Origin of the sequence: Aeromonas sp. S13(2024) (assembly GCF_041402405.1) — a bacterium.
GTDB lineage: Bacteria > Pseudomonadota > Gammaproteobacteria > Enterobacterales > Aeromonadaceae > Aeromonas > Aeromonas veronii.
In genome coordinates this window covers 230157-691529 of sequence record NZ_JBGLRA010000001.1, presented here as the reverse complement: position 1 = coordinate 691529, position 461373 = coordinate 230157, and the positions used below count along the sequence as shown (strand labels likewise).

Genomic DNA, 461373 nt, shown 5'->3' with positions numbered 1-461373 from the left:
CCTTGACGGCGTTGACACCGGCAGCAGCCAGCGCCTTGGCGCCCGCAGCGGTCGCCACGTTGCCACCGATGATCTGCAGATCCGGATAGGCGTCGCGAGTAGCCTTGATGCGATCCAGCACGCCCTGGGAGTGGCCGTGGGAGGAGTCGATCAGCAGCACGTCAACACCGGCTTCTACCAGCGCGGCGACGCGCTCTTCGTTGCCAGCACCGGCACCGACCGCAGCACCGACCCGCAGACGACCCTTGTCATCTTTACAGGCGTGGGGCTTGCGCTCGGCTTTCTGGAAATCTTTAACGGTGATCATGCCCTTGAGTTTGAAGTCGGCGTTCACCACCAGCACTTTTTCGATACGGTGCTTTTGCATCAGGGCAACCACCTCTTCGCGAGGGGCCCCTTCACGCACGGTGACCAGACGATCTTTCTGGGTCATGATCTGTTCAACGGTCTGGGAGAGGTCAATCACGAAGCGCACGTCACGGCCGGTGATGATACCGACCAGCTGATTGCCGTCAGTCACCACGGGGTAACCGGCGAAGCCATTCTTGTGGCTCAGCTCCTTGATTTGGGCGATGGTCATGTCAGGGCGCACGGTGACGGGGTCAGTGACCACGCCGCTCTCGTACTTCTTGACCTTGCGCACTTCGGCAGCCTGCTGCTCGATGGACATGTTCTTGTGGATAAAGCCGATACCGCCTTCCTGGGCCAGTGCGATAGCCAGACGGGCTTCGGTCACTGTGTCCATGGCAGCAGAGATCATCGGGATGTTCAAGCTGATAGCGGAGGTCAGCTTGGTACGCAGATCGGCAGTATTGGGAAGAACTTCGGAGTGGGCGGGAACCAACAGTACATCGTCGAAGGTTAACGCTTCTTTGGCAATCCTGAGCATGGCAATATCTCACCGTTGAGGAAGTGGGGGTGTAAAATATTGCCGACGAAGTTTACTCACGCATTGGTCACTGGTAAAGAAGTTTTTTGAATTTTTTATGGCATAGCCCTCTTTTAGGCGGCCAACGGCGCAAAAAACTAATAAATTCAGCTGTAATCATGCCTTTTTTCAGGACAAGATGATCTTTTTTGTCGTTGAGCCCCTTTCTCCCTCCAACCTCCCGGAACAGCATTTTCAATGATCCAATTATGTGCAGCCGGGTGTTCAGTTTCCCTGATAGCGACCTGGCTTGTGCCAATTCATCAGCATGGCGTTCATCGCCAGCGCACTCAGGGTGGACCAGAGCAGCAAGGGCAGTGGCAAGGTGAGCAGGGAGAGTGCAAACACCAGCACATCAAGCACCATCTGGCTCTTTCCCGCGTTGATGCCAACGCGCCGTTGCAGCCAGAGCGTTACCACCCCGGTGCCACCCACGGAAGCATTGTGGCGCGCCAGAGACAACACCCCCATGCCGAGAAAGGTCCCCCCTACCAAGGCGGCAAACAGTGGGTGGACATAGCTCACCGTCAGCAGCAGCGGTACCGCCTGGGTGGCCGCCGAGAGGGTAACGTTGACGATCAACGTCTTGATGGTGAAGGCGCGCCCCATGGTGAAGTAACAAAACACCATGAAGGGCATGTTGACCATGAAGAACAGAACCCCGATGGGCAAACTGCTAACATGGGCGAGCAGCAGGGCGATGCCCGCGATGCCACCGGTGATCATGCCGGAACACTTGAGCAGGTTGAGACCGACCGCGATAAACATGACCCCGAGCACCATGCCGTAAACATCGTCCTTGAGGGTGTGGGCCAGGGCTTTGGTCGCCGGCTCGGGCGACATGGTCATCTCACTTTCCATATGACTCCTTTCCATGTTTGCTGTGACATCAGGGCACCTGTCACTGGGCCGAAGGTGTGGGCATACTCGGGCGCCCTTGCCATTTCCCCTGCCGGTCCCCCTGCCGACATCACAAGACTCAGCAAAAAAAACGCCAATCAACACAAGCATCCAGGATAGGCTGAAAAATCAAATTTAAATTCCGACATTCTGCCTATGACAGGAGCAACACACCCATTCATGGGACAAACATCAGGCTGCATCAGCATGTTTGACCAGCCACACTGAAGGCAGCTCGCCATCTCCCCTTTTAAAGCCCGTTATTAAGTTGATCATGTTGATATGGTGCCACATGGCAGCATGAATCATACTCGTCACAGGAGGGGCATAGGGTGGATACGGCATATTTCTCCAAAGTGGGTTCCTGCTGCCAATGTCGATGATGCGCACCACTTTGGGGCGCAAGCACCATAACAGAGCAAGCTACCCTCGGATGCCGCTTGCTCCCAAGCGATGTCGACGCTACTGCTTATTGCCTTCCCCGTCTGGTCCATCTCCCTCGTTCCCTTGATATGCGGCATAAAAAAGTCGGCCCCAAGGCCGACTCGCTGCACACTGTGACAGGCTTTCCTTATTTGAGATATTTACCGTCAACGCCCACCTTGCCCGGGCCGTTCAGTACCCAGACCCGTGCCGAATAGGCGGACACCGCAAAGCTCAGACTGCCGTTGCTGACGTTCTGACTCGCGCCGGTCACCGCATCCGTATAGGTGCCGTTCTTCAGGCCGCTCAGGTTTATTTGCTGGGCCGAATTGGCCGCGAGGCCCACGGCAGCGTAGCTGCCTTGAGCGCTCAGGTCACGCACGAAGCTGATGCCGCTGCCCCACTCGTTCACCTGGCTCATGGGCGCCTTCTGCAGGGCGGGCACCGCCTTGCGGATCTGGTTCAGGCGCTTTATGTGCTGGTAGAGCGGGTGGCTCGGAGTGGCCGGGTTGTCCAGCACCTCCCCGTAGTAGGCACGACCAGTCTGATCCACCGTCATGGTGGCCCCGTCGATATCCTGAGGCTTGCCCGCCTGGAACATCACCTCTTCCCCATAGTAGAGGGTCGGGATGCCCCGCGCCGTCCAGAGCAGGTTGTAGATCATGGCCGCATTGCCCTCTTGCCCGCCGTAGCGGTACTTGAAGTCGTTGTCCGGCCCCACGTCATGGTTCTGGAAGAAGGTGATGAGCTTGGTGGCATCCCCATAGACCCAGTCCATGGCAAAGATCCCGCCCACCCCGCCAAAGCTCCCCCGGGTGACGTTGTCACGGAAGGTGGAGAAGAGGGAGAAGTCCAGCACAGAGAGGCCGGAATCTCCCCCTGCCCGGGGATCCGCCGGGTTCGGCGTGGTGCGGGTATACCACCAGGGACGGATCACCGCCGAGGCATTGTCGTTGGCCAGCTCAGAGCCCCAGCCGGTGCCCTTGACCAGGTTTTCGCCAAAGACGAACAACCCCGGCTTGTGGGCCTGCCAGTCGTGGACATAGGTCAGCAGCTCGTCCCGCTCGATGTGCTTCAAGGTATCGATGCGAATGGCGTCAACCCCCATGTCGAGGTACTGGCGGATGGCGCCGTTGAGGTAATCCTTGACGTTCTGGTTGCCGGTGGCGAGATCGATGCAATCCCCCGCCATGTGTTTGCGCTGCAGGGCGAGCGGGCTCTCCCAGTCACCGCCTGACATGAAACCGTCCAGGTGATACCAGGCGGGATCCAGGGTCTGGGCGTCGATGCCGAAGAAGCGGTTGGGATTGTAGCCAGCACTCGGCACGGTGGCGCCCGTCTTGGGGTCCACCAGGGGCTGGGTGCCCGCCGGATCGGACTGGCAGCGGGCCTTGTACCAGTCGGGTGCCACCGGGTTGTCGTCGTCACAGCGGTTGGCGCTGGCGTAGTCCCCGAGGTTGCCCTGATAGGGGCCGTTGTTGATGAGCCCTTGGCTCGACCCCGCCGGTACGTAGTATTTGACGGGCAGGCGATCGATCCAGGTCTTGCCGCGCAGGCCGTACTGGCTCGAGTGGTTGAGCACCACATCCTGGATCACCTTGAGCCCCTTGGCATGGGCCGCCTGGATGAACTCCCGGTAACCCGCCCCCGGCGACTCCAGACGGGGATCGACCCGGTAGAAGTCGTAGGCGTGGTAGCCGTGGTAGTCGAGGCCGGAGCGGTTCTCCACCGGTGGCGTCACCCAGATGGCGGTGAAGCCGAGATCCTTGATGTAGTCGAGCTTGGCGATCAAGCCCTTGAAGTCGCCGCGCCAATGGGGCTCCCCCGCCTTGTAGCGATCCCGGTTATGGTAGTTGTTGCTGGCATCGCCATCATAGAAGCGGGCGGTCAGCAGGAAGTAGATGCTCTCGGCACGAAAATCGCCGCTCGCCACCCCCTGCTCGCCGATACGGTACTCGAAGCGCTGCTCGCGCTGATTGCCGCTGGCGTCAATGGCAAGGGTGCGGATCACCAGATCGGTGCCGCTCCCCTTGTCGCTCGCCACCAGGGGCTGGCCTGCATAGCGGGCCGACGCCGTGGTGGGCTGGCTGCCGTCCGTGGTGAAATGCACGGCGGGGGCGCTGTCCTGATCGTCGCTCACCCCCAGGGTTATGGACTGGCTGTCCAGATAACTCCCCGGCGCCGGGGTGGCCGTCACCGTGGGTGCCTGCAGATCGGCCCCGGCCAGCATCTCCACCTCGATGGCCTTGCGCAGGCTGTCAAAGCAGATGCGATAGCGGGTGTTGGCGCTAACCAGGTAATCCTGGGCCGGATACGCCTCGGTCCAGTCCCCCTTGTGGTCAATCTTGAAGCGGGGGTTGTTACTGCCAAAGGCCTGCTCGGTACAGAAGGTGGTACCATCCTCGCTGGTCATGGGGGTGAGCCCCCAGTTGTTGGTCGTGCCCCGGAAGTGCCAGCTGTCGCTGCTCTGTCCTGCCCCGACCACCACGCTCACGCTGCTGCTGCCCTTGGCGCCCTGATCGTCGGTGACCGTGAGGCCATAGGTGAAGGTGCCGGTCTGGGTGGTACTGACGACAATGCTCTCCGTGGTCTCGCCGCTGCTCCACAGATAGCTCGTGATCTGGCCGTCGGGATCCGTAGAGTCGCTGCCGCTCAAGGTCAGTGACGCCCCCTGGGTCACATTCACCGTGCCCCCCGGGGTGATGACCGCGAGCGGCGGCTGGTTGTCATCCCCAAGGGGGGTGATGCTGTAGACCAGGGTCTGGTCGTTGACCTGGATGCGCACCGTACCCACGGTGCTCCAGAAGATGTCGCCGCCACTTTTCTCCAGCACGCCGTCGCCGTTGCTGTCGCCAAAGTTGACGGCCCAGTCGCCAGCCTGATCAAACTTGAGGCGCTGGCTCGCCTTGCCATCCATGTAGGCTTCCACCTGCCACAGGTGATCCCCTACCAGAGTCATGGGGAGGCTGGCCCAGCCGTTGAAGGTGCCGCGTACGTTGAGCTGCGGCAAGGTGCTGGCAAACCCCGAGGCCTCGCAACTGGCCACCGCCGTCGCGCTCACCGCCTGAGTGCTGGCGTTGATGCGGATCTGGTACGCCGTGTTGGCATTGACCCCGTAGTCGGCCGCCGGGTAGCTCTGCTGCCAGTTGCCGTACCTGTCTATCTTGAAGCGCGGGCCGCCGCTGGCATCCCCGCTCACGAAGCGCTGGCAGGTATCAAAATTGACGCCGTCCGTCGACGTCATGGCGGTCGCCGCCCATCCATTCGCGGTGCCCCGGAAGAACCACTCCGCCGCCGACGTCGGCGCCGTGATCAGGGTTCCCAACAATCCGGCCGCGAGTATCCATCTAGCCATTGATAGTCCTTTATTTTCATTGTTTTGTGTGTGATGCCGGTGTGCCCCGGCATGCCCCCATCCGCTACAGTCCCGCCTTCGGATGAGCCCGATCAGTCTAGAGTCCCCCATAACCAATTCATGGCGAATGCGCGCAAAATGTGACCACCATCGACTTCGCTATTGGCTGTATGTGATTGATAGCGCTTTCATTTCCATGCAACACCGATTTACGGGGAGGAGTAACCAACCTGATCCATTGACTCGGCGGACGGGGTGAAGTGGGGTAAGATGGCGACATTGTTTCTCTCCTCCGCCTTCGCTGGCGAGGAACCGTGCGCAGGAACCGCCTTGAACTACCGCAACGAACCGAGTCAAAGCAGACAACATCAGGTCTTTACCGTCACCCGCCTCAACAGCGCCGTGCGCATGATCCTGGAGCAGGATCTCGGGCTGGTGTGGCTGACCGGCGAGCTCTCCAATCTGGCGATGCCAAGCTCCGGCCACTGGTACTTCTCCCTCAAGGACATGTCGGCGCAGGTGCGCTGCGCCATGTTCAAGGGCAACAACCGGCGGGTGGCCTTCCGCCCGCAGGATGGCATGCAGGTGCTGGTGCAGGCGCGGGTCTCCCTCTATGAGCCGCGCGGCGACTACCAGCTGATCATCGAGTCGATGCAGCCGGCGGGCGACGGCGTATTGGCCCTGCGTTTTGAAGAGCTCAAGCGCCGCCTCGGCGCCGAGGGGCTGTTTGACGAAAGCCGCAAGCGGCCGCTGCCCCGTGAGCCGCGGGCGGTGGGCCTTATCACCTCAGCCACCGGCGCCGCCTTGCACGATATGCTGACGGTGCTCAAACGGCGTGCGCCGGATCTGCCGGTCTTTATCTACCCGACTCAGGTACAGGGGAGCGCCGCCATCAGCCAGATCGTCGCGACGATCGCCAAAGCGAACCAGCGCGCCGAGGTGGATGTGCTGATCGTCGGGCGGGGTGGCGGGTCACTTGAAGATCTCTGGTGCTTCAACGAAGAGGCGGTGGCGCGCGCCATTGCCCACTCCGCCATACCTGTGGTGAGCGCGGTGGGCCACGAGGTGGATGTCACCATCAGCGACTTTGCCGCCGACTTGCGCGCCCCTACCCCGTCGGCCGCCGCCGAGCTGGTGGCGCCGGACAATCAGGCCCGCATCCAGCGCCTCGCCCACCTCAAGCAGCGACTGCTGCAGGCGATGAGTCGCCAACAGACCGCCGCCCGCCACGATTTCATCCTGCTGCAAAAGCGGCTCGACCATCAGGATCCGAAGCGGCGGCTGGAACAGCAATCCCAGCGCCTCGACGAACTCTCCACCCGTTTGCAGCAACTGCTGCGCCAGCGGCTGCATCAGGGTGAGCGGCGCCTCACCAACCTTGAACTGCGCCTGCAGGGCAAGAGCCCGGAGCGCTTGCTGGCAGCTGGCAAGCGCCGCCACCAGCTGGCCGAGGAGCGGCTTCATGCCCTGATTGCCAAGCGGCAAGACCTTGCTAGTCACCGCCTCGCCATGCTCACCGCCCGCCTCGACGGGGTAAGCCCGCTCGCCACTCTGGGGCGCGGCTACTCCATCACCCGCACTGCGCGCGGAGAAGTCATCAGCCGCGCCGATCAGGCCAACTGTGGCGACCAGCTCATCACCACCCTGGCGCAAGGGAGCCTGCAGGTGCGGGTCGAGGGGATCGTCAAGGACTCTGCGCAGTAGATCGGCTGCATTGTAGTGGTCTAATCATCCCGGACACCATTTTAGGTGGTACAGTCACCACCATGACCTGAGGTGTTCAACGACAAGATTACGTCGCTCATTTACTGCCGAATTCAAACTCGAAGCCGCATCCTTGGTGCTCGACCAAGGATATTCTGTCCCTGAAGCCAGCCGTTCACTGGATGTCGGTGAAACCGTACTGCGCCGCTGGGTTCAGCAACTGCAATCCGAACGCTGTGGTACAACCCCCATCGGAAAAGCACTGACTCCGGAGCAGCAGAAAATTCAGGAGCTGGAAGCCCGCATCAACCGGCTCGAACGTGAGAAGGGCATTCTAAAAAAGGCTACTGCTCTCTTGATGGCGGACGAGTTCACACGTACGCGCTGATAGACCGATTAAGGGAGCAAGCCCCCATCACTCTGGTCTGCTGCGCTTTCGATGTTCCCACCTCCTGTTTTTACGATTATCTGGCTCGCAGGCGGACGATTAACCGTGAACGTATGCAACAGCGCTGTGAGTTGCGCCGTTTGTTCAAAGCGAGCCGGAACTCAGCGGGCAGCCGCGCCTTGATGTCGATGATGCGGGAGTTGGGGTATCAGATTGGTCGATTCAAAGTACGTAACCTGATGAAGGAAGCCGGTCTGGTATCCAAGCAACCGGGCGCTCATCGCTATCAGGTGGCACAGTCTGAACGACCGGACATACCCAATCTGCTGGCCCGCGAATTTGATGTCCAGCAACCCAATCAGGTGTGGTGTGGCGATATCACCTACGTCTGGGCCGGTGGTCGCTGGCATTACCTGGCAGCGGTGCTTGACCTGCACACTCGGCGGGTCGTGGGCTGGGCGATGTCTGATAAACCTGATGCAGCACTGGCCATCAAAGCATTGGAGATGGCCTATCAGCAGCGGGGTTGCCCATCCGGTGTGCTATTTCACTCTGACCAGGGCAGCCAATATGGCAGTAGGGCATTTCGGCAACGAGTGTGGCGCTATCGCATGACCCAGAGCATGAGTCGGCGTGGCAACTGCTGGGATAACGCCCCGATGGAACGGTTGTTCAGAAGCCTGAAGTCAGAGTGGCTCCCGGCTATGGGATATATGAGCTTGCGAGAGGCGAAGCGGGATATCAGTTACTACCTGATGGATTACTACAACTGGCGGCGTCCACATCAACACAATGACGGGATACCGCCAGCAAAAGCCGAAGATCGGCCTAACCAAGTGTCCGGATTTAGTTGACCACTACACCCCCGTGCAACACATAATTGGGACATAGCCCTAAATAAGCTAGGAAATCCTTATTTATACAGCCCAAGCACATAAAAAAACGAGTAGCATGCGGCCACTCGTTTTGACAAGTTTCTCCGTGATTCAGGCGCCGTAGACGGCCAGAATATCGGTCACCCTGTTGTTGACGCTGTACCCGCGGGCTATGGTGTTGCGCGCCGCCTGACTCATTTTGCTGCGCACCGCCCCATCGCTGCGCAGCCAGTAGTTGACCAGCTCCGCCATATCCCGCACATGGCCGGGCTCCACCAACCAGCCATTGGATTTATGGTCGATCAGATTGACCAGGCCCCCCACCGCAAAGGTACAGACAGGTATGCCGTGAGCCATCGCCTCCAGGGCCACCAGCGGCAACCCTTCAAAGCGGGAGGTGATGCAGAGCAGGTCGATGTTGTGCCACTCATTGGCCATGTTCTGGAAACCATGAAGCTGGACGCGATCACCATACTGCTGCAACAAGCCGCTTTTCATGGGGCCATCCCCGTAGAGATGAAACGCCCCATCCGGGCAGAAGGCAGCCAGCTGGCAGAACGCCTCCGGCCCCTTTTCCGGCGAGAGGCGGCCGACAAAGGCAATCCGGTTGCCAGTTACCGTAGCCGGCGTCGCAGGCATGGGGACAAAGTTGCTGATCACCGTGCTTGGCACAGGCAATTTGCGAGCGATGGGCTCGCTCACTGCAATACACTTCGCAAAACGCGCTGTGGTGCGATCCAGCCAGCTGTAAAACTTCAGCAAACCCTCCCCGTCATCCCCACTGTGAAAAGTCGAGACCACCGATTTACCGGTGAACCAGGCCGTCAGCCGCCCCAGCACCCCGGCCTTGTAGCCGTGGGTATGGATCAGCACAGAGGCAGGTTGGCGGGCCAGACGGCGCATAAAATCGCGGCTGTTTTGGCACACCTCGTAGGGCAAGCCCTGTTGTTTGAGCAGGGTCGTAAAGGGGGTCATACCATGGTTGCTCACCAGCACTATGGTGGGGCGAAATCCCCTGGCCAGCAGATCGTTGGCCAAGTGGATAATGTGAACTTCTATTCCACCGACCTGACGCGCATCGATGGCCAGCCAGATCTGTTGCATGGGTAACATAAGGCCCTCCTCCCGTGGCTCCATGCCACCTGAAATGAGGCGCTGCATAGAGCGGGCCAGTCAGGCAAAGAGGGGCAGGATCAGGCGCCGGGACAGGCGACCAGCAAGAGGGTCATGTCATCGAGGGCGGCATCATTGATGCGTTCATCAAACCAGCTGGCAATGCGATGAGCCAGTTGCTCAAGACCGGGCCCCGAAGTCAGGCAGATCTCTTTTAGCTGCGACTCCCAGCGCTGGCGCTCTGCGGCATCACGGCTATCGAGCAGACCGTCGGTCCAGAACAGCAGGATCTCGCCGGGCTTGAGCTGACGCTCATTGGTAACGAAGTGGGGATCCGGGCGCAAACCGGGCAAGGGGCCGGTCACGCCGACCTGACGGATGGTACCGGGCCCAACCAGCCAGGGCGCCGGGTGGCCCGCGCTGGCCCACTGCACCCGCCCCTCGTTGCCGAGCTCAATACAGAGGGTGGTGAGCAGGGTAGCCCCCAATAACGGATCACTGTGAACCGCATTGGACAAGATGGTCAGCAAGCGGGCGGGGGCACGCTCCAGATCGTGCGCCGTCAGCAAGCCACGCAGATAACCGGCATAGGCATGGGCAAAAAACTTGGCTTCCGCATCGTGGCCCATCACATCTCCGAGCCACAGCACCCGATCCTTGACCAGCAGAAAGTCCCCGCCCCCCACGGTGGCCGCGCGGGTTTGCAACGCCAGCTGGTATCCCCCTATGGAGGTGGCGGACAATAACGGGCGCAGCGCCGAGGTCATGCGCTGATCCAGCTGCTCGCCCCATTGCGACTTGAGCTGCTGCGAGCGTTGCAGCACCCGCGAAACCGCCAGCAACAGGTCCTGCTTGGTGATGGGTTTGACCAGAAAGTCATCGATCCCCAGTGCCCCCGCCCGACTCTGGGTCCACTGATCCTGATGACCGGTCAGGAAGATAAAGGGCACCCCCTTCATATTGGGATCCTTCATCAACTGCTGGCGCAGGCCAAAGCCATCGATCCCCTCCATCTCGATATCGGAGAGCACCAGCGCGGGGGGTTGCTTTCCGAGCGCCAGCAGGGCGGCATGGGAGTCGGCATAACTTTCAACCCGATAGTGCTCATGGAGATAGGCGGTGAGCAGGGCACGCATCACCTTGTCATCGTCGATCACCGCGATCACCGGCAGCTGGTTGACCGGGCCCTGCTGGCGAAGGGTCACGCGATTGCGATCACCGTCGCGAAAGAAGTGCACCTCGGCAAACAGCTGGTGCACCAGCGCCAGCCCGTATCCCCCCTCCTGCAGCTCATCGGGTAACGGCGCACTGGCAAGACCGGGTTGCGGGCCGCCATCATCCTCCAGTATCAGACGCAAACCCGTTTCATCCTCTTTCAGCGTGAGCCAGAGCCGGGTCGCGGGAGGGACTGTGTGTTTGACGCTATTGGTGGCCAGCTCACTGAAACAGAGCAGCCAGTTGGCTTGATCCTTTGGGGAGACCTGAAACAGGGAGAGCCCCTGTGCCAGCCGGTTGCGCAGTTCGCGCACCGACTGCAGGGTTGCCGGAGCAGATCGCAACCAGTCATCCATATCGGGCCTCCATCAGCGGGCGATCAGATCCGGAAATTGAGCAAGGCGCTGCGCCGGCACCAGCGCTTGAGCCATTCGGTCACCCTGTTACTGGGCAGCCGGTTGAGCTCGCGCAGGATCTCGCTGGCCAGCCCCGGGTTGAGCTTGTCGTTATAGACAGCGCCAATCAGATTGGCCTCGGCACGGGTCAGTTTATCCACCGCACTTTGTACCACGGTCGTCGGTGTCACTCCCGCCAGCACCACCAGCAGTGCCCCTTCACAGGCCCCGCACACCTGATCGGCCGGAATATTGCCCCGATTGAGGGCGGTGAGCGGTGAGGTATCGAAGATCACCACATCGTAATGTTCGAGCCAACGAACCAGCAGCTGACGCAAGGTATCCTTGTTGCGAAAAGCCATCAGATCCTTGCCCGGCGCCGGGAGCAGCGACAAGGAGCGGCCAGTGGCCACAGGCTCGGGCACATCATTGGGCCCCCAGGCAACAGCTGGGGCGCGGCCGGGGTGATAGAGATTGAGATCCACCAGCAGGGTGCGCAGCCCATCCGCTTCCGAGCGCCTTGCCAGCGCATCGCAGATGGAGCTCACCCCCTCTCCCCCTTCCGACGAGGTGACCGCCAGCGAGCGGATCCCCCGGGCGACCGTCGCCGCGTAGAGGGATTCGAGCTCCAGATATTGAATGGGGATGCTCATATCAAAGCGTCCCGACCAGGGCCACCACCGAGATCGTGGTCAGAATGTCGCGCATGCCATCCATGAAAATGGCCCAGTTGCTGCTCTTGCTGTCAGGGATAAAGACGGTGTCCCCTGCGCGCAGCACCGGTAACTGGCTAAAGTCGGGCTCTTTGGCAAAGCCGTCGAGATCGAAGCTGCGGGCCTGATCCCCCTGACCACTGGTGGCCATGTTGATCACCACAATCTTCTTGATATAGGCGCTGCTGGTCGGGCCCCCCGCCTCGGCCAGCAGATCCAGCAGGGTCATGGAGGAGTCAAAACGGTAGCGACCGGGGCGGGCGATCGCCCCCAGCACCCGAATGGTGTTCTCCTTCGGCTCATCGAGCCAGGGGCGATTCTTCTCCGGCAGGTAGATGGAGTCGCCGGGCAGCACCTTGGGCAGCAAGGTTTCATCGCCGGTTTCAAAGTAGAGGGCAAGGTCGAGCTTGCTGACCCGCGCAGTGCTGCCACTACGATGGGCGATGCGCACATTGCGCAGATCCGCCGCCGCAGTCGGGCCATCAGCGGCCGACAGGATGTCGATAAAGCCCATCTGCTCATTGAAGGCATAGCGACCGGGGGCCCCGACCTGACCGAAGATATAGATTGAACTGTCCGGTGACTGGCGCACCCACTGGGACTTGTTGTCACTGGGATCGGTGGGCAGCTCGGGGATCATGATGGTGAATCCGGCCCGGATCTTCGGCAGGCTGGCGAGCGCCCCGCCCTGATGGAGGAACTTGTCGAGATCAAACAGGGTTGGCGTGGCCTGCCCCCCTTCGGCGGTCAGGATCTGCACCTTGGCGATATCGGCCCGCTCGTTGGGGCCACCGGCGTGGGCGATCAGATCCAGCAGCGACATCTCGTCAGACCATTCATAGCGGCCCGGGATCCGCACCGCCCCCATCACCATCACAGCCCGCCCGGGGGCCACTTTCAACCAGGACTTCTCGTTGATATCGGTCTTTTCCGGCACAAAGATGGCGTCACCGGGTTTGACTTGGGGCAGCGCCTTTTGCATCCCTTCGGTATAGGCCTGCAAGTCGATGGGTTCGATCGTACCATCGGTGCGCAGCAAACGGATCTGGCGACTCTCGGCATAGCGGGTCGGGCCACCGGCATTGGCCAGAATATCGAGGAAGGAGTCCCCTTCCCGCCCCTCATAGGCGCCGGGTTTGAACACCTCGCCCATGATGTAGATGGTGCGTGCCCCCCGTTTTATCTGCTCTTCATCCTTGGGCACGAAGATGGTGGCGCCCGGCGCCAGATTGGGCAGCAGCTTGTTGTTGCCGGAGTCGAGATAGGCTTTGAGATCGAACAGTTCGGGGGCATCACCATTGATCACCCGGATCCGCTCCACCCCGGCAAAACGGGTCACCCCACCGGCTCGCATCAGCAGATCCACGATGGAGTTGCCACTCTTGAAACTGAAGGCGCCGGGACTGTTGACCTCGCCAAACACCTTGATCGCCTTGCCGGTATCGCCATCCCCGCCTGCCGCCAGGGTTGCCGCATCAAAATCTATTTGCACGTTGCCGATCAGCGGAGAGGCGGGTACGAACACCACATCAAGGGATTGCAATGGCGGCAACACGCTGGCATCGCCGGTATCGAGATAACGTTTGTAGTCGAAGCTAGAGACCGTGCTGCCACGCCGCACCTGCATATTGTTGAGCTGGGCACCGGGCACCAGACCGCCAGCGGCATCGAGGGCCATCTGCACGTTGCCATCGGGCGCCAGATCATAACTGCCGGGTTTTTTGACATAGCCCATCACGCTGATCAGCAGCCGCTTCTCCAGCAAGGTGACGGTCAATTGAGAGAGGTTGTTGTAAACAGGTTTGAGGGCGGTGCGGATCAGCTCATCCGCCTGTTGCAGGGTCTTCCCCCCCACCACGACGTTTCCAACTTCAGGCAGTGCAATCTCCCCCTGCTTGTTGATCTGGAAAGGCTGATCAAAAGCAGGCTCACCGGGTTGCACTATGGCCAACCGATCACCGGGAGCCAACAAGGTGGAGGCCAGTAACGGGCAGGTGAACAACAGCAAGAGAACACAGATCAATCCTTCGAGAGCGCCCCGTTTCATAGACATCCTTTTCGTCTGTTACGTCTGCCCCCATTGGCGTAAGGGGAGCCCTGACCAATCAGCACGACAGCCATCCGCTGTTGTCTGTTGCAGCCGCAAACGTACTTGTTGTAGTGATTGTGCCAACACGGTCTGACGCCAGGCTACATCCGACCAGAGCCGTCCGTGCATATCCCGTTCGATATCAATACGTTGAGATTGTAGTCGTTTCAACTCGGCAGGCATACACCCCTGCAGACTCGCTTGCTTTAATTCCGTCAGCTGCAAGTCGAGTTCCTTCTGACGCTCATCATAACGAGACCAGACCCGCCGTTCATCCTCATTGACCGGAATACGGGTGGGTCTTGCCTCTGCCATGCCGCCATACCCCTCCGGCGGCCACTGCGCACAACCCGACAGCAGAATAGACGAGAGCAGGATACCAAAGCGTTTCATGATGCAGCGGCCATCATGCCACGGGAACGCATATAGGCCTTGATGCTCTCATGGCAGGGGATCACCCGGTCGATATGCAGCATCTCCAGCAGGTCATGAGGTTGACCGGGTCCACAGACAAGGGCCATCTGATGCCCGTTCATAATCAATCTTTTATAGAGAAATACCAAGGCTCCGATCCCCGACGAGTCGATAAAATGAACATCGCTGATATCGGCCAGGATATCTCCCGGGTGGGTCGAGAGGGTTTCAAACAACGGGCGGAGCTCACTGACGGCCATCGCGTCAAACTCGTTTTCCAGTACCACTACCTGGATATCATTAAGGGTGTAAGTCATGCTTTCCATCGCTAGCTCCTTGTCGATTCTCAGACTATTTGCTGTCACGGCATTCAGCACGCTGCAAATGTTATGCCGGGCACTGCCACGGCTCTTGTTCTCCAAATGATACTCTTTGCGCCTTATTCGCCAACACCCACTCCTCGTTTTGATTGCCAAATTGCAATTAACCTCCCCCGCACGTTGCAAACTGCAATTCACCTTGGCCGAGATCGCCCGATAACAGGCTAAATGACTGATAATTCAAGCCCATTAGACCGGGCCCGATTATTGCTTACCTTTGGACACACTTCACAAGCCACCGTTGGCTCGGCCCCCATGCCGCCATTTTCCAGGAAGGAGAGATCATGAAAGCAGGCCTTTACATCGCACCACTGTTGGCAGCCCTTTGCGGCACCGCATACGCAGCCCCCTCCCCTGACAGCGCCGTGTTGAAGGTTGAAGGCGCCATCAGCAGCCCCACTCATCAGGCTCTGGCCCTGTGGGACAGCGCCATGCTGGATCAACTGCCGGTACACGAAATCAAAACCCATACCCCCTGGTATGACGAAGCCAAGACCTTTCGCGGCCCGCTGCTGCAAGATGTATTGGCCAAGGTCGGGGCAACCGGCAAACAGCTCACCATTACCGCGCTCAATGACTACTCGGTACAGGTGCCGACCAGCGATGCCGAGCAGTATCGGGTCATCCTCGCCCGCACGATCAATGGCAAGCCACTGTCGGTGCGTGACAAAGGGCCGCTGTTCCTTGTCTATCCGTTCGATCAATATCCCGAACTGCAAAACAAGCTCTATTACGGTCGGGCTATCTGGCAGATCAGCGCGATAAAAGTGGAGTAGATCCCATCATGCGTTCCATGGCGGCCAGTCAACGTTTCTTGTTTGTGGTGCTTTGTGTGCTGCTCCTTGCCTTTGCCGGTATTGGTACCATCCAGTACCGGCAATTTCAGGATCTGCAGCGCAGTACCAGCCAGGGCGAAGACAACGTGATGTGGAACTATTTCCAGCTCTATAACGAAGCGCTGCGTTTTCAAAGCTCGCTGCTCCATGAGTCGCAACCGACCTTCCAGCTCAGATACGATATTCTGGTCAGCCGCATGGATCTGGTGTTGGAGAGCAAGGATCGCAGCCTGCTTCAGCAAACAGAGATCTACCAGCAGGCAAGCAAAGCCATTCGATCCTACATCTCTCTGGCGGATATCTGGCTCGGCCCGGAAGCCACCAAGCCGCTGGACAATCTTGCCCATCAGGAGCTGCGCCAACAGCTTGCCTCCCTGCTCCCCCTGCTCCATCAGCTGACTCTGGAGGTGAACCAGCAGGCGACCCTGTTTGATGTGGCGCGTCGCGACAGCGTGAGGGAGCAGATCATCACGACGACACTCATCGCAACCCTGCAATTTGCGCTGCTCTTTGTGCTCGCCCTGCTGATCTGGCGGCAAATGAATATCTCGTTTCTGCAGCACAAACTGATGCAGCAGCTCAATGACAAACTGCTGCGGGCAAATCAGGCGGCAGAGGCCGGCACAAGAGCTAAAAGCAGCTTTTTGGCCAACATGAGCCATGAAATTCGCACCCCCATGAATGGCATTCTCGGCATGCTCTCACTGCTGGCCGACCGGGATATGGATCCGAGGGAGCGAGACTATCTGGAGACGGCGCGCGAATCGGCAAACCATCTACTCGGTCTGCTTAACGACATTCTGGATGTATCCAAGCTGGAAGAGGGCAAGATCGAGCTGCAACTGGCCCCCCATCACTTGCCCCAGCTGCTGGAGGATATCCGGGCCCTGATGCAGAGCAACTGCGATGCAAAAGGGATCAAACTGACCCTGACTGTTGCCCCCGATACGCCGGAGTGGTTGATGATCGACCCGCTGAGGGTGCGCCAGATCCTCTTCAACCTGGTGAGCAATGCCATCAAGTTCACCCATCAGGGGGAAGTAAAGATCCACGTTGATAGCACCCTGTTGGAGCAGGACCGCCACTCGATACGCATCTCGATCCAGGACACCGGGATCGGCATGAGCAAAAGTCAGTTAAAGAACCTGTTTCAACGTTTCGCTCAGGCGGATGTCTCGATCACCCGCCAATATGGCGGATCGGGCCTGGGACTTGAAATATCCCGTAACCTCGCACGCCTGATGGGCGGCGATATCTCGGTAGAGAGCAGCGAGGGACATGGCAGTACTTTTACCTACATCTGGCCCGCCAGAGCCACGACCCCCTCGATTGTTTGCCTGCCGTCCAAGCCGCTGGATCAGGAGAGCTATCGCATCTTGCTGGTTGATGACAATGCCACCAACCGCAAGGTGATCGGCGCCATGCTCGACTCCGTGGGCCATCAGGTCACACTGGCCGTTCAGGGAGAAGAGGCGCTGGAGAAACTGGGTCACACCGAATTTGATCTGGTGTTGATGGATGTCCAGATGCCAGTGATGGATGGCCTGGTGGCCACCACTCGGATCCGCACCTCCCAGATGCCTTGGGCAGATATCCCCATCATCGCCCTGACGGCTGATGCGATGCCGGAATCCAAGCAATACTATCTCTCCCATGGCATGAATGGATATATCACCAAGCCCATCAATAAAGAGACGCTACTGAGCGAGATAAACAGACATATTTCCCATGGGCGGCTCAAATACAACGCAGCCATGCGTGTCACCAAACAGTAAAACCGCGGATTCCGGGCTACTGATTGCTCATGTGGGGCAACATGGACCTCTGCAGGCAACTGAATGGGCTTGGGTCTGGAACCCACGCAGGCAAGCCGCTTCGCAACAGCTGCACGGGCAGTCAGCTTGTCTCGGGTATGCAGGAATTTTTTGATCTCTTTATGACGACCACAGGGGAGCGTGGTGACTTTCCGGTAATACCAGATGCCGTGGGGACTGAGCCAGAGATTCATCGATGAGCTCCTCGTTGTCCACACAAAGTGGATGACCAAGGGCTTTAGGAAGCTAACTTATTGAATTGCAGAAACAAGTGGTGGCCCTACCAGCCACATCCCGGCACTCGAGTCCCCCGCCTTGGCTGCTACCTTCCGGTCCTGACCAGGTCGACGGGTTATCAATGCGAGAGGACCAATAGGACCACCGGCGAGGAGAATAGGCAAACTGGGCGTTCAATGCAACGGCTTTCTACCCTCCAACAGATCGTTTGCCTTATTTTTCAACAATCTGCCGAATGAATCAGCTAAACAGCATAAATTTCGCCCCTACCAGCAGCATCAGCAGGGCAAAGGCCTGCTTGAGGCGTGTGGGTGACAGGCGGTGTGCCAGCTTGGCGCCAATGCGGGCGAACTGGGTACTGGTCAGCACAATGCCCAGCAGGGCGGGCAGATAGATGTAGCCCACACTCCACTCGGGCAGATCGGCATGATCCCAACCCGCATAGAGGTAGCTGAGGCTCCCCGCCAGCGCGATGGGCATGCTGCAGGCTGCAGAGGCAGCTACCGCATTGCGCATTGGCACCGAGTTCCAGCTCAAATAAGGGACCGTGAGCGAGCCACCGCCAATACCAAACAGCGCAGACATCCAGCCAATGATGGTACCGGCAATGCCTGTGCCGAGCGGCCCCGGCATATGGCGTTCCGCTTTGGGTTTAAGGTTGAGTCCCATCTGTAGCGCCATGCTCCAGGCGAAACAGCCGATGATGATATTGAGGGTGCTGGTGCTAAGCAGATTGGCGGTCATGCCGCCAAGCCAGCCCCCGATCAGCATGCCGGCGCCGAGTCGGCGGATCATCACCCAGTCGACGGCGCCCGCTTCCTGATGTGCTCTAAGCGAGCAGAATCCGGTAAAGATCATGGTGGGCAACGAGGTGCCGAGGGCCAGATGGGTAATGATTTCAGGGTCGATGCCCTGGGCGCGAAAGGTCATGACCAGCACGGGGACAATGATAAGACCGCCGCCGATCCCGAACAGTCCCGCCAGCATACCGGCAAAGGCGCCCAGCAGGAGGTAACCCATAAACAGCATAAAAAATCCTGTGTTAAACAAAAACTGGCCAACACGGCCGGGCAACAGTGGATATCTGCATGAAAAAAAAGAGATGGCGCGAGGGCCATCTCTTCATTGTGCCGGTTAGTGCAGTGGAATGGTACCGTCCATCACCTTGTAGAAGGCCAGCACGGCACAGCCAAGCAGGGCCGCCGTCATCCCCTGCTCCAGCCGGTTAAGACCGCGCAGACCGTGATGCTGACGCGCCTTCCAGTAGATGAAGATGCCCGGACTATAGAGCAGCGCCACCAGCAGCAGGTACTCCACACCGGCAGCGTAGACCAACCAGCAGCCGTAAACCGTCGCCACCAGGGCCAGCAGCAGGTCACGCTTGCGCTGATGAGGTTGACCCTGATAGGTCTCCCCTTTCAATGCCAGCTTCAGGCCATAAGCGCCCGAAAAGACGTAAGGCACCAGCGCCGCCGAGGTTGCGATGTTGACCAGCGCCAAATAGGTGCTGCTCTGAAAGTAGATGATGATCAAGAAGATCTGCACCAGACAGGTAGAGCACCAGAGGGACACCTGCGGCGAGCCGTTCTTGTTCTCCTTGGCAAACCAGCCCGGGAAGACGCCGGTCTTGCCCGCGATGTAGGGCACTTCAGCGGCCAGCACGGTCCAGCTGAGCAGCGCCCCCATCACCGACACCACCAGACCGATGTTGATAAGCCAAGCGCCCCAGGGGCCGACTACGGCTTCAAGGATCATGGCGGTCGAAGGGTTCTTGAGCGCCGCCAGTTGCGGCTGGCTCATGACACCCAGCGAGAACAGGGTCACCATCACATAGAGTGTCAGGGCGCCGAGCAGCGCCAGCACGGTGGCACGGCCCACATCCTTACGATGACGGGCACGGGCAGAGACCACCACGGCCCCTTCAATCCCGATAAAGACCCAGAGGGTCACCTTCATGGTGGACTTGACTTGATCCATCACGGAGCCCAGCTCCATGTTGTTCTGGCCCCAGATATCCAGAGTGAAGGTATCCATGTTGAAGGCCAGCAGGATCGCGACACAGAAGACGATGAGCGGCACCATCTTGGCGATGGTAGTGACGATATTCACCAGCGCAGCGACCTGCACCCCGCGCAGCACCAGCGCATGCACCGACCAGATCAGGATGGAGGCCAGCGTGATGGCGACCGGCGTATTGCCGTCACCGAAGATGACGTTGTCAGGCGTATCGAAGAAGTAGCTCAGGGCGCTAAACACTACGATGGCGTAGGAGACGTTGGCCAGCAGTTGGCAGAGCCAGTAACCCCAGGCGGCGTTGAAGCCGATAAAATCGCCGAAACCGGCTTTGGCATAGCTGAAGATACCGCCATCGAGATCGGGGCGGCGCATGGAGAGGTTCTGATAGACCAGCGCGAGACAGATCATGCCCAGACCGGTGATGGCCCAACCCAGGGCGACCGCCCCGGCACTGGCATGCGCAGCAATGTTTTGTGGCAGACTGAAGACCCCGGCGCCGACCATGGAGCCGATCACCAGCGAAATGAGGGCGCCCAGCCCTAGTTTCTTGTCCATTTCAATCCTGTTTATTTAGGCGGCGGCAGAGCGTCCGTATTCATACTGCGCGCAATATGGGAGGGGCTGGGAATCCTGACCCCGTGAAAAAGGCGGCAACTATATTGCATGACTATTCCGACCGCAATCCCTCGTCCCGTCAATCATGCACCGCCTTGACCGCGCGCAATTTTACAGCACTGACCCATATGGCCTGTGAGCTGGCTCAAATTAACCAAGACCCATTGATATTTCTCATTTTTCTGCCAACACAACCTGACTCGCATGGTTCCTATGCATCGCCATTCAGGCGCTCTCTGTATAAATAATCTGCATAAAAAAGCCCCGGTGGAAACACCGGGGCCCATTATGTAAATCCCTATAAACGCAAACCGCCATCCAGTTCAATCATCCGCCCCGACAGATAGTCGTTGGCAAAAATAAAGCTCACCGTCTCGGCCAGCTGTTGCGCCTCGCCCAGGGTGCCGACCGGAATGGCCTGCTGCATCCGCGCCATCGCCTCCGGCTTCATCGCCGCCGTCATGTCGGTGGCAAACACCCCGGGGGCAATCCCCATCACCCGAATGCCATGGCGCGCCAACTCCCGCGCCCAGGTCACCACCAGCGAGGCTACCCCCGCCTTGCTGGCGGCATAGTTGCTCTGGCCAATATTGCCGGCGCGGGCGATAGAGGAGATGTTGATGATAACGCCCCCCTGCCCCCCTTGCGCCATCAGCGCCGCCCCCTCGCGAGCGCAGAGGAAGGTACCGGTGAGGTTGACGTCAATCACGCTCTGCCACTGGGCCAGCGTCATCTTCTCCACCAGCTCACCCTCTTTCACCTTGATCAGCATGCCATCGCGCAAAATGCCGGCGCAGTTGATAAGACCGTGCAGCACGCCAAAACGCCCTTTGATGGCGGCAAACGCGGCTTCAACCTCGGCTTCGCTCGCCACATTGCAGACAAACAGCTCGCACTGACTATCTTGATCGCACTGACCATTCTGACTGCGCACCAGGGCTGCGGTCGCCTCCAGATCTGCGCGATTGATGTCGAGCAGCGCCAGCTTCGCCCCCTGTGCGCCCAGGGCCAGCGCAATGGCCCGTCCCAAGCCACGTCCAGCGCCGGTAATAACGATGACCTTATCTTTGATATCCATCAATGCTCCTTGTAGCTGGTCGAGGGGAGATGCCTTGAAGAAAGGTGCCCGTCAGGCGGGATCCTGTTTATCCAGATAGAGTTCGACGATGCTGGAGAAATCGCGGCTCCCCTGCCCCTGGGCGGCATGCAGGTTGAACAGGTTACGTGCGAGCGCCCCCATGGGCACCGCGCTGTGGCCATACTCGGCCAGCGCCATGGCCAGCCCCAAATCTTTCACCATCAAACGGGTCATAAAGCCCCCCTGATAGTTGCGGGCGGCAGGGACATTCTCCATCACCCCGGGCCAGGGGTTGTAGCGCTCCAGACTCCAGTTGTTGCCGGAGCTCTTGCCCATGATGGTGGAGAGCACGGCGGGATCCAGCCCCTCCTTCACCCCGAGGGCCAGCGCCTCGGCAGTGCCCGCCATATGGATCGCAAGCAGCATGTTGTTGCACATCTTGGCAATCTGCCCTGCCCCCAGCGTCCCGGCGTGAAACAGGTTCTGCCCCATGCAGGCGAGCAAGGGTTTTGCCGCCTCGAAATCTGCCGCGGCGCCGCCAACGATAAAGGTGAGCGTCCCGGCGGCCGCACCGGCGACACCGCCCGAGACAGGGGCATCAATAAAGCGCAAACCGCGTGCGCGGGCCGCCTCCCCGACCTGACGGGCAGAGTCGACATCGATAGTGGAGCAGTCGATCACCAGTGCACCAACCGGCAGGGCTGCCAGCAGATCCTGCCCCTCAGACAACCAAAGGTCGCGCACATGTTCCCCCGCAGGCAACATGCTGATCACCACCTCGCAGCCAGTCACCGCCTCACGGGCATCCCCCGTGGCGATGCAGCCAGCGGCGATGGCGCGCTCAATGTTTTGGGCAACCAGATCAAACACCTGCACCCTGTGCCCGGCCCTGGCCAGATTGGCCGCCATGGGGCCACCCATGTTGCCGAGCCCGATAAACCCTATCCTTGTCATCCCGCTTGCTCCTTGCGTTGCTGATGGCGGCGTCCGCCGGTTGCCAACCTGTTATCCCTTGCAGGCCAACGGATTGCGCCCCTGCGGCCAGCGATAGAACTCGTCCAGCCACTCCCCCTCCGGTGGCAACTGTTGCCAGCGGGGATCTTTATCCTTGTCGATCAGCAGTGCCCGTACCCCTTCCACAAAATCCCCCTTGAGCACGCAGTTGACCGAGAGGGTCAGCTCCTCGGCAAATACCTCTGCCAGTGAGTTGCGGCGAGCCTGCCAATATTGGCGCCACAAAATGGCACGGCTGATGGGGCTGCCGGTGCGGCAGAGCTGCTGCGCCTGCTGGAGTACCGTCTCCTGTTCATCGAACTGAGCTTCGAACAACCGCGCCAATACCCCTTGCAGCGTGCGTCCCGCCAGCAGGGCATCGATCCTCTGTTGATGGGGCAGCAATACTGGCGCTGGCAAGCGGGCCGCTACCTCACGGTGCAATCCCCTGAGCAGCAGATCGATCTGCTCACGGGACTCACCACTGCCAGCCCAGTCGAGTACGGCGAGGCGTGACAACAGCGCACTGCGCTCGCCACTGGCGATGGCGTGATCCGCCAGCCCAAGACCGATGGCATCACTCCCGTTGAAGCGGGCACCTGTCAGACCGAGCCAGAGCCCCAGCCGCCCCGGCATCCGGCTTAAAAACCAGCTCGCTCCCACGTCGGGGTAGAGTCCTATGGTTACCTCCGGCATGGCGAACAGGCTCTTTTCGGTCACCACCCGAAAATCGGCACCGGCAAACAGGCCAATACCACCCCCCATGCAGATACCGTCCGCCACGCAGATAAGGGGCTTGCGGTAAGAGTGGATGTGGTGGTCGAGCCGGTACTCCTGCTCGAAAAAGTCGCGGGCATATTCGAACAGTTCCGCCTCGCTCGCCTCCTGCTTGCGGTAATAGAAGGAGCGGATATCGCCACCGGCACAAAATGCCTTCTCACCCGCCCCCTGCAACAGCACACAGACGATGGCGGGATCCTGCTCCCAACGGGTCAGCGTCTGTTGCAGGATCTGGATCATCGGCAGGCTCAATGCGTTGAGAGACGCAGGGCTGTCGAGGGTCAACACCCCGACCTGATGGCCATCTTCGGTGGGATAACAGCTAACCTTGACCGGCTCACTCATAAACGGCTCCGTATGGATTTATTCTGTTGGGCCATATTGCCAGCGCGGTAAGCGTTTCTCCAGGAAGGCGGCCACCCCTTCACGCTGATTGGCATCGCTAAAGAGATCGAGAAACAGCGACCGCTCAAGGGGCAAGGCGGCATCCCGCGGGCCACTGCGGCCCTGATTGATCAGGGTTTTACAGGCGCGCAGGGCGCTCGGGCTCTGGCGCTCCACCAGATGGGCCATCTGGTGCGCGGCCTCCCACGCCTGACCGGTTTTCACCACCTCCTCCACCAGCCCCATCTCGTAGGCCAGCGAGGCACTCACCTTCTCACCGCAGAGGATCATCCGCTTGGCCCAGCCCGGCCCCACCAGCTCGGTCAGGCGCTGGGTGCCACCGGCACAGGGAAGCAAGCCCACCGAGGCCTCCGGCAGTCCCAGCAACGCCTGCTGCTCGGCGATGCGGATATCACAGGCCAGCGCCACTTCCAGGCCACCGCCCATGGCATAACCATTGATGGCGGCGATACTGACGCCGTGAAAACGGGCCAGCGCCTCGAAAGCCTTGCCAAAGGCCTCGGCTACTTCGCTGGCCTGCTCGACATTCCCCTCGACAAACATATTGAGGTCGGCACCGGCGCAGAAAAATTTGTCGCCCGCACCACGGATCACCAGCGCCACCACATCGGGACGACTGTCGAGCTCCACCATCATCTGCAAAAAGGCCTGCAGGCTGGCGAGGGTCCAGGTGTTGGCAGGGGGATGATCGAGGGTGATATAGGCCACGTGGCCATGATATTCGAGTCTGATCCTTGTCATAACATTGTCCTTGTCGATGAAGCTGCATCCATGATGACAGGCTTGAATGACACCAACTTGTGGCTGGCTCACAAAGCCGAAACCGGCATGGCATGGCGCAAATCGGGTGGCAGGCAACACACCTTTGATGCGACCACCGGTTAGCCCAGCGACAAACCGGGATCGGCCAGCAGGCGGCGCGCGATGATGAGTCGCATCACCTCGTTGGTGCCCTCCAGAATGCGGTGTACCCGGGTATCGCGCAGATAGCGCTCGAGCGGATACTCGCGGATATAACCATAGCCGCCAAAGAGTTGCAGAGCCTCATCACAGATTCGGTAACCCACATCGGTGGCAAACCGTTTGGCCATGGCACACCAGGCACTCTTGTCCGGTGCCCCGCGATCCAGCTTGTCGGCGGCCTGACGCACCAGCAAACGGGCGGCAGCCAGCTCGGTCGCCATATCGGCCAGGCGAAACTGCACGCTCTGGAATTCGCTGATCGGGTGACCAAATTGCTGGCGCTGCTGCACATAAGCCAGCGCATCGTCCAGCGCCTGCTGGGCGGTGCCCACCGAACAGGTGGCAATATTGATGCGCCCCCCATCGAGGGCCTGCATGGCGAACTTGAACCCTTCCCCCTCTTCGCCCAACCGATAACAGGCAGGAATGCGAACCCCGTTGAAAACAACCTCCCGGGTCGGCTGGCTGTTCCAGCCCATCTTCTCTTCCGGCTTGCCATAGACGATACCCGCGCTATCTGCCGGCACCATAAAGGCAGAGACCCCCTTCGCACCTTCACCACCGGTACGGGCCATCACCACCAGCACATCGCTGCTGCCTGCTCCCGAGATAAAGACCTTGGTCCCCTCGATGAGGTAGCTGTCACCCTCGCGCACCGCCCGGGTCTTGAGTGCCGCCGCATCGGAACCCGCCCCCGGCTCGGTGAGGCAATAGGAGCCCAGCAGCTCGCCGCTGGCCAGTTTGGGCACCCACTCCTTGGCAACCTCGGTGGGCAACCAGCTACCCAGCATCCAGCTCACCATGTTGTGGATAGTCAGATACGCCGTGGTCGAGGTACAGCCCATGGCGAGGCGTTCGAAGATGAGGCTCGCATCGAGGCGCGGCAGCCCCAATCCGCCAAACTGCTCCGGGGTATAGAGACCACAAAAACCTAGCCCGGCCGCCTGCTTGATGGTCGGGATCGGAAACTCATGCTCCTTGTCCCAGCGCGCGGCATGGGGTTTGAGCGCCTCATCGGCAAAGGCGGCGGCCGCCTCCACATACGCCTGCTGATCATCGGTCAGGGTAAAATCCATCTTGTCGTTCGCTCCCTTGTTACCCAACGCTTATTTTCCCGCGCTTACTTTCCTGAGTTAGTGCTTTATAACGCGGCGCCCACACGCTGCGTCAGTCGGATCTGCCACTATGGCGCTGTTGTCGTGGTAGCTGATGACGCTCTCACTACCACCGCTTTATCGACACACAACAGATTAACAATTGATTTACGTTTACGCTAACGTAAACTTGTGACAGAAGTGAAGTACAAAAATGGACCGACCACTGCCAGCCGTAACGCCGAGTCAGCCGGTCGAACCCACCTTCCTACCCGACTGTCATATCCGCAAGGAGAGCATGGATGCAGATGGATGAGACCCTGAATGCCCTGACCGAACAGGTTGCGGCCTTCTGCCAGAAAGTGATCGCCCCGCGCGCCAGCGAGATCGATCAGAGCAACGCCTTTCCCCGTGATCTCTGGCCCCGGATGGGTGAACTGGGGCTGCACGGCATCACGGTGGTGGAGGAGTATGACGGGGTGAATCTCGGCTATCTGGCCCACGTGCTGGTGATGGAACAGATAAGCCGCGCCAGCGCCTCGGTCGGCCTCTCCTACGGCGCCCACTCCAATCTCTGTATCAATCAGATCCACCGCCACGGCACGGCGGAGCAAAAAGCACGCTATCTCCCCCCGCTGGTGAGCGGCGAGCATGTGGGGGCGCTGGCCATGAGCGAACCGGGAGCCGGGTCCGATGTGGTCAGCATGCGCCTCACCGCGGAGCGCGAGGGCGATCACTTCGTGCTGAACGGCAACAAGATGTGGATAACCAACGGACCCGATGCCGACACCTTCGTCATCTATGCCAAGACAGATACCAGTGCGGGCCCCAAAGGGATTTCTGCCTTTATCGTTGAAGCAGGCACTCCCGGTTTTTCTACCGCCCAGAAGCTCGACAAGCTGGGGATGCGCGGCTCCAGCACCTGCGAGCTGGTGTTCGACAACTGCCGAGTGCCGCAGGAAAACCTGCTGGGCCCCCTGCACGGCGGGGTCAAGGTGCTGATGAGCGGGCTCGATTACGAGCGGGTGGTGCTGGCTGCGGGCCCCCTTGGCATCATGCAGGCCTGCATGGATGTAGTGCTGCCCTATGTGCGTGAGCGCAAGCAGTTTGGTCAAGCCATCGGCGAGTTCCAGCTGGTGCAGGGCAAGCTCGCCGACATGTATACCCGCCTCGCCAGCAGCCGGGCGCTGGTCTACTCGGTGGCGAGCGCCTGCGATCAGGGTCGCACCAGCCGTAAAGATTGCGCCGCAGCCATCCTGTTTGCCGCCGAAAACGCCACCCAGATGGCCCTCGACGCTATCCAGCTGCTCGGCGGCAACGGTTACATCAACGAATACCCCACTGGCCGCCTACTGCGGGACGCCAAACTCTACGAGATCGGCGCCGGCACCTCGGAGATCCGCCGCTGGCTCATCGGCCGCGAGCTGATGGGAGAAAATGCATGAGTCGTATCCACTCCCACCTTGACACGGCGAGCCCGGAATATACGGCCAATCGGGCCGCCATGCAGGGGCTGGTCGACGATCTCCATGCCCGCATTGCCGAGATCGCCCAAGGAGGCGGCGCGGCCAACAACGCCCGCCATCAGGCCCGTGGCAAGCTGCTGCCCCGCGAGCGCATCAATCAGCTGCTGGACCCGGGCTCCCCGTTTCTCGAACTCTCGGCGCTGGCTGGCTGGCAGGTCTATGACGAGCCGGTACCCGCCGCCGGCATCATCACCGGCATCGGCCGGGTCTCGGGCAGGCTCTGCATGCTGGTGGTGAACGACGCCACCGTGAAGGGCGGCACCTACTACCCGCTCACGGTGAAAAAACACCTGCGCGCCCAGGCCATCGCCGAGCGGCTGCGCCTCCCCTGCCTCTATCTGGTGGATTCCGGCGGCGCCTTCTTGCCGATGCAGGATGAGGTGTTCCCCGACCGGGATCACTTTGGCCGCATCTTCTACAACCAGGCCCGCATGTCGGCCCAAAACATCCCTCAACTGGCAGTGGTGATGGGGCTCTGCACCGCTGGCGGCGCCTACGTGCCCGCCATGGCTGATGAATCCATCATGGTCAGGGAGCAAGCCACCATCTTTCTGGCGGGTCCGCCGCTGGTCAAGGCCGCCACCGGCGAGGAGATCAGCGCCGAGGCCCTGGGCGGCGCTGAAGTGCACTGTGCCCACTCCGGCGTTGCTGATCATATGGCCCGTGACGATGCCCATGCGCTGGCCATCGCCCGCACGCTGGTTACTCATCTGGGTAACGAGCCGATAGAGAGCAGCCCCGGCTACGAGCCCCCCTGCTACCCGATCGAGGAGCTCTACGGTCTGGTGGGCACCAGTCTCAAACGCCCTTACGACGCCCGCGAACTGATTGCCCGACTGGTGGATGGCTCTGACTTTGACGAGTTCAAGGCGCTGTTCGGCACCACACTGGTGACCGGCTTTGCCCGTATTTGCGGCATGGAAGTGGGTATCCTCGCCAACAACGGCGTGCTGCACAGCGACAGTGCCCAGAAGGGGGCCCACTTTATCCAACTCTGTAACCGGCGTGCCATCCCGCTGCTCTTTTTGCAGAACATCACCGGCTTTATGGTGGGGAGTAGCGCAGAAAAAGAGGGGATCGCCAAGCACGGCGCCAAGCTGGTCACCGCAGTGGCCTGCAGCCGGGTGCCCAAGATCACCCTGATCGTCGGCGGCAGCTTTGGCGCTGGCAACTACGGCATGTGCGGCCGCGCTTATGAGCCCGATTTTCTCTTTAGCTGGCCCAACAGCCGTATCTCTGTCATGGGTGGCGAACAAGCTGCCGGAGTGCTGGTGCAGGTGCGTCGCGACAAGCTGACTGCCGAGGGCAAAGATTTGAGCGAGCAGGAAGCGGCCGCCATCCGTGCCCCGGTGATCGAACAGTATGAGCGCCAGGGTCACCCCTACTACGCCAGCGCCCGCCTGTGGGATGATGGCGTCATTGACCCGGCCCAGAGCCGCACCGTGCTGGCGCTGGCGCTCGCCGCCTGTCAGGGGGCCCACATTGAACCCGAGCAGTACGGCATCTTTCGGATGTAAGGAGCAAAACGATGTCAGATCCACTTACTTCCTCAGCACTTGGCTCTTCAACACAGGGCCCGTTTCGGCTGGAGCGGCACGGCCCGCTGGCCGAGCTGGTGCTGTCGCGCCCGGCCCGCCACAACGCCTTTGATGCCGACCTGATGCTGGGGCTGCTCGACTGCCTCGATGATCTGGCCCATCTCCATGGTCATGATCTCGCCGAACGCCCTCACGCCCTGCTGCTACGTGCCGAAGGCAAACACTTTTGCGCGGGCGCCGACCTCAACTGGATGCGTAATCTGGCCCACGCCGATTTCGAGCACAATCGCGAAGACGCCCGGGTACTGGCGCGGCTGATGCAGACCCTCGATGAGCTTCCCTTCCCTACGGTGGCGCTGGTGCAAGGGGCCGCCTACGGCGGGGCGCTGGGCCTCATCTGCGCCTGCGATCTGGTGCTGGCCAGCGACGATGCCCGCTTCTGCCTCTCAGAGGTGAGCCTGGGTCTGGTGCCTGCGGTGATCAGCCCCTACGTGGTGCGCACTATGGGGATGCGTCAGGCGCGCCGCTACATGCTCAGTGCCGAGCCGTTCGATGCCATCACCGCCTGTCGGCTCAATGTGGCACACCAACTCTGCCAACCGGATCAACTGCTGGCGGAGGGACGGGCGCAGGCCCTTCGTCTGTGCCGCAACGGGCCGGAGGCGATGAAAGAGACCAAACGACTGCTGGCGGCGATAGAGGCCCATCCTTCCCGCCTGCACGAAGAGAAAACCGTCGAGACCATCGCCCGGGTTCGGGTGGGGCTCGAAGCACAGGAGGGAATGCAGGCCTTCTTTGACAAACGCCCTCCCGCCTGGCGTCCCCGTTTCAAGGATGAGACATGACCCATCACACTCAGATTAAGCGCCTGCTGATTGCCAATCGCGGCGAAATCGCCGTGCGCATCATCAAGACGGCGAAACGCCTCGGCATCCACACCATCGCCCTCTACTCCGATGCCGACGCCCATGCCATGCACACCCGTCTGGCCGATGAGGCATGGCATCTGGGGCCTGCACCGGCCAGAGAGAGTTATCTCGACACCGGCAAGGTGCTGAAGATTGCCAAAGAGGCGCACGCCGATGCCATCCATCCCGGTTACGGTTTTCTGTCGGAAAACAGCGATTTTGCCACCGCCTGCGAACAGCGCGGCCTGCGCTTTGTCGGCCCAAGCGGCGCCGCCATTCTCGCCATGGGCGACAAATCGGGCGCCAAGGCGCTGATGCAGGCGGCCGGTGTACCTGTACTGCCCGGCTATCACGGCACGGATCAGCGGCCGGACTTTTTGCGCGATCAGGTGAGCCAGATTGGCTTCCCGCTACTTATCAAGGCCGCCAGTGGCGGCGGTGGCAAGGGGATGCGCCGGGTCGATCAGCTGGCCGACTTTGACGAGTCGCTGGCGGCAGTCAAACGGGAAGCCAAGGCTGCCTTTGGTGACGATCTGGTACTGCTCGAGCGCTATCTGCCCCTGGCGCGCCACGTGGAAGTACAGGTCTTTGCCGATAGCCTCGGCAACGCCATCTATCTGGGGGACAGGGACTGCTCCTTGCAACGACGCCATCAGAAGGTGATCGAAGAGGCGCCCGCCCCCGACATCCCTCCGGCTCTGCGCCGCGCCATGGGGGAGGCAGCCGTGGCCGCAGCCAAGGCCATCCACTATCAGGGGGCTGGCACCATCGAGTTCCTGCTCTGCAAGGATGAGTTCTTCTTTATGGAGATGAACACCCGGCTGCAGGTAGAGCATCCGGTCACCGAAGCGGTGACCGGGCAGGATCTGGTGGCCTGGCAGTTGGCCGTAGCCGAAGGCAAGCCACTGCCACTCACTCAGGAGGAAGTGGTGCTGCGCGGCCATGCGGTGGAGGCGCGCCTCTACGCCGAGGATGTGGCGGCCGGTTTTCTGCCTGCCAGCGGGCCTATCCACTGGCTCCACTGGCCCGTTGGCGTGCGCATCGACACTGGCGTCACCGCTGGCGATGAGGTGAGCCCCTATTACGATCCCATGATCGCCAAGCTGATCGCCCACGGCCAGAGCCGCACCGAGGCGTTCGCCAAACTTGCCGATGCGCTGGCTGCGCTGGATCTCGGCCCGCTGGTGCACAACGGCGCGCTCTTGCTGCGCCTTTGTGAAGAGCCTGACGTCCTGGCCATGGGCCACCATACCCAGTGGCCCATCCCCACCACAGCGCAGCCCATTCCTGAACTCGCCTGGCCGCTGGCCGCCCTCTGGCTGGCGAGCCGCCCTGCGGGCACCTCCCCCTGGCAGCAAGCCTGCGGATTTCGGCTGGGGCCAGTTCGCAGCTGGACGGCGGCGGTGCGCATCGGTGATGAGCGCCGGGTATTGACTCTTAACGATCATGGCGGCCAGTTTGAGTGGCAAGGGGAGACCCGTTGCTACCAGAGAGGTGACGATAATATCCGGCTGCAGCAGGGTGGCTGCTGGCAACAGATCCCCATTCAGACGGTCGCAGGCCCGGAGGCAGCCTTCATCATGACCCTGGGGGGCCAGCGCATCCGCTTCGCGGCCGATGATCGGCAGCACAGCCACCACCATGAGCAGGCAAACGAGAAGGCGCAGGGCGCCATCGCCCCCATGCACGGCATAGTGGTAGCCGTGATGATCGAACCTGGCCAAACGGTCAGCAAGGGGCAACCCCTGCTGGTGCTGGAGGCGATGAAGATGGAGCACCAACTGCGTGCAGAGCGGGACGGGGTAATTGAAGCCCTGCTGTGCAAACAGGGCGAGCAGGTAAGCCAGGGAACCGTGCTGGTGCGCTTTGCCGAAGAGACTGCTTCACAGGAGGAACACCCATGAACCGATCACAGGACGTCCGTGACGACAGGGTCAGTCTGGTGGAGATGGGACCGCGAGATGGCCTGCAAAATGAAGCTGCGCCCCTCTCCCTGGTGCAACGGCTGGAGCTGATCCAGCGCCTTACCGACAGCGGTCTGCAGCGCATCGAGGTGGGTGCCTTTGTCTCTGCCAAAAAGGTGCCACAGATGGCGGACTCCGCAGCGCTGTTCGAGGCACTGCCGCGCAAGGGCTCAACCCGTTACGGTGCCCTGGTGCCCAATCTGCAAGGCTTGCAAGCAGCCATTGCCGCCCGCGCCGACGAGATTGGCCTCTTCACCGCCTGCTCCGACGGTTTTACCCGCGCCAATATCGGCATCAGCGTGGAGGAGTCGCTGGTACGTTTCGCTCCGTTGGTGCAGGAGGCACGCCGCCTCGGCATCAAGGTGCGTGGCTACCTCTCCACCGTCATCGCCTGCCCGTTCGATGGCCCGACCCGCCCGAAACGGGTCGCCGCCATGGCCGAGCAACTGCTGGATCTCGGTTGCCACGAAATTTCGCTGGGGGACACCATCGGCGTCGGCACCCCGGGCACGGTGGCGCCCATGCTGGATGCGGTGCTGCACGAGATCCCGGCGGGTCGACTCGCGGTCCATTTTCACGACACCTACGGCCAGGGGTTGGCCAACCTGCTACCCGCGCTGGAGCGCGGCATTCGCACCATCGACTGCTCGGTGGCGGGGCTTGGCGGCTGTCCCTATGCGCCGGGCGCCTCCGGCAATGTAGCGTCAGAAGAGGTGGTCTACCTGCTGCACGGCCTTGGCATGACGACCGGGGTGGATCTCGACAAACTGGCGGCCACCGGCCAGTGGGTGAGCGAGCAGCTCGGCCGTCCCAACGGCTCGCGGGTCGGTCAGGCCCTGCACGCCAATGCCGAGCGGCTGCGCGCCCGCCTCTGCCAGCCACACGCCCAGCAACAGGAGTCATGACCATGTCCCGTTCCCTGCCCGGCAAGGAGATCACCTACAGCATTTCGGAGCTGGCCCACGAATTCGATGTCACGCCGCGCACCATCCGCTACTACGAGGATGAGGGGCTGCTCACCCCGCTGCGGGAGGGGCAAACCCGCATCTACAGCCATCGGGACAAGATCCGGCTCAAGTTGACCCTGCGCGGCAAACGGCTGGGGTTTAGCCTGGCCGAGATCCGCGAGCTGTTCGATATGTACGACACCGACAAATCGAGCAAAACCCAGCTCCACTCCATGATCCAGCTGATCGAGGCAAAACGCGGCGCCCTGCGCCAGCAACTGGAGGATATCCAGATGGTGATGGCCGAGCTGGAGGCCGCCGAACAGCGCTGTGTTAATTCCCTTAACAGCTTGAAAACTGGCGCAGATTAACCGAATCTGGGAGCAAGCTATTGCCCTGGGGATCCCATGAGATATTGGTGCTGGTTTTTGCTCTTGTTCAGCCTCTCTGGCTGGAGCCATCCCCTCATCAAGGTTGGCGGATACCCCTATGCCCCCTTTGTGGTCAAACTCTCCGATTCTCGCTATGAAGGGCTGACTCTGGAGCTTATCGACCAGCTCAATGCCGTACAGAAAGAGGTGACCTTCGTCTTTGTCCCCACCTCGGCCGCCAACCGTTACAAGGCGCTCGATCTGGGCCGGTTCTCGCTGATGTTGTTTGAAGACACCAAGTGGGGCTGGGACACCGATAAATTCAAGATGACAGCCCCCTTCCTCGGTGGTGGCGAGGTCTATGTGGCCCTGAACAAAGCGGGGCGGGATCAGCGCTTTTTTGACGATCCTGCCAGCCATCACCTCATCGGGGTGACCGGCTATCACTACGGCGTCGGCCAGTTCAATGCCGATCCCCTCTACCTGCAGCGCAAGCTCAATATCACCCTGGTCAAAGACAACGTCAGCGCCCTGCAAGCGCTACTCAAAGGGCGCGGCGAGGTAGCCATTCTCAACGTTTCATACATTAACCAGTATCTGCAGGCCAATCCCGACACAGCCGACCAGTTGCTGATCTCGCAAAAATGGGATCAACAGTATCAACACCGCGCCATCCTTCACCCTGAGGCCCCCATTACCCCTGCCCAGCTGGAACAGTGGCTGGCAGCGCTGCAACAAAAGGGTGAACTGGATCGCCTTTGGACAAAGTACGGCGTACAACAGCACGCAACCCCATGATTACTATCCAGCTTTTCTGTACCATGGCGGGAACCAAATGGGAGTGCACCAAATGAACACCACCGAGCCCGCGTCCCCCAAGCTCCGCTTGCTGCGCTACCTTGCCTACGCTTTCCTGCTGCTTCTTATCCTGATGACCCTGCTGCTGTGGCAAACCCCCCGTCTGGTCCAGCGCTATCTGCCCGGCTGGCTGGCCGAGCACTATGGCCTGCAACTGACGCTGGGAGAGATTGACGTAGGGCTGCGCAACCCTTCTCTCACCCTCGGCGCGACTGCCCTGCTCGATACCAAACAGCAGCCCATCATCGGTTTTGAGCAGCTTTTTATCACCCCCGACCTGCAAGCCAGCTGGCAGCAGAAAGGGGTCGTGCTTTCCGCCGTCACCCTGACCAAACCCGTGGTGCTGCTGCAACGGCTGGCAGACAAAAAGGGGGAGGTTCGACTCAATCTGACCGATGCGCTGGCGACCCTGCTCGCCCCTGCCCCCTCCCCCGAGCCCGAAACAGCCAGCGCCCCGCTGCTGGTCGATATTGCCAGCGTCAATGTCACTGACGGGCATGTGCGCTATCAGGATCAGCGCAAGGAGAGCGAACCCGGCTGGTTGCCGCCTCTCAATCTGGAGAAAATGACCCTCAAGCTCGATAACCTGCGCACCGAGGCAAATCACCCGACCGCCTATCAGCTGAACGCCACCATCAACGGCAAAAGCAGCCTCGCTGCCCACGGCAAACTCGATGTGATGAGCGGCATGGGTCAGGGCAAAGCGAGCCTCAAACAGGTCGAGCTGAAACCCTTCGCCCCGCTCTGGGCACCCTATCTCAAGCTGGATCTGGCCAAGGGCCACGCCAATGCAGAGGTGGAATACCAGCTTAAAGAGGGCAAGCAAGGAGTGCAGTGGCAATTGTCCAAAGGCAAGCTGACGCTGGACAACTGGCAGCTTAAAAAACACAAGGGCGACGAATTTGCCCGCTTCGGCCAGCTGGCCCTGAGCGAGCTGGCGGTCGATGGCCAGAAACAGTCGCTCCAGATCGGCAAGGTGACCCTGCAACAGCCCCTGCTCAAGGCCACCCTCAACCCACAGCAGGAGCTGGATCTGGCTGACTTGCTGATTGAACAGGCTCCCGCCAAGCCCGTCAAAGAAGCCAACACCGCAAACGAGGTGGCAAGCAATGCGGCGCCCAAATCGGCACAACAAGCAAAGACAGCCGGTAACGGCAAGAAACAGGTGCCAGACAAACCCTGGCAGTGGCAGATCAAGCAGATCCTTATCGACAAGGGCGATCTCACCCTCACCGAATCGAGCAGCGGCAAACCGCAGGCACGCCAGCTCTCCGGTCTCAAGCTGGCGTTGGGGCCACTGGGCAGCAAGGGGGAGCAACCGAGCAAACTGACTCTGGCCACCCAGTTCAACCAGAGCAGCCCCCTCACCTTTGATGGCCAACTGACCCTGACTCCTTTCACCTTAAGCGGCGACATCAACCAGCAGGGGCTGCCCCTGACGCTGGCACAGCCCTATCTGGCCGATCTGGTACGCATTAAGGTGCAAAACGGGCTGCTGAGCAGCAAGACCCGCCTTGATCTCGCCACCACCGCCCAGGGAGATCTCAGCAGGCTGACCCTGCAAGGGGGGCTCGATATCAACGGGCTCAAAGTAGTCGATCGGGCAGACAATCAGCGGCTGCTGGAGTTCAACACCCTGGCTCTCACCGGTCTGACGTACGACGGCATCAGCCAGCAGATGCGGATCAAGGACATTGCTCTGAACAAGCCCTTCGCCCGCATCGAGATCAACGAAGATGGCACCACCAACCTGCAACAACTGCTGTTACCGCAGCCGGCGGCAACCAACAGCACTCAAGCGGCGGCAGGCAGCAAGGCTCCCGATTTTCGTTTCACCATCGACCAGCTGCGCACCGAGCAGGGCAACCTGCGCTTTGCCGACCGCAGTCTGAGTCAGGATTTTGTGGCCGATATCGCCTCGCTGGGCGGCCAGAGTCGCCATATCAGCAATATTCCGGGGCAACGCTCCGATCTCGCCTTCAACGGCAAGGTGGATCGCTATGCGCCAGTGACCATTCGCGGCGGTACCAACCTGCTGGTCGCCAACCCGATCCTCGACATCGCGGTCGCTTTCCACAATCTGGAGCTCACCACCTTCACCCCCTATTCGGGCACCTATGCCGGTTATGCCATCGACAAGGGGCAGCTCTCCATGAAGCTGCACTACAAGCTGGAGGGCAATCGGCTGGAGGGGGATAACGACATCACCATCAAGAAGCTGCAACTGGGCGAGAAGATCAAGAGCGATCAGGCCAAGGATCTGCCGCTGGGGCTGGCCATCGCCCTGCTGAGCGATGCCAACGGGGTGATACAGATGAACCTCAAGGTGAAGGGGGATCTCGATCAACCGGACTTCAGCATCGGCAATATCTTCTGGGATGTGCTGGGCAACACACTGAGCAAGGCGATCACCTCCCCCTTCTCCCTGCTCGCCTCGCTGGCCGATGGCACCGAAGATCTCGACGAACTTCCCTTCCTGCCGGGGGAGCCCGATCTCACCCCCACCCAGCAGGAGAAACTGGTCAAGCTGGCGCAGGCCCTCAAGGATAGACCCAAGCTCAGCATGAACATTCGCGGCAAGGTCAACTTCAACGAGGAGCGCCCCATCCTGCAACGGCAAAAGCTGGAGCGGGTACTGGCCAAGCTCACCGGCAATCAGGCGGATCTCGACCTGCTGGAACAGGACTCAGCCCTGCAAGAGGCGCTGGCCCAGGCCTATGAAGAGCGCTTTGGCGAAGATCTGGATGATCTGGCCGATCGCCTCCATCTGGATGAAGAGAGCGCAGCACTGCGGGCCCAGGCGGTGATCCTGCTGCGGGATCAGCAGCTCATCACCGCCAAATCCCTGCGCAATCTCGCCATGCGCCGGGCGCAAAATACCAAGGAGTTTCTGGTCGACAGCCAGGGGATCGCCCCAGAGCGGCTGTTCGTGCTCGACAGCCAGGTCAAGGAAGAGGACAAGGAAGCCAAAGTGATCCTGACACTGGATCAGTAAGGCCGCCGTACTGCGCAAATGCGTAATAAAAATACAACCTCTCAACTATTTTGACACCTTTTGCTCACCAAACAGCCTGCCTTGGTGAGCATTTGGCCTCTGATGCAAATAATCACGTAGTTTTTTTACGATTTATCCCCCTTGCCCCCTTGCGGGCGCGCCGCAGCCTGCCTAAAATCGCGCGTCTTTTGTTAACCCCACCTCTATTTTTGGAGAACGCCACGTGAGCGAAAAATTGGCCAACCCTGCCCCTCTGGGTCTGATGGGTTTCGGTATGACCACCATCCTGCTGAACATCCATAACGCAGGTTTCTTCCCCATCAGCGCCATGATCCTGGCCATGGGCCTGTGCTACGGCGGCATCGCCCAGATCATTGCTGGCATCATGGAGTACAAGCGTGGCAACACCTTCGGTGTGACCGCGTTCACCTCCTACGGCCTGTTCTGGCTGAGCCTGGTGTTCCTGCTGATCATGCCAACCATGGGTCTGGCCGAAGCCACTCCGCACGCCTACATGGGTTGGTATCTGCTGATGTGGGGTATGTTCACCCTGTTCATGCTGGTTGGCACCATCAACTACCCGCGCGCCAAGCAGTTCGTGTTCGCCTCCCTGACCGTGCTGTTCTTCCTGCTGGCCGCCCGTGACTTCACCGGCAGCACCCTGATCGGTACCATCGCCGGTTTCGAAGGCATCATCTGTGGCGCCAGCGCCATCTACCTGGCCATGGCCACCGTGATCAACGAGCAGTTCGGCCGCACCGTAATGCCGATCGGCGATCACAAGAAAGCCGCCGCCGTACAGCTGAAAGCCGCTGCCTGATAGGCAAGTCACTCAGATTGTGAAAAAGGCACCCGAGGGTACCTAATGCCAGTCAGTTAAGCCTGACTGGCATTGTTTTTATTGGCTTTTTTTACACTGCATTTCTGTGGTCTGGGCTTCACTCAGCGGAGGTAACTTCGTTTCCGTCGTGCAGGCGGCAGGACAAACGGCCCCACCTGCTTCTCCAGCTCTGCCACCCGCTTCGGGATACTCCCCGGTAACAGGTACGGTATGCAGCTCAGTTCATGGATGAGGTACGCCGATGACATGTAACAACTCAGCTGGCTCGCCTTGTACCCCTTCAGACTCACCACCATCTTCACCATCTGACTGCGCAATAGGTTGTACGCCAACAGCACGCCCCATAACTCCTGCCGTATCTACGAAGAGCCAGTCTGTGCTTGATCTCCCGATATACCAATTAGATTCACGCAACGCCGTCTGAATGAAGCGCTCTGCTTTGCCATTCGTTTGGGGGGTAAGGTTTGGTGCGCAGGTGCTTGAGTCCCAAGCGACGACACAGCTTCTGAAAGCGTTTCGACCAATAACAGGCGCCATTGTCAGTGAGTAGCCGACTGAAACGAATGCCACACGGGAGTGGTCATCAACCGCCACATGCACATACTCCCATCCTGCCCCCGGAGAGTCCTGGCAGCGGTCACCAGTCGCCCGATGGAAACGCCCCAACCTTCTGATGTCCAGATGCAGCAAGTCTTCCCGTTTCTCATGTTCATAGCGTTGTACTGAAGGGGCAGGTTCCAGATTAGCCAGTCGAATCAGTCCCATTCTTTGCAGGATACGAGCGACTGAACTGTGCCCTATGCCCAGAGATTGGCTGATGTGCCGATAGATCTGTCGTGTTTGTGCAGTTCGATAATCCTCTGTTAGCCCAGGTAATCAATGACATGGGGGCGGAATGCGGGTCGAGAAGAGCGATTGTACAAGCCATAGGGCCCCTCCTGGCGATATCGAGTGAGCCACTTGTAAGCGGTGCCGGTTCTGACGCCGGCAGCATGAGCGGCTTCTTCAAAGCGCAGACCCTGTTGAAGGATACTCTGGACAAGAAGTTGTCGACCAAAGACGCTTAATCGGGCATTTTTATGATTGCTCACTGGGACTCATCGGATGATTGGTTTGGTTGGAGCCTCCAATTCTCCAGGAATGCCCCGAGTGAACAACCTACAGAGAGAGCACACCTAGCGGGGGCCATACTGAATCGCCCCAAGTTTTCTAGACACACGATTGTTGAACATTGAACTGCTTTCAAACTCAGCCGGCGACAGTCCATCATCGGAACCATGAAACCTGATTAGGTTGTAATACATCTTGATATAATCAAATACGTTGCAGCAAGCTTCCCCCCTTGTCGCATAAATATTCTTTTTGATCAGCTCCCACTGGAGCCATTGAAAAAGCACCCCTTGAAATACCGGGTAACAAGGGGTATAACCACGCGTTTTATCAGGTGTAATAAGTGAGCGGTATGATGCAAGCCCCCTTTTGGCAGACCAAGAGTCTGCAGCAGATGACTGAATCCGAATGGGAATCCCTCTGCGATGGTTGCGGAAAATGCTGCCTCAACAAGCTGATCGATGAAGATACCGACGAACTGGTTTTCACCAATGTCGCCTGCAATTTGCTTAACACCAAGACCTGTCAGTGCTCTGATTACACCAATCGTTTCAAAAAAGAGCCTGACTGTCTGCAGATCACCCATGACAAGATCACCGAATATGACTGGCTCCCCTCAACCTGCGCATATCGCCTGCTGTCTGAAGGTGACGCTCTTCCGGAGTGGCATCCTCTGCTGACCGGCAGTCGTTCCGCGATGCATCAGGCTGGTCAATCCGTCCGTGGCAAAGTCATTCACGAGGATCAGGCGGGTGAATGGATCGATCACATCATCACCTGGGCCAGCTGACACGCTCAACCCACTATTCTCCAGAGGCAAGGGCTGCATAATGTGCAGCCCTTGTTGTTTCTGCAAGCAGGGTTTGTAGCTTCACACATATCTGGCTGGCTAAACCTGAGACCTCCCAGCTGCATATGGAAAGGCAGAGACAGAGGCAGAGGCAGAGGCAGAGGCAGAGGCAGAGGCAGAGGCAGAGGCAGAGGCAGAGGCAGAGGCAGAGGCAGAGGCAGAGGCAGAGGCAGAGGCAGAGGCAGAGGCAGAGAATGATTCCATAGTCACAGGCTTATGGGTATTGCTTGATACCCGCGATGGCGCCTCTGTTCACCCCTTAAACCTGATCAGCTGTTCCACGAGCCATAGCAACACTGATGCAATGGCAGGCAAAGCAACCGCCTATCCCCTTAGAGCGCGAATAAAGCATAATCGCATTACAGACGGGGCCTAGGTCAATCTTGGTGAGCTCCTCCCCTTAATCCTCTTCAAATACCCAGTAACAACTGTTGTGGTTGCGATGGAACTGGGGGCGATTCACAGGGGATGATTACTCCCCCTGAATCGCACGCATAAAAAAACCGGCGCCTTGGCGCCGGTTTTTGCTCACTATCTCTCTATTACAGAGAAGCAGTGAAGGTACGGGTGATGACGTCTTGCTGTTGCTCTTTGGTCAAAGAGTTGAAGCGAACGGCATAACCGGATACGCGGATGGTCAACTGCGGATATTTCTCCGGGTTTTCCATGGCGTCCAGCAGCATTTCACGGTTCATCACGTTCACGTTCAGGTGCTGACCACCCTCTACGTTGGCTTCGTGGTGGAAGTAACCGTCCATCAGGCCAGCCAGGTTGGCTTTCTGGGCTTCCATATCTTTACCCAGTGCATTCGGTACGATGGAGAAGGTATAGGAGATACCATCTTTAGCGTAAGCGAACGGCAGCTTGGCTACGGAAGTCAGGGAAGCAACAGCACCCTTCTGGTCACGACCGTGCATCGGGTTTGCACCCGGGCCGAACGGAGCACCAGCACGACGGCCATCCGGGGTGTTACCGGTCTTCTTGCCATATACCACGTTGGAGGTGATGGTTAGAACAGACTGGGTAGCAACAGCACCACGGTAGGTGTTCAGCTTCTGAATCTTCTTCATGAAGCGCTCAACCAGGTCACAGGCGATATCATCGACGCGAGCGTCGTTGTTACCGAACTGCGGGTATTCGCCTTCGATTTCGAAGTCGATGGCAACGCCATCTTCGTCACGAATCGGCTTGACCTTGGCGTACTTGATGGCAGACAGGGAGTCAGCGGCTACAGACAGACCAGCGATACCACACGCCATGGTGCGATATACGTCACGGTCGTGCAGCGCCATCAGAGAGGCTTCGTAGCTGTACTTGTCGTGCATGTAGTGGATGATGTTCAGCGCAGCAACGTATTGCTTGGCCAGCCAATCCATGAAGTGGTCCAGACGATCCATTACGTCGTTGTAGTCGAGGTACTCGGACTTGACCATCTCGGTTTTCGGACCGACCTGGATCTTGAGCTTCTCGTCCATACCACCGTTGATTGCATACAGCATGGTCTTGGCCAGGTTGGCACGAGCACCGAAGAACTGCATCTGCTTACCAACGATCATCGGGGATACACAGCAAGCGATGGCGTAGTCATCGTTGTTGAAATCCGGACGCATCAGATCGTCGTTCTCGTACTGAACGGAAGAGGTCTCGATGGATACCTTGGCACAGTACTTCTTGAAACCGACCGGCAGCTTCTCGGACCACAGGATGGTCAGGTTCGGCTCAGGGGACGGGCCCATGGTGTACAGGGTGTTCAGCATACGGAAGCTGTTCTTGGTGACCAGAGTACGGCCGTCAACGCCCATACCAGCCAGGGTCTCGGTCGCCCACATCGGGTCGCCGGAGAACAGTGAATCGTATTCCGGAGTACGCAGGAAGCGAACCATACGCAGCTTCATGACCATGTGGTCCATCAGCTCCTGGGCTTCTTGCTCGGTGATCAGGCCTTTTTGCAGGTCACGCTCGATGTAGATATCCAGGAAGCTGGAGGTACGACCGAAGGACATGGCTGCACCGTTCTGGGACTTGACTGCCGCCAGGTAGGCGAAGTAGGTCCACTGTACGGCTTCTTTAGCGTTCTTGGCCGGTACGGAGATATCGCAACCGTACTTGGCAGCCATCACCTTCATCTGTGCCAGGGCACGGTGCTGCTCGGAGATCTCTTCGCGCAGACGGATGGTGGCTTCCAGGTTGACGCCGTTTTCCAGGTCAGCTTGCAGGGACTTGAACTGGGCCAGTTTGTCGGCCATCAGGAAGTCAACACCGTACAGAGCAACACGACGGTAGTCACCGATGATACGGCCACGGCCGTAGGCATCCGGCAGACCGGTGATAACACCAGACTTGCGGCAGTTCAGGATGTCTTTGGTGTAAACGTCAAACACGCCCTGGTTGTGAGTCTTGCGGTATTCGGTGAAGATCTTCTCGACCATCGGGTCCAGTTGACGACCGTACACTTCGCAAGAAGTTTTAACCATCTTGATACCGCCGTTGGCGATGATGGCGCGCTTCAGCGGCTTGTCAGTCTGCAGACCAACGATCTGCTCCAGGCTCTGATCGATATAACCGGCATCGTGTGCGGTAATGGTGGAGGGCAGGTCAGTATCAAAATCAACCGGCGCATGAGTGCGGTTCTCGATTTTGATCCCTTCCATGACCTTGTCCCACAGCTTGGTGGTCGCTTCGGTCGCGCCAGCCAGGAAGGACTCGTCACCTTCATACGGGGTGTAGTTCTTCTGGATGAAGTCACGGGTGTTGACAGAGGTCTGCCATTCACCGGCCGCGAAGCCTTCCCATGCTTTTTGGAACTGTTCGTTAAGTTCTGCCATTTTTCATTACCTCACACGGTATTGATGTAGTATCCCGCAATCATCCTTAATGATGACGACGGAAGATAAACCAGTAAGTCAGACCAACCATCACGCCACCACCGATGATATTGCCGATGGTCACGGGGATGAGGTTGTGTAGGACGAAGTTGGATACGGTCAGGTCAGCAAAGGTTGCCGGATCCTGGCCGATGGCCTGCCAAAATTCCGGACTAGCCACGCTGTGGATAGCGATACCAACCGGAATCATAAACATGTTTGCGATGCTGTGCTCGAAGCCTGATGCAACGAACATGGCAACCGGCAGCAGCATAACCACTACCTTGTCAGTCGCGCTGCGGGCACCAAAAGCCATCCAGGCAGCAAGACATACCATCAGGTTACAGAGGATACCCAGCGCCACCGCTTCGAAGAAGGTGTGGTGAATTTTGTGTTGGGCCACTTTGAGGGCATTGAGGCCCCACTGACCATCTGCGGCCGTGTACTCTGCAGAAACGATGATCAGCGCCACCATCAGCAGACCGCCAATCAGGTTACCGAAGTAGACCAGACCCCAATTCTTGAGCAGCTGAGCCCAGCTGATGCGATTGGCAGCCTTGGCCACCAGTGTCAGGGTGGTGGAGGTGAACAGCTCGGCACCGAGCAGCACACAGAGGATAAGGCCGAGAGAGAAGCAGAGACCGCCAACCAGCTTGGCCATACCCCAAGGCATGGAACCGGTTCCGGTCGTCACTGTGATGTAGAAGATAAATGCGATGGCGATGAAAGCGCCTGCAGTAATGGCCAGTGGAATGACCTTGTATGCCGGCTTGGTAGCCTTGGCATAGGTGATGTCTTCAGCCAGTGCAGCGATGGCTTCGGGCTTGAGACAATCGAATGGAGATTCAGCTTTCAATTATTTTCTACCTGAATGTTTTGCCTGTTGAAATCATAACAAAGGGCCAAATAGCCAAAATTGACATTGATCAAGTTTATCAGAGTGCGATTGTAATTTTACTACAAATATTTTAGTGCGATGGCTACGCCACTTTACACTAGGTATCAGCTGAAACAGAAATATCACATTTTTAATGCAATGATTTTAAAGAATTTATTCTAGAGCATGGAAATGTAGCATTGGCAAGATATCTTTGCAGATCGACAGCACATCCCCTGCCCTGCCATCAACCCCCTTAGGGGTATTTTTTGTTTTTTATTTCATCTTTGAATAACAATCCCGTGCTTTGCCGCACGATAAACAGAAGGGGCCACACGGCCCCTTCCTTTACAGCAACAATCACGCCCAGTGATGGGCTCGCTTGGCCTTCTGCAGCTTCTCGTAGGCCGCCAGCAGCTTCTGGTGCAGCGGGAACTGGGAGAGCGACAGGTCGGCCGCCTCCAGACCGTGGAAGCGAGCTTCGCCAGTGGCGTTGGCCCATGCCTGTGCCAGCGTCTCTTCACCATACATGCGAGTGAAGACGGCGCGATACTGCTCCGGATCCCGCTCCTCGTCGAGGAACAACTCGACGCAGGCACGCAGGGCGCGGTAGTAGCTGGCACGCTCGGCAGTAAACACCGACTGGTTGAACTCCATGGTCCAGTCGATGAGATCCAGTGCGGTCTCCAGCTCACCGGCGGCCAGCGCCAGCATGGCTTTCAGCTCGCCAACGCGCAGGGTGTGCAGCGCGGTCCCCTTGGCAGCGGCGATGCCCAGCAGCTCGCGTACACGGGTACGCTCGTCGTGCCCCTCTTCATCCAGTTGATCAAACAACGCCATGTACTGCTCGGCATCCCAACCAAGTGATGGCAGTGCCAGGATCACTTCGCGCAGGTTGGCGCCCATGTTGTTGTTAGCCAGCAGCAGATCTTCGGCCGGATAGATGTCGGACATGCCCGGCACCAGAATGCGGCAGGCGTAGACACCCAGATGCTCGTAGTCGGCGATATAGACCGGCTGCTCCAGCTCATGGAAGATGCCGATCAGGTGATCGAACTCCTCCTGCGAGGTACCACGGAAGTCCCAGTCGGCAAACTCGAAGTCCGCATCCTGCTTGAACAGATCCCAGCTGATGAGGCCCGAGGAGTCGATGAAGTGGGTCTCGAGGTTGTGGTGATCCGCTACCTGCTCGTTGTCGAATGACGGCGGCACAAAGACGTCGAGATCCTTGAGACCGCGGCCCTGCAGCAGCTCAGTGACGGTACGCTCGAAGGCCACTTCGAAGCGCGGGTGGGCACCGAAGGAGGCAAAGCAGGTGCCGTTGCTCGGGTTGAGCAGCACCACACAGATGACCGGATAACGGCCACCCAGGGAGGCATCAAAGCTGTAAATGGGGAAGCCTTCCGCTTCCAGCGCCGCGATAGAGGCGGCAATCCCCGGATAACGGGCAATCACCTCGTCCGGGATCAACGGCAGGCTGATGGCCTCGGCGATGATCTTGTTCTTCACGTGGCGCTCGAACACCTCGGAGAGCGCTTGAGTGCGCGCTTCGGTCTTGGTGTTGCCAGCGCTCATGCCGTTGGAGACATAGAGGTTGCCGATGATGTTCATCGGGATGTAGACGGTCTCGTGATCGGACTGACGCTCGAACGGCAGGGCGACGATACCGCGCTCTTCGTTGTTTGACTGCAGATCCACCAACATGTCGGCGGTCACTTCACCGTCCGGGTTGTAGAACTTGCGGGTGAAGCTGTCGAGCAGACCGGCCGGGAACTGGTCACCCTCGATGGGGAACCACTTTTCGTTCGGGTAGTGAACGAAATCGCCGTTGGCGACCTGCTCGCCCAGATAGAAGTCGGCGAAGAAGTAGTTGGTGGAGAGACGCTCGAAATATTCGCCAAGGGCAGACGCGAGGGCCGCCTTCTTGCTGGCCCCCTTGCCGTTGGTAAAGCAGAGGGCGCACTCTTTGTCGCGAATATGCACCGACCAGACGTTCGGCACGGGGTTGAGCCAGGAGGCCTCTTCAATATCAAAGCCCAAGGCTTGCAGCTTGGTCTGGAAGCGTTCGATGGAGTCTTCCAGCGCCGCGTCCTTGCCGGGAATAAAAGTGTGGTCAGTCATCACGATATCCTGATTTTTATTGGCTCATGTTCGGCCGCAGATAATAGCAGGGGTCGGCGGCTTTGGCAGGACAAAAATCAGTAAACAGGGATGAGTCGCACGGTGAGAAACCGGCTTGCCCCCTCTCCCCCGCCACAAACAGCGCGGGCCCGGGGATTGCCCGGGCCCGCTGGTTACGCGACGCGATAAACCGTCAGAGCTGCTTGCCCTGGCTCGCAATCACCTGGCTGTACCAGTGGAAGCTCGCCTTCTTGATCCGGCGAAGGGAGCCCCCCTGCTCGTCACGCTCCACATAGACGAAGCCGTAGCGCTTCTGGTAGCCGTTGAGCCAGCTCAGGATGTCGGTGAACGACCAGGCGCAGTAGCCGAGCAATTCCACCCCATCCTGCATCGCCTCCTGGCAGGCCTTGACGTGGCTGCGCAGGTAATCGATGCGGTACTCATCGTTCACCTTGTCACCCGCCTCCAGCTTGTCGAACTCGCCAAGGCCGTTCTCGGTGATCATCAGCGGCAAACCATAGCGGGAAGAGAGGCGACGCAGGGCGATACGCATCCCGGTCGGATCGATGGCCCAGTCCCAGTTACTGGTCTCAAGGTGCGGATTGGGCGCTGTCTTGTAGAGGCCGGGGATGCCGCTGGACGGCGTAGTACCCTTCTTGCCGGTGGTGTTGATCCGCTGCAGGGTCTGACCGCCCAAGGGGTTATCTGTGTAGGTCAGGGTGTAGTAGTAGTTGACGCCGATGTAGTCGGGCGTCCCCTCGCGCAGCAACTCCATATCGCCCGGCAGGATCTCCGGCGCCTCGCCGTTTTCTCGCAAGTAAGCGAGCGCCGCCTGGGGATAGCGGCCAAAGCAGTAGGCATCCAGCCACCAGAGGTTGTTGAACTCCTCGGCGTTCTCATAGGCCAGCATATCTTTCGGGTCGCACGACGCCGGATAGGCAGGGGAGTAGGCAAAACTCGGGCCGATGAGGCCATTTGGCACATGCTGGCGAAACGCCTTGATCACTCGGGCATTGGCCAGAAACGCGATGTGGTTGGCGGCAAAGAAGCGCTTGCGATCCTGCACGGCAGGTGGATGGGTGCCGAGCTGATAGGCGTTAGTCAGGTTGTAGTTCTGCTCGTTAAGCGACACCCAGTACTTCACCTTGCCGGCAAAACGCTGATAGAGGGTCACGCAGTAGCGCTCGAAGTCGTCGATGATCCGTCGGTCTTCCCAGCCGCCGTACTCATCTTGCAGCGCCTGCGGCAGATCCCAGTGATAAAGGGTCAGCACCGGTTCGATCTGGTGGGCCAAGAGGGTGTCGATCAGCTTCTCGTAGAAGGCCAGCCCCGCCTCGTTCACCTCACCGCGACCGGTGGGATAGATGCGCGGCCAGCTCACCGAGAAGCGATAGGCCTTGAGCCCCATCTCTGCCATCAGCGCCACGTCCTCTTCCATGCGGTGGTAGTGATCCACCGCCACATCGCCGTTGCTCCCCTCAAAGGTCTTGCCCGGCAGCTTGGTGAAGAGATCCCACACCGAGGGCCCCTTGCCATCGGCATTCCAGCCTCCCTCCACCTGATAGGCGGCGGAGGCGGCGCCCCACAGAAAATCGCTCGGGAAGTCGTTGAACTTGTGGTGATGCATCTGGTGTTGCTCCTTCTGCGCTGATGGTGTCAGCCATCTCTGATAACTCGGCGCCCCCTGTCTGGGCGCCCGAAATGAATTGGCATAAGCATCCATCACTTCTAAAATTCCGTCCAATGACAAATTTGACCACTCAACATTCCCAACAGGAATGAAAGGAGCCCTGATGGAGCTACGGGATCTGAAAGCCTTCGTCACCCTGGGGGAGGTACTGCACTTCGGCCAGGCGGCGGTGCGCCAGCATGTTACCCAGTCGGCCCTGAGCAAAAAGATCAGGCGGCTGGAGGAGGAACTGGGCGGTGAGCTGTTCGAGCGCAACGCCAGCACCACTCGCCTCACCGGACTGGGCAGGGCGCTGTATGAGGATGCCCGCGCTGTGGTCATCCAGAGCGAGCAGCTCTCGCGCACCGCCCGCGACGTGCTGGCGGGCAATGTCGGCACCCTGCGCATCGGCTTTGGCGTGGCCACCAAAATCCTGGTGCCCGCCGCCATTGCCCGTTTTCGCGCCGAGCGGCCGCAGGTGACTATCGAGCTCAACGATCTCTCCACCCACCACCAGTTGCTTGCGCTGAGTGAAGGCAAGCTGGATCTCGGTTTTTGCCGCCTGCCCGCCCCCAAGGGGTGGCACGCCCTGCCGGTGGTCGAAGCCCACTTTGTCGCCGTGCTGCCCGCCAGCTATCGCGATGTGAGGGCATTGGCGGATCTGGTGGACAAGCCGCTGGCGATCCTGCGTCGTGACAAGGCACCGTCGTTTTACGATCACCTGATGAACTATCTGGCCCAGAGCGGGCTGCGTTTTCGCGATATCCAGTACGTCAACGACTTCGCCGCCGGTGTTGCCACCGCGGCGGCAGAGATCGCCTGGACCCTGGTTCCCTCCTCCACCACCATAGAGCACCCGGATGTGATCACCCTGCCCCTTAGAGATGGGGAAGCCTGCTGGCCCATTGGCCTGATCCGTCCTCCCCACAGCAAGGGGCCCTTGATCGATGCCTTCTGGGCAACCATCGCCGATATGGCGCCAAGATAGACACGCTGTTGGCAAACAGCAGATGGCGGCCGCGCATCAACGATAGCGTTCGACGATACGCGCCAACTCGCCGCTTTGTCGCAGCTGTTGCAGGGCACGGTTGAACTCGGTTATCCGGGTATTGAAGCGGGAGTGCTTGCCGATGCAGAGATTGAACGGGGTAGAGGCAAGCAGCAGCGGCACCTCGACCACCAACCCGGACAATCCCAGCTGGTTGAGTTTGAAGCGTGCCACCAGTGGGTCTGTCACCATCAGGTCCCCCCGACCCGCCGCCAGCATTTTGAAGACATTATCAACATTGATGGTGTGATGAACGGTGAAACCCGCCAGGTTCTCCTTGCCCCAACCGTTACCGAAATAGTCGAGAAAGGTAAGCGATTTGAAGTCGCTCAAGCGGCTGGCACGCTGAAATTCCGCCATGCGGGGATGGGCACGCTGGGTAAAAATGGTTAGCACAGTGGTAGTGACCGGCTCTTCCACAATTAGGGTATAGCTGCGCCGTTCCCGAGTGGCGATGGTGACAAAGCCATCGGCCTGCGCCATACGCACCAGTTTTTGTGCCCGTTGCCACGGATAACCTTCATGGCGAACCCGCAGCCCCATCTGCGCAGCCACCCGATCCATCACATCGATCATCAGCCCGCGCATCTTGCCCTGTTCGTCACGCCACGAATATGGGGCAAAGTCGTCAAAGTAGACCAGCTTCAACTCGGCCGCTGGCGCCGCCCATGCACTCTGCCACATCAGCAATCCCCACAGGATTGCACTCCCCAGACTGACTCTCATGGCCGCGACTCCATCCACTTCTGCCAACTCTGAGCCTAGTGCAAAGCGGCTGCGGCAAGGATCAGAAACCAGTGAAACAAGTGGCCAGCAAAAAGAGAGGGGAAGCAGTGGCTTCCCCTCTCTCGTTCGTTTTTCATCACGCCACCTTACCGATGGCGGTCACGGCTTGCCGGTTACGCCAGCTCGGCCCGCAGCACCTTGGTGGCATCAACCATCACCTTGAGGGCGGCCTCAGTCTCTTCCCAGCCGCGGGTCTTGAGGCCGCAATCCGGGTTGACCCAGAGCCGCTCGGCCGGGATCTGTTTGGCCGCCTTGCGAAGCAACCCCTCAATCCAGCTCTGGCTCGGCACGTTCGGCGAGTGGATGTCGTAGACGCCCGGGCCAATCTCGTTGGGGTAGTTGAAGCGTTCGAACGCTTCGAGCAGCTGCATCTGGCTGCGGCTGGTCTCGATGGTGATCACATCCGCATCCAGCGCCGCTACCGCCTCGATGATGAGGTTGAAATCGCTATAGCACATGTGGGTGTGGATCTGGGTGCTGTCCGCCACCGGGCTTGCACTCAGACGGAAGGCGCGCACCGCCCAGTCGAGATAGGCCTGATGATCCTGCTTGCGCAGGGGCAAGCCTTCACGGATCGCCGGTTCGTCGATCTGGATGATCTTGATGCCAGCGGCCTCCAGGTCAGCCACCTCGTCGCGAATGGCAAGGCCAATTTGCAGGGCGGATTGCTCGCGGCTCACATCTTCCCGCGGGAAAGACCAGCAGAGGATGGTCACAGGGCCAGTCAGCATTCCCTTGACCGGCTTGTCGGTCAGGCTCTGGGCAAATCGGGTCCATTCGAGCGTCATGGGAGTCGGGCGGTCGATGTCACGGGTGATCACCGGCGGCTTGACGCAGCGGGAGCCATAGCTCTGTACCCAGCCGAAGCGGGTGATGGCAAAGCCATCCAGCAGTTCACCGAAATACTCCACCATGTCGTTGCGCTCGGCCTCACCATGAACCAGCACGTCCAACCCGATGGCCTCCTGACGCGCGATGGCATCGCGGATCTCGGCCTGAATGCCAGCCTCGTAGGCGCTGTCATCGATGCGACCGGCGCGCCAATCCTGCCGCAAAACCCGGATCTGCGAGGTCTGCGGGAAGGAGCCGATGGTGGTAGTGGGCAGCAGCGGCAGCTTGAGATCCGAGCGCTGCAGCTCGGCCCTGACCGGATAGGGGCTGTGGCGATCAAAATCGCTGTTGGTGAGGCTGGCGAGCCGTGACTGCACCGCTTTTTTGTGCACCCGGCTGTCGGACTCCCGATCGACGATGGGCTGGCTGTAGGCGGTGATTTTGTCGAGCTCGCCCCCATCCAGATACTCTCTGAGCAGTCCCAGCTCGAAACATTTTTGCAAGGCGAAGGCGAACCAGCTGCGGGTCTGGGGATCCAGCTCCTGCTCCAGGGTCAAATCCACCGGGCTGTGCAGCAATGAGCAGGATGAGGCCACCCAGAGCCGCTCGCCGAGTTTGGCTTTCAGTGCCTTCAGAGTCGGCGCCAGCTTGGCCAGATTGGCACGCCAGACGTTGCGGCCGTTGATCACCCCGGCGGAGATGACCCACTGGGCGGGCAGATGCGGTACCAGGGTCTCCAGCTGCTCGGGGGCGGCCACCAGATCCAGGTGCAGGCCATCTACCTTGAGGCTGGTGATGATGTCGCGCTGATGGGCCACCGAGCCGAAATAGGTGGTGAGCAGCAGCTTGCAGGGGCCGCTCAGGCGCTCGTAGGCGTTTAGGTAGGCCAGCCGCCACTCGTCCGGCAAGTCCAGCGTCAGCGCCGGTTCGTCGATCTGCACCCACTCCACCCCTTGGGCGGCCAGTTTGGCCAGGATCTCCTGATAGACAATCAGCAGGCGATCGAGCAGTTCAAGGCGGGAGAAGCCGCTCTCTTTTTCCTTGCCGAGCCACAGATAAGAGACCGGTCCCAGCAGCACCGCCTTGACCGGCAGCCCCAGCGCTTTGGCCTCTTCCACCTCGTCAAACAGCTGGCTCCAGCCCAGCTTGAAGCGCTGATCACGGCTAAATTCCGGCACCAGATAGTGATAGTTGGTGTTGAACCATTTGGTCATCTCGGCGGCGGCCGCCGCCGGGCCGGTCGGCGCACGGCCGCGGGCCACCCGGAACAGGGTGTCGAGATCGGTCTCGCCATGACGGTGGCGGGCAGGCACTGCATCCACCAGCAGACTGGTGCCGAGCACCTGATCGTACCAGGCGAAGTCACCCACCGGCAGCAGATTGACCCCAGCGCCGTGCTGGGCCTGCCAGTGGCGTTCACGCAGCGTCTTGCCCACGGCAACGAGTTCGGCCTGAGTGGTCTCGCCACGCCAGTAGGATTCGAGGGCAAATTTCAGCTCGCGCTTGGCGCCGATACGGGGAAAGCCCAGGGTGTGTGCTCGTGTCATAGGTTCATTTCCTTATGCTCATTCATCTGATGGGAAACTGGATGATTTAGCCATCCAGATGTTTACACATCCAAAATGACAAGATAAGGTGACGCTGGCTATTGAATCCTCTTCAAGTGGCTCTCAAATAATCCTCAACTGACCGCCGAACAGGTTCACCGCGAGGATACAGAGGCCGATTTTTAGCGGTGCAAGAGGTGCCGGAGTCAAGAAGCGCAGCAGGGTAACCGCCGACCGCAACCTCAGCGCCATACGCAATCTCACAAGGAGCCATCTTATGGCAGTGCCAAGCAATGCAGGGATAGAGATCAAACACTTGAAAACATTGACCGCGCTGGCCGAGCAGGGCTCGCTGGCCGGTGCGGCGCTGACCCTCAACCTCACCCAGTCCGCCCTCTCCCACCAGCTCAAAGAGCTGGAGACCCGCCTCAATCTGGAGCTCTACCTGCGCAAAAGCCGCCCGCTCGTGCTGACCGCGGCAGGCAGCCAGCTGCTCGCCCTCGCCCGTCAGGTGTTGCCTGCGCTATCCCAGACCGAGAAACAGCTGCAGGCCCTGCAGAGCGGCGATGCGGGCAGGCTGCATCTGGCGCTTGATTGCCACAGTTGCATCCAGTGGCTGTTGCCGCTGTTGCCCGATTTTCGCCGCCAGTGGCCTGGGGTGGATCTGGAGGTGGAGTCGGTGCCGGGCTTTGATGCCATCAATGCCCTGCTCGGCGGCCAGCTCGATCTGCTGCTCACCTCGGACGTGCAGGCCCGCGGCGATCTCCACTTCGAGCCGCTCTTTGCCTTCGATCTGACTCTGGTGATGGCGCCGGATCATCCCCTCTGCCACCGGAGCCACATCGAGCCGGGCGATCTGGGGCCGGAGGTGCTGCTGGTCTACCCGGTGGAGCGCAGCCGCATGGATATCTTCAGCCGCTTTTTGCAACCCGCCGGGGTGGAGCCCGCTCGCTGCAAGCCGGTGGACAACACCTCGGTGATGCTGCAAATGGCCGCCGCAGGACTCGGCGTCGCCGCCTTGCCGCGCTGGGCCAGCGACGAGTTTGTCAGACAGGGGATGCTCTGCGCCCGTCCCCTCGGGAGCGGTATTCGTCGCCATATGTATGGCGCGGTGCGGGCCGCCGATCGGGATCAAGCCTGCCTGCAGAGCCTGTTCGAGCGCATTCGCCGCAAGATGGAGGGATAGCCCTCCTCAGCGTGGCTGACCGACCTCTGCCAGCAGTGGAGGCAACTGCACCTTGATAAAGTCGATGAGGGCCCTGACCGCCGGTGACAGACCGCGCCGCGCGGGATAGAGCATCACCAGCTTGCCATCTTTGGGACGCCACTCGGGTAGCAGTTGTTGCAGCCGCCCATCCGCCAGCTCATTCACGCAGGCGTAAAGTGGCAAGCCCACCATCCCGAGCCCCGCCAGCGCCGCCTGTTTGAGGGTTTGCACATTGTCGCTGCGCAGCAGCACATTGACCGCCACCTCCTCACTCTCCCCGCTATCGTGCCGCAGCCGCAACAGATCGGCCTGACGCTCCAGCGAGCTGAAAAGCAAGGCATCCTCTCCTTCCAGCTGCCGTGGATGCGCCAGCGCATTGTGGCGCGAGAGCCACGCCGGGGTCGCCAGCACGCCCCACTGCACCGTGCAGAGCGGCACCTGCACCAGGCTGGAGGGGGCCTGCTCGAAGGCCACCCCGCGGATCACCACATCCAGACCCTCCTCCAGCAGATCCACCTGCCGATTGCTGGCTTGCACGGCGAGCCTCACCTTGGGGTATTGGGCCATAAAAGCGGGCAGCAAACGGGCAAGCAGCGCATCGGCAATGGTAATGGGCACGCTGATGCGCACCAGACCGCTCGGCTCCTGCTGCCGTTGCCGCACAGCCGCCTCTCCGGCCTGCGCCTCAGCCAACATCGCCTGACAGTGGCGATAGAGCACCTCACCGGCATCGGTCAGGCTGAGCTGGCGCGAGGTACGTTGCAGCAGCCGGGTATCCAGCCGCTCCTCCAGCAGCCGGATCCGGCGCGAGATCCGCGACTTGGGCACGCCAAGCGCCCGCGCGGCGGCAGTGAATCCCTGTCGCTGCACCACATGGGTGAAGAGATAGAGATCATTCAAATCAAGTTCCAGTGGTGTCATCGGGCTGCCTTGGTCAGGGTGAGGTGCATTCACATCGTTCCACCAATAGAACGATAAGAACCTATTTCACCAGATTGTCGCCATTTTTGCAGCCATCATAATGGCCCTGTCCCCATCAGATGGTTGCTGCACGGGCAATCCGCCCCACCAGCAAGGTCCGTTTGACTGTTCCGATATCACAAGGAGTTCACCATGAAACTGCGACAAATCTGCTCTGCCACCCTGCTCGGTCTGGCGACCCTGACCGCCACGCTGGCCACCACAGCGACACCGGCCATGGCCGCCGATGCTGCCAGCCATCCGACCGTATCACCCAACCGCTATCTGGAGATGCTCTCCCGAGACAATGCGGTACTGCTGCTGGTCGACCATCAGGTCGGCTTGCTGAGCGGCGTGCGCGACACCACGGTGGGCGAGCTCAAGCACAACGTGGTGGCGCTGGCCAACGCCGCCCGCGCCCTCGGCGTGCCGGTGATCGTGACCGCGACCATGCCCGATGGCATGTGGGGCCCCACCATGCCTGAACTGACCAGTGCCCTGCCGGATGTGAAGGTGATCAACCGCACCGTCATCAACGCCTGGGACGATCCTGCCGTGCGCGCCGCCATTGAGAAGACCGGCCGCAAACAGCTGATCATCGCCGGGGTATCCCTCGAGATCTGCGCCAGCTTCCCGGCCCTCTCTGCCAAGGCTGCCGGCTATGATGCCCGGGTGGTGCTCGATGCCTCCGGCACCTTCAACGAAGCCAAGCGCACCACTGGGCTGCAACGCTTGCTGGGGGCCGGTATCCCGGTCACCGACTACGCCTCCGCCGCGGTCGAGATGCTGCGCAGCAACGTCGACCCCAAGGCGCACGATGTCTACAGCGCCCTCGACATGCCTTTCGCCACCCTGGTGTGGCAGATGCAAGAGGGTGCCAAGAAGTCGTAACTCGCCCCGCCTTCGGTCAGATGACCGAAGGCTTCTTTTGTCTTCAAGAGGTTATATCGATGCCCAGACGCCTGACTCTCTCCGCCCCCGTCAAGGGCCAACCACTGCGTATTGGCAGCGGCTTTGCAGCCAGCCATTTTGGCGAACACTTTTTCAACGGTCTGATAGACCCCGTGGTGATGGTGGATCACTTCCAGATGACCGCCCCCACCTTCGAGCCCCATCCCCACGCCGGGATCTCTGCCGTCACCTATCTGTTCGAGGATTCGACGAGCCCCCACGTCAACTACGACTCTCTCGGCAATCAGGGCCCCATCGAACCGGGCGCGCTCCACTGGCTGGCGGCCGGGCGCGGGGCCGTACATACCGAGCAGCCGGAAGGGGCATCCCCCTATGTCCACGCCCTGCAGATCTTCGTCAACCTGCCTGCCCGTCAAAAGATGATGTCGCCTTTTGCCGTCCACGCAGCCGCTGCCACCATCCCCGAATTTCATGGCGAAGGGGTGAGAGTACGGGTGGTCGCAGGCCACAGCAACGGGATAACGGCACCACACTCGGCAGCGCTGCCCCAACCCTTTACCCTGCTCGATGGCCATTGCGCGCCCGGCAGCCGCTTCACTCATCTGCTGGCGGCAGGCTGGAATGCCATGATCTATCCCCTGACCGGATCGCTAACCCTGCAGGCGGAGGGAGAGCGGCACCTCATCCCGGCAGGTCACGGGATGGGTGTCAGCCTCTCTGCCGATGGCGGCGAGGCGATGGCTCTGCAGCTTGAGGCCACCGAGCCCTGCCACTTCGTGCTGCTCTCAGGCCAGGCGCTCAATGAACCCCTGGTCAAACATGGCCCCTTCGTCATGAACAGCCACGACGCCATTGCAGATCGGCTGCATGCCTATCAGCACGGCGAATTTGGTCAGCTCAACGATGAGTGGCTGCGCAACGGCCAATATCGGCCATGAGCACGCTCGCTGGCCACCAGCCACAAAGCACGCGCTGGCCTCTGGTCTTCCTCGCCATTTTTGCCGGTGCCAGCGGCGCCCTCTGCCTTGGCAAAGTGCCCGCCGTACTCGGCATACTGCGCAACGAGCTGGGGCTGACACTGGTCGAAGCCAGCTATCTCGCCTCAGCTTTCAATACGCTGGCGATCCTATTCAGCCTCTTTCTCGGCCTGTTGCTAACCCGCTGGAGTGGGCGGCAAACCGGGGTTGTCGGGCTTTTGGTTATCGTCACAGGCGGTGCGTTGGCGCTGCCCGCCACCGGGCTGGCCATGATGCTGCTGTCGCGCATTGTCGAGGGGATTGGCTTTTTGCTGGTCTCGGTGGCCATGCCCGCCTTTATCGTGGCGGTGACCCGGGAGGAGGATAAACGGCTGGCCATAAGCCTGTGGGCAGTCAACCTGCCTCTCGGGGCGGCAGCGGGTATGCTGCTTACTCCCTGGCTCACGGCACAAGGTGGCTGGCGACTGGCCTGGCTGATCCTGATGATCCCGCAACTCTCTGCCCTGCTGCTTCTGCTCGCCAGTCGCTCGGCAGATGGGCTGCGGGTCGGGGGGCCCCAAAGCGCGGCTAACGCAGGCCGCCCACTGCGCCAGCTCACGGTGCTCCGACAACTGACACTCTGGCGCTACGGGTTGGCGTTCACGCTCTACAGCCTGATGCTCTGGGCGCTCTTTGTCTGGCTGCCAACCATGTTGCAAGGCAGCCCCGGGATTGGCCAAAGCCAGATCGCCCTGCTCTCGGCGCTGGCGGTGGTCGCCAATATTCCCGGCAACCTGATGGGGGCATGGCTGCTGCGCCGGGGCGTAGCACGAGATCGGCTCATCAGCTGGGCACTGGGTCTGATGGCGCTGTGCGGCATGCTCGCCTTCTGGCCCGGCCTGTCGCCGTGGTGGGCCTATGGATTGTGCCTCGTCCTCTCCCTTTCGGGTGGCATGGCGCCGCCGGCGATCCTCTCGTCTGCGCAGGGAGTGAGTCAGGGGCCGGTGCAACTGGCCATCGTGCAGGGCTTTTTTGTCCAGCTCGCCAACTTCGGTCAGCTGCTTGGCCCCCTGTTGCTGGCGGCCCTGATGACGGACAGCGGCCATTGGGGAAGCGCTCGCTGGCTCTTTCTGGGCGGCTTGCTGCTGCTCGCGCTGCTCTATGCCGCGGGCCACCTGCCGGGCTCAAGCATGGCTGCAAAACAGGCTCGATCGCATTCGCAGCAAGATGGAAGATGACGAATAGAGAGGGAAGCATCACAGTTATCGCAGGGAATGCTGGCCGGACAAGAGGCTGTTCAGTATGTTAACTGTTTAATCATGCTTAACGGTAGCCACCATGTCTCAAGTCGATCTCAATCTCTTTCGCGTCCTCGATGCGGTGATCCGCTATGGTGGTGTCACCACGGCCGCCGAGATGATGGAGATGACCCCCTCGGCCATCAGCCAGGCCATCAGCCGCCTGACCACCCTGGTGGGCGAGCCGCTGTTTGTCCGCCAGGGACGCGGCATCACCCCCACGGCGCGAGCGCTCAGTCTGCACCACGAGATCATGGTGCCGCTGCACGACATGGAGCGCAGCCTGCAGCGCACCGATCTCTTTGATCCCCAGACCAGTCGGCGCACCTTTCGCATCGCGGGGGTGCCCGATATCGATATCTTCTTCCTGCCGGAGCTCAACAACCTGTTGCAGACCCAAGCCCCCAACTGTCAGCTGGAGTGGAACACCCAGGTACAGGACGAAGCCCTGCGCCAGAACAGCCTCTATCTGCACAGCGTGGATCTGGTGCTGGCCACCAAGCCGATGGCGGAGCAGGGGATCGAAAACGAGCAGATTATGTCCCAGGCCCTGCGCATCGCCTGCCGCAAGGATCACCCCAGGATCCGCCAGGCCCCCGACATGGCCACCTTCTTCAACGAAAAGCACGTGGTATTGCAAACCAGGCGGCTCGACAGCTTGCTGCTCAACACCCTGACCAAGGCGCCGCTGCCGCCGCGCCAGATTGCCTACGAGAGCGACTCCCTGCTCACCGCTCTTCATCTGGTGAGTCGTACCGACTGGCTCTGCGTCGCCAGCCAGTGGCATATGGAGAAGCTGGGGCAGGCGCTGGATCTGGCCAGCTATCCCCTGCCCTGGCTCTCGGAGGATTGCCCCGTCTACATGAGTTGGCACAAAAGCTCCGGTCAGGATACCGGGCTTAATTGGCTCAAAGATCAGGTGCGGGCCGTCAGTTCGTTTTAAGTATGCTTAACAGTCAAGCATGCCCATCTCCTCATCCGGGCTATCGCTCTTCTCGACAAACCGCCTTATGGATAATTCCCCTTCAGGATAATCGGGGGCCTTTTCTCAACAATTAAGGCGCAGCTCATGACGACATCGTCGTGCCGAAGTAGCTGCGCAGCGCCTCCACCACCCGTCGCACCTTCTCCGGGATCTCCCGCTGCGGCGTGATGGCGTGGATCTCCATCGGTGCCACCCGAAAACCGGGCAGCAGTTCGAGCAGACGCCCCTGCGCCAGATCCTCGCCAATTTCTCCCTCCGGTTGCAGCGAGATCCCCTGCCCCGCCAGCGCAAACTGGCGCAAGGGCAACACGTTATTGCAGAGCACCTTGGCCTTGAACCTCACCCTGTGTTCGCCACCCTTTTCATCCTGCAGCAGCAAACCGTTGCCCAGCATGTCGCCGCAGAGCCAGTCGTGGGTGGCCAGATCGGCGGGCATGCGCGGCGTCCCCTTGCGCGCCAGATAGGTGGGAGCGGCGCAGAGCAGCATCCGGGTCTGCCCCAGTTTGCGGGCCACCAGGGTCGAGTCAGGCAAGGTGCCGACCCGCAGCGCCACGTCGATCCGCTCGGCAATCAGATCCCGCTTCTCGTCGTCGGCGATGATCTGAATGGTGAGGCCGGGGTGGGCCTGCAACAGCGGCGAGAGGGCCAGCGCCAGCGGCTGGCCCGCCATCCCCACCGGGGCGGTGATCCGCACTTCCCCGAGCAGGGCGTCGCGCACCTCCGAGAGGCGCAGCTCGGTCTCGCTCAGAGTCTGCTGCAACGCCCGACACCCTTGCCACACCACCTCTCCCGCCTCGGTCAGACTGAGACGACGGGTGGAGCGATGGAGCAGGGGCAGTCCGAGCAGGCTCTCCAGCTGACTGATATGCTGACTGACGGCGGAGGGGGTCATGCCAAGGGATTTGGCCGCCCCTGTCATGCTGCCCGCTTCCACCACGGCGGCGAAGATGGCGTAACGTCTGAGCTGTTCCATTATTAAATCCAGCTTATAAGTGAATGCATTTTTGAGGTGATTATTAAATCATAAATGGCGGCGTAGGATAGCCCCATTCCAACAGTGAAGGAGAGTTCCCCATGAAGATTGCCCTGATCGGTGCCAGTGGTTTTGTCGGTTCAGCCATCCTGAACGAGGCCATCAGCCGCGGCCATCACGTCACCGCCATCGTCCGCGATGTCAGCAAGGTGGCCGCCCATCCGCAGGTCACCGCCGTGGCGGTGGATGCCCAAAACCCGCAGGCATTGGCCGAGGTGCTCAAGGGGCACGATCGGGTGATCAGCGCCTACAACCCGGGCTGGACCACACCAGATATCTACGACCAGTACCTCAAGGGCGCCAACGCGATCGTCGCAGCAGCCAAAGCGGCCAACAGCTGGCTGCTGGTAGTAGGTGGCGCCGGCAGTCTGGAGGTTGCCCCCGGCGTGCAACTGGTGGATACCCCTGAGTTTCCGGCCGAATGGAAACAGGGGGCGCTGGCCGCCCGCGACGGTCTCACCGCCCTGCGTCGTGAAACCACCCTCGACTGGCGCTTTGTCTCTCCCCCGGTGTTCCTCGAACCGGGCGAGAAGCGCGGCGGCTATCGGATTGGTGGCGATCAGGTGCTCTTTAGCGGCGAACAGCCTGCCGGGATCACCGCCGGTGATCTGGCTGACGGTGTGCTGAACGAGGTGGAAAAACCAGCTCACCAGCGCCAGCGCTTTACCCTGGGTTACTGAGAGCCAGCAGGCGGTTAAGGCCAGAATACGCGGTCACTCACCTACGCACCCGGTCAGGTGAACACCCGCTCAACCAGAAGGGAGGCATCCGCCTCCCTTCTGTTTTGGCCATTTTCTGTTTTGGTCATTTTTGCCACTGGCAGCTTGCCTCTGGTTATCACTCTCCCCCTCATCATTGCCCTTTTACCTCGCAATGGCTGCGCAAAAAACCTTCAGCCCATCAGTTGCCGAATTCCATTTCGAATTTTGTGTATAACTAAGAATAATTTGTTGTTTCCGTCTTATAACACCGAACAGTAGCATCCCCTTTATCCCAGATGGCGCCACACTGTCGCGCCATCCCGTTTGCCGCTTATCAGGTCTGCCAACAGCGGAGGCAGTGCAAGAGATGGCGCCAGAGATAACGAAAGAGTGAGGAGGTGCACATGGAACATTCACCACTGCCGATCATCGATCTGGCTGCCCTCAACGGGGCGCCCGAGGTGCGTCGCCCTATGCTGGCCAGGCTGGCCGCGGCCGCCCGCGATGTGGGCTTTTTCTATCTGATCGGCCACGGCTTGAGCAAGGTTGAGATGCTAGAGACCCTGGCGCTGGCAGAGCGCTTCTTTGCTCTGCCGGAGCAGGAGAAGCTGGCGGTGCAGATGGTCAACAGCCCCCACTTTCGCGGCTACAACCGGGTCGGTGCCGAGCTGACACGCCAGCGGCCGGATCTGCGTGAGCAGTTCGATATCATGAACGAGGCGCAAGCCCTGCCTGCGGCCCTGATCCGTGAACCCTGGCAGCGGCTGGTCGGCCCCAACCAGTGGCCAACCGCCCTGCCAGAGATGAAAGCCCATCTGCTGGCGTGGCAAGATCGGCTGAGCGATATCACCCTCACCCTGCTGGCCGCTTTTGCCGAGGTGCTGGAGCAACCGGCCCAAGTGTTTGACGACAGTATTCGCGGCGCCCCCTACCACCACATGAAGCTGATTCACTACCCTGGGCAAGAGGCGGGCAGCAGCAGTCAAGGGGTCGGCGCCCACAAGGATCCCGGCTACCTGACGCTGGTGATGCAGGACAATCACTCGGGGCTTGAGGTCGAGACGGCCGACGGCTGGATCTCCGCGCCCCCCCCTGCCGGGAGCGCTGGTGGTCAATATCGGCGAGCTGCTGGAGCTGGCCTCCAACGGCTATCTCAAGGCGACCCTGCATCGGGTGGTAAGCCCGCCGCCCGGCGTCTCGCGCCTCTCCTGCGCCTTCTTTATGGCGGCGCGGCTCGATGCCACCGTGCCCCTGCTCAGCCTCTCCCCAGAGCTGGCAGCGCAGGCGCAAGGGCCGGAGAGTGACCCGACCAACCCGCTCTTTAATCAGGTGGGGGAGAACGTGCTCAAGGGGCGGCTGCGCTCCCACCCGGATGTGACGGCGCGGCACTATGGGCCGGTGGAACCAACTCGCCTCCCGCGCACTGAAAGCGAAGCGATACCGGCCTAAGCAGCGTAAAGATCCGCAGGCGGGTATATGCATAAGCCACAAGCCGCATGCACATACCCGCGCTGACAAAAACAACAAGCAACGAACAACAAAACAAGTCATGGCCAGAGCCTGGCCATCACGGAGCAACACGATGAAATTCAAGACCATGAGCGTACACAGCGGCCAGCGGATCGACCCACAGACCGGTGCCCTCACCACCCCGCTCTACCAGAGCAGCACCTTCAGCTACTTCAACGCCCAGGCGGGCAAGGAGCGCTTTGCAGGTCAGGCCCCCGGCTTTATCTACAGCCGCTTTGGCAACCCCACCACCGCCGAGCTGGAGCAGAAACTGGCGGCGCTTGAAGGTGCCGATGAAGCGCTGGTGGTGGCGAGCGGCATGGCGGCAGTGAGCGCCATCATGTATGCCCTGGCCAACAGCGGCGATGAGGTAGCCTATATCGGCCCGCTCTACGGCGGCACCGATGCGTTCCTCAAGCAGACCTTCAGCCGCGCCGGCATCAAGGTCACCGCCTACGAGAGCGATCGCGATCTGCTGGCCAATATCCGCCCCGCCACCAAGGTGGTACTGTTCGAAACCCTGACCAACCCCACCCTCAAGGTGGTGGATCCGCGGCTGGTGGTGGAAGCGGCCCGCAAGGTGGGCGCCATTACGGTATGTGACAACACCTTCCTCACCCCCTACCTGCTGCGTCCGCTGGAGCTCGGGGTCGATGTGGTGATGCACAGCGGCACCAAATATCTGGGCGGCCACGGCGACATCATCGCCGGGGTGGTGGCAGGCTCTCACGCCCTGATGAAATCGATCCGCACCGTGGCCCTCAAGCATATCGGTTCTCCCATTGGCCCGCAGGAGGCCTACCTGCTGCAGCGCGGGGTCAAGACCCTGCCGCTGCGGATGGATGCCCACCTGCACAATGCGCAGAAAGTGGCCGAGTTTCTGGCGGCACATCCGGCGGTGAAGAAGGTTATCTACCCGGGGCTTGCCAACCATCCGGGCCACGATGCTCTCAGCGCCTTCGCCAGCGGCTTTGGCGGCATGGTGAGTATTGAACTTGAAGGCGGGTTTGAGCGCTGCGCCACCCTGCTCGATAACCTGCAACTGTTCGTGCAGGCGGTGAGTCTGGGGGATCTCGAGAGTCTCGCTTGCCATCCGGCCAGTACCACCCACGCCGCCATGGACGAGGCGAGCCGCCTCGCTGCCGGAGTCAACGACGACCTCATCCGCTTCAGCATCGGGGTGGAAGATGCGGACGATCTGATCGCCGATCTGGCCGCCGCGCTGGCGCAGATCTAACCGGGCGCGCTTTTACTCGCCGACAAAACAGCGGCGAGTGATATGCCTCAAACACAACAACGGCCCATCAAGGGCCGTTGTTGTTTGTTGCGCTATGGAAAGACGGGATTTACTCCTCCCACACCACCACCTGGGATGAGGGCCAGCGATCCCCGACCTGGGCGTACTTTTGCTCCAGCAGGTGACGCTTGATCTTCATGGTGGGGGTCAGCACGCCGTTCTCGATATTCCAGGGGGTTTTCACTACCAGAATACCGCGGATCTTGGCGTGGGATTCCAGCTGATCGTTGACCCGAACCCGCGCCGCTTCCAGTCTGGCGTTGACCTCCTCCCGATTGCCCTTCATGGCACTCTCGGCCAGCTGCACCAGCGCAATGGGCTGGGGCATGCCATAACCAATCACGCAGAGCTGTTCGATAATGGGCTCCTGCCCCAGCAGTCCCTCGATAGGCACCGGCGCCACATACTTGCCCTTGGCGGTCTTGAACACATCCTTCATCCGGCCGGTGATGGTGAGATAACCCTCCTTGTCCAGCTTGCCCATGTCGCCGGTATGGAGCCACCCCTCGGCATCGATGGCCTCGGCGCTGTGCTCGGGATCCTTGTAGTAACCCAGCATCATCCCTTCGCAGCGACAGAGGATCTCACCCTCGTCGGAGATCTTGATGGTCACCCCAATCCCCGCCTTGCCGACGGTGCCGATCTTGTCAGCGCGGAACGGGTAGTTGATGGTGGAGTAGGCGTGGTTCTCGGTCATGCCCCAGGCTTCCGTCACCTTGAGGCCGATGCTCAGATACCACTCAAGCAGCGCAGGGGAGACAGGCGCGGAGCCGCAGCCGAGTACCCGGGCCTGATCCAGTCCCAACCCCTTTTGCAGCTTGCGTTTGATCAGGCCGGAGATAAGCGGGATCTTGAGCAGCAGTTCGAGTTTCTTCTGGGGCAGCTTCTCGTGGATCTTGATGCGGAACATGGCCCACAGTCGTGGCACCGAGATAAAGACGGTGGGACGGCAGCGTTTGACATCTTCAATAAAGGTGTCGAGGGATTCGGGAAAGGCGATGGTAGCGCCGCCATAGAGGCTACCGCCGTAGATGTAGACCCGCTCGGTAATATGGGCCAGCGGCAGGTAGGAGAAGCCCCGATCGGCCTGGCTCAGGCTCACCGTCTCCACCAGCTTCTCGCACGACCAGGCGTAGCGCTCGACGCTCAGCATGGCCCCTTTCGGTTTGCCGGTACTGCCGGAGGTGTAGACCAGACTCAGCAGGGAGTCAGGGGCCTGCACCGGGCTGTCAGGGATCGGCTCGTGCACTTCCAGCAGATCGTCCCACTGGTGGCTGGCTGGCATGGTGTCATATGGGAAGGCGATGCGCAGCAGATCGGCAGGCACCCCCGCCTCCTGACTCTTCCAGTCATCCAGCTTGCCGACGAAGATCGCTTTGGCCTCGCTGTGGCGCAGCACATATTCGATGGTGTCGACGTTGGCAGTCGGGTAGATGGGCACGCTCACATACTGCCCCATCTGCATCGCCAGATCGGCGATAAACCACTGGGCGCAGTTCTTGGAGAGCAGCGCCACCTTGTCACCGGCCACCAGACCGAGGTGACGCAAGGCCGTCACCATCCGCCGCGCTTCATCGGCCACTTCACCCCAGGTGAAATCGACATATTCGCGGTTGATGGTTTGACGCAGGTAGGTTCGATCAGGACACTGCCGCTCCCAGTGATAGAGCATCTCGAGCGGCAGTTTATTGGCAATGCGTGAGGAGGAGGCCATAGTTTAATCCCTGAAACAAAAGGCGAAACTTATTATTAACCTTTCACTAACTTCAGGGGAAGAATAAACTCAAACTTCAGTTTGAATTGTGTATCCGATCAAGCTTCTGCGTCTTGTTGCAAACGACTCCACATCGCCTGCACCAGTTTTTCATCCTCTTCAGAAAGCTCACCTTGCAAGATCGCCTCGTTGAGGCTGCGCAGCACATAGCTCTTGACGTCCCGCACCAGGGTCTTGCCTTCCAGCTCGGCCCGGGCAACGGCCAATGAGATATGACCTCGCAGGTAACCCCCCGCAAACAGCTCATCGTCGGTCGCGGTGGCAACCATGCTGTCGATCAGTCCCAACAACTTGTGCTCAAAATCGTGAATCGTCATGTAACGCAGCCTCATTTGCGGCAAAAAATTCGGGGGTATGGAACCGCAATCCGGTTGATTGCAGCTCTCTGGCGCCAGGCCAGCAGCGTCCTTGGCGTCCTATTCCGGGTTGGCCACCGGGTAGATGACCTGATCCTTGTATCCTGTGGTTATTCGCAGATAACCACGCAACGCCCGGTTTAATTCGGGATCATCGGTGTCCACCAGCAGCGGCCTGCCCGCAAGGGCGGCAAGCTTGGCTTTGGTTGCCAGCACCTGGATATTGTCCAGCCCGACACACCGAATCACCTCAGGACTCAATTGCTGATTTCCGCGCCCGAACAGATGTCCCTGTCCGCCTATCAGGGTAATGATCAGTCGGCAGCGACGACCGCGGATCCGGGTCAGGATCTCGGCGGCGCTGAGATCCTGCCCGATAAGTCGGCCATTTTCCACCAGATCCACACCGAGCAAAGTATTTTCCAGACCGAGCTCAGCCATACAGGCTGCCACCGTGCTGCCGGAGCCCATCAGATAGAGGGTATCGGGCTCCATCTGCTCCACCACACCGGCGGCGAGATCCGCCAACACCAGCTCTTCGGACTCCTTGCCCCCCTGTTTTACCGCCTGTACGTAACGCAGATCGCTGGGCACCTTCAGCTGGCCGTAGTGGCGGGCCCGCACCTTGCCCGCGCGAAACGCCTCCTCGTCGATGTCGCGCACCTCGGCATCGATCAGGCTGAGCAGTTCCCCTGCGATCATCCGCGCCACCACCCGCCCGCTGGCAGCGGGCGTCACCCCGTAGACGCCAGAGTGGATCTTGCACCCCGCGGGAATGCCGAGCACATGGCAGGACTCCCCCACCGCGGCGCAGATATCCCGCGCCGTGCCATCGCCACCGGCAAACAGCAGCAGATCGACCCCGGCTTCGCGCATCAACTCGGCGGCGTGGCGGGTATCATCGGCCGAGGTGCTCTCCCCGGCTGGTTGATAGATGACCCGACAGGGTAGTCCCAGAGATCGGGCTACCGTCTCCCCCATATCTCCCGCCACCGTCAGCAGTTCGAACGGGACATTCAGCTCGCACAGTAGCAACAGAGCTTGCCGCGCCCGCTCCTGCGCTTTGGGCACAGCGCCTCGGGCCAGCGCCTCGGCCACCACACCGTCACTGCCCTTGAGCCCCACTGCACCGCCAATCCCGGCGACCGGATTAATAATGAACCCTAATCGAAACATGCCTGCCTCCCTTGCGATGGCCACCATTTTTATCTTTTCCCCCCTCTGGGACAAGCAGTGGCGCCCCTGCTAGAATGCGCTGCTTCAATTTTCCAACCAATTTTCAACCAAGGTTCAATCATGCTGGAATGGGTTCTTGATCCCTCTGCCTGGGTCGCACTCGCCACCCTTACCCTGCTCGAGATCGTGCTGGGCATCGACAACATCATCTTTATCTCCATCCTGGTAGGTCGCCTGCCGGAGGCGCAGCGTCAAAAAGCGCGCATTCTGGGTCTGGGGCTCGCCATGGGTACCCGGATCCTGCTGCTGCTCTCGCTGGCCTGGGTGATGCGCCTCACCGATCCGCTCTTCACCGTGCTGGGTGAAGCCATCTCCGGCCGCGATCTGATCCTGCTGCTGGGGGGCCTGTTCCTCATCGGCAAGAGTGCCCACGAGATCCACGTCACCCTGGAAGGGGCGGCCGAGCCGGAGAGCGTCAGCAAAGCGGCCTCGGGCTTTATCAGCACCCTGATCCAGATCGCCATCCTCGATATCGTGTTCAGCCTCGACTCGGTGATCACCGCGGTCGGCATGGCCGATCACGTGCCGGTGATGGTGCTGGCCATCATGATTGCCGTCTTCATCATGATGTTTGCCGCCAAATCCATCGGTGATTTCGTCGATAACCACCCCACCATCAAGATGCTGGCCCTCTCCTTCCTCACCCTAGTGGGCTTCGCCCTGATGGCCGAGGGGATGGACCTGCATATTCCGAAGGGCTACATCTACTTCGCCATGGCCTTCTCGCTGGTGGTGGAGATGATCAACATCCGCCTGCGCAGCCATCACGACAATAACGGGCAAAATAGCGCGCAGTAACCCTGCCCCACATGCCCTCGCGACCCCAGCTGTCGCGATCAAAAAGAGCGCCGATCGGGCGCTCTTTTTTATGGGTAATGAAATGATGAGAAGGGTTATTGATCGCTGATGACGATGGCAACCCGGCGGTTGGCGGCCCGGCCCTCTCTGGTCTTGTTATCCGCCAGCGGCATGGTCTCGCCACGGCCATGGATCTCCAGATTGGCCGGTTTCATGCCGACCGAGACCAGCACATCGGCCACCGACTGGGCCCGCTTCAGGGAGAGTTGCTGGTTGTAGCTGCTCTCGCCGGTATTGTCAGTGTGCCCATCCACCCGCGCCTTGTCCAACCCTACGCCAAGCAGTGTTTTACCCAGTTTTTCAACGGATTGGCGAGTCTGGGGATTGAGCGCCCCCACGTTGTTGGCAAACAGCACCCGGTTGGCCAGATCCAGCGTCCACCCCTCATCGGTCAGATAAAAGCCCTGCTCCTTGAGCACGGCGATCTGCTCCGGGGTCAACCCCTTGGGGGCACTCTGGCAACCGGCCAGCAGTGACAACATCAACCCCAGCAGGGTCACTTTCAACAGGTGGGTGATCTTCATGGTTTGCTCCTTGTTTATGTTGTTATTCTTGCCAGTCAGGCGATGGTTTGCTGTTCGCTGCGGCGCGCCCGTTTCGCCAGATACATGGCTGCATCGGCCTGATCACACAGCACGCTGGCACTCATACCCGCCTGATAGACGGCGAAGCCGACACTCACCTCGGCCACCAGCTGACGACCGTCACGCAGCGCCACCGGTTCGCTCATCGCCTGCTGGATGCGGCCAATCACCTCTTCCACCTCATGCTGTCGCTGGAGTGGGCCAACCAGCACCGCAAACTCGTCACCACCGAGGCGAAACACCAGATCATCCGGACGCAACTGATGTTGCACCCGTCTTGAGAGCGCGATCAGCACATCGTCACCGGCGTTGTGCCCCAGCGTGTCATTAATTTGCTTGAAGCGATCGCAGTCGAGATAGAGCAGCGCAAACCCCTCTTGCTCGCCGAGGGAGATGGCCTGCGCGAGCCGCGCTTCAAACAGGGCGCGATTGGGCAGTCCGGTAAGGGCATCGTGGGTAGCCTGATGGAGCAGGCTGGCATTTTCGCGGGCCTGCTGGGCCTGCCAGGCTTGCAGCTCGTCCAGCAGGGAGTTGAAGTCATCCCCCAGCTCGTTAATCTCGACGATATCGGCCGGTGGCGCCCGCATCCCCAGGGTGCGTTGTCGACGTACCGAGTGGGCGACAAGTGCCAGTTTGCGCAGCGGTGCGGTGATGGAGACCTGCATCCGGTCGGCCACATAGAGTGCCACCATGGCGCTCAGCATCAGGCAAACTACCATCACCAGCAGCGCCGAGAGCAAAAACAGCAACAGATATTCACCGTGGCCGCGCAGCTCGATGGTGGCGATCTGCTCACCACCCCGCAGCATGGGGAGTTTGACAGGCCCCGGCATCAGCAGTTGGGCCAGATAGTCTTCGAGCGTCACCAGCGGGTTGCTTCTGGGGCGCTCCCAACTGGCGAGCAGCTGGCCATTTGTCAGCACGATAGTGGCTTGGGCCACCTCTTCCTTGGCAACGATGCCACTGAGCGCCTCGCTCGCCGCCTCCTCATCGTGGAACACCACCGCCGCCTCGGCGCTGTAGCTGATGGCGCGGGCTACCAGCTCCAGATTGTGGTCGGCGTAAAAACGCACTACCAGCAGGGCCACCAGAGTAAAAAAGAGTCCCGCCACACTGACGGCTGTGATGGCGGCCACCAGATGGGTTCGCCCCAGGCTCTGACGCAGGGTCAGACGGCGGGGAGCCGCGCTCACCTGTCGTCTCATGGGACCCCCTTGTCGGCATGGGCCAGCTTGAGCACGGCGGGATGCACCCGCACGCCGCTCAGGGCCAGGGCATCGAGGTTCACTTTAAACCGCACCCGCACGCTGTCCGGCGAGGTCTGCAGGCAGAACACCGAGCTGGTGGAACAGTCGTGGTTGTATTCGCTGATGCTAAGCACTGGGTGTCCCTGCAGGCGGGCAAACAGCGCAATCCGGGTCGGCTCGTCGAGTACCCCCAGATAGAGCACATCGCAGTGATCGCTGATGGCCGGATCGCTCGCCTCGTAACGATGGACCTGCACGGTACGGCCATTGGCTTGACGATCGATGGTAAAGAGGGCGCCGGCATATTCGGTCGGCGCCGCCACGCACATACGCAGCACCGCAGGCTCGGTGGGCCAGCGGGTGTAACTCATGATATCGAGCACCAGCTCCCTGACCGCCGTCGCCCGGCTCTCTGCGGCCGTTTCCGCCTGCGCGCGGGGCAACAGCAGGCCAAACGCAACCAACAGGAGCGCCAGACGGGCAGTTAAACGGGGGGGAAAGAGTAACAGCATGATCGGGAGGTAGTCGCCTTGACAATACCGCTGCTATGGCATTGCGGTTCGGGTACATGAACCCAGATAGTAAGTTGGCTGACACTGGCCTGACAAGTCTCACCCCGCCATCAACTACAGAGTTCGTGTAAAGAAAACGGAGAGCCCGTCTGGTAACGGGCTCTCTGGTGGCAGGCAACAAGACGGAAATCACTTCTTGCTGATGCCGTATTCTCGCAGCTTGTTGGCGATGGCGGTATGCGACACGCCCAGGCGTTTGGCCAGCTGGCGCGTCGATGGGAAGGCGGGATAGAGCCGGGCCAGCAGCTGGCTCTCGAAGCGCTTCACCGCATCGTCGAGATTCCCCTCAAACCACTCGTCGATCAGCGGCATGGTATCGGCCGCCACCGGCAGGTCGATCTGCTCGGGCCCCAGTTCATCCCCTTCCAGCAGGGTCATGGCACGGTAGAGACAGTTGCGCAGCTGACGCACGTTGCCCGGCCAGCGGTAGGCGGTCAGGTAGTCGGCCATGTTGCGGGTAAAGCGCGGGCGCGGACGCTGCAATTCGCTGGCAAAGCGAGAGACAAACTGCTGGGCCAGCACCATGATGTCTGCCTTGCGCTCGCGCAGGGGCGGCAGCGCCAGACTGAGCACGTTGAGACGGTAGTAGAGATCCTCGCGGAAGGTTCCTTCGTGCACCAGATCCAGCAACTGCTTCTGGGTGGTGCAGATGAAACGCACGTTGACCTTCACCTCTTGCTCGTCACCGACCCGGCGGAACACCCCATCCTGCAATACCCGCAGGAACTTGGTCTGCAGATGGGGAGACATGTCGCCGATCTCGTCCAGCATCAGGGTGCCGCCGCTCGCCAGCTCCAGCACGCCGCGCTTGCCCTCGGTGTTGTTGCCAAAGGCGCCGGGGGCATAACCAAACAGCTCGCTCTCGGCCACGTTATCGGGCATGGCGGCGCAGTTGAGGGCCATAAAGGGGTGGCTGGAGCGCAGGCTGGCCCCGTGACAGGCACGGGCCAGCAGCTCCTTGCCGGTACCGGTCTCACCGACAATCAGCAGCGGCGCGTCCTGCATCGCCAGTTTGCGCGCTTGCGACAGCACCTCTTTCATCTTGGGGCTCTCGGCCTGCAGATGCTCGAAGCCCCCCACTTCCACCGCATGAAGCGCGCTGAAGTGCAGGCCGACCCGACGGGCAGATTTGAGCACCACCACGGCCCCGGCCAGCGCCTGCTTGCCGCGGGCTTCTGCCACGAACAGCGGCATCAGATCTGCCAGATACTCTTCGCCATTGAAACTGAGCTTGCAGGTCTGCGGCTTGATCTCGCTCGCCTCCAGCCAGCGGGTGAAGGAGAAACCCTTGACCAGCGAACCGAGCGCCACGCCGCGTACCTCCTCCACCGGCAAGCCGAGGGTGGTGAGGGCAGACTGGTTGGCCTGGGTCACCTTGCCCTTGCTGTCGAGGGAGAAGACCAGATCCGGCAGCGCCTTGAGCAACGCCTCGATCTCGTGATGCTCTCGCTCGGAAGGCATGTAGGGGATGGTCTTGACGTCGTAGACGCCGGGAATGCGGCGGATCTCCGGCATCAGGTGCTGAAAATCACTGAACTCCAGCTCGGGAAAGTTGAGATAGATGATGCCTGAGGTATCGATTTCGATGCCGCGCAGATCGATATTGTGCTCCACCAGGCGGTCGAGCAGTTCCCGGGTCAGGCCCAGGCGGTCTTCACAGCTGACTTCAAGACGCATTCGGGACACACTTCCTAGCTAACTCTATGAATGAGCGGATAATACAGTCTCGATCCCCCCAGTGCGAGCGCCAGCCCATAAAAATGCGGGCCTGCCCCACTTTCGCAGGCAGGCCCGGGTCAACCGATGACGCTGGTGTGGGGTGCGATTACCGGAGCAACTGATCGGTGCGCGCCGCCATGATGAAGTCGTTGCGGTGTAATCCGCCGATCTTGTGCGTCCACCAGCTGACGGTCACCTTGCCCCACTCGGTCAGGATGGCCGGATGATGGAACTCCGCTTCTGCCAGCTCGCCCAGGCGGTTGGTAAACGCCAGCGCCTCCTTGAAGTTGCGAAATGTAAATTCTCGCCGCAGTTGCAGCGCCCCCTCCTCCACCAGCGGCTGCCAGTCGGGAATAAGCTGCATCAGCTCGCGCAGCTCCTCATCGCTCACCTTGGGGGCATCGGCGCGGCACGCTTCACACTGCTGGCTGGCCAGTTCGGACATGGGTTACTCCTGCTTGAATTAATGAAAATGAAATAGGGTTGTTTGCTTTTGGTCAGCTCGCCTGTTTGCCAACGGGAACCTCAAAGCGCGGCGGATAGAGGCCAAGCCGACTGGCCTCGGCCAGAGCAGCCATGATCTCCTCCCCGGTCAGCTGGTAGAGATGATCGAGACTCGGCAGCACAAAATAGGTGGGCTGCATGATGTCGATGCGATACGGGGTGCGCAGCACGGTCAGTAGATCGAAGGGTTGCAACAGCGGCTTGCCGGAAAGGGCATAGGCGGTCTCACCGATGGAGGAGAGAATGCCGCCACCGTAGATACGCAGCCCGTCGGGCGTTGCCAAGAGACCAAACTCCACGGTGAACCAGTAGAGCCGCGCCAGAAAGACCCGCTGCTCCTTGCTCGCCTGCTGCCCCAACTGACCGTAGAGGTGGGTAAAGTGAGCAAAGGCCGGATTGGTCAGCATGGCGCAGTGGCCGAAGATCTCGTGAAAGATATCCGGCTCTTGCAGGTAGTCGAGCTCGTCCCGGCGCCGGATAAAGGTCGCTACCGGAAACTGGCGGTTGGCTAGCAGGGCGAAGAAGCGATCGAACGAAATAAGCGCAGGCACCGCCGCCACCGACCAGCCGGTCGCAGGCTGCAAGACGGCATTGATCTCGGCCAGCTGGGGGATGCGATCACGGGGCAGCCCCAGTCTGTCGAGACCGGCCAGATACTCGTTACACCCCTTGCCATCGAGAGCGGCGAACTGACGTTCGATCAGGATCTGCCAGGTACCATGCTCCTCGTTGCTGTAGTGGATCACCCCGTCAGCATCCGGCTGGTGGGCGGTGTAAAAGGTTGCCATAGCGGTTCCATCCTCTGGCGCCATATCAAGGCGCCTTGCCGTTTCATCACGACTTCACTGTAACGAAATGGCAACAAAAAAAGCAGCCGACCCATGAGTCGGCTGCCTGAATCAGTTGTAAATAAATTGTGACAACCCGCTAACCAATCCCCACTACAGCTTGACCATGATATGGCGCGGCACCGTGCAATCCTCCAGCGCATAGAGGGAGAGATCCTTGCCGTAGCCCGACATCTTCATGCCGCCGTGGGGCATCTCGGAGGTGAGCATGAAGTGGGTATTGATCCAGGTGCAGCCATATTGCAGGTGGCTGGCCACCTTGCTGGCGAGGCTCAGATCTTTGGTCCAGACCGACGAGGCGAGGCCATAGTCCGAGTCGTTGGCCCACTGCACCACCTGCTCGGCATCGTTGAAACGGGTCACCGACACCACGGGGCCAAACACCTCGCGGCGCACGATCTCATCCTCCTGACGGGCCCCGACAATCAGGGTCGGCTCGAAGAAGAAGCCGTTGCCGGGACGGATCTTGCCCCCCGCCGTCACCTCCACATGACCGCTGCTCTGGGCTCGCTCGACAAAGCTGGCGACCCGGTTGCGCTGTCTGTCCGAGATAAGCGGCCCCATCTCCACCCCCTCCTCGTATTGGCTGCCCACCTTGATGGAGGCCACCGCATCGGTCATGGCGGCGACAAACTTGTCGTAGATCTTGCCCTGGGCATAGATACGGCAGGCGGCGGTGCAGTCCTGGCCGGCGTTATAGAAACCGAAGGTGCGAATGCCCGCCACCACCGCCTCCAGATCCGCATCGTCGAAGATGATCACCGGTGCCTTACCCCCCAGCTCAAGGTGGGTGCGCTTCATGGTGCGGGCGGCGCTCTGCAGGATCTTCTGGCCGGTGGCGATATCGCCGGTGAGCGACACCATCCGCACCAGCGGGTGCTCCACCAGCGGCGCCCCCACGCTTTCCCCCCGCCCGCAGATGACGTTGATGACGCCGCGAGGGAAGATCTCGCTGGCCAGTTCGGCAAGCCGCAAGGCGGTGAGCGGGGTCTGCTCGGAGGGTTTGAGCACCACCGTATTGCCCGCCGCCAGCACCGGCGCCATCTTCCAGGCCGCCATCATCAGCGGGTAGTTCCAGGGGGCGATACTGCCCACAACACCTATGGGATCGCGCCGGATCATACTGGTGTGCCCCTCGAGATACTCCCCCGCCAACGGCCCTTGCAGGCAGCGGGCCGCCCCGGCAAAGAAGCGGAAGCAGTCCACCACCGCGGGCAACTCGTCGTTGAGCACGGCCAGATAGGGTTTGCCGCAGTTGAGGGATTCGAGCGCCGCAAACTCCTCGGCGTGGCGCTCGACGAGCTCCGCCAGACGCAGCAGCAGGTTGCTGCGCTGGGCAGGGGTAGTGCGGCTCCACTGGGCGAAGGCGCGCTGGGCACCGTTCACCGCCCGGTTCACCTGTTCGAACGAGGCTTCGGGCACGGCGGCGATCTGTTCGCCGTTGGCCGGGTTGAGAATGGGTTCGGCCTGCCCCTCGCCGGTCACAAACTGGCCATCAATCAAGAGTTGGGTAGAGAGTTTCATGGTTGCATCCTTGCGCACGCGTTGAGTCATCATTTGCCACTGCCAGCAACATCATGGGTGTCGCGAGTGAGGTAGTAGGCAAGCAAAATGGGGATAGTGGTGAAGGCCACTATGATGAGGGCCACCACGTTGGTGACCGGCCTGTCTCGGGGACGGATCAGCTCCTGATACATCCAGATGGGCAGGGTGGTCTGCTGGCCCGCCGTAAAGGTGGTGACGATCACTTCGTCAAAACTCAGGGCAAAGGCCAGCATGCCCCCCGCCAGCAGCGCCGTGGCCAGATTGGGCAGGATCACGTAGCGCAGGGTCTGGAAGCCGTCGGCCCCGAGGTCCATCGACGCCTCGATGAGGCTCTGGTTGGTGCGGCGAAAACGGGCCAGCGCATTGTTGTAGACCACCACCACACAGAAGGTGGCGTGGCCGATAACGATGGTCCAGAAGCTGAACGGGATCTCCATCAGGCCGTAGGCCGAGCGCAGCGCGATACCGGTGACGATACCGGGCAGCGCGATGGGCAGCACCAGCAACAGCGACACCACCTCCTGACCGAAGAAGCGGCTGCGGGCAATGGCCCCTGCCGCCAAGGTGCCGAGGATCATGGCTGCCAGCGTCGCCAGCCCCGCTACCTCCAGCGACAACTGGATAGCACGCCACACATCGGGGCGATTGAGGGTCACCTCGAACCATTTGAGGGTGAGCCCGGGGGGCGGAAACTGGTAACTCTTGCTCTCGCTGGTGAAGGCGTAGAGGAAGATAAACAGAATGGGAAAGTGCAGGAACAGAAGCCCGCCGATGGCGGCGTACTTGAGCAGGCCCGAAGGGCGCTCTCCCTGACGGCTCATTGAGCTAGCTGACATGACGGCCTCCTTGCTGCCGGTTCAAAGCGATAGGGTCAAAGCGCATCAAAAGCCCCCAGTCGTTTCGCAATCGCCAGATAGATGGCGATGATAAGGATCGGCACCAGCGAGAAGGCGGCGGCAAAGGGCAGATTGCCCGCCGTTCCCTGCTGCATGTAGACCACCTGACCGATATACATGGTCGAGTTGCCGATAATGCCGGGGATGATGTAATCACCGAGGGTCAGCGAGAAGGTGAAGATGGAGCCCGCCACCACACCGGGCAACGCCAGCGGCAGGATCAGGTTGCGAAAGGTCTGGGCGGGTGTCGCCCCCAGATCGCTGCTCGCCTCCAGCAGGGATCGCGGTATACGCTCCACCGCCGCCTGAATGGGCAGGATCATGAAGGGCAGCCAGACATAGACGAACACGATAAAGGTGCCGAGCCGCGAGAAGGAGAGCGACGGGCCACCTATCACCGGCAAGGAGAGGATGGCATCGAGCAGCCACTCCAGCCCCATGCTGTCCGCCAGCCAGCTCACAACCCCCTCCTTGGCCAAAATCAACTTCCAGGCATAGACCCGTACCAAATAGCTGGACCAGAGCGGCAGCATGATCCCCACATAGAACAGCGCCCGGGTCTTGCCACTGGTGTAGCGTGCCATGTAGTAGGCAACCGGAAAACCGAGCAGGGCGCAGGCCAGGGTCACCAGCAGCGACATGCCGACGGTGCGGCCGATCACATCCAGATTCTCCGGTCGCAGCAGGGCGACGAAGTTTTGCAGCCCCAGCTCGTGGCGCACCTGACCGCTAAACTCGTCCAGCCCGAACAGGGAGTTGGAAAGCAGCATCAGCAAGGAGCCGACATAGATGATGCCGAGCCACAGCAGCGGCGGCCCCAGCAGGATCGCCAGCAGCAGGCCGGGCCGACCATAGAGCAGGGTCGAGAGGCGCCGCAGCGGCCTGAAACGGGCAGGTTCGGGCTGATGGTTCATGGCAAGACTCGCACTGTGAGGGGCACTCATGGCTGCGCCCCCTGATGGGCGCCGCTCAGGCGATGGATGGCCTGCTCCGGCCAGCTGAGGCTGACCCTGCTGCCACGGGCCAGACGGGCCTGCCCCTCATTGGGGTGGTTGACGATGATCTCGAGCTGCTCCCCGAGATCAACCCGATAACGGACGAAGGGACCCAGATACTCCACCTCGCGGATCTCTCCCGACCAGCCCGGCGCACCCGCCTCAGCGAGCCGGATCCGCTCCGGGCGCACCATCATCTGGCTGCCGTCGCCGCACAGCCGTCTGGCCTGCTCCCCTTCGAACAGATTGACGGTGCCAACGAAGCGGGCCACAAACGGCGTCGCCGGAGCGTCGTAGATGGTATCGGGGGCGGCAATCTGCTCGATCTTGCCCTGACTGAAGATGCAGATCCGGTCGCTCATTGAGAGCGCCTCCTGCTGATCGTGGGTGACGAAGATAAAGGTGATGCCCAACTGGCGTTGCAACGCCTTGAGCTCAAGCTGCATCTGCTCGCGCAACTTGAGATCGAGGGCCCCCAGCGGCTCGTCCAGCAGCAGGATGCGTGGCTGGTTGATAAGCGCCCGGGCGATGGCGATGCGCTGGCGCTGGCCGCCGGAGAGCTGGCTTGGGCGGCGCTTGCCGACCCCAGGCAGTCGCACCAGCTCCAGCATCTCGTCCACCTTGCGGTAACGCTGTGCCTTGGCGACCCCCTTGAGCATCAGGCCATAGCCGATGTTGTCGCGCACATCCATGTTGGGAAACAGGGCGTAGTCCTGAAACACGGTATTGAGGTTGCGATCGTAGGGGGGCACGGTGGAGCAGGGTTCGCCAAACAGGCGGATCTCCCCGTCGCTCGGGTACTCAAAGCCCGCGATCATCCGCAGGCAGGTGGTCTTGCCGGAACCGCTCGGCCCCAGCAGGGTAAAGAATTCCCCGGAGGGGATCTGGAAAGAGATGTCGTCGACCGCCTTCACCTCGCCATAGTGGCGACTGACCCGGTCAAATTGTACGGCGTTCATGGGGCGTCCTTGTCTGTACTGGGATGGGCCGACTCCTGTCCGGCCCGCTTGATTATCCGCTCTCGGCAGTCGTGCAGAGGAGGCGCAGCTCCCCTGCCGTTGGCAAGGTGGCAGCGGTTCCGACCACCTTGCTCACCCCACCTTAGCGGCCGCCCAGAATGGCGATATAGTCGGAAACCCAGCGGTAATAGGGCACGCAAGTTCCCTGGCTCTTGCACTGGGAGACCGGAGTGCGCCAGAAGCGAACCCGATCGAAGTTGTCGATACCGTTGGTTTTGCACCCGGTCGGGCCCAGCAGGGCATTGCCCTCACAGGCGGCAGGCACCACAGGCACCGAGCCAAACCAGGCGGCGAGATCCCCCTGCAGCTTGTTGCTCAGGGAGTGCTCCAGCCACTTGTAAGCGCAGGTGAGGTTCTTGGCATCGCTGTGCACCATGCTGGTATCGGCCCAACCGGTCACTCCCTCTCTCGGCACAGTGGTGGCGATGGGCTGCTTGTCGGCGATCAGGGCATTGGCCTGGAACGGCCAGGAGCCTGACGCAACCACCCCTTCGTTCTTGAAGTCATCGATCTGGACGAAAGCATCATGCCAGTAGCGTCCCACCAGCTGGCGCTGCTTGCGCAGCAGATCGAGGGAGGCCTTGTACTGATCCTCGTTCAACTCGTAAGGATCCTTGATGCCCAGGGCGGGCTGATGGGTCATCAGATAGAGGGCGGCATCGGCGATGTGGATCGGGCCGTCAAAGGCCTGCACCCGCCCCTTGTTGGACTTGCCATCCGCCAGGGTCTGTTCCTCGAACACCACGTTCCAGGAGTCCGGTGCCTTGGGGAACACCTTGGTGTTGTACATCAGGATATTGCCGCCCCACTGGTAGGGCACGCCGTAGTGCTTGCCATCCACAGTGTGCCAAGGGGCATTTTGCAGCCGGGGATCAATCTTGCTGTAGCTCGGGATGAGCGCCAGATTGAGCGCCTGCACCTTGCCACCGGCAATCAGACGCAGACTGGCATCACCGGAGGCGGTCACCAGATCGAAGCCCCCCTCGTTCATCAAGGCCACCATCTCGTCCGAGGTGGCCGCCGTCTTGACGCTCACCTTGCAGCCGGTCTCTTTCTCGAATCCGGTCACCCAGTCGTAGTTCTTGTCGGTCTCGCCACGCTCAACGTAGCCAGCCCAAGCCACGATATTGAGCTGGCCTTCACCCTTGCCGAGCTCGGTCGGGGCAGCCTGGGTCTGGCCTGCCAGCAGCGCCGGAACAAGAGCCAGCATCAGAGGGGTCAATTTCATCATGCACTCCTTGCATTGTGTTGACTTGCATCAGGTGAAGGAACGCCACCATGGGCGTTAACATCCTGTTAACCAGCAATGAGCTTAGGGGAGTAGCAATACGATGAATATTTCAATTTTTGGTGGCTCAGGTATCAGCTAAATCGATATCGAGTGCAGATGAATCTGATTTTTGGTGGCTACCCCGCAAGAGATGGCTAGCGAGGGAGCGCCTGACGAGCTCTCAATCGGCTCTGATCCCGTGCGATATCGATAAATTCCCGCGCCGTCCAATCCAGCCGAGAACCACGGCGCCACACCAGACCGATATCGATGGCGGGAATGGGCTCCTTGATGGGGCGCGCCTCGACCCGCTCCTGCTCCAGCGACCAGGGGCGATAGGCAAAATCGGGCAACAGGGCGACCCCGAGCTGGCTCGCCACCAGACTGCGCACAGCCTCCACCGACGCGGTGCGCAGTACGACACGGGGGGAGATGCCGTAGCGGCGCAGGCCGCCACCGATGATCTGATCGAGCTGATCGGCGGTCAGCGAGATCATCGACTCCTCCCCCAGCGCGGTGAGCGAGAGGGTCGACTCGGCACAGAGCGGGTGGTTGGCGGCCAGCCAGAGCCGCAGCGGCGAGCGGGTCAGCAACTCGGTATCAAACGCCTCTTGCCGGATGGTGCGGTTGGTCATCAGGATCCCCACATCCACCTCGCCGTTGACGATCTGGTGCTCCAGAAAAGGCTGTTCATCCTCCTTCACCTCAATCTGTACCGCCGGAAAGGCGCGGCGAAAACGGCCGAGCGCCTCTGAGAGGTAGTAACCCGCCACCAAGGTGGTCACGCCGATGGTGAGTCGTCCCTGATCCTGCTGGGCCACCGCTTTGAGGGAGTGGCTCGCCTCGGTCATAGCGCCGAGAATGCGGCGGGCGTGGAGCAAAAACTGGTGCCCCTGAGTGGTGAGGGTGACGCCGCGCGGATTGCGCTCGAATAGCGGGGCGCCGAGCTCGGTCTCCAGCTCGCGAATGGCGCTGGTCACCGCCGACTGGGAGATATGCAGCTCGGCAGCGGCACGACTCACTGAAAAGCTGTCGGCCACGGCCACAAAATAACGGATCTGGCGAAAGGTAAAGTTCATCGGGCATCCTTGCCGATTGGTACGATGAGTGTGATTGGTAAGATTGGCTGCCAGCTTAACCATAAACGGGCGCCTCGCCAAAACCGGACACTGCTGCCAACTCAATGATCTGCCGATTAAAACCATGCCCCTGCGGCTTGGCGAGCACAACAGGGGCATGGGTCATCGCTGCAAGGTGCAGACAGGGCTATCAGGATTTGTTGAGATACCCCGCCAGCTGGCCGATCAGCCGCTTGCGCAGCTCGCCGAGTTTCGGTTTCTCGTCCGCACACCAGGGCAGCGGACGGCACGCCTCTATGGTGCGCAGGCCAAGGCGAGCGGTGAGCAGCCCAGCCCCCACCCCTTGCGCCGCGCGGGCAGAGAGCTTGGCGGCAAACTCGGCGCCCAGCAAGTCCATCCCCACCTCGGTCACCAGCTCGGTGGCACCGGCGTAGAGCATGTTGCGAAACACCTGACGGATGAGGCGTATGCGGCTCCAGTAGCCGAGCTCGATGGCATAGACATCGGCGATATCCTCGATCATCCGCAGGTTGCGCCACAACATCAGCATCATGTCGACGGTGGCGAGCGGGCTGAGCGCCACCAGAACAGCGGCCTCCCCCGACCATTTGGCCACCCGCGCCTGCGCCAGCTTGTCGCGTTCGCCGAGTACCAGCTGGCTGTAGAGGGTCAGCACTTCCCGATCGCTGTGGCTCTCATCGAGCTGGGCCAGCCAGGTTTGATACCCCTCGCGCCCCTTGTCGCCACTTTTGACCGCCAACCCTTCGCAAAAGGCCTGCCCCTGCCCGACTCCCTGATGAGCAAGCAGATCTTCTGCTCGCGAGCGCACATCCTGACGCCGCTTGAGGGTGCGCAGTCGCAGCCACTCGCGCCCCACCACACTGGCGGTCCCCGCCGCCACCAGCGCCGAGGCCGCCAGCCAGGCGCTGCCCCAGAGCGGGGTGGTGAGGAATTGATCGTAAAGAAAGGCGCCATACTGGCCCAACGAGAGCAGACCGACTGCCCCCAGTCCCCAGGCCAGCAGCCGATGGCGGCGGCGCGGTTTGCTGACGAGGGCGCTCTCCACCTCGGTGAACTCGTCCAGCTCGTCGAAGCGCTCGAAACTCGCCTCCTCCAGCCGCTGGGCCGGTGTGGGCGGTCGCTCGTCACTGGCCACCGTCAAGGCAGGCTCAAGGATCACCTTGCCCTGCAGCGGTGGCCGCTCTTCTATCTGATCGTTCATCGCATTGTTCTCCTGTGCGCAGCCTTCGGCTCAGGTGCCAAGACCGCACACCGTTATTCGAGGTGATCCCCGAGCAGAAACTCCAGCGCTGCATCGAGCCGGATATGGGGCAGCGCCTGATGGGGGCTCATGGGCATGGGGCGAAAAGCCTGAAAATCAAAGCCCTGACTGTTCCACCATTGTGCGGGGGGAATATGGGGCGGCACCTCCCCCGGGAACAGCAGCAGCGGCTCACCGCTCAGGCTGGTGCCACGGATGGCCGGGAACTCGCGGCCATTGGCCACCCCCTTGCCAACTTCCGTCGCCTTGATGGCGGCGAGCGCCAAGCACTCAGTGGTGATCCCCTCAAAACGAGCCTGACCGCGACCGCTGCGTACCAGATGCTGGAGCAGGGAGACCATGGGCGCATGCTGTTCGGGGGTGACGTGATCGGCCTTGCTCGCCACAAACAGCAGCTTGTCGATACGGGGCGAGAAGAGTCGCCGCCACCAGTTGCTCTTGCCGTAGGCAAAGCTCTCCATGATGCGGGCAATGGCCTGCTGCATGTCGCCAAAGCTGGCCGCCCCGGCGTTGAGAGGCTGCAGGCAATCCACCAGCACGATCTGGCGATCAAAGCCGGCAAAGTGCTGCTCATAAAAACCCTGCACCAGATGCTGCTTGTACTGCTCGAAGCGCTGCTTGAGAGTGGCGTAAAGAGTGCCATCAGCGGGCTCGCTATCAGGCATCTCCCACACCCAGGGGACAAATTGCAGCATGGGGGCACCGGCATACTCCCCCGGCAACACGAAACGGCCGGGCTGGATCAGGTGCAGACCCAGCTCCTGTTTGCAGGCATGCAGATAGGCGGTGTAGCGCTCGGCAAGCTCAGCCACCGGCCGCTCTGCAAAAGGTTGCGTTGCCTGCCACCCGGGGGTTAGCCAGCTGGCGGCAAGCGCCTGCAACTCGGGGCGGCGCAGCTGCTCGCGCACCTGTTCGCTCCACTGCTCGTAGCTCATCTCAAGGAGCGGCAAGTCGAGCAGCCACTCCCCGGGGTAGTCCACCAGATCCACGTAGAGGGTGGAGATCTCCCCCAGATGCTTGCGCAGGGGGTGGCGGGTGCGATAGCGAATTTCGAGGCGTACCTCGGCCACGCCGCGGGTGGGTTCTGGCCAGGCAGGTGGGTCGCCAAACAGGGAGTCGAGGCCACGCTCGTAGGCAAAGGTGGGGATGTGGGCATTGAGCTGCGGCACCCGGCGGGCGCCGAGGATGCGCCCTTGACGCAGGGCATCCCACAACGGCAAACGGCCATCGATGGCCGCGTGTTCCAGCTGGTTGACCAGCGCCGTGATAAAGGCGGTTTTGCCGCTGCGAGAGAGGCCGGTCACCGCCAGCCGGATATGGCGATCCCGCACCCGGTTCACCACGTCGTTCGCCTTGTGTTGCAGGCGAGTCAACTTCTGTTCCAGTTTATTGAGTATCAAGGCTTGACCCGTTCTCCCTTGGTGGTTGCATCCGGCGTGCTCAGCCGTGCGAGAGGTCGACCGCTTATCCACGTCTGGATAGTTGTCGTCGATGGTGGATCATCACAGAAGATTCCACCATCGATATTGAGTGCTTGAGCAAGCACTACAGCTTGCGAAACTCCCGCTGCAGGGTGAACTCCCTGGAGGTCACCAGCTTCTCGATCCGCTGAACTCTGGGCTCCAGCGCGTCAAGTTCCTGCGCGATACGGCCCAGCGCCTGATGAGGGGTGATCCCCGCCTGCCAGCTGCGCGCTTTCATCCGCACCTCGGCAAAGTCGGCATCCTCTTGCGAGTAGAGGGTGACCGGCTTTTTGTCGAGCAAGAACCAGGCAGCGATATAGGCGGTGAAGGTAATGAAACCGGCGAAGATAAGGCCACTGATGGCGAGCAGCCGCACGATCCAGGTCTCCACCCCGAAATACTCAGCCAAACCGGCACAGATCCCGGCTATCTTGCCACGCTGGGGATCGCGATAGAGGTTACGCCCTTCACGACTGACACTGCTCATACCTTGTTCCTCCAACCGGGTACTTCCGCATCCAGAATCGACTCCAGCGCGCCCACTCGCTCCTGCATCTTCTCGGTGCGAGCCAGCAGCCCTTGCAGCTGTTCCCGCTCGCTATCGGCAAGACCGGCGCCAATGCGCCCCTTGGCACGATAGTGCAGCACCAGCCAGATGGGGGCCACCACCACCATGAAGACCACCATGGGAACCATCAATACGCCCAGCAGATCTTCCATCTGTTACTCCCCCTGTTTGCCTTCGCTTTTGCTGTCGCCCTGACCCAGCTTCTGGCGCATCGCCTCCAGCTCTTTGCTTATCTGATCGTCCACTTCCAGCTCGGCAAACTGCTGCGCCAGCGCCTTGTCGGACTGACCCAGATCGGCGCGCGCTTCCATTTCGTCGATGCGACGCTCCATCCGCTCAAACTTGCTCACCACCGCCTGGCTCTCGCCACGGGCGACCTGACTCTGCACATTGAGACGGCTGCTGGCCGCTTCGGTGCGAATGGCCATCGCCTTTTGACGGGCGCGGGCATCTTCCAGCTTGGCTTCGAGCTGACGGATCTCTTCACCCAGCTTCTCGATGCCGCTGTCGACCGCTTGCTGCTCGCGGTAGAGGGTCTCTGACAACTCGGTCTGTTTCTTCTTCTCGATCAGGGCGGCGCGGGCCAGATCTTCACGTCCCTTGGTCAGGGCCAGCTCGGCCTTGGCTTGCCACTCGTCGACCCGCTCCTGATGACGGGCGACCTGACGGCCAATCTCTTTCTGGCTGGCGAGGAAGCGGGCCAGATTGGAACGCTCCTTGACCAGCTCGTCCTCCATCTCCTGGATGATCAGGCGCACCATCTTCTGGGGATCTTCTGCCTTGTCGAGCAGGGCCGTCAGGTTGGAATTGATGATGTCGGCCAGACGGGAAAAAATACTCATGATTGCACTCCTGTTATTGGCATGGCGTTGTTTCTCCATTGACAATGGCAACTTGTGTGCCAATCTGGAACAAAATTTAACTTGTTGATTTATATGGGGCAGAATAGCCGGATTGCAAGATGCCTCACGCAAGTGATGATTAAAATCACCAACTTTTGGTAAGATTGACCAGCTTTTACAACTGACAGGGATCACTATGACCACGGCCACGGAAAGCCTGCTGGGGGAATCCAACGCATTTCTCGAGATCATTGAGCAGGCCTCACGGCTCGCCCCGCTGCGCAAACCCGTGTTGATCATCGGTGAGCGGGGGACGGGCAAGGAGCTGATCGCCCACCGCCTACATTATCTCTCGGCGCGCTGGGATCAAAGCTTTGTCACCATCAACTGCGCCACCCTGAGCGAGAGCCTGCTGGAGACCGAGCTGTTCGGTCACGAAGCGGGATCGTTTACCGGTGCGGCCAAGCGCCATCAGGGCCGCTTCGAGCGGGCCGATGGCGGCACCCTCTTCCTCGACGAGCTGGCCACCACCAGCGCCCGGGTGCAGGAGAAGTTGCTGCGAGTCATCGAGTATGGCGAGTTCGAGCGGGTGGGTGGGGCCAAGCCCCTCAAGGTGGATGTGCGGCTGGTCTGCGCCACCAACGAGGATCTCCCTGCGCTGGCCGACAAGGGGCAGTTTCGCCACGATCTGCTCGACCGGCTCGCGTTTGATGTGATCACCCTCCCCCCCTTGCGGGAGCGGCGGGAAGATATCCTGATGCTGGCGGAGCACTTCGCCCACAGCATGACCCGGGAGCTGGGCTATCCGCTGTTTGCCGGTTTCTCGCGCAAGGCAACCCAGCTACTGCTGGATTACCACTGGCCGGGCAATGTGAGAGAGCTGAAGAACGTGGTGGAGCGCAGTATCTATCGTCAAGGCAATCCCCAGCTGCCGCTCTCGACCCTGGTGCTCAACCCGTTTGATTCCCCCTGGCGACCACAGGTCACGCAACCTGCGCAAGAGGCCCGAAGCGAGGTACAATCTGCATCCCCCCTCGCCTTGCCGCTCGATCTCAAGCAGGCGGTGGCGGAGTACGAGATTAATTTACTCAAGCAAGCGATGCAGCTATCCCAGTATAATCAGCGCAAAGCCGCTCAACTGCTGGCCTTAAGCTATCACCAGTTCCGTGGCATGCTACGCAAATATCAGCTGCTGGATGGCGATAACGATGCAGAACAAGAGTGAAGGAGTGCGGGTGATGCCGACTCCAGCAACACGCCAGCCTTCGCGCTGGCACATTTGTATCAAAACGTGCGTACAAAACCCCTATAAGAACATGGTTCAACAATGAGAATGCTCACACCCTTGCTGCTGGGTCTGCTGGTGCTGGTCACCGGCTGCCAGAAGCAACCCGAGGCCTCCAAAACCGGACTCATCTATTGTGCTGAGGGAGCCCCCCTCTCCTTCAATCCCCATGTTTCCAACTCCGGGGTGACACTAGATGCCAGTGCCCGTCCGCTCTACGACCGCCTGCTGGAGGTGAACCCCAACACCCTGGCGCTGGAGCCAGCGCTCGCCACCAACTGGCATGTCAGCGAGGATGGCCTCACCTATACCTTGACCCTGCGCAAGGGGGTGACGTTTCACCATACCCCCTGGTTCAAGCCCACCCGCACTTTCAATGCCGATGATGTGGTCTTCACCTATGCCCGCCAGCTTGACGAGCAGCACCCCTATCACAATGTGTCCGGCGGCGATTACCCCTACTTCTACAGCCTGGGGCAAGATCTGCTGATCAAGCGGGTGAGCAAGAAGGGGCCGCAGACGGTGGTATTCGAGCTGAATCAGCCGAACGCCTCCTTCCTCGCCACCCTGGCCAGTGACTATGCGGTGATCCTCTCCGCCGAATACGCCGAGCAGATGTTGCAGGCGGGCACGCCGGCCCTGCTGGATAGCCGCCCCATCGGCACCGGACCGTTCAGCTTCAAGGAGTATCGCCACAACGAGTTCATCCGCTATCTGCGCCACCCCGGCTATTGGGGCGGCGATGCCAAGATTGAACAGCTGGTCTACGACATCACCCCCAAATCCGCCAAACGGCTGGCCAAGCTGCTGACCGGCGAGTGCGACGTGATGAGCACCCCTTCCGCCAGCCAGCTCTCGGTGATCAAGCAAAATCCGGCGCTGAGCCTCTCGGTCCAGTCGGGGATGAACGTCGCCTTTTTGGCCCTCAATACCCGCAAGCCGCCGTTCAACAACGTCAAGGTGCGTCAGGCCATTGCCAGCGCCATCAATATCGACAACCTGCTTCAGGCGGTCTATTTCGATACAGGTCTGCCCGCCAACAGCCTGCTGCCGACCCTCTCATGGGGGTACAACCCCAGCCTGCCCGAGCGCAAGCCCGATCTGAAACGGGCGCGCCAGCTGCTCAAGGAGGCGGGACTGGAGAAAGGGTTCGAGATGCAGGTGCTGGTACAACCGGACGCCCGCCCCTACAACCCGGATGCGGTCAAGACTGCCCAGCTGATCCGCAGCGATCTGGCCAAGGTCGGGATCAAGCTCAAGATCGTGCAACGGGAGTGGCCGGTGATCGAAGGGCGCCTCACCAAGGGGCAGTACGACAGCTTGCTCTCCGGCTGGATTGCCGACAACGCCGACCCGGACAACTTCTTCCGCCAGCTGCTGAGCTGCTCGGCAGTGGAGCGCGGCAACAACTACAGCCGCTGGTGCAGCCCGGCCTTCGACCAGCTGCTGGATGATGCGGTCACCACGCCCCAGCTCTCGTTCCGGCTGCGTAACTACTACTATGCCCAGACCCTGCTTAACGAACAGCTGCCGCTGATCCCGCTGGCGCACGCCTTGCGTACCCAGGTCAGCCGCAGCGACATCGAGGGGCTGACGCTGATGCCCTTTGGCGGCACCTCCTTCAACCAGGCTCACAGGGAGTAAGCATGCTTCTATACACCTTGCGCCGCATCAACCTGCTGCTTATCACTCTGCTGGCGCTGACCTTTGTCGCCTATCTGCTGGACTATCGGCTGATCGGCCATCAGCTCAGCTTCTGGAGCGGCTATCCCGACTTCCTGCGCCGCATTTTCGCTGGTGACCTGGGGCTCTCCAGCGTCTCCGGGCTACCGGTGCTGGACGAGATCCGCCACTACTTCCCGACGACCCTGATCCTCTGTCTGGCGGCGTTCGCCATCTCATTGCTAGTGGGCATTCCCCTCGGCACCCTGGCGGCCCTGTCACAGGGCAAGACGCTGGATCTCTCCATCATGACTGCCGGTCTTATCGGCTATGCGGTGCCGGTGTTCTGGCTGGCGCTGCTGGTGGTGATGCTCTTTTCGCTGGATCTCGGCTGGTTGCCAGCCTCCGGGCAGATCAGCCTGCTCTACGACGTCCCCCCCATTACCGGCATCGCGGTGATCGATGTGCTGCTCAGCAACGAACCCTGGCGGCAAGCGGCGCTGCACGATGCCCTGCGCCACCTGATTCTTCCGTCACTGGTGCTGGCGGTGGTGCCCACTACCGAGGTGATCCGCCATGTGCGCAGCTCCCTCATCGACGTGATGAAGCAGAACTACATCAAGGCGGCAGCGAGCCGGGGCCTTTCCAAGGCGCAGATCGTCTGGCGCCATGGTCTGAAGAACGCCCTGCCGCCGGTACTGCCGCTGCTGGGTCTGCAGCTAGGCAGCGTACTCACCTCCGCCATGATCACCGAGGTGGTGTTCGAGTGGCACGGGATCGGCCGCTGGCTCATCAGCAGCATCGCCCTGCAGGATTACGCCGCTATTCGCGGCGCGACCCTGGTGGTCGCCAGTTTCGTGATCCTGACCAGCGTCAGCACCGAGTTGCTGACCACCCTTATCTATCCGGCACGGCGCAAAGAGTTGTATGCCAAACAAGATTGAACGCGCTCATGGCGTGACCAGGAGCCAGGTATCCTATGCAAGATAAATCGAACATCTATCCCGAGCTCAAGATCCTCTCGCCCCTTGAGCAGACGTGGACCTCCTACAGCCGCAATCCGCTGGCGATGGCAGGGCTTTGGTGCTTTTTGCTGTTGCTGCTCATCACGCTGGTGGGGCCGCTGGTCGTCCCCTACGGCATCGATGAACAGCACACCGACAAGCTGCTGCTCGCCCCCTCCTGGGCGGCAACCGGCAACATCGACTACTTCCTCGGCACCGACGATCTGGGGCGCGACATGCTCTCCCGGCTGGTGGTGGGGGCGCGCCTCACCTTCGGCTATGCGCTGGTCGTGGTGGTGATCGCCATGGTGGTGGGCTCCGCCATCGGTATCCTCGGCGGGATGAGCAAGGGGCTTAAATCGAGCGTGCTGCACCACCTGCTCGATACCCTGCTCTCCATCCCCTCCCTGCTGATGGCCATCATCATGGTCGCCATCATGGGGCCGGGTTTTGGCAATACCCTGATTGCCATTACGCTCGCTTTGATCCCGCCCTTTATCCGGGCCACCTATAACGCAGTGCATGCCGAGATGCAGAAGGAGTACATCACCGCCAGCCGCCTCGATGGCTCGCCTCCCTTCCGGATCATGCGGCTGGCTATTTTGCCCAACATTGTCGAAACCCTGGTGGCCCAGACCACCCGCACCTTGTCGGCGGCCATTCTCGATATCTCGGCGGTCGGTTTTCTTGGCCTCGGCGCCCAATCTCCCCAACCGGAGTGGGGCACCATGCTGGCCGATTCGAGCGACCTTATCTATCTCGCCCCCTGGACCGTCACCCTGCCCGGCATCGCCATCCTGTTCAGCGTGCTGGTGACCAATTTAGTTGGTGAAGGCATTCGCGAAGCACTCAAAGAGGGGAATGACTGATGCCGCTGCTCGATATTCGCAATCTCACCATCGAGATCGACACCCCGCAAGGCAAGGTCAAGGCGGTGGACAAGGTGAGCCTGACCCTGACCGAGGGGGAGATCCGCGGTCTGGTGGGTGAATCCGGCTCCGGAAAAAGTCTGATCGCCAAAGTGATCGTCGGCATCGAGAAGGACAACTGGACGGTTCGTGCCGACCGGATGCGTTTCAACGACATGGATCTGCTGACCATGGCTCCCAAGGAGCGCCGTCGCATCATGGGTCGCGAGATCGCCATGATCTTCCAGGACCCCATCAGCTGTCTCGATCCCTCCGAGGAGATCGGCACCCAGCTGGAAGAGGCGATCCCGACCGATTCGTTCGAGGGACAATTCTGGCAGCGCTTCCAGTGGCGCAAGAAGAAAGCCATCGCCCTGCTGCACCGGGTAGGCGTCAAGGATCACCGCAAGGTGATGCGCGCCTATCCCCACGAGCTGTCGGATGGCATGTGCCAGAAGGTGATGATCGCCATGGCCATTGCCAACCAGCCGCGTCTGCTGGTAGCCGACGAGCCCACCAGCGCCATGGAGTCCACCACCCACTCCCAGATCCTGCGACTGCTGGACAAGATGAACAAGCTGGGCAATACCACCATCCTGATCATCAGTAACGATATCGCCGCCATCGCCAACCTGACCGATACCATCAACGTGATGTACTGCGGCCAGATGGTGGAGGTAGGCACCCGGGAGCAGATCCTCGAGACCCCGCATCACCCCTATACCGATGCCCTGCTCAAATCGATCCCCGACTTTGACAAGCTGGTGCGCCACAAGTCGCGCCTAGAGACCCTGCCCGGCGTCATCCCGCCGCTGCAACACCTGCCCATCGGCTGCCGTCTGGGGCCGCGCTGCCCCTATGCCCAGAAGCAGTGCGTGCAGACTCCGTTGATGAACAAGATCAAGGGCCATCAGTTCAGCTGCCACTTCCCGCTGAACATGGAGGAGCCAAAAAAATGATGACCGTTAATGCCCCCATGAAGGAGCCCCGCTTGTGATCGAGCCATCCCTGTTGCAGGTCAGAGGCCTTAGCAAAACCTACCAGAACCGCACCGGTCTGTTCCGTCGTCAGGCGGTGGAGGCGATCAAGCCCCTCTCGTTCGATCTCGAAGTGGGTCAGACCCTCGCCATCGTCGGCGAGGCAGGCTCCGGCAAGAGCACCCTCGCCCGCATTCTGGCTGGCATGATCGAACCCACCAGCGGTGACATCGCCATCGACGGCCAGCTGATGGTGCATGGCGATTACCAGACTCGCTGCAAACTGCTGCGGATGATTTTTCAGGATCCCAACACCTCGCTGAACCGCAAGATCCGGGTCGGCCAGATCCTGGAAACCCCACTGCGCCTCAACACCGAGATGACTGAAGAGGAGCGCCGCGAGAAGGTGGTGCAGACCCTACGTATGGTGGGGATGCTGCCGGATCACGCCCTGTTCTATCCGCAGATGCTCTCCTCCGGTCAGCAGCAGCGGGTGGCGCTGGCGCGGGCACTGATCCTCAACCCCAAGATAGTGGTGGCCGATGAGGCACTCTCCACCCTGGATATCTCGGTGCGCTCCCAGATCATCAACCTGCTGCTGGAGATGCAGGAGACCATGGGACTGAGTTATGTGCTGGTCGCCAACGATCTGGGCATCGTCAGCCATATCAGTGACGAGGTGCTGGTAATGCACGAAGGGCGGGTGGTGGAGCGCGGCAAGACCCTCAAAGTGTTTGCCGATCCCCAGCATGAGGTGACCCGCCGTCTCATCCAGAACTACAACAACGAATACCGCAAATAGAGAGGCGCTGGCCACCTCCCTCACCGCTGTGTTTCGCCGAGCTCACACGGCGAGATCAAAAAAGCCCACTGCATGCAGTGGGCTTTCTGTTACCGGCGTTGCTGCTTAGGCTTGCAGCAACAGACGGTTGATACGGGAGACGAAGCTCGCCGGATCGTTCAGCCCGCCCTGCTCGGCCAGCTGGGCCTGTTCATGCAGCAGGGTGACCCACTCACCGAACAGAGCTTCGTCGTCAATGGTGTCGAGTTTCTTCACCAGCGCGTGATCAGGGTTGAGCTCCAGAATGTACTTCTGCTCCGGTACCGGCTGGCCGGCCGCGCGCATCAGCTTGATCATCTGAGTGCTCATACCGTAGGCGTCGGTGACGATGCAGGAGGGGGAGTCGGTCAGACGGTGAGTGACACGCACCTCTTTCACTGCATCGCCCAAGCTCTTCTTGACCCGCTCAACCAGACCGGCGTTGGCCTTCTCGGCCTCTTCCTGGGCCTGCTTAGAGGCTTCGTCTTCCAGATCGCCGAGATCCAGTTCACCACGGGTGACGGAGATAAGCTGCTTGCCGTCGAACTCGGTCAGGTGGCTCATCAGCCACTCGTCCACGCGCTCCCACATCAGCAGCACTTCGACACCCTTCTTGCGGAAGATCTCGAGGTGCGGGCTGTTCTTGGCAGCGGCATAGGAGTCGGCGGTGATGTAGTAAATCTTCTGCTGACCTTCCTTCATGCGACCAACGTAATCCTCGAGAGAGACGGTCTGGGCTTCGCCCTCGCCAGCGGTGCTGGCAAAGCGCAAGAGCTTGGCGATCTCTTCACGGTTGGCGTAATCCTCGGCCGGGCCCTCTTTGAGCACGTTACCGAACTCTTTCCAGAACTTGGCGTACTTCTCGGCATCGTCTTTCGCCAGCTTGGAGAGCATGGTCAACACGCGCTTTGAGCAAGCCTTGCGCAGGGAGGCGGTCACCTTGTTGTCCTGCAGGATTTCACGGCTGACGTTGAGCGGCAGATCGTTGGAGTCCAGCACCCCTTTGACGAAGCGCAGGTAGGTCGGCATAAACTGCTCGGCATCGTCCATGATGAAGACGCGCTGCACATAGAGCTTCAGACCGTGCTTCTGCTCGCGGTTGTAGAGGTCGAACGGTGCGCGGGCCGGTACGTAGAGCAGGCTGGTGTACTCTTGCGCCCCTTCCACCCGGTTGTGACCCCACAGCAGCGGATCTTCAAAGTCGTGGGCGACGTGCTTGTAGAACTCCTGATACTCCTCGTCCTTGATATCTTTCGGGTTGCGGGTCCACAGTGCCGTGGCGCGGTTGACCTGCTCCCACTCGCCCGGGGTGCCGACGATGGTCTCGCCATCCTCTTCCCGATCAGGGGTGCCCTCTTTGAACATCTCGACCGGTACGCTGATGTGATCGGAATATTTGCCCACCACGGAGCGCAGACGCCAGTCGTCGAGGAACTCGTCCTCTTCGGCACGCAGGTGCAGGATGACATCGGTACCGCGACCTTCTTTGGTCACATCAGCGACGGTGAAGGAGCCTTCCCCTTCCGATTCCCACTGTACGCCCTGCTCCGGAGCAGTACCGGCGGCACGGGAGACCACGGTCACCTTGTCGGCCACGATAAAGGCGGAGTAGAAACCGACCCCGAACTGGCCGATCAGCTGGGAATCCTTACCCTGATCGCCGGAGAGGTTTTTGAAGAATTCTGCGGTGCCGGACTTGGCGATGGTACCCAGGTGCTCAATCACCTGATCACGGGTCATACCGATCCCGTTATCGGAGATGGTCAGGGTACGCTTCTCTTTGTCCACCACCAGACGCACACGCAACTGGCCGTCGTTTTCGAACAAAGAGGCATCGGAAAGCGCCTTGAAGCGCAGCTTGTCCGCCGCATCGGATGCGTTGGAGATCAGCTCGCGCAGGAATACTTCTTTGTTGGAGTAGAGGCTGTGAGCCATCAGGCTCAGCAGTTGTTTGACTTCAGTCTGAAAGCCGTGGGTTTCGGCATGAACACTTTGGGTCATGGACCAATCCTCAGAAACATCGGGTTGAACATATGCCCAACCTAGATGGGGACAGGGATCCAAATATCAAGGGGGCGAATGTGCAATCCTGCTCATTCGCCCCCTGTTGGCGTGTAACCGCCGATTTTATGTTCAGTTTTTCGCGACTTGCCGCCACCCGCCCCTTACTTGAGGCGCTGGCGTCCCATCAGGGAGTGGGAGAGCGTGGTGCCATCCACCAGCTCCAGCTCGCCGCCCACCGGCACCCCGTGGGCTATGCGGCTCACCTCTACCCCGGCCGCACGGGCCATGTCGGCGATATACCAGGCGGTGGCATCTCCCTCGATGGTGGGGTTGGTGGCGAGGATCAGTTCGCTGATGTGCTCTTCCTTCAACCGGCGCTCGAGAATATCGAGCCCCAGCTCCTCCGGGCCGATGCCGTCCAGCGGCGACAGATGACCCATCAGCACAAAGTAGCGACCGGAGAACTGGCCGGTCTGCTCGATGGCGGCCACGTCCGCCGGGCTCTCCACCACACAGAGCAGGCCATTCTCTTCCCGCTTGGGATTGGCGCAGATATCGCAGCGGTCGTTCTCGGTAAAGGTGCGGCAGTGGCTGCAGTGACCGATCTCGGTCAGGGCGCGAGAGAGCAGCTGGGCCAGCCGCAAACCGCCGCTGCGCTCACGCTCGAGCAGGGTAAAGGCCATCCGCTGGGCAGACTTGGGCCCCACCCCCGGCAATACCTGCAGGGCTTTCATCATCTCATCGAGCAGGGGACTGAACTTCATAACACTCCTTACACAGGCCTGCCCTCGCCACCACCAGGGCCACGACGGGTCAGCAAAACAGGATAACGCCATTGGCGCAGGACTATACCCGAGCCGGCCCCCCATAGCCATCGGCTTGCCCACAGCGCTCGCAAAAACGCGGATAGCAAAAAGCCCTGATGGAAACATCAGGGCTTTGCAATTTGGCGGTGAGGGAGGGATTCGAACCCTCGATACGTTGCCGTATACACACTTTCCAGGCGTGCTCCTTCAGCCACTCGGACACCTCACCAAATTTTTGCTCACTGCTTTATGTGCTTGAGCTGCACATTCACTGGCGGACCATGCCGCGGCGACGGGGCGTAATGTAAGGGATACGATGGCTTTTGGTCAATGCAATTTTTTACTTTTTGCGTTCGTTTGCTCAATATCCGAACCAAGTGACCAAAAATATGCCGTTTCGTATCCCTTTCAATCAATTTACTGCCGCTTCGTGCAAAGGTTCACCTTTGAGCGCCTCTTCCAGCGAGCCGTAAAATTCCAGCTTGCCGGGCTGCGGCCGCACCTTGGCACGGGCCAGGGTCTTGAGCGGTTGGAACTGCAACTCGGCCACCCGCAACTCGACACCGGCTTTAGCCATCTGCTTGCCAAAGTGGAGGAAGGCAGACAGACCGCCCGCATCGAGGATGGAAACCGCCTCCATCTGCAACACCAGCACCTGGTGCCCTTTCACTTGTGATTCCAGCTCGGCAAAGACCCGTTCGGCCGCTGCGAAGAAGAGCGGACCGTTGATCTTGTAGAGCAGGCCGTTGTCCGGCACCTCGTGGGCATAGCGTTTGTGCTCGGCCAAGTCGTGCAGTTTGGTCATCTTGGCGATTTCGCGCATAAAGAGCAGGGATGCCAGGATCACCCCGAAGGTGATGGCGATGACCATGTCGAAAATGACGGTGAGTGACAGGCAGACCAGCAGTACCAGCACATCGGATTTGGGCGCGCGACGGATCAGCTCCACCACCTTGTGCGCTTCACTCATGTTCCAGGCCACGATGAGCAGCAAGGCAGCCATGGCCGAGAGCGGCAACCAGGAGAGCCAGGGGGCCAGCACCAGAATGGCAGCCAGCACCACCAGCGCATGAACAATCCCCGAGATAGGGGACGTAGCGCCGGCACGCACGTTGGCGGCAGAGCGGGCGATGGCGGCGGTAGCGGTAATGCCGCCAAAGAAGGGAGCGAAGATGTTGCCAAGCCCCTGCCCTACCAGCTCGGCGTTGGAGCTGTGTTTGCGACCGGTCATCCCATCGAGCACGACAGCGCAGAGCAGCGACTCGATCGCCCCCAGCATTGCCATGGAGAAGGCGGCAGGCAGCAGCCGCTCAACAGCCGCCAGGTTCCATTCAACTGGCAAGCCATCCGGTCCGGGCAAGGCCCAGGGCATCACCAGGGTCGGTGCGATGGGCGGGATCCCCATCCCCTGGGTGCCATCGGCCAGGGTATAGCTGAACTTGCTGCCGATGGTGGCCACATCCACCCCAAAGTAATGGAGGCCAAAACCCAGACCCACCCCGACCAGCACCGCGGGCAAGTGGCCGGGCACCGGCAGACGCAGGCGCGGCCAGAGCAGCAGCACAGCCAGCGTTGCGACCCCCACCAGGGTATCGCCCCACTGCCAGCTTGGCAGGGCGGCGGCCAGCGCCTCGACCTTGCCCAGATAGGTTTCCGGCATCTCGGGCACGCTCAGGCCAAAGAAGTCCTTGATCTGCAAGGTGGCGATCACGATGGCGATACCACCGGTAAAGCCCAGTGTCACTGACGGGGGAATGTACTCGATAAGGCGGCCAAGACGGGCCATCCCCATCGCCACCAGAAAGAGGCCGGAGATGAGCGTCGCCATCAACAGACCACCAACCCCGAACTGCTGGGCGACCGGGTAGAGGATCACCACAAAGGCAGCGGTCGGGCCGGAGATGGAGTAACGGGAGCCACCGGTCACGGCGATCACGATACCGGCGATGATGGCGGTATAGAGACCGTGTTGCGGCGGTACACCGCTGGCGATGGCCAGCGCCATGGCGAGCGGGATGGCGATGATGCCCACCGTCACACCGGCGATAAGATCACGGCCGAAGCGGGCCATGCTGTAGGGTTCATCAATACAGGACTGGCGTAAGGCTATGGCGAGCTTCACGCTATTTAAAGAGGCTTGCTTGTGCATGTATATCGTAATACCAGAAGAGGGAGATAAAGGCCGGAGAGATCCGGCGCCCGATCATCATCAAGGGCCGGCAGGGCTGTCGACGCGGCGATGGTATCCTGCGTAACCTTACTCCAGACGGGCCATTTTTTCGATGGGCAGGATCAATGAAACGCGCGCTCACCCATTATTTGGCCTATTTGCCGCCAAATCGCCGATCTTGGCTCCTGCTCTCCCCCTTTTTGCCACAAAGATTACCATTTGAGCCTCGCCTGGTTACCAGCACGTTCGCGACATCATGCTGGCATCATCAGGTTGATGCGAACCGAACCAATATTCCCGGCATCAGTTGGCCAATGCGATGGCAAGGGACTGATTGTGCTGAAAATAAACCGCAAAGCGCAACTTTTGGGCAAACAGTCCGAAAATCCGGTTTTCGGGAAATTCGCGGGTTGACACCCGCCGCCCTGGTCATTAATATTCGCCCCGTCTTAACGAGACAGGCAATTCCTCCTTAGTTCAGTCGGTAGAACGGCGGACTGTTAATCCGTATGTCACTGGTTCAAGTCCAGTAGGAGGAGCCACTTTTCCCTCGTAGTTCAGTCGGTAGAACGGCGGACTGTTAATCCGTATGTCACAGGTTCAAGTCCTGTCGAGGGAGCCAAATTCTAAAGCCCAGCATTTTGGCTGGGCTTTTTCGTATCTGTTTCTCCATTGTTTCAAGCTGAGCCAGCTATCCCTCAATGCTTGCTCTGTCACATTCCCCTCGCAGTGAACGATCCACTCTCCCTATTTTCTCTCAACTCAAATTCGACTAACTTCCAAAACGTCCTACTACAGCCAAGTAGCGGCCTCATTGTGCCTTGGTTACCTCGCCACTGGCAGGTCCTCCCAGCGGGTGGTGTAGCAGGGGCTCAGGTGCTCTTGTCGCATCATCCACTCAGGCGACCCCGTGCCTTGGCTGGCAAAGCCTACGCGCCCCAATCCCTTGGCTTTGATCTGGTCCATCACGGCCATCAGCGCATCTGATTGAGCGGAGGACGGGGCAAAGAGATCTGCCTGTTGTTGCCCCTTGGGGGTGAACTCACTCAGCATGACGCCCCCCTTCTGATAACGGTAACCGTCGCGCCAAATCTGCGGTAGCAGCACGTTCACTTGCTGCAGCAGCAACCGGGTATCATCGTTAGGGCAGACCAGCCGGACGCCAGCCTGCTCACTGTAGTAAGGCGCTCGTTCATCAAAGGGGCTGGTTCGCACGAACAGGTGCACCCGCTGGCAACACATCCCCTCGGCCCGCAGCTTCTCGGCTGCGCGAGCCATAAAGCCCGACAACGCTTGGGCCATTTCTCCACGGTCAGTCACGCGCTCACCAAAGGAACGGCTCGAGAGGATCTGCAGCTTCGCCGCCGGTTCAACGGTCAGCTCTGCGCAAGGCAGGCCACGCAGCTCCTGTACGATCCGCTCGACCACCACGCCGTATTGGGCACGTAACCCTTTGGCGTCGCTAGCCACCAGGTCAGCCACGGTGTTGATGCCTTGTGCCACCAACTTGGCCCCCAAGCGCCGTCCTATGCCCCACACCTCGTCCACCGGGGTGATAGCCATCAGCCGGGCGCGGCGCAGCTCGTCACGCAAGTCCACGACGCCGCCAGTGGCAGGCCACTTCTTGGCTGCATAGTTGGCCAGCTTGGCGAGGGTCTTGGTGGGGCCGATCCCAACCCCTACCGTGAGGCCGGTCCACTGCCACACTCGCTGCCGGATCTGTTGTCCATAGGCTGTCAGGTCCCCGGCAAACGACTCCGACAGTGACAGGAATGCTTCATCGATGGAGTAGACCTCCAGCTCGGGGGCCATGGTCTCCAACGTGCTCATCACCCTGCCAGACATGTCTCCATAGAGCGCGTAGTTGGAGCTGAATGCCACACCGCCATGCGCCTCGAACTGCTCGCGGATCTTGAAGTAGGGCCCGGCCATCTTGATACCCAGCGCCTTGGCTTCGGGGCTGCGCGACACCACGCATCCATCGTTGTTGGAGAGCACCACGATCGGGCGGCCACGCAGCTCAGGGCGAAACAGCCGCTCACAGCTGGCGTAGAAGTTGTTTACATCAACGAGCGCTATAGCCATCACGCTGCCTCAGATTGCCAATCACATGGGTGACCACTCCGAACAACTCCAGGGAGAGGCTCATACAAGGGTCGATAGGCGCGAACGCCGGATTGGCTGGCAACAGCCGCAACCTCGGCTTGAGCTGCAAGGTCTTTACCGTGAAGCCGCCATCGAGTAGTGCAATCACCACATCACCATGGCGCGGGGTGAGGCTCTTATCGACCACCAGCAAGTCACCGGGAAAGATACCGACCCCGGTCATGCTCTCCCCCTCGGCACGCAGATAGAAGGTGGCTGCAGGGTGCGCCACGCAGTGGGTGTTGAGGTCCAACTTCCCTTCCAGATAGTCGCTGGCTGGGCTGGGAAAGCCGCAAGAGGCGCGGTGCAAGAACAGCGGGATGGTCACCTCGGCGGGTGATGGGTCTGGGGTTAACAGCTTCATGGCAAAACACCTGTATTTATATACAGCCATTATAGCGCACCACCTTTGAACCAGCGCAACTCCTCATCCACAGATGTATAAATCACACTCACAGTTCCAATGCTTCCACCAACAAAAGGGCATAGCAGGAAAAGCTCACCGCGTGCTAATTTTTGCTTTCTGGCTAGGAACCCCGTAGATAATACCGTCAAGGCAGAATGTGGTTTCCCAGCCTAACGTGGCATGTTCATTTCCATTTGTGATAGCTGTTTGGGGGCATCTCCATAGATATAAAGGAATCCTGCAGCCAACATTTCACCTTCGAGATGCTGTTTCACTGTGGTGAAACTTGGCAACGCATCCAATGCCCAAACTTGCCTGAACAAACCGAGAGCTGGCTGGCCTACCGTGAACTGGCAACGCATATTCTCGATCCGCTGGTAGAAGCATTTGGCCACCCATTGCTGACCTATGGGTTTTGTGGAGTAACACTGCGCAAAGCTATTCTTTCCAACGCCTCCCCCGGTATAGCCCCCACACTCGATCAACATGCAGCCTGTGAACTCAATCAGCGAGGAAGCGTTATCTGTCCTCGGCAAGGGGCCGCGGTTGATCTGATATACCTAGGGAAGAACAGCTATCAGGTAGCCCTTTGGTTGGCGCAACACACCCCGTTTGATCGTCTCTATCTCTATGGCCCAGACCGGCCACTGCATATCAGCTATGGGCACGAACAAAACCGCGCCTTGGTCGAACTCAACACTCACCATGGAAGACGAATGCCCAAGCGGCTGACACTCACCCAACTCAAAGGAATGTGCTGATGCTGACCCCCGAGCGCTTCACGCAACTGGTCGCGGCCCTGCCATACAAAAAAGTGCTGCCCGACGCGGTCTATCTGCACAAAGAGACCTTGGCCACGACCAGCCCACAGCTCTACCGTTTTGTCTGTGCGGTAGCACAAGCGCTCAAACTCCCGGAGTGTGAATGGGATCTGGTCAAGTTGGCAAAGCAGGAGTTTCGGCTGTCACTGCTCAGCTACCCCACCTTCTTCGAAGAGGCCTACCCCAGCCTCAAGCAGAGCGTGACCGTTGATCTGGCCAAACTAAGCCATACAGTTACCCGCTACGACAGCCAGGACAATCCCCCCATTCTGCACCGCAAAGAGTGCATGCTGACCCCCGATCATCCACAAGTAGAGATCTGTCGCCAGATCACCGAAGAGGGGGAGTTGGCGGGACTTTACGATCATCCCCGCATGATTGGCTTCAAAGCCTCGTGGGAACGGCTTATCGCAAGACACGGCTACCAACTGGTTGATGGGCGCCTGTTTCGCATCTCCGCCCTGCCGCCCGAAGAGGGTGGCCCACAAATTGATCGCCATAAAACCGCGCTGGTTCGTCATGAACTCTCGGCCCCCATGAAGATGCTGGCACGCCATGGTTATCTCAACGGCGACTATGCGCTGTTTGATTACGGTTGCGGCCGAGGGGATGACCTGCGGGAATTCGAAGCACACGGTATTGACGCGCTGGGCTGGGACCCGAACTTTCGCCCGGATGGCGAGAAGGTGGTCTCCCATCTGGTCAATCTCGGTTTTGTGATCAACGTGATTGAGGATCAAGATGAGCGAATGGAGGCACTGCTCGGCGCCTGGGAGCTGACCCAAACCCTGCTGGTCGTCTCGGCCATGCTGGCCAACGACAGCTTTATTGCCCAGTTCACCCCTTATAAAGATGGCGTCATCACCTCGCGCAACACCTTTCAGCGCTACTACAACCAAAGCGAGCTCAAGCACTACATAGACAAAACACTGGATGAAAATGCCATCGCCGTTGGGCCCGGCATCTTTTACGTGTTCAAAGACAAGCTCGAAGAGCAACGCTTTTTGGCACAGCGTCAACGCCGAAGCCACAGCTGGCAGCAGCTGACCTCGCCCACCCCCAACAATCAGGCCGCAGCAGCACTACTGATCACTCGTCATCAAACGCTGTTTGAAGCCTTCTGGCAGCGGGCGCTGACCCTTGGGCGAATCCCGGCCAATGACGAGTTTGAACAAAGCGACGAGTTAAGAGATATAGCAGGCAGTCATCGCAAAGCCATGACCCTGCTTGGCCAGCATTTTGACCTTGCCCAGTTAAAGCAGGCCGAGCTGGAGCGGCAGCAAGATTTGCTGGTCTACCTGGCGCTCAACCTGTTTGGCAAACGCCAAGCCTATACCCAGTACCCCAGCGAGCTGCAGCGGGATATCAAAGCCTTTTTCGGTGGCAACCCGCAGGCACAACAGACAGCCAAAGCACTGCTCTACCAGATTGCGGATATCGCCCTCATCAACCAGGCCTGCGAGCTGGCCCATCAACAGCTACCCAACAGCCTGCTCTATCCCAGCCATTCACTGCTGCTGCACAAATGCTTTGTTGCGCAATTACCGCCTCTGCTGCGTGTCTACCTCGGGGCGGCCTGCCAGCTCTACGGTGACTTGACCGATATCGACGTGATCAAGCTGCACATCCGCTCCGGCAAGGTGAGTCTGATGGGGTATGACGACTTCAGCAAACCCATCCCCCATCTGGTGGAGCGGGTCAAGATCAAGATGGCCGATCAGGAGGTCGACTTCTTTGACTACATCAATGAGCAGACCCGGCCACCGCTTCTCAACAAAAGCTATCTGATGGCATCGGATGATCCGAGCTTCAAGGCACAACGAGCGCTGGAGCAAAGATTGAGCAAACTGCTTAGGATGGACCTGGAAACGGAGCATCACTTGAGTCGCCAACAATATGAATCAGCTCTCAAAGAGCAAAAAAGGCGAATTTCAGGCTTTCGTATTTGTAGCGTAAAAGAGTAAAATCAGCGCCCCAAAATAACGTAAAAACCACTTATTCCTCGCTAAAACCTAATCCGCAGTCTTATAACAACATGTGATTACGTTAATTTTGACGTAAATCTAGACTTGAAGCAGGACTAGCCAGGAGCATCATCATGAACCACTTTGACGCTGACTACTGCTACTCATTCCCCGCAGTGCGTGGGATACAAGCCGGTCGCCCCTTCTATATCGCGACCTGCCCGATGCGCATCATCCCCAAAATCTTCAACTTCGATGAGAGCGAAGTCCCCCCTGAATTGCGGGCTCAACGCACATTGAACAAATCCCGGATCCCGGAAATGGTGCGATACCTCTTGGAGAATCCCAAGGATTACGTCTTCTCTGCCTTGACTGCGTCAATTGCTGTTGACGTCGAGTTTGCTGAACACCCCGGCTCCAACAACCTGGGCACTTTACGAGTGCCTATGGATGCACAGATCCTGATCAACGATGGTCAGCACCGCCGCAAAGCTATCGAAGAGGCGTTGGTAGAGCGCCCCGAACTGGGTCAGGACAACATCCCTGTCTTGTTCTTTGTCGACGAAGGGTTAACCCGAAGCCAGCAAATGTTTGCTGATCTCAACAAGTACGCGGTCAAACCCAGTCCGTCACTGTCTACGCTCTATGACCATAGAGATCAAGGCTCTGAGCTTGCTCGCCACCTAGCTACCAGCATGGAGCCCTTCGTCGGGCTTACCGAGATGGAAAAGTCGAGCATCTCCCAGCTCTCCAGCAAGCTCTTCACCTTAAGTAGCATCAAGCAGGCAACCCGAGCCCTACTGGGCAAGGGACCTAAAGAGGGCTGCACAGATGAAGAGGCCAGGCTGGCGGCTCTCTATTGGAAAGCGGTCTACGACCAGATGCCGGATTGGCAGATGGCCAGTCGCAAAGAAGTATCACCCGCCCAACTCCGGCAGGAGTATGTCCATGCTCACGGGGTCGGCCTGCAAGCTCTCGGTATGCTCGGCCGCTTTTTGATAAGCGAGCATCCTGATACCTGGCAAGCAGACCTTGGTAAGCTCAAGACCATTGACTGGCGCAAAACCAACCCGGAATGGATTCGCAGAACCATGTCGCATGGCAAGCTAAGCAAATCCACCACAGCGCTCCGTCTTACCTGCAACGCCCTTAAAACATCACTTAGCCTCCCCCTCACCCCCGAGGAGAAGGTACTTGAAGCTCAGGTTGTCTCTCAATGAACCCCTTGATTCAGGCCCATGATCTGGCCGATTACGAAGATTTCATCAATACCGAGCCCTTTGCCGGCCGTCCACTGGCAGAATACGTTGCTGAAGTACAACGCATCTATTGCGCAGACAAGCGACCCTGGGTCATTGGGTATAGCGGAGGTAAAGACTCTTCTGCTGTGCTGACGCTGGTCTATCTGGCACTGCTGGGGTTACCGCCTGAACTGCGCCACAAAGATGTTTTTGTAGTCTCATCAGACACCCTGGTCGAGACCCCTGTTGTCGTCGATTTGATCATTCGAACCATGGATCAAATCGAAAAGGGCGCCAAACGCGATGCGTTACCCATTACCTCTCACCCTGTCGTACCCAAAACCCATGAGACGTTTTGGGTAAACCTGCTCGGCAAAGGCTACCCTGCCCCGACTCGCAGCTTCCGCTGGTGTACCGAGCGGATGAAGATCAACCCGGTCAGTGACTTTATCAAAGACAAGGTCAGCCAGTTTGAAGAGGTGATCGTTGTGCTTGGCTCTCGCAGCAGCGAGAGTGCTTCCCGTGCCCAGGTCATTGCCAAGCACAAGATTGATGGAACCCGACTTGCCCGCCATACCACGCTGGCTAATGCCTTCATCTACACCCCTATCGACACCTGGGATGTTGAGGATGTCTGGAAACTGCTACGCGGCGCCTTCAAATACGCGCCGGATGATATAGAAGAGTGGGAAAATCCCTGGGGCGGCAATAACCGCCCGCTCTGGACTCTTTATATGGACTCCTCGGGTCAGGGTGAGTGTCCATTGGTCATTGATGACAGCACCCCCTCTTGTGGTAATTCACGCTTTGGTTGCTGGACCTGTACTGTCGTCACCAAAGACCGAGCCATGGAAAGCCTTATCCAAAATGGTGAGGACTGGATGCTGCCCTTACTAAAGTTCCGAAATCAGTTGGCGCTAACCACCGACCCAGCCCAGAAGGATATCTATCGAAACTACAAGCGTCGTACCGGTAAGGTGAGCTATCAGTACGCCAAAGAGGGCGAGGACATTGCCAGCGATCGTAAGCATGTCCCTGGTCCTTATTGGCTCAAATATCGCCAGCAGTGGCTGCGAGAACTGCTTTGCATGGAGAAAGAGCTCAATGAACAAGGTCATAGCATCACCCTGATTACTGAGCCTGAGCTACATGCTATTCGCCAACAATGGCTAATAGATCCCAACGAGCCAGATTGGGAGGATGCGCTCCCCAAGATCTATCGTGATGTCTATACCAAAGATCTCAATTGGGTCGTCGATGATCAGTCTCGCTTCGATGCCAGCGATGCCGAGCTATTGGATAAACTCGCGGCTCATTATGAAGTTGAGCCCGAGATGGTCATGAAGCTAATAGAGCTCGAAATATCACTGGAGGGACTGAGTAAACGTCAAGGAGTCTTCGATAAAATTGGCAGTATCTTGAAACAAGACTGGGGTTCCCTGGAAGGGATCCAGCAAAAACAAGCCGCACTGCAAAAAAGAAATCAGCGCGATCAACACCAAGAGACCATTGATACGATTGAAGCTGAACTTAAAATAGTACAGTCACAACTAAACGATGCCTATGAAATAAGCCATCTGCTGAGCGAGGTAGTCACTGATGATCATTAAGAGCCTCACATTGCATGACTTCCGTGTTTTTCGTGGCAGTCATCGAATAGACCTGACCCCTCGCCCACGCTTACTTGTAGATGGTAGCAAACTCACAGATCGCCCAATTGTACTCTTTGGTGGGCTCAATGGGGCCGGAAAAACGTCTATTCTAACGGCCATTCGACTGGCTCTTTACGGCCGGCTTGCTTTTGATGGACTCTATAGTCAGCAGGACTATATCGATCACCTTGCGGCCTTAGTCCATAACGGGGTCAGCAATACTCAGCGCCCAAATGAGGCAAGTATCGAGCTCTGCTTCACCTATAACAAAGCAGGTATTGAATCTGAGTTCACCGTTATCCGCAGTTGGAAACGGGGGAAAAAAGATCGTCTGATGCTAATACAAGATGGCGAAGCAAAAGACGAACTCAATTACGAGCAGTGCCAAGGTTTTCTCAATGAACTTATCCCTCACGGTATTGCCGATCTCTTCTTCTTCGATGGTGAAAAGATTGCCGAGTTGGCAGAAGATGAATCAGGCAAGGTATTAAAAACCGCCGTTCGCCGTTTACTGGGACTGGATCTCGTCAGCAAGCTGCGCAGTGACCTAGGGATCTATCTTAAGCGGGTGGATGCAAAGAGCCTGGGCTCACAGCAGCAAAAGCGCCTAGCAACTTTGGAGGCCGAGTGCGCCCAACATGGTGCAACCGCTGAGCGCCTTCGCTTTGAAGCGGATGTACACAAGACCCGCATTGAGTTACTGACTATCGACATCAAAAAGATTGAGGCGCAACTTGCCGCAGAAGGTGGGGCATTTGCCCTCACCAAAGCCCAAGAGGAGCAGCGCGTCGAGTCACTACTCAAAGAGAAAGAGCAGCTAGAAAAGCAGATCCGCCATGAGATGGAGGCCTATCTGCCTCTATCATTGGCCCCCAATACCCTGACCCAATTACTTGCTCAGCTTGAAACAGAAGCCAGCGTGAAGCAGACTCACCACTTCACTACCGAGCTCACCCGCTTCCTGGAAACCTTGCAAGGGGAAGTCGCCTTCCAATCGGTACAGGCAGGTAAGATTGCCGCAGAAGCAATTGAAAGCCAGTTATCTCGTTATCTGGCCAATAAACCACAAGGAACGGTTCGTCTCGATATCTCAGAGAGAGAGTTTGGTGTTATCGAGCAGCTTATCAACCAAGAGAGCCAATACGCTAAGGCGCGCTTCTGTGTCGCTAGAGATCGACTGCAAGAGGTCGAACAAGCCTTGGAACAGGCAGCAACAAATATAGCCAGAGCACCTGAAGATGAGCAATTGTTCGACATATTCAAGGCGTTGAGAGTCCTCGACAGCAAGCGACAACAAGAAATCCATCGCTACCAGCAGCTACTCACAGAGGCCAAGCAGGCTCTTAATAAGCAACTGAGCGCAGCGCGGGACATTCAAAAACTCCACGATAAAGAGCGCAGTCAATTTAATGATAACAGCGCGGTCCATCATGCCCATGAAACCATTAAGCTGCTCGATGAATATACCGATGTCTTGACGATGGCCAGGGTAAAGCGATTGGAGGCAGCATTTTCTATTGCCTACCATAAGCTCGCCCGTAAGGAAGATTTACAGATCCAAGCCAGGATCAATCCGGCCACTTTTGATGTCGAACTGATCGATGAACAAGGCGTCAGCATCAATCGCAAGCTGCTCTCTGCCGGTGAGAAACAGATCTACGCCATCGCGATTCTGGAAGCCTTGGCAAAGACCTCTGGGCGACAGCTGCCCGTTATTATCGATACCCCCCTCGGCAGGCTCGACTCGCACCACAGGGATAATCTGATCGAACACTACTTCCCACAAGCGAGCCACCAAGTAGTCCTCCTCTCAACCGATACCGAGGTGGATCAACGCTACTTTGCAGAACAGTTGAGCGGTGATATATCCCACGCCTACCAGATCGAGTTTGATAGCCTAATGAAGTGCTCATATCTGAAAGATGGCTACTTCTGGAAACAAAAGGAGGCATGTTGATGCTACCTAACCGCATGCAAGTAACACAGCAAACCGAAGAGCAGTTAAAGCGGCTAAAAAGCATGACTGGGGTGACGCCCAATGTGGCCGCTCGTATTGCTTTTTTCCGCTCGATAGAGTCAGGGTTTCGCTACCAGGGTGACCAACGAAAACTCGATGGGTCTCTGGTGCTGGATAAGATCACCTGGCTGGGAGACACCGCTCAGATCACCGAGTTATTGCTCGAACTGACATACCCTGAGTTGGATCAAAAAGAGAGAGTAAAAGCTTGGGCATTCCATGTAGAGGATGGGATAGCTGCACTACGCAACCATAAGAGCCTAAGTGATTTATCTATGGCATTTTAAAAACAAAGAGGTCCTGTAATCAGGACCTCTGAAAAACTATATAATCAAACAGCTAGATTATTAACAATAAGTTTATATATAACTCCAGCAGATTTTGAGACCGGCTCCATGCCATCAAATATACTCTCGTCTAAAATACCGCCATCAAGCATCTCATAAAACTCGTCAGTATTTATTACACGAGCACCATTAATCCCTTCAACCTCAAACACTTTTCTCATGAGTAATCTCATAACCCGACATAAGGCAATAAACCCGATCGATTTGTTTAACACTGACTTCTTATTTTCTTTTTTCCACGCATTCGGCCAAAGTTCATTAACAGCTGAGAAAAAATTAAAAATATTGTGCGCAATAACTGTATCATTATCACCTAGGAAACTTTCTCTAAATGGATATTTCATTTTATCATCAAAGGTAGTGCCTGATAATTTGTAATGGTTTTTATTAACTCCGCCCTTAACTTGAGAGAGGTAATAATTTCTATCAGAGACCACGTCAGGTGATATTAACTTTATCATATTACTTACAAATAAAGCTTGGGTTAACAGTTCATTTTTAACATTCGGTGTTGCAACCCCCAAGCGCTTTATTCTTCGAAAGAAAGGCCCTTCTTGACGATTCATAAGCACAGCTATATCATGGCAAGTTTTTTCTGGACTTCTAGCAATAGCTAGAGACTCAAGGTCGTAAACAAGAGAACGATTAACTTTTGTTTGAGCCAAATTGACAGTAGCAAAAATATTTGCTTGCGTTGATAAGTCTGAGTTAACAAATATAGTTACTAACAACTCGAAAGATTGTTTATCTCCATCATCAGTTATAAAGTAACTATTGTCATTAGTAAATCCAGAAATTCTATGTTGCCCATCCAAAATTTTAGCTATGTCACTTTTATTGTCGTCGTCATATGATATTGTGAAAATATTAGTTTTGGCATCCCATCTAACGTCTCGCTCATTAATTGATACAATTATTGAGTTAGGAAAGGTAGCATCAATATTGGATATGTATTTATTAATCTGCTTCATACGACTTTCAGATAATGGCCTTTGAATTCCAATATAACTATCCAATTCTCGACCATCTTCTTTTTCTAAGCGTCTAATGTCGCTATATGTAATTTCCTTTAGAAGAGCAGCATCAATAACACCACAATAGAAACTCCCTATCGGCTGAGTAATTTCCAGTGCTTTAATTTTTATTTCTTTCATTACTCAACTCCTTGCGTAAACTTATCACTTAATTCATCAAATTGTTTACTACGTATACTTTTATATCGGTCTGATGGTCTATTATTCATATAGGATGAATAATACCATATGAAAAACGACACAATATATATTCCCCAAGCCCAGTATCCAAACTCGAACTGAAACAAGCCCTTGATAAATTCACTATCAGAATTACTCACAATTATTCTACCAATGCGGTAATAAATGAAAGCGAACAAACCAGAAACAAATGCAATTATTGAAAAAAACAACACCCAACCAAAATATGGAAGTTTACTTTCCTTTTTATCCTCTGCACTCAAAGATACATATTTAATTAGGAAAAAATAAAATGGTGTTATAAGTGCTGAAGTTAGCAAAAAGACCTCACCACCCTTAACATTTTCTCCTATAGCCTCGAACAGACCATTTTTTAGTGCTATAACTCGTAAAAATGAATCAAGTAATATTGGTAAAAATGAGCCAACTAGCATCCAGAAGCATTCAGTTGCTGTGACTTTATGTGTTTCAAAACTAAATTTCGTTTTTTTCATTAATGAAAAAAACGAAATTATAAAATCACCAACCCTCTGAGTGAGGCCTGTTTGATTACTAGCTGGCACCTTCGCTAAACTACCTTTCAAACCACCTAAATCAACTGATGACACAGGCGCTTCAACTAAAGAAAACAACTCATCCTTGCCTTTCCCACCTTCACTTTTAAAGTATTTTTTTGTATTTGCAGCACTTGGGATAACCACATTGACACAATGCTTTCTCAGCTGAACTCTAACTATAGAACGCGGCTCCACTGCCTTGAACACATAATACTGACACCTAACGATCTCTCGATAAATATCTTCATAGTTTGCAGGCCGCCCAATATTAGCCAGCGCTTTTACTATTGCTTCAACTATTGTCATTGATAACACCTATTCACACTATCCATTAAAGCTCCCAAAACGCTCTATCCCGCATCATAGATACCTTTTTATCTCCATCAATATAGAGACTAAAGTGCTTATCCAATTTGCGGATATTTTCCATTAATTGTTCTTGCTCGGTCTTATCATCTTTATTAAAGATGGCCTTGATATCGGCATTCTTGATCTCGGCAACGCGATGCACCACCCAGGTCAAAATATAAGAGCCGTAGTTGTTTTCCCCGGTTTTAAAGTGGCTCAAGTCCTGGGTTGAGAGGATCACCCCTACCCCATACTCGCGCCCCTCTTTCAGGATCTTGCGCAGGCTGGGGAAGTCCTGCGACATAAAGTTGTCGGCCTCGTCGACCAGGATCATCTTGGTGATCTGGCGATAATCGCCGTTGACTTGCGGTTTGCCGCGCTTTTGCATCTGCGAATAGAAGAGATCCAGCGTCAGGGCTACCACCAAGTTCTGGATCTGGGGTGAGTAGCCCGCCAGCTCGATCACCGTCACACCATCGAGCAGCTCATACAGGGAGCTCACCTTATCCGGCATGGTTTCAAAGATCTCGTAGGTGACCAGCGAGTCGAGCGCCGCATAGAGAGAGTCTTCTTCTACCTTCTCCTGTTCAAGATAGAGATCCCACACCTGAGCCAAAGTGGGCGCGGGCCTTGACCAGGTGCTGGCGTCAGACCTGCTGATCCCAGCCAGATCATAGGCATCGAGGATTAACTTGCGCAGCCGTAGCTGCTGCTTGGGCCCGAGGCCGAAGGCTTTGGCCAGGGTCTCGGCAAACCCGGTCGCGGTATGCACCGGCAGCATCGGCATATCGCCATAGAGCGAGAGCGGATTGTACGACAGGCGATACAACTTCAGCCGCTTGCTCTGGTTGGCTTCACTAAAGGCATCATCCACATAGTCAGATTTGTAATCGAAGATCAGCAGACCGATACGTGCCCCCTCGACGTTGTTGTCTTGCTGGCGCATCAGCTGGGTGATCAGCGACTTGGTAAACTGGGTTTTGCCGGTGCCCATGGTGCCAATGATGCCGGTATTGGTATTCATAAAACGGGCGGTATTAGTCGGCTCCCAATAGAGCGGCGTTTGCCGCAGCGCCTCGTGGCCAAACAGGATACGCATGGGTTCTGTCGGCTCGCCGGTCAGTCCCGTTTCCAGCGGTACTGGGGTAACCGGGTCGGTGTTTTGGGTATCAGTGGCTGGTGCCAATGGCGCCATATCCACCGCCTGATTGCCCCCTTCTTTTGGCTGCGGTTGAGAGCCAGATTCAGGCTCAGCCGCCTCTTCTCTGGGCCCCAGCAGATATTGTTTGTCTACGTGGCACAGGGTCACCAGCTCATCAAGCGCAGGGGCGCTGCTGGCCTGAATAAGGCTACCCAGCAAGGCGTAGGGCAGTTCAACCTGCAATACGCCCCGCTCGGTCATCTGGTAGTGAGGCACAAAGAAGCTGTCGTTTTCGATATGGGCGACCACAAAGCCTTCGGGATAGTCGGGCACGCTGGCCAGGGTATATTCCCCTTTGAGCCACCACTCCCGCTCGATCAACAGCGGCGCAAGCTGCGCCGGCTGCATCACTTGATAGAGGCAAAGCTTGTCGACCTGCATCAGCACCTGGCGAATAAAGAGACCACGGTAGAGCCGTGCGGCCAGAGTGTTGGGGCCAAGTACTTCTTCCATCAGGTAACGTTTAAGCTCCAGCGCCTGTTGCCCGGCATAGGCAAAGTCGGGTCTGACACCGGTCTTGACCTCCAGAGGCAACAGATAGAGTTGCTTGCCCTTGAAGCCGACAAAGAGCACGTCATCTGAAATGGCCCCTTTGCGATACCCATGCACCTGACGGGAGAACTCGCTGTCGCTCATCTTGAGGCCCACATTGCCGGAGACGCGGATCATCTCGGCCACGGAGAGGGGGACCCAGCAGATATCAGATTGCCGCAACAGGGCTGAGACAAACTTGTAAGCACCGATGATGCCGTTCTTCTCTTTGCGCTCCTTGTCGTTGGCCGTGAGCATCTTGAGCAGCCACTCGCCGTTGAAGGCATTGAATTCGGAGAGCAGCGTCTCCCCTTGTCCGTGACCCTCTTTTTGCAACAAGCGTTTAAAGAGGTCTACCTGCTTGGTTACCGTGATGGCGTCATAACCGGCCGTGCTGGTGTATTGATCCGAGTAGTGGATCAGCACCACATCCTGCTGACTGGTGAAGAAATCGAGGGTCACCTTGGGATCGATGATGGTGGTCCACAGTGCGCTGTCATAAGAGCGGGTCAGCAGAGCCTTGAAATCGGCACTGACCGCCAGCCCCAGGCTGGTTGCCAGATACTGGGCATTGCTCTGGCTAGCCGGTTGCCACAGGTTGCCCAGCATACGGGCAACCCGCAGCGACTGCACCCCTTGATAGGGCACGCCACGCAGACCAAAGGCGGTGAAATAGGCCGCCCCTTTCGTTTCGGCCGCTTCCCCAGCGATCAAGCCATCACACAACACACCACTCAGAGCTTCATCGGTATTGATGGGATGGCACTCTACCGGCTCCTGGTTACGGAAAAACGCCAGGTGGGCATAGGCAAACTGCTCACGCTCGTTGGGCAGGGTGAACTTGCTGTAGGTCAGGCGGCTGCGGATCAGGTCGATCAACATATCGGCCTCAGCACGCAGCGCAGTGGTGTTCAAGCCAAGCCAGGTTTTCAGCTCGTCATAAGCGGCCGTTTCGGCAAAGCGGTCGAAATCGTTGAATTGCAACCGCTCATCGTAGAAGTTCACATGGATGGCGATCGCCTGCTCTTTGTGCAGCTTGAAGTGCTCGATCAAACCGAGGAAGAGCTCTGCCGCACTCGCCTGATTGATGGCATTGACGATCAGGGTGCTCTTGGCTCCGGCACTGAACAGCCGGGAATAGGCCTGGGTAAACTCGGCCAGTTTGTCGCGCACCAGACGCTTGATGTAGCTGTAGCTCTCCTGCTTTTGTGGCACCACGTCGAGCCAGAAGCTGTTCTCCCGCACCGGCAGCAAATGGGCGTAACCAGAGTCATTGTCATAGACGAAAGGCAGCAAGCCAGATGCAACCAGGCGCTCGCGGGTTACCTCTGGCAATTCGGCAAAAGAGCTGACGCCATCTTCATCGCGATCGGCTTTTATCTCGGCCACCAATTGCAGGTGATAGGCAAGAACCAAGGGGTGCAGAGGGCTTAGGCGTTGCCACTCATCCTGGCGGCACAGGCCAATGCGCATCAACTGTTTGTGCTCGAGCGCCAACACCGCATTGGTTGGTATCTCGCTTAGCGCCGCTTCGTAGGCATCCAGCACCCGCTGTACCAGGGCGCAATAGCTGTCGCCCCAGGCCACCAGGCTCGGCAAGGTTTTATGGTGTTGCAGATAGTCAAACAGGGCGGCATAAGCGCTATGCAAATCAGGGAACCTTGCACTAATCGCTGCAAGTGGCATTGGTTCGGCAGACAGACCGATATACAAGGCCCGCTCATCAACCATCCTAGCTTCGAGATTCAGCAGCTGCTGGCGGATACCGGCCACGCCACTTTCGCTGTTATCGAAAATGATCTTGCCTTTGGCCCGCAGATACTCGGCATTACGGTCATCTCTAAGCAACTTGGCGAAACGATCTCTGTCAAATAGCAGCGGAACGCAGATGCTCTCATCAGCGGCCGGGCCTTCAATATTGATGGGCAAGCGACGCTCGCCATTGACCAGCTCAAACTGGATCTGTTCGCTCTGCTCGGCCAGCGCATCAAAGTTCACCCAGCCACAGGCGCTGCAGTCCACTTCACCCTCATCATCAGCCAGATGCATGATGGCGTTTTTCTCTGGGTTGACCTTGAACTTGTTCTCTTCCAGCAGCAGGGTCAGCCACTTCTTGCCCGCATCTACTCGGAAGCAGTGCAACAACTCATCGAAATAGAAATCTCCCTGCTCTACCACTAGACAACGGAACTTGTACTCTTCGGAGCGGTTATCGCGTTTGAGCTCAAGGCTAAAAAAGGTGGGTTCTCCTGTGACGGGCAAGGTCACCGTCGCCCAGCAGCGTTTACCACCGACACGGCTGACAGAATAAGTAACCGCATTTTTGAGCGGCCCATTGTGCATCAGTTTGAACTGGCTCTCGTCCAGATCATTACCGATGAAGGTAAAAGAGAGGTTGAGGGTTTTCTCCCCCGGCGGGAGCTGGATCAGCAGGCTCAGGTCGCGTTGTCCCGCCTTGCTCTGGCTTTTGGCTCTTTGTTGCAGTGAGCCACTGTCAACGGCCACCTCTTCCAATAGCAACTTTTGCGCTTTGTTGGCTTCAATCTCTTTGAGGTAGGCCTCGAATTCCAGATCACGCCAGCTCTCATCCTGGAAATGCTGGCGGATAAACTTGGCGCTGAACTCTTTCAGGACACTCTCGAGCTGATCGAGATCATAATGCTCAACCGCATCTTCAATCTCGCGCCGCAGCTTGCGGTTAGCTTGGAGCCGCTTGCTGATCTGGGCCTTCTTGCCACTCCAGCTCAAAATGACCGGGTCATTGAATAGCTGGAGCTCATCAAATTCCAGAACACCATCTTGATCAAGCGCACTAAACAGAGGAGCAAAACCAAATACAGTCGCCCCCTCTTCGGTGATGAGGGCCAGTTGCTCTTCAAGCAGGCAGGCTGACAGCTCCTTGTTACTGCTGCCAACATCTATCAGCGCGCCAAGCTGCTGCGAGAGACTATCCGGATGCCAGACAGCACCGGGCGCCCCCAAATCAAGCGCACTGTTGATCAGGGTATCCAGCATGCTGTTGTGGATAATGAGCAGGGCTGCTTTTTCAAATTCTGCACTGCGCCCTGCGACCAGATCACGTAAACGGGAGATGTAGTTTTCGGTAAATCCCGGAGCCTCACCATGCAACACAGGTAAAACCCGCACGCCATTGCACTCTATATACGGCAGGTCAATGCCATCGGCCGTAGCCAGCGTATTTGTGGCAGCAAAGGTCACCAGTGACTGATAGAGCACCAGACCGTTTTCTGCGCTGGGGGATTTGAACTGGTAACGAGAGCCCGGCTCAATGTCGGCACTGACCCACTCGATAAAACGTTCGGCCAGAAAATGCTCAAAGGGTCTTGCGGACATATACGGCGTCTCCACTATCACTCATTCGTTCTACATTGCCCATGCGCTCATAGAAGCTGACCAGTTGCTGCAATGACTGGTTATCAAGATAAAAACCGCGCTGTTCGAAGCCTTTGCGCAGATCGTGCAGGCGCAGCTTGTCGGCCTTGCCGATGGTGAGATTGGTCAACAGCAACAGCTGATCCTGATTCAGTACCAGGGTGCGGCCAGCGGCCCCCCGGGCCTGAATAAAATCACTGAGCAGCTTCTCTTCCAGCTCTTTGACATATTTCTTGTTCACGCCGCCACGGGAGGTATTGGCATCACGGAATTGCTCAAGTGCAAACTCTTTGAGCTGCTCGAAGGCTTCTGCCACGCTGTTTGTGAGAGGACGCTCAGGCCGTAACCCGCGCTTCTCTCTAAAGGCCTGTAGATAGTTGTTCAAATCTTCCAGCAACTGAGTCTGGTCAGCATATGCCGTGGCATCGCGATAAACCTGCCAGAGTGGTCTTTTCTTGGCATCCCCTGGCAACTGCAGCACGTCAAGGGCGGAAAGCAGCGGGAAAACCCGCTCGCTGGCAGCCGCCAGCAGCTTGTAGCCAGAACGCTTTACCGATGTACGTTCAGAGCTGGCCTTTTCCGAATCGAGAATAAAGTAGAGAGGCTTGCTTTGGGGCTCATGTTGCCAATCGGTCACATTCAGTGCCAGCTGAGCACAGTAAGCAAAGGCATACAGCTTGAGTGTGCCAGGCAAGGCTTGCAGCAGATACTGGGGATGCGCAGCCAAAAACCGAATATCTTCACGAAATACGGCATTCAAAAAAGGTAGATAAGGTTGCTCATCCTCATTTTTTACCAGGTTGCCGCTTTGCAGCCTGCCTTGCAAAACGGACAGCAGTTCTTGCTCGACAAAGTTGAGCTTGTCATCGAGCGCATCTTCCAGGAAGAAATTCCCCAACAGACCTGCAAACAATTTGCACAACCGCGTATCTGGTGCGCTGAGATCGGCTTGTCCACTCTTCTTACCTTTGGCCTTAAACAACAGGAACAGCGGTGAAATATGAAAGAGTGCATCATTTGAAAAATAGGCTCGCTCAAGCACATGCCAAAAATCAGGATCGTCGAGCTTGCCTGCAAACCGGGCTTTGCACTCCTCCTTAAACTGCTCGAATTCATAGGCAGTCACCTGCTTGCGCAAGGAAAGCCCCAGCACGACACCTGTCACGGTATCCCAGTCAAACTCATTGCCTTTGTTGCGAATGGGCCAGTAGTTGGTGAGCTTGTTTTTATCAACCGGAGCTAATCCGGCAGGAATTGGATACAGAGACATGACTATCTGGTTCCTTCTACAGTGATCATGCCGTCATCCAAACCAAGACGGTAATGCTGATCACCTTCGTAATAGTGAAGAACAGGGCTCTTTTTAGCGACAGCGCGGATTTGCTCAACCATCTCATCAAGCAACACGATGGCATTCTTGTCGTACTTGTTTGGCCGATAGCCATTGTTGAGCTTGCAGATCAGCTCAAACAGATTGAGGTTGATTGCCATTGGTGCCAAGGGCTGATCATCAATCTTCAGATAGGCGCTGAAATGATCGTGTTTCTCGACATGCTGACGCTGAATTGCGCTGTAATCAGCTTTCAGATCGACAGGTGCCGCGACATGACACTGGCCAAATTGACCAAGAGAAAGCTCTCGCTTTGACAACTCAGGGGCATTGCGGTTGGCATAAACAAAAATGGCCGGGATCAGCGCTTTCACATAGAAATTGCGCAAGGCCAGCTGGCTTCCACCCTCCCCAAGATACTGACTATGCTGCAGCCAGACAGTGGCATAGTGTTCAAGTACCTGCTCTTCAAAATCGACTTTGAATTGGTGATGGTAGTTATTGCCAAGCTCGCAGTCCTTAAGCAGATAAAAAAGCCGCAGAAGGGATGCGGCTTGACCCGCTTTATCACGAGGCTCGTTGAATATGAGCCCCAGTTTTGCCAGCTCGACCATAAAGGCATCCAGCGCCTCATCCGGTAGATTCAGCTCATAACGCAGCACAAACTGGTCTACCGCTTGGGTATGAATCAAGGCAGGATCAAAGTCAGCAAGACGCAGGCTTAGCTCGCTGTCTTTAGCCAGAAACAGGTTGTCAAAGAGGTAATGCTCCCCGGCCAGAAGCTGATGCAACAGATCCAGCAAGGCGCGAGTCGTAATGAATTGATCCTTGATCAAACGGGTTTTGAACAGAGTGGTAATGATAATCTCTTGCACGTGCTCATTGGCCAGCAGCCTGAAATTGGCGATGAGGCGCATGTCGCGTTGGCGTTGCTCATCTGCAAGGGTAATAGCATGAAACAGATTGTCATCGGTTGGCTGAGTTAACCGCTTGAGCAGTTGACGCATAAAGCTTGAATAGCTGCCAGCGTCATCATTAAAACGAAATTTTGGATAGGACTCGAAATCCAGAAAGTGATATGCCCCTTGCGTTCTCTCGCCACTATCCAAAAAACGCTCTATCACGCCACGCAACTCACTGTGCCGCTCAGCCCCTTCTTTGGCAAAGTTGGCCAGCATACCGATATTGATACCAACCACCAGGGGTTGAGCCCCATCTCCTGCACGATCAAAGAGTTCGTTTAGCGCATCGATTGCTGATTGATGAGGCGAAAAGCTATGGGTTGCATCCAGATGGAAGGTATATCTGTTTTTATATTGGTCATAGCTACGTGACAATATTTCAGATTTGCCATCACCACTACTGCCGCATAAAAACACACACTCACCAGGCTGCAATGAACGGAGGCACTTCTCAAAATCATCCTCGATTTCGGGTGTAACGTAGAGATAATCCTTGAGGTCATCAAACAGATCTCTCTGACGTTGTGTTGTCGTCTTGACCGAGAAGGAAGAAGATTTAGCCAAAACCCCGAGGGCCTTGCGAAGGGAGATTGTGCTCACGGTATAACCCTATCATTTCATATCTGACCGATACTAACTGATTGAATCATTGGGAGACTACAAGAAAGGATGAGTCTTTGTATGAATCCTTGACGTTCGTCAAATCTGAACTCACATTTGTTTTTATCTTATACAGGCACATAGTCCACTTATTCAGCTACTAGGCTGAATTTCACTCAGCACAAATAGCATTACACTTGAGATTTTCTTGCCGTTTTTTCCCAAATCAACCTGTATCTCATGACCCCCTCTCTACCCCAGATGAACGCTACACTGTCAAAACATCTCTTGCCGGCATGTAATGACCAACCTGCATACAGCTTGAATTGTCTATTGAGCGCCATCCCATAAACAAAGAGCTGGATTGACCAGCCCCTTTGTATGCACCTCATCTCACTGCCGGATGCCGGGATCAGAAACGGTAGAGCAGACCCGTGGTGATGCTGGTGGCGCGAATATCGTAAAAGTCGATCCCGGAGTCTGCATTGGCGTAGCTGGCGCTCAGGAGTGCAGAGAGCGGCGCAATGCCAAACAGCTGGTGCCAGAAGAGGGTGGCATCGATAGCCATGTCGCGGCTGTCGGCACGCAGGCCAAACAGCGGATTGGCCTCGTCATAGTCGCGCTTGCCCAGATAGAGGTTGCTGACGAACGACCAGCGAGACGAGGTTTTGGCGTAGGTGAGCTGCAACCCCTTGCTCACATAAGACTCGGCACTGCCCGCCAGATCAGCCTTCTCATAGCGCAATGCTGGCTCGAGGAACTGATCGTCTGTTAGCCGGAACTGGTAGGAGACCTCGGCGGAGTTGACCCGACCATTGCGATCCAGCATCCCCATCACCGCGCGGCCATATTGCTCGCCGCTGGACTCCCCATCCACCTTGACGTCGCGGCTCGTGATGCTGCCACTGAGCGCACTGCCCCAGATGTTGTCCCACGCCAAACGGGCACCGTGGGATCTCACATCACTTTCCTGACGAGCTACACCCACCGCAAAGGGATCGCGCCAGACCTTGACCGGGGTGGCATTGAACACCAGCGAACCGGCCACGATCCCCTTGTCCCCCAGTTGCTGGCGCAGCCCGAACTGCTGGGTACCGTCACCACGAATGGCATCCTGAATGAGGTTGCCCAGGAACAACTGGCTACCGGTGGAGGCAAAGGTGTAACGCAGATCCCCGTTGATCACCGGATCAAGGTGACGCTGCTGCGCCGCAGCACCCAAAGCGTCAATACGCTCGCTACCTGCACTCCCCGTGGCAAAATTGGACTTGGTCTCGCCAACGCTGGCCCCCGCCAGCACACTACCGGAAAAACCAGATTCCCCGGGAATGGCTCCCAGCTCTTGTGCCTGAACCCCGCTTGCAACCAGCATCCCCATACTCAACAGCAGACCAATACGCATCGCAACACTCCTGGCAAGCGGCCACAAGAGTGGGCCGAGCCTGATAAATAGGAGGGAGGCAGTCGCCCCCCAGTATCGAGAAGCGGCATGTTACGGCGGGGAAAAATCACAAATAAGACAGCGGGATGCGGTTTTATTTTTTATGATGGCTTTTTATTTTTTTATAGGCGCAAGCAGGGGGCGACCCGGCATAATCAGTCCCCACGGCCTTGCAACGCTGCGGGCTGCTCGCGCCATACTCACTCTATTTACCCCTGTTCCCAACATCGGAGTTCTCATGCGTCGATTCAATTTCATGCTCAATGGCAGCAGATTGATGATGTTCCCCTTCTACATTGGCATTCTCATCTGCGTGGTATTGCTGATGGTGAAGTTTGCCATGCAGCTCTATCAGCTTTCTGTAAACATTTTCGAGATCCCCTATCTGGACCTCATTACCGGCGTGCTGACCCTGGTGGACTTTATACTGGTGGCCCAGATGCTGATCTTGGTCGCCATCTGTGGCTATGTGCAATTTATCCAGACGGAAGAGCAGCGCGCCTCCCTTAGCAGCAACTGGCTCAGCAAGATCAACTTTGCCTCCCTCAAGCTCATCGTCATCAACTCGCTGGTGACTATTGCCGGAGTGGAGGTGCTCAAGGCATTTCTCGAAGATGGCATCATCAACGAAGTCGATATGAAGTGGTCCGTGGTGGTGTTTCTCGCCTTCTCGCTGGCCGCGCTCATCTATGCGGTGACCGAGCGGATGGCGGAGCATAAATAGTCGAGTTTGATCACTGTGCTTGTTCAGCCTTTATTCACCAGCAATACAATTGATAACACTTTTCATTACTCTTACTGCGTTATAAACTTGCTCCCCCCGGGCTGCCCCGCCCGGGTGCTGGAGCCTTTATGACAAGCCTTTCTCTCTCACCCCGACAATTCTGGCAGTGGCTGGCCTACCACCATCAGGCCGCCGAGGGCACCCTCTATCTGATGTTCTTCTCCGGCCTGCTGCTGTGGGAACCGCTGACCCCGCTCTGGTCGCTGGCACGCTGGAATCTGTTCTTGCATGTGATGCTCTCGCTCACCCTGTTTCCGCTGCTGTTTGGCGCCTTCTGGCTCTCCCATCGCAGCTTGTTGCACCGCAGCAACAAACCCTTTTTGCGCACCACGGGGCGGATTATCGAAGCCCTGCTGCTGATCTGTCTGGCCAGCGGCCTGCTGCTTGTGCTGCACGGCACTCCGGGCGATGCCATGGGCAACCTCGCCAGCTGGGCCCACTGGTTGAGCGCGTTGGCGTTAACTCCTCTGGTGCTGCGCCATGCCTGGCGCTGGACCATCTTGAAATGGCGCACCTGATCCCATGTTGAAGTCATCGTTCTCTGCATATTTGTCACCCCTGCTGGCCCTCCTCCTGCTGCTGGCCAGCCCCTTCGCGTTTGCCCAGCAGATGAGTTCAGGGATGCTGGCTTATGAAGAGGGAAGCGCCCCGCGCCTCGTCACCGCCAACCTGAGCGCAGGTTCCGTCACCCTGCTGGAGCGCGATAGCGGCAAGCGCCTGAAAGAGGTGCAGCTGGGGGGCGATCTGCGCCAGCTGGCCCGCGCCGATGGTGGTACCCTGCTGGTCACCGACTACAGCGGCGATCGCCTGCTGCTGCTGGATGATGATCTCGATCTGGAAAAGACGATCCCCACCGGCCACCGCCCCTATGGGGTCATCTTCGATGTCAAGCGGCAGTGGTTCTGGGTCACCCTGTTCGAATCCGCTCGTCTGCAGGCCTACGACACCGCCGGCAACCTCCAGCTGGATGCAGAAACCGCCGAGACTCCCCGTGGGCTGGCCCTGACCGACGACGATCGCCTGCTGCTCACCCACGCCATGACCGGCCAGCTCGCCATCTATGATCTCGCCAAGCTCGGCCACGGCGCCAAGGGAGCTTCGCTTCCCAAGCCCAAGCTCATTACCCTGGCCGAGACCCATAGCGACACGCCGAGCGACTCTCAAGGCTTGCCGCGCCTGCTCGATGGCATCGCCCTCTCCCCAGATGGCAGCGAGGCCTGGCTGCCCCATGTGCTGTGGAGCTTCAGCCACCCCTTCCAGTTTCAGAGCACCGTCTTTCCGGCTGTCTCCATCATCGATCTCGATGAGGAGAAAGAGCGGGTCGATGAAAGAAAACAGCTCTTTTTGCAGATCAATCTGCCAAGCGTCGGCAACCGCAGCCAGATCGTCTCCAACCCGTTCGCAGCGCGCTTTGCCGCCGACGGCAAGCGGGTCTATCTGACCCTGGCGGGCTCGGAAGATCTGCTGGTGTTCGATCTCTCCCGCAGCGGCAAGTCCAACAACAACCGCCACCGCCGCAAGAAGTTTCAGGGGGGCGCCAAGGCGACCCAGCTCTTGCGCCACCTGCCGGGCCAGAATCCGCGGGATCTGCTGATCGACGGTGACCATATTCTGGTGCACAACGCCATGGGGCAGGATCTCACCCGCCTCAATAGCGGCGGCAGCGGCCCGTTTGCCCGGGTCACCGTCGATGTGCCCCACTTCGCCAAGCTGGTAGAGACGGATCCGCGCCCCGAGCCGCTTCAGCGCGGCGAGCGGCTATTCAACCTTGGTAACACAGCGGCCAACTCACGCTTCCCCATGGCTGGGGACAACTGGATGAGCTGCAACTCCTGCCATCTGGACGGATTCAATTTCACCAATCGCTATCTGATGGCGGCCCATCGCCAGAAGAGCGGCGACAACGCCATCAACGGCCACGCCAACCTCACCAACATGGTGGCGGGGGATTTTGTCGGCGAATACCTGCGCATGACCCAGCAGACCCAAGGCGGCATGGGCCATGACACCCGCGATGGGGCCGAGGCAGTTGACCCCGCCAAGCCCCAGCCCGAGGTGAAGGCGATGATGGAAGATCTGCACGCCTTCGTCACCGCCGATGGCAACCTCCCCTATCTCGCCAACTGGCTGCGACTCGATGCCCCGCGCACGGATCCCGCCAAGGCGCCGACCACCCACCCGAAGGAGTGGCTCAACTCCGCCTCCTGCCAGAACTGCCACCAACAGGCGTTCAAGGATTGGAGCGAGAGCAACCACAGGCTGATGGGCAACTCCCACCCCTACTACAAAGTGGTGCAGGCGCTGGCCCGCGAAACCGAAGGGGAAGCGTTCGGTCAGTGGTGTCAGGGCTGCCACATGCCCCAGCAGGTGATGACAGGCCAGCTGGATCTGCCCAATGGCTCCCACATGTTCGAGCAGGGCGGCGCCTCGCTGATTGGCGCTCACAAGGCGGGCGAACCTGTGGTGGAGGAAGGGACCGGCTGCGTGCTCTGCCATCGCATCACCAAGGTAGAAGATGCGGGCGGCAACAGCGCCTTTACCGTGAATTTGAAAGACCGCGAGAGCTATGTGTTCGAGGATGCCCCGGGCGGCAGCCTCCAGCACTGGATGGCTGAGCGGCAGATCAACGCCCGTCCGGCGGCCCACAAAGCCTCCTATCAAAAGGATTTCTACCGCGACGCGGCTCTGTGCAAGTCGTGCCACAACGAGTTTGCCCCGGGCACCGGCGCCAATATCGTCAACACCTGGGACGAGTGGGAAAAATCCAGCTTCGCGAACGCCGAGGATCCTGCCAAGCGGCGCACCTGTATCGACTGCCATATGAACCCGGAGCCGGGCAATGGCGGCGCGCCAGTGGCGGGCCAGTCCACCGAAAACGGCACCATGAAGGCGCGGCTCTATCGCCACAACTTTACCGGCGCCCAGCATCAGCTGGTGGGGCTGCGCAATCCCGACCTTGAGCAGGAGAGTCTGGCGCTCTTGCGCTCCAGCGCTACCCTCTCGGCCCGTATCGAACGGGGGGCAGACAGCCCGCAACTGGTGGTGCGGGTCGCCAATACCGGCGCGGGCCATGCCCTGCCCACCGGGGTGGCCGATTTCCGTGAACTCTGGCTGGAACTGACCGTCACTGACGCCAGCGGCAAGCTGGTGCTTGCCAGCGGCCAGCCGGTGGATGGCGCAGTCCCTGACGATGCGCGACTGTTCAGAAAAGTGTTCGGCGATGCCGAGGGCAAGCCGGTGGGGCTCAAGTTCTGGCGCTACGCCAAGCTCTTGGAAGATACCCGCATTCCGGCCGATGGCTGGCGAGATGAAGCCTGGCCGCTGCCCGCAGATGCCCAAGGGCCCTTCAAGGCCGATATAAAACTCAATTTCCGCACCTACCCCAAGTGGGTCAATGATGCGGTGCGCGCCGCCGAGCCGAGCTTGCCGGAGCCACCCATAGTGCAGCTAAATCGGTTGCAACTTGCCTTGCAGCCTCTCCCCGTCACGCCCGCTACGGAGCCTCAATCCTGATGTTTGCAAGTTTTCTGATTACCCTGCGCGAGGGGCTGGAAGCCTTCCTGCTGGTCGGCATCTGCCTCTCCTACCTCGCCAAGCTGGGGGCGAGCCGCTACAACAAGTTCATCTATCTGGGGGTGGGGCTTGGCCTTGTCGCCTCCCTTGTGGTCGCCTTCCTGTTCCAGGTGGTGGTGAGCCAGTTCGAGAGCGAGCGTTACAACCACCTCTTGATGGCGGGGATCCTCATCTTCGCTACTCTGGTGCTCACCTATATGGCGATCTGGATGCAAAAACAGGCCAAATCCCAGGTCGGGGCCATGACAGCGCGCATCGATGCGGCCATCGATGGCGGCAACCTGTTTGGTCTGGTGCTGCTTGCCTTTCTGGCGGTGATGCGCGAAGGATTTGAAACCGTGCTCTTCTTCTCCGCCCTGCTCTATTCGGGCCAAGGGGTCGATCTGCAATCCGGCCTGATGGGCGCGCTGGCGGGGTTGCTGGTCTCCATCGCGCTGGTGTGGGGACTGCTGCGCTCCACCCGCAAGGTGGCGCTGGCTCCTTTCTTCCGCTGGACCGGCCTGCTTATCATCATCATAGCCGCAGGCTTGCTCTCGTCCGCCGTCAACATGTTGCAGGCGGCAGAGATCATCACCTTCTGGACCACGCCGGTGTTCGACATCAGCCACATTCTCGACGATCAGGGGGTATTTGGTACCTTCCTGCGCGCTCTGTTTGGCTACAATGCCTCACCCGCTGGCTTGCAGCTGCTGACCTGGTCCCTCTATCTGGCGATCTTCGTTACCCTCTGGCAGCGCAGCTATCGCCCGCAGGTGAGCGCCGCATCCAGCAAGAGCTGAACCCGCACGCCCTGTGGCAACAAGGCCACAGGGTAACAACACTATTCGGGAGCCGCGCCTTGGCGCGGTTCCCTTATCTATCAAGCAGTTTCGGAATAGGTCATGAGCGATAACAACAAGAAAAGCATTGCAGTGCTGGGCGCTGGCCCCGCCGGTTTGATGGCGGCCTGGCGCCTGCGCCGCGCCGGTTTTGCCGTCACCCTGTTCGAGCAGGAGCCGGTGGTCGGTGGCATGTGCGCCACCCAGACCTTCAAGGGGCGCGATGGGGAGTATCGCTTTGACTACGGCGGCCACCGCTTTATCACCAAAAACCCCGAGCTGCTCGCCTTTATCGACGAGCTGATGGGGGATGACCTGCTCCACGCCGAGCGCAAGAGCGTGATCCGCTTTGGCGGGCGCACCTATGACTACCCCCTGAACCTGCCCAACCTGCTAAAAACAGCGCCGCTGGCCCTGATGGCCGGTGCCGTGAAAGACTTGCTGCTGTTGCCTTTTGCCAAGAAGCCCACCGATTTTGCCAAGGCGAGCTTTGCCGAGTGGATCCAGAGTCACTTCGGCCGCACCCTCTATCGCCAGTTCTTCGAGGGCTACACCGGCAAGCTGTGGGGCATCAATCCGGACCAGCTCTCCGCCGACTGGGCCGGTCAGCGTATCAGCTTGATCGATCTCAAAGACGTGGCCCGCCGCCTGCTGCCAAGACGCAACGGCAGTATCTCGGTGCGCACCTATGCCCGCAAATACCGTTATCCAAAGTATGGCTTTGGCCAGATCTTCACCACTCTGGGGGAGCGACTGGTGGCAGAGGGCGTTGCGCTCAAAACCGGCGCTACCATCACCCGCCTTGAGCAGGCCGATGGCCGCATCGAACGGGTGTATTGGAAACAAGATGACGTTGAGCTGAGCGAGCGCTTTGATCAGGTGATCTCCACCCTGCCGCTGCCGCTCACCTGCCAGCATCTGGGCGTGCCGTGCGATCTGCACTACCGGTCGCTTCGCTTCGTCAATATGCCGCTCAAGCAGGAGAACCTGTCGGACAACACCTGGCAGTACCTCTCCGACCCCCATATTCTGGCCACCCGTTTGCAGGAGCCGCGCCGCCGTAGCCCCTTTATGGCGCCCCAAGGCCAAACCTCGGTGATGCTGGAGATCCCCTGCAATCCGGGGGATGCCACCTGGCAAGCGCCGCTCTCTGATCTGCGCGGTCGGGTCACCGCTGATCTGGCGAGCCTTGGCGTCGATACCGCCAAGCTTGGCGATGAAACTTTTGAAGCACGTAGCGAATACGCCTATCCGCTGATGGATTTGGGCTATCAGGCTCGCCGCAACGAAGCCATCAAGGCGCTGATGCCCATCAGTAACCTCATCATGACCGGCCGTCAGGGGACATTCCGCTACATCTTCACCGACACCGCCATGGAGATGGGGATGATGGCCGCTGACATGGTGATCGACGGGGTGGACAGACGCCACGCCATCTTCAACCATCGCAACGAAAATACCGTAATCGAAACCCAGAGCGTGGCCTGATGGCCGCGCCATTGGCATAGCCTCTTGGCATTAAGTAAGGAGAACAGGATGACCATCCGCCCGGGTTTACTCGCCCTCACCCTGCTGCTGACACTCAGCGGGCAGGCGCAGGCTTACTCCTACGCCGCCGCCGGCAAGGAGCCACTGATCGATGCACGCGAAGCGCTGCTGGGCGCCGCCACTGACGGCAAGGATGCCAGCGCCACCTTGAGCGAAATTGCCGAGGAGCTGGCCTATCTGGAGCAGCATCACAAGGTAGAGCTGCAAGGGCCACTGGCCGCCGCCATCAAGGGGAAAGACGCTGCCGCCACCGCAGCCCTGCTCAACCGCGCCTACAAGGCGGAGATCGAACGCCGCCTCGAAGGGGCCAGCCAGAATCTTGGCGACTACCAGACCGCCAAGGTGCTGGTGGTCAAGAGCAAGCGCTTCCTCGACTTGATCCTCCCCTCCCTCAGTGAAGGGGATCGCAAGGCGGCCGAGCAGGCGCTGGCCAGGGTGCTGGATGCCATCGGCAACCCGGGGGTATTCGGGGTGGGCGCCAAGCCCGCCGATGCCGCCGCCTTTAGCGATGCAGAAAAAGCGCTGATGGCCGTGCTGGCGCCGCTTTGATGGCAACCTGCCAATCATTGCGCCACCTCGCTGTGACAAACGGTGGGTTTCGCTGCGCTCTACCCACCCTACGCACGGCCTGCCGATAAATGCACCCGGACGCCGGTTTGCCCCCTTCTCCCCTGGCGGGAGAAGGGCTGGGGATGAGGGGTAAGGTAACGGCCCGGCGTTGGCCTTCCCCCTGCTCCATCACCATTTGGCTGCTCATTCTGCTGCAACTGGCCTGGCTCGGCTGGTTGCTGGCCTTCCCGGTGGCCCTCGATTCCGACGATGCCCTCAATTTCGCCCACGGGGTGACGCGCTTTAGCGTGCTGGAGTTCTCCCCCCACTTTCCGGGCTACCCCGCCTTTATCTGGCTGGCGCGGCTGATCAATCTGACGGTGGACGATCCGGCCCGCGCAGTGCAGTGGGCAAGCCTCTTGGGTAGCAGTTTGCTGGCACCGTTCGCTGCCTTGCTGGCGGTGAGATTGTGGCAACGGTCCAGCCTGCTCGCTCCAGTCTGGTTGCTGGTACTGGCACTGCCGCTCACCCCGACGCTCGCCCTCTCCGGCCTCTCGGACGGGCCGGCGCTCGCCGCCTGGCTTGGGTCGCTGCTGGCCTTGCAGCAGCGCAGAATTGCGCTGGCGGGTTTGCTGCTGGGCCTTATGCTGGCGCTGCGCCCCTCCTATTTTGTGCTGGCGCTGCTGCCCTTGTGGCTGGGGATGGCACAGCAGGGAACGCGTGTCAGGTTTGTGCTTCCCATCGTGCTGGTGGGGCTTATCAGCTTGCTCTTTGTCTGGCAAGCCGATGGCTGGGCCTATTTTGGCGAGGGGCGGCGCTTTACCGACGGCCACTTTACCCTGTGGGGCAACACGGCGGCGGCCCACGGCGATCGGCTGCAGAGCTGGGCCCGCACCTTCAACGATCAGCTCACCCCGCTCTGGCCCCTGTTGATGGGAGCCTTGCTGATGCTGCCACTCTGGCAACGCTCAAAAGGGCACACAGCGGCCCTCTCCCCACTCTGGACGCTCTACTGGCTCGCCCTGCTGGTCTGGACCCTGTTTGGCCAGAATCCCGACAATCCCCGCCATCTGGCCCCCGTCACCCTGCTCGGTATCGTGCTGCTGGCAGGTTGGCTGCCGCGCCGTGGCGAGAAGCTGGCAAGAGTGGCCGGATTGCTGCTGCTCGGCGCGATCTTCACCCTGCCCCGTCCGCCCGCCATGGTGCAGGCAGCAAGGCTGGCAGAAAAAACGTGCCCGGCGCTGGTGACCCAGTGGGGAGTGCGGCTGCTGCGCGAAACCACGGCCTTGGCCGTCACCGATGGCTGGTACAAGGGGGATGCGGCGCTGGCGCTCTCTCAGGGAGCCTGCCGTCTCAGTCGCCGCCCCATCGCCGCGAGCGAAATGCCCACTGCGGTGCGCCAGCACTGGTTTGCCCCACGCTTTGCCGCCGAGCCCGGACTCTGGCTCGCCATACCGGATCCATAGCCGCGACAAAACTGATAGACTGCTTTTTTCGCGCTTTTCAACCCGACGTTTCGCATCAACTGGACACCCTATGCCCCAATCGCCAACAGCTCAGGCTGCCGCCCTCTCCCCCCGTTTCCTGTTTATCCTGCTCGGTGCTCTGGCGGGTCTGACCCCGCTGGCGGTGGATATGTATCTGCCGGCCATTCCGGCCATCGCCCGGGATCTGGCCACCAGCATCGACGGCGCCCAGCTCACCATCAGCGCCTTTCTGGGCGGCTTTGCCATCGGCCAGCTCTTCTACGGCCCGCTGGCCGACAGCTATGGCCGCAAGCCGGTGATCCTGGCGGGGCTGGTGATGTTTGCCATCGCCTCGGTGGGCTGTGCCATGGCGGACTCCCTGCCTGAATTGCTGGCCTATCGGATGTTGCAGGCGGCGGGCGGCGCGGCGGGCTCTGTGGTGGTCAATGCCCTGCTGCGCGATCTGTTCGAGAAGGATGCGTTTTCCCGCGCCATGTCATTCGTCATTCTGGTGATGACGCTGGCGCCGCTGGTGGCCCCAGTGGTGGGCGGCTATATCAGTGCCCACGCCGACTGGCGGGTGATCTTCTGGCTGCTGGTGGGGATCAGCCTGCTGATCTGTCTGGTGATGCAGTGGAAAATTCAGGAGACCCTGAAACCGGAGCACCGTCAGCCGCTCAAGATCGGCCAGATCCTCAAGAACTACTGGGGGGTGCTCTCTCATCGCGGCGCCATGGGTTATGTGCTGTGCGGCTCCCTCTCCAGCTCCGGCATGTTCGCTTTCTTAAGCGGCTCCCCTTACGTCTATATCGAGTACTTCAAGGTGCCGACCGAGCACTACGGCTGGCTGTTTGGCCTCAATATCCTGCTGATGATGGTGGTCACCTTCGTCAACAGCAGACTGGTGAAAGGGGTGGGCGCCGAGCGGATGCTGCAATACGGTCTGCTGGTGCTGCCCTGCGCGGGCGCCCTGCTGGTCTATAACGCCTGGAGCCAGACCGGCGGCCTGTGGGGCATCGTCATTCCGGTGGTACTGTTTGTCGGCCATATCAGTCTGGTGGGCGCCAACGCCATGACCGGCCTGATGGGCCACTTCCCGCAATCTGCGGGCACCGCATCGGCACTGGCGGGCACCCTGCGCTTTGGCATCGGCGCCCTGGTCGGTATTCTGGTCAACCTCAATCCGCCCCACTCGCCGCTACCGATGGCCATCGCCATCGCCTGCTGCGGCGTGGGCTCCACCCTGAGTTACTGGCTGCTGACCGGCAAGCGAGGCGATTGATCACCCGCCACCTGTCAGGGAAAACGAAAGAGGCTTCCGTCAACGGAAGCCTCTTTTCGTATTGGCTCGTACTGGCGCCCAGACGTTCAGAACTGGGCACTGTTGAGCCAGAGGTGCGCCCCTATGCTCACCAGATAACCGAGCAAGATGGCAGGCAGCCACTTCAGGTGGCCAAAAAAGGTATACATGCCGTGGGCCTGTCCCATCAGGGCCACCCCGGCCGCAGAGCCGATGGAGAGCAGGCTGCCGCCCACTCCGGCGGTCAGGGTCACCAGCAGCCACTGCCCCAGTGCCATATCCGGGTTCATCGACAGCACGGCAAACATCACGGGAATGTTGTCGATGACGGAGGACAAGACCCCGATGAAGATATTAGCCATGGTGGGATCCCCAGCGTCATACAACCAGTGTGACACCAGCTCCAGATAGCCCATAAAGCCCAGCCCCCCTACACACATCACCACCCCGTAGAAGAAGAGCAGGGTATCCCACTCCGCCTTGGCCACCTTGTTGAACACGTCAAATGGCACCACAGAACCCAGACTGCGCAACCGCACCTCATCACCATTGCGTTCATAGAGCGCACGCTTGCGGGCAAGGGATCGCGGCAGCGACTTGCGCAAATAGAAGCCGAAAAACTGCAGATAACCGAGCCCCAGCATCATGCCGAGCACGGGCGGCAGATGGAGGAAACTGTGGCATAGCACTGCCGTGATGATGGTCAGCAAGAACAGTGCGACGATGCGGCGGGCTCCCCGCTTGAGATCGACCACCTCGTTATCAGCCTCCGGCACATGGCGCGGCACCATCAGGCTCATCAGGATGGCCGGTACCAGAAAATTGAGCAGAGAGGGGATCAGCAGGGTGAAGAACTGGCCAAATTGCACCTTGCCCGCCTGCCACACCATCAGGGTGGTGATATCGCCAAAGGGACTGAACGCCCCTCCGGCATTGGCGGCGATCACTATGTTGATGCAGGCAAGATTGACAAAACGCCGATCACCGTTGGCCACCTTCAACACCACGGCGCACATCAAGAGCGCTGTGGTCAGGTTGTCTGCCACCGGCGAAATACAGAAGGCAAGCCCGCCGGTCAACCAGAACAGGGTGCGCAAGTGAAAGCCGGATCGCACCAGCCAGGCGCGCAGGGCATCGAACAGCCGCCGATCCTCCATGGCGTTGATATAGGTCATCGCCACCAGCAGGAACAGCATCAGCTCGGCATATTCCAGCAAGGTATGGCGGAAGGCCTGCTCGGCCGCCGGACTCATCCCCTGCTGTGCATAGGCGATACCGATCAGGATCCAGATCACCCCGGCGGCCACCAGCACGGGTTTGGACTTGCGCAGTTGCAGATACTCTTCAGCCATCACCAGGGCGTAGGCCAACACAAACAATCCGACACAAAAAAGTCCGAGGGCGGAGGATGTCAACAGAACAGGGCCACTACTGGCATGGGCGGGAGGGATAAACAGGGAAAGCAGCAAAATAACAGGGGTAAGCGCAGACATGGTCTCTTCCTTTTAGAACCGTCTGGCAACGATGCTAGCACCTGGATGAAAAGAAAAATTCATCCAGGTCAATTAACACTTAATTAGTTTGCTGTCGAAACGCGGGATTATTTCTTGCCGAAACCCGACTGCTTGAGGGTATAGCCTGCGCTGTTTTGCCAGGCATCCAGACCGCTGCGGTTATTGCCCGCCACCAGACTGGCGGCCAGACTCGGGCTGTTGAACAGCTGATCGGCGGTAAAGACAAAGCCGCCCTGACTGCGGGGCACTATGACCCCCTTCTCCAGCAGCTCGTGACGCAGCTCGATCACTGCTTCACGCAGAGAGGCAGCATCCTCGCCATTGGCGGTAGAACCGGCCAGCACCATAAAGCCCGGATTTTGCCGCTTGCCCACCGGATAACCGTGGGCCTCGGCCCCCTTGCCGTTGAAGTGGTAGAGCTCGCGCTCCCCCGGCCGGTTGTCGGAGAGTGCCTTTTGCAGGGTCATCAGCTCGTTGTAGATCTCGATGGGGACGACGGCAGCCTGCTTGTTGCCCTTGCTATCGATGATAAAACTGACTTGCTTGTGTAACATCCTTGCTCATCCTGTGACCCATGGAAGCCCCTATTCTAACCACCTCGGGCAAGCGGGATCCAGCGAGGATCCACTGCTCTTTTGCCGCCTTGATCACTAACTGGCACTCTTGATCAACCGTAAGGGGTGTTGATCAATGCTGGCCGTGCTAGCGTACCAAGCATGATGAAAGCCATTGACCATCAAACGGTTATCCCATGCTGACCCTGCGCAACCTCTGCAAGAGTTTCGATAACGGCAGTGAACGACTGCCGCTGTTCCACCATCTCGATCTCGCCCTCCCCGCTGGCGAGATCACCCTGCTGCTGGGCCAAAGCGGCTGCGGCAAGTCCACCCTGCTCAATCTGATCGCCGGGCTGATTGCACCGGACGAGGGGGAGATCTGGCTGGGGGAGACCCGGATCGACACCCGCTCCCCCGACGAGCGGGCGCGCCTGCGGGGCCGCCATTTCGGTATCGTCTATCAGGATTTCAACCTGCTGCCGACCCTGAACGTGGCCGAGAATCTGGCCCTGCCGCTCGCCATCAACGCTCTGCCACCGGATGAGACAAAGATTGACCAGTTGCTGCAGCGGCTCGATATGAGCCACAAGCGCCATGCCTGGCCGGAGCAGCTCTCCGGCGGTCAGCGACAGCGGGTGGCGCTGGCCCGCGCCCTCATCCATCAACCTAGTTGGCTGCTCGCCGACGAACCCACCGGCAGCCTCGATGAGCACAATGCCGAACAGGTGATGGCGTTGATGGTGGCGGCGGTGCGGGACACGGGCGCAGGTTTGCTGCTGGTGAGCCACAACCCGGCCTACGCCGCGCTGGCCGACAGGGTGCTTCGCCTCGAAGGGGGGCAACTTATCGAGCTCAAGGGGCCCCGTCATGACTAAACAGCGACTGCGTCTGTCGGGGGCACGCTGATGCTGCCACTCAAAGCGCTGCTGCGCCTCTATCGCAGTCACCCCTGGTTGCTGCTGATGAGTCTGGCCGGGCTGGTATTGGGGGTATCGCTGGTGGTGGCCATCGAGCTGCTCAATCACAGTGCCCGCACCAACTTTGTCGCAGCCCGCAGCCAGCTGGCAGGGGAAGCCAACTACCGGCTGGCCCCCATTGGCGGGCTGGATGAGCAGCTTTACGTGCAGCTGGTGACCAGCCAGCCAGCCCTCGATGCCATGCCCCAGCTCCATGGCTGGCTCAAGGATGAAGAGGGGCGCAGCTTTCAGCTGTTGGGGATGGATCTCTTCAACCCCGGCCCCCTGCGCCAGTTGTTTGGCGCCCACTCCGCGAGTGAACCCGCCTTTTCCCTCAACCGTGCTGACAGCATCTGGCTGGCGACCCCCGAAGCAGAGCGCCTTGGCTGGCAAGCGGGCCAGAGCCGCCGTTTTGTATTGGGCGGCAGCGATGGCGCCCGAACCCTGACCCTGACGCTGGCGGGCACGTTTGAACCGGGCGCCGTGCCCATGGAACGACTGCTTATAACCGACATCGGCCTCGCCCAACCGCTGCTGGATAAAGCGGGTCGGCTCGATCGCATCGTCTTCAAGCTAAGCGAATCAGAAGCTCGCACCCTGCAGGCCACCCTGCAAACCGATTACCCGAACCAGCCCTTGTGGCTTGAGCCCATCAGCCCGGCGCTCGATGCCAGCCAGCTTGGTGATGCACTGGCCCTTAACCTGACGGCGCTCTCATTGCTCGCCATGGCGGTGGGATTGTTTCTGGTGTTCAACGCCCAGCGATTTGTGCAGAGCGTGCGCCGCCCCCAGCTGGCCCAGTTGATCATTCTGGGGATGGGGCCGAGTCGGGTACTCCGCTGGCTCATCCTTGAGCTGCTTATTCTTGCCACCATCGGCACCCTGCTCGGGGTGCTGCTCGGCAGCCTGTTGGCGCTGGCAATGATGGGACAGCTCACCCAGGCGCTGGCCGATCTCTATGGGCCCAACCCCATCGATCTGTTGCGCCTCTCTCCTGTGAGCCTGTTCAAAGCGCTGTTGATCGGGCTGCTCGGCACGCTGGCCGCCAACCTGCCCGGCTGGTGGCAACTGCTGCGCCAATCCCCTCTCGAACTGCGTGCCGGAAGCAGCCGTCCCCCCGCTCACCCATGGCGACGGCGCGTGCTGGCCATCGCCATCTTGCTGCTGTGCGCTCTGTGCCTGTGGTTGCCGCAAACGGGTCTGAGTGGCGCCCTCTTTATCGCCGGCGGCTGGCTGCTGGCCATGGCGCTCTGGCTGCCCGATGCCCTGCGCGGCCTGCTTGGCTGGCTGCGACGGCGCGCGGGCGGCCCCCTCACGGCCCGGCTCGGGGTGGCCGAAACCCTCTATCACCTCGATCGCACCGCCATCGCGGTGATGGCGCTGCAGCTGGCCATCGCGGCGGCCATCGGCATCGGGGTCATGGTGTCGAGTTTTCGCTCAAGCGTGGAGATCTGGCTCGGCCAGCGTCTGGCCGCCGATCTCTATGTCACCGCCCCCAAGGGGGTGGCGGGCAACAAGGGCACCTTGAGCGACACAACCCTTAAGACCCTGCTCACCAACCCGCTGGTGAGCGCCGCCTCGCGCCGCTCGGTACACCCCGCCCGCTGGCAGGGGCAGCCCATCGAGTGGGCGCAGATGGACTTTATCCCCCAGCTTAAAGCGGCCTATCCGCTACTGGCCGGACGCTGGCCGACCCACCCCGACGAGGTGCTGGCGAGCGAACCGCTGACGGTGCGCCTCGGGGTCAAGGTGGGCCAGAGGTTGGCGATCAGCGGCGAGCAGGGGCCAAGACAGTTCACCGTCACCGGTGTCTATCAGGACTACGGCAGCGACAAGGGGCAGATCCTGCATGCCTTCGAGGCGGGAGCGGTGCAATCCCTCGCCCTCTTTAGCAACAACCCCGAACAGCTGGCCGACCGCCTGCGCGAGCGCTTTGGCGAGCAGCTCAATCTGCTCTCCGCCCCCGCCATCCACAGCGCAGCGCTCAAGGTGTTTGACCAGACCTTTGTGGTGACCGAGCTATTGAAACTGCTGATCCTCGGCATCGCCTTTGTCGGCATAGGCTCGGCCTTTATGGTGCTGGGGTTGTCGCGCCGTGGCGAGCTGCAGACCTTGCAGAGTCTGGGCTTGAGCCCCCGCCACTGCCGCCAGCTGCTGGTGTGGCAAGGGGCGGGGTTGGGGCTGCTCACCGCCCTGCTGGCCCTGCCGGTGGGGTATGGCCTCGCCTGGGTGCTGATCGAGGTGGTCAATCCCCGCGCCTTTGGCTGGCGCCTCGCCTTCGAGGCCGCCCCCCTTCATGCGGTCACGGCCCTGTTGCTGGCGCCGGTATGTGGCGCACTGGCCTCCTGGTATGCGGCAAGGAGAGTGGTATGACATATCGGTTAGCGCACTGGCTCAATCATGGCTTGAAGCTCCCATTGACCACTTCCCTCTCTCCGCCCATTTGTCAGCGCAGAGAAGAGCACAGTGCGACATCGAACCATCCCCTCTCCCTTCGGGAGAGGGCCAGGGTGAGGGGAAGCTTGTCCTCTTTACGGCGCCTGTGGCTCGCCGTCCTCTTGCTCCCGCTGATTGCCATGAGCGGCAACGCGCAGGCCAGCGATCTGGGCGCCCTGCTCGGCGGCGGCAGCGACAGCTTTAAAAAGGTGCTGCCGGGGCAAACCATCCAATTGCCGGAGGATCACGCCGCCCACCCCGATTACCGCTCCGAGTGGTGGTATCTCACCGGCAACCTCAAGGATGAACAGGGGCGCGAATATGGCATGCAGTGGACCCTGTTTCGCCAGGGTATCGAGCAAGAACTCCGCACCAGCAACCCCTGGCTCACCCCCCAACTCTGGCTGGCCCAGTTTGCCATCACGGATCTCGACCGTGGCAGCCACCAGCAAGATGAACGGGCCAGTCGGCAGGGGCCGGGGCTGGCGGGGGCCAGCGGCGGCCAATATTGGCTCAGGGAGTGGCGGCTTGCCTCCCAAGGGGCCGCGCTGTTCCCCGCCACCCTCAAGGTGCAGAGCAAGATTGGCGAGCTGAACCTCACCGTCACTGCCGCCAAGCCGCTGGTGCTGCAAGGCAAGGCCGGTTACAGCGAGAAGAGCCCGGGCAACGCCTCCTTTTACTACTCCTACCCGCGCCTCACTCTTCGCGGCACCCTGACTCGCGATGGCGAGACCCGCACCGTCACCGGACAAGGCTGGTTTGATCACGAGTGGAGCAGCTCGGTATTGGCCGAATGGCAATCGGGCTGGGACTGGTTTTCGCTGCAACTGGCCGATGGCCGCGAGCTGATGCTGTTTCGCCTGCGCACCAAATCGGGACGCACTGAGCCTGAGAACCGCTACGGTATGTTGATTGAGCGGGATGGCAGCAGCCGGGTGCTCGCCCCCGACGCGATTCGCCTTACGCCGGGCAACACCTGGCGCGGCCCCAAGGGGCAAAATTACCCCGTCGAGTGGCAGCTAAACGCCGCCGGAATGAGCCTCACCATCAAAGCCCGTCAGCCCAATCAGGCCATGACCGGCCGCTTTGACTACTGGGAGGGGGCTGTGACTGTGGAAGGAAATGCGCAAGGACTCGGCTATCTGGAGATGACGGGGTATTGATTTGCAGATAGCCCCTATTGGCAGCTAACAGACTTAAAATCCGGCCACTGTCAAAAATTATTCGAACTCCACATATACGATGATTTTTTACTGAACAAATTGATGGAAACTTGGCATAATGCCCAACCGAACCCTCACTTTATTAGGTATTATCTCTATTGTCGGCTTACAAGACCGAGAAAAATCGTGAAAGTTTGATTACTACATTATAACATTTTTCATTATGGAAAAATTTGATGAAAGAATGGATTAAATACCAGTTAAAAAGAGCAAATAAAATATTGGATGATAACTATCCACAGTTTGAGGAACTATTTTCAGAAAATCCAAAAGAAAAAAACGTGAAAAACCTTGATAAGGTTTTGTATAAAATTTTATCTGGTGCCATTATCTGCGCAGGGCTATTACTTTTAATTAATTTAGCATTGATCAGTTTTACTGACAAAGGCGGTGTGTTCGGTGATTTTTTAGGCGGCGTATTAAATCCTATTTTAACATTCTTCACTCTATTTGGTCTTATTGCAACAATAGTAATTCAGAGACAGGAATTGAGGCTTGCAAGGCATGAACATGAAAAAACAGCTGATGCTTTAAGCACTCAAGCTATAGAGACAACTTTTTTTAATATAATTGATCTTCATCATAATATTGTTGACAATTTGAAGGTCGACTTAGAGGAACTAAACTATAAAAGTGACGCGGAAAGTAAAATAAAAGCATTATCAGCCACCGTCATAAAATCAACTGTTGGTTTACAAATTCAATCAAGACCATCTAAAATACAAGGGCGTGCTGTTTTTGAGGAAATATTAAATTTCCTATCCGAGAAGGTGAAATCCCCACAAGAATCACTAGAACTCTACAAATATATACAAGAGCATCACAACCATATATTGGGTCATTACTTTAGAAACCTCTATCAAGCTTTAAAGGTTATCAACGATTACGAAGACAATAAACTATCAAAAGAGCAAAAAAGAAAATACACAAGTATTCTCAGAGCTCAGCTTTCAACGAAAGAATTGGCCCTGTTATTTATTAATTGTATCGAGGGTGTTTCAGATGCAGGTCAATTCAAAAATCTTTTGATCGACTTCCAAATGCTTGAGCACCTACCTATATCGAAAATTGATGGTGGCTACTCGTTAGCTGGTTCAAAAACTCCTATAGCCAATGATAAAATGTTTTTACAATATAAAACCAAGAAAGAAATAGGTGTAGATTTACGTAAATACTATGGTGGTGCATTCGGGCAAAACAAGGGGGTACCATATAACTTACGCCCTAGCGAGCCAACCATAAATACTATTGATTTTACTGTAGGCTGAGGAATTATGACCAACAGTTTTATTATATAATTCGTCATCCAACGTTCGTCATACACCCTCGTGTTTTAATAATGAACCGAGGGTGAGTAACAATCTAGAACCGATAACATTATTACTACCATCAAATAAGCATATGACACGAATGACAATCAACGGGTTACAAGTGATACTTCCCTATTAGGTTCCACTTTACCCAGCCCAACTTACCAAATTAATCGGCTTATGCCACGACCGTTTGGCTAAATATAAACGCCAACGACTGCCGGTTAAAGTGAGCTGGCTGCTCCACGTTGCAGACGTGGCCGCAGTTTTCGATGATCTCGAGCTGGCTGTAGGGGTCCCGGGCCACCTGTTCGCGCACCGGAGCCAGAAACATATGATCCTCCTCCCCCATCACATAGAGGGTGGGAATGGGCAGGGAGCATTCGCGGAAATAGCGCATCAGCGGGTTAACCTCGGTGGCGAGGCGGAACCAGCGTTTGAACTCTTTCTGGCAGAGCTTGCGGGCTTCGCGCACAAAGAGGTTGCGTGACTCCTGATGGTGCTGGCGCGGCATGATGATGAAGGCAAACAGCCGGTAGAGCCACATATAGGGCAGGAAGTGCTGGCCGAGTCGGCCCAACTGCACCAGTACCCGCGAGCGGATATCGAGCCGCAGGATGGCGCCGCCCAGTACCATGCTTTTCACCCGCTCCGGGCAGAGCTCGGCCAGATGGCGAATAAGGATGGTGCCAAGGGAGATGCCGACAAAGTGGGCGCGGCGGATATCGAGATGATCGAGCAGCCGAACGATATCTTCGGTCACTTCCCGAAAGCTGTAGTGGCCCTTGACCACCTGTTGCAGCTGGTGAGACTGGCCGTGGCCGCGCAAGTCCAGCAACAGCACGTTGAAGTGCTCGCGATAGGCGCGCAGCTGCTTGAACCAGATGGAGGAGCTGCCACCGGCGCCGTGGACAAACACCACCCAATCCCTCTCGGGACCCAGTTCGAAAGTCTTGTGATACAACATCCAATAGGCTCCCTTGGTGATGGGGGGTATACTCGGCTGCGCGCATATTAACAGAACAGGCCCGCCGATAGATATGCGCCTGACATGACCCGGATCACCCCTTGCGCGAGAACTTTCCATGGATTTGACCCGTTTGCGCCACTTTCTGCTGACCCTGCCGGGCGCCACCGAAGATACCCCGTTTGGCCCGGAGATCCTGGTCTACCGCATCGCGGGCAAGATGTTCGCGCTGGTGGATTGGCAGGCCGAGCCGCTTACCATCAACCTCAAATGCGAGCCCGAGCTGGCGTTGCTGCTGCGCGAGATCCACCCCGAGGTCAAACCGGGCTGGCATATGAACAAACAACACTGGAACACAGTGACCCTGAACAGCACCTTGCCGGATGATCTGTGGCAGGGCTGGGTGCACCACTCCTATGAGCGGGTTGTCGCGGGTCTGCCCAAAGCCAAACGGCCACAGGCGCCACGCCCCCTCTCCCCCACTGATGACCCAACCTTATGACGCCAGCACTTAGTCCAGCACTTTGTATTGTCCCCCTTGGTGAGGCACATATCCCCACCCTCGTGAGCCTGTTTGAGCAGGCGGTGCGACGCAGCGGCCCCGAGCACTACAGCGCCGAGCAGGTGGAGCAGTGGGCCCTCGGTTCACAACATCCAGGCTTTGTCAGCCAGCTGCGCGAGCACCACGGCTGGGTGGCGGAGCTGGCAAATGTGCCCCTCGGGTTTGTCACTCTGAGCCCCGATGGCCACCTCAGTCTGCTCTATGTCAGCGCCGACCATCAGCGCCAGGGACTGGGCAATCTGCTGCTCACCACGGCGCTCGCAGGGGCCAGAGGGCTCGGTATGACCCTCATCACCACCGAGGCCAGCGCCTTCAGTTATGAGCTATTTTTACGACATGGCTTTACGTTGACCGGGCTGGAGTGCGTGGAGCGGGGCGGAGTCAGTTTTACGCGCCATCGCCTGCACTGCTGCTTGCCAAGCTAGGGCAAGCCACTAAAATACGCTTAATTTTCGTATTGTTACTGTATTGAGGCAGCAACCATGGTGGTAGAAAGTGAAGGCTATATCTCGCTGATCGAGTATCTGGTGGAGAGTTTGGGATTGTTTGAATCCCAGCAGCAGAACGATGGTGAAGAGACCATCGAAGATCTGGTCAGTGGCCGTGTTGCCAGCAACCTGATGGCCATTTGCGAGCAAAACCCCCAGCTCGATCCCAAGGTACGTTTCGCCATCATGCAGGAGGCCGACGCCGTGGTCGCCGACTTGGAAGAGGTGCTCTCCGCCGTCTGGCTGCGCGCCCCGACCCCGGAACAGAAAACCTTCCTCATCGAGTTTATCGACCTTATCAAGAACCTGTTCGACAGCGCCATCGGCTGATCTGCCGTCCGGCTCTCCCGCCCAACGCAAGATTTCAAAGCAGCAGATAAGGAAAAGGGCCGCCTTGGTGGGCAGCCCTGCTTGCTATCATTTTCAACCCGCCAGTGCGTTCATTCATCAGGCGGTTATCAAGGCAAGAAATGTGTCTGGACTTTGCATCCGATCCCTGGACGCTACCTAGTTAGTCCCGACTGGTCGCAATAAGTTCCCTCCTCCGACCATTTATTTTCACTTTTATTAAGAAATCGACTACAAACCTGTTCAGCGGTTCAGGCTGGGCGGCAAACAGACTCCAATGCCACCCAATCCGCAGTAGCCATCCGGGTTTTTCTCCAGATATTGCTGATGATAATCCTCGGCGTAGTAGAAGGGCGCAAGCGGCAGAATGCGGGTGGTAATGGCACGGCTGTCGCCGCTTGCCGCCATCGCCTGCTGGTAGGCCGCCATGCTCTGCTGGGCAATGATCTGCTGACTCTCGTCGCCATAGAAGATCACCGAGCGATACTGGGTGCCAATGTCCCCGCCCTGCCGCATCCCCTGCGCCGGATCGTGCTGCTCCCAGAACAGTCTGAGCAGATCGCCATAGCTGATCACCGCCGGATCAAACACCACCTGCACCGTCTCGGCATGGCCGGTCAGGCCGCTGCACACCTCTTTGTAGGTGGGATTCTGGGTCACGCCGCCCTGATATCCGGCCGCGGTGGAGTAGACGCCCGGCTGCTGCCAGAACAGGCGCTCCACGCCCCAGAAACAGCCCATACCAAACCAGGCGATCGCCATGTTCTCGGGCCAGGGACCCTGGGTCGGGTTGCCATTCACCGCATGCTGCTGACCAATCACCATCGCTTCGCGTCGTCCCGGCAGGGCATCTGCCGGTGAAATAATCTGTTCCATGAATTCTGTCCTTGTATAAAACCCTGTGAAATCACACAGCTGACGAAAAGGAGCATCGAAGATAGCAGTTTATCGCGCCGGATCAACCGGCGGGCCCCTCCCCGCTCGCCCCGGCGGCCATCTGCACCGTCCGTCACCCTTTCCCGATCCGCACTGCCAAGCCGCTCCTCGTAGACCAGAAACGGCCAAAATCAATATTTAGTCTTGATTTGTGAATTAATTTTCATATATTGAGCCAATCGCTGTTTTTTTATGGAAGAAATATCAAGTGCGTGAACGCGAACCCAGTCTGGTCAATGCCTTCCGGCAATCCACCCCCTATGTCAATGTGCATCGGGGTGCCACCTTTGTGCTGATGATGGGGGGAGAAGCCATCTGCCACCCCAACTTCGCCAATATCGTCAGCGATATCGCCCTGCTGCAGACACTGGGCATACGCCTGGTGCTGGTGTTTGGTTCACGTCCGCAAAACGATGAAGCGCTGGCCCGCGCCGGTATCGAGGCCCAGTATCACAAGCGGATCCGGGTCACCGATGACGAGAGTTTCACCATCATCAAACAGGTGTGTGGCGGCCTGCAATACGACATCACCGCCCAGCTCTCCATGGGGCTCGCCAACACCCCCATGCAGGGGGCGCGGATCAGTGTGGTGAGCGGCAACTTCGTCACTGCCCAGCCGCTGGGGGTGGATGATGGCATCGACTTTTGCCACAGCGGCCGGGTGCGCCGCATCGACGTGGAGGGGATCACCCGCCAGCTCGATCAGAAGAGTCTGGTGCTGATCTCCCCCATCGGCTGCTCGGTCACCGGCGAGAGCTTTAACCTGAGCTCGGAAGAGGTGGCCCGCCGGGTGGCGGTCGATCTCAAGGCGGACAAGCTCATCTGCTTTAGCAGCACCCAGGGGGTGATGGACAGACGCGGCGAAGCCATCTCCGAGCTCTTCCCCGAACAGGCCGAAGAGCTGCTGGTTGAGCTGGAGCAGGCGGGCGAAGAGATGTCCGGCACCGCCCGTTACCTGCGTGCGGCCATTGCCTCCTGCCGTGGCGGGGTGCCCCGCTCCCATCTGGTGAGCTATCAGGATGATGGCGCCATGTTGCAGGAGCTGTTCAGCCGCGACGGCCTCGGCACCCAGATAGTGCGGGAAAGTGCCGAGCAGGCCCGCGCCGCTACCATCGAGGATATCGGCGGCATTCTGGATCTCATTCGCCCGCTGGAGGAGGAAGGCATTCTGGTGCGCCGCTCCCGCGAGCAGCTGGAGATGGAGATCGACAAGTTCACCATCATAGAGCGCGATGGCCTCATCATCGGCTGTGCGGCCCTCTACTGCTTTATGGAAGAGGCGATGGCGGAGATGGCCTGCGTCGCCATCCACCCCGACTATCGCAACTCCAACCGGGGGGATCAGCTGGTGGCCAAGGTGGCCGAGCGGGCCAAGCGGCTCGGGATCCGTCGCCTGTTCGTGCTTACCACCCGCTCCATCCACTGGTTCCGGGAGCGGGGCTTCGATCCGCTGGAAGTGGAAGATCTGCCGGTGGCGCGCCAGCGTCTCTACAACTGGCAGCGCCGTTCCAAGGTTTTGTCAAAGACCATTGCTTAAGCCATTGATTCTGCGTTGAGTTAGCCGACAATTTGAACTTTTTCACAAACTCGATTGACAGTGCAATCCAACGCAGGGTATTTCTAAATGCACTCCACCGCCCTGGTGGAGCCAGAAGAGGAGCGCTGCCCAGGCAGCCCAAGGGAGGACGCCAGCGTCCGGTGAACTTGGGTCAGGGGGAGCAGCGCCGAGACGAGTGAGGAGACTGGTAACCTCAACGTCGGCTGCGGGGGCTGAATCCCCCGGGTTGTCATCGGTAGTGATCATCCCCCACCGCGCCCTGTCAGGGGCGGTACGGGATGGGCTCTGCAGGTGGAGTGCTTCTGGCCGGGATAGCTTCGTTCATTCCTGCCATTTTCAGCCTCCTCCTCTCTTTTTTGCCCGATGGAACCGGAATCTTAAAATAAGACAGGAGTAAGCAATGAGCCCGATCAATGTCGCCAAGTTTGGCGGAACCAGTGTCGCCAACTTCCCGGCCATGAATCACTGCGCCGATATCGTGCTGGCCAATCCCGCCACCCGGGTGGTGGTACTGAGCGCCAGCGCCGGTGTCACCAACCTGCTGGTCGCCCTGGCACAAGGGGAGCTGGACGAAGCGGGCCGCGACGAGCAGCTGGCCAAACTGGCCGGGATCCAGCAGGCCATTCTGACCGATCTCGGCAACCCCGTTGATGTGAGCGCCCTTATTCATGGTCAGCTGGACGAAATTCGCCTCATGGCCCAGCAAGCCCACCAGCATACCGATGCAGAGCTGGCCGATCGCCTCATCGCCTGCGGCGAGCTGATGTCTACCCGCCTCTTTACCGAGCTGCTGCGCCAGCGCGGCGTCAAGGCCCACTGGCAGGATGTGCGCCAGCTGATGCGCACCGACAGCCGCTTTGGCAAGGCCACCGTCGATCTGGCCACCACCCGAACCCTCTGCCAGCAGACGCTGGGCCCGCAGCTTGGCGACAGCCTCATCATCACCCAGGGCTTTATCGGTGCCGATGGCGATGGCCGCACCACCACGCTGGGGCGCGGCGGCTCTGACTACAGCGCAGCCCTGCTCGCCGAAGCGCTCGATGCCGCCAGTATCGAGATCTGGACCGATGTGCCCGGCATCTACACCACGGATCCGCGCCTCGTCACCCGCGCCCGCCCGATCCCAGAAATCAGCTTTGTCGAAGCGGCCGAGATGGCCACCTTCGGCGCCAAGGTGCTGCACCCTGCCACCCTGCAACCGGCGGTGCGCCAGAATATTCCGGTGTTTGTCGGCTCCGCCAAGGATCCTGCCGCCGGTGGTACCTGGATCCGCGCCAGCACAGATTCAAGCCCGCTGTTTCGCGCCGTCGCCCTGCGCCGCCAGCAGGTGCTGGTGACCCTGCACAGCCTCAACATGTTCCACGCCTACGGCTTTCTGGCCGAAGTGTTCGGCATTCTGGCCCGTCACCGCATCTCGGTCGACCTCATCACTACCTCGGAAGTGAGCGTGTCATTGACGCTGGATCACACCGGCAGCCAGAGCAACGGCGAACCGATCCTGAGCGACAAGGTACTGGCCGAGCTGGGCCAGCTTTGCAAGGTGGAGGTGGAAACCGGTCTGGCACTGGTGGCGCTCATCGGCAACCGGATGAGCGAAGTGAACGGGGTGGGCAGTCAGGTCTTCGACGCCCTGCGCGAGCACAACATCCGGATGATCTGCTACGGCGCCAGCGCCCACAACCTCTGCTTCCTGGTCAAGGAGAGCGAGGCGGGCAATATCGTCAACCGCCTCCATCAGGAGTTACTGGACTGACCCTCAACCGAGGCAATTCCGGCCATGCAACAGGGCGCCTGCAAGGCGCCCTGTTCATTTGCGTATCCCTTACGTTGCGGCTCAGGCAAGGCTGGTGGCAGGCAGCTGACAGGCCAAGGCTTCCCGGCGCAGCTGCTGCAAGCGGGCCAGCAGCCCGGTCTGGCCGAGCTCCGTCTCCTGAGGCGAGAGATTGTCCACCAGCAGCGGATAGTGATCCGTCACCGCCTGCATCAACCAGTCGAGGCGACGCAGGGTGAGCGGGCCGCAGCTCTGGCCGCTCAGATCATCGGCCACATCGAGCCGGTGGCAGCGATACATGTCCCGCCACCAGTTGGCGACCAGCGCCTCGTCGCTCGCCAGCGCGGCGCTCCACTCCCCTTGCAGGGCGTGCAGGCGGGCCAGCACGGGCGCGCTGGCCCCTTCGCGGATCAGGTGGTGGATCTCCCGTTTCACCCATTTCAGACAAAGCTCGCGCCAGTAGCGAAATTGCGGCAAAGGATCGGCCTCATCGAGCCAGAGTCCGGAGAGGGTACGGGTCTCCAACCTCTCCGGTACATGGAACTGCGGGTCGACCAGACCGTTGGAGTTGTATTCAAAGCGGGGATCGAAGGTCCACATATAGCCAAAGTCGAACACGCAGATCTGCTCGCCGTCATCGAGCAGGTTGCCCGGACTCGGGTCCCAGTCAAACCAGCCCCAGCGGGCCAGCTCCCCCTGCACCTCCAGCATCTGGGCCAGATTGCGTTCGTTGAGCTGGTGGACCGGCACACCCCGCAACCAGGGGGAGACCAGCACACCGGCCCGCGCCGAGCCGAAGCTGGTGCAGACCACGTGGGAGAGGACGGTAGGGTGCAGCTCCCGCAGCGCCTCGATTTCGCGTCGCCGCTCCAGCTCGGTCAGAAAGGCGGTCTTGCCATCGAGGTTGGCCACCAGCGAATCCTGACGGCGCCGCTTGAGGCACCAGTGATGCCCCTCCACCTTGAGGTGAAACACCTCGGCGGTGAGACCGTGGCGATAGACCTTGACCACAGCCGGATGGCTATCCTTCAGCTTGACCAGTTGGGCCAGCGGCAGCGGGCAGTCGCGCTCGCGTCCGATCCGGATCTCTTCCTTGCTCTCCAGCATGCGCAGCAATCTGGCCTGACGTGCCATCACTTTGGGATTCATACATGTACCTCCAGTCGCTATCGAGAGACTAAACAGCAGATCCCTCCCAAGCCAGTGGCAAAACCCCATGATGACGCTTTCATCACATATTCCGAACAACCCCTCGATCGGGATCACAATTTGCAAGGTTGAGCTGTAACCAAATATTCATTAAGTGGTCATTAAATTGACAAGCTGAAACAAGGCCCGCACCATCGGGTCAAACTCTATGCGGATGAACGATCTCTCCCTCACTCGCTCAAAGGATGAGCTTATATGAATCGCCCCTCCTCAGGCCGCCCCCGCGTTCTGAGTCTGCCCTCTCTGCTTCTTGCCCTGCTGGGCGGATTGCTGCTGCTGACCCTGTTGTTGCCGCTGATCAATCCCGGCAGCTGGCTGGGCCGCGCCCAGCCGCTGGTGCTGGGCCCCGCCGACAATCCACTGGCCACCCTCACCCGCCACGCCCTGCTCTATAAAAGCGACAGCCGCGGCCTCTATCTGGTGGTGCGCAGCCAGTGGCAGTTGCGAGGGCCGCTGCAAGCGGGGGACAAGGTGCGGGTGGAGCTGCTCAACGACAAGGGGGAGCGGATCGACCAGCTCAGTCAAGCGGTGGATAAGCGTCAGGTGTGCCGCAATAACCGCTGTACTCTGGATCTCAACAGCACCCTGCGCGCCCCGGACGATGCGCTGGCCAGCCGTTATCAGCTGCGCATCGGTCTGCTGCTCAAAGATCGCCCCGAGAGCGGCGACTTCAGCCAGATCCTGCAAACCCTGCCGGAGCAGGGCTTCAACCTCACCTATCTGGTGGTGAGCCTGACGCTGGTGCTGGCCCTGAGCGCCGCCGTGCTCAAAACGGTGCTGCCAAAGCTGCGCCGCAGCCTGCGCTGGCGGATCATCGGCAGCCTGCTGCTCGGCAACCTCACCTTCGTGCTGTTGCACGGCTTCGTGGTGTTCAAGCTGGGGGAGTTTCTGCTCTGGTCAGGCTTTCGGCCGGAGCACTACTATCTGGCCTGGGGCAGCATGGTGCTGGGCTGGAGCCTCTGCGCGCTGGCGGGCTTCAACCTCTATATGGGGCTGGTCTTTACCGCGCTGTCAGGCATAGGTCTGCTGGCCAACTTTATGAAGATCGCCATCTACGGCGTGCCGCTCGGGGGTGATGATTTTGGCAACCTGCTGGCGCTGCTGCGGATCCTGCTCGATCAGCACCCCATCCTGCCCATCTTCACCGTGTTGCTGGCACTGTTTCTCTGCTGGCACTTTGCTCTGTCACGCTGGGTGCTGCGCACAGCCGCTGCCACCGTCGCCTTCTTTGCCCTGTGCGTCTTTGCCACCCAGACCGGCAACAAGCTGCTGGGAGCCAACATTCGCTACGTGGATCGCGCGGTCAACTACCACAGGGATATCATCCGCTCCGGCCCCGGCCTCTATCTGTTCAATCTGGTGGACGAGATGCTGCAGAGCGGCAGCGTGTTTCGCTACCCCTTGCAGATCAACGAGCTGGCCCCACAGCTGAGCTATCCGCCCCAGGGCATTGCGCCGCGCTGGGATCTGGTGATCGTGCTGCAATATGAGTCGCTCTGGCTCGACTGGAAGGGGCGGATCTGCGCCCTGGCTCCCACCCTCTCCCTGCCCGCCAGCGTGCAACAGTGGCAAAAAACCATCCACTCCCCCACCACCGGCGGCATGACGGTACTGGCGGAGTTCGAGATGAACACCGGCCTGCCGGTGGGCTTGCTCAAGCAGGGCGTGGTGCCCTACTACTACCTCTCGCAGCAGGTGCCGGGGCTGGCCCAGAGCGCCAGACAGAGCGGCTACCAGACCCTGTTCGCCCACCCCTATGTGGAAAAATTTTGGGGCCGCACCAAGGCGATCCCGGCGCTTGGCTATGAGGAGCGCTGGTTCGACACCCGCTTCACCACCCTCGAGCACAAGGGGCTCTATATCTCGGACGATGCCCTCGTCGATCACCTGCTCAAGCGCAGCGAACAGGATGACAAACCGCTGTTTGCCTATGCGGTCACCATGCAGGGGCACGGCCCCTTCGATGGCCCCCGCTATCAGGGGCAGGAGCGCAGCGGCGCCTGTCCGAACCAGAGCGAGAGCGACACCCAGTTACTCAACACCTATTACACAGGGGTGGTGGATGCCATGGCCTCGCTGGAGCGGCTGCTCAAGACCCTCGACCAGTCGGACAAGCGCTATCTGGTGGTGGCCTTTGGCGATCACCAGCCGTTTTTGATGTCCGCCGGCAAGGGGATTCACGGTGACAAGCCGGCGCGCGATGCCACCTACCAGATCCCCATGATGGCCTTCACCCGCGCCGATGACCCCCTCAATCTGGCGACCCAGTTTGCGCCGGTACGCCAGCTCTACCAGATGGGTCAGGCCACCCGACAACTGCTGGCGGGGGATATCACCCCCATCGAGGACAAGCCTCTGCTCCATCCGGTGTTGGGGGAGGAGAAAGGCTTCGACCCTTCAAGCCTGGTGCCGCAGATCCGCGCCAGCTTCCGGCCCGATGCCCTGCCCTGATCACGCCCCACAAAAACAGACAAGGCCGCTAAGCGGCCTTGTTGTTGGACATACATTTCGCCCTCATTCTGCTCGCCACCAGGGCTGCAGCAAGGTGAGCTGCTGACTGTCGAGATCGAGCGCCACCTCGATACCCAGCGGCAACGTCAGCATGGGGTGGGTATGGGCGCAGTCAAACTCCGCCAGAATGGGGAAGCTCGGCTCCCCCACCACCTCCAGCAGGATATCGAGGGGGCGCTTGCCGCTACCTTGATCGTTGAACAGCTCGTGCTTGCCGAGGATAAGCGCGCCGATCCGATCAAACACCCCGCACAGCTTGAGATGGGCAAAGGAGCGCTCCACCGTCTCGGCAGATTTCAGGCTGTCCTCCAGCAGCAAAATGTCGCCGTGCTCGATGACGGGCATATAGGGAGAACCCCAGCTCCCCGCCATGGTGTTGAGGTTGCCGCCAATCAGCCTCCCCTCAACCCGGCCTGAGCCCACCGAGATCAGCCGATTGGGCTGGCACTGCTTGGCCCGGGTCTGGTTCTCCCACTCCAGCCGTTCATCGCTCCACTTTGCCGGGGTGGGCAACGTGCAGGGGACGCCAGCTTCGTCGGCCAGCACAATCTGTAAAAAACTGGCCAGCGTCTCATCCACCAGCGGCGGCAACTCGCCAAAGGAGGCCACCAGCGCCGGGCCATAAAAGGTAACCAGGCCAGTTTGGACATGGATGCCGAGCAGCAGCGCCGTCACATCGGAGTAGCCGACGATGATCTTGGGATAGCGCCTCAGCGCCTCAAAGTCGAGATAGGGCAGCAGGGAGTTGGAGTTGCTGCCGCCAATCACCGACATGATGCAGCGCACTTCGGGGTCGCGAATAAGGGCGTTGAACTCCTCGGCCCGCGCGGCGATGGAGCCGGAGCGCCAGTGATCCTGCTGGCCGGTGAGGCTGCCCGCCTTGAGCCTAAAGCCCTGCCCCTCAAGAAAGGCTTTTGCGCGGGCAAAACGGTTGGGAGCACAGGCGGTCGCCGCGCTGGAGGGGGAGAAAAAAGCGATGGTATCGCCACGTCGGAGCAGCGGGGGAACCAATAACGTCATGACACACTCATCCTTGCCAATATCCAGCCATCACAGAGTCGTTGAGACTCCTACACAACCCCTTTGATCACAACGGGTTTATCACCATCGTTTAGAAATACAAAACACTTGATTCATTATTAACAGATATTCTAAACACTATCCCCTTCCTAGAATGACCTCATTGCGATGGCCAACCCCGGTTGGTTGTCAGAATGGTCGGCCTGACAGCCCGGACGTTCTCTTTCCCACTTTTTCTCTCTGACTTATCAATGAGGTGCCTGTCATGAACAAAAACGCATCCCCCAGCGCATTGGTTGTAGAAGGCGGTGCCATGCGCGGCATATTTGCCAGCGGCGTGCTGGATGCGTTTATCGAGCATGACTATCGCCCCTTTGACTTCGCCATCGGCGTCTCGGCGGGGGCCACCAACTTGCTGGCTTATCTCGCCAGCCAGCATGGCCGCAGCCACGAGATCCTGACCAAACTGGCGTGCAGCCAGCAGTTTATGGATCCCCTGCGCTTTGCCAAGGGGGGCAATCTGGTGGATATCCACTGGCTGTGGAACACCAGCTGCCGCAAGTATCCCCTCGACATTCACGCCTACCGGGAGACCGGCATCCCCTTCTATGCGGTGGTGACCAATACCCTGACCGGCAAGGCGGAGTACATCCGGGTCAAGCCGGAGAACATGAACGAGGTGCTGCCCGCCAGCTGCGCCATTCCCCTCGCCTCCCACGAATACCCGGAGGTGCACGGGGTGCCGATGACAGATGGCGGGGTGGCCGACTCCATCCCGGTGATCGAGGCCTACCGCCGCGGTGCCCGTCACCTGACGGTGATCCTCTCCGAGCCCCTTGGCTATCGGCTCAAGCCGATGCCCTTCCCCTGGATGATCCGCACCCTGCTCAAGACCCGCCCCGCGCTGGCACAGGCGCTGGAGCAGCGGGATCGCAGCTACAACGAGGCGCTCGATTTTATCGCCAATCCGCCGGAGGACTGCCAGATCGAGGTGATCGCCCCGGCCGACTACTTCCCCGTTTCCCGTTTTACCCGCGACATCAACAAGCTGGAGATGGGATACGTGATGGGCAAGTGCGCAGGCTATCAGGCCGCCCTGCTCAATTGATAAGGGTTTTACAGGCATGACCCGACCTGCCGCGACGCACGCGCCGCCAACACAATAACAATCGGGTCAGTTGAGCAACATGAGTCATAAAAACAGACCGTGGCGAGGCAAGCGCGGCCAGAACCGGTGCCAGACACCCAGACCGGCCCGCTCCTCATCCCTATGCCAGGGCATCTCACCCTCATACAAGGTGTTTATTTATGTCGTTTCTTCTCACCCATCCCGCGCTGGCGCAGCTGTTCGAGCGGCTGCTGCCCGATTACCGGCTCATGGCGCCTGCGGCCGAATATCGGGGCGGCCGCTTCTCCGACACCGACAACGTCACCTACCACAGCATCCGCCATCCGGCCGATCTGGTGTGGCAGGAGAAGTCCCACTTCTCCCCGAAAGAGGTGGTGCTCCCCATTACCCAGACCCTGTTCCACTTCGACAATCTGGAGCTGCGCGAATCAAAGGTGGAGGCCAAGCCCACCCTGCTGTTCTTGCGCAGCTGTGATATCCACGCTCTGCGCAGGCTGGATCAGGTCTACCTGAAAAACGGCCAGAACAGCGACGTCTACTACGCCCGGCTGCGCAGCAAGCTCAAGCTGGTGCTGCTGGAGTGCCGCGAGAGCTTCGAGAACTGCTTCTGCGTCTCCATGGGCAGCAACGAGACCCAGGACTACGCCGCCGCCATTCGTCTGAGCGATGAGGGTGCCCGTATCGAGGTGAAGGATCCCGAGCTGCTCGGCTACTTTGCCGAACTCGGTGAATCCGATGACTTCACCCCGGAATTTGTCCAGAGCAACCCGGTCAAGGTTCGCACCCCGGACAGCGTCTGTGACGACCCCCAGCGGATCCGCCAGATCCTCACCGCCCATCCGGTCTGGGCAGAGTACGACAGCCGCTGCATCGGCTGCGGCCGCTGTACCACCTCCTGCCCGACCTGCAGCTGCTACAGCGTGCACGACCTCACTTATGCAGAGAACCCCAAGAAGGGTGAGCGCCGTCGCCAGTGGGCCAGCTGCATGGTGGATGGCTTCAGCGACATGGCCGGTGGCCACGGTTTTCGCGCCAAGCATGGCGAGCGCCTGCGTTATCGCGCCCTGCACAAGGTCAACGACTACAAGGCCCGTCAGGGAGAGGAGCACATGTGCGTCGGCTGTGGCCGCTGCGACGATCGCTGCCCTCACTACATCTCCTTTAGCAACATCATCAACAAGATGACCGATGTGGTCGAACAGACCATCGCAGCCGACAACGCGCAGGGGGCGAACTGATATGTGCCAGTGCCAACAAACCGCAACAGCAGAACCGCAGCAGGACGTGGTCGAAAACCGCCTGCTGCCCAAGGCCTACACCATTCTGGCCATCGAGCGCCACACCGAGCTGGAGTGGAACTTTCGGGTCTCCCGCGACTTTGATGTCCACTACGGCCAGTTTGTGGAGATCTCCCTGCCCACCGTTGGCGAGGCGCCCATCTCGGTCTCCGACTATGGCGATGGCTATGTGGATCTGTTGATCCGCAAGGTCGGCAAGGTAACCGATGCGCTGTTTGCCCTCGATGTGGGCGACAAGGTGTGGATGCGCGGCGTCCACGGCAACGGCTATCCGCTGGAGACCTACCGCAACCAGCACCTCATCGTGGTGGCGGGCGGTACCGGCGTCGCGCCGGTCAAGGGGCTGCTGCGCCGCTTCAGCAAACATCCGGAAGAGGTGAAATCCCTCGACATGATCCTCGGCTTCAAGAACGAGCAGGCGGTGCTCTATCGCCAAGAGATGCCGCTCTGGGCCGAGCAGCAGAACCTCATCGTCACCCTGGACGAGGGCAAGGAGAGCGAGCAGTTTCGCATTGGCCGGGTCACCGACTACATCGACCAGCTGGATCTCGCTGACAAGGAGGATATCCAGGTGATCGTGGTCGGCCCCCCCATCATGATCCGCTTCGTGGTGCTCGCCTTCCTCGAGCGGGGCATCCCCAAGGATCGCATCTGGGTCGACTACGAACGCCGCATGGCCTGCGCCGTGGGCAAGTGTGGCCACTGCCGGATGGGCGACACCTATATCTGCGTGGATGGACCGGTCTTTCGTTTTGACCAGGCCCAGCATCTGATCGACTGAGGGAGAACACCATGAGTCTCGATATCGACATCATCAAGGCCCGCGCCAAGAACGAATACCGCCTCTCCAAGGTGCGCGGCGAAGCGATGATCAGCGTACGCATTCCAGGCGGGATCATGCCCGCCCACCTGCTGGCAGTGGCCCAGCAGATCGCCGAACAGTATGGCAACGGCCTGATCCACCTCACCACCCGCCAGAAGCTGGCGATGCCCGGCATCAAGTATCAGGATATGGACAAGGTCAACGCCGCCCTCGAACCCTTTATCAAGGAGATCGAGGTGGAGACCTGCGGCATCGAGGTAGAGGACACCACAGCCGGTTACCAGACCATCGGCGGGCGCAATATCGTCGCCTGTCAGGGCAACACCATCTGCCAGAAGGGCAATATCGACTGCACCGGGCTGGCCCAGCGGATGGAGAAACACCTCTACCCCAACCCCTATCACCTCAAGATGGTGATCGCCGGCTGTCCCAACGACTGCGCCAAGGCCAACATGGCCGACTTCGGCATCCTCGGCATCGCCAAAATCCACTTCAATGCCGAGCGCTGCATCGGCTGCGGCGCCTGCGTCAAGGTATGCAGCCACCACGCGGTGGATTGCCTCGCCATCAAGCATGGCAAGGCGGTCAAGGAGGAGAGCAAGTGCATCGGCTGTGGCGAGTGCGTGCTGGCCTGCCCGACCCTGGCGTGGCAGCGGGATCCCAAGCAGCTCTACATGGTCAAGCTGGGGGGGCGCACCAGCAAGAAGACTCCCCGTACCGGCAAGCTGTTCCTCAACTGGGTCACCGAAGAGGTGCTGCACGCGGTGATCAAGAACCTGTTCGAGTTCGAGGCCGAGATGCTGGATGGCAAGCCCATCTATCTGCACATGGGTCACCTTATCGACCGGGCCGGTTATCACAAGTTCAAGGAGCGGGTGCTGCGCGGCGTCACCCTCAACCCGGAAGCCATGGTCGCTGACCGCATCTTCTGGGCCGAAGATCAGTACGTCGCCAACATGCACGTCAAAGCGGTGCAATAGGAAAAACCTCGTTTGGGGAAGCGTGATCAAGTGGCCGACACCGGTGGGGATCTGTCGTTGGCCCGGGCGTAGATCACCCTTCCCCTTTTTTATTCCCGTAGGGGGATCTTTCCCCCGACCATCCTGGGTGCGTCACGGCGTGCCCTGCTATCTCGCCCGGCGCGGCATTGCGAGCGGGCCAGCATCCGGAGCCTGTTATGGACTTTCTCCCTCTCTTCTGTCAGTTGCAAAACAAGCCGGTCCTGATCGTCGGCGGCGGTGAGGTGGCGGTGCGCAAGGCGCGCCTGCTGCTCGATGCCAAGGCGAAGATCACCATCAATGCCCCGCATCTGGAACCCCAGCTGATGAGCTGGGCCGAGCAGGGTCGCCTGACCGTCTGCGCCGCCAGCTTTCATCCCGAACTGCTCGATGGCAAGTGGCTGGTGATCGCCGCCACCAACCAGCAAGAGGTCAACCAGCAGGTCTTTCATGAGGCGAACCTGCGCCAGATCTTCTGCAATGTGGTGGACTCCCCGGCCCACTGCAGCGCCATCATGCCCGCCATCATTGACCGCTCGCCGCTGATGGTGGCCATCTCCAGCGCAGGTGCGGCGCCGGTACTGAGCCGCCAGCTGCGGGAAAAACTCGAAGCCATGCTACCGCAACACCTCGGCCAGCTCGCGGCGCTGGCAGGCAAGCTGCGCGAGCGGGTCAAACTCATTCCGGACAAGCTGGCCCGCCGCCGCTTCTGGGAGCGGCTCTTTAGCCATGAGCGACTGGCATGCCAGCTGGCCCGCGGCCAGCAACAGGCCGCCGAGCAGAGCGTCGCCGAGCTACTCGATGAGCAACCACAGAGCAAGGGAAGCGTCATCCTGGTGGGCGCGGGCCCCGGCGATGCGGGGCTGCTCACCTTAAGCGGCTTGCAGCAGTTGCAACAGGCGGATGTGGTGGTCTATGACCGGCTGGTCTCGCAGGAGGTGCTGGCACTTGTTCGCCGGGATGCCGAGCGGATCTTTGTTGGCAAGGAGGCGGGCCGCCACTGTGTGCCCCAGCAGGCGATCAACCAGCTGTTGCTGGAACAAGCGCAGCTGGGCAAACAGGTGGTGCGGCTCAAGGGGGGCGATCCCTTTATCTTTGGCCGTGGCGGTGAGGAGCTGGAGACCCTGGCCGAGGCGGGCATCCCCTTCTCGGTGGTACCGGGCATTACGGCAGCCTCAGGCTGCGCCGCCTACAGCGGCATTCCCCTCACCCACCGCGATCACGCCCAGCGGGTGCAGTTCATCACCGGCCACGACAAGGAGGGCAATATCGCCCAGGAGTGGTCGGCGCTGGCCGCCCCACGCCAGACCCTGGTCTTCTACATGGGGCTGGCCCACGCCGCCCGCATTCAGGATGCGCTGCAAACCCACGGCATGCCCGGCCACACCCCGGTGGCGCTGGTGGAGCAAGGCACCCAGCTCAGCCAGCGGGTGGTGCGCGGCGAGCTGCGGCAGTTGGCCGAACTGGCCCGTCAGGTGAAGAGCCCGAGTCTCATCATCATCGGCTCGGTGGTCACTCTGGCCGACAAGCTGGACTGGTATGGGGAAGCCAACGCCATCCACGGCATCTAACCCCGCACGGCGATCACCCAATAGAGACAACAAAACAGAGAGCGGCCATGCCGCTCTCTGTTTTTTGCATCAATGACCAAGCCGTGGCACGGCGTGTCTGTTACTCGAGCCGGATGGGGCCGGTATTCTGAACATCGCTGTCATTCCAGTCGCTCTCATCGCGAATGCGCGGATCCCCCTGCAAGGTGTAGAGGATGGTGCCCTGACGAAACTGCAGCGCACCATCGGCCCGTTTCGCCTTCACCTTGACTCCGTTGACCCACACCTGCTCCTTGCCATCCACCTGAATATTGGCCACCGTGGCGCCTGTCTCGCGGTTTTTGGCGATCCACTTGCCCTGATAGGGCGAGTCCCCCTTGGCCATCGGCAGTGCGGCTGCCTTGCCCGCCGACCAGGCGTGCACGGTGCAAAAGCCGTGGGCCCGGCGATCATGCTTGATGACGTAATCCAGGGTGGGTTCGCTGGCGGGCAGATCGAAGGTGATCCCGATGACCACCTTGCCGTTTGTGGCCGAATAGGCGGCGGGCGCCAGTGTTTTCAGGGTCGCCTTCTTGCCATTGATAAAGACGTTGCCCCCTTGTGACTTGACCCGGATATCGGTGGGACAGGTGGCGCTGAAATTTGGCAGCGCCGCGAGGGCACTGCCGGCATGGGCGGTCATGGCCAACATGACAAGGGTCAGCAGAGCAGGTTTTAGATTCATAGTGATACGCCTTCAAGAGAAGAGAACCTCGTCCGTGAGCGGTGTCGTTCCTGATGGCGGCACTCTAGCTTGACCCTCTCGGGCTACCCAGTTAAAAAAAATAAAACCGGTCAGTGGAATTATTAATAAATATAAATATTTAAAATCAATAGGTTGAGTGACAACCCCGCCAGCCGCCACGTATCAGACAGGCAATAAAAAAGCCGATAACCCGGTTATCGGCTCATTGCCCATGCAGAAGTGGATGCCCGATCAGACCACCACGGCGGTGCCACTGATGCTGACCATCAGCATGCTGCCATTTTGCCCCACCACTTCGTAGTCGATATCGATGCCGACCACCGCATTGGCGCCAAGGGCGGCGGCGCGCTCTTTCAGCTCATCGAAAGCGATCTCGCGGGCACGGGCCAGCTCTTTTTCATAGGCACCGGAGCGGCCGCCGATGATGTCGCGGATCCCGGCAAAGAGATCCTTGAAAATGTTGGCGCCGAGAATGGCTTCGCCTACCACTATGCCGCGGTATTCACGAATGGTTTTGCCTTCCAGCGTGGGGGTCGTCGAGAGGATCATCTTGAACTCCTGTGAGTAGCAGAAGGGCTCAGACTACCCCAACTGCCCGAAAATCCCAACCGGGGGGTGACCTGTACGACGCCGTCCTTAAAAATCACGACGGCCAGATAAAAAAACACCGCGCACGGGGCGCGGTGTTTGTTTCAGAGGGCCATTGCCAACGGCAAGCCGTCACGGATTGTAAGAGACCACTGAGCCACTGAGGCCGGTCATCTGGGAGATCCGCCCCTGCATCCCCTGCAGTTTGGCCTTGGAGACATCCGGTCCGATAAAGACCCGGTTGAGCTGACCCTGCACCGGTGTGCGCGGCGAGGTGTGGGCAGAGTAGCCCGCCGCCCGCAGCTTGCTCACCAGCGCGTTGACGCTGTCGACGTTCTTGAAGGCGCCAAGCTGAAGGATCCAGCTACCCTGTGCCGGTGCCGCAGCAGGTGCGGTCGGCTGGGTCATCTTGCTTTCAATCAGATCGTCGAGGGACTTGATCTGACCCGCCTGCGGCTTGGCCGGTGCGGGCGCCTTGGCCACTTCAACCGGTTTGGCTGGCGTCGGCTTGGGTGCTGGCTTGGGCGGTTCGACCGGCTTTTTGGCCACCACTTCCGGCTTGGGCTGTGGCTTGGGTTGGGCATTCTGTTGCGGCTGAACCGGTGCCGGTGCGGCAGGGGTTGTCGCCGGCTGCGCACCGTTGCCCTGACCGGCGAGGGTCATGGGGTCAGCCACCTCTTCCACTTGCCACTGCTGGGCCGCAGAGGCCTGTTGCTGGCTGGCCAGATGATCGGCTGGCAGGCTGCTGGCCGCCGAGACCTGCAGCGCAGGCTTGGCAGGCTCCAGCTCGGGGCGCAGCGGGATCTTGGCAAAGGCCTCCTCCTTTTGTGCCAGCTTGTGACCATCCAGCAAGTCCGGCAGGAAAATAACAACCAGGGCCACCAGGATGACGGTGCCCACCAGACGGTTTTGAAACTTCGAGGCCAAGTTGAATCCTACCTTTACGTAACTCAATATGCGATTTGGCTCCCCGCCAAAGGGCTGGGGAGCCGGGGTGTGGCCTAGACGGCGACACCCGCCAGAATGTCGGCGACAGTGTAAAACGAACCAAACACAATGACCATATCGTCCGGACTCGATGCGGCCAACGCTGCCTGATAAGCGGCGCTGACATCATCAAACTCCCTGGCAGGCCCCTTGCCCTCTCCCAACGCCGCAGCCAGTTGCGCAGAGGTGGCGGCGCGCGGGCCGGTGAGGCTGGCCAGATACCACTCGCCAATCAAGCCATCGAGTTCGGTAAGGGAGCCCGCCATGTCCTTGTCTTTGAGCATGCCGACCACGGCGCGGCGTACACCCGAGCAGGGCATCTTGCGCAATTGCGCGGCCAGATAGGCCGCCGAATGGGGGTTGTGGGCTACATCGACGATCACCAGCGGCGCACTTTGCAACTGCTGCATCCGGCCAGCCAGCCGGGCATTGGCCAGCCCGTCACGAATGGCGGACTCAGGCAGCGGCAAGCCGAGGGATTCCAGCGCCGCCAGCACGGTCACCGCGTTCATCAGCGGCAGCGCCGGTTTTGGCAGATCCCGCCACTGGTTGAGGCCGTGATAATCCCAACCGCTCTCGTGCTCATCGCCACGAAAATCGATACCGACCTGACGCAGGTTGGCGCCAAGACGCACCGCTTCACTCGCGATAGTCGCAGGCGGATTGGGCTCACCGCTGATGGCGGGCTTGCCAGCGCGATAGACCCCAGCCTTCTCCACCGCCACAGCTTCGCGGGTATCACCCAGCCAGTCGCAGTGATCAAGGGCAATGGAGGTGATCATCGCCACATCGGACTCCACCACGTTGGTGGCGTCGAGCCGACCACCCAGCCCCACTTCCAGCAGCAGCACATCGGGGGCGGCGCGGCAGAAGAGCCACAAGCCAGCCAGGGTGGCGAACTCGAAGAAGGTAAGGGCAATCTCGCCGCGGGCCGCTTCCACCTCGGCAAAGGCGGCGCAGTGATCGCTGTCGGGCAGCTCTTGCCCGTTGACCCGCACCCGCTCGGTAAAGCGCAGCAGATGGGGCGAGGAGTAGACGCCGACCTTATAGCCTGCGGCCATCAGAATGCTGGCCGCCATGGCACAGCTGGAGCCCTTGCCGTTGGTGCCCGCCACCGTGATCACCTTGAACGGCAGTTGGGTAAGCCCCATACGCCGGGCGACAGCACCGACCCGATCCAGCCCCATGTCGATATTGACCGGATGGATCTCCTCCAAATAAGAAAGCCAGTCGACAAGCGACCGGCTTTGGGATTGTTGCATGTTTGAACTCATCTTCACTCTTCGATGACGTGAGTATTCAGCATTTTGGCGAGCAGGCTGGCCAGACGGTTACGCATTTCGCGGCGATCGATGATGATATCGATGGCACCCTTTTCCAGCAGGAACTCGGAGCGCTGGAAGCCTTCCGGCAGTTTCTCGCGCACGGTCTGCTCGATAACGCGCGGGCCGGCAAAGCCGATCAGCGCCTTGGGCTCGCCCACGTTGATGTCACCCAGCATCGCCAGACTGGCAGAGACGCCACCCATGGTGGGGTCGGTCAGCACGGAGATATAGGGCAAGCCCGCCTTGGTGAGTCGGTCCAGCGCTGCACTGGTCTTGGCCATCTGCATCAGGGAGAAGAGGGCTTCCTGCATGCGAGCACCACCAGAGGCGGAGAAGCAGACCAGACCACGGCCTTCCTTGATGCACTCCTCGACGGCGCGCACGAAGCGGGCACCGACTACGGAGGCCATGGAGCCACCCATGAAGGAGAATTCGAACGAACAGGCGACAACCGGTACCCCTTTGAGGGTCCCTTTCATCACCACCAGCGCATCTTTCTCCGCCGTCTCTTTCTGAGCGGCAGACAAACGATCCTTGTAGCGCTTGGAATCCTTGAATTTCAGTACATCCTGCGGCTCCAGCTCGGCACCGATCTCGGTACGACCCTGCTCATCGAGGAAGCTCTCGAGACGGGCACGGGCGCTGATGCGCATATGATGATCACACTTGGGGCACACTTCGAGGTTGCGCTCCAACTCTGCCCGGTAGAGCACCTGTTCACAAGCACTGCACTTGGTCCACACCCCTTCCGGAATGTTGTGACGACGAGGCGCAGTGATCTTGCTCTTGGGAAGAATCTTCTCAAGCCAGCTCATGGAATTCCTTAATGCTTTTGTGCCTGACAAAACGCATCGAGCCTAGATTGTTCAATGACTTAATAGCTCGATGGCAACAAATGACGGGTCATTAAACCACAATTTTTCGGGCGCAGTTACTAAAAACTGGTCGTACCCGGTGCCGAGTCTGGCAGCCACAGCGGGCCAAGCGGCAACTGCGGCAGAGCAAACTCGGCCGGGTAATCCACGTCGACCAGATAGAGGCCACCGGCCTTGGCGGTCGGCCCGGCCAGATTGCGATCCTTGGCAGCCAGCACCTCGGCAATCCACTCCACCGGTTTGAGCCCCTGCCCCACCAGCAGCAGGGAGCCGGTGATATTGCGCACCATGTGGTGCAGGAAGGCGTTGGCTTTGATGTCGAGCACGATGTAGGGGCCGGAGCGGCTGACACACAGATGGGTCACATTGCGCCACGGGGTGTTGGATTGGCAGGCGACGGCACGGAAGGTGCTGAAGTCGTGCTCCCCCAGCAGGCTCTGGCCCGCCTGGTGCATCAACTCCGCATCGATGGTCTCGTGGTAGTGGCTGACGCCACTGCCGAGGATCGCCGGCCGGTAGTTGTGGTTGTAGATGACATAGCGGTAGCGACGGGCGGTGGCGCTGAAGCGGGCGTGGAAGCTCTCGTCCACCTCCTTGACCCAGCGCACGGCGATATCCGGCGGCAGGTTGGAATTGAGCCCCAGGGTCCAGGCCCCTTCGGCACGGTTCGCCTCGGTATCGAAGTGGATCACCTGACCGGTCGCATGGACACCGGCATCGGTGCGCCCGGCACACTGGATGGAGACAGGGTGGTTGGCAATCCGGCTCAGCGCCGTCTCCAGTTCAGCCTGCACGCTGATCACTTCACGCTGACGCTGCCAGCCGAAATACCGGCTGCCGTCATATTCAATACCTAGGGCAATTCGCATGGATAAACTTGTCTTGTTGTGAAAACGCAGTGAAAGAAACGGGGCGGATTATACGCGCTCAGCCCGAAAAGTCCCACCACGCGCGCAATTGGCCTGGATGGTCAGCCTGCGCGGCCATGCTCACTCCATTGCAACTCGCCAAAAGAAGAGGGCAGCCTGCTGGCTGCCCCCCGTTTTGCTGATCCCGTGATGGGAAATGCTTTAGCCCAACCGCTTGAGCAACTTCTCGGCTTCGGCGCGCTGGTGATCGCTGCCCTGCTCCGCCGCCTCTTGCAGCAGCTCACGGGCGCTATCCTTGTCGTCAATCTCGAGGTAGGCACGGGCCAGATCCAGCTTGGCCCCCACACCGCCGTCGTCAGCATCCACGTCAAATCCGGTGGATTCCGGCAGCACCTCGGGGAAGCCATCGAGCCCCACATCCAGCGAGAAGCCCTGATACGGCTCCTGCTCCGGCGCAGTGGCATCCGCTTCAGCCAGCAGCTTGTCGATCTCGACGTAGCCACTCTCCTGTGCCTGCTCACGGGGCTGGAGATCTGCCGGATGTGATTCCACCTCGGCAAACGCATCTTCGAAATCGGAGAGCGCCAGCTCGTTGGGATCCCACTCCAGATCCAGCTCGGCTTCCTTCGCCTTGACAGGCTCAAGACCGAGCTCGGCCAGCATGGCATCCGCACTCTCGTCAGCGTCCTCTGCGGCACTGAGATCAATGGCGTTATCATCTTTGCCAGCAGCAGGCTCGTCGAGGGCACTGTCGAAATCGCCGAGATCGAAGCTGGCCAGATCGTCGTCAGCGGCGCCGACTTCGTCGATGGAGCTCAAATCGGGCTCGAGGTCGGCTGAGAGATCCGCATCCAGCTCGGCAAACAGGGCTGCCTGCAGCTCCTCTTCGCTCATGATCTCGTCAGCGGCCTTGGGCTTGGGGTTGAACTCGCTGGCCAGATCCATGGCGGGCTCGTTGGCCAGCGCGATGGGCTCATCCAGCGAAAGATCGAGATCCGGCACCAGGTCCGGGTCACGACTGGCTGGCTGGGCCGCCATCCGCTCGGGCTCAAAGCCCTGCAGCTCCATCTCGCCCTCGTCGCTGAACACCAAGTCGACATCCGGCTTGGCGGCTGGCTCGTCAGGCTCCATCGGCATAAAGCCATCCGGGGTGTTGAGATCCGGCACCGGGCGTACCGGCTCGTTGTCGGTCACATCGACGCTCAGCAGATCATCAAACTCGCTCTGCTCCTGATCCATCATCATGGCGGTGGATTCGGAGAGGCTCTTCTCCTGCTCTTCCAGTTCGCGGCGGGCACGGGCACGCAGCCACAGGGTCACCAGCGCCAATACCAGCAGCACCGGCAGCAGAATGATCATGGCGAGGTTGAGCGGTGAGGAGAGCAGATCCATCAACCAGTTTTTCTCAGGCTCCGGCTCGGCTGCCACCGGCGGGACCGGTTGGGCCTTGAGCTCGGCAATCTCTTTTTGCAGCGCGGTCTGATCCTGCAGCTGTGCCTTGAGGGTCTCCACCTCTTCGGTCAGGGATTGCAGACGCAGTTTGAGCCTGTGGTTCATCTCGGTCACCTGGCCGAGCTGGGCATTGGCATCTTCCAGTGCCAGCGCCATCTCGGTAGCCGGTTTGCCCACCGGTTTATCCAGATCGGAAGGCAGAGGCGCCGGGGTGGTGCCTTCTGCAGCGCTAGGAGCAGGTGCTACCGCCTCTTTCGGCGCAGGCTCGCTCACCTTGGCCACTTCTTTGGTTTCAGCCGCCGGTTGCGGTGCCACCACCGGGGCAGGAATGGGGGCGGCTTTCGCCACTGGTAGCGGCGCAGGCGAAGCCTTCACCGGCTCGGTCTTGGCGGCTTCCACCTTCGCGGGTTTGGCGGCAGCGGGTTTGGCGGTATGGGCCTGCTTGTCAGCCAGATATTTGGGGCTTAACCCCTTCCAGCTGGCGTTGTCGCTGCGGAACTTGGCGCGGGCCTGAGCATCAGTGATGACGCTCGCCTCGGCCGCGGTCGGCAGCAGAATGCGGGATCCCACCAGAATGTGGTTGATATTGCCATCGGCAAAACTGCGGGGGTTTTTCTCGTAAATCGCCACCATGGTCTGGTAGACGCTGACCCGATTGGAGGGGCGATATTTGCTCGCCAAGCTCCAGAGGGTATCGGTCGGACGAACAGGGCCATAGCTACCGGCATTGGCAGTGACTTGACGCACCACCGGCTGGGCGGTTGCACGCACCGGTTGTGCGACGGGTCTGGCGACCGGCTGCGCCAGCGGCTGGGAATTGACGGCGGGAGGTGCGGGTTCGTCAGGGCCTTTTAGCTCGACAAAAAAAGGCTCCCGCGCCGAGTCTTCAGCCTGGACGGTGCCCAGCAGACCCAATGCGAGTAGCGTTGCCAATGTTATGCGGGAATGTCCCATATTCGTTCCTTCGTATGACGGCCCTATCACATTGAAAAATCTGGATAGTTACCCCAAAACAGTCGGTTCAATATAAATCAGGCTCGCCTGGCAAGCCAGCAGTCCGACACATTTAGCACCCAACTTGACCCTGAGTGTAGGAAAAAACTTAATCAGTTGATATCGCAACAGAATCTTGAAGTGACGGAGTGCGGCATGGGTCACACCCCGGTTTGATCACAGGCCGGATGCGCAGCACTCCCTGCTGCGCATCGGTGGCATCTGACCAGCCTTACAGATAGTCGCGAACCAGCAGCTCGGCAATCTGTACACTGTTGGTTGCCGCGCCCTTACGAACGTTATCGGCCACGATCCACATATTGATACCACTCGGGTGAGAAATATCCTGGCGCACCCGACCCACCAGCACCTCATCCTTGCCGGTAGCGTCACGCACCGGGGTCGGATAGTCCACTTCGTCATCAAACAGGGTCACACCAGGCGCACTGCGCAGCAGATCCTTGACCTGTTCGGCATCGAGCGGCTGGTGCAGTTCGACGTGTACCGCCTCGGCATGGCCGTAGAAGACCGGCACCCGCACGCAGGTGGGGTTCACGGCAATGCTGGCATCGCCGAGGATCTTCTGGGTTTCCCACACCATCTTCATCTCTTCACGGGTGTAGCCGTTGTCAGTAAAGCTGTCGATCTGCGGGATCAGGTTAAAGGCGATCTGTTGCGGATAGAGGGTCGGTTCCACCGGACGGCCGTTGAGCAGATGAGCTGTCTGACCCGCCAACTCGCTGACCCCCTCTTTGCCGGAGCCTGATACGGATTGATAGGTGGCCACGTTGATGCGGGCAATGCCCACTTCGTCGTGCAGCGGCTTCAAAGCCACCAGCATCTGGATAGTGGAACAATTGGGGTTGGCGATGATGTTGCGATTGCGAAAATCGGCCAGCGCATCCGGGTTCACTTCCGGGATCACCAGCGGGATATCTTCGTCGTAACGGAAACAGGAGGTGTTGTCGATGACGATGCAGCCGTGTTCGGCAGCAATCGGCGCCCACTTGGCAGAGACCTCGGCACCGGCGGAGAAGAGTGCGATCTGCACCTGGCTCCAGTCAAACTCCTCCACATCGAGGATCTCGAGATTCTTGCCGCCAAAGCGCACGGTATCACCGGCACTGCGGCTGGAAGCCAGCGGATAGAGGGTCGCTACCGGAAATTCGCGCTCTTCCAGGATCTCGATCATCGCCTGACCCACGGCGCCGCTGGCACCCAATACCGCTACGTTAAACTGCTGGCTCATTCTGTTCTCCTCTGATAATGCTGCAATGGCGCCGGGTGGCGCCATGGTCGGCAGGCTCCCGCGCTGCGAGATGACGCTGCCAGATATGGCTGAGCCGGCGCAGTAGCATCTGAGCCTGCTCAGTAAAAAATGGGGGCGAGGTAGCCAGTAAGGCTCACCCCTTCCGGTTATCTTCCAACTCCTAGTCCCCGATTCAGGGGCGTGACAGCGCAAATCCCAGCTCGCCCAGCGCCTGGTCGGCAAACGCCCCCTCAACCTGCAGGGAGGATAGTTCACGGCGCTCGGGGTAGTGTTTGCGCTGCTCGTCAAAGCTGCCGGGCAAGCCGAGTCGGGCCCGGAAACGGGCATCATCGCGACGCACGTCATAAACCAGATGCACCAGCTGCTTGATCAACGCCTGATCCGGTGCGCGGCCCGGCACCACCGCCTGCACATCGGGGGCAGGCAGGAGCTGACTCAAATCCTGACGAGGCTGGCGTCCCAGCTGCTGGCAGAGCGCCTGATAGAGCATCCAGGTACCGCGCGCCTTCCCCTCCAGGCTGTAACCGGCGATATGGGGGGTGGCAATCTCGGTATGGGGCACCAGCGCTGCCAGTGGCTCGGGCTCGTTCTCCCACACATCCATCACCAGTCGCAACGGCTTATCGCTCAACTGGCGCGCCAGCAGGGCCCGGTTATCCCACACCTCGCCACGGGATGCGTTGATCAGGATCTGTCCGGCAGGGCGCGCGGCAATCTGTTCGGCATCGAGCAGATGGTAGGTGGCATCCAGCCCTTCACGGGTAATGGGCACATGGAAACTGACGATATCGGCACCAAGAGCGGTCTGATAATCGACAAAGCCCGCATCGGGGGTATTACGCGCCTTGGGTGGATCGCAGCGCAGCACCCGCATGCCGAGTGCTTGGGCCTTGCCAGCCACGCACTCGCCGGTATTGCCCGCGCCAATCACCGCCAAAGTCATGGCCGAGAGGTCGAGTTCATAGCGCTCCGCTAGCACCAGCAAAGCGGAGAGCACATAATCCCCCACCGAATACTTGTTGCAACCGGGAGCGCTGAAGAAGGGAATATTGCGGCTTGCCAGCAACGCCTTGTCCACATGGTCTGTACCTATGGTGGCGGTGCCGACAAACCCGAGTTTGGGGCTGGTCGCCAGCAAATCGCCGTTGACGCGGGTGACCGAACGCACCAGCAGCACATCGGCATCGAGCAGATCGCAGGCCTGCATCTGCCGTCCGGGCAAGGGGATCACCTCGCCAAATTCGGCAAACAGCTCCACGGCATGGGGCATATTCTCATCAACGACTATCTTCATCGGGCTCTCTTTGGTCACAACCGCCACGGGGGCGCCATTCTAGCGCAAAGCCGCCCGAGATTTCAGCCTGTGATGCAATCCGGCGCGAAACGGGACCACATTGCGCGGCAGCCGCTCCATCCGCCCGCTCAAACAGAGGATGTCGCCACAAATGTGTAAGCAGAGGTAACAAACGTGCTGCTCGGCTTTGTCCGGGCATATCACGGTGGCACAATGCCCCTCTTTTTCGCGATCGCCCATACCCACCATGCCGCCACACGCTTCGTCGCTCCCAACGTCAACCGCCTCACTCACCCGCAGCCAGGTGCTTGGCTTCACTGCCCTGTTGATCCTGCCCCTGTTACTGCTCGCCACCCTGCCCTGGCAGCCTTTTCTGACCGGCTCCCTGCAATCAGGTTGGTTATGGTGGTCATACGCCCTCACCCGCATGGTCGATCTTCCCGGGATCGGGGTCAGTGGCGCCCTCTTGCTGCTGCTGACTCGCTACAAACTGAGACTGGAGTGGGCCTCTTTCATTGCGCTGGGGTGTGCACTGGCGGCCCTGCTTGCCAGCGACTGGGGGCTCAAGAGCCTGATCAAGCACCTGACCGAAGAGCCCAGACCCTATCTGCTCTGGCTGGAGAGTCAGGCGCTGATCCCGGCCATCAAGCACTTCTACGCCAGTAGCGTCGATGTGCGCAGTGAACAGGTTCACGCCGCCAGCCAGCTGCTGGCCCTGCCAGAGTGGCTCGGCCACCACTGGCAAAAGGAGGTGAATTACGCCTTCCCTTCTGGCCACAGTATCGCCGCCATCAGCCTGGCCCAATTTTTTGGTCTGATCTGGCTGGCCCGCGCCCCCACTGGGGTCTGGCTGTTGCCACTGTGGGCCCTGGGGGTTGGCATGTCGCGCATGGTAATGGGGATGCACTGGCCAGTGGATGTGCTGGCCAGCGCCCTGCTGGGTACGCTCACGGCGCTGATCGCCGCCCGCTGGTGGCTGCACAGATATTGACTCCGGCGCCATCTTGGCGCGGCATCCTGCGTGGGATGGGAGGACAAGCCTGTGCTTTTTTGCCATAATGCCGCCTCATTTTATCCCGACCGAGATCCCATGACCGACGCAGTTCATACCCTCAAGGGCCGTTTCCGTGGTTTTTACCCCGTCGTCATCGATGTTGAAACAGCCGGGTTCAATGCCAAGACCGATGCCCTGCTCGAAATCGCCGCTTACACCCTGAAAATGGATGAGCAGGGCTGGCTCGTTCCCGATCAGGTATTCCACTTTCATGTCGAGCCCTTCGAAGGGGCCAACCTGGAAAAGGCCGCGCTGGAGTTCACCGGCATCGATCCCTACAACCCGTTGCGTGGCGCTGTCTCGGAAAAAGAGGCGCTGACCGAGATCTTCAAGGGAATCCGCAAGGGGATGAAGGAGCAGGATTGCGGCCGCGCCATCATAGTGGCCCACAACGCCACCTTTGATCACGGCTTCGTGATGGCTGCCGCCGAGCGCGCTGGCCTCAAGCGCAATCCGTTCCACCCGTTTGCCACCTTCGACACCGCTGCTCTCTCCGGATTGGCGCTGGGGCAGACCGTGCTGGCCAAAGCGTGCCAGAGCGCCCGCATTCCGTTTGACAATAAAGAGGCGCACTCTGCCCTCTATGACACCGAACGCACCACAGAGCTGTTCTGTCATATCGTTAACCGCTGGAAGAGCATGGGGGGTTGGCCGCCTGCGCATCCGGATGATGACACAACCGATGCCCCTACCGATGATGAGGGACAAGAATAAACGGATGAAGGCTGCCACTGGCAGCCTTCGCTTTTTGGGGAAGTGATTGATTGCACAGCGCACCGGAAATCGCTATCAAGGTCACTATCCACCGCTGAGCGCGGGATGCACGGAGACAAACAGGTCACAAACCCTCAGGTTGAGCAACCTTGTGCCACATGCTGCTGCAATATGAGGGGTTTGACTGATTTTTTTCTCGACATTTGTCACATTTTTCGCAAACTAACTCCCCTTCACATGACAGACAGCAATAACAAACTATAAGGAAATCAAATGAATCCAGTTGTTATCGCAGTCGGGCTGATGCTGGTGCTCAGTCTGCTGCGGATCAATGTGGTGGTCTCGCTGGCGCTGGGTGCCATTGCGGGCGGTCTGGTGGGCGGGTTGTCGTTGACAGATACCCTCACCACCTTCAGCGGTGGCCTGGGCGGTGGCGCCGAGATTGCCCTCTCCTACGCCATGCTGGGCGCCTTTGCAGTTGCCATCTCCCGCTCCGGGATCACCGACCTGCTGGCCCGCAAGGTGATCAGCCAGTTGGGCAAGGATGCCAGCTCGACCCGCATCATGTGGGTCAAAACCCTGCTGCTCTCTTCCGTGCTGGCCGTGGCTATCTCGTCCCAAAACCTGATCCCGGTTCACATCGCTTTTATTCCCATCCTGATCCCGCCGCTGCTGCATGTGATGGCGCAGATGCAGATCGACCGTCGTCAGGTGGCCTGTGTCATCACCTTTGGCCTGACAGCTACCTATATGGTGCTGCCGGTCGGCTTTGGTGGCATCTTCCTGAATAACATTCTGGCCAAGAACCTGATCGATAACGGCGTGCCCATCACCACCAGCCAGATCCCGCTGGCGATGGCCATTCCGGTTGCCGGTATGGTACTGGGCCTGCTGATTGCGGTATTCATCAGCTATCGCAAACCGCGCCAGTACGATCTGGCCAAGATCCTGGATGCCGAGCCCGAAGCGGTCGAGCTCAACCTCACCCACATCTGGGTGGCCCTGCTGGCCATTGGCGTAGCGCTGGGGCTGCAACTGATGACCAACAGCATCGTACTGGGTGCGCTAGCCGGTTTTGTCATCTTCACCTGCGGCGGCGTCATCAAGTTTCGCGAAAGCCAGGATGCCTTCACCCAGGGGGTGCGGATGATGTCGCTGATCGGCTTCATCATGATCTCCGCCGCCGGTTTTGCCGCCGTGATGAAGGCGACCCACGGGGTCGACTCTCTGGTCCAGGTGGTCGCCTCCGGCATCGGTCAGCACAAAGGGATCGCCGCCTTCCTGATGCTGCTGGTGGGTCTGCTGATCACCATGGGGATCGGCTCCTCCTTCTCCACCGTACCCATCATCGCCACCATCTATGTGCCGCTCTGTCTACAGCTCGGCTTCTCACCGATGGCGATCATCGCCCTGGTCGGTACCGCTGGCGCGCTAGGGGATGCGGGTTCACCGGCCTCCGACTCGACGCTGGGCCCCACCTCCGGCCTTAACGCCGACGGCCAGCACGACCATATCTGGGACAGCGTGGTGCCCACCTTTATTCACTACAACATCCCGCTGGTGATCTTCGGCTGGATTGCCGCCATGGTGCTCTGATAGCCCCTCGGGCTGCGAACTCTGCACGTCACAATGCACAACAAGAAGGCGACCAGATGGTCGCCTTCTTCATTGATGCCAACCAATTACCCCGCTCGATATGAATAATGGCTGCCTGCCAGACAAAGCCTCTGAGCGGCCACCTAGTCGCCACCCCTTGCGACCGCCGGAGTCAGCGGGCGCAATGCTGTCACTCCCCATCCAACCATCCGCCCAAGTGCACACGTCCCAACGCTTGCCAATACAAAGAAACGGCTGCCAGCTCAGACCTATGGCAGAACGGCGGATGATACCCGACCACGTCACAACCGCCTGTCGAGTAGAAAAGGTATTCTCTCTTTCCCCGACATCCAGTTATCAAATAGTGGCCATCATGCGCTCACCCATGTAACGGCTTATGCCGATCTGGCGTTCAGTAAGAACACAGGGTAAACCGCAGGCAGAAAAAAGGCCGCTCAATGAGCGGCCTTCTTCATAACGGGATCAGCAATCAGCTTTCGCGACGCTTGCCACCGAATTTGCGATCTTTGTTGAAGCCACCTTCACGGCGCTCACCGCTCTTGTTGAACGGACGGTCACCCTGGGGACGGCGATCCTTGTTAAAAGGACGGTCGCCGCGGAACGGACGATCACCACGGGGCGGGCGGCTGCTGGTGTTGCCACCGGCCGGCACTTCGGTGTAGCGGGTGATTTGCAGCGGACGCTGGCAAACACGGGCTTTCTTGATCACTTCCAGTACATCGGCGGTCATGCCTTTCGGCAGATCGACGGTGGAGAAGTCATCGGCGATGTCGATGTTGCCGATGAAGCGGCTCTCGATGTTCGCTTCGTTGGCGATGGCGCCCACGATCTGGCCCGGCTTGACACCGTGATGGGCACCCACGTCTACGCGATAGCGCTCCATCTCCACGTCCGGATTGTCTTTGAGCGGACGCGGCTCCAGGGACGGCATGCGACGGGCAGGACGATCGCCACGGTCACCGAAGTCACGACCACCACGGTCGTTGAAGTCACGGCGCTCGAAGCCACCACGATCGTTGCCAGCGTTCAGCAGCGGATCCGGAATGGAGTCATCCAGCAGCAGCGGTTGGTCACCCTGTACCAGCTTGGCCAATGCAGCAGCCAGCTCCAGCGGATCGGCAGAATCCTCTTCGATCAGCTCGTTTACCAGGTTGTGGTAGATCTCGAGCTCTTCACCCATCATGGTTTCGCGGATGCGCTCCTTGAACTTGGCCAGACGGTGCTGGTTGATGTCCTCGGTGCTCGGCATCTTCATCGGCTCGATGGCCTGACGAGTTGCGTGCTCGATGGCGCGCAGCATGCGGCGCTCGCGCGGAGCCACGAACAGGATGGCCTCGCCCTTGCGACCGGCACGACCGGTACGACCGATACGGTGAACGTAGGATTCGGTGTCGTACGGAATGTCGTAGTTCACTACGTGGGTGATACGCTCAACGTCCAGACCACGGGCAACCACGTCGGTGGCGATCAGGATGTCCAGCTGGCCCTGACGCAGCTTGTCAACGGTACGCTCACGCAGCTTCTGCGGGATGTCGCCGTGCAGCGCTTCACAGGCGTGGCCACGAGCGGCCAGCTTGCCAGCCAGCTCTTCAGCGGCGTTTTTGGTACGCACGAACACCAGCAGGGCTTCGTAGGATTCCACTTCCAGCAGACGGGTCATGGCGTCCAGCTTGTGCAGACCGGTTACCTGCCAGTAACGCTGGCGAATAGTGGTCGCGGTAGCAGTCTTGGAGGCAATTTTGATCTCTTTGGGCTGCTTCAGGTGCTTCTGGGCCACGCGACGGATCTGCTCCGGCATGGTGGCAGAGAACAGGGCAACCTGACGAGTGCTCGGGCACTGCTCCATGATCCAGTCAACGTCGTCGATGAAGCCCATACGCAGCATTTCATCAGCTTCGTCCAGTACCAGTGCTTTTAGGCCGGAGAGGTCCAGGTTCTTGCGACGGATCAGGTCCATCACGCGGCCTGGGGTACCGACGACAACCTGGGCACCGCGACGCAGGGCGCGGGTCTGGGTTTCGTAGGAGGCACCGCCGTAGATGGGCAGCACGTGGAAATCAGGCATGTGGTGGGCATAGCGTTGGCACGCTTCAGCCACTTGCAGCGCCAGTTCGCGGGTAGGCGCCAGCACCAGGATCTGGGTGTTGCGGTTACCAGCTTCCAGACGAGACAACAGAGGCAAGGCAAAAGCAGCGGTCTTCCCTGTACCGGTTTGCGCCTGCCCCAGCAGATCGTGTCCCGCCATCAGGTGGGGAATTGCTGCGGCCTGGATCGGTGACGGGCGCTCATAGCCCACGTCCTGCAGCGCTTTCAATACAGGCGCGGCCAGTCCAAGCTCACTAAAAAGGGGCAGTTGTTCGGTATCAGACATAGATTCTTCCAGATTAAGGCAGGCGGCTAACACCGCGGAATAGCAAAAAGGCGGCGATTATAGCGCCACTTTGTTCTGCTGTCTTGAAAAATGTGATAAGCCTCTCAAGACGTTGGCAATTATAGAGGGATCTGACGAGTATGGCTTGCTTATTTTGCACTCATAGTGCGTTATTGCAGATCACTCCTCGCTGGAGTCCTTGCCCCGCTTGTGTTTGAGCACCGCCATGGTCAGTCGGCTGGTGCACAATAAACGCTCACGTTCGTCCCGAATTTCAATCTGCCACACCTGGGTTGTTGCTCCCAGATGGAGCGGCGCGCAACGCCCGGTCACCACCCCTTCCCGCTTGGCTCGCAGATGGTTGGCATTTACCTCCAGCCCCACACAGTAGCTATCTGGCCCGACCGCCATATTGGCCGCCAGCGACCCAAGCGTCTCCGCCAGCACCACTGACGCGCCGCCATGGAGCATGCCAAGAGGCTGGTGGGTGCGGTGATCCACCGGCATAGTGGCCTCCAACCAGTCTGGGCCAAAAGCGGTATAGATGATATCGAGATGGGCCATCAGGGTGTTGCGAGAGGTGGCGTTGAGCCCCTCCAGACTCATGGGTTTACGCCAGATGGGCGCAATATCGTGACTCATTGCGAGCAGACTCCTTATGAAAGCGATGAATGCGTACCGATATGAGTGAAACGCCCTCCATCGGCAACATGGTTCGGTTATGTGAGTTGTTGGTTACCGGGTGACGTAGTAACAACGCAGCCCCGACCCGGCGCTGCGTGTTACACAATCATGCCCTTAAGCGGAATGTCACCAAGGGTAGGTAACGCCGGGCCACTCGGACCAAGGCACTTCTCGCCCCGGCAGACGGGGTTCTGGCCACTGCCACACCCTGGCGAGCCAGTCGCGCAGCTGAATCTCCAACTCCTCATCCGTGATAGGCGCCTCGGCCACCTTCCAGAAGAAGAGCTCCACCGCTACCTCAGGCAACACCGAGGGGTAGAGATAAACCCCGCCCCAAAATTGCGGCTCCCGATCCGGGCTCCAGAGGCCATAGGCAAAGGAGCGCTTGGCCAGAAACTCCGACTGCTGCCACTCCAGATCTCCTTCGTGCTGGCTCAGGCTGAAATTGGCCGAGGGCCAGATATCGTTCGGGCGAAACAGCTGATGGAGCTGCTCGCGCTCGCGCAACATGGCGACAAACTCCACCACCGCCTGAGCGGGAGTTGCGGGTAACAGCAAGAAACGTGGATGCCGATAGGCCTTCGGCACCCGAAACCGCTTGGGAAACGTCAGCATCAGAGCAGCTCCAGCAGGGCTTGCAATGGATGTTTGAGCTTTTCCCCCTCCATCCGTTTGACCTGACTGCGGCACGAATAACCGGTCACCAGACAGCGCGCTTTGGGTAGACGGGCGAGCGGGTCGGCCCAGCTCAACCCATAGATGCCCTTGGAGTTCTCCACCTGTTTGACATCGTGACCATAGGTGCCCGCCATACCGCAACACCCCACAGAGACCGGCTTCAAACTGGCCCCAAAGCGGCCAAACAGGGTGCTCCAGTCACCGTGAGTGGAGGGCTTGGCGGTCTTCTCGGTGCAGTGGGCAAACAGATACCAGGGCTCGCTCCCCTCCTCGCTCTTGGTCTTGTCGGTTCGAGCAGGCAACTGATCTACCGGCAGCGAGAGCAGCCACTCCTGCGGCAACAACACCTGAAAATCACCGCGGGCCGACCCCAGCGCCTTGGCATACTCGTCGCGATAGCAGAGCACCATGGCCGGATCCACCCCCACCATGGGAATGCCAAGCGCCGCTACCTTGTTGAGGAACTGGGCGCTGTTGGCGGCGGTGCGGGCAAAGGCACGCAGGAACCCCTTGATATGCTGGGGTTTACCGTTGGGTTTAAAGGGCAGCAAGTAGGGCTGGAAGCCGAGCTTGCTGGCGAGTTTCACCAGGTCGCGCACCACGGGGGCGTCGTAATAACTGGTGAAGGGGTCCTGCACGATGAGCACCACCTGCTTGCGTTGCTCGGCACTCATCCGCTCCAGTCCCGGCAGATCAAAATAGCGGGCACGGTTATCGTGCAGGCTCTCGGCCAAGGTCGGCACCGAGAGCAGCGGCACATCGACCATGCCGATACTCTTCTCGGTCGCCTTCTGGGCCCACTCTTTTTCGAGGAAGAAGTTGACCAGCTTCGGCGCCTTGGCGAGCAGCGGCGCATAGCTCTCCACCGTGCCGACGAAGTAATCCTTGGGGGTACGCAGGTAGCGGCCATGGTAAAGCTGCATAAAGCGGGCGCGAAAATCGGGCACATCCACCTTGATCGGGCACTGGCTGGTGCACGCCTTGCAGGCCAGACAGCCAGCCATCGCCTCCATCACCTCGTGGGAGAAATCATACTCGCCGCGCTGTTTGGCCCAGCTGTTGCGCACCTTGTCCACCAGCTGTTTGAAGCGCACACCACCGGATTGCAGCGCCACCTCTTCCGCCAACGGGTCGAAGCCCTGCTCTGCCAGCTGACGCAACCATTCACGCATCAGGCCCGCTCGCCCCTTGGGTGAGTGGCGGCGATCGCGGCTGATCTTGACCGAGGGGCACATGGGGGAGTCGGTCTCGAAGGTGAAGCACAGACCATTGCCGTTACAATCCATGGCACGGGTGTAGCTGGTTCGCACCGCGAGCGGGATCTGGCGGTCAAACTTGCCGCGCTTGGGCCCATCCACCGACACCAGCTCGGCATCGCTGCCATAGGGGATACAGATCTTGCCCGGGTTGATACGGTTGCCCGGGTCGAACGCGCCCTTGACCCGCTGCAGCTCTTCCCACAGCTCGCCAAAGAAGGCGGGGCTGTATTCGGAGCGAAAGCCCTTGCCATGCTCCCCCCACATCAGACCGCCATATTTGGCGGTGAGCGCCACCACCTGATCGGAGATACGGCGCAGCAGCACCTCCTGCTCGGGATCGCACAAATCCAGCGCCGGGCGCACGTGCAGCACACCGGCATCAACGTGGCCAAACATGCCGTAGTCGAGGCCGTGGGCGTCCAGCAGGGCACGAAACTCCATGATGAAATCGGCCAGTGACTCTGGCGGCACGGCGGTATCTTCAGTGAAGGCCACTGGCTTCTTGCGTCCTTCGGCGTTGCCAAGCAGCCCCACCGACTTCTTGCGCATAGTGTAGATGGTTTCGATGCTCGGCAGGTGGTCACACACCTGATAGCCGATAATCCCGGCCTCGCCCTTGGCCAGCAGCTCGTCGATACGACGGCACAGCTCTGCCACCTTGGCCTTGTGTTCTGCCTCGTCGGTATCGGCAAACTCGACGATGTTGAGCCCCTGCAGATCCTTGCCGAGCACATCCTGAATAAGATCTTTCACCGAATGCCAGATGATGTCGGCACGGGCCAGCCCGAGCACCCGGGAGTCCACCGTCTCCACCGATAGGGCCTGCGCCTGCACCATAAAGGGGGCGTTGCGCAGAGCCGAAGGAAAGCTGTCGTACTTGACGTTCACGAGCGTACGGTAGCGCGGGATGGGGGTGATATTGAGTTTGGCCTCGGTGATAAAGCCGAGAGACCCTTCCGAGCCGCACAGCACCCGGCTAACATCCAGCGTGTCGGTATCGGGTTGATAGAGGTGCTTGAGATCGTAGCCGGTCAGAAAACGGTTGAGCTTGGGGAAAGTCGCCTCGATGTCGGCGCGGCGCTCCTTGCCGATGCGATAGAGGGTGCGATAGATCTCTCCTTCGCGACTCTCCAGCGCCAGCTTGTCGGCAAGCCGTTCGCTACTTAGCGGCTCGGTCGCCATGATGTCACCATTCTCCAGCACGGCTTTGAGGCCGAGCACGTGATCCGAGGTTTTGCCGTAGACCAGCGACCCCTGCCCCGAGGCGTCGGTGTTGATCATGCCCCCTAAGGTGGCGCGGTTGGAGGTGGAAAGATCCGGCGAGAAGAAGTAGCCATGGGGCTTGAGATAGGCGTTGAGCTGGTCTTTCACCACCCCGGCCTGGGCACGCACCCACCCCTCCTCCAGATTAATTTCCATGATCTGGTTCATATAACGGGAGAGATCGACGATAATGCCGCCGCCCAATGACTGACCATTGGTGCCGGTACCGCCACCACGAGGGAAAAAGCTCAGGGAGGCGAACGCCGGCTCTGCGGCCAGCTTGAGCATTGCTGCTATGTCGTCCGCACTGCGCGGATAGAGAACCGCCTGAGGTACTACCTGATAGACGCTGTTATCCGTCGCCATCGCCAACCGACTTGCATAAGACTTTTCGATATCACCACGAAATGCGCTGCGCTCTAGCAACTCAAGAAACTGCAGGGTTGCGGGTGACAAACTGTCCTGGTAATCGAGTCTCGGGATCATGAATCCTTGTTCCCATCCTTTGCTTGATGCCGGCACGCCGGCGACAACGACTGGCCAGCCGCCTATCAATGGCAGTCAGGCCAGTCCGCTCACATGTGAGCGGGCAGTATATCAGCTAGAAAACCGCTTGCGCTTGGCAATATTCACTATTTGAAAGGAGGACTTTTATGGCTCACCACAGCCATGTTATCAGTACGCTGGTCACCACCGAAAAACAGGCGCTTACCCTGTCGCTGTTCGGTTGTATCACCTTTGCCATCTTCGGCATCGGCTACGGCCTCTTCGTCGGTTCCAACGCCATCATGCTCGATGGTATCTTCACCCTGTTCAGCATGGGTATGACGGGCCTTGGCCTCATCACTGCCTATCTCGTTACCCGCCCTTGCGATGCGCGCTTCCAGTATGGCTATGCCCACTTCGAGCCCATCACCAACGTCATCAATGGCGCTATTATCTTGCTGCTCTGTCTCGGCGCCCTCTATAGCGGCATCACCGCCCTGCTGGATGGCGGACGGGAGATCGATCTCGGCCACGCCCTTATCTATGCCGCCGTCTCCACCTTCTTCTGCGCCATCATCTATCGCATCGAAGCCCAGGTCGCCGAGCAGGTAGACTCCGAGCTGGTGCGGGTCGACTCCAAAGAGTGGCTGGTGGATACCCTGCTCAGCGCCACCCTGCTTATCGGTTTCGTGGTCGCCATTGGCCTTGATGCCATCGGCTACGGCCAATACAACCGCTACATAGACCCGGTGCTGGTCTCGCTGCTGGCCCTCTGCGCCACCCTCATTCCCATCAAGGTGCTCGGTCGCAACCTGCGGGAAGTGTTGAAGATCGCCCCCAAGGGGGATGTGCCACGGCAAGTCGAGCAGGAGATCGAGGCGCTGCGCCAGCGCCACGGCATCGAGTGCTACAGCCATCTGGCCAAAAGCGGTCGCCGCTTCGATCTGGAATTGAACATTCTGGTGGCGCCTGGTCAGGAGTGGCCTGTCGAACGTCAGGATGCCCTGCGCCAGGAGCTCTGGTCTCGCCTTGGCGACACCCTAGGCGATGCCTGGCTGTCGGTCTGTTTCACCCGCGAAAAGCGCTGGTTGTAACGACCGCACGGGGGAGCGCGGCTCGGCCGTCTCCCCTGTCACATCACAAGCCCATCACGCCACGCTGACACTGCTCTTGCCAAATTGGTGCCAGCCGCTATCATCAGGGCTCATTTTTCACCCGAGGTTTTATTGCCCATCATGGACAATCCCCGAAGTTGCCCTTCGTCTCTCTCTGTCAAAGCCTATCTTTTTCTGCTCAATCAGCGCCTCTGAATAACACCCTTGCCTTGCTGTTACTGCGGCCATCGTGCGCCGTGATTACTCTCTGCTCTGTCTGTTTTTATTGAGGTCATACAATGGAATTGCTGCTGGATCCCCATATCTGGATCGGTCTGTTTACCCTGATCATTCTGGAAATCGTGCTGGGGATCGACAACCTGGTCTTTATCGCCATTCTGGTGAAAAAACTGCCCCCCGCCCAACGGGACAAGGCCCGCGTCATCGGCCTGTCGCTGGCCCTGCTGATGCGACTAGGACTTCTGAGCGTCATGTCATGGCTGGTCACCCTGACCACCCCGATTTTGCACCTGTGGGATCACCCCTTCTCCGGTCGGGACCTGATCCTGATGGGGGGCGGCCTGTTCCTGCTGTTCAAGGCCACCTCCGAGCTGCATGAGCGGCTGGAAGCCAAACCCCAGGATGATGGCCCGGTCGGCGCCTACGCCAGCTTCGGCGTGGTGATCGCCCAAATTCTGGTGCTGGATGCGGTCTTCTCGCTCGACTCCATCATCACCGCCGTCGGCATGGTGGAACACCTTGGCGTGATGATGGCCGCCGTGACCATCGCCATGGTGGTGATGGTGCTCGCCTCCAAGCCGCTGACCCGCTTCGTCAACGCCCACCCCACCGTGGTGGTGCTCTGTCTGAGCTTCCTGCTGATGATCGGCTTCAGCCTGGTGGCGGAAGGCTTCGGCTTCCACATTCCGAAGGGCTACCTCTACGCAGCCATCGGCTTCTCGGTGCTGATCGAGTTTTTCAACCAGCTGGCGCAGCGCAGCGCCATGCGTCACGAATCCAAACAGCCCCTGCGCGAGCGCACCACCGCCGCCATCTTCAAATTGATGGGCAGCAAGGCCTATCAGGATCAGCCGGATGACGATCTGGATGCCCCGGCCGTAGCGCCGGTGAGCTTTGGCGAGGAGGAGCGCTATATGGTGACCGGGGTGCTGTCGCTGGCCGAGCGCTCCATTCGCACCATCATGACGCCTCGCTCCGAGATGGCCTGGATCGATATCAACGACTCCAGCGACGAGATCCGCGCCCTGCTGCAGCGCGAGCCCCACAGCCTGTTCCCGCTCTGTGACGGCGAACTGGACGAGGTGCTCGGGGTGGCCAAGGCGCGCGATCTGTTGTTTGCTCTCAATGAGGGGCAATCTTTGAGCGAACTGGCCAAGCAGAACGACCCCATTATCGTTCCGCAAACCATCAACGTGATCCGTCTGCTGGCGGAGCTGCGCAAAGCCAAGGGGAGCCTTATTCTGGTCTCCGACGAGTTTGGCGTGATCCAGGGACTGGTCACCACCCACGATCTGCTGGAGGCCATCGTCGGCGAGCTGCCGGACGAGGACGAAACCCCGGATATCGTACGCGATGGCGAAGGGTGGCTGATCAACGGCAGCACCAACATCCATCATGTGGAGCAGGTGCTGGAGCACGAGGGGCTGGTGAGCGAGAGCGATGAATACGTGACCCTGGCGGGCATGCTGCTCTCCCACTTCGGCACTCTGCCCACCCCGGGCCAGCAGTTGCAACTGCAGCAGCTCAACTTCGAGGTGATCGAGGTGAGCGAGCGGCGCATCGAGCGGGTGAAAGTGATGCCCGCCACGGCTTGAGCCTGCCACCAGCAGAATACAGAAGAGGGCCAGACGGCCCTCTTTTTTATGCTTCAACTTTATGCCTCAACGCCTCTTTCCCGACGGTTTGCGCTGATTGCTGCATCAAGTGCAATTCTCTTGTGCAATTACCCCTCTTTTTCACAACAAGATGGCGGCATAAAGTGGCCTCACTTCCACCATGAGGAACTCAAGATGAGCCACGATCACCTGTTCTGCCCGCTGCGCCTCGGCCAGCTGCACCTTGCCAACCGCATCGTCATGCCCCCCATGACCCGCTCCCGTGCCAGTCAGCCGGGTGATGTGGCCAACGCCATGATGGCGAGCTACTACGCCCAGCGCGCCGAGGCGGGCCTGATCATCAGCGAAGGCACCCAAATCGACCCCATGGGCAAGGGCTATGCCTGGACGCCGGGGATCTACAGCGCCGAGCAGATCGCTGGCTGGAAAGGGGTGTCCGATGCCGTGCACGCCAAGGGGGGCACCATCTTCGCCCAGCTCTGGCACGTGGGCCGCGTCACCCATCCGGATAACATCGGCGGCGCCCAGCCCATCTCCGCTTCAGCCCTGCCCGCAGTGGGCGTCAAGGTGTTCGTCGATAACGGCAGCGATGCGCCGGGCTTTGTCGAGACCGTCACTCCGCGCGCCATGACTCAAGCCGATATCCATGCGGTGGTAGGTCAGTTCCGTCAGGCGGCTCGCAACGCCATCAGCGCCGGTTTTGACGGCATCGAGCTGCACGCAGCCAACGGTTATCTCATCAACCAGTTCCTCGACTCCGAATCCAACGCCCGCACCGATAGTTATGGCGGATCGCTGGAAAACCGGCTGCGCTTTCTCAAAGAGGTGACCGAGGCGGTAAGTAGCGAAATCGGGGCCGAACGTGTCGGGGTGCGTCTTGCGCCGCTCACCACCCTCAACGGCACAGTCGATGCCAACCCGCAGGAGACCTATCTGGCGGCCGCCCGTCTGCTGGGCCAGCTCAACGTGGTCTACCTGCATATTGCCGAAGCGGACTGGGACGATGCCCCCCTGATGCCGGAGAACTTCAAGCAGGGTCTGCGGGATGCCTTCCCCAACACCCTGATCTACGCCGGTAAATATGATGGCGAGCGGGCACGTGCCGCCCTAGAAGCGGGCTGGGCCGACATGATTGGCTTTGGCCGCCCCTTCGTTGCCAACCCGGATCTGCCGAACCGGCTGCGCCACGGCTATCCGCTGGCCCCCCACGATCCGGCCACCCTGTTTGGCGGCGGCGAAAAAGGGCTGACCGACTACCCCGTCTATCAGGCCGATGACGCAGCGACCAGCCGCTGATTGCCAATGGCCAACCGGCCACGTAACGCAGGCCCCACTGGTTGGGGCCTGCTGTATTGTTGCCCATTCGCAGCAGTGGCGGTTTCACTGTCTTGCTGTTGCAATGATCTCGCTGTTATCTCCCCTCGCTTTCACAAGGAGTCATCATGAATCACACCCAAGCCTGGTGCTGGCATGCCCCCGGTGAACCGACCCAGCTTACCCTCGCCGATCTGCCCCTGGCACCGCTCGCCCCTGACGAGGTGCTGGTGACAAACCGGGTCATCGCCTTCAATCCGGTGGACTGGAAGCTGATCGAATATGGCCACTCCAACTGGCAGGATGGTCAGGTGCCCGGCGTCGATGGCATGGGCACTATCGTGGCCCTCGGCACCAACGTCAGCCACCTGCGTCTCGGCGCCCGGGTCGCCTATCACACCGACCTGCGCCACCACGGCAGCTTTGCCCGCCACACCCGGGTACCAGCCCGCGCCCTGCTGCCAGTGCCCGATGCCCTGAGTGACGAGGCGGCCGCCGCCCTGCCCTGTCCCGGCCTCACCGCCTGGCAGGCGCTGGCCAAGTTGCCGCGCCTGCACGGGGAAGCGCTGCTCATCACAGGTGCCGGCAGCAGCGTCGGCCGCTTTGCGGTGCAGCTCGCCCTCCAGCAAGGAGCGCGGGTCTTTGCCAGCGCCAGCTCACGCCACCATCACTGGCTCAAGCAGATAGGTGTGCAGGGGGTGGCCGATTATCGGGATCCCGACTGGCTGGCCACCTTGCAGACTGCCAACGGCAACGAGCCGTTCGAGGGGATCATCGATCTGGTCTCCAGCCAACAGGCAGAGAGCTTGCTGCCCGCGCTGGGCTACTACGGTCACATGGTGACTGTGCTCGGGCGCATCCCGCACAATCCGTTGCCCGCCTTTAGCCATTGCCACTCATTGCACGAGATTGCGCTGGGCGCCCAGCACGCCTTTGGCAGCGACAAGCAGTGGAGCCGACTGGTGGTCGCCGGTGTCGCCATGATGGATCAAATGGCGAGCGGCGAGCTGACCCTGCCGCCGCTGGTGGTCGGCGACTTTGAGGCGCTGCCCACCCTGCTCGAGCGCTTCAAGCGCGAAGGACAGGGTGAGAAGTTTCTGGTGCGAGTGGCATAAGGCTGACCTTCCCCGATAACCACACCGACCATTGAAACGAAAGAGGCCCGCCAGTGATGGCGGGCCTCTCTTTATATAGTGCATGTTATCTCGACTTCATTAGCGCCTGACTCAATGCAGGATCACCCCGTGAGTCGCGGCATAACTGCGGATCTCCCGGGTCAGGCGCGCCTTGTCGGCCAGAGAGAGCCAGCTCGCCTCAACGGCATTGAGCGACAAGCGGCAGAGCTGACTCATGGTCGCGCCAAGGCCATCGGCCAGCGCCACAAAGTTGGCATTCATATAGCCGCCAAAGTAGGCGGGGTCGTCCGAGTTGATGGTGACGCAGAGCCCCTGCTCCAGCAGCCGCAACACATTGTGCTGGGCCATATTGCCGAACACCTTGAGCCGGGTGTTGGAGAGGGGACAGACGGTAAGCGGCAGCCGGGTATCGGCCAGATAGCGCAGCAGCTCGGGATCGTCTGCCGAGCGTATCCCGTGATCGATGCGGCATACCTGCAGCTCGTTGATCGCCTGCCAGATGTAGTCGGCAGGCCCCTCTTCGCCGGCGTGGGCCACCACCGGCAGCCGCAGCTCGCGGCATTTGGCAAAGACCCTGGCAAACTTGGTCGGCGGATTGCCCCTCTCCCCCGAGTCGAGGCCGATGCCGTGAATGCGCGAAAGGAAGGGCATAGCCTCTGCCAACGTCGCGAACGCCTCCTCTTCACTGAGGTGGCGCAAGAAGCTCATGATCAGCCGCCAACTGATGCCAAACTCCTTCTCCCCGGTCTGCAGCGCCCGCTCGATGCCGCCCAGCACAGTAGCAAAGGGGACGCCGCGGGCGGTATGGGTCTGCGGGTCAAAGAAGATCTCCACATGCACCACCTTGTCGGCGGCACAACGCTCAAGATAGGCCCAGGTGAGGTCGAAGAAGTCCTGCTCGGTCACCAGCACGCTGGCGCCGCGATAGTAGAGGTCGAGAAAGGATTGCAGGCAGTCAAAGTCATAGGCGGCGCGCACGCTGGCCACATCGGGCCAGGGCAGTGGCACGCCGTTGCGGCGGCCCAGCTCAAACATCAGCTCGGGTTCGAGGCTGCCCTCGATATGCAGGTGCAGCTCCAGTTTCGGCAGTCCGGCGATAAATTGCGCGGCGGTGAGGTGTTCGGGTGTGACTGGCTTGGAAATCGGGGTGTCCATAGCGACGGCTCCATCAGCAAAGTGATCCGGCGTCAGCCCCTCCACCAGACTGACCCGACGGCAGCTTTATTGTGCACCGAAGTGACGAGACAGGGGAGACTTGTCATCAAACAGACTTATAATGGCGTCACAAAAATCATAAATGATTGAACATCTTAACGATTGGCGGCTCGCCTGCGCCCTGACAAGGAGTTTTCATGAAGAAGAACGTCATCTGCGATATCGACGGTGTCATCCTGCACAACAACGATCTCATCCCCGGTGCCGACCGTTTCGTCCATCGCCTGCTGGAGCAGGGCAGCAAGCTCTTGTTCCTCACCAACTACCCGGCCCAGACCCAGAAAGATCTGCAAAACCGCTTCCGCTCCGCCGGGATCGAAGTGCCGGAGGAGTGCTTCTATACCTCCGCCATGGGCACCGCCGACTTTCTCAAGCGTCAGGATGGCAAGAAGGCCTATGTGATCGGTGAAGGGGCGCTGACCCACGAGCTCTACAAGGCCGGTTTCACCATCACCGATATCGACCCGGACTTCGTGGTGGTGGGCGAGACCCGCAACTACAACTGGACCATGATGCAACAGGGGGCCAAGTTCGTCGATCAGGGGGCCCGCTTTATCGCCACCAACCCCGATACCCACGGTCCCATGATGCACCCGGCCTGCGGCGCCCTGTGCGCCCCCATCGAGCGGATGACCGGCAAGAAGCCGTTCTATGTCGGCAAGCCGAGCGCCTGGATCATCCGTGCGGCGCTCAACCGGATGGAGGCCCACTCCGACGACACCATCATCATCGGCGACAACCTGCGCACCGACATTCTGGCGGGCTTTCAGGCCGGTCTCGAGACGGTGCTGGTGCTCTCCGGGGTGAGCAAGGTCGCCGATATCGACCGCATGCCGTTCAGACCGAACCACATCTTCGACTCCGTGGTCGACATCGATATCGTCTAATCACCACCCAAGCGTTAAACAGGGCAGGTCTCTCCTGCCCTTGCAGGATCTGTTATGGAACCCATTCTGATCGCCGTGGCCTTTGGCTGCGGCATGGTAGTCAATCTGATTGGCCTGCCCCCCCTGCTCGGCTTTCTGGCCGCCGGTTTTATCCTCAACGGCATGGGATATGAAAATACCCCCGCCCTGAGCGAGGTGGCCGATCTCGGCGTCACCCTGCTGCTGTTCACCATCGGCCTCAAGCTCAATATCAAAACCCTGATGCGGCGCGATGTGTGGGGCACCACCAGCCTGCACCTGCTGCTCTCCACCCTGCTCTTTACCGTGGTACTGCTGGTCTGCAAGGGGCTGGGGCTCGAGCTTGCCCTCTCGCTGGACTGGAAACTGGCGCTGCTGCTGGGTTTTGCCCTCTCCTTCTCCAGCACCGTCTTCGCAGTCAAGGTATTGGAAGATCGCAGCGACATGAATGCCCTCTACGCCCGCATCGCCATCGGGGTGCTGGTGATGCAGGATGTGTTCGCCGTGGCGTTTCTGGCCTTCTCCAGCGGCAAGTGGCCCAGCATCTGGGCGCTCTGGGTGCTGGGATTACCGCTGCTGCGCCCGCTGCTGTTCAAGCTCTTGGAGCGGGCCGGTCACGGCGAGCTGCAGGTGCTGTTCGGAGTCTTTCTGGCGCTGGTGGTCGGGGCCGCCGGTTTTGAAGTAGTCGGCCTCAAGCCGGATCTGGGGGCCCTCATCATCGGCATGATGCTCGCCTCCCACCCAGCTGCGGCGGGGCTGGCCAAGGCGCTCTTCAACCTCAAAGACCTCTTTCTGGTCTGCTTCTTTCTCACCATCGGCCTCAACGGCCTGCCGACCCACGACACCATGTTGCTGGCACTGGCGCTGGTGCTGGCCCTGCCGCTCAAAAGTGTCCTCTACTATCTGGTCTACAGCGGCGCCCACCTGAGGGTGCGCACCGCCCTGCTCTCCACCCTGGCGCTCACCAACTTCTCGGAGTTTGGCCTGATCGTCGCGGCCATCGCCGCCAAGGCGGGCTGGCTCTCCCACGAGTGGCTGGTGGCAGTCTCGCTGGCACTGGCGGCGAGCTTTATGATCTCTGCCCCGCTCAATGCCCAGAGCGAGCGCATTTATCACCGCATCGGCCACTGGCTGCGGGGATTGCAAGCGAGCAACCTCCATCCGGAAGACAGGCCCATCGAGCTGGGCGATGCCGAGGTGATCATCCTCGGTATGGGGCGGATCGGTCAGGGGGCCTACTTCGAGCTGGAGAACAAATACGGCAACGTCATTCTCGGAGTGGAGAACGACAGCGAGAAGCTGCCTACCCTCCGTGCCCAGGGGATGAACGTCATCGAGGGGGATGCCACCGATACCGACTTCTGGGACAAGGTGCTGCTCTCCAATCAGGTCAATCTGGTGCTGCTGGCGATGCCCCACCACTCGGGTAACCTCTACGCCATCGAGAAGCTGCGCAGCCACGGGTTCAACGGCAAGATCGCCGCCATCGTCCGCTTCGAGGATGATATCGCCTCCTTGCAGGAGCAGGGGGTGGATGCGGTGTTCAACGTCTACAACGAAGCGGGCAGCGGCTTTGCCCGCCATGTGATCCGCCGTTTGCAGCCGCTCTGATCCTGCGGCCAGCGGCTCTTGGCAAGGGAATGCACATCGTTTAAGTTATGCACAACCTCGTTTAATAAAACGAACAATCGCGGGGCCGGGATGGCCCCGCTTTCCTATCTGCCGAAGCCAAGGAGGCACCATGAAGACCCTCAACGACTGGATTTTGCCGGGCCGCCACGAGACGGCCCCAACCCCGCTGATGCCCGCCACCGAGCGCATTAAAGCTGGCAACCCGGCGCAAACGGTGTGGAACCACTACTCAGATCCCAGCCAGCAGTTTCACGTGGGCTTCTGGGCTTGTGAGCCCGGCCGCTGGGCCATCCACTACACCGAGCACGAGTATTGCCAGCTGCTGGAGGGGGATGTGGTGATCCACGACAGCCAGGGCGGCCAGCTGACCCTCAAACCCGGCGATCAATTTGTCATTCCCGCCGGCTTTATCGGTGAGTGGGAGACCCTTACCCCCTGTCGCAAGGTCTATGTGATCTTCGAACCCGCATCGGCTTGACGTTCACGTCAGCCTGCCCCGTTTTAGCAATCCTTATCCTGTTGATCCGCTTGACGCTTACGGCATGATTTTCTGCGGTTTTCCCGCTTGCAAAAGGTTTTTCCGCTAGGCATTGTGTCTGACGAGGAATGTAAATGGAATTTCGAGCCCAAACGTGGGGGGCTCATATAAAAATCAAGAGGATTACCGCCAATGTGTTCAATTTTCGGCATTCTGGATATCAAGTCCGATGCAGTAGCCCTGCGCAAATCGGCGCTGGAGATGTCCAAGCGACTTCGTCACCGCGGGCCTGACTGGTCCGGCGTCTACAGCTCCGACAAAGCCATTCTGGTGCACGAGCGTCTGGCCATCGTCGACCCGGGCAATGGCGCCCAGCCGCTCTACAACCCCGAACGCACCCATGTGCTGGCGGTCAACGGCGAGATCTACAACCACAAAGAGCTGGAAAAGACCCTCAAGGTCGACTTCCAGTTTCAGACCAAATCCGACTGTGAAGTGCTGCTCGCCCTCTACAAGGAGAAGGGCCCGGCGTTTCTGGACGATCTCAACGGCATCTTTGCCTTCATTCTTTATGACGCCGAACAGGATGCCTACCTGATTGGTCGCGACCACATGGGGATCATCCCCCTCTATACCGGTCGCGACGAGCACGGCAACTTCTATGTCGCCTCCGAAATGAAGGCGTTGGTACCGGTCTGCAAGAGCGTCGAAACCTTCCTGCCGGGACACTACCTGTGGAGCAAGGATGGCGAGCTCAAACAGTGGTACAAGCGCGACTGGATGGAATACAGCTCGGTCGAGCACAACGTCAGCGACAAGGCGGAGCTGAAAGCGGCGCTGGAAGCTGCGGTCAAGCGCCAGCTGATGTGCGACGTGCCTTATGGCGTGCTGCTCTCCGGCGGGTTGGACTCCTCCGTTATCTCCGCCATCACCAAGCTCTATGCGGCGCGCCGCATCGAGGACGATGGCAAGAGCGAAGCCTGGTGGCCGCAACTGCACTCCTTCGCCGTCGGTCTGGAAGGGTCTCCGGATCTCGCCGCCGCCCGCAAGGTGGCTGATCACCTCGGCACCATCCACCACCAGATCCACTTCACCGTGCAGGAGGGTCTGGATGCCCTGCGCGACGTCATCTATCACCTCGAGACCTATGACGTCACCACCATCCGAGCCTCCACGCCCATGTACCTGATGGCTCGTTACATCAAGGCGATGGGGATCAAAATGGTGCTCTCCGGCGAAGGCTCCGACGAGCTGTTTGGTGGCTACCTCTACTTCCATAAGGCGCCCAACGCTCGCGAGTTCCACGAAGAGAACGTGCGCAAGCTCGCCTCTTTGCACCTCTATGACTGCCTGCGCGCCAACAAATCGATGGCCGCCTGGGGTGTCGAGGGTCGCGTGCCCTTCCTCGACAAGGAGTTCATGGACGTGGCGATGCGCCTGCAGCCGGCTGACAAGATGTGTGGCAAGGGCAAGATCGAGAAGCACATCCTGCGCGAAGCGTTCGAAGATCTGCTGCCCCACGAAGTGGCATGGCGCCAGAAAGAGCAGTTCTCCGACGGCGTGGGTTATTCATGGATCGACAGCCTGAAGGCGATGGTCGAGACCGAAGTGACGGATCAGATGTTCGAGGCGGCCGCATTCCGCTTCCCCATCAACACCCCGCTCACCAAAGAGGCCTACTTCTACCGCGCCATCTTCGACGAGCACTTCCCGCTGGAAGCCGCCGCCCGTACAGTGCCCTACGGCAAGTCGGTCGCCTGCTCCACTCCTACCGCGCTGGAGTGGGATGCCAAGTTCAAGGAGATGGCCGACCCGTCAGGCCGCGCCGTAATGGACGTGCACCAGCAGGGCTACTAAACCCGGACGGAGCAACCCAAGCGCATAACGTCAGATAGCAAAAAGCCCTTCACCATGGTGAAGGGCTTTTTTATGATTCAGCGCGACGTGCCGGGCCGGCAGCGCAAAAACTGCCCTCCTATACGGGCAGTGTTGAGCACCAGGACCCGACCGAATGCAATCCGTCCGCAATACGCTCATAAGTGGCCAACCAGGGTAAGGTAAAGCCAACCATTTTATGCACACTGGCCCGATGCCCCCATGACACCTCCTCATCACTGCGATGCCGGGTGTCGAGCTTCATCTTTTCCATTACCGCCAGTGCACTCATATTCAGATGACGGTAAAAACTGGCATTGAGCTGGGTCAGATGGAGCAAGGAGTGGCGCACCCGTTTGAATGTCTCGGCACATACGGGGCTCTGCTTGTGCCAGAAGGATTCCAGTGAGCCTGTGGTGGTAAGGCCGTCAATGTCATAGAGTGCACGCCCCATGCAGAAGGTAGGCACATCATGCAACAGCGCAGAGAGACCGACCGTACTGTTGATGGTGATAACCCCTTTGAGCAAGGGATACAGGGTTGGCAGCGGCAGTTCATAACCGTAAAAGACCCTCCCCTCCAGGCCAAGCACTGCGATGAGTCTGTTTATCTGGGCGCGATAACTGACATAGCCCCGATCCATGGGGTGATGCTTGAACAGCAACACATCTTCGGGTTTGGCATGCTGCGCAAAGGAGTTGATCACCTGCGCAACCATCTCCTCTACCCCGCTCAAGTCAGAGTGTTCCCTGATCTGAAAATCTTCGGTCACTTGCAGTGGCACAAAGAAGATCCGCCCGGCGTACTGCGGCAACGCTTTGAGCAAAGCGCGATCCTGGCGCAAGTTGCCGTATTTCACCATGGCGCCGCAGACCCACCCCATCGCCTCCTGCACCAGATTCCAGGGGCGATGATTGACAAAATGGGGATAACGCCACTGCATCAGCGCCTTGCTGATATGGTAACGACTGGCATTCCAGGCGCGCACAGCAAAGGTCTTACCCACCTTCAGCGAACTATCATAAGGCACAGGCCAGTCCAGCTCGGCAAGCTGATCACGACGCTCATACCAGGGGCTGAAGGCATTGACCCCCCCCTGTTCCAGCGTGACGTAATCGGGTCTGAGATAGCCCTCCTCCATCGCCCAAAATGGCAACTTCTTCAGCTTGCAGATACGGCCAGCAACCAGATGGTAGTAACGGCAATCTCCGTAGCAGATCACCGAATCGATAGCGTGATGCTTGAGCACCCGGCGGAAAAATGCATTCCAGCTCTCCGGTTTACCACAAAAGCGCAGATTTTCCCCCGCACAAGGCCAGCACTCATCCCCGCCATTGAAATGGATCTTCACCACCTGATGCCCCGCTTCGGTCAGCTGACGACTCAAGGCCTGAAAGAAAGGGCCAAGCGGTCCTTGTAGTAACAAAATCTTCATTGACGATGTATCTCAAAAACGGGGGAAGCGAAAACTCAACGGAGCCGGGCGCTGCATGAGCGTCTGGAACAAGTAACCGAGCTTGACCTGCCAGCGTTGCCAACGGCTGGCCTTTTGGGCCGATGAGTGCCCTTGCTTAGCCAGCTGGCGGATCAACTGCTCCGGGCTAATCCAGAGGCCGGTCTGCCAATCGATATAGAGCGGATAGGCAACCAGCGTCAGATAGACCAGAGCCGCCAGCGGCAGACTACGTTGACGGCGAGCAGGCGGATTGGCATCCGTGGTCAACCCCCAGCCACTGTAGAAGGGCTGGCCCCAGGTCGTCACTTTGACCCCCTGCACCAGCGCCTCAAAGCCGCTGAGCGATGTCATGGTATGCAGCTCATCCACATGGGGATAAAGGCTGGTGAGACCAATATCGAGCACCTGACTATCGACACACTCCGCCAGACAGGCCGCTGAAATCGCCCCGCCACGATTGCCCGCCACCACATCAGGATGAGGCTTGTAGAGAATATGGGCTTCGGGTTTAGCCGCCCGCACCGCCCACAGCAATTGCTCGTTACTGCGAATATGCGGGCTCCCGGTCAGAATGGAGGCATCACCATCTACCTGCCCGACCACCAGCACCAGCTCACGACCATCATCCGGCTTGGCGTAATGCTGCGGCTCGCCCACATTGTATTTGCTGACCCTGTGTTCACGTAGCAACGCAATCAGGGCGTCACCGCGCTTGACCTCCACCTCCGTCACCCTCTGGTAGTTGAGCAACTGCTCAAGCCCGCTGGGGGTACGGCTGTCGAAATAGATCCCGACCGGATCCAGTGATAGCGAGGAGGGGCGACAGAGATTGGATCCAAGCCCCCTGGAGCGAATAAAGCCATCCTCAACCCGGATCGCAGAGGCGAGATCAGGGTGACGACTACCCCACACCAATATCTGCTCGTCACCGGTCAACCGCTTGGGAGGCTTGCTAACAAAACAAAGCTCCTCGGCCAAGTGATGACAAAACGCCTGCATAAAGGCGCGCTTCCACAGCGAGAAACCGACCAGATAAAGCCTGCGCCAACGTGGAGCAGGCTTTATCTGGCGAGCAATGATGGCAACGACCTCTTCCACTTCACAACGTTGGCCAAGCACGGGGTCAAGATAGCGCGGGTAGCAGATTAAGGCTGCAGCAACCAGCTGGGGGAGCGACACTCTTACGTTGCGCCGTTCACACTGCTTGCTGTCATGGGTCAGCCCCCAACCGGCATAAAACGGCATACCGAAGCAATAGACCGGCTTGCCAAGCAACAGGCCCTCAAAACCAAGTTGGGATGACACCGTATAGACAGCATCCACCACCTTGAGTAGCGCATGGGGATGGCAGTGATCGGCAACAATCTCCACATCATCCAGGTTCAGACGGGCCAACACCCCACGCTTCTTGCCAAAGCGAGTATCGGGATGGGTGCGCAGCAACAGGCGCGCATCGGGATGATTACGGCGGGCCGCCTCCACCATCGCCACAAAATCCGCTTCACTGGCCAGGGCGCCCGGGATGGAGAGATCCCCTGCGACCTGATCGACCAGCAGGATCCTGGGTTTGGCGCTCTGCTGCAGACGTGTGGCAAGCCCTGATGGCAAGCCACCATAGTCCCCGACAGCAGAGAGGGCGGTCACGCTGCCGCTGACAATCGACTGACCGGGGGCAGTGGCATAACAGTTGTATTTGGTGACCCCGAGGCGTACCAGCTCACCAATCAGTCGTTCGGCCCGTACCAACATCTGTGGCTCGCACGGGGTGGCAATCAACTGCTCAAGCTGGCTAGGCTGGCGGGCATCGTAATAAATCCCCACCGGATCGGCGATCAGCGAGACCGCCTTGCCCCCCCTGGCGGGATGGCCGATATAACCGATAAAACCATCTTCAAGCTGCCAATAGGGCAAACTCAGGGTCTTGGCCTGCTCCTTGATCTGGTGGGTATTAGCCTTCTGGCCCCAGCCGATAAGCACATCACCCGACTTTACGGCATCAGGGGAAGCGAATCGCGCCAATGGCTGTCCCAGACAAGCGCTGATTTGAGTGCTGCGGGCCAGTATGCCGCTGGATTGTGTCCATAGAGTCATGCAAATTGCTCAGATAAAAAGTTCAGCGAGATGTGGGCTTAAACATATCTCTGAAAAAGGCCCGAGGATTGAGGTAGAGCTTGCGCAGCTTGCGCCACAGTGGCCGCTTGCGCTGCACACCCTCTTGCCAGCGCAACAGCCCCGGATATTCGCTCACCGGATAGCCCGCCTCCTCCTGCAAACGGATCATCCACTCGCGAAAATCCGGCAGTTCCTCGCCAAGGTCGTTACAGGGCACCACGGGCCCCTTCAACGGGCCTCGCTCTGCTTCGCTGCGAGCCAGCATCTGCTCAAGCAACTGATCATTGTTAGCCCGCCGTTTGTGGTAAGGGTGAGTCAGTGGGCGTGGATGCCACTGGTGAACCAGAAACCGGCCGGCAAACAGATGGGGCAGCGCATAATAGCTGAAATAGCGCCGAAACCCCTGATAATCTCCCGGATGCTGGGCCTTGATATTGAGGGCATAGTCATCCGGCCTTGGCCCGATGGGGTAGTGGCGGGTGAGCCGGTCAATCAGTTCAAGATCTTCGCCGCCATGGCCGACAAACTGCTCGTCAAAGCCCCCCAGCTGCAAAAACCACTCGCGATTCATCAGCAAGCAACTGCTGGCCAGGGCGATTCCCTCCACCCGGTGATTCTCCCCGCGCAGAAAGGATTCCAGGCAGCCCTGAAAATCCCCATCAAAGCGCTCTGTTTCCGCCTTGGTCAGATAGAGGCAGGGGTACATCTCAAAAGAGGGTTGCCCTGAATGAGCATACAGCTGGCAGCGGTCAGGAAGTTGTTTTGCCAGTTGCGGTGAGCAAAGGAGATCTGCATCCATGATAAAGAGCGTGCGTGCGGTACTGTGCTCAATACCATGGCTACGCGCCAGTCCAGGCGAGTAGATAGGAAAAGGCTGTGAGTCTTCCAAGATCCGGGCATCAAGCTGCCCTGCTAGCAGATTGCACTGGTTGGTCGGAATCAAAATATCCAGATTGCCTGCGATAAAAAGAGACTGGAGGCATGCCTCCAGTCTCTTCACCGCAGAATCCAGACTACCCCGCCCACTTTGCTGAAAGTGGAACGGTGTAATAACACTGAGATCTCGCGACATGGTGTCCTACGCTCAGTGTGCCAGCAGTTCTTCGAGATAGGCTCGCAGCGTGTCCGACAACTCGGGATGGCGCAGGCCATATTCAATGTTGGCTTTCATATGGCCCAGTTTGCTGCCGCAGTCATAGCGGATACCGTCAAACTCGTAAGCCATGACCTCTTGCTCCTTGAGCAAATCGGCAATGGCATCGGTCAACTGGATCTCGCCACCGGCCCCGCGCTGGGTCTGCTCAAGTAGCTCAAAAATGCGTGGCTGCAGTACATATCGGCCAACGATGGAGAGGTTGGATGGCGCCTCCTCACGGGGCGGTTTCTCCACGACGCCATTGAGTTTATACAGGCGTTCGCTCACCGCTTGTGGTGCAATGACACCATACTGGCTGACTTTTTCCATCGGCACAGCTTCCACAGCCACGACCGAGCAATGGCTCTCGCCAGCGAGGGCAATCATGGTGTCGAGGCAGGGAGTCTTGTCGCAGTGGATCATGTCGTCAGCCAGCAATACAGCAAACGGCTCGTTACCGACGATTTGCTTGGCACACAGTACGGCGTGGCCCAGTCCAAGGGCTTCAGTTTGACGAACATAGAAGCAGTTGACGCCGGCGGGAATGATGTTCTTGACGGTATCGAGCAACGCCTTCTTACCTGCTTGTTCGAGCTTGTACTCAAGCTCGAAGTTGCTATCGAAGTGATCTTCTATGGCACGTTTGGTCCAGGATGTAACAAAGATCAGGTCGGTAATACCGGCGGCAATGGCCTCCTCAACCGCATACTGGATCAACGGCTTGTCGACCACTGGTAACATCTCTTTCGGGCATGCCTTGGTGGCGGGAAGGAAGCGGGTACCCATACCCGCTACAGGGAAAATGGCTTTTTTAATACTCATTAAGTACCTCATTATTCAACCAAGTTATTTGATGATAGGTATGGCCCCATAAACTGCTTTGTTATTTGCGCATGCATCAAATTTTGATCGATTGTTTTTATACACTTAGACAGTAGACCTAGCTCAATTCCCGGATCTTTCAATGATGTATATACAACAACATTTTCACTAAACTGCGGCTTACTAAAGCGAAAACCTTTGTTTAATAGTTCTCTTGAGGTAAAACGTAAAACCGGGGAGCTTTGATTAAATTTATCTACATTTGTTATTGGTGCAAAAAATGCAAAATTATAACTTCTCGACTTCATTATTTCGTAACCAGCAAAACATCCCTTAGATGCTGTCACTATATAACAGTCAGATGGCAGTAAATTACTTTTTACTAAAATGGAATCAATAAGCGATATCAAGTTTTCAACGTTATCACTATCATCCTCATTAAGTAATAGACATGAACCATTTGCCCAAAAAAAGTCTACCATGTGAAGTCTATAGACGTCTTCTTTAAATAAAAAAGACCTCATTGACATCAATGCATATTGAGTATCTTCATCTATATTATTCCCCATGCCAGGGAGCGTTACAATTAGCTTTCTAGGTTGAGACTGGCTAGGATAATGGAAAAAATATTGCCCATTATAACAATCTAACTGTTCTGACATCAGTTTTTTTTCAAAAGACGTAGAGAGTCTATATTGCTCCAGATACGCCGCAGTTATATAGAATTCACCTACAGGATCAAGCTTGATTGAAATAATATCATTTGGAATGGGAATGTTTCTTATTGTACATTCACTGCCAGCTAGGAGGCCGTTAATATAATAAGCATTAGTGATTTTTTTACTCACACATACAAATTCAATGTGAACCCTATCCCAATTATTTATTCTAGCTTGTTGTGACCTAGAAACCCTCACGTTTATATATCGCTTGCCTTCAGGAATTGAATCAATTATCAACATTTAATAGACGCCTTAAACATTAATTATTAAAACTTAAAATGATCGATTCCCACTGCTTTCCCACAGAGAGTAGACTATAATCTTTGGCGCTATGAAAAGCTTGCTTACCAAAATTTTTCCTCTCTTCATCATTTTCAATTAATCGTATGAGTTCTTGACTCAACCTATCTACGTCCCCGCATGGAACTAGGATTCCATCATGGTTGTTTTTTATAATCTTTTTAGGACCATCACATTCGAAAGCAACACAAGGAACACCCTCAGCCATAGCTTCGATGATAACCATACCAAAAGATTCACTATTTGAAGACAGTGCATATATAGAAGAACGTCTTATCTCCTGTGAAACATTTTTGGTAGAGGGATATATGAAAATATTGTTGAACAGTCCACGCTGATGGATCATTTCTCTTATATTACTTTTGAGCTCACCATCACCAAATATTTTTAGTTTCCAATCAGGGTGTTTATCTACTACCTTCTCAAAAGCCAAAATAAGATTGTCAAACCCCTTATCCTCAACAAATCGTCCGATTGAGATAATCTGCTTTGTGTCGAGTGGAGAGGGTGCAGCCCCCAATCTTGTAGCATTAGGGATGTTGATAACTTTAGTTTTCTTACCTTTGAACAGCTCCGAATAATAGTTCGTTGCATTATCCGTTAGACAAGTCAGTGCATCTAGCTTGTCGTAATGCTTTTTTATCTTTGACTGAAGTCGGTCAGAATGGACATTATATTCTTTATGCTCTTGCCCAATTTTTATAACTTTAGAGCTGACTATTTTTGATGAAATCAAGTTAAAAGATGGTATTGTAGTTATCAGCACACCATCTTTTATCTTCTTGAGTCTTTTTATCAGTCGATAGTCAGTATAAAGAGAAAAGTTATGATAAAGATCTTCATCTTTATGAATAATTACACTTGGCAATTTAGATAAGGACTTTTTAAGGAGGGTGCCATAGGTACTTAAATTAGAATACTTATACTTCGCTCTTGAGTCAGATACAGTCCTAATTTTTATACGTTTATCGATAGGAAAGCTAGGATTATCACTTGTCCTCTTTATACTAATGATCTCAACCTTGAATCCGTTATCGGCAAGGTGATTAGCTGTATTGACGATAGTTTTGACTGTACCGCCAATACCAAAAATATTGTAAGCGAGAATAGATACGTTCAATTTCATTTCCCTTTTGCAGAGGTGGATATTTCTTCATACACTCTGTGACAATTCTTACTATCAATATTATTTATGAACATTTTTAATTTTGAAAGATGCCTGCTTTCAAATTTGCAATCTTTTTCGATCATGCTCTTTAAACATTCAGTAAAATTATCATATGAATAGCATATTTGTCCGGGAAGATTACTCTGAAAACTCACATATGCACCACGCTTTGCCAAGTATTCATTTACATCAAATTGGAAGAATAGTGTTGGCTTTTGCATAAAAAGAAAATCCCAAGCAACACTAGAATAATCCGTAACCATACCAGAACTCTCTCTAATAAGAGCCTGAACAGTCTCCTTAGATAGATCTGCAATTAATATATTTTTGCATGATGATGAGAAGTGGTGGATATATTTTTTATAAATTTCATTATGAGGTAGAACTTTAATTACATAATTGTTTTTTTGCAAAAATTCATCAAGAGCCTCATCAGAAAGTAACCGCTTGTAGTTTTTAAAAAACTCGGATTCGATAAACCCCTGCTCAGAGTTGACTAGCCAATCCCGCCATGTCGGCATAATAAAAATTTGCCGTTTAGGTTTTTCTGAATAACAATGTAAATCGTCAAATCTAGGTAAACCAGAAACAAGTATCTGGTCTGCCCTAAACTTTGAATCCCTTATCATTATTTTCTTTTCATTTTCTGAAGAAACTACAAACTTGGTAATTCTGTTATTGTATGATGCGCCACTCATGCCGATTCTTTTCATCGCAAGAACCCCATGCTGCAAATATACAATATCCTTGTCATTCCTGTATATTACAGGATGCTTAATTGATGGCAGAACATCACGAATCCCATGAGCCACTATTAGCTTTGATGCTAGATGATATAAAACCTTATGTTTAAATGAATCATATATTAGGACATTATTTTTAAATGGTATTAATTTGTGATAATGCACGCTTTCCTTTCTTATTACATAATAGACCTTCTCATTATTTAAGCTCAACACATGCTTAAAGAAGGCAAAGCCATTATCTTGTGCAACATCACCCAAGTTCTCACCAATCAACCAGATATCTTTATCTGTAATCCTCTTCACTGCAGCTGCAGTAAGCTTCGCAACAAAAAGAGAAAGCTTGCTTAAATTTCTCTCGTGCTCTCTTAGCGGCCTGATTTCAATACTAGCTAGACTTTTTTTACATACCACACAAGACAAATATGTATTTCCACTCAATGAGACTCGGTTCTTTTTAAAAGTTTTGAACTTATCCTTCACACTTGGAAAAACATTATTGATAATGACTTTTACATTATCTTTTATGTAGTGCAAGAAATAAGCATTGTCGCATGTAGGTAATTCACTAATATTAACAGTACTGATGTAGACACCATTTTGTCTCTCAAAATGTATAGTACTACCATCCTTACCTGAAATAGCAATCAAACTAATATTATGGTCTTTTAAGTCACCATCTAGGTGTATTTCAATTTTCTCTCGAAGAAAAATATTTTTTATCGCCAACTTGCATTCCTGATCTACAGAAAATAGCAAGTTATGAGCAGCATTAAAAAATGGCCGCAGGTTTATAGCGTTATTATCACACTCATAAGTAGCGGGGGGATATATTAGGACATCACAGCTTTTAACATGATCTTCATCAAGCATGTGACTTACAGGAAGACTGTGTACCTCACCATTTTTTAGTGTTAGCTCCCAATTAAATCCAACATTTCCTCTATTGCTAGCCGTCAAATTAACAAAGAGATCAAATGGCAAGTTAACTTCTAAGATACCATTCTTTTTTGATTTAACTGATATTGATATCTGCTCCCCTTCAGATGAAACCAATCTTGCCTTTATATTCTTGTATAAGCCTAGGTAACTTTCGCTGACCTTAACTTTAACTATAAAGCTCTTCTTTGTATAAATAATAGATTCTTGCTTTGAAAAAGTTGTTGTCAAATCACGAACATTGAGGCTTAACTGGCCATCTTGGGTTATATAAGGCTGAAATTTAAACAGCTTATTATCATAAAAACAATTAATATTATGCAGACAAAGATTTTCTACACACGCATTCAAACGAATAAAACTATCAATACCACACGATTCAACTTTTATATAGAAGTCCCAAATTCCAGATTTGGAAAAGCTATAGCGCTTCGGAAAGATAAATTTACACTCATCGTCATATCCGGGTTCGAGGGGAAGGCTATCCTCCTCAATGTTATTTATTCGATGACGAGCGCTAATACCCTTTACTTTGTAAGTGCTGGATAGATTACTTCTTATCGTTACATAGAGGTTATTTTCATCATCAGATATATTATCCACGATTACTTTTGACGTAAGGTTGCTTATTGGAGTAACCTCTAGCGATTGAGACTCTTGATTTAGTGATATAATACTTGTGTTACAGTGAAGTGTTGAAAGTATATTACTTCCCGTGAATGAAACATCAATAAGATTGCCCGCAGAAGATATCGCATTTAGTTGATAAATGCCCTTTTCTAATAACTCAACATTATTGAGGTTACACTTAGCCTTATTTTTCTTAAAAAAGAGTCTTCCTATTTCAAGTTGCTTATTATTTTTCGTGGCAAGAAGTTTCACACTTCGATTCTGCAAACCATCGTTCAAGCGAGCTGAAATAATAAAACCATTTGAATTATTTTGCTCAATATTATTAATAGATAACATAAAATTCCCGTTCAATAAAATTATTATTTATATTTCGAATTCACATTTATTTTTATATGTACTCTCCAAATAATATTTTATCCTTTCATTCCATTTATCATCACTATAACTACTACCACCATCGTTAATGCAAATAGTTTTCGCATCTTTATCTACAAGCTTTTTAATTTTAACTCTTTTTTTGTACCCTATATAACAGGCTGCAAGATGGCTAATACTGGACTGTTTTTTAATGTACGAATAATGATGGTATAAAAAAGATGGGATTGATATATCTGTCTTACTTCTGAATCGATTAAAGGTTGTTACAGAAACCGCTTCAGTATATATACTGCAAATCTCATTTAAAATATCTTTACGTAATGCGTATGGGGAGTGCTGATGAAGCTGTGTAGGTGTTATATTGAATTTATCAGCCAGCAATTTCTGCCCATTAATTGCGGCATTAATATAATCAGGGTTGTTTTTTGATATAACACCATTCACAACACCATATGGTTCTAAATTTGAAATTGAAACACCATTAGAAAGAAAAAAATCTTCTTTTTTCACATTGTTATAGAAAAAGAAATCGTCATTCAAATACAAAAAATAGTTTGATAGTCCTGCAATTTTATGTAGATTTGCCTCAATAGCATGAGAATTAAATGTAGGCAGGCTTTCTAAAGGCATAATCTCTTCATGCCTTACAATTCTAATCCTAGGGTTGTCAATATTAAGCCAACTAGGAAGACGACAATTTGTAACTATATATACATTATTAATCCATGGAGCATATAATTCTAAAGACCTCAACGAATACTTAAGTTCATCCCTGTTAAAAAAACGCCCTAATCTATTACTTTCCGAACTACTATTTTTTTGTTTATTTTTATATTCTACATATAATTTTCGCCATTCATCGTCTGCATGATCAACCCACGTATATACGGCATCAATTTTGAAATTGTAGTATTGTGAGAGTTTAGATGGAAATATTTTACTGAGATAAAAAACATTACCTTTTTTGAATGGCATTGTTCCGAATGATGATTTATATATTCGTTTAGCAATAACGTGATCGTTTATTGATTCATAGCAATCTTGTTTTTCAACCCAATAGCTTATATTTAACTTTATAACTCCAATTTTACAAGTCACTTCACCGTAAATATTAAGCTCTTTAATAAACTTATATATACCAAGTTTACCAATATTTATTGGAGATTGCTTTGTATAAAATAAAACGTGTAAGCCTTTCTGTTTATGCAAACACAATAGAAACTGATAAACTGTATGTGCAGTCCCTTTTAATATACCTATCTGAAGAGTTTTTTCTAAAAAACTCTCTTTAGTAACAACAATTGGCGTTATAGCTGAAAGGTCATTTTTTAATGATTCCAAACTAATATTTTTTTGGAAGTCATACCGTGGCCTCACAGAGGATAATGAAAGCTTTATAGTCTGATATGCTGGTGAATCATTAAAAAAAACATGAGGGTTTTTTAAAAGCTTACTGAATTTTGACATAACAAAGTCACTCTATTTTATATAGCCTGACGTTCCTAGATTATTTTGCACGTATAATGTAATGAATAGTGTAATGGTGATGAATATATTTTGGTATGAAATCTACTTATAAAGTATTAATAAACCAATAATATTTCATAAGTATTTTTATCTATGCACTATCCAAAAGATTGCATCTTATACATTCGTACCGGTCATCATAACTACTCAGTATTATTACTGGCAAGCTGTGATAGATAATATTATGCCTAGTGCTCTAGCTGATATCACAATCTGCTAGATAATCTTAGTAATTTTTTAATAACTTTCTTTCTACCTGCAACAAGACAAAGATCTCATAACTCGGAGTCACTTTTAGATTCCTATCTTCTATTTTAAGTTTAGCGCATAGGCAATGCACTACCTCGCGAGTCTGCTTTATTCTTGATCAATAGCCCCTTCCGTCTTCGGGGCTCAGTTAAACTCCCCCCAGCTCCAAAACTGCACCTACACGCGGTCACAGATCGCAATCGGGTAATCGGTAATCGGGATTGAATCCATCAAAAGATTCACGCAGATATTAGTAGAAAAATCCAAATACCAATAGTAGGTTCCCGAGTTTAGATATCATTAACTACTCAGCGAAAAGAATCCGCATCTTGGAATATTTCAAGTTCATCAGTTGACTGTAAGGAAAAGGTACAATCCAGAGCCGCAGACTCAGCGTGATGTTGAATCAAAGCATAACTGGGATAATCAACACCTGTATTCCTGTCAATCTTGATGTTCACGCAATGTAGCCAACCCCATCACTACCAATCCATAAAATAGACAGAGCAGCACACCAACTGTACTCAGGTTATAGAGGCGACGCGGATATTCAGCTTCTTCTGCCAATGTCGGACGCGTAACAACTAATAAGTGTTTAAGTTTGCGATAGGCTTCGACGCGGGTTTGCTCCAGGCTGATCAACCCAGTCTTGTAGAGATCGGCAGCCAAGGTAGCCTGGGTTTGCAGATCCATATATTGGGCAGTGATTTCGTTCATCGCCTCAGGTCCCACCTGATTGCTCACATTTGTACCATTGGTGGTCAATTTGGCCTTTTCCTGCAACAGTTGCTTGCCAAGGGCATTGACCCTTGCCTGTACCGATACCACCGCAGGGGCACTCTCTTTCATATAACTGTGCAACTGCTTGAGTTCTGCCTGCTGGCGCACCAGCTCGGCTTCAATTTCACTGACCACACCAAGGCGTGCAGTGCTGGTCGATTCCGGACTAATTAGCTGATGGCTATTTTGAAACGCCAGTACCTTGGCTTTCTCTGCCTGCAAGCGTTGATGAGAACGGTTGACCTCTTGTTCGACAAAGGCGAGCTGATCCATGGCGACCTGATGGCCCAGCTTGTTGATAAAGCCTTCCGCTTCTTTCAGCATCATGTTAACTACCTGCTGGCCATATACGGGATCAAAAGCCTGCAATTCGATAGTTAATACCCCGGAGAGTTCATCAAGACGCAAGGTCAAGTGATCACGGTAATATTCAAGAAACTCTTCGCGGGTCGCCTCCCCCGATAAACGGGAGAAGAAGTCGGCATCATGGCTTTGGTAGTGCGCTTTAAGCGCCAATTCGCGATCCAGCTTGGCCAGCAGATCCCAGGAGCGCAGGTACTCTTGTACCAGCAATACGTCCTGATGATTACTACCACCCAGCCCCAGCATAGACAGGGCATCGGGCAACATTTTGATTTGATCTGCCTGCTTGATAATGATGTCACTACGGCTGACATAACGCTCTGAAGCAATCCCGCCAAAATAGATCGATGCGACAACAAAACTGACCACCACCCATAAAAAACTGCCCAGCTTCAGGCTTTGCTGCCAGGAACGATGAGCCAGCTTGTAGCCGCTGGAGTCAATAAAAAAACGTTTTGGCTGATTACCCAATTTGCGTAATTTGCGCAATAGACGGGGTGGTTTGTTCGCAGGAATAGGATGAGTCATGGTTAGGCTTGCTTGTTACAAAGTTTGATAAATACGGATGGCGTCGTCGATATCGTCGAACACTTCCAGCTGACCATTGCGCAATAACATGCCCATGTCGCACTGCTGGCGCAGGTTCTTCATATCGTGCGACACCATAATAAGGCTGGCGGTTTCACGCTTTTTGTTAAATATGTCGATGCACTTCTGTTTAAAGCGGGCATCGCCCACCGAAGTGATCTCGTCAGTGAGATAAATGTCGAAATCAAAGGCCATACTGACGGCAAAGGAGAACTTTGATTTCATGCCGCTGGAGTAGGTTTTGATCGGCAGTTCAAAATGCTGACCAATCTCGGAGAACTCCTTGACCCACTCCTCAACCGCAGCCGTTTCGCGCACCCCATGAATACGGCAGACGAAACGGGTATTTTCACGCCCCGTCATACTGCCCTGAAAGCCCCCCCCTAGCGCCAGTGGCCAAGAAACCCGACAATGTCGGCTTACCTTGCCACGATTGGGCATATCCATGCCCCCGAGGAGTCGCAACAGAGTCGATTTTCCCGCCCCGTTGACCCCCAGAATGCCGATATTGCGATCCCGAGGCAGGGTGAGCGATACATCGCGCAGCACATAGTTACGACCAAATTTGGTCGGGTAGTACTTGGTAACAGAGTCAAGAACAATCATCGAGTTTCACTTTAACTGGCGATAAGGCGGCGATGGCTCAACCGATAGCAACTCATGGCAAAGGTGAGCAGTATCAGGGTGACAGCGCCCAGATAGCTCGAACTGACATAGGGGCTGCTATAGCCGGCAATCCAGCCACTGCGAATAAGCTCAAGGGCATGCACCAGCGGATTCCATAAAAACCAGTGCCGATATTGGGCCGGGATGGTGGCCAGCGGGAACATGACGCATGAGATAAACATCAATGGCATCATCAGCAAATTGAGAAATTTGTCGGCCTCTTGCATTAGATTGCAGATCACGCAAAAAACAATACCGAGGGAAAACGAGAATACCATCAGCAGCAGATAGATAAAGATCACCTGCAGCGGATCGGCGGGGATAGCATCAAAGCCAAACCAGATTAACCCCAACATCAATATCCCCCCCACCATCATCCCTACCATGGTTTCGAGCATAAAACGGGCAATAAAGGTTGAGAATGGGGTGACCTGACGGTAACAGAACAGTCCCATATTGGCGCTGACCGCAGATTGTAGCTTGCTGACCACATTTTTAAAAAAGATAAAGGGCAGATAGCCGGCGGTAATAAAAAGCGGTGCCGGCGCGCCGCCAAAGCCACTGTGGTTCCGCAGGCCAAAAATCAGGCTGAAAAAACCAATCATTAGCAGCGGATCCAGCAGAGCCCAGGCATAACCCAACCGGTAACTACCAAAGCGGGTTTTAAGCTCACGAATAAGCAGGCCAAAGACAACATCTCGCAACACCTGCAGGGACGTGCGCGGCGTTTGATTAAGAATCGGTTTATTCATTAGTTCGCTTTACCCATAGCAGACTCGCCCATTGGCGAGTCTGCTTTTTTACAGCAAGAAGCGGCTTACTTGATTGCTACGTTAGCAGCCACGGCGATCTGATAGATGATTTGAGTAATATCTTTGACCGATTGCATGGTTTTGTTATCAACCTTGGGCAGCACCAGGATCTGATCTCCCGGCTGAACACTCCCCTTATCTTTAAACTCTACCAGCCCGTTGGCATGAACCACAGCGATCCGCTTGTCATTGGCTCTTTCAGTGAATCCACCGGCCCATGCCACATAGTCATCAAGGTTGGCTTTCTCGTTGTAGACCACGGCTTGCGGCATCAACACTTCTCCACCGACCTGGATAAGATCCGTTTTGTTGGGAATGACAATCTGATCACCCTGTTCCAGCTGAATATTGGCAATGACGCCACGGTCGGCCACCACCACCTTACCCAGCGGCTGGATCTTGCGCGCTTTCTCGACAAACTGCATTACCAGTTCAGCCTCTTTGGCTCGAATCGTGGCTTCCCCATCCGAACTTGCAGGAGCGGTGAACACACTACGTTCCAGTCGATTGAGCGACTCATCCAGCATCTCTTTTTGCCGCGCCGCCACACTCTTGCGCATCAGATAGATCGATTGGTAATCGGCAAGCTGAGGATCAATAGGGATGTGGTTGAGCAGGTCGTGCAACTTGGTCTGCTTGCGCACGGTAAAGTAAGAGGGGCCCATATAGCTGCCAGAGACCTGCACATCATATACCTGTGCATGCATGTCATCGTTGAACAGCACTTTGTCACCATCTTTTAGCTGGATGTTGGCAAAGTCTTTGTACGGCAGATAGACAGAGAAGGGGCCGTTGACACGATCGCCAATCACACCAACGTGACTTACTTTGGCCAACGGCAACGCATAGTTGATGAGTTCCGCCCCCAAGGTGTTGCGCTGGGTCAATTCAAAGCGAAATGGATTACGGACCTTACCCGCAACATTGATCATCGGACCTTGCGGTTCCACCAAGATCACGTCCTGATCCTTGAAGGAGAGAATGGGCATTTTGCCCTGGCGCATAAATTCATAAAGGTCGACCTGCTGGATCACCCGATTCTGACGCAGCACCTTGATCTGGCGGTAGCTGCCCCGCTCGGAGTCAATCCCGCCAGCTCGTTTGAGGAAATAGAGCACGCTGTCTGACGATTGACCGGCATATTGACCAGGACGGATGACTGGGCCGGTGACATAAACACTAACAGGGGTCGTGGTAAGCAAATTGACGTAAACATTGACATTGTTGGTGAATACATCACCAATGCGGCTGGTTACCAGCCCGTTAACCTGACTGGCCGGCACATTCTTGACATTGATGGGGCCCACATCAGGGATGAAGATATTACCCTGATTATCCACCGTCACCACATTGGAAAAATTGACTGCTCCCCAAATCCAGATATTGAGTTTGTCGCCAGCGGCAATCAGGTAATTGTCATTCAAGCCATCACTGCGCTCGGTTTCATAGCCACCGGCAAACAGGTTGGCACCGTAAGGAGGAGGCAATCCAGCTTCTGCTTGCGGCAACAATTTGCGTACATCAGCTTCCCCTGGCAACAACATTCCTTGCCGGTTCTGTTGGGCAAAGGTGCCGGTGGTCGAGTCGGTATTGGCTTGGCCACCTTGTGCAGAATGCAACCCTTTGTTGTTTGCCAGTTGATAGCCAAATGTCTGACCATCTGATTGGGCCAGATTGGGGGCACTGGCAGAGAGTACGGGGAAAGATGCAGTGATCAACCACAACATCAAACTCAAACGGCTACTTTTAATCTTCAAAACCTAACCCTTTCGCGTTGTTACCTGGCAAACAGATTGCCCAAAGATGCCTGATCCAATTGAGGAACCTGGTACCACTGCTCAGCACTCTTGCAAGCTGCACTGCGTTGCTGGTGCCCTTGCTGCTGACTGTAAATCAGCTCGACACACTCACGCCCAAGCGCCGAGACATAACGCTTCCCGAGCGTAATTGTGGTGTCGTGATGGGTGAACGCCGAGCCCTGAGGCAGCGTATTGAGCGCCTGTTGTACAGCGCTTGGCATAACTGGCTGAGCATTCATATCAACCGGGTTAACCAAGGGACGAGATGCCTCGACCTGCTTAGGTTGATATGCGCAGCCACCGAGTTGAATGGCGAAGATGGCCGCCAGGAGCGGAGTGACATTGTTCATGTATCAAGATTTTCCATTAGTTCGTATTGCGAGATGCGCAATAGTGTTCCGTAAATGCTTGGCGGAAGCGAGCTTTTGAGGAAATGAAACAAGAGAGGCAATCGCATTTCGCTCTGTTAGACCGAGATGACGCTCTGATTGGCAAGTTGAATTTGCCGCATACGATGCCTGTGTACGGGAGGCTTGGCTTAACTTGCGGCAACGAGCGCGAAGAAAAGCAAAGAGCAAGCAACGAACCCATGGTTTCCATGAAAATATGCATAGCTACCGCACGACAATTGCCACTAAAGTGAATAGACATAGCTACCGCACGGCAATGACACCTTCCCGGACAAAAAGCAGGCAAATTGAATGAGAAAAATAAAACGGGGGGGTAATAGCGAACAATGCCGGTTAAAAAACCAGCAACATAGATTGCGTAGTAAATATCCAACCCGTGCATTAAGCGTCATTATGTGACGCAAATCATGCTTGTATTTATTTTCGGCGCATCCTATCAATCAGTTACGATTGAGTCAAGACTCAATAAACCCTCGGCACAGATGTGCATAACGCATCAAATTAAAATTAACTCATTGTTATAAAAGGATTTATGCTCCTACACCCACATTGGTGACGGCTGAAAATGAATTATGTAATGACTTGTGACGAGACATCATTTGGTTTAGAGAGTTCTTATTTAGACTATTTATATATTATTTAATCCATTTTTGAGAGGAAGATCGCTTGCCATAAGAAAAGAAAAGATGTAGGCGATTTTCATTGAGGAATGGTAACACCATGAATACCTTTCAGATATACAAGTTAATCAAATGGCTAGTTTAATGAAGTTAAACGCCTTAGTTAGACCTCAGGTCTTCACAAAACTAGGTTGCTCAATTAACGAACAAAATGAGCGCTGCATCGAATATCCCCCCTACAGAAGCGAGATCACAACTAGACCATTAATTAGACAATATGTTTTTTTTTAGTTTTCTATCACGAATTGACAATGCTCTTGAACGTTGTCTATGCCTTAGATGTGTCCGATTGAATCGGTAGCACAGGGTCACAACGACATAGGAGGGGGCATGGACGCTAACACTCTTTCAAGGATCGGCCTTCTGGCAGCACTGTTTACCAGCCCTGCAGCAATGGCCAATAACAATATTTTTACCCTGCAACTGGGCAAGGCGTTCAGCGACGAAAAGTTTGACATTAAAATCGCCGACGCCAAGTTCCACCATATGTTTTGGCGTTGGGGAGACTCAGGCTGCCAATTTGGGCTGGGGGTACGTGGTGGTACCCTCAAGGTAGAAGATGAAGAGACCGCCAGACTGGGGGGCGGTGCCCGAATCGAATGTCAATGGGGTAACTGGGTGACCTGGCTCCCCGGCGAAATGGTCTGGCTCGATCAGTATCAATTTGGCACCCGTGGCCACGGCTATAAGGATTACAGTGGCCCCTTCCAGTTTGCTCTGGGTATCGGCCTCGGCTACGCCATCACCAAGAATTGGCTGATCGGCTATCAGTATGAGCACATGTCCAACGCTAATATGTATGACAAGAATCCGGGGCTGGACAGCCATACCCTCCATATCGAGTACCGTTTTTAGCCAGATAGGCTTCGTCGTGACCATCTGGACACTCTCTGCAAAAAAGCCTTCACTTCCGTGAAGGCTTTCCGTTATGTAGTCCTCTGATAGCCGGGGTGACAGTGAGAAGATCACCATACTCAGAAAATGGATGGCGAGACGCTCTGCCGCTTCACCACATCATGGGGGCGGCAATCAGTCCTTTTTCGCCTTGTTGGCGAAGAAGATATCGGCCTGAATATCCTGGGTGCGCACCGTGAAGATCTGGTTGGTCAGATCCTCGGTCAGCGTTTCGGCCTCCTGCATCACCCGCAGATTGAAGTCGTTGAGCATGCTGTTGGCGGCGGCCTTGTCGGTTTTGACCGTTTTCAGATAGCTGGCTTCCATCTCTTTCTGTTCTTTGGCGATCTTCGCCTCCCAGCTCTGGTACGCCTGCTTCACCATGGGGGCCAATTTTGGGTAGTCGGTCATTACCAGGGTCTGCAGCTTGCGATATTTCCAGTAGATGGAGTCGCTGTCGGCCTTGTCGCTACCTATGGCATAGTGCGCCGGATAGGCTTCCAGACCGCTGTAGTAGGGAACGAAGGCCGTCAAGTCCGCCATGCCTAGGCCCACATAGGTCACCTCCCCCACCTCGCGCGGCATCCAGGGGCGTACCTGCATCACGTGGGACTCGTAGGTGCGGAACACACTGACAGGGCGCCACGGCTCCTGACCGTTCAACCCCTTGCTGTAGGGATCGTGCTCGGTGCCGTCATAGTGATTGCGCAGCACCGCCTTGACCTCCTCCAGCGTCATCTTCTTCTCGGGGGAGAGGGTGACCGGGAACTGGCGACCGGCATCCACCGCCTGCTTGAGCGAGGGGTTGAACATCTGCTGGATAGTCCAGACTCGCGGATCGTTATAGGTGCGATCCCGCTCGTCATCGCGGGTATAGGCTTTCGAGAAGTTGAAAACCCCATCCTTTTGCGGATGGTAGAGCCCCTTCTCGGTGGCAAACTCAATCAGATTCTTCGATCCCATCATGTCGGCACTGGCTGGATCGTACTGCTGCAGGCGGCCCTGATTGCCGGTAGCGAAATAGTGATTTTTCGGCAGACGCTGCGCCATCCAGTGATGGCCGGTGGCAGTCTCCAGATACCAGAGCTCGTTATCATCCACCACGGCGACACCAAATCCCTCTCCCGCGCCTATGGTCTCGATGATGTTGCCAAGCAAGGCGATCGCCTCGTGGGCCGATGTGGACCGGGAGAGCAACACATCGGGAATGTCATCCTCGGTGATCCCCTTATCTTCCACATAGGGGTCAAAGGCGAGCGCTTCGGGTGAGGCAAAAATGGACTCGGTGCCGCTCACCCCGACTCCCTTCTCGTTAAACCCGGTGGCGCCGTGCAGCTGGGTCTTCCAGTTCGGTACCGTGGTATAGCGCAGGGAGTTTTTCGGCAAGGGATAGCTGAAATCATTGGCGCCGTTGTGGGCCTTGGAGCTGTGCATACCGCTCTGCCCCTGCTTGGCCGGATGGATCACGAAATACTGGGCTTTCAGGGCATCGCTGTCGGCGCTGCGGGCCACCATCATGGAGCCATCGGCGCTGGCTTCACTGCCGACCAGCAAGGTGGTACAGGCGAACGCCGACGAGAAGAGAGCAAGGTTGATGGAGAGTGCGACGACGCACTTTTTGAAGGAATGCATGAGATCTCCTTGTTGCACAGAGTGGTTGCAAATAAGCGGTGGCGCGCCAGTCAACCTGCTGCTGTCACAAGGGATCTGCGCGGTGACACGGGCCGGACAGTGCGGGCCATCAAACCGTAAACACGAAAAAGAGCAGTGCGAATAAACCATGGAAACCAGGGAGGTAGCCAAGGCCCCCTGATAGGCGACCTGTGCGCATTTCTGCTTTCCGCTGTCCCGCTGGCGTGGCGATACTAGGCCCAATCAACTGACTTGAGTGTGACTGACAGCCCAAAACACCAACAATAAAGACTCAATCGATGCAAAATGTTGATAAGTGTGACAAGTGCAGGATCCTTGGCGACATTCAGCCGTCAACACGAGGCACGCAAGGCGCATACAGAAGGGAAATAAAGAGATGAGGAGATATAACGCGCGGGATGGCGTGTTGACGCCATCCCGCGATTCAAGTCAGTAGGTCACTGCGCGTCCGGCTGGTTGGCGGGGGCGGCCTTGATAAAGGCTTGCAACTGTTCGCAGTTGGCGACGATGCGGCGGATAGTGGGGTAATCGTCCAGGGTCATGTCGTAGCGGCGGGCGTTGTAAACCTGGGGCACCAGCATGCAGTCGGCAAGAGTCACTTCGTTGCCAACACAGTAGACACCGGCGGTGGTCATCAACAGCTGTTCGAGGGCGGTGAAGGTCTCGTCAATCCAGTGGCGATACCAGAGGGCCTCCTGCTCATTGTTGGCCCTGAAGTGCTCTTCCAGATAGTTGAGCACCCGCAGATTGTTGAGCGGGTGAATATCACAGGCGATCATGTTGACGATCTGGCGCACCCGGGCCCGCGCGTCGGGGGAAGAGGGCATCAGGGAGTAGGCGGGATAGGTCTCGTCAAGGTACTCCATGATGGCGACCGACTGACCGATCTGCACATCGCCATCCACCAGAAACGGCACCAGCCCTTGCGGGTTGATCCGGCGATAGGCCTTCTCGCTCTGCTCGCCTTGCCGCAAATTGATGGGGTGCTGCTCGTAGGCGAGTCCCTTAAGCTGCAACACGATCCGTACCCGAAAACTTGCCGACGAACGCCAATAGCCAAACAACTGCAACATAATCTGTCCCTGCATCTTATCTGGGCCCGAAGCCCGGCAGGTGCTCACCACCTGCCTCCTTGTGTATCCGGCACCGGTTGAGGGCTCGTCGTGATCCGGACATATCCCGAATATCCTTGCCGCCAACCGGCGCTGGTCATCAACCTCCCTGACCGCTCGCTGGCACCACCTGTTGAGAGATGGTGCCAAACAGGTTTTGGCCAGAGCGATCCTCCATCGCGATCGACACTCTATCACCAAACTGCAAATAGGGGGTTATAGCTTGATCACAATCAAGAATTTCCAGCATGCGGCGCTCGGCGATGCAAGATGAACCGGCGCTGCGATCGTAGTTGGAGACGGTGCCCGAGCCAATGATGCAGCCCGCACCGAGCGGTCTGGTCTTGGCGGCGTGGGCAATCAGCTCGAAGAAGTTGAAGGTCATATCCACCCCGGCTTCGGGCGCACCAAACAGGGCACCGTTGAGGTGGGTCAGAAGCGGCAGATGCACTTTGCCATCACGCCAGTCATCGCCCAGCTCGTCCGGGGTGATGGCCACCGGTGAGAAGGCGCTGGACGGTTTGGACTGGAAGAAGCCAAATCCCTTGGCGAGCTCCCCCGGAATGAGGTTGCGCAGGCTCACGTCATTGACCAGCATCAGCAATTTGACGTGGCTGGCGGCCCCCTGCGGGCTCACCCCCATCGGCACGTCGTCGGTGATGATGGCGACTTCCGACTCGAAATCGATCCCCCACTCCTCCGAACCCATCACAATCGGCCCACGGGGAGCCAAAAAGCTGTCGGAGCCCCCCTGATACATCAGCGGATCGTGCCAGAAGCTCTCCGGCATCTCGGCACCGCGTGCCTTGCGCACCAGCTCCACATGGTTGACGTAGGCGCTGCCATCGGCCCACTGATAGGCACGCGGCAAGGGAGAGAGACAAGACGCTTCGTCAAAGGGGAACACCTCGGCCACGCGGCCCTCGTTAAGCTGCTGATAAACAGCCTCCAGCCTGGGGGAAACCTCGGCCCACTCGTCGAGGGCGGCCTGCAGGGTCGGGGCAATCTCGCTCACCCGTACAGCCCGGGTCAGATCCCGGCTCACCACCACCAAAGCGCCATCGCGCTTGCCATTGTTCAATGTTGCCAATTTCATAAGCGATTCCTTATTTGCCGGCAGCAGCGTCCGGGCGCTGCCAGCTGGAGACATACCGGGTGTTCTCGATCCCTTCGCACAGACTGCCAACGTTCAGCGCATCGCGGGTATCGAGCATCACCGCCACCTCGTCGGTGAACTTCTTGGCATAGGCCTGCCCTGCCGCAAACGCCTTGGGATGGGGGCCGTGGGTGAAACCGGCGGGATGGAAGGTGACCATGCCCCGCTCGATATTGTCCCGGCTAAAGAAATCCCCCGCGTGGTAAAAGAGCACCTCGTCGTAATCGTCATTGCTGTGATAGAAGGGCACCTTGAGGGCGCCGGGATCGCTCTCGATGGGGCGCGGCACGAAGGTACAGATCACGAAGCGACTCGCCACAAAGGTGGAGTGAGCCGACGGCGGCAGATGGTAGCGATGGCTCATCAGCGGGCGGATATCCCGCCAGTTTAGGCGCACCACGCACAAGTCGCCGTGCCACCCCTGCGCATCCAGCGGGTTGAAGGGCCAGGTGATGACCGACACCTGATCGTGGCGCTTCACCTGCAGCGACCAGGGATTCTCATCCTGCTGGGCCAAAAAGCGCTCGTTGATGGCGGGTACATCCAGCGCCGCCGGGTCGAAGATGGCGTGATTGCCCACCAGCCCCTTGTCCGGCAGCTGGTAGCTGTCGTTGGTCGCCTCGATCATCAGGATGAACAGGGGCGCCGTCGGCTCGATGCGCCACATGGTGCCACGGGGGATCACCACGTAGTCGCCATCGCGCAGAGTCAGGTGGCCGTAATCGCAGAAGAACTCGCCGCTCCCCTCGTGGATAAAGAGCAGCTCGTCGCCGTCGGCGTTGCGTACCAGAAACGGCATCGCCTCGGATAGCCGCCAGACTCGGTAGCGGCAATGGGGGTTGCTGAGAATATCCGGCATCACCCAGGGGGAGATCGAGCTCACCTCCTCCTGCAGGGCATTCAAGTCAAACAGCCGTGGCCGTAGCGGCCCCTCCCAACTGCTCCAGTCGGTGGGGGCATGCTTGTGGTGCATATGGGTAGCCGGGCCGAAAAAGCCGCTGCGCCCCAGCTCGCGCTCATAGATGGCCTGCTCCGGCAGGTCGGCATGGGCCTGCCGGGAGTGGGTTCCCTCCCGATGGGGGAAGTTAATCCAGTTACGCATCGCTCGCTCCCTCTTTGCGGGCACCCTTCTCATCCTCGCCGCCATCCAGCACGCCGCGGCGGATCTGGTCCAGCTCGATCGATTCAAACAGTGCCTTGAAATTGCCCTCACCAAACCCTTCGTTGCCCTTGCGCTGGATGATCTCGAAGAAAACCGGGCCAATCACGGTATCGGTAAAGATCTGCAGCAGGATGCCATCCTTGGTGGGGGAGCCGTCGATGAGGATGCGCAGCTCTTTGAGGGCCGCCAGATCCTCCTGATGCCCCTCAACCCGGCTGTTCACCTTCTCGTAGTAGGTATCGGGCGTCGGCATAAAGCCGGTACCACGGCTGCGCAGGGTGCGGATGGTGTGGTAGATATCGCTGGAGGCCATGGCGATATGCTGGATCCCCTCCCCCTTGTACTGGCGCAGGTACTCCTCAATCTGGGACTTGTCATCCGCCGACTCGTTGATGGGGATGCGGATCTTGCCGCAGGGGGCGGTCATGGCGCGTGAATGCAGCCCAGTCAGCTTGCCCTCGATATCGAAGTAGCGAATTTCACGGAAGTTGCCGATCCGCTCGTAGAAATTGGACCAGACATCCATATTACCGCGATGGACGTTGTGGGTCAGGTGATCGATCTCCATAAGACCGGCATCTACCTCTGCCATCCGGGACTGCCAGTCGGGGTAGAAGACAAAATCCACGTCATAGATGGAGCCCTTGTCGCCATAACGGTCAACAAAGGAGAGGGTGCTCTCGCCGATACCGTAGATGGCGGGAATATTGAGCTCCATCGGGCCAATCTTGCCGACAAAGGGCTTGGCCCCCTTGGCGATGGCGTACTGCTGGGCTTTGCCCGCATCGCTCACCCGAAATGCCATGCCGCAAACGCTCGGCCCGTGCAGGCTGGCAAACTGCTCCGCCTGGGAGTGGGGCTCGGCATTGACCACGAAGTTGATATCCCCCTGCCGGTAGAGCCAGCACTGCTTGTGTTTGTGCCTGGCGACCTCGGCAAACCCGAGCGAGACAAACAGGCTCTTGAGGGCGGCAATCCCTTTGGCATCGGGGGCCGTGTACTCGACAAACTCGAAACCGTCAGTGCCTAACGGATTGATGGTGTGGGTAGCGGAAGAGGTGGCATTCATCGGGCGCTCCTTGCTCTTGATTCGGTTAAAACGGATTGCGGCACCCAGCGGCGCAGCAAGTGTTAACAACTTGTTTCATTAGAGGCAGGGCGTAGCAGGAAGAGAAGAGGCAGGTTGCAGATAGTTTTTCGCAGCTGGCAGCAAAAGATGTAAATGGATTGTGACATTCAAGCCGCAGCCCTGCGGATCAAAGTGTGACGACCCGCATGGCTGTCAGCTTTGCCTTACAGTTGCCAGTTTTTGACCATCAGATGGGGCAAGCAGGCCCGGGCTTTTTGCAGTCGCGTGGGCGTTGGATTGATCAGCCACGCCTCTTTCCCCAACCCCAGCAGTGGCAGATCGTGCAGGCTGTCGCTAAGCGCCAGCTCGACATCGAGGGCGCAGATCTCCGGCAGCAGCTTGTGCTGGCCGTGGCAATAGAAGCGGGGCATCAGGCCGCCAAAACGGTAGTGCATCTGCGAGCCAATGATCCGGTGGGGCAACTGGCCGGGCAGTTGCTGATAGAGCTGGGCTCGCACCAGCGCGCAGGGACTGGCGGAGATCACCCAGCAGCGCGCCCCCTCGCTTTGCAGCAATTCGCGAGCCTGACGAAACAGTCCCGGCCTGATGCGGCAATAGGCGCGCACCAGCTTGCGCCAGCCCAAAGGGGAAAGCCCCAACGTGATGGCCCACCAGATAAGGGAGATACCGCGCCGCCGCTGGCTGGGAAGAAGATAGACCAAGCCACCCAGCGCAATCACTGGCAACAGCAGCAGCGGCCAGATCCGGCGCCGCAGGATATAGCGCAGCAGACCGGCGTGGCTGTCGCCGGGGGCCAGGGTGTCGTCAAAGTCGGCCAGGATCCAGCGCAGAGCCCGCCCGCACTCTCGATTCCCCCCACTCTCTTTCGGCACCACTGGTTCAGCTGGCGAGTGGCTTATCATCGGAGCCTCAAGGTGCAAGAGCGGCAATCGCGGCGCTCAGCTCGGGGGTGACAAACTCGGCCCCCTGCGTGGGCGGGCAGACAAAATCGAACGGCTCGCCCGCCAGGGTGAAATTGAGCCGCCAGGCGTGCAGATAGCCGCGATCGGCTGATGTACCGCCATAGCGCTCATCCCCGAGAATGGGGGCGCCGATACTTTTGAGGGCAACCCGGATCTGGTGGGTCTTGCCGGTCTGGGGCTTGATGCGATAGAGCCGCAGCCCCTCGCGTACCGACACCGAATCGAACCAGCTGATGGCAGGATTATCCAGCGTGCGCGCCAGCAGCCAGCTGCCGCCACGCCCCTTTTGCATATCCCCTTTCACCCAACCCTGCTTCTTCTTGGGTTTGCGATCGGAGAGCGCCAGATACAGTTTGCTCACCTCACGGGCCGCAAAAGCCATGCTCAGCTCACGGTTCGCCTCTGTGGTGCGGGCCAGCAGCACCAAGCCGGAGGTCATCTTGTCGAGCCGGTGCACCGGATAGAGAGTGAGCCCGGTATCGGCCTTCACCCGATTGACCAGTCCCGGATTGACCGACTCACCGTCGTCCTTCTCGTCATGCATGCCGATGCCGGGCTGCTTGTCGATAACCAGAAAAGCGGGATGCTCAAACAATATCCGGTACATAAAACCTCGGGAACTGGGGGATAAGGCACACAGCCAACGACTGGCGGCGCTCGGGAGTGCTGCATTCTCCCTGCTCATCCGCCATTTGGCAAACCGGGCGGGCAGAGGATGAAGATAAAAAATGGCCCCGCCTGCAACAGGCGGAGCCATTTTCGGCCATCTTGGCAGATCACACCTTACACATTGCGCGGACGCAGGTGGGCGTGCCAGCGCGCTTCCCACTTCTTGAACAGCCAGACGATGACAAAGGTGAGCAGCATATAGAGCAGCCCTGCGGTCAAAAACGCCTCGAACGGACTGTAGTAGCGAGAGTTGATGATCCGCGCAGCGCCGGTCAGATCGACGATGGTGATGATGCCCGCCACCGCCGAGCCTTGCAGCATGAAAATCACCTCGTTGCTGTAAGCTGGCAGCGCCCGACGAAACGAGTTGGGCAAAATGATCCGGGTCAGGGTCTGCCAGCGGGTCATGCCAAAGGCGTTGGCTGCCTCAATCTGGCCGCGCGGCATATTGTGTACCGCCCCGCGCACGATCTCGGCGGTATAGGCGGCGGTATTGAGGGTGAAAGCCAGCAGCGCACAGAACCAGGCTTCGGAGAAGAGCGACCAGGCGGCACTGTTCTTCAGCCACTCCCACTGGGCGGCGCCGTAGTAGATGATAAAGAGCTGCACCAGCAGCGGGGTGCCGCGAAAGAAGTAGATATAGGCCCAGATCGGCCCCTTGATCAGCCAGTTACGGCTATTGCGCAGGATGCCCATGGGCACCGCCAGCATCAGGCCGAGGATCAGAGAGAGAGCCACCAGCCAGACGGTGGTATAGAGCCCCTCCCAGTAGGTGGGCCACTCTTTGAGAATGATTGAGAAATCCATGGCTTACCTCGTCTTGATGGCGTAATGACGCTCGGCCCACTTGAGCGCCGAGGTGGAGACTGCGGTGAAGATCAGGAAGATCAGCGCCACCGCCATGTAGAAGGTGAAGGGTTGCTGGGTCGAGCCCGCCGCCAGCGAGGCTTTGCGCACCATGTCATCGAGGCCGATGATGGAGACCAGCGCGGTGGTTTTCAGCAGTACCAGCCAGTTGTTGCCAAACCCCGGCAGAGCGTGGCGCATCATCTGGGGGAAGAGGATCCGGACAAACACCTGGGTTGCACGCATGCCAAAGGCCCGTGCGGCCTCCAGCTCACCTTTGTCCACCGCCAGAATGGCGCCGCGAAAGGTCTCGGTCATGTAGGCGCCGAAGATAAAACCGATGGTCGCGACACCGGCCACAAAGGGGCTGATGTCGATATAGTCCGGGAGCAGGGAGACCCACTCCTGATTGGGATTACTCTCCAGTAACCAGCTGTTGTAAGTCTCGTTGACCCAGGTGCAGATGCCGTTGATCAGCACCTGGCCGCCAAAGAAGAGCAGCATCATCAGCACCAGATCGGGGATGCCGCGAATGATGGTGGTGTAGCCGGTGGCGATGGCCCTGGCCCACTTGTAGGGAGAGAGTTTGGCCAGCGCCCCCAGCATCCCCAGCAGCAACGCCAGCAGCAGGGAGGCCAGCGCCACTTCCAGGGTGACCCAGGCGCCCTCCAGCAGCGAGGCTTCGTATCCTTTCAAATCAAACATATGCAGCTCCATCGCCACTGAATCTTCACGCACCTGCTAACCAGAAGGCTCCATAGCAGTCCGAATGAAATATGTGCAGCTCCATTGCAATCAATGCGGGCCCGTAAACTCCCTCAGGGAGGTGACGGGCCCGATGACTACTGACGGGATCAACCTGTCGTTACTTGCCGTAGACGTCTTTGGACTTACTCGCCGTAAACGTCTCTTTGTTTTACTCTCCGTATACGTCGAACTCGAAGTACTTGTCGTTGATTTCCTTGTACTTGCCGTTGGCACGCAGCGCCAGAATGGCGGCGTTGAATTTCTCTTTCAGATCCTTGTCAGCCTTGCGCACCGCAATACCGGCACCCTCGCCAAACCACTTGGGATCGGTCAGTTTCGGGCCGACGAATTCGAAGGCATCCCCCCCCTCTTTCTTCAGCAGACCGTCGGTGATGGCGGCAGAGTCGGCCAGCACATAGTCCACACGACCGGATTTCAGATCGAGATAGGCTTCATCGGCGGTGCCGTAACGCTTGATGGTGGCATTGGGGAAGTTGTCGGTAATAAAGGTATCCATGGAGGTCGCACGCTGCACCGCGACGGACTTGCCTTCCATAAAGGCTTTGTCGAGCTGCACGTCGGTGCCCTTCTTGGCGGCAAAGCGGGCCGGAATGTGCTGGTACTTCTGGGTGAAGTCCACCTTCTTCTTGCGCTCTTCTGTGATGTCCATGGTGGCGATGATAGCGTCAAACTTGCGTGACAGCAGCGCCGGAATGATGCCGTCCCAGTCCTGCTTGACCAGGGTGCACTTCACTTTCATCTCTTCGCACAGGGCGTTGGCGATGTCGATATCAAAGCCTTTCACCTCGCCACTGGGCTCGGTCCAGGAGAAGGGGGGATAGGCACCCTCAACCCCGATCCGGACCTCTTTCCACTCCTTAGCCATCAGGCTACCGGACGCGAGGGCAGTGACTACGGCTGTCGCCAGCATCAGCTTGTTCATGTATCTCTCCTTGATAAAACAGTTGATTGGGTAACCAGGCATCCCGCCATCAGTAGATGGAGGAGATGAATTGCTTGAACCGCTCGGATTTGGGATGGGCGAAAATCTCCTTGGGGTTGCCCTCCTCTTCCACCCGCCCCTGATGCAGAAACATCACCTTGTTCGATACATCCCGGGCAAACGACATCTCGTGGGTCACCACCAACATGGTGCGCCCCTCTTCGGCCAGCTCGCGCATCAGGCCGAGCACCTCCCCCACCAGCTCGGGATCCAGCGCCGAGGTGGGTTCGTCAAACAGCATCACCTCGGGCTCTACCGCCAGCGCACGGGCGATGGCGGCCCGCTGCTGCTGACCACCGGAGAGGTGGCCGGGATAGTAGTCACGCCGCTCCCAGAGTCCAACCCGGTTGAGCAGTTGCTCTGCCTTGGCCAGTGCTTCGGCGCGAGGCACCTTTAGCACCTGGATTGGCACTTCGATGATGTTCTGCATGATGGTCATGTGTGACCAGAGATTGAAACTTTGAAACACCATGGCCAGCCGGCTGCGGATCCGCTCAACCTGACGCATATCCTCGGGCAACCGCTCGCCGGCGCGGCTGGTTTTCATCCGGATCAACTCGCCATGGAGCGAGACGGTGCCGGATGAGGGGGTTTCGAGCAGATTGATACAGCGAAGAAAGGTCGACTTCCCCGAGCCTGAGGAGCCGATAAGGGAGATCACATCCCCCTTGTGGGCGGTCATGTCGATGCCCTTGAGCACTTCGTGGGTGCCAAAATATTTGTGCAGATCACGTACTTCCAGTGCGGCAACGTCGCTCATCCATTACAACCTTGTCTGTCCCTAGACGCCGCAGGGGGCGTGACTCAACCATCGTCCATTTAACAAAAAGTTAACCGATGGCAACCTTCAGCGAAAATATCACCCGTATAGTGAAAAAACAATACAGAACGAGGGTCTTCAAGGGATTCGCTCTATTTTTATTCGCTCTTTGCGTATTTTTCAGCACTTTGTTTGCATAAACAGCCGTTTCAATGGCTATTCCGATACCGCCTTTTTATACCCCAATCATATCAGTGGCAAGAGAAAAGCGTGATGTGTGCCAAACCGGCACCAAAATGGCTTTATGCACCCCCTTGCCGAGTGAAATATCGGCCCCCCGATTGGATCAACTTGATTTCATTGGTGCACTCGGGCTCGCACAGAACCTTATCAAACAGAGAGGTTGTGGCAAAAAAGTAACAATCTGCCCCCAAAAGAGCTGTTTTCGGCCATGAAAGCGAGAGATATGTGACACAGAGCCAATAAGTAATGATAAGGTGGTGTTTTTATCAGTTTTTGTGATCGAGGCCTCGATGCTGCTCAATGTGTTGCTGATCCTGTTGCCACTGGCAATCGGCTATCTGATTCCCCTCTCCTCTGCCCGGCTGATCAAGCTGGTCAACCAGAGTCTGGGCAAGATGGTCTACCTCATTCTGTTTCTGATGGGGCTCGGGCTTGCCTATGTGGAGAACCTGGGCAGCAATCTGGCGGTGATCTTCAAGGTCGCCGGGGTGATGCTCACCGCGATCACGGTCTGCAACCTGCTGGCCCTCTGGTGGCTCGACAAGCGCACGCCGCCGACCCATGAGGCGAGCGATGCCAAGATGCCGGGCAAGTTGCATCTGTTGTGGGAATCCCTGCAGCTCTGCTTTGTGGTGCTCGGCGGTGTGCTGCTGGGTCTACTGGTGGATCTGCGCGCACTGCCCATCGACAAGTGGAGCGAGTGGGCACTGATGCTGCTGCTGTTTCTCATCGGGGTGCAGATGCGCAACTCCGGCATGCGGCTGCGCCAGATCCTGCTCAACCCCTGGGGGATGAAGATAGCCGCCACCGTCATCCTCAGCAGCTGGCTGGGCAGCCTGCTGGCGGCCCAGTGGCTGGGCATGCCCTTTACCCATGGTCTGGCGATGAGCTCGAGCTTCGGCTGGTATTCGCTCTCCGGCATTCTGGTGGCCGACAAACTGGGGCCGGTGCTCGGCTCTGCTGCCTTTATCAACGATCTTGGGCGTGAGCTTATCGCCATTCTGATCATCCCGGTCCTGATGCGACGCCACCCCTCGGCGGCCATCGGTTACGGCGGCGCCACGGCGCTGGACTTTACCCTGCCGGTCATCCAGAAATCAGGGGGCATTCAGGTGGTGCCGGTGGCCATTGTCTCCGGCTTTATCCTGAGCCTGCTCGGCCCCATCCTGATCCTCGGTTTTCTGGCGATCTAAGCCTGATTTCCACATTGCAGATAAAAAAGCCCGACCTTGTTGTCGGGCTTTTGCTGTTTGGAGCCACCACGCACTCGCACTGACTACGATATTACCCGCAGCCTTATTCGCGCCACTGGCCGCCACTCATCACCCGTTCGATAGCAAACGTCCGGTCGTGCACCAGCAGCAGATCCGCATCCTGCCCGACCCCGATACGCCCCTTGCTGCCGAGCCCCAGCGCCTGCGCCGGATTGCTTGTCACCGCGGCCAACGCCCTCTCCAGCGAGACACCGAGCCGGATCGCGCGCACGCACTGCAGCCACAGGCTGGCAATCTGACCGCAGCGCATCTCGATTAGCCGCCCTTCCCCATCAAAACGCGGCAGGCTGGCGTTGGCATCCGAGCTGAAGGTGATGCGCTCGGCAGGCACATTGGCGGCCAGCAGCTCGAGAAACGCATCGGCGGCAAGCCGCTCGCCATCCTCCAGCAGATCGGGAAAGCTCGAGGTGGTGAGATCAACCCAGCCTCCCGCCTTGCCCCACTCGATGGCCTCGGCAAAGAGCCAGGGGTTGCGGTTGCAGTGGGTGGGATAGAGCTGGCGCAGCGGAATGTCAGTCTCATCGCGCAGGGCCCGCAGGGGCGCCAATGCCCCCTTGCCATCCCCGACATGAAAGAAGCTGACCCCGCTCTTGCCCGCAAGTAGCCCGGCCACTCGCGCCTCGCTGGCAAGCCTGGCCAGCTCATCGTGGGTCGGCGCGCTGGATCTGTGGTCGCTGATGGCCACCTCCCCCACCCCCAATACCTCGGGGATCAGGATGATGTCCGACTCCACTGTGCCGGTCAGGGTCTTGACCGGTAGATGGTAGGAGCCGGTATACATAAAAGCGCTCACCCCGGCGGCGCGAAACTCGCGCACCTTGCCGAGCACCTGCGCGGGGGTGCGGGTCAGGCTGTCGGTGCCAAGCGCCGCCACCAGGGTAGTGACACCTGCCTTGAGCGCCTCGCTCGCCGCCAGCTCCGGGGTGCGAAAGGCAAAGCCCCCCTCACCGCCACCGCCAGTGATATGGGCCAGCGGATCCACCAGCCCGGGTACCAGATAGCGGCCACGACCATCGACCCGATGCAGCGGCCAGTTTGTGGGCACAGTCAGCCCCTTGCCCATCCAGGCGATACGGCCATCAGCCACCAGCAGATCCTGCTGGCCAAGGTGGGTAGGGCTGAAGATCTCGGCCCCCTCGATCAGGGTCAACATGGCGATCCTCCTTGCACGATTGTCGCTTGCCCAATGAAAAGAGAGGGAGCAAGCTCCCTCCCCCCGTCAACCACCATATATATCGTACTTGAAGTACTTCTGGTTGATCTGCTGATAGGTACCATTGGCACGCAGGGCCTTGATCGCCTCGTCCAGCTTGCCCTTGAGCTCCTTATCGCTCTTGCGCACGGCGATCCCCATGCCATCACCAAACCACTGGCGATCGGTCAGGGCGGGCCCCACATAATCGAACTTGTCGCCCCCCTCTTTGCCAAGGAGCCCCTGCTCGATGGCAGAGGCATCGGCCAGCAGGGCCAGCACCCGACCCGCCTTCAGATCGAGATAGGCCTCATCGGCATTGCCGTAACGGACGATGGTGACATTCGAGCCAAAATTGTCGGTCAGGTACTTATCGTGGGTGGTGGCCCGCTGCACCCCGATGCGCTTGCCCGCCATGCCTTCCGGGGTCAGCGTCAGCTCGGTCCCCTTGGCCGCCACAAAGCGATTGGGAATATGGGCATATTTCTCGGTGAAATCGACCTTCTGGCGCCGCTCGTCGGTGATCGACATGGCGGCGATGATGGCGTCGTATTTGCGCGACAGCAGGGCCGGGATCATGCCGTCCCAATCCTGCGCCACCAGCTCGCACTTGACCGCCATCTGCTTACAAAGGGCGTTGGCGAGATCGATATCAAACCCCTTGATCTCGCCCGACGCATCGGTCCAGGAGAAGGGCGGGTAGGCCCCCTCCACCCCGAAACGCACGGTTTTCCACTCCTTGGCCATAGCGGGGGTGGCCAGCAGGCTGGCAACAAACAGGGCTGAGAGGGTCAGTCTGATCTTCATCATGTGTACTCCATTACATAAAAAGCGCACAAGCGCGGACAAGGCACCGCAGGCGAATGCATGCGATGACCAAAAACGGCAAAATCTGGATGAGCGAGATCACGCCCGAGCGGGCGTCAGTGAACTGCTCCAGAGGTTCGATCTATTCGTCGAACCACTCGGAGAGATAGAAAGGCTTGAAGTAGAAGGCCAGAAAAAAGCCTCTGGCTTTGCGCATCATGGTGGTTTGTCGCGTCCTGTGACAAAGATGGCAATCACCTTAGCACGCCCGAATTTTGCCCGGCAAGAGGCAGCCACAGGGCAGTAGCAAAATCCCGATCATGGTCAAGGCAGGCGGGATCCGTTAGGCTCGAAGCACCTTGCCATCCCATAACAGACCCACAGCGACCGATGAATTTTCTGGCCCATCTCCATCTGGCTGCCCACACCCGAAGCTCTCTCACCGGCAATCTGCTCGGCGATTTCGTCAAAGGCACGCTGCCCACGGGGCTTGCCGCCCACTTCGATGAGGGGATCTGGCTACACCGCAAAATTGACGCTTTCACCGACAGCCACCCCGAGCACAAGGCGGCCGTCGCCAGTTTCGAGGCCCCCTGGCGCCGCTTTGGCGGCATAGTGGTGGATATGATCTACGACCACTGGCTGAGCCAGCACTGGGGACTGTTCAGCACCGAGCCCCTGCCCCGCTTCCTGCAACGCAGTTATGACCAGCTATTGGCGGATCACCCACGCCTGCCGGACGGACTGCCACTCCCCCTCAAACGGATGGCCGAGCAGAACTGGATCGCCTCCTACCGCCACAGGGAGGGGCTGGGGCAAGCGCTGAATGGCATCGGTCGCCGACTGCGCCGCCCGGTACAACTGGGAGAGGCGCTGTTGACCCTCGATGAGTCGCAGTGGCAAACATGCGAGGCGGGATTTCTGCGCTTCTATCCCCAGCTGATGGACTTTAGCCAGCAGCAGCTGGCCCAATATCGGGCAGCCCAAGGGGCACAGTGATCCCTCTGGATAGAGCTGCTTCCCCATAAAAAACGCCCCTTGCGGGGCGTTTGTCATCAGTTGGCTTCGTCTTTCTTTTTGCGAATGCTTAAGCCCAGCTCCCGACCACGCAGTCGGGCGTAATAGATGGTGCCGACAAAGGCGAGAGTGGTGAAGACCAGCTCCACCACCGCCAGCCACCGCTCCCCCTCATCCGTGGTGATCAGGGTGAGGGCGTGCAGGAAATAGGGCATCAACACGAAGTTGCCCCAGGCGTGGGTGTAGGGGTTGCCCTGCACGATTCCCTTGAGAGGGAAGAGCAGCGGCACCGTCCAGATCACCGGCAGCAGCCAGGGGTTGAGGTCCGGATGGGGTGATAGCCACAGATGCCAGAGGATGACCCAGCCCAGCAGACCGAAGAAGCCGACCAGAGTCAGCCAACGTGCGAAGCGGGTGCTCACTTGATGATCTCCAGCACCTGCTCCGGCGGGCGACCAATGCGGGCCTGGCCATTCTTGATGACAATGGGGCGCTCGATCAGCTTGGGATGCTGGTGCATGGCGCGAATAAGGGCATCACCGCTGACATCGGCCAATCCCAGCTCCTTGTAGAGCTCCTCCTTGGTACGCATCAGCTGGCGGGGATCGCTAAAACCGAGCAGAGAGAGCAGGTTGCGGATCTCATCTTCGCTTGGGGCCTGCTCCAGATAGAACACCACATCAGGGGCGATCCCGTGCTGTTCCAGCAGGGCCAGGGTTTCGCGACTCTTGGAGCAGCGCGGATTGTGGTAGATTTGGGTCTCGCTCATGGTAACTCCCTGATTAATCGCAAGATGGGACTAGAAACGGCGCTATTGTAGGGGAAAGTGATGGTCAGGGTAAGCGGCAGTGGAAAGGAATTGAAACGAATTTGTTGGCTGATTGTGGCTGGCCTGCTGGGCGCTTGCACGCCCGCCCCCGAATTTACCGATGCAACAGGGCAGTCGGTCAGCCTGCGCCACTTTGCCGGCAAGCCGCTGCTGGTCAACTACTTCGCCCCCTGGTGCACCCCCTGCCTGCGGGAGATGCCGCGCCTCAACGCGCTGGCGGCAGAAGGCCAGATCACAGTGGTGGCCATCAACTACGACCCGACCACGCCAGCGGAGCTGAACAAGCTGGCTGCGCAGTATCACATCAAGGTGCCGCTCCTTATTGCCAATGAAGATGCCAAACTCCCCTTCCCTCGCCCAAGCGGCCTGCCCACCAGCTATCTGCTCGATAGCGAGGGCAAGCTCAAGCAGACGCTGGTCGGCGAGCTCGACCAGCAGCAGATCGAGATGCTCGAGGCGACCGCCAGCAGCATGAGTCACTAGCCCATAGCTGCTATCACCGTCCCCCACATCAACGCCACCGCCATAAACAACAAGGGCGCACCAGAGTGCGCCCTTGTTTGATAGGTTTCGTTAGCCCTTGAGGCTGTCGAGATCCTTCTTGGCCCGCTCCAGCTCGGTGATGCGCGCCTCCAGACGAGCCAGGGTCATCCGATCGCTGGTGGTACCGCGTGCCACGATCAGCTCGTCGATGGCCGCCTGATAATCCCCGCGCAGTGCGAGCATCTCGGCCCGCGCCATATGCAGCTCGGTCATTCTACCCGCCTTGCGATAGGCATCGGCCAGCAGGTTCCAGGCCAGATTGTTCTCCTCATGGGCACGGGCATAGGGGTCAAGGATGGCGATGGACTTCTTGTAGTTGCCGCTCTCGAGATAGGCGTTGCCGAGGTTGACCACCACCACTTCGTTGTCCGGCATCCGGCTGCGGAACTTCTCGAGGCGCGCGATGGCCTGGGCACTGCGCCCCTTGGCCAGATCGATGTCGGTCTGGGCATCGACGATAAAGAGATCTTCCGGATGACGGGCCGCCAGCTCCTGCATCAGGGTATCAGCCTCGTCGGTGCGCTTGAGCTGGATCAGCGCCAGCGCCTTGCCATAGATGGCGGCATCCTTGAGCGGATAATCCCCCTTCTGGATCCGGCTATCGAAGTAGCTCAGCAGCCCCTGCGGGGTATCGGTACCAAAACGCACCTGAATCCGCACCTTGGCCAGCCAGAAGTCGAGACTGGGCGGCAAGTCGCGGCGACCATAGCTACCCGCCCGAGCGCGGGCCTCGCTGATCCGGGTCTCCGGCAGCGGGTGAGTGAGCAGCATCTCCGGCGGCTTGCTGGCGTAACGGTATTCGGCAGCCAGTTTCTGGAAGAAGTTGGCCATCCCCATGGGATCGAAACCGGCATCATAGAGGGTCTTCATGCCGATGCGATCCGCTTCATATTCGTTGTCGCGGGTGTAGTTGATGGCCGACTGCATGGAGAGGCCCAGCGTGGTCTGCAGCGCGGCGATACCGGCAGTCGGGTTGATCACTGCCAACGCGATGGAGCCCACCAGACCGGCCAGAGTCACCGCCGAGCTGCTCGCCTGCGCCTCCATGTAACGAGCGATATGGCGCTGGGTCACGTGGGTGATTTCGTGGGCCAGTACCGAGGCCAGCTCACTCTCGCTGTCGGCGTAGAGGAAGAGGCCAGTGTGCACCTTGACCCGCCCGCCGAGGAAGGCGGCCGCGTTGATGGTGGGATCATTGATGAGGAAGAAGGTAAACGGGAAACGTACCCCATCGGCGTTGGTCAGCAGTCGCTGACCCAGATCGTCAATGTACTGGCTCAGCACCGGATCATCGATGATCGGCAGACCCGCACGGGCAAAGCGCATAAAAGCGTTGCCGTAACGCACTTCCTGCTCGATGGGCAGGGCAGCAACCCCGGCCGTGCCGATGTCGGGAAGCTGATTGTTGGCCTCGGCATGAAACGTGGCGCCCATCAGGGAAGCCAGCAGGGGAAGCGATGCCATCAGGGGGGAAAAACGTGCCACGTTATCTCTATCTCCATCAGAAAGGGCCTCGGCAGAATACCCTTGCCCATCAAGGGCTACAAGCGTTGTTTCATGCTCTTATCACGGCCATAATAGCGGCCACCTGCCTGATGGAGCCCCCATGGAAGTTCTCGACCTGACCCCCTGGCGTTGCCCCGAGCCGCTGATCCGGCTCAAGCTCTGGTTAAGGGGGGCCAAAAGCGGTCAAACCGTCACCATCCGGCTGGCCGATGCGGGCTCCCGGCAGGATATTCCGGCCTATCTGCACCGTCAGGGCCACCATGTCGAGGTGCAGCAAGAAGCGGACAATACCCTCTCTTTGCAGTTGGTTGTCGGGGCGAAACAACCATCTTGAGCCCCAGTGATGTAAGGATGCCGTCATGTTAGAAGTATTGAAGCGCTGGTATCAGACCCGTTTTTCCGATCCCGATGCCGTTACCCTTTTCCTGTTGCTGGTGTTCTGCTTCACCATCATCTGGCTGTTTGGCGATCTGCTGGCCCCCCTGCTGGTGGCGCTGGTAATGGCCTATCTGCTGGAGTGGCCGGTCGCCCGGCTGCAAAAAACGGGGCTGTCGCGCACCCTGGCCACCAGCGTCATTCTGATCCTCTTTATTGCGGTAGCAGTCGCCTCCTTGCTGGGTCTTATCCCGACGCTGGTCAGTCAGGGGATCAATCTGGCCAAAGAGGCGCCGGCCATGCTGACCCACGCTCAGGATTATGTCCGCACCCTGCCGGACAAATACCCCGAGCTCATCGACGTCAGTCTGGTGGAGACCGTCATCGACAATATTCGCCAGCGCATCCTCAGTGGCGGCGAGCATCTGGTAAGCGCCTCCCTCAGTTCGCTGGTCAACGTGGTCGCCATCATGATCTACCTCATTCTGGTGCCGCTGATGGTCTTCTTTATGCTCAAGGACAAGCGGGTCTTGATGGGCAGCCTGCGCCGCTTCCTGCCGCGCAACCGCACCCTGGTCAACCGGGTGTGGGTCGAGATGAACAACCAGATCATCAACTACATCCGCGGCAAGGTGATCGAGATCCTCATCGTCGGCATCGCCACCTATGTCCCCTTCGCCCTGATGGGATTGCGCTACTCGGTGCTGCTGGCGGTCGCAGTCGGCTTCTCGGTGCTGATCCCCTATATCGGCGCCGCCGTGGTGACGGTTCCGGTCGCCATGGTAGCCCTGTTTCAGTGGGGGCTCACCCCCGAGTTCGCCTGGCTGATGGTGGCCTATCTGGTCATTCAGGCTCTCGATGGCAACCTGCTGGTGCCGGTGCTTTTCTCGGAAGCGGTCAACCTCCATCCGGTGGCCATCATCATCGCCGTGCTGGTCTTCGGCGGCTTGTGGGGATTCTGGGGTGTCTTCTTCGCCATTCCCCTCGCCACCCTGGTCAAGGCGGTGCTCAATGCCTGGCCAAAACGTGAAGAGATGCCCGGTGCCGCACAATAACCTACTTCCCCTGCAATCGTGACAACGGTGTGTCCATGACCTTTTTTCGTCAAATCAGAGCAGCAGGGCTGACGGCCCTGCTCCTCGCTGCCGCCCTGCCCGCCCGCGCCGATATCGACCTTGGTTCCATGGATCTGCTCACCAGCGACAGCCCTACCAGCCCGGTGCCACAGGGCTTTGTCGCCGGTGCGGCGCTCATCGGGGGACAGGCCCGTTATGAAGCGCAGGACAACGCCCTCTACGCCATCCCGGGCTTTATCTATTTTGGCGACCAGTTCATGTTTCTGGGGGATCGGGCCCGCTACTACTTCCACAAGGATGAGAACTTGGCCCTCTACGGCTATGGCCGGGTCCGTTTTGGCAATCTGGATCCCGAGGACTCGCCCGCTTTCAGTGGTATGGAGCAGCGAAAATGGCAGCTGGAAGGCGGGATCGGTGGCAACATCATCACCCCCTATGCCCTGCTGACCGTGCGGGCCAACAGCGATGTCACCGGCCGCAGCAAGGGGCAGGAGCTGCTGCTGTGGGCCGACTTCCCCATCCTGCGCGACAACCTGCTGATCATGCCGGGGATGGGGCTGATGCTGCGCAGCGACAAGATGGCCAACTACTACTTCGGCGGCATCTCCGAGAGCGAGGCAACCGCCCAGCGGCCCGCTTGGGATACCGGTACCACCCTCTCCCCGATGGCGGCCCTCATCACCAGCTACCGCTTCAGCCCCAACTGGATTGGCATGTTTGCCATGAACTACGAATGGTATGATCGGGACATCAAAAACAGCCCCATCGTCCAGCACGATGGCGAGCTCTATGCGGGTTTTGCGCTGGGCTATATCTGGTAACGGTTATGAGTCTTGAACCGTGAGACACGACCAAACAAAAGGGAGCCCTCGGCTCCCTTTTTCACGACCATCAGGCTGGTAGTACAGCCTGCTCAAGCTGCCAATTCAGGCTTACAGCGCCGCCAGAAACTCGGTCAGTTGCTGATTGACGAAGGCCGGATTTTCCAGCGACGAGATGTGGCCAGCCATCGGGATCTCCCTGAACGGGCAACCCAGCACCTCGGCCATCAGATAGCCCTCCAGCACCGGACGCGCCTTATCTTCGCAGCCGGTCATCACCAGTGCGGGAGTGGTGATCTCCTCCAGCCACTCGATACGATCTTCGCGGGTCACAAAGCTGCGGCCCACCGCCACCATGGCGGCAATCTTCTCGTTTGGCCAAGCGGCCAGACGCGCCTTGAAACCACTCAACAGCGCCTCATCAGGCTGGCTGGCAAAGAAGATCGGCGCTACCTGTTCGATGATGGGTGCAGGGACGGTGCCGAGCTGCTCGATCATCGCCAGCATGCCTAGGTAGCGCTCGCAGGTGATCTGGGGCTCGAGGCCGACAAAACTGTCCATCAGCACCAGACCCTTGAGGCGGTTTGGCACCATGCGCGCCAGCTCCACACCCCACATGCCACCGATGGAGAGGCCCACCAGCACGAACTCGTCAACCCCGAGAGCATCGAGCAGCGCCAGGTGATCCCGCGCCAGAGTCGCCAGGGTGCAGCCACCTTCGGGGAGCAGGTCGGAATCACCGTGGCCCCACAGCTCGGGAACGATGCAGCGATAGCTGCCCTTGAGCGCCTCGATTTGCGGCGCCCACATGGCGCTATCCCACAGATAGCTGTGACCAAACAGCAGTACCGGCCCTTGCCCTTCATCCAGATAGGCCATCCGGCGGCCCGCTATCTCCATAAAATGCTTCATGTTATCTCCTGTTGCCAGCGATGGGCGGGCAGTGTATCACGTCCCCCTTGGCAGGTGACGCCTCCCTGGTGCAAGCTGACAGTGACCCAAAGAAGTCACCCATGAAAGGATGCCAAAAGGAGAAGCCCATGGCGAAGGAGAAGAGCAAGAAGCGGCCGCGTCTGGACAAGAAGTGCTACGAGCACCACCTTGCCCATCTGCAGGAGGAGCTGGTCAAGCTGCAGGAGTGGGTCAAGCAGGAGGGGTTAAAGGTAGTGGTACTGTTCGAGGGACGGGACGCCGCCGGTAAAGGGGGCGTCATCAAGGCGATCACCGAGCCGCTAAACCCCCGGGTCTGCCGGGTCACGGCGCTGCCCGCCCCCTCCGATCGGGAGCGCTCCCAGTGGTACTTTCAGCGTTATGTGGCCCACCTGCCCGCCGCTGGCGAGATGGTGCTGTTTGACCGTTCCTGGTACAACCGGGCCGGAGTCGAGCGGGTGATGGGATTTTGCAGCGATGCCGAGTATCGCGAGTTTCTGCGCGCCTGCCCCGAGTTTGAGCGGATGCTGATCCGCTCCGGCATCACGGTGATCAAATACTGGTTCTCGGTCAGCGACGAGGAGCAGGAGAAGCGCTTTAAAGAGCGGATCAACACCCCCATCAAGCGCTGGAAATTCAGCCCGATGGATTTGCAGTCCCGCTCGCGCTGGGTGGAATACTCCCGCGCCAAGGATGACATGTTCACCTACACCGACACCGAGGATTGCCCCTGGTTCGTGGTGGAGGCTGACGACAAGCGCCGTGCTCGCCTCAACTGCATCGCCCATCTGCTGAGCAAGGTGCCCTACGAGGCGATCCACTACGAGCCTATCAAGCTCCCCCCCATCAAGACCGAAGGGTATGAGCGCCCGCCGCTGGCCAGCCAGACCTTTGTGCCCGATATTACCGCCGAACTCGAGGCCTGAACCGGGTTACCTTGCCTATCTGCATGTTCAAATCGCAGGCAATAAAAAGCCGGTCTGACGACCGGCAAAAAGGCATTGATTATTAAGAAAGGAAAACCAGCACAACAAAAAATCAGGTACGGATATATTTGGCGGTACGGGGGAACGCCTGCTCCTTGGCATCGAACAGGTAGCAGGCTTCGGCCGGGATACCCACGCTGTAGGTCTGACCGGTCGCCACATCCACATCCGAGGTGGCCTTGACGGTAAAGTCGTGACCATCCACATCCATATAAACGAAAGACTCGGCGCCCAGGTGCTCGGCCACCTGCACGATCCCGCTCACCTTGCTGTGCGCATGGGGGTGATCCAGCGGCATCAGGTGCTCGGGGCGAATGCCCAGCTCCACCTTGTCACCCACAGCGCCACTGCGGGCATCGACCCGGGCACGCACGGTATCGCCAGAGGTCAACTTGACCAGGCACTCCTGCTCGCCAATCTCCAGCAACTCGCCCGCCAGGAAGTTCATCTTGGGAGAGCCGATAAAGCCCGCCACGAACTTGTTGTCCGGGTTGTGGTAGAGATCCAGCGGTGAACCGAACTGTTCCAGGTTGGTGGCAGCTTCGGCCTTGAGCGGGCTCAGCACCACAATCTTGTCGGCCAGAGTCATCGCTTCCACCTGATCGTGGGTCACATAGATGATGGTGGAGTTGAGCTCCTTGTGCAGCTTGGCGATCTCGATCCGCATCTTGACCCGCAGCGCGGCATCCAGGTTGGAGAGCGGCTCGTCAAACAGGAACACCTGCGGCTGCTGCACGATGGAGCGACCGATGGCGACACGCTGACGCTGACCACCGGAGAGCGCCTTGGGCTTTCTGTCCAGCAGCGGCTCAAGACCCAGGATCTCGGCGGCGCGCATCACCCGCTTGTGGATGTTCTCTTTGTCCATCTTCTTGAGCTTCAGACCAAAGGCCATGTTCTCGTAGATGTTCATGTGTGGATAAAGGGCGTAGGACTGGAACACCATGCCGACGTTGCGCTCTACCGGCGGCACGTCGTTCATGTAGCGACCGCCGATGGTCAGCTCACCGCTGGTGATGTCTTCCAGACCCGCGATCATCCGCAGCAGGGTGGATTTACCGCAGCCTGACGGGCCGACGAAGACAATGAACTCCCCTTCCTTGATGGAGAGGTTGATGTTGCGCAGGGTGTCCTTGTGAACAGCCGGATCGTAATTTTTGCGAACGTTGTTGAGTACTACTTCAGCCATGACGAGCTCCGCTCTTGAATCTTTGCAAATCGTGATAGCGGGGGGAGTCAGCTCCCCCGGCCATAAACTTAACCTTTCACACCACCAGCAGTCAGACCGCCAACCAACCAGCGCTGTGCCAGCAGGAACACCACTGTGATGGGGAAACCGGAGAGCACTGCGGCCGCCGCGAAATCACCCCACAGATAGTTCTGCGGATAGAGGTACTGCTGGGCCCCGACCGCCAGGGTCAGATTGTTCACATCCTGCAGCAGGATGGAGGCCATGGGCACCTCGGTAATGGAACCGATAAAGGCCAGAATAAATACTACCGCCAGGATGGGCACCGACAGGGGCAACAGGATCAGACGGAATGCCTGCCACGGGGTCGCACCGTCGATGGCCGCCGCCTCCTCCAGGGAGGAGTCGATGGTCTCGAAGTAGCCCTTGATGGTCCAGACGTGGAGGGCAATCCCCCCCATGTACGCCAGGATCAGGCCACCGTGGGTGTTGAGACCGAGCCAGGGGATGTAGTCACCAATCTTGTTAAAGAGCGCGTAGATGGCTACCAGTGCCAGCACCGCCGGGAACATCTGGAAAATCAGCATGCCCTGCAGGATGGTGGACTTGCCACGAAAACGCAGGCGGGCAAAGGCGTAAGCACAAGTGGTGGAGAGCGTCACGATCATCAGGGCAGTGATGCCGGCGATCTTGATGGAGTTCCACAACCAGGTCAGCACCGGGAACGGCGGCGGCGTGATGCTGCCGTCGGCGTTGGTGATGGACATGCCCAGCGCCAGCTTCCAGTGATCCAGCGTCGGATTGGAGGGGATGATCTCCCCTACCGCGAAGTTACCGTTACGGAACGAGATGGCGATAACCATGATCAACGGGAAGATGATCAGCGCCAGGAAGCCCCACATGACCAGGTGGGTTGCCCACACCCGGTATTTGACTGATTTGGGTTGTACGATTGCCATGTTGAAGCCTCCTTACAGCTGCTTGTCGGCTTTGGACAATTTCAGGTTGAGCAGCGCCAGCGCACCTACGATGAGGAAGATAGCTGTGGCGATGGCACTGGCCAGACCGTAGTCCTGACCACCCGATCCCTGGAACGCAATCCGGTAGGTATAACTCACCAGCAAGTCGGTGGTACCGGCCGGGGTGCTGGCGCCGATGATGTCGGGCGCACCGTTGGTCAACAACTGGATAAGCACGAAGTTGTTGAAGTTGAAGGCAAACGAGGCAATCAACAGCGGTGTCAGCGGCTTCATCAGCAGCGGCACGGTGATCTTGAAGAAGTTCTGCACCGGACCGGCACCGTCCATGGCTGACGCTTCATAGAGATCTTCCGGAATGGCTTTGAGCAGGCCCATGCAGAGGATCATCATGTAGGGGTAGCCGAGCCAGGTGTTGACTATCAGGATCATCACCTTGGCCAGGAAGGGGTTGGTATACCAGTCCGGTTTGATGCCAAACGCCGCTTCCAGGAACATGTTGATCTCACCGAAGTTCTGGTTGAACAACCCCTTGAACACCAGGATGGAGATAAACGCCGGGATCGCATAGGGCAGGATCAACATGACCCGATAGAAACCGCGCCCCTTGAGCTCTTCCCACTGCACCAGACAGGCCAGCACCATGCCGATGGCCAGGGTGAAGGCGACAGAACAGGTTGAGAAGATCACGGTCCAGATGAAGATCTGCAGGAAGGGTGACTGGATGCCCGGATCGGTGACGATGCGCGCGAAGTTCTTCCAACCGACGCTCACCACAAAGCCCGGAGCAATCCCCTTGCCGACAAACTGACCCTGTTCGTCGATGTACTGATAGAAGCCGGTCTCGCCATTGGGCAGCATCAGTTCGCCATTCTGGGTATCACGCAGCAGGTTGCTGTCTTTGATCACCACGCCGGACTTGAGCACGGCACCATCCATCAGACGGGTGTAGTGCTGCTTCTGGGCGGCAAACTTGCGCAGGCTGCTCAGGGTCAGGTGGGTACCGCCATCCGGCAGCACCAGATCAAGGTCACTCAGGTGAGTACGATGCTCAACAATGGCGCGGATCGGTGCGGCCTTGCTGGCCGCTTCGCCAGTGAAGGGCTGCAGTTCGACCACTTGCTGGGTGTTCTGCACACGGCCCTCGCGGGACGCCAGCTCACGGGCCTTGTTGGTCATCAGGGAAACAGGTTGGCTGATAAAGGATTGATCATCCTGTGTCAGCAGCAGCTGGAACTGGCCGTTGTCGCCATCCAGCAGGGTAAAATCGAATTCACCGCCCGCCACCTTGTAGGTTTTCTTCAGGTGGTAGTCCCGCGCCTGCTCCACGGAGAGCAAGTTGGACCCCGAATAGTTGGTGAAGGCAATGCCAATGGTGTAGGCAAGAGGGAAGATGATAAACACAACCATGCCCGCAACACCCGGAAAGATGTAGCGATGGGCATAGGTCTTCTTGTTCATGAAGACATACAGACCGACGGAAACCACCACCAGATCCAGCAGCGCGAATACCCACTCGCCACTGGCGTACATCATCACGGCTGCGTAGCCGTTGAGGATGGCAACCAGGGCCGCTATGGTCCACTTAAGCCAGGTGTGCTTATCCTTCGGACCGGCATAGGACTCAACAGAAGGTACTACTTCCATGCCAATTAACCTTTATAACGCCAAGAGAGATTTGAGAGAGTGGGAGGCCATGACGGCCTCCCGGGTAGTGCGTGCTTACTGAACGATACGCTTGGCAGCGGTATCCAGAGCTTCGTCAACACCCTGACGACCGGAGGTCACGTTCTTGAGGGCAGTTTCGAAGGAAGACCAGAAACGGCTCATCTCGGGAACGGATGGCATCGGCTCGCCAGCCTGGGCGTTCAGCATGGTGGCCTTGATGTGCGGATCGGATTCCAGGGTCTTCTGGAAGGATTTCAGCGCAACGGCACCCAGCGGCTTGTCGGCGTTAACCGGCGCCAGACCGGCATCGGTCAGCAGGTAGTTTTCCAGGAACTCGATAGCCAGATCCTTGTTCGGGCTGGCGGCGTTGATGGTGGCACCCAGTACACCAACGAAGGCTTTGGCCGGCTTGCCGTTCAGGGTCGGCAGCGGCGCTACGCCGTACTTGATGCCGCTCTTGTCCAGGTTGCTCCAGGCCCAGGGACCGTTGATCATCATGGCCACTTCGCCCTTGTTGAACTTGGCGTCCATCACACCGTAGTCGATGCCTTTTTCCAGGTGACCGGACTTGATCATCTCGGAGATGTAGCCCACGCCCATCTTGGCACCTGCGTTGTTCACGCCGGTATCTTTGACGTCATAACCGGTAGCGGTTTTCTTGAAGGCGTAACCACCGTTGGCAGCCACCAGCGGATAGCTGAAGTAGGGGGTGTCATAAGCCCACATGATGGCGCGCTTGCCGTTTTTCTTCAGAGTCTCGTCAATCTTGGCGATCTCTTCGAAGGTTTTCGGCGGCTCGGGCAGCAGGTCTTTGTTATAGATCAGGCTGACAGCTTCCATGGCAACCGGGTAGCCATAGGTTTTGCCATCAACAGTCATGGCATCCCATGCCAGCTGTTCAAATTTGCCTTTGGTGGCAGCGTTCGGAGTTACCGGAACCAGCAAACCGGCTTTGACCCACTCACCGTAACGGTCGTGAGCCCAGAAGAAGATGTCCGGGCCGTTGCCAGTGGCGGCGGCTTGCTGGAATTTGACTTCAACCTGATCCGGGTGAGCCACAGTAACCTTGATGCCGGTTTCTGCTTCAAACTTCTTACCCACTTCAGCCAGACCGTTGTATCCCTTGTCACCGTTGATCCAGATGGTCAGCTGGCCTTCATCGATGGCAGCAGTAGCAGAGCAAGCGACGCCAAGAGTGGCCAGACCGATCAGGGATGACAGCAATTTCTTTTTCATGAGCCTTTCCTTGTATTAGTTCCGCGCTGTAAGAGCATTGTGTGCGAGATGAATATTATCCCAAGCGGCAAACGGCTCACATGACGCAACTCGCATTTTTGAAATGCAATTACGTATTTCCTTCCAGAAAGTTTTGAAAACATTTTCTTATTTCAGGGAATTACGGCCATTTATCGGCTTAATTCCAGACAACCACAGAATAATAATTACCAAAATGAAATAAAATTTCATGAATGAAAGGGTTTTCACCTCAATGAAAACCCTTTCAGGTGGTTTATTTTGTTTGATTTGTTAACAAAGTACCGCGCCAGTTTCGAGGTCTGCCCGGGCGCGATAAAAAAAGAGACCCCGCCGGGGCGGAGTCTCTTTTTGCGAGAAATGACGAGTTGATCACACTCGGGAGCATGACTACGACTGGCGCAGCAGCTGATCCTTGAGATTGGGCGGCACACCCTTGATGGTCAGGGTGTCGGTCTGGGGATCGTAAAAGATCCGGCTGTTCAACAGCTTCTGCTCAAAGCTCAGAGTCAGGCCGCCACCGGAGCCGACAAACTTGGTCAAACCACGCAAGGTAGAGCGATCCGCCGGGAAACGCTCTTCCAGCTCATACTCCTGACCGATAAAGCTGTAAAAATCGAGGTCACCGTCGCTAGGCAATTCTGCAGACAACTCCTTGATTTCGATCTCTTCACCGGCACTCGCCTGTTCGGTGCAATATTTGAAGACCTGCTTTTTATAGTCATTGCGCTCGGTCGGCTCGAGCTGACGACTGTCGCAATAATCTTCGACCGCCTGCAGCAAGCCTTTATTTTGTACCTTGGCATCCATGCCCTCGCGGGCACCCAGCAGATCCATAAAGAAGTCGCCCAGTTTGCGACCAATGCGCCCCTTGCTGAAGGTGATATAGCGGCGCGAATCCGGTTGGGTTTTCCATTCGGTCAAATCAATACGGGCCACCAGATTGAGTTTGCCGATATCCAGATACTGGATATGGCGTAATTCCAGCGCTTCGCTGACGGTGACGCTCTCCTTACCCTCCAGCAGAGCAATCAGCAGATAATCGACCCCGACGTAGTTATATTTGGCAAACAGCAGCACCCCCTGCTCATCGAGGGCGTGCTCCACCAGCTGCTTGACCAGCATCTGGGTCACGGTGACCGAGAAGGGGACGAATTCGGTCTGCTCGTCGAGCAGCTGTTCGAGGGCGATACGAAATGCGGGTGAAGGCTGCTTGGGAGCATCGATGCCGTCGGCCAGCTCGGCGACGGCGGCCTCGGGGTCGGCAAAGAAGCCAAAGCCCTTGCCGCCCTTGCCGTTGTAGATCCGATGCAGTTCCGCCATCAGTCCCTGTACCGCCTCATCAGGGGGCAGGGTCTGGCTGCGGGTATCGGCGTGGGGTTGACCATCGCCGCCCTGGCGCAAGGAGTGAAGAATGATCTTGTCGATATCGAGACTCATGTCACAAAGCCATAGTGTTAGCCGAAAGGGTGAAGTATTATAAGGCGCTTTGAACCGAGATGAACTGAAGATTATGCCTATCGTATCAAAGTACAATAACGAGCAATTTGACGCCCTGATGAACGACCTGATCACCGCGCTGGAAAAGCATAAAGCGCCGGTGGATCTCAGTCTGATGGTGCTCGGCAACCTGACTACCAATATCATCAACGGTATGGCTCCGGCCCAGCGTCAGGCCATCACCGAAAAGTTTGTCCAGGCCCTGACCGCATCGGTCGATAACCGCCACGACACGCACTGAGTCCCCGACTCTGTTGATTTGACGTTTCTCAACGCAGATGGATCACTATGGTCGAAACCGGTAACCCCTATCGTGATAATGTCTCTCGCCTGATCACCTGGGGGCATTGGTTCTCCTTCTTCAACATTATTCTGGCCATGCTCATCGCCACCCGTTATCTGGGAGCCATCAGCTGGCCATCGACCACGCTTGGCGTGATCTACCTCGTTGTAAGCTGGATTGGCCACTTCTCGTTTCTGAGTTTTGTCACCTACCTGTTGACGATCTTCCCGCTCAGCTTCGTGCTGCCCAAGGAGAAGTCGTTGCGGTTCATCTCCGCCATCATCGCCACCCTGGCGCTGGTGCTGCTGCTGATCGACACCCAGGTATTCCGGCTGTTCAAGTTCCACCTCAACAGTCAGGTATGGCAGTTGCTGCTGGATCAGGCGCAGACCGAGGAGGGCTCGATCTGGAGCATCATCTTCGTCGCCGTGCCGACCATATTCCTGTTGCAACTGCTGCTGTCGGCCTATGTCTGGCGCAAGATCAACAAGCGCAAGCGCCGCCAGTACGGCAATCAGGTAGGGCTGGCCCTGCTGGTCTGCTTTATCCTGACCCACGTGGTCAACAGCTGGGCGGATGCGACCCTCTATCAGCCCATCACCATGCAGAGAGCCAACTTCCCCCTCTCCTACCCTATGACGGCCCGATCCTTCCTGGCCAAACATGGCTGGCTGGATCTGGATCAGTACGAGAAGCAGGCGGCCTCCCAGGGGGATAACAGCGACAGCCGGATGCACTATCCGCTGCGCCCGCTCAACGTCAACGCGCCCCTGACCCATAACAATCTGCTGATTGTGGTGGTCGACTCATTGCGCTTTGACATGCTCAACAACATCAACATGCCCAATCTGCAGCGCTATGCGGATCAGCATCTGACGTTCCGTAATCACCTGAGTGGCGGCAACGACGACCTGATGGGCATGTTCAGCCTCTTCTACGGGTTGCCCGGTCACTACTACAAGGACATCAGCAGCGACAAGCGTCCGCCGGTGCTGTTCGACGAGATGCTGCGCCAGGATTACCAGTTCGGGCTGTTCGGCGCGATGGAAGATGCCCAGAAGTATCGCAAGAGCATCCTCGCCGGTCTGCGCAAACAGGTGTTTGTCTCCGAACAGAGTGACGATGGCAAGCTGCTGACCGACTGGCAACAGTGGCTGGAGAAGCGCTCTCCCGAGCGTCCCTGGTTCTCGCTGGTCTATCTCTCGAGCCCCGGTGACTACCAATTGCCCGCCACCATGAAGGGGCCGTTCCAACCGGAGCTTGCCAACTTCAATCCGGCGACCGCCTATCGGGCGGAGAACCTGCAAAAACTGGAAAACCGCTACAAGAACTCGGTCTTCTATACCGACCAGTTGCTTGAGCAGATGCTGACCAAATTGCAGTCGCAGGGGATGGACAGCAACACCATCGTCGTCATCACCTCCAACCACGGTCAGGAGTTCAACGACACCCGCAGCAACAGCTGGGGCGCAGGCAGCAACTACTCACCCTATCAGGTGCAGGTACCGCTGGTACTGGCCTGGCCGGGGCGCGGCAGTGACGTTCGGGAACAACCAAGCAGCCATTTCGATCTGGCGCCGACCCTGATGCAGGGGATGCTGGGCGTGCGCAATCCGGCGCGCGATTACAGCATTGGCCGCTCGCTGTTTGATACCAGCCCGCGCAACTGGCTGCTGGCTGGGGATCAGAACGACTTCGCCATCTATGAAGGGGAGACCATCACCCACTTCAACAAGCAGGGTGACTTCGAACTGCTGGAGCGCAACAGCTATCGCCCGATCAAGCACGGTACCCCGGATATGGGCGCCATGATCCAGGTGATGAACGAGCTGAACCGCTTCTATCGCAACCAGTGAAGCGCCCGTTGATGGCTTGATACCATAAAAAACGCCCCGAATTCGGGGCGTTTTTCGTTGTATAGCCGGGCCACGTTCACGACTGTTAGCCACCCCACCCTTGCGGGTACTTGTAGCCAACGAAACGCTTGGCTGCATAGGCTTTGAAAGCCGCCGAGTTGTAGGCCGCCGCCACATCTTTGGCAAACGGCTGCTCCGCATCTGCGCTTTTCACCACCACCCAATTGATAAAATCGTAGCTGCGCTCCAGAAACAGTCCTTCACTGAACGGGATTCCGCTGGAGGCGGCAAAATTACCGTTGATCACCGAGAAGTCCACATCCTCCCGCGAGCGGGGCAACTGCGCGGCTTCCAGCAGTACCAGCTTGAGATTGTGCGGATTGTTCACCACATCAAACTCGCTCGCCTTGAGCGGGTTGATCCCCTCCTTGAGGGTCAGCCAACCGAGATCCTGCAACATCAGCAGAGCCCGCGCCTGATTGGTGGGATCGTTGGGGATGGCCACCGAGCTCCCCTCTTTCACCTTGTCGAGTGCCGCCAGCTTGCCGGAGTAGAGCCCCATAGGGCCAGTTGGCACCTGGGTAATGGGCGCCAGCGACAAGCCGCGATCTTTGGCAAAACTCTCCAGATAAGGTTTGTGCTGGAAGCAGTTCACATCCAGTGATCCGTCAGCCAGAGCAATATTGGGGGTCACATAGTCGGTGAACTCCACCAGCTTGACCTTATACCCCTTGGCCTCCAGCTGCGGCTTGATGGAGTCGGTCACCATGTCGGCAAAATCCCCCACCGTAGTACCAATCACGATCTCCTGTTTGGTCGGCAAGGACGCATCGGCGGCAACCGCGGAAAAAGAGAGGCTCCCGACCGCCATCGCGGCAATAAAGGTGCTGGCGCCAGCAGTGGCGCGCAAGGAAGCAGTCAAAGGAGAAGATAAGAAGGAACGAAACGGCATAGGGACTCCCTGTCAGGTACGCATCAAGCTATGGGACTGCGGCGGGGTGGCTCTCAGAGATTAGGCCCCTCAAACCGCAGCAATCTAGCCATCCAAACGGCTATTCAAATTACCATAACAGAGCCATCCACCGCCGCCAAGCAATAAACCGCTGGTTCCACCTCATCACCCTTGCTGTCACCCCCGAATGCATAGCTGCACTCACGTTGGCACACACAACCATGCCACTCACGTTCAAGAGCGCACGAGCTCCCCTCGGGATTGCCCCGAATCGAGTTGGCTGCGGCGAAGGAGAGTCACGAGAGAGTGAATTACAGATAAAAAGATCAGTAGTGAGCAGTGAGAACCATTCTCAATAGAACACATAGCCAGCGTCATTGGAATACCTACCATAAACCAGATCAGATTTCTTTGAACCTCATTGCGTTTTTTGAAAATGGCTCTTTTTGAACCCCTACCACCCGTGTATAGATTTCCGTCGCACTCAGGATGGTGCGATCCAAGATGGAGTTAAAAAAATAATGAAGCAAACATCGTTAGCACTAGCGATCACAGCACTGCTGTCGACCCTGCCCAGTGCGCTCGTTCAGGCAAATGAAGGTTGTGCGCCGCTCACCGGCAAGGAGAGCGGCATGGATATCGGACGCAGCAGCACCGAGCGCTGCCTGCCAGGTGCCAATCCCCTGCAGGATCAGCAGTGGTATCTGCTCAACAGCGGCCAGGATGGATTCAGCGCCCGTGGCGGTATAGCGGGCAATGATCTCAACCTCTGGTGGGCTCATCGCACCGGCGTGCTGGGCCAGGGAGTCAATGTGGCCGTGGTGGATGATGGTCTGGCCATCGCCCACCCGGATCTGGCGGAGAACGTGCGTCCGGGTTCGAAAAACGTGGTAACCGGCAGCGATGACCCGACACCGACCGATCCGGATACGGCCCACGGCACCTCGGTCTCCGGCATTATTGCGGCGGTAGACAACGCCATCGGTACCAAGGGAATTGCCCCGCGAGCCCAGCTGCAGGGGTTCAACCTGCTGGATGACAACAGCCAGCAGTTGCAGAAAGATTGGCTCTACGCCCTTGGCGACAGCGATGCCAGCCGCGACAACCGGGTGTTCAACCAGAGCTACGGCATGAGTGTGGTGGATCCCCGCTCAGCCAACTCTCTGGATCAATCCCAGCTTGATCGCCTGTTTGAACAGCAGACCCTCAAGGCGCAGGGTGCGGCTTATATCAAGGCCGCCGGCAACGGCTTCAACAAGATAGCGGCGGGCGGCTATGTGCTTAACCGCACCGGCAATGGTCCCAAATTGCCGTTTGAAAACAGCAACCTCGATCCCTCCAACAGCAACTTCTGGAACCTGGTGGTGAGCGCGCTCAACGCCGATGGCGTCAGATCCTCCTACTCCAGCGTCGGCAGCAACATCTTCCTGAGCGCGACCGGCGGCGAGTACGGTACCGACGCTCCGGCGATGGTGACCACGGATCTGCCCGGCTGCGACATGGGTTACAACCGCACCGACGATCCCAGCACCAACCGGCTGCACGGCAACCCGCAACTGGATGCCAGCTGCGACTACAACGGTGTGATGAACGGCACCTCCTCCGCCACCCCCAGCACTTCCGGCGCCATGGCGCTGCTGATGTCCGCCTACCCGGATCTGTCGGTACGTGACCTGCGAGACCTGCTGGCGCGCAGCGCAACCCGGGTCGATGCCACACAGAAACCTGTGATGGTCAGCTACACCAGCAGCACCGGCAAGGTGCGTGATGTGAAAGGGCTGGAAGGGTGGGAGCGCAATGCCGCTGGCATGTGGTTCAGCCCGACTTACGGTTTTGGTCTGATCGACGTCAACAAGGCCCTTGAGCTGGCAGCCAATCACCAGCCCCTGCCCCCGCTGGTGCAACTGCCATGGCAGAAGATCAATGTCACTGGCAGTGCCGCCGCCATCCCGGATGTGGGCAACAGCCCAACCAGCTCGACAACCCGCATCGCGACACCATTGACGATAGAAGCGGTTCAGGTGATGGTGAGTCTGGATCATCAGCGTCTGCCCGATCTGCTGATCGAACTGGTCTCCCCCGCCGGCACCCGCAGCATCCTGCTGAGCCCCTTCAACAGCTTGGTCGGCCAATCTCTCGACCAGCAGCAACTGGGCTTTGTGGGAACCAAGGGATTGCGCGACATGCGGATGCTGTCCAACAAGTTTTACGGTGAATCGGCCGAAGGCCAGTGGCGACTGGAAGTAACCGATGTTGCCAACAGTACCCGTCAGGTCTCTCTGCTCAATCGCGAGACCCGTGAGCGTACCACCCTGACCGAGCGCAACAATCGCCAACCGGGCAAGCTGATCTCATGGTCCCTGCGGGTCCTGGGTCACGATGCCAACCGCAGCTAACACGCTAGGAGTATTACCATGAACAAACCTGTTACCTTGCTTCTGGCAACCCTGCTGGCCCCCCTCTCGGGACAGCTCTGCGCCCAGGAGTCCGTCACCATGGATGGCAAGCAGTACAGCACCATAGAGGTGAACGGCCAGACCTACCTCATTCCCGACAACGGCAGCAAGAAGCGGGTCGCCCGTAGCCTTGACAGCAAGGTCCCGCAACAGACCCTGTGCCGCGGTGACGTGTTGATGCAAGGGGCCGCCAGCCCCGAGCTGACTGTAAGCGGCACCCTGCTGGTGGAAGCTGACGATACCAGCGCCAAGGCGCTGGCGACTAGCCACGGCCTGAACTTCAAACAGAGCAGTGGTGGTATCGCCCTGCTGGAGGCCAAATCGGGCACCGATCTCAACGCCATCGCCACCAAGCTCAAGAGCGAAGGGGTTAATGTGCAGATCGAGCTGTCGGGGGCCGAACAGCAGCCGAAATAGGTCGCGACAGACAAATAACAAAGGGGGCCATTATGGCTAATGCCAGTCAGTTAAGCCTGACTGGCATTGTTTTTATTGGCTTTTTGCACTGCATACTTTTGTGGTCTTGGCTTCACGCAGCGGGGGTAACTCCGCTCCCTTCGTTCCGGCAGCACAAACTGGCCCGCTTGTTTCTCCAGGTCAGCCACCCGCTTCGGGATACTCCCCGGTGACAGGTACGGCATGCAGCTCAGTTCATGGATGAGGTACACTGATGCCATGTGAAAACTCAGCTGGCTCGCCGTGTATCCCTTCAGACTCGCTGCCATCTTTACCATCTGGCTACTCAACAGGTTGTACGCCAGCAGCACGCCCCACAGCTCTTGTCGTACCCCCGCTGCCTTCTTGCTGCACAGGGTCAGCCGGCGGGCTTCCACTGTATCCGGCAGGTGCGGCCACTTCTTCCTCGCCTGTGGACTGGTTTTGAGACGCACCAGCACATCCTGACGCCCCAGCTTGCGCACCACCTCGTATTGCGTGCCCTTTTTGAGTGGCAGCAGCCAGTGCCGCTCGCTGCCAGTGGTTTGCCAGGCGTGGAGCAGACTGAGAGAGTGAAACCCCTTGTCGAACAGGGTCAGCGAGTGGTCCGGCGTGCGCGCGACCAGCCGCTCGGCCAACACCATCTCGTTGACGGCGCAGCTCTCCATGACGGCCTGTGTGAGCAGGTGGCTGGTCAGCTCCATCTGACAGAGCATGCGCACCTGCGGATAGATGGTCTCGCCATGCTGGGTGCCAGGTTTGGCAAAGGCAGCGGCATTGTCCGGGGTATCGGGTGTGCGCCACATCACGCCATCGACGGCGAGCAGTTGCAGCCCGGCCCAGCCGGGATGATTGGCCTGCTGGTGCCAGCGCGAAGCGGTCTCGTGAAACAGGCGTTCGATGCTCTTGCCCCCCAGTTTTTGGCGAGCTTGCAGGAAGGCGCTGGGGGCAACGAAGGGGCGGTCGCCGGGCAACAGGATATCGAGCTGATTGACGAGCTGGGTCATCGGGACGTGGCGGAAGATAGCCATGCCGATGATGGCCCAGACCAGACGCTCCATGGGCATACGGCGGCGACGCAGGGTCACGACATCCTCTTCGGCGAGCAGCGTTGTGATGAGCTCGGGAGCAATGAGGTCAGAGAGTGACTCAAACTGAGCGGCCTTGCTGGCGTGTAGGAAGTCGAGAGCGTGAGCGATACGCATAAAAAATCCGAAACCAATCAACAGGTTTCGGATTTTCACACAACAGAAGGATCGGTCAATGGATCCCTAACTGATCGGCATTACCCTATCGGGGCCATTTCCAGCATTTAATTCAAGACAATGGGAAGGCAGGGTGAACAAATCCCTGGTAACCATCGATATGCAACTTGGAAAGCAGTTCCACTTGATGTTGATCTTCGACTCGGGTTGCAATAGTCGTCACACCGGCATTGTGCGCAGCGCGACACACTGCAGCCAGGAATGAGGTGTCAGCCCCCGGCTCCATGACCTGACTGGTATAACCGTGATCAACCTTGACATAAGCCGGCGACAACTCCTCCAGATAGCCCAGAGACTGGAAGTGACGACCATAGTGGTCAACCCCCCACTGGAAACCATGAGCTTGCAAGGTGCCCACCAACGCAGCCACGTTGTCTTTATGTTTCATGATGGCAGCTTCAGGTATTTCAAATAACAACCGCTCTTTCAGCTCAACATGCTCGGTCAGATAGCGCGTCAGCCAGGTTAAAAATTCATCCGAGCAGAGCGAGCCAGCAGTGATGTTGATCGCCAGTACCAGATCAGACTGTTTTTGCAGTAATGGAACGCAAGCATCAAGCACCGCCTGGTCAAACTCGCCACCCAATTTGAACTGTTCAATCGCGGGCAAGAACTGACCTGCAAAATAATCTGTGCCATCCCGAGAGATAGAAGCAAACAGCTCGGCATGCAACCTTGCTCCATTATCAAACCGGCAAGCTGGTTGTGCTTTGAAGCGCCAAAGTTGTCGTGAAATTGCATCTTGTACCAGATCTCGCCAGGCCAAACGCCCCATCAAACCTTGCTCGGTCCCCCCTTCCATCACCACAGCACCACGGCGTTCATTGCGCGCCTTGCCAAGCGCATTATCGGCTTTGGTCAACAAGGCAGAGAGATCATCATTGCCATCACGACCGGCAATACCGATGACGGAGAGCGCATCCCCTTCGCCCATTGGATTCACCACCAGATCGGCAATGCGGCTATTAATCACTTCAGCCAACTCTTTTAGCTGAGTCAGATCGTCAGTTGGACAGAGCAGCGCATATTCCGTCGCGGAGATCCGTGCCAAGGCTGCGCCATCCCACCCTTTTAATTGCTCTTTCAAAGCCTGAGCTATCGATTTGACCATGTTGTCACGGGCAGCAAAGCCTTCATCGCGATAGATATCATCCAGCATGTCGACCGCAACCAGCATGACGCCACCTTGGCCAGCCTCCGCTATCCATGCGTTTACCTGACCCACAAAATAGGCTCGGTTGCCAAGCCCCGACACGGCATCGACATAAACCCGCTCACGCAATTTCTCGGCCTCATCGGCTTGCTCTTTAAATTGCAACGCCAACTTGCTTGAGAGGGTGTTGATCGCCTGAACGACCTGCTTCAATTCATGGGTTTTAGGCTCCGGGATCGTATGACCGAAATGGTGCAGCTCGATCTCGACGGCTTGATCACAGATCTGTTTGAGTGGCTTGAGCAAGTAGTTGAGTGCTCTCATCAACAAAATGGTGGTGCTCAAAAAGCCGACCAGAAACCAGCTCGCCAGCTCACTCATCCCCCGCCACAACTCGTAATAAGCCTGGCCGGGGTGACCCACTACTTTTAATTTTCCAAGCTGCAACCAGCCAGATGTCAGAATTGACTCGTTGGATACCTCAGGAAACAGTCCCAAATTTACAAACCACCGCGGTACCCCCTGAATATTGTTGGTATTTTCCTGCTCGATGACATCCTTTGAGGCCAGCAGATCAAGGCGAACCAGTCGATAATAGCCGCCATCAAAAATAGCCTGGATCACCGACTCGGCACCGACCTTGTCACCGTTTTCCAGATAGGGGGTGAGCGCAAGCCCCAGCGAGGTTGCCGTATTGATGACCGTTGTTTCCTGTTGCTGCGCCAGATAAGTGCGGGTTGAATTGAATTGCACCCAGTATGTGGCCGCAAATAACAATCCAAACAGCAGCAGCATGGTGGCTAATAACTGTCGATAGAGCGTCATAGGTTAATCATCCAAATTCACCACTGGCCGAGCCAATCGCCCCGAGGTCATGCGATTGCGTAAATCATTCCATAATCCCAAGCGGGATGATTGACCAGCCAGTTCCCCTTGGCCTCGTGCCTTCATCAACCACAAGTGACTACCGTTAAAACTGTAAATAGGCACCAGATCACGCCGCTGTGTGGCAGGGCGAATCGAGCCTATCAAATTATCCAAAATAACCGGAACGGAAGAGGGTGTCTCATAATATGCCACCACCATGTGAAACTGGTTGTAATCAAGAGCCTTTACGTACACCATCCGCATTTTATCATCCGGGATCCCAAGCTCGAGCAGCGTAGAGTATTTGGCGATACTGAAATCTTCACAGTCTCCCCCGGCGGCCCCCAAAAATTCCAGCGGGGTTGCCCAATAATCCTTTTTGCGCCATAACTTGATATCGTCAATAAAACGCATCCGATTGAAAAAATTATTAACCCGCTCAAGCTTTTTTTCTTCGCTCAGGGCCCTGCCCTTCGTCTCCATGACCAACATACGCCAACTGGTTACGCGCTTGCCGGCTCTGGCGCCATAGGTCTGCTCCGCCCGTTTGATCAAGTTGAGATCTTCCTGTGGCAGAGGCTGACTGGCACAGAGCAGAAGTGAGAAGGGTAACAGCAGGATCCATAAGGAGTGGCGCAAAGCGCGTAGCGATCGGTATCTCCATTCATTGAGAAGATAACACCATCTGCTACCGGTACCACGCTGGAGTGTCACTTCATATTCCTGCTGCATTATTGCTGCTGCACTCCTCAAAGCCCGTGCAACCATCTGCTTTAGCCAAACATGGTGACTGCCAGCAGCAGTCACCATATTGGCGTTCATGATCCCAGCGGGATCATGGGCAAACGGTTATTGCCTGGCCTGCCATTCAGCGGGTTGTTTGACGCTAAATGCATTGAGCAGGCTGCCTGTCGCGTTGAGAATGCGATAGTCCGCCAGCAGTGCATCATACTCGGCAGTGATATAGCTGCGACGCGCCTCAAACAGTTCGTTCTCGGTGTTCAATACGTCCAGCAATGTCCGTTGACCCAACCCAAACTGCTTCTTGTATGCCTGTACGGTGTCATAGCTGGCGTCAACATGCTCTTTCAGGAAGGTCTTCTGCTTGGCCAGCGACTCTTTCGCGTTCCAGGCCAGACGAGTGCCTTCCTCCACCTGGCGGAACGCATTCAAATGAATGTCTTTCGCCTGAGAGTAGAGCGCCGATGTTGCATTGCTCTCTGCCACATCAGAACCGCCACGGAACAGGTTGTAACGCATCCGCACCATGGCGGTCAGATCATCGTTGCGCCCTTTGACCGCATCGATATCCTCATTCCAGTTCTGATCGACCTCGAATGTCACATTGGGGTAGAAACCGGATTTGGCACCTTCATGTTGATACTTGGCCGCTTCGATATCCTGCAGGGAAGAGAGCAAAGTCGGGTGGACTTCGGTCGCTGTTTTCAGCGCACTATCGAGGCTGGTCGGGATAAGCTCGGTATTGGGAACCGGCTGTACCAGATCTTTGGGAACCTCGTTCACGACACGAATAAATTCACTCTCTGCGTCGCGATAGTTGTTTTCAGCAGCGGCCTGATTTGAATAGGCCCGGGCAACACGACCTTCAATCTGGGTCTGATCCGCAGTAGAACCAAGCCCTGAATCAGTCCGCTTGCTGATGTCGCTGCGGATTTGTTCGTGGGTTTCCAGGTTCTGTTTGGAGAGTTCCAAAATCTCCTGCTGACGCAGCATATTGAGGTAGACCTCAGCTACTCGCAGCGCGGTATTTTCAGCTTCGGAGATCATCGCCAGACGCTGGGCATTGGCTTCAGCTTCGGTTCTGGAGACGTTGTTGCTGACATCAAAGCCATCAAACAACATTTGCCGCAGACTGAGTCCAGCCTCTTTGCGAGTCATGGAATCATCAATATTGCTGTTGGCGCTGGCAGCGCGGGTAGAAGGGCTGTCAGTTTTTTCATAGCCTACGCCGCCACGCAGATCGATCGTAGGATAATAGCCACCCTTGGCTCCATCATGCTGATAGAGTCGTGCCTGATACAGATCAAACGCTTCCTTTATCTTGGGATGCGTAGCAAGTGTCTGTGCCACCGACTCTTCCAGAGTCTGGGCCTGACCCAAACTCGGGATCAGGATGCAGCCACTGACCAGCATGGCAACAATCGTTTTTTTCATGTTATCTCCAGTCATGTTTTGTTTTTAGATTGTTGGCTTATCGTTCTCTCAGTGCCGACTGCTTTGCCCGTAAAATCGGCTTAAGCAAATAGTCTAGGACACTTTTTTTACCAGTAATGATATCAGCACTGGCTAACATACCGGGGATGATGGGAAGTGCGTTAAGCTCATCGCCCAAGTAACTCTTCTCTGTTCGAACCCGAACCAGATAAAAGGAGTTCCCCTCCTCATCCTGGATCGAATCAGCACTTATCTGTTCAACCTTGCCATGCAATCCTCCATAGATTGTAAAGTCGTAGGCAGTGATTTTGACGATGGCATCCAGCCCCGGTCGCAGGAAGGCGATATCTTTCGGTGACACCTTGGCTTCTACCAGCAAGGTATCCTCCAACGGCACAATCTCCATCAAATCCATGCCGGGCTGAACCACGCCGCCCAAGGTGTTGATCTTGAGTTTCTTGATGGTGCCCTTGAGCGGAGCAATCACGCTGGTCCGGTCAACCCTGTCTCGCAAGCCAACCTGCCCTTCTGACAACTGGCCAAGCCGCCCCTGTTTCTCATTCAGTTCAGTCTGGGAGTCTGCTCTGAACTTCAGCGCAATATCATTACGCTTGGAGATGGTCTCACGCAGTACCGAATTGAGTTTTGGTATCAGCAGACGGTTGCTCTCCAGCTCCCCCTGCATCTCGTTGACCTGCCGCTCAAGCTTGATTAGCTCCACTTGAGGCACTATACCCTCTTTAGCCAACGGACGGCTAATATTCAGTTCCTGTCTGGCCAGATCCACACTGCGATTCACGGTGCGAATTTTGGCATTCAGTTCAATCAGCTCCTGCTCTTTCTGTTCGATTTGCTGACCAAGAATATAGAGCTGGTTCTTCAGGTTATTGAGGCGATCCCGCTGTACAGACCGCTCACGGTGTGCGTATTCGGCAAAGACGGTTTCATAACCATCGGGGAACTGGATTGGCGCTTCTCCTACCACAACCTGCTCACGCCACCCCAGTGCCGGGTCGTTTTTCACCTCGACGCTGGCCATCTCAGCGCGCAGACGGGCCACATCCCCCTTGAGGGTGACCACCTCTTGCTCCCGTTCTCTAAAGTCGGAGCGGAAACGGGTGTCATCAATGCGCAGCAGCGGCTGCCCCTTTTCAACGATATCCCCCTCTTTGACGAATATCTCTTTGACGATCCCCCCTTCCAGGTTCTGGATCACCTGCAGCTGACGGGATGGAATAACTTTGCCCTGACCCACGGTGACTTCATCCAGTTCGGCCCAGGCCGCCCAGACGATGGCACTCATGAAAAAGAGGAAACAGCACCATAGCAGGATACGAGCTCCGGTCGGCGTGGTCAGCAGTACAGCTGCCGCGCCGTCATCGACAAACTCCAGATGCTCGGGTGCTGGCAATACCTCGCCGGAAGGCGTCTTTTTGCTGCGCTTGAACCAGTCCATGAGCCCCTTAACCATGGGACACCTCCTGCACACGCACCTTGCCTTCCTTCAACTGCTGCAACACCACCTCTTTGGGGCCATCAGCAACGATCTGCCCCTGCTCGATAACGATCACTCGCGATGCCACATCCAGCATCGAGGTTTTGTGAGTGATGAGGATCAATGTGGTTTCCGGGCCCAGTCTGGCGAGCTCTTGCTTAACCTGCATCTCGGACTGGTTGTCCATGTTGGAGGTCGGCTCATCCATCACCAGAATGGGGGGATCATTGAGCAGGGCACGTGCCAGCAGGATCGACTGACGCTGGCCACCGGAGAGCTGACGGCCACCCTCGCCTATCTGCCGATCCAGCCCATTGGGATCCCGGTTGGTAAAGTTGGTGACACCCGCCCGCTTGGCGGCGCGCAAGACTCTCACATCATCCACCAGCGGATTACCCAGCATGATGTTGTCCCGCACCGAGCCAAAGAAAAGAATGACATCTTGCGGGACACAACCAATATTGCGGCGGATCACCGCAGGCGGCAGTTGATCAAGTTCAAAACCATCGATACGTACCGAACCATCGGTCGGTCGATACAGTCCCATCAACAGCTTCTCCAGGGTCGTTTTACCCGCCCCAATCCGGCCGATAATCGCCACCTTTTCGCCCGGCTGAATGCGCAAATTGATATTGTGCAGGGTGCTGGTTTCCATGCCGGGATATTTGAAGGAGACATTCTCGAATTCAATTCGACCGGCAATCACCGGATGATGGATATATTGCTTGCCCTCCTCCTGCTCCCCCGGGGTTTGCATGATTTTTTCCAGAATATCCAGTGCTGACTTGGCCTGGTTATAACGGGTCGACAACACGGAGAGTTGCACCATGGGCGCAATGGCGCGGCTGGATAGCATCACGGCGGCAATCATCCCCCCCATGGTGACCAAACCTTCGGAGATCTGGTAAACACCGACGATTACCAGACCGACCGTCACCACCTGCTGGATATAACTGGCCAGCGAGGACATGGAGTTGGTAATGCGGCGGGTCTGTACGCCCCAGGTGGAAATATGGGAAACGGCCTGTTCCCAGCGATGCTGGAACATACTCTCGGCGCCGAAAATCTTGACGGTTTCCAGCCCGGAAATACTTTCAATCAGGTTGGCGTTCTTCTGGGACGCAAGGCGCGACCCCTCTTCGATGGACTGCTTGAGAGGCTCCTGAATATAGAAGCTGTAGGCGATGAGGATCAGCATGGCGACGATGGGAACCACCACCATTACGCCTGCAAACATCCAGATAATAAAAAGAAAGAAGACGGCAAAGGGGAGATCGATAAGAGTAGAAACCGTTGCGGAGGTGAAAAACTCCCGCACCGACTCAAATTCCTGCAGATGTTTGGCGAAAGCACCGGTGGAAGCGGGACGAGATTCCATCCGCATACCCATCACCTTGGCGAAAATTTTGGCGGACAGCAGCACATCTGACTTTTTACCGGCAATGTCGATAAAGTAACTGCGCAACTGCCGCATCACAAAATCGAAGGTAAAGACCACCATGGCCCCGACAGCCAGCACCCAGAGCGAATCAAACGCCAGATTGGGCACAATCTTGTCATAGACGTTCATGGTGAAAAGAGGGCTGGCGATGGCAAACAGGTTGATCAGAATGGAGGCGATCAGCACATCGCGATAGATGCCGCGGGATTCGAACAAGGTGCTCCAGAACCAGTGTCCATCACGGGTTTCAAGCACCTTGGGCGAGCGTTCGTCAAACTTGAACTGCTTCTTTACATAGAAGAGGCGCCCCAGATACTCATCACCCAACTGGGCTGCGGTCAGCCATTGCGCGGCATCACCGGCCTGCGGGAAAATCACTTTCCCCTGGCTGCGATCTTCGTTCCACTCCAGCAATATACAGGCGCCACCACTGCGCATCTGCAATACACAAGGCAGCAGCAAGGGAGAGATATCAGCCAGTGGCTGGATCACTTCACGGGCGGATAACCCGCCCCGCTCGGCAGCACGGCAAAAGAGTGCGGTAGTCAGGCGTCCGGAGACCAGTGGCAACCCGGTCGTCAGGGCATCCTGACTGTTGGGCACACCATAAAAACGGGTCAAGAAGACCAGACACTCCAATAACTCATCAATACGACTTGTTTCTGCTTGCATAGCATCCTGTCACTGCATAAATGAGGTAGATAAGAGCGTTCATCGCTCATATTTCCCTGCTATAGCCACGCTAAAACCGAGTGGCCTTCCCGCTGATGAGACTGATCAGGGGATAAACCTGTCCAGATAGATCGCGACACTCATCGCCAATTTCCCGGCACAGCAGCAATGGCGGCATGATTCGTTATTGGTAAAAATAATCGGCTCATCAACACCATGCTAACACTGCAATCAGGGTGAATGTCGGAGTTAATTGATAATGACATTTATTATGGCGCACCACTATATCAACCGGCACGTACCAAAACTATAGTTTAGGGTATGAAGTTTTTTATATAACCCTATGTTTTACGTGAAAATAATAATCTGGTGCTCAATTATAGGTCAGGAAGTATGAAGGGTCTGCCCAACGCGTGACCTTGCGGGCCATTCAATGAGAGTGCTTTGGCAATGTCCGCCATGGCCGTCCAGCGATTTTCACACCAGGCTGGCGCCAACAGGGTTGGACGGCGCGCGGAGGCCGAAATCCGGTGATACACCACCTCGGGCGGCGTGTGCTGGATCATGGCAACGGCCGCCTCCACATACTGCTCCAGCGTCAATACCTCAAGGCGCCCCGCCTGCCATGCCTTGCCAAGAGTACTACCCTCAACCACATGAAGCGGATGCAACTTGATCCCCTCAACACCGGTCTCAACGATGCGATGCAGGGTATCGAGGCTGTCCATCGGCACTTCGCCCGGCAGGCCGACGATCAGATGAGCACATACCTTGATGCCGCGCTGATGGGCACGTCTTACCGCATCCTCATAGGCGGCATAACCGTGGCCGCGGTTGATCCGTTGCAGGGTCTTGTCGTTGGCACTTTGCAGCCCGAGCTCCAGCCACACCTCGTAGCCCCGGGCCTGATAGCCCGCCAACAGATCCAGCACCGCATCCGGTACGCAATCGGGGCGAGTGCCCACGCAGAGCCCCACCATATCGCTCACTGACAGCGCCTCTTCATATATCCGCTGAAGATATTCGACCTCGGCATAGGTGCTGGTATAGGCCTGAAAATAGGCAAGATAGCGCTTGGCACGGGTGACTTCGTCCCGGCGAGCCAGCAGTTGTTGCACCACGGAGAGTTGCTGAGCCGACTCGTCAGCAAAAGAGGATACGTTGCAGAAGGTGCAGCCACCACGGCCCAGGGTGCCGTCACGGTTCGGGCAGGTGAAGGCCCCGTGGATGGAGAGTTTGTGGATCTTCTGACCATGACGCTGCTTGAGATCCTGACCGAATGTATTGACGAGTTCGTGTAACTGCATGACACCTCCGCTAAAGGAGCGCCATTGTACGAGCTTGCGCAAAACAGGGGCTGAGCTGGATCAAGCTAGCGGAGAGGGTAAAACATATAAATACCCGACCAATTTTGAATAAATATAGAGGAAAAGCGCAAAAAAAGGATTTTTACAGTTCTTTGACGATTCAAACAGTAAACATCCATATGAAAATGAGACCTGATAACCCACTGTTGAACAATGAAAAATTCAAAGAGACCCGACAGCACACAATTGCAAGCATGGGATATTGAAAATGTGATCCCTTCCGCTGTCGGCCACATCGGGTTGGTAAAATTACTACATTCGCCCATCGTCGCCGAGCGCACCATTGAGCCCGTCAATGGCGATATATTTAACCAACAAAATCAAACCACACAGAATAAACACTCCATAACTGCGAGCTAATCCCCCTAACCCGACATTTTGTTATGCGAATGTAACCATGAAGACAAACCTGACCTGCGATTGACCTCGCCAGAAAATCCCATTAGTTTGGAGATTCGCCACGTCAGGCAGACGGAACCACAAGAGCCAATCGCAATTTATGCAGTCAGGTGATGACTGTGCGATACAAGGCCGAGCAAGGGAGAAATGCAATGTCACTATATGATCCAAAGCTGGAGAGGGATAACTGTGGCTTCGGCCTGTTGGCCCACATGGAAGGGGAAGCCAGCCACAAGCTTGTCCGTCTCGCGATGTCAGCATTGGCTCGCATGCAGCACCGCGGCGGGATCTCCGCCGATGGCAAGACCGGCGATGGTTGCGGTCTGCTGCTGCAAAAACCGGACAGCTTCTTCAGAGCTGTCGCCGAGGAGAAGGGATGGCACCTTGGCCGCAACTATGCGGTCGGCATGCTGTTTCTCAACCCTGACCCCGTATTGGCCCAGCAGACCCGCGACATCATCGACGAAGAGCTGGAAAAAGAGACCCTGAGTCTGGTCGGCTGGCGCAAGGTGCCCGTCGATACCAACGTACTGGGTACCATCGCCAAAGCCTCCCTGCCCAGCATTGAACAGGTCTTTGTCAACGCCCCGCCCGGCTGGGTCGACAAGGATCTCGAGCGCCGTCTCTATATCGTGCGTCGCCGCATCGAAAAGCGCGTCAACGACGACTACTTCTACGTGGTCAGCCTCTCCAACCTGGTCACCGTCTATAAAGGGCTGTGCATGCCGGTGGACTTGCCGCGCTTCTATCTGGATCTCGCCGACATCCGTATGCAGGCGGCCATCTGCGTCTTCCACCAGCGTTTCTCCACCAACACCAGCCCGCGCTGGCCGCTGGCCCAGCCGTTCCGCTATCTGGCCCACAACGGCGAGATCAACACCATCGCCGGCAACCGCCAGTGGGCCAAGGCGCGCAGCTACAAGTTTGCGACGCCGCTGATCCCCGATTTGCAGGAAGCGGCCCCCTTCGTCAACACCACCGGCTCTGACTCCTCCAGTCTCGACAACATGCTGGATCTCTTCCTCGCCGGTGGCATGGACCTGTTCCGCGCCATGCGCCTGTTGATCCCGCCAGCATGGCAAAAGCACCCGAACATGGATGACGACCTGCGCGCCTTCTACGACTTCAACTCCATGCACATGGAGCCGTGGGATGGCCCCGCCGGTATCGTCATGACCGATGGTCGCTACGCCACCTGCGCACTTGATCGCAACGGTCTGCGTCCGGCCCGCTACGTCATCACCAAGGACAAGTTCATCACCCTCGCCTCCGAGGTCGGCACCTGGGACTATACCCCGGACGAAGTGCTGGAGAAGGGCCGGGTCGGCCCGGGCGAGCTGTTCGTGGTGGATACCAGCAACGGCAAGGTGTGGACCAGCTTCGAGATCGATGACGACCTCAAGAACCGTCACACCTACAAGCAGTGGATGGATAAACATTGCCGCCGACTGGTCCCCTTCGAGCAGATGGACGACAGCCAGACCGGTAGCCGCGAGTTCTCCGATGACCAGCTGAAAACCTATCAGAAGTTGTTTGGCTACTCCTTCGAGGAGCTGGATCAGATCATCCGGGTTCTCGGTGAAAACGGTCAGGAAGCGGTGGGCTCCATGGGGGATGACACCCCGATGGCGGTGCTCTCCTCCGGCCCGCGTACCCTCTATGACTACTTCCGCCAGATGTTTGCCCAGGTGACCAACCCGCCCATCGACCCGCTGCGGGAAAACCACGTCATGTCTCTCGCCACCTGTATCGGTCGCGAGCAGAACGTCTTCAACGAGACCTTCGGCCACGCCCACCGGGTGCTGTTCCAGTCGCCGATCCTGCTCTACTCCGACTTCCACCAGCTGCTGGCACTGGAAGGTGAGTACTACCGTCATCAGGTGATCAGCCTCAACTTCAAGCCCGAAGAGGGACTGGAAGCGGCCATCGAGCGCATCTGCGAGGAGGCCAAAACCGCCGCCAGGAGCGGTACCGTACTGCTGGTGCTGTCGGATCGCGATATCAGCGCCGACACCCTGCCGATCCCGGCAGCCATGGCGGTGGGTGCGGTACAGCGCACCCTGGTGGACAACAACCTGCGCTGCGACGCCAACATTCTGGTGGAGACCGCAAGCTGCCGCGATCCGCACCACTTCTCGGTGCTGCTGGGCTTTGGCGCGACCGCCATCTACCCCTATCTGGCCTACGAAACCCTGGCCAAACAGGTTGAAGAGGGCGTGCTCACCATGTCCCTGCGCCAGGCCATGGTCAACTACCGCAACGGCATCAACAAGGGGCTCTACAAGGTGATGTCCAAGATGGGCATCAGCACGGTCGCCAGCTACCGCTGCTCCCAGCTGTTCGAAGCGGTAGGCCTCGCCAAGTCGGTGGTCGATACCTGCTTCCGCGGCGTTTCCAGCCGTATTCAGGGTGCCGACTTTGCCGACATCCAGCAGGATCAGCACAATCTGGCCCGTCAGGCCTGGCTGGTGCGCAAGCCCCTCGCCCACGGCGGCCTGCTCAAGTTCGTCCACGGCGGCGAGTACCACACCTACAACCCGGATGTGGTGCAGACCCTGCAAACCGCGGTGCGCTCCGGCAACTATGCCGATTACAAGGAGTACGCCCGTCTGGTGAACGAGCGCCCGGTTGCCACCCTGCGCGATCTGCTGGCGCTGAAGAAGGTCGACAATCCGGTCGCTCTGGATAAAGTGGAGCCGGCCGACAAGCTTTTCCCCCGCTTCGACTCCGCCGCCATGTCCATCGGCGCCCTCGGTCCTGAGGCTCACGAGGCGCTGGCTGTTGCCATGAACCGCCTCGGCGGTCAAAGCAACTCCGGCGAAGGGGGCGAAGATCCCAAGCGTTTCGGTACCGAAAAGAACTCCCGCATCAAGCAGGTGGCTTCCGGCCGATTCGGTGTCACCCCCCACTACCTGATGAACGCCGATGTGGTGCAGATCAAGGTGGCGCAGGGTGCCAAGCCCGGCGAAGGTGGCCAACTGCCCGGTGACAAGGTCACCGCCCAGATCGCCCAGCTGCGTTATTCCGTGCCCGGCGTGACCCTGATCTCGCCGCCGCCGCACCACGACATCTACTCCATCGAGGATCTGGCCCAGCTCATCTTCGACATCAAGCAGATCAACCCGAGCTGTCTGGTGTCGGTGAAACTGGTCTCCGAGCCTGGCGTCGGCACCATTGCCTGCGGCGTGGCCAAGGCCTATGCCGACTTCATCACCATCTCCGGTTATGACGGCGGCACTGGCGCGAGCCCCCTCACCTCGGTCAAATATGCCGGTTCCCCGTGGGAACTGGGTCTGGCCGAGACCCAACAGGCGCTGGTCGCCAACGGTCTGCGCCACAAGGTGCGGCTGCAGGTGGATGGCGGTCTCAAGACAGGCCTCGACATCATCAAGGCGGCCATCCTCGGCGCCGAGAGCTTCGGTTTTGGCACCGGCCCCATGGTGGCGCTCGGTTGCAAATACCTGCGTATTTGCCACCTGAACAACTGCGCCACCGGCGTTGCCACTCAGGATGAGAAGCTGCGTCGCGAGCACTTCACCGGCCTGCCGGAGATGGTGATGAACTACTTCAAGTTCATCGCCGAGGAGACCCGCGAGCTGATGGCCCAGCTCGGCGTCACCCAGCTGACCGACCTGATTGGCCGCACCGATCTGCTGGAAGCCCTGCCCGGCCTCACCGCCCGTCAGGCCAAGCTGGATCTTTCCGGCATACTGGCCCGTCCGGTGGCACCGGCAGGCTCCAGCCTGTTCAGCCAGCAGCACAACCCCACCTTCGACAAGGGGCCGCTCAACCTGAAAATGGTGGAAGATCTGCTGGAAGCGGTGGAAACCTCAAGCGGCGGCGAGTTCCGCTATGACATTCGCAACACCGACCGCTCCGTGGGTGCACGCCTCTCGGGCGAAATCGTCAAACGCCACGGCAACCAGGGGATGGCGGCAGATCCGGTCAAGGTGCACTTCAACGGTACCGCAGGCCAGAGCTTCGGCGTCTGGAACGCAGGCGGCCTTGAGATGATCCTCACCGGGGACGCCAACGACTACGTGGGCAAGGGGATGACCGGCGGCAAGCTGGTGATCAAGCCCCATGTCGGCGTGGCGTTCAAATCCCACGAAGCAGCCATCATCGGCAACACCTGCCTCTACGGCGCCACCGGCGGCAAACTCTACGCCGCGGGCACTGCCGGCGAGCGTTTCGCGGTGCGCAACTCCGGTGCCCTGGCGGTAGTCGAGGGAATTGGCGACAACGGTTGTGAATATATGACCGGTGGTATCGTCACCGTACTCGGTCAGACCGGCGTCAACTTCGCGGCGGGTATGACCGGCGGCTTTGCCTACGTGCTCGACGAATGCGGCAACTTCGCCAAGCGCACCAACCCCGAGCTGGTGGAACTGCTGGACGTGGCGGATCTCGCCATCCATCAGGAGCACCTGCGCGGCATCATCACGGCGCACCTCAATGAGACCGGCAGCTCGCGCGCCGAGGAGATCCTGGCCAACTTCGACTCCTATGTGCCCAAGTTCAGGCTGATCAAACCCAAGTCCAGCGACGTGAAATCGCTGCTGGGTCACACCAGCCGTTCCAGTGCAGAACTCAGAATCCAGGCGCAATAAGGAGGGAACCCTATGAGCCAGAACGTATTTCAGTTTATCGATGTCCAGCGGGTCGACCCGCCCAAGAAGCCGCTCAAGATCCGCAAAATCCAGTTTGTGGAGATCTACGAGTCCTTCAATCAGCCGCAGGTACAGATGCAGGCGGATCGCTGCCTCGAGTGCGGCAACCCCTACTGCGAGTGGAAGTGTCCGGTCCACAACTACATCCCCAACTGGCTGAAGCTGGCCAAAGAGGGGCGCATTCTGGAGGCGGTGGAGCTCTCCCACCAGACCAACAGCCTGCCGGAGGTGTGTGGCCGGGTCTGCCCGCAGGATCGCCTCTGTGAGGGCTCCTGCACCCTCAACGATCGCTTCGGCGCGGTGACCATCGGCAACATCGAAAAATACATCACCGACAAGGCGTTCGAGATGGGCTGGAAGCCCGATCTCTCGAACGTGGTCAAGACCGGCAAGCGGGTCGCCGTCATCGGCGCCGGCCCTGCGGGTCTTGCCTGCGCCGACGTGCTGGCACGCAATGGCGTCACCCCGGTGGTGTTTGACAAGTATCCGGAGATCGGTGGCCTGCTCACCTTCGGCATCCCCTCCTTCAAGCTGGAAAAAGAGGTGATGCAGCGTCGCCGCGAGATCTTCCAGGGGATGGGCGTGGAGTTTCGTCTCGAAACCGAGGTGGGCAAGGACATCACTTTCGCCGATCTGCTCGGCGAGTTCGATGCGGTCTTCCTCGGGGTAGGCACCTACAAGTACATGAAGGGCGGCTTTGCCAACGAAGAGGCGCCGGGCGTCTATGATGCCCTGCCCTACCTCATCGCCAACGCCAACCGGTTGCTGGGGTTCGAGAAGGCGCAAGCCGACTATATCGACTTCGCCGGCAAGCAGGTGGTGGTGCTGGGCGGTGGCGATACCGCCATGGACTGTGTACGTACCGCCATCCGTCAGGGGGCCGCCAAGGTGATCTGTGCCTATCGCCGCGACGAGGAGAACATGCCGGGCTCCAAGCGGGAGGTGAAAAACGCCCGCGAGGAGGGGGTTGAATTCATGTTCAACCTGCAACCGGTAGCTGTCGAGCTGGATGCCAGCGGTCGCACCGTCGGCATCAAGGTGGTGAGCACCGAGCTGGGTGAACCCGACGCCAATGGCCGCCGCAATCCGGTGGTTATCGAGGGCTCCGAGCAGGTGCTGGCTGCCGATGCGGTGGTGATGGCGTTTGGCTTCCAGCCCAACCCCCAGCCCTGGATGGCGGAGTTCGGCATCGAGCTCGACAACCGGGATCGCATCAAGGCCCGCGAGCAGGCGGAATACGCCTTCCAGACCAGCAACCCCAAGGTGTTCGCCGGTGGCGATGCGGTACGTGGCTCCGATCTGGTGGTGACCGCCATCTACGAAGGGCGCAAAGCGGCCGAAGGGATCATGGACTATCTGGCGGTCTGATCCGACCGACCAAGACCCTGATGCGCTTTCACAATCAGCCCCGCCAATGCGGGGCTGATTTCTTTGACATGCCGCCAGTGAATAGCGATGGCTAACTCTTTGGCATCGGACAAACCCAAGAACTGCGCCATTCTGGCGCGGCATACTCATCGGGCCAATACTCGGTCTGCTGTTGAATTTTACCTTCCGCAACATGGTGAAATGTGATGGCGCGAGCATTTACGACCCCATCGCTGACCAGCACCTCACTGACCACCTCACTCCCTTGTGCCAGAAGACGGACAATCTCGAAGCGCCACAGGCCAGCTGCGGGGTAGCGACGATTGATCTCAATAAAATTCTCTCGCCCCACAATCCGTTCTCCCGATTGGGGCCAGTCACAGAAAAAATCATCTCCCAGCCAGCTTGCCGCCTTCGCAAAGTCATTGCTCTGCATCTCCTGCCAATAGGCCTCTACCACTGCTTTTGGCTCCATGGTGTTCAATTCCATACTCACTCTCCCTACACACGCACCACCAGCCACTCCCCCTTGCCGACCGGCACCAGCGAGGTGGCAAAGGCCGGATCCTGCCCGACCTCGTTCATCCACTCCACCATCTCGCTGCGATGGGAGATGGCGTTATCGACCACCAGCAGGCCACGGGGTGCCAGCAGGCGGCGGATCTGTGGCCACCATGCCCGGTAGTGCTGACGATCCGAATCGAGGAAGATGAGTTGATAACCGCCTTGCGGCAAGGTCGGTAACAGCTCACTCGCATCCCCTGCCAGCAAGGTTACCCAAGGGGCCAGCCCTGCCCGCTGAAAGTTGTCATGGGCCAGCACGCGCTTATCCTCATCCAGCTCAATGGTGGTAACGTGCCCCTCCAGCCGACGCACCGCTTCTGCCAGCCAGAGTGTGGAGTAACCATTGGAGGTGCCGATCTCCAGCACCGCCTGCGCCCCACGGGTCTGCACCAGCACTGACAGCAACTCCCCCGTGTCGCGGGTGATATTGAGCAGCTTGCGGTGGCGTGCCTGCTGCATGCTGTCATTGCGCTCGCCCAGCTGCTCCAGCTGGCGTTTTAACTGTTCCAGTTCCATTGATATCCCTCTCGTCCTTGCCCAAAACCGTTAGCCCACACCTCCAAGCTTGGCATTTGGGAGTCAAATGATTGCTTTCAACCGCCATTCACACCACAAAGGATGAGAAAAGGACAACCATTTGAGGCAGAATTTGTGACGTCTATCTGTTACACTTCGCGCCCGCCATTTTCCGGCTCACTCTCTGACTTGATGTCAGGCGCAGCCGTCGGTGGTTACAACCTCCGTCTCGCTCATGCCGAGCTAACCAAGCCAAACACAGCCCAGCTGGAACACAGGAACCCATTATGAGATTTGAATCGTTCGATTTTGCCCCCGAGATTTTGCGTGCTGTCTCAGATTGCGGTTATCAGGAGATGACCCCTGTGCAGCAACAGGCGATCCCGGCCATTCGCCGTGGCCGCGATGTGCTGGCCAGCGCCCAGACCGGTACCGGCAAGACCGCCGCCTTCGCCCTGCCCATCTTGCAGCGTCTGGTAGACAATCCGGCTCCGGTCCAGCCTTCCAACGCCCGTGTGCTGATCCTGACCCCGACTCGCGAGCTGGCGGCTCAGGTGGCAAGCAACATCAATGACTTCGCCAAGTATCTCGATATCACCACCATCACCATCGTCGGCGGTGGCAAGCAGGACGTGCAGGCCAAGAAGCTCAAAGCGGGCGCTCACATCATTGTGGCCACCCCGGGCCGTCTGCTTGAGCACCTCACCGCCTGCAACCTCAGCCTCTCCGGCGTCGAGTGTCTGGTGATGGATGAAGCGGATCGCATCCTCGACATGGGCTTCAGTGCCGATGTGCAGAAGATCCTGCAAGCGGTCAACAAGACCCGTCAAAACCTGCTCTTCTCCGCCACCTTCTCCGACGCGGTGAAGAAGCTGGCCAACCTGATGCTGGACAGACCGCAGATCGTCAGCGTCAACAAGCAGAATTCCACCGCCGACACCGTCAGCCACACCGTCTATCCGGTCGAGCAGAAGCGCAAGCGCGAGCTGCTCTCAGAGCTGATTGGCAAGCAGAACTGGCAGCAGGTGCTGGTGTTCGCCAGTACCCGCGAGAGCTGTGATGTGCTGGTCGAGGAGCTGAACCTCGACGGCATCAAGTCCGCCGTGGTCCATGGCGAGAAGGCCCAGGGCAACCGTCGCCGCGCCCTGCGCGAATTCATGGAAGGCAAGGTACGGGTACTGGTCGCCACCGAAGTGGCCGCCCGTGGTCTGGACATTCCGAGCCTGGAATACGTGGTCAACTATGATCTGCCGTTCCTGGCGGAAGATTACGTGCACCGCATCGGCCGTACCGGTCGTGCCGGCAAGCGCGGCATGGCCATCTCCTTCGTCAGCCGTGAAGAGGAGCGCACCCTACTGGAGATCGAGGCCCTGATCGGCCAGAAGATCCGCCGCATCATGGTGCCGGGCTATGAGGTGAGCAGCCGTGACGAGCTGATCAAGCAGTTGCAGGAGCGTCGCCGCTTCGGCAAGCGCCCGCAGCGTGAAGATAACGCCGTAGCCCAGGTGATGGCCGAAGCCAAGCTGCAGGGTCAGCGCCTCAAGCGTCTGGCCGCCGCCAAGAAGCCCCGTCAGCCGAAATAAGGCGGGCAGTTGCTCTATTGAACCGCAAAGGCGCCACTGGCGCCTTTGCCATCTCTGTCATCGGTGTTGGCCCCTGGTGGTCAACTCAAGGATTGTTTATGACCTCTCCGACCTACAATCAGGCCCTGCTCGAGATGGCCACTCAAAGCCTGGCCGAACTGGCCCGCACCGCCGAGCAAAAGGCGGGCAAGCGCACTCCGGCGCAAGAGAGCCACTTTCTCTGCACCTGGATGGCCGACTCCCTCAAGGAGAAGCGCTTCTCCCGTATGGTGATGGAAGATTTGAAAGCTTGGGTGCAGCTTGGCCGCACTCTGGGTGCGGGCGCCGATCTCAAGGGATTGCTGGAGCGCATCGCCTTCCAATACCAGTGCGCCATGACCAATCCGCAGCAATTGGGAGCCAAGCTGGCTGCCCTGCTGGAGGAGCTCTCAGCGGCAGGCTGGCTGGTGCTGACCGAGAGCGAGGTGAACGCCAAGCTGCGCCTGCAATCGGGCGGTCAGGCGAGCTTGGTGGTAAGCCATAGCGAATATGAAGGCCATATCGAGGACGGTGAGCTTGTCAAACCCCTCACCCTCTATGTGCGCGGTGACGAGAAGGTGCTGGCCGAGGCAGCCTTCAACCACGGCCTGCTGCTGAGCCAGGGCAACAAGAAAACCACCCTGGTCAAACACCACAAGGCCTACCGGCTGATGCCGGACAACGCCCAACCGGCGCTGGCACTGCTGAGCGAGGCTCGCCAGAGCGCCTGATCCCGCCATGTTGCAGCAATAAAAACGGCAGACCCTTGAGCAGGATCTGCCGTTTTTTATTGTTCGATGTTTGATGATGAGGTTGGGTAGTCGTTTAGCGGATCTTGATGCCAATCTGGCCCGCGTCACACCACTCGAACATCACCTCCTCGCTCTTGCCGCAGCAACTGCCACCACAGACCCGACTCTCGCGCTTGATGACCCGCCCCTTGCGCATCCAGACGCCGAGCATGGCCTCCACCGCATCTTCCGAGGTGTGGAAGTGGCGAGCCAGATCACGCCGGCTCACCTTCTGCTGCGCGGCGAGGTAATCCCCCAGCTCGCGCAGGATCATAAGGTCACCACCTTGCGGGCGACGATATCACCGTGACGGCGACCGGCCCACCAGAGCAGTACCAGAGAGAGGCCGTAGCTGGCGATCCAGAACAAGCTCTGTTCCGGGTGAGCGGCGAAGGTGGCCACCTGATAGAAGAGGGTGGCGCACATAAAGGCCATGTAGTTGCACCATACCGCCGTCATCAGCGCCCACTGACGACCGGTTTCCCGCACCAGCGCGCCCATGGCTGCGGCGCAAGGCATGTAGAGCAGCACGAACAAGAGATAGGCAAAGGCACCGGCCGCCCCGTCGAAGTGGGTCTGCATATTGCCGTAGGTGGAGACATCGACCTCCTGCGCCTCGGCGGCAGCTTTCTGGTCGTCGAGGTTGCCAACATCAAGCCCCATGGGGTCGCTCGGGTTGATCTCCGCCAGATTGGCCGCCACGGCATCGATCGCCTCGTGGAAGCTGGCCACCAGCGAGAACTCGCTCTCCTCCTCTGCATCGCCACCACCGGCGTAGAGGCTGTTGAGGGTCCCGACCACCGCCTCTTTGGCGAAGATACCGGTGACGATACCGACCGTGGCCTGCCAGTTGTCATCGCGTACACCGATGGGGTGCAGCACCGGGGTCACCGCCTGGCTGATCTTGCTCAGCACCGAGCTCTCCTGCTCCTGATGGCCAAAGCTGCCATCGGTACCCAGGGAGTTAAGCACGCTCAGCACGGCGACCACCAGCACGATGGTTTTACCTGCGCCAAAGACGAAAGATTTGAGCTTCTGCCAGGTCTTGATGGCAACGTTGACCGGCCGCGGCCACTCGTAGTCTGGCATCTCCATCAGCATGGAGTCGCTCTTGCCCGGCAGCAGGGTGCTGCGCAGCAACAGGCCGGTGAGCACCGCCACCAGAATGCCGATGAGGTAGAGACCGAACACTAGGTTCTGACCTGACTCGGGGAAGAATGCCACCGCAAACAGGGCGTAAACCGGCAGACGGGCACCGCACGACATGAAGGGGGCCATGGCGGAGGTCATCAGCCGCTCCCGCTCGGAGTTGAGGGTACGGGTCGCCATCACCGAGGGGACGGTACAACCAAAGCCCATCAGCATCGGCACGAACGCCTTGCCCGGCAGGCCGAGACGGCGCATCAGGGCATCCACCACGAAGGCGGCACGGGCCAGATAGCCGGAGCTCTCCAGCACCGCGAGGAACAGATAGAGGCAGCCAATCACCGGAATAAAGGTGGCCACGGTCTGCAAGCCAACGCCAAAGCCGTCCGCCAGAATGGCGCCCAGCCACTCGGGGGCATTGACCAGCCCCAGCAGGTGGTGCACCCCATCGACAAACAGGGCGCCGCCCATGATGTCGAAGAAGTCGATAAAGGCGCTGCCAACGTTGATGGCAAACAGGAACATCAGGTACATGACAAACAGAAAGAAGGGGATGCCAATCCAGCGATTGAGCAGCACCCGATCCAGCCACTCGCTCTGGGCCTCGGTGAGCTTGCCCTTCTGCTGACGAGCCTGTTGTACCCACTGGTGGATATGGCCGTAGCGAATATCCGCCAGTTGCAGGTCGATATCCTGTCCCTGATGGGCGCGAGCCACTACATTGGCGGCGGCCGCCTGCTGACCGGGCAGCAGGGTCTCCTGCATCACCGCATCCTCTTCCAGCAGGCGCAGGGCGCGGCCACGGGTAGTGAGGTGATGCGGGGCGAGCAGGGTCTCCAGCTCCGCCAGATCGGTTTCAAGCGCGTGGCCGTAATCGAGCTGCAAGGCGGCTTGCGGCTGACCGATAAACTGCCGGATCTGCTGCTTGAAGGCGGCAACCTGCTTGCTGTTGTGGGCAGAGAGGGCCACCACCGGGCAACCGAGGGATTTGCCGAGCTTGCTCTCGTCGATGACGATGCGGCGCTTTTGCAGGATATCCAGCTTGTTGAGCACCACCACCATGGGCAGGCCCAGTTCGCGCAGTTGCAGCGTGAGGTAGAGGGAGCGCTCCAGATTGGCGGCGTCGATGACGTTGAGCAGCAGGTCGGGTTGTTGGCCCTGGGCAAAGCGGCTGGCGATCTGCTCGTCCAGACTGCCATCCTGACTGGCCAGGCTATAGATGCCGGGCAGATCCATCAGCTTGAAGTGATGCTCACCCGCGCTGAACTCACCCATCTTCTTGTCGACGGTGACACCACTCCAGTTGCCTACCTGCTGGCGGGCGCCGGTCAGGGCGTTGAACAGGGAGGTCTTGCCGCTATTGGGGTTACCTACCGTTACCAGGGAATAATTCATACCAGCTCTACCTCTATTTTCTTCTGAACCCGCCGCGTGTGTGGCAAAACGCTTTGCAGGTTCGACTTCTTGTCTCTGAACCGCTCCCGGTGACTTTCTTGACCGGAGCGGTAGCCGAGCAGCGGGTTATACCGGCTCGACTTCTATTTGCTGGGCCAGACTCTTTTGCATGGAGAGACAGATCCCCTGGCACTGGATCTGGAGCGGGTCCCCAAGGGGGGCGGAGCGCAGATAGATGACTTCAGTCTGGGGCAACAGGCCCATCACCATCAGTTTGCGGCGCAGCGGCCGGGCGAGCTGATTCATATTCTTGATGCGAGCACTCTGTCCCGGTGACAACTGCGTGAGTACCATGACTGACTCCTGAAGTTAAACAATAATAATTCGCTTTTACTTGGGGCATTATAAGCTGTGTCTTCAACTTTTATTTGAGTAAAATCAAACTCCGCTTAGCTAACCCATAAAGTATTGCCATGAGTCACGACAACAACAGCCGCCTCGTTTACAGCACAGATGGCGGCATGATCAAGGAGCAGAGCGCTCCCCAATCCGCCTCCCCCTTCCCCACCGACGGCACCGTGCGCATTCGCCGCGAGACCAAGGGGCGCAAGGGCGCCGGGGTGCTCACCATTCATGGCGTACCCGCCGATCAGCAAAAATCCCTGGCCACCCTGCTCAAGAAAAAGTGCGGCACCGGTGGCGGTATCAAGGAGGGGGTAATCGAAATCCAGGGGGATAAACGGGACCTGATCAAAACCGAGCTGGAGAAAGCCGGTTTCAGCGTCAAGCTGGTGGGTGGCTGATCCCCTTGTCACTCATGCGGTTTTTCCCTAGAATGCCCGCTCCCATCGAGGGGGAGTAGTCTCGCACGCCGGTGCCATCCATTGCATGAATACCGGTTTGCGACCCTGATCAACATACTTGGTGCCAAATCACCATGGTCAGGGTGATCCATGCCAGCCATGGATTTGACAAGACCTTTGACGGGCCAGTGCCAATACCGGGGACGGATGGCGCAGGCTTGTCTTTGGTTTATAACAATTCCGTCCCCCGGTCATTTTTATGGAAGCCTTGTTAACCTCAACCCTCAGCGTCGCCATTGCCGAAATCGGCGATAAAACCCAGCTGTTGGCGTTGCTGCTCATCTGCCGTTTTCGCAAGCCCTGGCCCATCATCGCCGGCATGCTGGCGGCTACCCTGCTCAACCATGCGGGCGCCGCCTGGATTGGCGAGTTCATCAGCCGCTGGCTCGATCCCAAGATAATGACCTGGCTGGTCGCCATCGCCTTTATCGCCATGGCTATCTGGATTTTGGTGCCGGACAAGATGGATGACGAGGAGAGCCCGCTGGATAAATACGGCCCCTTTATGGCGACCTTCGTGCTCTTCTTCATCGCCGAGATCGGTGACAAGACCCAGATTGCCACCGTGCTGCTGGCCGCCAAGTATGACTCGCTGGTGCAGGTCATTACCGGGACCACCCTCGGCATGATGCTGGCCAACGTGCCGGTGGTGCTGATCGGCAAGCTGGGGGCAGACAAGCTGCCGCTCAAGGGGATCCGCATCGCCTGCGCCATCCTCTTCGTCGGCCTCGGGGTGAGCACTCTGATCTTTGCCTGATCGCCTTTTCCGCTGACCAAGCCCTCCCCTGTGGAGGGCTTTTTGTTTACTGCTGTGTCTATTGCGTAATCCGCTGTCGCAACCACCAGCCGCAGAGCCAAGGGGCAGTGCACGGTTGCGGGTGCCTCATGCCATAATGGGGCAAACCTCGTGGAGTCCCCCCATGCACAACGTATCAAGAGAGACACTTCTCGAATGGGTCAAACAGGGACGGCTGGCGCCAGAGAAGCTGGCGGACGCCCTGACCCTCGCCGATCTTCCCCCCCATCCGGCGCGCTGGCAGTGGCTGTTTGACCGGCTGCTGCTCTGGCTCGGCGCCCTCTGTATCGGGGCTGGCCTCATCTTCTTCGTCGCCTTCAACTGGCAAGAGCTGGGCCGGGTCTCCCGCCTCGCCCTGCTGGAGGCACCGCTGCTCGCCATGCTGCTTCTGCTGTGGCGCAAACCGCTGGGGGATACCCCCCGTCAGGCACTGCTGCTCGCTATCGCCCTCAATATCGGCGCCCTGCTGGCGCTGGTGGGTCAGACCTACCAGACCGGCGCCGATCCCTGGCAGCTGTTCGCCACCTGGGCGCTGATGCTGGTGCCGCTGGCGGCATTTGGCCAAAGCCCCCTGCTCTGGACCTTGAGCTGGCTGCTCGGCCAGCTGACGCTGGTGCTCTACTGGCGGCTCGGTTTGTTCACGTTCTTCTTTACCTTCGATGAAGAGGGATTGGGCTGGTGCCTTACCCTGCTCAACGCCGCCCTCTGGGGTCTGCTTCTGCTGGCACCAAACCGCTGGCGCCTGATGCCAAGCTGGCTGGCGGGTCTGGCCGCGGGTCTGGGGACCACCCTGCTCACCCTGCTGGCGCTCTTCGATGCCGCCTCCCCGCTGGTGTGGCCGCTCTGGCTTGGCTGGCTCGCTGCGGCCTATGCCCTTTGGCACCACAGATTTATCGCCGGACTCGCCATGGGGTGCCTCAGCCTGATTGCCGTCATCCTCGCGGCACTGGGCAAGTGGATGGAGCCCGACATCAACGGCTTTTTGCTGCTGAGCCTGATTGCCATCGGCCTTTCTGTCATCGCCGCCCGCTGGCTGCAACAACAACGGAGGTCTCATGAGTGATCTGACCCTTTGGCAAAAGCTGCAACAGGCCAATCTGGTGGAAGGGGAGATGCCCCGTGACACCCAGCCCCACTGGTCGAGCCGCTTTCTGCTCGGGCTGGTGGGCTGGATTGCTGCCCTGTTCCTGCTCTTTTTCCTGTTTCTCACCTTCGAGCAGCTGACCCGCGAGGCCAACAGCGCCCTGCTGCTGGGGGCCGTGCTGCTTGCGGGGGCCTATGCCCTCAATCGCAGCCAGCGCGGCGATCTCTGGGATCAGTTCGTGCTGGCACTCACCCTGGCGGCCGATGCCTGGCTGCTCTATGGCCTGCTCGATCAGCTGGATCTCCATCACGCCCTGCTCTGGTTTGGGTTGTGCCTGCTCTCCCTTGCCATCGCCGTGCTGTTCGATCACTGGCTGGTGCGGCTGTTTCACAGCGTGGCGGCGGCCCTGCTGCTCACCCTTGGTCTCGCCTGCCTCGGGCTGCAACTGCTGGCGCTGCCGCTGGTGATGGCAGCCATCACCTTCTGCTGGCTGCGGGCAGATAGGGACCCAGATCACCACCAGCTCTACCACTCCATCACGCTGGGGCTGGCCCTCTCCCTGCTGGTGCTGGGCCGTCTGCACCACCCGCTGTGGGATGGCGGCAGCAGCGTGCTGGACGAACTGGGGCTGTCCCGCCTGCCGCTCTGGCTCAATCCCCTGCTCTGCGCCGCCCTGCTGCTGGCGGTGATGGTGAAGCTGAGGCTCCCCCTGCTGTTTGGCTTGCCGCTGGTGCTGATCAGCGCCGTTATCCCCGGCATGGGGGCGGGCGCACTGGTGCTGATCCTCGGGTTTTATGCCGGCAGTCTGGGGCTGATGACCCTCTCGGCCCTGCTGCTGCTCGGCTATGGCTCGCTCTATTACTACGATCTTGGGCTCACCCTGATGACCAAATCCTGGCTGCTGCTGGGCTCCGGCATCCTGCTGCTGGGTGCCCGCCAGCTGCTCACCACCTTTGCGGCAAGGAGCGACTCATGAAACCCGTCACCCGACAACTCGCTCTGTTGCTGAGCGGCCTCGCCATCCTGGCGGGCATCAATGCCACCGTCTGGCGCTATGAGTACGCCATGAGCAGCGGCGAAGTGGTGCTGCTGCGGCTCGCTCCGGTCGATCCCCGCTCCCTGATGCAGGGGGATTACATGCGGCTCAACTATGAAATTGCCCGCGAGCTGACCAGCCGCGACGCCCGTGCGACTCAAGACAAGGGCAGCGACACCCTGGTGATCCGCCTCGATGCCCATCAGGTGGCCACTCTGGTGGCCGATGGCAAACCGGATCGGCTCGCCAGCGATGAGCGGCTATTGCAGGTGCACCAGAGCGAGCGGCAGTGGCAGATCGGCCCCGATGCCTACTTCTTTGAAGAGGGCACGGGGGAACAGTACGAAGCGGCCCGCTACGGCGAGTTCCGGTTGCAAGCGGATGGCAAGACCCTGCTGGTGGGGCTGCGGGACGAGGCCTACCAGCCCATCGGGCAGATCCGCGCCCGCTGGTAACGGCAGTGAGTGGCTATTTACTCTGTTCATGGTCACACTCAAGGGAAGGTTGATCGCTAAGGATGTTCCCAATGAGGATATGGCTGATCTGTCATCTGTTGCTGCTCTGCTGGGCCTCGACGGCCCGGGCTGATCTGGGCAAGCTCGAGTACCTCACCGAAGAGTACCCCCCCTACAACTTCAGCGATCCGCAAGGCCAGCCCACCGGCCTTGCGGTCGATCTGCTGCAGATGATCTGGCAACACAGCAGCGTGACACCCCAGCCGGTGCGCATCCTGCCCTGGGCGCGGGGTTATTACTTGCTAACCCAGAAGCCCAACGTGGTGCTCTTCTCCACCGCCCGCACCCAGGCACGGGAAGACCTCTTCAAGTGGGTATGCCCCATCGGCTACTCGGAGTACATACTGCTGGGCCGCAAAGCGCAGAACATCACCCTGACCGCCTTCGATCAGATGAGCCAGTACAAGATCAGCGCGGTGCGCTCGGACGCCGCCGAGCAGCTGCTGCTCAACAACGGCATGGATGACAACAACATCATCCCGGCCAACCGCCTGTCGCAGGGGTTGAAGATGCTGCTCTCCGGCCGCGCAGACCTGCTCGCCACCAGCAAGCTGGCGGGATATGACGCCATCCGCGAACTGAAGCTGAGCAGCGACGACTTCAACGTGGCCATGGTGCTGAGCGCCGAGCAGCTCTGCTACGCCTTCAGCCGTCAGGTGCCCGACAGTGAGATCACCCTGTTTCAGCAGGGCCTGACCCGCGCCCTCGCCTCTGAGGAGTTTCGCAAATTGCAGGCCAAATACCTGCCGGTGCGCTGAGCACTCACTCACCCGCTGGGCAGCAGTTCGCTGCCCATTTTATTGATGAAAGATGCAATAGAGGTGGCTAGCTATTCCCGCCGCAAGCAGTCAAACTGGGCTACATAGTTGATTGTGAAGGATCTTTCCCGTGCGGACATGGCACCTACCTCATCTGCTACTGCTCTTGTGGGCCACCTTCGCGCAGGCCGATCCGGGCAAACTCGAGTATCTGAGCGAAATCTCTCCCCCGTTTAATTTCAGCGACCAGCAAGGGATGCCGACCGGATTGTCGGTGGAGCTGATGCAGCTTATCTGGAAAGCGCGGGGCGTGTCGCCCCAGCCAATCCGCATTATGCCCTGGGCCCGAGGCTACAACCTGCTGCAACAAAAACCCAATGTGGTGCTGTTTGCCACCGCCCGTACCCCACAGCGGGAAGCACTCTTCAAGTGGGCCTGCCCCATCGATCACTCGGAGTTTGTGCTGCTGGGGCGCAAGGCGGACAACATCACCCTAGGCTCCGTGGCCGAGATCAGCCGCTACAAGGTCGGCGTAGTGCGCTCTACCGTCTCAAAACAGCTGCTGCTCGAGCGCGGTATCGATGAGCGCCAGCTGATGCTGGCCAACCGCCTCACCCAGGCGGCCAAAATGCTCACCTCAGGTCGCGCCGATCTGTTTGCGACCAACAAGCTGGCGGGCTATCAAACCCTGCAACAACTGGGCTTCAAGCCGGATGACTTTCATGTCGCCTTCGTGCTGGATGCCAGACCGCTCTGCTACGCCTTCAGCCGTCAAGTGCCCGACAGCGAGGTCGCCCTCTTTCAGCAGGCGCTGACCCAGGTCGTCACCTCGGCGGATTTCTCGGCCCTGCAAGCCAAATACCTGCCGCTGCGCTAACGCCCAGATCGCCGCCGACATTGGGCGCGGGATGGGACTGTGCACCCGCGCTTTTTTGCCAAACATGCTCCATCGCCTTGGCGAAATCGGCCAGCTTGGTCACACTTGAGCAGATATTCCCTTGATCAGGATGGCAAAAATGAAACCATGGATTGGATTGGCCGGGGCGCTGCTGGCCACCCTCGCACAGGCGAGTCCTGAGCTCGGCAAACTGCACTACATCACCGAAGAGTACAAACCCTACAACTACGCCGATGCCAGCGGCGCCCCCACCGGCCTCGCGGTCGAGCTGCTGCAACTGGTATGGAAAAAGACCAATACACCGGCGCAGCCCATCACCATCATGCCATGGGCGCGCGGTTACTACCTGCTGACCCAAAAGCCCAATGCGGTGCTCTTCTCCACCGCCCGCACCCAAGCGCGGGATCCCCTGTTCAAGTGGGCCTGCCCTATCGGGTATGCCGAGATCGTGCTGGTGGGGCTGGCCGATCGCAATATCACCATCACCAAGCTCGACGATGCCAAGGCGTTCAATATCGGGGCGGTGCGGGCCGATGTGGGGGAGCAACTGCTGCTCAACAACGGCTTTGACGAGACCAAACTGATGGCCGCCAACCGGCTGGCACAGGCGCTCAAGATGCTCACCTCCGGCCGGGTCGATCTGGTCTCCACCAACAAGACCGCCATGGAGCAGCTGATCGTCGAGCAAAAACTCGACCCCGCCCGCTTCAAGGAGCAGTGGGTGCTGAGCTCGGAGCAGTTCTGCTTCGCCTTCAGCCATCCGGTGAGCGACGAGCTGGTCAAGGAGTTCCAGACCGGCTTGACCCAAGTGCTGGCGAGCAGCGAATACCCGCTGCTGCACAGCAAATACTTCCCTACCCCCGCCGCCAAATAGCGGCGCCGCATCGAGCGCCAACAACAAGGGGCCCACCGCGGGCCCCTTCACTTTTTTCCGTTTGCACTCTCCTTCTTTACCGTTTGCGCTCCTCTCGCGGCGTCACCCCACCGCCCTGCCACTGCCAAGCCCCGACAACCATCAACTAATCACTAATTAATAAAAGTTTGTGCCAGCGCAAAAAATCACTCTTTTCTGATAGTTAGCTCATCAAAACCATAGATAAGACCACTCTGGCTCCGTAATATGGCGACGGGCGTCTGTTGACCCCTTTCCGAGATCAATGGTCAACGGCGCAATCTGGTAGCGAGAGTCAGGGGCGGTAGCCACTTTAGCGTAGGGTCGATTAGCGAAGCGTAATCGTCCGCGGTAACTGTCCCCTCTCCCCTTGCGGGAGAGGGCTAGGGTGAGGGGTCGGTAACATCATTGCTTGGCGAAATATCGCCGTCTAATTGGCATGGTTTCGCCATGCAGGACGCGAGGACTCCGTCCTCGACGGGGTTTCGCCGCCGCTGCGCGGCTTGGCGAGTGACTTTTCTTTGCGTGGCCAAAGAAAAGTCACCAAAAGAAAGGCCACCCCCACTTGTTCGCCCTCCTACGGCGGGTTCCCTCGGTTCAGGCAAAAGGTTGGCGGAACGACGCAGACGGTACATCCCTGTACCGCCTGCGTCTGCGCCGTCGTCCATGACGGCGCTCCTGACCTTGTGCCCTCACCTCGGCGAACAACAGGGGGCAACACCCAACCCGCCGCCCCGAGGCAAGTTAACAGCCCCCTACCTATTCGGGGCAATGATCGGGAGGGTTGTTATCTCTGATCCGGCCCTTCGCCCACCCCGTGGCGAGATCAGATTGCCTCACCTGCGCAACAGACATGAGCGACATGGTTGCACAGGTGAAAAAATCATGGTGAGTACCACGGCAAGCGGTACACATACCTATCGGGGAGTGGCTTTATATTGACGTTCCGATAGTCAGTAGTTAGCGATAAAGCTAATTATTTATCGAGTATCAAATTACACCACCAAAAATAAATATCTTATTTAGTGAAATGAAAATATGTACCATAAAATGGTCGCCAATAAAATTGTTATCATCGTGGACATCAAATGAAGATTCTTGTAATTAGTGATCTCCATACCGGAACAGGTGCGATAGCAACTGACTTTTCCACTGGGGAATCAAGTAATGCAGTGAAAGAAGGTTATATGCAAGAGTTAAAATCTCTTGTTGAGAAAGAAAAACTATCTGCTGATTATCTAATTATACCTGGTGATATAAGTAATCACTCTGAGTATTCTGAATTTGACTTGGCATCTAAAAGATTAACTGAACTATCTGCTTATTTCGGAATTTCTGAAAGCAAGATTTTTTTCGTTCCAGGAAATCATGATGGAAACTGGGATGATGAAAAAGCGTCAAAAGAAAAAAGTGAGCCTGTAGAACTTTCTATTAAAAAGAAATATAGTAACATTCAGAACAATAGTTTCTTTGACTCAATTATAAGAAATGCCGTAAAAGGATGTTTCTATTCCAAGCCATACTATGTCCATTGGCAAGATGAAAATGTAAATGTTCTTGGTATAAATAGTGCAGCCTATGACTCTTATGACAAACCACTGCATCATGGCAGCTTGGATAAAAATGACTTAAGACTGCTATCTGAATATATGGATGAGTTAATTACAAAGTATCCTAATAGAGTGAATATTCTCGTCCTTCATCATCATCCGATACAACATCCAGACCTCCCTTTTTCTGATCCAGACCATAGCATACTTCACAATGCAGCGCTGCTTATGGAATTAGCGACAAAAAATTGTTTCAATTTCATAATTCACGGTCACAAACACATACCGAGATTAGAACTTCACATGGATAGTTATCAACACCCAGTAAATGTTGTATGTTCTGGTAGTTTTTCAGCTAGATTAGATGAACGCTGGTTTCAAGGTACGCCAAACTGTATTCATCTCATTGAAATTGATTCAATGTGCCCCCAAAATAATACACCGAGAGGAATACTCACAACATGGTATCATTATTCAGGCCATGGTTGGATTTCAAATAACCCTGTAAACGGAATTCCTCATAAAGAATTTTTCGGCAATCATATGGCTAGAAGCTTTCTATCTAGCACAGTAAAAGGGATCATAGAGCAACACTTTACTAAGCATTCACATATTACATGGAATGATTTGATCAATGAGAATCAAGATCTTAAGTATACATCCAGAAAATTACTAAGCGTTATTTTGAAGGAATTATCACAAGAAATTGGATTTGATATTTTCTCAAGAGAAGATAATGAGCAATCATTTGTGATAATTAAGAGATAGGGTGGCAACAGTGAAAAATAAAATCACTTTTGGAAACATTTTTGAACATTCAAATGCAAGATATTTCAATTCAACCCAACTAGCTAATGAGTTTGTATGGACACACTCATTTGAAAAATTAATATCAAACAAGAACCATATTATTTTAGGTTCAAGAGGGTCAGGAAAAACAGCATTAATAAAAATGTTATCTCATGAATGCCTTTCTAAACTGGAACATGAGAAAGCAACAGATATAATTAATAGCCGTTCGTTTATTGCAACATATATACCATTGAAAGTTGAATGGGTAAATTCGATAAAAGAAATAGAATATGACGACCACTCATTTTTTAAGTGGTGTTTAAATTTATCTTCATGCGCAAGATTTATTGATACAGTTAAAAGTTGTTTATCAACCTATATTTTAGATGAAATTGAAAGAGCGTATAAAGAGAAAGAAATTGCTATCGAGCTATCCAAGCTATGGCTAACGGCCATCTATTATACACTGTCAGATATTATGCAAGAATTGGAGCGTATCGAATACAATAAAAATATTGCGTTTAACAAAGCAAAACTTGGAATAGCACTTACGGATGAAGATAAGCTAATTGGAATAAAATTCAATTCCGAACTTTTCAAACCATTTAGCATGGCAACATCTGTTATCAAAAAAATAATCGACATACCATCTGATGCTACATGGTGCATTTGTATAGACGAAGCTGAGTTCCTAACAAAAGAGCATCATAGAATTCTAAACTCGTACATGCGCTCTTATAATGACATTATTTTTAAAATAACTACCATGCCATATCGTCATTATACACTAGAGACTACAGTAGGCCGCCCAATAAATATCGGTCATGACTTTGAGTATGTATATATTGATAAGTTAGGCTTTAACGATGATAACCAATCTGCAAACCAGAAATTCTTCGAGTCATTTGCTGAGAAATTATTCTCAAAAAGAATAAAAGGCACTTATCTCGATAAAGATTTTGTAACACTTAAGAAGCTACTTGGCGAATCGCCATTATTTGACTCCAATAAAGAAATTGACGCTGATTTACTTGGGGAACACCTTGATGACGCCACCCTAGAAAGAGCGATTTTATTAAAGAATACCAATCCTGATTTATATCAGAGTTCAATACTAAGAAAGGTCAAAGGCGCATTAATCCTCCGTGAATCATTTCGCAAATACAAAGGTAACGCTTCTCCATCCATATATTCAGGTTTATCCCTAGCGATAAGATGTTCCGATGGAAACCCTAGGCGTCTTTTGAGGCTATTTAACTACCTCCTGTCAGATAAACTGCAAAGCCAAGTATTATTTGACTTCATATCAGATAAAGAGCAAGGGAGGAAAATAAAAGATTTCTCTTACTCTGAACTTGATAGTTTAAATTTAGAAGTCGACGGGAAAGAGACTTTTGAGTTATTTAACACTGTAGGTAAGTTTTTTAAAGACCGCCTTCACACACAAAAAATCGGCACAAGAATTGTCAGTTCATTTGACTTTGACCTAACAGAGACAGAATGGCGTCATATCGAAAGAGCCGTAGACTTGGGATTAATATACCCCGAGTTTGGTGCAAGTGAAAACGACAATAAAATGCCGAATAGAAATGGGCGATTTAATTTTGCTTACTGCCTAGCACCATATTTCTTCTTACTTCCTAGAAAAGGTGCCGCCATCAAGTTGTCGACCATAATAAACAATAAGAATTTTTCTCAAAAAAGAATACTTTCTGATTACAGCCAAGTAGAACAGATTGATTTTGACTTCGGAGATGACTGTGAATAATTTACATATTGAAGACTTGTCTCGAGGAACATTTTTAGAACAAGAATATGATCTTGCAATATTCTCTTGCGGATATGAAGAACGATGTATTGATGTCCCATCATTAATAAATCCAGAAAAATTAAAATGTACGAGCATAATTCATTTTGATCAACACCATAATGATCCACAACGTAAGATTTGCGAGGAATTTTTCAATGAAAAGTACAAATACGCCCATCATTTATCTATCAACCAAACTAACATAGCGTTACTGCACTCACATGTATCACAGCTCGTCAACATGATACAACTGGAGAAAAATGCTCCACTAAGAATCTTAATTGACTACACATCCATGTCTCGTGCATGGTATGCTGCACTATTAACATTCTTCATGAAATTTTACGGGAAAAACATTGTTATTGACCTGACCTATACAAATGGCGTATATCACGAAACTGACCTAAATGTTGAACTAGGAGACTTAAAAGTAATTCCTGGATGCGAAGGTAACTCTCTAACAAAAAGAAATAACGCTGCAATTTTCATGCTTGGTTTTGACAGTTATGGTCCATTAAGACTTTATAATCTATTAAACCCCAATCGATGTTTCGGTGTTTTAGCGTCACCAGCCTCCATACAAAAGTATGAAGACACATGTATAGAAAAAAACAAAGACTTCATTACACATCATCTGGGTGGCATTGAAAATATCATTAAACTGCCAATTAATAGTTTGGCCACATGCTACGAACACATGAGTCAGATACTAATACCATTGCAACAAGAATATAACGTCTCCATAATACCATTTGGACCAAAACCTCATATAATTACATCTATATTATGCAGTTTAAACTTCAATAATGTAACGTGCATGTATTCTGAATACAGACGTAATCGGACGGCGATTGTTCAATCGACTGGAGATATTACGGCATCTAGAGTTATTTTTGAGCCAGAATAACTTTCATCCATAATCCATTTAATAATGGAATAACCACAGAGAATCAATGATTCCTTCGTTATTTAAAATATCATTACCTTTAGCTAGCATTATTAGCTCTATTTTCAAATCTAACGTTGCACCCCATTTAACCAGCTCCTCACACTGCTTAGCTCCGGATATGGGGGCTGTCAGCATTACAGCTGAAGCCACGGGCGAAACGAGGGAACCCGCGAAGCGGGTGGTTTGCCGGGGAGAAGACTTTTGGTCTTATTTGCCAAAGAGAGCGGTCTTTCAAAAGTCACTCGCCAAGCCGCGTAGCGGCGGCGAAACCTCTTCGAGGGCAGCGCCCTCGCATCCTGCATGGCGAAGCCATGCCATTCAGGAGAGAGGGAAGGTGTCAGCCCTCCGGCAGACCACAAAAAAACCGCAGCCCTAGCGCTGCGGTTTTTTTATTGGCTCAACCTGTTGGCACCAGACGCCAACAAGGCCAACCGACTTTAGGCACGGCGCCAGCTGGTCTTGCCGGCGCTGTCTTCCAGCACAATGCCCATCTCGGTGAGACGGTTGCGGGCGGCATCGGCAGCAGCCCAGTTCTTGTCGGCACGGGCCTGATTGCGCTCGGCGATCAGACGTTCGATCTCGGCAACCTCTTCGTCCGCTTCATCACCCTTCAAGAAAGCCTCGGGGTCTTGCTGCAGGATGCCGAGCACGGCGCCCAGTTCGCGCAGACGGGCACCCAGCGCGGCGGCAACGGCCATATCTTCACCCTTCTGGCGGTTGATCTCGCGTACCAGATCGAACAGGGCGGAGTAGGCTTCCGGGGTGTTGAAGTCGTCGTCCATCGCCTCTTTGAAGCGAGCCACCTGCTCGTCGCCACCGGCAGCCGCGGCGACCGGCAGATCGCGCAGGGCGGTGTACATGCGCTCCAGCGCGGCGCGGGCTTGCTTGAGGTTATCTTCCGAGTAGTTGAGCTGGCTGCGGTAGTGGCCAGACATCAGGAAGTAACGGACGGTTTCGGCGTCGTAGTGGGCCAGCACGTCGCGGATGGTGAAGAAGTTGCCAAGGGATTTGGACATCTTCTCTTTATCCACCATCACCATGCCGCTGTGCATCCAGGTGTTGACGTAGTCGCCACCGTGGGCGCAGCAGGACTGAGCGATCTCGTTCTCGTGGTGCGGGAACTGCAGATCGGAGCCGCCGCCGTGGATGTCGAAGTGGTTGCCAAGGTGCTTGGAGTTCATGGCGGAGCACTCGATGTGCCAGCCAGGACGACCCGGGCCCCAGGGGCTTTCCCAGGTCGGCTCGCCGGGCTTCGACATCTTCCACAGCACGAAGTCGAGCGGGTTGCGCTTGGCATCCACCACGTCAACGCGGGCACCGGCTTGCAGCTGCTCCAGATCCTGGCCGGAGAGCTTGCCGTAGTCGGCGTAGGATTCGACGATAAACATCACGTCGCCGTTATCCGCCACGTAGGCGTGCTCTTTTTCCAGCAGGGATTGCACCAGCTCGATGATCTCTTCGATGTGCTGGGTGGCGCGCGGTTCGATATCCGGGCGCACCATGCCGAGGGCGTCGAAGTCGGCGTGCATGTCGCCAATCAGACGCTCGGTCAGCTCGTCGCAGGTGACGCGGGTTTCAGCGGCGCGCTTGATGATCTTGTCATCCACGTCGGTGATGTTGCGCACATAGGTGAGGTCGTAACCGGCGTAACGCAGGTAGCGAGCGACCACATCAAAGGCGACGAAGGTGCGGCCGTGGCCGATATGACAGTGATCGTAGATGGTGACACCACACACATACATGCCCACCTTGCCCGGGTGGATAGGTTTGAATTCTTCTTTTTGACGAGTGAGTGTGTTGTATATCTTCAGCATCTTCTAACCACTGCCTGTGAGTAAAATGGTTGGTCATAATACCCCGTTCAGGGGCAGAAAACGAGGCAGAAAAGCGGGCCAATCCCGCCTGCCAGCACGGTTACGGCGCCAGAGAGACTATGCCGCCAGCCCCTGATGGGCTAGAATTGCCACCACTTTATGCCATACACCTGCGGGCACTTCGTCGTCCGCATCAAATGAAAGGACATATCATGGTCACTCTGCACACCAATCACGGCGACATCACCCTCACCCTGAACGCTGAAAAAGCCCCGGAAACCGTGGCCAACTTCCTGCAATACTGCCGTGACGGTCACTACGACAACACCATTTTCCACCGCGTCATCGACGGCTTCATGATCCAGGGCGGCGGCTATGCCCCGGGCTTTGAAGAGAAAGACACCCGCGCTCCCATCAAGAACGAAGCGGCCAATGGCCTCTCCAACAAGATCGGCACCATCGCCATGGCCCGCACCATGGAGCCGCACTCTGCCAGCGCCCAGTTCTTCATCAACGTGAACAACAACGACTTCCTCGACTTCAAATCCGCCACTACCCAGGGCTTCGGCTACTGCGTATTTGGTGAAGTGACCGCCGGTATGGACGTGGTCAACAAGATCAAGGGCGTCAAGACCGGTAACTACGGCCGCATCCATCAGGATGTGCCGGTAGAAGACGTGGTGATCACCAAGGTGACCCTTGCTGACTGATCTCTGCCGACTCGGCACTGACAAAACTGCGGCCCCGGCCGCAGTTTTTCCATCTGCCTCCCCCACTGCCAGCCCAAACTGGCGCCGCCTCGACTATCTGGCCCACGGCAACCCGCGCCAGCGCTCGGCCCATGCCCTGCTCACCGCCGGTGTGTGGGATGAGCTGGCCGCGCAGTGCGCCGATCTGGCGCTGGTGAGCACGCTCGCCATCGGCCTCGATCGGCCCGGCAGCGATCTCGATATTCTCTGCCAGCATCCAGATCCCGCCGAGTTTGCCGCGACGCTCGAGGCTCAAGGTTGGCAAGCAAGCGCCAAGGGCGACAATATCTGGCTGCTGGAGCGCACCTTTGCCTGCCTCGACCAGAGCTGTGCTAATAGCGGTTCTGACAAGAGCGAGGCCAGCTGGCCGCTGGAGCTCTATGTCACCCCCGCCCCCATCGAGATGCAGAACGGCTGGCGCCACCTCACCTTGATGGCGGCCCTGCTAGAGCGTTTTGGTGATGCCTTCTACCGCGACGTACTACGTCTGCGCCTTGAAGAGGGACTAAAAGGGGAGGCGGCCATGTGCCGGTTGCTGGGTCTGGCGGGCGATCCTTATGAAGCGCTGCTGATGCTGGAGGAACGAAATCTGGCCGAGCTGTCATGGCAGCCGCCATCCCGTGACGATATCCATACCTCAACTGGCGCGATGGCGCCCGCAGCGCACTATTCATCCCCCGTTGTTTCTACTATCTCTGCCACCCCCGTTTGCCCTGTTTCGACCGAGAGCCCGACCCCCACATCATGAACACCCTCTTTATCAGTGACATTCACCTCTCTGCCCAGCGGCCCGATATGACCGCGGCACTGGTGCGCTTTCTCGAGCACGACGCCCCCGGCGCCGATGCCCTCTATGTGCTGGGGGATCTCTTCGAATTCTGGATTGGCGACGATGACCCCAATCCGCTTCATCAACAGATGGCCGATGCCTTCTTGGCCCTGAGCCAGCAGAACGTGCCCATCTACTTTATCCACGGCAACCGTGACTTTCTGCTGGGGCAACAGTTTGCCAAGCGCGCTGGGATGACATTGCTGGGTGACCCTTGCGTTATCGACCTCTATGGGGAGCGGGTAGTGCTGAGCCACGGCGATCTGCTCTGCACCCTGGATGAGGGGTATCAGAAGTTTCGTCGCATCACCCAGCTCAAATGGCTGCGCTGGCTCTTTTTACGGCTGCCGCTCGCCCGCCGTCAGGCCATCGCCTGCAAGATGCGCGGCCAAAGCCAGATGGAAAATGCCCACAAGAGCCAGATCATCATGGATGTAACGCCCGCGGCGGTTGACGACACCCTGCGCGCCCACGACTGCCGAATGATGATCCACGGCCACACCCACAGACCCGCCATCCACGACTTCACCCTCGATGGCCACCCCGCGCGGCGCATCGTGCTGGGAGACTGGTTCGAGCAAGGCTCGGTGCTGGTCTGCCGCCCCGGCGAGCAGCGGCTGGAAATGCGGGCGCTGGCAGAGGCTTGATAGCCCGCCAGTCCGGTTGACCACCAAGCGCCGGCCCCCATCACTTCCCATCGTTCGCGCCGTCCGGTTCACTGCCCATCAGGCGCGAGCGAATAAGTGGTGATCGCTCACAGATCAGCAAAGCAAACCTGCACTCCTCCTTCAGGCCCCGGGTTGTGTGAACCCCGTCACCTTGCCCCTTGCCAATTGAGAGGATGATGGCGCTCAGGCAGAAACATCTTTCTCGCCAGCTATTTCAACAAGTTGAGGTTTATATGCCTGACAGCAATGCGGTCGCTCACCCGTTCGATGCCAAGAAGATCAATGTCAACGATCCCTATGAGATGAAGCAGTGGATCAAAATGTTCGAGTGCACCGAAGTCCAGCTGAAACGGGCGGTCAAGGCAGTCGGCACCTCAGGCAAGGCGATCAGAAAATACCTCAAGAAGTGAGGGGGCAACCCCGTCACAAACCCGGCCCCGCTCGCGGGGCTTTTCTCATCTTGGCCTTTACGTGGGCCATCCCCGCCCCTGTTTGGCGGCGCACATACCGCCATTCAGCCGCTCATAACGGACTGTGCAGCCCGACCAGCGCCGGCCGCCGTCCGACAGCTTGTGACCAGCCAGCGCCATCCGGCCCTTCGCATCCCGGCATCCCTGCCTATAATGCGGGCTCAAACACACAGAGAGGATTAATCCATGGGCTTTATCACCTGGATCGTATTGGGACTGTTGGTGGGTATTCTGGCGAAGTGGATCATGCCGGGCCGCGACGGTGGTGGTTTCTTCATGACCGCCCTGCTGGGGATTGTCGGTGCCATGGTTGGCGGCTATGTGGGAACCCTGCTGGGGCTGGGCTCGGTGACCGGTTTCAATATCCCGAGCATTGCGCTGGCGACCGTGGGTGCCCTTATCGTCCTGTTTGTCTTCAACAAGATCCGCAGCTGACCCCCAACGCCATCTATGTGTAGATAAACAGGGCACCGAGAGGTGCCCTCTCTTTTTTTATCGCCCTCACGATATTGCCAACGGCAAGATCAGCCTCACCAGCAAGCCCCCCAGCTGGGTGCTCGGCAGCAGCACAACTTCGCCGTGGTGGTAGTGGGCGATATCGCGCACCAGCGCCAGACCAAGCCCCGCTCCCGGCTGTTCGCTGCCCTGCTCGAGGCGCTGGAACGGCTGCCAGACCCGTTCCGCCAGCTCGGGGGCGATGCCGGGACCACTATCCTCCACCTCCAGCCAGATCTGCCCGTTGCTTCGCACCACCCGCGCCGTCACGGTGCCGTGGGGTGGGGTGTATTTGATGGCGTTGTCGAGCAGGTTGGCACAGAGCTCCCCGAGCAGCAGCGGCTCCCCCGCCACCATGATGGCGGACTCCTCCCCCTCGTAACCGAGATCGATCCCCTTGCTGCGGGCCTGCGCCAGCCGTGACAGACAGGCCTGCTGCACCAGCGCCGTCAACTCCATGGGCTCACGCTGGCGCAGCCCGGAGCACTCGTCCGATTTGAGTCGCGCCAGCAGCAGGAGCCGTTCGGTCAGGGCGATGGTGTGATCGAGCCGCACGGCCATGGCATCGAGACTTTCGCTCATCAGAGCCGGATCGCCACTGCCGCGCGCCACCTCCACTTGTGTTTTCAAAATGGTGAGCGGGGTGCGCAGCTGATGGGCGGCATCGGCGCTAAAGCGCTCCTGCCGGGCCACCAGCTGGCGCAATCGGGCCAGCTGGCGGTTGAACGCCTGCACCAGCGGCCGGGTCTCCTGCCAGGGGAGCAGGTCGGGTAAGGCGGCAAGATTGGCGGCATCGCGGCGCAGGATCTCCCGCGACAGACGGCGCATCGGGGTGAGCAGCTGTTTGAGCAACAGATAAGCGAGCAGCAGGGTGAGCACCACCAGCGCCCCCTGGGTCAGCAGGGCCGACCAGAGCAGTTGTTCCGCCAGCTGCTGGCGACCGAGCAGGGTTTCCGCCACCGTGATGCGGGCCATGCCGTTGACGCCCCCCTCACCCACCGGTTGCAGCAGCATCACGGCGCGGATCGGCGCCTCCTGATAAAGCCCGTCATAGAAGTAGGCGAGCGCCGGATAGCGGTCGGTCAGTGGCGTACCGTCCGGCATGGGGGGCAAGTCGTCAAAGCCGGAGATGACCCTATCGTCGATACCGCGCACCTGATAGAAGAGGCGATCGCGCATGTTGCGCTCGAAGCTGTCGAGCACCACATAGGGCACATCCACCCTGAGGCTGCCTTCGGCTGCCGTCAGCCGCTCGGCAACGGTACGGGCCGAGGCGAGCAGAGTGCGATCATAGGCCGAGGTGGCCGCCGCCAACGCGCCGTAGTAGCTGTACCAGGCCGAGGCGGCCCAGAGGATCAGCAGGGGGCCCCCCAGAAACAGCAGCAGTTGATGGAGCAGGGAGCGACTAATGGGAGGCCTCCGGCGCCGCTTCCAGCAGATAGCCGAGACCGCGCAGGGTGGTGATCGCCACCCCGCTGCCTACCAGCTTTTTGCGCAGCCGGTGGATATAGAGATCGATGCTGTCGAGCCCTACCTCGTCATCGAGGTTGAACACCTGCTCGAACAGCTGCCCCTTGGCGACGGGCCGCCCGTGGCGATACATCAGCGCTGTCAGCAGCGCCAGTTCGCGCGGAGTCAGGGCCAGCCGGGCATCGGCCAGCAGAAAATAGCCGTCGGGGTGCAGGGTCAGGCGACCCAGCCGCAGCTCGGCACCGCCACTTTCGCTGCGCCGCAGCAGGGCTCGCAGCCGGGCATCCAGCTCCCCCAGATCGAACGGCTTGGCCAGATAGTCATCGGCTCCGGCATTGAGACCGCAGATCCGCTCCTCCACCGCGCCGCGGGCGGTGAGCAGCAGCACCGGCACTCCCTGCCCCCTACTGCGCAATCGGCCGAGTACCGCCAGCCCGTCGAGCTTGGGCATCTCGATATCGAGCACCGCCAGCGCGTACTGTTCGTGGCGCAGCAGGTGATCAGCCTGAGCCCCGTCAGCCACCCAATCCACCGCGAAACCGGCGCTGGTGAGTGCCCGCGACAGCCAGTGGGCCAGTTCGTGATTATCTTCTGCCAACAGCAAGCGCATCCCTCTCCCCTTGTTCCTAACCACGGCATTCAGCCGCACTGCTTCAACTGCATCCCTTCATCACTGCTATTGCGGGAGAAGGTGCGATCAGGGTCACACTCCCGGCTCTTGGTCAGCGATTGAAAGGTGAATGAAAGGTTGTTGTTTTAACAATTTCGCATCACTTCGTCTATCGACGGAGTCACACCCAGGAAAAACAACGACAAGATGGAGCACACAACCATGAAGCAACGCACACGTCATGCCCTCGCCCTGCTGACCCTGCTCGGCGCCCTGCCACTGCAGGCGGCCGAAAGTGCCGCGACCCCGAGCCGTACCGAATGCATCGCACCGGCCAAACCGGGCGGTGGTTTCGATCTCACCTGCAAGCTGCTGCAGGTGAGCCTGCAGGAGACCGGCACCATCGACAAGCCGATGCGGGTCACCTATATGCCGGGCGGGGTCGGCGCCGTGGCCTACAACGCCATCGTGGCCCAGCGCCCCGCCGAGGCGGGGACCGTGGTCGCCTTCTCCGGTGGCTCCCTGCTCAACCTCTCCCAGGGCAAATTTGGCCGTTACGGGGTGGATGATGTGCGCTGGCTGGCGGCGGTGGGCACCGATTACGGCATGATCGCGGTGCGCCACGATGCCCCCTATCAGAACCTCAAGGAGCTGGTGAGCGCCATGGAGCGCGATCCCAACAGTGTGGTGATCGGCGCGGGTGCCTCCATCGGCAGTCAGGACTGGATGAAGACGGCGCTGCTGGCCAAACAGGCCGGGGTTGACCCCCACAAGATGCGCTACGTCGCCTTTGAAGGGGGTGGCGAGCCGGTCACCGCGCTGCTTGGCAACCATGTGCAGGCGGTCTCCGGCGATTTGAGCGAGATGGTGCCCTATATCGGCGGCGACAAGCTGCGTGTGCTGGCGGTGTTCTCTGCCGAGCGGCTGCCCGGCAAGCTGGCCACCATCCCCACCGCCAAAGAGCAGGGTTATGACCTGGTGTGGCCGGTGATCCGCGGCTTCTATGTCGGCCCCAAGGTAAGCGACAGCGAATACCAGTGGTGGAAGCAGACCTTCGATCAGCTGGTGAAGACCGACACCTTCAAGGCGCAGCGGGATCTGCGCGGCCTGTTCGAGTTTGACCTCACCGGCGAGGCGCTCGACAGCTACGTCAAGGAGCAGGTGGCGCAATATCGCGAACAGGCCAAAGCCTTCGGTCTGGCCAAATAGGAGCCGCAGCCATGAGCGATCGCATCTTCGCCGCCATCTGGCTGCTGCTCTGTCTGGCAGGCGCCGCCATCGCCTGGCAGATCCAGAGCGAATACAGCTATGAGCCGCTGGGGCCACGCCCCTTCCCCCTCGGCATCATTGGCCTGATGGCGCTCTGCGCCCTGTTGCTGCTGCGCCGCCAGCCGGACACCGTCAGCTGGCCGCCACTGCGTACCCTGCGCCACCTCGCCATCATGGTGGTGGCGATGGCCGGGTACGGTGCCAGCTTCGAGTGGCTGGGCTTTCCGCTGGCCACCACCCTGCTCACCTTTGTACTGGGGCGCCTGTTTGGCGCCTCTACTAAAGCCGCCCTGCTCTCCGGCGTTGTCGGCGGTCTGGTGCTCTATCTCGCCTTCGACCGGCTGCTGGATGTCACCCTGCCCCTCGGCGTCTGGTTCTCTTAAGGAGTCAATATGGATACCTGGATGTACCTCTCCCAGGGCTTTGCGGTGGCACTCACCCCGGAGAATCTGGTGATTGCCCTGATCGGCTGCTTTGTCGGCACCGTAGTCGGTCTGCTGCCGGGCCTTGGCCCCATCAACGGGGTCGCCATCCTGTTGCCGCTGGCTTTTGCCCTGAAACTGCCCCCCGAATCGGCGCTCATTCTGCTCGCCACCGTCTATATCGGTTGTGAGTATGGCGGGCGGATCTCCTCGATCCTGCTCAACGTGCCGGGGGATGCCGCCGCCATCATGACCGCGCTGGATGGCTACCCCATGGCCCAGCAGGGCAAGGCGGGAGTTGCCCTCTCCATCTCGGCGGTCAGCTCCTTTGTCGGCTCCCTGCTCGCCATCGGCGGGATCATTCTGTTCGCTCCGGCGCTGGCGCGCTGGTCACTGGCCTTCGGCCCGGCGGAGTATTTCGCCCTGATGGTGTTCGCCATCGCCTGCCTTGGCAGCATGATGAGCCAGAACCCGCTCAAATCCTTTATGGCGGCGCTGATTGGGCTGGGGCTCGCCACCGTCGGGGTGGATGCCAACACCGGCGTCTATCGCTTCACCTTCGACAGCGTTCACCTCTCGGACGGGGTGCAGTTTATCGTGGTGGTGATCGGCCTCTTCTCGGTGAGCGAAATCCTGCTGATGCTGGAGCACACCAGCGGTGGCGGCAAGCTGGTGCGCACCACCGGACGGATGCTGTTCAACTTCAAGGAGCTGGTCCATTGCACCGGCACCATGTTGCGCTCCTCCACCATCGGCTTCTTCGTCGGCATTCTGCCCGGCGCCGGTGCCACCATTGCGAGCGCCATCACCTACATGAGCGAGAAACGGCTGGCGGGGCCCAATGCCAAATTCGGCGAAGGGGATATTCGCGGTGTGGCCGCGCCAGAGGCGGCCAACAATGCCTCCGCCTGTGGCTCCTTTATCCCCATGCTCACCCTGGGGGTGCCGGGGTCGGGCACCACGGCGGTCATGATGGGGGCGCTGACCCTCTACAACATCACCCCGGGCCCCACCATGTTCACCGAACAACCCGATGTGGTGTGGGGACTGATCGCCGCCCTCTTGCTGGCCAACGTCATGTTGCTGGTGATGAACATCCCCATGGTGGGACTCTTTACCCGCATGCTCTCCATCCCGCTCTGGTTTCTGGTACCCGCCATCGCCAGCGTCTCGGCAGTGGGAGTCTATGCGGTGCACAGCACCACCTTCGACCTGTTGCTGATGGTGGCCCTCGGGGTCTTTGGCTACCTGCTGCGCAAGATGCACTTCCCCATGTCACCGCTCATTCTGGGCTTCGTGCTGGGTGAAATGCTGGAGCAGAACCTGCGCCGCGCCCTCTCCATCAGCAATGGCGACACCGCAATCCTGTGGAGCAGCGGCATCAGCCAGACCCTGCTGGTACTGGCCATTGCAGTGATCACCCTGCCCCCGCTGGTACGCCTGCTGCGCCGCCGCAAAGCCGATCCGCTGATTCCGGACGCCCGCCCGGAGCAGGGTGCCTGACCTGATAAGACAGAGATGACGGGTTTATTGATACAAAAGGGCGAGATCTGAACGATCTCGCCCTTTTTACAGACCGCATCCATCTGTCACTAACGGTATAAAAACACCCAATATATCAACGCTAATCGCCCCGCGTTCCCTGACACTTCAAGAGCCTCAAACTGACGTCATTCAGCAGGTCTTATGAGCAAGCCGCTACGTGACAAGGAAATATTCAGACTGGCCGCTGTATCCCTTGTTCTCGATCTGTATTCCCCACCGAGTCAGGGGGTGGCAAGCCTGATAGTGAGCTTGAACTGGCAATTAAACGCCGGAGGCTCTACCGGACAACACCTGTTTGGATCAAATGTGGATTCGGAGGAAAAATAAAAAGGCCACTATTTCTAGTGGCCTTTCGTAACTCTTTGATTGCTTAAATTAATAACTGGTGCCCGAGGCCGGAATCGAACCGGCACGACGCGAACGTCGAGGGATTTTAAATCCCTTGTGTCTACCGATTTCACCACTCGGGCACCGCAATCGGTATCAAGCTCGCGTGGCGGGCTTGTCAATATGGAGGCACGTTCCGGAGTCGAACCGGACTAAACGGATTTGCAATCCGCTGCATAACCGCTTTGCTAACGCGCCATGCAAAAGAGAGTTGGCTCTCTATTGTCTGAATTTGGAGCGGGAAACGAGACTCGAACTCGCGACCCCGACCTTGGCAAGGTCGTGCTCTACCAACTGAGCTATTCCCGCATTGGTCTGGCTGACTGCCTGACTACGAGGACGCATTCTAGCGATGTTCCTCGCCCAGTCAACCAGAAATATTTAATTACCTGATCGTTCGGGCATTTTTTACCCTTTTTGAACAGTTTTAGCGCCTTTGGCCGTTTCCTGCCTCAAATCAGCGGAAACCTCACCTTGCAGCGCGGGTGACTCACAAGTTGGCGTGGTGGGTCAGATCGCCCCAGGCGGCCTTCATGTACTGGAACATCGACCAGAAGGTGAGCACGGTGGCGACATAGAGCATCACATAGGCGAGCCACACCATCCAGACGTTGTATTGCCAGATAAGACCGGTGAGCGACACCATCTGGATCATGGTCTTCCACTTGCCAATCCAGCTGACAGCCACCGAGGAGCGTTTGCCGAGCTCGGCCATCCACTCACGCAGGGCGGAGATGATGATCTCGCGGCCAATCATGGTCATGGCGGGGATGGTCACCCAGATGGTGTTGTAGTGTTCGACGATGACCACCAGCGCGGCGGCGACCATGATCTTGTCGGCAACGGGGTCAAGGAAGGCGCCAAAGGCGGTGGACTGATTGAGCTTGCGAGCCAGATAGCCATCAAACCAGTCGGTGGCAGCGGCCAGAATAAAGATGATGGCGGCAGCCAGATAGGACCATTGATAAGGCAGATAGAACAGGATGACGAAGACGGGAATGAGCAAAATCCGGAAAAACGTCAACAGGTTAGGTATGTTTGTCATTATTTTCAGCCACTTCTTGTACGTCGCTACATAGTGCGCCAAAGCCGATTTGCGATGCAACCGCACTGGCGCCCGTCTTGGTCTTTTTAATCCATCAATCTTCTCAAAATGCGAGGGCCATTATGGCATTTACGGCCCCCCCGCGTCACGGCTCTTGTGCATCAAGGAGTTAGCGATTTTGCCATGCCACTAACCCTGCTCAGGCGCTGTGCAAGCCATCGTGGATGGTCTGGGCCAGCTCCTGACTGATGCCGGGTACCTTGGCCAGTTCATCCACGCTCGCCTTTTTGACCTCCTGCAGGCCGCCCAGATATTTGAGCAGTGCCTGCCGCCGCTTTGGCCCCACCCCCGGAATATCCTCCAGACTGCTGCTGGTGCGGGCCTTGGCCCGTCTGGCACGGTGGCCGGTAATGGCAAAACGGTGGGATTCATCGCGAATATGTTGAATAAGGTGCAAAGCGGGCATATCTGCCGGCAAATGCAACTCTTCGTGGCTCTCCCCCATGATGAGAGTTTCCAACCCGGCCTTGCGGGTGACCCCCTTGGCAATCCCCACCAGCAGCGGATATTTGCCGCCGAGGAACTCCAGCTGACGGGCCAGGATCTCTTCGGCGCGGCGCAACTGGCCGAGGCCACCGTCGATAAACAGCACGTCCGGCACCTTGTCCGGCTCCTGCTGCTTGCCAAAGCGGCGCTCCAGCGCCTGCTCCATCGCCGCGTAGTCATCACCGCCGGTGATGCCGTCGATATTGAAGCGACGATATTCCGATGAGAGCGGCCCCTCCCGGTTGAACACCACGCAAGAGGCCACCGTGCGCTCCCCCATGGTGTGGGAGATATCGAAACACTCCATGCGGGCGATGGGGCGCTCCAGCTCCAGCAGCTCTTCCAGCTGATCGTAGCGAGCAGTAATGGTGCTCTTGTGAGCAAGCCGCGAGCGCAGCGCCGTCTCGGCATTGATGGAGGCAAGCTTGATAAAACGGGCCCGCTCGGCGCGAGTTCGGCTCACCACCCGCACCTTGTAACCGGCGGTCTGGCTCAGGGTCTCGGCGATGACGCTCTCGTCCTCCAACGCCACGTCGAGCAGCACCTCGCTCGGGATTTGCCGTCCCCCCTGCCCCGACAGATAGAACTGCAGCAGGAAGGATTGCACCACCTCGTCGAGCGGGGTGTCAGCCGGCACTTTCGGGAAGTAGCTGCGCGAGCCGAGCACCTTGCCCTGACGGATAAAGAGCACGTGGATGCAGGCCGCACCTTGCTGGAAGGCGACCCCCACCACATCCAGCTCGTCCAGCACGTTGCCGCTCACCGACTGCTGTTCGGTAACCCGGCGCAGCGCCAGGATCTGATCCCGATAGCGGGCTGCCTCTTCAAAGCGCAGATCGCCGCTGGCGGACTCCATCTTGCCCACCAGCTCGCCAATCACCTGCTGGTTCTTGCCCGCCAGAAACAGCTTGGCCAGCTCCACCTGCTGGGCATATTCGGCTTCGCTCACCAGTCCAGGAACACAAGGGCCAGCGCAACGCTTGAGCTGGTAGAGCAGGCAGGGACGGGTGCGGTTGGCATAGACCGCATCCTCGCACTGGCGTACCGGAAATATTTTCTGCATCAGGTGCAAACTCTCGCGCACCGCGCCACCAGAGGGGTACGGGCCGAAGTACTCCCCCTTCACCTTGCGGGCACCGCGATGGACGCCGATGCGTGGATGCTGGTGCGCAGTGATGATGATCCAGGGGTAGGATTTGTCGTCCCGCAGCAGCACGTTATAACGGGGCTGGTACTGCTTGATGAGATTGTGCTCGAGGATCAGCGCCTCAGTCTCGGTGTGGGTGACGGTGACCTGGATATCGGCGATCTGGCGCACCAGGGTGCGAGTCTTGATGCTGTCGACGTTGGTGCGAAAGTAGGAGGCGAGCCGCTTTTTCAGATCCTTGGCCTTGCCCACGTAGATCACGGTGCCACCGCTGTCATACATGCGGTAGACGCCACTTTGATGGGTGACGGCGCTCAGAAACGCCTTGCTGTCGAAGAGAGGTTCGGGAGAGAGGGTCATCAGCTACTCGGCTCACACAAAGGCAAAAATTGACGGGCAGAGCATACTGCCCCCGCCGCCTGAAAAGCAAAAGGGCAGAAAAGCAAAAAGGCGGCACGCGCCGCCTTTGTGACCACACGCCACCCGATTAGAGGGTATCGGCATCCAGCATGCCATAGCGAATGGCCAGATGGGTCAGTTCCACGTCACCGTTGATCCCCAGCTTGCTAAACAGACGATAGCGGTAGCTGTTGACCGTCTTCGGGCTCAGATTGAGCTGCTCGGAGATATCGGTCACCTTCTGCCCCTTGGTGATCATCATCATGATCTGCAGCTCGCGCTCGGAGAGGGACTTGAAGGGATTCTCGTCAGCGGAGGCAAACTGGCTGAGGGCCATCTGCTGGGCAATCTCCGGGGAGATGTAACGCTGACCGGAGTGCACCAGCCGGATCGCCTGGATCATCTCGTCGGGAGCAGCCCCCTTGGTCAGGTAACCGGCGGCGCCTGCCTGCATCACCTTGGTGGGGAACGGATTTTCTGAATGAATGGTCAGCACTATGATGCGCACATCGGGGCGGATCCGCAGAATTTTGCGGGTCGCTTCCAGACCGCCAATACCCGGCATGTTCATGTCCATCAGGATCACGTCCGGATGGTGTTGGCGACAGAACGTAACTGCTGTCTCGCCGCTCTGTGCCTCACCCACCACCTTGATCCCGCGCACATCTTCAAGAATGCGTCTTATCCCTGTACGCACCAGCTCATGATCATCGACCAGGAATACATTTATCACCCAAACACCCCGTTTTATCTCGTTTTAGCCGCCCGGTTAGGGTTAACAGGGCGTCTTGCATCATAACCAAACTCGTCGCTTTGGCAAACCATGCACGCCAAAAGTTTGAGAAAACCCATATTTAGCGTTTAAAATCAAATAATTATATAAATTTTCAAAACAAAAAACGGTGCCTTGCGACACCGTTTTTCATGACGTTAGTGCTGTGGCCATCACTTGGCCAAAAAGGCGCGCACCTTCTCCAGATCGGCCTGGGTATCCACCCCGACCGGCGGCGCTTCAAGGGCCTGGGCGACGTGGATCTTCTCCCCGTACCAGAGCACCCGCAGCTGCTCCAGTGCCTCGACCTGCTCCAGCACGCTCGGTGCCCAGTCTACGTAACGCTGGATAAAGCCGGCGCGATAGGCGTAGATGCCGATATGGCGCTGGTAGTGGTCACCAATCTGCTCATGGCTCTTGGCAAAGCGATCCCGATCCCAAGGAATGCTGGCGCGACTGAAGTAGAGGGCGTAGCCATCCTTGTCAGTCACCACTTTCACTGCGTTCGGATTGAACGCCTCTTCGGCATCCTTGATCGGCACCGACAAGGTCGCCATCGGCGCCGTGGCGGCGGCCAGATTATCCGCTACCTGACGAATGATGGTGGGCGGAATGAGCGGCTCATCCCCCTGCACATTGACGATGATGGTATCGGCGGCAAAGCCGTAGTGACGGCACACCTCGGCCAGACGCTCGGTGCCGGACTGGTGATCCGGTGAGGTCATGCACACCTCGACGCCGGTGCTCTGCAGTGCCTGCTGTACCCGCTCGTCATCGGTGGCAACGATCACCCGATCGGCACCCGATTGCAGGGCTTTCTCCACTACGTGTTGCACCATGGGCTTGCCATGGATATCAGCCAGCGGCTTGCCCGGCAGGCGGGTTGACGCATAGCGGGCCGGAATGACGACGACGAAACTCATGACGGCAGCTCATCGCTGTTGAGCGGACGGGCACGGTTCTCCAGCAGCACCGGGATGCCCTCTTCCAGCGGATAGGCCAGCTTGTCGAAGCGGCAGACCAGCTCATGAACTGCTTTGTTGTAGTGCAGCTTACCCTTGCAGACCGGGCAGGCGATGATGTCGAGCAACTTGATGTCCAAAGCCAAAACGATACTCCTTCAACGATGTCGCGCTGGCGGCTTCATCACGCCAGCGATGGATGTCGAGCAACCAGCTATTCCATACGGGGCATATCAACCCCCTGCTCCCCCACTGAGGCGAGAGAGATTAATCTTGTGCCTTGGTCGCGCCCTTTGCCTTCGCCCCCAGCTTGTGCAGCAGGGCATCGAGCAAGGAGGCGGGCAACTCGGCGCTGACCGGCAGATACCACCAGTTATCGAGGGCAAACGGACGACACTTGACCGCATCCTTCTCGGTCATCAGCAGCGGCTTGCTGGCAAAGCGGCCCACCAGCTCATCCCGATCGAAGGGGTGATGATCGCCGTAGGCGGCCTGCTGATCCAGCTGATAGCCGAGCCCTTCCAGGGTGGCAAAGAAGCGGGGCGGATGACCGATCCCCGCCAGCGCATCAACCGGCCCCGACAAGGGGGCGGCCATCGGTGCATCGTCGCGCACCCGGCGCGGGGTGTCGGCGACCAGTTGCATGGGGTACTCCCCCTTGCCCGGCTCACCGCCATTGCAGATGATGGCGTCCACCCGTTTGAGACGAGTGACCGGCTCGCGCAGCGGCCCCATGGGCAGCAGGCAGGCGTTGCCAAAACGGCGCGCTCCGTCCACCACCACCAGCTCGATGTCGCGGGCCAGCGCGTAGTGCTGCAGACCGTCGTCGGTGATGATGATATCCACCTCACCGCTCTGCTCCAGCAGTCGTACCGCATCGGCCCGTTTCGGGGCAACCACCACCGGGCAGCCGCAGCGACGGGCAATCAGCACCGGCTCATCTCCGGCCTGCGCCGTGGTGCTGGTTTCATCCAGCCGATAGGGGTAATGGGGCGCCTTGCCACCATAACCACGGCTCACCACCCCGGGGCGATAGCCGCGGGCTTGCAACTGCTCCACCAGCCAGACCACCACCGGCGTCTTGCCGTTGCCCCCCACCGAAATATTGCCCACCACGATCACCGGCAAGGAGGCGCGATACCCCCTGCGCCAGCCGTGACGATAGGCGTAGCGGCGGGTGCCGCTGATGATGGCAAACAGCAGGGCAAAGGGGGCCAGCAACCAGCGCCAGCCACTTTTGCGATACCAGAGCCGTTCCAGCATCAGGCCTTGCTTCCCGCGTTGCCAAACTGAATGGCGCGCAGCTGGGCATAGGTGCCGCGCTGCTCCATCAATGCTTCGTGGTTACCGCGCTCGACGATATGACCTTCGTCGATGACCAGGATCTCGTCCGCCTTCTCGATGGTGGAGAGACGGTGGGCGATCACCAGCGAGGTACGCGCCTTGCAAAGCTCGTCGATAGCCGCCTGAATATGGCGCTCGGACTCGGTATCGAGGGCCGAGGTGGCCTCATCCAGCAGCAGAACCGGCGCATCGCGCAGCAAAGCCCGTGCAATGGCAACACGCTGGCGCTGACCACCGGAGAGGGATGCACCGTTCTCGCCAACCACAGTGTCATACCCGTTGCTCATCTTGCTGACGAACTCGTCGGCATGAGCGATACGGGCGGCCTGCACGATCTGGTCGCGGCTGTATTTGTCTTCTGCCGCGTAGGCGATGTTGTTGGCCACCGAGTCGTTGAACAGGTGGACATGCTGTGAGACCAGCGCGTACTGCTTGCGCAGCTCGCTCAACTTGTATTCGCGGATGTTGATGCCGTCCAGCAGGATCTCGCCCTGATCGATGTCGTAGAAGCGGGTCAGCAGGCTGGCAATGGTACTCTTGCCAGAGCCGGAACGGCCCACCAGCGCCACCGACTTACCCGCCTCCACCTTGAAGCTGACGTTGTGCAGCGCCGGGGTGTCCTTGGTCGGGTAGGTGAAGGTGACGTTGCGAAATTCGATCTCGCCGCGAGCACGCTCCAGAGTGCGGGTGCCGGTATCCTGCTCCGGCTCGGTGTCGAGCAGACCAAACAGGCTGTGGCAGGCAGTGATGGCGCGCTGGAACTGGTTATTGACGTCGGTCAGGCTTTTCAGCGGCTTGAGCAGCATCATCATGGAGGTGATCATGACGGTAAACGTACCGGCAGTCAGCTCGCTGCGCACACTATCGATGGTAGCTACATAGAGGAAGGCAGCCAGCGCGATGGAGGCCACCATCTGCACCACAGGGCTGCCGATGGCATCGGCGGCGACCATCTTCATGGTCTGCTGGCGCATGTTGTTGCTGACCTGGAAGAAGCGTTTCTCTTCCACCTTCTGGCCACCAAACATCAGCACCTCTTTGTGCCCTTTGAGCATCTGCTCGGTGGAGGTGGTGATATCCCCTACCGCCTGCTGAATGTGACGGCTGATCTGACGGAAACGGCGGCTGATAAGGCCAATGATGACCCCCACCAGTGGGCCAACCACCAGGAAAATCACCGACAGCTGCCAGGAGTGCCAGAACATCAGGCCGAGCAGACCGACCACGGTCGCCCCTTCCCGCACCAGGGTCACCAGCGTGGTGCTCGCCGCCGAGGAGACCTGACTGGCGTCATAGGTCACCTTGGAGAGCAGATGACCGGTGTTCTGGCGGTCGAAGAAGCTCATCGGCATTGCAACCATGTGATTGAACACCTGCTGTTGCAGACGCATCACAACGTGGTTGCCGACCCAGGCCATGCAGTAGTTGGAGAGAAAGTTGGCGACACCGCGCAGGGCCACGATGCCGAGGACGAAGAAGGGCATCCATTTCAAAACGGTGCTGTCGTTGCCATTGATGCCCTGATCGATCAGCGGCTTGATGGAGTAGACAAAGGTGGTATCCACGGCGGCGTAGCCCAGCATCCCGATGATGCCACCGACCAGGCCCAGCTTGCGATCACGGACATAACCGAGCAGGCGTTTGAATACTGGCCAGCTCTCTTGTGAGGTTTCTTGTTGCATGAATAGCCGTTAGTAATGGAAATGACGGGCTATTCTAGCCAAAGCGCAGGCTTACACCAAGCGCCGCCACCTATATCGCATTCCTCCACGGCAGAAATGGCCGATTATTGCTCAAACCACACTCGCGGTCGCCACCACTCGCCACTGCGTCGGTACCAGGGGCCCAGATCTCGCTCGGCAGTGACGCGCAAGCCCGCTGCGGTGGGTTCCACCAGCATCGCCCCTTGCTGACCGGTGATCCACTGGCGGGCATCCCGATAGCGGGCCACCACATCGGGACGGGGAAAGCCCCACTGATTCATAAAGCCGGCGCAGTGGATCACATCCTTTGCCGCCACCGCCGCGACAAACGGGGGCGTGGAGGAGGTGCGACTGCCATGATGGGGGCTCACCAGCAAGGTGCTGGCCAACCCCTCTCCCTCCAGCGCCACCAGCCTCTGCTCGGCTTGCCGCTCGATATCTGCACTGAGCAGCACGCTGCGCTGCCCATCGCTGATACGCACCACGCAGCCATCGTTATTGCGCCCGCCACCGGGGCGTTCTGGCCAGAGCACTGCAAACGAGAGCCCCTGCCAGCGCCACTGTTGCCCACGCTGGCAGAGCGTCGTTCCCTCACTGAAGGGATAAGAGGAGAGTTCGTGGCGCACCGGCATGGCGCTGAGCAGTCGCTTGCGATTGCCGGCATGATCCCGATCCTTGTGGCTGATGATGAGGCGATCGATGACCCGGATCCCCAGATGGCTCAGCTGGGGCAGGATCACCGCGTCCGCCATGTTGTAGCCTCCGGGATAACGATCGCCGGTGTCATAGAGGATGGCACGCTCCCCCTTGCTGATCAGCACCGCCAGCCCCTGCCCCACATCCAGCACCCGCAGTTGCCAGCGGGCAGGCGTTGGCCAGCACACCAACACCAGCGCAAGGGCACCCGGTAACCAGAGCCAGCGTGCCGGGCGCCACTGTGCGGCGAACCAGAGCAGCAACAGCAGGGTGCAAAGCGGTAGCCACCAGCCGGGCAGTGGCCACCACAGTTGCAGTTGATCGGCCAGCCAGTTCAGGATCGTCAGCACCCACCCGAGCCCCAGATCCGCCAGCCAGAACAGGCCGTAGGCGAGCGAGGTGGAGAGCGGCGCCAACAGCACACCGATCAGGGCCAGCGGGATGATGGCGATACAAAAGAGCGGCACCGCCAACAGGTTGATCATCATGGCAAGGGGCGCTATCCCCTCGAACAACGCCAGCTGCAGCGGCAGCAGACCGAGCAGCAGCCAGAGCTGGATCTGCCAGAGCCCCGGCTTGTCGTGGACATATCCCACCAGCAGCAGGATGGCCACCGCCAGAAACGAAAGCCAGAAGCCGGCCGAATAGAGGGCGAAGGGATCCCAGAGGGTCAATACCACAAAGGCCCACAGCCAGATGCGCCAGGCCGGCCACTCTCGCCGGCTCCAGCGCAGCACACTCCACACCAGCACCATGATCAGGGCCCGCTCGGTGGCCACCGCAAACCCCGCCAACGCGCTGTAGACGGCGGCAAACAGCAGGGAGGTGATGATGGCGCCACGCAGGCCAAACAGCCTGCCTAACCACCACCCAAGCACCGCCACCAGCGCGATGTGTTGCCCTGAGATGGCGATGATATGGGTCAGGCCGCTGCCGCGAAACAGCTCCCACTGGGCATCCGTGATACCGCTCTGCTCGCCAAAAGTGAGCGCCGCCAGCAAGGGGGCATGATCAAGTGGGCGCCAACTCTCGGTCGCGGCCCCCAACCAACGTTCACGCCACCCCACAGGTGCCTGTTGAATATCTATCACCCGACGCAGATTGCCGGTGGCGGTGATCCCCTTGCCCAGCAGCAGACGCCGCCCATCCAGCCCCACCTCGTTGGCAAGACCGTGAGCCGGTTTCAACGAGGTCACCAGGGTGATCCGGCTGCCTACCGTCATGGCGGGTAATGCCTGATAGGCATTGACCCGGATCAGGGGCTCAGGTGTCACCGGTTGCTCGTCGAGGGTGCTCACCCGCAGCAGCAGCCGGACAAATTTATCCCCCTCGGGCTCTGCACTTTGCAGCTCTGCGGTTATCATGTGGCTCGTCTGATCGCCCAACCGCTCCAGCCAGGCCAGCCGATAGGCAAGATTGGCCTGCATCCAGAGGATGCCGAGCAGGAGAAACAGCCACCGCCAGGTACGGCAATATGCAAGGGGGATCAGCAGGGACAGCAACAGGCCCCCCCATGCGAGTGAAGGTAACCATGGCCAGAGCAGTGAGGAGCTTGCCCCCAAGGCAAACGACAACAGACGCAGATCCATGGAGCAAGTATTTAGCAAGGTTTCAATATGCCCAAACGACTCATTAAACGCTGGATGCCCGATCAGCAAACCCTGAAAGAACACAAGCACCTGCGGCTGTTCGGCAAACTGCTGCTCGATGCCAACCTCTGGCACCTCAACCGCCGCTCGGCAGCCGGGGCATTTGCGGTGGGCCTCTTCATGGCCTGGGTGCCGCTCCCCTGCCAGATGCTGCTGGCCGCCGGTGGCGCCATCCTGTGCCGGGTCAATCTGCCGCTCTCGGTGGCGCTGGTCTGGCTCTCCAACCCCTTTACCATGCCGCCCCTGCTCTATGGCGCCTATCTGGTGGGTTGCCAGCTCATGGGACATTCCGCGCAGCAGATAGAGATTGAATTCACCTGGGAGTGGCTGGTCTCGGTACTGGGCACAGTGGCACCGCCGCTGTTGCTGGGCTCGCTGATCCTGGCCCTGCTCAGTTCCCTTATCGGCTACACCCTGATCCGCACCTTCTGGCGGATCAGCACGGTACGCCAGTGGCAAAAACGCAAGATGGCCCGCCCATGCTGAGTCGCTGGTTTGCCCGCTTCAAGCTAGATCCCGATACCCTGCGCCAGCAGAAGTGGTTTGCCCTGTTTGGTGAGCGACTGCTTGCCCCATCCCTCTGGCAAGGGGGCACTCGCGCCCTGAGTGGCGCGGTGGCGGCCGGGATCTTCGCCTGCTGGTTCCCCATCCCGATGCACTCGCTCATCGCAGTCGGTCTGGCGCTGGCATTCAGCCTCAACCTGCCGCTGGCACTGCTGGCGGTCTGGTTCAACAATCCGCTGACTTTGCCGTTCATGTACCTCTACGCCTATCGCACCGGTTGTCTGGTACTGCACCAGACGCCGGAGCCTTTCCACCTCAGCTGGACCCTGCACTGGCTGGAGCAGGAGGCGGCCACTCTGGTGCCTCCCTTCCTGCTCGGCAGCCTGCTGCTGGCGGTACTCACCGCCCTGAGCGGCGGCGCCCTGACCGCGCTGCTGTTGCAACTGCGCAAGCTGTGGCAAGGTGCCCGCCACCAGTGAGTCCCCCTTCCCATTGTTTGACTGTTTGACGATCAAAAAAGCCCGTCACCAAGGTGACGGGCTTTTTCATGGCATAGTGCTGCATAGTGCCAGAGCATCAGGCGATGCGATTACAGCACCTTGGCAATGGCCTCGCACAGGGGATCGATATTGGCGCGGGTAATACCGGCGACGCTGATCCGGCCTGAGCCGACGATGTAGATGGCAAATTCGCTCTTGAGGCGCTCCACCTGATCCTTGGTGAGACCGGAGAAGGAGAACATGCCGTTCTGCTCGCGGATAAAGCTGAAATCCTGGCTCACGCCGAGGGCAGCCAGCTTCTCGACCAGCAGCTCGCGCATCTCGCGAATACGCACCCGCATGGCAGCCACTTCTTCGACCCACTCGGCATAGAGAGCCGGATCGCTCACCACGGCGGTGACCACAGCGGCGCCGTGTGACGGCGGGTTGGAGTAGTTGGCACGAATGACGGTCTTGACCTGAGTGAAGGCCACATCGGCGATCTCCTTGGTCGCGCTCACCAGCGTGAAGGCGCCGACCCGCTCGTTGTAGAGGCCGAAGTTCTTGGAGAAAGAGCTCGCCACCAGCAGCTCGTCATGGCACTCGGCGAAGATGCGCAGGCCTTCGGCATCCTCTTCAATACCACGGGCAAAACCCTGATAGGCGAAGTCAAACAGCGGCAACCAGCCGGCGGCAGCACTCTGCTTGGCCAGCGCGCGCCACTGATCGCTAGTGGGGTCGATACCGGTCGGGTTGTGGCAGCAGCCGTGCAGCAGCACCAGCTCACCCGGCTGCACTTCGGCCAGCGAGGCCTGCATGGCAGCAAAGTCGAGCCCCTTGGTGGCGGCGTCGTAGTACTTGTACCACTTGACGGTCAGGCCCGCGGCCTGGAACACGCTGACGTGGTTGGCCCAGGTGGGATCGGAGATCCAGATGGTCTTGGCCAGACCGTTGCGCACCACGAATTCGGCCGCGATACGCAGGGCGCCGGTGCCGCCCGGTGCTTGCGCGGTCTTGGCGCGGCCGCTGGCAACCAGCGCAGAGTGCTGCCCGAACAGCAGTTGCTGCACGATGCGGCCATATTCGATATTGCCTTCAATACCGAGGTAGTTCTTGGTCTTCTCGTCGGTCAGCAGCTTCTGCTCGGCTTTCTTGACGCAGTGAAGAATGGGGGTGGCACCGGACTCGTCCTTGTAGATCCCTACGCCCAGATTGATCTTGTGGCTGCGAGAGTCAGCGCGGAAGGCTTCGGTCAGGCCCAGGATCGGATCCGCTGGGGCGGCAACAACCTTTTCAAACATGGTATTCCCTGTATTCCGTTGAGTTCGTTGGGTGGCAAAGCGGCTTGATAAACAAAAGCGCTCATCTGGCGAGCGCTTCGTCAACTCTTTATATCACCGCGTTCAATGGGGGAAAACCGCTTTTTGGCTCGCTTTCAGACCAATTTCAACCAACGGCATGCCACGCTGGCGCCAGTGCGCATACCTCGGCCGACAAGCCACCATTGGACTCAACCAAACCGCTACAAACTGCTAACAATGACTTGGGGAGCCGGCTCGGTTCCCAGGGCCTAGCCTCAGTCAAAGGTTGGGCATACGCGCTGAGGATGGGGGCCAGATCACGGGGCAACCACCAGCTGGCCGGACGACCCAGCCGCTGGGCCAGTGCCTGCAGCCGATCTACCCCGGCAGGGTCGAGGGCGGTGAGATGACTCCACAGCACATTGGGGGGCAAGGCGGCCACCACCTGCTGCAAGGCTAGAGGAGCCGATGGGGGAGCCCACACCAGCAAGGTGCCAGCATCAAGGGGCATTTCGGCAAAGGCGCCGACGCTGTCTGTGGTGATCACCCGCTCGATACTCCCCTCCCCCCACAGGATCTTGCCAAGACCCGCCAGGGTGCGCTCGGGCAGCGCCACCTCCCCCAGCGCCTGCAACCAGGGGGCTGCGTCGATCAGGGTGCCGCCGCTAAAAAAGAGGCTGAACGGCTGGGCGGCGCGCAAGCGCAACAGCTGATCGGCGCAGAGCCGGATCCCCTTGTCCTCGAAATCGATCTGCTCGTTGGGGGTGAAGTTCACCTCTGACTTGCGATAGAGCGCCGCCAACACTCGATCGTTGACCAGCTCCCCCAATTGCCAGCCCTGAGCATGCAACCACTCCTCGGGCTCGGGGGGGGCAGTTGCGATCTCGGCCAGCATCAGCTCGCGGGTGAGATAGCGCCGTCCGGCCGGGGTGAGCTCATAGCTGTGGCTGCCATGGGCGAGCAGCAGCTGGTTATCCTTGAGCAGCCCCACAAGCGGTTGCCACTGGCGGCCACGGATCACCACAGGTGAGTGGCTCAGCAACTGCTGCGCCAGCGCCCGCCATTCGGGGTGACTAAAGTCGATCAATTACAATCCATCCCTGTCAGTGCTCAATCGGATAAACAGCCTGAAAAGGTACCGTTACAGACCGATGACGCCAAGCCTCCCGCACCAATTACGTGACTTCGCTCCCTGCAATTTTCCCCAAACAGAAGAGCCCACTGTGGGGTGGGCTCTTCCTTGGATAACACTCGACGCTTATTCGACGTTGAGGCGCAGTTCGGCATCGTGCCAACCCAGTGGCAGGGTCAACAGCTGATCGATCAGCTCCCGGCGATCGGATTTCTCCAGATAGGCGAGATAGAGCGGGCGGCTCAGCGGCTGGCCCCCCTCCACCAGATGGAGCCCCCCCTTCTCGAGGAAGGGGCTGACCATCCGCCGTGGAAGGTAGGCAGCACCACCGTTGGCCAGCACGAACTGCAACGCCATGCTGGCGGAGCTGGAGTGCAGCACCGGGGTCTTTTGCAGGCTCTGCAAGCGGCTGGGTTGCGGCTCGAAGCTGGTGCCCCAGTCGAGGTGGATGTGCGGCATCTGCATAAGGTTGTCGGCATTGGCGGCCGGATCCCGGCTCACCAGCTCGAACACCAGCTCACCTATGGGATGCAGGGCAATCTCGTCGATCTTGGTGGGCTCGGAGAGCAGGGCCAGATCGAGGGAGCGCTCCAGCAACTGGCGGCAGAGGTGCTCGCGGGAGGCTGTTTCCAGCCGCACCGCCAAACCGGGCGCCAGCGCATAGATGTGATTGAGCCAGTCGTTGAAATCGAGCTCCCAGAACACCGCGGGCGCGCCGATGGCCAACTGCTGGCTGAATCCTGGCGAGAGCGCCACATCCTGCTTGGCGCGACCAAGGGTGTGCAAGATGGCGTCTGCGTAGGGCAGCAGACGCTCACCGGAGGCGGTCAGGCGGATGTTGTTGCGATGACGGGCAAACAGACTGACACCCAGTTGCTGCTCTAGCTGGCGGATCCGGAAACTCACCGCCGACTGGGTCAGGTAGAGATTTTCAGCAGCCCGGCCAAAGTGCCGGGTCTTGCTCACCTCGATAAAGGTCCGAAGCAGCTCGGTATCCATTAATCGATGGACTCGTCACTGCCACCACCGCTGCCACCACCGACATCAAAGCTGCCGCCACCGCTGCTCTCTTCGCTGGCGCCGCCAACGACGGTGCAGAGGCGATGAACGCGCTTGGGACCGATCACCTTGAGGTACTTGAACCACACCTTGGCATGGGGGTTGGCACCGGCTTCGCCGGATTTGACCTGTTCGACGAAGGCGGACTCGACATCGTCACGGGGTGCCAGGTTGCCCTGGTAGAGTGCCAGCATGGCGGTACCATACTTTTCCAGACTGTCCGCTTCGGCCACAGTGAATTCGCCACTGCGACGCAGGCCACGGGGAAAATGTTTGAAGTCGTTGAAACGCTTGTCTGATTCGAAGCTCATAGTGCTCTTTTTTCTGGTTAGTTTGACCTTTGCGGGCAAGTATCATCAGGCCATCGCCGAGTGCAAAATCAATTTTCTCACTATGTTAATAAATATCTTTTATCGAAGTCACTTTGCCCCATAGCTGACGCCGATTTTGTGGCATAACACACAAAAAACGTTGATAAATAATAAACTTATGTAAACGTGCAGCCAATTTGCACGTCACTTTTTGGACTGTGCAGGCAAAAATAAAGCGCCATACGGCGCTTTATTTATCACATCAGGTGAACCAGCTGAACCTTTGGTTCAAACATGCTTACTCAATCATGGCCGGTTGGGCCAGGTTGTCGGCACGCCACAGACGGTAGCGCACTTCATACTCCTGCGGCACGTAGATCACGAACGGCAGTTTTGAGTTGTAGTTCACGAAGAAGCCCTGACCGTAGATCTGGACGAAGGTCTCTTTCTGCTGGTTATCCGGGCACATCATCAGGGTGCTGATGGGGTCGGAGACTTTGCCCAGTTTCAGGTAGTTGTAGCCCCAGCCTTTGACGCTGTGCTGTTCAAGGTTGCCTGCAAAACGCGGTACGTTGCAATCAACCATCATCTTTTTGCCGACCTGCAGCTCGACCATCATGTCGGCCTCTTTCTCGACTTCAGGCAGGCGGATCACCACACGTTCCTGATTCACGTCAGCGGCTGGGAACATGCTGATATCAAATTTTTTCGGCTCGGCGGCGAAGGCATGGCCACCCAGCAACAAGGCGCCCAGCAGGCTAAAACGCAATACGGTTTTCATCTGTACCTCATGGGGTTGGTTCAACGCCGCTAGACTAACCGCTCTGCCGATTTCATGCCAGCGATCTGCTACGTAAAAACTGCGTAAAATGATGCAGATCCGGCACACCATGACGTGATCTGGCTATTTTCTGACAGGGCGCACACTCCCGTTGCGGGAACCTGAAACAAAAAGCGAGGCTAATTAGCCTCGCTTTGCATTCAAATGGCGCCAGAGTGCTATTTGGTCGCCTCTTGATGGGCCTTGATGACGGCGACCGCCTTGTCGGGGAAGTCGCTGAACACCCCATCCACATCGGCCTGATAGAGGAAGATGTTAAGGAGATCGGTGAAGTCCTTGGCATAGGCCGGGATCTGCCCCTCATCCTGACGGAAGGTATAGGGGTGAACTTTCAGGCCCGCCGCATGGGCTTCTTTTACCATGCCGGTGAAGACCGGTTTGCCCAAAGTGCCCGGCTCGGTGACGATCATCGGTTTCCACGGGCCAATCCCTTCGGCATAGCTGGCGATGGTTTTCATCGCTCCCGGCTTGAACATCCAGTCATAGTTGTAGGGGGTCGCCTTACCCTTGGCGTCGTAGACCATGGTCTCGTTCCAGTCGGTCTCGGCCATCAGCTGCACCAGTTTCAGATCCATACCCATGGCGGGCATCAGCTCACTGTTGATGCGCTTGAGTTCATCGGCATCGAAGCACTGCAGATAGACCTTGTCATCCTTCCCGGTGTAGCCGTACTCCTTGAGCACCTTCAGCACTGCTTTGGAGATATCCTTGCCTTCGTGGCGGAACAACCAGGGCGCCTTGATCTCCGGGTAGATGCCGATGTTCTTGCCGGTGCTCTTGTTGAGCCCCAGGATCATCTCGATCTCCTCCTGGAAGGTGTGGATCTTGAAGTCTGACTTCCAGAGCGGGAAGCGGGCCGGATAGACCGGCACCTGCTTGCCATCCACCAGCTGGAATGGCTCGGTCATACGCAGGGAACGCACCTCGTCCAGGGTAAAATCCACCACATAATAACGACCGTCCGGACGGGCACGACCAGGGAAGCGCGCTGCCACATCGGTGATACCATCGAGGAAGTGATCGTGCATCACCACCAGCTGGTCATCCTTGGTCATCACCAGATCCTGCTCCAGATAGTCGGCCCCCATGCCATAGGCCAGCGCCTTGGACTCCAGGGTATGCTCGGGCAGGTAGCCGGAAGCGCCACGGTGGGCGATCACCACCTTGCCTTCATCGGCAGCCAACACGGGTAATGAGAGGGATGCCCCAAGGCTCAAGGCGATGAGGGAAACGGCGAGTTTTTTCATATGTGATGCTCTTTATTATTGTGTGTAGGTAATTGTTCTATCAGAGGTTTGTTGCATATTTACGGTGGAAAGCGGTGGACAGCAGCGCACTGCCCACCGTCACTCATCAGCTCGCCTTGCGCAGAGCCTGATGGTATTGGTCGAGCCAGACCTGCAGCATCTGCTGCTCTGAGTCGTTCAGGCGCAGCCCCAGCTTGCTGCGGCGCCAGAGGATATCGTCCAGTGAACAGGCCCACTCCCGCTCGATGAGATAACGCACTTCCGACTCGTAGAGGCCGCCACCGAAGTGAATGCCGCGATCCTCTTTCAGCCAGAGACGGGCATGGGCGCCATAGGCTTCGGCAATGCGCAAGGCGCTGCGATCGTCGAGCCAGTCAAACTCCAGCGCAAAAGCGCGGGCCAGCTCGCGCACCGAGCAGTCAAACTCGCCGCCGGGCAGCCGGCTGGTCGCAGTCCAGTCATCCCCCATCTGGCTGAACCAGGGCTTGAGCTTGTTGCAGGCGGCCTGCGCCAGCTTGCGATAGGTGGTGAGTTTGCCGCCAAACACCGACAAGAGCGGCGCACCATCCGATTCGCCAGAGAGCTCGAGGGTGTAGTCGCGGGTCACCGCCTGCGGCGAGTCTGACTCGTCATCACAGAGCGGGCGCACCCCGGCATAGGTCCAGATCACATCTTGCGGCGCAATCTGGCGAGTGAAGTGGGCGTTGACCACCTTGCACAGGTAGGTAATTTCGGCCTCGCTGATCTTCGCTTCCCGCGGGCTGCCGTGGTGCTCCACATCGGTGGTGCCGATGAGTGAGTAGTCCTGCTGATAAGGGATGACGAAGACGATGCGATTGTCTTCGTTTTGCAGGATATAAGCCTCTTCGCGCTCATGGATGCGCGGCACTATCATGTGACTGCCTTTAATAAGGCGAATGCCGCGGGGGGATTTCTCGTGCAGGCTCTCGTCATAGAAGGTCTTGACCCAGGGGCCCGCCGCATTGACCAGACCACGGCAGGTGACGGTGAACTGCTCGCCCCCTTCCCGCTCCAAAGTGAGCGTCCAGTGTTTGGAACCGCGCACCGCCTTGATGCAACGGGTGCGGGTCTGCACGTCGGCCCCCTTGTCACGGGCCATTATGGCATTGAGCACCACCAGCCGGGCGTCGTCGACCCAGGCGTCCGAGTATTCAAATCCCTTGTTGATCCCAGCGGTCAAGCCATCTTGCGGCAGAAAGCGCACGCCGCAGCTCCCCTTGAGCTTGTCGCGCTTGGCCAGATTGTCATAGAGGAACAGACCGGCTCGGATCATCCAGGCCGGACGCAGGTGTGGACGATGCGGCAAGCGAAAGCGCATGGGACGGGCGATGTGGGGCGCCATACCGAGCAGCACCTCACGCTCCGCCAACGCCTCTTTGACCAGCCGGAATTCGTAATGCTCGAGATAGCGCAAACCGCCGTGGATCAGCTTGCTGGAGTTGGACGAGGTGGCAGAGGCGAGATCTTGCGCCTCAAACAGGGCAACCTTCAGACCCCGTCCTGCCGCATCGGCTGCGATGCCGACCCCGTTGATGCCGCCACCGACGACGACCAGATCATAATGTTCGCTCATGTTCACCTACTTTCATTTTTATGATTGCTATAACAGCAATGATTGATTTCGCTCATTTTAGAACATGAAAATACAACAAACGAACATTTTATGGTGAAAGTGTGATCGCCACAGCCCGCCAGAGGTGGCAAAGGGGACAGGTCAGCTGAGCAAATGGCGTCGGGCCGAAATCAGCGGGTTACTAGCCAAAAAAACCAGATTGAATAGTGGTTTTGGCAATACCCAGAAAGGGGTGATATGGGTGCGGGGCTAGGGGAGAGAAAGAGAAAGGAGGCCGCCCTAACGGGCGACCGGCACAGCCTTGACGTGTTTCGCCGTCAGCAGATGTGGCAGGCAATCTGGTGTTGCGCCATCAATCGCGTCAGCTTTTCCGGTGGTTCCTGATCGGTAAAGAGGGCGTGGATCTGGCTGAGATTGCCCAGATTGACCATGGCATTGCGACCGAACTTGGTGTGGTCGGCGGCCAGAAAGACCTGACGGGAGTGGGCGATGATCGCCTGGGCGATCTTCACCTCGTGATAGTCGAAATCGAGCAGGGAGCCGTCGTTGTCGATCCCCGAAATCCCGATGACACCATAGTCCATGCGAAACTGACCGATAAAGTCGCGGGTCGCCTCCCCCACGATGCCGCCATCGCGGTTGCGGATCTCGCCGCCGGCAATGATGACGGTGAAGTCATCCTTGGCCGTCAGAATGCTGGCCACGTTGAGGTTGTTGGTGACGATGCGCAGCTCGCGGTGATCGAGCAGGGCACGGGCAATGGCTTCGGTGGTGGTGCCTATGTCGATAAAGAGCGATGAGCCGTCGGGAATATTGGCCGCGACCTCGCGGGCGATGCGCTCTTTCTCCTTGAGTTGCATCACTTTACGGGCGCTGTAGGCGGTATTGACGGTACTCGAATGCAGGGAGGCACCGCCATGATGGCGCCGGATCTTGTTCTGTTCGGCGAGATCGTTCAGATCCCGGCGAATGGTCTGGGGGCTGACGTCAAAGTGGGTCACCAGATCGTCGGTCGAGACAAATCCCTGCCGCGTCAGGACGTCCAGGATCTCCAGATGTCGTTGGGTTTGCTTCACGCTTGCACTCCGATGATGAGACAAAAAAAGGCCCCGGCAGATGCGGGGCCTTTTGGCAGTTTACCTGATCCCCTTTGGGATCAATAAGCTGAGGATCACGTTTTATGCCTTATGGGCAGCCGCTTTCTTGGCCGCAACGGCAATGTTCTCATGCTTGAGGGTCATCGCCAGCAGGATGATGGAGAGCACACAGGAGACGGTCAGCACCATGAAGCCGCCATCCCAACCGAAGTGGTCAACGGTATAACCCAGCATGGCGTTGGCTGCCACGGCGCCGCCCAGATAACCGAACAGACCGGTGAAACCTGCCGCAGTACCGGCTGCTTTCTTCGGTGCCAGCTCAAGAGCATAGAGGCCGATCAGCATGACAGGACCGTAGATCAGGAAGCCGATTGCCACCAGCGCCATCATGTCGATGGTCGGGTTGCCGGCCGGGTTGAACCAGTAAACCAGTACAGCCAGGGTCACCAGCACCATGAACAGGATACCGGCCGGTGCACGGCGGCCCTGGAACATCTTGTCAGAGATCCAGCCACACAGCAGGGTGCCCGGAATACCGGCCCACTCGTAGAGGAAGTAAGCCCAGGAGGAGTTGTCGACGGTGAAGTGCTTGGCCTCTTTCAGGTAGGTTGGCGCCCAGTCCAGCACACCGTAACGAATGAGGTAAACGAAAGCGTTGGCGATCGCGATGTACCACAGCAGTTTGTTGTGCAGCACGTACTTGACGAAGATCTCCTTGGCGGAGAACTCCTGCTCGTGGCTCTCGTTGTAATCCTTCGGATAGTCGTTCTTGTACTCCTCGATAGGAGGCAGACCGACCGATTGCGGGGTATCACGCATCACGAAGAAGGCGATCACCGCGATGGCGGCCGCCGCTGCCGCAGGCACATAAAAGGCGCTGCGCCAGTCGTTGAACCAGCCCATCCCGAGGATAAACAGCGGGCCAATCATGCCGCCGCCCACGTTGTGCGCCACGTTCCAGACCGCAACCACTTCGCCGCGCTCTTTCTGTGACCACCAGTGCACCATGGTGCGACCGCAGGGCGGCCAGCCCATGCCCTGTGCCCAACCGTTCAGGAACAACAGCACAAACATGATGGCAATGCTGGAGGTGGCCCAGTGCATGGTACCCATCATGAACATGATGGCAGCCGAGAGCAGCAGACCGGCGGAGAGGAAGTAACGGGCGTTGGAACGGTCAGAGACGTTCCCCATCAGGAACTTGGACAAACCGTAAGCGATGGAGACCCCGGAGAGCGCGAAACCGAGATCACCACGGGAGAAGCCCTGCTCGATCAGATAGGGCATCGCCAGACTGAAGTTTTTCCGTACCAGATAGTAGCCGGCGTAACCGAAGAAGATCCCGAAAAACACCTGCCAACGCATGCGTTTGTAGAAGGGGTCGACCTTGTCAGCCGGGAGCCTGTCGATGTGCGCCGCAGGCCTGAAGAGACTAAGCATGTTCTGCTTCCTTATTGTTGTTATGGGCGGTTGAGGATGCCCTGACCATTCCGACGAATCATGTGAGTCCACTGATTCGTAAGCGAGCCTATTGTGCTCATATGCGCTCATTTAATCTGTGATGCATGCTCAAATATTGCAGTTTTATTACAAATAAAAGCTCCAAATGAGAAATCACTCAGCAAGCGCCATCCCTTGTGTGGCAAGGGCTGCAAGCTACCCCCTAAGTGGTAACTGGCGGTTATCAAGATGCTTTACGTCACATTTTCTTAGCAATGAGTGGGATCTTGTCCACATTTCCTATGGAGGGGGGATGGTGAAATTATTGGGAAGGGTTATTTTCTGTCACGACCGATAACGAGCGCAAACGAGCATAACGTTTGCGCAAGACGCAAAAACAACAAGGAAACGTTTTCGGCGGCAACGGATAGACACAAAAAGATAAAACGGAACATCAAACCTCTACGGGTGGATATAAGGAACAAAAGTATGAGCATACAAAGACCCAATACCCTGCTTGGCGAGTGCATCGCCGAGTTTATCGGAACCGGCCTGCTGATATTTTTCGGCGTCGGATGTGTGGCGGCACTGGTGCTGGCAGGCGCCAACTTCGGGCAGTGGGAAATCTCCATTACCTGGGGTCTGGGTGTGGCCATCGCCATCTATGTGACCGGCGGCATTTCAGGTGCCCACTTGAACCCGGCTGTAACCCTGGCGCTGATGACCTTCTGCGGTTTCGACAAGCGCAAGGTGGTGCCCTACATCATCGCCCAGATGGCCGGTGCCTTCTGCTTCGCCGCCCTTGTCTACTTCCTTTATGGTAACCTTTTCACCCAGTGGGAAGTGACCCATAACGTGGTGCGCGGCAGCGTCGAGAGCCTCGGCACCGCCGGGATCTTCTCCACCTACCCCAATGCCCTGCTGACCAATATGCAAGCTTTTGCCGTCGAGCTGGTGATCACCGCCGTCCTGATGCTGGGCATCATGGCGCTGGGTGACAACAACAACGGCGCTCCCAAAGGTTTCGCAGCCGCTCTGCTGATCGGTATCCTGATCGCGGTGATCGGTGCCTCCCTTGGCCCGTTAACCGGTTTTGCCATGAACCCGGCCCGTGACTTTGGTCCGAAACTGTTCGCATTCTTTGCTGGCTGGGGTGATGTTGCCCTGACCGGTGGTCGTGACAACCCCTACTTCTGGGTTCCGATCCTTGGCCCCATCGTTGGCGCCCAGATTGGTACCGCTCTGTATGTCAAAGTGCTGGCTCCCTGCGTCCCGGGCAACCGTGTCGTCACCACCGAGCAAGCGACCCAAACCGCCAAAGAAGAGGCTGCCGCATAAGAGCGGCCCCCTCCAACGTATAAAAACGTGGAAAATAGAAACGTGGAGAACATCATGTCTGCTGAAAAGAAATATGTCGTCGCTCTGGACCAGGGAACCACCTCTTCCCGCGCCATCGTGTTTGATCAGGATGCCAACATTGTCGGTACCTCCCAGCGCGAGTTCACCCAGCACTACCCGAAAGCGGGCTGGGTAGAGCACGACCCGATGGAGATCTGGGCGACCCAATCCTCCGTCTTTACCGAAGTGCTGGCCAAGACCGGCCTGCGCAGCGAAGAGATCGCCGCCATCGGTATCACCAACCAGCGTGAAACCACCGTTGTCTGGGAAAAGGCCACCGGCAAGCCCATCTACAACGCCATCGTCTGGCAGTGCCGCCGCACCGCCGCCATCTGCGAGGAGCTGAAAGCTCGCGGTCTGGAAGAGTACGTTCGCGAGAACACCGGTCTGGTGCTGGATGCCTACTTCTCCGGTACCAAGGTGAAGTGGATCCTCGATAACGTGGAAGGGGCCCGCGAGAAGGCGATGAACGGCGAGCTGCTATTCGGCACCATCGATACCTGGCTGGTCTGGAAGATGACCAATGGCGAAGTGCACGTCACTGACCCGACCAACGCCTCCCGTACCATGCTCTACAACATCCGTGAGCTGAAGTGGGACGAGAAGATGCTGGACGAGCTGGGCATCCCCATGTCCATGCTGCCGGAAGTGAAACCCTCTTCCGAAGTGTACGGCTACACCACCCGTGGCGGCGGCTCCCGCATCCCCATCGCCGGTATCGCCGGTGACCAGCAATCTGCCCTGTTCGGCCAGCTCTGCTTTGAAAAAGGGATGGCCAAGAACACCTACGGCACCGGCTGCTTCATGCTGATGAACACCGGCACCGAGCCGGTTCGCTCCAGCAACGGCCTGCTAACTACCGTTGCCATCGGCCCGAAAGGGGAAGTGAACTACGCGCTGGAAGGTGCAGTGTTTATGGGCGGCGCCACCATCCAGTGGCTGCGTGACGAGCTGAAGATCATTCACGATGCCCGCGATACCGACTACTTCGCCTCCAAGGTGGGTGACACCAACGGCGTCTATCTGGTGCCGGCCTTCGTCGGTCTGGGCGCACCCTACTGGGATCCGTATGCTCGCGGCACCATGGTCGGTCTGACCCGTGGCGCCAACCGCAACCACATCATCCGTGCCGCGCTGGAATCCATCGCCTATCAGAGCCGCGATGTGCTGGATGCGATGCAGCAGGACTCAGGTATCAAGCTGGCAGCGCTGAAAGTAGACGGCGGCGCCGTAGCCAACGACTTCCTGATGCAGTTCCAGGCTGACATGATGCACACCCCGGTGGTACGTCCGACCCGCATCGAGACTACCGCCATGGGCGCCGCCTTCCTGGCAGGTCTGGCAGTCGGCTTCTGGAAGAGCTCGGACGAGCTGGAAGACAAGTTCAGCGTGGACCGCGAGTTCATCCCGCAGATGGACAGAGACGATCGCGCCAAACGTTACAGCGGCTGGCAAAAAGCAGTTGAGCGTTCACGCCGTTGGGCTGAAGAGGATTGATCGGGCACCCGACATTCCGTTGAGATAAACACCAAAGAGGCCGACCGCAATGTCGGCCTCTCTTTTTATGCTTTCCCTTGCCGCTTTCTGCCCACTTCCCCGCTCATTGCTCACTCCTGTTTTTCTGCCGCCCTCTGTTGTTACCATCCACCACAACGTAATTGAGTTCTCTATCTATAATCATCATCTGGGTCGCATATGCGACCTTATTTATGAGGAGAGCGATATGGAGAGGGCGATACACCGTTTTACACTGCACTCACTCTGGTCAGGGCTCGGGATCCGCACCCGGATCCTCGCTGGCGTGGCGATACTGATGGCCATCGCCATCAGCTGCATCACCTTGATCCTCGAGCAGATATCCCACAGTCAGGCCCAGCAGCGGGTCGAACGCTACGAGCTGCCAAGCAGCGTGGATCGCATTGCCAACCAGCTGACAGCGCAGCTTATCCAGCACCTGACCGAAGCGCAGGCGCTGGCCAGCAACCGTTTTGTCATCGACTGGCTGACCGCTGGCATGCCAGAGCAAGAGTGGCCCGCCATGGAGCGTTACTTTCAGGATCTGCAACGGCGGATCGGCGGCAACGTCTTTATCGCCCCCCGCCAGAGCAACACCCTGATCAACTTCAGCGGCGGCCCCACCGCCCAGAAATCGCTGAGCGAATCAGACCCGAAAGATGGGTGGTTTTACGGCTTTCTCAAACGCAGCAAACCCTATGAGCTGAACCTCGACATCTCGGATTTTGACAAGCGCGCCTCCCTCTATATCAACACCGCCGTCACCCACGAGGGCAAGACCCTGGCGGTGGCAGGCACCTCCATCGATATGAGCGCCCTGAGCAAGCTCATCAGCGGCTACCGGATCGGCAAGAGTGGTCAGGTCTATCTGGCGGACATGGAGGGCAATATCGAGATCCACCCCGAGCAGGAGGTGGAGGGGGCCGCCCACCACCAGCAATCCTTTCTCGATACCGTCAAACGGCTTATTCCCAATGCCCGGGAACAGGTGGCCGTAGAGGCGCTAACACTGGAGGGGCAAACCTACCTCATCGCGGTGCGTTACATCCCCACCCTCAACCGGCTGCTGATTGGCGAGATCAACAGCGCCGAGCTGGAAGAGGGCTTGCAGGAATCCCGCCAGCTCATCATCATGGTGTCGCTCGCCATCGGCGGGATCGCCATGCTGGCCTCCGCCTGGCTGGCTCACTCCATCAGTCGCCCGATTCGTCAGGCAGCCGATGGCATGCACCACATCACCGCCGATCGGGATCTGGCAACCCGCCTCGACTTCTCTGACGAGTCGGAGCTGGGCATGATGGCCCAAAGTTTCAATCAGCTGATCCAGAGCCTGAACCAGAGCTTCTCCCGCTTCCAGCAGTCAGGCAGCGCCCTCTCCGCGCAGTCGTCCCAATCCATGCAACAGGCCCAGGCACTGGCAGGAGAAGCATGCCAGCAGGCCCAGAGCATTCAGGAGCTGACCACTGTGGTCACCACCATCGGTGACAACGCCGAGCAGATCGCCAGCCGCTCTGAAGGGGTCAACGACGTGACCCAACGCATCGCCAACCATATGCTCAGCATCGAGCAGGATGTGACCCAGAGCGCCGCGCAACTCGACACCTTGCGCAGCAGCATCGGCAGCTCCTCGGCCCTGCTCGATGAGGTGGTGAAAGACAGCAACAACATCACCCAGATCATGAACCTCATCCGCGATGTCTCAAACCAGACCAACCTGCTGGCCCTCAATGCGGCCATCGAAGCGGCCCGGGCAGGGGATATGGGACGGGGATTTGCGGTGGTGGCCGACGAGGTACGTCAGCTGGCGGTGCGTACCCAGACCGCCACCAAGGATGTGCAGGATCTCATCTTGCGCCTGCAGGAGGGAACCCGGCAGGCCAGCAGCTCGATGGCAGACTCCCGCAACTTGAGCGAAGAGGGATACAACCGGATGAATCAGGCCAGAGAGGTGCTGGTTGATGCCACCAGCCAGATCAACCAGACCGCCCTCGAGATCAACGAGATCAGCGCGCTGGCGCAGGCGCAGAATCAACAGATGGGGCAAGCCAGAACGACGCTTGACGAGCTGGCCATGGTGGCCGAACACCAGCGGGAACACGCGCAGGAGAGCAATGCCGCCAGCCGCGAACTGTTCGAACTGGCCAAGGCCATCGACGAGCAGATCCGCCAATACCGGATTGGCTAGGCCCGGCGCTTCCCCCTCTCCCTCTCAATAACCAAGACGCCACCGCAGGGTGGCGTTTTCATTTTGCAAATCATTTTGCCTGCGCTCTCGAAACGGGAATGACGACAAGACTCGCAAGCCATTGATAATTAACATGAAAAAATGTGGAATGGCCATTGCTTAGTGATATCAGACTCAACAGAGGGATATCGCCATGAAACCGACCACCAATCAAGCGCCCGTAGCCCACGTCGCCACTCAAAAAGAGACACTGACCCCCCGCGAAGGCACCTTCCTGATGATGGTGGCCCAACTGGTGGTGCTCACCTGCATCGTACTGGCCGCCACTGTCGGCGGCCTCTCCTGGCAGTGGACCCTGCTGCTGGCCATTCCGCCGGTGATCGGCGGCGCCCTGCTCAGCCGGGTATGGGGCAAACTGCCCCGCTAACTGCGCTTCACCTCACATACCTTCCCGAACCGGCGGCCGACCCTCAAGTCGGCCGTCTGTTTATCTGCCACCAGGCTAATGCTGATTGGCCGCAACGAAGGCGCGGCTTGTTCTTCGCTAAGCAAACCGCAGCGACGAACCGTTCAAACAAACCGTACAAACCAACCTGCACTACAGGGTATGGCTGCCAAGCTGCTCTTTAAGAAAGTCGAGCCAGACCCGCAGTCGGATATCCCGCTGGGCATCGGAGTAGAAGACTGCATTGATGGGGCGCGAGGCGCCGCTGTTACTGCGGGCCAGCACCTCCACCAGCGCGCCGCTCTCCCGATCCGGCCCGGTCATGAAATCCGACAGACAGACAATCCCCTGCCCCGCCAGCGCCAGCTGACGCAAGGTTTCGCCGCTGCTGGCTCGCAGGCTGGGGGTGATGGCAAAGCGATCCCCCTGCTCGGCACTGAGCAGCGGCCAGTGGTTAAGGTGATCGGGATGCACAAAACCGAGCAGATCGTGCCCATTCAGCAGATCTACCGGCTGGCGCGGGGTACCGCGCTCGCTCAAATAGGCGGGTGAGGCCAGCAGCCGCAGCCGCGAACGGCCCAGCGGCAGTGCGCGCAGGGAAGAATCTGTCAACTCGCCGATGCGAATGGCCATGTCCACCCGCCGCTCCATCAGATTGATAAAGCCCTCCGAGCTGTGTAGTTGCAGCTCGATGGCGGGGTAGCAGCGGCGGAACTTGCCGATAATCGGCACCAACCGGTGCAGAATAAAAGGGGTGGCCGCATCGATCCGCAAGATCCCCTCTGGCTGCTCCCGGCGCATCAGCAGATGCCCCTCGGCCTCGCTCATCTCGGACAGGATCTTCACGGCTCGCTGATAGAACCAGCCCCCCTCCTCGGTCAGGCTGACCCGCCTCGTGGTGCGATTGAGCAGCACCGTGGAGAGTTTCTCCTCCAGCCGCTTGATGCCACGGCTCACCACCGAATTGTCCATGCCGAGGTTCTCCGCCGCCTGGCGAAAACTGCCCGCCTCCACCACCGCCACAAACAGGGTCAGTTCATCAGAATGGGTCTTCATTGCTGTTATCCGGACAAGAGTAATGGGCCTTTATAGGCGCAGCCGCTGTGGATTGGCAAGCGTGCGGTGAGGCCAGTTCTTTTTTTCTACAGAGAAAGAACGTGACCGCGAGCCCACATCATGCCCGCGATTTGTCAGTACAATGCAGCCTGAAAAGCACCGTATGGCACCACTTGTTTCACAAGGATGAATACCATGACATTTGAAGAACGGCTGGCCGCCGCCCATCAGGAACTGGCAAGCAAAGGGGTATGGCACGCCAACTACAATCCCCCGCTGTGCAGGCTGCTGCGCAGGTTCGGTTATCCAGTTAAACCGCCTCACTATGAGGGCTGGCTAACCAATGTTCTGGCATTCGGTATCAGCGTTGGTCTTGTCTGGGGCATGATGATGTGGTTTTTCAGCTGGCACCCCATGGGGATAGATCCGCTATTTGCCCTACGCCAAACAGCCCTGTTTGCGGGATTCTTCGGCCTGATCATGGCATCTTGGCTCTGGCTACGGCGCAAGCAGCTTAAACTGACCCCGTGGGAGCAACTTGCTGAACCCACCGATGCTGATGATCGGGGGAGAAAAACGGCATTAACATCCATGAAAAACTGAACTATGTGGAGTTTTCTGCGCGGGATCTTGCGGCGACTAGGCTGTGCCCCTAGTGTAATTAAAATATCAACTTAAAAACTTAAATTTTTCAAAGGTTTAACGCCAGCACAGTGTCCGGATTTAGTTGGCAACTACAAATTGACCAATACACCATGAGGACTCATCGTCCCCCCCCTTATTTCTACCTCACCGCATAAGCGATGAGGAATGAAAAGCTGGCGGGAAGTGTTGCTGCATTTATCCAGCTGACTTTCTGCATTCATTACCTATAGAAACTATTGGTAGACAGAAAACCAGCATTTTGCGAACGCAGCCTAGGGGTCTCTATCGCATCAACCAAGCGACGCTGGCGCTGGGTCGATGGCGATACAAGAAAGGGGCCGTCAATTGACGGCCCCTTTCTATTGATGATGGCGATGGGAGTGATGGCTTGGTGGGCTCAGGGATAGATGCTCACTTCTATCAGGTTCTGGTCAGGGTCGAGGAAGTAGATGGATTCTATCGGCCCGCAGGCACCGCTTTTGGTCACCGGCCCCTCGACAATATCCACCCCGTGGCAGGCAAGCTGGGCCATCACCTGCTCCAGCGGCCAGCGGGTGATAAGGCAGACATCCCCCGACCCCACCTGCGCCCGGTTGCGCGGCTCCTGCCCCAGCAGTTGCAGATTGATCTTCTGGTTGCCAAACCCCACCGCCCGGCGCCCTGCACCGAAGGTGATGGCCTCCATATTGAGCACCGAGCTGTAAAACGCCACGGCCCGCTCGATATCACTTACCGTCAATACCAGATGGTCGATATGGCTGATCATGATTCCCTCCTGGTGCTGATGCGCTAATACTTCAATTCCAGATATAGAACCATATCTGATAGCCAAATACTGCTATTGCCATCTCCTTTTTAGGAAATAGTGCTGGCACGTTAAAATCTGTTAGAAATTTATTTTCAATGATGCAACAAGGCCATTTTAGCCACATATTCAAGAGAGCCGGAGCATTCCATGTTTGCAACGAGATTTTCGTCCTCATCATAATGAAAAGATATCAACTCATATGAATCATCATCTTCATTGTTAAAGATGACAGTTCCTTTGGTTACATTGCCACTGATTAACCACGTTTGATAAATCCAATCAGCCGACAATCCTATCATGGGATAAAGCCGGTTCAATTTATCAATCCAAAGCGCCTCTGTCATATATCCTCTTTTGTCATCTATGGTCACACCAGCATTTCAATATCATACCATTCCCTATAGGATATAAATAATAATAAAGAATACTTACCTTATGATTCCAATCATGCTTTTAGATATATGAAAACATTAAAAACAAACGTTCTTTATTAGTGATTTTATTTACTCCAAATCATGCTAAAAATTCTAACTCCACTCCTCCAGCAATTTCACAATGACTTGCACCACTGGTCAGCCACCAGCTGATAACCAGGGTCAATCGTTCAGGATCATGTCTCAAGCGCCCTTTCAGAGCACACTCCCAGATCGTCAAACGGCGGATCCCCAGCTGTTCAAGCTCGGCCAGGTGACGAGCATCACGCGCACGATTGCTGGCAATCTTGGTCTGCCAGAAGTCGGTTCTGGTCGATGGGAGTTTGAAGAGATGGCAGTCATGTCCGTGCCAGAAACAACCATTCACCTCGATCACCGCACGGTAGCGCGCAAGCCAAAGGTCAGGCTTACCCGGCAAGGCTGCATTGTGCAGACGGTAGCGAAATCCGGCATGATGCAGCAACTGGCGAATCTGTATCTCCGGCTTGGTATTGGCATTCTTAATCCCGGACATAAACCGGCTTCTGGTCTCTGGATTCACTATGTCAGGCATACAGATACTCGTTTGAAAGCGAATGATTGATACTGTATTTTTTTACAGTCTCGGGCGTTCTCTCTGGGTTAAATGAGTGATAAGATTCCGCGCAACTGCAACACGCCCAGATTTTGATATGACATACTCAACCACCTCTGCACACAACACACCTGAAGAAGATCAGGCATTCTCCAGCAAACGCCAAGCTGAAGATCGCCATCTGATGGATAAAGTCCTGGAAATCTACGACCAAAAGCAAGTCGCTGAAAAGTTGCGTGCATTGGGCGATGCCGACTGGACTCGTGAATCCCTGAACCGCTGGCTCAATGGCAAGATCGAACAAAAGCCGCTGACTCATCTCGAAACAGAGATGCTGAAAAGTCTCATCCCTTCGCCCCCCGAGCATCATGGCCATTACGATTTCAAATTTATTGACCTGTTTGCGGGTATTGGTGGCATTCGGAAAGGCTTTGAGGATATTGGTGGGCAATGTGTCTTTACCAGTGAATGGAACGAACAGGCTGTCAGAACTTACAAAGCCAACTGGTACTGTGACGAAACTGCACACAAATTCAATTCCGACATCCGTGAAATCACCATGCCGGACAATGACGATCGTGATTTTGTCTATGCCCACATAGATAAAGAAATTCCAGATCATGACGTACTGCTTGCCGGATTCCCGTGTCAGCCCTTCTCATTGGCAGGTGTATCCAAAAAGAACTCTCTTGGACGCGCTCATGGATTTGAGTGCGAAGCTCAGGGAACCTTGTTCTTTGATGTAGCTCGTATCATTGATGCCAAAAGGCCAACAGCTTTTGTGCTTGAGAATGTAAAAAACCTGAAAAGTCATGACAAAGGCAACACATTCAGGGTAATCAAGGAAGCATTGACCGAGTTGGGATATTGGGTTGCAGACCTGGATATCAACGGTTCAGATGATCCCAAAATCATCGATGGCAAACACTTCATCCCTCAGCACCGGGAACGTATTGTACTTGTCGGTTTCAGAAAAGATCTGAACCTGCATGAAGGTTTTACGCTAAAAGATGTTTCAACATTATTTCCTGAAAGCAGGATTACTTTCGCAGATCTGCTTGAGCCAGTTGAAAAACTCGACTCAAAATATATTCTGACCCCCAAGCTGTGGTCTTATCTATATCAATATGCGAAAAAGCATCAGGCTAAAGGAAATGGCTTTGGCTATGGTCTTGTAGACCCCAAAAACCCGGCAACTGTCGCCAGGACTTTGTCCGCGCGTTATCACAAAGATGGCTCTGAGATTCTGATTGATCGTGGTTGGGATATGACTCTAGCGGAGACTGATTTCAATAATGAGCAAAATCAGCAAAACAGACCACGACGTCTTACTCCCAGAGAGTGTGCACGACTGATGGGATTCGAACAACCGGGTGAATATAAATTCAGAATTCCTGTTTCAGATACTCAAGCGTATCGTCAGTTTGGTAACTCTGTCGTAGTCCCGGTATTTGCTGCCGTAGCCAAGTTGATGAAGCCATACATAATGAAAACAAAGAAAAAATAACCAAAAGCCCGCCATAGACTCTATGGCGGGCTCAATTTACTATTAACAACCTTTTACCTCATTAATAAAATCTCGAAATGACATTAATTGATGTTGCTGCTCAGGTAAATACGTTTGCTGAATAGTTGTAGGTACAACAAGTTGTAGGTTATTTGCTTGCATTTGCTCTGTCTGATTTTCACTGATTGCAGGCTCCATAGTAATCAGATGCTTACGTTCGATCCTCGCTGCCTCTGCCAAGACTTGACGCCATCTATCCTTACAAGTGGTTTTAGCACCCAATATTCTAAGTTTTTCGGAAGGGAAATTTTTGTCCGCATAGCAAGCAGAACTTGGAAATATGAAATCCGGTTTCTGACGTGCTTCAGTTAAACCACCACGTTCGAAATCAACACCCGACTTGTTTAAAATAAATTCAATGTGATTTTCAAAAGCATGGCCACTACGAGATTTACGCCGATTCTGCACGCTCAGCGAAAAGCGAACAAACTCATCAACATCATCACCATTCTCTCCAAAACCAGCTAACAGCGTCTTTTTTACAATGTGCCTTTCCAATTGGCGGAATGCAGATTCCTCTACCTCCATCCACTCAATCAGTGCACTATCTGGCTCTTCAACAGGACAAATATCTTTTCCCAATGTTCTGGTAAATGCAGAGAACTCCTTTGTTTTAGGAAATGCCGCACCAAACCTGTCCAAAATAATGTCAAGATAATCTGGGCCGTCATGACCAATTTCTATGCCGTAACGAGCAAGCATTAACCTAATTGGAACAGCCAATCCCTTTCCAATATTTAATCGTGTCAGTCCCTTTTCATTGGCTTCTACACTCCTCGCACCGAATAGTGACCTGATTTGCAATTCAAAATCACTATGTGGAGGACAAAATATCATCAGGAGAGAACCTTCCCGAGTCAGGGCAATAAGGAAAAAATCTCCAGGTTTGAAACGATTGCTGACGTCATTTGATTTGTAATAAAGCCGCCACTCAGGCCCTCGATCCTCTTTTTGATACCGAGCATCATACCAAGTAACGATATCTTCCGAGACCAGAGGTTCATCATAGCTTTCGCTCAAATAGACCATCGTCGCCCGGATCGTGATCTGACTCCCATCGTCAGGCATCCCCAGCTCACGACCAATACCGGCATTAACAAGGCCGCCGATTTCATGCTGGTGAGAACTTTTGGGATCTGCATCAACGACAGACAAATACTTGAATGCGGCAGAAGAAAAAACGTCAGCAAGCTGTTCAAACATGTTCATTGCTCTGGCTTGGGGCGAGGGGCTACTAGAGTAACTTGGCTGATTGCTTTATGCATCAATATGTTATGTGTATGTAACTCTATCTGGGAACTCGATATCCAAAGTGTGCGAGCATTCACATCCCCCAAAAATCAGCAAACTATTCTGCTACGCGTATGGGCAGGCCGAAAAACATCCAGGACTCTCGTGATCCACGCAGATATTGGCCATTTGACTAATAACCATGCGGCCTTGCGGTTGTTTAACGTGCCCTAACATCAGATAATGTTGCGGCCTTCAAACCGGATACCCGACCTTCGATGACTGAATACCTGCTTTTATTGATCGGCACAGTGCTGGTTAACAACTTCGTGCTGGTGAAATTCCTCGGCCTCTGCCCCTTTATGGGGGTCTCGGGCAAGCTGGAAACCGCTATCGGCATGGGGCTCGCCACCACCTTCGTGATGACCCTGGCAAGTGCCTGCTCCTATCTGGTGGAGCACTACATTCTGGTGCCGCTGGAGATCGCCTATCTGCGCACCCTCGCCTTTATTCTGGTGATCGCCGTGGTGGTGCAGTTTACCGAGATGGTGGTGCGCAAGAGCAGCCCGACCCTCTACCGCCTGCTGGGGATCTTCCTGCCCCTCATCACCACCAACTGCGCGGTGCTCGGGGTGGCGCTGCTGAGCATCAACGAGCGTCATGACTTCGTGCAGAGCGTGATCTACGGCTTTGGCGCCGCCACCGGCTTCTCGCTGGTGCTGATCCTGTTTGCCGCCATGCGCGAGCGACTGGTCGCCGCCGATGTGCCCGCACCGTTTCGCGGGGTCTCCATTGCCATGATCACCGCCGGTCTGATGTCTCTGGCCTTTATGGGCTTTACCGGCCTCATCAAGATATAACCATGATCCATATTCTTTTTGCCATTCTGGTGCTGACCCTGCTGGCGCTGGCGTTCGGGATTATCCTGGGCTTTGCCGCCGTCAAGTTTCATGTGGAAGCAGACCCCATCGTCGATCAGCTTGATGCCCTGCTGCCCCAGACCCAGTGTGGCCAGTGCGGCTATCCCGGCTGCAAACCCTACGCCGAGGCGGTTGCCAACGGCGATCAGATCAACAAGTGCGTACCCGGTGGCGAAGCCACCATGCGCAAGATTGCCGACCTGATGGGGGTCGAACCCCAGCCGCTGGGCGGCAGTGACGAGGCCGCAGTGCCGGTCAAAAAGGTCGCCTTTATCCACGAAGATCAGTGCATCGGTTGCACCAAGTGCATTCAGGCCTGCCCGGTGGACGCCATCGTCGGCGCCACCAAGGCGATGCATACCGTGATTGCCAGCGAGTGCACCGGTTGCGATCTCTGTGTCGATCCCTGCCCGACCGACTGCATCGAGATGATCCCGGTGCCCACCACGGTCGATAACTGGAAGTGGGATCTAAATAACGTGCATGTTCCGGGCAAGATTCCGGTCAAGATAGTGGAATAAACAGCGGAGCAACCATGCATTCCTTACTCGAACGTATCAAAGCCGGCACGCTCTGGGACTTTCACGGTGGCATTCACCCCGCCGACAACAAGCTGCAATCAAGCCAGAGCCCGGTGGTAGACGCCGGTCTGCCGCCACGCCTCATTATTCCGCTGCGCCAGCACGCAGGCCCCGCCGGCGATCTGCTGGTGCAGGTGGGCGACAAGGTCAAAAAAGGGCAGCCGCTGACCCGTTATGCCAAGGGGCGGGTCGTCCCTGTCCATGCCTCCACCTCCGGCACCATCACCGAGATTGGCAACCACACGGTTGCCCACCCCTCCGGACTCGGCGATCTCTGTGTCATTCTCACCCCGGATGGGGTGGATGAGTGGGGCGAACGCAATGGCAAAGCCGATTACTGGAATCTGGAGCGGGGCGAGCTGCTCGAGCGCATTCAGCAGGCGGGGGTAGCGGGCCTTGGCGGCGCCGTGTTCCCGACCCACAGCAAGCTCGATGGCCGCGGCCAGCTGACCGAGATCCTGATCGTCAACGGGCTGGAGTGCGAACCCTATATCACCACCGACGATCGGTTGATGCAGCAGTACGCCGACGAGATCATGGATGGCATCCGGGTGCTCAAGCATCTGCTCAAGCCCAAGCTGACCCTGATCGGGGTGGAAGACAACAAGCCCGAGGCAATCGAGCAGCTGACCCGTCACGCCACCGACGAAGATGTGCTGGTCAAGACGGTGCCGACCAAGTACCCCTCTGGCGGTGCCAAACAGACCATCGAGCTGCTGACCGGCCGTCAGGTCCCCAAGGGGGGCCGCGCGGTCGATATCGGCATCATGGTGCTCAACGTCGCCACCGTGTTTGCCATCAAACGCGCCATTATCGACGGCGAGCCGCTGATCGAGCGGATCGTTACCCTCACCGGCGACAGCTTCAAAAAGCCCGGCAACGCCTGGGTGCGCCTCGGTACGCCGGTACGCTGGTTGTTGCAGCGTTTCGAACTGCAACCGGAAGCGGAGCAGCGGGTGATCATGGGTGGCCCCATGATGGGCTTTACCCTGCCCCACGCCATGGTGCCTGTGGTCAAGGCCACCAACTGCCTGCTGGCGCCGACGCAGGCCGAACTGCCTGCCCCCGGCCCGGAGCAGCCCTGCATCCGTTGCAGCGCCTGCGCCGATGCCTGCCCGGCCACTCTGCTGCCGCAAGAGCTCTACTGGTACAGCCGGGCCAAGGAGTATGACAAGGCCGAGAAGCTCAACCTGATGGACTGCATCGAGTGTGGCGCCTGCGCCTGGGTCTGCCCCAGCGAGATCCCACTGGTGCAGTACTACAAGATCGCCAAAGACGACATTCGCGAAGCCCGCGCCGAGGCCGAAAAAGCCGAGCGCGCCAAGCAACGTTTCGAGGCCAAGCAGGCCCGCTTCGAGCGGGAGAAAGCGGCCCGCGAAGCGCGCCATGCCGAAGCCGCCGCCCAGCGCCGTCAGACCATGACGGCCGCAGGCGGGGAAGATCCGGTGGCAGCGGCACTGGCCCGCATCAAGGCCAAGCAGGATGCCCCCATCACCGCCATTGCCGCCACCGCCGAGGGCTTGCCTGACAACAGCGCAGTGATTGCCGCCCGCGAAGCCCGCAAACGGGAAGCGGAAGCGCGCCGCGCCGCCAAGCTGGCGGAGAGCGCAAACAGCGAAACAGCCGCTGCGGCGCAACCCGCCGAGGCGGTTGACCCCGCCAGCGATCCCAAGAAAGCAGCCATCGCTGCCGCACTGGCGCGCGCCAAGGCCAAGAAAGCCGCTCAGGCTGGCGATAGCGCCGAGCCTGTGGCAGCCGAAGCCGTTGCTGCCCCTGCGGTAGATGCTGATCAGCAAAAAGCAGAGGTTGATCCGAAAAAGGCAGCAATTGCCGCCGCCATTGCCCGAGCCAAGGCCAAAAAGGCCAAAGCGAGTGGCGAACCGGTAAGCGCAGATAACAGCGCGGTAGCCGACGCAGGCTCGCAAGGCGATGCACCATCTGCTGCCAGCGAAGCAGTTGATCCCAAGAAAGCGGCTATCGCTGCTGCCATCGCCCGAGCCAAAGCCAAAAAGGCCGCCCAGCAGGGTGACAGCGCTGAGGGCGATATGACTGCAACCGCAGGCACCAGCGAATCTGCTGCAACCCAAAGTGATGCGCCATCTGCGGCCAGCGAAGCGGTTGATCCCAAGAAAGCCGCTATCGCTGCTGCCATTGCCCGCGCCAAGGCCAAAAAGCTGGCCCAGCAGGGCGAAAGTGGCGGTGTTGAGGATGCGAAGAGTGAGCCTACTGCTAGCGCACAGACCCGCGACATGACGGTAGCCAAGAGCGAAGTAACCACCAGCCACAGCGATACGGCTGCAAGTGAAGCGGTCGATCCCAAGAAGGCCGCTATCGCCGCTGCCATCGCCCGGGCCAAGGCCAAAAAGCTGGCCCAGCAGAGCACAAGTACCAGTGCTGAGGTAGAAAGCGCTGGTACTCAGGTAGAGAGTGCCGGAACTGAGGGTGAGCGCGCACCGGCCGAGCCGATGCAAACCGATGCAGCCAGCTGTGAGCAACCACTTGCCGTCACTGCCGCGCCTGAAGCGAGCGCACCTGCGGCTGATGCCCCGGTTGATCCGAAAAAAGCGGCCATTGCAGCCGCCGTGGCCCGCGCCAAGGCGAAGAAGCTGGCGGCCGAGGCGGCCAGAGCCGCAGAGAGTGCTGCTGAAGATGTCCCGTCAGCCGACCGAACAACCACAAGGTAATCGACAGACTCATGTTCAATATTGCGACTGCGCCGTTTGCCCATAACCGCAAACAGACCCGAACCCTGATGCTGCTGGTGATCCTGGCCTGCGTGCCGGGCTTGCTGGCCCAGACCTGGTTCTTCGGCTGGGGCTCCTTTATCCAGATCCTGCTGGCGCTGGTCACTGCGCTGCTGTGCGAGGCGCTGGTGCTCAAGCTCCGTGGCCGCGCCATCAAGCCTGCCCTGATGGATGGCAGTGCGGCGCTCACCGCCGTGCTGATTGGTCTCTCCCTGCCGCCGCTGCTGCCGTGGTGGATACTGGTGGTGGGCACGGCTTTTGCCATCATCGTCGCCAAGCACCTTTACGGCGGACTAGGCCAGAACCTGTTCAACCCGGCCATGGTGGCCTATGTGCTGCTGCTGGTCTCCTTCCCGGTGCAGATGACCAGCTGGCTGCCGCCGGAGAGCGTGCGCGCCTACAGCCTCGGCTTTGGTGATGCGGCGTCGGTGATCTTCACCGGCTTTAGCCTCGACGGCTACAGCATGGCCCAGCTCAAGCAGGGGGTGGATGGTCTCACCATGGCGACTCCCCTCGATACCCTGAAAACCGGCCTGACTCAGGGGCTCACCACCGGCGAGATCCTGAGCGGCCCGCTGTTTGAGGGTTGGGGCGGCATCGGCTGGAGCTGGGTCAACCTCGGCTATCTGCTGGGCGGCCTGTTCCTGCTGCAACAGAAGGTGATCAACTGGCGCATTCCGACCGCGATTCTGGGTGCCCTGCTGGCGGCCTCCACCATCGGCTATCTGGTGAGCCCGGATGCGACTGCCACGCCCATGTTCCATCTCTTTAGCGGCGCGACCATGCTGGGGGCCTTCTTTATCGCCACCGATCCGGTCAGTGCCTGCACCACGCCGCGCGGCCGACTGGTCTATGGCGTGCTGATCGGAATGCTGGTCTACATCATTCGCCGCTTTGGCGGCTATCCCGATGCGTTCGCCTTTGCCGTGCTGCTGGCCAACCTTTGTGTGCCGTTTATCGACAGCCTGACTCGTCCGAAGGTATACGGAGCCCGTCGCCAATGACCAAGACGATAACGCCGAAACGTATCGAGTGCTGCTGGACAACCTCTGCGTTGCCCATTTTTATCGACACGCTGACTCGCCCGAAAGTGTATGGAGCCCGTCGCCAATGATGTTTCTGCCCTTTTCCACCATCACAGCTGACGGAGCCCGGACATGTTAAAGAGCATGCGCAAGAACGGCCTTATTCTGGCGATGTTCGCGCTGGGCTGTACCGCGCTGGTGGTACTGACCAACGAGCTGACCAAGGATAAAATCGCCCACCAGCAGCAGCTGGAGAAGCAGCAGACCCTCTCGGTATTGCTGCCAGAGGGGAGCTATGACAACGATCTGGTGGCCAGCTGCAAGCAAGTCACCAGCAGGAAGTATCTCGGCAGCGATCAGCCGCAGGCTCTCTATACCGCCAGCAAGAATGGCGTGGTGACCGGCTATGCGCTGGAGGCGATCGCGCCGGATGGTTACAGCGGGGCTATCCGCATCGTGGCGGGCTTTGATGCCAAGGGCACCATCACCGCCGTGCGCGTGCTCGCTCACAACGAGACCCCGGGCCTGGGTGACAAGATCGAGCTGAAGAAATCGGACTGGATCAACAGCTTTGCCGGAAAATTCCTGACCCATGACAACGAGCCCCAGTGGGCGGTGAAGAAAGATGGCGGCGAGTTCGATGCCTTTACCGGCGCCACCATCACCCCGCGAGCCGTGGTCAAGGCGGTGAAAAACCTGCTTAAACTGCAGCAGGAGCAACCCGAACTGCTCAGCAACGCCCCGGCTTGTCCGGCGGCGAACTAACGGAGTCGAGCCATCATGAACCAGATGGAACAGATTGAAACGGGCGCAGCCCCGATTGCCGAGCTGGAAAGCCGCAAGGGCGAGCTCAAGGAGCTGATGAGTCAGGGGCTGTGGAAGAACAACCCCTCGCTGGTGCAGGTGCTGGGGCTCTGCCCTACCCTCGCCGTCTCCTCCACCTTTACCAATGCGCTGGGGCTGGGCCTTGCCACCATGGCGGTGCTGGTCTGCTCCAACCTCGCCGTCTCGCTGGTGCGCAACTGGGTGCCGAAGGATATTCGCATCCCGGTCTATGTGATGATCATCGCCTCGCTGGTGACCAGCGTACAGCTGCTGATGAACGCCTACACCTATGGCCTCTATCAGGCGCTCGGCATCTTTATCGCCCTGATCGTCACCAACTGCGTCATTATCGGCCGCGCCGAGGCCTATGCCTCCAAGAACCCGCCGCTGCTGGCGGCCCTCGATGGCCTGATGATGGGCCTTGGCTTTACCCTGGTGCTGCTGGTACTGGGCGGCATGCGCGAGATCATCGGCATGGGCACCCTGTTTGATGGCGCCGAGCTGCTGCTGGGCGAGTGGGCCAAATCCCTGCGCGTCGAGCTGTTCCACGCCGATGCCAGCCTGCTGCTGGCGATTTTGCCGCCGGGCGGCTTTATCGGGCTGGGGCTGCTGATCGCCGCCAAGAATGCCATCAACGACTGGCGGGACCGCAAACAGGCCGCTACCGTAGCCCACTGCAACGTTGCCCCGGCTCGCGTCCGGGCGACCGAACTATGATCGGACGCCTAGCATGAACAACCAGAAACGCAGAGAGATCCTGGAGCGACTGCGGGAAAATAACCCCCACCCCACCACAGAGCTCAACTTCAGTTCGCCGTTTGAACTCCTGATCGCAGTGCTGCTCTCGGCGCAGGCGACCGATGTCAGCGTCAACAAGGCGACCGACAAGCTCTATCCGGTGGCCAACACCCCGCAAGCGATGCTGGATCTCGGGGTGGACGGGCTCAAGGAGTACATCAAGACCATTGGCCTGTTCAACACCAAGGCCGAGAACGTCATCAAGACCTGCGCCATCTTGCTGGAGCGCCACGGCGGCGAGGTGCCGGAGAACCGCGAAGCGCTGGAAGCCCTGCCGGGCGTCGGTCGCAAGACCGCCAACGTGGTGCTCAACACCGCCTTTGGCTGGCCCACCATCGCCGTCGATACCCATATATTCCGGGTATCCAACCGCACCGGCTTTGCGGTGGGCAAGAACGTGGATCAGGTGGAGGAGAAGCTGCTTAAAGTGGTGCCCGCCGAGTTCAAGCTGGATGTCCACCACTGGCTGATCCTGCACGGGCGTTACACCTGTCTGGCTCGCAAGCCCCGTTGTGGTTCCTGTATCATCGAGGACTTGTGCGAATACAAAGAGAAGGTCTATCCAGAAAGCTGATGGCCTCACAACCGAGATTGAAAGCAGTACACATCACCAACCCGGAGAACTGAGCAATGAGAATTCTGCATACCATGCTGCGTGTCGGCGATCTGCAACGCTCCATCGACTTCTACACCCGCGTCCTTGGCATGAAGCTGCTGCGCAAGAGCGAGAACAGCGAGTACAAGTACACCCTGGCCTTCGTCGGTTACGGTGACGAGAAAGATGAAGCGGTGATCGAGCTGACCTACAACTGGGGGGTGAGCGAGTACGAACTGGGCTCAGCCTACGGCCACATCGCGCTGGAAGCGGACGACATCTATGCCACTTGCGATGCCTTGCGCGCCGCCGGTGCCAAGATCACCCGCGAGCCGGGCCCGGTCAAGGGCGGTACCACCGTGATCGCCTTCGTCGAAGATCCGGACGGTTACAAGATTGAACTGATCGCCAAGAAAGATGCCGGTACCGGCCTGGGTGACAGCTTCTAAGCTACCCGACTCCCGCTGCTGGATGGCAGGATCAAAAAAGAGCGCATCTGCGCTCTTTTTTATGCTCGTCTGATTGGACTGCCGGGCTAGATCTCGCCATTGCGCCCCATGCTGATCACCACTCGCCGGTTCTTGGCACGACCCTGTTCGGTTTCGTTGGAGGCGACGTGCTGCTTCTCGCCATGCCCCTCCACCGAGATCTTGCCGGGATCTATCCCCAGATCGACAAACACCTTCTTGATGGCATCGGCCCGCTTCTCGGAGAGTTTCAGGTTCGGCCAGCGGCCGCCATAGCTGTCGCTGTAGGCATCGATCACCACCACGTCGATGCTCTTGTCCGCCTTGATAAACTCGCTAATCATCGCCAGCCGCCGCTTGGAGGGGATGGAGAGCTGATCGCTATTTTTGTCGTAGGTGAGCACGCTAAAGGCGATGTCGTTGAAGCTGTAGGGCAAGAGCCCGCTCAGGCAGTCGATAAAGGCCTGATATTTGACCCGAAAGTTGACAGACGAAAGCGATACTCGCACCGCACGGTTTTGGCGATACCAGTCCCGATACTGGAAAGTGGGCATTCGTCCCCCCTCCAGCTCATCGAGCATGGTCCAGGCGGTTTGCCCCTCCACCAGCCCATCGAACTGCTGATAGAAGCGCAGTTGACTCACTTCTCGCCCGGCTATCCCCGGGCGCCATACCGGCGGCATGATGCCAAGACTCACCGTCTGGGTCTGGGCCTGCGGCCGCTTGCCCTTGAGCTCAAAGTCGAGGTTTATCTTGCGACCAGCACGGCTGACAAAGGCCCCCGTTCCCCAGTTGGGAATAGGGTGCTCGAGGCGACACTCAATCTGGGTATCGGAGGTCAAACGCCAGACGGATTGATCCAGACCGGCACCAAATTCGGTGACCCCAGCCTGTAACTGCATACTCACGGATATGCTGACCAACCCCAACACCCAAGCGTTCAATTGCTTGTCCTCCACACGATCTCACAAGAGATATCGGCGGCAAGAGGCCAAGCTTTAGCGACAAACTGCAAAGGCGTGCCGTTGGTGTGGCAAAGGCTTGCCCCCAAGCGGCAACCGACCGCAAGCTGCGCTTATTCCCCCCCTCTTAGCTCCGTGCCAACCGGCGGGAAGCTCGCTACAGTAAAACCAGGGCAATCAGACGCCGCTTATCGGGAACCAAACTCATGCACCGCTCTTGCTCCTCTTTATTGCAGATGTTGTTGCCAATGCTGCTGGCGCTATCCGGCAGCACCGTCAAGGCCGCAACACAGGATCAGGAGTGGGCACAGGAGCGCGCCAATGCGGTGCTCTCGCTGATGACCTTCACCGTGGTGCCCGACATCACCGCCAGCAACCTCGATATCGGAAGCGGCACCAATCAATCTGCCGCCCTCAACATGACCCAGATCGGTGGCGGCGCCACCATGAGCGAAGCCGTGCCCATCTATCTGGAAGGGGCGATCGGCTTTAGCCGCTACGATCCCCAGTTTGTGGTGAGCAACGGCACAGAGAGCCGCACCCTCCCGACCAAATGGAACAGCCTGACCGCCTCTGGCGGGATCGGCTGGGATATCGCCCTCCATGAAGACCCGCGCGGTGGCCACTGGGTGCTGCGCCCCATCGCCAACGTCTCGCTCGGTACCATGGCCAGCGATCTGCGGATCGGCAACTGGCTGCTGGAGCGCACCAAGGGCTACTCGCTGGATTTTCTCGATGGTGGGCAGCTCAATATGTACGGACTGGGAGGCTCGCTGATGCTCGACTACGAGCTCTTTTCAAAGGCGCAGGATATCGATGTCGAAGTGCGCTACTCCTACCAGCACCTGCAGAGCTTTGGCGGCACCTCGACCAGCGTCCGTGGTCACGCCGAGGCGGAGAACCTCGGTCTCTATCTGCGCCGCCGGGCCCCGCTGTTTGACTGGACCCTGCTCGACAGACCGGTGCGCTATGTACTGGAGGGGGCCCATACCGCATATCTGGGGGAGCAGCGGGGGTTGCTTGGCTTTGACTCCCTCAACTCTATCGGCGCGGGTCTGGAGCTGGACAGCAGCAAGTACGACATCATAGTCACCCGTACCCGACTGGTTGCCCGCTATATGTTCAGCCACAACACCAGCGGTTATTCCATCGGGTTGGCCATGAGTTTCTAAGTCGTTATATTTTCCTGCCACGAGTGGGCAATCCTCAGGAAAAGTACATTAACAATCCAGATAATCATGCCTCTATTGATGGAGGGTTTATTTATCCTGACCCTTTCATATGCCTCACCACCCAGTCATATCAGGTAAAAATATCCACCTGCTGGCAGGCTAATTCCCCACCTCGCACACCGAATATTGGAGTTTTTGTCTGTGTATTTACGGTGCGCAATGGCTGATTGGCCATTGATATCGCCAACCTGTGCCCGCTTGCAACAGAAAAAATACCAAACGCCCAACATCATAGACCGATGGCCAACTTTATCGATGCCCATAAGGAACCAACTCGGAGACCCCCCATCATTTGCACAGTGACCAAAAACCAACCTAACCCATTGTTTTAAATGGTTTATAGTTTTTCATATTTTATGAATCCAATTAATCCTGTTTTATTTTACTTACATCACCAGACTGCTAAATTTGGCGTCATCCCGGCAGGACGAGGCGCACTGAAACGACTGACTGCGGGCTACCGATAACAGGTGTGCAATGAGCACAGAAATAACGTTCAGGCATAGCAACCGTTATTTTGACGACATCACACTTGCTGAACCTTGTTGATTTGAGGTTATCTGATGAAAAAAACGCTGCTTGCTCTCTCTGTATTAGTCATGACCGGAACCGCATATGCAGGGGTGCCTGATTTATCCGCCAGCTGTCCTGGACATATTAATCTTCGCGTCGAAGATGGCACGGCTTATATCAATAACCAGCAAGTTCCACTTAAAAAAGTGAATTCAAATTTCTACGAGGCGAGCAAGGGGCGCACCACCCTCTCCATGGTGAAAAATGGCGACTGGGGCATCACCTATTTTGTCAAAAATGGCGACAGCGGCGCCTGCCAGCTCAATGACGATGAGAACGATGACGACGGCGATGATGAGAGCGCCAACAGCAGTGCCTACAACGGCAGCACTGCGCAAACCAAGGTTGCCGAGAACGCCTGCATGAACGCCGTCGCCAGAAAAGCGGGCGTCAGCCGCAGCAAACTGACCCTCGACTATGTGGCCGACTCCCAGGCGGGGATGATGATTGATATCAAAGGGCCCCATGACCGGCTCTGGCACTGCCTCACCGACGCCCGCGGCCATATTTCTGGCATCAATCAGGACTGATTTCGAGCCACGGCTCAACGGGGCCCACACCGACCGTGGGGGCTCCACCCCTTATCCATTGCAATTATTTGATACAGGTAAATGAAGATGAAATCCAAACAGACTCTGCTCAATGTCACCCTCGGTTGCCTGCTGGCGGTCGGTATCTCCGGCTGCGCCTTGGCCAAAACCCATCACGGCCACAAGACCCATGCCCAAGCGCACGCTCAGGAAGGGGCCGTGCAGTATGGCGACGAGAGCCCGTGGGCTGGCAACTATAAAGCGGTTACTGACGATGGCCGCACCGTGGCAGAAATTCACGTCGATACCACAGGGGAGACCTATATCGACGGCAATCAGGTCAAACCAAGCCACAGCGGCAGCGACTACCTGAAATTCAAGCAGGAGACCATCACTTACACCCTGCGCAAAAGCGGTGCCAGCTGGAAAGACAGCGATGCCGGCACCAGCGGCCGCATCCTGTTCGATTGATAATCCCGACACCGGCCTTGCCAGACACCAAGCCCCGCCAAGGGGCTTTTTTGCACCTGCAAAATACTATCAGCCTCTGCATGATCACCAACGAGAAAGTAGCACGTCGCAAACTCAGCCTGCTAGAGCTTGCCAAGGAGCTCAATAACGTCAGCAAAGCCTGCAAGCTCATCGGCTACAGCCGTCAGCAGTTCTACGAAATTCGCCGTAATTACCAGACCTATGGCGCCGAGTGATTGCTCGACAAATTGCCTGGCTGTAAAGGGGCTCATCCCAATCGGGTCGCTCCCGAGATTGAACAGGCCATCCTCGATTACTCCCTCACCAGACCAACTCAAGGCCCGCTGCGGGTCGCGCAAGAACTGGCTCTGCAAGGCATCAATGTCAGTGCGGGCGGTGTGCGTGGCGTGTGGCAACGGCACGACTTGCTCTCTAAACACGACCGCTTGCTGCGCCTTGAGAAAACTCACTGTGAGCAGACCATTGAGCTCAATGACGAGCAAATTCGCCTGTTAGAGCGATTCAGTCCCGAGTTCCGCGAACGCCAGATTGAGGTTCACTACACCGGAGAACTGGTGGCGGTCGACACCTTCTTCGTCGGCGCGCTCAAGGGGGTTGGCAAGGTGTATCTACAAACCGTGCTGGACTGCTACAGTCGCCACGCCTGGGGAAGGCTCTACACCAGCAAGCTGCCCATCACCTCGGTACATGTGCTCAACGAAACGGTGCTGCCATTCTTTGAAACCCACGAGGCACGGGTCTACACCATCCTATCGGATAACGGACGTGAGTTCTGTGGGCGCCCAGACCATCATCCCTACGAGCTGTTTCTGCAACTGGAGGGGATTGGGCACCGGACAACCAAGGTACGTAGGCCGCAAAGCAACGGCTTTATCGAGCGGCTGCATCGCACACTGCTGGATGAACACTTCCGAATCAAGGGGAGGACGACCTGGTATTAGTCGGTAGAGCAGATGCAGACAGACTTGGATAGCTATCTGGTGCACTACAACACCCAGCGGCCACATCAGGGCAGGATGATGGAGTGTCAAACCCCCTACAGCATGTTCAAGAAGGGTCTGAAATTGATACCGAAGGAAGTGCGCTCTAAAGTAGCGTAAACAAGACACCGGTTTGAGGCCGGTGTCAGGTGATAACTAGATCTGTACAAATTAACCGAGACCGGCAATTTGCCAACTATCACTAGAAATTACAATCCGGCGATTCACCAGAACTCAGTTACGCAATAGCAATGCAGCCAAAAAGAAAATGGCCGAGATATCATCTCGGCCATTCGTAGCTTGGTCAAAGACTCAAGCCTGGATATTACTCATGTGCAACTTATTAGAAGTTGTACTGCAGAGCAACAGTCCACTCGTCGTCATGCTTCTCGATACCCTGGATCTTGTACTCGGTGTAAGCTTTCAGCTTCGGAGTGAAAGCGTACTGAACACCCAGCAGGGTCTCGTCAACCAGATCCTTGTAAGTAGAACCGGCAGCTTGAGCGTTGGCCTTGCCTTCTTTGAAGTTGTAGCCAGCCAGGAAGGTCCAAGCATCTACGTTGTAAGAAGCAGCCAGCTCGTAACCACGGCCGTCATCTTTCAGACCCAAGCTCTTGTTCTTCACTTCGCCTTCAGTGTAAACACCAGCGAAGTAGAAACCATTGATAGCGTAGTGCGCGCCAACAGCCCACTCGTCTTTCTTACCAGTCTGACCGTTAACTTTGTTTTGCAGGTCGGAGTAGGCATAACCGGCGTTGAAGCCCAGGCCGAAGTCAAAATCGTAACCGGCGGCAACGGCATAAGCTTTCTTACGCTTAACGTCGGAACCAAAGATGGCATCTTCTTTGACCTTCTGACCAACGTCAGTGATCTTGACCGCTACGTCGTCATTGGTTTGGTAGGAAACTTTACCTTTGAAACCACCGAAGGTGTTGGAGTAGATAACCTGGCCTTCCTGACGACCGTCATAGAAGTTACCCGCATCGCCCCACTCGTTGAAAATATCGGTCGGCTCGAGTACGTCGTAGAAAGCAGTGTCGGTCTGACCGAAGATGATTTTACCGTACTGGGTGCCGTCAAAGCCTGCATAGATATGACGAGCATCGAACTTGCTAGACTTACCGTCACTGCCCTTGTCGGAGTTTTCAGCAGCAACTTGCCACTCGGTCTTGGCGATACCGGACCAGGTGTTGTTCAGAGCAACTTTACCGGACCAGCCCAGACGGGAAGAACCAATCAGCTCGCCATCGGTATCATCGTGCTCACCGTAGTAGTTAGCCTGTACACGGCCGTATACGTCGAAAGTGGTACCGTCTTTGTCATAGATCACCGCGGCGTTAGCGGCGGATGCAAACAGAGCCGGAATGGCAATAGCCAGAATTGTCTTTTTCATAGTTTCCAATGCCTACTGTAATTAAACACTAAGTTGTTGTTATTCCCTGTGTTAGCGATGTTCTTTGCATCACTATGCCGCCGAGACTAGCACCGGATTTTTTGAACCGCAATGAAAAAACTTGGAACTTTTTACGCAAACCATAGTCATGGAGGCAAAAATGTGAGCCAAGTCTCACCTGACGGCAAGGTAAAAGGAAAACGTTTACAATGAATCCTGCTGATTATTTGGACTCAAATAGTCTATTTTGCATGCAAATGACGCTAACTACCTGATAAACAACCAAAGTGGTCTGATCAGCGTAAAACTCCGTGATAATGGCTGTTGCCTCGACCTCACCGAGGGGTTGCGGGTATCCTTGTCCTTCGATTAACCCCTAACTGGCCTTCTCTTCATGCTCTCTACTCGCCTCAAAGCAACCATTCGTCAAACCTATCGCCAGATTTCGGATGGATTACCCGGTTTTGTGCCGCGCAAAGAGCAGAACTTTCTGGTGGCCGAGATAGCCAAAACCCTGACCGGCGAGTACGACAAACAACGCCGTATTCTGGTTGCCGAAGCGGGTACCGGTATCGGCAAATCCCTCTCCTATGCGCAGGGCGCCATTCCGGTGGCGCGACTCACCCAGAAGAAGCTGGTGATCTCCACCGCCACAGTGGCCCTGCAAGAGCAGCTGATCCACAAAGACCTTCCTTTTTACCACCGCCACAGCGAGCTGCCGTTTCGCTTTATGCTGGTCAAGGGGCGTCAGCGCTACTGCTGCGAGCATCTGCTGGAGCAGGCAGCCAGTGGCGCCGAGATGGCCAACTTCGAGCTCGACTTTGGCAGTCTGAGCAAATCCAAACCATCGGACAGCGACAAGGATCGCTACCAGGCGCTGTGGCAGGCCTACACCAATGGCAAGTGGGACGGGGATCGGGACAACTGGCCGGAGCCCATTCCCGACACTTGCTGGGATCGCATCGCCGCAGACCGCCACACCTGCAACAAGGCGCTAAGCCATCACCAGCACTGCCCCTTTCATCGCGCCCGCAACGACATGGAGAGCGCCGATGTGCTGGTCGTCAACCATGCACTCCTGCTCTCCGATCTCACCATGGGCGGCGGCATCATTCTGCCGCCCCCTGATGAGTGCATTTATGTGCTGGATGAGGCCCATCACCTGCCCACCATCGCCCGGGATCACGGCGCGGCATCGGCCAGCGTCAAAGGCTCGCGCCGCTGGCTGGAGAAGCTGGTACAAAGTGCAGGCAAGCTGGCGCGGACGCTTAATAAGGAAAGCCTGCTCGACCCCCAACTCAAACTGCAGGATGCGCTGGCCTCCATCCAGCCCGACCTGAAGGCGGTCGAGCAGTGGCTCAGCGCCAACGATCGGCTGTTTGGCACGGAACCCCACTACCGCTTCGTCGAAGGGGTATTGCCGGATCCCCTGCCCATGCTGGCGGAGAATCTCAAGGAGTCGAGCAAGAAGGCGCTGCGGGCGCTGGATCGGATGCAGGGGGCCATAGGTGAAGCGCTGAAAGATGGCGAGATCCGCCGCCAGGAGGCCGAACCCCTGCTGGCCGAGAGCGGTTTTCATCTGCAACGGCTGGAGAGTTTCTGCGCCCTGTGGGAGATGCTGGGGCGCCATGTGCCGACCGGCAAAACCCCGCTCGCCCGCTGGATGGCCAAGAGCGATGACGGCGATATCTGGCTGCACGCTTCACCGATAGAGGTGGGCTATCTGCTGGAGGAGTGGCTCTGGTCGAAATGTTTGGGGGCCGTGCTGGTCTCCGCGACCCTCACCGCCCTCTCTTCCTTTAGCTATTTTCGCCATCAGGTGGGGCTCAAGGAGCACGACGGTACCCGCTATCTGCGCCTGCGCTCCCCCTTTGACTACCAGAAAGCCGAGCTCTATCTGCCCAAGATGGAGCACGAACCCAACTCACCAGCCTTTACCAATGAACTCATCAGCGTGCTGCCACGTATTCTGGCGGGCAAGGAGGCTAGTCTGGTGCTCTTCTCCTCCTACCGCCAGATGAATGAGGTGGCTGTTGGCTTGCGAGCCAAGGGACTGTCACTGCTGGTACAGGGGGAAGCCTCCCGCAATGCCCTGCTCACCCTGCACAAACAAAAATGCGATGGCGGTCAGGCCAGCATCCTGTTTGGTACCGGCAGCTTCTCGGAGGGGCTGGATCTGCCGGGTCACTATCTCACCAATCTGGTGATCACCAAACTCCCCTTTGCGGTACCCAACTCACCGGTCGAGGAGGCCACCGCCGAGTGGGTGGAGCAGCGAGGAGGCAACCCCTTTCTGCAACTGACGGTGCCGGAGGCATCGCGCAAACTGATCCAGGCCTGTGGCCGCCTCATCCGCAAAGAGGCCGATCGGGGGCGGGTCACCATTCTCGACCGGCGTCTGCTGACCAAGCGTTATGGCAAGGGGTTGCTCGACGCTCTCCCCCCGTTTACACGGCGGATCGAATAAATAAGTCGGTCGCTATTGACAAATAAACTGACAGCAGCGCGAACATCGACCACCAGAAAGAGCCATTGCCGCAGTAGGCCAAACCTGTAAAAATGAGCCCCTGTTTTCAGTGGGCAATCGCCTGACTGTTCAAGGAGATGAAATGAAACTGACTGTTCTGGTACCGGCGCTGGCTGGTCTGTTGTGGGCCGGTAGCGCCCTTGCTGATGCCCAATTGGAAGTGACCACCCCGTATGTCGTCCAGCTGATCGATGGTCAATCCATCAACCCCAAGCTGCTCGACAAAACCAGCACCTTCCCCCTCTCTGCCGGCAAACACCAGTTGGTCGTCGCCTTTGAAGGCAACTACTCCAGCCGTAACGAAATCAAGCTGGTGACCGCCGAGCCGCTGGTGCTGAACTTCACCGCCGCCGACAATCAGCAGCTGGTGCTGGACTATAAAAAGCCCCGCAACGAAGCCGAAGCCAAGCAGTTTGTCAAAGAGCAGAAAGTGGCGCTGAAAGACAAGGTCAGTGGTCAGCAAGTGAGTAGCGAACAGTTCGTGATGCCGAAAGTAGAAGGCTTCCAGCTGACACGTGACTATCAGCAAGAGCTGATCAACATGGGGAAAGCCTTCAACCAGCCCAAAGCAGTGGCAGTCTCTTCTGCTGCCGTAATGGCTGCCGCCAGCGCACCGGTTCAGGTTGCCCCCAGCAAGGCTCAAAGCAATCCGGAAGCGCTGACCCAGTTGCAAAACTGGTACAACAAGGCCGATGCGGAAACCCGCAAAGCCTTCCAAATCTGGGTTATCCAGCAGCAATAAACCGAGCTGAAATATTGACTGAAAGGGGAGCCAAGCTCCCCTTTACCATATCCTGCGGTCTCACTCACGACGCGTCTTGATTTATACGCTGCCACTTCCCCTTTATATAGGGAGTGTATATATGGATTCATCTGCTGATTTCATATATAGAAAGCGCCACCTTGCTAGGGAGAATGGCACCATGTCGTTGCGCATTTTCTATCACCCTCTCTACTCCTCCCTGACGCTACCCGAGCGCCATCGCTTCCCGCTGGCCAAGTATCAAGGGCTGTTTGAACGCCTGCAGGTGCAGGGTTACCCCCTGGGCGAAGCGCCGTCGGCCACCCGGGAGCAAATCTGTCGCATTCACGATGCCGATTATGTCGCGGCGGCCCTGAACGGCCAGCTGGCAGATCGCGCCATCCGCAAGATCGGTTTTCCCTGGTCACCCATGCTGATGGAGCGCACCTTGCGCTCGGTGGGTGCCACCGTTGCCGCCAGCCGCCATGCTCTTGAGCAGGGCTGCGGCTTGCAGATCTCCGGTGGCTACCACCACGCCCATCGGGATCACGGCAGCGGTTTTTGTCTGTTCAACGATCTGGTGATTGCCGCGCAGGTTTGCCTCGACGAGGGGCACTGTGAACAGGTGCTGATCGTCGATCTCGATGTGCATCAGGGAGATGGCAGTGCGACCCTGTGCGCCGGACGGCGCGATATCATCACCCTCTCCCTCCATGGGGAGCACAACTTCCCCCACCACAAAACCACCTCTCACCTCGACTTTCCGCTGCCAAGCGGCATGACGGACGATGCTTATCTCACCACACTGCAACAGGCACTCTCACTGGCACTGCGCCTCTATTCGCCGGATCTCATCTTCTATCAGGCAGGCGTCGATGTGCATCATGCCGACGAGCTTGGTTATCTCTCCCTGAGCGATGAAGGGGTTCGCCTGCGCGATGCCATGGTTTTTGACTGTGCAATCAAGCATGGGTTGCCTGTCGCTGCTGTACCCGGTGGCGGCTATCGCCGCGACTGGCAGCAGCTGATCCCGCTTCATATGTCGCTGTTTGAGACGGCGCACCACCGTTTTGGTTGATGACATGCCTTTATATGTCGGGCATTTCACCAGATAAAACAGAAGAGGCGCCCCTGGGGTCGCCTCTTCGTGTTTCGTCATCGCGGTCACACAAGCTCGCTCATTGTCAGGCAAGCTCGGGACACCTGAGGATAACTATTTCTGACGCTTGCGAGCGTACTTGCGACGGGCGCGGGCCTGACGCTCCTCTTCCCGCTCGGCCTTCTCTTTGGCTTTTTGCTCGGCTTCTGCGGCGGCTTCGACAATCTCAACGCTCACCATCTCTGGCGTCTCCAGCGAGATGCGGCCAAGCAAGCCGGAGCGGAACTCGTTGATCAGGATCTCGGACGCCTTGTGCAGGTCGGCCAGCCCCCCTTTGCGCATAAAGGCCCGCTGGCGGGCGATCATCTCCAGCAGCTCGATCTCGGTCTCGGGCAGCTCGTCAATCTGGTAGCGCGCCTTGATCCGCTCCGGATAGGCCTTGATGAAGTAGTCAGCGGCGAACATGGCGATATCGGCATAGTCGAACACTGTGTCCTTGATGGCAGCTGTGATGGCCAGACGATAACCACAGGAGGGCGGGTTGAGCTTGGGCCAGAGGAAACCCGGGGTATCGGTCAGGATGACGTTGTTATCCAGCTTGATCCGCTGCTGGGACTTGGTCACCCCCGCCTCGTTGCCGGTACGGGCGATGATGCGCCCCGCCAGGGTATTGATCAGAGTGGACTTGCCCACGTTGGGGATCCCCATGATCATCGCCCGCACGCCGCGCAGCTCAAAATTGCGCTCCGGCAGCATCTCGTGGCAGAGAGTCAGCAGTTGCTTGATCTTCTCCGGCTCTTGTTGTGTCAACGGCAGCGCCTTGATCCCCTTCTCTTTTTCCATGTGCGCCACCCACAGATCGGTGATCGCCGGATCGGCGAGGTCCGCTTTGTTCAGCACCTTGATCACCGGGGTATCACCACGCAGCTCGGGCACCAGCGGGTTTTCGCTGGAGAAGGGGATGCGGGCATCGAGCATCTCGATGATCACATCGACCTGGGGCATGACCTCGGCAATCTCCTTGCGGGCCTTGTGCATGTGACCGGGGAACCAGTTGATGGACATATCCGTTACTCTCTGTGGGGGCTGCGGGCGCGCGCATGGAACAACAGGCGCTCTGCCGCGGGCATCGAACGAAGGGGGCGCATTTTACCTGCTGCGGGCCTCTTTTGACAGGTCATTCTAACCATCACCTCATCAAATCAGCAAACCGCCGAGGCGGAGCAACCTTGCCGGAAGCGACCGGACCAACTGGCTCAATTGATAGATAACACATTGATATAGTGTAACATTTTCATCACTTTTTCACACAACCGTCACCGATAGTCAGTAAAAGTGTCATCTGCCCCCTCTAGGCTGCGCTCAGGTTTTACAAGGAGCGAACCCCAATGAGAAAAATGGCAGGACTTGCAGTGATGATCGGCGCCGCCCTGGCTGCCGGCTGCAAATCAGACAATGACACGGTAGCGACCAAGCCCGCAGCCCAACCCACCAACGTCATCTTCTTCCTCGGTGACGGCATGGGCCTCAACACCCTGACGGCGGCCCGCATCTACGGTGTCGGCGAAGAGGGTGATCTCACCATCGATACCCTGCCAGAGACGGCCTTTATCAAGACCTTCTCCCACGATGCCCAGGTCACTGACTCGGCCCCCTCCATGGCGGCCTACATGACCGGGGTCAAGAGCAACAACGGCGTCATCAGCATGGACGGCGACGCCACCTATGAGAGCGACTGCAGCAAGAGCGCCGGCAAGCCGGTGACCACCCTGCTGGAGCTGGCCAAAGCCGATGGCCGCGGTACCGGTGTGGTAACCAGTACCCGGGTGACCCACGCCACCCCGGCGGCTACCTATGCCCATATCTGCAACCGGGATCTGGAAGCGGATATCGCTGCCCAGCTGGCACCGGGCGGCAAAGGCTACAACAGCGCCCTCAAGGAGGGGCTGGATGTGGTGCTCGGTGGCGGCAGCAGCTTCTTCCTGCCCAAAGCTGACAAGGGCAAGCGGGAGGATGGCCGCAACCTCATCAGCGAAATGCAGGCCAAGGGCTACCAGTTTGCCAGCAATCTGGATGAGCTGAACAAGGCCGATGCGGGCAAGCCACTGCTGGGCCTGTTTGGTTCCAGCCACATGAAATATGACCTGGACCGCCCTGCCAGCGAGCCGTCACTGGCCCAGATGACCCTGGCCGCCATCAAGCAGCTCAAGGGCAAAGAGAAGGGTTACTTCCTGATGGTGGAAGGGGGTCGCATCGACCACGCCCTGCACGACACCAACGCCAAGCGGGCGCTGCAGGACACCATCGCCTTCGACAACGCCATCAAGGCTGCTATCGACGAGGTGAAAAAGAGCGACCCCGAGCTGAAAAACACCCTGATCGTGGTCACCGCCGACCATGACCATACGCTCGTGCTCAACGGCTATGCCAAGCGCACCGGCAAGACCACCGCCGACAACCCCGGCGTACTCGGGCTGGTGAAGAACTACGAGACTGGCGAGCCAAGCAAGGATAGCGAGGGCATGCCCTACACCATCATAGGTTTTGGCAACGGCTACAACCGGGTGGATGGCCCGCGCAGCAGCGTCGCCCCGCTCGACGATGCCACCGTCTCCGCCAATGACTACCACCAGGAAGTGGTGGTCAAGGTAGGCGAAATCGGCAACGAGACCCACGGCGGCACCGATGTCTTCCTCGGCGCCATCGGCAAGGGGGCTGACAGCTTCCATGGCTCACTCGATAACACCGCCGTGTTCGGCAAGATCAAGGCTGCGGCCAAGCTGTAAGGAGCACTTTCATGAGCAAACAGATGAACACATCCATCAAGCACACGCTGGTCTGCGCCGCCCTGTTCAGTGCGCTGGGCGCAACCTCCCAGGCACAGGCCGGTGATGCCAAAAACGTCATTCTCTTTATCGGTGATGGCATGGGCCCCACCGTGCTCACCGCCACCCGCCTGTTCAAGGTGGGGGAAGAGGGCAATCTGGAGATGATGAAACTGCCGCGCAGTGCCCGCATCAAGACCTTCTCCAACGATGCCCAGACCACCGACTCGGCCCCCTCCATGGCGGCCTACACCACCGGGGTCAAGATGAACAACGAGGTGATCGCCATGAGCAGCGACACCAAAGCCGTCGCCCCCGGCAAAGACGTCAATGGCAACAAAACCGTCAACAATTGCAGCAGCGATAACGGCAAGCCGGTGCCCACCATCCTGGAGCTGGCCAAGGCGGCAGGCAAATCGGTCGGGGCCGTCACTACCACCGAGCTGACCCACGCGACCCCGGCGGCTACCTACGCCCACATCTGCCATCGGGATGCCGCTTATGACATCGCTGCACAGGCCGTTCCGGGAGGCGCAGGTTTCAACCAGGCGCTGGGAGATGGGGTCGATGTGCTGATGGGCGGTGGTGCCAACCACTGGACTCCATACAGCGCCAGCAACAAGGGCGGTCGCAATGACAACCGCGACCTGACCGCCGAGATGAAGGCGCAGGGGTACAGCTATGTCACCACCCAAAGTGAACTGGCCAAGGTCACCAGCGGCAAGGTGCTCGGTCTGTTCAACAGCAAATCCCACCTCGACTACGAGCTGGATCGGGTCGCCAAGGGGGCTGCCAATACCCAGCCGTCCCTCTCCGAAATGACCGCCAAGGCGATCGATTTACTGAGCAAGAACAGTCAGGGTTACTTCCTGATGGTAGAAGGCGGCCGGATCGATCACGCCCTGCACGGCACCAATGCCAAGCGCTCGCTCACCGACGCGGTGGCACTGGATGAGGCGGTCAAGACGGCGCTGGGTAAAGTGGATCTCAACAATACCCTGATCGTGGTCACCGCCGACCATGACCACACCATGACCATTAACGGCTACTCCGCCAAGGGCAATCCGGTGCTGGATCTGGTGAAAAATAGCGATGGCTCGACCCAGAACGACGTGGATGGCAAGCCCTTCACCACCCTGGTGTTCGGTAACGGCCCCAACCGCCCCGATGTGCGCCCGGTCCTCACCAGCGATCAGGTGATGGCCAATGACTACCTGCAGGAGACCGGCGTCAAACTGACATCGGAAACCCACGGCGGCGGCGATGTGATGCTGTTTGCCGATGGCGCCGGCAGCAACCGCTTCAAAGGCACGCTGGATAACACCAAGGTGTTTGGCAAACTGCGGGAGGCGCTCGGCCTGTAAGCAGCAGGGGCCCGGGTGCATCTGAGCAATTGACTCAGCGGCCCGGGCCCCGGCTCTTTCGAGCGACAGATGATGATGCGACTTTTGCTTTCGTTATGGCTGCTTGGCAGCACCCTCGCCTTCCCCCTGCATGCTGACGACACGCCCCCGGATCTCGCCGCCCGGATCAGCTATCACGACCGGAACACCGGCAGCGATGGCATCGCCAGAGAGAGTGTCTGGCAAGAGAAGTGGCTGCGCGTGGGCAATCAGGTGTGGAGCCAGCGGCTCATTCCCCTCCCCCTTGCCCGTGCCTATCACGCCACTCACGACGCAACCCCCGGCCACAAGCACTTTACCCACCAGATGGCGGCCCGCTGGGTCAGCCGCAGTGATGAGGGTGAACTTCAGCTGCGCTATGCCGACAGCTGGCACAACCAGCTGGTTGAAGTGCCGGTGGAAGAGTATGGCCAGGTGGCCTTCAAACCCGACTGGCCGCGGATCCGCCATCTCGTCAACCCGGCGCTGATCGAGGGGATGACCCCGCTGGATGAGGCCGCCCCCAAGCAGGCCCGCTGGTATGAAAAACGCGAAGGGCAGCAACGAACCCGGATTCTCTGGTCGAGTCAGTGGCAGATCCCGCTGGTGGTCGAATCGGCCAGTCTCGACGGCTATCGCAGCTACCGGATGGAGGTAACCCTGCGCAAGCTGCCTGCTCAGCTCCCCTGGCAGCAACTCGCTGATTACGAAGTGCGCGATCTGCGGGATTTCTTCGACTGAGATCCCAACCCCTCAGCGGGCACAACGACAACGCAGGCAGGAATGTTACACTCTGCATATTCGACTCTGGCTCACGACCTTGATGCGCGCTCTCTGCCTGCCCTTTTTTGCCCTGCTGTTATTGCTGGTACACACCGGTGCCCAGGCTATTGTGCTGGTGGCAGCCGAGTTGCCCCCCTATGTCATTCGCTCCTCTCACGGCAAACCAAGCGGTGTCGCCATCGAGATCATGGAAGAGGCTGCGCGGCGCCTTAAAGAACCGCTGACCATCGAGCTGATGCCACTGGCCAGAGCCCTGACTCAGGCTATCCACCGCAAGGATGTGCTGCTGATCCCGCCGGTACGCAGCACTCAACGGGAACACCTCTACTACTGGGTAACACCGATACTCGATGACGATTTTGTCATCGTCAGCGATCGCCGCTTTCATCCTTCTCCCCTCAAAGTGACAGATCTCCCACCGCTGCAGATCGGCACCTTGCGCTACTCCTTCGGTCAGCATCTGCTCAGACAACGACTTAAGCTTGAAAGTGATACCGTGGCCACCGAGAAGCTCAATGCCCAGAAATTGCATCGGGGCCGTATCGATGCCTGGGTGGCCGCCTGGAACGCCATCCTCTACAACCAGCGCCTTGGTGATTTGCCAACCGACCGGCTGGTACGCGGGGAGACTCTGATGCGTACCCAGTTTTATGTCGCCGCCAGCAAGGAGTTCCCCTTCACCGAGGGACGTCGCTGGCAAGCCGTGATAGACGAGATGCGCCATGATGGCACACTGGCGCGGATCATCCGTCAGTACAACTATCAGGCTCCTGAGTAGTCACTCAATCGCGGTTGCCAAGGCCGGCCAGAATGGTTATGGTAGGCCTATGAAAATACTCGCTATTTCCTCGCATTTGCTCACACCCTGCTGAGCCCCCGCCTCGCTCCTTCGGCCGCGAGTCGCTTGGGGGCATGGCATTTTCAATCGATTGAACCTGTTGAATCCATTTTTGTAACACCCTGTGTGATGGCCAACCTGCACCCGCCGGTATGGGCCTATCCGCTATTGATAAGGAATATCTTATGAAACAACCTCATCTGGTTATCTCCAGCCTTGATCTGGACCGTATTGAGCAACTGCTTGGCAACCACCCGCAGCATCTGGCCCTGCAAGAGGAGCTGGACCGCGCCGAGATCCGCGAACCGGCCGACATGCCGCCGGACGTGGTCACCATGAACAGCAAGGTGCGCTTCAAGATGCAGAGCAGCGGCAACGAGTTCTGCCTCACCCTGGTCTACCCGCGCGATGCCAAGGGCGACGAGAGCAACATCTCGGTACTGGCGCCGGTAGGCAGCGCCCTGCTCGGCCTGAAAGTGGGCGACAGCATCGCCTGGCCGGGCCCGGCCGGTCGCACCATCGAGGTAGAAATTCTGGAAGTGGTCTATCAGCCGGAGCGCGCCGGCGAGCTGCACCGCTGAGTCCCCCGGGCTGGTCATCCCCCTGTTGATCAGCCCGCTTGCTCGCCCTTGCCAGCTGATCCCGATCAAGCTTTGCGCACCTTGCCCCCCGGTTTTTAGCCCCTTTTCCTGCTGCTGCTTGAGCCTGACTCGGGGGGCAGGTATCTTGTTGGCCGCGTCATGGTCATGACGCACCGAATTTCAGGCTGACATCATGATAAAAATTGCCCTCATCGACGATCACCAGATCGTCCGATCCGGTTTTGCCCAACTGCTCAATCTGGAGCCAGACCTGCAGGTGGTCGCCGAATTCGGCTCCGCCAGCGACGCCCTTGCCGGCCTGCCCGGCAGCGGGGCGCGAGTCTGCGTCTGCGACATCTCGATGCCCGACCAATCGGGGCTGGATCTGCTCAAGCAGCTCCCCTCCGGTCTGGCGGTGGTGATGCTCTCGGTGCACGACAGCCCGGCCCTCATCGAGCAGGCCTTGCAAACCGGCGCCAAGGGGTTTCTCTCCAAACGCTGCAGTCCGGACGAGCTGATCGCTGCCGTGCGCACCGCCGCCCAGGGGGGGTGTTATCTTACGCCGGACATCGCCCAGAAACTGGCCAGCAGCAGCCGGGATCCCCTCACCAATCGGGAGCGGGAGATTGCCCAGTTGCTGGCACAGGGGCTGGAGGTGAAGGCCATCGCCGAGCAGCTCGGCCTCTCCCCCAAGACGGTGCACGTCCATCGCGCCAACCTGATGGACAAGCTCAAGGTCAGCAACAACGTCGAGCTGGCCCACCGCATGCTGGATAGCTGGTGATCTCCCGTTTTGCCAGCTATGTCGCCATCGCGCTGGCGGCCTGCTTCATCTTTGCCGCCGGCTGGTTTTGCCTCTGGAGCATCAGCCTGCATCTGGCGGGCGGCCCGGCGCTGGCGGTGCTGCTGTTCCCCTTCGGCCTGCGCCTTGGCTTGCTGCTGCAAAGTCCTGGCCACTACTGGCCACCGCTGTTGCTGTGTGAAGGGCTGCTGCTCTACTGGCTCAATCTGGAGGTGGGGCTGCCCCACTGGCCTTGGCTGGTCGCGGGCAGCCTGCTGACCCTGCTACCGCTGCTGATTGCCCGTCGCCAGCAGGTGCGCAACGACTGGCAACAACTGTTGCTGCTGCTCGCCACCGTCACGGCAGCTGCGCTGCTGCAAGCTCTGCTCTGGCATCTGGCCGGGGAAGATGGCCTCTCGGCCCTGCTGCTCAGCCTCACCGGCGGGCTGACGCTGACCTCCACCTGCATGCTGATCTGGCACTACCTCACTCGCGCCACCTGGGTGCCGCTCGGCCCTGCGTTGGTGGATCAGCCGGTGGAGTGGCGCTTTCGCCATCTGGTCTGGTATCTGCTGCTGTTCGTATTGAGCCTCTGGCTGCAACTGGGATTGCCCAACTCGCTGGTGCGCTTTACCCCGTTTTGTCTGGCCATCCCCATCATCGCCATGGCGTGGCGCTACGGTTGGCAGGGGGCGCTGCTCGCCACCCTGATGAACACCATCGCCCTGCTGGCCAGTCAGGCCTGGCACGATCACCCCCTCGATCTGCTGCTCTCCCTGCTGGCCCAGAGCCTCACCGGCCTGCTGCTCGGCGCCGGGATCCAGCGCCAGCGCGAACTCAATCAGGCGCTGACCCGCCAGCTCGCCCATAATCGCCAACTCACCGAGCGGCTGCTGGAGACCGAGGAGAGCATCCGCAAGGAGGTGGCGCGCGAGCTGCACGACGACATCGGCCAGACCATCACCGCCATTCGTACCCAGGCAGGGATCGTGCGCCGCCTCGCCCCCGACAACGCCGGGGTGGGCCAGAGCAGCGCCCTGATCGACACGCTGTCGCTCGGGATCTACGACGCGGTGCGCGGTTTGCTCGGGCGGCTGCGCCCGCGCCAGCTCGACGACATGACTCTTGAACAGGCGGTACGGGCACTGCTGCGGGAGCTGGAGCTGGAGCGTCACGGCATCGTCACCCGGCTGGAGTGGCAGCTGGCGGATGGGGATCTCTCCGATGCCCAGCGGGTCACCCTGTTCCGGGTCTGTCAGGAGGGGCTCAACAACGTAGTAAAACATGCCAACGCCCACTCGGTCACCATTCGCGCCCGGGCCAGCGGCGAGCAACTGCAACTGGTGCTGGAAGATGATGGCCGCGGTCTGCCGGAAAGCCGCCCGCAACAGGGTTATGGCCTGCTTGGCATTCGCGAGCGAGTACAGGCGCTCGGGGGCAGTCTGCAACTCTCCTGCATCCACGGCACCCAGCTGACGGTCAACCTGCCCAGTCGCAGACGGGAGGAGAGTCATGGCTAATCACCACCAGAGGGCCTGCCTGTGCTGAGTTTTATGAGAAGCGCACCGCCCCGGCCCCTTATCCGGGATCAGGCCGAGATCGATGCCACCTATCGCCACTGGCGGCTGCACCTGCTGCTGACCATGTATCTGGGCTACGCGGTCTTCTACTTCACCCGCAAGAGTTTCAACTTCGCCATGCCTGACATGCTGGCGAGCGGCATGCTGGACAAGTCCGATATCGGCATGCTCTGGACCCTGTTCTACATCACCTACGGCTGCTCCAAGTTCTTCTCCGGCATCATCAGTGACCGCGCCAACCCGCGCTACTTTATGGGTGTCGGGCTGATGGCCACCGGCGTTATCAACATACTGTTCGGCCTCTCGTCGGCACTCTGGATGTTTGCCGCCCTCTGGGTCGCCAACGCCTTCTTCCAGGGCTGGGGCTGGCCCCCCTGCTCCAAGCTGCTTACCAGCTGGTATTCGCGCACCGAGCGCGGGGTCTGGTGGTCGGCCTGGAACACCGCCCACAACGTCGGCGGCGCGCTCATCCCTCTTATCGTCAGCACCATCGCCCTGCAACATGGCTGGCGCTACGGCATGATAGTGCCCGGCCTTATCGCCATCATCGCGGGATTGTTCCTTTGCTGGCGGCTGCGGGATACCCCGAGTGCCATGGGATTGCCAACGGTGGGCGAGTGGCGCAAGGACGCCATGGAGCTGGCCCAGCAGACCCAGGATGCGGGGCTCTCCCATCGCCAGATCCTGCGCAAATATGTGCTGGGCAACCCCTATATCTGGCTGCTCGCCTGCTGTTACGTGCTGGTCTATGTGGTGCGCACCGCCATCAATGACTGGGGCAATCTCTATATGACCGAGCAGCGCGGCTTCAATCTGATGAGCGCCAACTCGGCCATCTCCATGTTCGAGGTGGGGGGCTTTATCGGTGCGCTGGTGGCGGGCTGGGGATCGGACAAGCTGTTCAACGGCAACCGTGGCCCGATGAACCTCATCTTTGCGGTGGGGATCCTGCTGGCGGTGGGCTCGCTCTGGCTGATGCCCTTCTTCAGCTACGTGATGCAGGCGGCCTGCTTCTTCACTATCGGCTTTTTCGTGTTTGGCCCCCAGATGCTGATCGGCATGGCGGCGGCGGAGTGCTCCCACAAAAATTCGGCGGGGGCGGCCACCGGCTTTGTCGGTCTCTTTGCCTACATGGGGGCGGCGCTGTCAGGCTATCCGCTGGCCAAGGTGATGGAGATCTGGCACTGGAACGGCTTCTTCGTGGTGATCTCGGTGGCGGCGGGCATCTCGGCCCTGCTGCTGCTCCCCTTTCTCAAGGCGCAGGCACCGAGAACCCCTCAAACGAATGCAGAGTAGCGGGTGGCAGCTGACAAGCTATATCCGGCAAACAGAAACAAACAGGGCGCGGATCACCGCACCCTGATTTTATTCCTGAACCTATTCCTGCATCAGGCAGCCTGACAGACCCGGTTCTTTCCTTCCCGCTTGGCCCGATAGAGAGCGTCATCCGCACGGCTGAACAGGCTGTCAAAGTGCCACTCCCCCTGCCAGTGAGCAATACCCATGCTGACGGTGATATGGATCCCCTCGACCTCGCTGGCCGCAAGCTGAACCCGCAGTGACTGACAACGGGCAATCGCCTCCTCTGCGGTGGCATGGCGAAACAACAGCACAAACTCCTCGCCCCCAAAGCGACTGGCCAATACTCCCTCCAGCTCGCGCAGTGCCAACCCGACCCGCTCCAGCACCCGATCCCCCACCTCATGGCCATGCCGATCGTTGATCTGCTTGAAGTCATCCAGATCGAGCACCGCCAGCGCCCCCTGCTGTGCAGGGCGTCCCCGGGCCAGACGCTCCATAAAACCACGGCGATTGAACAAGCCGGTCAACGGATCATGACTGGCCTGATAGCGCAGTTCCAGCGCCCGGTGCTGGTTGCAGAGCAGCAGCACCCCGAAGGTGAGCATGGAGCTACCCACCAGCATGGAAACATAGGGCAACACGTTGAACAGCTGACGCTGGAACGGGCTTTCGATCACCTCGCCCCACACGGTAAACATCCGCATCAGGGTCATGGCGATCAGCACCAGATTGAGGCCAATCAGCACCCAGACCGCCACCTGATAATCGGGTCGACCGTGACGCCAGAGCTGCCAGATGATGAGCGTACTGAGCATGAGGAAGGTGGCGCTGCTGATCATCACCCGTACCGCAATCCGGCCATCGATGGCGACCGACCAGGTCATGACGGCGGCAAACAGCAGGATGAATCCCCAGCAGACAGGCCAGCCCGGCGATTGCCGGAAGAAACAGCGTTGGGCGACCAGCAATAACGACACATGAAAAATCAGGAAGACATTGCCCACCCAGGAGCCATAGGGGGTGGGTGTCAGCAGCAGACTGGCAAATCCCGCCTGACCCAGCATGGCAAACAGACTGGACCACCACCAGACCCCGACGCCGGGAATATCGTTGTGGGTAACGCGAATGATGGTGAGAGTGAGGAAACCGAGACAATAGCCACACAAGGCCATGATCATCAAGGTAAAAATATCCAGCTTAAGCAGTAGTGAGGCGTCCATACCAAAGCCATGCAGAGAGGGTAACTGAGTATATGAGAAGCGTTTGCCAAGACCCAGTGCGACTTGATGGTTTTCACAATAAAGCCCGTTCGTTTGCTGACAAACAGAGCAATGCGTGTGATATCCCACCAATGCGTATTCGTATCAGCCCCACAAAAAGCCTCTTACGGAGCCCAATAACTCAATGAGAGTCGCAAGCGGCACCCAGGCTTTGTAACAAAATGTCTTGGGGATAATTTGGGCTTGAACCCACTCAATTAGATAGATATGTTGTTTTCGTGTGATTTTATGAATGAAGCCATGAGCAATAAATGTCTCTAACCTGTTGAGTCTTCTAACACAATCGGTTTTTGGTACATTTTTCACTCAACCACTATTCATAGCATCTCATATGGGGCTTTTGTCCCGCTCAAGACATTCATCCTGTCTTGCCTGTTGCCGGATGCAGCAGTCTCTTGTGCCACGGAGTCGCACGGGATCAGGTTCAAGGCCGAACACACCACCGACAGAGACGTCACTTATGATCAAAAAACTGATTCTTTCTACCCTGCTGTTTTGCGGGATCGCCACGGCGGCCCCGACCCCTGCCCCCACCTCCACCCTGGATGCCGTGCTCGAACGCGGCGTGCTGCGAGTCGGCTTCGACGCCGGCTATCAACCCTTCGAGATGACCAACAAGCAGGGCCAATACATCGGCTTTGATGTGGATCTCGCCAAGATGGTCGCCAAAGAGATGGGCGTGAAGGTCGAGTTCGTCAACACCGCCTGGGATGGCATCATTCCGGCGCTGCTGACCAACAAGTTCGACGTCATCATGGGCGGCATGACCGTCACTCCCCAGCGCAACCTGCGAGTCAACTTCGCCGATCCTTACATCGTGGTCGGTCAGACCATCGTCCTGCGCAAAGAGAAGGCGGGCGAAATCAAATCCTTCACCGACCTCAACGACCCGAAATACAAGATCGCGGTCAAGCTCGGCACCACCGGCGAGCAGGCAGTCAAGCGCCTGATCCCCAAAGCTACCCTGCTGCAGTTTGAAACCCAGGATGACGCCAAGCTGGAAGTGATCAACGGCAAGGTCGATGCGTTCGTCTATGACCTGCCCTACAACGCTATTTTCGCCTCCCAGAATCAGGGCGCCGTGGTGCACCTCGACAAGCCGTTCACCTTCGAACCGCTGGCCTGGGCCATCCGCAAAGGGGATCAGGACACCCTCAACTGGTTTAACAACTACCTGCGCCAGATCAAGGGCGATGGCAGCTACGACCGTCTCTACAAGAAGTGGTTCGAATCCAACGCCTGGCTGAACCAGCTCAAATAACCTCCGGGGGGCGGCACATGCCGCCCCTGCACCACGCAGCTCCCCACACAATAACGAGAAGAGGTTGTGACTGTGCACACACCCAAACCGACAAGACAGATGGAAAAACAGCCCAATCAGCTACTCTGGCATGGGGTTTTCCTGCTGATGCTGCTGGTTGCCGTATTCGGCATCTATAAGGCTGTCCAGTCAGTGGATTACACCTGGCGCTGGGAACGCATTCCCCAATACATCGCCTATCAGGCGGAGCAGAAGAATGTCGCCGAATTTGACGGCACCGTGATGGCAGGTACCAGCGAGGCCGAGAAGGGCAAGCTGTTCCTGCAAGACGATCTCGACCCCAATGTGCGGCAAACCATCGCCAGCACCGGCATACAAGTCGCCGAAGGGGATACCGTTTTTCGTGGCGATACCCTCGACACCCAACTGAGCTGGACCGCAGGCCCCATCGCCTGGGGCGTCTGGGTCACCGTCAAGCTCTCGCTGGTAGCAGGCATCTTCGCCATCCTGCTCGGCACCCTGGCCGGGCTGGCGCGTCTTTCCCCCAATCCGGCCCTGCGCAATCTGGCGGTCACCTATGTGGAGCTGATCCGCGGCACGCCGCTGCTAGTGCAGATCTTCATCGTCTACTTCTTTATCGGCACCGTGCTGAACCTCGACCGCTTCACCGCCGGGGTCGCGGCACTGGCGGTCTTTACCGGCGCCTATGTGGCGGAGATCGTCCGCGCCGGTATCAGCTCCATCCACAAGGGGCAGATGGAGGCGGGCCGCAGCCTGGGTATGACCTCCGCCCAGACCATGCGCTACGTCATCCTGCCGCAGGCGTTCAAACGGGTGCTGCCGCCACTGGCGGGTCAGTTCATCAACCTGATCAAGGACTCCTCGCTGGTGTCGGTCATCTCCATCACCGATCTGACCAAGGCGGGACGCGAGGTGGTCAGCTCTACCTTCAGCCCGTTCGAGGTGTGGTTCACCGTGGCACTGCTCTATCTGGTGCTGACCGGTACTCTCTCCTTTCTGGTGCGCCGTCTCGAGGTGAAATATGCGAAAAGCAACTGATCCCATCATCAAAACGACCGGTGTAGAGAAGTTCTACGGCAGCGAAGTGCATGCCCTGAAAAACGTCACCACCGAGGTGGCCGAAGGGGAAGTGGTCGTGATCGTCGGCCCCAGCGGCTCCGGCAAGTCCACCTTTCTGCGCACCCTCAACCAGCTGGAGACCATCAACGACGGCGATATCGTGGTGGACGGCATCTGCCTGACCCAGCCGGGCGATGTCAACAAGCTGCGGGAAGAGGTGGGCATGGTGTTCCAGTCCTTCAACCTCTTTCCCCACCTGACGGTGCTGGATAATATCTGCCTCGCCCCTCAGAAGGTGCGGGGGCTGTCGCGCCGTGAGGCCGAAGACAGAGCCAAGGCGCTGCTGCTGAAAGTGGGGCTGTCGGTGAAAGCGGCCAGCTATCCCTCCCAACTCTCCGGCGGTCAGCAACAGCGGGTGGCCATCGCCCGGGCGCTCGCCATGCAGCCACGCATCATGCTGTTTGACGAGCCCACCAGTGCGCTGGACCCCGAAATGGTGGGGGAAGTGCTGGATGTGATGAAGGGGCTGGCCCGCGAAGGGATGACCATGGTGGTAGTGACCCACGAGATGGGCTTTGCCCGCGAGGTGGCTGATCGGGTGCTCTTTATGGAGAGTGGCGAACTGCTGGTGGATGAAAAACCCGCCGATTTCTTCGACAATCCCCCCTCCCCACGCCTGCGCCAGTTCCTGAGTCAGGTGCTGTAGCCAACACGCTCTGCTGGATAAACGAAGAGGGACCGCAAGGTCCCTCTTCTTGTGTGTCACGCTGAGCAGGCTTAACCCAGCTGAACCCGAGTGCCCCTCTCATCGGCTCAGCGCGGGGACTTTCCCAAATAGCGCTCCACGATCACTTTCACCCCGTCACGTTTTTTGAGCTGATAGAGCTCCTTGTCAAACTGGTCGATAAAGGCCTGTTTGTAGGGATACTCTCCCTTGCGGCTGTAGCCGAGAAACCCCTGCTCCTTGCTGAGCACCGGCCCCTGTTTGAGCAGGGACATATCGGCCACCGCCAGCTGATCGGCCTTTATCATGTTGAGCAACTCATAGAGCAGGGAGAGGCGATCATTGATGGTGCAATCGACCCGGCCGCGAACAATCTTGAGCAGGTTCTCCCGATTGCTTTTCACCTCCTCCACGTCGATCTGCTTCTCTTTTACCGCCAGCCAAAAGGCATCGCCGCCGACGGCAAAACCGGCGTTCATGCCAAAGCGTAAACCATGATAGTCGAGCGGAAATCTGGCCAGCGGGGTATTGGCCGCCACACTGGCGCCGCACATCACCACCAGCTCTTCATCCAGCATCGGCTGGGAGTAGGGCCACATATAAGGGCGGGTATCGGGCATGTAGTAGGGTGGAAAGATGGCGAAGGCGGCCCCCTGTTCCACCATGCTCAGACCGCGCCGCCACGGCATGGGCTTGAGCACCACCTCATAGTCAGGCATGGCAGAGGTCACCTCGCGGATGATGTCAGCATAGATCCCCCTGACCTCCTCCCCTTCCTGCCAGGAGTAGGGGGGATAGGCGGCATCCGCCAGGATCTCGACCCGGGTCTTGGCGTGCGCCATCATGCACAACCCCAACAACAAGCAACACCAGACGCGCATAAGCCAGCACCTCCTGAAAAAGCCTGCATCAAGCATAGCCATCCACTGCGCCTTCCTCTGCTGGCGCGCCATATTTCATGCCATCTCTTCGTTGGCTGAAAAATGTTAATGAAATATTAAAACCATCCTTTATGCTGGAGAGCAATTGCTCTGAATGGATGGCCGCATATGGATGTGCAACTGCTTTTGCTCTACCTCTCCCCGATTTTTCTGGCCTTTATCGGCTGGGAGATGCTCTACCTGCGCAAACATGGCGCGGCCTTTCCCACCGCCACCTACCAGTGGCGGGATCTGTTCGCCAACGCCACGCTGGCCCTGATGCACCAAGGGGGCGATGCCCTGGCGGCCATCGCCATTGCTTGTCTGTATGACACCCTCTGGGGCTGGCGACTGTTCGATATCGAGCTGAATCTCTGGAGTGTGCTACTGCTGTTCCTGTTGCAGGATCTCTGCTACTGGCTGTTCCACTTCACCAGCCACCATGTGCGCTGGCTGTGGGCTTCCCACGTGGTACATCACAGTTCGGAGCGGCTCAATCTCTCCACCGCTTTTCGCCAGAGCCTGATGTATCCAATCTCCGGCATGTGGCTGTTCTGGATCCCGATGATTGTCATCGGCTTCCCGCCCGAGGCGGTGGTCGCCACCGTGCTGCTGAGTCTGGGTTTCCAGTTCTTCGTCCACACTCAGGTGGTGGGCAAGCTCGGCTGGCTGGAGTGGATCTTCAACACCCCCTCCCACCACAGGGTGCACCACGCCAGCAACGCCAAGTACATAGACCGCAACTTTGCCGGCGTGCTGATTATCTGGGATCGACTGTTCGGCACCTTTGTCGAGGAGGATCCTGCCGAGCCATGCCGCTTCGGCATCACCAAGCCGATCCACAGCTTTAACCCCCTCACTCTCACCTTCCATGAGTGGCGCGACATGCTGCGTGACGCCCGTGGCCTGCCATGGCGACAAAAACTCGCGGTGCTGTTTGGCAAACCGGCCGGACCTGCCAGCAGCTGAGCCTTCGCCCCGGATAGCAAGCCACTGATAACCAGTCCCTGATAATAAGAGAGCGCCACAGTGGCGCTCTCTTTTATGGTCAGTCATATCTTCGATATCAGAGATGGGCGAACGACCAGACGGCGGGGATCAGGCTCAGCAAGGTCACGCCGGCCAATAGCCGTTCGCGACCACTCAGGCAAAGACCTGCGCCCAGCTGGCGGCGGCTGTAGAGAAACAGCAGCAGACCCGGCCCGTAGAGCAGCAAGGAGAGCAGCAGATACTCCACCCCGGCAGCATAGAGCAGCCAGAAGCCGTAACCGCTCGACACCAGCGCTACCGCCCGCATCAGACCGCTGCCCTGCCCACTCTCCCCCTCCTTGCTGAACGAAAGCTTGAGCAAAAACAGCCCGATCAACAGGTAAGGCACCAAAATCATCGAGGTCGATATAAGCAGCAGACTGGTGTAGCCCTTGCCGAGCAGCCACACCAGCAGCAGGCATGTTTGCACCGTCAGGCTGGTGAGCCAGAGCGAGGCGATAGGCGTCCCGTTGCGGTTCTGGCGCCGGAAGATGGCGGGAAACGCACCGTGGCGGGCCGCGCTGAACGGCACCTCGGCCGAGAAGAGGGTCCAGCTCACATAGGAGGCGAGCACCGAGACGATAAGACCGAGGCTGATGAGCAGCTTGCCCCAGGAGCCGGTCATCTGGGCCATCAGCCCTGCCATGGAGGGGTTGGGTAGCGCCGCCAGCTCGGGCCGACTCAATATCCCCAGCGCCAGCACCGAGATAAGCACATAGAGCAGCAGCGCCAGCACCACCCCAAGCACGGTGGCAGTGCCCACATCCTGCCGGTTTCGAGCGCGGGCCGACAGCACCGCTGCCCCCTCGATACCGGTGAAGACCCAGAGGGTGATGAGCATGGTGTTGCGCACCTGCTCGGAGACCGGCACCGCCAGGGTGCTGCCCTGCTGATCCGCCACGAAGGTGACCGGATCGAACCAGTAGCAGGCAAACAGAATAAACAGCAGCAGCGGCAGGCTCTTGGCCAGGGTCGCCACCAGATTGAACAACGCCGCCTGCTGCACGCCGCGGGCCACCAGCAGGTGCACAGCCCAGAGGATGCAGGACTCGCCGACAAACGCCGCCAGGGTATTGCCGTCACCAAACCAGATCTGCTCCGGCGTATCGACGAAGCTGCCCAGCGCCGCAAAGGCCATGACCAGATAACCCACCACGCCGATGGTGGCGCAGAGCCAGTACCCCCAGGCGGAGAAGAAGCCCACCAGATCGCCAAAACCGGCGCGGGCGTAGCTGTAGATGCCGCCGTCGAGATCCGGTCTGAGTCGCGACAGATAGAGAAAACTCATGGCGAGCGCCAGGATGCCCACACCCGTCACGCCCCAGCCGATCAGCACAGCGCGCGCCCCCGCCACCTCGGCCATGTTCTGGGGCAGGCTGAAAATCCCCGCCCCCACCATGGAGCTGAATACCAGCGCGGTGAGGGACCAGAGCCCAATCTTGTTCTCTTTCATGGGTGCTCCTTAGCGCAACCGGCTGCTCAGCGCCTGAATATGCTCGGGGCCGATACCGCAGCAACCGCCGATCAAGTTCGCCCCGGCCCCGCGCCAGCGCTCGGCCCAGCCGAGATAATCCAGCGGCCCCAGATCGGCGCGGATCTCGTCCAGTCCGTCGTTGGCGGTGGCCTCTTTGGGCTGCGGCGGGAAAGCGTTGGCATAGGCTCCGAGGCGGATGTCGCTGCGACCCTCTGCCTGCAACGCAGCACTTGCCACCTTGAGCGCCCCCTCGATCACCTCGGGCTGACAGCAGTTGAACAAGATGGCATCGACTCCAGCCGCCACCAGCATGGTCACCGCATCGGCCACCCGTTCGCCGGAGCGCAGTCGCGGCTCGTTGCCCGGCGTCTCATCTTCCAGCGTGAAGGAGACCCAGAACGGCTTGCCGTCATCAGGCAGCAGCGCTTTCAGGGTCAGTGGCTCGGCAATCAGGCTCATGGTCTCGGCCAGCCAGATATCCACATGAGGGGATAGCGCCCGGATAAGCGGCGTGGCCAGCTCGCTCACTCGGTCCGCCTTGAACAGGTCGGCACGGTAGGAGCCAAAGAGCGGCGGCAGAGAACCCGCTACCTGCACGGCCCCCTTCTGCTCGTCAGCCACCTCGCGGGCCAGTTGCCCAGCCAGCGCTGCCAGCCCCTCCCCTTCGGCAAAGAAACGCTCATCGCCGATATGAAACGGCACCAGCGCATAGCTATTGGTAGTAATGACCCTGGCACCGCTCGCCACATAGGCCTGATGCACGTCACGCACCGTCTCTGGCGCTTCCATCAAGGCCAGTGCCGACCACTCGGGTTGACGAAACGGTGCCCCCCGCCGTGCCAACTCGCGCCCCATGCCTCCATCCAGCACCCACAATTCCCTGGTTTCCATCTGTCGTGTCTCTTTGTTATATGCGTTGTTTATTTGCGTATTTATCTGTTTGTTTTGTTGATCTGTGGTTTCGCATGAATCGCTGCAGATCGTCCTGCTTCATCCTGGGAAGCCCTTTTATTATGTAGCCATAAAAACATATGGATGTTTAGACGGCCAAAACAAGATAAAACAAAGTGCCACGGGCGGCAATCAGTATCAGCAGAAATCAGCGTGCAAACGGCGAGGCAAACGCAGAAATGCAAGAGGCCACCCTAAGGTGGCCTCATCACAATCTTGATCCGCTGGTAACTTAACGCCCGGCCAGCACTCGCTTGATCTGTTTGACCCAGTCGGAAACCCGACCCTGCTGCGGCAAACCGCGCCAGATCTGCTCCCACTGGGCAGGGCTGAGCGGACGACCGAGGCGACGCTGCACACCCGCATAGAGGTAGTCATGGGCTGTGGTGGCCGCATGCTCGGAGGTGAGGAATTTGGAGACCGGATCGGTCAACCGCACATCCCGCATGCCGAGCAGCGGATAGTCATTGTGCACCGCTGCCAGCATGGTCTCGCGCATGGCGGACTCGATGTAGCCACGGGCAAGCAGGGCGGTCACCGACTCCAGCGACCCCTGATCCGGGCCGTGGTACTGCTCATCAAAGACCGGGCTCGGCTCTGCCATGCCGCTTTGCACCACCGCATCGGGATCCGGCTGCGGCACGACCACAGCAGGCTTGGGGGTTACCGGCTTGGCTACCACTGTGGCTTTGCGCGGCGCACTCTGACTACAGGCACCCAGTGCCAGGGCGAGCGCGACACAGGCCAGCGCACGGGAATGAGACTGCATCTTCATGACTCTTATGTCGCTCCTTTTACGATTCCTGAGCTGGCTTCTCGGCCACCGCCGGTTCGACCCGGGTAACCAGCAGCTGATCAATCTTGTAACTGTCGATATCGACCACTTCGAACTTGTAACCGGCGTATTTGACCGAGTCAGTGCGCTTGGGGATCTTGCGCAGCATATACATGATAAAGCCGGCGATGGTCTCGTAGTTCTGGTTCTCGGGGAACTCTTCGATATCAAAGGCGCGCATCACGTCGGAGATGGGGGTGACCCCGTCCACCAGCCAGGAGTTCTCGTCGCGCTGGACGATCTGCTCTTCCACCACGTGGGTCGCCCACTCACCCATTACGGTGCTCATCAGGTCGTTCATGGTGACAATCCCCACCACCAGCGCGTACTCGTTCATCACCACGGCAAAGTCGCCACGATGATTCTTGAAGTACTCCATCGCCTCATAGAGGTTCAGGGTATCGGGGATGATGATGACGTTCTGCACCAGGTTGCCACCGATCAGGTCGATGCTCTGGCCGCCGATAACGCGGATCAGCAGCTCTTTGGCATCGACAAAGCCCTTGATGCTGTCGAGGTTGTGGTCACAGACCAGAAACTTGTTGTGGGGATGTTCGGCGATCTTCGCCTTGATGCTCTCTTCACTCTCTTGCAGGGTGAAGTAGATGAGGCTCTCGCGGGCCGTCATGGCGGAGGTGACACCAAGGGACTGCAACTCGAACACGTTCTCGATGAGCTGATGCTCCTCGCGCTGGATAACCCCCGCCTCGGCACCGGCATCCATCACCGCATAGATATCGTCGGAGGTGATCTCGTCGTTACGCACCGTGGAGACGCGCATCAGACGGAACAGGGAGTTCGCCAATCCGTTGAAGACCCACACCAGCGGCATCAACACGGTGACGAAGAAGAGCATGGGGCGCACCACCACCACGGCAATCTGCTCGGGCATGGTCATGGCCAGACGCTTGGGCATCAGATCGGCGATCAGGATAAACATGCCGGTGACGAACACGAAGGAGGCACCGGAGCTGATCTCGCCAAGCCAGGGGCCCTGGTAGAACTGGGAGACAATCCCCTTGATGGCGGGGTTGAGGGCAGACTCACCCAGGATACCGCCCAGAATGGCGACGGTATTGAGGCCAATCTGCACCACGGTGAAAAAGTTGCCCGGTTGGGCCTGCAGGGCCAGCACCTTTTCGGCCTGGCGATTACCTTCATCCGCCATCACCTGCAATTTGATTTTGCGAGACGCGGCGAGAGAGATCTCGGAGAGGGAGAAGAACACACTGCCGCCAACCAGCAGCATTAAAAAGAACAAACTATCGGCAAAACTCATGATTAACCTATTGCTACACCCGCCTTAGCACAAGACGGCAAACTGGGCCCGGGAGACCGGACCGTGAGCCCATCCGGGACTCACACAGGGGGAGTATTCTATCAGAAAACAGCCAGTTGGGGGCTTTATCTTACTCCGACCAGTTATGCAACAAAAAAGGCGCTTCACGCGCCTTTTTATTCACTTCCGGTTAGCCCTTGCCCAGTAGGGTGCCCAGATCGTCCGCCTTGGTGTGGCGCACATCCTTGCCTTTCACGTAGTAGACGATGTACTCGCAGATGTGCTGGCAGCGATCGCCGACCCGCTCGATGGCTCGCGCCGCCCACAGGACGTTGAGAACCTGGGGGATAGTGCGGGGATCTTCCATCATGTAGGTCATCAGCTCGCGGATGATGGACTCGTACTCGCGGTCTACCTTGTCATCTTCCTTGTAGACAGCCAGCGCCGCATCCAGATCCATGCGGGCGAAGGCGTCGAGCACATCGTGCAGCATCTTGATGGTACGACGGCCCATGTTCTCCAGCGACACCAGCGGCGGCTGCGGCTTGTTGGCGTTGTCGGTCAGCATGCGGGCGATCTTGTCGGCCACGTCGCCAATGCGCTCCAGATCGGTGATGGTCTTGATGATGGCCATCACCAGTCGCAGGTCGGAGGCAGTCGGCTGACGCTTGGCGATGATGCGGGTGCACTCCTCGTCGATCGCCACTTCCATCGCGTTGACCTTGTGGTCGTTGGCCACGATCTTGCGCGCCGCATCGAGATCCTGATCGTGGATCGCTGCAATGGCGTCGGTGAGCTGCTGCTCCACCAGACCGCCCATCACCAGCACCTGGTTGCGCACGCTCTCTAGCTCGGCATTGAACTGACCGGAGATGTGTTTATTGAGGTTCATATTGTCCATACAAATAATCCTTGATTGCTCCGATTATGCCTTAGCCGTTGAACCGACTGCCAATCTGTTTGCTGAGATTCATCCTCTCCTCTCCTTAGCCATAACGACCGGTAATGTAATCTTCGGTCTTTTTCTTGGCCGGGGTGGTGAAAATGGTGTTGGTATCCGAGTACTCGATAAGCTCGCCCATATACATGAAGGCGGTCTGATCCGACACGCGCGCAGCCTGTTGCATGTTGTGGGTCACGATCACCACGGTGAACTGGCTCTTGAGCTCGTTGATCAGCTCCTCGATGGTGAGGGTGGAGATGGGGTCGAGCGCCGAGGTCGGTTCATCGAGCAGCAACACTTCCGGCTCGATGGCGATGGCACGGGCAATCACCAGACGCTGCTGCTGACCACCGGAAAGACCGAAGGCGTTGTCGTGCAGACGATCCTTCACCTCGTCCCACAGGGCCGCACCGCGCAGGGAGCGCTCGGCCGCTTCATCCAGAGTGCGACGATCGTTGATCCCCTGCAGGCGCAGACCATAGACCACGTTCTCGTAGATGGACTTGGGGAACGGGTTCGGGCGCTGGAACACCATGCCCACCTGACGGCGCAGGGCGGAAACATCGACGCTCTTGTCATAGATGTTGTGGCCGTGCAGCTGGATTTCCCCCTCGATGCGGCAGATCTCCACCAGATCGTTCATCCGGTTGATGCAGCGCAGCAGGGTCGATTTGCCACAGCCTGACGGGCCGATAAAGGCGGTCACCTGCCCTTTGGGGATCTTCATGTTGACGTTGAAGAGCGCCTGCTTGCTGCCGTAGTACAGGTTGAGATCCTTCACCTCCAGTGCGGTCTGCTCCGGGGTCAGGTTGAGCAGGTCCAGCGCGGTGTGCTGGGTAGACGTGGTCGTTACGTTGATCATCTGTTACCTCAAAATCTATCTGGAGTGGCCGGACAGCTGCCGGCGCCCCTCACGTATTGGTGCAGAGAGATGGCGGCTCGCGCTCGGCCGCCCCTCTGTTATCTCACTCTTGTATCACTCAAGCGGCGCCGGATTAATGCTCCAGCGACCGGAATTTCTCGCGCAAGTGGTTACGAATACCGATAGCGGTCAGGTTCAGACCCACGATCACCGTCACCAGCAGGAAGGAGGTGGCGTAGACCAGCGGGCGGGCCGCCTCGACGTTGGGGCTCTGGAAGCCGACGTCATAGATGTGGAAGCCCAGGTGCATGAACTTGCGCTCCACATGCAGATACGGGAAGTTGCCATCCATCGGCAGGGTCGGTGCCAGTTTTACCACCCCCACCAGCATCAGCGGCGCCACTTCACCGGCTGCACGGGCAATAGCCAGAATAAGGCCGGTCATGATGGCCGGGCTCGCCATCGGCAGCACAATGCGCCACAGGGTCTCGGCCTGGGTGGCGCCCAGTGCCAACGAGCCCTGACGGATGGTGCTCGGGATCCGCGCCAGCCCCTCTTCGGTGGAGACAATCACCACCGGCAGGGTCAGGATGGCCAGGGTCAGCGCCGACCAGATCACGCCGGGTGAGCCAAAGGTCGGGCTCGGCAGCGCTTCCGGGTAGAAAAGCTGGTCTAACGAACCGCCGAGTGTGTAGACGAAGAAGCCCAGACCAAACACGCCGTAGACGATGGAGGGCACGCCCGCCAGGTTGATCACCGCAATGCGGATAAGCTTGGTCAGACTGTTCTTGCCCGCATACTCGTGCAGATAAACCGCTGCCACCACCCCCAGCGGGGTCACGATGATCGCCATCAGGATAACCATGAAGACGGTACCGAAGATGGCCGGGAACACCCCGCCCTCGGTGTTGGCTTCGCGAGGCTCACCGGAAACAAACTTGCCAATCTGATGGAACCAGTGACCCACCTTGGCCAGCAGGCTCATGTCGTTGGGCCATACCACGTCCAGTACCTTGGACATCGGCATGGTCACCAGCTCGCCACGCATATCCTTGACGGTGATGGCGTCGCGATCGGCTTGGCTACGCAGAGAGAAGAGCTCTTTTTCCAGCACCTGATAACGATCGTTGAGGGCCTGACGCTCGCTGGCCAGCTCCACTTTGAGCTGATCAGTCAGCTCATTTTCAAGCTCTGCTTTACGTTCCTTGAGGCGCAACTTCTCTAATTGGTAGTTGATGGCGCCAATGGGGCCTTTTTGTAACTCATTGGCTTGTTCAGACAAACCGTTGCTTCGAGCCAGCATCCGCTTGAGCACTTTGTGCAAATCTTGCTCATACACGACGCCATCTTCCTTGGCCTCTACCACATAGCCATAGAAGTTGCCGTTGGTAGTACGCTCTATCATTGCCATCTCGACAGGAAGAGCCTGAGACTTGATATCAGTCTCCAGAACCCAGCGAAAATCGAGGTCAACGAACTCGCGGTTGCCGGTCTTGACCAGATAACGGGTCAACACCTCACGTTCTTCACCTTCCAATGGCAATCCTGCGGCTCGCAGGCGTTCAACCGGCACCAGCTCACTGTCATTGATTTCACCAACCAACACACTCTTGTTACCGCTGGCGTCTTCCAGTTGCCACTCATAGATAGGGTGGGGCCAGAAGTAGACCAGACCACGCCAGCCGATCAGCAACAACAGACCCAGTACCGCTACCAGGCTCAGGCTGACGGCACCGCCGGTCATCCAGATCCAGGGGGCCCCTGATTTAAACCACTTACCCATTGTCGATTCCTTGCCCGTTACATGGAGCTGTATTTTTCACGCAACCGCTGGCGGACAAACTCGGCCAGGGTGTTGAAGAAAAAGGTGAACACAAACAGTACGAAGGCCGCGAGGAACAGCACTCGATAGTGGGAGCTGCCCACTTCCGACTCCGGCATCTCCACCGCAATGTTGGCGGCGAGGGTACGCAACCCCTGGAACATGGAGAAATCCATGATGGGGGTGTTGCCAGTGGCCATCAGCACGATCATGGTCTCACCCACGGCGCGGCCAAGCCCCATCATCACCGCAGAGAAGATGCCCGGGCTCGCGGTGAGGATCACCACCCGGCTCAGGGTCTGCCACGGGGTGGCCCCCAGCGCCAGCGAGCCCTGAGTCAGATGCTTGGGCACCGAGAAGACCGCATCTTCTGCAATGGAGAAGATGGTGGGGATGACCGCAAAGCCCATGGCGATACCGACCACCAGCGAGTTGCGCTGGTCAAATTTGATCCCCATTACATTGGTGAGCCAGCTACGGGTATCACCACCGAAAAACGCATTTTCTACGACAGGACTGAGAGTAAGAGCCATCCAGCCAATCAGAATAACGACAGGGATCAGTAAGACGGCTTGACTGCCCTCAGGCACACTTTGCTTGAGAGTGTCAGGCAACAGATGCCATAGCAGAGCTGCAAGCAGCATCCCCATCGGCAGCATCACCAGCATCATAAAAATGCCCGGCAGGTAATCTTCCACAATGGGAGCAAGCCACAAACCAGCCAGGAAACCGAGGATAACAGTTGGCAATGCCTCCATGATCTCTATGGTCGGTTTAACAAACTTGCGCATCCCCGGAGACATGAAGTAGGCGGTATAGATGGCACCGGCAATCCCGAGTGGTACAGCAAACAACAGCGCATAAAAAGCGGCTTTGAGAGTACCAAACGAAAGGGGGACCAGACTCAGCTTGGCTTCAAAGTCGTTGCTGGCGGAGGTGGATTGCCACACATACTGGGGCTCCGGATACCCTTCGTACCATACCTTTTGCCAGAGGGCAGACCAGGTCACTTCGGGGTGATCATTCTCAACCGTAAACAATTTGAAGGTGTCGCCTTGTTGCATCAACAGTGCATTGTGGCGTGGAGAGATGGCCAGGGCAGAAAGCTCCCCCCCTTCTACTGTCTCGGTCAGCAGCTTGGTCTCGCCGGTGGCGTGGAAGAAGCTGATGATGCCGTCCTTGTCGGCACTGATGAAGCCTTTGCGAAAGTGCTCGGGAGTCAACAGATCCACTGCGCCATCACCCTTGAAATCACGGATCTGGGTGAACTGACGTTTGCCATCCTTTGCCACTTCAAACCACTGGGAGATGACGCCGTTGTCATTACCTACCAGCAGCGAAGAAGCGCCAGCCAGCAGCTCGACCCGGGTCACGTTGGCGTTGGTGGCATTGATCTCCAGCACGTTGCGCAGGGAGATCTCGCTCAGGTTATGAATGTCATAGACGGAGAGACGATTACCCTGACGTACAAAGAGGATCCGCAGATTGGGCGTCAGCAACATCTGATCCACATGGCGCGGCAGGGAGGGAATCGAGTAGTTTTCACTGCTCCACTCAATCTCCCCGGAGATGAAGTTCTCCTCGCCGCTCATCACAGTCATCACGCCACGACCATCTTCGGTCACGGCAGCGGTCGCCATCTTGTCCTTGGTGGCTTCGAACACCATCCGTTGCAGCGCCTTCCCTTGCGGGTCGATCACCACAGGCTCTTCGCCGAAGGGATATTTCAAGCTGGGTTCAATCACCCGCACATCGTTGGGATAGGAGACCTTGAACGCAGGCTGGACAACCAGTGCCTTGCCATCGGCAAAGCCGTAGGCAATCAGCTTTTGGCCCGGTGCCGGCGTTGTGGCCGTGCTGATGTCGCCAGCAACCTGGGCTTGGCCCAGTGACTGGCCAACCTTGATCTTGTCATCTCCTTGTAACGCGAAGAAGTTGACCTGACCTTTATCGCTGAAGCGATAGCCGATCTCGTTCTGCTCTTCCATGCCGAGCCAGGCTGTCTTCCCTGCAACGGGCAGGGTAAACGAGGTGGCCGGCTCCATGGAGGCGCCATTGAAGATGGGTTTCACCACATAGAGCAGATAAAAGAAGATAAGCAGCAGCGCCACCAGTACCAGGGCTCCGCCTGTGGTGACGCCATATTTGGCCAATTTATCCTTGATCCGGCGTTTTCTACTGCCCGCCATGACCAGGTTTAACGATTCCGATGACATGCAAGACCTCAATGTAAGCTAGGCTTCGCGGCATTATATGGCGGTTGCATGACAGTTTTGTTACATCGAGAACGCTTTAACAGAGGTTGTTAGCGGAAAAATGGGCGGGGATCCCTTTGAAGGCGGGCGAGCGTAATATATTGTTTATAAAGGGATATTTATGCTGACAATCAGCAAGGGCAGCCTGCGCTGCCCCCGAATGATTCAGGAAAGGGTATCGTTTGATTGTTGCAGCGCCAGTTTGGCCGCCTTTTTCTCGGCGCGACGGCGCTTGAAGAAGGCCGACAACTGGGCCGAGCAGGCATCGGCCAGCACACCACCGGTCAGCTCGACTCTGTGATTGTGGCGCGGGTCCTGCAAGATCTCGAACACCGACCCCGCGGCACCGGTCTTGAGATCTCGGGCGCCGTAAACCACCCGCTTGACCCGGCTATGGATCAGCGCACCGGCACACATACAGCAGGGCTCCAGCGTCACATAAAGAGTGGTGTCGAGCAGGCGGTAGTTCGCCAGCTGCTTGCCCGCCGCCCGGATTGCCATCACCTCGGCATGGGCACAGGCATCGTGTTCGCTGATGGAGCGGTTCCACCCCTCTCCCACCACCTGACCATCCAGCACCAGTACGGCACCGACCGGGATCTCGCCAATCCCTTCGGCCCGGGCAGCCAATGCCATGGCATGGCGCATCCACTGTTCGTCCTGCTCGGTTTGACTCGGTATATCTGGGACCTCTGATGGTTTCACGCCCATCCCCTCTTTATATTGTTCAATTGTGCTTTTTACATTCCAGCTATCCACATCTGTCAGATGAATCCATAGATAGCAGGCATGATAGCTCGCGGTGACAGGGCGGCGATTATGCCAAATCTGCACGTCAGACCCAAGCCGCATCCCGACTGAGCAATAAAGAAGCAATCGGCATCTCTATGATAAAAAAGGAGTTGCACCCGTTTGGCCATGCTATTAGACTTCCTCCCCGTCAGCCGAGTCTGACTCCGTCGGTGTGTAGCGCAGCCAGGTAGCGCATCTGCATGGGGTGTAGAGGGTCGGAGGTTCGAATCCTCTCACACCGACCATTTTCCCCGAGAATAGCCCAGTCAAACGACTGGGCTATTTTTTTGCCTCCGATTTATCCTCCTGACAGCGCCAGCCTACCAAGAACAAAAAACACTCAGAACCACTTGAATCTTTTTGCCGAACTCATTAAGATGCGCAACTTTCCGCCGGTAGACAACACAGGGAGGTGGAAACACGAGTGAAGGGATCACTGTCCGGCTTGCGTGCAACACAGGACCAGGCATGAACCAGAACACCGATTTCGCACCCGCCATTACGCTTTATTCCGTTCCTCACGACACCCCTTGCCACACCGAAAGCGAAAATGAACAGGTCATCCAGCTGGATGTGATCGATCTGGCCGAACCGGATGATGACTATTGAGCCCGGCCAGATGGCCGCTCATCACCAGCACATCGCCTGTTCAACGCTCTCCGTTTCACACCCTTGGCGAGAAATCTGCAAAAAACGACAAACTGCTAATTCTATCAAGGATGGCAGTATTATTGACTGATGCGTCTCCCCCTTCCCTCTCCAGCATCCCCCCCGACAATTGATACAAACCTACGTTATTGCGCTTCACTTTTCATCGTTGCAACCGCTGGTGCCAAGAGAGCCTGCATCACCACACCAAGTTTAAAACGCACGTTCACCAATCAGGTCTAGCATTAGCAAAACATTCATTGCCACATTCAAACGCGCTTTATACGGCTGTTTTGGCAAAGCCTGGAGTTAGGTCGGGATTTGTTTTTGCATTTGTAATTTTATTACGTAATAAGTTACAAAATGAGGGGCAGGGTAACGGCCCAAATTAGCCGTTGTCCGATGGGAAAAAGCAGGAGCATAACCATCTGCGTAGAGCTTTTATACCAACCCAATAAAGTAATAAAAAACATCAACTTAACCATATCCAAAAAACAAGTGTTTAAAAAAAACTGTTGACGTAATCAACAATATTTCGCACCTTATCAATCGTGTTACCCCGTTGTTGCGGGAACGTTTCAGGAACAGGGATTCGACTTTAGTCGTAGTTAGTAAGTTCAAAATGTAATTCTCAAAGGAGTGAACCTTATGTCGGCACCGGCTCAGACCCACTGCAGCGCCCGCCTTCGCATCCAGGGCGAGATGCTGCCCGAATACGCGCAAATTCTGACGCCGGACGCGGTGGCTCTGGTCTCCGAACTGGTGGAACGTTTTGCTCCCCAAAGAGGGGAATTGCTGAAACAACGTGTGGCACGCCAGGCCCGTATCGATGGCGGCGAGCTGCCGGACTTCCTGCCGGAAACCGCCCACATCCGTGAAGGTGACTGGACCATTCGCGGCATTCCCGCCGACCTGCAAGATCGCCGTGTGGAGATCACCGGCCCGGTCGAGCGCAAGATGGTGATCAACGCCCTCAACGCCAACGTCAAGGTGTTTATGGCGGACTTCGAGGACTCACTGGCCCCCGCCTGGAATAAGGTGATCGAGGGTCAAATCAACTTGCGCGATGCAGTCAACGGCACCATCTCTTACACCAGTCCGGAAGGAAAGGCTTATACCCTGACCCCCAATCCGGCGGTACTCATCTGCCGGGTGCGCGGTCTGCACTTGCCGGAAAAACATGTCACCTTTGATGGCGAGCCGATCCCCGGCGGTCTGTTCGATTTTGCCCTCTATTTCCTGCACAACTACCAAGCGCTGCTGGCCAAAGGCTCCGGCCCCTACTTCTATGTACCCAAGCTGCAGAGCCATCTGGAAGGGCGTTGGTGGAGCGAAGTGTTCGCCTGGACCGAGGACAAGTTCGGTCTGCCCCGCGGCACCATCAAGGCCACCGTGCTGATTGAAACCCTGCCGGCAGTGTTCGAGATGGATGAGCTGCTCTATCAAATGAAGGATCACATCGTCGCGCTGAACTGCGGTCGCTGGGACTACATCTTCAGCTATATCAAAACCTTGAAGAACCATCCGGATCGGGTACTGCCTGATCGTCAAGTGGTGACCATGGACAAGCCGTTCCTCTCCGCCTACTCGCGGCTGCTGATCAAGACCTGCCACAAGCGCGGAGCGCTGGCGATGGGTGGCATGGCTGCCTTTATTCCGGCCAAGGACGCGGCCGTCAACGAGCAGGTCTTCGCCAAGGTCAAGGCCGACAAGGAGCGCGAAGCCAACAACGGTCACGACGGTACCTGGGTCGCCCACCCTGGTCTGGCCGATACTGCCATGGCGGTGTTCAACGCCACCATTGCGGTTGGTGCCAAGAACCAGATCGGCGTGCTGCGCGAGCAGGATGCTCCCATCACCGCCACCGACCTGCTGGCCCCCTGTGAGGGCGAGCGCACCGAGGCTGGAATGCGCACCAATATCCGGGTTGCCCTGCAATATCTGGAGGCCTGGATCAACGGCAACGGCTGCGTGCCCATCTACGGTCTGATGGAAGATGCCGCCACCGCCGAGATCTCCCGTACCTCCATCTGGCAGTGGATCCGCCACGGCAAGAGCCTGTCGAATGGCAAGGTGGTGACCAAAGAGCTGTTCCGCCAGATGCTGGCCGAGGAGTTGGAGGTGGTCAAAGCCGAGGTGGGCGCCGCACGCTGGCAGGCAGGACGCTTTGCCGAGGCAAGCGAACTGATGGAAGAGATCACCTGCGCCGATACCCTGATCGATTTTCTGACGCTGCCCGGTTACGAGCGGCTCTGAATCACGGGCCCCGGGCGGGGCTCGCCAATAACAAGTCAATGGAAACGTGAAATCAATGAAAGAGGGAACTGATATGGCACTGACCCGTGAGCAACAGATCCAGGCTATCGAGAAAGACTGGGCGGAAAACCCCCGCTGGAAAGGGATCAAGCGCGGCTACAGCGCCGAAGACGTGGTGAACCTGCGCGGCAGTTTGCAGCCGGTGCACACCCTGGCTCAGCGCGGTGCCGACAAGCTGTGGGGCCTGATCCACGGCGACGCCAAGAAAGGCTACGTCAACTGCCTCGGCGCCCTGACCGGCGGTCAGGCGGTGCAGCAGGCCAAGGCGGGGATCGAGGCGATCTACCTCTCCGGCTGGCAGGTGGCGGCGGACAACAACTTGTCCTCCACCATGTATCCGGATCAGTCCCTCTACCCGGCCAACTCCGTACCGTCCGTGGTGGAGCGCATCAACAACTCCTTCGCCCGTGCCGACCAGATCCAGTGGGCCAACAAGGTAGGACCGCAGGATGAGGGCTTTATCGACTACTTCCTGCCCATCGTGGCGGATGCGGAAGCCGGTTTCGGCGGCGTGCTGAACGCCTTCGAACTGATGAAGGGGATGATTGAAGCGGGCGCCGCCGGCGTGCACTTCGAGGATCAGCTCGCTTCCGTCAAGAAGTGCGGTCATATGGGCGGCAAGGTGCTGGTACCGACTCAGGAAGCGGTGCAGAAGCTGGTTGCCGCCCGTCTGGCAGCCGATGTGTGCGGCACCACCACCTTGGTGATCGCCCGTACCGACGCCAACGCCGCTGACCTGCTGACCACCGACGCCGACCCGTACGATGCAGACTTCCTGACTGGCGAGCGCACTGCCGAAGGGTTCTACAAGGTGCGTGCCGGTATCGATCAGGCCATCGCTCGCGGTCTGGCTTACGCCCCCTACGCTGACATGGTGTGGTGTGAAACCGCCAAGCCGGACCTAGACGAAGCGCGTAAATTTGCCGAAGCAATCAAGGCCAAGTTCCCGGACCGCATCCTGGCCTACAACTGCTCCCCGAGCTTCAACTGGAAGAAGAATCTGGACGATGCCACCATCGCCCGCTTCCAGCAGGAGCTCTCCGACATGGGCTACAAGTACCAGTTCATCACCCTCGCGGGTATCCACAACATGTGGTTCCACATGTACGAGCTGGCCTACCAGTACGCCCGTGGCGAAGGGATGAAGCACTACGTCGAGATGGTGCAGGAGCCGGAATTTGCCGCCGCCAGCCGTGGCTACACCTTCGTGGCACACCAGCAGGAGGTCGGTACCGGTTACTTCGACAAGGTGACCACCGTCATTCAGGGTGGCCAATCCTCGGTGACCGCGCTGACCGGCTCCACCGAAGAAGATCAGTTCCACTAATAAGGGAGCTGCCTTGAAATAGCAAAACCCCGGCCTGATGCCGGGGTTTCTTTTTATCTGCCATTCAAACGAAAGTCAGGCCACAACCGCACACCGCAGAGAGAATCAGAGCTCGAGGATCTCTTTGACAAAGGGAATGGTCAGCTTGCGCTTGGCGCGAAATGAGGCGTTGTCGAGCTGATTGAGAGTGGTGAGCAGGGTGCGCATATCGCGGGAGAGTCGGTTGAGCAGGAAGCGGCCCACATCGATGGGCAATTTGAAGCCCCGCAGCTCGGCACGCAGCTGCAGGGCACTGAGCTTGCCTTCATCATCCAGCTCTTCGAGATGGAAACTCACCCCCCAATCGAGGCGCGAAGCGAGATCCGGCAGTTGCAGCCCCAGTTTGCGCGGTGCGCTGCAGCCGGTGACCACCAGCGTCCCCTCGCCCTTCTCCTGCCAGCGGTTGTAGAAATCGAACAGCGCCCGCTCCCACACGGCATTGCCGGCGATCGCCTCAAGGCTGTCGAGACAGACCAGCGGCAGGCTTTCGAGGGCATCGAGCATGCTGGGATCGAGCTGTTCAAATTGATCGAGGGAGAGATAGGCCGCCGCCGCATCGCGGGCGTTGACCTCGGCACAGGTGGCGTGGAGCAGATGAGAGCGTCCGGATCCCTTGGCTCCCCAGAAATAGAGGAAAGGCGATCCCTGACCGATGGCCGCGTTTTTGAGGGCGGTGATCAGATGAGCATTGTTGCCGGGATAAAAACTGACGAAGGTTTCATCATCCGGTAGTTGTACGGCTAAAGACAGTTGGGCCGGTTGCTTCACTCGTTGGGCTTTGACTGTGACATTTGTGGCTAAGTGTACCATCGCAATGGCAGATAGAGAACCGCCCGGGCAAGCCGGGCGGTAGACAAAAGCCTTATAAAATCAGGGCTGCGACCATTGGTAACGCAAACCGCTGCCATTATCGTCAACCTTGCGCAAACGACTCTCAAGCTGCAGCGCCCGTACCAGCTCGGCCTGATCTCCTTGCAGGGTGAAGTTGAAGGTGACCTGGTCCCCCTCCAGCTTGCCGATCGCCACCTTGCTGACGTTGGCCATCCCCTGCAGCATCTTCTGCACGGCGATCATGCTGTCCACTTCGGAGAGGCCATCTACCACCAGGGTCTGGCTGGTTGCCGGACCAGAAATGCGGGCACCGTAGTTTTTCACCAGCCAGGCCGCCAGGGTATCGGCAAACCCTTGCGCCACTTCGGCCTGAGTGCCGGTGCTATTGCCACGGGTCAGCTCGGTCACTTCACCGGCCGCTTTGGGGCCGTAGAGTCCCCAATCGATGCTCCACTTGTCACCTTCCGGTGTCAGCTTGCCCAACACCACCATCTCGGCGCCATAGCGCTGGCTTGCCTGCAAAATCGGGTCGGCAAAGCGGCCCCAGACGTCGGTGGCACTGACCGCCATGTTGTCATCGAGATCCATCAGCGGAATGCTGATGGGTAGCCCCAGCGTCTGGGCCTGCTCGCGCAAGGCTTGCGCCCAACCATCGCTGGATTGATCCGCCAGCAAGCGACGCTCACCCTGATCCACCACCAGCCAGATGGCCATTTGGGGACGAGCTGGGCCAAGCAGGGCAAACTGGCTCTCGGAGACCAGGCTGTTGACCTTGTCACTCTTGAACTCGGCTTTCAGATACTTGACGGAGTCCTGATCCTGATAGCCATAGCTTTTGACATAGTCGCCCGGCGCCGCCAGCGCCTTGACCACCACCGGCTGGGTGAGGATGTCGCGCTTGCCGGTCACCTTGATCAGCACCTGACCCAGTGCCTGCCCCTGAGCGGCCACCATGTCACCACTGGTCGGGGCCTTGCCCTGATAGAGGTCGGTCACCTGAGCGGCCGAGGCCATGAATGACAAGCCGCAGCAGAGGGCGGTCACAACACGTTTGAACATGAACAGAGTCTCGAAATGGGAGAGTGTGCTTATGGTAGCGGCAAGGCGCGTCCTGCGGCAAGGCTGGCACAAGCGGCCACAAACAGCAGAGCCGGCGATGCGCCGGCTCCGATCACCCCTTCCACATGGGAAGCAGGTCAAGGCATAAACTTATTTGGTACCGAAGATCTTGTCGCCTGCATCGCCCAGACCCGGCACGATGTAACCTTTCTCGTTCAGCCCCTGGTCGACAGAAGCGCAGTAGAGCTCTACGTCGGGGTGAGCGGCTTCCAGCGCCTTGATCCCTTCCGGCGCGGCAACCAGTACCAACACCTTGATGGATTGGCAGCCTTTCTTCTTCAGCAGATCGATGGTAGCGATCATGGAACCACCGGTGGCCAGCATCGGATCGATGACCAGCGCCAGACGCTCTTCGATGTTGCTGACGATCTTCTCGAAATAGGGAACCGGTTGCAGGGTCTCTTCATCGCGGTAGATACCGACCACGCTGACGCGGGCACTCGGCATGTGCTCCAGCACGCCATCCATCATGCCAAGGCCGGCACGTAGGATGGGTACGACGGTTACCTTCTTGCCTTTGATCTGGTCAACTTCTACTGGCCCATTCCAGCCATCGATGATAACCTTCTCGGTTTCGAAGTCAGAGGTCGCTTCATAGGTCAACAAACTGCCCACTTCTTTGGCCAGTTCACGGAAACGCTTGGTGCTGATATCGCCTTCACGCATCAGACCGATCTTGTGTTTGACCAGGGGGTGTTTGACTTCAACGACTTTCATTATTATCTCCTCTAACCTGCCGCAAAAAAATCGCGGAATCATACAACAAAAGCCGCCGCTTGTAGAGCATTTCCGCGCAAAAACGCGCAAACGATTTCCTTTCTGGTTTTTCACCGCCACTGTTAGAATACGCCCCGAATTTTACCCTCCACTTCTTTACATGACGGGGAATACTCGTGACTGACAAAACCTCACTGAGCTACAAGGATGCTGGCGTAGATATCGATGCCGGCAATGCACTGGTTGAACGTATCAAGGGCGTGTCAAAGCGCACTCGTCGTCCTGAAGTCCTTGGTGGTCTTGGCGGCTTTGGGGCCTTGTGTCAAATCCCTGCGGGCTACAAGGAGCCGGTACTGGTCTCTGGTACCGATGGTGTGGGCACCAAGCTGCGGCTGGCCATCGACCTGAAGAAGCACGACACCGTGGGCATCGATCTGGTGGCCATGTGCGTCAATGACCTGATCGTACAGGGCGCCGAGCCGCTGTTCTTCCTCGACTACTATGCAACCGGCAAGCTGGACGTGGACACCGCGGCCGCGGTGGTCACCGGGATCGGTACCGGTTGCGAGCAGTCAGGCTGTGCCCTGGTGGGCGGCGAGACCGCCGAGATGCCGGGTATGTATGAAGGGGAAGACTACGACATCGCCGGTTTCTGCGTCGGTGTGGTGGAGAAGAGCGAAATCATCGACGGCAGCAAGGTCGGTGAAGGGGATGCCCTGATCGCGCTGGCCGCCAGCGGCCCTCACTCCAACGGCTTCTCCCTGATCCGTAAAATTCTGGAAGTCTCCAAAGCCGACGTGCATCAGCCGCTGGGTGACACCACTCTGGCCAACGCCCTGCTGGAGCCGACCCGCATCTATGTGAAACCTGTGCTCAAGCTCATCAAGGAGTGCGAGATCCACGCCCTCTCCCACATCACCGGCGGTGGCTTCTGGGAGAACATCCCCCGTGTCCTGCCCGCCAACACCCAAGCGGTGATCGATGAGCAGAGCTGGCAGTGGCCGGCGGTGTTCAGCTGGCTGCAGCAGGCTGGCAACGTCACCCGTCACGAGATGTATCGCACCTTCAACTGCGGCGTCGGCATGATCATCGCCCTGCCCGCCAACCAACTGGAGAAGGCGCTGACCCTGCTCAAGGCAGAAGGCGAGAACGCATGGCACATCGGTCATATCGCCAAGGCAGCAGACGGTGAGGAGCAGGTCGTCATTAAATGATGCGGATCCTCGTCCTAATCTCCGGCAGCGGCAGCAACCTGCAGGCGATCCTCGACCACTGCGCCAGCGGCAAGATTGCCGGTGAAGTGGTCGGCGTCATCAGCAACAAGGCCGATGCCTATGGTCTGGTTCGCGCCAAAGAAGCGGGGGTGGCGACCTCCATTCTGGCCCAGCAGCAGTTTGCCAGCCGGGAGGAGTATGACGCCGCCCTGCTTGCGCTGATGGCAGACTATCAGCCGGATCTGGTGGTGCTGGCCGGGTTTATGCGGATATTGAGCGGCGATCTGGTGCGCCATTTCGCCAGCAGGATGATCAATATCCACCCCTCCCTGCTGCCCAAGTATCAGGGCCTGCACACCCACCAGCGCGCCATAGATGCCGGTGACAGTGAACACGGCGCCAGCGTCCACTTCGTGACCGAAGAGCTGGACGGGGGCCCGGTGATCCTGCAGGCCCGCGTACCCATCTTTGAAGGGGACACTGCGGACGAGGTAGCAGCACGGGTGCAGGCGCAGGAGCACAGCATCTACCCGCTGGTGGTTCGCTGGTTCTGCGAAGGCAGGCTGCAAATGGTAGACGGCGCCGTGCAACTGGATGGCGCCCTGCTGGGCCCCGCTGGTTACGCCTGCGAGTAAGCAGACGTCTTGTCGAAGTGTGAAAAAGGAGGCCGATGGCCTCCTTTTTATTTCCTGAATTTTCCCACCACAGGCACAGGCTTAAACCTGTTCACGACCTGCAGCGAGAAACCGTCAACAAGGTGAAGAGCAGCACATGAGCCTTGATCACGGTTTCGTAGCCAGATCGTGGACAGGTTTAGACCGGATTGTCGATATCGATAAAGGTAACATCCAGCCCGTGCACAGTCGCCAGCCACTCCCCCAGCGCCTTGACGCCGTAACGCTCGGTGGCATGATGGCCAGCGGCGTAGAAGTGCATCCCCATCTCGCGGGCGGTGTGAATGGTCTGCTCGGAGGCTTCACCGGAGATAAAGGCATCGATGCCCTGCTCCGCCGCCAGATTGATGTAGCTCTGACCGCCACCGGTGCACCAGGCCACGGAGCGGATAAGCTCGGGGCCTGTATCGCCACAATAGAGGGGTTCGCGGCCAAGGCGCTCGGCAATCAGCTTGGCAAAATCGCTGCCGCTCATCGGCTCTTCCAGCTTGCCCACCATGGCGACGCTCTTGCTGTTCCACGGCTCCAGACCGCGGCGTACCTTGATGTCGAGCAGCTTGGCGAGCTGGGCGTTGTTACCCACCTCGGGATGGACATCCAGCGGCAAATGGTAGGCAAACAGATTGATATCGTGGGTCAGCAGGGTCTTGAGACGACGCTGCTTCATGCCGGTGATCTGGGCCGGTTCACCGCTCCAGAAGTAGCCGTGATGGACCAGGATGGCATCGGCCTCGGCAGCCACCGCCGCGTCGATAAGCGCCTGACTGGCGGTGACACCGGTCACCACCTTGCGAATACGCTCACGCCCCTCCACTTGCAAGCCGTTGGGGCAGTAATCCTTGATGGCGTGCGGTTCGAGCAGATGGTTCAGTACGGTTTCGAGTTTTCGATGAGAGATCATAGGGGTCCCTTATTAAGGCTCGGTCCCCTGCTTTACCAATAAAAACAGGGCCCAGGCTCAAAACGCCAAGGGCCCCATGATAATCGAGCCGGGCCGTCAAGACCATGACAGCCCCCACACAGTGCGGTTTCCCTCTCGGCCTCAGGCTGGCAGGTCGATCCCCGCCTCCCGCATCTGGGCCAGCTTGTAGCGCAGGGTGCGCGGGCTGATGCCGAGTCGGTCGGCCACCGCCTTGCGGCTGCCGTTACAATCTTGCAGGGTGTCGAGGATGATCTGGTGCTCCTGCTGCTTGAGCTCGCTGCCGAGGCGATCGCCACCATAGCTGCGCTCCACGCTGACAAACTCCATCTCCTGCTCATCCAGCTCCTCCAGAATGAGGTGGTCACAATCAATGACCCCGTCGGGGCTGAGGATCAGGGCACGCTGTACCACGTTGTCCAACTCCCGCACATTGCCGGGCCAGGGGTGAGCCAGCAGCCGTACCCGCGAGGCATCCGTCAACTGTGGTGTCGGCAGCCCCTGCTGACTGGCATGAAGCGCCAGCAGATGTTCCGCCAGCGGCAGAATGTCGCCGGGCCGCTCGCAGAGGGCAGACCAGCGCAGCGGAAAGACGTTGAGGCGATAGTAGAGATCTTCGCGAAACAGGCCATCCTGCACCGCTTTTTTCAAATCCCGGTTGCTGGTGGCGATGACCCGCACATCCAGCGGGATCATCTTGCGACTGCCGAGCCGCTCCACCTCTTTCTCCTGCAACACCCGCAGCAACTTGGCTTGCAGCCCCTGATCCATCTCGGTGATCTCGTCAAGCAGCAGGGTGCCCCCCTGCGCCTGTTCGAACTTGCCCGGGCACCCCTGTACCGCACCGGTGAAGGCCCCCTTCTCGTAGCCAAACAGGGTCGCCTCCAGCATGTTTTCCGGAATGGCGGCGCAGTTGATGGCGACGAAAGGCTGCTCGGCGCGGCTGGAGTTATCGTGAATGTAACGGGCCAGCACCTCTTTCCCCGTCCCGCTCGGGCCGGTCACCATCACGGTCGCTTCGCTTCTGGCCACTCGGGTCGCCAGCTGGAACAGCTCGGCAGTTTTGGGATCCCCATAGACCACGGCGCGCTTCTCCACCTTCTGGGCGGGCACATAGCGGCTAACCTGATTAAGCAGCACCTCCGGCGAGAACGGCTTGGCCAGATAGTCGATGGCCCCTTCACGCATGGCGCGCACCGCGCCGTCGATGTTGGCGTAGGCGGTCATCAGCAGCACAGGTATCTGCGGATATTGCTGGCGGATGGTGGCCAGCAAGGTGAGACCGTCCATCCCCCCCATCTGGATATCGGAGATCACCATGTCAAACGGCTGACGGGAGAGGGCCAGCAGAGCCCGCTCGCCGCTGTCCGCTTCACGGCACTCATAACCGCCGAGCAACAGGGTATCCACCAGCGCTTCGCGCAGGCCATTGTCATCTTCAACTACCAGGATCCTGGCCTGTGTCATGCTACACCTCCAAGCTGCACCGGTTGCTGGTGCAGGGGGAACGACAGAGTAAAGCAGGAGCCTTCACCGGGAACCGAGGCCACACCGACCTCCCCCTGATGGGCACGCACTACAGATTGCACCACCGCAAGACCGAGACCTGTGCCCTGGGAGCGAGTGGTAAAGAAGGGTTCGAATACCTGACCGAGCTGATGGGAAGGGATCCCCTTGCCATTATCGATGACCCGCATCTCCACCCGGGCACCGCTGCGCACCGCGCTGACCAAGAGTGACGTGGCCCCTGCCTGCTGGGCATTGGCAATCAGGTTGTTGATGGCACCCGCCAGCGCACTGCTGTTGGCCAGCAGACAGAGATCGGGCTCCGGCGCCTCCATGTGCAGCTCGCAGCCCTGCTGCTGGCAGAAGGCCTCGGCACCAGCCTGCACTTCGGCCAGCAGCCCTTGTACCGAGATGGGGGTGACCACCTGATTGTCGCCATTGCGGGCGAACAGCAGGATGTCGTTGATCTGCTTCTCCAGATCCTGCAAACGGGCCATCAGCTTTTGCTGAAACTGAGTGCGAGATTCCGGCTTGAGGGTGCGGTTGGCCAGATTGGCGGCATAGAGCATGGCAGCGGAGAGCGGCGTGCGGATCTGGTGGGCGAGCGAGGCCGCCATATTGCCCAGCGCCGACAGCCGCTTCATATGGTTGATGCGGTCTTGCAGTTTACGGGTTTCGGTCAGGTCATTGATAAAGACCAGCTGGCCGGGCTGATCCGGCAGCGGTTGGGTCGAGAGCTGCACCCGGCGCCCGTCGCGCAGGGAGATCTCGTGACCATCATCCTCCCGCGGCTCAAAGCAGCGGGCAATGATGTGGCGCCAGAGCTCCCCTTCCAACGGCTCCCCCAGCAAGGAGATGGCCGCCGGATTCGCGCGGGTGACCACCCCTGCCCCATCAAGCAGCAACACCCCGGTGGGGAGCGCCTTGAAGATGGCATAGAGCTGGCTCACTTCGTGGGACTGGAGTGGCATGTCCTGCTGCTGGATTGTCATAAACCTGACCTCAAACTGGCTATTGGGTCAGGTTATTCAATTTCCATGCCACTAAATTATATGAACTAAAACAATGGATTGCGTATTTGCGTCAAGGCTTTGACCCTCAGACGTCCTTGCTCATCCCGTACTTTTTCATCTTCTCCACCAGGGTGGTACGGCGCATGCCAAGCAGATCGGCGGCGCGGGCCACCACCCCGTCCTGAGACTCCAGCGCCTGACGGATCAGCTCGACTTCGAGGTCGGCCAGCATCTCTTTGAGGTTGACCCCCTCCTCCGGCAACTGCATGGTACGAGCCGAGGCGAGGGGGTGATCCAGCTCGGGCGGATCCTGGAATACGGCGGCCAGGGCATCGCGCTCATCCATCTCGGTCAGCCGCTCATCCCGTGGCTCGCTCGGCAGCAGGCGATAACGGCTCGGCAGATCGGCCACATCGACGATCTGGTGCGGGTAGAGGATCAGCAGTCGCTCCAGCAGGTTAGAGAGCTCGCGCACGTTGCCGGGCCAGGGGTACTGCATCAGCGACTCCAGCGCCCGCTGGGTCAACCGGATAAAGCCATGGTGCTGCTCGGCATGGCGGTTGAGCAGCTCCTGCAGCAGCAGCGGGATGTCGTCGATGCGATCCCGCAGCGGCGGCGTCTCAATGGGGAAGACGTTGAGGCGGTAGTAGAGATCTTCACGAAAACCCTGAGTGCGGATCATCGCCTCCAGATCCCGGTGGGTCGCCGCAATGATGCGCACATCGGCCTGAATGGGCTTGCCGCCACCGACCCTGTCGAACAGCCGCTCCTGCAATACCCGCAGCAATTTGACCTGCATCGGCATCGGCATATCGCCGATCTCGTCGAGGAACAGGGTGCCCCCCTGCGCCAGCTCGAAGCGACCGCGACGGGCCGCGATGGCGCCGGTAAACGCCCCCTTCTCGTGGCCAAACAGTTCGCTCTCCAGCAATTCGGCCGGAATAGCGCCGCAGTTGATGGGCACGAAGGGGCCACTGCTGCGAGAAGAGAGTTCGTGGATAGCGCGAGCCACCACCTCTTTACCGGTGCCGGACTCCCCGAGGATCAACACGTTGGCATCGGTCTCGGCCACCTGGCTGATAAGCCGACGAACCTCCTGGATCCCCTTCCCTTTGCCCACCAGCAAACGCAGCAGAGCCTGCCCCTTGTCATGGGTCTGCTGACGAGGATGCAAGGAGACGAACGCCTGACAGAAGTGCAGATGACGGGTGAGGGATTCATAGGTAAAGGGCGAGAGCGCGACCCCGATAAAGTTGCTGTTGGGCAGATCGGCCTCAACCAGCGAGAGGAAGGGGGTACGGGGGAAAGCAGCCAGCAGCTCTGACAAGGGACGGTCGGTCAGCTCACCCACCAGCACCCCTTGCAGCGGTCCGGAGGATTCGATGGCCACATCCAGATCGCTTTGTGCCACCTCCTGCCACGGGATCCCCATAAACGAGAGCACGGTTCCCAACTGTTGGCGCCGCTGCGCATCGGCATCAACAATCAACACGCCCATCTCCACCATATCCATTCCTCGCGATGTCCTGAACTAACTTATTGTTTTATTTGATGATAAAACAGCTACCGACTGTCTTTTTGCTGGCACACAAAGTGCCAAAATTCCGACACATTGTCAAAAATTGTCGTATTCAGGCTAAGTGTATCGACAGAAACGAGAGATTAGATAAATTTTGCCGAGGAATTTTCTGCATTGGCGCCGTTAACAAACGCAGCCAAAAGCGGAAAGAAAACTGCCCTCGTCAGAGGGCAGCATCGGACACGGTGAAGCGCATTCAGTGGCGATTATGGTGGTGCGGCGCCGCGTAGCGACACTCGGGAAAACGGCTGCAAGCCAGAAAGAGTCGACCGGCGTGGGGGCCTTTTTTCGCCTCCCGCTCCACCAGCGGCGCATCGCAACGAGGGCAGTGGTGTACCTCGTGCTCTTCATCATCCTCCACATCGGCGAACAGGCTATCGACCAGCTCACCCTCACTCTGTGGCGCCTCCATCACCCCCTTGGGCTGGATGGCGGGCTCGTGGAATGACGAGGGCGAGACAGCCTCGGCATGGGCAGTGCGGCCACGCATCCCGGCACCGACATCCACGCCGTCCAGCAACAGAGGATTGAACGTCGGCTCGCGCCGCGCCCCGTGCGGCAGATCATCGATCAATGGTTCGCTGGTTTTGACCAGCAGTGGCAGGATCTGTTCGCGCAGCTCTTCCACCAGATAGCTGGCACTTGCCGGGATCTGCAGCAACGGCAGTCCGGCGCTGTCGCAGGCGGTTTTCAGAAAGAGATCCCGCGCCTTGCGCTTCTGGTGACGGTGGGAGCGGTCATCGAGTTCGATGGCACAGATAAAGGAGAGATCAGCGGGGTGGCAAAGCAGATAGTCGAAATGCTTGGCGCTGATCTTGTTGAAGTACTGCTGCCATTTGCTTTTGCCGATCCCGGCCTGCGGCGTCAGCACATCAGCCACCCGCACCTTGGCAAAGACCCGGGCCTTGTCACCCACCGCCAGATCCAGCACCCCGAGGAAGGAGCGCTCGGCGGGACTGAACAGGGTCTCCTGCATATCATAGGGCAGGCGCTTTTGCTGTCTGCCTCTGCTCCAGAAGATCGCCAGCACAAGCAGCGCCAGCAACAACAATCCCGATAGGACAAGGGTATTCATGAGAGCACGATCCATTTCACGACACGAAAGGGGAATTACTTTACCACAGCCGCCACGGAGCAAGGCAGCAGACCCGTGTATAGAAAGTGAAAAGTCCCGTCTTTTTATCTATTTGTCAGCAGGCGGGGGTTCATATGACCAGCCCCAGCAGGCACAATAGGGATAGAGCAAGAAATCCCATTTCAAGGAGAGCAGGATGCAAAAGCAATTGGTGGTCACCGTGATCGGTGCAGACAAACCCGGGATCGTCGAGAGTCTGGCAGCAGTCATCAGCCGCGAGCAGGGCAACTGGCTGGGCAGCGCCATGAGCGAACTGGCGGGCCAGTTTGCCGGTATCCTCCATGTCTCTGTCCCCGATGAGCACTATCGCAGCCTGTGCGAAGCACTGGCCCTGCTACCGGGTCTGACCATCAGCTTTGCCGAAGGGACACCTACCGCCGAGCCAGCCCATCAAGTCATGATGACGGTGACCGGCAACGACCGCCCCGGTATCGTCCACGAAGTTGCCAGCATCCTGCGCCAGCTCGAGATCAACGTGGCCGATCTTACCACCGGCTGTGAACCGGCTCCCCACTCCGGCGCCCCGCTCTTCTATGCCCATGCGCTGGTTGCCCTGCCAGACGGGCTCGCGATGGATACGCTGATCACCGCGCTGGAATCCCTCTCCGACGATCTGGTGGTCGACATCGACGAAGCGTTCAGCGAGCAGTAACAATACTGTCATTTATTTGTCATATATTAACGCCATAACTGCCGCGCAGACGCGACCTGAAACAGAGGCACAAGATGAGCACCGACAAGCAGTATGAAGAGAAAGAGCTGAGCTGGCTCTCATTCAATGAACGGGTGTTGCAAGAGGCAATGGACAAGACGGTGCCCCTCATCGAGCGGGTTCGTTTTCTGGGGATCTTCTCCTCCAACCAGGATGAGTTCTTCAAGGTACGGGTATCGGACGTCAAGCGTCGCATCCTCATCAATGAAGTACATGGTGGCGACGATGAAGCGAAAGTGCTGCTGCGCGCCATCCAGCAAAAAGTGATGGCGCTCGGTGAAGCGTTCGACAACACCTATAAGGAGCTGTTGATTGCGCTCGCTCGCCACAACATCTTCCTGGTCAACGAGAACCAGCTCTCCGATGCAATTCAGAAGTGGCTGCGGGTCTTCTTTAAGGAGAAGGTGCTGCGTCACATCATCCCGATCCTGCTCAACAAAGAGGTCAATCCGGTCAAATTCCTCAAGGATGAGTACACCTATCTGGCCATCGAGATGAAGAAGAACGGTCAGGTGATCCAGTACGCCCTGGTGGAAGTGCCGACCGACGACCTGCCCCGCTTCTTCCAGTTGCCGCCGGAAGGGACCCGCCGCAAGAAGCAGATCATCATTCTGGATAACGTCATCCGCTTCTGCCTCGACGAGATCTTCAAAGGCTTCTTCGACTACGACGAGATTGCCGCCTATGCGGTGAAGCTGACCCGGGATGCCGAATATGATCTCTCTGACCAGCTGGACTTGAGCCTGGTGGACAAGATGAGTGACGGCTTGAAGCAGCGCCTCACTGCCATGCCGGTGCGCTTCGTCTACGAGCGGGAGATGCCCGCTGCCATGATAAGCTTCCTCAAGCTCAAGCTGCAGATCAGCTCCTACGACGCCATCATGCCGGGCGGACGCTATCACAACTTCAAGGATTTCATCGGCTTCCCCAACGTGGGCCGTGACTATCTGGAAAACCCCAAGCTGCCGGCGCTGGATTGCCGCGATTTTGACGGCTTCGTCAACGCCTTCGATGCGATTACCAAGCAGGATATCCTCCTCTACTACCCGTATCACAAGTTCCACCACTTCACCGAGCTGGTGCGCCAGGCGGCGTTCGATCCGGCGGTGAGCGCCATTCGCATTAATATCTACCGGGTCGCCAAGAAGTCGCGGATCATCCACTCCCTCATCGATGCCGCCAACAACGGCAAGAAGGTGACCGTGGTCGTCGAGTTGCGCGCCCGTTTCGACGAAGCGGCCAACATCGACTGGGCCAATATTCTCACCGATGCCGGAGTCAAGGTGGTGTTCGGGGTGCCGAGCCTCAAGATCCACTCCAAGCTCTGCCTCATCACCCGCCACGAAAATGGCGAGGCGGTGCGCTATGCCCATATCGGCACAGGCAACTTCAACGAGAAGACAGCCAAGATCTACACCGACTTCTCGCTGCTGACCCGCAATCCGGATATCACCGCCGAAGTGGAAGGGGTATTTGAATACATCGAGTACCCCTATAAGCGATACAAATTCAACCACCTGCTGGTCTCCCCCATCAACAGCCGCCGTCAGCTCTATCGCCTCATCGACAACGAGCTCTCCAACGCCAAGGCGGGCCAGCCGAGCGGTATCATCCTCAAGATCAACAATCTGGTGGACAAGGATCTCATCAACCGCCTCTATGCCGCCGGGCAGGCCGGGGTGCCGATCCAGATGATCATCCGTGGCATGTGCGCCCTGCGTCCGGGCGTACCGGGCCTCAGTGACAACATCAAGGTGATCAGCATCATCGACCGCTTCCTCGAGCACCCGCGGGTGATGGTGTTCCACAACAAGGGCAACCCCCAGCTCTATATCTCCAGCGCCGACTGGATGAGCCGCAATATCGACGGCCGTATTGAGGTGGGCACCCCCATTTATGATGAGCGGCTCAAGCAGCGCATCATGGACATTCTCGAACTACAACTGAGTGATACCTGCAAGGCGCGGGTCATTGATGCCGACCAGCAGAACGAATATGTGAAGCGGGGCAACCGCCGCAAGATCCGCTCTCAGGTGGCGATTTACGACTATCTCAAACGTATCGAGTCAAACAATGGACAATAGTCTCTATGCCGCCGTGGATCTCGGCTCCAACAGTTTTCATATGGTGATCGCCCATCTGAGCGAAGGGCGTTTTCGCATCGTCGACCGCATCAAGGAGCGGGTGCGTCTGGCGGAAGGGATGGATGAGCAGAAACGAATGAGCCCGGAGGCGATGGAACGCGGCCTCGCCTGTCTGTCACTCTTTGCCGAGCGGCTCACCAACATCAAACCGGATCAGATCCGCATCGCCGGTACCTACACATTGCGCCGTGCCAGCAACGCGCGCGAGTTCGTCAGCGAAGCGGCCAAGGTGCTCAACCACCCCATCGAGATCATCAGCGGGCAGGAAGAAGCACGGCTCATCTATCAGGGTGTTGCCCATACCCAGCATATCGAGGGTCAGGTACTGGTCATCGATATCGGCGGCGGCAGCACCGAGCTCATCATCGGTGAAGGGTTTGAACACAAGGCCCTCACCAGCCGCAAGATGGGCTGCGTCAGCTTTACCCAGAGCTTCTTTGCCAGCGGCAAGCTGAGCGACAAGCACTTCACCAATGCCGTGCTGGAGGCGCAGCACCAGCTCGCCCCCATCGTCAACCAGTACCGCAAGCTGGGCTGGCAGAGCTGCCTTGGCAGCTCAGGCTCCATTCGTACGGTACGGGATGTACTGCAAGGCGAAGGGCTGACTGACGGCAGCATTACGCTGGAGGGGCTAGAGCGGCTCAAGGCGCTGATGATTGAGCGCAAGCGAGTGGATAACCTCAAACTGGTCGGGCTTACCGAGGAGCGTCAGGAGGTGTTTGCCGCTGCGGTCGCCATCCTGCTTGGCCTGTTTACCTCATTGCCCATCGAGCGGCTCGACTACTCCGATGGTGCTCTGCGCGAAGGATTGCTGTATGAGTTCGAGGAGCGCTTGCAGCACCACGATATTCGCGAGCGTACCGCACAGGCGCTCGGCACCCACTACCGGATGGACCGCAAACAAGCCGCCCGGGTGGAGCAGAGCGTGCTGACCCTGTTTGATGCCTTGCAAGAGCCCTGGCAGATGGAAGTAGAGCCCTATCGCGCTATCCTCGGCTGGGCGGCGCGGCTGCACGAAATTGGCCTTGCCATCAACTACAGCGGCATCCATCGCCACTCCGCCTATATCCTGCAACACACCGACCTGCCCGGCTTCAACCAGGACGATCAGGCCCTGCTGGCGGCGCTGGTACGCTTTCAGCGCAAGGGGCTCAAGCTCTCCGAGCTGCCGCCCCTGCCCAACCACGACATGCAGACGGTGCTGCGCTGCATCCGCATCCTGCGCCTCGCGGTCGCCGCTCATCACAAGCGCCAGGACGACCTGCTGCCTGAGTGGAAAGTCGCGGTACAAGGGGATCAGCTGGTCGTGACCCTGCCGATCGACTGGTGCGAAGAGAACCGTCTCCTGATGCAGAATCTGGAGAAGGAGCACCGCTACTGTCAGGAGCAGGGCTGGCCACTGTTGTTCCAGCTCGGCTAAACCGGAAAGATAAATACAAAAGGCAGCCCAATGGCTGCCTTTTTCATATCAATCTACCCGTTACTGCAACTCGGGCAACAACCACTTGGCCATCTCGAAGTAGATGATAAGGCCGGTACCATCCACCAGCGTCGCGATGAATGGCGCAGAGACCACCGCCGGATCGATGCGGAAACGGCGCAGCACCATGGGAATAATGGACGCGACCGTGGCACTCCAGAGCACGATAGCGATGATGGTAAAGGTCACCACCATGCCAATCTGGGGACCGACGCCAAGACTCCATGCCCGTACCCAGGCCGCCATGGCAATGGCACCCGAAATGAGCAGACCGGTGGAGAGCTCCTTTTTCAGCACTGTGCCGAGATTGCGCAGACTCACCTCCCCGACCGCCATGGCTCGTACTATGGTGGTGGTGATCTGGGTGCCGCTGTTACCACCAGTACCGATCAGGAGCGGAATGAAGAAGGCCAGCGCGATAGCCGCTTCCAGCTGCTCCTCGAATGCCCGCAGCACTGTGCCGGTGTAGGCTTCCGCCACAAACAGGATAAGCAGCCAGCCCACCCGTTTGCGCCACAGCTGCCAGGGCGTCGCCTGCAAGTAAGGGGTATCGAGCGGTGATGATCCCCCCTGCATCTCGGCATCTTCGGTGGATTCGAGCTCCAGAATATCCGCCGCATCATCGACGTGGAAAATACCGACCAGTCGCCCCTGATCCTCGACAGGCAATACCGACAGGTCGCGGTCGATCAGCAGGCGCGCCGCCAGCTCCTGATCCGCCCGAGCGTTGATCCGTACCGTCTCCCGATCCATCAGGGTCGCGACGTTGGCCAGCGGGTCAGCGATCAGCAAGGTCTTGAGTGAGAGGCTCCCTTGCAGACGACCATCCCCGTTGACCACATAGATATGGCGAAACAGCTGGGCATTGTCCCAGGCATCGTGGATCAGCTGTTTGGCGTGACCAACAGTGTCCTCCTCCCGCACCGCCAGATATTCGTGGCGCATGTTGGCACCCACTGACTCGGTGGGCCAATCCAGTAGGGAGTAATACATGGCCTGCGCCTGGGTCGGGAAGCGAGCCAGCAACATGGTGCGATCCTGACGACTCAGTTTGCGCAGGATAGCGACCATCTCACGGCGGGGAATAGCCTCCTGCAACACGCTGACGATGCTGCCATGCAACCGTTGCAACAGGCGCCCGGCACTCTCGGCCGAGAGTGAACCAAGCAGTTCGGCCCCTTGCGGGATTGGCAGGGTATCAAAGATACAGTTGAGCTCTTCCGGACGCAGGGTCAACAGTTGATCGGCGCGCTGAACCGGATCCAGATTATGTTCCAGCCAACCCTGCAGGGCGGCCAGATCGAGCAGTTGGTGACGGTTAAGAATGGTATGTGTTTTCTTCATCACAGATATCCTCATGTGATTTCAGGCGAGCCTGAATGCCTCCGGAAATAGCCGGAGGCAACGACAAGAAAACAGCAATTTGATTGACGAGTAATAGGCAGGAAATGACGCCGTTCGGCGTGTCATCATCCCCACGTACCAGCTTTAGCACTGTATAACGTATCCGGCATGCCGGAAGCCACTTGGGTTTACACCTTAATCCGATGAAAACTGTCCTGATCTTGGGCGTCTCTGGACGTCGTGAGATCAGTGGCCTGTGTTTATACAGGAGCCTCGCCTAACGAGATGCTGCAAATAATTCGCACAACACTCTGTTGTGCGGGCGGCATGATTATCCAATCCCGCAGGGAGGTCAACCCCGCAACCACCATTAAATTGGCAACGGCAACAGCTTGTTACAATTGGCAGGAGATGACACGGAACCAATTTTCATAGTCTGGACAAAAGAAAAGGCCCCAAAGGGGCCCTTCTTTAATTAGCGAATATAGTCAAATAGTGTCAGACGGCTTATTTTGCTGAAAGAGAGTTGCGAGGCACTCAATGCCGCATCCTCTTTTGACAGAGCGGAAATCACTTCATAAAGATCCGCTTCCGACACCTTGGCTCTCGCCTCGGCGTTGAGGGTACTCAATCCCTCATTGGAGCCCATAGCCTGTTCCAGACTGTTCATCCGGCCGCCCAACTCACCCAACCCATGGTCAATATTCAGGCGGGCATTTTTCATATGAACGGTGGCATCGGCTATTTTCTGCTCGAAGGTCTCGGCAGAAATAGCCGGATCTCGCAGAGCCGTAATAAAATCCGACATACCATTCAATATGTTGTCATTCTTCGGTGGATTAAGATCAAACTGCTCTGTATTGCCCACTGGCGAGCTGACAGTCAATTCCAACCCATTGAAAGGGATCTTGGTGCCAGCAGTGTAGTTACCCGTTTGCAGGGTAGTACCACCGGCATCCTTGATATCATAGGTATCAGGCGGACCTATGGTGGTTGAGACGGTATAAGTGTTGCTGGGCAGTGCCGAGTTATAATTGGACTTATAGAAATTATCAAAGTTACCCTGATCGCCTATCCCGACCTTGATATTTGCGGTGGTTGCACTGGCGGTTCTTCTGGTCGCCACAATTTCAAACAGATCCTGCCCGGAATCATTGGCAGCGATTTGTACTGTGGGTGAGACCTGAATATTTCGCTGACCTGGATCACCCTGATAAATATATTTTCCGTTGACGTCTTTTATATATGGCTGGGTCTTGCTCTGATTGCCACCAAATATAAATTCACCCGATGAGTTTTTGCTATTCATCAGGTCGAACATCTGCTGCTGCAACCCTTCAAGCTCGCTGGCGATGGCCTTGCGATCATCCATGCTGATAGCGCCATTATTTGACTTCTGGATCAGGGTCTGGGCACTGAGCATCGCCGTATTAAGAGAATCCAATACTGTCTCTTCATGCCCCAGGCTGTTTTCCAGCAAGCTGCCATTGACACTGTACTGCTTGAACAGGTCAATCTCCTTGGTCAGTGCCATCTTCTGACTCATCCCTGCGGGATCTTCTCCAGCTGTCTGAAATTTATTGCCGGTTTGCAGTTGTTGATAGGCAGTATTCAACCGCTCGTTGGCACTGTTGAGGGAATATAAATTCCGGTCGTAGATCATGTTGGTGGTGATGCGCATGACGTTACCTCACGGAAGAGAGCAGTGTATCGAAAATGGTTTTGGCCGTGCTGACGATTTGCGCCGATGCCGCATAGGATTGCTGGAAGCGGATCAGATTGGCAGCTTCCTCCTCCAGATTGACCCCTGACACGCTTTCAAAGATGCCGGTGCTCTGGATAAGCTTGGACTCATTGGCCTTGAGCAGCGTTTTTGCCTGACTGGTATTGTTACCCACTTCCATCACCAACCCGGAATAGGCCTGATTGAAGGTCATCTTGTCGTTGGTCGTCCCGCCATTGGTGCTCTTGCGCACCAGATCCTTGTTTTGCAGCTCGGCCAGAACCAGGCCATTGCTGTTATCGGCAAAGCCATTGCTATTGTAACTGAGCTTGAAGCTGTCACCGGCATCCACCGTGCCGGTGATGCTGAACTCGTAGCCGGGGGCCTGTTTCGGGTTGGCATAGACTGCGGCTCCGGCGGGGAAAGGGTTGACGATCGCAGACATCAGGTTTTGCCCTTTGCTGCTCGCAGGGGCAGTGCCAATCAGGGTAGTGCCATCGGCTTGAAACACCTGATAGTTACCGTTGGCGTCAATCTTGACGACCTGAGGCGCTGTCGGGCTCAGACTATTGGTACCAAAACCTGACCCTGCACCGGTATTGAATACGCCACCCAGTTTGATATCTGCCCCGCCGCCATTATTGGTGGTCTTTTCCGCTTTAAGCGGAGAGGCCAGGGCCAAATCTTCCGGTCGGGTGATCAGCTGACCCAGACCGGCGGCCGCACTTTTGGTCGGTTGCAGCAACAGTTTGTCACCCGCAGCCGGCGTGCCGGTGAGATCGATCGAGATCCCGTGCCCAGTCAGCTCAAAGGTTGTTGGTGGGGTAGCCCCCGCTGTGATCAAGGTACGATTGCCAGACTTGTCGAGCGAGAACACCTCATAACCGGTAGCACTGCTAAATTGCACTTCGTAATCAAACGGAGTCACTGATGTCCCCTTGCCCGGCACGAAGGTGACATTCGCCCCGACCGTCCCCGTGTTATTGCCGTAGGGTAAGCCCTTGCTGGTAGGCAGGGTGAAGATATCACCGCCAATTTCGTTATCCAGATCCATCCCGAGGCGGTTCTGCTGGTTCATCGCATCGGCCATCGCCACGGCCAGCTGCCCCAGTTCGCGCTTGGTCGGCTCAAGGTCGGTACGCGCCTTGAACAGCCCCCCCATGGCACCACCAAACGTATCGTGATCAATGGTTGCCTTGTTCGCCCCCAGGGTCAGCTGCAGCTCCTGATCCCGGGAGTCAGGATCTCCTGCAATCACCTTGAACTGGGCGACGCCCCCATCGAGGATCAGTGAATGGCCAGTACTCATATTGACCAGCATGCTGCCGTTGGGTTGGGCTACGGTGCGAATATCCATCTTCTCCGACAGCTGGCGGATCGCCTCATCCCGCTGATCAAACAGCATCAGGTTCTCTTCGGGTGACCCCTGGGTGCGGATGATGGCCTGATTAAGATCATTGATGCTGGTGAGCAGGCTGTTGACCTGCTTGGTTTCATCTTCAATGCGGGTGTTGAGGGTATCGCTCTGCTTGTCGAGCTGCGCCGAGAGGGTATGAAAACGGTTGACCATGCCACTCAACTCCGTCATCACCACCTTGCGCCCACCGATCTCGGCAGGCGATTCATTGGCAGAGTGAAATGACTTGAAGTAGGAGGTGATGGCCGCCCCCACGCTGTTGCTGGTATCCCCCAGCAAGCTGTCAACACCAGCCAGCTGTTCATAATGGGTCAGGGATGCATGATAGGCAGAGGTATCACGGCGCACCTCCCCCTGCATATAGTCGTTGATCACCCGCTGGGTCTTGATGTCACCGGTCCCCAGACCGATGGTATTGGTATACACCAGCGTACGCTCACGCACATAGCCCTGGCTATTGACGTTCACTATGTTGTTACTGGTGGTCTGCAGCAGGCGTTGCTGTGCCAGCACGCCCGATGAACCAATCCCAAGCAGGTCGCTTGCCATACGTTACAGCTCCATCTCGTTGTATTGGGCAATGGCATCACTGCGCAATACCTGTTTCAATTTTCTGGCGTAGTGCGGGTCGGTGGCATAACCCGCCTGTTGCAGCGCCTCAAAGTAGCGATCAGGACTATCCACCTTCGCCAGGGCTCCCTTGTAGCGAGAGCCGGAAGTGAGGAAGTCCACGTAGTCGTTGAAACTCTCTTCAAACGACTCATAGGAGCGAAATGCCGCTTTCTGGCGGGAGGCGACGCCTTGCTCATACTCGAGCGTGCTGACCACCGCCTTTGGCCCTTCCCAGCGCGGATCGGCCTTGATGCCAAACAGGTTATGGGTCACCTGCCCCTCGCCATCCTTGATCACCCGCTTGCCCCAACCGCTCTCCAGTGCCGCCTGAGCGACCAGTACCGCCGGGCTTAACCCCAACTTGTCGGCCGCTTTCTTGGCCAGCGGCATCAGGCGATTAACGAACTCTTCCGGCGTATCGAACTCCTTGCTCCCACTACCGGTGGCACTGCCCTCTTCGCTGGGCATTCGCCCCATGGGTGGAATACTACGGTGTGGTCGACGGGGCATAGTGAGTGCGTGGCTCTCCTTGACCCCCTCGGTCATCTCTTTTTCAGCAAAATCTTTGCCAACTTTTGATGCCGCGATCAAATCATCGGCCGCCGCCGTGGGGGGCTGATAGGGTTTGTAGGTCCGTTCGGTGCGCTGCGGCATCTTGAGCACCCGTCCATCCTGATGGGTAAAGGTCTCAGGAGAGAGCTGCTTGGCCACCATGTCAGCCAATCCCAGCCCCCCCTTGCTGGACATGTCGGCAACCCGCTGCTCATCCAGCATCCCTTCATAGAACTGGGTATAGCTGCTGTTCATCGGGTTGTCCTGAGTCAACACCCCGTTGGCCTGACGCATGCTCTGAAACAGCATCTGGGTAAAGATTGACTCGAACTGGCGTGACGCACTCTTGAGCGCTTCGGCCTGTCCCTCTTTGCTTTGGCTCATCTGGCGCAGACGGTCCAGGTTCTTGATGTCCTGTACCATCCCGAGATTCATGCCGCTGTTGCTGTCAAACTCCGCCATTTTGCTTACCTCATTGCCACCCGTGGCAACCACTTGCCGCTTGTTACAATATGACCAGTTGCCCTTCGATGGCGCCTGCCTGCTGCAGCGCCTCAAGGATGGCCATCAAATCACCCGGGGCGACCCCAACCTGATTGACCGCCCGGACCAGATCGTCCAGGGTCGCACCGGTATCAAACTTGAACATCCGCCCCGGCTCCTGCTGGACATTGATGGTCGAGTTGTTGGTCACCGTCGTCTCTCCTCCCGCCAACGGGTTGGGCTGGGAGACCTGCTGGTTTTCGGCGATGGTCACCGTCAACCCGCCGTGGCTGATGGCCGCCGGTTTGAGCTTGACCTGACTGCCGATCACTATGGTGCCAGTGCGGGAGTTAACGATGATCTTGGCCGCCTCGTTGGCCGGATCCACCTCCAGATTTTCGATGGTGGCGAGATAGGAGACGCGCTGACCCGGATCCCGCGGAGCATAGACCTTGACCGAGGTAGCATCGAGCGCCTGAGCGGTATTGGGCCCCACCAGATCGTTGACCACATCGGCCAGACGGCGCGCCGTAGTAAAGTCGGGGCGGTTAAGGTTGAAGGTGATGGTGTCCCCCTGACTGAAGGAGTTGGGCACCTCCCGCTCCACGGTCGCACCGTTGGCAATCCGCCCGACGGTCGGGGTATTGATCACTACCTTGGAACCATCAGCCCCCTCGGCCCCCAGACCACCGACCACCAGACTGCCCTGGGCGACCGCATAAACCCGCCCATCGAGCCCTTTCAGGAAGCTTTGCAGCAGAGTGCCGCCCCGCAGGCTCTTGGCCTCGCCGATGGCTGAGACCGTCACGTCGATAGTCTGGCCCGGCTTGGAGAAGGGGGGCAGGTCGGCATGGATCGCCACCGGCGCCACATCCTTGATCTTGGGCTTGATGTTGTCCGGCACCTTGATGCCAAAGTTGTTGAGCATGGTACGGAAGGTCTGCTCGGTGAAGGCGTTGTTCTTCTCGCCAGTACCGGGCAACCCTACCACCAGACCGTAACCAATCAGCTGGTTGTTACGCACCCCTTCAACCGAGCTGATGTCCTTGATCCGGGCCGCATTGGCCACGCCCAAGGGCAGCAGACAGCAAAGCAGAGTGACAAGACGGAGTGACTTCATAACATCTCCTAGAGCGGCCACCAGGGACCATTGAAAAAGCTGGTAAGCCACCCTTGCTCCTGGCTATTGGCCAGATCGCCGGTACCACCGTAGTAAATGCGGGCATTGGCCACTTTCTGGGACGAAACGCTGTTATCAGACGTCACGTCCTCCGGGCGAATAAGGCCGGTGATCCGAATATATTCATTGCCATTGTTGAGCATGATCCACTTCTCGCCGCGCACCACCAGATTGCCGTTGGGCAGCACCTTGGCCACGCTGACCGAAATATTGCCCTGCAAACTGTTGCTCTGATCCGCTTTGGCCTGCCCCTTGAACGCGCTGTTCTGACCAATGGAAGCCGAAAGATCATAGGGACTGGCGGTGACTGGCACGCCACCCAGCTTGACCGGATCCAGATTGAATTTATTGTCCTTGCCACTCTGGGTATTGGCCTTTTTCGAAGCGGAGGTCGACTCTGACAACTCGATGGTAATGATGTCGCCAACCTTGTGCGCCTTGATATCCGAATAGATGCCATTGACCTGATCTGGCTGGAAAATCGCCCCTGTCGGCCGCACCGACACCGGCTCCGACTCCCCGTAAACGGGGGAAAACTCGGGATCATCAGGCTTGGGCGTATTGGGAGTGCTACTACACCCTCCCAGCACCAGCAATCCCAGCATCCATACGGCTTTCATCATGCACCTCCTAATTAGGTACGCTGGATCAGGAAGGACATCATGCCGTCCACGGCGGAGAGCACCTTGGAGTTCATCTCGTAGACCCGCTGAGCTTGAATGAGGTTCACCAGCTCTTCGGTCACGTTGACGTTGGAAGTCTCCAGCATCCCCTGCTTGATCACCCCCAAGCCATCAGCACCGGCAGTCCCCTGCGCAGCAGCGCCGCTGGATTGGGTCTCGACAAACATGTTCTCCCCCATCGGCTGCAAGCCGCTGGCGTTGACGAAGTCGGAGATGTTGATCTGACCGACAACCTGAGAAGCGCCATCCCCCTTGAGCTGCACCGAGACCTGACCATCTTCACCCACCGTAACGCTCTGGGCGTTTTCCGGGATCTGGATTTCCGGTTGCAGCGGGTAACCATTACCCGGGGTCACTATGGTCCCTTCATCGTTGAGGGTGAACTGACCGTTGCGGGTATAGGCTGCACTGCCATCCGGCAGCTGAATTTCAAAGTAGCCACGACCACTGATCATCAAATCGAGCGAGTTGTCAGTGGTTTGTACGTTACCCTGACTGTGGTTTTTCTGGGTCGCCACCACCTTGGCCCCCGCCCCCAGCATCAAGCCGGAGGGGAGCTCGGTATCGGCAGAGGAGCGGCCACCGGGCTGGTTGATGTTTTGATACAGCAGATCTTCAAAGATGGCCCGTGACTTTTTGAAGCCCACGGTGCTGGCATTCGCCAGGTTGTTCGAAGTGACCGAAATATTGGTCTGCTGTGCATCCAACCCGGTCTTGCTGATCCAGAGTGCGGGATTCATAGGTAACTCCTTGATTAGCTGATTCGCAGCAGTTGGGTTTGAGCTTCATCATTCTCTTCGGCCGTCTTCATGATTTTGACCTGGGTTTCGAACTGGCGTTGCAGCCGGATCAGGTTGGTCATCTCATCCACCACATTGACGTTGCTCCCCTCAAGGGAGCCGGCAATCAGGCCGACATTGGCAGAGGCGGGTTCATTCTGGCCATCTTTGCGGCGAAACAGACCATCTTGCCCCTTCTCCACCGCATCGGCGGCCGGGTTGACCAGCTTGATCCGCTGAAAATCTTCCGGCAAGTTGGCGGCTGCCCCTTCCGGTCGACCGCTGATGGTGCCATCCCGATTAATCTCGAGTTTCTCCATCGGCATCGGCAACACGATTGGCTGACCACCGTCATCCACTACATTCAGGCCGGTCGAGGTTTGTAAGTTGCCGGTCGCATTGACCTGCAAATTCCCCATGCGGGTATAGGCCTCACCGCCCTTGGGATCCTGCACGGCAATCCAGCCAGGACCATCCACCGCCACGTCCAGATCCCGTCCGGTGGTCATCAGCATGCCATGCTGCAGGTTCTGACCCGGGCGCTCAGCCATGGCAAACACCCGGCTTGGCAAGCCCTCTCCGAACGCCTGCATGCTTCTGGCCTGCTCAAAATCGGACTTGAAGCCGGTGGTATTGGCATTGGCGAGGTTGTTACCCCGAATAGCCAGGCTGTTCATGGTCTCTTTGGCCCCGGACATGGCGATATAAAGCAGGTGATCCATGGAATTCTCCGTCAAACAGATGACTCTGACAGGAGAAATGCAATTAGAGTGCCAACAACAGAAATATGGGGGTAAGGAGGATGGGAATGCGACAGAAACAGAGAGGGGGCCAAGCCCCCTCTCATTATCATGTATTGCACAATTAACGGATCTGCAGGATGGTCTGCTGCAGCGAACTGTTGACCTCCAGAGAACGGGAGTTGGCCTGGAAGTTACGCTGGGCAGTGATCAGGTCAACCAGCTCCGAGGTCAAATCCACGTTGGACTGCTCCAGCGCCGATGATTTGATGGTCCCGAAAGTGCCCGAATTGGGCGTCCCCGGCAAGGCATCGCCAGAGAGCAGAGACTGTCGCCAGGAGGTATCGCCAACCTGAGTCAATCCTTGCGAGTTGGCAAACTTGGCCATTGCCACCATAGCCACCTTGATGGTGGTTGCGTTACTGTAAGTCGCGGACACGATGCCATCCGGAGTGATCTCCACCTTGGTCAAACGACCGACAGTGGAGCCATCCTGAGTCAACTTGTTGACTTCAAACGGTGAAGCATACTGGGTAACCGTTCCGAAGTTGATATCCACCTGCTGAGTGGGATCTGCACCATTGGTGATAATGCCAGCACCTGCCGGGGGCGCGGCTCCCAATTGCTCTGTCTTGATGGTCGCCGGTGTAGTCGGGGTAATCATCTTGCCATCAGCCCCGAAGGTCACTCTTGCACCAGCAGGCGCCTGACTCAAACCAGTTGCCATAGTGGGTGTGACACCACCGACAATATCAATAGGCTTATCACCTTGGTAGAGGTACATACGCCAAGCTGTAGGATTGGCGGGTTTGGTCAGATCTGCCGGGTCAGCCTCTTTGACAAAATATTGCGTGATGGTATGCGGCTCACCCAATGAGTCATAAATCACCACGGAGGTAGAAGATGAGTAGGTTTTCGAATCTTTGGGGTCAAAAGTAGAGGCATCACCCACCGCATTACCTGCGGGCAGGGGCGCCGCTGTCGATGGCAGGTTGAAACTGGCGTCAATCTTGGTTGTCTTGATTGGTTCACCGGCCTTGTCAGGTATCTGAATCGGCTTGGTCGCATTGATACTTACCGCCTTGGGCGTGCCATCGGCGTTGATTTCGTAACCTTGCAGATAATGGCCCTGATTGTTGACCATATAGCTGTTTTCATTGAGCTTGAAGGCACCGGCACGGGTGTAGGTGCGATCCAGGTTGGTCAGACCGTCAGAGGTCACAAAGAAGCCGTTACCCTGAATAGCCAGATCCAGTGCGTTATTGGTAAATTGCAGCGCCCCCTGGTGGAACTGCTGAGCAACTGCACCTGTCGCCACACCGTTACCGACCTGGGTCTTGGCATTGACAAAAATGGAGTTGGCGTAGACATCCGCAAACTCGGCACGGGACTCTTTAAAGCCCATGGTGTTAACGTTGGCAATGTTGTTGGCGGTGACGTTCAAGTCTTTTTGTGCCGCGTTGACACCGCTCAAGGCATTGTTAAATGACATATCCAGCTCCTTAGATCGATGCTGTCGACGTGGTTTTTGACGGTGTAACCGTCTGGTTTGAATTAGTTCCTGAAATTTGCAAGATGCTACTCAACAGCGTGCTACCCAAGCCTTTCACGTTAAGCATTGTCGGATTGCTCGCATTGCCCAGCGCCACACTATCCACCTTGCCGTAAGCATAAGCAGCAATACTTTCAGATTTGCCATCCAGAGTACCGCTTGCCTTAATCACATATTTACCTGACTTGACCCGCTTTCCATCTTTGTCTGTGCCATCCCAGGCAACTTCAACGTTACCTCGCTGCTCCCCTTCGAGAGAGAATTCCTTGATAACCTGGCCTTTTTCATCTTCGATGGTGACCTTGACGCTCGAATATTTATTCGTCGTTCCCACAGCCACAACACCGGGGAGAGAGCCCTCCTTATCCAGATAGCCGGTATTGCTCTGCAACAGCACATTTTGTCCCACCAATGCGGAGGCTTGCAGTGCCTGGCTGGAGATCATCTGGTCATTAAGCTTACCCATCTGAGTGGACAAACTGCTGATCCCCTCAGATGTCGACATGGATGCCATCTGGGAGAGCATCTGGGCGTTATCAACAGGCTTGAAAGGATCCTGATACGACAGCTGCATGGTCAGCAGCTTTAGAAAGGAAGCCTGATCCAGCTCTTTCTTGGGCGTCGTGGTAGTGCCTGTCGTCTGGGTCGTGGTACGGCTTATACCGTTAGCACTGTTGGTTGTATCGACCATGCTGCATCCCTCCTATCAGGACTTGCCAAGCTGGAGCGTCTGCTGCAGCATCTTTTTGGCCGAATCTGCAACCTGTACGTTGGTCTGGTAGCTGCGCGAGGCGTTGATCATGTCGGCCATCTCTTCAACCATGTTGACGTTTGGTTTGAAGATAAAACCGTCTTTATCCGCCATCGGGTGGTTGGGGTTGTACTCCTTGAGCAGTGGCGCCTTGCTCTCGACAATCCCCTTCACCTCAACCCCGACCGAGCCCTGCTTGTCAGACATAGCCTGATCGAGCTGGGCGGCAAAGACTGGCCGCCTGGCGTGGTAAGTATTTTCCACACTGGAGCTGACGCTGTCCGCGTTGGCCATGTTGCTGGCAACCGTGTTGAGGCGCACTGACTGTGCACTCATAGCCGAGCCTGCTATGTCAAAGACCTTGAACAAACTCATCACTGCTCTCCTTTCAGGGCCTTGAGCAGGCCGCTGATTTTGCTATTCATAAATTCAAGGGAGGTTTGATACTCGAGGCTATTGCGCAGAAATTCGCTGCGCTCCTGCTGCACATCGACTGTATTGCCGTCACCGGTATCCGGTTGCAGCGGGTTGCGATATTGCACGGTACCTGGGGCGTCCATATTCAAGGCAAAGTGCTTTTCGCTGGTCGTTGCCAAACCAAACCCCTGATGCGACTGGGCCTCCTGCAATGCCTGAGCAAAATTGATATCCCTGGCTTTGAAGCCCGGGGTATCTGCGTTGGCAATATTGCTGGAAAGCACCTCAGCACGCTTGGCGCGAACGCTTATGGTGTGTTGATGCACACCGAATGCCTTGTCAAATGAAAGAGCCATAGCACACCTCCTGCTTGGTTTATTTTGTTTGCAAGAGGTGTGCCATAAGCAAATCACTCAGTTCGATGGTTTGGGTATGAGCACATTTCAGACCGAAAACGGCAGGAGCATCTCGTGCCTTGAGTCAGACGGCATCATTTGGCCACCTTAAGGTTGCAACCACTTTTGCAATGGCGAGATATGGTAGGTAAATAGAAAGACTGAGCTGTAGATAAAGAAAGAGGGAAGCTCGCTGCTTCCCTCTTTGTATGAACTGGTTAAATCCGGTAAAACCCTGAATATCGTGGCCATCAGGCCTATTTGACCTTGTAGACAATCCCCGGATTGCAGCGGATCATCTCGAACCGATCTGTTAACCCGGCCAGTGACTCCGACGCGCCCAGCATCAGATATCCACCGGGATTGAGACTGGCAGCAAACTGGTTGAGGATCTTCGACTTCACTTCCGGCGCAAAATAGATGAGCACGTTACGGCAAAAGATAATGTCAAACTTGCCGAGCAAACTATAACTCTCCAGCAAGTTGAGTGGCCGGAAGGTGGTCAATTTTCTGACTCGCTCAGCGACCCGCATCTTGTTGTCACCGTAGGGCTCAAAAAACATCTTCTTGCGCTCCGGTGACAAACCGCGCGCCAAAGCAAGGCTATCGTAAACGCCTTCCTTACACTGATTGAGCATGGTCGTCGAAATATCCGTCCCGACAATCTGCACGCCACCAGGCAAGGTCCCCGGCTTTTTCATCTGCTGCTCCAGTGCCGTCATGGCAATGGAATAGGGCTCCTGACCTGACGAGGATGCAGCCGACCAGATCTTGATGGGGCGGCCACTTTTCCCCAACTCGGGGAAAATCTTGTCAGTAAGAAGCTGAAACGGATAGGTATCACGAAACCAGAGGGTCTCGTTGGTCGTCATGGCATCCACCACGGCCATTTTCAGGTCACGCTCTCGCACACTCATTGCACGGGTAACCAGATCAGACAGACTCTCGATGCCAAACTGAGCCATCAAAGGTGAAAGACGGCTCTTCACCAGATACTGTTTGTTATCCCCCAGCACAATTCCGCTCTGTACCGCCAGAAAGTTACTGAACTGTTTGTATAAGTCGTCCGAAAGTGTCTTCATGCAGCTGTTCTTCTTTATTAGAGTGCGTTTTGTACGGCCTTGGCCAATTCATCAGGCTGGAACTTGGCGATAAAATTGTTCGCACCAACTTTCTGCACCATTGCCTGGTTGAATACTCCACTGAGCGAGGTATGCAGAATAACATGCAAATCCTTGAGATTGGGATTATTCCGGATCTCGGCAGTGAAGGTATAGCCATCCATTTCCGGCATTTCGATATCCGAAATAACCAGCGCAACCTGATCCTTGATAGGACCATTTTTGGTCATTTCCAGCAGCATGTTCAATGCTTCGCGGCCATCTTTTGCCAACACGCACTCGACACCGATAGCCTCAAGCGCACGTTGTACCTGTTTGCGTGCCACTGAGGAGTCATCCGCAACAAGAACAGGGCGCCCCAGAGTCGGGTGGTCGACACTGGCCTGAACCAACTCCTCACTCACATCCGTTGCAACCGGCGAAATTTCGTTCAATATCCGTTCAACATCAAGAATTTCGACCAACTCGCCGTCGACTTCAGTCACGGCTGTCATGTAGTTGATGCGACCCGCACCTTTGGGCGGAGGCAGGATGGATTCCCAGTTCATATTGATGATGCGCTCGACCGAATGCACCAGAAAACCCTGAATAGAGCGGTTGTACTCGGAGATGATAATGAAGCATTTGCTCAGATCATCTATCGGGCGTTTGCCAACCGCCATGCTGAGGTCGATGACTGAGATAGTCTGGCCACGAATATGAGCCACCCCGCGAATGCAGGAGTTCAATTTTGGCATCACGGTCAAGGGGGGACACTGCAACACTTCACGCACTTTGAATACGTTGATGCCAAATCTTTGACGTCCATTGAGACGAAACAACAACAACTCCAGCCGGTTTTGCCCCACTAGCTGGGTACGTTGGTTGACCGAGTCCAGGATACTGGCCATAAACACTCCCTAAAAACGCTTGGCATTAATCATGCATGCGTGATGGATTGCGTCAGACTATCGATGTGACAACGAACAGATTCTGAAGCAATCATAGTTAAATATGGTGATATGCGTGAACAACTTATCGACCAACGAGCGAAAATGATTAACCGACTTTTACTCATCAGCCTCTTTTTTGGCAGCATATCTTCCAGCTACGCCTCGGACGTCACTACTTATCTGCAAGAAAAGGCACAAGAGTTCGTTTATAGCCAGCTGGATATTCCGTTGGATGCCAGAGCCGAGGTCACCTCTGCCACACTGGATGAACGGCTCCCACTGACCCGCTGCGAAGATCTGCTCACTATCAGCTTACCAGCAAAAATGGAAATTCGCCGTAATACAACAGTTTACCTTAAATGTGAGGAAGACAAACCTTGGGACATCTATCTCCCGGTGCGTGTCAGTATTCAAAAGCCCTATGTCACTGTGACCAACCCCATCGCCAAGGGGGACCTGCTGAGTGAAAGCCAGCTGGTGTTGGCCTATCAGGATCAGACCCTGATCCGCGGCGACTACCTGACTGACACCGCCCCTCTTATCGGAGTACGCAGCAAGCGGGAGCTAAAACCTGGGCAACCCATCCGTTTGAGCCAGGTTTGTGTCGTGTGCAAAGGGGATCAGGTCACCCTGACGGCAGAAAACAGCAACTTCCAGATCAAAACCATGGCCCGAGCCTTGCAAGATGGCAGCTTCGGAGAGATCATCAAACTCGTTAATATTCGCTCCGGCAAAACCGTTGAGGGTAAAGTCAGTGCTGTGGGTGCCGTATCGGTCACGTTTTAAATTCGGATCCTTGACAACTTTTTTCTAAAGTTTTGACCTGCCGCACCGATAAACAGGTAAGCAAACCTTAAAGCAGACGAAGGTAACTAAAATGGCCATCAACAATATCAACAACTTGGCGAACAATCGGTTGCAAAATACCGCTAATAGCCAGGGGACAGGCAGCAAGTCAGTCACCTCATCGCCCGAAAACAAAGCGGCTACTGTCAAGCTGGACTCCGTCTCCTTGACCAGTGAGGCGCAACAATTGCAAAAGATGCAACAAAACCTCAATACCGCCTCGACCGGCAATGAGAGCAAGGTCGAACGGCTGAAAAAAGCCGTCGCGAGTGGCGAATATCAGGTTAACAGCGACGCTGTGGCCAAGAAGATGTTCAGTTTCGAGGCCAATCTGGACAAAGTTCTGGGATGATGGATTTACCTTCGTTACTGCACACCCAAGATGATTACCTCAGCCAGATGCAAGGCATTCTGGAAGAGGAGTTCAGCTTGCTCGAACAGCATCAGGCACTGGCCCTGCCCGCACTGACCGAGCGCAAACAGCAGTTGCTTGCTGCGATAGAAACTCTGGACAAGACTCTGGCAGAGATGCCGGAACTGGCACTGCAGCTGGCAGCCTATCCCGACGAGATGGCGCAGCTTCGTGCAAAACTGGATGCTTGCCAGGCACAAAATGATATCAACGGTCGATTGCTTGAATTGAGCATCGTCTCAAACCGTCGTCTGGCTACTTTTCTGAGTCAGCTGCGCGATCGCAACAGCCTGACCTATGACGCCAAGGGCAACACTCGCTCTGGCACCCGCTCCTACGGTATCAAGGCCTGACATCTCTTATCAGGCCTTGCATTTTTGCTCTCCGTTTTAAAGCACCAGTCGCAACAACTCTCGCCCGTCCTCACACGCATTGACGCGCAGTACTCCGTCCTCATAGCTCCCGTAACTGGCAGGCAACTCGCCGCGCGGGAAACAGATCGACCCCGGGTTCATCAATACCCGCTCCCTCTGCCACTCCAGCACAGGCACATGGGTGTGGCCGCTCAGGAACAGACTGCCCTCCGGCAGTTGTACCTCGTCCGGGCGATAAAGATGGCCGTGGCTGACAAACCAGCGCCGCTCATCGACCAGCAGCTGGTTGTAGGGGGCTGTGATGGGAAAGCGCAACAGCATCTGATCCACTTCGGAATCACAATTGCCCCGCACCGCGATGATCTGCGGAGCCAACTCGTTGAGCCGATCGGCCACCGCAGCAGGGTTATACCCCTCCGGCAGAGGATTGCGCGGGCCATGGTTGAGCAGATCGCCGAGCAGCAGATAGTGATCCGGCTGCCAGGGCTCAAGTTGGGTCAGCACTCGCTCCAGCGCAATGATGCTGCCGTGGAGGTCGGAAATGATGGCAAGTTTCATGAAATGCTCCTCACTGCGGGCTGAAATAGAGATCCTTGGTGGCAATCGTCCCTTTCAAATTCTGGCTGGGCAGCCCTCGCAGCGCGGGATCGACCAGTCTCATCTGATTGTAATGATACACGGGGAGGATCGGCGCCTCCTCAAGCAGCAACTGTTCGGCATGCCGGTAGAGTTCAACCCGGCTCGCGCTGTCCAGCGTATTGGCCGCCTGCTCCAGCAGCAGATCAAAGTCGGGATTGCAGTAGCCGCTCTCGTTGCGCAGATCCTGACAACGGAAGCTGCCCAGCATGGCTGACGGCTCCACGTAATCGCCAAACAGGAAGCTTCTGGCCACCTGGAAATCACCGCTATCCTTGGCCACCTGATAGGCGCCCCACTCCAGACTGTTGAGGGTGACCTGCACCCCCAGCTTCTGCCACATGGCAGCAATGGCCATCGCCATCTGCTTGTGGGTTTCTGCGCTGTTGTAGGTAATGCTCAGCTTGAGTGGATTGGCACTGTTATACCCGGCCGCTGACAGCAACGCTGCCGCTTTGGCCTGGCGGGTTGGCATATCTTCAAGCGCCACAGGCAATATCACCCGGGGGTAACCCGGCATCTCCGGCAACAGCGACCATGCCGCCTGTTCATCCTGACCGCTCACCGATCCAATAAGCTGCTGTCGATCAACCGCCATGGAGAGCGCCTGACGCACCCGCACATCCTGCAGTTCGGGGCGCTTCAGATTGAACGCATAGAGATAGGTACCAAACAGCGGCAAGCCCCAGAGCCGCTCCGGAGACTCGCGCTTCATCTTCTGGTAATAGCCGAGGGAGACCTTGTTGGTGAGCTGGATTTCACCAGCCTCATAGCGCAGCCGTTCGGCATGTTGCGAGGTGATCGGCAGGTAGGTGACCCGTCCGATACGGGTGTGAAGGTCATCCCAGTAGTGGATATTGCGCTCGGCTTCTATCCGCTCATTAGGCGTCCGGCTTGCCAACCGATAAGCACCATTGCTCACCAGCTTGCCGGGCTCGGTCCACTGCTTGCCAAATTTGGCTATCGCCTTCTGATTGACCGGCACAAAGGGGCGCTGACTGATGAGCTGCAGGAAATAGGGAGCCGGCCGCTCCAGGGTGATTTTCAAAATCTGATCGCTTTGCGCTTCAATGCCCAGATTGCCGAGCTCCAGCGCACCGGCATAGATGGATTGCGCATTGTTGATCCCCGTCGCCAGCAGCAATCCGGCAGAAGGGGAGTTGATGGCCGGATCGAGCAGACGGCGCCATGCATAGACGAAATCAGCGGCCACCAGCGGCTCGCCATTGGACCACTTCAGTTGAGGGCGCAGGAAAAAACGCCACTCCAGCCCATCGTCACTCACCTCCCAGCGCTGTGCCTGAGCAGGTACGATATGCCCCTGCCCATCATCACTGACCAGCCCTTCAAACAGATCGACCAGTACCGCCTCCCCCGGAAAACCGGAGCGCACCAGCGCCGGATCCAGCGACTCCGGCTCGGCACCGTTGCCCTTTACCAGGGTTTGCCGATCGGCAAGCAGAGGCTGCTGCTCAACGGTGGTGGCATGGGCCAGGGGCCCAGCCAGCACGGCAAGCAATAGCGGGGAGAGCCAGCGTTGCGCCAGCTTGGGGAAAAAACCATACCTCATGACAAAACCTCGAATAAAACCACTGCAGGAGGGGAAGGCCGACGGCGCGCCTGATGAATGCCTGATGCCGCTCTTGTTATCCCCGAAAACGCCCCGTATTGTATCGGGCTTGCCCGGGAGATGGAGTCTTTCGGGTTAATTTTTTCAGGAGTTTTTATGGGTTATGAGTGGCTGGCCATCGCGTCGGCCAGTTTATGGGCAATTGCCGCGCTAATTTCGGTCAAACCGGCCCGTCATCTCGGCGCATTTGCCTACAGCCGCTGGCGCATGTTTCTGGTCAGCCTGATGCTCGGCACCATGAGTCTGCTCACCGGTGGCTGGCAAACCCTCACCGCAAGCGCCCTGCCCCTGCTCGCCATCTCGGGGCTGGTCGGCATCTTCGTGGGCGATACGGCGCTGTTTGCCTGCATGAACCGGTTGGGGCCAAGACGCAGTGCCCTGCTCTTCTCCTGCCATGCGCTGTTTTCCGCCCTGCTTGGGCTCTGGCTCTTTAATGAACAGCTGACAGGCTGGCGACTGCTGGGGGCCGTGCTGGTCTTTGCCGGCGTGATGCTGGCGATCCTGTTTGGCAGACGCAGTAGCAGCAACGAGTGGGAGCAGATCCGTGGCAATCTGGCGCTGGGAATTGGCCTTGGCCTGACGGCGGCACTGTGTCAAAGCGTGGGAGCCATCATCGCCAAGCCAGTGATGATGAGTGGTGAGGTGGATGCGGTGAGTGCATCGGGTATCCGGATGGGCAGTGCCCTGCTGGCCCATTGCGTCCTGCGGCTGGGGCGCTTGCCGCTGGCCATGCCGCTAAAACCGGTCAATCGCCATATCCTCGCCATGATTGCCACCAACGGTTTTCTGGCGATGGGGCTGGGGATGACGCTGATCCTGATGGCGCTGCGGCAGGGAGAGGTGGGCATGGTGGCCATTCTCTCCTCCACCACACCGGTACTGCTGCTGCCGCTGTTGTGGTGGCACTCGGGGGAGCGGCCATCCATTGCCGCCTGGGCGGGTGCACTGATTGCCACCCTGGGCACCGCACTGGTGCTGGGTTTCAGCACTCACTGACCCCCGGCACCATCCCTGATCAGAACAGGGCAATCTCCTCAGCGGTCAGCTCACGATATTCACCGGGAGCCAACTCTTCATCCAGCGTCAGACCGCCCACCCGCTCGCGATGCAAGCCAACGACCTTGTTGCCGATGGAGGCAAACATCCGCTTGACCTGATGGTACTTGCCTTCGTGGATGGTCAGTCGGGCCTCGCACTCGCCGAGAATTTCCAGCTGGGCAGGACGGGTTTTATCGGTCTCGTTACGCAGGTAGACCCCTTCGGCGAACAGCGCGATCGCATCCGGGCTCACCGGATCGGCCAACCAGACGTGATAGGTCTTGGCACACTCGTGGCGCGGCGAGGTGATGCGGTGGGACCACTGGCCGTCGTCGGTCACCAGCACCAGACCCGTGGTATCGAGGTCGAGGCGCCCCACTACATGCAGCTTGCCCATCGCCGGTTCATCCATCAGGAAGAAGACGGTCGGGTGATCCGGATCCTCGTTGGAGCAGACGTAACCTTCCGGCTTGTGCAGCATGAAATAGCGGTTGCGCTGCTCCAGCGTCAGCAGCACGCCGTCAAACTCGATCTGGCTCTGCTCATTGATATGAAAGGCGGGCTGCTTGACCACAATGCCATCCACCATGACCTCACCCTGACGGATCAGTTTGCCTGCCAGCGAGCGGGTCAAATCGGAACAATCGCACAGAAATTTATCAAGCCGCATTCACAACCTCGGAGTCCAACAAGTAAAGGGGCGTCATTATATCGGGCGGGGGCGACAACGCCACTGTTAAGGGGTTGCCAATTATGACGAACTGGTCATCCGATGTTACACTTCTCCGGTGTGACCCATCCGAACGATACTCATAATAATAAGAGTCAGGAAGCCTTCATGAAGTCTCAAGCATCCTATCCCGTCATTCCCGTCAACCAGCTGAAACCCGGCATGTATGTCATTGCTATCGCCAGCCAGACAGGTGGGATGGAGATCGCCCAGATGGGTTTGGTGACCAGCGTGGCGCAAATTGCCAATCTGGTGCGTCAGGGGGTGCTCACGGTACGCATCGATCTGGCCCGCAGCAAGCTGGGCAGTGCCGAAAGTGATGCCGTTACCTCCCCCGATCTCAATGCCAACAGCGCCCAGGTAGGGCGCCGTGCCAGTGCCAACGGCGAAGGGCGGGAGCTTAAAATCCGCCGCCTTTATCAGGAAGCGCGCGAGCTGCAAGGCAAGTTCATTCGCCACCTCAAAGCGGGTGAACCCATCGACATCACCCCGCTGGCCGAAGTCGCCGAAGAGATGGTCGACACCATGTTCACCCACGGTGATGCCATGCTCTGTCTGGCCCGTATTCGCGCCAAGGATGCCTACCTGATGGAGCACTCCATGAACGTGGCCATTCTGCTGGCCAACTTCGGCCGCTATCTGGGACTGGAGCGCAGCGTGCTCAAGGAGCTGACCCTGGGTGGCCTGCTGCACGACGTGGGCAAGATCATGACTCCGGACGAGGTGCTCCACAAACCGGGCAAGCTGACCGATGAGGAGTTCGCCATCATGCGTCAGCATGTGGTGCACAGTTACGAGATCCTCAGCAATACCCCTGGCATTACCCCCACCATGCTGGAGGTGGCCGCCAACCACCACGAGCGGCTCGATGGCTCCGGCTACCCGCAGCGACTCAAGGGGGAGCAGCTCTCCCTCTATACCCGGATGAGCGGCATCGTCGATGTCTATGATGCCATCACCGCGGATCGGGTCTACAAAGCAGGTATGCAGCCGACCCAGGCCTTCCGCATTCTGCTCAAGGGAATCAATCAGCACTTTGATGCCGAACTGGTTACCAAGTTCATCAAGTGCATGGGGGTCTATCCGGTGGGAACGCTGGTACAGCTCTCAAACCAGCGCCTGGCTATCGTGATGCAGCGCAACGAGCAGCAGCCGCTCAAGCCGGTGGTCAAGGTGATCTATCACGCCACCCAGCGTCACTACCTCGAGGTACAGTGGCTGGATCTGGCCAAGTCAGGGGTGCAAGAGAGCATCGAAAACACAGTCGACCCCAAAGAGTTTGGCATCAACCTCGCCAACTTCTTCTAAATCTCTCACCTCGGATATTCATGATTGGCGCTGGCTGTCGAGCCAGTGCCGGATCAAAAACTCCTCATCCAGCGGCGAGAGATCAAAACGCAGACTGGCCTCTTCAATGGCGGCGATATCGTGCTGGTGGTGCTCGCTGAGCCAAAGCACCGCACGACGCAAATCTTCACCATGGGGGAGTAGCAGATGGTCGCTCATGGGATACCTCCGGTAGACTGCAAGGCGGCCAGCGAAAGTAGCCACCTCTTTCCAGTCTAGTCGGTCAATCCCCATCACCCGCGCTTCTTCACCCTCCCCCCCTCAATCACGGCAATCAGCTTGTCACCGGGATCAGCGACCGAAAGCGCGCTGCCAATCCTGATCAAACTTCGCTAGCGCCGCATCCACCGCTGGCACGTTCAGCAACTGCTCCGCCACATCGAGCGGCAAGGTGATCGATTGGCAACCGGCCAGCAGGCAGTCGAGCGCCTGGCGCGGGGTACGGAATGACGCCGCCAGCACCTTGCTGTTCGGTGCGTGCAGCGTAAGCAGCTGTTGCAACTCCTGCACGGTGGCAATGCCATCGCCACCTTGGGCATCCAGCCGGTTAACGTAGGGCGCGACATATTCCGCCCCCGCCACCGCCGCCAGCCAACCTTGCAGCGGGGTATAGACAGCGGTGCCCAAAGTCGGCACACCGTTGGCGGTCAGGCTCTTGATGGCCGCCAGCCCCTCTGCGCATACAGGGATTTTGATCACCAGATCCGGGTCCAGCTCACGCAGGGCAAATGCCTCGCGCACCATCTCGGTTTCAGTTTTGGCCATCACCTGGGCAAACAGGTGAGCCTTGGGGCCCAGCACGTCGCGCAGGGCGGGCAGCAGCTCACAGAGCGGCAATCCCCCGGCGGCAGTAATGGAAGGATTGGTGGTGACACCGGCCAACGGCAGGATCCGTGACCAGCGACGCACTGCCGCCACATCGGCGGTATCGAGATACAGCTCCATCTCTAACTCCTTAACGGGATGTTCAATATGTCGCCATTCTAGCGATAAAACATCTGCAAATAGCTTGATCGAAATCAAATCAACTTTCGAATGAAAGCAAATAGAATGAAAAAAAAAGGAGGCGGTATGATTTTCGACCTGCAACGATATTCAACTCACGATGGCCCCGGCATTCGCACCCTGGTGTTTCTCAAGGGGTGCTCGCTGGCCTGTCTGTGGTGTCAAAACCCGGAAAGCCGCTCTCCCAAGCCGGACATACTACTCGACCGGCGCCAGTGCATCGAGGGATGCCAGCTATGCAGCCAGGCTTGTCCGGCAATCTTGCGTGACAGCGAGGGCATCCAGCTCAGCCGTTCTGCCCTCAAGGTAGGCGATATGGAACGGCTGCGCGGCCTCTGCCCAAGCGAAGCGCTGCAGGTGTGCGGCCGGGATGAAACGCTGGACACCCTGATGGACACCATCCTGCGGGACCGTCCCTTCTTCGAGCGCAGCGGCGGTGGCGTCACCCTCTCCGGTGGCGAGCCTTTTATGCAGCCCGACTTTGCCGCCGCTTTGCTGGCCCGCTGCAAGGCAGAAGGGCTGCACACGGCGGTCGAGAGCTGCCTGCATGTGCCCTGGCACCAGATTGAGCCAAGCCTCCCCTCACTGGATCTGCTACTGGCGGATCTCAAACACGTTGATAAAGAACGACTCTTCCACTGGACCCGCGGCAAGGTGGAGCTACCCATCGCGAACCTCAAACGCCTCGCCGAGCACGGCTTGCCGATGCAGATCCGGGTGCCGCTCATTCCCGGCTTCAATGCCGACCGCACATCGATCTGCGCCATCACCGACACCGCCGCCAGCCTGGGCACCGTGCAGGAGATCCACTTCCTCCCCTACCACACCCTGGGGATGGGCAAATATGCCCTGCTGGATCTGCCCTATCAGGCGCCGGACACACCGCTCGATGACCCCGATTTACTCAGCTTTGCCCACGCATACGCACAACGTCAGGGGCTGACCCCTGTGACCAGAGGATAAGATCATGACCCAGCTCGACCTCAATACCCTCAGCCCGCGGATCCGCGCCCACAAAGAGAGCCTGATCCACATCGTTCAGCCACCGGTCTGCACCGAGCGTGCCCGCCACTACACCGAGGCCTATCAGGCTCATCTCGCCCGGCCGCTGCCGGTGCGCCGCGCTCTGGCGTTGGCCCATCACCTCAAGGAGCGCTCCATCTGGATCAAGCACGACGAGCTTATTGTCGGCAATCAGGCCAGTCAGGTGCGGGCGGCGCCACTGTTTCCTGAATACACGGTGAGCTGGATTGAGAAGGAGATCGACGAGCTGGCAGACCGTCCCGGCGCCGGTTTTGCAGTCAGCGAAACCGACAAGGAGATCATCCACGCCCTCACCCCCTTCTGGCGCGGCCAGACGGTGCAGGATCGCTGCTTCGGCCTCTTTACCGACGAGCAGAAAGCGCTGCTGGAGAGCGGCATCATCAAGGCCGAGGGCAACATGACCTCGGGGGATGCTCACCTCGCGGTCAACTATGAGGAGCTGCTCACGCTGGGGCTCGATGGCTTCAAGGCCAAGGTGGCCGAGCGGCGCAGTCGGCTGGATTTGGCGGATTGGGCCGATCTTCAGCGCGAGCAGTTCCTGCACGCCGTCGCCATCACTCTGGATGCGGTCAGCGCTCACATCGCGCGCTACGCCGCCCTTGCCCGTGACATGGCCGCGCAAGAGCCGCGCCCCGAGCGCCAAAGCGAACTTGAGACCATTGCGCTCAACTGTGCCCACATCGCCCACCAGCCCCCCGAGACCTTCTGGCAGGCGCTGCAGCTCTGCTACTTTATCCAGCTCATCCTGCAGATCGAATCCAACGGCCACTCGGTGTCGTTTGGCCGGATGGATCAGTACCTCTATCCCTGGTATCGCCGCGAGGTGGAATTGTCGGAATCCCTGCCTCGGACGCGCGCTATCGAACTGCTGCAAGGGTGCTGGCTCAAGTTGCTGGAGGTGAACAAGATCCGCTCCGGCACCCACTCCAAGGCCTCCGCCGGCAGCCCGCTCTACCAGAACGTCACTATCGGTGGCCAGAACTGGTGGGATGGTGCAGCCCATGACGCGGTCAATGGCCTCTCCTACGCGATTCTGGAGTCCTGCGGCCAGCTGCGATCCACCCAGCCCAACCTCTCGGTGCGCTACCATGCCGGGATGAGCGAGGATTTCCTCGACGCCTGCATTCAGGTGATCCGCTGCGGCTTTGGCATGCCCGCCTTCAACAACGACGAGGTGGTGATCCCCGAGTTCATCAAGCTCGGAGTAAGCGTGGAGGATGCCCACCATTACGCCGCCATCGGCTGCATCGAGACCGCCGTGCCCGGCAAATGGGGCTATCGCTGCACCGGCATGAGCTTTATCAACTTCGCCCGCATCCTGCTGGCCTCCCTTGACGGCGGCCGCGATGCCACCACCGGCAAGGTATTCCTGCCCCAGCCCCAGTCGCTGCGAGACGGGAGCTTTGGCAACTTTGACGAGGTGATGGCCCGCTGGGATGAGCAGGTGCGCTACTTCACCCGCAAATCCATCGAGATCGACTGCGTGGTCGACAGCGTGCTGGAGGCTCAAGCCCATGACATCCTCTGCAGCACCCTGGTGGATGACTGCATCGAGCGCGGCAAAACCATCAAGGAGGGGGGCGCCGTCTATGACTGGGTCTCAGGTCTGCAAGTGGGGATCGCCAACCTCGGTAACAGCCTGGCGGCCCTGAAGAAACTGGTGTTCGAGCAGGGGATTGTGGATCAGCAAGAGCTGGCCGCCGCACTGGAGCAAGACTTTGCCGGGCTGGCGGGGGAGCAGCTGCGCCAGCGCCTCACCAACGCCGCCCCCAAATATGGCAACGATCTGGACGAGGTAGACCTGCTGCTGGTACAGGCTTACCAGAGCTATATCGACGAGCTCAAGGGGCTGCACAACACCCGCTTCGGCCGTGGCCCCATCGGCGGTACCTACTATGCGGGCACCTCCTCCATCTCCGCCAACGTGCCGTTTGGTGCCGCCACCATGGCGACCCCGGATGGTCGCCATGCCCGCACGCCGCTGGCGGAAGGGGCCAGCCCCTCGTCGGGTTCGGATCGTCTCGGCCCGACGGCGGTGTTCAACTCCATCGGCAAGCTGCCCACGGCGGCCATCCTCGGCGGGGTGTTACTCAACCAGAAGCTGAGTCCGGCGAGCCTTGAGAACGAGCGGGACAAGGCCAAACTGATGAGCCTGCTGCGCACCTTCTTCGAGGTGCACAAGGGGTGGCACGTGCAGTACAACATCGTCTCGCGCGAGACCCTGCTGGCGGCCAAGGCCAATCCGGATCAGTACCGGGACCTGGTGGTACGGGTGGCGGGCTATTCGGCCTTCTTCACCGCCTTATCCCCCGATGCGCAAGATGATATCATCGCCCGCACCGAGCACAGTCTCTGACGGGGCGCCCCCATGGCGCCTGTGACGTCATATGATTGGCAAGCCACCCTCGGGTGGCTTGCCGCTATCCACCACCTTGCATGTGAGCGCACCATGAATCCACGCCATCAACTGATCCTCACTCTGGTCCATCAGGCTCGCAAGATGAGCGTGAGTGAACTCTCCCGACATACCGGCGTGTCTGAGGTGACGGTGCGCAACGACCTCACCGCGCTGGAGAAACAGGGACTGCTCAGACGGGTACACGGCTCGGCCATGGCGCTGGAGACCGATGACCCGGATGCCCGGATGAACATCAATTACCTGCTCAAGGAGCGCCTCGCCGAGCGGGCCGCCCAGCTGGTGGAAGATGGCGAGACAGTCTTTATCGAAGGGGGCAGCGCCAACGCCATGCTGGCGCGCCATCTGGCCCTGCACAAACGGGTCACCATCATCACCATCAGCAGCTATATCGCCCATCTGCTCAAAGACACCCCGGCTCAGGTGGTGCTGCTCGGCGGGCTGTTCCAGCATCAGAGCGAGAGCGTGGTAGGGCCGCTCACTCGCCTCTGCATCGAGCAGGTGCACTTCTCCAAGGCCTTCATCGGGGTGGATGGCTTTCATCCCGAGATGGGGTTCACCGGCCGCGACATGATGCGGGCCGACGTGGTCAACAGCGTGCTGGCCAAGGGGATGACCAATGTGGTGATCACCGACAGCAGCAAATTTGGCGCCATCCACCCGAGCCAGCTTGGCGCGCCGGGCCAGATCAACGTGCTGGTTACCGACGATGCCCTGCCCGCCCCCATGCGGGCCGCCATCGCGGCCAAGGGGATCACCCTGCACTGCGTTGCGGCCTAGGCCGCCCGCTAATTCACGCTATTTCATTGACCTGACAGGATAAAATTTTCATGATGAGCCAGTCCCCATCGGGACTGACGTCATCAGAGCGTGATCTGCAGGAAGCAGATTTTCAGGAGAGCAAGGACATGCCATCGACCATCACCGCCGGGGAGCGCCGACTCCCCCCTATCATTCGCGCCACCGCCACCGCCATCACCCTGACCCTGTGCTGGAGCCCGTTTGGCTGGAGTGCCACGCTGCCTGCCGACTTGAAGTGGGAGAGCAACAACCAGGATCCTCTCTATGCCGATCCGGCCGCCAAACGCGGCGGCACCTTTCGCACCTTTATGACCAGCTTCCCCCTGACCCTGCGCAAATATGGCCCCGACTCCAACGGCGGCTTTGCCGGTTACGTGCGGGAAACCAACCTGCCACTGCTGAGCACTCATCCCGTTACCGGCAACCCCATGCCGATGCTGGCAAACGAGTGGGCTTTCGGCGCCGACAACAAGACCCTCTATTTTCGCATCAATCCCAAGGCGCGCTGGTCAGACGGCCAGCCGGTCACCGCCGATGACTGGCTCTTTACCCTCAAGATGATGCGCAGCAAAGAGATCAACGACCCCTGGTACAACAACTACTACAGCACCCAGATAGCCGATATCACCAAGTTTGATGATCACACCCTGGCCATCACCAGCGGCACCGAAAAGAGCCGCCAGGACCTGCTCGAATCACTGCCCATCAGCCCGGAGCCGAGCCACGCCATCAAGCTCACCGCCAACTGGGTCAAGGAGTACAACTGGAAGGTGTTGCCGGTCACCGGCCCCTATCAGATCGATCAGGTGAAAAAGGGTAAATCGGTCACCTTCAAGCGGATTGAAAACTGGTGGGGGGATGACGAGCGCTACTTCCAGCATCGCTTCAATCCTGCGCGGATCGAGATCAAGGTGCTCAGGGATCTGAACATCGCCTGGCAGCACTTCCTGCGCGGCGATCTCGACACCTTCCCGCTGGTGATGCCCAACTGGTGGCACGACAAGACCAACACCGCCGAGTTCGAGAAGGGTTATATCGCGCGTACCTGGTTCTACAACCAGACCCCGCAATCGCCGATGGGGCTCTATCTCAACACCGCCGATCCGCTGCTGAATAATCTCGATGTGCGGCTCGGGATCCAGCATGCCCTCAACCTCGACAAGATGCTCACCACCCTGCTGCGGGGGGATTACCAGCGACTCAACAGTTATGGCTCAGGTCAGGGTGAGTTTACCAACAGCGAGATCAAGGCCCGTCCGTTCGATCCCAAACTGGCACGGGAATACTTTGCCAAAGCCGGTTTCAACAAAGTGGGGCCGCAGGGAATTTTGCAAAACGACAAGGGGCAGTCACTGACCCTCGCCATCACCTACACCACCGCAGAGCACGCCCAGCGGCTCACGCTGTTGCGGGAAGAGGCCAAGAAGGCGGGGCTTAATCTGGAGCTCAACCTGATGGATGCCTCGGCCGGTTTCAAATCGATGCTGGAGAAAAAGCACCAGAGCGCCTGGATGGCCTGGGCGGGCAGCCGCTATCCCGCCTATTGGGAGTTCTTCCACAAGGTCAACGCCAACAAACCCCAGACCAACAACATCATGAACATCGATGACGATGCCATCACGGCTCTGGTGGAGCAGTATGACAAGGAGTTCGACTTTGCCAAAAAGGCGGCCCTGTCACGGCAAATCCAGCAGCGGCTCTATGAGCTGGCGAGCTTCGTCCCCGCCTATCAGGTGCCCTACACCCGGGAAGGCGCCTGGCGCTGGATAAAACTGCCAAAAGTACCTGCAACACCCAAGAGCGAGCAGCTTTACTGGCCTCTTGGGGGCGACAACAGCGGTTACAGCTATGGCGGTCTGCTGTGGATTGATGAAGAGCTAAAATCCGAGACCAGGGCAGCCATCAAGAGTGGCAAGACTTTCCCGGCCGAGCCTATCATCGACACCACTTATCGCCAGCCCTGATTGCATCAGCCCATCGGCAAAAGTCCTTAAAACAAAAGACCCCGCCAGATAGCGGGGTCTTTGTTGGCAACCGGTGTTGCGAATAGCTCGGTGATCAGCCGCGTTTGGCCTGCTTCTCGGCAATGGCGTCAGCCACGTCAGCCGGCTCCAGTACGATGCCTTCCTGATCCGGGGTCGGGAACACGGCAACACACAGCTCGTCCTGCTCCATACCGTCAACCCAGCGCTCCAGCCATACCTTCAGGGTGATGGACTGTGGCTTGCAATCGGCCCACTCGCCTTCGGCCCACGCCTTGGCGTACTCCGGGTGCGGCCATACGGGGATGCAATCTTCATCGTCGGTGGTCAGCATCATGACGCCATGCTCGTCAGTCAGGACGAACAGCTCTTCATGCTCGACCAGCTTGCTGATGAAGTGATCGTAACGGTAATCAGCGTTCAGTTGCAGCGCGGCATTGCGCTCGGTGTCGCTCAGTTCATAGCTCATTGGCCAAGTCTCTCTCTCGATAAAGGGCGCCATGTTCACATCTTGTCGTCAGCTTGTCCAGCTTACAGCCCCTTGGCACCGGATGGGGAGGGCAATGACGCCAATAAGGATAGAGCAGCCTCCTCGATAACGAGACCGCCAGCCATCATATTGCCCCTTTTACAGCGCAGGGGTGATCAGCTCCACATCAGGCTGCTCGCTCAGCTTTTGCCGCAGCCAGTAGGCGGACTCCACTTCGACAAAGCAGAGCAAATCCCGGCCATTGGCCGCCATCGCTATCAGCTGCTCAAAACGCAGCTGTTGTTGTTGCTCCCAGGCGGCAGCGAGTTTGGCACCGTGGGCTTCATCCACCACTTCGCGACGCAGCTCGAACAGGTTATCGGTGATCGGGCTGTTGATCTTGGCGGCGGTGTGCCAGTACATCAGCAGGTTATCCATCATCTCGCTGTCGTAGTTGGCCAGTGCATCCAGCTCGGGCGTATCACCGCTGTCGCTGGCGGCAAAATCACACCAGCCCGCATCGAGTGACGCCAGCTCATGAGCCCCCTTGGCATGCTTGCTTAACAGCGCAATGTCGGCCCCCTTGCGTGCAGGTAACCACACCTCGCCCTGATGGGCATCCAACAGGGACGTCAACGAAGCAGCGGGGTAAACCGGAAAGCGGGTACAAAGTGAATGCAGCAGGGATACCAGAGTGATCTTGACCATGAGCGATACCTTGAACAGGGCGAACAGCCACCAATAGACCGTCCGATATAAAGAAGTGCCCTATCCTACCACGTTTGGTCCGGCTCGGCCCTTGGCGAAGCTGTCAGCCAACCATCTGATTACGCCGAAAAAAACAGCATTTGAAACGCAGCATCCAGTCAAAGGTCAATAATTTGAGCCAGCGCCCACTAAAGTGGATCCGGGGATGCTAGTTTGCATACATCTTTAGCGTAAGGAGTAAATCCATGATTGGGATCGACCAGGTTTCTAACGAATTCGTGAACGATTTGAAAATACTGGCATGCTTTGATCCGGCCAACATGAGCCTGGGGATTAAATTACGCAGCGATATGTCTGAAGAGTTGTGCCAAGCGGCAGCCCGTCTGCATCAACAGGGGCTCATCAGCGCAGAAGATGGCGGCTATCTCACCCCGTTTGGCATGACCATGGTTGAACACCTGCAACATCTGTTGGTCGCACTCAAACCGCTTTGACCGGCTGTGGTGCCCAGAGCGAAAAGTTGAGTAGCTCCCAGCGCTCCCCTTGGTGAAGATGACAGGCAAACAGCAAAGGACCTTCGGGTCCTTTTACTTTGCCATCCACCAGCCACTCCCCCTCCCTTTCAGGCACCAGTCGCGCATTCACCTCATCGGGTTGCAACGCCGCGCCCATCCGGACCTGGACAAATTGCTGGCAGATCACCTGCGCTTCCATCGCGGATTGAACCGGTACCGGCGCATCGGACGTCGGAGTCAAGGTGGCAGCAAGCAGGAGCGATAGCAGCATGATTCAGCACATGGGAGTCAGTAGCAGAAGCCAGATAAACAAAAAGCCGTGGCACCAGAGGTACCACGGCTTTCTTAAATTCTGTAAGAATTACAGAGCGGTTACGTTCTCAGCCTGCGGGCCTTTCTGACCTTGGGTCACAGAGAACTGTACGCGCTGACCTTCAGCCAGGGTACGGAAACCGTTACCTTGAATGGCGCTGAAGTGAACGAAAACGTCCGGGCCGTTTTCTTGCTGGATGAAGCCAAAACCTTTGGTTTCGTTGAAAAACTTAACGGTACCGGTGATCATGTTAGACATATCTTTTAAACCTGTATTCAAAATAATTACTTATGCTTTTCAGCGGGTAAAGCTCAAAAAACGGGATTAACTTATGAACAACAGGACAAGATGTGAAACATCGTATTCATTGACATAACTATCGCCCTTTCAAGCTGGTTTGGATTATACGTGGCTTTGTAGATTACGCAAACAAATTTGTGCCCTGCCAATGACAGGGCACAAACCGTTATAAGGTGGCCGCTTCCAACGCTTCGACCAGCGCTCTGAGAAAACGAGCCGCCTCCCCGCCAGTACAGGCTCTGTGGTCAAATGTCATCGACAGCGGCAATGCCCTGACGGGGCGAGCCTCCCCATGGATGAACACCACTTTTTCGAACAGTTTGCCTGCCCCTATGATGGCCACCTGCGGCGGCGTGACGATGGGGCTGGCATAACGGCCTGCGATAGCACCGAAGTTGGTGAGCGTAATGGTCGCCCCCTGTAACATCTCGCGCGGCACGGCGCGCGCCTTCACATCGGCGATCATCCGATCCAGCCCTTGCCGCAGATCGGCCCCCTCCCGCTCGGCCACGTTCTCCATCACCGGCACATAGAGGCCATGCTTTGAATCCACCGCGATGGCTACATTGACCTCTTTGAACAGGCGCCGTGACAGGGTGTCGCCATCGAACCAGGCGTTCATCGAGGGCTCGGCGCGGCACGCCACGCCAATGGCTTTGATAAGGCGCACCGTCACATCCTCATCAGGGCGCCAGTGACGCAAATCCACCTCGTCGGTGATGCTGACCGGCACCACAGTCTGATGAGAGAGCTCCATCGCCTTGGCCATGGCCCTCCGCGACCCTTTGAGGAATTCGTTGCCACTGCTCTGCTGTGACTCGAATGCTTGCTGCACATCCAGCTCGGTCACCATGCCGCCGCTGCCACTTCCCTTGATCCGGTCGATATCCAGACCCAGTTTTTGTGCCAGCAGGCGCACGGCAGGCATGGCTTGCACCAGCGCGCCACCCGGGGCAATGGCCCCCACCACGAAGTGATCCTCGATATGTTGCTGATGGGCGCTCACCTTGCCCACCACGGTGCCATCATCCTCCCCCCCCTCGAACTCCACCAGCGGCGCACCGATATGGAGGATATCCCCCTCGGCGCCGCAGAGACGGGCAATCACCCCGGCTACCGGAGAGGGTACATCCACCAGCGCCTTGGCCGTTTCCACCGACAAAAGCACCTGATCGACCGCAACGGTATCACCGGCACTCACCTTCCACTCGACGATCTCGGCTTCGGCCAACCCTTCACCCAGATCCGGTAATTTGAAAAATTTCATAGCCACTGGTTCTCCATCAGCTGGTGAGCGGCATCGGCGATATCCTGCTCGGTGATGAGGTAATACGCCTCGTTGCGATAGTAGGGGACGGCGGCATCCACGCCGGTCAGCCGCTTGGGTGGCGCCTTGAGGCTGGGAAGTGCCTGCTCGGTCACCCGCGCCACGATTTCGGCTCCGACCCCGAAGCTGCCACACGCCTCGTGTACCACCAGCAAGCGGCCAGTCTTGCTCACCGAAGTGAGAATGGTCTCAATATCCAGCGGCTTGATGGTGGCCAGATCCAGCACCTCGCACTGGATATCCTGCTCGGCCAGCAGATTCGCCGCCCGCATCACCTCCTGAATGCAGGCCCCCCAGGCCACTACCGTGATATCCCGGCCCGGGCGCAGGGTGAAACAGACATCCAGCGGCAGACCGACACCGTCATCCACCACCTCGGATTTCATCGAGCGATAGATGCGATCCGGTTCGAAAAACATCACGGGATCCGGATCGCGGATGGCCGAGAGCAGCAGGCCATAGGCGCGTCTCGGGCTGGAGGGGATCACCACCCGTAGCCCAGGGATATGGGCAAACAGCGCCTCGACACTCTCGCTGTGATGTTCAGGCGAATGAATGCCCGCGCCATACGGGGAGCGATAGACGAGGGGACAGGAGAGGCGGCCACGGGTGCGGTTTCGCATCCGCGCCGCCTGACAGATGATCTGCTCCATCCCGGGGAAGATGAAACCCTGAAACTGGAACTCAGCCACCGGCTTGAGCCCCTGGGTCGCCATGCCGACCGCCACCCCGGCGATCAATCCCTCGGCCAGCGGCGTGTCGATCACCCGCTTGAAACCGAACTTGTCGCGCAGCCCTACGGTGGCGCGAAACACCCCGCCGTTGACCCCCACGTCCTCGCCCAGTACCACCACATCCGGGTCGTGCTCCATCTCGTAGTGAAGGGCCATGTTGACCGCTTCCAGCAAACTGATCTCACTCATGGCCAACCTCCTGCTTCATCCCCTTGGCAATCACTCGCTCGCGCTGGGGCAAGAGTTCGGCGGGCAGGCTGGCGTAGTGATAATCGAGCATCGCCTCCGGTGGCTGAGGCACCATCGCCTCATAACGGGCGACCGCCTGTTCGACCTCTCGGGTAGCCTCCGCCAGCAGGCTCTGCTCCTGCTCTTCATCCCACCAGCCTTGGCTGTGCATAAACTGGCGCAGCCGCTTGACCGGCTCTTTCGCCCAAGCGGCCTCGACCTCGGCCCCATCGCGATAGCGAGTGGCATCGTCGGCCGTGGTGTGATCGCCGAGGCGATAACTGACCGCCTCGATCAGGGTCGGCCCCTTGCCGCTGCGGGCCCGTTCGACGGCACTGCGCGCGGCATCGTAGACCGCGACCACATCGTTGCCATCCACCTGCAGGCTGCGCACCCCTGCACCAATCCCCTTTTGGGCCAGCGTAGGTGCGCTCGATTGCAGCTTGCGCGGCACCGAGATAGCCCACTGGTTGTTGTTGACGATGATGACCATCGGCAGGTGCCAGACCCCGGCGCAGTTGAGCCCCTCCAGAAAATCCCCCTTGGAGGTGCCGCCGTCGCCGATGGTGACTACGGCAACGCGAGGTTGATTACGCAGTTTGAAAGCCGAGGCAATACCGCAGGCGTGGGTGATCTGGGTGGCGATGGGGACGCAGATGGGGAGATCTTCAGAGGGAGTCCCATCGGGTTTGAGAAAAAAACTGCCCCGCTCATCACCGCCCCAATATTGCAGGTTCTTCTCCATCGGTACGCCCCGCACATAGAGGGTGGGCATGTCCCGATAGTAGGGAACGTAGACATCCTGCGGCTGCATGGCCAGACCAATGCCAATCCCCACGGCTTCTGCGCCGAGATGGGAGGGAAAAGTACCGAGCTTGCCGGTTCGTTGCAGCGCTATCGCTTTTTTGTCATAGCTGCGCACCATCACCATATTGCGGTAAAAGGTGTGCAGTATCGCCTTGTCCAGCCAGGTCGGTAAGGTGGCGACCGGGCACCCTTCCGCATCGAGGTAACGAAGGAAAGGGATGTCGACATGGGTCATAACTGGCTCCTTGCCGTTGTAGACGTCACCGATGCTGGTGACACCTAGATGTAAATACCTTGTTAAATAAAAAGCAAAGGGATTTACTCAGGTAAGACCAGTAGAAACTTCTTTAAAGTAGCGAAGGAGCTGAATTTTCGGCGATGAGTGGCAAGGTATGCCGTAAATGGTGCAACTTTGCAGCACTGAATGCAGGATGCCAAATGTGAAAAAGGGGAGCCTTGCTCCCCCATTGAGTTACTCAAGTCAGCAGTTACTTCAGTTAGCTGTTACTTCGGTCCGCCGTTACTCCAACCAGCAATTACGCCAGCCACTGTTGCAGCTGGCGGGCCATGCCAATTGGCAGCAAGTGAGCGCGGCTTAGCAAGTGGCTGCGCCAGGGCTCGGCCAGCAAGGTGGGGCAAATTCGCATCTCCCGTCCCCGATCAGTCACGCGCACCAACCTGTCGATAAGAGTCTCCAGCGGCGGATGCGTCGGCCAGTGGGGATAGAGGTCGGCAGTCGCGATCCCGGCCAGCTCGCACACTCGCTCCTCTTCCTCATCTCCCTTTCCATCAGCCATTGGCCAGGGGTGAAGCACCTGCAGCCAGCCCGGCCGTGCGGCCTCCAGCAACTGGCCCAGCGTCGGCTGCGCAAAGTGGGGATCCCCTGCGACTTTGAGCAGATGGCGCGCACCTGCCAGCACCACCACGCCACGCGCGGGAAGTGCAAGAAGATAGTCGGCCAGCGCCTGATCCCGCCCCCTGTTGTGTTGCTGCCAGCGTTCCGGGCTCATCTCCTGCCACTCGAATAAGGGCTCGCAGAGATGCACCCGCAGCCGCACATGTTCGGGGCGCGCCAGATTGCTCTGGCGCAGAGCGGAAAAGAGAGCCGGAAACTCGGGTGCCATCCAGGCGGGAAAGGCGCAGGAGTCGAGCCAGACCGGATAGAGCCGCGCCAGCGTGAGCGGCTCACCCTGCCAGCTCTCCTGCCCCGTCAGCCAGGCATCGAGCAAGCCCTGATGGCGGCAGTTGCCGCACTCCAGCACCAGATCGGTCATGACTCCCCAGAGCGCCGGATCACAGAGCCAGGCGTGCTGGCGCCGGATAAAATCCGGGTGCCAATGCGGCTCCCCCAGCCCCACCAGTTTGCCCGCCAACAAAGCTTCCCTGATAGCGGCAACCGGGGTCATGCGTCCCCATCCTGCCGGATGTGCGGTTGCAGCCCCACCCCATCGACCCGCTCACCAATAAGGGCGCCGATCTTTGCCAGCCAGTCGGGATGTACCATCTCCTGATGCAGGCAGGGGAAGCGCTCATAGCGGATGTCCCCTTTTGTCAGCGACTCCCAGCCGCGCCCATCCAGCCAGGGCTGGCGAGAGGCTGACGCCTCGATAAAGATCACCTCCCCGTGGTAGCAGTAGTCGACCGGCTCACGGATGAGCCGGTTGTTGTGGCCCACCAGTTCAATCATGGCGCTCACCACCTGCTCGTCGAGCATAGCCAGCGCACTCCCCTCCGCCCCCAATCGGGCCACCACCTCGTCGCGGGTGAGGGAGTCGAGCGCATCGTCCGCAACCGCAATGCCTCCCATCCGCAGCAACGCATCGAGCATCCGCTGCTCGTCGGGCAACGGCTGGGTTTGCCACTGCTGACAGGGGTAGGCATCGAGCAGCAGCACCATGGCCACCTCCTGTCCCTGCTCTTGCAACATGGCGGCCATCCGATGCACCAGCATGCCCCCGAGCGACCAGCCGAGCAGCCAGTAGGGCCCCTCGCTCTGTTGACGACGCAGCTCGGTCACATAATCGAGCGCCAGCTCGTCGAAACTGGCGGGCAGCGGCGCATCCGGCTGACAGAGCGCCCGCGCCTGCAGGGCATAGACGGCCATGTCGGTCGGCAGATGAGGCACCAGTGGCGCATAACACCAGCCGAGCCCGCCGGCGGGGTGGATGCAAAAGAGGGTGGGGCCCGATGTACCCGCCTGCGCACTGTGCGCCCGCAGGGGCAACAGCATGGACATAGCCTCCCGCTCGCCGCCCAGACGGCGCGCCAGCTGGGCGGGGCTCGGCGCTTCGAACAGACTGGCCAAAGTGAGCGCCTGTCCGGTCGACTCTTCAATACGCACCACCAGCTGTGCCGCCAGCAGGGAGTGGCCGCCGAGGGCAAAGAAGTTATCGTCAGCGCCGACTCGCGCCAGCCCCAGTACCTCGGCGAAGAGGCGACAGAGCCGCTCCTCCAGCAGGGTTTTCGGCAGTGATTGCCCCACCGCCGACGCCATATCGGGCAGCGGCAGCCCCTTGCGATCCAGCTTGCCATTGGGAGTGAGCGGCAGTTCAGCCAGAGTGACCAGGAGTCCCGGCACCATGTAGTCGGGCAAGGCAGCGCCAAGGGCAGGTGTAAGCTCGGCCAGCGTCAGCTCTGTGCTATCTGCGGCCACCACATAGGCCACCAGACGGCGATCGCCGGGGGCAAACTCGGGGGCCAGCACCACCGCCTGCGCCACCCGGGGATGGCGCAGCAGCACCTGTTCGATCTCCTCCAGTTCGATGCGCTGGCCGCGGATCTTCACCTGAAAATCGAGGCGCCCCAGATACTCGATGGCGCCATCCTCGCGCCAGGCGGCCAGATCGCCGCTGCGATAGAGCCGTCCCGCCCCGAAGGGATTGGCAATAAAACGCTCGGCGGTGAGCTCGGGCTGACCAAAGTACCCTTCCGCCACCTGCACGCCGCCGATCCAGAGCTCCCCCGCCACACCGGGCGGCACCGGCTGCAACCAGGGGTCAAGAATGTGGATGCTGGTATTCCAGACCGGATAGCCGATGGGCACGCTGGTCACCGCCTCGTCTGCCCGGCAGGGATACCAGGTGACATCCACCGCCGCCTCGGTCGGGCCATAGAGGTTGTGCAGAGGGGCGGAGAATGTCCCATACCAGCGCTGCACCAGATCCGCGGGCAGCGCCTCACCGGAGCAGAAGACCTGCCGCAGGGCGCAGCAACGGGCAGGCTCGGCCTGAGTGACAAAGATCTGCAGCATGGAGGGGACAAAGTGCAAGGTGGTGATCCCGGCCTGCTCAATCAGCTCGGCAAGGTAGGCGGGATCCTTGTGGCCGCCCGGTTTGGCGAGCACCAGCCGCGCCCCGGTCATAAAGGGCCAGAAGAACTCCCAGATGGAGACATCGAAACCGGCCGGGGTCTTTTGCAGCACCCGATCCGCCGGGCCGATGGGATACATGTGCTGCATCCAGAGCAGCCGGTTGACGATGGCACCATGGCTCACCACCACCCCTTTGGGCCGACCGGTCGAGCCGGAGGTGTAGATGATGTAGGCCGCATCTTCCGGTTTGGGGGCTGGCAGATCACAAGGTGCTACCGCCGCCAGCTGCTCTGCCACACCGGGGGCATCGAGGCAGACAAGTGGCGCGGCCACGTCGAGCGGCATCTGAAGCGTATGACTGGTCAACACCAGCGCAGGATCACTGCTGGCGAGAATGTAGCCGATCCGCTCCGCCGGATAGTCCGGGTCTACGGGCACGTAGACGGCACCTACTGCCATGATGGCCTGCTGGGCGAGAATAAGCTCGGGAGCGCGCGGGATCACCACCGCCACCCGACAACCGGGGCCCACGCCCCTTCCCGCCAGATAGCTGGCCAACTGACGGGTACGCTGGCGCAGCTCGGCCACACTCCAGCGCTCGGCGCCACACTCCAGCGCGATGGCGCTCTGATCCGCCGCCGCCAGCCCCTCGGCCAGCAGTGCGCTCAGGGTGGTGGTCGGCAACGGATGGTCGGTCTGGTTCCAGCGCGTCAGCTCAGCCTGCTCGCAGGGCAGCAGCAGCGGCAAGCGCACTGCCTCGACTTCGTCACCCGCCTCACTCCAGGCCGCCAGATAGGCTACCAGTCGGGCCAGATGACGTTCACTCTCCTGTTGGCTGAAGCGCCCCTGATGTGCTTCGAGGGTCAGGGTGATGGCGCCAGCCTCCTCGGCAAAGTAGAAGGCGCACTCCTCCACCGGCCCCGCTGCCAGCACCTGCACCTCGCCACGAACCTGGTTGTGCCCTTCACCAACGCTGAGGGTACGGGCAAAGGGCATCAAATTGACCTGAGGGCCAAACAGCGGCTGGCCCGGCTGACGCTGTTGCAACCACTCCTGACGGCAGCCCTGATGACGGCGCAGGGCGGCAAATTGCCGCTCGACCTGTGCCAGCAACTCCCCTACCCGGCTGGTGCCGCTCAGCTCGATGCGCAGGGGCACCACATTGACCTTCATGCAGGGGGTATCGGCCGCCGCTGAGCCCAGCCGCCCCATCAGCGGAATACCCAGCACCACCTCGCCAGCGCCGCTCATCCGCTGCACATAGCTGGCCACCGCCGCCAGCAGCAGGCTGTAGGGGTGACAGGCCGTGCGACTCGCTCGCTCTACCAGTGCCTGCCATTGGCGGCCAGCAAGCCGCTGCTCAAGACGATAGGTGGGGCCCGGCCCTTGCACCGGACGGCGGGAGAGCGACGCCGGGTTCTCCACCCCGGCCAACTGCTGCACGAAGAAATCGCGATCCCGCGCGGCTCGTGGCGAATCCTGATAGGCCGCCTCTTCAGCCAGCAACTCCTGCTGGGTCGCATAACGACAGGGGGCAGGCTGCTCGCCGGCACAGAGCGCCTCATACCAATTTGTCACCCGCTGGCAAAGCAGGCTCAGGCCAAAGCCGTCGATGGCGATATGGTGCACGGCGATAAACCAGGCCCACCGCCCCTCGCCAAGGCGATAGAGCGTAGTGGCAAACAGCGGCCCCCCGGCCAGATTGAAGGGGACGGCCAACTGCGCACGCATCTCGGCCTGCGCGGCGGCGAGCGGGTCGGCTTCGCTGCGCAGATCCCGCTCTGCCAGCTGCCAGCAAGCGGGGTTGGCCACCATCTGCGGGCCATCGGCAGTAGCCACAAAGGCGCAGTGCAGACCGGGGATCTCGTCGATGGTCTGGCGCACCGCGCGGGTGAAGTGATGGGGAGCCAGCGCCCCCTCCAGCAGCCAGTACTCGCCGGTATTGCAGGCGGGGCTCTGCGGATATTTTTGCTGGGCAAACCAGATGCCCGCCTGAGCTGTGGTAAGCGACCAGCGCGGCTGCTCCCCACGCTGATGGGTGGCGCGCATCGCCATTGTCTGTTCCATGGAAATGTCCTTGCGCAAACATCGAGCGGGCAGCGGCTTGCCCCTGCCCGCATGGCTGAAAAGCGAGGAGGCAAGGCCTCCTCCATGAAGAAGGTGTCACGCCTGCCAGATTGGCAGCGCGCGGGCTAGACCCCCAGAGTGGCACCGCCATCGACCACCAGATCCTGCAGGGTGATATGGCTGGCAGCATCGGAGGCGAGAAACAGCACGCAGGCAGCCACCTCGTCGGGTGTCCCGAGCTTGCCAAGAGGGATCCCCAGCTTGAACTGCCCGGGCAGGCCCGCGATGGTTCGCAGTTCCCCTTCGCGCTGTTCCCCCTCCTGCCACATGCCGTACAGCATCGGGGTACGGGTCGAGCCCGGTGACACCAGATTGCAGCGCACCCCATAGGGGGCAAGTTCCAGCCCTGCCGTTTGAGTGAGGCTGGTCAGCGCCGCCTTGGAGGCGCCATAAATGCCCATCCCCACTCGCGGCACCCGACCGGCATTGGAGGAGACATTGACGATGGCGCCCCTGCGCCGCCCCTGAAACCAGGGGGTCAGGGCCCGCATCAGGTAGAAAGGGGCGAAGGTGTTGATGGCGAAGGTGCGCTGCAAGAGGGCGTCATCTACCTCATCGATCCTGCCGGTCGCCAATACGCCGGCGACATTGACCAGCACATCGGGCCCCAGCCCCTCATCCAGCAGCTGCTCGCAGCAGCGGGTCACGGCCTCGCTGTCACTCACGTCGATCACCACCCTCTTCATGTTGCCGGGCAGTGCCTCGGCCAGTTGCAGATCGAACGCCACCACGCTGGCCCCTGCCTCGGCAAAAGTGCGCGCCACCGCATGGCCAATTCCCTGCGCCGCGCCGGTCACCCAGATGGTTCTGCCTTGCCACTCGCTCATGGGGTGCACTCCGGTTCGCTGACGTGCTCTTCGTTGACCTGATAAGCCGTGTTCTGACTGACATTCAGCTGACGGGAGAGGAGCTCCCACCAATGGGCTAGGGTCGGCGTGCAGGCCAGCTCGGCCAGCTCCACCACCAGCCCCTGCTGACGCCACTCTTCCACCAGCCCCATCACAGCCAGAGAGTCGAGACCGTAGTCGAGCAGGTTGTCATCCTCGGTGGGCTGCTCCTGCTGCATCTCGGCGGGCAGCCGCGCCAACACCTGAGCACGCAGTGACTCGCGAGTCAGAGGGCGTTTGCTGGCCGCCATCACCTCGGCCACGGTAATCACCCGACCGGCATTGCGGCTGACGTAGGATAGCGCCAGCAGATGATCCTCGCGGGAGAAGTCGGCGATGGCATCAGCCACCAGGAAGGGGCGGATATCGCGCATAAAAGCATCGACCGCCGTCTGCATCACCCCGATATGACCGTAGATGCCGCAGATCACCAGCTGATCCCGCCCCCATCCGGCCATCAGCTCGGCCAGCGGTGAGCGGCAAAAAGCGCTGTAGCGCCACTTGGTCAGCACCGTATCCTGCGGCTCGGGCGCCAACGCCGAAACGATGGGTTGACGCTCCGGCGCCCGGGTCAACCCCGGCCCCCACATGTCGTTGAGCAGCGCCCGATCGGCCTGACTCTGTTCGGCGGGCTGGGCGGTATAGACCACCGGCATGCCGAGAGCACGCGCCTGACGGATCAAGGTGGCGATATGGTCGATGACCTGATTGATCAGCGGATTGTCCGCCCCGTAGAAATCGACGAAATAGTGCTGCATATCGTGGACCAGCAAGGCGGCGCGGCCCGGTTCGAAAGGCCAGTTCACCCGCCCGGTAGGCAGCTCCTCGGCGGTGGGCAGCGGATAGGCGGCGAGGGATTGAATGGTCATGCACACTCCTTGGCGAGCTGCTCGCGCAGCGTCTGTTTGTCTATCTTGCCGACCGGGGTGTGAGGCAGTTTATCCACCAGCACCAGGCGATCGGGCAGTTTGTAATCGGCCACCCCCTGCTCGCGCAGGAAACGGCGCAATCGGGGCAGATTGAGGGGCTCGCGGCACATCAGAAAGGCGCAGCTGCGCTCCCCGAGCATGGGATCAGGCATGGCGACCAGTACCGCCTGCCGCACCTCCGGGTGGGTCAGCAGCAGCTCTTCAATCTCGAGGGCGTCGATCTTCTCCCCGCCCCGGTTGATCTGATCCTTGTTGCGTCCCACCACCATCAGATGGCCGCTGGGCAAGCGGCAGACCAGATCGCCGGTGCAGTAGAAACCGTCCCGGTCGAAGGCGCGCTGATTGTGGGCATCGGCCTTGAAGTAGCCGCGAAAGGTGTAGGGGCCACGCGTCCAGAGCTCGCCGCACTCGCCATCGGGCAAGGGGCGCCCGTCGCTGTCTCGCACCTCCACCTCGTCGCCCGGGCTCATCGGGCGGCCCTGGGTATTGACGATGTGCCACTGGTCATCCTCGATGCGGGTGTAGTTGACCAGCCCCTCGGCCATGCCAAACACCTGCTGCAAGCGGCAACCAAGGCGGCTCGCTACCGCATCGGCATGAGCCGGGCTGAGGCGCGCGCCCCCCACCTGCACACACTCCAGAGAGGTCTGCGGATAGTGGCTGGCCGCCTCCAGCCAGAGCGCCAGAGCCGGTGGCACCAGTGCCGCCCAGTTGACCCGATGGCGCTGCACCAGCGGCAGACAGGTTGCTGCGGAAGGATCCTTTGCCAGCACCACGCAGCCACCGGCATAAAACACCCCGAGTGCCCCGGGGGAGCTCAGGGGAAAGTTGTGGGGCACTGGCAGAGCGCATAGATAGATCACCCGCTCATCCCAACCGCACACCGCTACGCTCTGGCGCACGCTGTAGCCATAGTCATCGTGGGTACGGGGGATCAGTTTGGGGGTGCCGGTGCTGCCGCCGGAGAGCTGGAAAAAAGCGACTTGATCGGCCGGAGTAGGAGTTGGCGCGATGGCCGTCAGCGGCGAACCATCAGCACGGGCTATCGGGTCAGGCTGATACCATGCAAATCCTGACTGAAGATCGGAGCCTTCTGCCTGCTCGAACAGCAGTGTCTGGCAAGAAGGCGATACCCGCTCATCAAGGGCCGCCAAGCTCCCCGCTTCACCGGCAAAGCCGGGATGGGAGGGGCTGAGTACCAGCAAGGCGGGCTCAATCTGGCGGGCAAAGGCCACCAGCTCGCGCCGCTGATGGCTGTAGAGGGAATGCACCGCCACTACGCCGCAGCGGATCAGGGCAAACCAGCAGATATAGAACTCGGCGCAGTTGGGCAACTGCACCAGCGCACTATCACCATGGCCCAGCCCGCGCGCGGCCAGCCGCGCCGCCAGTGCATCAACCTCACGTTTTAACTGGCCATAACTGAGGGTGCGTTCGCCACAGATCAGGGCCGTGCGCTCGGGATTCCGTTCGGCAGATTCATCGAGCAGGGCGGTGAGCGGTTGTCCGCGCCACCACCCTTGTGCCCGGTAATGGGCTGCCAGCTCGGCGGGCCAGAGGGTAAAGGGCACCAACGGCTTCATGCGGTTACCTCCGGCTCCCGGCTCTCGAGGCCAAACGCCCGCAGCATGGTGCCAAGCTTGGCGGCGGTCTCCTGCCACTCCGCTTCCGGCGAAGAGCCCACCACCACACCGGCGCCGGCATAGAGCCGCAGTTGCCTGCCAGCCAGCACGCCACAGCGGATGGTGACCACCCACTCACCATTGCCATCGGCATCCATCCAGCCGACTGCGCCGCAGTAGAAGCGACGATCGTACCCCTCGAGCCGGGCGATGGCCTGACGTGCTGCCGAAAGAGGCGTGCCGCACACCGCCGGCGTCGGGTGCAGCGCCAGCGCCAGTGCCAGCACGGGAGATGGCTCATGGAGCCGTCCGGCGATGCGGGTCGAGAGGTGCCACATGGTAGGAGTGGCGATCACCTGCGGCTCATGGGGGACATCCAGCTCGCGGCAGAAGGGAGCGAGGGCGGCGGCGACCGCATCGGCCACCAGCGCATGTTCATAGCGATCCTTCTGCGCCCCCAGCAGTTCGGCACTGGCCGCCTGTTGATCGGAAAACGCGTGGCGCGGACGGGAGCCCGCCAGCGGATTGCTCACCACCGCCATCTCGCTGCGCGATACCAGCAGCTCGGGGCTGGCACCAAGCAGGGTCTCCCCATCCGGCAGCGGGATCTGGAACACATAGGCGCCCGGATTCTGGGCCAGCAGAGAGCCATAGGCGTGTGCGGGGGAGGTCTGCTCTGCGCTCTGCACGTCGATGGCACGCGACAGCACCACCTTCTCGAGTTGCCCCTCACTGAACTGCTGCAGCGCTGCCCGCACCGCCCCCTGATAGTGGGCTGAGCCGGTCACTTCGCTCACCTCGCCATGGAGCTGGCAACAACGGGCGGGCAACATCGCATCCCTTGCGACCCACTGCGATTGCGCCGGGATCACCAGATGCCAGGGGGATTGGGTATCAAACGGAATGGCGCCGATGGCGATGGGATTGACCATCCCCTGCTGGCGCAACTGACGCAGATGGGCGAGCAGCTTCTCCGGCGGGATGCCGGTAAAACTGTCGTGGATACCGGAGGCGACCAGAACCCTGTCACCGCTGGCAAAACAGCACACTTTATCCAGCCCGACCGCAGTGGCGGGCCACTCTCCTTCCAGTGCATGGTCACACATGACGGTGCTACTCCTTGGAATGAATCACTGCCTGACACGACTTAATGCGAGTCATTTGACTCACCATATGTCAGGGTGAACGGCATCCTAACAAGGAGCGAAAAAACGATCAATACAAATGAGAATCAATTTCATTAACTTCTTTTTAGTCAAAAGAGGGTGACGAACGAAACTGAGCTTCGCCGATAAAAAAGAGTTGCGATCGGAGCAAATTCAACTTGATAATGATAACGCTTATCATTTGTATATTATGGAAGATGTAAATAATGAAATCCTCAACCTCCCGTTTTATTGCTCCCAGCCTGCTGGCCACCACCATCGTCACTCTGCTGACCCAGCAAGCGATCGCCGCCAGCAACGCCCCTCAAGCCGATGAAGTGATCACCGTCACCACCACGGCGCACAATACCCGCTCGGCACCGGCCTCCATCTCTGTCATCACGGCCGAACAGATCGCCGCCGCACCGGTCAATGACCTTGCCGACCTGCTGCGCCACGAAGTGGGCATTCAGGCAGAAGCGGACACCAATGGCCGCAGCGATATCGGCATTCGCGGCATGTCCGGCAAGTACACCCTGGTACTGGTGGATGGCAAACGCCTCTCCTCCTCCAATGCCCTGTGGCGCGGCGGCAACTTCGACAATACTCCGGTGCCCCTTGGCATGATCCAGCGGGTCGAGGTGATCCGTGGCCCCATGTCGGCACTTTACGGCTCCGATGCCATCGGTGGTGTCATCAACATCATCACCAAACAGCCGGGCAAAACCTGGCAAGGGGCGGCCGATGCCGACTTCAAGGCCATCGAAGGCAAGGATGGCGGCGATCAGCACAGAACCAATCTGGGCTTTACCGGCCCGCTGACCGACAACCTGCTGATCCGGATGAACGGCGAGGTGTATGACCGTCAAGCCTGGACCCCCACCGAAGCTGCTGACGGCATCCCCCTTATCGAAGCCAAGCAGACCCGCAACTTCGCCTCCACCCTGAGCTGGCTGGTGGATGAGCAGCAACGCTTCGAGCTGGATTACCTCTACAACCAGGATGAGCGGCCTCTCGATATCTTCCGCAAAACCGGCAACAAGGTGCACAGCCGCCAGCAGCAGAACGATCGCAACCTGTTTGGTCTGACCCACAAGGGGAACTGGAGTTGGGGTGACACCACCGTCATGGCCAACTACGAGAGCTCCCAGATCGACGACTTCAACACCAGCTACTCTGCCCCGCAGCAGCGGGAGCTGGAAGAGAACACCTTGACCCTCAAGGGCTATACCAACCTGGCGCTGGCCAACCACTACCTGACCCTGGGTGGTGAATATCTGGATCGGGAGCTGGTGGATGCGGTGAGCTACAAGGATATCGGCGGCAAGGAGAGCCACTCTCAGGAGGCACTGTTCGCTCAGGACGAGATCGGCCTGACCGACAGCCTGACCTTCACGCTGGGCGGCCGTTACGATCACCACGAGATCTACGGCAGCCACTTCACCCCGCGCGGCTATCTGGTCTATGAGATGAACGATGTGGTGACCGTGAAAGGCGGTGTCAGCCAGGCCTTCAAGGCACCGGCGCCGCACCAGTACTCCAACGGCTACAGCATCGAGAGCTGCGGCGGCAGCTGCCGCATCTATGGCAGCGACAAGGTCAAGCCGGAAACCAGCACCAACTACGAGCTGGGTGTCATCGCAGGAGAAGGGATCTGGGAGACCAGCGCCACCCTGTTCTACTCCGACATCGACGACATGCTCACCTTCAAGCAGTTGCCGAACTCCACTGACCGCACCTGGTACAACCTGGAGAAAGCCACTACCAAGGGGCTGGAACTAACCGGCAAGCTCGATCTGACCGACGATATCAACCTCGGCGCCAACTACACCTACCTCAAGGCGGAAGGCGATCAGGGTCAGGCACTGCCCGAGCGGCCGGAGCACAAGGCCAACGCCAAGATCACCTGGCAGGCCACCGAGCGGGTCAATGCCTTTGTCGGCACCACCTACACCGGCACACAGTTTGCCGAGCAGACCGTCAACAAGGTTGTCGTACTGCACAAGCTGCCCAGCTATCAGACCTTCGATCTCGGCACCGGCTTCAAGGTCACCGAGAACTTTGACCTGCGACTGGGGATCAACAACCTGACCGACGTGCGCCTGCAAGAGAAAGACACCGTCTTCCAGAGCGTCGAACCGGGTCGCAGCTACTACGTCAGCGGCTCAGCCCGCTTCTAAGGTAGCCAAGGCCGATATAACAGAGCGCGGGCCCATGCCCGCGCTCTGTTAACCAAGAGAATAAGGGGAAGATCCCCACTGGACAGCAAAGAGCATGCAGATTTCCATTTTCATCAGGATCGCTCATGTTCACCTCACTTCTGAATGCTTCACCCCTTGCCACCCTGCCCACCCCTGACGAGATGTTAAAGGCCAGACCCTGTCCGGCACGGCTCGCTCGCCAAATCGCACACAGCCGCCAGCAAGCCCGCCATATTCTGCAGGGAGAGAATGATCGCCTGCTGCTGGTGATCGGCCCCTGCTCCATTCACGATCCGGTAGCCGCCCGCGACTATGGTGGCCGGCTCGCTGAACTGCAGGGCCAATACGGGGAGCAGCTGCAACTGGTGATGCGCACCTATTTCGAAAAGCCGCGCACGACGCTCGGCTGGAAAGGATTTATCTTCGATCCCGACCTCGATGGCAGCGATCAACTGGAAAAGGGACTAACCCAGGCCCGGGAGTTACTGCTGGCACTTGGACAGGAAGGGCTCGCCTGTGCCACCGAATTTCTCGATCTCACCAGCATGCTCTATCTGGGGGATCTCATCAGCTGGGGTGCCATTGGCGCCCGCACTACCGAATCCCAGCTCCACCGTCAGCTGGCCTCGGCCCTTCCCTGCCCCATAGGTTTTAAAAACGGCACCGATGGCAATATCCGGATCGCGGTCGAGGCGATCCTCGCCAGCCGGGCGGCCCACCTCTATACCCAACCTTCCGGTGATTGCCAGCTGGCACTGGTGCGCAGCCATGGCAACCCCGACTGCCACCTGATCCTGCGCGGTGGCCGCCTGCCCAACTATCAGAGCTGTCATGTGGCAGAGGCTGGCGAGCTGCTGCGCCAGCATCATCTGTCACCCCGGCTGATGATCGATTGCAGCCACGGCAACAGCCAGAAACAGCACGCCCGCCAGCTGCTGGTTGCCCGAGATATTGCCGACCAGCTGGGTGCTGGTAGCCATGCCATCGCCGCCATCATGGTGGAAAGTTTTATCTGCGAAGGGCGTCAGGATATCGGCAGCAAACCGCTGCGCTACGGCCAGTCGATCACCGATAGCTGCATCGGCTGGGAACAGACAAGGCAACTGCTCGATATGGTGGCAGAAGGGGTTGAGGCGCGCCGCCAGCAGCGCATTGCCCTAGCGGGGTAAACCGGAACTCGCCTGTGGCAGATAAAGATATGGCCCCGACGGGGCCATATTGCTCTGAACCTCTCGCCACACATCAGGCGACTGACTCACGCTCCACCAGCTGGGCTTCAAACTTGAGCGCCAGGCCGTCCACCGGCTTGTGATCGAGCAGACGCAGCGCCAGCTCGGCTGCACGGCTGCCCATCTCCTCGATGGGGTAGCGCACCGTGGTGAGCTTGGGATAGATGTAGCGGGCGTAGGGGATATCGTCGAACCCCACCACCGATACCTGCTGCGGGATCTTGTAACCCCGCTCCAGCAGGCAAGAGATGGCGCCGGCCACCATACCGTCGTTGAAACCGAGCACGGCCGTGAACTCGACACCACGGGCCAGCAATTCACTCATCGCCACATAGCCGCCATTTTCGTCGGCATAGGCGCGGCTGACGAGAGCAGGATCAAAGGCGATCCCGGCTCTCGCCAGAGTCTGGGTGTAACCGGCCATCCGCTGCTGACCATCGACAAACTCTTCATCATCGGAGGTGATAAAGGCGATGTTGCGATGACCGGCATCCAGCAAGTGCTGGCACGCGGTGGTGATCCCCGCCTGGTTATCGAGCCAGACGCAGCGATCTTCCGCGCCCGGCACCTGACGGTTGATAAACACGATGGGGGTAGAGCCAGCCGCCAGCTCGCTCAGCTCCTCGTCCGGAAGCGCCTTGCTGTGGAGGATCAGCGCATCGCACTGGCGCTGCAGCAGCGCCTGAATGGCGTGACGCTCGCGCGCGATATCGTGGTTGCCAGACATGACGATGGTGAACTTGTTGGCCTGATCGACCATGGTTTCGATGCCACGCATCATCTGGGCAAAGAAGGGGCCACCGCAGAGGTCGCCAACCAGCACGCCAATGCAGTTGGAACGCTTGCTGACCAGTGCCTGGGCAAAACTGTTGGGTCGAAAATTCAGTTCCTTCATGGCCGCCAGTACGGCCTCACGCTTTTCCGGTGCTACCTGTGCCGTGTTGTTGATAACCCGCGACACGGTGGAGATAGACACATTTGCCAGCTGAGAAACGTCTTTAATCGTTGCCACTATCCATTCCTTTATTGTGGGGGAACCTGTCGGTGCCGACGCCCGAGTATACCCTGCGGCCTGATGCAATTCCCGGAGCCAGGTCACCAGGCATGTTTCCTTTGGTAACAAAACCTTACCCGATGATACCCGGCAGCAGGGAAATTTGAAAACAGGGGCCGGCTGGCGGCCCCCGACTCAATAGGCGTGATTGAGCTCCCGCTCTGACATGAAGCGCAGCGGCTGCTGCAGCTTGTGCTGATAGATAAGATCGAACGACAACACGTTTTGCACGTAGTTGCGGGTCTCCTTGTAGGGGATGCTCTCGACCCACACGTCCATCGGCTTGTTGTCACTCTGCTCTCGCCAGCGTTTTACCCGTCCCGGCCCGGCGTTGTAGGCGGCGGCCGCCAGGATCCGGTTGCCATCATAGACATCCAGCAAGCGCTTGAGATAGGCGCTCCCCAGACGAATATTCATCGTCGGATCAAACAGTTGCTGCTCGTTGCGATAGGGCACCCCCAGCTTGCCGGCAGTCTCTTTGGCAGTAGCAGGCATCAGCTGCATCAGACCGCGCGCCCCCACCGGCGACTGGGCCAGCGGATAGAGGGCACTCTCCTGACGGGAGATGGCATAGAGCAAACTGGTGTTCATGGTGCGCTCTTGCGCCATCTGGGAGAAGGTGCGTTTGAGCGGCAGCGGGAAGCGCAGGTCGAGGGCATCCCACGCTTCGGCGCGAATGCTGGCGAGAATGGCCAGCTCGTGCCAGCCCTGATTGAGGGCGATATGACCAAACTCGATGCGCTGGGCCACCGGATTGCGATCCATGTTGTGGATCCACTCCGAGCGGGCCGCCGCAATCTCGTTCATCGACAGCAGCTCACGCACCCGCAACAGGAAGGGCCAGCGCTGACTGGCCGTGCGCCAGTCCGGAACATGCTTGACGCTCTGGTTCTTGATGCGATAGGGCACACCGGTGCGCTGGGCGGCCATAAAGCCGTAGAAACCACGCAGGTTGGCAGTCTCCAGATAGAGATCCCGCGCCGGTTTTTGCTGCCCCTGCACCTCAAGGGAGCGCGCCATCCAGTAGCGCCAGCGATCCTCTTTCTGACGGGCCATCGGCATCATCTTCACCCAGCCGGAGAGGCCACGCCAATCCTGCTCCCAGATGGCCAGTCGCGCCCGCAGCTCGGTAATGTCGGGATCCGCCAGCTTTTTCACCGTGCTGTCGACCCAGCTGCGCTGGGCTATGGAGCGATCCAGCAGCAGGCGGCGGGCAATGGCACGCTCTACCGGTTTCACCTCGGCCTGGGTCAGGCCGAAACGGCTGCGAAACAGCGCAAGCTGACGCAGCACCGACTCCGGCTCCTGATTGGCATAGCGGGTCAAACCGAGGGAGAGCAGCTTGCGGGAATAGGGGTTGCTGCTGAAATAGGCCGGGTTCATCGCCTTGGCGGGCTGCTCGAACAGGGTCACCATCTGATCGCCATAGCTTTGCAAGCCGCTACCCAGGGTTGCGCCAAGGTGGCGGATCAGATTGGGGTTTTCCGCCTCGAACGCCAGCGTCATCCGCTGCCAGATCTTCTCCTGGGTTCGCTGACCGGATGCCTGCCACAGCTGGAACAGCGGGGAGCAGGCATCGGGGCGAGATTGACCGCTCATCCAGATCTTGCCCGCCCCCTGCAACGCCTCTTTCGGCTTGCCGGTGTAATAGAGCGCCTGATAGTGCATGCAGAGCAGATCGGTGGAGCTCGGCTTGGCCGGATAGAAGCGCAGGAACTGCGACCACTGCTGGCTCTGGGCCAGATAGGTCAGATAGCTGCGCTCCAGCCTGTTGGACTGGGGGGTATCTCCATGCTGGCGGATAAAGCGGGTCACATCGTTGTAATCGGCTGCCCCCGGACGAAAGGCGAGCTGATAGTAATCGAGGTAAGGGAGCAGGGGGTAATGGGTCAAACGGGCACGAATTTGCTGGAAACGGGCCTGATCATTGGCCCGTACGGCGTCATACGCCTGACGGTAGAGCGTCTGGTCGGCAGTCTGCGCCATCAGGGTCGGCACAAACAGCGCCGACAAAACAATTCCCCATACAGCTTTCACTGAACATCTCCATTGAAGGCAATACACCGCCCGGTGGCGGTGGGTCTACTGCCTCTCATTCTACCCGTTGCCGAGCAGCGCTACAGCGGGGAGCAGGGACTATTTTTCTGACTCGCTCAGCTGCATTTCACGCAGTTGCTCCGGTCTGGTCAGCCGCTGTACATATTTCTCCAGATAGGGCACCGGCAGCGGCTTGGAGGCGAGATAGCCCTGATAGAAACTGCACCCCTGCGCCTTGAGAAACTCCAGTTGCTGACGGGATTCCACCCCTTCCGCCGTGACGTTAAAGCCCATATGTCGCGCCATGGCGATCACCGCCTCGACGATGGCCATGTTGTCGCCATCTTTCGGGATGTCCTGAATGAAGGAGCGGTCGATCTTGAGCTCATCGGCAGGCAGCCGCTTGAGGTAGCTCAGGGAGGAGTAACCGGCGCCAAAATCGTCGATGGCAAAGCTGATGCCGAGCTCCTTGAGCTCGGTCATCTTGCTGATGGTGTCCTCGGCATGGCCCAGCACCACGGATTCGGTGATCTCCAGATTGAGGCATGCCGGATCCATGCCGGTTTGTGCCAACACATCGTGGATCCGCTCGACAAAATCGGTGGCATGGAACTGTTTGGCACTGACGTTGACCGAGATCTGCGGAATATGGATGCCGTTCTCCTCCCACAGCACATACTGGGCGCACGCCTCGTGCAGCACCCAGTTGCCGATATCGACAATCAGATCGGTCTCCTCGGCAATGGGAATAAATTCTGCCGGCGAGACCAGCGAGCGACCGGCCGGCTGCCAGCGAATGAGCGCCTCGACACCGATGATATCGCCGCCATCGACCATGTGCTGGGGCTGATAGTAGAGGGTCAGCTCTTGCTGGCTGAGGGCGTTGCGCAATTCGTTGTGAATAAGCAGACGGCGATCCGCCTGCTGCTGCATCGAGGCATCGAAGAAGCGACGGGTCTTGCGGCCAGCGGACTTGGCCTGATACATGGCGGTATCTGCCTGCTTGAGCAGATCATCGACCCCCTGCTCCCGATCCGGAAACAGGGTAATGCCAACGCTGGCACCGATGTGCAGCACCTGCCCCACATAGGTATAAGGAGCGGCAATCTCGGTGATGAGCCGCTCGGCAATGATATCGGCCTGCATCTCCGCCTGGGGCGGGCTGGCCGAGAGCGATGGCAGCAGCAACACAAACTCGTCACCGCCGAGGCGGGCCAGACAATCCCCCTGTCGCACCAACCGTTTGAGACGGGCGGCGACCTCCTTGAGCAGCCAGTCACCGGTGGCGTGGCCGAGGGAGTCGTTGATGGTCTTGAAGTGATCGAGATCGATAAAGAGCAGGGCGCCAATCAAGCCATCGCGGGTCGCCTCGTTGAAGGTCTGCACCAAGGTCTCGTGGAGCTGACGACGATTGGGCAATCCGGTCAGCTCGTCGTAATAGGCGAGATCCTGAATGCGTCGCTCGGCCGCCTTGCGCTCGGAGATATCCTCGAAGCAGATGACAAAGTGGCTGATCACCCCTTTTTCATCCTGCACCGGCGTCACTATCTCCCACTGGGGATAGGTGTGACCATCGACATGGCGACGCTGGGTCTCCCCCTGCCAGCGGCTGAGGGTATTGAGCTCGTAACCGAGCCCACCCAGATTTGGCCAGAGATCCTCTTCCAGATGCAGGCCCAGCACCGACTGGCTGTCAAAGCCGGTGATCTGGCTGAAGGCATTGTTGACCCGCAGGATCTTGAACCCCGGATCCGTAATGATGATCCCTTCGTGGGTCTCGAATGCAACGGCAGAGAGGCGCATCTGGGCATCGGATTGCAATCGCTCCAGCTCGGCCACCATCCGTACCGAGAAGGTATTGAGCACCGAGGTGAGATTGCTGGTATCTGCCGGGGCCGAATAGAGCAGCGCCAGATGGCCCAGAAGTTGGCCTCTGGCATCAAACAGCGGCTGACCATAATAAGTCTGCCCGGCCGCCAGCCAGGGTTGATACTCCTGCGACTCGTCGATCACCTCGAAACAGATGGCCCCTTGCTTGTAGAGCTCCTGACAGGGGGAGCCCGCCAGCGGATAGTCCTTCTGCGCCAGCCCGTCGGCGGCCAGCACTTTGACCCGGTCGGCACCGCACAACTCACCCACCCAGACCGCATCCACCTTGAGGATATGGGCCAGCTGGCTGACCAGGGTATTGAAAAAATCGAGCCCGGTGCGGGCAGAGAGCGCCTGCGCCAACTGGGTGAGCAGGGTGGTTTGCAGCAACGGCAAAGAGAGATTGAGAGAGGAGACCGCACTGTTGGCGGTATCAAGAGGGGCCAGCCAGCCACAGCAGATCTGCTGGGTGGGCACAAACTGGCCACTCCAGAGCACATGGTTGAGCTGCCCCTGATCATCTTTCAGATGACCGATGAACTGTTCAGGCAGATGTGATTCATGAAGCCGGACAAGAAAATCGGCAAAGCCTGCCTCATCTTCCGGTAACAGGCGAGCGGCCCAGGGATGATTGCCCTCCCCTTGCCACTGCTGGTAGGCCCCCTGATCAGAGAGGCTCCACTGATCATGTTGCCGATCGAAAAACCACATGACTTGCGTGGCCTGCTGCTTCATTTACCACTCCAACACAACAACCAACCACGTTTGATGTCCAATCAGGCATAGCAACGCCCCCTGCATCCGCTCATCAGATCAGAGGTTGCGAGGGAAGAGTACAAACATGCGATATCAAGCAGTGGAAACCGGACATGAGGTCGACACGAAGTGCTGCCAAGAAGGGACAGAAACGATCCTATTCCCGTCATACTGCCTGCCAGTTTCATGGAGCTCAAGCTGTTTTTGGCACGAAACCGGAAAAGATCACAATTTATAAGTTGCTGAATAGCCAAGGGAAGGTTATGTGATATGGATCACATTTCAATCTTTACCAATGAGTAATCTGAAGGTGAAGACACAAGCAAGACGACCCGAAGGGGGCCAATATGAAAATCGAAATTACCAGCAAAATCATCGACATCACCCCGGCTATCCGCGAGCGCATCGAATCCCGTTTTGAAAAGCTCGAACGTCTTCAGGTGCCTCTCATCACACCCCATGTGATTGTTTCCAAAGAGCGTCTGATGTTCACTGTCGAAGCCAGTGCTGGCATCCCCAACGGCAAATTGTTTGCCCAGGCAGAGCATGAGGATCTCTACGCCGCCATCAACGAACTGGGGCAAAAACTGGAGCGCCAACTCAACCGTCACACCGAAAAGCCGATTGCCCGTCGTGCCAATGCCGCGCTCAAAGAGCAGCCGCAACCGGATGAAGCTGACGCTTGATAGCATGCCGCAAGGCTAAAAATTCCAAAGAGCATAAAGGCGGGGTCACCCGCCTTTTTGTTGCCTGTGATCTCCCGACAAGCACAGCATTACACCAGTGAACAGGCGCCATCAACTGAGCCAGTGCAACCGGGTATCCACCCCCTGTTGCAAACGGTCGAGGATCGGCAGCAATACCAGCGGATCCTCCTGGCGTGGCATATCGGCCAGCTTTCCTTGCAACCGCTCCCGCGCCAGCGGCGACAGGTTGTCGTAGACAGCCTCATCCAACAAGGGTTGCTTGACCGCCAGCGGCGGTGTTTGCAGCACCAGCCAGAGCCGCACATCCACCATGCTTCCCCCTTGCTGCAACCGCTCATTGATGGCACTGCAGTCACTCCCCGCTCCTTCAGCCACCAGCACCTCTGCCGGTCTCAGCGCAAAGTGCAGACGCCAGTCACGGCTCTGGGGAGTGGCCGCCGGTTTGGCATCAAACCAGGGTTGCTCCTCCACCGCGTCGGTCAGCAGGGCCAGATGCAACCGGAAATCAGCGCGATCGCCATGCTGCAGGTCACGGTTGAGGCGCTGCCCCAACTGGCCCTCATCGACGAGCAGGTGATTACGGATTGAACTGGGCAGCATGAGATAACTCTCGAAAATGGCTATTTCACTGGTTATCGGCCACAAATCCAATTCTTTTAATGGAAAAATCCTGCTTGGGGGTTCACAAAACCGGAAGATCTGTTAGTATGCGCCTCGCACTTGTGGAGGGGTTCCCGAGCGGCCAAAGGGATCAGACTGTAAATCTGACGGCTCTGCCTTCGAAGGTTCGAATCCTTCTCCCTCCACCATCATTCAGAAAACCCGGCCTGGCGCCGGGTTTTCGCATTTCTGGTCTGCCCAATCCGTTATTTCTCTGCACTCCAGTGCCTTATCGCCGTTTGCCTGCTGCCGATCGCGCAATAAAAAACGGGAGGCCTGCGCCTCCCGTTTACGTTCATATCAGCCCAGTTACGGGATGAAGCGTTACAGGGTGAAGCGATAGAAGATATCAACCGCCTGAGCCACCCCGCTCATCGCCTGCAGATAGAGCCGTGGCAATACCTCGTAGCGCAGCTTGAATTCGGCGATGGGGCTGAAAACCCCGACCCCGTACTGGAACTGCAAGCCCGGTAGCAGATAGGCCGACAGGGTCACCTGGGTGTTGTCGCCACTGCCCGCGGTATCGAGAGAGACATCGCTCATCCCCAGCGACTCGCCGATACTCGACACCACGCCATTGGCCTGACTCACCGCGCCGGCCACCAGCAGACCGTTGAAACCGCCATCCTCACCGCCAGTCTGCAACCCTTTGCCACGCAGCAGATAGGAGAGCTGTTCCGACTGCGCCATCTGCGGTTCGGAATAGACAGTGATTTCAGGCTTGCTGGCAGGGCCGGTCACCCGCACCCCGACCGTCACCTGACCTTCTATGGTATCGGGATCCCGGTTGGCCTCGATGTTGAGGAAGGGCCGATCCAGCGGACCGGAGAAGAGGATCCGCCCCTCCTTGATGATGAGGTTCTGACCATAGGCCTTGAAGCGGCCGTTGGTGAGCACCAGCTGGCCATTGCCAGCCAGCGGCTTCTCGGGATCCTGACGGATATTGAGGCCACCGGAGACATCGGTCTTCAGCCCCATGGCATCGAGCTTCACATCGTTGCCAAGGCGGATCGCCACCTTCATCGCCAGCGGCAGACTGGCCTGCTTGGGAGCCGGGGGCAGATCGTCATAGACCACGGTCACATCGTCGGAGACCGCCACCGCCGAATCCGGCAGGCTCTTGACCAGAATGCGCGCCCAGGGAATATCCACCTGACCGGTAATGCGGGTCTCCTCCCCCAGCGACACCGCGATATCGGGCGAGACTCTGACCCGGCCCATGCCTGGATATTGCGCCTCCAGATCCTTGCCCTGAATGGTGAGGCTGCCGCTGACCGGCATCTTGGCCCAGCTGAGCCAGCCGCCCAACGCCAGCGGTCCCTTGCCCACCAGCATGGAGCCATCGAGCTCGGCGCGATTTCCCTCGATCTTGAGGCGGGTCACCAGCTTGGTCAGGGTCACCATGTCAGAGTGGGTCTGCACTTCACCGTCACGCAGGTTGAGCTGGCCAAACAGCAGGGGCGCCGCTAGGGTGCCGTCGAAACGGGCATCGGCGGAGATGATCCCTTGCAGGGAGCGCACCTCAGGGATGAGCGGCGCAAAAGTATTGAGCTTGAGATCGTCAAACTTGAGCTGACCGCCGAGCAGACCGCGACCGGCGGGCTCCCTGATCAGCAGATCGGTATCGATATTGCCGATCTGTTTGGAGGCAAAATCGAGGCGAATGGCCGCCTGCTGCCGCTCGAAATCCAGGGCCAGTGCCAGCTGCTGATAGTCGGTCTTTAGACCATCTGCCACAAAAGTGCCCGGCGTGGTGCGTACCACCGCATGCAGGGTCGGCTGATTGCCACGCCAGCTGGCACGCCCATCGGCCGAGAGCATCGCCTGCCAGCGGAAGTTGACCGGCAACCAGGGGCGCAGCCGCTTGAGATCAAACTCGCTCAGGGCAAACTCCAGGGTGCCCTGCGCAGCGGAGACCTGACTCCCCTTGACGCATAGGCTGGCCCCTTGGGAGCCGAGGCAGAGATCCCCCATCGCCAGCCGCTGACGCGGCAGATCGAGATCCAGCGCCCACGGGGAGCTCAAGTCCCAACGGCGCAGCGGGGTTTTCAGCCGCAACTCGGAGAGCGCCCCGCGCCAGTGATCCCCGCGCACGCCGCCACCCAGTTTGAGGTTGGCCGCAACAGGGTCACCCTTCATGGTCAGGGTCAACAGATGCTGACTGATATCGCCGCTGAGGTTCAGGGCCAGCTGGCTGAGCTTGGTTTCGCCCTGTTTCAACTGCGCCACCAACAGCGAGAGCTCACCGGCCGGTTTGGCACCGATCACCGCATTACCCTTGAGGCTAATGCCCTTCAGGTCGGTGCCGGCATAGTAGAGCCGCTCGGAGGCCAGATCCGCATCGATTTTTGGCGTCTGCTGATTGCCACTGACCTTCACCTGCCCCTTGATATCCCCTTTCAGGCCGGGATAGATACCCCCCAGCTGGGGAGCCTGCAGGTTGGCATCGAGCTTCCATTGGGCAGTGCTGATGCTGCCCTTGGCCTGCAACTGGTTCGGGCCACTTTGGAGCGAGAGCGCCGGGATCTGCCACTCCATCTTGTCGTTACCGCTGAGCTCCCCCTTGAGGGCCAGCGGGTACTGGTTGAGCTTGCCATCCACCTTGAGCTTGGGCAGTTTCAGCTCCCAGTGGCCCGCTTCGTTCATCACGAAACGGCTCTCCAGCTCACCGGCCAGCGTCCCTTTCAGTTCAGGCAACAGCTCGGCCGGATTGATCCCCTTGAACAGGGTGGTCCCCTGCCACTCGATCCCCTTGTTCCAGGCTAGTTTGCCATCGAGTTTGAGCTCCCCCTTGAGGGCATTGAGCTGCAAGGCGATCTTGCTGAGCCGCTCCAGATCCCCCTTCCCGTCCAGCGCAAGCTTGAAGGGGGGGACATCGGTTCCCTTGCCGGAGGTATTGAGGGCAAACTGATAGCCGGAGAGCTTGCCCTTGGCAGTCAGGCTCCCTTTATCCAGCAGATAGCTCGGCTCATCTTTGGCAGGCTTGTGAAGAGGCCAACCGAGGCTCTTCCAGTCGAGGGTCAAATCAAAAGGGAGATCCGGGTCGAGGGCTGCCAGAGAACCTTTGAGATTGGCGGCGATCGGCCCCTTGGCTGACAACACCAGCCCCAGCTTGCCGACCGAACCGCTCAGCGCCAACGTGGCCTGCCCCCCCTGCAGCTCGCCATCCAGCAACCCCTTGCGGGCCTTGGCATCCAGGGTCACCGCCAGCGGGTAGTCATCACTTAGCTGAATGTGGCCCTTGAGCGCCAGATCGGCCATGGCGTGGCGCAGCGAGAGCTCGCGCACCTCGATGCGATCGTCGGCAGCAGTGGCCGAGAGCAGCAGCTTGTCGAGCCCTTCAATCAGCTCGCCCTGCTTATATTGCACCTGGGTCGCGCTGACCCCTTCCAGCTGGATGGGGAAAGGAAGATGAATGGCGGGCAGGAGAATGGGGGCTGCCTTTGCCGTGTTCGCAGCAGGCGTCCCTTTGCCCTGTTTGACGGTCTTGGCGCTGGCCTTGTCGTTGCGCGCCACCGCAGCTCCGGCTTGTTTCTCGCTAGCGGCCGGCTGCTTGGCAGATTTGGCTGCGCTGGCGGGTGCCGCGTCATCCAGCGTCACCGTCAGGTTATCGAGCACCGGGCCGCGTACAATCAGCCCCTTGCGATTGAGGGTGGCGCCGATATCCAGGGACCCCAGGGTCACTGCCACGCCGGGCACCGCCAGATCGAGATCGGCCACCTTGAGGCTGTCGACCTGGATCTTGAGTGGCAGCGGGCGCCAGACAAAGGGTTCGGAAGGCTCTTCCGGCGCAGGTTCGGAGTCGGCTACCTTGACCACCGGATGAGTCACCACCAGGGATTTTATCCAGAGCTTGCCCTGCAGCAACTTGCCGAGATCCCAGTCGAGCACGGCGCGATCCACCGTGACATCCACCAGCTCATCCTGCCAGCCGGCCCCTTCCAGGGTCCAGCCATAGCCAAGCTGACCGGCCACCAGCTCCCCCTTGAGAGAAGGCAGCGCTCCCTTGGCCTGTTGCCACAACCACTTGTTGCCCTGATGGGTAAAGCCCAGCAGGCTGACGCCGATAAGCAGCAGGAACACCAGCCCCATCAGCCAGAGAAAGATGCGTTTTAGCCAGATCACAATGCAGACCCCCGCGCAAGATACAGCCGCAGCGGCCAAAGAAAAAAGCGTTTAGACAACATCATAATTCAGGCCCCAATGCGAAATGTAGCCGCAAGGGCTTGTCCTCCTCCGATACCCCGACCGCCAGATCCAGCCTGACCTGACCGATGGGAGTGACCCAGCGTACACCGACGCCGGTACCTATTTTCCAGGGCTCGCTGTAATCGGTGGTGGAGGTGCCACCATCCACAAACATGGCCCCCAGCCACTTCTCGCTGAAGCGGTAGTTGTATTCCAGACTGGCCACGCTGGTGTAGCGGCCACCGGTCAGCTTGCCATCCGGCCCGGTGGGGGAGATGCTCTCGTAACCAAAGCCGCGCACCGTCTGATCGCCACCGGTAAAGAAGCGCAAGGAGGGCGGCACCAGCGAGAAGCTGTCACCTATGATGGCCCCCTGCTCGGCCCGCATCAGGAATCTGTGGTTATCGCCGAGAGTTCGCAGCCACTTGCTGCGCCCCCACACCCGCATAAAGCTGATGTCGGAACCCCATCTGGGATCGGAGAACTCCAGCGTCAGCTGCTGGCGGTCCCCCCAGTCGGGCACCAGGGTGCCGCGCACCCGCAGCCGGGACCAGGAGACCCCGGGGATCAACAGCAAGCTGTTCCCCTCGTCGGCGCCCTGGGTATAGATCTCGTTCTCCAGCCGGATAAAAACGTCCCGATCCCAGCTCTCCGGCCGTCGCGTCCAGCGGTGCACACCGATGGTGGTGAGATCGGAGCGGGTATCGTTGTTGTCCTTGTACTGGTAACCGGTCTGGATGGAGTAGTAGTCCCGCAGCGGGTTGCCCACCGGGATCTGATAGTCGAAGCTGAGCTCTGCCTCCGGCGCCGACACCTTGGCGGTGGCAAACAGACGATGACCATAGCGGTTGACCCAGGGTTTCTCCCAGGTGGCACTCATCCGCGGCCCTACGTCAGTGGCGTAACCGATACCGGTCTCGATTTCGTGATCGACCCGGTTATCCAGCGTCACCGCAATGGGCACCCGATAGTTGCTCGCCTCGCTTAATACCGGCTTGATATCGACCTGACGGAACAGCTTGGTGGAGGAGACATCCTGCGACATCTCGGCCAGACGGATGGCGAGATAGGGGTCGCCGCTCTTGATGTTGATAAGCGGGCGGATCAGGTGAAGCGCTTCGGGGGTGGCATCGTAGCGGATCTCGCCAAAACGGTAGCGATGGCCCGATTCGAACAGAATAAAGATCTCTGCCGTCCCCTTGTCCGGGAACACCTTGACCTGACTCTTGCTCAGCTTGGCATCAAAGTAACCGCGGGCCAGCCCGAGGCTGCCCAGATCGGCCTTGATGGATTCATATTTGGCGTGGTTGAGGGGCTCGCCCTCTTTGAGGGGCAACTTGTCCAGCAGGGCGCTGTAAAGCTCGTCGCTGCCCGCATCCCCCTCCAGCAGAATATCGAGGCGGGAGACGATAACCGGCTCCCCTTTGTCTACCTCAATCACCACTTTGGACGGGGTTTTCTTGTCGCGACTCAGGGTGATTTTCGGCTGGTAGTAGCCATATACCTGCAGCGCCTTTTGCACGCTCTCGGTGATTTTGGCTCGAGCCGGGCGGTATTGCCGCTCCTGATAGACCGGCAGGGCATTAAGGTAGGCTTCAACGTTATCCTTGTTCTCCCCTTTCAACCCCTTGACCTGATAGGTGAGCTTGGCAGCAAACGCGGGCGAAGCCAGCAGCGACAGCAACAGGCCCACCCCCAGAACCCGCAGGCCGCGGCGAAAGGCAGAGCCAGACAGTGAACGCCCTGCCAGCAGGGATGAAATGCATCCTGTCAAAGGTCAATATTCCTGAATCTGTGGTGAAGGAAATCGGCGCCCTTTCGGGCCAACCCCGAATGCGACGCAGCACGCCATGCAGTGCATGGCCGTGACACAAAAATGCGCGCCAGAAAAATGGCGAACCTTATCCTAACATAGGCATCGGCCAGCGACAGCGCGGCGCCATTGGCAAATTCACCATATCTTTTAAGAGGTTGACCACAAATCACACATTTTGGTGACAATGACGCCGCCCGCTTTCCCGATGGAAGCGAATTGACCTGCCCTGAATAAGGCTCACCCCACCATCAGGCACCATTTGTCACCTCTCCTCCTCTCTTTGCAACCAGAAACCCACCACGACAGAGTTTGTCGGCATCACCCCACCCTCACCGTTTAACAGGCCCGGCACACGCCAAAGCCCGACGTAGCGGGTGATTAAGAATTGCTCGTTCAGCACAATCGAATTATCCCGCTGCCTTTGCGAACGTCCCTCCCTCACACTTGAACCATCAACTGAAGGAGACACATCATGCATGCACGTAGCGAACAGATGGCTGACTATATTGCCGATCGTCTCGAGTTCATCACCTTTCTCGCCTGTTGCAGCGCCCTGCTGGCCCTGCTAACCGGCATGAGTGGTCAGCAGGCGCTGGCCTTTACCGCCCTGAACCTGCCGTTTGGCCTCGGCATTTTGCTGGCGATGGCGATGCTGGCCCCCCTGCCCGTCCACTGGCGGCTGCCGGGTATCACCTTGCTGCTGGCAGGTTGCGCCCTGATGACCCTGCAACTGGGAGGAGAGTGGCTCAATCCGCTGGCCATCTGGAGCCTCTACGCCCTGCTCGGGCTGGAGATCATCTGGCAAGCGCGTCCCCGCGCCGTGCTGGCCACCCGCGCTCGCCAGTAACAGGGCTGGCGTGCGCCAGTAAATGGCGGGCTGTGATGGCTGACGCCGGTGGCAAATTGGGGTACTCTTGCGCCCCGATTTGCTACCACCCTTGGCGTTAACAACCTTCGCCATCACTCCCAGGAGCGCCCCGATGAAAAAAGCCTGTGCCCAGCACATTCTGGTCAAGACCGAAAAACAGTGTCTGGAGATCAAGGAGAAGATCGAGAAGGGAGCCGACTTCGGCCAGATGGCCAAGCGCTTCTCTACCTGTCCCTCAGGCAAGCGTTTTGGCGATTTGGGAGAATTTTCCAAGGGAGATATGGTGAAAGCATTTGACGATGCGGTCTTCAAGGGTGAACTGCTCAAGGTGCTGGGGCCGGTGCGCACCAAGTTCGGCTTCCATCTGATCAAAGTGCTCTATCGCAACTAAGTCATCGCAACTGACCATCTTCTCGGTGAAGCTCCCGTCAGGCGGGCTTCACCTCCCTCTGCATTCCCCTCGCAAAACTGACCAAAACCACGCCAAACTCTCATCAATTTACTAACGTTATCAGGCAATTAAGTTTATCCTTCTCGGCATTGTCCACATTCGACGATGGATCCCGTGCTATGCCCCGTTCTTGCTTGTGGCCCCTGCTGGCCTGGTTACTCCCGCTCGCTGGCGCCCTCGGCAGCCGCTTTCATCTCTGGCCCTGGTGGATCGGTTTTGCGATCTGTCTCATCGGAGCCCTTGTCTCCCTGATCTTGCTGGTACGCCTGCCCTGGAGCCGTAACCGCTATGCCAGCGGCCTTGGCGCCTTGCCACTGCTGCTACCGCTGACCTTTGTGCTGCAGGCGCTACGTATGCCGCTGATCAACGATGTGAGCACAGATCCCTACAATCCCCCCCAACTGCGCTGGGCGGCAGAGCTCAGAACGGCGCAGGATCTGCCAATAAATAGCGCACCGCTGAAAGCAGTTAAGGCAAAACCCGGTCCTCTCTTTACCAGGGCCTCTCCTGCCGAAGTGGTGATTGAAGCCAACGAACTGATGCAGGAGCTGGGCTGGCAGGTACGACCCAGCCCCGACGGTCTGGATGCGGTGGTTACCACCGGCTGGTTCGGCTTTCAGGATGATGTGGCGCTGCGGGTCTTTGCTGGCCCCAAAGAGACCCGCATCGATATGCGATCAGCCTCCCGTCAGGGACAAAGTGATCTGGGCACCAACCGGGCGCGGATCGAGGATTTCCTGACCCGCCTGAACGAGCGCCTCGGTCAGGCCTACAAACCCAATTTGAAACCGTAAGTGTGAAACAACAAGAAGGTAACTGATGCGCGTTGAGGTCAAACCCGACCGGGAATATGCCTGGTTTATCCGCCCCTTTTTCTGGCTGCAAAAGCGCAACTATGGTCAGGTGCTTATTCCGGGCAAGTGCTGGGGCCGCTCGCCGCGCCTCTTTGCCGCCGTCGCCACCCTCTACGGCGTCATCAACCGCAAGCGCTCCCCCATCGACCCCGTGCTGCGCTCGCTGGTGACGGTGCGGGTCTCCCAGCTCAACTGGTGTCGTTTTTGCGTCGACATCAACGCCATGACACTGGTAAAGAGAGCCGGTTCCAGCGAGAAAGTGGAGGCGCTGGCCAACTGGCGCGAAAGCCCCTTGTTTGACGAGCGGGAGAAAGCAGTGCTCGACTACACCGAAGCGATGACTGGCCTCGATGGGGTCAGCGATGAACAGGCGGCCCGCCTCAAACCCTGGTTCGATGACGATGCCATGGTGGAGTTGACCGGTCTTATCGCCTTCCAGAACATGTCGGCCAAGTTCAACGCCGCCCTCGATATCGCGCCGCAGGGCTTCTGCCAGCTGCCGGTGCAACCGGAGCGCCCTGCCCAGCCTGACAGCAAGGACGCCTGATGAACCGGACCCGCCTGCTGCTTGCACTGGTGATGGGGAGCCTTATCGGTGCCTTTTTTGCCCTCGATCTTGGCCGTTACCTCACTCTGGACGCCTTGCAGGCCCAGCAGGCGGCAGTGGCGCAATGGGTTGACAGCCACTTTGTCTCGGCCAGCCTGCTGTTCGTGCTTATCTATGTGCTGAGCACCGCCCTCTCCCTGCCCGGCGCCAGCCTGCTCACCCTGGGTGGCAGCGCTGTGTTCGGCGTCGCCTGGGGGCTGCTGCTGGTCTCCTTTGCCAGCACCATAGGCGCGACCCTGGCCTTTCTCAGCGCCCGTTTTCTGCTGCGCGACTGGGTCACCGTCCGCTTTGGCGACAAGCTGGCCACCTTTCAGTCCGGCATGGCGAAGGAGGGGGCCTTCTATCTGCTGAGCCTGCGCCTCATCCCCATCTTCCCCTTCTTTCTGGTCAATCTGCTGATGGGGCTCACCCCCATCAGAGTCAGCACCTACTACTGGGTCAGCCAGCTTGGCATGCTGCCTGGCACCTTCGTCTATGTACTGGCGGGCAGCGAGCTTGGCCAGTTAACCAGCACCGGCAATATCCTCTCCCCCGGCCTGATGGTCGCGCTGACCCTGCTGGGGCTGATGCCATGGCTGGTCAAGAAATTGACCGCACACCTTGCCCAGCGGCGCCTGCTCACCCCCTACCGCAAACCCGCTCGCTACGACTACAACCTGCTGGTGATCGGTGCCGGTGCAGGTGGGCTGGTTACCAGCTATATCGCCGCAGCGGTGAAAGCCAAGGTGGCGCTCATCGAGAAGCACAAGATGGGGGGCGATTGCCTCAACAGCGGCTGCGTCCCCTCCAAGGCATTGATCCGAAGCGCCCGCTTTGCCGCAGAGCAGCGTAAAGCCGACGAGCTGGGCTTTAGCCCAAGCCACTCCCGCGCCGATTTTGCCGCCGTGATGGAGCGGGTGGCTGAGGTGATCAAGGAGGTCGAGCCACACGACTCCATCGAACGCTATCAAGGGCTTGGAGTGGAGTGCATCGAAGGGGAGGCGCGGCTGGTCTCTCCCTGGGAGGTGGAGGTTAACGGCCAGCGCCTTGCCAGCCGCCATATCGTCATCGCCACCGGCGCCCGACCGCTGGTGCCCAAGCTGCCGGGGCTGGATCAGGTGCCTTACCTCACCTCGGATAGCCTCTGGCAGCTACGCACCCCGCCGCGCCGCCTGCTGGTGCTGGGCGGCGGCCCCATCGGCTGCGAGCTGGCCCAGAGCTTCGCCCTGCTCGGCATTCCCGTGACCTTGGTGGAACTCTCGGAGCAACTGCTGCCCCGCGAAGAGAGAGAGGTAGCCGACGCCCTAGCTGGGCAAATGAGCCGAGATGGCGTGCAGCTACTCACCGGCTGGCGCGCCGAACGAGCCGACTATCTGCCCGCAGCAGAGGGGGCTCTCCCCATCCGGCTGCAACTGCGCCGTGGCGATGAGACACAGGTGGTGGAAGGGGATCAACTGCTGCTGGCACTGGGTCGGGTCGCCAATGTGAGCGGCTTCGGGCTCGAAGCGTTGGGGGTCGAGCTTGCCCCCCGCGGCACCATAGCGGTCGATGGTTTTCTTGCCACCAACTTCCCCAGCATACTGGCGGTGGGAGACGTAGCGGGCCCTTACCAGTTCACCCACTTTGCCGCCCATCAGGCCTGGTATGCGGCGGTCAATGCCCTGTTTGGCCAGTTCAAGCGCTTTCGGGCCGACTATCGGGTCATTCCGGCGGCCACCTACACCATGCCGGAGATTGCCCGGGTCGGCCTCAATCGCAAGGAGGCCGAGGCGCAGGGGATTCCCTTCGAGGCGACCCGCTTCGAGCTGGCCGAGCTGGATCGCGCCATTGCCGATGGCGAGCGCCACGGCTTTGTCGAGGTGCTGACCGTGCCGGGCAAGGATACTATCCTTGGCGCCACCATAGTGGGCACTCACGCCGGTGAGCGGATCGCCGAGTTCGTGCTCGCCATGCGTCACCGCCTCGGCCTTGGCAAGATCCTCGGCACCATTCACGCCTATCCCACCCTGATGGAGGGGAACAAATATGTGGCGGGTGAATGGAAACGGGCCCACCAACCCACCCGGGTGCTGGCGTTGCTGGCCCGTTATCACCGCTGGCGCCGTGGCGCCTGACAACCAGAGAAACGTTTATGCTCAAGCCATTCTCACAACTCAACTCACAGCTCAAACGGCGGCTAAGTGCCCTGCTGTGCACCCTGCCACTGCTGGCCAGCGGCCCGCTGTTAGCCACCCCTAATGACCATTGGCAGCAGACCCTTGAGGAGGCGAAGGGGCAGACCGTCTACTTCAACGCCTGGGGCGGCAGCCCGGAGATCAACGCCTATCTGGTGTGGGCCGGGCAGGAGCTGGCACGCAACTATCAGGTCAAACTGGTGCAGGTGAAGGTGGATGACATCGCCCAGAGCGTCAGCCAGTTGCTGGCCAACAAGCAGGCGGGCAAGCAAGCTGGCGGCCCCATCGACCTGCTCTGGGTCAACGGCGAGAACTTCAAGGCGCTCAAGGAGCAGGGGCTGCTCGGCGCTCCCTTTACCGCCGAGCTACCCAACATGGCGCTAGTAGACAGCACCCTGCCGGTGAGTGAGGACTTCACCCTGCCGGTAGAAGGGCTGGAAGCCCCCTGGGGCATCGGCCAGCTCAATCTGATGGTCGACACCGAAGAGGTCGCCAGAGCGCCCAGCTCGGCAGCAGCCCTGCTGGCGTGGGCCAAGGCCCATCCCGGCCGCTTCACCTATCCCAAGCCGCCCCAGTTCCATGGCTCCAGTTTTCTCAAGCAGATCCTGCTGGAGTTGACGCCAGACCCCGCCCCCCTCTATCGGGAGGCGACCGAGCGCGACTTTGCCAACGTGGCCGCCCCGCTCTGGGCCTGGCTCGATGAGCTGCATCCGGCACTCTGGCGCAAGGGCAAACTGTTCCCCACCAGCGCCGCCGAAACCCGCCAGCTGCTTGATGATGGCGAACTGGCCATGGCCATCAGCTTCAATCCGCAGGAGGCGCAGAGCGCCGCCCAGATTGGCGCCCTGCCCCCCAGTGTTGAAGCTGTCGCCATGGAGAAAGGGGCGCTCACCAACAGCCATTTTCTCGCCATCCCCTTCAACGCCAGCGCCCGTGCGGGTGCCAAGGTGGTGGCCAACTTCCTGCTGAGCCCGGCGGCGCAGGCACGAAAAGCCAATCCGGCCTTCTGGGGTGATCCCAGCGTGCTGCGGGCCGATACCCTGCCTGATTCAGCCAAGGGGCAACCGGCACTACGCTTCAAAGCAGTGGCCGAGCCTCACCCCAGCTGGCAGCTCAAGCTGGAAGCAGCCTGGGCCGAGCGTTACGGTCACTGATGAGTGCCTCTGGTCACCCGCTTTCCCGCTCCCGACCGTGGCGCCGGTTGACACGCCACCCCAGTATGAGTGCGGGGATGGCGGTCATTTATCTGGCGATCTTCGTCATCCCATTGCTGGCGGGACTGTGGCAACTGCTGGCGGAGGGGATGGCCGCCTCTCATCTCGCCTTGCTGCTCGCCCAACCCGGTCTTTGGCACTCAGCAGCACTGAGCCTGTGGATTGGCGCCGCCTCAACCCTTGGCAGCCTGCTGTTGACCGCCCTGCTGTTGGCCCACAGCGACAGCCGGGCTTTCGGGTTGCTCCGTCGTCTGCTCTCGCCGATGCTGGCCATGCCCCACGTCGCCTTTGCCATCGGTTTTGCCTTTTTGCTCGCCCCCTCCGGTTGGCTGCTGCGGCTCGTCTCGCCAGCGCTGACCGGGTTTGATCTCCCCCCCGATTGGCAAACCATTCGGGATCCTTGGGGACTCGGGCTGATTGCACTGCTCGTTTTCAAGGAGACCCCCTTTTTGCTGCTGATGGCGATGGCCGCGCAGCAACCCATCCTGCTGGCACGCCAGCAGTGGCTGGGGGCGAGCCTCGGTTTCAGCGCCCCCCAGGTCTGGTGGCGCCTGCTGCTGCCCGCCCTCTGGCCTGCCCTGCGCCTGCCCATTTATGCGGTGGCGGCCTACGGAGTGGCGGTGGTGGATCTCGCCCAGCTGCTCGGGCCCGACGCCCCCGCCCCGCTAGCGGTGCGGTTGTGGCTCTGGTATCAGGATCCGGACCTGCTCTGGCGCGGCGCCACCGCCAGCGGCGCCCTGCTGCTGCTCGCCATAACGGCACTGCTCATCGCCCTGTTCAGATTACTGGAGTGGCTTCATAAAGAGATGGGCAAAGGCTGCTGGCTCGATGGCAAACGGGCGGCGCCCCACTTCTTTACCAACCGGCTCGCAGCGGGCTTTGCCTTCACCCTGATCACCCTCAATCTGGCGGTGCTGGCGGCGCTGCTGCTCTGGTCACTGGCGCGCCGCTGGCCCTTTCCCGCCCTCTGGCCCAGCCAGTGGAGCAGTCACTACTGGCTGGATCTGCTGCCAACCCTGCTGCCGCTGCTGACAACCAGCACACTGCTGGCGCTGGTGAGCGGCTTGCTGGCTCTGGGAATGGCGGTGTGCAGTCTGGAGGCACAAGCCGGCCGCCGCCCCTGGCCGCTCTGGCTTATCTGCCTGCCGTTGTTGCTGCCGCAAGCGAGCCTGCTGTTTGGTATCCGGCTCGGGCTGGACTGGCTTGCACATGACTCGATAAGCAGCGGCATTGGCTGGGGCTGGGTGCTCTGGAGCCAGCTGTTGTTTGTCTTTCCCTATGTCTACCTCTGCCTGCACGGCCCCTATCGCCAGTTCGATCCGCGGATCGCCCAGAGCGCCCTGCTGCTGGGTGCTACGCCATGGCGAGCCTGGTGGCAGGTCAAAGCGCCGCTACTGGCGCGCCCGCTGCTGTTTGCCTTCAGCGTCGGGGCGGCGGTGAGTTTGGCCCAATATCTGCCGACCCTGCTCTTTGGCGCAGGCAGGGTAGTCACCATCACCACCGAAGCGGTGGCCATCGGCAGCGGCCTAAACCGGCGGCTGGCGGGGCTCTACGGCCTGCTGCAACTGCTGCTGCCGCTCGTTATCTATCTGCTGGCGCTCTGGCTGCCGGCGCGGATCAATCCGGCGCTCAAGGGGGGCGGCTCACGATGAACTCTCATGATGGAAACAGCCATATGCTGAGCACCACGCCTCTTCGGCTTTACCTTGATGAAAATCTGCTGCTCTCGCTGCCCGCCCTGCAGGTGGCCCCCGGCGAGGTATTGACCCTGATGGGGCCAAGCGGCTGCGGTAAAAGCTCCCTGCTGGCGGGGCTGGCCGGGGTACTGCCCGGCGCGCAGACAGAAAATAGCCCGATCCGGCTTGAGGGGGAGATAAGGCTCGGCGAGCGGCCACTCAACGCCTTGCCTGCGCAAGCGAGGCGCATCGGCATGCTGTTTCAGGATGACCTGCTGTTCGACCATTTGACGGTGGCGGAGAACCTGATGTTCGGCATGCCAGCGACCATCAAGGGAAAACGCGCGCGGCGGGAAAAGGCACTGGCCGCATTGGCACAGGTCGCGCTGGCGGATCAGGCTGACAAGCTGCCGCAGCTGCTGTCAGGGGGTCAGCGGGCGCGGGTCAGCCTGCTGCGGGCGCTGTTGGCCAAACCCGACGCCCTGCTACTGGACGAGCCCTTCTCCCGCCTCGACAAGCCGCTGCGGGCCGCCTTTCGCGAACTGGTGTTCGCGCAGATCAAGGCGCTGGCCATCCCCGCTATTCTGGTGACCCACGACGAAGAAGATGCGCCGGGCACCATACTCCACCTCACCGAATGCCACTGTTAACCGAGGAGTGTTCACCTTGTTTGATCGCCATCTGATCCCCGTGATCCGCAGCCCCCTCACCCAGCTTGCCAAACCGCTCTGCCGCGCCGGGATCAGTGCCAATCAGGTGAGCCTCACCGGCTTTGCCATCGGCATGCTGGCGTTGCCGCTGCTGGCCTTTGGCTGTTATTCATGGGCGCTTGTGGCCATCCTGCTCAACCGGCTGCTGGACGGGCTCGACGGCGCTGTGGCACGGGAAACCGGCATCACCGACTGCGGCGGCTTTCTCGACATCACGCTGGATTTTATCTTCTACGCCGCAGTGGTGCTGGGTTTTGCCCTCGCCGCCCCCCCCAATGCGCTGCCCGCCGCCACCCTGCTGTTTGCCTTTATGGGCACCGGCTCGAGCTTTCTGGCGTTTGCCATCATGGCGGGCAAGCGGGGGATCGACAATCCGGTCTACCACCACAAATCCCTCTACTATCTGGGCGGCCTCACCGAGGGGAGCGAGACCATCGCCCTCTTTGTGCTGATGTGCCTGTGGCCCGCCGCCTTCGCCCCGCTCGCCTACGGCTTTGCCCTGCTCTGCGCCATCACCACCCTGACCCGGCTCTGGAGCGGTTACCACACGCTACGTCACCCCCAGCTCTAAACAGCACAGCCCTAAACAGCACAGCCCTCACAGAAGGGCTAATCCATCGCACGATGAATTGGCGGCAAACAAGGCGCACGGAACACTTGCACGGGGATGGCAATGTTTTACCATGACGACACTTTTATCAGTCTCTTTGAGAACCCTATGCGTCGCCTTGCCTCTCTTCTCACTCTGTCATTATTCCCCCTGCTCGGTGGCTGCAGCAGTGCCCCAGCGCCAAAGCCCGTGGTCGTCCCCCAGCCCAAGAGCGCCTTTATCAATCAGGCTCCATCGAGCAAACCCGTTTATACACAAGGGGTTAGCAAGGGGGACTTCGCCAATCGCCCCAACGTGGACAGGTTCGTCCAGAAGATGGTCGAGAAGCACGGTTTTGACAACGCCCAGCTGCATCAAGTGCTGGCACAGGCAGAGCGTTACGACTGGATCATCCGCCTGATGGATGCCCAGGCGCCGACCACCGCCAAGCCCACCGGCCCGACCGGCGCCTGGAACCGCTATCGCGCCAAGTTCATCACCCCGGACAACGTACAGAACGGCGTCAACTTCTGGCGTGAATACGCAAGCGAGCTGAACCGGGCAGAGCAGATCTACGGGGTGCCGCCGGAGATCATCGTCGGCATTATCGGGGTGGAGACCCGCTGGGGCCGGGTGATGGGCAAGACCCGCATTCTGGATGCGCTGGCCACTCTGGCATTTGATTATCCGCGCCGCGCCGAGTTCTTCACGAGCGAGCTGGAAGCCTTCCTGGTGATGACCCGCGACGAGGGGATGGATCCCACCGAACCCAAGGGCTCCTATGCGGGCGCCATGGGCTATGGCCAGTTTATGCCCTCCAGCTTCCAGCGCTATGCGGTGGACTTTGACGGCAACGGCCACACCAACCTGTGGGAGCCGGTAGATGCCATCGGCAGCGTCGCCAACTACTTCAAGGCCCATGGCTGGGAGAAAGGGCAACCGGTGGCGGTGCGTGGTCAGGGCCAGCTGCCCGGCTATGAGCACGGCTTCCAGACCCGCTACCCGGTGGCCACCCTGCGCCGCGCGGGGCTGACCCCCACCAGCAGCCTGGGCAACCACAGCGAGTCGAGCCTGCTGCGCCTCGATGTCGGCACCGGCTACCAATACTGGTACGGTCTGCCCAACTTCTACACCATCACCCGCTACAACCACAGCACCCACTACGCAATGGCGGTGTGGCAGCTGGGGCTGGCGGTGAAAGAGGCCAAAGGCGGTTACTGAATTATTTGCTTATAAACGCGAGGCAGGACTGTCCAGGCCCGCCTCGTCTGCACTCGACACGGCGCCTTCTGGCGCCGTGTCGGTTTAAAGCATCCCGGCCGCGGCCAGTCTGTCCAGCTCAGCGATCAGCTGGGTAGGCTCTGCCCGTTGGGTATAGTCAACATTGACGAAGTGGTAACGTGCCACCCGATCCTGGCCAAGGATATACGTCGCCGGGACTGGCAAAGTAAAACTGTCATCCCCGTTGCTGGCCGGAATATCGATACCAAAACGCTCATAAATTGGGCGCAGCACCTCGGGCAGCTCGAATACCAACCCCAGCGAAGCCGACACCCGGTTGCCTTCATCGCTGAGCACGGTGATCGCCAGCTCGTTGGCGGTGAGAGTGTCCTGCGCGGTTGTTGGCATCTCGGGAGTCAAACCGAGGAGGGTGACCCCCCTTTTCACAAACTCGGGCAAAGCGATATTGAGTGCCTGCATCTCGAGATTGCAATATGGACACCAACCACCTCGATAGATGTTGAGCACCACAGGCCCCTCAGCCAGATAGTGGGAGAGCGGGCGCACCACCCCGTGCTGATCGGGCAACGCAAAGTCAGGAAACTGATCGCCAGTGACAAATGCCCCTTGTCCCAGTCCGCTCGTCCGTAGCGCTTCTGTTGCCCCCTCCATCACCGCCAGTACATCACCAGGGACTTTAGTTCGCTTTATCGCATCGTACTCTTTGATTTTTTGCTCAAGTGTGGGCATGATTACCATCCTTTCTGTAGTGGTCACTACAATATCAAACAAGCCACCAACACTGGTCAAGATATTTTTTAGTGATCACTACAAAAAGACAACACAAGCAGGAATCGAAATGGCAAGACCGGCATCATTTGACAGAGAACAAGTTCTGGAGGTTGCCCTCAACAGCTTCTGGGAAACTGGCTTCAGCAACACAGGCATCGCCACACTCGTTGATAGAATGGGGTTGAAGCCCAGCAGCCTGTACGGCGCCTTCAGCTCTAAAGAGGGATTGTTTATCGAAGTGTTGCAGCTCTATTCAGCACAGAGTCTTGCGCAGATCGAACTGTTGTTGGCCTCGGCAGATTCTCCCCTAGCCGGTGTGCGAGCCTTGCTCGATGCTGTAGCTCGGGATGCCATAGCCAGCGAGGCACATCGTGGCTGCCTGCTGGTCAATACCCTGCTGGAAGTGGGACGCCAAAATCGAACGATTCAGCATGAAGCCAGCGTTCACTTGGCCGAAGTGGAACAGCGGGTGGCCAATAACTTGCGCCAGGCACAAGCAGCTGGAGAGTTGGCCGCCGAGCGCGATATCGACACCCTCGCGGCTTTGTTGATGACTATGGTGTGGGGAATGCGCGTACTGGGTCGCACCCATCCACCTGCCGCCAAGGTACAGGCAGTGTTGGCCCAGATACAGGCCATGCTTTAAGCCACAGACCAGCAGCCCCTCGCACAATTCGTAGCCACCACAGAAAAACAGAGGAGCCGATTTGGCTCCTCTCTTCACCTTGTCTTTAGCCCGAGGACCCGGGCGCTGACGTGATGCGCGGCTTAGACACCAGCCTTGGCCAGCGCAGCAGAGACGATCTGCTGGGCTTCCTGCTGGATAAGGTCGAGGTGCGCGTCGCCCTTGAAACTCTCCATGTAGATCTTGTAGATGGACTCGGTGCCGGAGGGGCGCGCCGCGAACCAGCCGTTCTCGGTCACTACCTTGAGACCGCCGATGGCGGCATCGTTACCCGGCGCCTTGGTCAGCTTGGCGATGATGGGCTCACCCGCCAGAGTTGAGGCTTCCACCAAAGCAGGATCCAGTTTGGAGAGCACCGCTTTCTGGGCACTGTTGGCCGGTGCGTCGATACGGCGATAGCTGGAGCGGCCAAACTTGGCTTCCAGTGCGTCGTAGTGAGCCTGCGGATCCTTGCCGGTCACCGCCAAAATTTCCGCCGCCAGCAGCGCCAGAATGAAACCATCCTTGTCGGTGGTCCAGACGGTGCCATCTTTGCGCAGGAAGGAGGCGCCAGCGCTCTCCTCGCCGCCAAAGCCGAACTCGCCGCTGTAGAGGCCATCCACGAACCACTTGAAGCCGACCGGCACCTCTTTCAGGGTACGGCCAATCTCGCCGGCAACCCGGTCGATCATCGACGAGGAGACCAGCGTCTTGCCGACGGCTGCATCGGCAGACCAGCCGGTGCGATGGGTAAACAGATACTGGATTGCCACCGCCAGATAGTGGTTCGGGTTCATCAGGCCGGACTTGGTAACGATGCCGTGACGGTCGTAGTCAGGGTCGTTGCCAAGGGCGATGTCGAACTTGTCCTTGAGCGCAATCAGGCTCGCCATGGCGAACGGGCTGGAGCAGTCCATCCGGATCTTGCCGTCTTTATCCAGTGTCATGAAGGAGAAGGTGGGGTCTACCTTGTAGTTCACCACCTCGATATTCAGACCATAGGTCTTGGCGATGACGTCCCAGTAGGCGACGCCGGAGCCGCCCAGCGGATCGACACCGATCTTGATACCCGCGTTCTTGATGGCGTCCATGTCCAGCACGTTCTTCAGGTCATCCACGTAAGGGGTGACATAGTCGTGCTCGACCACGAACGGGCTCTTGAGCGCCTCAGCGAACGGCATCCGTTTCACGCCAGCCAGACCCGCTTCCAGAATGGCGTTGGCACGGTCCTCCACCCACTTGGTGATCTCCCCTTCGGCGGGGCCACCGTGAGGCGGGTTGTACTTGAAGCCACCATCTTCCGGCGGGTTGTGGGACGGGGTGATCACCACACCGTCGGCACGGGCAACAGGCTTGCTGGCCCCTTCTTTGCCAGAGTTGTAGCGCAGGATGGCGTGGGAGATAACCGGGGTCGGGGTAAAGCCCATACCGGCTTGAATGCGAGTTTCAACGCCGTTGGCGGCCAGCACTTCGACGGCGCTGGCAAAGGCGGATTCGGACAGGGCGTGGGTATCCATACCGACAAACAGCGGGCCAGTGATGCCGGCCTGCTGGCGATACTCCACCAGGGCCTGGGTCACCGCCAGAATATGGGATTCGGTAAAGGCGCTGTGCAGGGCGCTGCCACGGTGGCCGGAGGTACCGAAGGCAACCCGCTGCTCGGGGCGGCTCATGTCCGGCTTGTTGAGGTAGTAGGCGCTGACCAGACGGGGGATGTTGGTCAGATCGCTTAAACGGGCCGGTTGACCGGCGTGGGAATGCTGAGCCATGGCGTTTTCCTTGCGTATTGGCGGCCTTGCCGGGCAAGGCCTGAGTCTTGAAGAATCGTTAAATTGCGCCACACACCTGCGCGATCACCTCTTCGCCATAGCCCATGCTGGCCATCAGCTGGGCCACCATATTCTGCTTGCGGCTGGTGTTGGTGTTGGTGATCACCCAGAACGGGGTCTCCGGTACCGGCTTGGGCTTGGTGGTACTGCCACTGGCACGCAGAGCCTCGGGATCCTGCGAGAAATAGACGCGCTTGCGCCCCTTGATTTCGGTGGCCTGGGTAAAGCCTTCCGGGTTATCCCGGTAGAGGGTACTCAGCACCAGCATAAAGCGGTTGATGGACTTCTCTTCCTTTTGCAGCTCACCGGAATCGAGCAGGGCTTGCAGCCCTTGTCGGGTGGCTACCGCACTGGGCTGCGCGATGGCAACGGGCTCGGCAACCTGCACACCTTGGTGAGCAGGCTGTTCCAGCAGACGGCGCAGGATATCGGAGGCACTCTCACCAATGTGCCGGGTCTGGCTGGCGATATAGAAGTAGAGATCGTCATCAAGCTCGATGGTTTTCATAGGGATGCGCTGGACTCGTCGAAATTCGGATGCGGCGATTATACATAGGCAAACCCGACAGCCCAAGCAAGGGGCTGGCAGATGTACATGAATCTCATCGAGAATACGGCATAATAGCGGGCCAAGTGTGTGATCAGCCGCACTGATAGCCGATCCGGACGGGATTTTTTAGAAAAAAAACCACATAAAATCCCAATCCATTGGACGAAATCCTTTTCTTTCCAGTGCGTTAAATAATACAGCGATACGCACCCACGACCGACAAGGTGTCATTTTGCAACAAAACAGCATATTGAACTTCAAGGAGCAGGGTCAGGGCCCGGCGGTCATTCTGATCCACGGCCTGTTTGGCAGCCTCGACAACCTCGGCCTGCTGGCCCGTGCCCTCTGCGAGCACTATCGGGTCATCAGCGTCGATCTGCGCAACCACGGCGCCTCCTTTCATAGCAGCGAGATGAGCTATCCAGCCCAGGCAGCCGATATCCTGGCCCTGATGGATCGGCTGGAGATTGCCGAAGCGACCCTGATTGGCCACTCGATGGGTGGCAAGGTAGGGATGCAGGTCGCCAAGCTGGCGCCAGAGCGGGTGACCAAGCTGGTGGTGGCCGACATGGCACCGGTCGCCTATCCCCACTCCCGCCACCAGAATGTCTTTGCCGGACTCAACGCCACACTGCGCACGCCGCCGCAAAGCCGCAGTGAAGCGGAAGCCATGCTGGCGCAGCACATCGAGATCGCCGGGGTACGCCAGTTCCTGCTCAAATCCTTCGCCAGAGGCGAGCATGGCTGGGGTTGGCGCTTCAATGTGCCCGCCCTTGAGCAAAACTACGCCAACATCATGGGCTGGCCAGAGGATGAGCGCCGCTTCGAGGGGCCGGTGCTCTTTATCAAGGGGGGGAATTCTGACTATATGCAGCCCCAATACAGCGAGACGGCACTGGCCCAATTCCCGGCGGCAAAGGTGCGTGTCATCGCGGGTACCGGCCACTGGCTGCATGCGGAAAAACCGGCTCTGTTCAACAAATTGGTTGTGGATTTCCTGTCGACAGGCGGTTAACAGTTTCAAATCCTTTGTGATATAGTGCGCCCGTCATAAGGAGTGTGCGCAATCCATGCTAAGTGAACATATCGACCTGATCGAAAGTTTGGGCCTCAAGTTATTCTTTGTGGCCATTTTCATATTAATTGGCCTGGCCATTCAGGACGTGCTCAAACGCGGCAACGTGCCCCGTTTCGGTCGTTTTATCGTCTGGTTGGTACTGTTTCTGGGTTGTGCGGGTTTTGTCGCCAAGGGGCTGATCGAACTGGGCTGGGAAGGCTCAGGACTCGGCTAACTTATTTTCATCTGTGATGTATGGCCAAACAGCAAACTGATCGAACAACACTGGATCTGTTCGCAAATGAGAAGCGCCCCGGCAGGCCAAAGACCAATCCACTCCCCCGCGAGACCCAGCTCAAGATCAACAAGCGTAACCAGCTTAAGCGCGATCGGGAAAATGGGCTGAAGCGGGTAGAGTTAAAGGTGGAGGCCGAGTTGCTGGAGCGCCTGAACCAACTTGCGTTACAACAGAACATCAGCCGAGCCGAGCTGATCCAATCTATCCTGAAACAACAGATTGAGTCCGCCTTTGCGGTGGACATTGCAGTCTGAGCGTTGAGCATTAACACCAAATACGGGTAACTAAACACTATGGCAAGTGTAGGTCTGTTTTTTGGCAGCGATACCGGTAACACCGAAGCTGTCGCCAAGATGATCCAGAAAGAGCTGGGCAAAAACCTGATTGAAGTCCGTGACATCGCCAAGAGCAGCAAGGCCGACATCGAGAGCTTTGATCTGCTGATGTTCGGCATCCCGACTTGGTACTACGGCGAAGCCCAGGCCGACTGGGACGACTTCTTCCCCGATCTGGGCGAAATCGACTTCACCAACAAGCTGGTCGCCATCTTCGGTTGCGGTGATCAGGAAGACTATTCCGAGTACTTCCTCGACGCCATGGGCACACTGCGCGACATCGTCGAAGCCAAAGGCGCCATCATCATCGGTCACTGGCCGACTGCCGGCTACGAGTTCGAAGCCTCAAAGGCACTGGTCGATGACAAGCACTTTGTCGGTCTGGGTATCGATGAAGATCGCCAGCCGGAGCTGACTGCCGAGCGCATCAAGGGCTGGTGCAAGCAGCTGCACGAAGAGATGTGCCTGGGCGAGCTGGAGTAATCCGCCTCCCCTCTTCTCTCTGACAACAAGGGCCCCGACGGGGCCCTTGTTGTATCTGCTTGTTGCGATGCCTGCCTTTATTCTTCCCTGTTATTCACCTCTGTGCTCCGGTTTGGCCCGCACATAGAGGGTGCGCTTGACCTGTGCCACCAGTTCGCCGCTCTTGTCTTGTACCGTCACCTCGAATTCGGGGAAGTGCTTGTTGCCACCGTCAGTCGCCGCCACGATATCGGCCAGCTTGCCCTCGGTCAGGTTAAACTCGGCCACCAGCTTGCCCTTGCCCGGCTTGATATAGTTGATACTGCCCGCCTTGTCCCAGACGTAGTAGCGATTCTTGAAGTAGCCCATCAGCATCAGCGGATAGATGGGGTCCGTCATGGCAAACATGCTGCCGCCAAACTGGGTGCGGTTGGCGTTCTTGTTCCACCAGCGGGATTTGAGGGTCACCCGGCAGTAGCGAAAGTCATCGCTCAGGGTCTCTATCTTGATACCGGCACCCCAGAAAGGGGGCCAAGCGTTGAGTGCGCGGCGCACCCAGGCCGCATTGTCAAAAAGCCAATCCATGGATCTCATCCGACCAGAAATATGAAAGTTACATCTTATCAACATCTGCCATGCCAGCAAGTCGGACGACACGATTGATTATTTCAATCCAACCGGACATTTATGGCTAAACCCCTTGAATTGCTGGGTTTATTTTTAGGGAGGCTACGACCTATAATGACAGGCCAAGCGAGTTCAAGGTTGCCATTCCTGCGGCAGTCCATCAGAATAACCCCACCTTCGAGAATGCGAATAAGTAGAATATGGCAGACAACAACCAAGCGTTAAAAAAGGCCGGGCTCAAGATCACCTTGCCCCGGGTCAAAATCCTGGAAATCCTGCAACAGCCGGATTGCCAGCACACCAGCGCCGAAGATCTCTATAAACGACTGATCGACCTGGGTGAAGAGATTGGTCTCGCTACCGTCTATCGCGTTCTCAACCAGTTTGATGATGCCGGTATCGTTACCCGTCACCACTTCGAAGGTGGCAAGTCGGTATTCGAGCTGGCCACTCAGGAGCACCACGACCACCTGGTTTGCCTCGACTGCGGCAAGGTGATCGAGTTCTCCGACGAAGTGATCGAACAGCGTCAGCGCGAGATCGCCAAGAAATTCAATATCCGTCTCACCAACCACAGCCTCTACCTCTACGGTCATTGTGCTACCGGTGAGTGCAAGCACGACGAATAAGTCGCCCGCGACTTGCAGATAACGGAAAATAAAAAAGCCAGCATCAGCTGGCTTTTTTATTGTCCGGCGCAGGCCGAGGCATCGCACAGGGCAGGGTCTCCCCTGCCCTACTGAGTTAGCCTTCGACTTTGCCCCAGGAGTCGCGCAGGGCAACGGTGCGGTTGAACACCAGATGCTCCGGGCTGGAGAGCTTGTTGTCGGCGCAGAAGTAACCTTCACGCTCGAACTGGTAAGCCTGCTCCGGCTTGGCGTTCTTGAGCGAAGCCTCGACACGGGCACCCTCGATGATCACCAGGGATTCCGGATTCAGAGCGGCTTCGAAGTCATCCTCGGCGCCCGGGTTCGGTACCTTGAACAA

General features: G+C 58.4%; 390 protein-coding genes, 8 tRNA genes, 1 other RNA gene, 4 pseudogenes and 2 riboswitches (2 of these 405 running past the window's edge). Of the genes and pseudogenes, 182 read left to right on the top strand and 221 right to left on the bottom strand.

What is annotated here, in order from left to right:
• The 3 genes from guaB to ACB042_RS03045 all read right to left on the bottom strand — a co-directional run.
• Positions 1-889, bottom strand: the 5' portion of a protein-coding gene (guaB, locus tag ACB042_RS03055; RefSeq protein WP_005360033.1) for an IMP dehydrogenase. 575 nt of this gene lie to the left of the window's left edge; the window shows 889 of its 1464 coding nt (coding positions 1-889); it begins with the start codon at positions 887-889; its stop codon lies beyond the left edge, outside the window.
• Positions 890-1153: 264 nt separating this feature from the next.
• Positions 1154-1789 (bottom strand): YitT family protein, encoded by a 636-nt coding sequence (locus ACB042_RS03050; protein ID WP_236357839.1) that lies wholly within the window; start codon positions 1787-1789, stop codon positions 1154-1156.
• Between the two features lie 610 nt (positions 1790-2399).
• Positions 2400-5606: an alpha-amylase family glycosyl hydrolase gene (locus ACB042_RS03045; RefSeq protein ID WP_371177756.1), complete on the bottom strand. Its 3207-nt coding sequence runs from the start codon at positions 5604-5606 to the stop codon at positions 2400-2402.
• Between the two features lie 330 nt (positions 5607-5936).
• On the opposite strand from ACB042_RS03045, the gene xseA reads away from it, so the two are divergent.
• Both xseA and ACB042_RS03035 read left to right on the top strand, forming a co-directional pair.
• Positions 5937-7310 carry an exodeoxyribonuclease VII large subunit gene (xseA, locus tag ACB042_RS03040; RefSeq protein WP_371177829.1) on the top strand — a complete coding sequence of 458 codons (1374 nt, stop codon included), beginning with the start codon at positions 5937-5939 and terminating at the stop codon, positions 7308-7310.
• Positions 7311-7377: 67 nt separating this feature from the next.
• A protein-coding gene (locus tag ACB042_RS03035) for an IS3 family transposase (RefSeq protein ID WP_371177828.1) occupies positions 7378-8552 on the top strand; the annotation gives its coding sequence in 2 pieces (ribosomal slippage) (positions 7378-7645 and positions 7645-8552; 1176 coding nt in all).
• Positions 8553-8684: 132 nt separating this feature from the next.
• Here ACB042_RS03035 and ACB042_RS03030 read toward each other — a convergent pair.
• From ACB042_RS03030 to ACB042_RS03005, 6 genes are all read right to left on the bottom strand, one after another.
• Complete coding sequence (locus ACB042_RS03030; RefSeq protein WP_371177755.1) at positions 8685-9686, bottom strand: glycosyltransferase family 4 protein; 1002 nt, start codon at positions 9684-9686, stop codon at positions 8685-8687.
• 80 nt (positions 9687-9766) lie between these two features.
• Positions 9767-11257, bottom strand: a complete 1491-nt coding sequence (locus tag ACB042_RS03025; protein ID WP_371177754.1) for a SpoIIE family protein phosphatase — start codon at positions 11255-11257, stop codon at positions 9767-9769.
• Positions 11258-11280: 23 nt separating this feature from the next.
• Positions 11281-11949 carry a tyrosine-protein kinase family protein gene (locus tag ACB042_RS03020; protein WP_042083492.1) on the bottom strand — a complete coding sequence of 223 codons (669 nt, stop codon included), beginning with the start codon at positions 11947-11949 and terminating at the stop codon, positions 11281-11283.
• A gap of 1 nt (position 11950) precedes the next feature.
• Complete coding sequence (locus tag ACB042_RS03015) at positions 11951-14056, bottom strand: SLBB domain-containing protein (RefSeq protein ID WP_005360128.1); 2106 nt, start codon at positions 14054-14056, stop codon at positions 11951-11953.
• An 18-nt stretch (positions 14057-14074) separates the two neighbouring features.
• Positions 14075-14491, bottom strand: coding sequence for a hypothetical protein (locus ACB042_RS03010; protein ID WP_005351415.1), 417 nt, complete (start codon positions 14489-14491; stop codon positions 14075-14077).
• Positions 14488-14934 carry an STAS domain-containing protein gene (locus tag ACB042_RS03005; protein WP_235690387.1) on the bottom strand — a complete coding sequence of 149 codons (447 nt, stop codon included), beginning with the start codon at positions 14932-14934 and terminating at the stop codon, positions 14488-14490. The genes ACB042_RS03010 and ACB042_RS03005 overlap by 4 nt, the downstream gene beginning before the upstream one ends.
• Positions 14935-15176: 242 nt before the next feature.
• Here ACB042_RS03005 and ACB042_RS03000 point away from each other — a divergent pair, with 242 nt between their 5' ends.
• Both ACB042_RS03000 and ACB042_RS02995 read left to right on the top strand, forming a co-directional pair.
• Positions 15177-15668 (top strand): molybdopterin-dependent oxidoreductase, encoded by a 492-nt coding sequence (locus ACB042_RS03000; RefSeq protein ID WP_005351410.1) that lies wholly within the window; start codon positions 15177-15179, stop codon positions 15666-15668.
• Positions 15669-15676: 8 nt separating this feature from the next.
• A complete protein-coding gene (locus ACB042_RS02995) occupies positions 15677-17503 on the top strand; it encodes an ATP-binding protein (RefSeq protein WP_047435143.1) in 1827 nt (608 codons plus the stop codon).
• Positions 17504-17820: 317 nt separating this feature from the next.
• On the opposite strand, the gene ffs is transcribed toward ACB042_RS02995, so the two are convergent.
• From ffs to ACB042_RS02955, 8 genes are all read right to left on the bottom strand, one after another.
• An RNA gene (gene ffs, locus ACB042_RS02990) (signal recognition particle sRNA small type) lies at positions 17821-17917 on the bottom strand.
• 102 nt (positions 17918-18019) lie between these two features.
• Positions 18020-18808 carry a sulfite exporter TauE/SafE family protein gene (locus tag ACB042_RS02985; RefSeq protein ID WP_371177753.1) on the bottom strand — a complete coding sequence of 263 codons (789 nt, stop codon included), beginning with the start codon at positions 18806-18808 and terminating at the stop codon, positions 18020-18022.
• A 105-nt stretch (positions 18809-18913) separates the two neighbouring features.
• Positions 18914-20350, bottom strand: a complete 1437-nt coding sequence (gene arcD, locus ACB042_RS02980) for an arginine-ornithine antiporter (RefSeq protein WP_005336921.1) — start codon at positions 20348-20350, stop codon at positions 18914-18916.
• Between the two features lie 358 nt (positions 20351-20708).
• Complete coding sequence (locus tag ACB042_RS02975) at positions 20709-21488, bottom strand: SDR family NAD(P)-dependent oxidoreductase (protein ID WP_371177752.1); 780 nt, start codon at positions 21486-21488, stop codon at positions 20709-20711.
• A 51-nt stretch (positions 21489-21539) separates the two neighbouring features.
• Positions 21540-22442: a 3-hydroxyisobutyrate dehydrogenase gene (gene mmsB, locus ACB042_RS02970; RefSeq protein WP_371177751.1), complete on the bottom strand. Its 903-nt coding sequence runs from the start codon at positions 22440-22442 to the stop codon at positions 21540-21542.
• A 51-nt stretch (positions 22443-22493) separates the two neighbouring features.
• Positions 22494-23606, bottom strand: coding sequence for an enoyl-CoA hydratase/isomerase family protein (locus tag ACB042_RS02965; protein WP_144712827.1), 1113 nt, complete (start codon positions 23604-23606; stop codon positions 22494-22496).
• Positions 23607-23624: 18 nt separating this feature from the next.
• Positions 23625-24407, bottom strand: coding sequence for an enoyl-CoA hydratase (locus tag ACB042_RS02960; RefSeq protein ID WP_144712822.1), 783 nt, complete (start codon positions 24405-24407; stop codon positions 23625-23627).
• 140 nt (positions 24408-24547) lie between these two features.
• A complete protein-coding gene (locus ACB042_RS02955) occupies positions 24548-25705 on the bottom strand; it encodes an acyl-CoA dehydrogenase family protein (RefSeq protein WP_186301821.1) in 1158 nt (385 codons plus the stop codon).
• A gap of 320 nt (positions 25706-26025) precedes the next feature.
• On the opposite strand from ACB042_RS02955, the gene ACB042_RS02950 reads away from it, so the two are divergent.
• The 9 genes from ACB042_RS02950 to ACB042_RS02910 all read left to right on the top strand — a co-directional run bounded on the left by ACB042_RS02950 (position 26026) and on the right by ACB042_RS02910 (position 37650).
• The gene (locus ACB042_RS02950) at positions 26026-27168 is read left to right on the top strand and encodes an isovaleryl-CoA dehydrogenase (RefSeq protein ID WP_144712818.1); all 1143 of its coding nucleotides are present in this window, start codon (positions 26026-26028) and stop codon (positions 27166-27168) included.
• Positions 27165-28766 (top strand): carboxyl transferase domain-containing protein, encoded by a 1602-nt coding sequence (locus ACB042_RS02945; protein ID WP_371177750.1) that lies wholly within the window; start codon positions 27165-27167, stop codon positions 28764-28766. Before ACB042_RS02950 ends, ACB042_RS02945 begins: the two co-directional genes overlap by 4 nt.
• Positions 28767-28777: 11 nt before the next feature.
• On the top strand, positions 28778-29632 hold the full coding sequence (locus ACB042_RS02940) for an enoyl-CoA hydratase-related protein (protein WP_021230305.1): 855 nt from the start codon (positions 28778-28780) through the stop codon (positions 29630-29632).
• Positions 29629-31599 (top strand): biotin carboxylase N-terminal domain-containing protein, encoded by a 1971-nt coding sequence (locus ACB042_RS02935; RefSeq protein WP_371177749.1) that lies wholly within the window; start codon positions 29629-29631, stop codon positions 31597-31599. The genes ACB042_RS02940 and ACB042_RS02935 overlap by 4 nt, the downstream gene beginning before the upstream one ends.
• Positions 31596-32564 (top strand): hydroxymethylglutaryl-CoA lyase, encoded by a 969-nt coding sequence (locus tag ACB042_RS02930; protein WP_100653898.1) that lies wholly within the window; start codon positions 31596-31598, stop codon positions 32562-32564. Before ACB042_RS02935 ends, ACB042_RS02930 begins: the two co-directional genes overlap by 4 nt.
• A 2-nt stretch (positions 32565-32566) precedes the next feature.
• Positions 32567-32977, top strand: a complete 411-nt coding sequence (locus ACB042_RS02925) for a MerR family DNA-binding transcriptional regulator (protein ID WP_005336945.1) — start codon at positions 32567-32569, stop codon at positions 32975-32977.
• A gap of 36 nt (positions 32978-33013) precedes the next feature.
• Positions 33014-33775 (top strand): ABC transporter substrate-binding protein, encoded by a 762-nt coding sequence (locus ACB042_RS02920; RefSeq protein WP_144712809.1) that lies wholly within the window; start codon positions 33014-33016, stop codon positions 33773-33775.
• A 52-nt stretch (positions 33776-33827) separates the two neighbouring features.
• Positions 33828-36830, top strand: coding sequence for a DUF748 domain-containing protein (locus ACB042_RS02915; RefSeq protein ID WP_371177748.1), 3003 nt, complete (start codon positions 33828-33830; stop codon positions 36828-36830).
• A 223-nt stretch (positions 36831-37053) separates the two neighbouring features.
• Complete coding sequence (locus tag ACB042_RS02910) at positions 37054-37650, top strand: GPR1/FUN34/YaaH family transporter (protein WP_005336948.1); 597 nt, start codon at positions 37054-37056, stop codon at positions 37648-37650.
• A gap of 56 nt (positions 37651-37706) precedes the next feature.
• On the opposite strand, the pseudogene ACB042_RS02905 reads toward ACB042_RS02910, so the two are convergent.
• From ACB042_RS02905 to ACB042_RS02895, 3 genes and pseudogenes are all read right to left on the bottom strand, one after another.
• Positions 37707-38030, bottom strand: a pseudogene (locus ACB042_RS02905) (IS4 family transposase); the annotation flags it as partial.
• A 22-nt stretch (positions 38031-38052) separates the two neighbouring features.
• A pseudogene (locus tag ACB042_RS02900) lies at positions 38053-38762 on the bottom strand (leucine zipper domain-containing protein); the annotation flags it as partial.
• Between the two features lie 84 nt (positions 38763-38846).
• Positions 38847-39068 carry an IS3 family transposase gene (locus ACB042_RS02895; protein ID WP_371177747.1) on the bottom strand — a complete coding sequence of 74 codons (222 nt, stop codon included), beginning with the start codon at positions 39066-39068 and terminating at the stop codon, positions 38847-38849.
• A 68-nt stretch (positions 39069-39136) separates the two neighbouring features.
• Here ACB042_RS02895 and ACB042_RS02890 point away from each other — a divergent pair, with 68 nt between their 5' ends.
• Positions 39137-39571 (top strand): YcgN family cysteine cluster protein, encoded by a 435-nt coding sequence (locus tag ACB042_RS02890; RefSeq protein ID WP_371177827.1) that lies wholly within the window; start codon positions 39137-39139, stop codon positions 39569-39571.
• A gap of 602 nt (positions 39572-40173) precedes the next feature.
• Here the strand turns inward: ACB042_RS02890 and pflB are convergent.
• The 4 genes from pflB to ACB042_RS02870 form a co-directional block, all read right to left on the bottom strand.
• Positions 40174-42456: a formate C-acetyltransferase gene (gene pflB, locus ACB042_RS02885; protein ID WP_005333618.1), complete on the bottom strand. Its 2283-nt coding sequence runs from the start codon at positions 42454-42456 to the stop codon at positions 40174-40176.
• A 46-nt stretch (positions 42457-42502) separates the two neighbouring features.
• Positions 42503-43351, bottom strand: a complete 849-nt coding sequence (gene focA, locus ACB042_RS02880; RefSeq protein ID WP_005333620.1) for a formate transporter FocA — start codon at positions 43349-43351, stop codon at positions 42503-42505.
• A 381-nt stretch (positions 43352-43732) separates the two neighbouring features.
• Positions 43733-45493: a 30S ribosomal protein S12 methylthiotransferase accessory factor YcaO gene (gene ycaO / locus ACB042_RS02875; protein WP_371177746.1), complete on the bottom strand. Its 1761-nt coding sequence runs from the start codon at positions 45491-45493 to the stop codon at positions 43733-43735.
• Positions 45494-45686: 193 nt separating this feature from the next.
• On the bottom strand, positions 45687-47120 hold the full coding sequence (locus ACB042_RS02870; protein ID WP_201991469.1) for a glycoside hydrolase family 1 protein: 1434 nt from the start codon (positions 47118-47120) through the stop codon (positions 45687-45689).
• A gap of 166 nt (positions 47121-47286) precedes the next feature.
• On the opposite strand from ACB042_RS02870, the gene ACB042_RS02865 reads away from it, so the two are divergent.
• A complete protein-coding gene (locus ACB042_RS02865; RefSeq protein ID WP_371177745.1) occupies positions 47287-48150 on the top strand; it encodes a LysR substrate-binding domain-containing protein in 864 nt (287 codons plus the stop codon).
• Positions 48151-48186: 36 nt separating this feature from the next.
• Here ACB042_RS02865 and ACB042_RS02860 read toward each other — a convergent pair whose 3' ends face one another.
• Together ACB042_RS02860 and metE are read right to left on the bottom strand one after the other, a co-directional pair.
• Positions 48187-48936, bottom strand: a complete 750-nt coding sequence (locus tag ACB042_RS02860) for an ABC transporter substrate-binding protein (RefSeq protein WP_144712795.1) — start codon at positions 48934-48936, stop codon at positions 48187-48189.
• 173 nt (positions 48937-49109) lie between these two features.
• Positions 49110-51374: a 5-methyltetrahydropteroyltriglutamate--homocysteine S-methyltransferase gene (gene metE / locus ACB042_RS02855; RefSeq protein WP_371177744.1), complete on the bottom strand. Its 2265-nt coding sequence runs from the start codon at positions 51372-51374 to the stop codon at positions 49110-49112.
• A 277-nt stretch (positions 51375-51651) separates the two neighbouring features.
• Between metE and ACB042_RS02850 the strand changes: the two genes are divergently transcribed.
• The gene (locus tag ACB042_RS02850; RefSeq protein WP_064337771.1) at positions 51652-52560 is read left to right on the top strand and encodes a LysR substrate-binding domain-containing protein; all 909 of its coding nucleotides are present in this window, start codon (positions 51652-51654) and stop codon (positions 52558-52560) included.
• A 6-nt stretch (positions 52561-52566) separates the two neighbouring features.
• Here ACB042_RS02850 and ACB042_RS02845 read toward each other — a convergent pair whose 3' ends face one another.
• On the bottom strand, positions 52567-53502 hold the full coding sequence (locus tag ACB042_RS02845) for a LysR substrate-binding domain-containing protein (RefSeq protein WP_371177743.1): 936 nt from the start codon (positions 53500-53502) through the stop codon (positions 52567-52569).
• 192 nt (positions 53503-53694) lie between these two features.
• Between ACB042_RS02845 and ACB042_RS02840 the strand changes: the two genes are divergently transcribed.
• From ACB042_RS02840 to ACB042_RS02825, 4 genes are all read left to right on the top strand, one after another.
• Positions 53695-54432, top strand: a complete 738-nt coding sequence (locus ACB042_RS02840; protein ID WP_204483708.1) for an isochorismatase family protein — start codon at positions 53695-53697, stop codon at positions 54430-54432.
• A 59-nt stretch (positions 54433-54491) separates the two neighbouring features.
• Positions 54492-55391, top strand: coding sequence for a pirin family protein (locus ACB042_RS02835; protein ID WP_371177742.1), 900 nt, complete (start codon positions 54492-54494; stop codon positions 55389-55391).
• Positions 55388-56647 carry a CynX/NimT family MFS transporter gene (locus ACB042_RS02830; RefSeq protein ID WP_371177741.1) on the top strand — a complete coding sequence of 420 codons (1260 nt, stop codon included), beginning with the start codon at positions 55388-55390 and terminating at the stop codon, positions 56645-56647. Before ACB042_RS02835 ends, ACB042_RS02830 begins: the two co-directional genes overlap by 4 nt.
• 100 nt (positions 56648-56747) lie before the next feature.
• Positions 56748-57650, top strand: coding sequence for a LysR family transcriptional regulator (locus ACB042_RS02825; RefSeq protein WP_005352600.1), 903 nt, complete (start codon positions 56748-56750; stop codon positions 57648-57650).
• A gap of 124 nt (positions 57651-57774) precedes the next feature.
• Here the strand turns inward: ACB042_RS02825 and ACB042_RS02820 are convergent, their stop codons facing one another.
• On the bottom strand, positions 57775-58665 hold the full coding sequence (locus ACB042_RS02820) for a LysR family transcriptional regulator (protein ID WP_335844351.1): 891 nt from the start codon (positions 58663-58665) through the stop codon (positions 57775-57777).
• A 101-nt stretch (positions 58666-58766) separates the two neighbouring features.
• On the opposite strand from ACB042_RS02820, the gene ACB042_RS02815 reads away from it, so the two are divergent.
• The 4 genes and pseudogenes from ACB042_RS02815 to ACB042_RS02800 all read left to right on the top strand — a co-directional run bounded on the left by ACB042_RS02815 (position 58767) and on the right by ACB042_RS02800 (position 62172).
• Positions 58767-59405, top strand: coding sequence for an NAD(P)-dependent oxidoreductase (locus ACB042_RS02815; RefSeq protein ID WP_021231373.1), 639 nt, complete (start codon positions 58767-58769; stop codon positions 59403-59405).
• Positions 59406-59830: 425 nt separating this feature from the next.
• Positions 59831-60590: pseudogene (locus tag ACB042_RS02810) on the top strand (isopenicillin N synthase family dioxygenase); the annotation flags it as partial.
• Positions 60591-60671: 81 nt separating this feature from the next.
• Complete coding sequence (locus tag ACB042_RS02805) at positions 60672-60875, top strand: hypothetical protein (protein ID WP_371177835.1); 204 nt, start codon at positions 60672-60674, stop codon at positions 60873-60875.
• A gap of 133 nt (positions 60876-61008) precedes the next feature.
• Positions 61009-62172, top strand: coding sequence for a PLP-dependent aspartate aminotransferase family protein (locus ACB042_RS02800; RefSeq protein WP_371177740.1), 1164 nt, complete (start codon positions 61009-61011; stop codon positions 62170-62172).
• A 109-nt stretch (positions 62173-62281) separates the two neighbouring features.
• Here the strand turns inward: ACB042_RS02800 and ACB042_RS02795 are convergent, their stop codons facing one another.
• From ACB042_RS02795 to ACB042_RS02785, 3 genes are all read right to left on the bottom strand, one after another.
• Positions 62282-63946, bottom strand: coding sequence for an AMP-binding protein (locus ACB042_RS02795; RefSeq protein ID WP_371177739.1), 1665 nt, complete (start codon positions 63944-63946; stop codon positions 62282-62284).
• Between the two features lie 98 nt (positions 63947-64044).
• Complete coding sequence (locus ACB042_RS02790) at positions 64045-64323, bottom strand: YfcL family protein (RefSeq protein ID WP_005333639.1); 279 nt, start codon at positions 64321-64323, stop codon at positions 64045-64047.
• Positions 64324-64422: 99 nt separating this feature from the next.
• Positions 64423-65538, bottom strand: coding sequence for an ATP-NAD kinase family protein (locus ACB042_RS02785; protein ID WP_371177738.1), 1116 nt, complete (start codon positions 65536-65538; stop codon positions 64423-64425).
• 120 nt (positions 65539-65658) lie between these two features.
• Here ACB042_RS02785 and ACB042_RS02780 point away from each other — a divergent pair, with 120 nt between their 5' ends.
• Positions 65659-66396, top strand: a complete 738-nt coding sequence (locus ACB042_RS02780; RefSeq protein WP_042083356.1) for a TerC family protein — start codon at positions 65659-65661, stop codon at positions 66394-66396.
• Positions 66397-66491: 95 nt separating this feature from the next.
• On the opposite strand, the gene ACB042_RS02775 is transcribed toward ACB042_RS02780, so the two are convergent.
• The 17 genes from ACB042_RS02775 to pspA form a co-directional block, all read right to left on the bottom strand.
• A complete protein-coding gene (locus ACB042_RS02775) occupies positions 66492-66980 on the bottom strand; it encodes an OmpA family protein (protein WP_005333642.1) in 489 nt (162 codons plus the stop codon).
• A gap of 35 nt (positions 66981-67015) precedes the next feature.
• A complete protein-coding gene (locus ACB042_RS02770) occupies positions 67016-68245 on the bottom strand; it encodes a diguanylate cyclase domain-containing protein (RefSeq protein ID WP_005361161.1) in 1230 nt (409 codons plus the stop codon).
• Positions 68242-68799: a YfiR family protein gene (locus tag ACB042_RS02765; RefSeq protein ID WP_371177737.1), complete on the bottom strand. Its 558-nt coding sequence runs from the start codon at positions 68797-68799 to the stop codon at positions 68242-68244. Before ACB042_RS02765 ends, ACB042_RS02770 begins: the two co-directional genes overlap by 4 nt.
• 189 nt (positions 68800-68988) lie before the next feature.
• Positions 68989-70536, bottom strand: coding sequence for a transcriptional regulator TyrR (gene tyrR, locus ACB042_RS02760; protein WP_005333656.1), 1548 nt, complete (start codon positions 70534-70536; stop codon positions 68989-68991).
• 148 nt (positions 70537-70684) lie between these two features.
• Entirely contained in the window at positions 70685-71023 is a 339-nt protein-coding gene (locus ACB042_RS02755; protein ID WP_042052889.1) for a 4a-hydroxytetrahydrobiopterin dehydratase, read from the bottom strand.
• Between the two features lie 52 nt (positions 71024-71075).
• A complete protein-coding gene (gene phhA, locus ACB042_RS02750; RefSeq protein WP_129503874.1) occupies positions 71076-71870 on the bottom strand; it encodes a phenylalanine 4-monooxygenase in 795 nt (264 codons plus the stop codon).
• Positions 71871-72023: 153 nt separating this feature from the next.
• On the bottom strand, positions 72024-73454 hold the full coding sequence (locus tag ACB042_RS02745; protein WP_371177736.1) for a gamma-aminobutyraldehyde dehydrogenase: 1431 nt from the start codon (positions 73452-73454) through the stop codon (positions 72024-72026).
• Between the two features lie 29 nt (positions 73455-73483).
• A complete protein-coding gene (locus tag ACB042_RS02740; protein WP_019444920.1) occupies positions 73484-74311 on the bottom strand; it encodes an ABC transporter permease in 828 nt (275 codons plus the stop codon).
• A 35-nt stretch (positions 74312-74346) separates the two neighbouring features.
• On the bottom strand, positions 74347-75315 hold the full coding sequence (locus ACB042_RS02735; RefSeq protein WP_005346227.1) for an ABC transporter permease: 969 nt from the start codon (positions 75313-75315) through the stop codon (positions 74347-74349).
• Positions 75312-76325 carry an ABC transporter ATP-binding protein gene (locus ACB042_RS02730; RefSeq protein ID WP_019444921.1) on the bottom strand — a complete coding sequence of 338 codons (1014 nt, stop codon included), beginning with the start codon at positions 76323-76325 and terminating at the stop codon, positions 75312-75314. The genes ACB042_RS02735 and ACB042_RS02730 overlap by 4 nt, the downstream gene beginning before the upstream one ends.
• A gap of 142 nt (positions 76326-76467) precedes the next feature.
• A complete protein-coding gene (locus ACB042_RS02725) occupies positions 76468-77613 on the bottom strand; it encodes an ABC transporter substrate-binding protein (RefSeq protein WP_144712756.1) in 1146 nt (381 codons plus the stop codon).
• Between the two features lie 197 nt (positions 77614-77810).
• Entirely contained in the window at positions 77811-78734 is a 924-nt protein-coding gene (locus tag ACB042_RS02720; RefSeq protein ID WP_144712754.1) for a LysR family transcriptional regulator, read from the bottom strand.
• A gap of 190 nt (positions 78735-78924) precedes the next feature.
• On the bottom strand, positions 78925-79956 hold the full coding sequence (locus ACB042_RS02715) for a YcjF family protein (protein ID WP_371177735.1): 1032 nt from the start codon (positions 79954-79956) through the stop codon (positions 78925-78927).
• A gap of 53 nt (positions 79957-80009) precedes the next feature.
• On the bottom strand, positions 80010-81416 hold the full coding sequence (locus ACB042_RS02710) for a YcjX family protein (protein ID WP_144712750.1): 1407 nt from the start codon (positions 81414-81416) through the stop codon (positions 80010-80012).
• Between the two features lie 145 nt (positions 81417-81561).
• Positions 81562-81966: an envelope stress response membrane protein PspC gene (gene pspC / locus ACB042_RS02705; protein WP_005333670.1), complete on the bottom strand. Its 405-nt coding sequence runs from the start codon at positions 81964-81966 to the stop codon at positions 81562-81564.
• Complete coding sequence (gene pspB / locus ACB042_RS02700; protein WP_005333672.1) at positions 81963-82199, bottom strand: envelope stress response membrane protein PspB; 237 nt, start codon at positions 82197-82199, stop codon at positions 81963-81965. Before pspB ends, pspC begins: the two co-directional genes overlap by 4 nt.
• Before the next feature lie 3 nt (positions 82200-82202).
• Positions 82203-82889 (bottom strand): phage shock protein PspA, encoded by a 687-nt coding sequence (gene pspA / locus ACB042_RS02695; protein ID WP_064341193.1) that lies wholly within the window; start codon positions 82887-82889, stop codon positions 82203-82205.
• Between the two features lie 196 nt (positions 82890-83085).
• On the opposite strand from pspA, the gene pspF reads away from it, so the two are divergent.
• The 6 genes from pspF to ACB042_RS02665 all read left to right on the top strand — a co-directional run bounded on the left by pspF (position 83086) and on the right by ACB042_RS02665 (position 89527).
• Entirely contained in the window at positions 83086-84114 is a 1029-nt protein-coding gene (gene pspF, locus ACB042_RS02690) for a phage shock protein operon transcriptional activator (RefSeq protein ID WP_371177734.1), read from the top strand.
• Between the two features lie 108 nt (positions 84115-84222).
• Positions 84223-85818, top strand: a complete 1596-nt coding sequence (gene sapA / locus ACB042_RS02685) for an ABC transporter substrate-binding protein SapA (protein WP_186301834.1) — start codon at positions 84223-84225, stop codon at positions 85816-85818.
• A 2-nt stretch (positions 85819-85820) separates the two neighbouring features.
• Positions 85821-86780, top strand: a complete 960-nt coding sequence (locus ACB042_RS02680) for an ABC transporter permease subunit (protein WP_144712746.1) — start codon at positions 85821-85823, stop codon at positions 86778-86780.
• Positions 86781-86815: 35 nt separating this feature from the next.
• Positions 86816-87709 (top strand): ABC transporter permease subunit, encoded by an 894-nt coding sequence (locus tag ACB042_RS02675; RefSeq protein WP_144712744.1) that lies wholly within the window; start codon positions 86816-86818, stop codon positions 87707-87709.
• Positions 87709-88707, top strand: a complete 999-nt coding sequence (locus tag ACB042_RS02670; RefSeq protein ID WP_005333679.1) for an oligopeptide/dipeptide ABC transporter ATP-binding protein — start codon at positions 87709-87711, stop codon at positions 88705-88707. The genes ACB042_RS02675 and ACB042_RS02670 overlap by 1 nt, the downstream gene beginning before the upstream one ends.
• Before the next feature lie 34 nt (positions 88708-88741).
• Positions 88742-89527, top strand: a complete 786-nt coding sequence (locus tag ACB042_RS02665; RefSeq protein WP_005333681.1) for an ATP-binding cassette domain-containing protein — start codon at positions 88742-88744, stop codon at positions 89525-89527.
• Between the two features lie 105 nt (positions 89528-89632).
• Here the strand turns inward: ACB042_RS02665 and htpG are convergent, their stop codons facing one another.
• The 4 genes from htpG to dauA form a co-directional block, all read right to left on the bottom strand.
• Complete coding sequence (gene htpG, locus ACB042_RS02660) at positions 89633-91546, bottom strand: molecular chaperone HtpG (protein ID WP_144712742.1); 1914 nt, start codon at positions 91544-91546, stop codon at positions 89633-89635.
• Positions 91547-91710: 164 nt separating this feature from the next.
• Positions 91711-92313, bottom strand: a complete 603-nt coding sequence (gene recR / locus ACB042_RS02655; RefSeq protein ID WP_019444931.1) for a recombination mediator RecR — start codon at positions 92311-92313, stop codon at positions 91711-91713.
• A 183-nt stretch (positions 92314-92496) separates the two neighbouring features.
• A tRNA-Ser gene (locus ACB042_RS02650) sits at positions 92497-92584 on the bottom strand.
• Between the two features lie 183 nt (positions 92585-92767).
• The gene (gene dauA / locus ACB042_RS02645; protein WP_371177733.1) at positions 92768-94504 is read right to left on the bottom strand and encodes a C4-dicarboxylic acid transporter DauA; all 1737 of its coding nucleotides are present in this window, start codon (positions 94502-94504) and stop codon (positions 92768-92770) included.
• A gap of 487 nt (positions 94505-94991) precedes the next feature.
• Between dauA and ACB042_RS02640 the strand changes: the two genes are divergently transcribed.
• Positions 94992-95067 (top strand) — tRNA-Asn (locus ACB042_RS02640).
• Between the two features lie 4 nt (positions 95068-95071).
• A tRNA-Asn gene (locus ACB042_RS02635) sits at positions 95072-95147 on the top strand.
• Positions 95148-95350: 203 nt separating this feature from the next.
• On the opposite strand, the gene umuC is transcribed toward ACB042_RS02635, so the two are convergent.
• Together umuC and umuD are read right to left on the bottom strand one after the other, a co-directional pair.
• Positions 95351-96610, bottom strand: a complete 1260-nt coding sequence (gene umuC / locus ACB042_RS02630; protein ID WP_371177732.1) for a translesion error-prone DNA polymerase V subunit UmuC — start codon at positions 96608-96610, stop codon at positions 95351-95353.
• A complete protein-coding gene (umuD, locus tag ACB042_RS02625) occupies positions 96591-97034 on the bottom strand; it encodes a translesion error-prone DNA polymerase V autoproteolytic subunit (RefSeq protein WP_025327594.1) in 444 nt (147 codons plus the stop codon). The genes umuC and umuD overlap by 20 nt, the downstream gene beginning before the upstream one ends.
• Positions 97035-97387: 353 nt before the next feature.
• Here umuD and ACB042_RS02620 point away from each other — a divergent pair, with 353 nt between their 5' ends.
• The 6 genes from ACB042_RS02620 to dndE all read left to right on the top strand — a co-directional run bounded on the left by ACB042_RS02620 (position 97388) and on the right by dndE (position 105058).
• Complete coding sequence (locus ACB042_RS02620; protein WP_371177731.1) at positions 97388-97837, top strand: hypothetical protein; 450 nt, start codon at positions 97388-97390, stop codon at positions 97835-97837.
• Positions 97837-99861: a DNA phosphorothioation-associated putative methyltransferase gene (locus tag ACB042_RS02615; RefSeq protein ID WP_371177730.1), complete on the top strand. Its 2025-nt coding sequence runs from the start codon at positions 97837-97839 to the stop codon at positions 99859-99861. Before ACB042_RS02620 ends, ACB042_RS02615 begins: the two co-directional genes overlap by 1 nt.
• A 134-nt stretch (positions 99862-99995) precedes the next feature.
• On the top strand, positions 99996-101081 hold the full coding sequence (dndB, locus tag ACB042_RS02610) for a DNA sulfur modification protein DndB (RefSeq protein WP_371177729.1): 1086 nt from the start codon (positions 99996-99998) through the stop codon (positions 101079-101081).
• Positions 101078-102712 (top strand): DNA phosphorothioation system sulfurtransferase DndC, encoded by a 1635-nt coding sequence (dndC, locus tag ACB042_RS02605; RefSeq protein ID WP_042050417.1) that lies wholly within the window; start codon positions 101078-101080, stop codon positions 102710-102712. Before dndB ends, dndC begins: the two co-directional genes overlap by 4 nt.
• A complete protein-coding gene (dndD, locus tag ACB042_RS02600; protein ID WP_371177728.1) occupies positions 102702-104711 on the top strand; it encodes a DNA sulfur modification protein DndD in 2010 nt (669 codons plus the stop codon). Before dndC ends, dndD begins: the two co-directional genes overlap by 11 nt.
• Positions 104711-105058 (top strand): DNA sulfur modification protein DndE, encoded by a 348-nt coding sequence (gene dndE / locus ACB042_RS02595; protein ID WP_042050415.1) that lies wholly within the window; start codon positions 104711-104713, stop codon positions 105056-105058. The genes dndD and dndE overlap by 1 nt, the downstream gene beginning before the upstream one ends.
• A gap of 44 nt (positions 105059-105102) precedes the next feature.
• On the opposite strand, the gene ACB042_RS02590 is transcribed toward dndE, so the two are convergent.
• The 6 genes from ACB042_RS02590 to ACB042_RS02565 all read right to left on the bottom strand — a co-directional run bounded on the left by ACB042_RS02590 (position 105103) and on the right by ACB042_RS02565 (position 116656).
• Entirely contained in the window at positions 105103-106272 is a 1170-nt protein-coding gene (locus ACB042_RS02590) for a DGQHR domain-containing protein (protein ID WP_371177727.1), read from the bottom strand.
• A complete protein-coding gene (locus ACB042_RS02585) occupies positions 106272-107195 on the bottom strand; it encodes a hypothetical protein (RefSeq protein ID WP_371177726.1) in 924 nt (307 codons plus the stop codon). Before ACB042_RS02585 ends, ACB042_RS02590 begins: the two co-directional genes overlap by 1 nt.
• Before the next feature lie 25 nt (positions 107196-107220).
• On the bottom strand, positions 107221-112323 hold the full coding sequence (gene dptH, locus ACB042_RS02580) for a DNA phosphorothioation-dependent restriction protein DptH (RefSeq protein ID WP_371177725.1): 5103 nt from the start codon (positions 112321-112323) through the stop codon (positions 107221-107223).
• Positions 112304-113632 carry a DNA phosphorothioation-dependent restriction protein DptG gene (gene dptG / locus ACB042_RS02575; RefSeq protein ID WP_371177724.1) on the bottom strand — a complete coding sequence of 443 codons (1329 nt, stop codon included), beginning with the start codon at positions 113630-113632 and terminating at the stop codon, positions 112304-112306. The genes dptH and dptG overlap by 20 nt, the downstream gene beginning before the upstream one ends.
• Before the next feature lie 2 nt (positions 113633-113634).
• On the bottom strand, positions 113635-115254 hold the full coding sequence (gene dptF, locus ACB042_RS02570; RefSeq protein WP_371177723.1) for a DNA phosphorothioation-dependent restriction protein DptF: 1620 nt from the start codon (positions 115252-115254) through the stop codon (positions 113635-113637).
• A 412-nt stretch (positions 115255-115666) separates the two neighbouring features.
• Positions 115667-116656, bottom strand: coding sequence for a DUF2860 family protein (locus ACB042_RS02565; protein WP_371177722.1), 990 nt, complete (start codon positions 116654-116656; stop codon positions 115667-115669).
• 277 nt (positions 116657-116933) lie between these two features.
• Here ACB042_RS02565 and ACB042_RS02560 point away from each other — a divergent pair, with 277 nt between their 5' ends.
• The 8 genes from ACB042_RS02560 (at position 116934) to ACB042_RS02525 (ending at position 126715) form a co-directional block, all read left to right on the top strand.
• Positions 116934-117419, top strand: coding sequence for a YqhA family protein (locus tag ACB042_RS02560; RefSeq protein WP_005333692.1), 486 nt, complete (start codon positions 116934-116936; stop codon positions 117417-117419).
• A 128-nt stretch (positions 117420-117547) separates the two neighbouring features.
• Positions 117548-117997, top strand: coding sequence for a hypothetical protein (locus ACB042_RS02555; RefSeq protein ID WP_139460155.1), 450 nt, complete (start codon positions 117548-117550; stop codon positions 117995-117997).
• A gap of 4 nt (positions 117998-118001) precedes the next feature.
• A complete protein-coding gene (locus ACB042_RS02550) occupies positions 118002-120992 on the top strand; it encodes a YncE family protein (protein ID WP_371177721.1) in 2991 nt (996 codons plus the stop codon).
• Positions 120992-121831, top strand: a complete 840-nt coding sequence (locus ACB042_RS02545; protein WP_371177720.1) for an FTR1 family protein — start codon at positions 120992-120994, stop codon at positions 121829-121831. The genes ACB042_RS02550 and ACB042_RS02545 overlap by 1 nt, the downstream gene beginning before the upstream one ends.
• 102 nt (positions 121832-121933) lie before the next feature.
• Positions 121934-123358: an NAD(P)/FAD-dependent oxidoreductase gene (locus tag ACB042_RS02540; RefSeq protein ID WP_371177719.1), complete on the top strand. Its 1425-nt coding sequence runs from the start codon at positions 121934-121936 to the stop codon at positions 123356-123358.
• 48 nt (positions 123359-123406) lie between these two features.
• Positions 123407-123967 (top strand): hypothetical protein, encoded by a 561-nt coding sequence (locus ACB042_RS02535; RefSeq protein WP_371177718.1) that lies wholly within the window; start codon positions 123407-123409, stop codon positions 123965-123967.
• Between the two features lie 200 nt (positions 123968-124167).
• Positions 124168-125433 carry a hypothetical protein gene (locus ACB042_RS02530; RefSeq protein ID WP_371177826.1) on the top strand — a complete coding sequence of 422 codons (1266 nt, stop codon included), beginning with the start codon at positions 124168-124170 and terminating at the stop codon, positions 125431-125433.
• 70 nt (positions 125434-125503) lie between these two features.
• Positions 125504-126715 (top strand): Bcr/CflA family multidrug efflux MFS transporter, encoded by a 1212-nt coding sequence (locus ACB042_RS02525; protein ID WP_076491839.1) that lies wholly within the window; start codon positions 125504-125506, stop codon positions 126713-126715.
• Between the two features lie 86 nt (positions 126716-126801).
• On the opposite strand, the gene nhaD is transcribed toward ACB042_RS02525, so the two are convergent.
• Both nhaD and ACB042_RS02515 read right to left on the bottom strand, forming a co-directional pair.
• Positions 126802-128226 carry a sodium:proton antiporter NhaD gene (gene nhaD / locus ACB042_RS02520; protein ID WP_371177717.1) on the bottom strand — a complete coding sequence of 475 codons (1425 nt, stop codon included), beginning with the start codon at positions 128224-128226 and terminating at the stop codon, positions 126802-126804.
• A 107-nt stretch (positions 128227-128333) separates the two neighbouring features.
• Complete coding sequence (locus ACB042_RS02515) at positions 128334-128801, bottom strand: DUF4357 domain-containing protein (protein WP_005333716.1); 468 nt, start codon at positions 128799-128801, stop codon at positions 128334-128336.
• 197 nt (positions 128802-128998) lie between these two features.
• Between ACB042_RS02515 and ACB042_RS02510 the strand changes: the two genes are divergently transcribed.
• The 4 genes from ACB042_RS02510 to ACB042_RS02495 all read left to right on the top strand — a co-directional run bounded on the left by ACB042_RS02510 (position 128999) and on the right by ACB042_RS02495 (position 134687).
• On the top strand, positions 128999-129679 hold the full coding sequence (locus ACB042_RS02510) for an ABC transporter ATP-binding protein (protein ID WP_338774637.1): 681 nt from the start codon (positions 128999-129001) through the stop codon (positions 129677-129679).
• 30 nt (positions 129680-129709) lie between these two features.
• Positions 129710-132133, top strand: a complete 2424-nt coding sequence (locus ACB042_RS02505) for an FtsX-like permease family protein (RefSeq protein WP_371177716.1) — start codon at positions 129710-129712, stop codon at positions 132131-132133.
• Between the two features lie 185 nt (positions 132134-132318).
• A complete protein-coding gene (locus ACB042_RS02500; protein WP_371177825.1) occupies positions 132319-133359 on the top strand; it encodes a lipocalin-like domain-containing protein in 1041 nt (346 codons plus the stop codon).
• A 236-nt stretch (positions 133360-133595) separates the two neighbouring features.
• A complete protein-coding gene (locus tag ACB042_RS02495) occupies positions 133596-134687 on the top strand; it encodes a putative phage abortive infection protein (RefSeq protein WP_371177715.1) in 1092 nt (363 codons plus the stop codon).
• Between the two features lie 220 nt (positions 134688-134907).
• Here the strand turns inward: ACB042_RS02495 and ACB042_RS02490 are convergent, their stop codons facing one another.
• A complete protein-coding gene (locus tag ACB042_RS02490) occupies positions 134908-135696 on the bottom strand; it encodes an alpha/beta fold hydrolase (protein WP_371177714.1) in 789 nt (262 codons plus the stop codon).
• 118 nt (positions 135697-135814) lie between these two features.
• On the opposite strand from ACB042_RS02490, the gene ACB042_RS02485 reads away from it, so the two are divergent.
• Genes ACB042_RS02485 through ACB042_RS02475 form a run of 3 tightly spaced genes read left to right on the top strand, consistent with a single transcriptional unit; the run spans position 135815 to position 137076 of the window.
• Positions 135815-136198, top strand: coding sequence for an MmcQ/YjbR family DNA-binding protein (locus ACB042_RS02485; RefSeq protein WP_005333730.1), 384 nt, complete (start codon positions 135815-135817; stop codon positions 136196-136198).
• A complete protein-coding gene (locus tag ACB042_RS02480; RefSeq protein WP_371177713.1) occupies positions 136195-136683 on the top strand; it encodes a GNAT family N-acetyltransferase in 489 nt (162 codons plus the stop codon). Before ACB042_RS02485 ends, ACB042_RS02480 begins: the two co-directional genes overlap by 4 nt.
• A gap of 57 nt (positions 136684-136740) precedes the next feature.
• Complete coding sequence (locus ACB042_RS02475) at positions 136741-137076, top strand: DUF3802 family protein (RefSeq protein WP_005333735.1); 336 nt, start codon at positions 136741-136743, stop codon at positions 137074-137076.
• 261 nt (positions 137077-137337) lie between these two features.
• Here the strand turns inward: ACB042_RS02475 and msrA are convergent, their stop codons facing one another.
• Positions 137338-137970: a peptide-methionine (S)-S-oxide reductase MsrA gene (msrA, locus tag ACB042_RS02470; protein WP_005333739.1), complete on the bottom strand. Its 633-nt coding sequence runs from the start codon at positions 137968-137970 to the stop codon at positions 137338-137340.
• 268 nt (positions 137971-138238) lie between these two features.
• Between msrA and argA the strand changes: the two genes are divergently transcribed.
• Positions 138239-139567, top strand: a complete 1329-nt coding sequence (argA, locus tag ACB042_RS02465) for an amino-acid N-acetyltransferase (RefSeq protein WP_005345063.1) — start codon at positions 138239-138241, stop codon at positions 139565-139567.
• A gap of 107 nt (positions 139568-139674) precedes the next feature.
• Positions 139675-139898: riboswitch (Lysine riboswitch) on the top strand.
• Positions 139899-139988: 90 nt separating this feature from the next.
• Positions 139989-141341 carry a lysine-sensitive aspartokinase 3 gene (gene lysC / locus ACB042_RS02460; RefSeq protein ID WP_019446161.1) on the top strand — a complete coding sequence of 451 codons (1353 nt, stop codon included), beginning with the start codon at positions 139989-139991 and terminating at the stop codon, positions 141339-141341.
• A gap of 81 nt (positions 141342-141422) precedes the next feature.
• On the opposite strand, the gene ACB042_RS02455 is transcribed toward lysC, so the two are convergent.
• Positions 141423-142508, bottom strand: coding sequence for a hypothetical protein (locus ACB042_RS02455; protein ID WP_371177712.1), 1086 nt, complete (start codon positions 142506-142508; stop codon positions 141423-141425).
• Positions 142509-142763: 255 nt separating this feature from the next.
• Here ACB042_RS02455 and ACB042_RS02450 point away from each other — a divergent pair, with 255 nt between their 5' ends.
• Positions 142764-145019 (top strand): LTA synthase family protein, encoded by a 2256-nt coding sequence (locus ACB042_RS02450; protein WP_371177711.1) that lies wholly within the window; start codon positions 142764-142766, stop codon positions 145017-145019.
• Positions 145020-145082: 63 nt separating this feature from the next.
• Here ACB042_RS02450 and ACB042_RS02445 read toward each other — a convergent pair whose 3' ends face one another.
• Positions 145083-146099, bottom strand: coding sequence for a S66 peptidase family protein (locus ACB042_RS02445; RefSeq protein ID WP_371177710.1), 1017 nt, complete (start codon positions 146097-146099; stop codon positions 145083-145085).
• Between the two features lie 265 nt (positions 146100-146364).
• Here ACB042_RS02445 and ACB042_RS02440 point away from each other — a divergent pair, with 265 nt between their 5' ends.
• The 5 genes from ACB042_RS02440 to cysG all read left to right on the top strand — a co-directional run bounded on the left by ACB042_RS02440 (position 146365) and on the right by cysG (position 151918).
• Positions 146365-147207 (top strand): patatin family protein, encoded by an 843-nt coding sequence (locus ACB042_RS02440; protein ID WP_005333746.1) that lies wholly within the window; start codon positions 146365-146367, stop codon positions 147205-147207.
• Positions 147208-147407: 200 nt separating this feature from the next.
• A complete protein-coding gene (gene asrA, locus ACB042_RS02435; RefSeq protein ID WP_371177709.1) occupies positions 147408-148466 on the top strand; it encodes an anaerobic sulfite reductase subunit AsrA in 1059 nt (352 codons plus the stop codon).
• A 1-nt stretch (position 148467) separates the two neighbouring features.
• The gene (gene asrB, locus ACB042_RS02430) at positions 148468-149307 is read left to right on the top strand and encodes an anaerobic sulfite reductase subunit AsrB (RefSeq protein WP_144712705.1); all 840 of its coding nucleotides are present in this window, start codon (positions 148468-148470) and stop codon (positions 149305-149307) included.
• 11 nt (positions 149308-149318) lie between these two features.
• The gene (asrC, locus tag ACB042_RS02425; RefSeq protein WP_144712703.1) at positions 149319-150329 is read left to right on the top strand and encodes a sulfite reductase subunit C; all 1011 of its coding nucleotides are present in this window, start codon (positions 149319-149321) and stop codon (positions 150327-150329) included.
• 197 nt (positions 150330-150526) lie between these two features.
• Positions 150527-151918 (top strand): siroheme synthase CysG, encoded by a 1392-nt coding sequence (cysG, locus tag ACB042_RS02420; protein ID WP_323927173.1) that lies wholly within the window; start codon positions 150527-150529, stop codon positions 151916-151918.
• Positions 151919-152018: 100 nt separating this feature from the next.
• On the opposite strand, the gene ACB042_RS02415 is transcribed toward cysG, so the two are convergent.
• From ACB042_RS02415 to ACB042_RS02375, 9 genes are all read right to left on the bottom strand, one after another.
• On the bottom strand, positions 152019-152621 hold the full coding sequence (locus ACB042_RS02415; protein ID WP_236356557.1) for a hypothetical protein: 603 nt from the start codon (positions 152619-152621) through the stop codon (positions 152019-152021).
• A gap of 252 nt (positions 152622-152873) precedes the next feature.
• The gene (locus tag ACB042_RS02410; RefSeq protein WP_005333757.1) at positions 152874-153191 is read right to left on the bottom strand and encodes a heavy metal-binding domain-containing protein; all 318 of its coding nucleotides are present in this window, start codon (positions 153189-153191) and stop codon (positions 152874-152876) included.
• 171 nt (positions 153192-153362) lie between these two features.
• Positions 153363-154157 (bottom strand): cell division protein DedD, encoded by a 795-nt coding sequence (gene dedD, locus ACB042_RS02405; protein WP_245132373.1) that lies wholly within the window; start codon positions 154155-154157, stop codon positions 153363-153365.
• Positions 154158-154231: 74 nt separating this feature from the next.
• The gene (folC, locus tag ACB042_RS02400; RefSeq protein ID WP_371177708.1) at positions 154232-155491 is read right to left on the bottom strand and encodes a bifunctional tetrahydrofolate synthase/dihydrofolate synthase; all 1260 of its coding nucleotides are present in this window, start codon (positions 155489-155491) and stop codon (positions 154232-154234) included.
• Positions 155492-155493: 2 nt separating this feature from the next.
• On the bottom strand, positions 155494-156357 hold the full coding sequence (accD, locus tag ACB042_RS02395) for an acetyl-CoA carboxylase, carboxyltransferase subunit beta (protein WP_005333765.1): 864 nt from the start codon (positions 156355-156357) through the stop codon (positions 155494-155496).
• A gap of 119 nt (positions 156358-156476) precedes the next feature.
• A complete protein-coding gene (gene truA / locus ACB042_RS02390) occupies positions 156477-157286 on the bottom strand; it encodes a tRNA pseudouridine(38-40) synthase TruA (RefSeq protein ID WP_139444261.1) in 810 nt (269 codons plus the stop codon).
• A gap of 201 nt (positions 157287-157487) precedes the next feature.
• Positions 157488-159692, bottom strand: coding sequence for a FimV/HubP family polar landmark protein (locus ACB042_RS02385; protein ID WP_371177707.1), 2205 nt, complete (start codon positions 159690-159692; stop codon positions 157488-157490).
• A gap of 271 nt (positions 159693-159963) precedes the next feature.
• Positions 159964-160980 carry an aspartate-semialdehyde dehydrogenase gene (locus ACB042_RS02380; protein WP_371177706.1) on the bottom strand — a complete coding sequence of 339 codons (1017 nt, stop codon included), beginning with the start codon at positions 160978-160980 and terminating at the stop codon, positions 159964-159966.
• A gap of 193 nt (positions 160981-161173) precedes the next feature.
• A complete protein-coding gene (locus ACB042_RS02375; RefSeq protein WP_371177705.1) occupies positions 161174-162295 on the bottom strand; it encodes a 4-phosphoerythronate dehydrogenase in 1122 nt (373 codons plus the stop codon).
• A 247-nt stretch (positions 162296-162542) separates the two neighbouring features.
• Here ACB042_RS02375 and ACB042_RS02370 point away from each other — a divergent pair, with 247 nt between their 5' ends.
• The 3 genes from ACB042_RS02370 (at position 162543) to ACB042_RS02360 (ending at position 165659) form a co-directional block, all read left to right on the top strand.
• Complete coding sequence (locus ACB042_RS02370; RefSeq protein WP_371177704.1) at positions 162543-163286, top strand: phosphatase PAP2 family protein; 744 nt, start codon at positions 162543-162545, stop codon at positions 163284-163286.
• Positions 163287-163385: 99 nt separating this feature from the next.
• Complete coding sequence (gene rnt / locus ACB042_RS02365; RefSeq protein ID WP_160880297.1) at positions 163386-164063, top strand: ribonuclease T; 678 nt, start codon at positions 163386-163388, stop codon at positions 164061-164063.
• A 273-nt stretch (positions 164064-164336) separates the two neighbouring features.
• Complete coding sequence (locus ACB042_RS02360) at positions 164337-165659, top strand: Na+/H+ antiporter family protein (RefSeq protein WP_005344933.1); 1323 nt, start codon at positions 164337-164339, stop codon at positions 165657-165659.
• A 490-nt stretch (positions 165660-166149) separates the two neighbouring features.
• Here the strand turns inward: ACB042_RS02360 and ACB042_RS02355 are convergent, their stop codons facing one another.
• The 4 genes from ACB042_RS02355 to ACB042_RS02340 all read right to left on the bottom strand — a co-directional run bounded on the left by ACB042_RS02355 (position 166150) and on the right by ACB042_RS02340 (position 172421).
• The gene (locus tag ACB042_RS02355; protein WP_005337260.1) at positions 166150-168051 is read right to left on the bottom strand and encodes a DEAD/DEAH box helicase; all 1902 of its coding nucleotides are present in this window, start codon (positions 168049-168051) and stop codon (positions 166150-166152) included.
• Between the two features lie 180 nt (positions 168052-168231).
• Complete coding sequence (locus ACB042_RS02350; RefSeq protein ID WP_064338216.1) at positions 168232-168693, bottom strand: hotdog fold thioesterase; 462 nt, start codon at positions 168691-168693, stop codon at positions 168232-168234.
• Between the two features lie 168 nt (positions 168694-168861).
• The gene (locus tag ACB042_RS02345; protein ID WP_058058504.1) at positions 168862-169350 is read right to left on the bottom strand and encodes a hypothetical protein; all 489 of its coding nucleotides are present in this window, start codon (positions 169348-169350) and stop codon (positions 168862-168864) included.
• On the bottom strand, positions 169350-172421 hold the full coding sequence (locus ACB042_RS02340; protein ID WP_371177703.1) for an FAD-binding and (Fe-S)-binding domain-containing protein: 3072 nt from the start codon (positions 172419-172421) through the stop codon (positions 169350-169352). Before ACB042_RS02340 ends, ACB042_RS02345 begins: the two co-directional genes overlap by 1 nt.
• Positions 172422-172588: 167 nt before the next feature.
• Between ACB042_RS02340 and ACB042_RS02335 the strand changes: the two genes are divergently transcribed.
• The 4 genes from ACB042_RS02335 (at position 172589) to ACB042_RS02320 (ending at position 177800) form a co-directional block, all read left to right on the top strand.
• Complete coding sequence (locus tag ACB042_RS02335; protein ID WP_371177702.1) at positions 172589-173515, top strand: cation diffusion facilitator family transporter; 927 nt, start codon at positions 172589-172591, stop codon at positions 173513-173515.
• 299 nt (positions 173516-173814) lie between these two features.
• The gene (locus tag ACB042_RS02330) at positions 173815-175350 is read left to right on the top strand and encodes a TerC family protein (protein ID WP_319920525.1); all 1536 of its coding nucleotides are present in this window, start codon (positions 173815-173817) and stop codon (positions 175348-175350) included.
• 195 nt (positions 175351-175545) lie between these two features.
• The gene (locus ACB042_RS02325; protein ID WP_371177701.1) at positions 175546-176667 is read left to right on the top strand and encodes an alkene reductase; all 1122 of its coding nucleotides are present in this window, start codon (positions 175546-175548) and stop codon (positions 176665-176667) included.
• A 146-nt stretch (positions 176668-176813) separates the two neighbouring features.
• Complete coding sequence (locus ACB042_RS02320; protein WP_371177700.1) at positions 176814-177800, top strand: zinc-binding dehydrogenase; 987 nt, start codon at positions 176814-176816, stop codon at positions 177798-177800.
• 111 nt (positions 177801-177911) lie between these two features.
• On the opposite strand, the gene ACB042_RS02315 is transcribed toward ACB042_RS02320, so the two are convergent.
• On the bottom strand, positions 177912-178976 hold the full coding sequence (locus ACB042_RS02315; RefSeq protein WP_371177699.1) for an adenosine deaminase: 1065 nt from the start codon (positions 178974-178976) through the stop codon (positions 177912-177914).
• A 197-nt stretch (positions 178977-179173) separates the two neighbouring features.
• Here ACB042_RS02315 and ACB042_RS02310 point away from each other — a divergent pair, with 197 nt between their 5' ends.
• The 4 genes from ACB042_RS02310 (at position 179174) to asnB (ending at position 183908) form a co-directional block, all read left to right on the top strand.
• Positions 179174-179923 carry an HAD-IIA family hydrolase gene (locus ACB042_RS02310; RefSeq protein ID WP_005337281.1) on the top strand — a complete coding sequence of 250 codons (750 nt, stop codon included), beginning with the start codon at positions 179174-179176 and terminating at the stop codon, positions 179921-179923.
• A 54-nt stretch (positions 179924-179977) separates the two neighbouring features.
• Positions 179978-181552 carry a cation:proton antiporter family protein gene (locus ACB042_RS02305; RefSeq protein WP_005337288.1) on the top strand — a complete coding sequence of 525 codons (1575 nt, stop codon included), beginning with the start codon at positions 179978-179980 and terminating at the stop codon, positions 181550-181552.
• A 130-nt stretch (positions 181553-181682) separates the two neighbouring features.
• Positions 181683-182051: a cupin domain-containing protein gene (locus ACB042_RS02300; RefSeq protein WP_371177698.1), complete on the top strand. Its 369-nt coding sequence runs from the start codon at positions 181683-181685 to the stop codon at positions 182049-182051.
• A 192-nt stretch (positions 182052-182243) separates the two neighbouring features.
• On the top strand, positions 182244-183908 hold the full coding sequence (gene asnB / locus ACB042_RS02295; protein WP_371177697.1) for an asparagine synthase B: 1665 nt from the start codon (positions 182244-182246) through the stop codon (positions 183906-183908).
• A gap of 118 nt (positions 183909-184026) precedes the next feature.
• On the opposite strand, the gene ACB042_RS02290 is transcribed toward asnB, so the two are convergent.
• The 13 genes from ACB042_RS02290 to ACB042_RS02230 form a co-directional block, all read right to left on the bottom strand.
• On the bottom strand, positions 184027-185361 hold the full coding sequence (locus ACB042_RS02290) for a capsule biosynthesis protein (protein ID WP_371177696.1): 1335 nt from the start codon (positions 185359-185361) through the stop codon (positions 184027-184029).
• Positions 185362-185373: 12 nt separating this feature from the next.
• Entirely contained in the window at positions 185374-187473 is a 2100-nt protein-coding gene (locus tag ACB042_RS02285; RefSeq protein ID WP_371177695.1) for a capsular polysaccharide biosynthesis protein, read from the bottom strand.
• Positions 187474-187495: 22 nt separating this feature from the next.
• Positions 187496-188566 carry a galactosyltransferase-related protein gene (locus tag ACB042_RS02280; protein WP_371177694.1) on the bottom strand — a complete coding sequence of 357 codons (1071 nt, stop codon included), beginning with the start codon at positions 188564-188566 and terminating at the stop codon, positions 187496-187498.
• 12 nt (positions 188567-188578) lie between these two features.
• A complete protein-coding gene (gene galU / locus ACB042_RS02275; RefSeq protein ID WP_371177692.1) occupies positions 188579-189451 on the bottom strand; it encodes a UTP--glucose-1-phosphate uridylyltransferase GalU in 873 nt (290 codons plus the stop codon).
• 11 nt (positions 189452-189462) lie between these two features.
• Positions 189463-190413: a hypothetical protein gene (locus ACB042_RS02270; protein ID WP_371177691.1), complete on the bottom strand. Its 951-nt coding sequence runs from the start codon at positions 190411-190413 to the stop codon at positions 189463-189465.
• 19 nt (positions 190414-190432) lie between these two features.
• A complete protein-coding gene (locus tag ACB042_RS02265) occupies positions 190433-191593 on the bottom strand; it encodes a glycosyltransferase family 4 protein (RefSeq protein ID WP_371177690.1) in 1161 nt (386 codons plus the stop codon).
• A 2-nt stretch (positions 191594-191595) separates the two neighbouring features.
• Positions 191596-194292 (bottom strand): CDP-glycerol glycerophosphotransferase family protein, encoded by a 2697-nt coding sequence (locus ACB042_RS02260; RefSeq protein WP_371177689.1) that lies wholly within the window; start codon positions 194290-194292, stop codon positions 191596-191598.
• Between the two features lie 27 nt (positions 194293-194319).
• Positions 194320-195801, bottom strand: a complete 1482-nt coding sequence (locus tag ACB042_RS02255) for a stealth conserved region 3 domain-containing protein (protein ID WP_371177688.1) — start codon at positions 195799-195801, stop codon at positions 194320-194322.
• A 753-nt stretch (positions 195802-196554) separates the two neighbouring features.
• Positions 196555-197781 (bottom strand): sugar transporter, encoded by a 1227-nt coding sequence (locus ACB042_RS02250; RefSeq protein WP_371177687.1) that lies wholly within the window; start codon positions 197779-197781, stop codon positions 196555-196557.
• Between the two features lie 15 nt (positions 197782-197796).
• Complete coding sequence (locus ACB042_RS02245) at positions 197797-198447, bottom strand: ABC transporter ATP-binding protein (RefSeq protein WP_371177686.1); 651 nt, start codon at positions 198445-198447, stop codon at positions 197797-197799.
• 11 nt (positions 198448-198458) lie between these two features.
• Positions 198459-199259, bottom strand: coding sequence for an ABC transporter permease (locus ACB042_RS02240; RefSeq protein WP_371177685.1), 801 nt, complete (start codon positions 199257-199259; stop codon positions 198459-198461).
• Between the two features lie 65 nt (positions 199260-199324).
• Positions 199325-201076, bottom strand: coding sequence for a polysaccharide biosynthesis/export family protein (locus ACB042_RS02235; RefSeq protein ID WP_371177684.1), 1752 nt, complete (start codon positions 201074-201076; stop codon positions 199325-199327).
• A gap of 20 nt (positions 201077-201096) precedes the next feature.
• Positions 201097-201468, bottom strand: coding sequence for a hypothetical protein (locus ACB042_RS02230; protein ID WP_144712657.1), 372 nt, complete (start codon positions 201466-201468; stop codon positions 201097-201099).
• Positions 201469-202538: 1070 nt separating this feature from the next.
• Between ACB042_RS02230 and ACB042_RS02225 the strand changes: the two genes are divergently transcribed.
• Positions 202539-203063, top strand: a complete 525-nt coding sequence (locus tag ACB042_RS02225; RefSeq protein ID WP_144712655.1) for an acyloxyacyl hydrolase — start codon at positions 202539-202541, stop codon at positions 203061-203063.
• 174 nt (positions 203064-203237) lie between these two features.
• Here the strand turns inward: ACB042_RS02225 and ACB042_RS02220 are convergent, their stop codons facing one another.
• From ACB042_RS02220 to ACB042_RS02170, 11 genes are all read right to left on the bottom strand, one after another.
• Positions 203238-204734, bottom strand: a complete 1497-nt coding sequence (locus tag ACB042_RS02220; protein ID WP_204476795.1) for a C69 family dipeptidase — start codon at positions 204732-204734, stop codon at positions 203238-203240.
• A 458-nt stretch (positions 204735-205192) separates the two neighbouring features.
• Entirely contained in the window at positions 205193-205828 is a 636-nt protein-coding gene (gene maiA / locus ACB042_RS02215; RefSeq protein ID WP_362781957.1) for a maleylacetoacetate isomerase, read from the bottom strand.
• A gap of 139 nt (positions 205829-205967) precedes the next feature.
• The gene (locus ACB042_RS02210) at positions 205968-206963 is read right to left on the bottom strand and encodes a fumarylacetoacetate hydrolase family protein (protein WP_371177683.1); all 996 of its coding nucleotides are present in this window, start codon (positions 206961-206963) and stop codon (positions 205968-205970) included.
• Positions 206964-206973: 10 nt separating this feature from the next.
• Positions 206974-208125, bottom strand: a complete 1152-nt coding sequence (locus ACB042_RS02205) for a homogentisate 1,2-dioxygenase (protein WP_371177682.1) — start codon at positions 208123-208125, stop codon at positions 206974-206976.
• Entirely contained in the window at positions 208118-209254 is a 1137-nt protein-coding gene (hppD, locus tag ACB042_RS02200) for a 4-hydroxyphenylpyruvate dioxygenase (protein WP_216962102.1), read from the bottom strand. Before hppD ends, ACB042_RS02205 begins: the two co-directional genes overlap by 8 nt.
• 224 nt (positions 209255-209478) lie before the next feature.
• Positions 209479-210177 (bottom strand): HAD family hydrolase, encoded by a 699-nt coding sequence (locus tag ACB042_RS02195; RefSeq protein ID WP_371177681.1) that lies wholly within the window; start codon positions 210175-210177, stop codon positions 209479-209481.
• A 7-nt stretch (positions 210178-210184) separates the two neighbouring features.
• A complete protein-coding gene (locus ACB042_RS02190; protein WP_371177680.1) occupies positions 210185-210844 on the bottom strand; it encodes a TIGR01621 family pseudouridine synthase in 660 nt (219 codons plus the stop codon).
• Positions 210845-211020: 176 nt separating this feature from the next.
• Positions 211021-211713, bottom strand: a complete 693-nt coding sequence (locus ACB042_RS02185) for an ABC transporter permease (RefSeq protein WP_005337302.1) — start codon at positions 211711-211713, stop codon at positions 211021-211023.
• Between the two features lie 3 nt (positions 211714-211716).
• Positions 211717-212457, bottom strand: coding sequence for an ABC transporter permease (locus ACB042_RS02180; RefSeq protein ID WP_005352911.1), 741 nt, complete (start codon positions 212455-212457; stop codon positions 211717-211719).
• Positions 212458-212668: 211 nt separating this feature from the next.
• Complete coding sequence (locus ACB042_RS02175; RefSeq protein ID WP_005337307.1) at positions 212669-213442, bottom strand: ABC transporter substrate-binding protein; 774 nt, start codon at positions 213440-213442, stop codon at positions 212669-212671.
• Positions 213443-213491: 49 nt separating this feature from the next.
• A complete protein-coding gene (locus ACB042_RS02170) occupies positions 213492-214262 on the bottom strand; it encodes an ABC transporter ATP-binding protein (protein WP_005337310.1) in 771 nt (256 codons plus the stop codon).
• Between the two features lie 533 nt (positions 214263-214795).
• On the opposite strand from ACB042_RS02170, the gene ACB042_RS02165 reads away from it, so the two are divergent.
• Entirely contained in the window at positions 214796-215698 is a 903-nt protein-coding gene (locus ACB042_RS02165) for a lysine exporter LysO family protein (protein WP_371177824.1), read from the top strand.
• 103 nt (positions 215699-215801) lie between these two features.
• Here ACB042_RS02165 and iadA read toward each other — a convergent pair whose 3' ends face one another.
• Both iadA and ACB042_RS02155 read right to left on the bottom strand, forming a co-directional pair.
• A complete protein-coding gene (iadA, locus tag ACB042_RS02160) occupies positions 215802-216932 on the bottom strand; it encodes a beta-aspartyl-peptidase (protein ID WP_371177679.1) in 1131 nt (376 codons plus the stop codon).
• Positions 216933-216998: 66 nt separating this feature from the next.
• Positions 216999-217781, bottom strand: coding sequence for an ABC transporter substrate-binding protein (locus ACB042_RS02155; protein WP_101529955.1), 783 nt, complete (start codon positions 217779-217781; stop codon positions 216999-217001).
• Between the two features lie 387 nt (positions 217782-218168).
• On the opposite strand from ACB042_RS02155, the gene ACB042_RS02150 reads away from it, so the two are divergent.
• Positions 218169-218777, top strand: coding sequence for an ACP phosphodiesterase (locus ACB042_RS02150; RefSeq protein ID WP_323977763.1), 609 nt, complete (start codon positions 218169-218171; stop codon positions 218775-218777).
• A gap of 56 nt (positions 218778-218833) precedes the next feature.
• Here the strand turns inward: ACB042_RS02150 and ACB042_RS02145 are convergent, their stop codons facing one another.
• Both ACB042_RS02145 and arsC read right to left on the bottom strand, forming a co-directional pair.
• Positions 218834-219217 (bottom strand): DUF2069 domain-containing protein, encoded by a 384-nt coding sequence (locus ACB042_RS02145; protein WP_005333836.1) that lies wholly within the window; start codon positions 219215-219217, stop codon positions 218834-218836.
• A complete protein-coding gene (gene arsC, locus ACB042_RS02140; protein WP_342400727.1) occupies positions 219214-219564 on the bottom strand; it encodes an arsenate reductase (glutaredoxin) in 351 nt (116 codons plus the stop codon). Before arsC ends, ACB042_RS02145 begins: the two co-directional genes overlap by 4 nt.
• 60 nt (positions 219565-219624) lie before the next feature.
• Between arsC and ACB042_RS02135 the strand changes: the two genes are divergently transcribed.
• On the top strand, positions 219625-220107 hold the full coding sequence (locus tag ACB042_RS02135; RefSeq protein ID WP_371177678.1) for a TlpA family protein disulfide reductase: 483 nt from the start codon (positions 219625-219627) through the stop codon (positions 220105-220107).
• Between the two features lie 90 nt (positions 220108-220197).
• Here the strand turns inward: ACB042_RS02135 and ACB042_RS02130 are convergent, their stop codons facing one another.
• Entirely contained in the window at positions 220198-221652 is a 1455-nt protein-coding gene (locus ACB042_RS02130; RefSeq protein WP_005352930.1) for a M48 family metalloprotease, read from the bottom strand.
• A 121-nt stretch (positions 221653-221773) separates the two neighbouring features.
• Here ACB042_RS02130 and ACB042_RS02125 point away from each other — a divergent pair, with 121 nt between their 5' ends.
• Genes ACB042_RS02125 through ACB042_RS02115 form a run of 3 tightly spaced genes read left to right on the top strand, consistent with a single transcriptional unit; the run spans position 221774 to position 223945 of the window.
• Positions 221774-222007, top strand: a complete 234-nt coding sequence (locus ACB042_RS02125) for a sulfurtransferase TusA family protein (protein WP_371177677.1) — start codon at positions 221774-221776, stop codon at positions 222005-222007.
• Positions 222008-222032: 25 nt separating this feature from the next.
• Positions 222033-223103, top strand: coding sequence for an AI-2E family transporter (locus tag ACB042_RS02120; RefSeq protein ID WP_371177676.1), 1071 nt, complete (start codon positions 222033-222035; stop codon positions 223101-223103).
• A gap of 35 nt (positions 223104-223138) precedes the next feature.
• A complete protein-coding gene (locus tag ACB042_RS02115) occupies positions 223139-223945 on the top strand; it encodes a MipA/OmpV family protein (protein WP_144712635.1) in 807 nt (268 codons plus the stop codon).
• Positions 223946-224056: 111 nt separating this feature from the next.
• Here the strand turns inward: ACB042_RS02115 and ACB042_RS02110 are convergent, their stop codons facing one another.
• Positions 224057-224857 (bottom strand): alpha/beta fold hydrolase, encoded by an 801-nt coding sequence (locus ACB042_RS02110; protein WP_129503750.1) that lies wholly within the window; start codon positions 224855-224857, stop codon positions 224057-224059.
• A 128-nt stretch (positions 224858-224985) separates the two neighbouring features.
• Between ACB042_RS02110 and ppk2 the strand changes: the two genes are divergently transcribed.
• Positions 224986-225801, top strand: coding sequence for a polyphosphate kinase 2 (ppk2, locus tag ACB042_RS02105; protein ID WP_069529166.1), 816 nt, complete (start codon positions 224986-224988; stop codon positions 225799-225801).
• 112 nt (positions 225802-225913) lie between these two features.
• Here ppk2 and ACB042_RS02100 read toward each other — a convergent pair whose 3' ends face one another.
• The 5 genes from ACB042_RS02100 to yejK form a co-directional block, all read right to left on the bottom strand.
• Positions 225914-227050: an ABC transporter ATP-binding protein gene (locus ACB042_RS02100; RefSeq protein WP_005333867.1), complete on the bottom strand. Its 1137-nt coding sequence runs from the start codon at positions 227048-227050 to the stop codon at positions 225914-225916.
• Between the two features lie 68 nt (positions 227051-227118).
• Positions 227119-228009, bottom strand: coding sequence for a maltose ABC transporter permease MalG (gene malG / locus ACB042_RS02095; RefSeq protein ID WP_005333868.1), 891 nt, complete (start codon positions 228007-228009; stop codon positions 227119-227121).
• A 12-nt stretch (positions 228010-228021) separates the two neighbouring features.
• Positions 228022-229674, bottom strand: coding sequence for a maltose ABC transporter permease MalF (gene malF / locus ACB042_RS02090; RefSeq protein WP_064341998.1), 1653 nt, complete (start codon positions 229672-229674; stop codon positions 228022-228024).
• A 75-nt stretch (positions 229675-229749) separates the two neighbouring features.
• A complete protein-coding gene (gene malE / locus ACB042_RS02085) occupies positions 229750-230931 on the bottom strand; it encodes a maltose/maltodextrin ABC transporter substrate-binding protein MalE (protein WP_005333871.1) in 1182 nt (393 codons plus the stop codon).
• A 408-nt stretch (positions 230932-231339) separates the two neighbouring features.
• Positions 231340-232389 (bottom strand): nucleoid-associated protein YejK, encoded by a 1050-nt coding sequence (gene yejK / locus ACB042_RS02080; RefSeq protein WP_371177675.1) that lies wholly within the window; start codon positions 232387-232389, stop codon positions 231340-231342.
• Positions 232390-232462: 73 nt separating this feature from the next.
• On the opposite strand from yejK, the gene ACB042_RS02075 reads away from it, so the two are divergent.
• Both ACB042_RS02075 and ACB042_RS02070 read left to right on the top strand, forming a co-directional pair.
• Positions 232463-232690, top strand: a complete 228-nt coding sequence (locus tag ACB042_RS02075; RefSeq protein WP_005344699.1) for a YejL family protein — start codon at positions 232463-232465, stop codon at positions 232688-232690.
• A gap of 47 nt (positions 232691-232737) precedes the next feature.
• Positions 232738-234588, top strand: coding sequence for a DUF3413 domain-containing protein (locus tag ACB042_RS02070; protein WP_144712629.1), 1851 nt, complete (start codon positions 232738-232740; stop codon positions 234586-234588).
• Between the two features lie 85 nt (positions 234589-234673).
• Here ACB042_RS02070 and ACB042_RS02065 read toward each other — a convergent pair whose 3' ends face one another.
• Positions 234674-235459, bottom strand: coding sequence for a MetQ/NlpA family ABC transporter substrate-binding protein (locus ACB042_RS02065; protein ID WP_144713240.1), 786 nt, complete (start codon positions 235457-235459; stop codon positions 234674-234676).
• Between the two features lie 602 nt (positions 235460-236061).
• Here ACB042_RS02065 and ACB042_RS02060 point away from each other — a divergent pair.
• On the top strand, positions 236062-237936 hold the full coding sequence (locus ACB042_RS02060) for a S8 family serine peptidase (RefSeq protein ID WP_371177674.1): 1875 nt from the start codon (positions 236062-236064) through the stop codon (positions 237934-237936).
• Positions 237937-237954: 18 nt separating this feature from the next.
• Positions 237955-238413 (top strand): hypothetical protein, encoded by a 459-nt coding sequence (locus ACB042_RS02055; RefSeq protein WP_371177673.1) that lies wholly within the window; start codon positions 237955-237957, stop codon positions 238411-238413.
• Positions 238414-238463: 50 nt separating this feature from the next.
• Here ACB042_RS02055 and ACB042_RS02050 read toward each other — a convergent pair whose 3' ends face one another.
• The 7 genes from ACB042_RS02050 to ACB042_RS02020 all read right to left on the bottom strand — a co-directional run bounded on the left by ACB042_RS02050 (position 238464) and on the right by ACB042_RS02020 (position 248806).
• Positions 238464-239636, bottom strand: a complete 1173-nt coding sequence (locus ACB042_RS02050; protein WP_144712623.1) for an IS4 family transposase — start codon at positions 239634-239636, stop codon at positions 238464-238466.
• A 112-nt stretch (positions 239637-239748) separates the two neighbouring features.
• Positions 239749-241674: an EAL domain-containing protein gene (locus ACB042_RS02045; protein ID WP_144712621.1), complete on the bottom strand. Its 1926-nt coding sequence runs from the start codon at positions 241672-241674 to the stop codon at positions 239749-239751.
• Positions 241675-241677: 3 nt separating this feature from the next.
• Positions 241678-242430, bottom strand: a complete 753-nt coding sequence (locus tag ACB042_RS02040; protein WP_005350994.1) for a transglutaminase-like cysteine peptidase — start codon at positions 242428-242430, stop codon at positions 241678-241680.
• Positions 242431-242565: 135 nt separating this feature from the next.
• Positions 242566-243891 carry a TolC family outer membrane protein gene (locus tag ACB042_RS02035; protein ID WP_005359768.1) on the bottom strand — a complete coding sequence of 442 codons (1326 nt, stop codon included), beginning with the start codon at positions 243889-243891 and terminating at the stop codon, positions 242566-242568.
• Between the two features lie 37 nt (positions 243892-243928).
• Positions 243929-245362 carry an HlyD family type I secretion periplasmic adaptor subunit gene (locus ACB042_RS02030; RefSeq protein WP_005350982.1) on the bottom strand — a complete coding sequence of 478 codons (1434 nt, stop codon included), beginning with the start codon at positions 245360-245362 and terminating at the stop codon, positions 243929-243931.
• Complete coding sequence (locus ACB042_RS02025) at positions 245355-247499, bottom strand: type I secretion system permease/ATPase (protein ID WP_005350980.1); 2145 nt, start codon at positions 247497-247499, stop codon at positions 245355-245357. The genes ACB042_RS02030 and ACB042_RS02025 overlap by 8 nt, the downstream gene beginning before the upstream one ends.
• A gap of 377 nt (positions 247500-247876) precedes the next feature.
• Positions 247877-248806, bottom strand: a complete 930-nt coding sequence (locus ACB042_RS02020; protein WP_371177672.1) for a TIGR01212 family radical SAM protein — start codon at positions 248804-248806, stop codon at positions 247877-247879.
• Positions 248807-249417: 611 nt separating this feature from the next.
• On the opposite strand from ACB042_RS02020, the gene gltB reads away from it, so the two are divergent.
• Both gltB and ACB042_RS02010 read left to right on the top strand, forming a co-directional pair.
• On the top strand, positions 249418-253875 hold the full coding sequence (gltB, locus tag ACB042_RS02015) for a glutamate synthase large subunit (RefSeq protein ID WP_201941594.1): 4458 nt from the start codon (positions 249418-249420) through the stop codon (positions 253873-253875).
• A gap of 12 nt (positions 253876-253887) precedes the next feature.
• Positions 253888-255303 (top strand): FAD-dependent oxidoreductase, encoded by a 1416-nt coding sequence (locus tag ACB042_RS02010; RefSeq protein ID WP_005346752.1) that lies wholly within the window; start codon positions 253888-253890, stop codon positions 255301-255303.
• Positions 255304-255394: 91 nt separating this feature from the next.
• Here the strand turns inward: ACB042_RS02010 and ACB042_RS02005 are convergent, their stop codons facing one another.
• Positions 255395-255793, bottom strand: a complete 399-nt coding sequence (locus ACB042_RS02005; protein ID WP_064341968.1) for a nuclear transport factor 2 family protein — start codon at positions 255791-255793, stop codon at positions 255395-255397.
• 11 nt (positions 255794-255804) lie between these two features.
• Positions 255805-256383, bottom strand: coding sequence for an O-methyltransferase (locus ACB042_RS02000; RefSeq protein WP_201906379.1), 579 nt, complete (start codon positions 256381-256383; stop codon positions 255805-255807).
• Positions 256384-256670: 287 nt separating this feature from the next.
• Here ACB042_RS02000 and ACB042_RS01995 point away from each other — a divergent pair, with 287 nt between their 5' ends.
• Positions 256671-257966, top strand: coding sequence for a DEAD/DEAH box helicase (locus ACB042_RS01995; RefSeq protein WP_064341970.1), 1296 nt, complete (start codon positions 256671-256673; stop codon positions 257964-257966).
• Between the two features lie 98 nt (positions 257967-258064).
• Complete coding sequence (locus ACB042_RS01990; protein WP_371177671.1) at positions 258065-258715, top strand: DUF2913 family protein; 651 nt, start codon at positions 258065-258067, stop codon at positions 258713-258715.
• Positions 258716-258809: 94 nt separating this feature from the next.
• On the opposite strand, the gene ACB042_RS01985 is transcribed toward ACB042_RS01990, so the two are convergent.
• The 3 genes from ACB042_RS01985 to ACB042_RS01975 all read right to left on the bottom strand — a co-directional run bounded on the left by ACB042_RS01985 (position 258810) and on the right by ACB042_RS01975 (position 261670).
• Complete coding sequence (locus ACB042_RS01985) at positions 258810-259049, bottom strand: FeoC-like transcriptional regulator (RefSeq protein ID WP_005350974.1); 240 nt, start codon at positions 259047-259049, stop codon at positions 258810-258812.
• Positions 259046-261316, bottom strand: a complete 2271-nt coding sequence (feoB, locus tag ACB042_RS01980) for a Fe(2+) transporter permease subunit FeoB (protein WP_167569496.1) — start codon at positions 261314-261316, stop codon at positions 259046-259048. Before feoB ends, ACB042_RS01985 begins: the two co-directional genes overlap by 4 nt.
• Positions 261317-261442: 126 nt before the next feature.
• Positions 261443-261670 (bottom strand): FeoA family protein, encoded by a 228-nt coding sequence (locus ACB042_RS01975; RefSeq protein ID WP_005337384.1) that lies wholly within the window; start codon positions 261668-261670, stop codon positions 261443-261445.
• A 119-nt stretch (positions 261671-261789) separates the two neighbouring features.
• Here ACB042_RS01975 and ACB042_RS01970 point away from each other — a divergent pair, with 119 nt between their 5' ends.
• From ACB042_RS01970 to ACB042_RS01920, 11 genes are all read left to right on the top strand, one after another.
• Complete coding sequence (locus ACB042_RS01970; protein ID WP_323905643.1) at positions 261790-262119, top strand: stress response translation initiation inhibitor YciH; 330 nt, start codon at positions 261790-261792, stop codon at positions 262117-262119.
• A gap of 259 nt (positions 262120-262378) precedes the next feature.
• Entirely contained in the window at positions 262379-262936 is a 558-nt protein-coding gene (locus ACB042_RS01965; protein ID WP_005346773.1) for a TMEM165/GDT1 family protein, read from the top strand.
• 163 nt (positions 262937-263099) lie between these two features.
• Complete coding sequence (locus ACB042_RS01960) at positions 263100-264038, top strand: DUF2157 domain-containing protein (RefSeq protein ID WP_371177670.1); 939 nt, start codon at positions 263100-263102, stop codon at positions 264036-264038.
• The gene (locus tag ACB042_RS01955) at positions 264031-265035 is read left to right on the top strand and encodes a DUF4401 domain-containing protein (protein ID WP_371177669.1); all 1005 of its coding nucleotides are present in this window, start codon (positions 264031-264033) and stop codon (positions 265033-265035) included. The genes ACB042_RS01960 and ACB042_RS01955 overlap by 8 nt, the downstream gene beginning before the upstream one ends.
• Positions 265032-265550 carry a GDYXXLXY domain-containing protein gene (locus ACB042_RS01950; RefSeq protein WP_371177668.1) on the top strand — a complete coding sequence of 173 codons (519 nt, stop codon included), beginning with the start codon at positions 265032-265034 and terminating at the stop codon, positions 265548-265550. The genes ACB042_RS01955 and ACB042_RS01950 overlap by 4 nt, the downstream gene beginning before the upstream one ends.
• A gap of 71 nt (positions 265551-265621) precedes the next feature.
• Positions 265622-266368 carry a substrate-binding periplasmic protein gene (locus tag ACB042_RS01945; protein WP_371177667.1) on the top strand — a complete coding sequence of 249 codons (747 nt, stop codon included), beginning with the start codon at positions 265622-265624 and terminating at the stop codon, positions 266366-266368.
• A gap of 130 nt (positions 266369-266498) precedes the next feature.
• Entirely contained in the window at positions 266499-267245 is a 747-nt protein-coding gene (locus ACB042_RS01940; RefSeq protein ID WP_371177666.1) for a substrate-binding periplasmic protein, read from the top strand.
• Positions 267246-267384: 139 nt separating this feature from the next.
• Entirely contained in the window at positions 267385-268140 is a 756-nt protein-coding gene (locus ACB042_RS01935) for a substrate-binding periplasmic protein (RefSeq protein ID WP_371177665.1), read from the top strand.
• Between the two features lie 1106 nt (positions 268141-269246).
• Complete coding sequence (locus ACB042_RS01930; RefSeq protein ID WP_139472794.1) at positions 269247-270476, top strand: metallophosphoesterase; 1230 nt, start codon at positions 269247-269249, stop codon at positions 270474-270476.
• A 10-nt stretch (positions 270477-270486) separates the two neighbouring features.
• On the top strand, positions 270487-272268 hold the full coding sequence (locus tag ACB042_RS01925) for a hypothetical protein (protein WP_371177664.1): 1782 nt from the start codon (positions 270487-270489) through the stop codon (positions 272266-272268).
• Positions 272261-273217 (top strand): hypothetical protein, encoded by a 957-nt coding sequence (locus ACB042_RS01920; RefSeq protein ID WP_139472796.1) that lies wholly within the window; start codon positions 272261-272263, stop codon positions 273215-273217. Before ACB042_RS01925 ends, ACB042_RS01920 begins: the two co-directional genes overlap by 8 nt.
• Positions 273218-273696: 479 nt before the next feature.
• On the opposite strand, the gene cysS is transcribed toward ACB042_RS01920, so the two are convergent.
• Positions 273697-275073 (bottom strand): cysteine--tRNA ligase, encoded by a 1377-nt coding sequence (gene cysS, locus ACB042_RS01915; RefSeq protein ID WP_019445081.1) that lies wholly within the window; start codon positions 275071-275073, stop codon positions 273697-273699.
• A 212-nt stretch (positions 275074-275285) separates the two neighbouring features.
• Here cysS and ACB042_RS01910 point away from each other — a divergent pair, with 212 nt between their 5' ends.
• From ACB042_RS01910 to ACB042_RS01890, 5 genes are all read left to right on the top strand, one after another.
• Positions 275286-275783, top strand: coding sequence for a peptidylprolyl isomerase (locus ACB042_RS01910; protein WP_005337417.1), 498 nt, complete (start codon positions 275286-275288; stop codon positions 275781-275783).
• Complete coding sequence (locus ACB042_RS01905; protein ID WP_371177663.1) at positions 275773-276570, top strand: DUF4269 domain-containing protein; 798 nt, start codon at positions 275773-275775, stop codon at positions 276568-276570. The genes ACB042_RS01910 and ACB042_RS01905 overlap by 11 nt, the downstream gene beginning before the upstream one ends.
• The gene (gene lpxH, locus ACB042_RS01900) at positions 276567-277298 is read left to right on the top strand and encodes a UDP-2,3-diacylglucosamine diphosphatase (protein WP_371177662.1); all 732 of its coding nucleotides are present in this window, start codon (positions 276567-276569) and stop codon (positions 277296-277298) included. Before ACB042_RS01905 ends, lpxH begins: the two co-directional genes overlap by 4 nt.
• Before the next feature lie 254 nt (positions 277299-277552).
• Positions 277553-277729 carry a DUF3606 domain-containing protein gene (locus tag ACB042_RS01895; protein WP_005337420.1) on the top strand — a complete coding sequence of 59 codons (177 nt, stop codon included), beginning with the start codon at positions 277553-277555 and terminating at the stop codon, positions 277727-277729.
• Between the two features lie 246 nt (positions 277730-277975).
• Positions 277976-278224, top strand: coding sequence for a GlsB/YeaQ/YmgE family stress response membrane protein (locus tag ACB042_RS01890; RefSeq protein ID WP_005359720.1), 249 nt, complete (start codon positions 277976-277978; stop codon positions 278222-278224).
• 66 nt (positions 278225-278290) lie between these two features.
• On the opposite strand, the gene ACB042_RS01885 is transcribed toward ACB042_RS01890, so the two are convergent.
• Both ACB042_RS01885 and tctD read right to left on the bottom strand, forming a co-directional pair.
• Entirely contained in the window at positions 278291-279640 is a 1350-nt protein-coding gene (locus ACB042_RS01885; RefSeq protein ID WP_371177823.1) for a sensor histidine kinase, read from the bottom strand.
• Positions 279641-279689: 49 nt separating this feature from the next.
• On the bottom strand, positions 279690-280364 hold the full coding sequence (tctD, locus tag ACB042_RS01880) for a transcriptional regulator TctD (protein WP_069530067.1): 675 nt from the start codon (positions 280362-280364) through the stop codon (positions 279690-279692).
• Between the two features lie 222 nt (positions 280365-280586).
• Here tctD and ACB042_RS01875 point away from each other — a divergent pair, with 222 nt between their 5' ends.
• The 3 genes from ACB042_RS01875 to ACB042_RS01865 are packed head-to-tail and all read left to right on the top strand — an operon-like array spanning position 280587 to position 283558.
• The gene (locus ACB042_RS01875; protein ID WP_042082378.1) at positions 280587-281573 is read left to right on the top strand and encodes a tripartite tricarboxylate transporter substrate binding protein; all 987 of its coding nucleotides are present in this window, start codon (positions 280587-280589) and stop codon (positions 281571-281573) included.
• A gap of 11 nt (positions 281574-281584) precedes the next feature.
• Positions 281585-282016 (top strand): tripartite tricarboxylate transporter TctB family protein, encoded by a 432-nt coding sequence (locus ACB042_RS01870; protein WP_371177661.1) that lies wholly within the window; start codon positions 281585-281587, stop codon positions 282014-282016.
• 9 nt (positions 282017-282025) lie between these two features.
• Positions 282026-283558, top strand: coding sequence for a tripartite tricarboxylate transporter permease (locus ACB042_RS01865; RefSeq protein WP_371177660.1), 1533 nt, complete (start codon positions 282026-282028; stop codon positions 283556-283558).
• A 425-nt stretch (positions 283559-283983) separates the two neighbouring features.
• Here ACB042_RS01865 and ACB042_RS01860 read toward each other — a convergent pair.
• From ACB042_RS01860 to ACB042_RS01810, 11 genes are all read right to left on the bottom strand, one after another.
• Positions 283984-284070 (bottom strand) — tRNA-Leu (locus ACB042_RS01860).
• A 41-nt stretch (positions 284071-284111) separates the two neighbouring features.
• Positions 284112-284185: transfer RNA gene (locus tag ACB042_RS01855), tRNA-Cys, on the bottom strand.
• A 35-nt stretch (positions 284186-284220) separates the two neighbouring features.
• Positions 284221-284296, bottom strand: a tRNA-Gly gene (locus tag ACB042_RS01850).
• Between the two features lie 181 nt (positions 284297-284477).
• Positions 284478-285032 carry a CDP-diacylglycerol--glycerol-3-phosphate 3-phosphatidyltransferase gene (pgsA, locus tag ACB042_RS01845; protein WP_031227442.1) on the bottom strand — a complete coding sequence of 185 codons (555 nt, stop codon included), beginning with the start codon at positions 285030-285032 and terminating at the stop codon, positions 284478-284480.
• A gap of 199 nt (positions 285033-285231) precedes the next feature.
• Positions 285232-287085 carry an excinuclease ABC subunit UvrC gene (gene uvrC / locus ACB042_RS01840; protein ID WP_042081980.1) on the bottom strand — a complete coding sequence of 618 codons (1854 nt, stop codon included), beginning with the start codon at positions 287083-287085 and terminating at the stop codon, positions 285232-285234.
• 127 nt (positions 287086-287212) lie between these two features.
• A complete protein-coding gene (uvrY, locus tag ACB042_RS01835; RefSeq protein ID WP_005337448.1) occupies positions 287213-287857 on the bottom strand; it encodes a UvrY/SirA/GacA family response regulator transcription factor in 645 nt (214 codons plus the stop codon).
• A gap of 212 nt (positions 287858-288069) precedes the next feature.
• Entirely contained in the window at positions 288070-288819 is a 750-nt protein-coding gene (gene kdsB / locus ACB042_RS01830) for a 3-deoxy-manno-octulosonate cytidylyltransferase (protein WP_150388870.1), read from the bottom strand.
• The gene (locus ACB042_RS01825; protein WP_005347033.1) at positions 288816-289004 is read right to left on the bottom strand and encodes a Trm112 family protein; all 189 of its coding nucleotides are present in this window, start codon (positions 289002-289004) and stop codon (positions 288816-288818) included. The genes kdsB and ACB042_RS01825 overlap by 4 nt, the downstream gene beginning before the upstream one ends.
• A 121-nt stretch (positions 289005-289125) precedes the next feature.
• Positions 289126-290121, bottom strand: a complete 996-nt coding sequence (gene lpxK / locus ACB042_RS01820; RefSeq protein WP_371177659.1) for a tetraacyldisaccharide 4'-kinase — start codon at positions 290119-290121, stop codon at positions 289126-289128.
• Positions 290121-291884 carry a lipid A ABC transporter ATP-binding protein/permease MsbA gene (msbA, locus tag ACB042_RS01815; protein WP_075115539.1) on the bottom strand — a complete coding sequence of 588 codons (1764 nt, stop codon included), beginning with the start codon at positions 291882-291884 and terminating at the stop codon, positions 290121-290123. Before msbA ends, lpxK begins: the two co-directional genes overlap by 1 nt.
• Positions 291885-291988: 104 nt before the next feature.
• The gene (locus tag ACB042_RS01810; protein ID WP_371177658.1) at positions 291989-294190 is read right to left on the bottom strand and encodes a DNA internalization-related competence protein ComEC/Rec2; all 2202 of its coding nucleotides are present in this window, start codon (positions 294188-294190) and stop codon (positions 291989-291991) included.
• A 27-nt stretch (positions 294191-294217) separates the two neighbouring features.
• On the opposite strand from ACB042_RS01810, the gene ACB042_RS01805 reads away from it, so the two are divergent.
• Positions 294218-294736 carry a DUF2062 domain-containing protein gene (locus ACB042_RS01805; protein ID WP_005347037.1) on the top strand — a complete coding sequence of 173 codons (519 nt, stop codon included), beginning with the start codon at positions 294218-294220 and terminating at the stop codon, positions 294734-294736.
• A complete protein-coding gene (locus ACB042_RS01800) occupies positions 294730-295233 on the top strand; it encodes a DUF2062 domain-containing protein (protein ID WP_323929908.1) in 504 nt (167 codons plus the stop codon). The genes ACB042_RS01805 and ACB042_RS01800 overlap by 7 nt, the downstream gene beginning before the upstream one ends.
• Positions 295234-295343: 110 nt before the next feature.
• On the opposite strand, the gene ACB042_RS01795 is transcribed toward ACB042_RS01800, so the two are convergent.
• The 9 genes from ACB042_RS01795 to glpT form a co-directional block, all read right to left on the bottom strand.
• Positions 295344-296534, bottom strand: coding sequence for an amino acid aminotransferase (locus tag ACB042_RS01795; RefSeq protein ID WP_005350888.1), 1191 nt, complete (start codon positions 296532-296534; stop codon positions 295344-295346).
• 145 nt (positions 296535-296679) lie between these two features.
• Positions 296680-297621: a hypothetical protein gene (locus ACB042_RS01790; protein ID WP_371177657.1), complete on the bottom strand. Its 942-nt coding sequence runs from the start codon at positions 297619-297621 to the stop codon at positions 296680-296682.
• 171 nt (positions 297622-297792) lie between these two features.
• On the bottom strand, positions 297793-298665 hold the full coding sequence (gene hdfR / locus ACB042_RS01785; RefSeq protein WP_371177656.1) for an HTH-type transcriptional regulator HdfR: 873 nt from the start codon (positions 298663-298665) through the stop codon (positions 297793-297795).
• On the bottom strand, positions 298665-299036 hold the full coding sequence (locus ACB042_RS01780) for a DUF413 domain-containing protein (protein ID WP_005350885.1): 372 nt from the start codon (positions 299034-299036) through the stop codon (positions 298665-298667). The genes hdfR and ACB042_RS01780 overlap by 1 nt, the downstream gene beginning before the upstream one ends.
• A gap of 298 nt (positions 299037-299334) precedes the next feature.
• Positions 299335-299817 carry a serine protease inhibitor ecotin gene (eco, locus tag ACB042_RS01775; protein WP_005337529.1) on the bottom strand — a complete coding sequence of 161 codons (483 nt, stop codon included), beginning with the start codon at positions 299815-299817 and terminating at the stop codon, positions 299335-299337.
• A gap of 218 nt (positions 299818-300035) precedes the next feature.
• Complete coding sequence (gene glpQ, locus ACB042_RS01770; protein ID WP_371177655.1) at positions 300036-301124, bottom strand: glycerophosphodiester phosphodiesterase; 1089 nt, start codon at positions 301122-301124, stop codon at positions 300036-300038.
• A 106-nt stretch (positions 301125-301230) separates the two neighbouring features.
• On the bottom strand, positions 301231-302718 hold the full coding sequence (gene glpD / locus ACB042_RS01765; RefSeq protein ID WP_371177654.1) for a glycerol-3-phosphate dehydrogenase: 1488 nt from the start codon (positions 302716-302718) through the stop codon (positions 301231-301233).
• A 317-nt stretch (positions 302719-303035) separates the two neighbouring features.
• Positions 303036-303794, bottom strand: a complete 759-nt coding sequence (locus tag ACB042_RS01760; protein WP_005347045.1) for a DeoR/GlpR family transcriptional regulator — start codon at positions 303792-303794, stop codon at positions 303036-303038.
• A 102-nt stretch (positions 303795-303896) separates the two neighbouring features.
• Positions 303897-305255, bottom strand: a complete 1359-nt coding sequence (glpT, locus tag ACB042_RS01755; RefSeq protein ID WP_005337540.1) for a glycerol-3-phosphate transporter — start codon at positions 305253-305255, stop codon at positions 303897-303899.
• A gap of 489 nt (positions 305256-305744) precedes the next feature.
• Here glpT and ACB042_RS01750 point away from each other — a divergent pair, with 489 nt between their 5' ends.
• The 4 genes from ACB042_RS01750 (at position 305745) to ACB042_RS01735 (ending at position 310780) form a co-directional block, all read left to right on the top strand.
• Positions 305745-306593, top strand: coding sequence for an MIP/aquaporin family protein (locus tag ACB042_RS01750; RefSeq protein WP_005350866.1), 849 nt, complete (start codon positions 305745-305747; stop codon positions 306591-306593).
• A gap of 54 nt (positions 306594-306647) precedes the next feature.
• Positions 306648-308150: a glycerol kinase GlpK gene (gene glpK / locus ACB042_RS01745; protein ID WP_005337546.1), complete on the top strand. Its 1503-nt coding sequence runs from the start codon at positions 306648-306650 to the stop codon at positions 308148-308150.
• Between the two features lie 226 nt (positions 308151-308376).
• Positions 308377-310353: a methyl-accepting chemotaxis protein gene (locus tag ACB042_RS01740; RefSeq protein ID WP_371177653.1), complete on the top strand. Its 1977-nt coding sequence runs from the start codon at positions 308377-308379 to the stop codon at positions 310351-310353.
• A gap of 193 nt (positions 310354-310546) precedes the next feature.
• The gene (locus tag ACB042_RS01735) at positions 310547-310780 is read left to right on the top strand and encodes a hypothetical protein (RefSeq protein ID WP_019446771.1); all 234 of its coding nucleotides are present in this window, start codon (positions 310547-310549) and stop codon (positions 310778-310780) included.
• A 171-nt stretch (positions 310781-310951) separates the two neighbouring features.
• On the opposite strand, the gene ACB042_RS01730 is transcribed toward ACB042_RS01735, so the two are convergent.
• Positions 310952-311854 (bottom strand): LysR substrate-binding domain-containing protein, encoded by a 903-nt coding sequence (locus ACB042_RS01730; protein ID WP_371177652.1) that lies wholly within the window; start codon positions 311852-311854, stop codon positions 310952-310954.
• A gap of 195 nt (positions 311855-312049) precedes the next feature.
• On the opposite strand from ACB042_RS01730, the gene ACB042_RS01725 reads away from it, so the two are divergent.
• A complete protein-coding gene (locus ACB042_RS01725; RefSeq protein ID WP_371177651.1) occupies positions 312050-312457 on the top strand; it encodes a DUF6404 family protein in 408 nt (135 codons plus the stop codon).
• Between the two features lie 439 nt (positions 312458-312896).
• Here the strand turns inward: ACB042_RS01725 and ACB042_RS01720 are convergent, their stop codons facing one another.
• From ACB042_RS01720 to ACB042_RS01710, 3 genes are all read right to left on the bottom strand, one after another.
• Positions 312897-313265, bottom strand: a complete 369-nt coding sequence (locus tag ACB042_RS01720; protein WP_005359626.1) for a VOC family protein — start codon at positions 313263-313265, stop codon at positions 312897-312899.
• Positions 313266-313399: 134 nt separating this feature from the next.
• The gene (locus tag ACB042_RS01715; protein ID WP_371177650.1) at positions 313400-313651 is read right to left on the bottom strand and encodes a hypothetical protein; all 252 of its coding nucleotides are present in this window, start codon (positions 313649-313651) and stop codon (positions 313400-313402) included.
• A gap of 169 nt (positions 313652-313820) precedes the next feature.
• Positions 313821-314294, bottom strand: a complete 474-nt coding sequence (locus ACB042_RS01710; RefSeq protein WP_203975707.1) for a very short patch repair endonuclease — start codon at positions 314292-314294, stop codon at positions 313821-313823.
• 118 nt (positions 314295-314412) lie between these two features.
• On the opposite strand from ACB042_RS01710, the gene ACB042_RS01705 reads away from it, so the two are divergent.
• Positions 314413-315822 (top strand): DNA cytosine methyltransferase, encoded by a 1410-nt coding sequence (locus ACB042_RS01705; RefSeq protein WP_307772446.1) that lies wholly within the window; start codon positions 314413-314415, stop codon positions 315820-315822.
• Between the two features lie 42 nt (positions 315823-315864).
• On the opposite strand, the gene ACB042_RS01700 is transcribed toward ACB042_RS01705, so the two are convergent.
• Positions 315865-317085 (bottom strand): type II restriction endonuclease, encoded by a 1221-nt coding sequence (locus ACB042_RS01700; protein ID WP_257697408.1) that lies wholly within the window; start codon positions 317083-317085, stop codon positions 315865-315867.
• A 305-nt stretch (positions 317086-317390) separates the two neighbouring features.
• On the opposite strand from ACB042_RS01700, the gene rsxA reads away from it, so the two are divergent.
• The 8 genes from rsxA to gloA all read left to right on the top strand — a co-directional run bounded on the left by rsxA (position 317391) and on the right by gloA (position 325049).
• On the top strand, positions 317391-317972 hold the full coding sequence (rsxA, locus tag ACB042_RS01695; RefSeq protein WP_042031202.1) for an electron transport complex subunit RsxA: 582 nt from the start codon (positions 317391-317393) through the stop codon (positions 317970-317972).
• Positions 317973-317974: 2 nt separating this feature from the next.
• Complete coding sequence (gene rsxB, locus ACB042_RS01690; RefSeq protein ID WP_042031204.1) at positions 317975-318553, top strand: electron transport complex subunit RsxB; 579 nt, start codon at positions 317975-317977, stop codon at positions 318551-318553.
• Positions 318554-318567: 14 nt separating this feature from the next.
• On the top strand, positions 318568-321297 hold the full coding sequence (gene rsxC, locus ACB042_RS01685) for an electron transport complex subunit RsxC (protein ID WP_371177649.1): 2730 nt from the start codon (positions 318568-318570) through the stop codon (positions 321295-321297).
• Between the two features lie 11 nt (positions 321298-321308).
• Complete coding sequence (gene rsxD, locus ACB042_RS01680) at positions 321309-322361, top strand: electron transport complex subunit RsxD (RefSeq protein WP_371177648.1); 1053 nt, start codon at positions 321309-321311, stop codon at positions 322359-322361.
• 153 nt (positions 322362-322514) lie between these two features.
• On the top strand, positions 322515-323147 hold the full coding sequence (gene rsxG / locus ACB042_RS01675) for an electron transport complex subunit RsxG (protein ID WP_005359614.1): 633 nt from the start codon (positions 322515-322517) through the stop codon (positions 323145-323147).
• Between the two features lie 15 nt (positions 323148-323162).
• The gene (locus ACB042_RS01670; RefSeq protein WP_371177647.1) at positions 323163-323924 is read left to right on the top strand and encodes an electron transport complex subunit E; all 762 of its coding nucleotides are present in this window, start codon (positions 323163-323165) and stop codon (positions 323922-323924) included.
• 13 nt (positions 323925-323937) lie between these two features.
• Positions 323938-324579, top strand: coding sequence for an endonuclease III (nth, locus tag ACB042_RS01665; protein ID WP_371177646.1), 642 nt, complete (start codon positions 323938-323940; stop codon positions 324577-324579).
• A gap of 56 nt (positions 324580-324635) precedes the next feature.
• The gene (gene gloA / locus ACB042_RS01660; RefSeq protein ID WP_005347113.1) at positions 324636-325049 is read left to right on the top strand and encodes a lactoylglutathione lyase; all 414 of its coding nucleotides are present in this window, start codon (positions 324636-324638) and stop codon (positions 325047-325049) included.
• Between the two features lie 86 nt (positions 325050-325135).
• On the opposite strand, the gene ACB042_RS01655 is transcribed toward gloA, so the two are convergent.
• Positions 325136-326011: an OmpA family protein gene (locus ACB042_RS01655; RefSeq protein ID WP_005337611.1), complete on the bottom strand. Its 876-nt coding sequence runs from the start codon at positions 326009-326011 to the stop codon at positions 325136-325138.
• A 224-nt stretch (positions 326012-326235) separates the two neighbouring features.
• On the opposite strand from ACB042_RS01655, the gene ACB042_RS01650 reads away from it, so the two are divergent.
• The 4 genes and pseudogenes from ACB042_RS01650 to ACB042_RS01635 all read left to right on the top strand — a co-directional run bounded on the left by ACB042_RS01650 (position 326236) and on the right by ACB042_RS01635 (position 329956).
• Positions 326236-327201, top strand: a complete 966-nt coding sequence (locus tag ACB042_RS01650; RefSeq protein ID WP_371177645.1) for an autotransporter domain-containing protein — start codon at positions 326236-326238, stop codon at positions 327199-327201.
• Between the two features lie 623 nt (positions 327202-327824).
• Positions 327825-328364 carry a hypothetical protein gene (locus ACB042_RS01645; protein ID WP_371177644.1) on the top strand — a complete coding sequence of 180 codons (540 nt, stop codon included), beginning with the start codon at positions 327825-327827 and terminating at the stop codon, positions 328362-328364.
• Positions 328365-328451: 87 nt separating this feature from the next.
• Positions 328452-328835, top strand: coding sequence for a hypothetical protein (locus ACB042_RS01640; protein WP_371177643.1), 384 nt, complete (start codon positions 328452-328454; stop codon positions 328833-328835).
• Between the two features lie 80 nt (positions 328836-328915).
• Positions 328916-329956: pseudogene (locus ACB042_RS01635) on the top strand (IS481 family transposase).
• 223 nt (positions 329957-330179) lie between these two features.
• Here ACB042_RS01635 and ACB042_RS01630 read toward each other — a convergent pair.
• Positions 330180-331229: a porin gene (locus ACB042_RS01630; protein ID WP_371177642.1), complete on the bottom strand. Its 1050-nt coding sequence runs from the start codon at positions 331227-331229 to the stop codon at positions 330180-330182.
• A 394-nt stretch (positions 331230-331623) separates the two neighbouring features.
• Between ACB042_RS01630 and dinG the strand changes: the two genes are divergently transcribed.
• The 3 genes from dinG to ACB042_RS01615 all read left to right on the top strand — a co-directional run bounded on the left by dinG (position 331624) and on the right by ACB042_RS01615 (position 335576).
• Positions 331624-333696, top strand: coding sequence for an ATP-dependent DNA helicase DinG (dinG, locus tag ACB042_RS01625; RefSeq protein ID WP_371177641.1), 2073 nt, complete (start codon positions 331624-331626; stop codon positions 333694-333696).
• 142 nt (positions 333697-333838) lie between these two features.
• A complete protein-coding gene (locus ACB042_RS01620) occupies positions 333839-334498 on the top strand; it encodes a DUF2057 domain-containing protein (RefSeq protein ID WP_058056075.1) in 660 nt (219 codons plus the stop codon).
• Between the two features lie 181 nt (positions 334499-334679).
• Positions 334680-335576, top strand: a complete 897-nt coding sequence (locus tag ACB042_RS01615; protein WP_371177640.1) for a histone deacetylase — start codon at positions 334680-334682, stop codon at positions 335574-335576.
• Positions 335577-335711: 135 nt separating this feature from the next.
• On the opposite strand, the gene ylqF is transcribed toward ACB042_RS01615, so the two are convergent.
• Positions 335712-336662, bottom strand: a complete 951-nt coding sequence (gene ylqF / locus ACB042_RS01610) for a ribosome biogenesis GTPase YlqF (RefSeq protein WP_005334061.1) — start codon at positions 336660-336662, stop codon at positions 335712-335714.
• A gap of 323 nt (positions 336663-336985) precedes the next feature.
• Here ylqF and ACB042_RS01605 point away from each other — a divergent pair, with 323 nt between their 5' ends.
• From ACB042_RS01605 to ACB042_RS01570, 8 genes are all read left to right on the top strand, one after another.
• Positions 336986-338383: an alkaline phosphatase gene (locus ACB042_RS01605; RefSeq protein ID WP_120414554.1), complete on the top strand. Its 1398-nt coding sequence runs from the start codon at positions 336986-336988 to the stop codon at positions 338381-338383.
• A gap of 11 nt (positions 338384-338394) precedes the next feature.
• Complete coding sequence (locus tag ACB042_RS01600) at positions 338395-339786, top strand: alkaline phosphatase (protein WP_371177639.1); 1392 nt, start codon at positions 338395-338397, stop codon at positions 339784-339786.
• A 72-nt stretch (positions 339787-339858) separates the two neighbouring features.
• Positions 339859-340545, top strand: a complete 687-nt coding sequence (locus ACB042_RS01595) for a hypothetical protein (RefSeq protein WP_371177822.1) — start codon at positions 339859-339861, stop codon at positions 340543-340545.
• An 82-nt stretch (positions 340546-340627) separates the two neighbouring features.
• Positions 340628-341365: an ABC transporter substrate-binding protein gene (locus ACB042_RS01590; RefSeq protein ID WP_139732384.1), complete on the top strand. Its 738-nt coding sequence runs from the start codon at positions 340628-340630 to the stop codon at positions 341363-341365.
• Positions 341366-341610: 245 nt separating this feature from the next.
• Positions 341611-342006: a nucleoside diphosphate kinase regulator gene (gene rnk, locus ACB042_RS01585; protein ID WP_005334070.1), complete on the top strand. Its 396-nt coding sequence runs from the start codon at positions 341611-341613 to the stop codon at positions 342004-342006.
• Positions 342007-342199: 193 nt separating this feature from the next.
• On the top strand, positions 342200-342790 hold the full coding sequence (gene uhpA, locus ACB042_RS01580; protein WP_005334071.1) for a transcriptional regulator UhpA: 591 nt from the start codon (positions 342200-342202) through the stop codon (positions 342788-342790).
• Positions 342787-344307, top strand: coding sequence for a signal transduction histidine-protein kinase/phosphatase UhpB (gene uhpB / locus ACB042_RS01575; protein ID WP_019445271.1), 1521 nt, complete (start codon positions 342787-342789; stop codon positions 344305-344307). Before uhpA ends, uhpB begins: the two co-directional genes overlap by 4 nt.
• A gap of 21 nt (positions 344308-344328) precedes the next feature.
• Positions 344329-345663: an MFS transporter gene (locus ACB042_RS01570; RefSeq protein WP_371177638.1), complete on the top strand. Its 1335-nt coding sequence runs from the start codon at positions 344329-344331 to the stop codon at positions 345661-345663.
• Between the two features lie 92 nt (positions 345664-345755).
• Here ACB042_RS01570 and ACB042_RS01565 read toward each other — a convergent pair whose 3' ends face one another.
• Positions 345756-346889 (bottom strand): GGDEF domain-containing protein, encoded by a 1134-nt coding sequence (locus tag ACB042_RS01565; protein ID WP_100654048.1) that lies wholly within the window; start codon positions 346887-346889, stop codon positions 345756-345758.
• 520 nt (positions 346890-347409) lie between these two features.
• On the opposite strand from ACB042_RS01565, the gene ACB042_RS01560 reads away from it, so the two are divergent.
• The 3 genes from ACB042_RS01560 (at position 347410) to ACB042_RS01550 (ending at position 349996) form a co-directional block, all read left to right on the top strand.
• Positions 347410-348210 carry a transporter substrate-binding domain-containing protein gene (locus tag ACB042_RS01560; protein ID WP_005334079.1) on the top strand — a complete coding sequence of 267 codons (801 nt, stop codon included), beginning with the start codon at positions 347410-347412 and terminating at the stop codon, positions 348208-348210.
• Between the two features lie 99 nt (positions 348211-348309).
• On the top strand, positions 348310-349269 hold the full coding sequence (locus ACB042_RS01555) for an amino acid ABC transporter permease (RefSeq protein ID WP_371177637.1): 960 nt from the start codon (positions 348310-348312) through the stop codon (positions 349267-349269).
• Positions 349253-349996, top strand: coding sequence for an amino acid ABC transporter ATP-binding protein (locus ACB042_RS01550; protein WP_371177636.1), 744 nt, complete (start codon positions 349253-349255; stop codon positions 349994-349996). The genes ACB042_RS01555 and ACB042_RS01550 overlap by 17 nt, the downstream gene beginning before the upstream one ends.
• 107 nt (positions 349997-350103) lie before the next feature.
• Here the strand turns inward: ACB042_RS01550 and ACB042_RS01545 are convergent, their stop codons facing one another.
• Positions 350104-350895, bottom strand: coding sequence for a substrate-binding periplasmic protein (locus tag ACB042_RS01545; protein ID WP_371177635.1), 792 nt, complete (start codon positions 350893-350895; stop codon positions 350104-350106).
• A gap of 168 nt (positions 350896-351063) precedes the next feature.
• On the opposite strand from ACB042_RS01545, the gene ACB042_RS01540 reads away from it, so the two are divergent.
• Positions 351064-351903 (top strand): sterol desaturase family protein, encoded by an 840-nt coding sequence (locus tag ACB042_RS01540; RefSeq protein WP_371177634.1) that lies wholly within the window; start codon positions 351064-351066, stop codon positions 351901-351903.
• Positions 351904-352000: 97 nt separating this feature from the next.
• Here the strand turns inward: ACB042_RS01540 and ACB042_RS01535 are convergent, their stop codons facing one another.
• The 9 genes from ACB042_RS01535 to tadA all read right to left on the bottom strand — a co-directional run bounded on the left by ACB042_RS01535 (position 352001) and on the right by tadA (position 363095).
• Complete coding sequence (locus tag ACB042_RS01535) at positions 352001-353416, bottom strand: basic amino acid/polyamine antiporter (protein WP_371177633.1); 1416 nt, start codon at positions 353414-353416, stop codon at positions 352001-352003.
• A gap of 9 nt (positions 353417-353425) precedes the next feature.
• Positions 353426-354328 (bottom strand): homocysteine S-methyltransferase family protein, encoded by a 903-nt coding sequence (locus tag ACB042_RS01530; protein ID WP_371177632.1) that lies wholly within the window; start codon positions 354326-354328, stop codon positions 353426-353428.
• 292 nt (positions 354329-354620) lie between these two features.
• Complete coding sequence (locus ACB042_RS01525; protein WP_371177631.1) at positions 354621-355163, bottom strand: hypothetical protein; 543 nt, start codon at positions 355161-355163, stop codon at positions 354621-354623.
• 19 nt (positions 355164-355182) lie between these two features.
• Positions 355183-356502, bottom strand: a complete 1320-nt coding sequence (locus tag ACB042_RS01520) for a hemolysin family protein (protein WP_005334094.1) — start codon at positions 356500-356502, stop codon at positions 355183-355185.
• A gap of 190 nt (positions 356503-356692) precedes the next feature.
• The gene (gene phoU, locus ACB042_RS01515; protein ID WP_005334097.1) at positions 356693-357403 is read right to left on the bottom strand and encodes a phosphate signaling complex protein PhoU; all 711 of its coding nucleotides are present in this window, start codon (positions 357401-357403) and stop codon (positions 356693-356695) included.
• A gap of 85 nt (positions 357404-357488) precedes the next feature.
• The gene (pstB, locus tag ACB042_RS01510; protein WP_005334102.1) at positions 357489-358307 is read right to left on the bottom strand and encodes a phosphate ABC transporter ATP-binding protein PstB; all 819 of its coding nucleotides are present in this window, start codon (positions 358305-358307) and stop codon (positions 357489-357491) included.
• A gap of 133 nt (positions 358308-358440) precedes the next feature.
• On the bottom strand, positions 358441-360090 hold the full coding sequence (pstA, locus tag ACB042_RS01505) for a phosphate ABC transporter permease PstA (protein WP_047437676.1): 1650 nt from the start codon (positions 360088-360090) through the stop codon (positions 358441-358443).
• A gap of 17 nt (positions 360091-360107) precedes the next feature.
• Positions 360108-362345: an ABC transporter permease subunit gene (locus ACB042_RS01500; protein WP_335836778.1), complete on the bottom strand. Its 2238-nt coding sequence runs from the start codon at positions 362343-362345 to the stop codon at positions 360108-360110.
• Between the two features lie 204 nt (positions 362346-362549).
• Positions 362550-363095, bottom strand: a complete 546-nt coding sequence (tadA, locus tag ACB042_RS01495) for a tRNA adenosine(34) deaminase TadA (protein WP_371177630.1) — start codon at positions 363093-363095, stop codon at positions 362550-362552.
• Positions 363096-363344: 249 nt separating this feature from the next.
• Between tadA and ACB042_RS01490 the strand changes: the two genes are divergently transcribed.
• The 4 genes from ACB042_RS01490 to aceA all read left to right on the top strand — a co-directional run bounded on the left by ACB042_RS01490 (position 363345) and on the right by aceA (position 367467).
• Positions 363345-363421: transfer RNA gene (locus ACB042_RS01490), tRNA-Pro, on the top strand.
• 223 nt (positions 363422-363644) lie between these two features.
• Positions 363645-363785, top strand: coding sequence for a hypothetical protein (locus ACB042_RS01485; protein WP_005334106.1), 141 nt, complete (start codon positions 363645-363647; stop codon positions 363783-363785).
• A 687-nt stretch (positions 363786-364472) separates the two neighbouring features.
• Positions 364473-366080, top strand: coding sequence for a malate synthase A (gene aceB, locus ACB042_RS01480; RefSeq protein WP_371177629.1), 1608 nt, complete (start codon positions 364473-364475; stop codon positions 366078-366080).
• A 73-nt stretch (positions 366081-366153) separates the two neighbouring features.
• Entirely contained in the window at positions 366154-367467 is a 1314-nt protein-coding gene (gene aceA, locus ACB042_RS01475) for an isocitrate lyase (protein WP_005344572.1), read from the top strand.
• A 105-nt stretch (positions 367468-367572) separates the two neighbouring features.
• On the opposite strand, the gene hda is transcribed toward aceA, so the two are convergent.
• The 3 genes from hda to upp form a co-directional block, all read right to left on the bottom strand.
• Complete coding sequence (hda, locus tag ACB042_RS01470; protein ID WP_013723920.1) at positions 367573-368274, bottom strand: DnaA inactivator Hda; 702 nt, start codon at positions 368272-368274, stop codon at positions 367573-367575.
• A gap of 102 nt (positions 368275-368376) precedes the next feature.
• A complete protein-coding gene (locus tag ACB042_RS01465) occupies positions 368377-369396 on the bottom strand; it encodes a DUF2066 domain-containing protein (protein WP_021231045.1) in 1020 nt (339 codons plus the stop codon).
• A gap of 150 nt (positions 369397-369546) precedes the next feature.
• On the bottom strand, positions 369547-370173 hold the full coding sequence (upp, locus tag ACB042_RS01460; RefSeq protein ID WP_005334115.1) for a uracil phosphoribosyltransferase: 627 nt from the start codon (positions 370171-370173) through the stop codon (positions 369547-369549).
• A 176-nt stretch (positions 370174-370349) separates the two neighbouring features.
• On the opposite strand from upp, the gene purM reads away from it, so the two are divergent.
• Together purM and purN are read left to right on the top strand one after the other, a co-directional pair.
• On the top strand, positions 370350-371387 hold the full coding sequence (gene purM / locus ACB042_RS01455) for a phosphoribosylformylglycinamidine cyclo-ligase (RefSeq protein ID WP_005334116.1): 1038 nt from the start codon (positions 370350-370352) through the stop codon (positions 371385-371387).
• Positions 371384-372022, top strand: coding sequence for a phosphoribosylglycinamide formyltransferase (gene purN / locus ACB042_RS01450; RefSeq protein ID WP_158111113.1), 639 nt, complete (start codon positions 371384-371386; stop codon positions 372020-372022). Before purM ends, purN begins: the two co-directional genes overlap by 4 nt.
• Positions 372023-372200: 178 nt before the next feature.
• Here the strand turns inward: purN and ACB042_RS01445 are convergent, their stop codons facing one another.
• From ACB042_RS01445 to ACB042_RS01425, 5 genes are all read right to left on the bottom strand, one after another.
• Positions 372201-372962: a Nif3-like dinuclear metal center hexameric protein gene (locus ACB042_RS01445; RefSeq protein WP_040066185.1), complete on the bottom strand. Its 762-nt coding sequence runs from the start codon at positions 372960-372962 to the stop codon at positions 372201-372203.
• 141 nt (positions 372963-373103) lie between these two features.
• Positions 373104-374447: a sigma-54 dependent transcriptional regulator gene (locus ACB042_RS01440; RefSeq protein ID WP_111899698.1), complete on the bottom strand. Its 1344-nt coding sequence runs from the start codon at positions 374445-374447 to the stop codon at positions 373104-373106.
• Positions 374444-375478, bottom strand: a complete 1035-nt coding sequence (locus ACB042_RS01435) for a PAS domain-containing sensor histidine kinase (protein WP_371177628.1) — start codon at positions 375476-375478, stop codon at positions 374444-374446. Before ACB042_RS01435 ends, ACB042_RS01440 begins: the two co-directional genes overlap by 4 nt.
• A gap of 106 nt (positions 375479-375584) precedes the next feature.
• The gene (locus tag ACB042_RS01430) at positions 375585-377006 is read right to left on the bottom strand and encodes a sigma-54 dependent transcriptional regulator (RefSeq protein ID WP_371177627.1); all 1422 of its coding nucleotides are present in this window, start codon (positions 377004-377006) and stop codon (positions 375585-375587) included.
• A 268-nt stretch (positions 377007-377274) separates the two neighbouring features.
• On the bottom strand, positions 377275-378153 hold the full coding sequence (locus ACB042_RS01425; RefSeq protein WP_371177626.1) for a DUF2726 domain-containing protein: 879 nt from the start codon (positions 378151-378153) through the stop codon (positions 377275-377277).
• A gap of 196 nt (positions 378154-378349) precedes the next feature.
• Between ACB042_RS01425 and ACB042_RS01420 the strand changes: the two genes are divergently transcribed.
• From ACB042_RS01420 to ppx, 3 genes are all read left to right on the top strand, one after another.
• Positions 378350-378865 (top strand): glycine cleavage system protein R, encoded by a 516-nt coding sequence (locus tag ACB042_RS01420; RefSeq protein ID WP_047437655.1) that lies wholly within the window; start codon positions 378350-378352, stop codon positions 378863-378865.
• 74 nt (positions 378866-378939) lie between these two features.
• Positions 378940-381009: a polyphosphate kinase 1 gene (gene ppk1 / locus ACB042_RS01415; protein WP_005350671.1), complete on the top strand. Its 2070-nt coding sequence runs from the start codon at positions 378940-378942 to the stop codon at positions 381007-381009.
• A complete protein-coding gene (gene ppx / locus ACB042_RS01410) occupies positions 380999-382489 on the top strand; it encodes an exopolyphosphatase (protein WP_371177625.1) in 1491 nt (496 codons plus the stop codon). The genes ppk1 and ppx overlap by 11 nt, the downstream gene beginning before the upstream one ends.
• A gap of 60 nt (positions 382490-382549) precedes the next feature.
• Here ppx and mgtE read toward each other — a convergent pair whose 3' ends face one another.
• From mgtE to ACB042_RS01340, 14 genes are all read right to left on the bottom strand, one after another.
• Positions 382550-383893: a magnesium transporter gene (gene mgtE / locus ACB042_RS01405; protein WP_021231054.1), complete on the bottom strand. Its 1344-nt coding sequence runs from the start codon at positions 383891-383893 to the stop codon at positions 382550-382552.
• A gap of 122 nt (positions 383894-384015) precedes the next feature.
• Positions 384016-384185: riboswitch (M-box (ykoK) riboswitch) on the bottom strand.
• 183 nt (positions 384186-384368) lie between these two features.
• On the bottom strand, positions 384369-385574 hold the full coding sequence (gene flgL, locus ACB042_RS01400; RefSeq protein ID WP_216951169.1) for a flagellar hook-associated protein FlgL: 1206 nt from the start codon (positions 385572-385574) through the stop codon (positions 384369-384371).
• A gap of 4 nt (positions 385575-385578) precedes the next feature.
• Complete coding sequence (locus tag ACB042_RS01395; protein WP_371177624.1) at positions 385579-387582, bottom strand: flagellar basal body rod C-terminal domain-containing protein; 2004 nt, start codon at positions 387580-387582, stop codon at positions 385579-385581.
• A 3-nt stretch (positions 387583-387585) separates the two neighbouring features.
• Positions 387586-388659 carry a flagellar assembly peptidoglycan hydrolase FlgJ gene (flgJ, locus tag ACB042_RS01390; RefSeq protein WP_371177623.1) on the bottom strand — a complete coding sequence of 358 codons (1074 nt, stop codon included), beginning with the start codon at positions 388657-388659 and terminating at the stop codon, positions 387586-387588.
• Between the two features lie 43 nt (positions 388660-388702).
• Entirely contained in the window at positions 388703-389800 is a 1098-nt protein-coding gene (locus tag ACB042_RS01385) for a flagellar basal body P-ring protein FlgI (RefSeq protein WP_005350664.1), read from the bottom strand.
• Positions 389801-389808: 8 nt separating this feature from the next.
• Complete coding sequence (flgH, locus tag ACB042_RS01380; RefSeq protein WP_005334152.1) at positions 389809-390480, bottom strand: flagellar basal body L-ring protein FlgH; 672 nt, start codon at positions 390478-390480, stop codon at positions 389809-389811.
• Positions 390481-390494: 14 nt separating this feature from the next.
• Positions 390495-391283: a flagellar basal-body rod protein FlgG gene (gene flgG / locus ACB042_RS01375; protein ID WP_005334158.1), complete on the bottom strand. Its 789-nt coding sequence runs from the start codon at positions 391281-391283 to the stop codon at positions 390495-390497.
• A 14-nt stretch (positions 391284-391297) separates the two neighbouring features.
• Positions 391298-392044, bottom strand: a complete 747-nt coding sequence (gene flgF, locus ACB042_RS01370) for a flagellar basal-body rod protein FlgF (RefSeq protein WP_371177622.1) — start codon at positions 392042-392044, stop codon at positions 391298-391300.
• Between the two features lie 142 nt (positions 392045-392186).
• The gene (flgE, locus tag ACB042_RS01365) at positions 392187-393554 is read right to left on the bottom strand and encodes a flagellar hook protein FlgE (protein ID WP_100654063.1); all 1368 of its coding nucleotides are present in this window, start codon (positions 393552-393554) and stop codon (positions 392187-392189) included.
• 10 nt (positions 393555-393564) lie between these two features.
• The gene (locus tag ACB042_RS01360) at positions 393565-394305 is read right to left on the bottom strand and encodes a flagellar hook assembly protein FlgD (protein WP_019446133.1); all 741 of its coding nucleotides are present in this window, start codon (positions 394303-394305) and stop codon (positions 393565-393567) included.
• 15 nt (positions 394306-394320) lie between these two features.
• Complete coding sequence (flgC, locus tag ACB042_RS01355; RefSeq protein WP_005350658.1) at positions 394321-394740, bottom strand: flagellar basal body rod protein FlgC; 420 nt, start codon at positions 394738-394740, stop codon at positions 394321-394323.
• Positions 394740-395138, bottom strand: coding sequence for a flagellar basal body rod protein FlgB (gene flgB / locus ACB042_RS01350; protein ID WP_005334169.1), 399 nt, complete (start codon positions 395136-395138; stop codon positions 394740-394742). The genes flgC and flgB overlap by 1 nt, the downstream gene beginning before the upstream one ends.
• A gap of 296 nt (positions 395139-395434) precedes the next feature.
• Positions 395435-396259, bottom strand: coding sequence for a protein-glutamate O-methyltransferase CheR (locus ACB042_RS01345; RefSeq protein ID WP_005350656.1), 825 nt, complete (start codon positions 396257-396259; stop codon positions 395435-395437).
• A 17-nt stretch (positions 396260-396276) separates the two neighbouring features.
• On the bottom strand, positions 396277-397188 hold the full coding sequence (locus tag ACB042_RS01340) for a chemotaxis protein CheV (RefSeq protein ID WP_005334174.1): 912 nt from the start codon (positions 397186-397188) through the stop codon (positions 396277-396279).
• A 144-nt stretch (positions 397189-397332) separates the two neighbouring features.
• Between ACB042_RS01340 and flgA the strand changes: the two genes are divergently transcribed.
• From flgA to ACB042_RS01325, 3 genes are all read left to right on the top strand, one after another.
• The gene (flgA, locus tag ACB042_RS01335) at positions 397333-398016 is read left to right on the top strand and encodes a flagellar basal body P-ring formation chaperone FlgA (RefSeq protein WP_167572525.1); all 684 of its coding nucleotides are present in this window, start codon (positions 397333-397335) and stop codon (positions 398014-398016) included.
• A 91-nt stretch (positions 398017-398107) separates the two neighbouring features.
• Complete coding sequence (gene flgM / locus ACB042_RS01330; RefSeq protein ID WP_005334177.1) at positions 398108-398428, top strand: flagellar biosynthesis anti-sigma factor FlgM; 321 nt, start codon at positions 398108-398110, stop codon at positions 398426-398428.
• Positions 398425-398841: a flagella synthesis protein FlgN gene (locus ACB042_RS01325; RefSeq protein WP_040066163.1), complete on the top strand. Its 417-nt coding sequence runs from the start codon at positions 398425-398427 to the stop codon at positions 398839-398841. The genes flgM and ACB042_RS01325 overlap by 4 nt, the downstream gene beginning before the upstream one ends.
• A gap of 36 nt (positions 398842-398877) precedes the next feature.
• Here the strand turns inward: ACB042_RS01325 and yfcE are convergent, their stop codons facing one another.
• Positions 398878-399420, bottom strand: coding sequence for a phosphodiesterase (gene yfcE, locus ACB042_RS01320; RefSeq protein WP_371177621.1), 543 nt, complete (start codon positions 399418-399420; stop codon positions 398878-398880).
• A 10-nt stretch (positions 399421-399430) separates the two neighbouring features.
• Complete coding sequence (locus ACB042_RS01315) at positions 399431-401068, bottom strand: peptide ABC transporter substrate-binding protein (protein ID WP_371177620.1); 1638 nt, start codon at positions 401066-401068, stop codon at positions 399431-399433.
• A gap of 156 nt (positions 401069-401224) precedes the next feature.
• Here ACB042_RS01315 and ACB042_RS01310 point away from each other — a divergent pair, with 156 nt between their 5' ends.
• Positions 401225-402124 carry a DMT family transporter gene (locus tag ACB042_RS01310; protein WP_371177619.1) on the top strand — a complete coding sequence of 300 codons (900 nt, stop codon included), beginning with the start codon at positions 401225-401227 and terminating at the stop codon, positions 402122-402124.
• Positions 402125-402143: 19 nt separating this feature from the next.
• On the opposite strand, the gene rsuA is transcribed toward ACB042_RS01310, so the two are convergent.
• On the bottom strand, positions 402144-402836 hold the full coding sequence (gene rsuA / locus ACB042_RS01305; RefSeq protein ID WP_021231067.1) for a 16S rRNA pseudouridine(516) synthase RsuA: 693 nt from the start codon (positions 402834-402836) through the stop codon (positions 402144-402146).
• 168 nt (positions 402837-403004) lie between these two features.
• Here rsuA and ACB042_RS01300 point away from each other — a divergent pair, with 168 nt between their 5' ends.
• On the top strand, positions 403005-404204 hold the full coding sequence (locus ACB042_RS01300; RefSeq protein WP_019446125.1) for an HD-GYP domain-containing protein: 1200 nt from the start codon (positions 403005-403007) through the stop codon (positions 404202-404204).
• Positions 404205-404222: 18 nt separating this feature from the next.
• On the opposite strand, the gene ACB042_RS01295 is transcribed toward ACB042_RS01300, so the two are convergent.
• Both ACB042_RS01295 and fsa read right to left on the bottom strand, forming a co-directional pair.
• Positions 404223-404402, bottom strand: a complete 180-nt coding sequence (locus ACB042_RS01295) for a hypothetical protein (RefSeq protein ID WP_005344504.1) — start codon at positions 404400-404402, stop codon at positions 404223-404225.
• A 132-nt stretch (positions 404403-404534) separates the two neighbouring features.
• Entirely contained in the window at positions 404535-405188 is a 654-nt protein-coding gene (gene fsa, locus ACB042_RS01290; RefSeq protein ID WP_371177618.1) for a fructose-6-phosphate aldolase, read from the bottom strand.
• 126 nt (positions 405189-405314) lie between these two features.
• Between fsa and ACB042_RS01285 the strand changes: the two genes are divergently transcribed.
• From ACB042_RS01285 to ACB042_RS01270, 4 genes are all read left to right on the top strand, one after another.
• Positions 405315-406211: a glycyl-radical enzyme activating protein gene (locus ACB042_RS01285; RefSeq protein WP_371177617.1), complete on the top strand. Its 897-nt coding sequence runs from the start codon at positions 405315-405317 to the stop codon at positions 406209-406211.
• A gap of 4 nt (positions 406212-406215) precedes the next feature.
• Entirely contained in the window at positions 406216-408648 is a 2433-nt protein-coding gene (locus tag ACB042_RS01280) for a formate C-acetyltransferase/glycerol dehydratase family glycyl radical enzyme (RefSeq protein WP_371177616.1), read from the top strand.
• A gap of 93 nt (positions 408649-408741) precedes the next feature.
• Complete coding sequence (locus tag ACB042_RS01275; RefSeq protein ID WP_005350628.1) at positions 408742-409488, top strand: DNA-binding transcriptional regulator YciT; 747 nt, start codon at positions 408742-408744, stop codon at positions 409486-409488.
• A gap of 128 nt (positions 409489-409616) precedes the next feature.
• Positions 409617-411473: an extracellular solute-binding protein gene (locus ACB042_RS01270; protein ID WP_371177821.1), complete on the top strand. Its 1857-nt coding sequence runs from the start codon at positions 409617-409619 to the stop codon at positions 411471-411473.
• Positions 411474-411567: 94 nt separating this feature from the next.
• Here the strand turns inward: ACB042_RS01270 and ACB042_RS01265 are convergent, their stop codons facing one another.
• Together ACB042_RS01265 and ACB042_RS01260 are read right to left on the bottom strand one after the other, a co-directional pair.
• On the bottom strand, positions 411568-411960 hold the full coding sequence (locus tag ACB042_RS01265) for a DUF2750 domain-containing protein (RefSeq protein ID WP_005334204.1): 393 nt from the start codon (positions 411958-411960) through the stop codon (positions 411568-411570).
• Positions 411961-412119: 159 nt separating this feature from the next.
• Positions 412120-412668 (bottom strand): hypothetical protein, encoded by a 549-nt coding sequence (locus ACB042_RS01260; RefSeq protein ID WP_371177615.1) that lies wholly within the window; start codon positions 412666-412668, stop codon positions 412120-412122.
• A gap of 245 nt (positions 412669-412913) precedes the next feature.
• On the opposite strand from ACB042_RS01260, the gene ACB042_RS01255 reads away from it, so the two are divergent.
• Positions 412914-413162, top strand: coding sequence for a TIGR02647 family protein (locus ACB042_RS01255; RefSeq protein WP_005334209.1), 249 nt, complete (start codon positions 412914-412916; stop codon positions 413160-413162).
• Here the strand turns inward: ACB042_RS01255 and ACB042_RS01250 are convergent.
• From ACB042_RS01250 to ACB042_RS01200, 11 genes are all read right to left on the bottom strand, one after another.
• Positions 413149-413454, bottom strand: coding sequence for a hypothetical protein (locus ACB042_RS01250; RefSeq protein ID WP_167564980.1), 306 nt, complete (start codon positions 413452-413454; stop codon positions 413149-413151). The two genes, ACB042_RS01255 and ACB042_RS01250, sit on opposite strands and share 14 nt — an antisense overlap.
• A 90-nt stretch (positions 413455-413544) precedes the next feature.
• Positions 413545-413754: a cold-shock protein gene (locus ACB042_RS01245; RefSeq protein WP_005302803.1), complete on the bottom strand. Its 210-nt coding sequence runs from the start codon at positions 413752-413754 to the stop codon at positions 413545-413547.
• A gap of 208 nt (positions 413755-413962) precedes the next feature.
• Positions 413963-415063 (bottom strand): dihydrolipoamide acetyltransferase family protein, encoded by a 1101-nt coding sequence (locus ACB042_RS01240; RefSeq protein ID WP_204483836.1) that lies wholly within the window; start codon positions 415061-415063, stop codon positions 413963-413965.
• A complete protein-coding gene (locus ACB042_RS01235) occupies positions 415060-416046 on the bottom strand; it encodes an alpha-ketoacid dehydrogenase subunit beta (RefSeq protein ID WP_371177614.1) in 987 nt (328 codons plus the stop codon). Before ACB042_RS01235 ends, ACB042_RS01240 begins: the two co-directional genes overlap by 4 nt.
• Positions 416039-417127 (bottom strand): pyruvate dehydrogenase (acetyl-transferring) E1 component subunit alpha, encoded by a 1089-nt coding sequence (gene pdhA / locus ACB042_RS01230; RefSeq protein ID WP_144712477.1) that lies wholly within the window; start codon positions 417125-417127, stop codon positions 416039-416041. Before pdhA ends, ACB042_RS01235 begins: the two co-directional genes overlap by 8 nt.
• Positions 417128-417428: 301 nt before the next feature.
• Entirely contained in the window at positions 417429-418298 is an 870-nt protein-coding gene (locus ACB042_RS01225) for a hypothetical protein (RefSeq protein ID WP_236357332.1), read from the bottom strand.
• Positions 418295-422269: an amino acid adenylation domain-containing protein gene (locus tag ACB042_RS01220; RefSeq protein ID WP_371177613.1), complete on the bottom strand. Its 3975-nt coding sequence runs from the start codon at positions 422267-422269 to the stop codon at positions 418295-418297. Before ACB042_RS01220 ends, ACB042_RS01225 begins: the two co-directional genes overlap by 4 nt.
• A 125-nt stretch (positions 422270-422394) precedes the next feature.
• A complete protein-coding gene (dhbA, locus tag ACB042_RS01215; RefSeq protein ID WP_371177612.1) occupies positions 422395-423156 on the bottom strand; it encodes a 2,3-dihydro-2,3-dihydroxybenzoate dehydrogenase in 762 nt (253 codons plus the stop codon).
• Positions 423153-424085 (bottom strand): isochorismatase family protein, encoded by a 933-nt coding sequence (locus ACB042_RS01210; protein ID WP_371177611.1) that lies wholly within the window; start codon positions 424083-424085, stop codon positions 423153-423155. Before ACB042_RS01210 ends, dhbA begins: the two co-directional genes overlap by 4 nt.
• The gene (locus ACB042_RS01205; RefSeq protein WP_371177610.1) at positions 424082-425728 is read right to left on the bottom strand and encodes a (2,3-dihydroxybenzoyl)adenylate synthase; all 1647 of its coding nucleotides are present in this window, start codon (positions 425726-425728) and stop codon (positions 424082-424084) included. Before ACB042_RS01205 ends, ACB042_RS01210 begins: the two co-directional genes overlap by 4 nt.
• Entirely contained in the window at positions 425725-426873 is a 1149-nt protein-coding gene (locus ACB042_RS01200) for an isochorismate synthase MenF (RefSeq protein WP_371177609.1), read from the bottom strand. Before ACB042_RS01200 ends, ACB042_RS01205 begins: the two co-directional genes overlap by 4 nt.
• A gap of 266 nt (positions 426874-427139) precedes the next feature.
• On the opposite strand from ACB042_RS01200, the gene ACB042_RS01195 reads away from it, so the two are divergent.
• Positions 427140-429092, top strand: a complete 1953-nt coding sequence (locus ACB042_RS01195; RefSeq protein ID WP_371177608.1) for a TonB-dependent receptor domain-containing protein — start codon at positions 427140-427142, stop codon at positions 429090-429092.
• A gap of 125 nt (positions 429093-429217) precedes the next feature.
• Positions 429218-430282, top strand: coding sequence for a 3-deoxy-7-phosphoheptulonate synthase (locus tag ACB042_RS01190; protein WP_371177607.1), 1065 nt, complete (start codon positions 429218-429220; stop codon positions 430280-430282).
• Positions 430283-430355: 73 nt separating this feature from the next.
• Here the strand turns inward: ACB042_RS01190 and ACB042_RS01185 are convergent, their stop codons facing one another.
• The 3 genes from ACB042_RS01185 to ACB042_RS01175 all read right to left on the bottom strand — a co-directional run bounded on the left by ACB042_RS01185 (position 430356) and on the right by ACB042_RS01175 (position 436037).
• A complete protein-coding gene (locus ACB042_RS01185) occupies positions 430356-431354 on the bottom strand; it encodes a LacI family DNA-binding transcriptional regulator (RefSeq protein WP_005350588.1) in 999 nt (332 codons plus the stop codon).
• A gap of 177 nt (positions 431355-431531) precedes the next feature.
• A complete protein-coding gene (locus tag ACB042_RS01180) occupies positions 431532-433433 on the bottom strand; it encodes a transglycosylase SLT domain-containing protein (RefSeq protein WP_040066126.1) in 1902 nt (633 codons plus the stop codon).
• Between the two features lie 99 nt (positions 433434-433532).
• Positions 433533-436037, bottom strand: coding sequence for a bifunctional diguanylate cyclase/phosphodiesterase (locus tag ACB042_RS01175; RefSeq protein ID WP_021231088.1), 2505 nt, complete (start codon positions 436035-436037; stop codon positions 433533-433535).
• A 368-nt stretch (positions 436038-436405) separates the two neighbouring features.
• On the opposite strand from ACB042_RS01175, the gene hpf reads away from it, so the two are divergent.
• On the top strand, positions 436406-436744 hold the full coding sequence (hpf, locus tag ACB042_RS01170) for a ribosome hibernation-promoting factor, HPF/YfiA family (protein WP_005334257.1): 339 nt from the start codon (positions 436406-436408) through the stop codon (positions 436742-436744).
• 111 nt (positions 436745-436855) lie between these two features.
• Here the strand turns inward: hpf and ACB042_RS01165 are convergent, their stop codons facing one another.
• Complete coding sequence (locus tag ACB042_RS01165; protein WP_157161075.1) at positions 436856-437365, bottom strand: VC2046/SO_2500 family protein; 510 nt, start codon at positions 437363-437365, stop codon at positions 436856-436858.
• A 124-nt stretch (positions 437366-437489) separates the two neighbouring features.
• Between ACB042_RS01165 and ACB042_RS01160 the strand changes: the two genes are divergently transcribed.
• Positions 437490-437574, top strand: a tRNA-Tyr gene (locus tag ACB042_RS01160).
• Between the two features lie 175 nt (positions 437575-437749).
• On the opposite strand, the gene ACB042_RS01155 is transcribed toward ACB042_RS01160, so the two are convergent.
• Entirely contained in the window at positions 437750-441550 is a 3801-nt protein-coding gene (locus tag ACB042_RS01155; RefSeq protein ID WP_371177606.1) for a translocation/assembly module TamB domain-containing protein, read from the bottom strand.
• 61 nt (positions 441551-441611) lie between these two features.
• Positions 441612-443387, bottom strand: a complete 1776-nt coding sequence (locus ACB042_RS01150; RefSeq protein ID WP_100646312.1) for an autotransporter assembly complex family protein — start codon at positions 443385-443387, stop codon at positions 441612-441614.
• A 514-nt stretch (positions 443388-443901) separates the two neighbouring features.
• Between ACB042_RS01150 and ACB042_RS01145 the strand changes: the two genes are divergently transcribed.
• The 10 genes from ACB042_RS01145 to mltB all read left to right on the top strand — a co-directional run bounded on the left by ACB042_RS01145 (position 443902) and on the right by mltB (position 453772).
• Positions 443902-444276 (top strand): hypothetical protein, encoded by a 375-nt coding sequence (locus tag ACB042_RS01145; RefSeq protein WP_005350568.1) that lies wholly within the window; start codon positions 443902-443904, stop codon positions 444274-444276.
• Positions 444277-444409: 133 nt separating this feature from the next.
• A complete protein-coding gene (locus ACB042_RS01140) occupies positions 444410-444688 on the top strand; it encodes a peptidylprolyl isomerase (protein WP_040066119.1) in 279 nt (92 codons plus the stop codon).
• Positions 444689-444867: 179 nt separating this feature from the next.
• Entirely contained in the window at positions 444868-445542 is a 675-nt protein-coding gene (locus ACB042_RS01135; RefSeq protein ID WP_371177605.1) for a DUF1499 domain-containing protein, read from the top strand.
• 25 nt (positions 445543-445567) lie between these two features.
• Complete coding sequence (locus tag ACB042_RS01130; protein ID WP_021231092.1) at positions 445568-446149, top strand: carboxymuconolactone decarboxylase family protein; 582 nt, start codon at positions 445568-445570, stop codon at positions 446147-446149.
• Positions 446149-448302 carry an FAD-dependent oxidoreductase gene (locus ACB042_RS01125; RefSeq protein WP_120415250.1) on the top strand — a complete coding sequence of 718 codons (2154 nt, stop codon included), beginning with the start codon at positions 446149-446151 and terminating at the stop codon, positions 448300-448302. The genes ACB042_RS01130 and ACB042_RS01125 overlap by 1 nt, the downstream gene beginning before the upstream one ends.
• A 17-nt stretch (positions 448303-448319) precedes the next feature.
• Positions 448320-449516 carry an ABC transporter substrate-binding protein gene (locus ACB042_RS01120; RefSeq protein WP_168769875.1) on the top strand — a complete coding sequence of 399 codons (1197 nt, stop codon included), beginning with the start codon at positions 448320-448322 and terminating at the stop codon, positions 449514-449516.
• Between the two features lie 77 nt (positions 449517-449593).
• Complete coding sequence (locus ACB042_RS01115) at positions 449594-451228, top strand: ABC transporter permease (protein ID WP_247822447.1); 1635 nt, start codon at positions 449594-449596, stop codon at positions 451226-451228.
• A gap of 23 nt (positions 451229-451251) precedes the next feature.
• Positions 451252-451902 carry an ATP-binding cassette domain-containing protein gene (locus ACB042_RS01110; protein ID WP_144712453.1) on the top strand — a complete coding sequence of 217 codons (651 nt, stop codon included), beginning with the start codon at positions 451252-451254 and terminating at the stop codon, positions 451900-451902.
• A 16-nt stretch (positions 451903-451918) separates the two neighbouring features.
• Positions 451919-452533 carry a CDP-alcohol phosphatidyltransferase family protein gene (locus ACB042_RS01105; protein WP_279489374.1) on the top strand — a complete coding sequence of 205 codons (615 nt, stop codon included), beginning with the start codon at positions 451919-451921 and terminating at the stop codon, positions 452531-452533.
• Between the two features lie 147 nt (positions 452534-452680).
• Positions 452681-453772 (top strand): lytic murein transglycosylase B, encoded by a 1092-nt coding sequence (gene mltB / locus ACB042_RS01100; protein ID WP_279489375.1) that lies wholly within the window; start codon positions 452681-452683, stop codon positions 453770-453772.
• Between the two features lie 84 nt (positions 453773-453856).
• On the opposite strand, the gene ACB042_RS01095 is transcribed toward mltB, so the two are convergent.
• On the bottom strand, positions 453857-454522 hold the full coding sequence (locus tag ACB042_RS01095; RefSeq protein ID WP_279489376.1) for a peroxiredoxin-like family protein: 666 nt from the start codon (positions 454520-454522) through the stop codon (positions 453857-453859).
• A 109-nt stretch (positions 454523-454631) separates the two neighbouring features.
• On the opposite strand from ACB042_RS01095, the gene ACB042_RS01090 reads away from it, so the two are divergent.
• The gene (locus ACB042_RS01090) at positions 454632-455210 is read left to right on the top strand and encodes a TetR/AcrR family transcriptional regulator (RefSeq protein ID WP_323930422.1); all 579 of its coding nucleotides are present in this window, start codon (positions 454632-454634) and stop codon (positions 455208-455210) included.
• Between the two features lie 122 nt (positions 455211-455332).
• Here ACB042_RS01090 and pgm read toward each other — a convergent pair whose 3' ends face one another.
• Positions 455333-456997, bottom strand: a complete 1665-nt coding sequence (gene pgm, locus ACB042_RS01085; protein ID WP_279489379.1) for a phosphoglucomutase (alpha-D-glucose-1,6-bisphosphate-dependent) — start codon at positions 456995-456997, stop codon at positions 455333-455335.
• A gap of 58 nt (positions 456998-457055) precedes the next feature.
• A complete protein-coding gene (seqA, locus tag ACB042_RS01080; protein ID WP_236395469.1) occupies positions 457056-457565 on the bottom strand; it encodes a replication initiation negative regulator SeqA in 510 nt (169 codons plus the stop codon).
• A 274-nt stretch (positions 457566-457839) separates the two neighbouring features.
• On the opposite strand from seqA, the gene ACB042_RS01075 reads away from it, so the two are divergent.
• The 4 genes from ACB042_RS01075 to fldA are packed head-to-tail and all read left to right on the top strand — an operon-like array spanning position 457840 to position 459780.
• Positions 457840-458622 (top strand): alpha/beta fold hydrolase, encoded by a 783-nt coding sequence (locus ACB042_RS01075; RefSeq protein ID WP_371177604.1) that lies wholly within the window; start codon positions 457840-457842, stop codon positions 458620-458622.
• Between the two features lie 55 nt (positions 458623-458677).
• The gene (locus ACB042_RS01070; protein ID WP_005334296.1) at positions 458678-458899 is read left to right on the top strand and encodes a DUF2788 domain-containing protein; all 222 of its coding nucleotides are present in this window, start codon (positions 458678-458680) and stop codon (positions 458897-458899) included.
• A 20-nt stretch (positions 458900-458919) separates the two neighbouring features.
• Positions 458920-459216: a LexA regulated protein gene (gene ybfE, locus ACB042_RS01065; RefSeq protein WP_005334297.1), complete on the top strand. Its 297-nt coding sequence runs from the start codon at positions 458920-458922 to the stop codon at positions 459214-459216.
• Between the two features lie 39 nt (positions 459217-459255).
• Positions 459256-459780 (top strand): flavodoxin FldA, encoded by a 525-nt coding sequence (gene fldA / locus ACB042_RS01060; protein ID WP_371177603.1) that lies wholly within the window; start codon positions 459256-459258, stop codon positions 459778-459780.
• 90 nt (positions 459781-459870) lie between these two features.
• Here the strand turns inward: fldA and ACB042_RS01055 are convergent, their stop codons facing one another.
• Positions 459871-460344 carry a DUF4442 domain-containing protein gene (locus tag ACB042_RS01055; protein ID WP_371177602.1) on the bottom strand — a complete coding sequence of 158 codons (474 nt, stop codon included), beginning with the start codon at positions 460342-460344 and terminating at the stop codon, positions 459871-459873.
• Positions 460345-460586: 242 nt separating this feature from the next.
• Between ACB042_RS01055 and fur the strand changes: the two genes are divergently transcribed.
• Complete coding sequence (gene fur, locus ACB042_RS01050) at positions 460587-461015, top strand: ferric iron uptake transcriptional regulator (RefSeq protein ID WP_005334301.1); 429 nt, start codon at positions 460587-460589, stop codon at positions 461013-461015.
• Between the two features lie 115 nt (positions 461016-461130).
• Here the strand turns inward: fur and glnS are convergent, their stop codons facing one another.
• A protein-coding gene (gene glnS / locus ACB042_RS01045) for a glutamine--tRNA ligase (protein WP_005334302.1) crosses the window boundary here: on the bottom strand, positions 461131-461373 show its final stretch. It continues 1419 nt past the right edge of the window; only the last 243 of its 1662 coding nucleotides appear in the window; the start codon falls outside the window, past its right edge — the gene reads right to left on this strand; its stop codon occupies positions 461131-461133.

Coding starts and splice junctions, on each gene's coding strand:
- ACB042_RS03050 (WP_236357839.1), bottom strand. CDS start 1,789: ATGGAAAGTGAGATGACCATGTCGCCCGAGCCGGCGACCAAAGCCCTG.
- ACB042_RS03045 (WP_371177756.1), bottom strand. CDS start 5,606: ATGGCTAGATGGATACTCGCGGCCGGATTGTTGGGAACCCTGATCACG.
- ACB042_RS03030 (WP_371177755.1), bottom strand. CDS start 9,686: ATGTTACCCATGCAACAGATCTGGCTGGCCATCGATGCGCGTCAGGTC.
- ACB042_RS03025 (WP_371177754.1), bottom strand. CDS start 11,257: ATGGATGACTGGTTGCGATCTGCTCCGGCAACCCTGCAGTCGGTGCGC.
- ACB042_RS03020 (WP_042083492.1), bottom strand. CDS start 11,949: ATGAGCATCCCCATTCAATATCTGGAGCTCGAATCCCTCTACGCGGCG.
- ACB042_RS03015 (WP_005360128.1), bottom strand. CDS start 14,056: ATGAAACGGGGCGCTCTCGAAGGATTGATCTGTGTTCTCTTGCTGTTG.
- ACB042_RS03010 (WP_005351415.1), bottom strand. CDS start 14,491: ATGAAACGCTTTGGTATCCTGCTCTCGTCTATTCTGCTGTCGGGTTGT.
- ACB042_RS03000 (WP_005351410.1), top strand. CDS start 15,177: ATGAAAGCAGGCCTTTACATCGCACCACTGTTGGCAGCCCTTTGCGGC.
- ACB042_RS02995 (WP_047435143.1), top strand. CDS start 15,677: ATGCGTTCCATGGCGGCCAGTCAACGTTTCTTGTTTGTGGTGCTTTGT.
- ACB042_RS02985 (WP_371177753.1), bottom strand. CDS start 18,808: ATGCTGTTTATGGGTTACCTCCTGCTGGGCGCCTTTGCCGGTATGCTG.
- arcD (WP_005336921.1), bottom strand. CDS start 20,350: ATGGACAAGAAACTAGGGCTGGGCGCCCTCATTTCGCTGGTGATCGGC.
- ACB042_RS02975 (WP_371177752.1), bottom strand. CDS start 21,488: ATGGATATCAAAGATAAGGTCATCGTTATTACCGGCGCTGGACGTGGC.
- mmsB (WP_371177751.1), bottom strand. CDS start 22,442: ATGACAAGGATAGGGTTTATCGGGCTCGGCAACATGGGTGGCCCCATG.
- ACB042_RS02965 (WP_144712827.1), bottom strand. CDS start 23,606: ATGAGTGAGCCGGTCAAGGTTAGCTGTTATCCCACCGAAGATGGCCAT.
- ACB042_RS02960 (WP_144712822.1), bottom strand. CDS start 24,407: ATGACAAGGATCAGACTCGAATATCATGGCCACGTGGCCTATATCACC.
- ACB042_RS02955 (WP_186301821.1), bottom strand. CDS start 25,705: ATGGATTTTACCCTGACCGATGATCAGCAGGCGTATGTGGAGGCGGCC.
- ACB042_RS02950 (WP_144712818.1), top strand. CDS start 26,026: ATGCAGATGGATGAGACCCTGAATGCCCTGACCGAACAGGTTGCGGCC.
- ACB042_RS02945 (WP_371177750.1), top strand. CDS start 27,165: ATGAGTCGTATCCACTCCCACCTTGACACGGCGAGCCCGGAATATACG.
- ACB042_RS02940 (WP_021230305.1), top strand. CDS start 28,778: ATGTCAGATCCACTTACTTCCTCAGCACTTGGCTCTTCAACACAGGGC.
- ACB042_RS02935 (WP_371177749.1), top strand. CDS start 29,629: ATGACCCATCACACTCAGATTAAGCGCCTGCTGATTGCCAATCGCGGC.
- ACB042_RS02930 (WP_100653898.1), top strand. CDS start 31,596: ATGAACCGATCACAGGACGTCCGTGACGACAGGGTCAGTCTGGTGGAG.
- ACB042_RS02925 (WP_005336945.1), top strand. CDS start 32,567: ATGTCCCGTTCCCTGCCCGGCAAGGAGATCACCTACAGCATTTCGGAG.
- ACB042_RS02920 (WP_144712809.1), top strand. CDS start 33,014: ATGAGATATTGGTGCTGGTTTTTGCTCTTGTTCAGCCTCTCTGGCTGG.
- ACB042_RS02915 (WP_371177748.1), top strand. CDS start 33,828: ATGAACACCACCGAGCCCGCGTCCCCCAAGCTCCGCTTGCTGCGCTAC.
- ACB042_RS02890 (WP_371177827.1), top strand. CDS start 39,137: ATGCAAGCCCCCTTTTGGCAGACCAAGAGTCTGCAGCAGATGACTGAA.
- pflB (WP_005333618.1), bottom strand. CDS start 42,456: ATGGCAGAACTTAACGAACAGTTCCAAAAAGCATGGGAAGGCTTCGCG.
- ycaO (WP_371177746.1), bottom strand. CDS start 45,493: ATGACTGACCACACTTTTATTCCCGGCAAGGACGCGGCGCTGGAAGAC.
- ACB042_RS02870 (WP_201991469.1), bottom strand. CDS start 47,120: ATGCATCACCACAAGTTCAACGACTTCCCGAGCGATTTTCTGTGGGGC.
- ACB042_RS02865 (WP_371177745.1), top strand. CDS start 47,287: ATGGAGCTACGGGATCTGAAAGCCTTCGTCACCCTGGGGGAGGTACTG.
- ACB042_RS02860 (WP_144712795.1), bottom strand. CDS start 48,936: ATGAGAGTCAGTCTGGGGAGTGCAATCCTGTGGGGATTGCTGATGTGG.
- metE (WP_371177744.1), bottom strand. CDS start 51,374: ATGACACGAGCACACACCCTGGGCTTTCCCCGTATCGGCGCCAAGCGC.
- ACB042_RS02850 (WP_064337771.1), top strand. CDS start 51,652: ATGGCAGTGCCAAGCAATGCAGGGATAGAGATCAAACACTTGAAAACA.
- ACB042_RS02845 (WP_371177743.1), bottom strand. CDS start 53,502: ATGACACCACTGGAACTTGATTTGAATGATCTCTATCTCTTCACCCAT.
- ACB042_RS02840 (WP_204483708.1), top strand. CDS start 53,695: ATGAAACTGCGACAAATCTGCTCTGCCACCCTGCTCGGTCTGGCGACC.
- ACB042_RS02835 (WP_371177742.1), top strand. CDS start 54,492: ATGCCCAGACGCCTGACTCTCTCCGCCCCCGTCAAGGGCCAACCACTG.
- ACB042_RS02830 (WP_371177741.1), top strand. CDS start 55,388: ATGAGCACGCTCGCTGGCCACCAGCCACAAAGCACGCGCTGGCCTCTG.
- ACB042_RS02825 (WP_005352600.1), top strand. CDS start 56,748: ATGTCTCAAGTCGATCTCAATCTCTTTCGCGTCCTCGATGCGGTGATC.
- ACB042_RS02820 (WP_335844351.1), bottom strand. CDS start 58,665: ATGGAACAGCTCAGACGTTACGCCATCTTCGCCGCCGTGGTGGAAGCG.
- ACB042_RS02815 (WP_021231373.1), top strand. CDS start 58,767: ATGAAGATTGCCCTGATCGGTGCCAGTGGTTTTGTCGGTTCAGCCATC.
- ACB042_RS02800 (WP_371177740.1), top strand. CDS start 61,009: ATGAAATTCAAGACCATGAGCGTACACAGCGGCCAGCGGATCGACCCA.
- ACB042_RS02795 (WP_371177739.1), bottom strand. CDS start 63,946: ATGGCCTCCTCCTCACGCATTGCCAATAAACTGCCGCTCGAGATGCTC.
- ACB042_RS02790 (WP_005333639.1), bottom strand. CDS start 64,323: ATGACGATTCACGATTTTGAGCACAAGTTGTTGGGACTGATCGACAGC.
- ACB042_RS02785 (WP_371177738.1), bottom strand. CDS start 65,538: ATGTTTCGATTAGGGTTCATTATTAATCCGGTCGCCGGGATTGGCGGT.
- ACB042_RS02780 (WP_042083356.1), top strand. CDS start 65,659: ATGCTGGAATGGGTTCTTGATCCCTCTGCCTGGGTCGCACTCGCCACC.
- ACB042_RS02775 (WP_005333642.1), bottom strand. CDS start 66,980: ATGAAGATCACCCACCTGTTGAAAGTGACCCTGCTGGGGTTGATGTTG.
- ACB042_RS02770 (WP_005361161.1), bottom strand. CDS start 68,245: ATGAGACGACAGGTGAGCGCGGCTCCCCGCCGTCTGACCCTGCGTCAG.
- ACB042_RS02765 (WP_371177737.1), bottom strand. CDS start 68,799: ATGCTGTTACTCTTTCCCCCCCGTTTAACTGCCCGTCTGGCGCTCCTG.
- tyrR (WP_005333656.1), bottom strand. CDS start 70,536: ATGCGTCTTGAAGTCAGCTGTGAAGACCGCCTGGGCCTGACCCGGGAA.
- ACB042_RS02755 (WP_042052889.1), bottom strand. CDS start 71,023: ATGTCCGAACTGGCCAGCCAGCAGTGTGAAGCGTGCCGCGCCGATGCC.
- phhA (WP_129503874.1), bottom strand. CDS start 71,870: ATGGCAACCTTTTACACCGCCCACCAGCCGGATGCTGACGGGGTGATC.
- ACB042_RS02745 (WP_371177736.1), bottom strand. CDS start 73,454: ATGAAACTCTCTACCCAACTCTTGATTGATGGCCAGTTTGTGACCGGC.
- ACB042_RS02740 (WP_019444920.1), bottom strand. CDS start 74,311: ATGTCAGCTAGCTCAATGAGCCGTCAGGGAGAGCGCCCTTCGGGCCTG.
- ACB042_RS02735 (WP_005346227.1), bottom strand. CDS start 75,315: ATGAGTGCCCCTCACAGTGCGAGTCTTGCCATGAACCATCAGCCCGAA.
- ACB042_RS02730 (WP_019444921.1), bottom strand. CDS start 76,325: ATGAACGCCGTACAATTTGACCGGGTCAGTCGCCACTATGGCGAGGTG.
- ACB042_RS02725 (WP_144712756.1), bottom strand. CDS start 77,613: ATGAAATTGACCCCTCTGATGCTGGCTCTTGTTCCGGCGCTGCTGGCA.
- ACB042_RS02720 (WP_144712754.1), bottom strand. CDS start 78,734: ATGAACTTTACCTTTCGCCAGATCCGTTATTTTGTGGCCGTGGCCGAC.
- ACB042_RS02715 (WP_371177735.1), bottom strand. CDS start 79,956: ATGAACGATCAGATAGAAGAGCGGCCACCGCTGCAGGGCAAGGTGATC.
- pspC (WP_005333670.1), bottom strand. CDS start 81,966: ATGAGCAGTGTCAGTCGTGAAGGGCGTAACCTCTATCGCGATCCCCAG.
- pspB (WP_005333672.1), bottom strand. CDS start 82,199: ATGGAAGATCTGCTGGGCGTATTGATGGTTCCCATGGTGGTCTTCATG.
- pspA (WP_064341193.1), bottom strand. CDS start 82,889: ATGAGTATTTTTTCCCGTCTGGCCGACATCATCAATTCCAACCTGACG.
- pspF (WP_371177734.1), top strand. CDS start 83,086: ATGACCACGGCCACGGAAAGCCTGCTGGGGGAATCCAACGCATTTCTC.
- sapA (WP_186301834.1), top strand. CDS start 84,223: ATGCTCACACCCTTGCTGCTGGGTCTGCTGGTGCTGGTCACCGGCTGC.
- ACB042_RS02680 (WP_144712746.1), top strand. CDS start 85,821: ATGCTTCTATACACCTTGCGCCGCATCAACCTGCTGCTTATCACTCTG.
- ACB042_RS02675 (WP_144712744.1), top strand. CDS start 86,816: ATGCAAGATAAATCGAACATCTATCCCGAGCTCAAGATCCTCTCGCCC.
- ACB042_RS02670 (WP_005333679.1), top strand. CDS start 87,709: ATGCCGCTGCTCGATATTCGCAATCTCACCATCGAGATCGACACCCCG.
- htpG (WP_144712742.1), bottom strand. CDS start 91,546: ATGACCCAAAGTGTTCATGCCGAAACCCACGGCTTTCAGACTGAAGTC.
- recR (WP_019444931.1), bottom strand. CDS start 92,313: ATGAAGTTCAGTCCCCTGCTCGATGAGATGATGAAAGCCCTGCAGGTA.
- dauA (WP_371177733.1), bottom strand. CDS start 94,504: ATGCACAAGCAAGCCTCTTTAAATAGCGTGAAGCTCGCCATAGCCTTA.
- umuC (WP_371177732.1), bottom strand. CDS start 96,610: ATGGCTATAGCGCTCGTTGATGTAAACAACTTCTACGCCAGCTGTGAG.
- umuD (WP_025327594.1), bottom strand. CDS start 97,034: ATGAAGCTGTTAACCCCAGACCCATCACCCGCCGAGGTGACCATCCCG.
- ACB042_RS02615 (WP_371177730.1), top strand. CDS start 97,837: ATGCTGACCCCCGAGCGCTTCACGCAACTGGTCGCGGCCCTGCCATAC.
- dndB (WP_371177729.1), top strand. CDS start 99,996: ATGAACCACTTTGACGCTGACTACTGCTACTCATTCCCCGCAGTGCGT.
- dndC (WP_042050417.1), top strand. CDS start 101,078: ATGAACCCCTTGATTCAGGCCCATGATCTGGCCGATTACGAAGATTTC.
- dndD (WP_371177728.1), top strand. CDS start 102,702: ATGATCATTAAGAGCCTCACATTGCATGACTTCCGTGTTTTTCGTGGC.
- dndE (WP_042050415.1), top strand. CDS start 104,711: ATGCTACCTAACCGCATGCAAGTAACACAGCAAACCGAAGAGCAGTTA.
- ACB042_RS02590 (WP_371177727.1), bottom strand. CDS start 106,272: ATGAAAGAAATAAAAATTAAAGCACTGGAAATTACTCAGCCGATAGGG.
- ACB042_RS02585 (WP_371177726.1), bottom strand. CDS start 107,195: ATGACAATAGTTGAAGCAATAGTAAAAGCGCTGGCTAATATTGGGCGG.
- dptH (WP_371177725.1), bottom strand. CDS start 112,323: ATGTCCGCAAGACCCTTTGAGCATTTTCTGGCCGAACGTTTTATCGAG.
- dptG (WP_371177724.1), bottom strand. CDS start 113,632: ATGTCTCTGTATCCAATTCCTGCCGGATTAGCTCCGGTTGATAAAAAC.
- ACB042_RS02565 (WP_371177722.1), bottom strand. CDS start 116,656: ATGCGTATTGGTCTGCTGTTGAGTATGGGGATGCTGGTTGCAAGCGGG.
- ACB042_RS02560 (WP_005333692.1), top strand. CDS start 116,934: ATGCGTCGATTCAATTTCATGCTCAATGGCAGCAGATTGATGATGTTC.
- ACB042_RS02555 (WP_139460155.1), top strand. CDS start 117,548: ATGACAAGCCTTTCTCTCTCACCCCGACAATTCTGGCAGTGGCTGGCC.
- ACB042_RS02550 (WP_371177721.1), top strand. CDS start 118,002: ATGTTGAAGTCATCGTTCTCTGCATATTTGTCACCCCTGCTGGCCCTC.
- ACB042_RS02545 (WP_371177720.1), top strand. CDS start 120,992: ATGTTTGCAAGTTTTCTGATTACCCTGCGCGAGGGGCTGGAAGCCTTC.
- ACB042_RS02540 (WP_371177719.1), top strand. CDS start 121,934: ATGAGCGATAACAACAAGAAAAGCATTGCAGTGCTGGGCGCTGGCCCC.
- ACB042_RS02535 (WP_371177718.1), top strand. CDS start 123,407: ATGACCATCCGCCCGGGTTTACTCGCCCTCACCCTGCTGCTGACACTC.
- ACB042_RS02525 (WP_076491839.1), top strand. CDS start 125,504: ATGCCCCAATCGCCAACAGCTCAGGCTGCCGCCCTCTCCCCCCGTTTC.
- nhaD (WP_371177717.1), bottom strand. CDS start 128,226: ATGTCTGCGCTTACCCCTGTTATTTTGCTGCTTTCCCTGTTTATCCCT.
- ACB042_RS02515 (WP_005333716.1), bottom strand. CDS start 128,801: ATGTTACACAAGCAAGTCAGTTTTATCATCGATAGCAAGGGCAACAAG.
- ACB042_RS02510 (WP_338774637.1), top strand. CDS start 128,999: ATGCTGACCCTGCGCAACCTCTGCAAGAGTTTCGATAACGGCAGTGAA.
- ACB042_RS02505 (WP_371177716.1), top strand. CDS start 129,710: ATGCTGCCACTCAAAGCGCTGCTGCGCCTCTATCGCAGTCACCCCTGG.
- ACB042_RS02495 (WP_371177715.1), top strand. CDS start 133,596: ATGAAAGAATGGATTAAATACCAGTTAAAAAGAGCAAATAAAATATTG.
- ACB042_RS02490 (WP_371177714.1), bottom strand. CDS start 135,696: ATGTTGTATCACAAGACTTTCGAACTGGGTCCCGAGAGGGATTGGGTG.
- ACB042_RS02485 (WP_005333730.1), top strand. CDS start 135,815: ATGGATTTGACCCGTTTGCGCCACTTTCTGCTGACCCTGCCGGGCGCC.
- ACB042_RS02480 (WP_371177713.1), top strand. CDS start 136,195: ATGACGCCAGCACTTAGTCCAGCACTTTGTATTGTCCCCCTTGGTGAG.
- ACB042_RS02475 (WP_005333735.1), top strand. CDS start 136,741: ATGGTGGTAGAAAGTGAAGGCTATATCTCGCTGATCGAGTATCTGGTG.
- msrA (WP_005333739.1), bottom strand. CDS start 137,970: ATGGAACAGATTATTTCACCGGCAGATGCCCTGCCGGGACGACGCGAA.
- lysC (WP_019446161.1), top strand. CDS start 139,989: ATGAGCCCGATCAATGTCGCCAAGTTTGGCGGAACCAGTGTCGCCAAC.
- ACB042_RS02455 (WP_371177712.1), bottom strand. CDS start 142,508: ATGAATCCCAAAGTGATGGCACGTCAGGCCAGATTGCTGCGCATGCTG.
- ACB042_RS02450 (WP_371177711.1), top strand. CDS start 142,764: ATGAATCGCCCCTCCTCAGGCCGCCCCCGCGTTCTGAGTCTGCCCTCT.
- ACB042_RS02445 (WP_371177710.1), bottom strand. CDS start 146,099: ATGACGTTATTGGTTCCCCCGCTGCTCCGACGTGGCGATACCATCGCT.
- ACB042_RS02440 (WP_005333746.1), top strand. CDS start 146,365: ATGAACAAAAACGCATCCCCCAGCGCATTGGTTGTAGAAGGCGGTGCC.
- asrA (WP_371177709.1), top strand. CDS start 147,408: ATGTCGTTTCTTCTCACCCATCCCGCGCTGGCGCAGCTGTTCGAGCGG.
- asrB (WP_144712705.1), top strand. CDS start 148,468: ATGTGCCAGTGCCAACAAACCGCAACAGCAGAACCGCAGCAGGACGTG.
- asrC (WP_144712703.1), top strand. CDS start 149,319: ATGAGTCTCGATATCGACATCATCAAGGCCCGCGCCAAGAACGAATAC.
- cysG (WP_323927173.1), top strand. CDS start 150,527: ATGGACTTTCTCCCTCTCTTCTGTCAGTTGCAAAACAAGCCGGTCCTG.
- ACB042_RS02415 (WP_236356557.1), bottom strand. CDS start 152,621: ATGAATCTAAAACCTGCTCTGCTGACCCTTGTCATGTTGGCCATGACC.
- ACB042_RS02410 (WP_005333757.1), bottom strand. CDS start 153,191: ATGATCCTCTCGACGACCCCCACGCTGGAAGGCAAAACCATTCGTGAA.
- folC (WP_371177708.1), bottom strand. CDS start 155,491: ATGAGTTCAAACATGCAACAATCCCAAAGCCGGTCGCTTGTCGACTGG.
- accD (WP_005333765.1), bottom strand. CDS start 156,357: ATGAGCTGGCTTGAGAAGATTCTTCCCAAGAGCAAGATCACTGCGCCT.
- truA (WP_139444261.1), bottom strand. CDS start 157,286: ATGCGAATTGCCCTAGGTATTGAATATGACGGCAGCCGGTATTTCGGC.
- ACB042_RS02385 (WP_371177707.1), bottom strand. CDS start 159,692: ATGGGACATTCCCGCATAACATTGGCAACGCTACTCGCATTGGGTCTG.
- ACB042_RS02380 (WP_371177706.1), bottom strand. CDS start 160,980: ATGAGCCAGCAGTTTAACGTAGCGGTATTGGGTGCCAGCGGCGCCGTG.
- ACB042_RS02375 (WP_371177705.1), bottom strand. CDS start 162,295: ATGAAGATAGTCGTTGATGAGAATATGCCCCATGCCGTGGAGCTGTTT.
- ACB042_RS02370 (WP_371177704.1), top strand. CDS start 162,543: ATGCCGCCACACGCTTCGTCGCTCCCAACGTCAACCGCCTCACTCACC.
- rnt (WP_160880297.1), top strand. CDS start 163,386: ATGACCGACGCAGTTCATACCCTCAAGGGCCGTTTCCGTGGTTTTTAC.
- ACB042_RS02360 (WP_005344933.1), top strand. CDS start 164,337: ATGAATCCAGTTGTTATCGCAGTCGGGCTGATGCTGGTGCTCAGTCTG.
- ACB042_RS02355 (WP_005337260.1), bottom strand. CDS start 168,051: ATGTCTGATACCGAACAACTGCCCCTTTTTAGTGAGCTTGGACTGGCC.
- ACB042_RS02350 (WP_064338216.1), bottom strand. CDS start 168,693: ATGAGTCACGATATTGCGCCCATCTGGCGTAAACCCATGAGTCTGGAG.
- ACB042_RS02345 (WP_058058504.1), bottom strand. CDS start 169,350: ATGCTGACGTTTCCCAAGCGGTTTCGGGTGCCGAAGGCCTATCGGCAT.
- ACB042_RS02340 (WP_371177703.1), bottom strand. CDS start 172,421: ATGATCCCGAGACTCGATTACCAGGACAGTTTGTCACCCGCAACCCTG.
- ACB042_RS02335 (WP_371177702.1), top strand. CDS start 172,589: ATGGCTCACCACAGCCATGTTATCAGTACGCTGGTCACCACCGAAAAA.
- ACB042_RS02330 (WP_319920525.1), top strand. CDS start 173,815: ATGGAATTGCTGCTGGATCCCCATATCTGGATCGGTCTGTTTACCCTG.
- ACB042_RS02325 (WP_371177701.1), top strand. CDS start 175,546: ATGAGCCACGATCACCTGTTCTGCCCGCTGCGCCTCGGCCAGCTGCAC.
- ACB042_RS02320 (WP_371177700.1), top strand. CDS start 176,814: ATGAATCACACCCAAGCCTGGTGCTGGCATGCCCCCGGTGAACCGACC.
- ACB042_RS02315 (WP_371177699.1), bottom strand. CDS start 178,976: ATGGACACCCCGATTTCCAAGCCAGTCACACCCGAACACCTCACCGCC.
- ACB042_RS02310 (WP_005337281.1), top strand. CDS start 179,174: ATGAAGAAGAACGTCATCTGCGATATCGACGGTGTCATCCTGCACAAC.
- ACB042_RS02305 (WP_005337288.1), top strand. CDS start 179,978: ATGGAACCCATTCTGATCGCCGTGGCCTTTGGCTGCGGCATGGTAGTC.
- ACB042_RS02300 (WP_371177698.1), top strand. CDS start 181,683: ATGAAGACCCTCAACGACTGGATTTTGCCGGGCCGCCACGAGACGGCC.
- asnB (WP_371177697.1), top strand. CDS start 182,244: ATGTGTTCAATTTTCGGCATTCTGGATATCAAGTCCGATGCAGTAGCC.
- ACB042_RS02290 (WP_371177696.1), bottom strand. CDS start 185,361: ATGAAGATTTTGTTACTACAAGGACCGCTTGGCCCTTTCTTTCAGGCC.
- ACB042_RS02285 (WP_371177695.1), bottom strand. CDS start 187,473: ATGACTCTATGGACACAATCCAGCGGCATACTGGCCCGCAGCACTCAA.
- ACB042_RS02280 (WP_371177694.1), bottom strand. CDS start 188,566: ATGTCGCGAGATCTCAGTGTTATTACACCGTTCCACTTTCAGCAAAGT.
- galU (WP_371177692.1), bottom strand. CDS start 189,451: ATGAGTATTAAAAAAGCCATTTTCCCTGTAGCGGGTATGGGTACCCGC.
- ACB042_RS02270 (WP_371177691.1), bottom strand. CDS start 190,413: ATGTTGATAATTGATTCAATTCCTGAAGGCAAGCGATATATAAACGTG.
- ACB042_RS02260 (WP_371177689.1), bottom strand. CDS start 194,292: ATGTTATCTATTAATAATATTGAGCAAAATAATTCAAATGGTTTTATT.
- ACB042_RS02255 (WP_371177688.1), bottom strand. CDS start 195,801: ATGTCAAAATTCAGTAAGCTTTTAAAAAACCCTCATGTTTTTTTTAAT.
- ACB042_RS02250 (WP_371177687.1), bottom strand. CDS start 197,781: ATGACTCATCCTATTCCTGCGAACAAACCACCCCGTCTATTGCGCAAA.
- ACB042_RS02245 (WP_371177686.1), bottom strand. CDS start 198,447: ATGATTGTTCTTGACTCTGTTACCAAGTACTACCCGACCAAATTTGGT.
- ACB042_RS02240 (WP_371177685.1), bottom strand. CDS start 199,259: ATGAATAAACCGATTCTTAATCAAACGCCGCGCACGTCCCTGCAGGTG.
- ACB042_RS02230 (WP_144712657.1), bottom strand. CDS start 201,468: ATGAACAATGTCACTCCGCTCCTGGCGGCCATCTTCGCCATTCAACTC.
- ACB042_RS02225 (WP_144712655.1), top strand. CDS start 202,539: ATGGACGCTAACACTCTTTCAAGGATCGGCCTTCTGGCAGCACTGTTT.
- ACB042_RS02220 (WP_204476795.1), bottom strand. CDS start 204,734: ATGCATTCCTTCAAAAAGTGCGTCGTCGCACTCTCCATCAACCTTGCT.
- maiA (WP_362781957.1), bottom strand. CDS start 205,828: ATGTTGCAGTTGTTTGGCTATTGGCGTTCGTCGGCAAGTTTTCGGGTA.
- ACB042_RS02210 (WP_371177683.1), bottom strand. CDS start 206,963: ATGAAATTGGCAACATTGAACAATGGCAAGCGCGATGGCGCTTTGGTG.
- ACB042_RS02205 (WP_371177682.1), bottom strand. CDS start 208,125: ATGCGTAACTGGATTAACTTCCCCCATCGGGAGGGAACCCACTCCCGG.
- hppD (WP_216962102.1), bottom strand. CDS start 209,254: ATGAATGCCACCTCTTCCGCTACCCACACCATCAATCCGTTAGGCACT.
- ACB042_RS02195 (WP_371177681.1), bottom strand. CDS start 210,177: ATGATAAGCCACTCGCCAGCTGAACCAGTGGTGCCGAAAGAGAGTGGG.
- ACB042_RS02190 (WP_371177680.1), bottom strand. CDS start 210,844: ATGTACCGGATATTGTTTGAGCATCCCGCTTTTCTGGTTATCGACAAG.
- ACB042_RS02185 (WP_005337302.1), bottom strand. CDS start 211,713: ATGGATTTCTCAATCATTCTCAAAGAGTGGCCCACCTACTGGGAGGGG.
- ACB042_RS02180 (WP_005352911.1), bottom strand. CDS start 212,457: ATGTTTGATTTGAAAGGATACGAAGCCTCGCTGCTGGAGGGCGCCTGG.
- ACB042_RS02175 (WP_005337307.1), bottom strand. CDS start 213,442: ATGAACAAGCTGATGCTGGCGACAGCCGTAGTCACTGCCCTCGCGTCC.
- ACB042_RS02170 (WP_005337310.1), bottom strand. CDS start 214,262: ATGAGCGACGTTGCCGCACTGGAAGTACGTGATCTGCACAAATATTTT.
- ACB042_RS02165 (WP_371177824.1), top strand. CDS start 214,796: ATGCTGCTCAATGTGTTGCTGATCCTGTTGCCACTGGCAATCGGCTAT.
- iadA (WP_371177679.1), bottom strand. CDS start 216,932: ATGTTGACCCTGATCGAGGGGGCCGAGATCTTCAGCCCTACCCACCTT.
- ACB042_RS02155 (WP_101529955.1), bottom strand. CDS start 217,781: ATGATGAAGATCAGACTGACCCTCTCAGCCCTGTTTGTTGCCAGCCTG.
- ACB042_RS02150 (WP_323977763.1), top strand. CDS start 218,169: ATGAATTTTCTGGCCCATCTCCATCTGGCTGCCCACACCCGAAGCTCT.
- arsC (WP_342400727.1), bottom strand. CDS start 219,564: ATGAGCGAGACCCAAATCTACCACAATCCGCGCTGCTCCAAGAGTCGC.
- ACB042_RS02135 (WP_371177678.1), top strand. CDS start 219,625: ATGGTCAGGGTAAGCGGCAGTGGAAAGGAATTGAAACGAATTTGTTGG.
- ACB042_RS02125 (WP_371177677.1), top strand. CDS start 221,774: ATGGAAGTTCTCGACCTGACCCCCTGGCGTTGCCCCGAGCCGCTGATC.
- ACB042_RS02120 (WP_371177676.1), top strand. CDS start 222,033: ATGTTAGAAGTATTGAAGCGCTGGTATCAGACCCGTTTTTCCGATCCC.
- ACB042_RS02115 (WP_144712635.1), top strand. CDS start 223,139: ATGACCTTTTTTCGTCAAATCAGAGCAGCAGGGCTGACGGCCCTGCTC.
- ACB042_RS02110 (WP_129503750.1), bottom strand. CDS start 224,857: ATGAAGCATTTTATGGAGATAGCGGGCCGCCGGATGGCCTATCTGGAT.
- ppk2 (WP_069529166.1), top strand. CDS start 224,986: ATGGCGAAGGAGAAGAGCAAGAAGCGGCCGCGTCTGGACAAGAAGTGC.
- ACB042_RS02100 (WP_005333867.1), bottom strand. CDS start 227,050: ATGGCTGAAGTAGTACTCAACAACGTTCGCAAAAATTACGATCCGGCT.
- malG (WP_005333868.1), bottom strand. CDS start 228,009: ATGGCAATCGTACAACCCAAATCAGTCAAATACCGGGTGTGGGCAACC.
- malF (WP_064341998.1), bottom strand. CDS start 229,674: ATGGAAGTAGTACCTTCTGTTGAGTCCTATGCCGGTCCGAAGGATAAG.
- malE (WP_005333871.1), bottom strand. CDS start 230,931: ATGAAAAAGAAATTGCTGTCATCCCTGATCGGTCTGGCCACTCTTGGC.
- yejK (WP_371177675.1), bottom strand. CDS start 232,389: ATGAGTCTCGATATCGACAAGATCATTCTTCACTCCTTGCGCCAGGGC.
- ACB042_RS02075 (WP_005344699.1), top strand. CDS start 232,463: ATGCCTATCGTATCAAAGTACAATAACGAGCAATTTGACGCCCTGATG.
- ACB042_RS02070 (WP_144712629.1), top strand. CDS start 232,738: ATGGTCGAAACCGGTAACCCCTATCGTGATAATGTCTCTCGCCTGATC.
- ACB042_RS02065 (WP_144713240.1), bottom strand. CDS start 235,459: ATGGCGGTCGGGAGCCTCTCTTTTTCCGCGGTTGCCGCCGATGCGTCC.
- ACB042_RS02060 (WP_371177674.1), top strand. CDS start 236,062: ATGAAGCAAACATCGTTAGCACTAGCGATCACAGCACTGCTGTCGACC.
- ACB042_RS02055 (WP_371177673.1), top strand. CDS start 237,955: ATGAACAAACCTGTTACCTTGCTTCTGGCAACCCTGCTGGCCCCCCTC.
- ACB042_RS02050 (WP_144712623.1), bottom strand. CDS start 239,636: ATGCGTATCGCTCACGCTCTCGACTTCCTACACGCCAGCAAGGCCGCT.
- ACB042_RS02045 (WP_144712621.1), bottom strand. CDS start 241,674: ATGACGCTCTATCGACAGTTATTAGCCACCATGCTGCTGCTGTTTGGA.
- ACB042_RS02035 (WP_005359768.1), bottom strand. CDS start 243,891: ATGAAAAAAACGATTGTTGCCATGCTGGTCAGTGGCTGCATCCTGATC.
- ACB042_RS02030 (WP_005350982.1), bottom strand. CDS start 245,362: ATGGTTAAGGGGCTCATGGACTGGTTCAAGCGCAGCAAAAAGACGCCT.
- ACB042_RS02025 (WP_005350980.1), bottom strand. CDS start 247,499: ATGCAAGCAGAAACAAGTCGTATTGATGAGTTATTGGAGTGTCTGGTC.
- ACB042_RS02020 (WP_371177672.1), bottom strand. CDS start 248,806: ATGCAGTTACACGAACTCGTCAATACATTCGGTCAGGATCTCAAGCAG.
- gltB (WP_201941594.1), top strand. CDS start 249,418: ATGTCACTATATGATCCAAAGCTGGAGAGGGATAACTGTGGCTTCGGC.
- ACB042_RS02010 (WP_005346752.1), top strand. CDS start 253,888: ATGAGCCAGAACGTATTTCAGTTTATCGATGTCCAGCGGGTCGACCCG.
- ACB042_RS02005 (WP_064341968.1), bottom strand. CDS start 255,793: ATGGAATTGAACACCATGGAGCCAAAAGCAGTGGTAGAGGCCTATTGG.
- ACB042_RS02000 (WP_201906379.1), bottom strand. CDS start 256,383: ATGGAACTGGAACAGTTAAAACGCCAGCTGGAGCAGCTGGGCGAGCGC.
- ACB042_RS01995 (WP_064341970.1), top strand. CDS start 256,671: ATGAGATTTGAATCGTTCGATTTTGCCCCCGAGATTTTGCGTGCTGTC.
- ACB042_RS01990 (WP_371177671.1), top strand. CDS start 258,065: ATGACCTCTCCGACCTACAATCAGGCCCTGCTCGAGATGGCCACTCAA.
- ACB042_RS01985 (WP_005350974.1), bottom strand. CDS start 259,049: ATGATCCTGCGCGAGCTGGGGGATTACCTCGCCGCGCAGCAGAAGGTG.
- feoB (WP_167569496.1), bottom strand. CDS start 261,316: ATGAATTATTCCCTGGTAACGGTAGGTAACCCCAATAGCGGCAAGACC.
- ACB042_RS01975 (WP_005337384.1), bottom strand. CDS start 261,670: ATGGTACTCACGCAGTTGTCACCGGGACAGAGTGCTCGCATCAAGAAT.
- ACB042_RS01970 (WP_323905643.1), top strand. CDS start 261,790: ATGAGTCACGACAACAACAGCCGCCTCGTTTACAGCACAGATGGCGGC.
- ACB042_RS01965 (WP_005346773.1), top strand. CDS start 262,379: ATGGAAGCCTTGTTAACCTCAACCCTCAGCGTCGCCATTGCCGAAATC.
- ACB042_RS01960 (WP_371177670.1), top strand. CDS start 263,100: ATGCACAACGTATCAAGAGAGACACTTCTCGAATGGGTCAAACAGGGA.
- ACB042_RS01955 (WP_371177669.1), top strand. CDS start 264,031: ATGAGTGATCTGACCCTTTGGCAAAAGCTGCAACAGGCCAATCTGGTG.
- ACB042_RS01950 (WP_371177668.1), top strand. CDS start 265,032: ATGAAACCCGTCACCCGACAACTCGCTCTGTTGCTGAGCGGCCTCGCC.
- ACB042_RS01945 (WP_371177667.1), top strand. CDS start 265,622: ATGAGGATATGGCTGATCTGTCATCTGTTGCTGCTCTGCTGGGCCTCG.
- ACB042_RS01935 (WP_371177665.1), top strand. CDS start 267,385: ATGAAACCATGGATTGGATTGGCCGGGGCGCTGCTGGCCACCCTCGCA.
- ACB042_RS01930 (WP_139472794.1), top strand. CDS start 269,247: ATGAAGATTCTTGTAATTAGTGATCTCCATACCGGAACAGGTGCGATA.
- cysS (WP_019445081.1), bottom strand. CDS start 275,073: ATGCTGAAGATATACAACACACTCACTCGTCAAAAAGAAGAATTCAAA.
- ACB042_RS01910 (WP_005337417.1), top strand. CDS start 275,286: ATGGTCACTCTGCACACCAATCACGGCGACATCACCCTCACCCTGAAC.
- lpxH (WP_371177662.1), top strand. CDS start 276,567: ATGAACACCCTCTTTATCAGTGACATTCACCTCTCTGCCCAGCGGCCC.
- ACB042_RS01895 (WP_005337420.1), top strand. CDS start 277,553: ATGCCTGACAGCAATGCGGTCGCTCACCCGTTCGATGCCAAGAAGATC.
- ACB042_RS01890 (WP_005359720.1), top strand. CDS start 277,976: ATGGGCTTTATCACCTGGATCGTATTGGGACTGTTGGTGGGTATTCTG.
- tctD (WP_069530067.1), bottom strand. CDS start 280,364: ATGCGCTTGCTGTTGGCAGAAGATAATCACGAACTGGCCCACTGGCTG.
- ACB042_RS01875 (WP_042082378.1), top strand. CDS start 280,587: ATGAAGCAACGCACACGTCATGCCCTCGCCCTGCTGACCCTGCTCGGC.
- ACB042_RS01870 (WP_371177661.1), top strand. CDS start 281,585: ATGAGCGATCGCATCTTCGCCGCCATCTGGCTGCTGCTCTGTCTGGCA.
- ACB042_RS01865 (WP_371177660.1), top strand. CDS start 282,026: ATGGATACCTGGATGTACCTCTCCCAGGGCTTTGCGGTGGCACTCACC.
- pgsA (WP_031227442.1), bottom strand. CDS start 285,032: ATGACAAACATACCTAACCTGTTGACGTTTTTCCGGATTTTGCTCATT.
- uvrC (WP_042081980.1), bottom strand. CDS start 287,085: ATGACCCTCTCTCCCGAACCTCTCTTCGACAGCAAGGCGTTTCTGAGC.
- kdsB (WP_150388870.1), bottom strand. CDS start 288,819: ATGAGTTTCGTCGTCGTCATTCCGGCCCGCTATGCGTCAACCCGCCTG.
- lpxK (WP_371177659.1), bottom strand. CDS start 290,121: ATGCTGGAACGGCTCTGGTATCGCAAAAGTGGCTGGCGCTGGTTGCTG.
- msbA (WP_075115539.1), bottom strand. CDS start 291,884: ATGCAACAAGAAACCTCACAAGAGAGCTGGCCAGTATTCAAACGCCTG.
- ACB042_RS01810 (WP_371177658.1), bottom strand. CDS start 294,190: ATGGATCTGCGTCTGTTGTCGTTTGCCTTGGGGGCAAGCTCCTCACTG.
- ACB042_RS01805 (WP_005347037.1), top strand. CDS start 294,218: ATGCCCAAACGACTCATTAAACGCTGGATGCCCGATCAGCAAACCCTG.
- ACB042_RS01800 (WP_323929908.1), top strand. CDS start 294,730: ATGCTGAGTCGCTGGTTTGCCCGCTTCAAGCTAGATCCCGATACCCTG.
- ACB042_RS01795 (WP_005350888.1), bottom strand. CDS start 296,534: ATGTTTGAAAAGGTTGTTGCCGCCCCAGCGGATCCGATCCTGGGCCTG.
- hdfR (WP_371177656.1), bottom strand. CDS start 298,665: ATGGATACCGAGCTGCTTCGGACCTTTATCGAGGTGAGCAAGACCCGG.
- ACB042_RS01780 (WP_005350885.1), bottom strand. CDS start 299,036: ATGAGCTTCGAATCAGACAAGCGTTTCAACGACTTCAAACATTTTCCC.
- eco (WP_005337529.1), bottom strand. CDS start 299,817: ATGAAAACCGTATTGCGTTTTAGCCTGCTGGGCGCCTTGTTGCTGGGT.
- glpQ (WP_371177655.1), bottom strand. CDS start 301,124: ATGAAAAAACTCGCCGTTTCCCTCATCGCCTTGAGCCTTGGGGCATCC.
- glpD (WP_371177654.1), bottom strand. CDS start 302,718: ATGAGCGAACATTATGATCTGGTCGTCGTCGGTGGCGGCATCAACGGG.
- glpT (WP_005337540.1), bottom strand. CDS start 305,255: ATGCTTAGTCTCTTCAGGCCTGCGGCGCACATCGACAGGCTCCCGGCT.
- ACB042_RS01750 (WP_005350866.1), top strand. CDS start 305,745: ATGAGCATACAAAGACCCAATACCCTGCTTGGCGAGTGCATCGCCGAG.
- glpK (WP_005337546.1), top strand. CDS start 306,648: ATGTCTGCTGAAAAGAAATATGTCGTCGCTCTGGACCAGGGAACCACC.
- ACB042_RS01740 (WP_371177653.1), top strand. CDS start 308,377: ATGGAGAGGGCGATACACCGTTTTACACTGCACTCACTCTGGTCAGGG.
- ACB042_RS01735 (WP_019446771.1), top strand. CDS start 310,547: ATGAAACCGACCACCAATCAAGCGCCCGTAGCCCACGTCGCCACTCAA.
- ACB042_RS01730 (WP_371177652.1), bottom strand. CDS start 311,854: ATGAAGACCCATTCTGATGAACTGACCCTGTTTGTGGCGGTGGTGGAG.
- ACB042_RS01725 (WP_371177651.1), top strand. CDS start 312,050: ATGACATTTGAAGAACGGCTGGCCGCCGCCCATCAGGAACTGGCAAGC.
- ACB042_RS01720 (WP_005359626.1), bottom strand. CDS start 313,265: ATGATCAGCCATATCGACCATCTGGTATTGACGGTAAGTGATATCGAG.
- ACB042_RS01715 (WP_371177650.1), bottom strand. CDS start 313,651: ATGACAGAGGCGCTTTGGATTGATAAATTGAACCGGCTTTATCCCATG.
- ACB042_RS01710 (WP_203975707.1), bottom strand. CDS start 314,294: ATGCCTGACATAGTGAATCCAGAGACCAGAAGCCGGTTTATGTCCGGG.
- ACB042_RS01705 (WP_307772446.1), top strand. CDS start 314,413: ATGACATACTCAACCACCTCTGCACACAACACACCTGAAGAAGATCAG.
- ACB042_RS01700 (WP_257697408.1), bottom strand. CDS start 317,085: ATGTTTGAACAGCTTGCTGACGTTTTTTCTTCTGCCGCATTCAAGTAT.
- rsxA (WP_042031202.1), top strand. CDS start 317,391: ATGACTGAATACCTGCTTTTATTGATCGGCACAGTGCTGGTTAACAAC.
- rsxB (WP_042031204.1), top strand. CDS start 317,975: ATGATCCATATTCTTTTTGCCATTCTGGTGCTGACCCTGCTGGCGCTG.
- rsxC (WP_371177649.1), top strand. CDS start 318,568: ATGCATTCCTTACTCGAACGTATCAAAGCCGGCACGCTCTGGGACTTT.
- rsxD (WP_371177648.1), top strand. CDS start 321,309: ATGTTCAATATTGCGACTGCGCCGTTTGCCCATAACCGCAAACAGACC.
- rsxG (WP_005359614.1), top strand. CDS start 322,515: ATGTTAAAGAGCATGCGCAAGAACGGCCTTATTCTGGCGATGTTCGCG.
- ACB042_RS01670 (WP_371177647.1), top strand. CDS start 323,163: ATGAACCAGATGGAACAGATTGAAACGGGCGCAGCCCCGATTGCCGAG.
- nth (WP_371177646.1), top strand. CDS start 323,938: ATGAACAACCAGAAACGCAGAGAGATCCTGGAGCGACTGCGGGAAAAT.
- gloA (WP_005347113.1), top strand. CDS start 324,636: ATGAGAATTCTGCATACCATGCTGCGTGTCGGCGATCTGCAACGCTCC.
- ACB042_RS01650 (WP_371177645.1), top strand. CDS start 326,236: ATGCACCGCTCTTGCTCCTCTTTATTGCAGATGTTGTTGCCAATGCTG.
- ACB042_RS01645 (WP_371177644.1), top strand. CDS start 327,825: ATGAAAAAAACGCTGCTTGCTCTCTCTGTATTAGTCATGACCGGAACC.
- ACB042_RS01640 (WP_371177643.1), top strand. CDS start 328,452: ATGAAATCCAAACAGACTCTGCTCAATGTCACCCTCGGTTGCCTGCTG.
- ACB042_RS01630 (WP_371177642.1), bottom strand. CDS start 331,229: ATGAAAAAGACAATTCTGGCTATTGCCATTCCGGCTCTGTTTGCATCC.
- dinG (WP_371177641.1), top strand. CDS start 331,624: ATGCTCTCTACTCGCCTCAAAGCAACCATTCGTCAAACCTATCGCCAG.
- ACB042_RS01620 (WP_058056075.1), top strand. CDS start 333,839: ATGAAACTGACTGTTCTGGTACCGGCGCTGGCTGGTCTGTTGTGGGCC.
- ACB042_RS01615 (WP_371177640.1), top strand. CDS start 334,680: ATGTCGTTGCGCATTTTCTATCACCCTCTCTACTCCTCCCTGACGCTA.
- ylqF (WP_005334061.1), bottom strand. CDS start 336,662: ATGTCCATCAACTGGTTCCCCGGTCACATGCACAAGGCCCGCAAGGAG.
- ACB042_RS01605 (WP_120414554.1), top strand. CDS start 336,986: ATGAGAAAAATGGCAGGACTTGCAGTGATGATCGGCGCCGCCCTGGCT.
- ACB042_RS01600 (WP_371177639.1), top strand. CDS start 338,395: ATGAGCAAACAGATGAACACATCCATCAAGCACACGCTGGTCTGCGCC.
- ACB042_RS01595 (WP_371177822.1), top strand. CDS start 339,859: ATGATGCGACTTTTGCTTTCGTTATGGCTGCTTGGCAGCACCCTCGCC.
- ACB042_RS01590 (WP_139732384.1), top strand. CDS start 340,628: ATGCGCGCTCTCTGCCTGCCCTTTTTTGCCCTGCTGTTATTGCTGGTA.
- rnk (WP_005334070.1), top strand. CDS start 341,611: ATGAAACAACCTCATCTGGTTATCTCCAGCCTTGATCTGGACCGTATT.
- uhpA (WP_005334071.1), top strand. CDS start 342,200: ATGATAAAAATTGCCCTCATCGACGATCACCAGATCGTCCGATCCGGT.
- ACB042_RS01565 (WP_100654048.1), bottom strand. CDS start 346,889: ATGGACGCCTCACTACTGCTTAAGCTGGATATTTTTACCTTGATGATC.
- ACB042_RS01560 (WP_005334079.1), top strand. CDS start 347,410: ATGATCAAAAAACTGATTCTTTCTACCCTGCTGTTTTGCGGGATCGCC.
- ACB042_RS01555 (WP_371177637.1), top strand. CDS start 348,310: ATGGAAAAACAGCCCAATCAGCTACTCTGGCATGGGGTTTTCCTGCTG.
- ACB042_RS01550 (WP_371177636.1), top strand. CDS start 349,253: ATGCGAAAAGCAACTGATCCCATCATCAAAACGACCGGTGTAGAGAAG.
- ACB042_RS01545 (WP_371177635.1), bottom strand. CDS start 350,895: ATGCGCGTCTGGTGTTGCTTGTTGTTGGGGTTGTGCATGATGGCGCAC.
- ACB042_RS01540 (WP_371177634.1), top strand. CDS start 351,064: ATGGATGTGCAACTGCTTTTGCTCTACCTCTCCCCGATTTTTCTGGCC.
- ACB042_RS01535 (WP_371177633.1), bottom strand. CDS start 353,416: ATGAAAGAGAACAAGATTGGGCTCTGGTCCCTCACCGCGCTGGTATTC.
- ACB042_RS01530 (WP_371177632.1), bottom strand. CDS start 354,328: ATGGAAACCAGGGAATTGTGGGTGCTGGATGGAGGCATGGGGCGCGAG.
- ACB042_RS01525 (WP_371177631.1), bottom strand. CDS start 355,163: ATGAAGATGCAGTCTCATTCCCGTGCGCTGGCCTGTGTCGCGCTCGCC.
- ACB042_RS01520 (WP_005334094.1), bottom strand. CDS start 356,502: ATGAGTTTTGCCGATAGTTTGTTCTTTTTAATGCTGCTGGTTGGCGGC.
- phoU (WP_005334097.1), bottom strand. CDS start 357,403: ATGGACAATATGAACCTCAATAAACACATCTCCGGTCAGTTCAATGCC.
- pstB (WP_005334102.1), bottom strand. CDS start 358,307: ATGATCAACGTAACGACCACGTCTACCCAGCACACCGCGCTGGACCTG.
- pstA (WP_047437676.1), bottom strand. CDS start 360,090: ATGGGTAAGTGGTTTAAATCAGGGGCCCCCTGGATCTGGATGACCGGC.
- ACB042_RS01500 (WP_335836778.1), bottom strand. CDS start 362,345: ATGTCATCGGAATCGTTAAACCTGGTCATGGCGGGCAGTAGAAAACGC.
- tadA (WP_371177630.1), bottom strand. CDS start 363,095: ATGGGCGTGAAACCATCAGAGGTCCCAGATATACCGAGTCAAACCGAG.
- ACB042_RS01485 (WP_005334106.1), top strand. CDS start 363,645: ATGAACCAGAACACCGATTTCGCACCCGCCATTACGCTTTATTCCGTT.
- aceB (WP_371177629.1), top strand. CDS start 364,473: ATGTCGGCACCGGCTCAGACCCACTGCAGCGCCCGCCTTCGCATCCAG.
- aceA (WP_005344572.1), top strand. CDS start 366,154: ATGGCACTGACCCGTGAGCAACAGATCCAGGCTATCGAGAAAGACTGG.
- ACB042_RS01465 (WP_021231045.1), bottom strand. CDS start 369,396: ATGTTCAAACGTGTTGTGACCGCCCTCTGCTGCGGCTTGTCATTCATG.
- upp (WP_005334115.1), bottom strand. CDS start 370,173: ATGAAAGTCGTTGAAGTCAAACACCCCCTGGTCAAACACAAGATCGGT.
- purN (WP_158111113.1), top strand. CDS start 371,384: ATGATGCGGATCCTCGTCCTAATCTCCGGCAGCGGCAGCAACCTGCAG.
- ACB042_RS01445 (WP_040066185.1), bottom strand. CDS start 372,962: ATGATCTCTCATCGAAAACTCGAAACCGTACTGAACCATCTGCTCGAA.
- ACB042_RS01440 (WP_111899698.1), bottom strand. CDS start 374,447: ATGACACAGGCCAGGATCCTGGTAGTTGAAGATGACAATGGCCTGCGC.
- ACB042_RS01435 (WP_371177628.1), bottom strand. CDS start 375,478: ATGACAATCCAGCAGCAGGACATGCCACTCCAGTCCCACGAAGTGAGC.
- ACB042_RS01430 (WP_371177627.1), bottom strand. CDS start 377,006: ATGGTGGAGATGGGCGTGTTGATTGTTGATGCCGATGCGCAGCGGCGC.
- ACB042_RS01425 (WP_371177626.1), bottom strand. CDS start 378,153: ATGAATACCCTTGTCCTATCGGGATTGTTGTTGCTGGCGCTGCTTGTG.
- ACB042_RS01420 (WP_047437655.1), top strand. CDS start 378,350: ATGCAAAAGCAATTGGTGGTCACCGTGATCGGTGCAGACAAACCCGGG.
- ppk1 (WP_005350671.1), top strand. CDS start 378,940: ATGAGCACCGACAAGCAGTATGAAGAGAAAGAGCTGAGCTGGCTCTCA.
- ppx (WP_371177625.1), top strand. CDS start 380,999: ATGGACAATAGTCTCTATGCCGCCGTGGATCTCGGCTCCAACAGTTTT.
- mgtE (WP_021231054.1), bottom strand. CDS start 383,893: ATGAAGAAAACACATACCATTCTTAACCGTCACCAACTGCTCGATCTG.
- flgL (WP_216951169.1), bottom strand. CDS start 385,574: ATGCGCATCACCACCAACATGATCTACGACCGGAATTTATATTCCCTC.
- ACB042_RS01395 (WP_371177624.1), bottom strand. CDS start 387,582: ATGGCAAGCGACCTGCTTGGGATTGGTTCATCGGGCGTGCTGGCACAG.
- flgJ (WP_371177623.1), bottom strand. CDS start 388,659: ATGGCGGAGTTTGACAGCAACAGCGGCATGAATCTCGGGATGGTACAG.
- ACB042_RS01385 (WP_005350664.1), bottom strand. CDS start 389,800: ATGAAGTCACTCCGTCTTGTCACTCTGCTTTGCTGTCTGCTGCCCTTG.
- flgH (WP_005334152.1), bottom strand. CDS start 390,480: ATGAAAGCCGTATGGATGCTGGGATTGCTGGTGCTGGGAGGGTGTAGT.
- flgG (WP_005334158.1), bottom strand. CDS start 391,283: ATGAATCCCGCACTCTGGATCAGCAAGACCGGGTTGGATGCACAGCAG.
- flgF (WP_371177622.1), bottom strand. CDS start 392,044: ATGGATCACCTGCTTTATATCGCCATGTCCGGGGCCAAAGAGACCATG.
- flgE (WP_100654063.1), bottom strand. CDS start 393,554: ATGTCATTTAACAATGCCTTGAGCGGTGTCAACGCGGCACAAAAAGAC.
- ACB042_RS01360 (WP_019446133.1), bottom strand. CDS start 394,305: ATGGTCGATACAACCAACAGTGCTAACGGTATAAGCCGTACCACGACC.
- flgC (WP_005350658.1), bottom strand. CDS start 394,740: ATGAGTTTGTTCAAGGTCTTTGACATAGCAGGCTCGGCTATGAGTGCA.
- flgB (WP_005334169.1), bottom strand. CDS start 395,138: ATGGCTCTTTCATTTGACAAGGCATTCGGTGTGCATCAACACACCATA.
- ACB042_RS01345 (WP_005350656.1), bottom strand. CDS start 396,259: ATGAAGACACTTTCGGACGACTTATACAAACAGTTCAGTAACTTTCTG.
- ACB042_RS01340 (WP_005334174.1), bottom strand. CDS start 397,188: ATGGCCAGTATCCTGGACTCGGTCAACCAACGTACCCAGCTAGTGGGG.
- flgA (WP_167572525.1), top strand. CDS start 397,333: ATGATTAACCGACTTTTACTCATCAGCCTCTTTTTTGGCAGCATATCT.
- flgM (WP_005334177.1), top strand. CDS start 398,108: ATGGCCATCAACAATATCAACAACTTGGCGAACAATCGGTTGCAAAAT.
- ACB042_RS01325 (WP_040066163.1), top strand. CDS start 398,425: ATGATGGATTTACCTTCGTTACTGCACACCCAAGATGATTACCTCAGC.
- yfcE (WP_371177621.1), bottom strand. CDS start 399,420: ATGAAACTTGCCATCATTTCCGACCTCCACGGCAGCATCATTGCGCTG.
- ACB042_RS01315 (WP_371177620.1), bottom strand. CDS start 401,068: ATGAGGTATGGTTTTTTCCCCAAGCTGGCGCAACGCTGGCTCTCCCCG.
- ACB042_RS01310 (WP_371177619.1), top strand. CDS start 401,225: ATGGGTTATGAGTGGCTGGCCATCGCGTCGGCCAGTTTATGGGCAATT.
- rsuA (WP_021231067.1), bottom strand. CDS start 402,836: ATGCGGCTTGATAAATTTCTGTGCGATTGTTCCGATTTGACCCGCTCG.
- ACB042_RS01300 (WP_019446125.1), top strand. CDS start 403,005: ATGAAGTCTCAAGCATCCTATCCCGTCATTCCCGTCAACCAGCTGAAA.
- ACB042_RS01295 (WP_005344504.1), bottom strand. CDS start 404,402: ATGAGCGACCATCTGCTACTCCCCCATGGTGAAGATTTGCGTCGTGCG.
- fsa (WP_371177618.1), bottom strand. CDS start 405,188: ATGGAGCTGTATCTCGATACCGCCGATGTGGCGGCAGTGCGTCGCTGG.
- ACB042_RS01285 (WP_371177617.1), top strand. CDS start 405,315: ATGATTTTCGACCTGCAACGATATTCAACTCACGATGGCCCCGGCATT.
- ACB042_RS01280 (WP_371177616.1), top strand. CDS start 406,216: ATGACCCAGCTCGACCTCAATACCCTCAGCCCGCGGATCCGCGCCCAC.
- ACB042_RS01275 (WP_005350628.1), top strand. CDS start 408,742: ATGAATCCACGCCATCAACTGATCCTCACTCTGGTCCATCAGGCTCGC.
- ACB042_RS01270 (WP_371177821.1), top strand. CDS start 409,617: ATGCCATCGACCATCACCGCCGGGGAGCGCCGACTCCCCCCTATCATT.
- ACB042_RS01265 (WP_005334204.1), bottom strand. CDS start 411,960: ATGAGCTATGAACTGAGCGACACCGAGCGCAATGCCGCGCTGCAACTG.
- ACB042_RS01260 (WP_371177615.1), bottom strand. CDS start 412,668: ATGGTCAAGATCACTCTGGTATCCCTGCTGCATTCACTTTGTACCCGC.
- ACB042_RS01255 (WP_005334209.1), top strand. CDS start 412,914: ATGATTGGGATCGACCAGGTTTCTAACGAATTCGTGAACGATTTGAAA.
- ACB042_RS01250 (WP_167564980.1), bottom strand. CDS start 413,454: ATGCTGCTATCGCTCCTGCTTGCTGCCACCTTGACTCCGACGTCCGAT.
- ACB042_RS01245 (WP_005302803.1), bottom strand. CDS start 413,754: ATGTCTAACATGATCACCGGTACCGTTAAGTTTTTCAACGAAACCAAA.
- ACB042_RS01240 (WP_204483836.1), bottom strand. CDS start 415,063: ATGAAATTTTTCAAATTACCGGATCTGGGTGAAGGGTTGGCCGAAGCC.
- ACB042_RS01235 (WP_371177614.1), bottom strand. CDS start 416,046: ATGAGTGAGATCAGTTTGCTGGAAGCGGTCAACATGGCCCTTCACTAC.
- pdhA (WP_144712477.1), bottom strand. CDS start 417,127: ATGACCCATGTCGACATCCCTTTCCTTCGTTACCTCGATGCGGAAGGG.
- ACB042_RS01225 (WP_236357332.1), bottom strand. CDS start 418,298: ATGACCCCGGTTGCCGCTATCAGGGAAGCTTTGTTGGCGGGCAAACTG.
- ACB042_RS01220 (WP_371177613.1), bottom strand. CDS start 422,269: ATGGAACAGACAATGGCGATGCGCGCCACCCATCAGCGTGGGGAGCAG.
- dhbA (WP_371177612.1), bottom strand. CDS start 423,156: ATGAGCGAGTGGCAAGGCAGAACCATCTGGGTGACCGGCGCGGCGCAG.
- ACB042_RS01210 (WP_371177611.1), bottom strand. CDS start 424,085: ATGACCATTCAATCCCTCGCCGCCTATCCGCTGCCCACCGCCGAGGAG.
- ACB042_RS01205 (WP_371177610.1), bottom strand. CDS start 425,728: ATGAAGCCGTTGGTGCCCTTTACCCTCTGGCCCGCCGAGCTGGCAGCC.
- ACB042_RS01200 (WP_371177609.1), bottom strand. CDS start 426,873: ATGTGTGACCATGCACTGGAAGGAGAGTGGCCCGCCACTGCGGTCGGG.
- ACB042_RS01195 (WP_371177608.1), top strand. CDS start 427,140: ATGAAATCCTCAACCTCCCGTTTTATTGCTCCCAGCCTGCTGGCCACC.
- ACB042_RS01190 (WP_371177607.1), top strand. CDS start 429,218: ATGTTCACCTCACTTCTGAATGCTTCACCCCTTGCCACCCTGCCCACC.
- ACB042_RS01175 (WP_021231088.1), bottom strand. CDS start 436,037: ATGAAGCAGCAGGCCACGCAAGTCATGTGGTTTTTCGATCGGCAACAT.
- hpf (WP_005334257.1), top strand. CDS start 436,406: ATGAAAATCGAAATTACCAGCAAAATCATCGACATCACCCCGGCTATC.
- ACB042_RS01165 (WP_157161075.1), bottom strand. CDS start 437,365: ATGCTGCCCAGTTCAATCCGTAATCACCTGCTCGTCGATGAGGGCCAG.
- ACB042_RS01145 (WP_005350568.1), top strand. CDS start 443,902: ATGCATGCACGTAGCGAACAGATGGCTGACTATATTGCCGATCGTCTC.
- ACB042_RS01140 (WP_040066119.1), top strand. CDS start 444,410: ATGAAAAAAGCCTGTGCCCAGCACATTCTGGTCAAGACCGAAAAACAG.
- ACB042_RS01135 (WP_371177605.1), top strand. CDS start 444,868: ATGCCCCGTTCTTGCTTGTGGCCCCTGCTGGCCTGGTTACTCCCGCTC.
- ACB042_RS01130 (WP_021231092.1), top strand. CDS start 445,568: ATGCGCGTTGAGGTCAAACCCGACCGGGAATATGCCTGGTTTATCCGC.
- ACB042_RS01125 (WP_120415250.1), top strand. CDS start 446,149: ATGAACCGGACCCGCCTGCTGCTTGCACTGGTGATGGGGAGCCTTATC.
- ACB042_RS01120 (WP_168769875.1), top strand. CDS start 448,320: ATGCTCAAGCCATTCTCACAACTCAACTCACAGCTCAAACGGCGGCTA.
- ACB042_RS01115 (WP_247822447.1), top strand. CDS start 449,594: ATGGCGGTCATTTATCTGGCGATCTTCGTCATCCCATTGCTGGCGGGA.
- ACB042_RS01110 (WP_144712453.1), top strand. CDS start 451,252: ATGCTGAGCACCACGCCTCTTCGGCTTTACCTTGATGAAAATCTGCTG.
- mltB (WP_279489375.1), top strand. CDS start 452,681: ATGCGTCGCCTTGCCTCTCTTCTCACTCTGTCATTATTCCCCCTGCTC.
- ACB042_RS01095 (WP_279489376.1), bottom strand. CDS start 454,522: ATGCCCACACTTGAGCAAAAAATCAAAGAGTACGATGCGATAAAGCGA.
- ACB042_RS01090 (WP_323930422.1), top strand. CDS start 454,632: ATGGCAAGACCGGCATCATTTGACAGAGAACAAGTTCTGGAGGTTGCC.
- pgm (WP_279489379.1), bottom strand. CDS start 456,997: ATGGCTCAGCATTCCCACGCCGGTCAACCGGCCCGTTTAAGCGATCTG.
- seqA (WP_236395469.1), bottom strand. CDS start 457,565: ATGAAAACCATCGAGCTTGATGACGATCTCTACTTCTATATCGCCAGC.
- ACB042_RS01070 (WP_005334296.1), top strand. CDS start 458,678: ATGCTAAGTGAACATATCGACCTGATCGAAAGTTTGGGCCTCAAGTTA.
- ybfE (WP_005334297.1), top strand. CDS start 458,920: ATGGCCAAACAGCAAACTGATCGAACAACACTGGATCTGTTCGCAAAT.
- fldA (WP_371177603.1), top strand. CDS start 459,256: ATGGCAAGTGTAGGTCTGTTTTTTGGCAGCGATACCGGTAACACCGAA.
- ACB042_RS01055 (WP_371177602.1), bottom strand. CDS start 460,344: ATGGATTGGCTTTTTGACAATGCGGCCTGGGTGCGCCGCGCACTCAAC.
- fur (WP_005334301.1), top strand. CDS start 460,587: ATGGCAGACAACAACCAAGCGTTAAAAAAGGCCGGGCTCAAGATCACC.